Source organism: Rahnella sp. R3(2024) (assembly GCF_042920125.1).
Lineage (GTDB): Bacteria > Pseudomonadota > Gammaproteobacteria > Enterobacterales > Enterobacteriaceae > Rahnella > Rahnella rivi.
In genome coordinates, this window is sequence record NZ_JBHGBU010000001.1 from 3,628,330 (window position 1) to 4,089,702 (window position 461,373).

General features: G+C 52.1%; 440 protein-coding genes, 8 tRNA genes, 1 other RNA gene, 4 pseudogenes and 1 other annotated feature (2 of these 454 cut by a window edge). Of the genes and pseudogenes, 235 read left to right on the forward strand and 218 right to left on the reverse strand.

Features of this window, described 5'->3' with window-relative positions:
• Together rsuA and ABSH60_RS16420 are read left to right on the forward strand one after the other, a co-directional pair.
• Positions 1-40, forward strand: the end of a protein-coding gene (gene rsuA, locus ABSH60_RS16415) for a 16S rRNA pseudouridine(516) synthase RsuA (protein WP_056778457.1). It extends 668 nt beyond the left edge of the window; 40 of the gene's 708 nt are visible here — the last part of the coding sequence; its start codon lies off the left edge, out of view; the stop codon is at positions 38-40.
• Between the two features lie 33 nt (positions 41-73).
• Positions 74-1,273 carry a Bcr/CflA family multidrug efflux MFS transporter gene (locus tag ABSH60_RS16420; protein WP_390975793.1) on the forward strand — a complete coding sequence of 400 codons (1,200 nt, stop codon included), beginning with the start codon at positions 74-76 and terminating at the stop codon, positions 1,271-1,273.
• 96 nt (positions 1,274-1,369) lie between these two features.
• Here the strand turns inward: ABSH60_RS16420 and ABSH60_RS16425 are convergent, their stop codons facing one another.
• From ABSH60_RS16425 to ABSH60_RS16435, 3 genes are all read right to left on the reverse strand, one after another.
• A complete protein-coding gene (locus ABSH60_RS16425; RefSeq protein WP_122095792.1) occupies positions 1,370-1,627 on the reverse strand; it encodes a hypothetical protein in 258 nt (85 codons plus the stop codon).
• Between the two features lie 267 nt (positions 1,628-1,894).
• Positions 1,895-3,250, reverse strand: a complete 1,356-nt coding sequence (locus tag ABSH60_RS16430; protein ID WP_136375806.1) for an MFS transporter — start codon at positions 3,248-3,250, stop codon at positions 1,895-1,897.
• Between the two features lie 184 nt (positions 3,251-3,434).
• Entirely contained in the window at positions 3,435-4,418 is a 984-nt protein-coding gene (locus tag ABSH60_RS16435; RefSeq protein WP_056778469.1) for a LacI family DNA-binding transcriptional regulator, read from the reverse strand.
• A gap of 206 nt (positions 4,419-4,624) precedes the next feature.
• On the opposite strand from ABSH60_RS16435, the gene idnO reads away from it, so the two are divergent.
• On the forward strand, positions 4,625-5,389 hold the full coding sequence (gene idnO, locus ABSH60_RS16440) for a gluconate 5-dehydrogenase (RefSeq protein WP_183846327.1): 765 nt from the start codon (positions 4,625-4,627) through the stop codon (positions 5,387-5,389).
• Between the two features lie 11 nt (positions 5,390-5,400).
• Positions 5,401-6,156 (forward strand): SDR family oxidoreductase, encoded by a 756-nt coding sequence (locus ABSH60_RS16445; protein WP_136374936.1) that lies wholly within the window; start codon positions 5,401-5,403, stop codon positions 6,154-6,156.
• A 63-nt stretch (positions 6,157-6,219) separates the two neighbouring features.
• Here the strand turns inward: ABSH60_RS16445 and ABSH60_RS16450 are convergent, their stop codons facing one another.
• The 3 genes from ABSH60_RS16450 to ABSH60_RS16460 are packed head-to-tail and all read right to left on the reverse strand — an operon-like array spanning position 6,220 to position 9,892.
• Complete coding sequence (locus ABSH60_RS16450; RefSeq protein WP_390974824.1) at positions 6,220-7,623, reverse strand: c-type cytochrome; 1,404 nt, start codon at positions 7,621-7,623, stop codon at positions 6,220-6,222.
• Complete coding sequence (locus tag ABSH60_RS16455) at positions 7,620-9,275, reverse strand: GMC oxidoreductase (RefSeq protein WP_390974826.1); 1,656 nt, start codon at positions 9,273-9,275, stop codon at positions 7,620-7,622. Before ABSH60_RS16455 ends, ABSH60_RS16450 begins: the two co-directional genes overlap by 4 nt.
• The gene (locus ABSH60_RS16460) at positions 9,275-9,892 is read right to left on the reverse strand and encodes a sugar dehydrogenase complex small subunit (RefSeq protein ID WP_390974828.1); all 618 of its coding nucleotides are present in this window, start codon (positions 9,890-9,892) and stop codon (positions 9,275-9,277) included. Before ABSH60_RS16460 ends, ABSH60_RS16455 begins: the two co-directional genes overlap by 1 nt.
• A gap of 646 nt (positions 9,893-10,538) precedes the next feature.
• Here ABSH60_RS16460 and ABSH60_RS16465 point away from each other — a divergent pair.
• A complete protein-coding gene (locus tag ABSH60_RS16465; protein ID WP_056778487.1) occupies positions 10,539-10,883 on the forward strand; it encodes a YejG family protein in 345 nt (114 codons plus the stop codon).
• A 65-nt stretch (positions 10,884-10,948) separates the two neighbouring features.
• Here ABSH60_RS16465 and yejF read toward each other — a convergent pair whose 3' ends face one another.
• The 8 genes from yejF to ABSH60_RS16505 all read right to left on the reverse strand — a co-directional run bounded on the left by yejF (position 10,949) and on the right by ABSH60_RS16505 (position 21,211).
• Positions 10,949-12,562 carry a microcin C ABC transporter ATP-binding protein YejF gene (gene yejF / locus ABSH60_RS16470; protein ID WP_390974830.1) on the reverse strand — a complete coding sequence of 538 codons (1,614 nt, stop codon included), beginning with the start codon at positions 12,560-12,562 and terminating at the stop codon, positions 10,949-10,951.
• Between the two features lies 1 nt (position 12,563).
• Positions 12,564-13,604, reverse strand: a complete 1,041-nt coding sequence (locus ABSH60_RS16475; protein WP_390974832.1) for a microcin C ABC transporter permease — start codon at positions 13,602-13,604, stop codon at positions 12,564-12,566.
• A complete protein-coding gene (yejB, locus tag ABSH60_RS16480; protein WP_390974834.1) occupies positions 13,604-14,698 on the reverse strand; it encodes a microcin C ABC transporter permease YejB in 1,095 nt (364 codons plus the stop codon). The genes ABSH60_RS16475 and yejB overlap by 1 nt, the downstream gene beginning before the upstream one ends.
• Before the next feature lie 10 nt (positions 14,699-14,708).
• Positions 14,709-16,514, reverse strand: coding sequence for an ABC transporter substrate-binding protein (locus ABSH60_RS16485; RefSeq protein ID WP_390974836.1), 1,806 nt, complete (start codon positions 16,512-16,514; stop codon positions 14,709-14,711).
• 196 nt (positions 16,515-16,710) lie between these two features.
• Positions 16,711-18,219 carry a cyclic di-GMP phosphodiesterase gene (locus ABSH60_RS16490; protein ID WP_390974838.1) on the reverse strand — a complete coding sequence of 503 codons (1,509 nt, stop codon included), beginning with the start codon at positions 18,217-18,219 and terminating at the stop codon, positions 16,711-16,713.
• Positions 18,220-18,458: 239 nt separating this feature from the next.
• Positions 18,459-19,034 carry a bifunctional murein DD-endopeptidase/murein LD-carboxypeptidase gene (gene mepS, locus ABSH60_RS16495; RefSeq protein ID WP_390974840.1) on the reverse strand — a complete coding sequence of 192 codons (576 nt, stop codon included), beginning with the start codon at positions 19,032-19,034 and terminating at the stop codon, positions 18,459-18,461.
• A 428-nt stretch (positions 19,035-19,462) separates the two neighbouring features.
• Positions 19,463-20,176 carry a phosphatase PAP2 family protein gene (locus tag ABSH60_RS16500; RefSeq protein WP_390974842.1) on the reverse strand — a complete coding sequence of 238 codons (714 nt, stop codon included), beginning with the start codon at positions 20,174-20,176 and terminating at the stop codon, positions 19,463-19,465.
• Positions 20,177-20,227: 51 nt separating this feature from the next.
• The gene (locus tag ABSH60_RS16505) at positions 20,228-21,211 is read right to left on the reverse strand and encodes a GTP-binding protein (protein WP_390974844.1); all 984 of its coding nucleotides are present in this window, start codon (positions 21,209-21,211) and stop codon (positions 20,228-20,230) included.
• Between the two features lie 216 nt (positions 21,212-21,427).
• Between ABSH60_RS16505 and ABSH60_RS16510 the strand changes: the two genes are divergently transcribed.
• Positions 21,428-21,736, forward strand: a complete 309-nt coding sequence (locus ABSH60_RS16510) for a hypothetical protein (RefSeq protein ID WP_183846337.1) — start codon at positions 21,428-21,430, stop codon at positions 21,734-21,736.
• Positions 21,737-21,976: 240 nt separating this feature from the next.
• On the forward strand, positions 21,977-22,708 hold the full coding sequence (locus tag ABSH60_RS16515; protein WP_056778516.1) for a GntR family transcriptional regulator: 732 nt from the start codon (positions 21,977-21,979) through the stop codon (positions 22,706-22,708).
• Positions 22,709-22,767: 59 nt separating this feature from the next.
• On the opposite strand, the gene ABSH60_RS16520 is transcribed toward ABSH60_RS16515, so the two are convergent.
• Together ABSH60_RS16520 and yeiP are read right to left on the reverse strand one after the other, a co-directional pair.
• Complete coding sequence (locus ABSH60_RS16520) at positions 22,768-24,237, reverse strand: fructuronate reductase (RefSeq protein ID WP_390974846.1); 1,470 nt, start codon at positions 24,235-24,237, stop codon at positions 22,768-22,770.
• 284 nt (positions 24,238-24,521) lie between these two features.
• Positions 24,522-25,094, reverse strand: a complete 573-nt coding sequence (yeiP, locus tag ABSH60_RS16525; protein ID WP_056778524.1) for an elongation factor P-like protein YeiP — start codon at positions 25,092-25,094, stop codon at positions 24,522-24,524.
• Positions 25,095-25,339: 245 nt separating this feature from the next.
• On the opposite strand from yeiP, the gene ABSH60_RS16530 reads away from it, so the two are divergent.
• On the forward strand, positions 25,340-25,594 hold the full coding sequence (locus ABSH60_RS16530; RefSeq protein WP_056778527.1) for a YkgJ family cysteine cluster protein: 255 nt from the start codon (positions 25,340-25,342) through the stop codon (positions 25,592-25,594).
• A 9-nt stretch (positions 25,595-25,603) separates the two neighbouring features.
• On the opposite strand, the gene ABSH60_RS16535 is transcribed toward ABSH60_RS16530, so the two are convergent.
• Positions 25,604-26,818, reverse strand: a complete 1,215-nt coding sequence (locus ABSH60_RS16535; protein WP_183846339.1) for a sugar efflux transporter — start codon at positions 26,816-26,818, stop codon at positions 25,604-25,606.
• 474 nt (positions 26,819-27,292) lie between these two features.
• On the opposite strand from ABSH60_RS16535, the gene fruB reads away from it, so the two are divergent.
• The 3 genes from fruB to fruA are packed head-to-tail and all read left to right on the forward strand — an operon-like array spanning position 27,293 to position 31,074.
• Entirely contained in the window at positions 27,293-28,423 is a 1,131-nt protein-coding gene (fruB, locus tag ABSH60_RS16540; protein WP_056778532.1) for a fused PTS fructose transporter subunit IIA/HPr protein, read from the forward strand.
• Positions 28,420-29,355, forward strand: coding sequence for a 1-phosphofructokinase (fruK, locus tag ABSH60_RS16545; protein WP_056778537.1), 936 nt, complete (start codon positions 28,420-28,422; stop codon positions 29,353-29,355). Before fruB ends, fruK begins: the two co-directional genes overlap by 4 nt.
• A 15-nt stretch (positions 29,356-29,370) precedes the next feature.
• Positions 29,371-31,074: a PTS fructose transporter subunit IIBC gene (fruA, locus tag ABSH60_RS16550; protein WP_056778542.1), complete on the forward strand. Its 1,704-nt coding sequence runs from the start codon at positions 29,371-29,373 to the stop codon at positions 31,072-31,074.
• A gap of 828 nt (positions 31,075-31,902) precedes the next feature.
• Here the strand turns inward: fruA and ABSH60_RS16555 are convergent.
• The 14 genes from ABSH60_RS16555 to rutA all read right to left on the reverse strand — a co-directional run bounded on the left by ABSH60_RS16555 (position 31,903) and on the right by rutA (position 46,011).
• On the reverse strand, positions 31,903-32,763 hold the full coding sequence (locus tag ABSH60_RS16555) for a VOC family protein (RefSeq protein WP_390974850.1): 861 nt from the start codon (positions 32,761-32,763) through the stop codon (positions 31,903-31,905).
• Positions 32,756-33,865 carry an alkylhydroperoxidase domain protein gene (locus ABSH60_RS16560; protein WP_390974852.1) on the reverse strand — a complete coding sequence of 370 codons (1,110 nt, stop codon included), beginning with the start codon at positions 33,863-33,865 and terminating at the stop codon, positions 32,756-32,758. The genes ABSH60_RS16555 and ABSH60_RS16560 overlap by 8 nt, the downstream gene beginning before the upstream one ends.
• Complete coding sequence (locus ABSH60_RS16565) at positions 33,862-34,923, reverse strand: putative FMN-dependent luciferase-like monooxygenase (protein WP_390974854.1); 1,062 nt, start codon at positions 34,921-34,923, stop codon at positions 33,862-33,864. The genes ABSH60_RS16560 and ABSH60_RS16565 overlap by 4 nt, the downstream gene beginning before the upstream one ends.
• A gap of 32 nt (positions 34,924-34,955) precedes the next feature.
• Positions 34,956-36,575, reverse strand: a complete 1,620-nt coding sequence (locus ABSH60_RS16570; RefSeq protein WP_390974856.1) for a dipeptide ABC transporter ATP-binding protein — start codon at positions 36,573-36,575, stop codon at positions 34,956-34,958.
• On the reverse strand, positions 36,572-37,435 hold the full coding sequence (locus ABSH60_RS16575) for an ABC transporter permease (protein WP_056778557.1): 864 nt from the start codon (positions 37,433-37,435) through the stop codon (positions 36,572-36,574). The genes ABSH60_RS16570 and ABSH60_RS16575 overlap by 4 nt, the downstream gene beginning before the upstream one ends.
• Complete coding sequence (locus tag ABSH60_RS16580) at positions 37,432-38,391, reverse strand: ABC transporter permease subunit (RefSeq protein WP_390974858.1); 960 nt, start codon at positions 38,389-38,391, stop codon at positions 37,432-37,434. The genes ABSH60_RS16575 and ABSH60_RS16580 overlap by 4 nt, the downstream gene beginning before the upstream one ends.
• Before the next feature lie 17 nt (positions 38,392-38,408).
• On the reverse strand, positions 38,409-40,049 hold the full coding sequence (locus ABSH60_RS16585) for a TIGR04028 family ABC transporter substrate-binding protein (protein WP_390974860.1): 1,641 nt from the start codon (positions 40,047-40,049) through the stop codon (positions 38,409-38,411).
• Between the two features lie 248 nt (positions 40,050-40,297).
• Positions 40,298-41,647, reverse strand: a complete 1,350-nt coding sequence (gene rutG, locus ABSH60_RS16590) for a pyrimidine utilization transport protein G (protein WP_122095773.1) — start codon at positions 41,645-41,647, stop codon at positions 40,298-40,300.
• A gap of 25 nt (positions 41,648-41,672) precedes the next feature.
• Positions 41,673-42,281: an NADH-dependent FMN reductase RutF gene (gene rutF, locus ABSH60_RS16595; RefSeq protein ID WP_390974862.1), complete on the reverse strand. Its 609-nt coding sequence runs from the start codon at positions 42,279-42,281 to the stop codon at positions 41,673-41,675.
• A gap of 29 nt (positions 42,282-42,310) precedes the next feature.
• Positions 42,311-42,901: a malonic semialdehyde reductase gene (locus tag ABSH60_RS16600; protein WP_390974864.1), complete on the reverse strand. Its 591-nt coding sequence runs from the start codon at positions 42,899-42,901 to the stop codon at positions 42,311-42,313.
• The gene (gene rutD / locus ABSH60_RS16605) at positions 42,886-43,725 is read right to left on the reverse strand and encodes a pyrimidine utilization protein D (protein ID WP_390974866.1); all 840 of its coding nucleotides are present in this window, start codon (positions 43,723-43,725) and stop codon (positions 42,886-42,888) included. Before rutD ends, ABSH60_RS16600 begins: the two co-directional genes overlap by 16 nt.
• 32 nt (positions 43,726-43,757) lie before the next feature.
• A complete protein-coding gene (gene rutC / locus ABSH60_RS16610; protein WP_056778574.1) occupies positions 43,758-44,144 on the reverse strand; it encodes a pyrimidine utilization protein C in 387 nt (128 codons plus the stop codon).
• Positions 44,145-44,170: 26 nt separating this feature from the next.
• Entirely contained in the window at positions 44,171-44,923 is a 753-nt protein-coding gene (gene rutB / locus ABSH60_RS16615) for a pyrimidine utilization protein B (RefSeq protein ID WP_181955514.1), read from the reverse strand.
• Positions 44,920-46,011 (reverse strand): pyrimidine utilization protein A, encoded by a 1,092-nt coding sequence (rutA, locus tag ABSH60_RS16620; RefSeq protein WP_056778579.1) that lies wholly within the window; start codon positions 46,009-46,011, stop codon positions 44,920-44,922. The genes rutB and rutA overlap by 4 nt, the downstream gene beginning before the upstream one ends.
• A gap of 411 nt (positions 46,012-46,422) precedes the next feature.
• On the opposite strand from rutA, the gene rutR reads away from it, so the two are divergent.
• Positions 46,423-47,112, forward strand: coding sequence for an HTH-type transcriptional regulator RutR (gene rutR / locus ABSH60_RS16625; protein WP_217204837.1), 690 nt, complete (start codon positions 46,423-46,425; stop codon positions 47,110-47,112).
• 10 nt (positions 47,113-47,122) lie between these two features.
• Complete coding sequence (locus ABSH60_RS16630) at positions 47,123-48,112, forward strand: metal-dependent hydrolase (RefSeq protein WP_390974870.1); 990 nt, start codon at positions 47,123-47,125, stop codon at positions 48,110-48,112.
• Positions 48,113-48,167: 55 nt separating this feature from the next.
• Here the strand turns inward: ABSH60_RS16630 and cycA are convergent, their stop codons facing one another.
• Positions 48,168-49,562, reverse strand: a complete 1,395-nt coding sequence (gene cycA / locus ABSH60_RS16635) for a D-serine/D-alanine/glycine transporter (RefSeq protein WP_390974872.1) — start codon at positions 49,560-49,562, stop codon at positions 48,168-48,170.
• 370 nt (positions 49,563-49,932) lie between these two features.
• Here cycA and ABSH60_RS16640 point away from each other — a divergent pair.
• Positions 49,933-50,008, forward strand: a tRNA-Lys gene (locus tag ABSH60_RS16640).
• A 272-nt stretch (positions 50,009-50,280) separates the two neighbouring features.
• Here ABSH60_RS16640 and ABSH60_RS16645 read toward each other — a convergent pair.
• Complete coding sequence (locus ABSH60_RS16645; RefSeq protein ID WP_056778590.1) at positions 50,281-50,529, reverse strand: hypothetical protein; 249 nt, start codon at positions 50,527-50,529, stop codon at positions 50,281-50,283.
• Between the two features lie 227 nt (positions 50,530-50,756).
• Between ABSH60_RS16645 and ABSH60_RS16650 the strand changes: the two genes are divergently transcribed.
• The gene (locus ABSH60_RS16650; RefSeq protein WP_056778592.1) at positions 50,757-51,170 is read left to right on the forward strand and encodes a hypothetical protein; all 414 of its coding nucleotides are present in this window, start codon (positions 50,757-50,759) and stop codon (positions 51,168-51,170) included.
• Positions 51,171-51,236: 66 nt separating this feature from the next.
• Here the strand turns inward: ABSH60_RS16650 and ABSH60_RS16655 are convergent, their stop codons facing one another.
• Positions 51,237-53,003 carry an EAL domain-containing protein gene (locus ABSH60_RS16655; RefSeq protein ID WP_390974874.1) on the reverse strand — a complete coding sequence of 589 codons (1,767 nt, stop codon included), beginning with the start codon at positions 53,001-53,003 and terminating at the stop codon, positions 51,237-51,239.
• A 192-nt stretch (positions 53,004-53,195) separates the two neighbouring features.
• Between ABSH60_RS16655 and leuA the strand changes: the two genes are divergently transcribed.
• Entirely contained in the window at positions 53,196-54,866 is a 1,671-nt protein-coding gene (gene leuA, locus ABSH60_RS16660; RefSeq protein ID WP_390974876.1) for a 2-isopropylmalate synthase, read from the forward strand.
• On the opposite strand, the gene ABSH60_RS16665 is transcribed toward leuA, so the two are convergent.
• From ABSH60_RS16665 to ABSH60_RS16675, 3 genes are all read right to left on the reverse strand, one after another.
• On the reverse strand, positions 54,835-55,611 hold the full coding sequence (locus ABSH60_RS16665; RefSeq protein WP_056778600.1) for a helix-turn-helix transcriptional regulator: 777 nt from the start codon (positions 55,609-55,611) through the stop codon (positions 54,835-54,837). The genes leuA and ABSH60_RS16665 overlap by 32 nt on opposite strands.
• Positions 55,612-55,614: 3 nt before the next feature.
• Positions 55,615-55,785 carry a hypothetical protein gene (locus tag ABSH60_RS16670; RefSeq protein WP_162997847.1) on the reverse strand — a complete coding sequence of 57 codons (171 nt, stop codon included), beginning with the start codon at positions 55,783-55,785 and terminating at the stop codon, positions 55,615-55,617.
• A gap of 105 nt (positions 55,786-55,890) precedes the next feature.
• Entirely contained in the window at positions 55,891-56,115 is a 225-nt protein-coding gene (locus ABSH60_RS16675) for a DUF2594 family protein (protein WP_056778602.1), read from the reverse strand.
• Positions 56,116-56,905: 790 nt separating this feature from the next.
• On the opposite strand from ABSH60_RS16675, the gene uvrY reads away from it, so the two are divergent.
• The 6 genes from uvrY to ABSH60_RS16705 all read left to right on the forward strand — a co-directional run bounded on the left by uvrY (position 56,906) and on the right by ABSH60_RS16705 (position 60,448).
• Positions 56,906-57,562: a UvrY/SirA/GacA family response regulator transcription factor gene (uvrY, locus tag ABSH60_RS16680; protein ID WP_013576296.1), complete on the forward strand. Its 657-nt coding sequence runs from the start codon at positions 56,906-56,908 to the stop codon at positions 57,560-57,562.
• The gene (gene uvrC / locus ABSH60_RS16685) at positions 57,555-59,390 is read left to right on the forward strand and encodes an excinuclease ABC subunit UvrC (RefSeq protein WP_072158130.1); all 1,836 of its coding nucleotides are present in this window, start codon (positions 57,555-57,557) and stop codon (positions 59,388-59,390) included. Before uvrY ends, uvrC begins: the two co-directional genes overlap by 8 nt.
• 56 nt (positions 59,391-59,446) lie before the next feature.
• A complete protein-coding gene (gene pgsA / locus ABSH60_RS16690; RefSeq protein ID WP_056778604.1) occupies positions 59,447-59,995 on the forward strand; it encodes a CDP-diacylglycerol--glycerol-3-phosphate 3-phosphatidyltransferase in 549 nt (182 codons plus the stop codon).
• A 147-nt stretch (positions 59,996-60,142) separates the two neighbouring features.
• Positions 60,143-60,218: transfer RNA gene (locus ABSH60_RS16695), tRNA-Gly, on the forward strand.
• 59 nt (positions 60,219-60,277) lie between these two features.
• A tRNA-Cys gene (locus ABSH60_RS16700) sits at positions 60,278-60,351 on the forward strand.
• An 11-nt stretch (positions 60,352-60,362) separates the two neighbouring features.
• Positions 60,363-60,448: transfer RNA gene (locus tag ABSH60_RS16705), tRNA-Leu, on the forward strand.
• A gap of 304 nt (positions 60,449-60,752) precedes the next feature.
• Here ABSH60_RS16705 and ABSH60_RS16710 read toward each other — a convergent pair.
• Complete coding sequence (locus ABSH60_RS16710; protein ID WP_056778632.1) at positions 60,753-61,019, reverse strand: hypothetical protein; 267 nt, start codon at positions 61,017-61,019, stop codon at positions 60,753-60,755.
• Positions 61,020-61,286: 267 nt separating this feature from the next.
• On the opposite strand from ABSH60_RS16710, the gene deoR reads away from it, so the two are divergent.
• Complete coding sequence (gene deoR, locus ABSH60_RS16715; protein ID WP_122095762.1) at positions 61,287-62,051, forward strand: DNA-binding transcriptional repressor DeoR; 765 nt, start codon at positions 61,287-61,289, stop codon at positions 62,049-62,051.
• Between the two features lie 5 nt (positions 62,052-62,056).
• Here the strand turns inward: deoR and ABSH60_RS16720 are convergent, their stop codons facing one another.
• Positions 62,057-62,533, reverse strand: a complete 477-nt coding sequence (locus tag ABSH60_RS16720) for a GyrI-like domain-containing protein (protein ID WP_390974880.1) — start codon at positions 62,531-62,533, stop codon at positions 62,057-62,059.
• A gap of 184 nt (positions 62,534-62,717) precedes the next feature.
• Between ABSH60_RS16720 and ABSH60_RS16725 the strand changes: the two genes are divergently transcribed.
• The 3 genes from ABSH60_RS16725 to ABSH60_RS16735 all read left to right on the forward strand — a co-directional run bounded on the left by ABSH60_RS16725 (position 62,718) and on the right by ABSH60_RS16735 (position 63,933).
• A complete protein-coding gene (locus tag ABSH60_RS16725) occupies positions 62,718-63,224 on the forward strand; it encodes a YlaC family protein (RefSeq protein ID WP_136374831.1) in 507 nt (168 codons plus the stop codon).
• 140 nt (positions 63,225-63,364) lie between these two features.
• On the forward strand, positions 63,365-63,640 hold the full coding sequence (locus tag ABSH60_RS16730; protein ID WP_183846369.1) for a hypothetical protein: 276 nt from the start codon (positions 63,365-63,367) through the stop codon (positions 63,638-63,640).
• Between the two features lie 29 nt (positions 63,641-63,669).
• A complete protein-coding gene (locus ABSH60_RS16735; protein ID WP_235533458.1) occupies positions 63,670-63,933 on the forward strand; it encodes a hypothetical protein in 264 nt (87 codons plus the stop codon).
• Positions 63,934-64,004: 71 nt separating this feature from the next.
• Here ABSH60_RS16735 and ABSH60_RS16740 read toward each other — a convergent pair whose 3' ends face one another.
• Positions 64,005-64,217, reverse strand: coding sequence for a YccJ family protein (locus ABSH60_RS16740; protein ID WP_056778653.1), 213 nt, complete (start codon positions 64,215-64,217; stop codon positions 64,005-64,007).
• A gap of 213 nt (positions 64,218-64,430) precedes the next feature.
• Here ABSH60_RS16740 and ABSH60_RS16745 point away from each other — a divergent pair, with 213 nt between their 5' ends.
• The 3 genes from ABSH60_RS16745 (at position 64,431) to ABSH60_RS16755 (ending at position 65,848) form a co-directional block, all read left to right on the forward strand.
• Entirely contained in the window at positions 64,431-64,562 is a 132-nt protein-coding gene (locus ABSH60_RS16745) for a hypothetical protein (RefSeq protein WP_390974883.1), read from the forward strand.
• Between the two features lie 253 nt (positions 64,563-64,815).
• Entirely contained in the window at positions 64,816-65,181 is a 366-nt protein-coding gene (locus ABSH60_RS16750; RefSeq protein ID WP_056778656.1) for a DUF2502 domain-containing protein, read from the forward strand.
• A gap of 409 nt (positions 65,182-65,590) precedes the next feature.
• On the forward strand, positions 65,591-65,848 hold the full coding sequence (locus ABSH60_RS16755; protein ID WP_056778659.1) for a hypothetical protein: 258 nt from the start codon (positions 65,591-65,593) through the stop codon (positions 65,846-65,848).
• A gap of 65 nt (positions 65,849-65,913) precedes the next feature.
• Here the strand turns inward: ABSH60_RS16755 and ABSH60_RS16760 are convergent, their stop codons facing one another.
• Together ABSH60_RS16760 and ABSH60_RS16765 are read right to left on the reverse strand one after the other, a co-directional pair.
• Positions 65,914-66,360, reverse strand: coding sequence for a universal stress protein (locus ABSH60_RS16760; protein ID WP_056778662.1), 447 nt, complete (start codon positions 66,358-66,360; stop codon positions 65,914-65,916).
• Between the two features lie 14 nt (positions 66,361-66,374).
• Positions 66,375-67,154: an IclR family transcriptional regulator gene (locus ABSH60_RS16765; protein ID WP_122095758.1), complete on the reverse strand. Its 780-nt coding sequence runs from the start codon at positions 67,152-67,154 to the stop codon at positions 66,375-66,377.
• Between the two features lie 252 nt (positions 67,155-67,406).
• Here ABSH60_RS16765 and ABSH60_RS16770 point away from each other — a divergent pair, with 252 nt between their 5' ends.
• Both ABSH60_RS16770 and ABSH60_RS16775 read left to right on the forward strand, forming a co-directional pair.
• Positions 67,407-69,020 carry an MFS transporter gene (locus ABSH60_RS16770; RefSeq protein ID WP_238485260.1) on the forward strand — a complete coding sequence of 538 codons (1,614 nt, stop codon included), beginning with the start codon at positions 67,407-67,409 and terminating at the stop codon, positions 69,018-69,020.
• A gap of 74 nt (positions 69,021-69,094) precedes the next feature.
• The gene (locus ABSH60_RS16775) at positions 69,095-70,129 is read left to right on the forward strand and encodes an efflux RND transporter periplasmic adaptor subunit (RefSeq protein ID WP_390974886.1); all 1,035 of its coding nucleotides are present in this window, start codon (positions 69,095-69,097) and stop codon (positions 70,127-70,129) included.
• A gap of 94 nt (positions 70,130-70,223) precedes the next feature.
• On the opposite strand, the gene mdoC is transcribed toward ABSH60_RS16775, so the two are convergent.
• Positions 70,224-71,408: a glucans biosynthesis protein MdoC gene (gene mdoC, locus ABSH60_RS16780; RefSeq protein ID WP_056778670.1), complete on the reverse strand. Its 1,185-nt coding sequence runs from the start codon at positions 71,406-71,408 to the stop codon at positions 70,224-70,226.
• A gap of 331 nt (positions 71,409-71,739) precedes the next feature.
• On the opposite strand from mdoC, the gene ABSH60_RS16785 reads away from it, so the two are divergent.
• The 3 genes from ABSH60_RS16785 (at position 71,740) to ABSH60_RS16795 (ending at position 76,316) form a co-directional block, all read left to right on the forward strand.
• Positions 71,740-73,275, forward strand: coding sequence for a glucan biosynthesis protein G (locus tag ABSH60_RS16785; protein ID WP_056779164.1), 1,536 nt, complete (start codon positions 71,740-71,742; stop codon positions 73,273-73,275).
• Positions 73,268-75,856, forward strand: a complete 2,589-nt coding sequence (gene mdoH, locus ABSH60_RS16790) for a glucans biosynthesis glucosyltransferase MdoH (protein ID WP_056778672.1) — start codon at positions 73,268-73,270, stop codon at positions 75,854-75,856. Before ABSH60_RS16785 ends, mdoH begins: the two co-directional genes overlap by 8 nt.
• 214 nt (positions 75,857-76,070) lie before the next feature.
• Positions 76,071-76,316, forward strand: a complete 246-nt coding sequence (locus tag ABSH60_RS16795; RefSeq protein WP_056778675.1) for a YceK/YidQ family lipoprotein — start codon at positions 76,071-76,073, stop codon at positions 76,314-76,316.
• Positions 76,317-76,319: 3 nt separating this feature from the next.
• Here ABSH60_RS16795 and ABSH60_RS16800 read toward each other — a convergent pair whose 3' ends face one another.
• A complete protein-coding gene (locus ABSH60_RS16800) occupies positions 76,320-76,727 on the reverse strand; it encodes a MysB family protein (protein WP_183846373.1) in 408 nt (135 codons plus the stop codon).
• 67 nt (positions 76,728-76,794) lie between these two features.
• Here ABSH60_RS16800 and ABSH60_RS16805 point away from each other — a divergent pair, with 67 nt between their 5' ends.
• The 3 genes from ABSH60_RS16805 (at position 76,795) to ABSH60_RS16815 (ending at position 79,442) form a co-directional block, all read left to right on the forward strand.
• A complete protein-coding gene (locus ABSH60_RS16805) occupies positions 76,795-77,595 on the forward strand; it encodes a recombinase family protein (protein WP_390974890.1) in 801 nt (266 codons plus the stop codon).
• Positions 77,596-78,675: 1,080 nt separating this feature from the next.
• Positions 78,676-79,032, forward strand: coding sequence for a hypothetical protein (locus ABSH60_RS16810; protein ID WP_390974892.1), 357 nt, complete (start codon positions 78,676-78,678; stop codon positions 79,030-79,032).
• 173 nt (positions 79,033-79,205) lie between these two features.
• Entirely contained in the window at positions 79,206-79,442 is a 237-nt protein-coding gene (locus ABSH60_RS16815; RefSeq protein WP_390974894.1) for a hypothetical protein, read from the forward strand.
• Positions 79,443-79,507: 65 nt separating this feature from the next.
• Here the strand turns inward: ABSH60_RS16815 and ABSH60_RS16820 are convergent, their stop codons facing one another.
• The 4 genes and pseudogenes from ABSH60_RS16820 to ABSH60_RS16835 form a co-directional block, all read right to left on the reverse strand.
• Positions 79,508-80,221, reverse strand: a complete 714-nt coding sequence (locus tag ABSH60_RS16820) for a hypothetical protein (protein ID WP_390974896.1) — start codon at positions 80,219-80,221, stop codon at positions 79,508-79,510.
• 204 nt (positions 80,222-80,425) lie between these two features.
• Positions 80,426-81,052 (reverse strand): hypothetical protein, encoded by a 627-nt coding sequence (locus tag ABSH60_RS16825; RefSeq protein ID WP_390974898.1) that lies wholly within the window; start codon positions 81,050-81,052, stop codon positions 80,426-80,428.
• 222 nt (positions 81,053-81,274) lie between these two features.
• Positions 81,275-82,408 (reverse strand): DUF3800 domain-containing protein, encoded by a 1,134-nt coding sequence (locus ABSH60_RS16830; protein ID WP_390974900.1) that lies wholly within the window; start codon positions 82,406-82,408, stop codon positions 81,275-81,277.
• 566 nt (positions 82,409-82,974) lie between these two features.
• Positions 82,975-84,087: pseudogene (locus tag ABSH60_RS16835) on the reverse strand (IS3 family transposase).
• Positions 84,088-84,139: 52 nt separating this feature from the next.
• On the opposite strand from ABSH60_RS16835, the gene ABSH60_RS16840 reads away from it, so the two are divergent.
• Positions 84,140-84,577 (forward strand): hypothetical protein, encoded by a 438-nt coding sequence (locus tag ABSH60_RS16840; RefSeq protein ID WP_390974902.1) that lies wholly within the window; start codon positions 84,140-84,142, stop codon positions 84,575-84,577.
• A gap of 1 nt (position 84,578) precedes the next feature.
• Complete coding sequence (locus tag ABSH60_RS16845) at positions 84,579-84,890, forward strand: hypothetical protein (protein ID WP_390974904.1); 312 nt, start codon at positions 84,579-84,581, stop codon at positions 84,888-84,890.
• A gap of 451 nt (positions 84,891-85,341) precedes the next feature.
• On the opposite strand, the gene ABSH60_RS16850 is transcribed toward ABSH60_RS16845, so the two are convergent.
• On the reverse strand, positions 85,342-86,031 hold the full coding sequence (locus ABSH60_RS16850; RefSeq protein WP_390974906.1) for a hypothetical protein: 690 nt from the start codon (positions 86,029-86,031) through the stop codon (positions 85,342-85,344).
• Positions 86,032-86,671: 640 nt separating this feature from the next.
• On the opposite strand from ABSH60_RS16850, the gene ABSH60_RS16855 reads away from it, so the two are divergent.
• A complete protein-coding gene (locus ABSH60_RS16855; RefSeq protein WP_390974907.1) occupies positions 86,672-87,013 on the forward strand; it encodes a hypothetical protein in 342 nt (113 codons plus the stop codon).
• Between the two features lie 25 nt (positions 87,014-87,038).
• Here the strand turns inward: ABSH60_RS16855 and mdtG are convergent, their stop codons facing one another.
• The 4 genes from mdtG to ABSH60_RS16875 all read right to left on the reverse strand — a co-directional run bounded on the left by mdtG (position 87,039) and on the right by ABSH60_RS16875 (position 91,556).
• Entirely contained in the window at positions 87,039-88,277 is a 1,239-nt protein-coding gene (gene mdtG / locus ABSH60_RS16860) for a multidrug efflux MFS transporter MdtG (RefSeq protein WP_390974909.1), read from the reverse strand.
• Between the two features lie 266 nt (positions 88,278-88,543).
• The gene (locus ABSH60_RS16865) at positions 88,544-88,978 is read right to left on the reverse strand and encodes a DoxX family protein (protein ID WP_056778690.1); all 435 of its coding nucleotides are present in this window, start codon (positions 88,976-88,978) and stop codon (positions 88,544-88,546) included.
• Positions 88,979-89,177: 199 nt separating this feature from the next.
• Positions 89,178-90,113 carry an LpxL/LpxP family Kdo(2)-lipid IV(A) lauroyl/palmitoleoyl acyltransferase gene (locus ABSH60_RS16870; RefSeq protein WP_390974912.1) on the reverse strand — a complete coding sequence of 312 codons (936 nt, stop codon included), beginning with the start codon at positions 90,111-90,113 and terminating at the stop codon, positions 89,178-89,180.
• A 345-nt stretch (positions 90,114-90,458) separates the two neighbouring features.
• A complete protein-coding gene (locus tag ABSH60_RS16875; RefSeq protein ID WP_183846401.1) occupies positions 90,459-91,556 on the reverse strand; it encodes an NADH:flavin oxidoreductase/NADH oxidase in 1,098 nt (365 codons plus the stop codon).
• Between the two features lie 218 nt (positions 91,557-91,774).
• On the opposite strand from ABSH60_RS16875, the gene ABSH60_RS16880 reads away from it, so the two are divergent.
• Positions 91,775-92,830, forward strand: coding sequence for a rhodanese-related sulfurtransferase (locus tag ABSH60_RS16880; RefSeq protein ID WP_056778700.1), 1,056 nt, complete (start codon positions 91,775-91,777; stop codon positions 92,828-92,830).
• Positions 92,831-92,899: 69 nt separating this feature from the next.
• On the opposite strand, the gene ABSH60_RS16885 is transcribed toward ABSH60_RS16880, so the two are convergent.
• Together ABSH60_RS16885 and ABSH60_RS16890 are read right to left on the reverse strand one after the other, a co-directional pair.
• Positions 92,900-93,475: a YceI family protein gene (locus tag ABSH60_RS16885; protein WP_122096104.1), complete on the reverse strand. Its 576-nt coding sequence runs from the start codon at positions 93,473-93,475 to the stop codon at positions 92,900-92,902.
• A 49-nt stretch (positions 93,476-93,524) separates the two neighbouring features.
• Positions 93,525-94,070 carry a cytochrome b gene (locus tag ABSH60_RS16890; protein WP_136377554.1) on the reverse strand — a complete coding sequence of 182 codons (546 nt, stop codon included), beginning with the start codon at positions 94,068-94,070 and terminating at the stop codon, positions 93,525-93,527.
• A gap of 627 nt (positions 94,071-94,697) precedes the next feature.
• Between ABSH60_RS16890 and ABSH60_RS16895 the strand changes: the two genes are divergently transcribed.
• From ABSH60_RS16895 to ABSH60_RS16905, 3 genes are read left to right on the forward strand one after another with little or no spacing between them, the layout of a single operon-like run.
• On the forward strand, positions 94,698-95,798 hold the full coding sequence (locus ABSH60_RS16895; protein WP_390975796.1) for an efflux RND transporter periplasmic adaptor subunit: 1,101 nt from the start codon (positions 94,698-94,700) through the stop codon (positions 95,796-95,798).
• Between the two features lie 9 nt (positions 95,799-95,807).
• Positions 95,808-98,903, forward strand: a complete 3,096-nt coding sequence (locus ABSH60_RS16900; RefSeq protein ID WP_390974915.1) for a multidrug efflux RND transporter permease subunit — start codon at positions 95,808-95,810, stop codon at positions 98,901-98,903.
• A 32-nt stretch (positions 98,904-98,935) separates the two neighbouring features.
• The gene (locus ABSH60_RS16905) at positions 98,936-99,973 is read left to right on the forward strand and encodes an AI-2E family transporter (protein WP_390974917.1); all 1,038 of its coding nucleotides are present in this window, start codon (positions 98,936-98,938) and stop codon (positions 99,971-99,973) included.
• On the opposite strand, the gene ABSH60_RS16910 is transcribed toward ABSH60_RS16905, so the two are convergent.
• From ABSH60_RS16910 to pyrC, 6 genes are all read right to left on the reverse strand, one after another.
• Positions 99,970-100,434 (reverse strand): MarR family winged helix-turn-helix transcriptional regulator, encoded by a 465-nt coding sequence (locus ABSH60_RS16910; RefSeq protein ID WP_056778722.1) that lies wholly within the window; start codon positions 100,432-100,434, stop codon positions 99,970-99,972. The two genes, ABSH60_RS16905 and ABSH60_RS16910, sit on opposite strands and share 4 nt — an antisense overlap.
• Positions 100,435-100,594: 160 nt before the next feature.
• Positions 100,595-101,263, reverse strand: a complete 669-nt coding sequence (locus tag ABSH60_RS16915) for a LuxR C-terminal-related transcriptional regulator (protein ID WP_056778725.1) — start codon at positions 101,261-101,263, stop codon at positions 100,595-100,597.
• A gap of 203 nt (positions 101,264-101,466) precedes the next feature.
• Positions 101,467-102,582, reverse strand: a complete 1,116-nt coding sequence (solA, locus tag ABSH60_RS16920) for an N-methyl-L-tryptophan oxidase (RefSeq protein ID WP_136375800.1) — start codon at positions 102,580-102,582, stop codon at positions 101,467-101,469.
• Positions 102,583-102,725: 143 nt separating this feature from the next.
• Positions 102,726-102,980 (reverse strand): biofilm formation regulator BssS, encoded by a 255-nt coding sequence (gene bssS, locus ABSH60_RS16925; protein WP_056778730.1) that lies wholly within the window; start codon positions 102,978-102,980, stop codon positions 102,726-102,728.
• 360 nt (positions 102,981-103,340) lie between these two features.
• On the reverse strand, positions 103,341-103,595 hold the full coding sequence (gene dinI, locus ABSH60_RS16930; protein WP_056778732.1) for a DNA damage-inducible protein I: 255 nt from the start codon (positions 103,593-103,595) through the stop codon (positions 103,341-103,343).
• A gap of 116 nt (positions 103,596-103,711) precedes the next feature.
• Positions 103,712-104,761 (reverse strand): dihydroorotase, encoded by a 1,050-nt coding sequence (pyrC, locus tag ABSH60_RS16935; protein WP_056778735.1) that lies wholly within the window; start codon positions 104,759-104,761, stop codon positions 103,712-103,714.
• A gap of 223 nt (positions 104,762-104,984) precedes the next feature.
• Between pyrC and ABSH60_RS16940 the strand changes: the two genes are divergently transcribed.
• Entirely contained in the window at positions 104,985-105,272 is a 288-nt protein-coding gene (locus tag ABSH60_RS16940) for a putative quinol monooxygenase (protein WP_056778737.1), read from the forward strand.
• A gap of 109 nt (positions 105,273-105,381) precedes the next feature.
• Here the strand turns inward: ABSH60_RS16940 and rne are convergent, their stop codons facing one another.
• A complete protein-coding gene (rne, locus tag ABSH60_RS16945; RefSeq protein WP_390974920.1) occupies positions 105,382-108,729 on the reverse strand; it encodes a ribonuclease E in 3,348 nt (1,115 codons plus the stop codon).
• A gap of 589 nt (positions 108,730-109,318) precedes the next feature.
• Here rne and rluC point away from each other — a divergent pair.
• On the forward strand, positions 109,319-110,281 hold the full coding sequence (rluC, locus tag ABSH60_RS16950) for a 23S rRNA pseudouridine(955/2504/2580) synthase RluC (RefSeq protein ID WP_122095745.1): 963 nt from the start codon (positions 109,319-109,321) through the stop codon (positions 110,279-110,281).
• Between the two features lie 54 nt (positions 110,282-110,335).
• On the opposite strand, the gene ABSH60_RS16955 is transcribed toward rluC, so the two are convergent.
• Entirely contained in the window at positions 110,336-110,929 is a 594-nt protein-coding gene (locus ABSH60_RS16955) for a Maf family nucleotide pyrophosphatase (RefSeq protein WP_390974922.1), read from the reverse strand.
• Between the two features lie 141 nt (positions 110,930-111,070).
• Here ABSH60_RS16955 and yceD point away from each other — a divergent pair, with 141 nt between their 5' ends.
• From yceD to ABSH60_RS17065, 22 genes are all read left to right on the forward strand, one after another.
• Positions 111,071-111,595 carry a 23S rRNA accumulation protein YceD gene (gene yceD, locus ABSH60_RS16960; RefSeq protein ID WP_056778749.1) on the forward strand — a complete coding sequence of 175 codons (525 nt, stop codon included), beginning with the start codon at positions 111,071-111,073 and terminating at the stop codon, positions 111,593-111,595.
• Between the two features lie 12 nt (positions 111,596-111,607).
• The gene (rpmF, locus tag ABSH60_RS16965) at positions 111,608-111,775 is read left to right on the forward strand and encodes a 50S ribosomal protein L32 (RefSeq protein ID WP_013576249.1); all 168 of its coding nucleotides are present in this window, start codon (positions 111,608-111,610) and stop codon (positions 111,773-111,775) included.
• Between the two features lie 48 nt (positions 111,776-111,823).
• Positions 111,824-112,858: a phosphate acyltransferase PlsX gene (gene plsX, locus ABSH60_RS16970; RefSeq protein ID WP_056778751.1), complete on the forward strand. Its 1,035-nt coding sequence runs from the start codon at positions 111,824-111,826 to the stop codon at positions 112,856-112,858.
• 6 nt (positions 112,859-112,864) lie between these two features.
• The gene (locus ABSH60_RS16975) at positions 112,865-113,818 is read left to right on the forward strand and encodes a beta-ketoacyl-ACP synthase III (protein ID WP_390974925.1); all 954 of its coding nucleotides are present in this window, start codon (positions 112,865-112,867) and stop codon (positions 113,816-113,818) included.
• An 18-nt stretch (positions 113,819-113,836) separates the two neighbouring features.
• A complete protein-coding gene (gene fabD, locus ABSH60_RS16980; protein ID WP_390974927.1) occupies positions 113,837-114,766 on the forward strand; it encodes an ACP S-malonyltransferase in 930 nt (309 codons plus the stop codon).
• Positions 114,767-114,778: 12 nt separating this feature from the next.
• The gene (fabG, locus tag ABSH60_RS16985; RefSeq protein WP_122095740.1) at positions 114,779-115,513 is read left to right on the forward strand and encodes a 3-oxoacyl-ACP reductase FabG; all 735 of its coding nucleotides are present in this window, start codon (positions 114,779-114,781) and stop codon (positions 115,511-115,513) included.
• Positions 115,514-115,666: 153 nt separating this feature from the next.
• Positions 115,667-115,903 carry an acyl carrier protein gene (gene acpP / locus ABSH60_RS16990; RefSeq protein WP_015690190.1) on the forward strand — a complete coding sequence of 79 codons (237 nt, stop codon included), beginning with the start codon at positions 115,667-115,669 and terminating at the stop codon, positions 115,901-115,903.
• Between the two features lie 101 nt (positions 115,904-116,004).
• Complete coding sequence (gene fabF / locus ABSH60_RS16995) at positions 116,005-117,246, forward strand: beta-ketoacyl-ACP synthase II (protein ID WP_072158133.1); 1,242 nt, start codon at positions 116,005-116,007, stop codon at positions 117,244-117,246.
• A gap of 211 nt (positions 117,247-117,457) precedes the next feature.
• Entirely contained in the window at positions 117,458-118,255 is a 798-nt protein-coding gene (gene pabC / locus ABSH60_RS17000; RefSeq protein WP_390974930.1) for an aminodeoxychorismate lyase, read from the forward strand.
• Between the two features lie 14 nt (positions 118,256-118,269).
• Positions 118,270-119,295, forward strand: a complete 1,026-nt coding sequence (gene mltG / locus ABSH60_RS17005) for an endolytic transglycosylase MltG (RefSeq protein ID WP_390974932.1) — start codon at positions 118,270-118,272, stop codon at positions 119,293-119,295.
• Positions 119,285-119,938: a dTMP kinase gene (tmk, locus tag ABSH60_RS17010; protein WP_390974934.1), complete on the forward strand. Its 654-nt coding sequence runs from the start codon at positions 119,285-119,287 to the stop codon at positions 119,936-119,938. The genes mltG and tmk overlap by 11 nt, the downstream gene beginning before the upstream one ends.
• On the forward strand, positions 119,935-120,954 hold the full coding sequence (gene holB, locus ABSH60_RS17015) for a DNA polymerase III subunit delta' (RefSeq protein WP_122095737.1): 1,020 nt from the start codon (positions 119,935-119,937) through the stop codon (positions 120,952-120,954). Before tmk ends, holB begins: the two co-directional genes overlap by 4 nt.
• Positions 120,955-120,986: 32 nt before the next feature.
• Entirely contained in the window at positions 120,987-121,781 is a 795-nt protein-coding gene (locus tag ABSH60_RS17020) for a metal-dependent hydrolase (RefSeq protein ID WP_390974936.1), read from the forward strand.
• Positions 121,782-122,118: 337 nt separating this feature from the next.
• A complete protein-coding gene (gene ptsG, locus ABSH60_RS17025) occupies positions 122,119-123,552 on the forward strand; it encodes a PTS glucose transporter subunit IIBC (protein ID WP_056778775.1) in 1,434 nt (477 codons plus the stop codon).
• Between the two features lie 199 nt (positions 123,553-123,751).
• Complete coding sequence (gene hinT / locus ABSH60_RS17030; protein ID WP_056778776.1) at positions 123,752-124,105, forward strand: purine nucleoside phosphoramidase; 354 nt, start codon at positions 123,752-123,754, stop codon at positions 124,103-124,105.
• 9 nt (positions 124,106-124,114) lie between these two features.
• Entirely contained in the window at positions 124,115-124,483 is a 369-nt protein-coding gene (locus tag ABSH60_RS17035; RefSeq protein WP_056778777.1) for a YcfL family protein, read from the forward strand.
• A gap of 21 nt (positions 124,484-124,504) precedes the next feature.
• Positions 124,505-125,101 (forward strand): penicillin-binding protein activator LpoB, encoded by a 597-nt coding sequence (lpoB, locus tag ABSH60_RS17040; protein ID WP_056778781.1) that lies wholly within the window; start codon positions 124,505-124,507, stop codon positions 125,099-125,101.
• A complete protein-coding gene (locus tag ABSH60_RS17045; RefSeq protein WP_390974939.1) occupies positions 125,082-125,933 on the forward strand; it encodes a phosphotransferase in 852 nt (283 codons plus the stop codon). The genes lpoB and ABSH60_RS17045 overlap by 20 nt, the downstream gene beginning before the upstream one ends.
• A 75-nt stretch (positions 125,934-126,008) precedes the next feature.
• Positions 126,009-127,037, forward strand: coding sequence for a beta-N-acetylhexosaminidase (nagZ, locus tag ABSH60_RS17050; protein ID WP_390975798.1), 1,029 nt, complete (start codon positions 126,009-126,011; stop codon positions 127,035-127,037).
• A gap of 51 nt (positions 127,038-127,088) precedes the next feature.
• Complete coding sequence (ycfP, locus tag ABSH60_RS17055) at positions 127,089-127,631, forward strand: alpha/beta hydrolase YcfP (RefSeq protein ID WP_056778785.1); 543 nt, start codon at positions 127,089-127,091, stop codon at positions 127,629-127,631.
• 310 nt (positions 127,632-127,941) lie between these two features.
• Positions 127,942-129,246 carry an NAD(P)/FAD-dependent oxidoreductase gene (locus ABSH60_RS17060; protein WP_056778787.1) on the forward strand — a complete coding sequence of 435 codons (1,305 nt, stop codon included), beginning with the start codon at positions 127,942-127,944 and terminating at the stop codon, positions 129,244-129,246.
• Between the two features lie 325 nt (positions 129,247-129,571).
• Positions 129,572-130,108 carry a glycine zipper 2TM domain-containing protein gene (locus ABSH60_RS17065; RefSeq protein WP_056779168.1) on the forward strand — a complete coding sequence of 179 codons (537 nt, stop codon included), beginning with the start codon at positions 129,572-129,574 and terminating at the stop codon, positions 130,106-130,108.
• Positions 130,109-130,178: 70 nt separating this feature from the next.
• Here the strand turns inward: ABSH60_RS17065 and ABSH60_RS17070 are convergent, their stop codons facing one another.
• Positions 130,179-131,162 carry an XdhC family protein gene (locus ABSH60_RS17070; protein ID WP_390974941.1) on the reverse strand — a complete coding sequence of 328 codons (984 nt, stop codon included), beginning with the start codon at positions 131,160-131,162 and terminating at the stop codon, positions 130,179-130,181.
• On the reverse strand, positions 131,149-131,763 hold the full coding sequence (locus tag ABSH60_RS17075; protein ID WP_390974943.1) for an NTP transferase domain-containing protein: 615 nt from the start codon (positions 131,761-131,763) through the stop codon (positions 131,149-131,151). The genes ABSH60_RS17070 and ABSH60_RS17075 overlap by 14 nt, the downstream gene beginning before the upstream one ends.
• A gap of 218 nt (positions 131,764-131,981) precedes the next feature.
• Between ABSH60_RS17075 and ABSH60_RS17080 the strand changes: the two genes are divergently transcribed.
• From ABSH60_RS17080 to ABSH60_RS17090, 3 genes are read left to right on the forward strand one after another with little or no spacing between them, the layout of a single operon-like run.
• A complete protein-coding gene (locus ABSH60_RS17080) occupies positions 131,982-134,771 on the forward strand; it encodes a molybdopterin cofactor-binding domain-containing protein (RefSeq protein ID WP_390974945.1) in 2,790 nt (929 codons plus the stop codon).
• Complete coding sequence (locus ABSH60_RS17085; protein WP_122095731.1) at positions 134,768-135,316, forward strand: (2Fe-2S)-binding protein; 549 nt, start codon at positions 134,768-134,770, stop codon at positions 135,314-135,316. The genes ABSH60_RS17080 and ABSH60_RS17085 overlap by 4 nt, the downstream gene beginning before the upstream one ends.
• A complete protein-coding gene (locus ABSH60_RS17090) occupies positions 135,316-136,557 on the forward strand; it encodes a c-type cytochrome (RefSeq protein ID WP_390974947.1) in 1,242 nt (413 codons plus the stop codon). Before ABSH60_RS17085 ends, ABSH60_RS17090 begins: the two co-directional genes overlap by 1 nt.
• Positions 136,558-136,629: 72 nt before the next feature.
• Here ABSH60_RS17090 and mfd read toward each other — a convergent pair whose 3' ends face one another.
• Positions 136,630-140,073: a transcription-repair coupling factor gene (mfd, locus tag ABSH60_RS17095; RefSeq protein WP_056778806.1), complete on the reverse strand. Its 3,444-nt coding sequence runs from the start codon at positions 140,071-140,073 to the stop codon at positions 136,630-136,632.
• 238 nt (positions 140,074-140,311) lie between these two features.
• Between mfd and lolC the strand changes: the two genes are divergently transcribed.
• From lolC to ABSH60_RS17125, 6 genes are all read left to right on the forward strand, one after another.
• Entirely contained in the window at positions 140,312-141,514 is a 1,203-nt protein-coding gene (gene lolC, locus ABSH60_RS17100; RefSeq protein WP_136375116.1) for a lipoprotein-releasing ABC transporter permease subunit LolC, read from the forward strand.
• On the forward strand, positions 141,507-142,211 hold the full coding sequence (gene lolD / locus ABSH60_RS17105; protein WP_056778810.1) for a lipoprotein-releasing ABC transporter ATP-binding protein LolD: 705 nt from the start codon (positions 141,507-141,509) through the stop codon (positions 142,209-142,211). Before lolC ends, lolD begins: the two co-directional genes overlap by 8 nt.
• Positions 142,211-143,461 carry a lipoprotein-releasing ABC transporter permease subunit LolE gene (gene lolE, locus ABSH60_RS17110; protein WP_056778814.1) on the forward strand — a complete coding sequence of 417 codons (1,251 nt, stop codon included), beginning with the start codon at positions 142,211-142,213 and terminating at the stop codon, positions 143,459-143,461. The genes lolD and lolE overlap by 1 nt, the downstream gene beginning before the upstream one ends.
• Positions 143,462-143,515: 54 nt before the next feature.
• Positions 143,516-144,346 (forward strand): Sir2 family NAD+-dependent deacetylase, encoded by an 831-nt coding sequence (gene cobB, locus ABSH60_RS17115; protein ID WP_390974950.1) that lies wholly within the window; start codon positions 143,516-143,518, stop codon positions 144,344-144,346.
• Positions 144,347-144,488: 142 nt separating this feature from the next.
• On the forward strand, positions 144,489-145,718 hold the full coding sequence (gene pepT / locus ABSH60_RS17120) for a peptidase T (protein WP_390974952.1): 1,230 nt from the start codon (positions 144,489-144,491) through the stop codon (positions 145,716-145,718).
• Positions 145,719-145,912: 194 nt separating this feature from the next.
• Positions 145,913-146,548: a hypothetical protein gene (locus ABSH60_RS17125; protein WP_390974954.1), complete on the forward strand. Its 636-nt coding sequence runs from the start codon at positions 145,913-145,915 to the stop codon at positions 146,546-146,548.
• An 89-nt stretch (positions 146,549-146,637) separates the two neighbouring features.
• Here ABSH60_RS17125 and ABSH60_RS17130 read toward each other — a convergent pair whose 3' ends face one another.
• The 3 genes from ABSH60_RS17130 to phoP all read right to left on the reverse strand — a co-directional run bounded on the left by ABSH60_RS17130 (position 146,638) and on the right by phoP (position 150,071).
• Positions 146,638-147,759 carry a JmjC domain-containing protein gene (locus ABSH60_RS17130; RefSeq protein ID WP_390974957.1) on the reverse strand — a complete coding sequence of 374 codons (1,122 nt, stop codon included), beginning with the start codon at positions 147,757-147,759 and terminating at the stop codon, positions 146,638-146,640.
• Positions 147,760-147,894: 135 nt separating this feature from the next.
• Complete coding sequence (gene phoQ, locus ABSH60_RS17135) at positions 147,895-149,349, reverse strand: two-component system sensor histidine kinase PhoQ (RefSeq protein ID WP_056778829.1); 1,455 nt, start codon at positions 149,347-149,349, stop codon at positions 147,895-147,897.
• A gap of 47 nt (positions 149,350-149,396) precedes the next feature.
• Positions 149,397-150,071 (reverse strand): two-component system response regulator PhoP, encoded by a 675-nt coding sequence (gene phoP, locus ABSH60_RS17140; RefSeq protein WP_056778830.1) that lies wholly within the window; start codon positions 150,069-150,071, stop codon positions 149,397-149,399.
• A gap of 296 nt (positions 150,072-150,367) precedes the next feature.
• On the opposite strand from phoP, the gene ABSH60_RS17145 reads away from it, so the two are divergent.
• From ABSH60_RS17145 to ABSH60_RS17155, 3 genes are read left to right on the forward strand one after another with little or no spacing between them, the layout of a single operon-like run.
• Complete coding sequence (locus tag ABSH60_RS17145; RefSeq protein WP_390974960.1) at positions 150,368-151,621, forward strand: nucleoside permease; 1,254 nt, start codon at positions 150,368-150,370, stop codon at positions 151,619-151,621.
• 60 nt (positions 151,622-151,681) lie between these two features.
• Positions 151,682-152,701 (forward strand): ADP-ribosylglycohydrolase family protein, encoded by a 1,020-nt coding sequence (locus ABSH60_RS17150; RefSeq protein WP_056778832.1) that lies wholly within the window; start codon positions 151,682-151,684, stop codon positions 152,699-152,701.
• The gene (locus ABSH60_RS17155; RefSeq protein WP_390974962.1) at positions 152,698-153,678 is read left to right on the forward strand and encodes a PfkB family carbohydrate kinase; all 981 of its coding nucleotides are present in this window, start codon (positions 152,698-152,700) and stop codon (positions 153,676-153,678) included. Before ABSH60_RS17150 ends, ABSH60_RS17155 begins: the two co-directional genes overlap by 4 nt.
• Before the next feature lies 1 nt (position 153,679).
• Here ABSH60_RS17155 and ABSH60_RS17160 read toward each other — a convergent pair whose 3' ends face one another.
• Together ABSH60_RS17160 and ABSH60_RS17165 are read right to left on the reverse strand one after the other, a co-directional pair.
• Positions 153,680-154,441 carry a GntR family transcriptional regulator gene (locus ABSH60_RS17160; RefSeq protein WP_056778835.1) on the reverse strand — a complete coding sequence of 254 codons (762 nt, stop codon included), beginning with the start codon at positions 154,439-154,441 and terminating at the stop codon, positions 153,680-153,682.
• Positions 154,442-154,580: 139 nt separating this feature from the next.
• Positions 154,581-156,953, reverse strand: a complete 2,373-nt coding sequence (locus tag ABSH60_RS17165; protein ID WP_390974964.1) for a glycoside hydrolase family 3 N-terminal domain-containing protein — start codon at positions 156,951-156,953, stop codon at positions 154,581-154,583.
• A 310-nt stretch (positions 156,954-157,263) separates the two neighbouring features.
• Here ABSH60_RS17165 and ABSH60_RS17170 point away from each other — a divergent pair, with 310 nt between their 5' ends.
• Complete coding sequence (locus ABSH60_RS17170) at positions 157,264-158,628, forward strand: glycoside-pentoside-hexuronide (GPH):cation symporter (protein WP_056778837.1); 1,365 nt, start codon at positions 157,264-157,266, stop codon at positions 158,626-158,628.
• Between the two features lie 54 nt (positions 158,629-158,682).
• Here the strand turns inward: ABSH60_RS17170 and purB are convergent, their stop codons facing one another.
• From purB to rluE, 5 genes are all read right to left on the reverse strand, one after another.
• A complete protein-coding gene (gene purB / locus ABSH60_RS17175; protein ID WP_056778838.1) occupies positions 158,683-160,053 on the reverse strand; it encodes an adenylosuccinate lyase in 1,371 nt (456 codons plus the stop codon).
• 23 nt (positions 160,054-160,076) lie between these two features.
• On the reverse strand, positions 160,077-160,703 hold the full coding sequence (gene hflD / locus ABSH60_RS17180) for a high frequency lysogenization protein HflD (RefSeq protein WP_056778839.1): 627 nt from the start codon (positions 160,701-160,703) through the stop codon (positions 160,077-160,079).
• 192 nt (positions 160,704-160,895) lie between these two features.
• Complete coding sequence (gene mnmA / locus ABSH60_RS17185) at positions 160,896-162,005, reverse strand: tRNA 2-thiouridine(34) synthase MnmA (protein WP_122095720.1); 1,110 nt, start codon at positions 162,003-162,005, stop codon at positions 160,896-160,898.
• A 220-nt stretch (positions 162,006-162,225) separates the two neighbouring features.
• Entirely contained in the window at positions 162,226-162,672 is a 447-nt protein-coding gene (locus ABSH60_RS17190; protein WP_056778844.1) for an NUDIX hydrolase, read from the reverse strand.
• Positions 162,665-163,291 carry a 23S rRNA pseudouridine(2457) synthase RluE gene (gene rluE, locus ABSH60_RS17195; RefSeq protein ID WP_390974968.1) on the reverse strand — a complete coding sequence of 209 codons (627 nt, stop codon included), beginning with the start codon at positions 163,289-163,291 and terminating at the stop codon, positions 162,665-162,667. The genes ABSH60_RS17190 and rluE overlap by 8 nt, the downstream gene beginning before the upstream one ends.
• Before the next feature lie 132 nt (positions 163,292-163,423).
• Between rluE and icd the strand changes: the two genes are divergently transcribed.
• Together icd and ABSH60_RS17205 are read left to right on the forward strand one after the other, a co-directional pair.
• Complete coding sequence (icd, locus tag ABSH60_RS17200; protein ID WP_056778851.1) at positions 163,424-164,677, forward strand: NADP-dependent isocitrate dehydrogenase; 1,254 nt, start codon at positions 163,424-163,426, stop codon at positions 164,675-164,677.
• A gap of 241 nt (positions 164,678-164,918) precedes the next feature.
• A complete protein-coding gene (locus ABSH60_RS17205) occupies positions 164,919-166,424 on the forward strand; it encodes a sensor domain-containing diguanylate cyclase (RefSeq protein ID WP_217204892.1) in 1,506 nt (501 codons plus the stop codon).
• A 51-nt stretch (positions 166,425-166,475) separates the two neighbouring features.
• Here ABSH60_RS17205 and ABSH60_RS17210 read toward each other — a convergent pair whose 3' ends face one another.
• A complete protein-coding gene (locus ABSH60_RS17210) occupies positions 166,476-166,658 on the reverse strand; it encodes a hypothetical protein (RefSeq protein WP_056779172.1) in 183 nt (60 codons plus the stop codon).
• A 350-nt stretch (positions 166,659-167,008) separates the two neighbouring features.
• On the opposite strand from ABSH60_RS17210, the gene ABSH60_RS17215 reads away from it, so the two are divergent.
• Positions 167,009-167,296, forward strand: a complete 288-nt coding sequence (locus ABSH60_RS17215) for a sigma-S stabilization anti-adapter protein IraP (RefSeq protein ID WP_056778857.1) — start codon at positions 167,009-167,011, stop codon at positions 167,294-167,296.
• Positions 167,297-167,375: 79 nt separating this feature from the next.
• Here the strand turns inward: ABSH60_RS17215 and ABSH60_RS17220 are convergent, their stop codons facing one another.
• The 3 genes from ABSH60_RS17220 to ABSH60_RS17230 form a co-directional block, all read right to left on the reverse strand.
• Positions 167,376-167,591: a hypothetical protein gene (locus tag ABSH60_RS17220; RefSeq protein ID WP_122095668.1), complete on the reverse strand. Its 216-nt coding sequence runs from the start codon at positions 167,589-167,591 to the stop codon at positions 167,376-167,378.
• 144 nt (positions 167,592-167,735) lie between these two features.
• Complete coding sequence (locus ABSH60_RS17225; protein ID WP_390974970.1) at positions 167,736-169,376, reverse strand: ABC transporter substrate-binding protein; 1,641 nt, start codon at positions 169,374-169,376, stop codon at positions 167,736-167,738.
• Between the two features lie 128 nt (positions 169,377-169,504).
• Positions 169,505-169,696, reverse strand: coding sequence for a YebW family protein (locus ABSH60_RS17230; RefSeq protein ID WP_056778868.1), 192 nt, complete (start codon positions 169,694-169,696; stop codon positions 169,505-169,507).
• A 203-nt stretch (positions 169,697-169,899) separates the two neighbouring features.
• Between ABSH60_RS17230 and ABSH60_RS17235 the strand changes: the two genes are divergently transcribed.
• Positions 169,900-170,145, forward strand: coding sequence for a DUF2766 family protein (locus ABSH60_RS17235; RefSeq protein WP_390974972.1), 246 nt, complete (start codon positions 169,900-169,902; stop codon positions 170,143-170,145).
• Positions 170,146-170,206: 61 nt separating this feature from the next.
• On the opposite strand, the gene ABSH60_RS17240 is transcribed toward ABSH60_RS17235, so the two are convergent.
• Both ABSH60_RS17240 and ABSH60_RS17245 read right to left on the reverse strand, forming a co-directional pair.
• Positions 170,207-170,443, reverse strand: coding sequence for a YobH family protein (locus ABSH60_RS17240; RefSeq protein ID WP_056778874.1), 237 nt, complete (start codon positions 170,441-170,443; stop codon positions 170,207-170,209).
• Between the two features lie 177 nt (positions 170,444-170,620).
• Positions 170,621-173,314: an autotransporter outer membrane beta-barrel domain-containing protein gene (locus ABSH60_RS17245; protein ID WP_390974974.1), complete on the reverse strand. Its 2,694-nt coding sequence runs from the start codon at positions 173,312-173,314 to the stop codon at positions 170,621-170,623.
• A gap of 807 nt (positions 173,315-174,121) precedes the next feature.
• On the opposite strand from ABSH60_RS17245, the gene mgrB reads away from it, so the two are divergent.
• From mgrB to ABSH60_RS17265, 4 genes are all read left to right on the forward strand, one after another.
• Positions 174,122-174,202: a PhoP/PhoQ regulator MgrB gene (gene mgrB, locus ABSH60_RS17250; protein WP_338053242.1), complete on the forward strand. Its 81-nt coding sequence runs from the start codon at positions 174,122-174,124 to the stop codon at positions 174,200-174,202.
• A 114-nt stretch (positions 174,203-174,316) separates the two neighbouring features.
• The gene (locus ABSH60_RS17255) at positions 174,317-174,589 is read left to right on the forward strand and encodes a YebO family protein (RefSeq protein WP_136375993.1); all 273 of its coding nucleotides are present in this window, start codon (positions 174,317-174,319) and stop codon (positions 174,587-174,589) included.
• A 132-nt stretch (positions 174,590-174,721) separates the two neighbouring features.
• Positions 174,722-175,036, forward strand: coding sequence for a phage protein NinX family protein (locus ABSH60_RS17260; RefSeq protein WP_056778885.1), 315 nt, complete (start codon positions 174,722-174,724; stop codon positions 175,034-175,036).
• Positions 175,037-175,168: 132 nt separating this feature from the next.
• Positions 175,169-175,405 (forward strand): DUF4060 family protein, encoded by a 237-nt coding sequence (locus ABSH60_RS17265; RefSeq protein ID WP_013576199.1) that lies wholly within the window; start codon positions 175,169-175,171, stop codon positions 175,403-175,405.
• A gap of 61 nt (positions 175,406-175,466) precedes the next feature.
• Here ABSH60_RS17265 and ABSH60_RS17270 read toward each other — a convergent pair whose 3' ends face one another.
• A complete protein-coding gene (locus tag ABSH60_RS17270) occupies positions 175,467-175,757 on the reverse strand; it encodes a hypothetical protein (protein WP_390974976.1) in 291 nt (96 codons plus the stop codon).
• 185 nt (positions 175,758-175,942) lie between these two features.
• On the opposite strand from ABSH60_RS17270, the gene ABSH60_RS17275 reads away from it, so the two are divergent.
• The 3 genes from ABSH60_RS17275 to cspE all read left to right on the forward strand — a co-directional run bounded on the left by ABSH60_RS17275 (position 175,943) and on the right by cspE (position 178,419).
• Positions 175,943-176,932 (forward strand): MBL fold metallo-hydrolase, encoded by a 990-nt coding sequence (locus ABSH60_RS17275; protein WP_390974978.1) that lies wholly within the window; start codon positions 175,943-175,945, stop codon positions 176,930-176,932.
• Positions 176,933-178,051: 1,119 nt separating this feature from the next.
• Entirely contained in the window at positions 178,052-178,168 is a 117-nt protein-coding gene (locus ABSH60_RS17280; protein ID WP_072158134.1) for a DUF2627 domain-containing protein, read from the forward strand.
• 41 nt (positions 178,169-178,209) lie between these two features.
• Entirely contained in the window at positions 178,210-178,419 is a 210-nt protein-coding gene (gene cspE / locus ABSH60_RS17285; protein ID WP_002221949.1) for a transcription antiterminator/RNA stability regulator CspE, read from the forward strand.
• A 53-nt stretch (positions 178,420-178,472) separates the two neighbouring features.
• On the opposite strand, the gene ABSH60_RS17290 is transcribed toward cspE, so the two are convergent.
• Positions 178,473-179,174 carry a laccase domain-containing protein gene (locus ABSH60_RS17290; protein WP_390974981.1) on the reverse strand — a complete coding sequence of 234 codons (702 nt, stop codon included), beginning with the start codon at positions 179,172-179,174 and terminating at the stop codon, positions 178,473-178,475.
• 147 nt (positions 179,175-179,321) lie between these two features.
• On the opposite strand from ABSH60_RS17290, the gene rlmA reads away from it, so the two are divergent.
• Positions 179,322-180,161, forward strand: coding sequence for a 23S rRNA (guanine(745)-N(1))-methyltransferase (gene rlmA, locus ABSH60_RS17295; protein WP_390974983.1), 840 nt, complete (start codon positions 179,322-179,324; stop codon positions 180,159-180,161).
• A gap of 66 nt (positions 180,162-180,227) precedes the next feature.
• Here the strand turns inward: rlmA and ABSH60_RS17300 are convergent, their stop codons facing one another.
• The 4 genes from ABSH60_RS17300 to manX all read right to left on the reverse strand — a co-directional run bounded on the left by ABSH60_RS17300 (position 180,228) and on the right by manX (position 183,501).
• Positions 180,228-180,686, reverse strand: coding sequence for a DUF986 family protein (locus ABSH60_RS17300; protein ID WP_056778900.1), 459 nt, complete (start codon positions 180,684-180,686; stop codon positions 180,228-180,230).
• A 107-nt stretch (positions 180,687-180,793) separates the two neighbouring features.
• The gene (locus ABSH60_RS17305; protein WP_056778904.1) at positions 180,794-181,636 is read right to left on the reverse strand and encodes a PTS mannose transporter subunit IID; all 843 of its coding nucleotides are present in this window, start codon (positions 181,634-181,636) and stop codon (positions 180,794-180,796) included.
• 11 nt (positions 181,637-181,647) lie between these two features.
• Positions 181,648-182,445: a PTS mannose/fructose/sorbose transporter subunit IIC gene (locus tag ABSH60_RS17310; RefSeq protein ID WP_056778907.1), complete on the reverse strand. Its 798-nt coding sequence runs from the start codon at positions 182,443-182,445 to the stop codon at positions 181,648-181,650.
• A gap of 93 nt (positions 182,446-182,538) precedes the next feature.
• Positions 182,539-183,501 carry a PTS mannose transporter subunit IIAB gene (gene manX / locus ABSH60_RS17315; RefSeq protein ID WP_122095660.1) on the reverse strand — a complete coding sequence of 321 codons (963 nt, stop codon included), beginning with the start codon at positions 183,499-183,501 and terminating at the stop codon, positions 182,539-182,541.
• A gap of 606 nt (positions 183,502-184,107) precedes the next feature.
• Between manX and ABSH60_RS17320 the strand changes: the two genes are divergently transcribed.
• The gene (locus tag ABSH60_RS17320) at positions 184,108-185,667 is read left to right on the forward strand and encodes a TerC family protein (protein WP_183846464.1); all 1,560 of its coding nucleotides are present in this window, start codon (positions 184,108-184,110) and stop codon (positions 185,665-185,667) included.
• A gap of 54 nt (positions 185,668-185,721) precedes the next feature.
• On the opposite strand, the gene ABSH60_RS17325 is transcribed toward ABSH60_RS17320, so the two are convergent.
• From ABSH60_RS17325 to pabB, 4 genes are all read right to left on the reverse strand, one after another.
• Entirely contained in the window at positions 185,722-187,314 is a 1,593-nt protein-coding gene (locus tag ABSH60_RS17325; protein WP_183846466.1) for an EAL domain-containing protein, read from the reverse strand.
• A gap of 431 nt (positions 187,315-187,745) precedes the next feature.
• Positions 187,746-189,110 carry an L-serine ammonia-lyase gene (locus ABSH60_RS17330; protein WP_056778917.1) on the reverse strand — a complete coding sequence of 455 codons (1,365 nt, stop codon included), beginning with the start codon at positions 189,108-189,110 and terminating at the stop codon, positions 187,746-187,748.
• Positions 189,111-189,303: 193 nt separating this feature from the next.
• Positions 189,304-189,906 carry a CoA pyrophosphatase gene (locus tag ABSH60_RS17335; protein WP_136375988.1) on the reverse strand — a complete coding sequence of 201 codons (603 nt, stop codon included), beginning with the start codon at positions 189,904-189,906 and terminating at the stop codon, positions 189,304-189,306.
• Positions 189,903-191,279, reverse strand: a complete 1,377-nt coding sequence (gene pabB, locus ABSH60_RS17340; RefSeq protein ID WP_390974987.1) for an aminodeoxychorismate synthase component 1 — start codon at positions 191,277-191,279, stop codon at positions 189,903-189,905. Before pabB ends, ABSH60_RS17335 begins: the two co-directional genes overlap by 4 nt.
• 181 nt (positions 191,280-191,460) lie before the next feature.
• On the opposite strand from pabB, the gene ABSH60_RS17345 reads away from it, so the two are divergent.
• Positions 191,461-191,640, forward strand: a complete 180-nt coding sequence (locus tag ABSH60_RS17345) for a YoaH family protein (protein WP_056778924.1) — start codon at positions 191,461-191,463, stop codon at positions 191,638-191,640.
• A 101-nt stretch (positions 191,641-191,741) separates the two neighbouring features.
• Here ABSH60_RS17345 and purT read toward each other — a convergent pair whose 3' ends face one another.
• Positions 191,742-192,920 carry a formate-dependent phosphoribosylglycinamide formyltransferase gene (gene purT, locus ABSH60_RS17350; RefSeq protein ID WP_056778928.1) on the reverse strand — a complete coding sequence of 393 codons (1,179 nt, stop codon included), beginning with the start codon at positions 192,918-192,920 and terminating at the stop codon, positions 191,742-191,744.
• Positions 192,921-193,181: 261 nt separating this feature from the next.
• Between purT and dbpA the strand changes: the two genes are divergently transcribed.
• The 4 genes from dbpA to pip all read left to right on the forward strand — a co-directional run bounded on the left by dbpA (position 193,182) and on the right by pip (position 198,658).
• A complete protein-coding gene (gene dbpA / locus ABSH60_RS17355; RefSeq protein ID WP_056778931.1) occupies positions 193,182-194,564 on the forward strand; it encodes an ATP-dependent RNA helicase DbpA in 1,383 nt (460 codons plus the stop codon).
• A gap of 164 nt (positions 194,565-194,728) precedes the next feature.
• Positions 194,729-195,094: a protein YebF gene (yebF, locus tag ABSH60_RS17360; RefSeq protein WP_136375985.1), complete on the forward strand. Its 366-nt coding sequence runs from the start codon at positions 194,729-194,731 to the stop codon at positions 195,092-195,094.
• 120 nt (positions 195,095-195,214) lie between these two features.
• The gene (locus ABSH60_RS17365) at positions 195,215-197,254 is read left to right on the forward strand and encodes a DUF6351 family protein (protein ID WP_390974990.1); all 2,040 of its coding nucleotides are present in this window, start codon (positions 195,215-195,217) and stop codon (positions 197,252-197,254) included.
• Between the two features lie 447 nt (positions 197,255-197,701).
• Entirely contained in the window at positions 197,702-198,658 is a 957-nt protein-coding gene (gene pip, locus ABSH60_RS17370; RefSeq protein ID WP_122095652.1) for a prolyl aminopeptidase, read from the forward strand.
• Between the two features lie 32 nt (positions 198,659-198,690).
• On the opposite strand, the gene ABSH60_RS17375 is transcribed toward pip, so the two are convergent.
• Positions 198,691-198,921, reverse strand: coding sequence for a DNA polymerase III subunit theta (locus tag ABSH60_RS17375; RefSeq protein WP_056778941.1), 231 nt, complete (start codon positions 198,919-198,921; stop codon positions 198,691-198,693).
• A gap of 406 nt (positions 198,922-199,327) precedes the next feature.
• On the opposite strand from ABSH60_RS17375, the gene ftnA reads away from it, so the two are divergent.
• The 4 genes from ftnA (at position 199,328) to ABSH60_RS17395 (ending at position 201,631) form a co-directional block, all read left to right on the forward strand.
• Positions 199,328-199,834 (forward strand): non-heme ferritin, encoded by a 507-nt coding sequence (ftnA, locus tag ABSH60_RS17380; RefSeq protein ID WP_056778943.1) that lies wholly within the window; start codon positions 199,328-199,330, stop codon positions 199,832-199,834.
• A 136-nt stretch (positions 199,835-199,970) separates the two neighbouring features.
• Positions 199,971-200,357, forward strand: coding sequence for a copper homeostasis periplasmic binding protein CopC (gene copC / locus ABSH60_RS17385; RefSeq protein WP_217204891.1), 387 nt, complete (start codon positions 199,971-199,973; stop codon positions 200,355-200,357).
• A gap of 3 nt (positions 200,358-200,360) precedes the next feature.
• The gene (gene copD, locus ABSH60_RS17390) at positions 200,361-201,245 is read left to right on the forward strand and encodes a copper homeostasis membrane protein CopD (RefSeq protein WP_390974992.1); all 885 of its coding nucleotides are present in this window, start codon (positions 200,361-200,363) and stop codon (positions 201,243-201,245) included.
• A gap of 47 nt (positions 201,246-201,292) precedes the next feature.
• Entirely contained in the window at positions 201,293-201,631 is a 339-nt protein-coding gene (locus ABSH60_RS17395) for a DUF2511 domain-containing protein (protein ID WP_390975801.1), read from the forward strand.
• A gap of 314 nt (positions 201,632-201,945) precedes the next feature.
• Here ABSH60_RS17395 and ABSH60_RS17400 read toward each other — a convergent pair whose 3' ends face one another.
• Together ABSH60_RS17400 and ABSH60_RS17405 are read right to left on the reverse strand one after the other, a co-directional pair.
• On the reverse strand, positions 201,946-203,001 hold the full coding sequence (locus tag ABSH60_RS17400; protein WP_390974994.1) for a tyrosine-type recombinase/integrase: 1,056 nt from the start codon (positions 202,999-203,001) through the stop codon (positions 201,946-201,948).
• A gap of 138 nt (positions 203,002-203,139) precedes the next feature.
• Complete coding sequence (locus ABSH60_RS17405) at positions 203,140-203,361, reverse strand: DNA-binding transcriptional regulator (protein ID WP_112168840.1); 222 nt, start codon at positions 203,359-203,361, stop codon at positions 203,140-203,142.
• Positions 203,362-203,465: 104 nt separating this feature from the next.
• On the opposite strand from ABSH60_RS17405, the gene ABSH60_RS17410 reads away from it, so the two are divergent.
• A complete protein-coding gene (locus ABSH60_RS17410) occupies positions 203,466-203,801 on the forward strand; it encodes a hypothetical protein (RefSeq protein WP_120506034.1) in 336 nt (111 codons plus the stop codon).
• A gap of 15 nt (positions 203,802-203,816) precedes the next feature.
• Here the strand turns inward: ABSH60_RS17410 and ABSH60_RS17415 are convergent, their stop codons facing one another.
• The 27 genes from ABSH60_RS17415 to ABSH60_RS17545 all read right to left on the reverse strand — a co-directional run bounded on the left by ABSH60_RS17415 (position 203,817) and on the right by ABSH60_RS17545 (position 222,840).
• Positions 203,817-204,980, reverse strand: coding sequence for a contractile injection system protein, VgrG/Pvc8 family (locus tag ABSH60_RS17415; protein ID WP_390974997.1), 1,164 nt, complete (start codon positions 204,978-204,980; stop codon positions 203,817-203,819).
• Positions 204,977-205,462: a phage tail protein gene (locus ABSH60_RS17420; RefSeq protein WP_112168783.1), complete on the reverse strand. Its 486-nt coding sequence runs from the start codon at positions 205,460-205,462 to the stop codon at positions 204,977-204,979. The genes ABSH60_RS17415 and ABSH60_RS17420 overlap by 4 nt, the downstream gene beginning before the upstream one ends.
• A 10-nt stretch (positions 205,463-205,472) precedes the next feature.
• Positions 205,473-208,067 (reverse strand): phage tail tape measure protein, encoded by a 2,595-nt coding sequence (locus ABSH60_RS17425; RefSeq protein ID WP_390974999.1) that lies wholly within the window; start codon positions 208,065-208,067, stop codon positions 205,473-205,475.
• The gene (locus ABSH60_RS17430) at positions 208,060-208,179 is read right to left on the reverse strand and encodes a GpE family phage tail protein (protein ID WP_120506653.1); all 120 of its coding nucleotides are present in this window, start codon (positions 208,177-208,179) and stop codon (positions 208,060-208,062) included. Before ABSH60_RS17430 ends, ABSH60_RS17425 begins: the two co-directional genes overlap by 8 nt.
• 32 nt (positions 208,180-208,211) lie before the next feature.
• Positions 208,212-208,511 carry a phage tail assembly protein gene (locus ABSH60_RS17435; RefSeq protein ID WP_390975001.1) on the reverse strand — a complete coding sequence of 100 codons (300 nt, stop codon included), beginning with the start codon at positions 208,509-208,511 and terminating at the stop codon, positions 208,212-208,214.
• 58 nt (positions 208,512-208,569) lie between these two features.
• The gene (locus ABSH60_RS17440; protein ID WP_390975003.1) at positions 208,570-209,079 is read right to left on the reverse strand and encodes a phage major tail tube protein; all 510 of its coding nucleotides are present in this window, start codon (positions 209,077-209,079) and stop codon (positions 208,570-208,572) included.
• A gap of 13 nt (positions 209,080-209,092) precedes the next feature.
• Positions 209,093-210,262 (reverse strand): phage tail sheath subtilisin-like domain-containing protein, encoded by a 1,170-nt coding sequence (locus tag ABSH60_RS17445; RefSeq protein ID WP_390975005.1) that lies wholly within the window; start codon positions 210,260-210,262, stop codon positions 209,093-209,095.
• A 160-nt stretch (positions 210,263-210,422) separates the two neighbouring features.
• On the reverse strand, positions 210,423-210,563 hold the full coding sequence (locus tag ABSH60_RS17450) for a hypothetical protein (protein ID WP_162997881.1): 141 nt from the start codon (positions 210,561-210,563) through the stop codon (positions 210,423-210,425).
• A 105-nt stretch (positions 210,564-210,668) separates the two neighbouring features.
• On the reverse strand, positions 210,669-211,187 hold the full coding sequence (locus ABSH60_RS17455; RefSeq protein ID WP_390975007.1) for a tail fiber assembly protein: 519 nt from the start codon (positions 211,185-211,187) through the stop codon (positions 210,669-210,671).
• Between the two features lies 1 nt (position 211,188).
• A complete protein-coding gene (locus tag ABSH60_RS17460; protein WP_390975009.1) occupies positions 211,189-213,480 on the reverse strand; it encodes a phage tail protein in 2,292 nt (763 codons plus the stop codon).
• A gap of 9 nt (positions 213,481-213,489) precedes the next feature.
• Complete coding sequence (locus tag ABSH60_RS17465) at positions 213,490-214,017, reverse strand: phage tail protein I (protein WP_390975011.1); 528 nt, start codon at positions 214,015-214,017, stop codon at positions 213,490-213,492.
• The gene (locus tag ABSH60_RS17470; RefSeq protein WP_390975013.1) at positions 214,010-214,918 is read right to left on the reverse strand and encodes a baseplate J/gp47 family protein; all 909 of its coding nucleotides are present in this window, start codon (positions 214,916-214,918) and stop codon (positions 214,010-214,012) included. The genes ABSH60_RS17465 and ABSH60_RS17470 overlap by 8 nt, the downstream gene beginning before the upstream one ends.
• A 3-nt stretch (positions 214,919-214,921) precedes the next feature.
• Positions 214,922-215,272 carry a GPW/gp25 family protein gene (locus ABSH60_RS17475; RefSeq protein ID WP_390975015.1) on the reverse strand — a complete coding sequence of 117 codons (351 nt, stop codon included), beginning with the start codon at positions 215,270-215,272 and terminating at the stop codon, positions 214,922-214,924.
• The gene (locus ABSH60_RS17480) at positions 215,265-215,396 is read right to left on the reverse strand and encodes a hypothetical protein (RefSeq protein ID WP_390975017.1); all 132 of its coding nucleotides are present in this window, start codon (positions 215,394-215,396) and stop codon (positions 215,265-215,267) included. Before ABSH60_RS17480 ends, ABSH60_RS17475 begins: the two co-directional genes overlap by 8 nt.
• Positions 215,397-215,408: 12 nt before the next feature.
• A complete protein-coding gene (locus ABSH60_RS17485) occupies positions 215,409-216,050 on the reverse strand; it encodes a phage baseplate assembly protein V (protein WP_390975019.1) in 642 nt (213 codons plus the stop codon).
• Positions 216,051-216,221: 171 nt separating this feature from the next.
• Positions 216,222-217,112: a type II restriction endonuclease gene (locus ABSH60_RS17490; protein ID WP_390975021.1), complete on the reverse strand. Its 891-nt coding sequence runs from the start codon at positions 217,110-217,112 to the stop codon at positions 216,222-216,224.
• 122 nt (positions 217,113-217,234) lie between these two features.
• Positions 217,235-217,702 carry a phage virion morphogenesis protein gene (locus ABSH60_RS17495; RefSeq protein WP_390975023.1) on the reverse strand — a complete coding sequence of 156 codons (468 nt, stop codon included), beginning with the start codon at positions 217,700-217,702 and terminating at the stop codon, positions 217,235-217,237.
• Entirely contained in the window at positions 217,695-218,162 is a 468-nt protein-coding gene (locus ABSH60_RS17500; RefSeq protein WP_119826385.1) for a phage tail protein, read from the reverse strand. The genes ABSH60_RS17495 and ABSH60_RS17500 overlap by 8 nt, the downstream gene beginning before the upstream one ends.
• Positions 218,125-218,370 carry an Rz1-like lysis system protein LysC gene (gene lysC, locus ABSH60_RS17505; RefSeq protein ID WP_390975025.1) on the reverse strand — a complete coding sequence of 82 codons (246 nt, stop codon included), beginning with the start codon at positions 218,368-218,370 and terminating at the stop codon, positions 218,125-218,127. The genes ABSH60_RS17500 and lysC overlap by 38 nt, the downstream gene beginning before the upstream one ends.
• Positions 218,258-218,683 (reverse strand): Rz-like lysis system protein LysB, encoded by a 426-nt coding sequence (gene lysB / locus ABSH60_RS17510; protein WP_390975027.1) that lies wholly within the window; start codon positions 218,681-218,683, stop codon positions 218,258-218,260. The genes lysC and lysB overlap by 113 nt, the downstream gene beginning before the upstream one ends.
• The gene (locus ABSH60_RS17515; RefSeq protein ID WP_390975028.1) at positions 218,683-219,192 is read right to left on the reverse strand and encodes a glycoside hydrolase family protein; all 510 of its coding nucleotides are present in this window, start codon (positions 219,190-219,192) and stop codon (positions 218,683-218,685) included. The genes lysB and ABSH60_RS17515 overlap by 1 nt, the downstream gene beginning before the upstream one ends.
• Positions 219,173-219,382 (reverse strand): phage holin, encoded by a 210-nt coding sequence (locus tag ABSH60_RS17520; protein WP_047609759.1) that lies wholly within the window; start codon positions 219,380-219,382, stop codon positions 219,173-219,175. Before ABSH60_RS17520 ends, ABSH60_RS17515 begins: the two co-directional genes overlap by 20 nt.
• Before the next feature lie 5 nt (positions 219,383-219,387).
• A complete protein-coding gene (locus tag ABSH60_RS17525; RefSeq protein ID WP_217172550.1) occupies positions 219,388-219,591 on the reverse strand; it encodes a tail protein X in 204 nt (67 codons plus the stop codon).
• The gene (locus ABSH60_RS17530) at positions 219,591-220,061 is read right to left on the reverse strand and encodes a head completion/stabilization protein (RefSeq protein WP_390975030.1); all 471 of its coding nucleotides are present in this window, start codon (positions 220,059-220,061) and stop codon (positions 219,591-219,593) included. Before ABSH60_RS17530 ends, ABSH60_RS17525 begins: the two co-directional genes overlap by 1 nt.
• A 95-nt stretch (positions 220,062-220,156) precedes the next feature.
• Positions 220,157-220,813 (reverse strand): phage terminase small subunit, encoded by a 657-nt coding sequence (locus tag ABSH60_RS17535; RefSeq protein WP_390975032.1) that lies wholly within the window; start codon positions 220,811-220,813, stop codon positions 220,157-220,159.
• Positions 220,814-220,816: 3 nt separating this feature from the next.
• Positions 220,817-221,956 carry a phage major capsid protein, P2 family gene (locus ABSH60_RS17540; protein WP_390975034.1) on the reverse strand — a complete coding sequence of 380 codons (1,140 nt, stop codon included), beginning with the start codon at positions 221,954-221,956 and terminating at the stop codon, positions 220,817-220,819.
• A 35-nt stretch (positions 221,957-221,991) separates the two neighbouring features.
• On the reverse strand, positions 221,992-222,840 hold the full coding sequence (locus tag ABSH60_RS17545; protein ID WP_390975036.1) for a GPO family capsid scaffolding protein: 849 nt from the start codon (positions 222,838-222,840) through the stop codon (positions 221,992-221,994).
• Positions 222,841-222,863: 23 nt separating this feature from the next.
• On the opposite strand from ABSH60_RS17545, the gene ABSH60_RS17550 reads away from it, so the two are divergent.
• The 3 genes from ABSH60_RS17550 to ABSH60_RS17560 are packed head-to-tail and all read left to right on the forward strand — an operon-like array spanning position 222,864 to position 225,781.
• Positions 222,864-222,986, forward strand: coding sequence for a hypothetical protein (locus tag ABSH60_RS17550; protein WP_390975038.1), 123 nt, complete (start codon positions 222,864-222,866; stop codon positions 222,984-222,986).
• Positions 222,983-224,746: a terminase large subunit domain-containing protein gene (locus ABSH60_RS17555; protein WP_390975040.1), complete on the forward strand. Its 1,764-nt coding sequence runs from the start codon at positions 222,983-222,985 to the stop codon at positions 224,744-224,746. The genes ABSH60_RS17550 and ABSH60_RS17555 overlap by 4 nt, the downstream gene beginning before the upstream one ends.
• Entirely contained in the window at positions 224,747-225,781 is a 1,035-nt protein-coding gene (locus ABSH60_RS17560) for a phage portal protein (protein WP_390975042.1), read from the forward strand. It abuts the gene before it with no gap.
• Between the two features lie 93 nt (positions 225,782-225,874).
• On the opposite strand, the gene dcm is transcribed toward ABSH60_RS17560, so the two are convergent.
• A complete protein-coding gene (dcm, locus tag ABSH60_RS17565; protein WP_390975044.1) occupies positions 225,875-227,191 on the reverse strand; it encodes a DNA (cytosine-5-)-methyltransferase in 1,317 nt (438 codons plus the stop codon).
• Positions 227,192-227,303: 112 nt separating this feature from the next.
• Here dcm and ABSH60_RS17570 point away from each other — a divergent pair, with 112 nt between their 5' ends.
• Together ABSH60_RS17570 and ABSH60_RS17575 are read left to right on the forward strand one after the other, a co-directional pair.
• A complete protein-coding gene (locus tag ABSH60_RS17570) occupies positions 227,304-228,788 on the forward strand; it encodes an AAA family ATPase (RefSeq protein WP_390975046.1) in 1,485 nt (494 codons plus the stop codon).
• A 2-nt stretch (positions 228,789-228,790) separates the two neighbouring features.
• Positions 228,791-230,038 (forward strand): LlaJI family restriction endonuclease, encoded by a 1,248-nt coding sequence (locus ABSH60_RS17575; protein ID WP_390975048.1) that lies wholly within the window; start codon positions 228,791-228,793, stop codon positions 230,036-230,038.
• Between the two features lie 283 nt (positions 230,039-230,321).
• On the opposite strand, the gene ABSH60_RS17580 is transcribed toward ABSH60_RS17575, so the two are convergent.
• The 8 genes from ABSH60_RS17580 to ABSH60_RS17615 form a co-directional block, all read right to left on the reverse strand.
• Positions 230,322-230,489, reverse strand: a complete 168-nt coding sequence (locus ABSH60_RS17580) for a hypothetical protein (RefSeq protein ID WP_217171634.1) — start codon at positions 230,487-230,489, stop codon at positions 230,322-230,324.
• 135 nt (positions 230,490-230,624) lie between these two features.
• Positions 230,625-232,886 (reverse strand): replication endonuclease, encoded by a 2,262-nt coding sequence (locus ABSH60_RS17585; RefSeq protein WP_390975050.1) that lies wholly within the window; start codon positions 232,884-232,886, stop codon positions 230,625-230,627.
• Positions 232,887-232,965: 79 nt separating this feature from the next.
• Complete coding sequence (locus ABSH60_RS17590; protein WP_112168811.1) at positions 232,966-233,190, reverse strand: TraR/DksA C4-type zinc finger protein; 225 nt, start codon at positions 233,188-233,190, stop codon at positions 232,966-232,968.
• Positions 233,190-233,471: a DUF2732 family protein gene (locus ABSH60_RS17595; protein ID WP_390975052.1), complete on the reverse strand. Its 282-nt coding sequence runs from the start codon at positions 233,469-233,471 to the stop codon at positions 233,190-233,192. The genes ABSH60_RS17590 and ABSH60_RS17595 overlap by 1 nt, the downstream gene beginning before the upstream one ends.
• Positions 233,472-233,536: 65 nt before the next feature.
• Entirely contained in the window at positions 233,537-233,839 is a 303-nt protein-coding gene (locus tag ABSH60_RS17600; protein WP_390975054.1) for a hypothetical protein, read from the reverse strand.
• A gap of 7 nt (positions 233,840-233,846) precedes the next feature.
• Positions 233,847-234,017 (reverse strand): phage filamentation protein Fil family protein, encoded by a 171-nt coding sequence (locus ABSH60_RS17605; protein WP_390975056.1) that lies wholly within the window; start codon positions 234,015-234,017, stop codon positions 233,847-233,849.
• 2 nt (positions 234,018-234,019) lie between these two features.
• On the reverse strand, positions 234,020-234,526 hold the full coding sequence (locus tag ABSH60_RS17610) for a phage regulatory CII family protein (protein WP_390975058.1): 507 nt from the start codon (positions 234,524-234,526) through the stop codon (positions 234,020-234,022).
• A gap of 31 nt (positions 234,527-234,557) precedes the next feature.
• A complete protein-coding gene (locus ABSH60_RS17615; RefSeq protein WP_390975060.1) occupies positions 234,558-234,974 on the reverse strand; it encodes a hypothetical protein in 417 nt (138 codons plus the stop codon).
• Positions 234,975-235,089: 115 nt separating this feature from the next.
• Here ABSH60_RS17615 and ABSH60_RS17620 point away from each other — a divergent pair, with 115 nt between their 5' ends.
• From ABSH60_RS17620 to ABSH60_RS17630, 3 genes are read left to right on the forward strand one after another with little or no spacing between them, the layout of a single operon-like run.
• Positions 235,090-235,947: a helix-turn-helix domain-containing protein gene (locus ABSH60_RS17620; protein ID WP_390975062.1), complete on the forward strand. Its 858-nt coding sequence runs from the start codon at positions 235,090-235,092 to the stop codon at positions 235,945-235,947.
• A gap of 55 nt (positions 235,948-236,002) precedes the next feature.
• Positions 236,003-237,361 carry an AAA family ATPase gene (locus tag ABSH60_RS17625; RefSeq protein WP_390975064.1) on the forward strand — a complete coding sequence of 453 codons (1,359 nt, stop codon included), beginning with the start codon at positions 236,003-236,005 and terminating at the stop codon, positions 237,359-237,361.
• Complete coding sequence (locus tag ABSH60_RS17630; RefSeq protein WP_390975065.1) at positions 237,358-238,269, forward strand: DUF4435 domain-containing protein; 912 nt, start codon at positions 237,358-237,360, stop codon at positions 238,267-238,269. The genes ABSH60_RS17625 and ABSH60_RS17630 overlap by 4 nt, the downstream gene beginning before the upstream one ends.
• A gap of 163 nt (positions 238,270-238,432) precedes the next feature.
• Here ABSH60_RS17630 and ABSH60_RS17635 read toward each other — a convergent pair whose 3' ends face one another.
• The 4 genes and pseudogenes from ABSH60_RS17635 to ABSH60_RS17650 form a co-directional block, all read right to left on the reverse strand.
• On the reverse strand, positions 238,433-238,564 hold the full coding sequence (locus ABSH60_RS17635; protein ID WP_390975803.1) for a hypothetical protein: 132 nt from the start codon (positions 238,562-238,564) through the stop codon (positions 238,433-238,435).
• A 31-nt stretch (positions 238,565-238,595) separates the two neighbouring features.
• Positions 238,596-238,887 (reverse strand): annotated as a pseudogene (locus ABSH60_RS17640) (phage baseplate assembly protein V); the annotation flags it as partial.
• A 130-nt stretch (positions 238,888-239,017) separates the two neighbouring features.
• Complete coding sequence (locus ABSH60_RS17645; protein WP_390975066.1) at positions 239,018-239,890, reverse strand: DUF6216 family protein; 873 nt, start codon at positions 239,888-239,890, stop codon at positions 239,018-239,020.
• Between the two features lie 66 nt (positions 239,891-239,956).
• Positions 239,957-240,322 carry a phage virion morphogenesis protein gene (locus tag ABSH60_RS17650; RefSeq protein WP_390975067.1) on the reverse strand — a complete coding sequence of 122 codons (366 nt, stop codon included), beginning with the start codon at positions 240,320-240,322 and terminating at the stop codon, positions 239,957-239,959.
• A 261-nt stretch (positions 240,323-240,583) separates the two neighbouring features.
• Here ABSH60_RS17650 and ABSH60_RS17655 point away from each other — a divergent pair.
• Positions 240,584-240,853 (forward strand): annotated as a pseudogene (locus ABSH60_RS17655) (hypothetical protein); the annotation flags it as partial.
• Between the two features lie 133 nt (positions 240,854-240,986).
• On the opposite strand, the gene ABSH60_RS17660 reads toward ABSH60_RS17655, so the two are convergent.
• Entirely contained in the window at positions 240,987-242,645 is a 1,659-nt protein-coding gene (locus tag ABSH60_RS17660) for a methyl-accepting chemotaxis protein (RefSeq protein ID WP_390975068.1), read from the reverse strand.
• Positions 242,646-243,225: 580 nt separating this feature from the next.
• Here ABSH60_RS17660 and ABSH60_RS17665 point away from each other — a divergent pair.
• Positions 243,226-243,444: a hypothetical protein gene (locus tag ABSH60_RS17665; protein WP_056779223.1), complete on the forward strand. Its 219-nt coding sequence runs from the start codon at positions 243,226-243,228 to the stop codon at positions 243,442-243,444.
• Positions 243,445-243,707: 263 nt separating this feature from the next.
• Positions 243,708-244,406: an extensin family protein gene (locus ABSH60_RS17670; RefSeq protein WP_056779219.1), complete on the forward strand. Its 699-nt coding sequence runs from the start codon at positions 243,708-243,710 to the stop codon at positions 244,404-244,406.
• Positions 244,407-244,418: 12 nt separating this feature from the next.
• On the opposite strand, the gene ABSH60_RS17675 is transcribed toward ABSH60_RS17670, so the two are convergent.
• Both ABSH60_RS17675 and ABSH60_RS17680 read right to left on the reverse strand, forming a co-directional pair.
• Positions 244,419-245,597 (reverse strand): amidohydrolase, encoded by a 1,179-nt coding sequence (locus ABSH60_RS17675; protein ID WP_390975069.1) that lies wholly within the window; start codon positions 245,595-245,597, stop codon positions 244,419-244,421.
• 308 nt (positions 245,598-245,905) lie between these two features.
• Positions 245,906-246,163 carry a DUF1883 domain-containing protein gene (locus tag ABSH60_RS17680; RefSeq protein WP_056779210.1) on the reverse strand — a complete coding sequence of 86 codons (258 nt, stop codon included), beginning with the start codon at positions 246,161-246,163 and terminating at the stop codon, positions 245,906-245,908.
• 513 nt (positions 246,164-246,676) lie between these two features.
• On the opposite strand from ABSH60_RS17680, the gene ABSH60_RS17685 reads away from it, so the two are divergent.
• The 4 genes from ABSH60_RS17685 (at position 246,677) to ABSH60_RS17700 (ending at position 253,510) form a co-directional block, all read left to right on the forward strand.
• Entirely contained in the window at positions 246,677-249,439 is a 2,763-nt protein-coding gene (locus ABSH60_RS17685) for a WG repeat-containing protein (RefSeq protein WP_390975070.1), read from the forward strand.
• Positions 249,439-252,279, forward strand: a complete 2,841-nt coding sequence (locus ABSH60_RS17690) for a WG repeat-containing protein (protein ID WP_390975071.1) — start codon at positions 249,439-249,441, stop codon at positions 252,277-252,279. Before ABSH60_RS17685 ends, ABSH60_RS17690 begins: the two co-directional genes overlap by 1 nt.
• Positions 252,280-252,376: 97 nt before the next feature.
• The gene (locus tag ABSH60_RS17695; RefSeq protein ID WP_390975072.1) at positions 252,377-252,769 is read left to right on the forward strand and encodes an ASCH domain-containing protein; all 393 of its coding nucleotides are present in this window, start codon (positions 252,377-252,379) and stop codon (positions 252,767-252,769) included.
• Positions 252,770-252,859: 90 nt separating this feature from the next.
• Positions 252,860-253,510 (forward strand): hypothetical protein, encoded by a 651-nt coding sequence (locus ABSH60_RS17700; protein ID WP_390975074.1) that lies wholly within the window; start codon positions 252,860-252,862, stop codon positions 253,508-253,510.
• Positions 253,511-253,554: 44 nt separating this feature from the next.
• Here ABSH60_RS17700 and ABSH60_RS17705 read toward each other — a convergent pair whose 3' ends face one another.
• The 5 genes from ABSH60_RS17705 to yebS form a co-directional block, all read right to left on the reverse strand.
• The gene (locus ABSH60_RS17705; RefSeq protein ID WP_056773387.1) at positions 253,555-253,797 is read right to left on the reverse strand and encodes a DUF1480 family protein; all 243 of its coding nucleotides are present in this window, start codon (positions 253,795-253,797) and stop codon (positions 253,555-253,557) included.
• Between the two features lie 210 nt (positions 253,798-254,007).
• Entirely contained in the window at positions 254,008-255,729 is a 1,722-nt protein-coding gene (locus ABSH60_RS17710; RefSeq protein ID WP_217204688.1) for a diguanylate cyclase, read from the reverse strand.
• 360 nt (positions 255,730-256,089) lie between these two features.
• Positions 256,090-257,568: a 16S rRNA (cytosine(1407)-C(5))-methyltransferase RsmF gene (rsmF, locus tag ABSH60_RS17715; RefSeq protein WP_390975077.1), complete on the reverse strand. Its 1,479-nt coding sequence runs from the start codon at positions 257,566-257,568 to the stop codon at positions 256,090-256,092.
• A gap of 130 nt (positions 257,569-257,698) precedes the next feature.
• On the reverse strand, positions 257,699-260,329 hold the full coding sequence (locus ABSH60_RS17720; protein ID WP_122096200.1) for a PqiB family protein: 2,631 nt from the start codon (positions 260,327-260,329) through the stop codon (positions 257,699-257,701).
• Complete coding sequence (gene yebS / locus ABSH60_RS17725) at positions 260,298-261,545, reverse strand: membrane integrity lipid transport subunit YebS (protein WP_056773397.1); 1,248 nt, start codon at positions 261,543-261,545, stop codon at positions 260,298-260,300. The genes ABSH60_RS17720 and yebS overlap by 32 nt, the downstream gene beginning before the upstream one ends.
• Positions 261,546-261,801: 256 nt before the next feature.
• Here yebS and ABSH60_RS17730 point away from each other — a divergent pair, with 256 nt between their 5' ends.
• The 4 genes from ABSH60_RS17730 to htpX all read left to right on the forward strand — a co-directional run bounded on the left by ABSH60_RS17730 (position 261,802) and on the right by htpX (position 266,343).
• A complete protein-coding gene (locus ABSH60_RS17730; protein ID WP_390975079.1) occupies positions 261,802-262,299 on the forward strand; it encodes a GAF domain-containing protein in 498 nt (165 codons plus the stop codon).
• A 95-nt stretch (positions 262,300-262,394) separates the two neighbouring features.
• A complete protein-coding gene (gene proQ / locus ABSH60_RS17735) occupies positions 262,395-263,084 on the forward strand; it encodes an RNA chaperone ProQ (protein WP_056773403.1) in 690 nt (229 codons plus the stop codon).
• A 19-nt stretch (positions 263,085-263,103) separates the two neighbouring features.
• Complete coding sequence (gene prc, locus ABSH60_RS17740) at positions 263,104-265,182, forward strand: carboxy terminal-processing peptidase (RefSeq protein ID WP_056773407.1); 2,079 nt, start codon at positions 263,104-263,106, stop codon at positions 265,180-265,182.
• 282 nt (positions 265,183-265,464) lie between these two features.
• The gene (gene htpX, locus ABSH60_RS17745) at positions 265,465-266,343 is read left to right on the forward strand and encodes a protease HtpX (RefSeq protein ID WP_056773410.1); all 879 of its coding nucleotides are present in this window, start codon (positions 265,465-265,467) and stop codon (positions 266,341-266,343) included.
• Between the two features lie 63 nt (positions 266,344-266,406).
• On the opposite strand, the gene ABSH60_RS17750 is transcribed toward htpX, so the two are convergent.
• Complete coding sequence (locus ABSH60_RS17750) at positions 266,407-267,810, reverse strand: MFS transporter (protein ID WP_183846512.1); 1,404 nt, start codon at positions 267,808-267,810, stop codon at positions 266,407-266,409.
• A 238-nt stretch (positions 267,811-268,048) separates the two neighbouring features.
• Between ABSH60_RS17750 and kdgR the strand changes: the two genes are divergently transcribed.
• A complete protein-coding gene (gene kdgR / locus ABSH60_RS17755; RefSeq protein ID WP_056773416.1) occupies positions 268,049-268,840 on the forward strand; it encodes a DNA-binding transcriptional regulator KdgR in 792 nt (263 codons plus the stop codon).
• A gap of 251 nt (positions 268,841-269,091) precedes the next feature.
• Here the strand turns inward: kdgR and ABSH60_RS17760 are convergent, their stop codons facing one another.
• From ABSH60_RS17760 to hxpB, 5 genes are all read right to left on the reverse strand, one after another.
• The gene (locus tag ABSH60_RS17760; RefSeq protein WP_217204684.1) at positions 269,092-270,483 is read right to left on the reverse strand and encodes an L-cystine transporter; all 1,392 of its coding nucleotides are present in this window, start codon (positions 270,481-270,483) and stop codon (positions 269,092-269,094) included.
• Between the two features lie 185 nt (positions 270,484-270,668).
• Positions 270,669-271,226, reverse strand: coding sequence for a metal-dependent hydrolase (locus ABSH60_RS17765; protein ID WP_122096205.1), 558 nt, complete (start codon positions 271,224-271,226; stop codon positions 270,669-270,671).
• 151 nt (positions 271,227-271,377) lie between these two features.
• On the reverse strand, positions 271,378-272,139 hold the full coding sequence (kduD, locus tag ABSH60_RS17770) for a 2-dehydro-3-deoxy-D-gluconate 5-dehydrogenase KduD (protein WP_390975804.1): 762 nt from the start codon (positions 272,137-272,139) through the stop codon (positions 271,378-271,380).
• Between the two features lie 77 nt (positions 272,140-272,216).
• Positions 272,217-273,053: a 5-dehydro-4-deoxy-D-glucuronate isomerase gene (kduI, locus tag ABSH60_RS17775; RefSeq protein WP_390975083.1), complete on the reverse strand. Its 837-nt coding sequence runs from the start codon at positions 273,051-273,053 to the stop codon at positions 272,217-272,219.
• Between the two features lie 297 nt (positions 273,054-273,350).
• Entirely contained in the window at positions 273,351-274,016 is a 666-nt protein-coding gene (gene hxpB, locus ABSH60_RS17780; RefSeq protein ID WP_056773431.1) for a hexitol phosphatase HxpB, read from the reverse strand.
• Positions 274,017-274,209: 193 nt separating this feature from the next.
• Here hxpB and ABSH60_RS17785 point away from each other — a divergent pair, with 193 nt between their 5' ends.
• Positions 274,210-274,758, forward strand: coding sequence for a YniB family protein (locus tag ABSH60_RS17785; RefSeq protein WP_056773435.1), 549 nt, complete (start codon positions 274,210-274,212; stop codon positions 274,756-274,758).
• Positions 274,759-274,866: 108 nt separating this feature from the next.
• Here ABSH60_RS17785 and ABSH60_RS17790 read toward each other — a convergent pair whose 3' ends face one another.
• The gene (locus tag ABSH60_RS17790) at positions 274,867-275,736 is read right to left on the reverse strand and encodes a fructosamine kinase family protein (protein ID WP_056773440.1); all 870 of its coding nucleotides are present in this window, start codon (positions 275,734-275,736) and stop codon (positions 274,867-274,869) included.
• Positions 275,737-276,059: 323 nt separating this feature from the next.
• Here ABSH60_RS17790 and ABSH60_RS17795 point away from each other — a divergent pair, with 323 nt between their 5' ends.
• Entirely contained in the window at positions 276,060-276,695 is a 636-nt protein-coding gene (locus ABSH60_RS17795; protein WP_082465712.1) for a transglycosylase SLT domain-containing protein, read from the forward strand.
• Between the two features lie 23 nt (positions 276,696-276,718).
• On the opposite strand, the gene ABSH60_RS17800 is transcribed toward ABSH60_RS17795, so the two are convergent.
• Positions 276,719-277,399 carry a MarC family NAAT transporter gene (locus ABSH60_RS17800; RefSeq protein ID WP_122096208.1) on the reverse strand — a complete coding sequence of 227 codons (681 nt, stop codon included), beginning with the start codon at positions 277,397-277,399 and terminating at the stop codon, positions 276,719-276,721.
• A 290-nt stretch (positions 277,400-277,689) separates the two neighbouring features.
• On the opposite strand from ABSH60_RS17800, the gene thrS reads away from it, so the two are divergent.
• From thrS to ABSH60_RS17915, 23 genes are all read left to right on the forward strand, one after another.
• A complete protein-coding gene (gene thrS / locus ABSH60_RS17805) occupies positions 277,690-279,618 on the forward strand; it encodes a threonine--tRNA ligase (RefSeq protein ID WP_122096209.1) in 1,929 nt (642 codons plus the stop codon).
• 3 nt (positions 279,619-279,621) lie between these two features.
• Entirely contained in the window at positions 279,622-280,173 is a 552-nt protein-coding gene (gene infC / locus ABSH60_RS17810) for a translation initiation factor IF-3 (protein ID WP_013576136.1), read from the forward strand.
• A 95-nt stretch (positions 280,174-280,268) separates the two neighbouring features.
• Positions 280,269-280,466: a 50S ribosomal protein L35 gene (gene rpmI, locus ABSH60_RS17815; protein WP_056773448.1), complete on the forward strand. Its 198-nt coding sequence runs from the start codon at positions 280,269-280,271 to the stop codon at positions 280,464-280,466.
• Positions 280,467-280,507: 41 nt separating this feature from the next.
• On the forward strand, positions 280,508-280,864 hold the full coding sequence (gene rplT / locus ABSH60_RS17820; RefSeq protein ID WP_056773451.1) for a 50S ribosomal protein L20: 357 nt from the start codon (positions 280,508-280,510) through the stop codon (positions 280,862-280,864).
• Positions 280,865-280,989: 125 nt separating this feature from the next.
• Positions 280,990-281,114: a sequence feature (Phe leader region), on the forward strand.
• Entirely contained in the window at positions 280,995-281,039 is a 45-nt protein-coding gene (gene pheM, locus ABSH60_RS17825; protein WP_106120997.1) for a pheST operon leader peptide PheM, read from the forward strand. Its footprint overlaps the feature before it by 45 nt.
• 99 nt (positions 281,115-281,213) lie before the next feature.
• On the forward strand, positions 281,214-282,197 hold the full coding sequence (gene pheS, locus ABSH60_RS17830) for a phenylalanine--tRNA ligase subunit alpha (protein ID WP_056773454.1): 984 nt from the start codon (positions 281,214-281,216) through the stop codon (positions 282,195-282,197).
• A 14-nt stretch (positions 282,198-282,211) separates the two neighbouring features.
• Entirely contained in the window at positions 282,212-284,599 is a 2,388-nt protein-coding gene (gene pheT / locus ABSH60_RS17835; RefSeq protein ID WP_390975088.1) for a phenylalanine--tRNA ligase subunit beta, read from the forward strand.
• Between the two features lie 4 nt (positions 284,600-284,603).
• Entirely contained in the window at positions 284,604-284,900 is a 297-nt protein-coding gene (gene ihfA, locus ABSH60_RS17840; RefSeq protein WP_004089944.1) for an integration host factor subunit alpha, read from the forward strand.
• Between the two features lie 781 nt (positions 284,901-285,681).
• A complete protein-coding gene (locus ABSH60_RS17845) occupies positions 285,682-286,116 on the forward strand; it encodes a DUF2502 domain-containing protein (RefSeq protein WP_390975090.1) in 435 nt (144 codons plus the stop codon).
• Between the two features lie 147 nt (positions 286,117-286,263).
• Entirely contained in the window at positions 286,264-287,271 is a 1,008-nt protein-coding gene (gene btuC, locus ABSH60_RS17850) for a vitamin B12 ABC transporter permease BtuC (RefSeq protein WP_390975092.1), read from the forward strand.
• 59 nt (positions 287,272-287,330) lie between these two features.
• Positions 287,331-287,882: a glutathione peroxidase gene (locus ABSH60_RS17855; protein ID WP_056773466.1), complete on the forward strand. Its 552-nt coding sequence runs from the start codon at positions 287,331-287,333 to the stop codon at positions 287,880-287,882.
• A gap of 30 nt (positions 287,883-287,912) precedes the next feature.
• Positions 287,913-288,698, forward strand: a complete 786-nt coding sequence (btuD, locus tag ABSH60_RS17860) for a vitamin B12 ABC transporter ATP-binding protein BtuD (protein ID WP_390975095.1) — start codon at positions 287,913-287,915, stop codon at positions 288,696-288,698.
• A 332-nt stretch (positions 288,699-289,030) separates the two neighbouring features.
• Positions 289,031-290,173, forward strand: a complete 1,143-nt coding sequence (gene arnB, locus ABSH60_RS17865; protein WP_122096216.1) for a UDP-4-amino-4-deoxy-L-arabinose aminotransferase — start codon at positions 289,031-289,033, stop codon at positions 290,171-290,173.
• Positions 290,173-291,153 carry an undecaprenyl-phosphate 4-deoxy-4-formamido-L-arabinose transferase gene (gene arnC / locus ABSH60_RS17870; protein ID WP_056773473.1) on the forward strand — a complete coding sequence of 327 codons (981 nt, stop codon included), beginning with the start codon at positions 290,173-290,175 and terminating at the stop codon, positions 291,151-291,153. The genes arnB and arnC overlap by 1 nt, the downstream gene beginning before the upstream one ends.
• On the forward strand, positions 291,153-293,135 hold the full coding sequence (gene arnA, locus ABSH60_RS17875; protein ID WP_390975097.1) for a bifunctional UDP-4-amino-4-deoxy-L-arabinose formyltransferase/UDP-glucuronic acid oxidase ArnA: 1,983 nt from the start codon (positions 291,153-291,155) through the stop codon (positions 293,133-293,135). The genes arnC and arnA overlap by 1 nt, the downstream gene beginning before the upstream one ends.
• Before the next feature lie 13 nt (positions 293,136-293,148).
• Positions 293,149-294,048 carry a 4-deoxy-4-formamido-L-arabinose-phosphoundecaprenol deformylase gene (arnD, locus tag ABSH60_RS17880; protein ID WP_056773482.1) on the forward strand — a complete coding sequence of 300 codons (900 nt, stop codon included), beginning with the start codon at positions 293,149-293,151 and terminating at the stop codon, positions 294,046-294,048.
• A complete protein-coding gene (gene arnT, locus ABSH60_RS17885) occupies positions 294,048-295,718 on the forward strand; it encodes a lipid IV(A) 4-amino-4-deoxy-L-arabinosyltransferase (RefSeq protein ID WP_056773486.1) in 1,671 nt (556 codons plus the stop codon). Before arnD ends, arnT begins: the two co-directional genes overlap by 1 nt.
• Entirely contained in the window at positions 295,715-296,047 is a 333-nt protein-coding gene (arnE, locus tag ABSH60_RS17890) for a 4-amino-4-deoxy-L-arabinose-phosphoundecaprenol flippase subunit ArnE (protein WP_390975100.1), read from the forward strand. Before arnT ends, arnE begins: the two co-directional genes overlap by 4 nt.
• On the forward strand, positions 296,044-296,433 hold the full coding sequence (gene arnF / locus ABSH60_RS17895) for a 4-amino-4-deoxy-L-arabinose-phosphoundecaprenol flippase subunit ArnF (RefSeq protein ID WP_122096220.1): 390 nt from the start codon (positions 296,044-296,046) through the stop codon (positions 296,431-296,433). Before arnE ends, arnF begins: the two co-directional genes overlap by 4 nt.
• Positions 296,434-296,590: 157 nt before the next feature.
• Complete coding sequence (locus ABSH60_RS17900; RefSeq protein ID WP_082465713.1) at positions 296,591-297,070, forward strand: NlpC/P60 family protein; 480 nt, start codon at positions 296,591-296,593, stop codon at positions 297,068-297,070.
• Positions 297,071-297,153: 83 nt separating this feature from the next.
• A complete protein-coding gene (locus ABSH60_RS17905) occupies positions 297,154-298,167 on the forward strand; it encodes a lipoate--protein ligase (protein ID WP_390975103.1) in 1,014 nt (337 codons plus the stop codon).
• A gap of 326 nt (positions 298,168-298,493) precedes the next feature.
• Positions 298,494-299,222, forward strand: a complete 729-nt coding sequence (locus tag ABSH60_RS17910; RefSeq protein ID WP_390975105.1) for an EAL domain-containing protein — start codon at positions 298,494-298,496, stop codon at positions 299,220-299,222.
• A 140-nt stretch (positions 299,223-299,362) separates the two neighbouring features.
• Positions 299,363-300,817, forward strand: a complete 1,455-nt coding sequence (locus ABSH60_RS17915; RefSeq protein WP_390975107.1) for a protein adenylyltransferase SelO family protein — start codon at positions 299,363-299,365, stop codon at positions 300,815-300,817.
• Between the two features lie 22 nt (positions 300,818-300,839).
• Here ABSH60_RS17915 and ABSH60_RS17920 read toward each other — a convergent pair whose 3' ends face one another.
• The 6 genes from ABSH60_RS17920 to ABSH60_RS17945 form a co-directional block, all read right to left on the reverse strand.
• Complete coding sequence (locus tag ABSH60_RS17920) at positions 300,840-301,628, reverse strand: heme ABC transporter ATP-binding protein (protein ID WP_056773505.1); 789 nt, start codon at positions 301,626-301,628, stop codon at positions 300,840-300,842.
• Positions 301,621-302,628: an iron ABC transporter permease gene (locus tag ABSH60_RS17925; protein ID WP_136375160.1), complete on the reverse strand. Its 1,008-nt coding sequence runs from the start codon at positions 302,626-302,628 to the stop codon at positions 301,621-301,623. Before ABSH60_RS17925 ends, ABSH60_RS17920 begins: the two co-directional genes overlap by 8 nt.
• A gap of 17 nt (positions 302,629-302,645) precedes the next feature.
• On the reverse strand, positions 302,646-303,476 hold the full coding sequence (locus ABSH60_RS17930) for an ABC transporter substrate-binding protein (protein WP_390975109.1): 831 nt from the start codon (positions 303,474-303,476) through the stop codon (positions 302,646-302,648).
• Positions 303,473-304,507 carry a ChuX/HutX family heme-like substrate-binding protein gene (locus tag ABSH60_RS17935; RefSeq protein ID WP_390975111.1) on the reverse strand — a complete coding sequence of 345 codons (1,035 nt, stop codon included), beginning with the start codon at positions 304,505-304,507 and terminating at the stop codon, positions 303,473-303,475. The genes ABSH60_RS17930 and ABSH60_RS17935 overlap by 4 nt, the downstream gene beginning before the upstream one ends.
• 344 nt (positions 304,508-304,851) lie before the next feature.
• Positions 304,852-305,898, reverse strand: a complete 1,047-nt coding sequence (locus ABSH60_RS17940; protein ID WP_390975113.1) for a 3-deoxy-7-phosphoheptulonate synthase — start codon at positions 305,896-305,898, stop codon at positions 304,852-304,854.
• A gap of 127 nt (positions 305,899-306,025) precedes the next feature.
• Positions 306,026-306,847 (reverse strand): pyruvate, water dikinase regulatory protein, encoded by an 822-nt coding sequence (locus ABSH60_RS17945; RefSeq protein WP_056773518.1) that lies wholly within the window; start codon positions 306,845-306,847, stop codon positions 306,026-306,028.
• 532 nt (positions 306,848-307,379) lie between these two features.
• Here ABSH60_RS17945 and ppsA point away from each other — a divergent pair.
• Positions 307,380-309,755 (forward strand): phosphoenolpyruvate synthase, encoded by a 2,376-nt coding sequence (gene ppsA, locus ABSH60_RS17950; RefSeq protein ID WP_122095591.1) that lies wholly within the window; start codon positions 307,380-307,382, stop codon positions 309,753-309,755.
• A 425-nt stretch (positions 309,756-310,180) separates the two neighbouring features.
• Here the strand turns inward: ppsA and ydiK are convergent, their stop codons facing one another.
• On the reverse strand, positions 310,181-311,278 hold the full coding sequence (gene ydiK / locus ABSH60_RS17955) for an AI-2E family transporter YdiK (RefSeq protein ID WP_056773526.1): 1,098 nt from the start codon (positions 311,276-311,278) through the stop codon (positions 310,181-310,183).
• 328 nt (positions 311,279-311,606) lie between these two features.
• Here ydiK and ABSH60_RS17960 point away from each other — a divergent pair, with 328 nt between their 5' ends.
• Both ABSH60_RS17960 and ABSH60_RS17965 read left to right on the forward strand, forming a co-directional pair.
• Positions 311,607-314,663, forward strand: coding sequence for an FAD-linked oxidase C-terminal domain-containing protein (locus tag ABSH60_RS17960; protein ID WP_390975116.1), 3,057 nt, complete (start codon positions 311,607-311,609; stop codon positions 314,661-314,663).
• A gap of 15 nt (positions 314,664-314,678) precedes the next feature.
• Positions 314,679-315,098 carry a hotdog fold thioesterase gene (locus ABSH60_RS17965; RefSeq protein WP_056773534.1) on the forward strand — a complete coding sequence of 140 codons (420 nt, stop codon included), beginning with the start codon at positions 314,679-314,681 and terminating at the stop codon, positions 315,096-315,098.
• A 107-nt stretch (positions 315,099-315,205) separates the two neighbouring features.
• Here the strand turns inward: ABSH60_RS17965 and ABSH60_RS17970 are convergent, their stop codons facing one another.
• Positions 315,206-315,610 carry a hypothetical protein gene (locus tag ABSH60_RS17970; RefSeq protein ID WP_056773538.1) on the reverse strand — a complete coding sequence of 135 codons (405 nt, stop codon included), beginning with the start codon at positions 315,608-315,610 and terminating at the stop codon, positions 315,206-315,208.
• A gap of 458 nt (positions 315,611-316,068) precedes the next feature.
• Here ABSH60_RS17970 and sufA point away from each other — a divergent pair, with 458 nt between their 5' ends.
• From sufA to ABSH60_RS18005, 7 genes are all read left to right on the forward strand, one after another.
• On the forward strand, positions 316,069-316,440 hold the full coding sequence (sufA, locus tag ABSH60_RS17975; RefSeq protein WP_056773540.1) for a Fe-S cluster assembly scaffold SufA: 372 nt from the start codon (positions 316,069-316,071) through the stop codon (positions 316,438-316,440).
• A 52-nt stretch (positions 316,441-316,492) separates the two neighbouring features.
• Positions 316,493-318,016: a Fe-S cluster assembly protein SufB gene (gene sufB, locus ABSH60_RS17980; RefSeq protein WP_056773544.1), complete on the forward strand. Its 1,524-nt coding sequence runs from the start codon at positions 316,493-316,495 to the stop codon at positions 318,014-318,016.
• A 121-nt stretch (positions 318,017-318,137) separates the two neighbouring features.
• A complete protein-coding gene (gene sufC / locus ABSH60_RS17985; RefSeq protein ID WP_056773552.1) occupies positions 318,138-318,884 on the forward strand; it encodes a Fe-S cluster assembly ATPase SufC in 747 nt (248 codons plus the stop codon).
• A complete protein-coding gene (sufD, locus tag ABSH60_RS17990) occupies positions 318,859-320,160 on the forward strand; it encodes a Fe-S cluster assembly protein SufD (protein ID WP_390975119.1) in 1,302 nt (433 codons plus the stop codon). The genes sufC and sufD overlap by 26 nt, the downstream gene beginning before the upstream one ends.
• Positions 320,160-321,380 carry a cysteine desulfurase SufS gene (sufS, locus tag ABSH60_RS17995; RefSeq protein ID WP_390975121.1) on the forward strand — a complete coding sequence of 407 codons (1,221 nt, stop codon included), beginning with the start codon at positions 320,160-320,162 and terminating at the stop codon, positions 321,378-321,380. Before sufD ends, sufS begins: the two co-directional genes overlap by 1 nt.
• A gap of 28 nt (positions 321,381-321,408) precedes the next feature.
• Positions 321,409-321,822, forward strand: a complete 414-nt coding sequence (sufE, locus tag ABSH60_RS18000) for a cysteine desulfuration protein SufE (RefSeq protein WP_056773571.1) — start codon at positions 321,409-321,411, stop codon at positions 321,820-321,822.
• 266 nt (positions 321,823-322,088) lie between these two features.
• Positions 322,089-323,102, forward strand: a complete 1,014-nt coding sequence (locus tag ABSH60_RS18005) for a L,D-transpeptidase family protein (protein WP_056773573.1) — start codon at positions 322,089-322,091, stop codon at positions 323,100-323,102.
• A gap of 244 nt (positions 323,103-323,346) precedes the next feature.
• Here ABSH60_RS18005 and ABSH60_RS18010 read toward each other — a convergent pair whose 3' ends face one another.
• The 5 genes from ABSH60_RS18010 to ABSH60_RS18030 all read right to left on the reverse strand — a co-directional run bounded on the left by ABSH60_RS18010 (position 323,347) and on the right by ABSH60_RS18030 (position 327,657).
• Positions 323,347-323,583 (reverse strand): major outer membrane lipoprotein, encoded by a 237-nt coding sequence (locus ABSH60_RS18010; protein WP_056773575.1) that lies wholly within the window; start codon positions 323,581-323,583, stop codon positions 323,347-323,349.
• Between the two features lie 292 nt (positions 323,584-323,875).
• On the reverse strand, positions 323,876-325,288 hold the full coding sequence (pykF, locus tag ABSH60_RS18015) for a pyruvate kinase PykF (protein ID WP_056773577.1): 1,413 nt from the start codon (positions 325,286-325,288) through the stop codon (positions 323,876-323,878).
• 584 nt (positions 325,289-325,872) lie between these two features.
• Positions 325,873-325,949: transfer RNA gene (locus ABSH60_RS18020), tRNA-Val, on the reverse strand.
• A gap of 28 nt (positions 325,950-325,977) precedes the next feature.
• A tRNA-Val gene (locus tag ABSH60_RS18025) sits at positions 325,978-326,054 on the reverse strand.
• 229 nt (positions 326,055-326,283) lie between these two features.
• Positions 326,284-327,657, reverse strand: coding sequence for an MATE family efflux transporter (locus ABSH60_RS18030; RefSeq protein WP_390975124.1), 1,374 nt, complete (start codon positions 327,655-327,657; stop codon positions 326,284-326,286).
• Between the two features lie 253 nt (positions 327,658-327,910).
• On the opposite strand from ABSH60_RS18030, the gene ABSH60_RS18035 reads away from it, so the two are divergent.
• Entirely contained in the window at positions 327,911-328,564 is a 654-nt protein-coding gene (locus ABSH60_RS18035) for a riboflavin synthase (protein ID WP_056773582.1), read from the forward strand.
• Positions 328,565-328,641: 77 nt separating this feature from the next.
• On the opposite strand, the gene cfa is transcribed toward ABSH60_RS18035, so the two are convergent.
• Entirely contained in the window at positions 328,642-329,793 is a 1,152-nt protein-coding gene (gene cfa / locus ABSH60_RS18040) for a cyclopropane fatty acyl phospholipid synthase (protein ID WP_122095586.1), read from the reverse strand.
• Positions 329,794-330,143: 350 nt separating this feature from the next.
• The gene (gene punC, locus ABSH60_RS18045; RefSeq protein WP_390975127.1) at positions 330,144-331,355 is read right to left on the reverse strand and encodes a purine nucleoside transporter PunC; all 1,212 of its coding nucleotides are present in this window, start codon (positions 331,353-331,355) and stop codon (positions 330,144-330,146) included.
• 136 nt (positions 331,356-331,491) lie between these two features.
• On the opposite strand from punC, the gene punR reads away from it, so the two are divergent.
• A complete protein-coding gene (gene punR, locus ABSH60_RS18050) occupies positions 331,492-332,397 on the forward strand; it encodes a DNA-binding transcriptional activator PunR (RefSeq protein ID WP_390975129.1) in 906 nt (301 codons plus the stop codon).
• A 197-nt stretch (positions 332,398-332,594) separates the two neighbouring features.
• Here the strand turns inward: punR and purR are convergent, their stop codons facing one another.
• Positions 332,595-333,620 carry an HTH-type transcriptional repressor PurR gene (gene purR, locus ABSH60_RS18055; protein ID WP_056773596.1) on the reverse strand — a complete coding sequence of 342 codons (1,026 nt, stop codon included), beginning with the start codon at positions 333,618-333,620 and terminating at the stop codon, positions 332,595-332,597.
• A gap of 333 nt (positions 333,621-333,953) precedes the next feature.
• Here purR and ABSH60_RS18060 point away from each other — a divergent pair, with 333 nt between their 5' ends.
• The gene (locus ABSH60_RS18060) at positions 333,954-334,043 is read left to right on the forward strand and encodes a YnhF family membrane protein (RefSeq protein WP_122095584.1); all 90 of its coding nucleotides are present in this window, start codon (positions 333,954-333,956) and stop codon (positions 334,041-334,043) included.
• A 164-nt stretch (positions 334,044-334,207) separates the two neighbouring features.
• Here ABSH60_RS18060 and ABSH60_RS18065 read toward each other — a convergent pair whose 3' ends face one another.
• Entirely contained in the window at positions 334,208-335,122 is a 915-nt protein-coding gene (locus ABSH60_RS18065) for an NlpC/P60 family protein (RefSeq protein ID WP_390975807.1), read from the reverse strand.
• Positions 335,123-335,581: 459 nt separating this feature from the next.
• On the opposite strand from ABSH60_RS18065, the gene ABSH60_RS18070 reads away from it, so the two are divergent.
• Positions 335,582-335,929 (forward strand): Grx4 family monothiol glutaredoxin, encoded by a 348-nt coding sequence (locus tag ABSH60_RS18070; RefSeq protein ID WP_056773605.1) that lies wholly within the window; start codon positions 335,582-335,584, stop codon positions 335,927-335,929.
• A 126-nt stretch (positions 335,930-336,055) separates the two neighbouring features.
• Here the strand turns inward: ABSH60_RS18070 and rnt are convergent, their stop codons facing one another.
• The 3 genes from rnt to ABSH60_RS18085 all read right to left on the reverse strand — a co-directional run bounded on the left by rnt (position 336,056) and on the right by ABSH60_RS18085 (position 338,532).
• Positions 336,056-336,772 (reverse strand): ribonuclease T, encoded by a 717-nt coding sequence (gene rnt, locus ABSH60_RS18075; protein ID WP_072158074.1) that lies wholly within the window; start codon positions 336,770-336,772, stop codon positions 336,056-336,058.
• Positions 336,773-336,874: 102 nt separating this feature from the next.
• On the reverse strand, positions 336,875-337,282 hold the full coding sequence (gene gloA / locus ABSH60_RS18080) for a lactoylglutathione lyase (RefSeq protein ID WP_056773609.1): 408 nt from the start codon (positions 337,280-337,282) through the stop codon (positions 336,875-336,877).
• A 158-nt stretch (positions 337,283-337,440) separates the two neighbouring features.
• Complete coding sequence (locus tag ABSH60_RS18085; RefSeq protein WP_056773611.1) at positions 337,441-338,532, reverse strand: alkene reductase; 1,092 nt, start codon at positions 338,530-338,532, stop codon at positions 337,441-337,443.
• Positions 338,533-338,943: 411 nt separating this feature from the next.
• On the opposite strand from ABSH60_RS18085, the gene ABSH60_RS18090 reads away from it, so the two are divergent.
• Both ABSH60_RS18090 and ABSH60_RS18095 read left to right on the forward strand, forming a co-directional pair.
• On the forward strand, positions 338,944-339,183 hold the full coding sequence (locus ABSH60_RS18090; protein ID WP_056773615.1) for a DUF1289 domain-containing protein: 240 nt from the start codon (positions 338,944-338,946) through the stop codon (positions 339,181-339,183).
• A 117-nt stretch (positions 339,184-339,300) separates the two neighbouring features.
• The gene (locus ABSH60_RS18095; protein ID WP_390975133.1) at positions 339,301-340,197 is read left to right on the forward strand and encodes an aldo/keto reductase; all 897 of its coding nucleotides are present in this window, start codon (positions 339,301-339,303) and stop codon (positions 340,195-340,197) included.
• A gap of 18 nt (positions 340,198-340,215) precedes the next feature.
• Here the strand turns inward: ABSH60_RS18095 and ABSH60_RS18100 are convergent, their stop codons facing one another.
• Genes ABSH60_RS18100 through ABSH60_RS18110 form a run of 3 tightly spaced genes read right to left on the reverse strand, consistent with a single transcriptional unit; the run spans position 340,216 to position 343,361 of the window.
• Complete coding sequence (locus tag ABSH60_RS18100; protein WP_390975136.1) at positions 340,216-342,267, reverse strand: FUSC family protein; 2,052 nt, start codon at positions 342,265-342,267, stop codon at positions 340,216-340,218.
• Between the two features lie 9 nt (positions 342,268-342,276).
• Positions 342,277-343,134: an HlyD family secretion protein gene (locus ABSH60_RS18105; protein ID WP_056773621.1), complete on the reverse strand. Its 858-nt coding sequence runs from the start codon at positions 343,132-343,134 to the stop codon at positions 342,277-342,279.
• Positions 343,135-343,136: 2 nt separating this feature from the next.
• A complete protein-coding gene (locus ABSH60_RS18110) occupies positions 343,137-343,361 on the reverse strand; it encodes a DUF1656 domain-containing protein (protein WP_056773732.1) in 225 nt (74 codons plus the stop codon).
• Positions 343,362-343,555: 194 nt separating this feature from the next.
• Between ABSH60_RS18110 and slyA the strand changes: the two genes are divergently transcribed.
• Positions 343,556-343,990: a transcriptional regulator SlyA gene (slyA, locus tag ABSH60_RS18115; protein WP_056773626.1), complete on the forward strand. Its 435-nt coding sequence runs from the start codon at positions 343,556-343,558 to the stop codon at positions 343,988-343,990.
• A 126-nt stretch (positions 343,991-344,116) separates the two neighbouring features.
• On the opposite strand, the gene ABSH60_RS18120 is transcribed toward slyA, so the two are convergent.
• A complete protein-coding gene (locus ABSH60_RS18120) occupies positions 344,117-344,587 on the reverse strand; it encodes a glycine zipper 2TM domain-containing protein (protein ID WP_056773629.1) in 471 nt (156 codons plus the stop codon).
• A gap of 396 nt (positions 344,588-344,983) precedes the next feature.
• On the opposite strand from ABSH60_RS18120, the gene anmK reads away from it, so the two are divergent.
• The 5 genes from anmK to pdxY all read left to right on the forward strand — a co-directional run bounded on the left by anmK (position 344,984) and on the right by pdxY (position 349,655).
• Entirely contained in the window at positions 344,984-346,102 is a 1,119-nt protein-coding gene (gene anmK, locus ABSH60_RS18125) for an anhydro-N-acetylmuramic acid kinase (RefSeq protein ID WP_390975809.1), read from the forward strand.
• A gap of 85 nt (positions 346,103-346,187) precedes the next feature.
• Positions 346,188-346,499 (forward strand): MliC family protein, encoded by a 312-nt coding sequence (locus ABSH60_RS18130; RefSeq protein WP_122095581.1) that lies wholly within the window; start codon positions 346,188-346,190, stop codon positions 346,497-346,499.
• Between the two features lie 102 nt (positions 346,500-346,601).
• Positions 346,602-347,267, forward strand: coding sequence for a pyridoxamine 5'-phosphate oxidase (pdxH, locus tag ABSH60_RS18135; protein WP_056773638.1), 666 nt, complete (start codon positions 346,602-346,604; stop codon positions 347,265-347,267).
• Between the two features lie 149 nt (positions 347,268-347,416).
• Positions 347,417-348,691: a tyrosine--tRNA ligase gene (gene tyrS, locus ABSH60_RS18140; RefSeq protein ID WP_056773644.1), complete on the forward strand. Its 1,275-nt coding sequence runs from the start codon at positions 347,417-347,419 to the stop codon at positions 348,689-348,691.
• Positions 348,692-348,794: 103 nt separating this feature from the next.
• Positions 348,795-349,655, forward strand: a complete 861-nt coding sequence (gene pdxY / locus ABSH60_RS18145; RefSeq protein WP_390975141.1) for a pyridoxal kinase PdxY — start codon at positions 348,795-348,797, stop codon at positions 349,653-349,655.
• A 102-nt stretch (positions 349,656-349,757) separates the two neighbouring features.
• Here pdxY and gstA read toward each other — a convergent pair whose 3' ends face one another.
• The 4 genes from gstA to ABSH60_RS18165 all read right to left on the reverse strand — a co-directional run bounded on the left by gstA (position 349,758) and on the right by ABSH60_RS18165 (position 353,853).
• The gene (gene gstA / locus ABSH60_RS18150; protein WP_390975143.1) at positions 349,758-350,363 is read right to left on the reverse strand and encodes a glutathione transferase GstA; all 606 of its coding nucleotides are present in this window, start codon (positions 350,361-350,363) and stop codon (positions 349,758-349,760) included.
• A gap of 187 nt (positions 350,364-350,550) precedes the next feature.
• A complete protein-coding gene (dapA, locus tag ABSH60_RS18155) occupies positions 350,551-351,417 on the reverse strand; it encodes a 4-hydroxy-tetrahydrodipicolinate synthase (protein WP_136375364.1) in 867 nt (288 codons plus the stop codon).
• 122 nt (positions 351,418-351,539) lie between these two features.
• Complete coding sequence (locus ABSH60_RS18160; RefSeq protein WP_183846604.1) at positions 351,540-353,213, reverse strand: EAL domain-containing protein; 1,674 nt, start codon at positions 353,211-353,213, stop codon at positions 351,540-351,542.
• Between the two features lie 370 nt (positions 353,214-353,583).
• Positions 353,584-353,853, reverse strand: coding sequence for a hypothetical protein (locus ABSH60_RS18165; RefSeq protein ID WP_056773662.1), 270 nt, complete (start codon positions 353,851-353,853; stop codon positions 353,584-353,586).
• Positions 353,854-354,024: 171 nt separating this feature from the next.
• On the opposite strand from ABSH60_RS18165, the gene ABSH60_RS18170 reads away from it, so the two are divergent.
• The 3 genes from ABSH60_RS18170 to ABSH60_RS18180 all read left to right on the forward strand — a co-directional run bounded on the left by ABSH60_RS18170 (position 354,025) and on the right by ABSH60_RS18180 (position 357,525).
• A complete protein-coding gene (locus ABSH60_RS18170; RefSeq protein ID WP_390975146.1) occupies positions 354,025-355,056 on the forward strand; it encodes a helix-turn-helix domain-containing protein in 1,032 nt (343 codons plus the stop codon).
• Between the two features lie 164 nt (positions 355,057-355,220).
• Positions 355,221-357,116 (forward strand): diguanylate cyclase domain-containing protein, encoded by a 1,896-nt coding sequence (locus ABSH60_RS18175; protein ID WP_217203279.1) that lies wholly within the window; start codon positions 355,221-355,223, stop codon positions 357,114-357,116.
• On the forward strand, positions 357,061-357,525 hold the full coding sequence (locus ABSH60_RS18180) for a hypothetical protein (RefSeq protein ID WP_390975149.1): 465 nt from the start codon (positions 357,061-357,063) through the stop codon (positions 357,523-357,525). Before ABSH60_RS18175 ends, ABSH60_RS18180 begins: the two co-directional genes overlap by 56 nt.
• 293 nt (positions 357,526-357,818) lie before the next feature.
• Here ABSH60_RS18180 and dtpA read toward each other — a convergent pair whose 3' ends face one another.
• The 7 genes from dtpA to sapA all read right to left on the reverse strand — a co-directional run bounded on the left by dtpA (position 357,819) and on the right by sapA (position 366,650).
• Positions 357,819-359,330 carry a dipeptide/tripeptide permease DtpA gene (gene dtpA / locus ABSH60_RS18185; RefSeq protein WP_390975151.1) on the reverse strand — a complete coding sequence of 504 codons (1,512 nt, stop codon included), beginning with the start codon at positions 359,328-359,330 and terminating at the stop codon, positions 357,819-357,821.
• A gap of 587 nt (positions 359,331-359,917) precedes the next feature.
• The gene (locus tag ABSH60_RS18190) at positions 359,918-361,120 is read right to left on the reverse strand and encodes a peroxidase-related enzyme (protein WP_056773681.1); all 1,203 of its coding nucleotides are present in this window, start codon (positions 361,118-361,120) and stop codon (positions 359,918-359,920) included.
• A gap of 219 nt (positions 361,121-361,339) precedes the next feature.
• Entirely contained in the window at positions 361,340-362,155 is an 816-nt protein-coding gene (gene sapF / locus ABSH60_RS18195; RefSeq protein ID WP_056773684.1) for a putrescine export ABC transporter ATP-binding protein SapF, read from the reverse strand.
• Positions 362,155-363,147 carry a putrescine export ABC transporter ATP-binding protein SapD gene (gene sapD, locus ABSH60_RS18200; RefSeq protein ID WP_056773685.1) on the reverse strand — a complete coding sequence of 331 codons (993 nt, stop codon included), beginning with the start codon at positions 363,145-363,147 and terminating at the stop codon, positions 362,155-362,157. The genes sapF and sapD overlap by 1 nt, the downstream gene beginning before the upstream one ends.
• Positions 363,147-364,037: a putrescine export ABC transporter permease SapC gene (gene sapC, locus ABSH60_RS18205; protein ID WP_122095575.1), complete on the reverse strand. Its 891-nt coding sequence runs from the start codon at positions 364,035-364,037 to the stop codon at positions 363,147-363,149. Before sapC ends, sapD begins: the two co-directional genes overlap by 1 nt.
• A complete protein-coding gene (sapB, locus tag ABSH60_RS18210) occupies positions 364,024-364,989 on the reverse strand; it encodes a putrescine export ABC transporter permease SapB (protein WP_056773694.1) in 966 nt (321 codons plus the stop codon). The genes sapC and sapB overlap by 14 nt, the downstream gene beginning before the upstream one ends.
• Positions 364,986-366,650: an ABC transporter substrate-binding protein SapA gene (gene sapA / locus ABSH60_RS18215; protein ID WP_390975154.1), complete on the reverse strand. Its 1,665-nt coding sequence runs from the start codon at positions 366,648-366,650 to the stop codon at positions 364,986-364,988. Before sapA ends, sapB begins: the two co-directional genes overlap by 4 nt.
• A 218-nt stretch (positions 366,651-366,868) precedes the next feature.
• On the opposite strand from sapA, the gene zigA reads away from it, so the two are divergent.
• A complete protein-coding gene (zigA, locus tag ABSH60_RS18220; RefSeq protein WP_390975156.1) occupies positions 366,869-368,056 on the forward strand; it encodes a zinc metallochaperone GTPase ZigA in 1,188 nt (395 codons plus the stop codon).
• Positions 368,057-368,281: 225 nt separating this feature from the next.
• Here zigA and pspF read toward each other — a convergent pair whose 3' ends face one another.
• A complete protein-coding gene (pspF, locus tag ABSH60_RS18225) occupies positions 368,282-369,286 on the reverse strand; it encodes a phage shock protein operon transcriptional activator (protein WP_390975158.1) in 1,005 nt (334 codons plus the stop codon).
• Between the two features lie 233 nt (positions 369,287-369,519).
• Between pspF and pspA the strand changes: the two genes are divergently transcribed.
• The 6 genes from pspA to ABSH60_RS18255 all read left to right on the forward strand — a co-directional run bounded on the left by pspA (position 369,520) and on the right by ABSH60_RS18255 (position 373,633).
• The gene (gene pspA, locus ABSH60_RS18230; RefSeq protein WP_056773707.1) at positions 369,520-370,191 is read left to right on the forward strand and encodes a phage shock protein PspA; all 672 of its coding nucleotides are present in this window, start codon (positions 369,520-369,522) and stop codon (positions 370,189-370,191) included.
• Positions 370,192-370,287: 96 nt separating this feature from the next.
• A complete protein-coding gene (gene pspB, locus ABSH60_RS18235) occupies positions 370,288-370,515 on the forward strand; it encodes an envelope stress response membrane protein PspB (RefSeq protein ID WP_122095571.1) in 228 nt (75 codons plus the stop codon).
• A complete protein-coding gene (gene pspC, locus ABSH60_RS18240; protein ID WP_136377376.1) occupies positions 370,515-370,874 on the forward strand; it encodes an envelope stress response membrane protein PspC in 360 nt (119 codons plus the stop codon). The genes pspB and pspC overlap by 1 nt, the downstream gene beginning before the upstream one ends.
• A gap of 71 nt (positions 370,875-370,945) precedes the next feature.
• Positions 370,946-371,197 (forward strand): phage shock protein PspD, encoded by a 252-nt coding sequence (locus tag ABSH60_RS18245; protein WP_056773717.1) that lies wholly within the window; start codon positions 370,946-370,948, stop codon positions 371,195-371,197.
• The gene (locus tag ABSH60_RS18250) at positions 371,172-372,569 is read left to right on the forward strand and encodes a YcjX family protein (protein WP_390975161.1); all 1,398 of its coding nucleotides are present in this window, start codon (positions 371,172-371,174) and stop codon (positions 372,567-372,569) included. The genes ABSH60_RS18245 and ABSH60_RS18250 overlap by 26 nt, the downstream gene beginning before the upstream one ends.
• Positions 372,566-373,633, forward strand: a complete 1,068-nt coding sequence (locus ABSH60_RS18255; RefSeq protein ID WP_390975163.1) for a TIGR01620 family protein — start codon at positions 372,566-372,568, stop codon at positions 373,631-373,633. The genes ABSH60_RS18250 and ABSH60_RS18255 overlap by 4 nt, the downstream gene beginning before the upstream one ends.
• 92 nt (positions 373,634-373,725) lie before the next feature.
• On the opposite strand, the gene ABSH60_RS18260 is transcribed toward ABSH60_RS18255, so the two are convergent.
• On the reverse strand, positions 373,726-373,917 hold the full coding sequence (locus ABSH60_RS18260; protein WP_056781007.1) for a hypothetical protein: 192 nt from the start codon (positions 373,915-373,917) through the stop codon (positions 373,726-373,728).
• A 421-nt stretch (positions 373,918-374,338) separates the two neighbouring features.
• Between ABSH60_RS18260 and ABSH60_RS18265 the strand changes: the two genes are divergently transcribed.
• The 3 genes from ABSH60_RS18265 (at position 374,339) to hemB (ending at position 378,897) form a co-directional block, all read left to right on the forward strand.
• On the forward strand, positions 374,339-375,625 hold the full coding sequence (locus tag ABSH60_RS18265; protein ID WP_390975165.1) for an efflux RND transporter periplasmic adaptor subunit: 1,287 nt from the start codon (positions 374,339-374,341) through the stop codon (positions 375,623-375,625).
• Positions 375,612-377,711: an ABC transporter transmembrane domain-containing protein gene (locus ABSH60_RS18270; RefSeq protein ID WP_390975167.1), complete on the forward strand. Its 2,100-nt coding sequence runs from the start codon at positions 375,612-375,614 to the stop codon at positions 377,709-377,711. The genes ABSH60_RS18265 and ABSH60_RS18270 overlap by 14 nt, the downstream gene beginning before the upstream one ends.
• 211 nt (positions 377,712-377,922) lie before the next feature.
• The gene (hemB, locus tag ABSH60_RS18275) at positions 377,923-378,897 is read left to right on the forward strand and encodes a porphobilinogen synthase (protein WP_056780997.1); all 975 of its coding nucleotides are present in this window, start codon (positions 377,923-377,925) and stop codon (positions 378,895-378,897) included.
• A gap of 154 nt (positions 378,898-379,051) precedes the next feature.
• Here the strand turns inward: hemB and ABSH60_RS18280 are convergent, their stop codons facing one another.
• Positions 379,052-379,516, reverse strand: a complete 465-nt coding sequence (locus ABSH60_RS18280; protein WP_390975169.1) for a GNAT family N-acetyltransferase — start codon at positions 379,514-379,516, stop codon at positions 379,052-379,054.
• Between the two features lie 204 nt (positions 379,517-379,720).
• Between ABSH60_RS18280 and ABSH60_RS18285 the strand changes: the two genes are divergently transcribed.
• Together ABSH60_RS18285 and ABSH60_RS18290 are read left to right on the forward strand one after the other, a co-directional pair.
• Complete coding sequence (locus ABSH60_RS18285) at positions 379,721-380,080, forward strand: DUF4440 domain-containing protein (protein ID WP_390975171.1); 360 nt, start codon at positions 379,721-379,723, stop codon at positions 380,078-380,080.
• A gap of 401 nt (positions 380,081-380,481) precedes the next feature.
• Positions 380,482-381,549, forward strand: a complete 1,068-nt coding sequence (locus ABSH60_RS18290) for a hypothetical protein (protein ID WP_156362045.1) — start codon at positions 380,482-380,484, stop codon at positions 381,547-381,549.
• Between the two features lie 139 nt (positions 381,550-381,688).
• On the opposite strand, the gene ABSH60_RS18295 is transcribed toward ABSH60_RS18290, so the two are convergent.
• A complete protein-coding gene (locus ABSH60_RS18295) occupies positions 381,689-382,189 on the reverse strand; it encodes a GNAT family N-acetyltransferase (RefSeq protein ID WP_390975174.1) in 501 nt (166 codons plus the stop codon).
• Positions 382,190-382,365: 176 nt separating this feature from the next.
• Between ABSH60_RS18295 and ABSH60_RS18300 the strand changes: the two genes are divergently transcribed.
• The 7 genes from ABSH60_RS18300 (at position 382,366) to ABSH60_RS18330 (ending at position 387,232) form a co-directional block, all read left to right on the forward strand.
• On the forward strand, positions 382,366-383,106 hold the full coding sequence (locus ABSH60_RS18300; protein WP_056780980.1) for an SDR family oxidoreductase: 741 nt from the start codon (positions 382,366-382,368) through the stop codon (positions 383,104-383,106).
• Between the two features lie 198 nt (positions 383,107-383,304).
• Complete coding sequence (locus ABSH60_RS18305; RefSeq protein ID WP_390975811.1) at positions 383,305-383,943, forward strand: dTMP kinase; 639 nt, start codon at positions 383,305-383,307, stop codon at positions 383,941-383,943.
• Between the two features lie 86 nt (positions 383,944-384,029).
• On the forward strand, positions 384,030-384,506 hold the full coding sequence (locus ABSH60_RS18310) for a glutathione peroxidase (protein WP_390975176.1): 477 nt from the start codon (positions 384,030-384,032) through the stop codon (positions 384,504-384,506).
• Positions 384,507-384,824: 318 nt separating this feature from the next.
• Positions 384,825-385,178 carry an MmcQ/YjbR family DNA-binding protein gene (locus ABSH60_RS18315; RefSeq protein ID WP_390975813.1) on the forward strand — a complete coding sequence of 118 codons (354 nt, stop codon included), beginning with the start codon at positions 384,825-384,827 and terminating at the stop codon, positions 385,176-385,178.
• A 272-nt stretch (positions 385,179-385,450) separates the two neighbouring features.
• A complete protein-coding gene (locus ABSH60_RS18320) occupies positions 385,451-386,041 on the forward strand; it encodes a GrpB family protein (protein ID WP_056780970.1) in 591 nt (196 codons plus the stop codon).
• A gap of 93 nt (positions 386,042-386,134) precedes the next feature.
• Positions 386,135-386,587 carry a GNAT family N-acetyltransferase gene (locus ABSH60_RS18325; RefSeq protein WP_200930321.1) on the forward strand — a complete coding sequence of 151 codons (453 nt, stop codon included), beginning with the start codon at positions 386,135-386,137 and terminating at the stop codon, positions 386,585-386,587.
• A gap of 174 nt (positions 386,588-386,761) precedes the next feature.
• A complete protein-coding gene (locus ABSH60_RS18330) occupies positions 386,762-387,232 on the forward strand; it encodes a GNAT family N-acetyltransferase (protein ID WP_045896579.1) in 471 nt (156 codons plus the stop codon).
• A gap of 274 nt (positions 387,233-387,506) precedes the next feature.
• Here ABSH60_RS18330 and ABSH60_RS18335 read toward each other — a convergent pair whose 3' ends face one another.
• Together ABSH60_RS18335 and ABSH60_RS18340 are read right to left on the reverse strand one after the other, a co-directional pair.
• Positions 387,507-388,055: an AAA family ATPase gene (locus tag ABSH60_RS18335; protein ID WP_056780964.1), complete on the reverse strand. Its 549-nt coding sequence runs from the start codon at positions 388,053-388,055 to the stop codon at positions 387,507-387,509.
• Between the two features lie 295 nt (positions 388,056-388,350).
• The gene (locus ABSH60_RS18340) at positions 388,351-388,701 is read right to left on the reverse strand and encodes a hypothetical protein (RefSeq protein WP_390975180.1); all 351 of its coding nucleotides are present in this window, start codon (positions 388,699-388,701) and stop codon (positions 388,351-388,353) included.
• A gap of 269 nt (positions 388,702-388,970) precedes the next feature.
• Here ABSH60_RS18340 and ABSH60_RS18345 point away from each other — a divergent pair, with 269 nt between their 5' ends.
• Positions 388,971-389,816, forward strand: coding sequence for a diguanylate cyclase (locus ABSH60_RS18345; RefSeq protein ID WP_390975182.1), 846 nt, complete (start codon positions 388,971-388,973; stop codon positions 389,814-389,816).
• A gap of 580 nt (positions 389,817-390,396) precedes the next feature.
• Here ABSH60_RS18345 and ABSH60_RS18350 read toward each other — a convergent pair.
• Positions 390,397-391,302, reverse strand: coding sequence for a LysR substrate-binding domain-containing protein (locus tag ABSH60_RS18350; RefSeq protein WP_390975184.1), 906 nt, complete (start codon positions 391,300-391,302; stop codon positions 390,397-390,399).
• A gap of 237 nt (positions 391,303-391,539) precedes the next feature.
• Here ABSH60_RS18350 and ABSH60_RS18355 point away from each other — a divergent pair, with 237 nt between their 5' ends.
• The 5 genes from ABSH60_RS18355 (at position 391,540) to ABSH60_RS18375 (ending at position 398,416) form a co-directional block, all read left to right on the forward strand.
• Positions 391,540-391,830 (forward strand): DUF1330 domain-containing protein, encoded by a 291-nt coding sequence (locus ABSH60_RS18355; RefSeq protein ID WP_390975186.1) that lies wholly within the window; start codon positions 391,540-391,542, stop codon positions 391,828-391,830.
• A gap of 433 nt (positions 391,831-392,263) precedes the next feature.
• Entirely contained in the window at positions 392,264-393,463 is a 1,200-nt protein-coding gene (locus ABSH60_RS18360) for an MFS transporter (RefSeq protein WP_390975815.1), read from the forward strand.
• A 53-nt stretch (positions 393,464-393,516) separates the two neighbouring features.
• A complete protein-coding gene (locus ABSH60_RS18365; protein WP_390975188.1) occupies positions 393,517-394,131 on the forward strand; it encodes a TetR family transcriptional regulator in 615 nt (204 codons plus the stop codon).
• A gap of 77 nt (positions 394,132-394,208) precedes the next feature.
• The gene (locus ABSH60_RS18370) at positions 394,209-395,318 is read left to right on the forward strand and encodes an efflux RND transporter periplasmic adaptor subunit (protein WP_390975190.1); all 1,110 of its coding nucleotides are present in this window, start codon (positions 394,209-394,211) and stop codon (positions 395,316-395,318) included.
• A complete protein-coding gene (locus ABSH60_RS18375) occupies positions 395,315-398,416 on the forward strand; it encodes an efflux RND transporter permease subunit (RefSeq protein WP_390975191.1) in 3,102 nt (1,033 codons plus the stop codon). Before ABSH60_RS18370 ends, ABSH60_RS18375 begins: the two co-directional genes overlap by 4 nt.
• A gap of 244 nt (positions 398,417-398,660) precedes the next feature.
• Here ABSH60_RS18375 and ABSH60_RS18380 read toward each other — a convergent pair whose 3' ends face one another.
• The gene (locus ABSH60_RS18380) at positions 398,661-399,305 is read right to left on the reverse strand and encodes a hypothetical protein (RefSeq protein WP_183846651.1); all 645 of its coding nucleotides are present in this window, start codon (positions 399,303-399,305) and stop codon (positions 398,661-398,663) included.
• A gap of 34 nt (positions 399,306-399,339) precedes the next feature.
• Positions 399,340-399,555 carry a YgdI/YgdR family lipoprotein gene (locus tag ABSH60_RS18385; RefSeq protein ID WP_056780940.1) on the reverse strand — a complete coding sequence of 72 codons (216 nt, stop codon included), beginning with the start codon at positions 399,553-399,555 and terminating at the stop codon, positions 399,340-399,342.
• Positions 399,556-400,026: 471 nt separating this feature from the next.
• On the opposite strand from ABSH60_RS18385, the gene ABSH60_RS18390 reads away from it, so the two are divergent.
• The 9 genes from ABSH60_RS18390 to ABSH60_RS18430 all read left to right on the forward strand — a co-directional run bounded on the left by ABSH60_RS18390 (position 400,027) and on the right by ABSH60_RS18430 (position 410,675).
• Complete coding sequence (locus ABSH60_RS18390; RefSeq protein WP_136376066.1) at positions 400,027-401,151, forward strand: branched-chain amino acid ABC transporter substrate-binding protein; 1,125 nt, start codon at positions 400,027-400,029, stop codon at positions 401,149-401,151.
• 80 nt (positions 401,152-401,231) lie between these two features.
• Positions 401,232-402,146: a branched-chain amino acid ABC transporter permease gene (locus ABSH60_RS18395; protein WP_056780933.1), complete on the forward strand. Its 915-nt coding sequence runs from the start codon at positions 401,232-401,234 to the stop codon at positions 402,144-402,146.
• Between the two features lie 8 nt (positions 402,147-402,154).
• Complete coding sequence (gene livM, locus ABSH60_RS18400; RefSeq protein ID WP_390975194.1) at positions 402,155-403,447, forward strand: high-affinity branched-chain amino acid ABC transporter permease LivM; 1,293 nt, start codon at positions 402,155-402,157, stop codon at positions 403,445-403,447.
• A gap of 11 nt (positions 403,448-403,458) precedes the next feature.
• Positions 403,459-404,337 (forward strand): ATP-binding cassette domain-containing protein, encoded by an 879-nt coding sequence (locus ABSH60_RS18405; RefSeq protein ID WP_390975817.1) that lies wholly within the window; start codon positions 403,459-403,461, stop codon positions 404,335-404,337.
• Positions 404,334-405,050, forward strand: coding sequence for an ATP-binding cassette domain-containing protein (locus ABSH60_RS18410; protein ID WP_390975196.1), 717 nt, complete (start codon positions 404,334-404,336; stop codon positions 405,048-405,050). The genes ABSH60_RS18405 and ABSH60_RS18410 overlap by 4 nt, the downstream gene beginning before the upstream one ends.
• Positions 405,051-405,487: 437 nt before the next feature.
• Positions 405,488-407,794 carry a phosphatidylglycerol--membrane-oligosaccharide glycerophosphotransferase gene (gene opgB, locus ABSH60_RS18415; RefSeq protein WP_390975198.1) on the forward strand — a complete coding sequence of 769 codons (2,307 nt, stop codon included), beginning with the start codon at positions 405,488-405,490 and terminating at the stop codon, positions 407,792-407,794.
• 235 nt (positions 407,795-408,029) lie between these two features.
• Positions 408,030-408,872, forward strand: a complete 843-nt coding sequence (locus ABSH60_RS18420; RefSeq protein WP_056780923.1) for a MetQ/NlpA family ABC transporter substrate-binding protein — start codon at positions 408,030-408,032, stop codon at positions 408,870-408,872.
• An 11-nt stretch (positions 408,873-408,883) separates the two neighbouring features.
• Positions 408,884-410,038, forward strand: coding sequence for an ATP-binding cassette domain-containing protein (locus tag ABSH60_RS18425; protein ID WP_390975201.1), 1,155 nt, complete (start codon positions 408,884-408,886; stop codon positions 410,036-410,038).
• Positions 410,019-410,675 carry a methionine ABC transporter permease gene (locus ABSH60_RS18430; RefSeq protein WP_056780917.1) on the forward strand — a complete coding sequence of 219 codons (657 nt, stop codon included), beginning with the start codon at positions 410,019-410,021 and terminating at the stop codon, positions 410,673-410,675. Before ABSH60_RS18425 ends, ABSH60_RS18430 begins: the two co-directional genes overlap by 20 nt.
• Positions 410,676-410,717: 42 nt before the next feature.
• On the opposite strand, the gene ABSH60_RS18435 is transcribed toward ABSH60_RS18430, so the two are convergent.
• Entirely contained in the window at positions 410,718-412,031 is a 1,314-nt protein-coding gene (locus ABSH60_RS18435) for an FAD-dependent oxidoreductase (RefSeq protein WP_390975204.1), read from the reverse strand.
• Between the two features lie 334 nt (positions 412,032-412,365).
• Between ABSH60_RS18435 and ABSH60_RS18440 the strand changes: the two genes are divergently transcribed.
• From ABSH60_RS18440 to ABSH60_RS18450, 3 genes and pseudogenes are all read left to right on the forward strand, one after another.
• Positions 412,366-412,518 carry a Hok/Gef family protein gene (locus ABSH60_RS18440; RefSeq protein ID WP_072158177.1) on the forward strand — a complete coding sequence of 51 codons (153 nt, stop codon included), beginning with the start codon at positions 412,366-412,368 and terminating at the stop codon, positions 412,516-412,518.
• Between the two features lie 124 nt (positions 412,519-412,642).
• A pseudogene (locus tag ABSH60_RS18445) lies at positions 412,643-412,864 on the forward strand (type II toxin-antitoxin system RelE/ParE family toxin); the annotation flags it as partial.
• Complete coding sequence (locus tag ABSH60_RS18450) at positions 412,864-413,166, forward strand: helix-turn-helix domain-containing protein (protein WP_390975206.1); 303 nt, start codon at positions 412,864-412,866, stop codon at positions 413,164-413,166. The pseudogene ABSH60_RS18445 and the gene ABSH60_RS18450, both read left to right, overlap by 1 nt.
• A gap of 86 nt (positions 413,167-413,252) precedes the next feature.
• Here the strand turns inward: ABSH60_RS18450 and ABSH60_RS18455 are convergent.
• A tRNA-Asn gene (locus ABSH60_RS18455) sits at positions 413,253-413,328 on the reverse strand.
• Between the two features lie 395 nt (positions 413,329-413,723).
• Between ABSH60_RS18455 and ABSH60_RS18460 the strand changes: the two genes are divergently transcribed.
• The 7 genes from ABSH60_RS18460 (at position 413,724) to ABSH60_RS18490 (ending at position 420,801) form a co-directional block, all read left to right on the forward strand.
• Positions 413,724-414,596 carry a MurR/RpiR family transcriptional regulator gene (locus tag ABSH60_RS18460; RefSeq protein ID WP_056780909.1) on the forward strand — a complete coding sequence of 291 codons (873 nt, stop codon included), beginning with the start codon at positions 413,724-413,726 and terminating at the stop codon, positions 414,594-414,596.
• A gap of 27 nt (positions 414,597-414,623) precedes the next feature.
• The gene (gene ddpX / locus ABSH60_RS18465; protein WP_056780906.1) at positions 414,624-415,205 is read left to right on the forward strand and encodes a D-alanyl-D-alanine dipeptidase; all 582 of its coding nucleotides are present in this window, start codon (positions 414,624-414,626) and stop codon (positions 415,203-415,205) included.
• Between the two features lie 47 nt (positions 415,206-415,252).
• On the forward strand, positions 415,253-416,830 hold the full coding sequence (locus ABSH60_RS18470; RefSeq protein WP_390975209.1) for an ABC transporter substrate-binding protein: 1,578 nt from the start codon (positions 415,253-415,255) through the stop codon (positions 416,828-416,830).
• A gap of 62 nt (positions 416,831-416,892) precedes the next feature.
• Positions 416,893-417,909 carry an ABC transporter permease gene (locus ABSH60_RS18475; protein ID WP_122095541.1) on the forward strand — a complete coding sequence of 339 codons (1,017 nt, stop codon included), beginning with the start codon at positions 416,893-416,895 and terminating at the stop codon, positions 417,907-417,909.
• A gap of 3 nt (positions 417,910-417,912) precedes the next feature.
• Positions 417,913-418,824 carry a D,D-dipeptide ABC transporter permease gene (gene ddpC, locus ABSH60_RS18480; RefSeq protein ID WP_056780896.1) on the forward strand — a complete coding sequence of 304 codons (912 nt, stop codon included), beginning with the start codon at positions 417,913-417,915 and terminating at the stop codon, positions 418,822-418,824.
• 1 nt (position 418,825) lies between these two features.
• Positions 418,826-419,845 (forward strand): ABC transporter ATP-binding protein, encoded by a 1,020-nt coding sequence (locus tag ABSH60_RS18485; RefSeq protein WP_136375773.1) that lies wholly within the window; start codon positions 418,826-418,828, stop codon positions 419,843-419,845.
• Complete coding sequence (locus ABSH60_RS18490) at positions 419,845-420,801, forward strand: oligopeptide/dipeptide ABC transporter ATP-binding protein (protein WP_390975212.1); 957 nt, start codon at positions 419,845-419,847, stop codon at positions 420,799-420,801. The genes ABSH60_RS18485 and ABSH60_RS18490 overlap by 1 nt, the downstream gene beginning before the upstream one ends.
• A gap of 1,031 nt (positions 420,802-421,832) precedes the next feature.
• On the opposite strand, the gene ABSH60_RS18495 is transcribed toward ABSH60_RS18490, so the two are convergent.
• The 4 genes from ABSH60_RS18495 to galB are packed head-to-tail and all read right to left on the reverse strand — an operon-like array spanning position 421,833 to position 425,330.
• The gene (locus ABSH60_RS18495; RefSeq protein ID WP_390975214.1) at positions 421,833-422,735 is read right to left on the reverse strand and encodes a DUF1932 domain-containing protein; all 903 of its coding nucleotides are present in this window, start codon (positions 422,733-422,735) and stop codon (positions 421,833-421,835) included.
• Positions 422,728-423,852, reverse strand: a complete 1,125-nt coding sequence (locus ABSH60_RS18500) for a 4-oxalomesaconate tautomerase (protein ID WP_390975216.1) — start codon at positions 423,850-423,852, stop codon at positions 422,728-422,730. Before ABSH60_RS18500 ends, ABSH60_RS18495 begins: the two co-directional genes overlap by 8 nt.
• A gap of 9 nt (positions 423,853-423,861) precedes the next feature.
• Positions 423,862-424,587: a 4-carboxy-4-hydroxy-2-oxoadipate aldolase/oxaloacetate decarboxylase gene (locus tag ABSH60_RS18505; protein ID WP_056780883.1), complete on the reverse strand. Its 726-nt coding sequence runs from the start codon at positions 424,585-424,587 to the stop codon at positions 423,862-423,864.
• Positions 424,584-425,330, reverse strand: a complete 747-nt coding sequence (galB, locus tag ABSH60_RS18510; RefSeq protein ID WP_056781025.1) for a 4-oxalmesaconate hydratase — start codon at positions 425,328-425,330, stop codon at positions 424,584-424,586. Before galB ends, ABSH60_RS18505 begins: the two co-directional genes overlap by 4 nt.
• Positions 425,331-425,482: 152 nt before the next feature.
• On the opposite strand from galB, the gene ABSH60_RS18515 reads away from it, so the two are divergent.
• Complete coding sequence (locus tag ABSH60_RS18515; RefSeq protein ID WP_056780879.1) at positions 425,483-426,697, forward strand: LysR family transcriptional regulator; 1,215 nt, start codon at positions 425,483-425,485, stop codon at positions 426,695-426,697.
• A gap of 1 nt (position 426,698) precedes the next feature.
• On the opposite strand, the gene aroQ is transcribed toward ABSH60_RS18515, so the two are convergent.
• The 6 genes from aroQ to ABSH60_RS18545 all read right to left on the reverse strand — a co-directional run bounded on the left by aroQ (position 426,699) and on the right by ABSH60_RS18545 (position 432,556).
• Positions 426,699-427,139, reverse strand: a complete 441-nt coding sequence (aroQ, locus tag ABSH60_RS18520; protein ID WP_390975219.1) for a type II 3-dehydroquinate dehydratase — start codon at positions 427,137-427,139, stop codon at positions 426,699-426,701.
• Positions 427,140-427,153: 14 nt separating this feature from the next.
• Positions 427,154-427,987 carry an amidohydrolase family protein gene (locus tag ABSH60_RS18525; protein ID WP_390975221.1) on the reverse strand — a complete coding sequence of 278 codons (834 nt, stop codon included), beginning with the start codon at positions 427,985-427,987 and terminating at the stop codon, positions 427,154-427,156.
• Positions 427,984-429,246 carry a gallate dioxygenase gene (locus tag ABSH60_RS18530; protein ID WP_056780868.1) on the reverse strand — a complete coding sequence of 421 codons (1,263 nt, stop codon included), beginning with the start codon at positions 429,244-429,246 and terminating at the stop codon, positions 427,984-427,986. Before ABSH60_RS18530 ends, ABSH60_RS18525 begins: the two co-directional genes overlap by 4 nt.
• A gap of 121 nt (positions 429,247-429,367) precedes the next feature.
• Entirely contained in the window at positions 429,368-430,747 is a 1,380-nt protein-coding gene (locus ABSH60_RS18535) for an MFS transporter (protein ID WP_390975223.1), read from the reverse strand.
• 320 nt (positions 430,748-431,067) lie between these two features.
• Entirely contained in the window at positions 431,068-431,907 is an 840-nt protein-coding gene (gene dapF, locus ABSH60_RS18540; RefSeq protein WP_390975225.1) for a diaminopimelate epimerase, read from the reverse strand.
• Positions 431,908-431,980: 73 nt separating this feature from the next.
• Positions 431,981-432,556: a nuclear transport factor 2 family protein gene (locus ABSH60_RS18545; protein WP_136377103.1), complete on the reverse strand. Its 576-nt coding sequence runs from the start codon at positions 432,554-432,556 to the stop codon at positions 431,981-431,983.
• 205 nt (positions 432,557-432,761) lie between these two features.
• Between ABSH60_RS18545 and ABSH60_RS18550 the strand changes: the two genes are divergently transcribed.
• The 3 genes from ABSH60_RS18550 to ABSH60_RS18560 all read left to right on the forward strand — a co-directional run bounded on the left by ABSH60_RS18550 (position 432,762) and on the right by ABSH60_RS18560 (position 434,177).
• Positions 432,762-433,346, forward strand: coding sequence for a GNAT family N-acetyltransferase (locus tag ABSH60_RS18550; RefSeq protein ID WP_390975227.1), 585 nt, complete (start codon positions 432,762-432,764; stop codon positions 433,344-433,346).
• 176 nt (positions 433,347-433,522) lie between these two features.
• A complete protein-coding gene (locus tag ABSH60_RS18555) occupies positions 433,523-433,882 on the forward strand; it encodes a type II toxin-antitoxin system RelE/ParE family toxin (RefSeq protein WP_056780852.1) in 360 nt (119 codons plus the stop codon).
• Positions 433,875-434,177, forward strand: coding sequence for a helix-turn-helix domain-containing protein (locus ABSH60_RS18560; protein WP_056780848.1), 303 nt, complete (start codon positions 433,875-433,877; stop codon positions 434,175-434,177). The genes ABSH60_RS18555 and ABSH60_RS18560 overlap by 8 nt, the downstream gene beginning before the upstream one ends.
• A gap of 34 nt (positions 434,178-434,211) precedes the next feature.
• Here ABSH60_RS18560 and ABSH60_RS18565 read toward each other — a convergent pair whose 3' ends face one another.
• The 4 genes from ABSH60_RS18565 to ABSH60_RS18580 are packed head-to-tail and all read right to left on the reverse strand — an operon-like array spanning position 434,212 to position 438,496.
• On the reverse strand, positions 434,212-435,141 hold the full coding sequence (locus ABSH60_RS18565) for an ROK family protein (protein WP_390975230.1): 930 nt from the start codon (positions 435,139-435,141) through the stop codon (positions 434,212-434,214).
• The gene (locus ABSH60_RS18570; protein ID WP_390975232.1) at positions 435,138-436,004 is read right to left on the reverse strand and encodes an ABC transporter permease subunit; all 867 of its coding nucleotides are present in this window, start codon (positions 436,002-436,004) and stop codon (positions 435,138-435,140) included. Before ABSH60_RS18570 ends, ABSH60_RS18565 begins: the two co-directional genes overlap by 4 nt.
• The gene (locus ABSH60_RS18575) at positions 436,004-436,924 is read right to left on the reverse strand and encodes an ABC transporter permease (protein ID WP_183846697.1); all 921 of its coding nucleotides are present in this window, start codon (positions 436,922-436,924) and stop codon (positions 436,004-436,006) included. Before ABSH60_RS18575 ends, ABSH60_RS18570 begins: the two co-directional genes overlap by 1 nt.
• A gap of 27 nt (positions 436,925-436,951) precedes the next feature.
• Positions 436,952-438,496: an ABC transporter substrate-binding protein gene (locus ABSH60_RS18580; protein WP_183846699.1), complete on the reverse strand. Its 1,545-nt coding sequence runs from the start codon at positions 438,494-438,496 to the stop codon at positions 436,952-436,954.
• A gap of 235 nt (positions 438,497-438,731) precedes the next feature.
• Here ABSH60_RS18580 and ABSH60_RS18585 point away from each other — a divergent pair, with 235 nt between their 5' ends.
• Genes ABSH60_RS18585 through ABSH60_RS18595 form a run of 3 tightly spaced genes read left to right on the forward strand, consistent with a single transcriptional unit; the run spans position 438,732 to position 443,139 of the window.
• Entirely contained in the window at positions 438,732-439,871 is a 1,140-nt protein-coding gene (locus tag ABSH60_RS18585) for an ROK family transcriptional regulator (RefSeq protein ID WP_183846701.1), read from the forward strand.
• 12 nt (positions 439,872-439,883) lie between these two features.
• The gene (locus tag ABSH60_RS18590; RefSeq protein WP_390975235.1) at positions 439,884-441,317 is read left to right on the forward strand and encodes a M81 family metallopeptidase; all 1,434 of its coding nucleotides are present in this window, start codon (positions 439,884-439,886) and stop codon (positions 441,315-441,317) included.
• Between the two features lies 1 nt (position 441,318).
• Positions 441,319-443,139, forward strand: coding sequence for an ABC transporter ATP-binding protein (locus ABSH60_RS18595; RefSeq protein WP_056780826.1), 1,821 nt, complete (start codon positions 441,319-441,321; stop codon positions 443,137-443,139).
• A gap of 98 nt (positions 443,140-443,237) precedes the next feature.
• Here ABSH60_RS18595 and ABSH60_RS18600 read toward each other — a convergent pair.
• The 4 genes from ABSH60_RS18600 to ABSH60_RS18615 all read right to left on the reverse strand — a co-directional run bounded on the left by ABSH60_RS18600 (position 443,238) and on the right by ABSH60_RS18615 (position 445,071).
• A non-coding RNA gene (locus ABSH60_RS18600) (RtT sRNA) lies at positions 443,238-443,367 on the reverse strand.
• 44 nt (positions 443,368-443,411) lie between these two features.
• Positions 443,412-443,496, reverse strand: a tRNA-Tyr gene (locus ABSH60_RS18605).
• A gap of 216 nt (positions 443,497-443,712) precedes the next feature.
• Positions 443,713-444,561, reverse strand: coding sequence for a formyltetrahydrofolate deformylase (gene purU / locus ABSH60_RS18610; protein WP_056780822.1), 849 nt, complete (start codon positions 444,559-444,561; stop codon positions 443,713-443,715).
• A gap of 45 nt (positions 444,562-444,606) precedes the next feature.
• Positions 444,607-445,071 carry a YchJ family protein gene (locus ABSH60_RS18615; protein WP_390975237.1) on the reverse strand — a complete coding sequence of 155 codons (465 nt, stop codon included), beginning with the start codon at positions 445,069-445,071 and terminating at the stop codon, positions 444,607-444,609.
• A 148-nt stretch (positions 445,072-445,219) separates the two neighbouring features.
• On the opposite strand from ABSH60_RS18615, the gene rssA reads away from it, so the two are divergent.
• The 4 genes from rssA to ABSH60_RS18635 all read left to right on the forward strand — a co-directional run bounded on the left by rssA (position 445,220) and on the right by ABSH60_RS18635 (position 449,829).
• Positions 445,220-446,131: a patatin-like phospholipase RssA gene (gene rssA, locus ABSH60_RS18620; protein WP_056780813.1), complete on the forward strand. Its 912-nt coding sequence runs from the start codon at positions 445,220-445,222 to the stop codon at positions 446,129-446,131.
• A 96-nt stretch (positions 446,132-446,227) separates the two neighbouring features.
• The gene (rssB, locus tag ABSH60_RS18625; RefSeq protein ID WP_056780810.1) at positions 446,228-447,241 is read left to right on the forward strand and encodes a two-component system response regulator RssB; all 1,014 of its coding nucleotides are present in this window, start codon (positions 446,228-446,230) and stop codon (positions 447,239-447,241) included.
• A 227-nt stretch (positions 447,242-447,468) separates the two neighbouring features.
• A complete protein-coding gene (locus ABSH60_RS18630) occupies positions 447,469-448,812 on the forward strand; it encodes a UDP-glucose/GDP-mannose dehydrogenase family protein (RefSeq protein ID WP_056780807.1) in 1,344 nt (447 codons plus the stop codon).
• 9 nt (positions 448,813-448,821) lie between these two features.
• On the forward strand, positions 448,822-449,829 hold the full coding sequence (locus tag ABSH60_RS18635) for an NAD-dependent epimerase (protein WP_136376130.1): 1,008 nt from the start codon (positions 448,822-448,824) through the stop codon (positions 449,827-449,829).
• Between the two features lie 197 nt (positions 449,830-450,026).
• Here the strand turns inward: ABSH60_RS18635 and hns are convergent, their stop codons facing one another.
• Entirely contained in the window at positions 450,027-450,434 is a 408-nt protein-coding gene (hns, locus tag ABSH60_RS18640; RefSeq protein ID WP_056780802.1) for a histone-like nucleoid-structuring protein H-NS, read from the reverse strand.
• 624 nt (positions 450,435-451,058) lie between these two features.
• Here hns and ABSH60_RS18645 point away from each other — a divergent pair.
• Complete coding sequence (locus ABSH60_RS18645; RefSeq protein ID WP_217204058.1) at positions 451,059-451,667, forward strand: thymidine kinase; 609 nt, start codon at positions 451,059-451,061, stop codon at positions 451,665-451,667.
• Positions 451,668-451,803: 136 nt separating this feature from the next.
• On the opposite strand, the gene adhE is transcribed toward ABSH60_RS18645, so the two are convergent.
• Complete coding sequence (gene adhE, locus ABSH60_RS18650; protein WP_056780797.1) at positions 451,804-454,479, reverse strand: bifunctional acetaldehyde-CoA/alcohol dehydrogenase; 2,676 nt, start codon at positions 454,477-454,479, stop codon at positions 451,804-451,806.
• Between the two features lie 540 nt (positions 454,480-455,019).
• Between adhE and ABSH60_RS18655 the strand changes: the two genes are divergently transcribed.
• The 5 genes from ABSH60_RS18655 to ABSH60_RS18675 form a co-directional block, all read left to right on the forward strand.
• Positions 455,020-455,664, forward strand: coding sequence for a YchE family NAAT transporter (locus tag ABSH60_RS18655; protein WP_056780794.1), 645 nt, complete (start codon positions 455,020-455,022; stop codon positions 455,662-455,664).
• A 1,165-nt stretch (positions 455,665-456,829) separates the two neighbouring features.
• Positions 456,830-458,470, forward strand: a complete 1,641-nt coding sequence (gene oppA, locus ABSH60_RS18660; protein WP_122095517.1) for an oligopeptide ABC transporter substrate-binding protein OppA — start codon at positions 456,830-456,832, stop codon at positions 458,468-458,470.
• Positions 458,471-458,651: 181 nt separating this feature from the next.
• On the forward strand, positions 458,652-459,572 hold the full coding sequence (oppB, locus tag ABSH60_RS18665) for an oligopeptide ABC transporter permease OppB (RefSeq protein WP_056780787.1): 921 nt from the start codon (positions 458,652-458,654) through the stop codon (positions 459,570-459,572).
• Positions 459,573-459,587: 15 nt separating this feature from the next.
• Positions 459,588-460,496, forward strand: coding sequence for an oligopeptide ABC transporter permease OppC (gene oppC / locus ABSH60_RS18670; RefSeq protein WP_056780783.1), 909 nt, complete (start codon positions 459,588-459,590; stop codon positions 460,494-460,496).
• A gap of 11 nt (positions 460,497-460,507) precedes the next feature.
• A protein-coding gene (locus ABSH60_RS18675) for an ABC transporter ATP-binding protein (RefSeq protein ID WP_056780780.1) crosses the window boundary here: on the forward strand, positions 460,508-461,373 show its 5' portion. It continues 157 nt past the right edge of the window; the window shows 866 of its 1,023 coding nt (coding positions 1-866); its start codon is at positions 460,508-460,510; the stop codon falls past the right edge of the window.

Sequence of the window (461,373 nt, forward strand, 5' to 3'; positions counted from 1 at the left end):
TGAGCAGGAAATTGCAAGCGTTGGCATGCCCCCGCGGTAGTTTTTTCATTATCTGATTAATTTGGTGGTGAACGTGCAGGAAAAACCGGTATCCCATATTGGATTAATTTTCATTCTGGGATTGATATCGATGCTGATGCCATTGGCTATCGATATGTATCTGCCAAGTATGCCCGTGATTGCGCAGGAATATGGTGTTCCGGCGGGCAGTGTGCAAATGACCCTCAGCGCGTATGTGCTGGGTTTTGCGATAGGGCAGCTGTTTTACGGGCCGATGGCAGACAGCCTCGGGCGTAAACCGGTGATCTTCTGGGGCGTGATGATCTTTGCGGTGGCGGCCGGAGCCTGTGCGATGGCGCAGTCGGTCGAGCAACTGGTCTGGATGCGTTTCCTGCACGGCTTAGCCGCCGCAGCGGCCAGCGTGGTGATCAACGCCCTGATGCGCGATATGTTCACCAAAGACGAGTTCTCGCGGATGATGTCTTTCGTGGTGCTGGTGATGACCGTCGCGCCGCTGCTTGCTCCGATGCTGGGCGGCGTGCTGATGGTGCTGTTCAGCTGGCACGCGATATTCTGGGCGATGGCCATTGCGGCACTGATCGCAGCGACGCTGGTCGCGGTGTACATCAAAGAGACATTACCCAAAGAGCGAAGACAAAAATTCCATTTACGCACCAGCGTGGGCAACTTTGTCTCACTGTTCCGTCATAAACGCGTGCTCAGTTACATGCTGGCGAGTGGTTTCTCCTTCGCCGGAATGTTCTCTTTTCTCAGCGCCGGGCCGTTTGTCTATATCGAGCTGAACGGAGTTTCACCGCAGAATTTCGGCTTTTACTTTGCGCTCAATATTGTGGCGCTGGTGATCCTGACGCTTATCAACAGCCGTAACGTTCGCCGCGCAGGTGCCGTCAAAATGTTCCGTTTTGGCCTGTTTGTGCAGCTGGCGATGGGTATCTGGCTGGTCGTGGTTTGCCTGCTCGGTCTGCCGTTCTGGACGATGGTGATGGGCGTGGCAGGGTATGTCGGCGTGATTGCTATGGTGACGTCTAACGCCATGGCGGTGATCATGGATGACTTTCCGCACATGGCCGGTACCGCGGCCTCTCTGGCCGGGACGATTCGTTTCGGCACCGGTGCGGCGATTGGTTCCATTCTGTCACTGTTTACCGCGAAAAGTGCCTGGCCGATGGTCGGTTCAATGGCGTTTTGCGTGATTGCCGCCACCTTGCTGTACCTGTACGCGAGCCGTCCGCAGCCTCAAAAAGCATCATAAGAGCCGTTGCAGACGCGATCAAAAATAAAGGCTGGCTAAATAGTATTATTTAGCCAGCCTTTTTCTTTTTCTGCCGTTCAATATCAATAAGTCAGCTTACTTTTGATTAAAGGTATTAAGCCGCTCAATACTGGATTTATACCCCAGTACCACATATGCCACCTGTGCCTCGACACCGGCGATCAGTGCATCTCTTTCTTCGGGCGTGATTTTATTTTTACGCGCAGCAAGCGCGACTTTCTGCATGGACTGCACGGCTTCATCCATCTCTTTCTGGAAGACTTTGACTGCCTCCAGCGTGGGCTCATTCTTTACCACTGTCAGCGCCTGATCGGCAGAATCACGGATAGCCATGAATTCTGCCGGGGTCGTTATGTTGTCTTTATCTATGCTTTTCAATGCACTGTCTTATTCAGGGTGTGATGTTTTTAGCGTTAAAGTCATGTTTATCTCCAGAGCGTAAAGTTAACTGCGAAGGACTTACGATCAGAGATTAGTACAAAATTTAACCGCGTATTATATAAAGTCTAAAAATTTGACTTTACTTCACCAATAATAATGCTTACCTGAATAATCATTATCATTTATACGAATGACCTCTGCATCAGGGCGACGTAATGATCAACCGGCAATGGGCGTATTTATGCTTTTCGTCTTGCGGCTTATCCGCATCCGGGCATATTCATCCGCCATCGCTTTGGCTTTCGCGCCGGGGATAAGCGCCATGTCGCACTCTTTCGGCAGTAACGTGGTGACCGCTGCGGCAATCAGTAACGACGCCACCAGCGCGTAAATCGCGGTGCTCTGACCGTACAGGCTGACCAGTACGCCGACCAGATACGGCCCGCAGAAGCCCCCTAAATTCCCCAGACCGTTAATCACACCGCGCGCGCTGCCTGCCACTTCCGGCGTGGTCACTTTGCCCGGAATGGTCCAGAAGGCGCTGGTGGCGGCTTGCAGGAAGAAACCGGCACCTACCAGGAAACCGTAGGCCGCCATGATGTTATGGCCGAATGCCACCGACGCCGCCAGACAGGCTGCAAAACCACACAGCGGCAGGGCGATAAACATCCGGCGTTTACCGGTTTTATCGGACATCACCGACATCGCCAGGATCCCCAGCATGGTGCCCACGTAAGGGATAATCGCCAGCATACCCACCGAGCTCATGTCGCCGCCGGTGAGGTTTTTCAGAATAGTCGGCAGCCACAGGGTGTAACCGTAGATCCCGGTCTGATAGAAGAAGTTAATGATGATCAATTTGACGATAGAACCGTTGCGGAACACCTCTTTGAGCGGCGCATTGTTCACCGGCGCCAGCGCCCGCAGGGCGTCGCGTTCGCGGTTCAGCTCGGTGACCAGATAGTCGCGTTCACGCTCTGACAGCCATTTGGCTTCTTCCGGACGGTCGCTGATGGTGAACCACCAGAAAATCATCACCACGAAAGACAATGCACCTTCAATGATGAACAACCAGCGCCAGTCGAGTGTATCCAGAATCAGGCCGGACAGCGGCGCGGTGATCATTCCGCCCAGCGGCGCGAACATCAGCACGTACGCATTGGCGCGGCCACGTTCTTTATCCGGGAACCAGTTGCTGACCATGGTCAGCACCACCGGCAGCATCCCGCCTTCGGCCACACCCAGCGCAAAGCGCAGGAACAGCAACTGATATTGATTGGTAATAAAGCCGGTCAGGATGGAGATCACCGCCCAGGCAATCAGCGAGCAGGCGATAAACTTACGTCCGCTGCCGTGAACCGCCAGGCTGCCGCCCGGAACCTGCAGGAATAAATACCCGATAAAGAATATACCGGCGGCCAGACCGGCCATTGATGCGGTAATGCCTAATTCAGCGTCCATTCCGCCCGGCATGGCGAAACTGATATTAACCCTGTCCATGAAAGAAATAATACAGGCGATAAGGATGGGAGCGATGACGCGTAACCAGCGGGCCTTAGGAATCTTATTATTCATATTCTTTCCTCTGTGTAGGGGTATCAGGCGATGCCCTAATAAAAGCATTTTGAGGAAAGTATTTCGTGACATGAGTCACGTTGAATTATGTTAAGAAAAGGTGTTACTTCTTACGTGATCCCACGCCTTATTTCAGGCGTGGATAAACGAAGGAGGACAGGGCAAAAGAAGAGGGAATACCCGGTTAAATGGTGCCGCCAAGCGAGATGCGGTAGTGCAAATCGACCCGCTCAATGGTGGGCAGGTTATTGATTTTTTTAAGTAATATTTCAGACACCACTTTGCCCATTTCAAAGCGCGGCGTGATGACACTGGCCAGCAGCGGCGTGGTGGCCAGCCCGATATCCAGCCCGTGGAAACCGGAAATCGCCATGTCCTGCGGTACGCGGATGCCTAATTTCAGGCATTCCTGTAACACGCCGACCGCAATATCGTCATTGGTGCATAAGATGGCATTGGTTTGCGGATCCAGCTGGCGCGCCATTGCCAGCATGCCTGCGCCAATAGACACCGACGAGACTTTATTTGGCGTGATATGCACCGGCGTCAGCCCGCGTTCATTCATGGCGCGGCAATATCCCTGATAACGTTTCTGATCGCGGGCATCAGACATCGAGCCGAAATAGACCACATGCTGTTTGCCGCTGGCGAGCAGCGTGGTGGCCATGTCGTAGCCGGCCTGCTGATTGTCAAACCCTACGGCGATCCGGCCATGGGTATCATCCAGATCCATCACCTGCGCCACGGGAATATCCGCCGCATTCAGGTACTTATCGGCTTTCAGCGTATGGACGGAATCCGTCAGGATAAGCCCCGCCAGCTGATAACCCAGCAGGTTGATGATGTGCTCTTCTTCGCGCTCTTTGCTGTAATCATAATTGACCACCAGCGTCTGGTAGCCCTGTGCCGAGGTCACCGATTCAATACCGGCCAGCAAATCGGAGAAGATCTGATTATTGAACGACGGCACAAGAATGCCGATGCGCGGCGCTTTGGCCGGTCCCCGCGCCTCTTCCAGCGGATATCCCACTTCCTCCATCACCCTGGTGATGCGCTCGCGGGTTTCAGGAGACACCTTTTCCGGCGTGCGCAGAAAACGACTGACCGTCATCTTGGTCACATCTGCCAGTTGGGCGATATCCTGTAGTGTCACGCGCTGATTTCTCATGCGGAATGTTCCTGGTTGTGCCTGCAAATAGTCCTGATTATTGAAACAGAAAGCGCCGTGAATTGTTATCAAAATGATGATGATCACACGAAGGGTAACAGCGTTTTTTAACATCCTTCAAAGTGATCTGCATCACAGTTTGCCCGCGCCTAAAACGTTGTAGTGTGGCTAACGCTTCGAACCGCTTCCTCCATAAGGCCAATGCTATGACAAATCTCTTCTCACTGGATAACAAAAAGATACTGGTCACCGGATCCACGCGCGGTCTGGGTTTCCTGCTGGCGAAAGGGCTGGCGCAGCACGGCGCTGAAATTATCGTCAACGGTACCCAGCAGGCGTCCACGCAAAAGGCGGCGGAAGCCCTGCGGGCGGAAGGTTTTATCGCCCATGCCGTTGCGTTTGATGTCACCAGCAGTCAGGCGGTGAATCAGGCGATTGATCACATTGAAAGCACCATCGGACCGATCGATGTGCTGATCAATAACGCCGGGATCCAGCGCCGTCACAAATTCACCGAGTTTCCGGAAAAAGATTGGGACGACGTGATCGCCGTGAATCAGAAATCCGTGTTTTTGGTTTCTCAGGCAGTGGCGCGTTACATGATCCCGCGCGAGCGCGGCAAAATTATCAATATCGGTTCGATGCAAAGCGAGCTGGGCCGCGACACCATCACGCCTTACGCCGCGTCAAAGGGGGCGGTGAAAATGCTGACCCGCGGCATGTGTGTTGAGCTGGCGCGCTACAATATTCAGGTGAACGGCATCGCGCCGGGCTATTTCAAAACCGACATGACGCAGGCGCTGGTGGATAACAAAGAGTTCTCCGACTGGCTGTGTAAACGCACACCGGCAGCGCGCTGGGGTAACCCGGAAGAGCTGGTCGGCGGCGCAGTTTATCTGTCATCCCGGGCCTCAGATTTCGTCAACGGGCATCTTTTATTCATTGATGGCGGCATGCTGGCCGCGGTGTAGAAGGAAGCGAGATGAGCACAGAAAACGCGAAAATTGCTTTAGTCACCGGCGGCGGGAGCGGCATTGGCCTGAGTGCCGCGAAGGCGCTGGAAGCGATCGGTTTTACCGTAATCCTGGCCGGGCGCAATAAAGAAAAACTGGATCAGGCGGTGAAGTTATTTGCAGCGGGGCAGGCGGTGGCGCGGCAACTGGACGTTACCAGCCCGCAGTCGGTCGCCGCGCTGTTTCAGGATATTCAGGAAACCTTCGGTCGGCTGGATGTGCTGTTCAATAACGCCGGTAACAATGTGAAGGATGTGCCCATCGACGAACTGCCGGTGGAAGACTGGCTGTCGGTGATCAACACCAATCTGACCGGCGTATTTTTATGTACGCAGGCGGCGGTAAAACTGATGAAACAGCAATCGCCGCAGGGTGGGCGCATCATCAACAACGGCTCGATTTCGGCGCAGTCGCCGCGCCCGAATTCTGCGCCGTACACCGCCAGCAAACACGCCATTACCGGTCTGACCAAATCCACCGCGCTGGATGGGCGCGCGTTCAATATTGCCTGCGGGCAGATTGATGTCGGCAATGCGGCGACGGATATGGGCAATAAAGCGCTGGCGGGCAGAATGCAGGCCGACGGGCATATCGCCGAAGAACCGGTGATCCCGGTGGAACGTGTCGGTGAGGCGGTGGCATTTATGGCCGGTTTGCCGCTTGATACTAACGTGCTGACCATGACCGTAATGGCGAGCGCGATGCCGCTGGTGGGCAGAGGGTAAGCTGAGTTTCTGACATAAAAAAACGGCCCTTAAGCAGGGCCGTTTTGCATTGCATTGAACGAATTACGCCGCTTTCGCTTTGCGTTTGCGTCCGAGCCAGAAAATCAGCACCAGCAGAATCACCACGCCTGCCACCATCGCCGGCGCCATGAACGGCTGGAGTTTTGCCAGCAATGTGACCGGCCCGCCGGCGCGTAACACCGCGACATCCTGCGCGTTAACCTGCACACCCGCGTTGCCGTAGTTCTTCAGCACGTAGTTGGAGATATCGGCAATCTGCTGATCGTCGAGCTGACCGACATACGAACCCACGCCAAATTTCGGCATCAGCACATGATGGTCGCCGACCTGGCGATCCACGCCGTACAAAATGGCGGAAATCAGGTTTGACGCGTTGCCCAGACCGGTAGCGGTATTGTTGAACAGCGACGGGTACGCCTGATTCTTGCTGCCGGAGCCATCCGGCTGATGACAGCTGGCGCAATAACCGCTGAACAAGGCCGCACCGTTATCGATGGTTTTGTTCGCGTTATACGGATGCGCGCCGCGCAGGCCTTCTTCCACGTTTACCGGCTTACCGAAAGTATCCGCTGCCTGCGTATCCCGCGGGTCGCGCACCGGTGTGCTGTTTTTCAGGTAGAAGGCAATCGCGTTCAGATCCGTGTCAGACATGTATTGCAGGCTGTTTTGCACCGCTTCTGCCATGCCGCCTGCCGCCTGATTTTTCCCGGCGGTACGGCCGGTTTTCAGGTATTCCACCAGCTGAGCCTGCGACCAGTTGCCGATACCGCTGACCGGATCAGAACTGATGTTCGGTGCATACCAAGGGCCGACCATGCCGCCCGCCAGCGGTTTATCGGTCACTGAACCCATCATCAGGTTACGTGGCGTGTGGCAGGTATCACAGTGACCGGCACCGTTGACCAGATACGCGCCGCGGTTCCATTGCTCGCTTTTCGACGGATCCGGCTTAAACGGCGTGCTGTCGAGATACATCATGTTCCAGCCCGCCATCGCAATACGCATGTTGAACGGGAACGGCAGGGCGGTTTCAGTATTCGGTTGCTCGACCGGCTTCACCCCTTGCAGGAAGTAGACATACAGCGCGTGCATGTCGGCATCGCTCATATGGCTGTAAGAGGTGTAAGGCATGGCCGGATAGAGGTTTGCCCCATCCGGACGAACGCCTGCACGCACCGCGCGGGTAAACTGTTCTTCGGTGTAATTGCCGATACCAAACTGCTTCGACGGTGTGATGTTGGTGGTATAAATCGTGCCCATCGGCGAGTGGATTTCATAGCCACCGGCAAACGGCTTACCGCCTTCCGGCGCGGTATGACAGGCCTGACAGTCAGCGGCTGTCGCCACTTCCTGACCCTGACGGATAAGCTCCGCCTGATTGTCTTGTGCCGAAGCGAATCCGCAAACCGAAGCACTTAACAGGCAGGCAACAAGGATTTTTTTCATGCTGCACCTGCCAGTTTTTTCGCCATGTCATCCGCCGCTTTCAGGCCCAGTGCGGCCATGGTCAGCGTACTGTTCACCACGCTGGAAGACGGGATCGCACCGCCGCCCGGCAACCACAGGTTAGCGTGGTCATGCGCACGGCATTCACCGTTGACCACGGAATCCTTCGGATCGCTGCCCATGATGGTGCCGCCCATGATGTGGTTGTTGGCGTTCAGGCTGGTGGTGATGTTGAATTCTTCCGCCATAAACAGGGAACCGATGTGTTCCAGCTGTTTGTGCGCGGCTTCGGCACCTTTACGCACGTAATCACCGACGTCGTAATGAATGTCCGGGCACGGCAGACCGTGCGGATCTTTACGGGTGGTGCTCAGGGTCAGGCGGTTATTCGGATCCGGCAGCGGTTCCAGGCTGATGGACAAATCCACGCCAAAGATGGAACGGCGGCGGATCTCTTCATCCAGCTCTTTCCCCACCAGCCCCATCTGCAACGCTTTCGACGTCGCCGGGATCACGCGGCTGATATTGTTGAGGATCATTTTGTTAGCAGAATAATCTTTGCGGAAATCGCCATCGCGGGGGCCGACCAGGCAGCTGCTCTGCGCCGGACCACGGCCAATCCACAGGGGTTCTTTGGCGATAAACGTACAGTGGAAACCGGAGTGATCCATCATGTTACGGCCAACGTGATCGGACGAGTTGGCAATCCCGTTCGGGTTCTTTTCGTTAGCTGCCATCAGCAGCAGACGCGGGGTTTCGATACCGTTACAGGCCAGTGCGAACACTTTACCGGTGGCTTTATGCGATTTTTTGTCGCTGTCCAGCCAGTGAACGGCGGTCACATTGTTGTTTTCATCGGTGTCGATTTTGTAGACCACCGCTTCGGCCAGTACCACGGCACCTTTGTTCTCAGCGCGTTCCACGTGGGCAATACCGTTATACATGGCACCGATCGGGCAGATGGGCTGGCAGTTGTTGTTACCGCAACAGGTCGGGCGACCGTTCCACGGGCGGGTGCTGCGGCCCTGCGGGATCGGCACCGAACGGTAACCGTGCGGGTTAACGATTTCAGCGAAACGGGTATCGCCGTAACCGTACGGCACCTGCTCCATCGGATAGGGTTTGCTGCGCTCGGAAGGGGATTGCAACGCCGGATCATTCGGGCCTGCTACGCCAATTTCTTCTTCTGCGCGGCAGTAATAAGGTTCGAGTTCATCATAGGAAATCGGCCAGTCACGACCCACGCCGTATAACGTTTTCATTTTGAAATCGTTAGGAACGTGACGCCAGCAGGACGCCGCCCAGTGCCAGGTGGTGCCGCCAACGGTGCGCAGATAGCCTTGCTTGAAGCTGCCCGCGCTCGGGCCGGTCAGATGGACATAGTTATTTTCCGGGAAATAGAGCGGCGCGGGGGCGTTTTCTGACTGCGGGTAAAGTCCCTGGAAATCAGAACCGGCACGGTTGTCGAACGGCATATTGCGCCAGTTCTCCACGGCCTGCGCACGTTCAATGCGCAGGCCGGCTTCCAGCACCAGTACGGAATAGCCCTGGCTGACCAGCTGATCGGCAATCATGCCGCCCACGACGCCGGAACCGACAACGATCACATCAGCAGACGCATCGCCGTCTGCGGTAAATTCGGGTTTTTTCATCAGGCTTTGCTCACATCAGCAGATTCAGAAAGGTTGGTAAAACGGTCGGCGTTCATGGATTCAGGCATTGCGGTGTCAGGCGGCGCAGCGGTGAAGTACAGCGGACCGTTACCGCAGTAAGTCGGCACGATCAGGCCGTCGCTTACCGGGCGATACATCAGTGCATCTTTATAGGATATTAAAATGGAATCGGTACCATGACCGACTGTGCCGGTGTACCAGGCGGTGACGATCAGTGTCACCAGATCACCCAGGCCTTGCTGGCGTGCGGCTTCCTGCAAGGCTTTGGCGGATTGCCCCGGTTTGACCAGCGCATGCAGCTGAGTGACCTGCGCGGCGAAATCCGGATGCGAGCGGTGGAACGCGTTGAAAATCTGCGCGGAAGCACCTTCGCTGATATTTTTATGTTCTGTGATGGCCTGAGAGATCAGGTAGAACTGACCGAAAATAACCGGCGACGCGGTGGCCGTCTCTTTTTCAGCCAGGCTCAGGAACGGAAAGCCGAGCAGGGTGCTGGCAACCATTGCGGAGGTTAAACCTTTCAGCAGTTGACGACGACTGAAACCGGTTCCATTGGCAGTGACATTGCTTTCCATGATTGAAGGATCGTTTTCCATCTCATTTCTCGCTGGGTTGGGTGTGAGCCAAATGACTCAGGAATGCGTAATAAAATGACTTTTAGTGATATTTATCAGAAGGTTAAGGCGGGAGGCTTTCATCCTGACAGGTGATATCAGTAATAACGATGCGGATGATAAGCCAATAATAGGGGTTTTGTGCAAACAAATTGTGCGGATTTATTAACATTAGATCACGAATTTAACGTATTATGCGCCGCGCTGAAAGCTGTAACCAGATGGTTCATTTCACAATGAAATAGCTGACAGCCTCACACATTTTTTTACTGCGAATAACATATATGTGACTGATAAGTAATAAGTTAATCTGCCGCTTATTTTTAAGCACTCACGCCATATGTAAATTTTATGTAAACAAATAGAAGTTAAAAAGTAGCCACCAATGCTTAAAATGGTTGTTAAATAAGGCGAAAAAGGTTACAAAGAAGCCAAAATGAGATCTGGCTCCCACAAACGTCGGGAGCAGACAAAACAAGGCTACTGTCAGCTGGCTGGCTTTTGATTACGTTAATTTAATGTTAATGATTTGAGCATTAATTGGGCAAAGCGGCGTCTGTCGTCTATAACTGGTATAGATGTTACGCATTTGCAGGTGAAGTGTATAAATCATTATCTGGGGAATCCCGTGAATAATATCCAACTTTCGGTAGTACACCGTTTGCCGCAAAGTTATCGCTGGATGTCAGGTTTTGCCGGTATCAAAGTTGAACCGATTCCGCTGCCTGGCAACGATGAAGATAACAATCTGATTGGCCTGAAATTGCTCAGTCATGAAGGTGAGTTTGCCTGGCAGGTGATGCACCAGCTGACTAATGCGCTGGAAGATATTCAGGTGAAAGCCGCGATCGTTGAAATCGACGGTGAGCCTTGTCTGTTCGTGCATCGCGAAGATGAAAGCGCCACGCTCTGTTGCCTGAAAAATATTGGCGCGGCCATCGCCGAATCGATTACCGCACTCTATCCGTTCTGACCGCCTGACGTGTTCCCCTGTCAGGCGCGTCGTCCCGCCCGTTCGCTATTCCAGGCGTAACCGCTTCACACCACCGGCGTATCAAACGCATCCGATGCGGCCAGCAACTCCCGCGTATAAGCCTGCTGCGGTGCGTTGAAAATCTGCTCACAGTCTCCCTGTTCCACCACTTCCCCATTCTGTAACACCATCAGCTGATGACAGAGTGCGCGCACGACGTGCAAATCATGGCTGATGAACAGATAGGTCAGGCCGCGACGCTGTTGCAGCTCGCTGAGGATTGCCAGGATCTGCGCCTGCACCGATTTATCCAGCGACGACGTAGGCTCATCCAGAATCAGCATTTCCGGCTGTAAAATCAGGGCGCGGGCGATGGCGATGCGCTGACGCTGGCCCCCGGAGAATTCAGTCGGGTAACGGTGACGGGATTGCGGATCCAGCCCCACGTCTTCCATGGCGCGGATCACCTCTTTTTCACGCTCTCCGGCGCTCACTTTCCGGTGTACCAGCAGGCCTTCGGCAATGATTTGCCCGACGGTGAAACGCGGGTTCAGCGCCGAAAAGGGATCCTGAAATACCACCTGGATCCGGCTGCGAAAGGGCAGCATTTGCTGACGCGAAAAAGTATGCAGCGGCTGCCCGTCGAACCAGATTTCACCCTGTGACTTCAGCAGGCGCAGCAGCGCCAGCCCGGTGGTGCTTTTCCCTGAACCGGATTCGCCCACCACGCCGAGACTTTCCCCACGACGAAGCCGGAAACTGACCTGACTCACGGCATGTTTGATGCTCACTGTGCGGCGCAGCAGACCGCGTTTGACCGGAAATCCAACCGCAAGATTTTTCACCTCCAGCAGAACCGGCGGCTCGCCCGTCAGCGGCTGCGGGCGGCCCTGTGGCTCGGCCTGCAAAAGCTGGCGCGTGTACGGGTGCTGCGGCTGGCTGAACAGGCTGGCGCGCGGTTGCTGCTCCACCACGCGGCCATGCTGCATCACCGCGACGTTATCTGCCAGGCGGCGCACGATACGCAGATTGTGGGTAATAAACAGCATTGCCATGCCCATTTCCTGCTTCAGCTCATCGAGCAGCGATAAAATCTGCGCCTGCACCGACACGTCCAGCGCGGTAGTCGGTTCATCGGCAATCAGCAGTTTTGGCCGGGTCAGCACCGCCATCGCAATCATCACCCGCTGGCGTTCACCGCCGGAAAGCTGGTGCGGGAAATCTTTCAGGCGCGAGGCGGCCTGACGGATACCTACCCGGTCAAGACAACGGACGATCTCGTTGCGTGCTGCCTCACCGCGTAACCCGCGATGCAACATCAGCACTTCGGCGAGCTGTTTTTCAAGGGTATGCAGCGGGTTGAGCGACACCATCGGTTCCTGAAAGATCATCGAAATCTGGTTGCCGCGAATACTTCTCAGCGTACTTTCATCCGCGTGGAGTAAGGATTTTCCGGCAAACAGAATGTCGCCCTGCGGATACATCACCGGCGGCGAGGGCAACAGGCGCAGCACTGACAGCGCCGTGACACTTTTGCCGGAGCCTGATTCGCCCACCAGCGCCAGCGTTTCTCCGGCGCGGAGAGTCAGCGACACATCGCTCACCACTTCGCGCGCTTCACCGGCCTGACGAAAGGCCACGCTGAGATTTTTAATGTGTAAAAGAGGAGTGTCTGTCATCTCAGCGCGCCTCATGATGTTGTGCGGACGGATTAAAGGCGTCGCGTACCGCTTCACCAATGAAAATCAGCAGAGACAGCAACGAGGCCAGCACCACGAACGCGCTGATGCCCAGCCACGAGGCCTGTAAGTTGTTTTTGCCTTCCATCAGTAACGTGCCGAGAGAGGGCGAACCGAGCGGCAGGCCAAAACCGAGGAAATCCAGTGAGGTCAGAGACGTTATCGACCCGCACAAAATAAAGGGCAAATAGGTGAGGGTGGCGACCATCGCATTCGGCAGCATATGCCGCAGCATAATGGACCGGTCGCTGACGCCCATTGCCTGCGCCGCACGAATGTAGTCAAAATTTCGGGTGCGCAGGAATTCCGCGCGCACCACGCTGACCAGCGCCATCCAGCCGAAGAGAATACTGATCAACAGCAGCCACCAGAAACTTGGCTGCACCACGCTTGCCAGAATGATGATCAGATAGAGCGTGGGCATGCCTGACCACACTTCGATAAAACGCTGGCCGAGCAAGTCAATCATGCCGCCGTAATAGCCTTGTACGGCGCCGGCCATGACCCCGATGACGGAGGTCAGCGCGGTGAGAAAAATGCCGAAGAACAGTGAAATCCGCAGGCCGTAAAGAATTTGCGCCAGCACATCGTGCCCGTTGCTGTCCGTGCCCAGCCAGTTTTCTGCCGAGGGCGGGGAAGGGAAGGGCTGTGTGGTGGCAAAATTAATCGACTTAAAACTGCTGCGGATCGGTGCCCAGAGCACCCAGCCGTGATCTTCTAGCTGTTTAAGCACGAACGGATCCTGATAATCGGTCGGTGTTTCCAGTTCGCCGCCAAAGGTGGTTTCGCTGTAGTTCATCATGAAAGGCACATACCAGTGCCCCTGATAGCGCGCCAGCAGCGGTTTGTCGTTGGCCAGTACGTCAGAAAGCAGGGCCAGCGTGAACACCACCAGGAAAATCCACAATGACCAGAAACCGCGGCGGTTCTGACGAAAAAGCGCCCAGCGCGCCTGGTTCACCGTGCTTAAATGACGTGGCATCAGTGTCGGCCCTCAAAGTCGATACGCGGGTCAACCAGCGTGTAGGTCAGATCGCTGATGATGTTCAGCAGCAGGCCGATCAGTGTGAAAATATAAAGCGTGCCGAACATCACCGGGAAATCGCGCTGGACGATGGCGTCATAGCCCAGCAGGCCTAACCCCTGCAATGAGAAAATCACTTCAATCATCAGGGAACTGGTAAAGAACATGGTGATGAAAATGGCCGGAAAACCGGCGATCACCAGCAGCATCGCGTTGCGAAACACATGGCGGTACAGGATCTGCTTCTCGTTCAGCCCTTTGGCGCGGGCGGTCACCACATACTGTTTACCGACTTCATCCATAAAGGAGTTTTTGGTCAGCATGGTCAGGGTGGCAAATCCGCCGATCACCGTCGCCACCACCGGCAGCGTGATATGCCACAGGTAATCGGTGACTTTGCCGTACCAGGGCAGGGTATCGAAATTCGGCGAGGTCAGACCGCGCAGCGGGAACCAGTCGAGGTAGCTGCCGCCGGTGAACAGCACAATCAGCAGAATGGCAAACAGGAACGAGGGAACGGCGTAACCGATAATAATCAGTGAACTGCTCCAGTTATCGAACTTCGTACCGTTACGCACCGCTTTACGGATACCCAGTGGAATCGACACCATATAGATAATCAGCGTGCTCCATAAGCCAATGCTGACGGAGACCGGCAGCGCGCCTTTCACCAGCCCCATGACCGAGGAGCCCCGGAACAGGCTGTCGCCGAAATCAAAGCGCACGTAATTTGCAAGCATCTCGAAGTAGCGCACATGCAGCGGCTTATCAAAACCGAAGCGCCGGGTGATTTCAGCGATGACTTCAGGATCCAGCCCGCGCGCGCCACGGTACTGGCCTTCGCCAAACTGGGCGACGCCCGGCGAGGCTTTGCCATTACCGGTATCTCCGCCTGCACCGGGAAGCCCGCCGGAATGCCCCATCTCAATGGCGGCAATCGCCTGATCAACCGGGCCACCGGGCGCAATCTGCACGATGAAGAAGTTGATGGTAATGATCGCCCACAGCGTCGGGATCATCAGGAGTAGTCGTCTTAACAGATAGGCGGCCACAGCAGGCTCCTCAGCGGCGTTGCGCAGGTAAACGGGCTGCGCGGTTAACGTCGTACCACCAGGTATCGAGCTCCATTCCGTTGGACGGGGTGATGGCTGGCATTGAGAATTTATCCCAGTACGCATAACGCTCGTGATGGGTGTACCACATCGGGATCATCAGCATATTCCAGGTGAGTACGCGGTCCAGCGCATGGCCCAGCGACAGCAATGCCTCGGGTTTGCCCTGGTTGGCGGCGATTTCATCGGTCAGTTTGTCGATAGCCGGATCGCTCACGCCAGACTTGTTGTAGGTCGAATCCAGGAACCGGGTATTCCAGTAAAGTTGCAGATCGCTGCTCGGGTACGACGTGGCGGGATAAACGGTCGGCAGCATGTCGTAATCACGCTGGCGCATACGGCGCACGAACTGCGAGTTATCCACTTCACGGATCGACATCTGAATGCCCAGCCGCTGCAAATTATGCTGGAACGGCAAGACGTATTGCGCGTTCCCGCCAGCTGGCAGCAGTAACTCAAACGTCAACGGCTTGCCGGTTTTGCTGTTGACCAGCACCTGATTTTTCACTTCCCAGCCCGCTTCTTTAAGCAGCGCGGTGGCTTTGAGCAGGCTGGTGCGGTCATTGCCGCTACCGTCAGAACGCGGCGGCTGATACAAGGTGGTAAAGACTTCTGCGGGCACTTTATTTTTCAGCGGCCCGAGCCAGGCCAGTTCAGCCGAGTTCGGATAATCTTTGGCGGCATATTCGGTATTTTGAAAATAACTGTCCACCCGCTGATAGGCACCGAAATAGAGTGCCTTGTTCATCCAGTCAAAATCGAAAGCGAGCGTTATAGCTTCGCGCACCTTGCGGTCAGCAAATTGCGGGCGATGAATGTTGAACGCCAGCCAGCGCGTATCCTGTGCCGCCTGATTTTCCTCATCGGCTTTGACGATAAAGTTTTTGCTGAAATTGCCGCCCTGATATTGCGTCGCCCAGTTTTTCGGCGAGCTTTCCATGCGGAAATCAAACGCGCCGGATTTAAAGGCTTCCAGAGCCACATTGTCGTCGAGGTAATAGTCGTAGCGGATGGTGTCGAAATTATAGCGGCCACGGTTGACCGGCAAATTGGCCGCCCAGTAGTCCGGCACACGGGAATAAGTGATGTACTGCCCGAGTTTGTAATCGCTGATGCGGTAAGGCCCGCTGCCCAGCGGCGGGGTGTTCAGCGGCTGGTTGAATTTGTGTTTTTCCCAGAATGCCTGCGGCAGGATCGGTAAACCGAGCAGGCCGAGCATCATGTCTTTATCCGGCTTTGGCAGTACGATGCGCACGGTCAGACGTGAAATGGCTTTCACTTCGACGCCTTTATACACCACGCGGAACTGCGGCACGCCCTCGGTCATGAATTTCGTAAAAGAGAAGGCGACGTCGCTGGCGGTGATCGGCGTGTTGTCGTTAAAACGGGCGCGCGGGTTGATATCCACTTCGACCCAGCGGTACTCGCTGTCGTAGCGGGCGGAGTCGGCAATCAGCGGGTAATAGCTGCCGATTTCATCGCTGGAGGTGGTGAACAGGCTGTCATAGAGAGAGCCGCTGCGTATGGCCGGGTTACCGCGTGAGGCGAAACGGTTGAAGTTATCGTAGGTGCCGATGGCGGCGAGCGTGATTTGTCCACCCTTAGGTGCAGCGGAATTGACGTAATCAAAACTGCTGAAGTTGGACACGTATTTGGGTTCGCCCAGAATCGCGAACGCATAACTGTCCTGAATAACTTCAGCCTGAGCACCGAGGCTCAGCAGGCATAACGCTGCGGCAAAAACGCGAGATAACATCCTGAATCTGCACTCCTGTGATGACAACAGCAAGATGCGGCTTACGCGCGGGCTGTCGTTCAGTGATGATCAATGAATGGCTAAGGCCTTGTAACGCGCCAGTTTTTGGCACTTTCCCTGATTTCGGCCTTTTTATCATATTCAGCGACAGACGCCTAAAAGAAAAATAATGCGGCAGACCGCCACCGGTGGCGGTTCAGATGTGATAACAGGCCTCTTTTTCATTGAAGTCACGGGTAAACGCCAGAAGCGCGGTGACACTCAGCGGTTTGCTGTACAAAAAACCCTGCAAATAGGTCACACCGTGGTTTCTCAGATACTCAGCCTGCTGGTGGGTTTCCACGCCTTCGGCCACCGTTTTGAGTTTCAGTTCCTCAGTCAGCCTGAGCACGGTATCAAGCACCGGCGCAATCAGGGTCTTTTGATCAATCGACATGACAAAACCCCGGTCGATTTTAAGGTAGTCGAGGGTGAATTTTTCCAGATAGATCAGGGCGCTGTGGCCGGTGCCGAAATCATCAATGGCGATTTCAATCTTATGGCGGCGCAGCCAGTTGAACTCGCGCATCGCCCCTTCGGTATCAATCATTCCCCGCTCAGTGATTTCAAACACAACCTGAAATGCATTTTCCGGCAGAGCCTCAATGAAGTTTAAAACGTCATCATGAAAACTGACTTTATTCATGTGGTGCGGGGAAATATTGATGCTCAGCTTGGCTTTATCCGCAAACGCGCGCGCCAGTTCGTGGGCATCAGCGGCGACCAGCATCATCATATGTTGGGTCAGCGGGACAATAAGCCCCTGAGTTTCCGCATAGCTGATGAACATGTCAGGAGGAATGCGGCCTTCGATCGGATGCTGCCAGCGCAGCAGGGCCTCGACTCCGGTGACTTTCATGCTGCGGGCTTCCACCACCGGCTGATACTCAACAAAGAATTCTTTGTTTTTCAGCCCGCGCAGGATTTCTCTTTCGACGTTATGGCGGATAAGCAGGCTGTGATAAATCAGCACGTACACCAGTATGCTCAGCAGCAGACCACCGAGCAGGGTAAAGCGGATGTTGTCGCCCGTCAGGGAAGGGGAGTAGAGGCGGATAGTAAAAGGATAATCGCCCCCCTGTATCTGCGTGAAATGGCTGGTCGGCAGCTGGCTGACCGGTATCAGCCCCTCCTGGGAGGACACCAGCGCCACATCGCCGACCAGCAGGGCAAATCCGCGATAACCCGAACCAGGCTGGGCAAAAAGCATATAAGGCGACAGCGTCAGTTCCAGCGTGGCGATCACCCCGTCATCAAATGACCCCGCATTACGCTGCCAGACAATGATCACCGGACGGTTGGGCACCGCATGCGTGCCCATTTGCAGGCTGACGGCCATCGGTTTGGTGAAATCAATGCCATGCAGCGTGGAATTGGCCGGAACGTGCTGGTTTCCCGAGGCTGACGAACAATACACCATGCCGTCGCGCACCAGCTGGAAATCGCGCACACCGATACTGAAAGCGGCATCCCGATTAATTTCACTGGCAACGGACGCGCAGCTTTCGGTCGTCAGTAAACCCACCCGGCGCATGGTATCGGTGAGCTGATGAAAATAGCGGTTGCTGAATTGCCCGGTTCTTTTGGCAATCTCATTTTGTTCGAGGGAGTTGTTGGCTTTAATGACGCTTAATGTGATGAGGGTAAATAAGATAAAAAATATCACGGAGAAAAAAAGACTTTTTTTCAAATAACGGCGTTTGGGTAATACGCTGTGCGTAAGCGCCGCTTTTAACCCCATATGAGAAGCCCTTTTTTTGACTGATGAAATCAAAGTATAACGTAGCCAAAAAAACAGCAGCTTTTTATTACCGGTTATTCCAGACATAAAAAAACGCCATCCGGAGATGACGTTTTTTTATTCGCTTGGCATAGAACAACAAGAGCTAAATCATGGGGTAACGGTTAACCGTTAGCCAAAACGCGTCTTGCTTCACGATAACGTGTATTCCAGTAAGTCTCTTTCAGATTGGAAATCATCACACCATTGCTGGTTGATGCATGTACAAACTGATCGTTACCTAAATAAATACCGACGTGACGGCCTGTCGAACCTGCGCGGAACAGAACCAGATCACCCGGACGCAGTTTCGTGCGCTGGATTTTCTTGCCTTTCTCTTCCTGTTCATAGGTAGAACGAGGTAAATCCATACCAAATTGTTCGCGGAATGTTACCTGGACGAAAGCTGAGCAATCGATACCACGCTTGCTGTCACCACCTAACCGATAACGAACGCCTTTCCAGTCAGCATACTGATCCATAATTTTGGATTTTACGTTGACGCTGCGAACCATTGCTTCGAATTCATCCTGAGAGGCTTGCAGTAGAAGACCGTCTTTGTCATTTACTGCACGCATATCAGTTTGCGCGTTTTCTGTGTTCGAAGAATGTGTACCACTACACGCAGTGAGAATAATTGCTGCGCAAATCGCGGGAATTATCCGCGTGATATATCTCAGAAAAGGTTGAGACTTGACCATTATTGTTGTTATCCCTTGCTGTCCTTAACGATGTAATCGTTATTAAAATTGCCAAACGAAGCGAGACTACCCGCCGCGCACAGTCGGGACAAACACTGGAATGATAAAATGTGCGTCAGAGCACGTTTTTATCTTGAAACCCGGTGTTTTTGCCACATTTCTGTGCAGGCGAATTGGAGATTACCGTAATGAATAGGGGATTGCGAGAGGTATTATGAGATTTTTTATAAGAAATTGTGATGTAAGCCGATGTAAGTAAAGATGTAAAAAAGGATGGGTTATTTTTATGCTAATTTGGATTAAAACCGCATCACAAGCGGGTTGCAACGGCCTTTTTCAGCTAAGTATATCTGGGATTTGTCTTAAAAAATGGCCCGCCTGCCGTTCAGTTTCAGGCGAGCCATAATTAAATGATATGCATCAATGCATCACGGGTTTTTGCTAAGCATTTTATTACCGGGTAATTTTCTTTCCAGCCAGTTAATCAGCATGTCACTGGCAGGCGTCATCAGCCACCAGCTGGCCCCTACCAGCACGACGGACATCGAACCGACCGCAATATCGGTAAACCAGTGCGCACCAATCATCACGCGTGGCAACGAGAAGATAATGGTGATCAGCACGGCAACAGCGAAAGCGCCCTTGCTCAGATAGCGCAGCATAAAGCAGGAGAAAATGATCAGCATCATGCCGTGGTCACCGGGGAAGCTGTCCGCAGAGGCATCTTTGGTTGGAATGCCGGTCAGTTTACTCACACGGTTAACATCCGGGAAACTCAGCGACGGGCTTTTATGGCTCACCGGCAGCAAATGACCCAGCTGGTTAAGCACCACGGCGGTCAGCAGCATCACGAACCCGATAATCACCAGGCGGCGGCGCCCCCGGGTATCCTCTTTCAGGAAGAAGCACAGGTACAGGGCACCCATCGCCAGCAGCGAAATAACATCAAAGGCGCGGTTATTGGTTACCGCCACCAGATGCAGGAACCAATGGTCTGTTGCCAGGTGCTGATTGAAGAAGAAGAAAATCGACTTATCAATCGGGAACCAGAAACCATGATTTGCTGGCAGATAAAAGGATAAAAACAGTGCAATGCCTAATACGTTGAGTATCAGGATTGCGGGGATATTTCGGCGCCACATAAATGTTAACCTATACTTAGCAGGGTAATGAATAAATTAGTCAGCGTTAACTTAATCCTTACAACCTAAACGAACCTTCAACAAGAGTGATTGTAGTTCATTCCATTGCGCAACATCTCGTGTAATAAGCTCAATTCTGCTGTCTAACGGCGCCGCCGGTTTGGTTTCAATATGCAGGTCGTCTCCCTGACGGTTTATCAGCAGCGTTCCTTCCTTTATGCGCATGATGCCTTTCACGCGATCTACCGGTGCCTGACGCGCCCAGTCGAGTATGCCCGCGGTATCAAATTGTGTTTCGCCATCAAATATCCAGCCACAGCTGGTATAGCCGTCTGCCTGATTGAGCGCCCGGCGCCAGCGCTGGCTACCCGGCAGGCTCAGCGCTGCCAGCCCGCGTTGCGGGGCATGAGCATGATGATGTTTACCTTCCGGCAGTGTGACCTGATTCAGACGCGGCAAATCCAGCAGGGCAGGGTCGATGGCGCCCTGCGACGCAACCACCAGCTGACGCCCGCCGCCATGATTGGCGAACCACGTTTCCAGCGCCTGTTTATCCTGCGCCTGCGCCACATCGGCTTTATTCGCGACGATCACGTCGGCGGCTGCCAGCTGGTCGCGGAAGTTTTCATTGTCGATCACCCGCTGATCGCTCAGCTGACGAGGATCCATCAGGCATAACGTGGCGTTAAGGGTGATCCAGTTGTTGTAAACCTCAGAGTTGAGCAGGGACAGGATTTGCTTCGGATGCCCAAGACCGGTGGGTTCGATCAACAGGCGATCAGGTTTCGCCTGCTGCAACAACATGTTTAACCCCACCTGCATCGGCAAACCGTTCACACAACACATACATCCGCCGGGAATTTCTTTCAGCACGGCACCGCTGTCGGCGAGCAACGCGCCATCGATGCCAATCTCACCGAACTCATTCACCAGCACCGCCCATTTTTCACCTTCGGGTTTTTGAGCCAATAAATGGCGCAGCGTGGTGGTTTTACCGCTGCCGAGAAAGCCGGTAATCAGGTTAGTTTTGGTCATGACTGCATCCCTCTGTAAAAAAATTCACCGGACAATGTGCAATGGGCGTTAAAGAAAATCCAGCATTGTGCCGATTATTGTTCAGTACCGCGTAATTCTGATGGCTTTTCCTCCGATATTTTCGTTTGCGTAGTGCGAAATCGGTTAGATGTATTAATGTTAAATTGAAGTTACGCAATGATTAAAAAAAACCAATTTACAGATGAGGGTATGACCATGAACAGCATCAGATGGACACTGTTTTTGGGATTGTTAGCCTCAGGGATGATGCAGTTTGCCAGCGCCGGAAGTACCGGCAAGATTTACTTTTACGGTGCCATTGTCGATGGCGGATGCAGCTTTACGACCGGTGATCAAAAGGTTACCAGCAAATGTGACCGTGGCGGGAAGACCGTCAGTCAGGTCCGCACTCTGGATGCGACACAACCCCAGGCGTATACGTTGCCGCTGTCTCTGGGCCATGTGAGCACTGAGCACATTAAAAACGATCCCCGTCTGACCCTCATGACGGTGACCTATAACTGACAGTTAAGTTTTACTTAATAATTCCGCTGCGCAATGTCCAGAGCCGCCTGTTTATCACACCGTTCTGGCCGGACACCCTGGAAACTGGCAGGCCCAATTTTGATCGGGCCGTCAGTTTTCAGTTCTCATTCTGTTCGCCTTATCCCCGCATGTTATAATTTTCCCTCTTAATTCAGGCATTCTGACAGCGGCTTGCCGTCTTTTCAGATGTCAGACCAATTGTTCGACAGGGGCAAGATTATGCGACTTTATCAGGAGATTGGCGGCCATTTGCGCCGTGATATCCATGCGGGGAAATATGCCCCCGGCGACCGTCTGCCGCCTGAACGCGAAATTGCTGAATCCTTCTCTGTCAGCCGCAGCGTGGTGCGGGAAGCGCTGATCATGCTGGAACTGGAAAAATGGGTGGAAGTGCGTAAGGGCTCCGGCGTGTATGTGCTGCATCCTGCTGAAAACAGCCCGACAGAGACGGCAGATACCGGTTACGGTCCCTTCGAATTGCTGCAGGCGCGGCAGTTGCTGGAGGGGGAAATTGCCGCTTTTGCCGCTATGCAGGCCACTAAAACCGATATTCTGCAAATGCGCGATGCCATTGATGCCCAGCGCGATTGTATTGAACGCGGCGTTTCAGATGATGTGGAAGATCAGCGTTTCCACGGCTTGCTGGCGCAGGCCTCGCAGAACAGCGTTCTGGTTAAACTGGTGGATGATTTGTGGCTGATCCGCCAGCGCAGCCCGATGTGGCTGGGTATTCATCAGCACGTTGTCGGGAAAACCCACAGCCAGCTCTGGTTGCAGGATCATCAGACCATTTTGCAGGCCGTGCTGCGCCGTGATCCAAAAGCGGCTAAGCAGGCGATGTGGCAGCATCTGGAAAACGTGAAAGACATGTTGTTGCAGGTGTCAGATGCGGATGACCCCGCATTTGATGGTTTCTTATTTTCCTCCGTTCCCTCCGAACTCAACGACTGAAGACCCGTCCGCATAAAAAACGGCTGCCGCAGCAGCCGTGGTTTTCTCTTCTTTTACGGTTAGCTGACGTACTTCGCCACGGCTTTTTTCGCGCCCACGCGTTGCAGATCGGCATAAGCCGCCAGAATTGCCTGCACCACTTTGTCTTCGTGCGGCAGTTGCTCGCCAAACACCGCATTCAGGGCCAGCAGGGCTTTTACGCGTTCTTCGCCGTCTGCGGTTGAGGCCACGATGCTGGCTAAGGTATCGGCCATCGGATCTTTAATCTCAATCGGCTGGCCCGCATCATCCGTCCCGCTGATGTAACGCATCCAGCCCGCCACGCCCAGCGCCAGCAGTTCATAAGAACCGCCATTTTTCACATGCCAGCGGATAGAATCGAGCATACGTTGCGGAAGCTTCTGCGTGCCGTCCATCGCGATTTGCCAGGTGCGGTGCTTGAGTGAAGGGTTGCTGTAACGTGCGATCAGGCTGTCCGCATAGGCGTTGAGATCGACACCTTCCACGCTCAGCGTTGGCGCCTGTTCTTTCAACATCAGACGGTGGGCCGCCGTTTTGTAATGTGCATCTTCCATACACTCGTTGATGTGCTGATAACCGGCCAGATAGCCCAGATAAGCCAGGAATGAGTGGCTGCCGTTCAGCATGCGCAGTTTCATCTGTTCGAAAGGCAGAACGTCGGACACCATCTGCGCCCCGGCTTTTTCCCAGTCAGGACGACCGGCGACAAAGTCATCTTCCACAACCCACTGAATGAATGGCTCACAGGCGATTCCGCAGGGATCGGTGATGCCGCCCAGCGCTTCGGTGATCTCGTCGAGAGTCGTTTCGGTCGCGGCAGGAACGATGCGATCCACCATGGTGCTCGGGAAAGAGACGTTCGCTGTGATCCATTCCGCCAGCTCAGCGGAGCGTGCTTTCGCCATGCCCAGAACGGCATTTTTTACAACCAGACCGTTTTCCGGAATGTTATCGCAGCACAGAATCGTAAAGCCAGGCAGATTGCGCTCATGGCGCAGGCGTAATGCTTCAACCAGTACACCCGGCGCGGTACAGGGTGCCTGACCGCCTGCCAGATCCTGCTGGATTTTCGGGTTTTGCACATCCAGTTCACCGGTGCCAGGCTCAATGCAATACCCTTTCTCGGTGATGGTCAGTGACACGATGGCCACCTGCGCTTCCGCCAGTTTTTCGATGACCGCTTCCAGCCCGTCAATGATGCCGTGCACCGAATCATGGGCGGAACCGACAACAATGGCCTGATTTCCCTCTGCACCTTTTTCCAGCACGGTGAACAGGTGATTTTGCTGACGCAGCGCGTTGATCAGGCTTTCATTGCCAAACAGGCTGATTTCACAGATGCCCCAGTCGCCGCCCTGTAAATTCAGCACCCGGTTGGTCAGCAGCGCCTGGTGGGCGCGGTGGAAGGCGCCAAATCCGAGGTGAACAATACGGCTTTTCAGCGCATCACGGTCGTAAGCAGGCAATGACACGGCTGCGGGCAGGGACGCTGTGGCAATAGTTTTCATGCAATACTCCAGGCAAGTCAGAAAATAAATAATTGGTCAGGCCAAATTGGGGCTGTTTACCCGTCAGTTCAATTTCATGCTGGATAAAGCGACGATTTAAGCCGAAATCAGGGCTTTGAGTGTAAAGTCATATGATAGAAAGGGGAATTGGTAAGTCCGGATGGCCTCTCGTTTTGTGAAGTAGATCGAGAGTCTGGAGCATTTAACGCAAAGTTTCAGCCAGGTCTGGCGCAATAAAAAAGGAACGCCGTGGCGTTCCTTTGAAGAGCAATGTGCAGGGATGATTAATCCGCGCGGCCCATATAGCGACGTTCGGCAATATGAATGCGAATTTTGTCGCCGGAGCTCAGGTATTCCGGCACCTGAATGTTCAGGCCGGTAGCCATCACGGCAGGTTTGGTGCGTGAGCTGGCGGAAGCCCCTTTAATACCCGGCGCGGTTTCTACAATTTCCAAATCCACGGTTTGCGGCATTTCCAGCGCCAGCAGCTGGCTGTCGAGGGTCAGAACCTGCATACCCTGCAAACCTTCTTCAGGGATAAACAGCAGTTCTTCTTCGATCTGCGCTTTGTTGAAGGTGTAAGGCGTGAAGTCTTCATCATCCATAAAGATGTATTCGTCGCCATCGACGTAAGAGAAGTTCACTTTACGGCGGGTCAGGGTGACGGTATCGAGAATGTCATCGCCTTTGAAACGCTCTTCCACTTTGCCACCGGTACGAACGTCAGAAAAACGCATTTTGTACAGGGTGCTGGCACCACGGGCGCTTGGGCTTTGAACATCGATATCTTTTACCAGCAGCAATTTGCCGTCGTAGTTCACAACGAAGCCGCGTTTAATTTCGTTAGCACGTGCCATATAAATACCTGTCGAGATAAAAGGGGAAATAATTTGCGACACGTTACCCGCGCCGCTGATTTCAGGCAAGCAGATAGCGCAAAAAGAGTCGTGAAAACCCGCATTATTGCGCATCTCTGTGGGGCAGCCAGCCGGTATCAAACTTGTTGGGTCAACAGTGTTAAAGAGTAGTAAATATTTCGCTGGTGGCGCATGAAAGCGCCTGCTATTGTCGCGCCTCAAAACCAGGCCTGAGGAGGCTGTTGATGGACTGTCGTACTGATTGCGGAGCCTGTTGCATAGCGCCTTCAATTTCCAGCCCGATCCCCGGAATGCCGGACGGCAAACCCGCCAACACGCGTTGCATTCATCTGGCGGATAACTTCCTGTGCAACATTTTTACGTCGCCGCTGCGCCCGAAAGTCTGCGCCAGTTTGCAGGCCAGCCGCGAGATGTGTTTTACCCATCGCGACCAGGCCCTGACCTACCTGATAAAGCTTGAAGCGGATACTGCGCCCTGAGCGGTGATATCAGCTTTTCGCCGCCACCGTTTCCGTGACCGGATCATCCACATTTTTCACATTCCAGATACACACCACCGATCCCACCACCATTGCCAGCGCGGCGTAAAACACGGCGTGATAGGTCCAGAACTGCGCAATCACACCCGCAAGCGACCCGGCGAGGATCCAGCCAGCACGGGTAGAATTCGTAAACAGTGTGGTGGCCGCACCGGCCTGACCCGGCATCAAATCCTGAAAATAGAGCATGCCGATACCGGCCAGAATGCCGATGAAAATCGCGTTCAGCAGCTGTAAAGCAATCAGCATCATGGCGCCGGTAGTAAACAGCAGGCATCCGTAGAAAATCACGCCGGCGATCACGGCGAGGCGCATCAGAAAACGCTTACCCAACTGCCTTGCCAGATAACCGGCAATCAGCATGGTGGGGATTTCCAGACACGCGGCGCTGCCCATCAGCACGCCCGCCAGTTTTTCCGGCAAACCTAATTCGCGCACCACATACAGCGGCATATTGATCAGATAAATGCTGTTGGCTGCCCACATCAGCGAGCAGGCGATGAATAACATCAGCGTGTCGCGGCGGTTGCGCCGCGGGGCTTCCAGCGTCGCGGAGGTCTTCACGCGCGCTTTTGGCATCGAAGGCAAAAAGACATACACCATCGCGCCACACACCAGAAACGCCAGCGTGGCAGCGCAGTACATGAAGGTAAAACCGAAGCCCATCGACAACGCAAACGCCAGCGGCGGGCCAACCACCCACGCCAGAGAAACCTGTGCGCGCAGGATGGAGCTGAACATCACGGCTTCGCGGCCTGTTTTTTCCGCGTGTTCCCGCGCCAGTGCGAACATCTGCGGGTTGGCGGTGGAGCCAAAACTCGACAGCAATACCCCGATAAACAGCAGAATAAAGTAGTTACGGTTGAAGGCGAAAAGCACACAGGCCAGTGCGCCCAGCAGGCAGCAATAGAGGATCAGCGTTTTGCGATCGCCGCGTTTATCCGACCAGGTGGCCAGCAGCTGGCTGACAAAAATGCCGATCACCGCGCTGCCGGTAAAAAAGATCCCGACCATAAAGGGGCTGACGTGCACCTGAGAGGTCAGAAACAGGCTGAGCGTGGGCGTCTGTAGCGCACCGGCAATGCCTGTCAGAAAGGCAATGATCAGGAATGCGGTCGAGGTCATGTCAGGCAAACGGCGGGCTGATGCTGTAGAAATTCGCATGTGTATAACTGAACCAGAAGTAGGGGGAGGGACGAAATTTGCGCGAATGTTACGTCAGTTTAAAAAAAACAAAAACAGGTTTTGATCATCAAAAATGTAAACCTGAGTGAATTTGCCATACTGAATAATAAAACCGCATTTTGTGTTAAAAATAACCGCAAGAGGGTCTGGAATGTCATGATCAAATACCGGTCAGCTCGCTTCAGCTTTGGGTCTTTTCGTCTGACGAAAAACGCGTCAGCCTGACTTCAGCATTTGCGTTAAGTTATTCGCGCCAGGCGTTCTGAATAAAGGAAACTGTGCGTGGCATCAAAAAATCATCACGTAGAATCAGGGAATGCTTGCTTTAAAAACGAGCCCGATTAAGACTTCCTGAAACGTTTCAGCGTTACCGATTTCGACAACGTAATCTGGTGGCGCTCCTTTTTTCTCAGTAAAGCTGAAACGATTCAATTTCAGCAGGAGAGGAGAATTATGTTCCAACTGTCACAGCAAGATATTCACCTCGGTGCCGCAGCCAGCGATAAGCAGGACGCCATTCGCCAGGTCGCCGCAGCACTGACACAGGCCGGTCGCGTCAGCGAAGGTTATGTCGACGGCATGTTAGCCCGTGAACTGCAAACCTCCACTTACCTCGGTAATGGTATTGCGATCCCTCATGGCACCACGGATACCCGTGATTTAGTGCTTGATACCGGTGTTCAGGTCTATCAGTTCCCGCAGGGTATTTCCTGGGGTGAAGACCAGACTGCCTACATCGTTATCGGCATCGCGGCGCGTTCTGATGAACACCTCAGCCTGCTGCGTCAGCTTACGCACGTATTAAGCGACGACAGCGTGGCTGAACGCATGGCGAAAACAGATTCAGCTGAAGAACTGCGCAGCCTGCTGATGGGCGAAAAGAATGCCGCTGAATTCCTGTTTGATACCCAACTGATCGCAGTGGATGTTGCTGCTGAAAACCTGATCACCCTGCAGGCGCTGAACGCTGGCCGTCTGCAACAGATTGGCGCGGTCGATACTGCCTTTGTCAGCGACGTCATCAGCCGTAAACCGCTGAACCTGGGTCAGGGCATCTGGCTGAGTGACAGCACGGAAGGCAACCTGAAAAGTGCTGCTACCCTCAGCCGCGCTCAGCAGGCATTTGATCTGGACGGTGAAAAGGTGGCGATGTTGCTGACCATTTCCGTCGCCGACGATCAGCCGCTGAACCTGCTGAATTACCTGAGCGATCTGCTGATAGCCAACAAAGCTGAACGTCTGCTGACGGCAGACGCGGTAGGCGTGCTGGCATTGCTGACCAGCGAAGTGGCAGAAGAAGCCAACGTGCTGAGTGCGGAATACGTTATCCGTAACGAACACGGCCTGCATGCACGTCCGGGTACCGCCTTAGTCAACGTGATCAAGCAATTTACCAGCGAAATCACCGTGACCAACCTTGATGGCAGCGGTAAACCTGCCAACGGCCGCAGCCTGATGAAAGTCGTGGCGCTGGGCGTGAAAAAAGGTCACCACCTGCGCTTTACCGCCAGCGGTGAAGATGCCGAACTGGCACTGAAAACCATTGGTGAAGCTATTTCTGAAGGTCTTGGGGAGGGCGCATGAGCCGCAGAGTCGCCACAATTACCTTAAACCCGGCGTACGATTTAGTGGGCTATGTGCCTGAAATCGAACGCGGTGAAGTCAATCTGGTGCAAACCACCGGTCTGCATGCCGCAGGTAAAGGCATCAACGTAGCGAAAGTGCTGAAAGATCTGGGCATCGACGTCACCGTTGGTGGTTTCCTCGGCAAAGAAAATCAGGACGGCTTCCAGTTGCTGTTCAGCGATCTGGGTATTGCGAACCGTTTCCAGGTGGTCAATGGCCGGACCCGCATCAACGTTAAACTGACCGAAAAAGATGGCGAAGTCAGCGACTTCAACTTCTCTGGTTTTAACGTGACGCCGGCAGACTGGGAACGTTTCGTGACCGACTCCCTCTCCTGGCTGGGTCAGTTCGACATGGTTGCCGTCAGCGGAAGTTTGCCAGCGGGCGTCGATCCTGATGCTTTCACCGACTGGATGAAGCGCCTGCGCGCCCAGTGCCCTTGCATCATCTTCGACAGCAGCCGTGAAGCGCTGGTCGCCGGTCTTAAAGCTGCGCCATGGCTGGTTAAGCCAAACCGTCGTGAACTGGAAATTTGGGCTGGCCGTAAATTGCCAGAACTGAGTGACGTGGTAGAAGCCGCGCACGCCTTACGTGACCAGGGTATCGCCCATGTGGTGATTTCTCTGGGTGCAGAAGGTGCCTTGTGGGTTAACGCGTCGGGTGCGTGGATTGCCAAACCGCCAGCCTGTGAAGTCGTCAGCACCGTCGGTGCCGGTGATTCCATGGTCGGTGGCCTGATCTACGGCTTACTGATGCGTGAATCCAGTGAACATACGCTACGACTGGCCACTGCCGTTGCCGCCCTGGCTGTCAGCCAGAGTAATGTCGGTGTCACCGATCGTCCGCAGCTCGCGGCGATGATGGCCCGTGTTGATCTGAAACCCTTTTAATTCGCAGGAGGCAGAATGAAAACGCTGCTGATGATAGACAGTTCGCTGGGACAGGCCCGGAGCCACCTGGCGAAAAATTTGCTCGCTGCTGCCGTCGCAAAAGCCGGGCACTCGTTGGTTGAACAGGCTGCTGAAGCTGACATCGTGATCGTGGCCGGTGAAACCGTGCCGAACGACGCGGCGCTGACCGGCAAAAACATTTACACCGGCAACGTGGCGGATGCGGTGCGTGAGCCTGATGCTTTTGTGCAACGCGCACTGGCTGAGGCAAAACCGTATGTGGCGCCTGCTGCCGTTGCCGCCGTTTCTGCACCGGCTGCGGCGGGTCCGAAACGTATCGTGGCGATCACGGCGTGCCCGACCGGCGTAGCGCATACCTTTATGGCTGCTGAAGCCATTGAATCCGAAGCCAAAAAACGTGGCTGGTGGGTGAAAGTGGAAACCCGCGGTTCCGTGGGCGCAGGCAATGCGATTACCCCGGAAGAAGTGGCAGCGGCCGATCTGGTGATTGTCGCGGCAGACATCGAAGTGGATCTGGCGAAGTTTGCTGGCAAACCGATGTACCGTACCTCTACCGGTCTGGCACTGAAAAAGACGAAGCAGGAACTGGACAAAGCGCTGGTTGAAGCTGAGCTGTTCCAGCCAGCCACTCAGGGCAGTGCGTCCACCAGCAAGAAGAAAGAAGCGGGCGGCGCAGGCCCATACCGTCACCTGCTGACCGGCGTGTCTTACATGCTGCCAATGGTGGTTGCGGGTGGTTTGTGTATCGCGCTTTCCTTCGTGTTTGGTATTAAAGCGTTTGAAGTAAAAGGCACGCTCGCGGCAGCACTGATGCAAATCGGTGGCGCTTCAGCCTTCGCGCTGATGGTGCCGGTTCTGGCCGGTTTCATTGCCTTCTCCATCGCTGACCGTCCGGGTCTGACACCGGGTCTTATCGGCGGCATGCTGGCGGTGAGCACTGGTGCCGGTTTCCTTGGCGGTATCATTGCCGGTTTCCTGGCGGGTTATGTGGCGAAGGCCATCAGCGGCAAGCTGAAATTACCGCAAAGTATGGAAGCCCTGAAACCAATCCTGATCATTCCGCTGGTGGCGAGTCTGATTACCGGTCTGGTGATGATTTACGTTGTCGGTACGCCGGTGGCTAAAATCATGGCGGGTCTGACGGCGTGGTTGCAATCTTTGGGTACTGCCAACGCAGTTCTGCTCGGCGCAATCCTTGGTGCGATGATGTGTACCGACATGGGTGGCCCGGTCAACAAAGCCGCTTACGCCTTCGGCGTAGCACTGCTGAGTTCATCCGTTTATGCACCTATGGCCGCCATCATGGCTGCCGGTATGGTGCCACCGCTGGCGATGGGTCTGGCAACGCTGCTGGCGCGTCATAAGTTTGAGCAAAGCGAGCGTGAAGGCGGTAAAGCGGCGCTGGTGTTGGGTCTGTGCTTTATTTCTGAAGGTGCGATTCCGTTCGCCGCCCGTGACCCGATGCGTGTTCTGCCATGCTGTATCGCTGGTGGCGCACTGACCGGTGCTCTGTCGATGGCATTCCATGCACAACTGATGGCGCCACACGGTGGTCTGTTCGTTCTGCTGATCCCAGGTGCTATCACACCGGTTCTCGGTTATCTGGTGGCGATTATCGCCGGTACGGTTCTGGCGGGCGGTGCTTACGCCATCCTGAAACGTTCAGAAGTTGCTGTAGCGGCTAAAACCGCCGCATAACATCAGATTGGGTAGTGAATGAAAAAGACGCGACGAGAAAATGTCGCGTCTTTTTTTATTGCCTTGGCCGGGCAATGGGGCGGCTTGAACTGTTAGCAGGATCGTGAACATTTCGGTTTCTCAATTGCAGTGCTCACCTGGCTTTTCGCGCCGAAACCGGGCAGAGAGGAAAATGCTTTTCCTCTCTGCACTCTCCTCGCTTTTTATACACACGCGGTGGGGCTCAAAATTGACTCAAAACCGTGAACATTTCGGTTTCTCAATAGCGGTGCTCGCCTGGCTTTTCGCGCCGAAACCGAGCAGAGAGGAAAGTGCTTTTCCTCTCTGCACTCTCCTCGCTTTTTTTAAACCAGCGCTGCCGCTGGGTCGACGGACATGATCTGATAGTCCCGAATGTGGCGCAAAATCTTGCCGCTGCGCGGTTCCCTCCCCGCGGGATTCGAGCCCTGCGTCTCGAACCCCCGGTCGGCCAGATTTTTGAGCGCGCCATCGAACTCTCTAAAAAAACCAATCTGAGAAGATGAGGTGACGACCTAAAAACCCCCCAGCCGCGCTCAAAAATCACGCCGGAGGAGTGGTGGAAAACCGCGCGTTTTTTTGCGCGGGTTGAAACCCGACGAGAGGGGACTGCGCAGCAGCGGGATTTTGCGGCAATAGCGGAGGGTGCTGAAACATAGCCAGCGAGCGGTAGCGCGCAGTGAAAGAGCCTGGGGGTCTTGGGGGTGGCGGCGATAAGCCACCCCCAAGTCGGTGTGGGCCGACGCCCACGACCTTGACCTTGACCTTGACCTTGACCTTAACGCCAGTTCAGGCGACAAGCCCTTGACCTTATTCTTCCCTGAATTGAATCCCCACCCCTAATGCATCCGCTGCGCGCACGGTGATCTGCGAAGCATGATCAGCAAACGCGATTTCCCCGACGCGCAAACTGTTGCGTACCGCATCCAGTGAGCGCGTGGCAAACTCCAGCCCGATCATGCGGGCGCTGCCATTTTCGCCTTCCGGCACAATGCCAAATTCTGCGGTGGCTTGCTCAGGCGTGACAAACCGTACGCTGGCGCGGCCTGCGCGCAGGATCACTTCTTTGGGTCTGACGTCCAGTGCGCTTGCACCGAATAACTCGCCATAGACCTGCGCGGCCTCATGCGGATTTGCCGCAGAAATCACAAAGCCGGTGATATCAGCAACGCCGTTCGGGTGGTTTTGCCATTCATTGCGCCATACCAGTTCCGGCGTCAGGTGGTGGCAGAAGAAACTGCGGCCATTTGGCACGCGGGTGGCGGCCAGCGGCACAGTGCGGAACCGCGCATTTGGCGAGGTGCCGTCGTTGAGCGCAACGGGACGGAAGAATTCTGCCGGTGGCGAACCGGCAATATTTTGCTGTTGCAGATGTTGGTACACCGCCGATGAATCCTGCGTTTTCCAGACCAGACCACTTAGCCCGAGCGGTGCCTGCCACAGGTCGGTGCGGGTGTGAGCATTACCCGGCTCGTAGCCCAGCAGTTCGAGATAATTATCGCCAAAAATCGCCAGATGATTACTGGAACCGAGCGAGTGATGGCCGCGCGGCGTGAGGTGAAAACCCAGCCTGCGAAATTGCTGCTCGGACTGATTCAGCTGCTCCGCAACGTTAATCACCACGTGATCAAGCTGCGGGCGAAGAGGGTGTGAACGTTGTGCTTCAGTCATTGAAGGGTTCTCCCAGCGTTAACATCAGACGGTTGGCCCAGGCGAAAAAGGCCGCGGACTGCGCCAGATCGACAATCTCCAGCTCATCTAAACCCTGTTCGCGCAGCGCCGCAATGTGCTGTTCTGTAGCGACCGGTGGCGTTGCGGAAAGCGCGGCAGCAAAATCAATTTCGGACTGCCAGCGCGGAGACTGTTCTTTGCTGAGGATGCCGCCCGGCGGGGTGTCGATCAGGCGCTGGACGTCTTGCGTCTGTTTGGAAAGCTGGCTGGCTTTGCGCGCATGCACCGACGCGCAGTAAATACAGCCGTTGATTTTGCTGGCAACGGTCGCGGCCAGTTCGCGCTCTTTGCGCGGCAGGCCGCCGGAGGTGTAGAAAATGCCTTTGTCGGTCAGCGTGCGCTGTTCCAGAACCGGCAAATTGCGGCCTAACAGGCGGAAATAATCGGAATCGGTATGGCCGAATTTCGCCAGGATCGCCTGCTGCGCTTCATCAAAATCTTCCAGTTTTTTCGCCGGGATCCACGGTTCCCAGCCGAGTTCTTCCTGGGTAAACGCCTGCGGCGCATCACGGCCGCTGTGGGTATTGGGTTCGGTACGCCAGAACGCAGCACCGACCGGTTTACTGCTGCCGTTCTCCACCGGTTTGCCGCCAATCAGCCGGTAGCTGCGCAGCACGCGGCTCTGGAAACTGACGAAAGCGATCAGCTGCGACAGCGTGACAATCGCATCCACTGACCAGCCGGCTTTTTTCAGCGTCTGCAAATGTGCAGGCGTGGCGCTGGCGGGTTTGAAACTCAGTCTTTCACCGTGCGTCAGCGCAGCGTCGAGACGGGCGGTTTCGTCGATGTCCGGCAAATCCTGCAAGCGTTCGGAATAGTGATTGGTCAGCTGTGAATCACCGTGCCAGCGGGCGACGTTTTGCGCTAAACGCAGGCGCTCAGCCAGCGAAAAATCCACGCCATCCTGTTCAGTAAACAGCGCGTCATAGCTGCCCTGCGCGTGACGGGTGGCGGCGTCGCGGGTGTCGCGGGCCTGTTTCAGCGCAGAATCAGGGGCGATGTCAGCCAGTTTTCCCAGCAGGTCGGTCGAATAGGATGTCATAAGGTTTCCCGTGAAAATGAAGTATTGGCGGAAGAGGTGGAAACACTGCGCTGCGGCGTGCGGCGAACCCAGCCGAGCGCGGGCGCAACGTGACGGGCAATCAGTTCGATGGAACGTAAAATATACGGATGCGGCGGATCGATGGAGTGCACCTGAAACGCCAGATCGGTGACGCGGGCCAGTGCGGTATCGGCCTGCAACGTCGCGGTCACCTGCGCCGCTGTGCCGAGATGCACGTCGAAGGTGCGGATGTAATCGTCGAGCGTATCGCCCTGCACAATCTGTCCGCTGGCACGGTGATTTTCGGCCTGACGGCGTAAGCCTTTTTGCGCCAGCTCACGGGCCTCATCGCCGTTTTCGGTGACGAACGCGGTACGCGAGCCCATGATGCGTGGCGCAACGCCTTCCGGCAGGGCATCGAGATAGGCATCAATAATCGGGTTTTGCAGCTCGTCGAGGCGCAAATCCGGCGCATCCGCCGGGCGTGGCTGGGTGCGCGAAAGCATCAGGCCATCGCCGGATTTACCCGCACGCGCGCCGCCGTCAACGGAGAACGTTGCCTGCCAGACGCGGTTCGCCAGCTGCGGTGCCGCCGGGTATAACCGGTTATCGGTGCCCGCCAGCGGTTCGCCTCGCCAGGCGGTGAGCAGGGTTTGCAGATTGTTGCCAAAGGCTGTGCCGCGATCCTGACTTTCCAGCCCGAACGGCGGGAATGACGTCGGCGTGCCGCCCGAGCCTAAACCGATTTCAAGCCGTCCGCCGGAAAGTAAATCCAGCACGGCAGTGTCTTCGGCGACGCGCAGGGCATTTTCCATGGGCAGGGTGATCACGCCGGTGCCAAGACGGATAAAGCGGGTATGTGCCGCCACCTGCGCGAGGAAAACCAGCGGCGCAGGCAGGCCGCCTTCCGCCTCGTGAAAATGGTGCTGCGCGACCCACGCGGAATCAAAACCTAACTGCTCGGCGTGAATGATTTGTTCGGTCGCCAGCCGGTAACGTTCCTGCGCGCTGGTGTTGTCCAGCAGGCGGGTGAAAAATCCAAGACGTTTACTGCTCATAATGTCCCTCTTTTCTTTTTTCATGTGCTGAATCAGGCGGCGCGGTGGCGGCCCGGGATTGCGTCGATCAGCTGGCGGGTGTAATCGCTGGAAGGCAGGGCGAAAACGTCCTCAACGTTGCCGGAATCCACCTGCTGTCCGCGGTTTAACACCGAGACGCTGTGCGAGATTTGCCGGACGGTCGCCAGATCGTGCGAGATAAACAAATAGGTCAGGCCGAGGGAATCCTGTAACTGCGAAAGCAACGTCAGGATTTGCGCCTGCACGGTGACGTCGAGCGCCGACGTGGCTTCATCGAGGATCAGCACTTTCGGCTCTAAAATTAACGCGCGCGCAATGGCCACCCGCTGGCGCTGGCCGCCGGAAAGCTCACGCGGTTTGCGGCTGAGCAATTCCTCCGGCAGCGCCACGCGGCGGGCGATATCCAGCACCCGTTCACGGCGCACGGCAGCCGGGATTTTTTCGAAATTCAGCAGCGGTTCTTCAATCACGCTGAACAACGTTTGCGACGGATCCAGCGAGGCGAACGGGTTCTGATACACCAGCTGGATTTTCCTGCGCAGCTGGCGCAGCGGTTCACCTTTCAGGCGCGTGATGTCTTCGCCGTCGATCAGCACGCGTCCGCTGTCCGGTTTCTGAAAACCGAGCAGAATGCGCGCCAGCGTGGTTTTACCGGAGCCGGATTCACCCACCAGCGAATGCGTGGTGCCGCGCGGAATGCTGAATGACACGTGATCGACAGCGCGGAACGCCGCCTGATGTTTGCCGCCCAGCGTGAAATCATGAGTGATATTTTCCACCACCAGCACCGGATCTTCAGCCGCACGGATCTGCGCGCGGTGACGGCCTGAAAGGGCAGGGACGTCGGCGAACAGCTGGCGGGTGTAATCACTTTTTGGCGCGCTCAGCACTTCGGCGGTGATGCCCTGTTCCTGTACTTTGCCGTGACGGAACACCAGCAGCCGGTCGGCGCGTTCGGCGGCAATCGCCAGATCGTGCGTCACCAGCAGAACGGCGGTGCCGAACTCGCGGCGCAGTTCGTCGATCAGATCCAGAATGCGTTTTTGCACCGTGACGTCCAGCGCGCTGGTGGGTTCGTCGGCGATGATCAGCGCCGGTTTCAGCGCAATCGCAATGGCGATCAAGACGCGCTGTTTCATGCCGCCGGAAAGTTCGTGCGGATACTGCTTCGCCCGCTGTTCCGGATGCGAAAGGCCGACGCGGGAAAGCAGTTCCACCACGCGGGCGTCGCGCTGCGCACGCGGCAGTCGCTGATGGATATCGAGAATTTCAGCCACCTGCGAACCGATGGTTTTCACCGGATCCAGCGAGCTGGTCGGATCCTGCGGTATCAGGCTGATGCGCGCACCGCGCAGGGCGTCGAGACGGCGCTGCGACCACTGGCTGATGTCGGTGCCATTGAGGCGAATTTCGCCCTGTTCGATATGACCGTTTTCCGCCAGCAGGCCGATAATCGCCTGCGCGGTCGTGGTTTTCCCCGAGCCGGATTCACCGACCAGCGCCAGCACTTCACCGGCGTGAATCGAAAACGACACGTTGTGTACCACTGGTTTGCCGTCATAGGCGATGGAAAGATTGTCCAGTTCGAGAACCGGCGGAGCGTCATGCGTAAAAGTGGCCTGTGCGTTCATCGCGTTCTCCTGCGTAATGACTGGCTGATGCGGTTGGCGGAAAGCACCACTAACACCACCACCACGCCGGGGAAGGTGGTTAACCACCAGGCTGTGGAGATGTAGTTACGGCCTTCGGCAATCAGCAAACCCCATTCCGGCGTCGGCGGTGGCGTGCCGTAACCGAGGAAACTCAGGGTGGAAATGGCGAGAATGGCGCTGCCGAACTGCAATGCGGAAAAGGCGATCACCGAGGTCAGCGAGTTGGGCAAAATGTGCCGCCACAAAATGGAAAAGAAGGAACCGCCGCTGCCGTACGCCGCTTCAACGTAATCACTGTGACGCACCAGCACCACTTCGGCGCGTGCCAGGCGGGCGAAGTTGGCGACCGACGTGACACCGACGGCGATCGCTGCATGCACCGTGCCGAAGCCAAGCAAAATAATCACGCTCAGCGACAGCAGCAGGCCGGGAATTGACAGCAACACGTCATTGATGCGCATAACGATGGCGTCCACCAGACCGCCGGTCGCGCCTGCCGCCAGCCCGAGCGCGGTGCCGAACACCAGCCCGAGCGCCACGGCGACCAGCGCGCCGGAAAGCGAATGCGACGCGCCGTAGACAATGCGCGCGTACACATCGCGGCCAAGCTGATCCGTGCCCAGCCAGTGTCCGGCCTGCGGAGCCAGACGCTGTGCACCGGCAATCCCTTCGGTGCCGCTGTAGCTGGTGAATAAACCGGGGGCGATCGCCCATAAAATCACGGTCGCCATCACCAGCCACGCGAGGATCAATCCCGGTTGCAGGCGGGCGGGTTTCCAGCGGCGGCGCTGTGTGAGCGGTAATGAAAGCGTGCTTTTGCCAAGCGGTAAGCTGCTCATGCGGTGGCTCCCCGTGAGTTTTTAGACGCAGACGCTTTAAGGCGCGGGTCGAGAAGCGGATACAGCAAATCGACCACTAAATTGATGCCGACGAACGCGGCGGCGGAAATCACCACAATCGCCTGAAGCACCGCGACATCCTGATTATTCACCGCCTGCTGCGTCAGTTGCCCGAGGCCGTTAAGCCCGAACACCGTTTCGGTGATAAGCGCACCGGCAATCAGTTCGCCAAACAGCAAACCGGCAATGGTCAGCGCCGGAAGCAGGGCGTTGCGCGCCACATGACGCCACAACACGCCGCTGCGGCTGGCCCCTTTGGCGCGGGCGACGGCGACGAACGGCTGGGTTTGTACCTGATCAATGCTGCGGATAAGGATCTGCGCCAGCGGCGCGGAGATCGGTACCGCCAGCGTAATAATCGGCAAAATCAGCCCGACCCATTCACCCGGATTAATCACCGGGATCCAGCGCAGATGGAACGAAAAGAACTGAATCAGCGCGATGCCCAGCCAGAAGGTTGGAATGGAGATAAACAGCGACGGCAGCGCCTGTAAGGCATTTTTCAGCCAGCCGAAATGCAGCAGGCTGGAGAGAAACGCCAGCGCAAAGGCCACCACGGCGGCCAGTGCGAAACCGATCAGCGCCAGACGCAGCGTCGGCGGGAAGTTGCTGCTGAGTAATTCAGTCACCGGTACGCCAGCCTGAATCGAATAGCCCAGATCCCCGCGCAGAAAATTGCCCAACGTATGCAGATATTGTTGCAGCAACGGCACATCTGCGCCGTACGCGGCACGCATATCGGCGATTTGCGCCGGGCTTAATCCCATGTCCGGATTCTGAAATTTAATCAGAATCGCGTCGCCGGGCAGCACCTGCAACAGGATGAAGGAGACGGTAAACGCCGCCCACAGCACCAGCAACGCCTGCCCGAATCGACCGCTCACGTATCGGCACATGATTTACTCCCCGTCAGTTAATGCTTTTCCAGCCACGCGCCGTAGAAGCTCGGACGCCCGACCGCTTCAAAGCTCACGCCTTTGAAATAGGGCGCACCGGCAAACACCTGCGGCTCTTCGAAAATCGGAATGACATACGCCTGATCGAGCAGGTAGTTCTGCACGTCGCCGGTCAGTGCCAGACGTTTTTTCGGATCCACTTCGGCAGAAATGGCCGTCAGCAGGTCGTTAAGTTTGTCGTCGCGGAAGCTTTTCACTTTGCTGCTCAGGCCGCCTTTTTGCAGCAGCGCATCACGGTTAGTCGGGTAGAAAGAGCTTTTGATGACGTCAGGATCGGCGCGTCCCACTTCCACCACGTTAGCCGGGGTTTTCTCCGGATCGAGGTTATCCGCCACGCGGCTGCCCGCGTCGCCCGCCAGAATATTGAGCTTCGCGCCGACCTGGCTCCATTGCTGGGACACCAGCTGCAACACCTCTTTGTTCTGCGGTTGTGGCAGTGATTCATAGATAGTCAGCGACAGCGTTTTGCCGTCTTTCTGGCGGATACCGTTCGGGCCCGGTTTCCAGCCCGCTTCATCGAGCAGCTTTTTGGAAAGCGTCGGGTCGTAAGTCAGTTTGTTGCTCAGATCAACATAACCGGCCGCGGTTTTGGCAATCACCGAGGTGGCCTGCGGGTAGTTTGGCGAGAACAGCGTATCGACCACCTGTTTGCTGTTGGTGGCGTGTAGCAGCGCCTGACGCACTTTCAGATCAGACACCAGCGCGTTATCGGGGCGGAACGAAATACTGTCGTTGACGCCTTTGGTTGGCGCGGCATAAATCGGGAAGTTCTGGTCTTTGGCCTGTTTCTCGTCATAGGCCTGAACCTGACGGATGAAATCCGCCTGACCCGCCAGCAGCGCGCCGATACGCACGCTGTCTTCGCCGGTGACGATCACTTTGATGCCGTCGAGATTGGCGCGGCCCTGCTGTTTGAGGTTTTTCGGCCCCCAGTTGTAATCTTTACGCGCGGTCAGATCGACTTCTCGCCCAAGCGTTTCTTTGCTGACCACGAACGGACCGGAACCGATGATGTGCGTGGCATCGCCCAGCGCATCAAAATTGCGTTCCAGCGTGCTCAGCGACACCAGCCCGGAGCCAATCGTCGCCGTGCCCTGCAGGAAGCCCGGCGAGGACTTTTTGAAATAGAACTTCACCGTCAGCGGATCAATCACTTCGCTGTGGTCGTAGTTGTTGATGACTTCGGACACCGGCAGATGGTGCTCTTTGTTGCCCAGACCGTAGGTATCAAAGTTTTTAGCCACCGCGCTGGCATCGAGCGGCGTGCCGTCGGAGAAGGTTACACCCGGACGCAGCTTGAAGGTGTATTCGGTTTTATCGGCGTTGAAGGACCAGGATTGGGCGATCCAGGGTTCAATCTCCAGCGTTTTCGGATTCTGGTAGGTCAGTTTGTCGGTGATCTGATTAAGGATGCCGCCGTTCGGGTAGAAGCCGCCTGCGGGCGGATAAAGGTTGGTGTGCGCCTGCTGCTCAAGATAAATCAGCGTGCCGCCCTGAACCGGTGTGCCGTCAGCGGCGATGGCGGAAAACGTGCTGGTGAGAAGTGCCCCTAAAGCCAGTGCGCGGGTGATCGCGTTTGCCCGGCGAATATTTTGCATAGTTAAACCCTTTTTCTTATTAGCAGATGAATCACTTTTCCGTTCGCATAGAACGAAAGTGCTGGACCCATAACAAACCAATTTAAAGGGCAGGTGAACGAAGGAATTTAGCAATGGTTAGCTGGAAACGGCATTTGGGGAAACGGACGGGAGGCAGAAAGAAAAAAACCAGCGGCTAATCCGGACGGGTGGACCGGCTAACCGCTGGCGATCATCAAAAATGATGAGCTAAGGAGAAACTGAGGTCGTCAGTGATCTTTTAATGCAGCTTCTGTGCCAGTTTTTATTTCCGGCTGCGTTTTGACCTGCTGGCTGCGGCTCAGGAAGGCATTAAGCAAAATCGCGCCGAAGGTCGCCGTGCCAATGCCGCCCATGCTGAAGCCGCCGAGGCTCAGGGTAAAGTTGCCTGCGCCCAGTACCAGCGTGACCGCGACCATGATCAGATTGCCGTTAAGCCCCAGATCCACCTGGTTTTGTACCCAGATGCGGGCACCGGCCACAGCGATTAATCCAAACACCACAATTGACGCGCCACCGAGCACCGGCCCCGGAATGGTGTGGATCAGTGCACCAAATTTGGGCGAGAAGCCCAACACAATGGCAACGATGGCCGCCGCGACAAAAATCAGCGTGGAGTAGATTTTGGTCACCGCCATCACGCCGATGTTTTCAGCGTAAGTGGTCACACCGGTACCGCCAGCAGACGCTGAAAGTAAGGTTGCCAGACCGTCGCCGACGAACGCGCGGCCCATGTACGGGTCGAGGTTTTTGCCGGTCATGCCCGCCACCGCTTTAATGTGGCCGAGGTTTTCGGCGACCAGAATGACCGCCACCGGCGCAATCATCAGCATGGCGTGTGAGCTGAACACCGGCGTGGTGATCGTCGGTAAACCAAACCACGGCGCCTGCGCCACGGCGCTGAAATCCACCGGCGCACCCAGCCCGAGGCCGTTGGTGATCACCATATAAATCAGGTACGCCGCTACCAGCCCGAGTAACAGCAACAGGCGCTGCACCAGACCCCGGGTGAAGACCGCCACCGAGCCGATACAGAGTATGGTCATCACCGCCATCCAGCTGTCAAAAGACGATGCCGACACGCTGTTAATGGCAATCGGCGCCAGATTGAGGCCAATCGCCATCACCACCGCACCGGTCACCACTGGCGGCATCAGGCGTTCGATCCAGCGCGTGCCGACCGCCATCACCACAAAGCCGATCAGCGTATAGACTACGCCGCAGGCAATAATCCCGCCCAGCGCCACGCCGATATTCGGGTTCGCGCCGTGGCCGCTGTAGCCGGTCACCGCAATCACCAGCCCGACAAACGCGGCGCTGGAACCGAGATAACTGGGCACACGCCCGCCAACAACAAGGAAGAACAACAGGGTGCCGATGCCCGACATCAAAATCGCCATATTGGCGTCAAAACCCATCAGCAATGGCATTAAAACGGTGGCACCAAACATCGCCACCGTATGTTGCAGCCCCATGATCACCGTCGATCCAAACGGCAGCCTTTCATCCGGCGCGATCACCGCGCCATCCAGATTACCTTCTCTTTTACGCCATTGTGGAAACCAGGAGGTATTTGCCATGCTGTAAGTCCCTAATCAGGTTGAGTTAACAGGCTGTCTGACGCATCAGCGGGTGATAGCGCCGGTCGAAATACACCAGTCCGTGGCTGTCGTCGTTACGTCGTAATGCAACGGCTTCACAAAACAAAATGTCGTGAGTGCCGACGCTGGTAATTTGCGTGACCTTGCAGTCAAACGACACCAGCGCATCTGTGAGGATCGGGGAGCCGGTGGCGAGACGCGCCCATTCGGCGGCGTCAAAGCGTTGCTCCATCGGCGTTTTGCCGCCGAATAAATTGGAGAGCGACTCATGGCAGTCTGCCAGCGTGTTGACGCACAGCACCTGATTCTGGGTGAATGCCGCGTGCACCGACGCCGAGCGGTTCAGGCACACCAGCAATGTCGGCGGCGTATCGGTAACGCTGCACACGGCGGAGGCGGTAAAGCCCGCCCGCCCGCCGGGGCCGTCGGTGGTGATAATGTTGACGGCGGAGCCGAGGCGCGCCATCGCATCGCGATACTCTTTTTTATCAACGGCGGCTTGCTTTTCAACGACGGCTTTCTTTTCAACGGCGGCGTTTTTATCAACGACAGCGATTTTTTCAGCAACAGGCATATCGGTTGCTGACAATGTGGCGTTCAGGGTTGATGGCATGGTCTGCTCCTCAGAATGAATCAGTGTGCTTACAGCACGCGACAGGCGCGGTCGAAATCAAGGCGCGGCGCGCGCGGATACACTTTGCTGCTGTCGCCGTAACCGATGTTGATCAGGAAATTGGATTTCCAGCCTTCCTGCGCCAGAAAGGTTTCATCGACCTTCGCGTTGTCAAAACCGGACATCGCGCCGGTGTCCAGCCCGAGCGAGCGACAGGCCATGATCAGATACGCGGCCTGCAAACTGCTGTTGCGAAATGCGGTGTCGTGCGCCAGTTGCGGGCTGGAGGTGAACCACGAACGGGCATCGCCGGACGGGTACAGTTCAGGCAGCAGTTCGTAGAACGCCGGATCCCAGGCAATGATCGCCGTCACTGGCGCACTCATGGTTTTTTTCAGATTACCGCTGGAAAGCGCCGGAGCCAGTTTCGCTTTGGCTTCCTGACTCTGAATAAATACGATGCGCACCGGGCTGCAGTTGGCCGAGGTCGGCCCCATGCGTGCCAGTTCATACAGCGTTTTCAGCTGTTCGCCGGTGACGGGTTGATCCAGCCAGCCGTTGTGGGTGCGGGCTTCGGTGAATAACGTTGCCAGTGCGCTGGCGGTTAATGCTTCGGCCATGATGTCTCCGTGGGCAGGTGGCCGGACGGCGTGGCAGGGTTTTGCGATGAATGCCGCCTCAGCCAGTCCAGTAAAATCGGGTTAAAGGTTTCCGGGTCGGTCACGCTCATTGCGTGGCCGCCGTAGAGCATGTGGATGTGTTCGCCGTGAGGCAGGCGGGAGGCGAGATCGGCAGATTGCGGCCACGGCACCAGCAAATCATCTTTACAGCTGAACGCCAGCGTCGGGGCGATCACCTGCCCGAGCGATTCCGTCAGGTCGGAAGCCATCAGCGCCTGCAGGCGGTGCAGCAGGTTTTCCATTCCCTGAAAATGCGCCACCTGATGCTGGCGCTCTTCCTGCAGTAAGGCTTCATTTTCAGAAAGCCAGTCGCCCGGATACAGAAACAGCGGCTGCGCCTGCACGTAGGCATCGACCCCGCTGTTGAGCAGCAAATTCTGCCGCACTTCAAAGCAGCGGCGGGTCTGGCTGTCGAGCCTGGTCCAGCCGTTAATCACCACCAAGCTTTGCAACAGCGCCGGATAACGCAGGGCAAGATGCAGGCCGATAATGCCGCCGAGCGCGTGCCCGACTAAATGGCAGCGGCTGATGTCCAGTTCATTGAGCATGCCCGCCAGTTCGTCGGCCATGTCTTCCATCCGGTAACCGGCGGGCACCGCGCCCTGACTGACGCCGGTGCCGTGCTGGTCGTACACCACCACGCGAAAATGCTCTGCCAGCATCGCCAGTTGCGGCTGCCAGAAGCCGCCGGAACCGCCCAGCCCCGAGGAGAGCACGACGGTTTCTGCATTCGCCTCTTTCTTACCTAATACCTTGTAATACATGCTGTTTCCTCAGGGTTTCAGGACGTGGCGGATTATTTGCCGATATGGGCAATCGAGGCGATTTCGATCAGCGCATCCGGTTTTACCAGCCCGCACTGAATGCAGAACCGCGCCGGTTTTTCGCCCGGAAAGTATTCGGCGTAAACCTGATTCACTGCGCCGTAGTTCGCCCAATCGGTGATGAAAATCGAATTCATGGTGACGTCATCCATCGTGCCGCCCGCGGTTTCGATCACGCTTTTGATGATCTCCAGCACATGACGGGTTTGCGCGGCAGCGTCGCCGATATGCACCACGTTATTGTCTTTATCAAACGGCAATGTACCGGAAACGTACACCACGCCATCGGCGAGGGTGCCCGGAACAAAAGGTGCCAGCGGAACGCCGCTGCCAGCCGGAATAATGGCGCTTTTAGGCATGTTTACTCATCCTTTTCAGAAAGCGGTCAGGCCGCGTTTTGTTCAGTTTTATAGCCCACCGCGTCGCAGAAATTGCGTACGCTGGACACCCAGCCAAAGAAGGTTTCAATGTTATAAATCGCTGCTTTCTGGGCGAATTCCGGGCCTGCCTGATGGGTCGCGTCTTCCAGCACCACGCCGAAATATTCGAGGAAGAACCCGTCGCGCAGGGTGGATTCGACGCACACGTTGGTGGCAATGCCGGTGAACACCAGATGATGGATGCCGTAACTGCGCAGCAGGCTGTCGAGCTGGGTATTAAAGAAGCCGCTGTAACGCGGTTTAGGCAGCACAATGTCGCCCGGCTGCGGCTGCAGTTCATCCACAAGGTCATAATCCCAGTCGCCTTTCGCCAGCAGTTTGCCCATCAGTTCAGGCCGCTTGCGCATGGTTTTCAGCGCATTGGATTTGTGGAAGTTCGGCGAACCGGCGCCTCCGGCTTCGACGTACTGATTGTCCCAGCCGTTCTGGAAGAAAATCACTTTGATCCCGGCGGCGCGGGCGGCAGCAATCGCCACTTTGATATTGGCAATCACCGGCGCGGTGGCGGAGACGTCAAAACCGGCCAGATCCAGATAACCGCCCTGTGAGGCGTAGGCGTTTTGCATATCCACCACAATCAGCGCCGTTTGCTGCGGCGTGAATGCAATGGCTTCAGGACGTGCTGTGAGGATCGTTTCCTCGCCGGTATTTTGGGGTTCGCGGCGGACCACGGTTTGATTCTCAACAACGTTCATCATGCGACCTCTTTATGCCCGATGCCGATGTGCTGGCGGGTTTTCATTAATGGCTGAATATAACGGCCAAAGTTTTCAATGCCTTCCACGAAATCGTCAAAGGTCAGCAGCACGCCACCGGCGCCGGGGACGGTGTCGATTTCGTCGAGCATTCTGGCGACGCTGGCGTAAGAACCGACCAGCGTGCCCATGTTGATGTTGACCGCCGAAGTCGGGTCAGCCATCTGGCGAACGTTGGTATCGGCTCCGGATTTGGTGTCTTTGCTGCTCTGGTCGGTGAGCCACGCCAGGGCATCCGCGTCGGCACCGGATTTGTACAACTCCCATTTGGCGCGGGCGGCGGCGTCGGTTTCGTCGGCAATCACCATAAACAGCACGTAAGAGGAGACATCGCGGTTTTCGGTTTCGGCCGCCGTTTTCATGCGCGCGGCGGTCGGCGCAAAGGCGGTCGGGGTATTGACGCCTTTGCCGAAGCAGAAGTTGAAATCGGCATGTTTGGCGGAGAAGGCCATACCGGCATCGCTTTGTCCGGCGCAGATGACTTTCATTTCGCTCTGCGGACGCGGGCTGACGCGGCAGTCGTCCATTTTGAAGAATTCGCCGTCCAGCGTGCAGTGGCCGGTGCCCCACAGGTCGCGCAGCACGCTGACGTATTCGGTCAGGTAGTCATAGCGGCGGGTGAAATAGTCATCGCCCGGCCACATGCCCATTTGCTCGTATTCCGGTTTCTGCCAGCCGGTGACGACGTTCACACCGAAACGGCCATTGGAGATGGAATCAATGGTGGCGGCCATGCGCGCGACGATCGCCGGTGGCATCACCAGCGTGGCGGCAGTGGCGTAAAGCTGAATGCGCGACGTCACGGCGGCAAGACCGGCCATCAGCGTGAACGACTCCATGTTGTGTTCCCAGAATTCGGTTTTACCGCCGAAGCCGCGCAGTTTGATCATCGAAAGCGCGAAATCAAAATGGTAGTGCTCCGCTTTCTGCACGATGGTTTTGTTCAGTTCGAAGGTTGGTTTGTACTGCGGCGCAGTTTCTGAAATTAACCAGCCGTTGTTGCCGATAGGAATAAAGACACCGATTTTCATAGCTCACCTCGATTGAAAATAATAAGTACCAAAACAAGGGCTTGCGAAAATCTCTGCGCGGCTTGAGTGCGTCCTGCGGGTTCCGAATTGCACCGTGCTGAAATCTCCTGACGGGAGAACTGTTGCAAAGGGGATGCCAGTTTTTTAATTGTTATTATTTTCAGTGGGTTAAAAAGGATCCTGACAGGCAGGTGGAGCAAATGGTCTGTTTCAGACCATTTGGTCAAAACAAACTGCACATAAATCAGGCAGGAATGTGCGGAAATGGTGCAAATTTGTTAAATTTATAACCCTTTGTGGTTATCTGGTATTAGATGGCTTGTTGCTTTTATCATCCCGACGCATAGCGATAGTCGCTGGTATCCCCATTTGTTATGATTTCTGCCTTGCCGTTTGTCTCAGGGAGACATTGTGAAGCCAATGGATGAACATCCGCTGTCTGCAGTCGGGGAAAGTAAACCCCGTAAAGCCGCGGCGAAAGCCCCCACCCGCCGCTCGCGTGCCGTCGCCGCCAAACGGGGCAATATCATGGCCGCCGCGCTGGAATTTTTTTCGTTGTACGGTATTCATGGCACCAGTCTGGATCAGGTGGCAGAGCGCGCGGACGTATCCAAAACCAATCTGCTCTATTACTTCCCGTCGAAAGAAGATTTGTATATCGCGGTGCTGAAAGGGTTGCTGGATATCTGGCTGGCGCCGCTGAAAGCCTTGCAGTCGGATCAGCATCCGCTGGAAGCCATCCGGGAATATATCCGCCTTAAGCTGTGCGTTTCGCGCGATCACCCGCAGGCGTCAAAGTTGTTTTGTCTGGAGATGGTGCAGGGTGCGCCGCTGCTGAAACAGGAACTGGGCGGCAGCCTGAAAACGCTGGTGGAAGATAAATCAGACGTGATCCGCGGCTGGATAAAAGCCGAATTGATCGCGCCGGTTGACCCGATGCAGCTGATATTTATTCTGTGGGCAACCACGCAGCATTACGCTGATTTCGGGGTGCAGGTGGAAGCCATTACCGGCAAAACGCTCAACGATCCTGACTTTTTCGAGCAGACCGTGAGTAACGTGCAGCGCATTATTACCGAAGGCATACAGCTTCGGGCTTAAAGAGGTCAGGATGGATTCGGTATCACAATTAGTATTGGGCGCGGCGGTCGGTATCGCGGTGATGGGCAAACGCACGCCCGTGTGGAAAGCGGCGCTGGCAGGCGCGGTGTGCGGCACTTTGCCCGATCTCGATGTGTTTTACGATCACGGTGACGCCATCAGCAATATGACAATGCACCGCACGGAAAGCCATGCGCTGTTTTATCTGACGCTGATTTCGCCGCTGCTGGCCTGGCTGATGGCAAAACTGTTCAGCGCCGGGCAGCATTTCAGGCACTGGTGGGGCGCGGTCTGGCTGGCATTGATCACCCATCCGCTGCTGGATCTGATGACTGTGTACGGTACTCAGCTCGGCCTGCCGTTCACGAATTATCCTTTTGCGGTCGGCAGTATTTTTATCATCGACCCGCTCTATACGCTGCCGTTGATCATCGGCGTCGGGCTGGCGCTGTATCGCGAGCAGCAGCGCGGGATCATGTGGAATAACGTACTGCTGGGCGTCAGTTGTTTATATCTGGCCTGTACCGTGGTCGAGCAGCATCAGGTGACGCGCCACGTGGGCGAGGAACTGCAACGTCAGAACATTGAAAGCACGCAGGTACTGGTGACGCCCACACCGCTCAATACGCTGGTGTGGCGGGTTGTGGTGATGAATAAAGACAGTTATGGCGAAGGCTTTACCTCGCTGCTGCACCCGGATTCGCCGATCCGTTTCCGCTTTTATCCACGCGGTGAAGCCTTGTATGAAGCGCATAAAGATAATGCATTTATGGCCCGCGTCGCCTGGTTCAGCCACGGGTTCTTCAGCGTAAAAGAGCAGGGCGGGCATATTCTGGTCAGCGACTTACGCATGGGCCAGGAGCCGGATTACAGCTTTGTGTTCGATCTCGGTGACATGAAAGCCGGTGCAGCACCTGAGCTGCCGGTGAAAGTGGCCTCAGCCAGACCCTCGGCCACAAAAATGTGGCAACAGTTCAGGCAGGCGCTGGACGTTGAGTGATCCGCACTAAAAAACAAAGGAGCCAAAAGGCTCCTTTGTTACATCAGGACATTGTTCAGGCTTTCCGGCAGCGCAACCAATATCCGATACCCAAAATGACAAACCACAATGGCGTGACGATCAGCGCCTGACGGGTGTCATCCTGCAGGGTCAGCAGCACCAGCACGCAGGCGAAGAACGCCATACAGACCCAGCACATCACTTTACCCAGCGGCATTTTGTAGATTGACGCTTCGTGCAGTTGCGGACGTTTACGGCGGTAGACCAGATAAGAGCAGAGGATGATGGTCCAGACGAACATAAACAGAATCGCCGAAACGGTGGTCACCAGCGTAAAGACGGTCATCACGTTTGGGATCAGATAAATCAGCACCACACCGCCAAGCAGGCAGATACAGGAGAAGGTCAGGCCGTTTGACGGCACCGCGCGCGATGACAGTTTGCCAAACGCCTTCGGCGCATTGCCTTCCTGTGCCAGGCCGAACAACATGCGGCTGGTGGAGAACACGCCGCTGTTAGCGGACGACGCCGCCGACGTCAGCACCACAAAGTTGATGATGCTCGCCGCCGCCGGAAGACCGGCCAGCACGAACAGTTCAACAAACGGACTTTTATCGGCAACCACGTGGCTCCACGGCGTGACAGACATAATCATGATCAGCGAGAACACGTAGAACATGATGATGCGCAGCGGGATGGCGTTGATGGCGCGTGGCAGCGATTTCTGCGGATCTTTGGTTTCGGCAGCAGTAGTCCCGACCAGTTCGATACCAACAAACGCGAACACGGCTATCTGGAAACCGGCGAAGAAGCCGCTGATGCCTTTCGGGAAGAAGCCGCCGTCATTCCACAGATTGCTGAAAGAGGCGACGGTGCCCGCGGGCGTCTGGAAGTGGGTCAGTACCATCACCAGCCCGGCGATAATCAGCCCGACAATGGCGACGATTTTGATCATCGCGAACCAGAACTCCATCTCGCCAAACATTTTTACGGTAGCGAGATTCAGGCTGAGTAACAGCAAAACGCATAACAGCGAGGCTATCCACTGGGAAAGTCCGGGGAACCAGAATTGTGCGTAGGCGGTGATCGCCACCACGTCCGCAATGCCGGTCACCACCCAGCAGAACCAGTAGGTCCAGCCGGTGAAATACCCGGCCCATGGGCCAAGCAGATCGGCGGCAAAATCGCTGAAGGATTTGTATTCGAGGTTGGACAGCAGCAGTTCGCCCATCGCGCGCATCACGAAAAACAGCATAAAGCCGATGATCATGTAGACGAAGATGATAGACGGACCAGCCAGGCTGATGGTTTTTCCGGAGCCCATAAACAGACCCGTACCAATGGCGCCACCGATGGCAATCAGCTGAATATGCCGGTTGGAGAGATTGCGACGCAGACCTTCCGCGTTCTCTTCCTCCGGCTTAGCGAGGATTTTTGACTCTTCTTGCATGTTGTATTGATTCCTGTTTTTTTGCTTTTTGCGTATGAACTCCGCCATATCGCCTTTATTTCAACAAATTATGTTTTAAACCGTTGTTAATTTGACCGGCACTGGAACGACAGCGACGGGCTGACGATGTAATAGTAATGTTAAGCGCGCATTTATTATAACGGGCATGAAAAATGCCAATCGAAGAAATGTATCGTAATTTTTACATCGAGGATAACCGCGTGTTAAATAATCAGATGAGCGTGACTGCGGGGGAATAATAACGCTTTTAGGTGTGATGGGCTTCACAAATTTACGCGAGAATAACGGCAAAGAAAGTAAGGATAAGCGTTTGACATCACCGCTCAAGAGGCGAATAATCCGTCCCGTTGGGTCGTTAGCTCAGTTGGTAGAGCCGTTGACTCTTAATCAATTGGTCGCTGGTTCGAACCCAGCACGACCCACCAACATTCAGTAAATCAACGTGATAGATTTCCCCTCCGATCTTAAATTTTTATCTCTCTCTGCCTTTTTCTTGACCCTTTCAGCAGGCAATGCCTGAAAAAAATCATGCCGCCTTTATCGCGTATAAATAAGCGCTGAGCGCGAGCGTTAATTGTAAATCGTGGAATAAGATTATTTGTCGTGTTGACGCGAAATACAGAGGGGGAAATAACAGGGAGCGGTGCGTCAGGCCTCAATGTCTGAGGCCGGAACATTCTCTTTCGGATAGAAAAAATTAATACATAATTGTCGTATTAGGCTTATTACCATTTTTAAGTTGTTTTTGTACCCGCATGCACAGGCTGAAAATCAGCAGGTGAACGTGAGTGATAAAAGCACGTTCTTCAGTAAACTTGCTGCTGCGGAAAACCACCATTTCTGAACGGTTTTGTTTGGCCACCAGCAGCTCAATGCCTTTTTCGCGGAACTCGTCTTCATACGTCTTTACGATCCCGGCGGGTGCGATAAGTGTGTAGCTGTACATAGGTGATTCCTGAATCTGAAGTGAACGTCGGGTCGGATAACTCTTAATTAGAGTATCAAATACGAGTGGATGGTGATTAGCAATTCGGGTGGCTGATTTTCGTACGAACATCACAGATTTGTCCCGGTTTTCGGGCTTCTCATTCCTGCCTGCCGAACTCCCACCGGTTTTTGTTGCCCGCGCCGCGCACGCTGCTATCATTCGTGCATAAACTCAGGGAGATAACGATGAAAAAAACACTGGTGGCCTTGGCTGCTTTACTCTTAGCCGGGTGCGCAAGCAATCCTTATGAACCGACCCTTCAGGTCAAATCCTCTTTCGCCAATGCCAGCACCAAGGCACCGGAAGGGCAAACGCACATCAGATTGCATCGCATCGATCAGTGGTCAATGATCCCGTTTGAAAAAACCTGCCCGCTGATTGTGATTCTCGATGGTCAGACCGTGGCTTCTCTGCATTTCAATCAGTTCGTGGACCTGAATGTGCCGAATGGTATGCGCAAGGTTGAAGTCCGTCTTGCCTGCGCGCTGACCAAAACCACCGGCGCCATCACAGTGGATGCGAAGGGGCAGAGCGTTGATCTTGAAACTGACCGCAGCATTTTTGGCACCTACAATATTCGTCTTAAAAGCGGCCAGTAACCGCTCAGCAGAGGATATAAAAAAACCGCCGCGGCGGTTTTTTTGTTTTTGAGGCGAAGGGCACAATCAAATATAAGGTTTCGACCATTCCAGAATCTGATCGTGTTGCAGCGGACGCGAATAGTAAAACCCTTGCACGGAATCACATTGCAGCTCTTCCAGACAACGCAGCGTGTCATTGTCTTCCACGCCTTCGGCGACCACGTGATAGCTGAGCGCGTGCGCCATATCAATCATCGATTTCACGATGACTTTGCTTTTACTGTCGCGGCTGATGCCCTGAATCAGTGACTGATCCAGTTTGAGGGTATCCGCCGGTATTTTTTGCAGGTAATTCAGGTTGCTGTAGCCGGAGCCGAAATCATCCAGCGCGATGCTGATGCCCATGTGCCGCAGGGCGTCGAGGGAGGCAACGGCGTGAGGATTATTCATCAGTGTCTGGGTTTCCAGACACTCAATTTCCAGCATGGAGGGCGAAACCTGATGCAGGATCAGCGCGGTATGAATACGCTGAACCAAATCCTGTTCCACCAGGTTATTGGCGGTCAGATTAATCGATACCTGAATTTGTGCACCGCGCTTTTGCCACTCGGCAATCTGCCTCACCGCCTGCGTAATCACCCAGTTCGTCAGCGGAGTGATAAGCGGCGTTTTTTCTGCCAGAGGAATAAATTCTGAGGGCGAAATGATGCCGAGCGTCGGATGATGCCAGCGGATTAACGCTTCGACGCCGTGGAATTTTTTATCCGCCAGCCGGATTTTTGGCTGATAGAGCAGATGAAAATCCTCGCATGAAGACACCGTCGCCATCAAATCATTGAGCAGATTAAACGCACGCAACTGAATCACATCAGATTCGTGCTGGTACGGCATCACCAGACGGTTGTGGCTTATCGCCTCATGCAGCGAAGACATGCCTTGTCGCATGATGGTTTCGGCGCACTCAGAGGTGGACGAAAATACCGTGTAACCGGCGTGGAGCCGCACGTTAATCGGGATGTCGCTGGTAATGCTTTGCTGAATTTTGGTCGCGGCGATTTCCAGTTGCCTGAACGTCTCTTCCTGTTCATCCAGCCGTTTGATAAGGGCGAAACGCCCGAGCATCAGGCTGTAAACTTTGTCGTTCTCGTTAAGCTCCGTGCGCAAAAATGATCCGACATCTTTCAGAATATTTTCGACTTTCGGAATGCCGATCGCACGGCCGATATCGTAGGCATACAAGGTGTCGAGCGTGTCGATCAGAATCAGCAAATAAGGCGTGTGATCAGAGGTTTTGATAAGCGTTGCGATGTCTTCCATCAATCGCTGGCGATTGGGCAGACGCGTCACGATATCCGTAAAACCGACGGAGCTGCGTGATTCAATAATATCGATGACGATGGCCGCGAGATCGGACAACATCTCGATCTCCTGCACGGTGAAATCGCGCGGCTGATTATCAATCAGGCACAGGCTGCCGATGGCAAACCCTTTGCGGGTGATCAGCGGCGCACCGGCGTAAAAACGCATACCTTTTTCGGCGGTGACCAGCGGATTGTCACTGAAACGCGGATCTTGTTCCGCATCGTTCACCACCATTACGGAGGCAGAACGAATGGTGTGATCGCAAAAGGCGATATCACGCGCCGTCTGGCTGATGGCCATATTGGTCTTTGATTTGAACCACTGGCGATGTTCGTCCACCAGGGTAATCAGGCACATCGGGATATCAAAAATCTGTTGGGTAAGGCGGGTAATCAGATCTAGCACTTCATCCGGATTGCTGTCCGCAATATTGAGGTTTTGCAGCGCCGAGAGCCGTTTTTTTTCGTTTAGATTCAGAACCCTTTTCATTCTGTACGACCTCTGATCGCCAACCTGGACGCGTTTAGTTATGCACTATAGCGTGAGTCTCATTCATTTATCATTTTCTTTTGTCCGTTTTGCGAGGGTTGCTGTCAGTTAGTCAGGCGCAGAAAGATAGCGTTTGCGTACTATGGATTTAACACAAGATTAACGCTGCCCACATGATAAAAGGAGAATCGTATGTTAAACGACCCGTCGCAAAAATATCGCCCCTTCCCGCAGGTGAATTTACCCGACCGCCAGTGGCCGGGAAAGGTACTCGATAAGTCCCCGCAATGGTGTTCAAGCGATCTGCGTGACGGCAATCAGGCACTCGCAGAACCGATGGATAATGCGCGTAAACGTCAGTTTTTTGATTTGCTGGTGAAATGTGGTTTTAAGCAGATTGAGGTGGCGTTTCCCTCGGCTTCGCAAACCGATTTCGATTTTGTTCGCGGGCTGATTGAAGACAAATTAATTCCGGATGACGTGGTGATTCAGGTGCTGACACCTTCGCGGCCAGATCTGATTGCCCGTACTTTTGAAGCGCTGAAGGACGTACCGCGCGCAATCGTGCATTTATATAACGCCACTGCGCCGGTGTTTCGCGAAGTGGTTTTCAATCAGGATCAGGCAGCCACGCGCGATCTGGCCGTTCGCGGCGCGCAGCAAATCCGTCAGCTTTGTGAGCAATATCCACAGACGAATTGGACGTTTGAATATTCCCCGGAAACCTTCTGCTTTACCGAACTGGAGTTTGCGCTGGAAGTGTGCGAAGCGGTAGCCGATGTCTGGGAACCGGGCACGTCACGGCCAATGATCATTAATTTGCCGGCCACCGTCGAAGTCAGCACTCCGAATATTTATGCCGATCAAATTGAATGGTTCTGCCGTCATTTCAGCCGTCGCGGGCAGGTTTCCATCAGCGTGCATCCGCATAATGATCGGGGAACCGGCGTCGCCTGTGCCGAGCTGGCAATGCTGGCGGGTGCCGATCGCGTCGAAGGCTGTTTGTTTGGCAATGGCGAGCGCACCGGGAATGTGGATATCGTGACGCTGGCGCTGAACCTCTATACGCAGGGCGTCGCGCCGCAGCTGGATTTCAGCAATTTACAGGCGATTGTCGAGGCGGTGGAAGAGTGTAATCAGTTGCCGGTTCACCCGCGCCACCCTTATGCCGGTGAGCTGGTGTTTACCGCGTTTTCCGGATCGCATCAGGACGCCATCAAAAAAGGCTTTGCTGCGCAGAAAACCGCAGAAAATGCGGTGTGGCGCGTGCCTTATCTGCCGCTGGATCCCGCAGATGTCGGTTGCAGTTACGAAGCGGTGATCCGCGTAAACAGTCAGTCTGGGAAAAGCGGTGCGGCATGGTTACTCGAGCAGAATCATGGCCTGAAACTGCCGCGCGGCCTGCAAATTGATTTCAGTAAAGCCGTACAGAGGGATACGGATACGCACGGCAAGGAAATGAGCACCAGCGATATCTGGCGGCTGTTCCGTCAGCGCTACGGCCTGACCGAGCAACCGGTGGTGAAACTGCTGAGTTATGACATCCGCAGCGATGAGCAGAACGTTTGTCATTTCAACGCGCGTATCCGTTACCGCAATGAAGAGCAGAATATTACCGGCAGCGGCAACGGGTTGTTGTCAGGCGCAGTGGATGCGTTACGCCGTAGTTACGACATTCAGCTCGAGATTGGTGATTATCACGAGCATACGTTAGGGCATCAGAGCCACAGCCGGGCCGTGGCTTATGTGAGTTGTCAGGGTAAGCATGGGGAAACGTGCTACGGCGTGGGCATCGACAGTGATGTGTCCAGCGCATCTTTGCAGGCGCTGTTTAATGCGGCGGGCGGGATTCTGGCTGACTAAAATACTCACTCGGCGAAACGCCCAGCGAACGACGAAACATTGCACTGAAGGCGCTCGGGCTGTCATAGCCGAGCGCCAGCGCCACATCAATCACTGAATTTCCTGCCGCTAATTGCTGAAGCGCCTCGAGCAATTTAGCCTGACGCACCCAGTCACTGAAACGCAGACCGGTTTCGCGCTGAAAACGGCGGGAAAGCGTGCGGCTGCTGATGTTGAGGCGTTGCGCGACATCCTCCAGCTCCCATGATGCACTCAGATCACGGCAAATATGCTGGCTCAGCGCCAGCAGTTCCGGCTCTTGCGGTTCAGGTAAATGCAGTGGCAGCGTCGGCAAGAGACGCAGTTCATCAAGCAGTAATTCCATGATGCGTTCATCACGGCCACCGGGCAGGTAGTCTGAAGGAAGGGTCAGCGAGACGAGAATGAGTTCACGCAGCAGCGGAGAAATCTGGACCACCTGACACTGAGCCGGTAAATCGGCGCGTGCCAGCGGATCGACGAAGAGAGTGCGGGCTTTTACGCCCCCGATAAAACGCAGACTGTGTTCAACGTGCGCGGGTAACCAAACGCCGCGCCCCGGCGGAACCATCCAGGTGCCGAGCGCGGTATGCACTTCAACAACGCCACACAACGTATGGATCAGTTGCGAGCAGTTATGGCTGTGCGCAGGTTCGCTGTCGCCATGCTGATAATCAATGGCCAGCGGCACAATGGCCTGATACGGGGCGAGAACGTTATAATGCATGAATCAGTGATGTTTCTGGTTCTTAGCGTCTTCAACAGCCTGTTTTGCTTCTTCTGCCGCCTGTTGAATTTCTTCTTCAGTCAGTTGTTCTGAGACTTCAATCAGTTCTGCAAGGCCGTCGCTAACGTGAACGTCGTCAGCTTTACTTTTGTTTTCTTTATTATTTTCGCTCATAACCGTTGTCCTGATGAAATGATAAGAGGGCGTAATTATAGCAGATTTCGTGCGGGGACGCGCTGGAAAGGCGGAGTCCGTCGGGCGACAGACTCCGGGAAAACATTACTGGCGGTAAGCGAATTTGATTTGTTGCAGGGAGTTTCTGAAGATTTCTGCCTGTTGTTCATCTTCCATCTGCGCAGCGTATTTTTCCATGTTCAACATGACCTTACCGGCATCAGCCTGACCGATAGCTTTCAAAATCAGGGTCAGAGTGGCTTTCAGGCAGGCAACTTCTGTCGCCAGGGTTTCAACGTTTGCTTCAGTGGTAAAATCGCAGTTACTCATTATTTCTCCTCAGGCAGGCTGCAAGGCAGCGCTCCCGACTTTATACAGTAAAAAGAAGGGGGTATTAACAGGTTGACCCGAAAGGGCGGGGTGCAAAGTGACGGCATTTTAGCATAGTCGCAGGTTTTAGGGCACTGACAGGGCTGGCGCGGGTTAAAAGGAGGGGCGATGCAACATTTAGCGAAACGAATAACCTGAGATAAATCCATTTCCCGGAAGTCAGTACAGAATACTAAACATATTTGGAACAGGATGTTTCGCATGTTAAAAGCTAAGTTTATTCTTATAAAAACCGCGACATTTCGTGCTATTGCAAATAATCATTGGGTATATCATAGATATATGAAATTGATGCTTTGCTGATTTAATCACCTTTCTTTAAAACACGTTATTTGAACCCAAGGAATGGTGAATACATTATTTTTTACAGGAAAAAAGATGTAGCTTGATACAGACCTTATTGTTTGATTCAAAATGCTTTTTTTCTGTATCATTAATACAGGTGATGGCAGTTCTCATTTACATTCAGCAAACTAGTTTTTTGCAGACATTTGTTGGTGATGCCGGCGAGATAGAGTAAAATGCGCGGGCTATAATAAATAACCTGAATGCCTGATTTAAAAACACTATCGCTGTGCGCTAGTGGGGTAACTGAGTTGATGTTGGCTTCTTATTGCCACCTTCTCTTCTCTACGCTGTCTGTACATATTAATGTTTAATGCCTCTTATTGTGTAAAGGCCAGCGGAAGAACCTGATGGTGTGTCGCCCTTATTTTTTGGAGAATTCTCTTTGATTAGCGTTCTTCTTGTTGATGACCACGAATTGGTGCGCGCAGGGATCCGACGCATTCTCGAAGATATCAAAGGCATCAAAGTTGTCGGGGAAGCACAATGCGGCGAAGACGCCGTGAAATGGTGCCGTACCAATGACGTTGATATTGTCCTGATGGATATGAACATGCCGGGTATTGGTGGGCTGGAAGCGACGAAGAAAATCGTCCGTTTCTCGCCGGATATCAAGATCATCATGTTAACGATTTACACTGAAAACCCGTTGCCCGCAAAAGTGATGCAGGCGGGGGCTTCCGGTTATCTGAGTAAAGGTGCAGCACCACAGGAAGTGGTCAATGCTATCCGCCTGGTTGACTCGGGTCAGCGCTACATTGCGTCTGATATCGCACAACAAATGGCACTCAGTCAGATTGAACCGCAGTCTGAAACGCCTTTCGATTCGTTATCAGAGCGTGAGTTACAAATCATGCTGATGATTACCAAAGGGCAAAAAGTGAATGAAATTTCAGAACAACTTAACTTGAGTCCCAAGACAGTTAACAGTTATCGTTATCGGATGTTTAGTAAATTAAATATCAGCGGCGATGTTGAGTTGACCCATCTGGCTATTCGACACGGTTTGTTCAATACGGAGACTTTATCAGGCAGTGAATGATGAGCGTTTCGACCCTAAAGCCTTTCTGAAAACGGTCACCAGCCAACCGGGCGTCTACAGGATGTATGACGCCAGCGGCACCGTAATCTATGTAGGTAAAGCTAAAGACCTTAAAAAGCGTCTTTCCAGCTATTTTCGTGTTCAGGTTTCCAGCCGTAAAACGGAAACTCTGGTCAAAAATATTGCGCAAATCGATGTCACCGTGACCCATACGGAAACCGAGGCGCTTCTCCTCGAACACAACTACATCAAGCTGTATCAGCCGCGCTATAACGTACTGTTGCGTGATGATAAATCCTATCCGCTGATTTTTCTCAGCGCCGATAACCATCCACGCATTACCGTGCATCGCGGTGCCAAGCACGCAAAAGGCGAGTATTTTGGGCCGTTCCCCAACTCCTATGCGGTGCGTGAAACGCTGGCGCTGTTACAGAAACTTTTTCCGATCCGTCAGTGCGAAAACAGCGTTTACAGCAACCGTTCCCGCCCTTGTCTGCAATATCAGATTGGTCGGTGTCTCGGGCCTTGCGTGAAAGGTTTGGTCAGCGATCAGGATTATAAAGACCAGGTTGATTACGTGCGTCTGTTCCTCGAGGGGAAAGATCAGCAGGTTGTGACGCAACTGGTTAATCGCATGGAAGAAGCCAGTCAAGATTTACGTTTCGAGGATGCCGGGCGTATCCGCGATCAGATTCAGGCAGTGCGCCGGGTGACTGAGCGTCAGTTCGTTTCGGGCAACAGCGAAGATCTTGATGTTATCGGTGTGGCGTTCGAATCTGGCATGGCCTGTCTACACGTTCTGTTTATTCGTCAGGGTAAAGTCCTGGGCAGCCGCAGCTACTATCCGAAAGTCCCCGGTGGCACTGACCTCGGCGAAGTGGTGCAAACCTTCGTCGGTCAGTTTTATCTCCAGGGCAGCCAGATGCGAACGCTGCCCGGCGAAATTCTGCTGGATTTCAGTCTGCCAGAGAAAGAGTTACTGGCTGAATCCTTGAGCCAGATAGCGGGTCGTAAAGTCCTGATTCAGAGTAAACCGCGCGGTGACCGCGCCCGTTATCTGAAACTGGCGCGCACTAACGCCTCCACGGCGCTGACCACCAAGCTGGCACAGCAGTCAACAATCCATCAGCGTATGGCTGAACTGGCGAAAACCCTTAATCTTGCGGAAATTAACCGCATGGAATGCTTCGATATCAGCCATACTATGGGCGAACAAACGGTCGCTTCCTGCGTGGTATTTGATAATAACGGCCCGGTTCGCTCTGAATACCGTCGTTACAACATTACCGGCATTACGCCGGGCGATGATTATGCCGCGATGAGCCAGGTGCTGACCCGCCGCTACAGTAAATCGCTGGATGAGAAAAAAATTCCCGACGTAATTTTTATCGACGGCGGGAAAGGGCAGTTAGGAATGGCGCTGGATGTGTTTCATTCGCTGGATGTGACGTGGGATAAATCCAAACCTTTACTGATTGGTATTGCGAAAGGTGCCGATCGTAAAGCAGGCCTGGAAACGTTATTCTTTGTGCCTGAAGGTGAGGGGATTGCCTTACCGTCAGATTCGCCAGCCTTACACGTTATTCAGCATATCCGTGACGATTCTCATAATCATGCCATTACCGGGCACCGTCAGCGACGTGCCAAGGTGCGGACTACCAGCGCACTTGAAGAGATTGAAGGCGTCGGGCCGAAACGACGTCAGGTATTATTGAAGTATATGGGAGGCATCCAGCCATTACTGAATGCCAGCGTCGAGGAAATTGCACAGGTACCCGGTATTTCTACCGCATTAGCAGAAAAGATTCATAATGCGTTGAAACACTAAAGCCGTTGTAGCAACATACTCATAATATCTAAACTGGACAAACAGTTACCTTCGCTATGCAATTTAATATACCGACGTGCCTCACCCTGTTCCGCGTTGCGCTGATACCTTTCTTCGTGCTCGCCTTCTATCTGCCATATCCATGGGCACCGATGGCCTGCGCGCTCATTTTTGTTTTTGCTGCCATGACAGACTGGCTTGACGGCTATCTGGCGCGCCGCCTGAAACAAACCACGCGGTTCGGTGCGTTCCTCGACCCGGTTGCCGATAAGGTGATGGTGGCGATTGCGCTGGTGCTGGTGGCGGAGTATTTCCATTCCTGGTGGATAACGTTACCGGCTGCCACCATGATTGCCCGTGAAATTATCATTTCGGCGCTGCGCGAGTGGATGGCTGAAATTGGTAAGCGAAGCAGTGTGGCGGTTTCCTGGATTGGCAAAGTGAAGACGACAGCGCAAATGCTATCGCTGGTAGCCTTGTTGTGGCGTCCCGACAACATCGTTGTGGGTGTCGGTGTGGTCGCACTTTATATCGCGGCGGTGCTGACATTCTGGTCAATGTTCCAGTATTTGAACGCTGCACGTCACGATTTGCTGGAACCCTGATCAAACTGACGTAAAAAACGTCAAACGAGCGAAGGATGCAGATAATTTTATTGACTCATTCTCTCAGGTCAGTAGAATGCAACGCATCGGAAGGCAGACAGCAATGAGCCGGAAGATAGTTAAAAAAATCAGTACGTTCTGATTAAAGCGGGAATAGCTCAGTTGGTAGAGCACGACCTTGCCAAGGTCGGGGTCGCGAGTTCGAGTCTCGTTTCCCGCTCCAAATTTTATTAAACTGATCCTCGTGATTGGTTTAAGTGCAAGACAAGTAGTAAGATTTAAGGCGCGTTAACAAAGCGGTTATGTAGCGGATTGCAAATCCGCCTAGTCCGGTTCGACTCCGGAACGCGCCTCCAATTTTCCCGGAGCCCGGGTGGTGGAATCGGTAGACACAAGGGATTTAAAATCCCTCGGCCTTAGGCTGTACGAGTTCAAGTCTCGTCCCGGGTACCATGGAAAATTAGCTGAATAATCAAAAGCAATAAAGTAGTAATGTCGTTATAGCCACCTTCGGGTGGTTTTTTTATGTCTGAAATTCAGTCAGGCATCGTGAGAAACACGCGTGTGATAACGATATGTTTAAATATAATAAAGGCCACTTCTTAGAGTGGCCTTTATGTTTTTACAGCAACACGACATCTTATCAGCCCTGAGACGAAATCATTCCCTCCGTGAGTATCCGATGAGGTTTGCGCTGATCGTTTGTGTGAGATGTAGGAAATGCAGATTAAAACAGCCCCGAAGGGCGTTTTTAGGGCTAAAATTCACCCGGTGCTTCTGTATTACTCAGTGCCCGGATAGATAAAGGCAGGTGGTAGTTCGGTTGGCTGGTGAAAAACGCCTGAAGCGCGACGCGTTTCTTCCGGTCTATCGAAATCTCTTCCATGGTTTTGCGGAAGATACTGTAACGGCCACATGATGTGCAGGTCACAGTAACAATTTTCGCCGACATATTCACCGACGTCTTATTCGTGTTTTGACACAACGGACACTCGTCTTGAGCGTTTACAACGGTAGAACTCATAAAACCTCCGGTTTTACTTAGAGCGGCCAGTAGTCTAGCACAAAAAGGCGGCAGTTACTTAACGATAAATAAATTATCAGTGGATTTCAGCCGCGACAAGGTGTAGGGCGCGTTCAACCATTTGAAGAAATGGGAAAAGCCTCAAAGTGTGCATGGGTAATTTATTGTTCATTATTATCCCTTTGATTCACACAACGCACCGGTTTGCGGCCAGATGGCTGCGAAGGTATAGTGGCGGGCTGCGAACCGGAAAGCTGAGATAACATCATGGAAAATAAGCGTGAAGACAGGATCCAGCGTCTGTTGCTGGCACTAAAAAAGACCGACAAAATTCACCTGAAAGAAGCGTCTTTACTGCTCAATGTTTCCGAAATGACTATCCGGCGTGATTTGAGCAGCGACCCTGCGCCGGTTATCCTGCTCGGCGGTTATATCGTGATGGATCCGAAAAATAACCCGGCGACGCATTATTTTATCAGTGAACAGAAAATGCGCCAGGTGGCGGAAAAGCGTCGCCTGGCCGAAAACGCAGCCAGTTTGATACTCGATAATGACACGGTATTTTTCGACTGCGGAACCACCATGCCGTATGTCATCGAGAGTATCCCCGAGGCGAGGGTATTTACCGCGATCTGTTATTCGCTGAATACTTTTTTAGCGCTGCAGGAAAAACCTCACTGCGATGTGATTTTATGCGGCGGAGCGTTTAAATCCAGCAACAGTATTTTTACGCCAATTGGTCGCAGCAGTGAGCTCGATTTTATCCGGCCAACGAAGGCGTTTATCTCAGCAGCCGGTGTGAGCATCGAACACGGGGTGACCTGTTTTAATTTTGATGAACTGCTGATGAAACATCAGGCGATGGAGCGGTCTGCGCAGAGTATTTTAGTCGCCGACAGCAGTAAGTTTGATCAGGTGCGACCGGCGGCGATCGCACCTTTAGCCCGTTTCAATACGCTGGTCAGCGATGCCAGACCGCCGCAGGCTTACCTTGATTTTTGCCAGCAGGCAGACATCACACTCAATGTCTGAACCTTTCAGCGAATGGCCGGGATCTTCTCGACCGACTGATAAAACACCACTTCCCAGATGCCGGTTTTAGTGCCATCACTCAGGTAATGTTCAAAACAGGCTTTGCCATCCGGCCGGTAGTGATTGCTGGCCAACAACTGGCTATAAAATTCCCGCCAGGCGTGTTCAAAATTACCGTCAGTGATGGTGGTGTGATAGGCCGCATAGGTGCCACCGGGTAAGGTTTGCAGTGCCAGCCCTTCAGCGTCATCCAGTATGAAATTATCAGCCACACACACGGAAGGGTCCGCCCGCAATGCCTCGGCTGGCGTGGTATCGGGGTTATCGTGAAACCATGTCAGCCATTCTGTGTGTGGCTGATGGTGTCGTGCGACCCATTTCGTCAGCTGCTGGAAACCGCTGTGGATTGACTCCTTGTATGGCCCGACCACCCGGTAACTCACCAGTTTTTTAGCCGGTCTTTCTACAATTAATAGTGCCACGATGTTCTCCTTTTATCTGACATGAACAGAGAGAATTCCATGATGAAAATATCAGTGACGCAAATGCCAGCTATAACAGTTTCCCGTTTTGAGGCCGGTAACTGCTCTACGCGCTATAACAGTTGTCATGATAAAATAACATTATCAGATTGCATTATAGTCGTGACTGCAACGAGGTTATGAAATGGACGTGATCAAAAATGTATTAAATAGTGAAATTGACCGTATCAACCGTCAGGAAGGTCGTGACGGCAGGGCGCGCGTCAACGTTGAGTTTTTTGTGAAACATCCCTGGCTGTGTCTCGCGATGCTGGTGGGGTATATTGCCGTCGGTATTGTGATGTATGTTTCACCCTATATGGGGATCGGCTGGTTTATCGGATTCACAGCTTTTCTGGTTTTCATGTCCGCTATGTTGCTGCTGGAAATCAAACCGGTCTACCGCTATGAAGATATCGGTGTGCTGGATTTGCGTGTCTGCTACAACGGGGAGTGGTATTTCAGCCGCGAATTATCTGAAGATGCAGTACAGCAAATCCTCAGCGCTGAGAGCGTGAGTGCCGGAGTTAAAAACCGCATTGAGTCGATCGTGAAAAACAAAGGTTTTGTCGATTTTTACGATGTGTATGATCTGGCGCGCCTCGAGCATCAGCAGCCCTCAACACTGAACAGCGTTCAGCTAGCGCACTAATTGCCCCCATTCAGATGGCTTCCGCCCATGACGTCACCCCGTCAGCTCTGATAAAATAGCGGCTGGATATACATTTTTTGTATGAATCGTCGATGCACAGGACGAAACACACTGTATGTTGAGCCGTTACCGGAGCTGCCGTGGAACGAATTAAACTGACTATTCATCATCTTCACAAAATCGTTTCGGGTGAAAAACAGGATGCGCAGGCTGTCGCACGCATTTATGCTGGCGAACATTTGCTGCTGACTGAAACCATGACCGGGCAGGCTCTCCACTATAATCGCTATATCAAGGCTGATGATCACAGCGGGGAACCGTTACGCGTGGAGTGGGAGTGCGACGGATTCGCAGAAATGTCGGTTTCCCGTGCAGAAGTCTGTCCGTGCTGTGGTGGCGACGAGCTTCACGGTTGAGAATACAGAGAGAGCAAAAGCTGAGGTGAATGATGAAGTTTATCAACAACGAAGTGGAATACCGTAAGTGGATAATGGATGAAATTTTCCAGGCGAGCGCGGTAAGTGAAACCTCTGAGTTTGCCGATCAGGAAGTCGATGATTTTATTTTCGATGCCAGGCCGCTGTCATACCCTTGTGTCGCGGTGATGATCCAGACACCGGGAGAGCCGGGCGTGTGCGAACCGCGGTTTGTCTACAAAGAACAGATTTTTGAGTGGGCGCATCAGATGGGTTTTGGATTCGACAGCTAACTCCGACCTAAATTTCCTGCCAGCCCTGAGCATGGCTCAGGGCCCAATCATGCTCCGACAGTCGTTAGCCCTCAGACATTTTTCCTGTCGATCTTTTCTTCACCCCAGAACAGATGGTCTTCCTTCGTTTTGGCGAAGGCGATCGGTAACACTTCATCGTTCCCTTCTTCCCAAATTTTCTGCGCCAGTGTTTCATCATTCTTGGCAAGCTCAAAAATCGCTTCGGCGATTTCGTGAGAGGTTTCACGCGTGTTGGCCCAGGCTTTGATGTTTGACGTTGTCATCAGGTTCTCCTCGTAAGAGTTCGCAAATAGTGTCTTCGGGACACCAGAATAATCATTATAACTATGGTTTCCGTGAACCACTTTTGCAAACTCCGGTGATTTTTTGTGCTCTGAGCGGGGGCAATAAAAGCGTCATCAGGGCACAAAAAAGGCGTCAGATGTGTGCCAGTGTCGTTTATAATGAGGGCGATTTGAACATTTAAGGTGATGAACATGAGCGACGATATTTTTGATTTTGACATTGATGCTGCACTGGTGTCCGCGGAAGAAAAAGCGGCTGAGAAAGCAGCAGCAATGCCTGAGGCTGTTCAGGATGAAAGTGACTGTGAAGGCTGCAAAATCTAATTTTTGCCCCGAAGTACAGTAAAAAAAGAAACCGCTTCGGCGGTTTTTTTGTGTCTGACATTTATGGGCGTTCACGTTTTTTTCACCGAATCTCCTTTACTGACATAGCGTTGCGCAGTCATTCCCCTCAGCCCTTTTTGACGCAAATGTAAGGATAGCGAAAGGACATTTTTTTTGGGATAAATTCCTATAGAACAGGAAGATAGCGGGAGGTAATTTGTCACCACCTGATAAGCAGGTCGTGAGGTTTATAATGAAAAAACTGATTCTTGTTCTCGCCGTTTTGCTGACTTTGCCGGCTCTCGCGCATGCAAACGTCGAGCTGGGGGTGAACATGCCGGGGCTGTCACTGCATATCGGTGACCGTGACCCGCGCGGATATTATTGGGATGGCGGAGACTGGCGTCCGCCGGGCTGGTGGGATGAACATTATCGTGATGAGGGGCGTGGACACTGGGTGTATTACGAACCAGCTCCGCCACCGCCGCCTCGCTACTGGCACCATGAACACTGGCATGAAGGTCCGCCACCCGGTTACTGGCGTGACGGCCCTCCTGGGCACTGGCGCGATGGGCCACCGGGACACTGGCGTGAAGGGCCACCTCCCGGTCGCTGGTAAAGTAAGAGCGACAGAACAGACCACACAGAATTAAACAAATTTTGGGAACAGGGTTGGCGGTGGTGATGCAAATGCATCCCTAACGTCAGTTCTGTTCCTTTTACGTTTTTATCACGTCAAAAATCGATTGTTACTTTGGTAATTAATTGATTAAAAATATGTGAATACAAAAACACATTAATAATATTTATGAAAATGACGTCCATTTTAAAATAATTAATCAATGAAGCCCGTAAACAGGCATTTAGGACGGATTGCAGCTTGCTAACTGCAATTAATATGTTAATTTTCTGTTATGTGAAATCAGCAATGGATGGCCCGAACGCAACGCGTGCCTGATCTCATATTCAGTATTTTAAGGAAGCTTTTCATCAGGTGCGTCAGACTTATTTTACTGTGAGCTCCTCTTATGCACTTGATTAAAAATGATTTTGAATACCGTTCCTGGATGCTTGAAGCCTATTTCCGCCAGGATAATATCTACGGTGATACCCTTCTGACCGAAGAAGAGATGGAAGATTTTCTTTTTGACTCCCGCCCGCAGGAATATCCTTGCCTCGGCATGGTGACACCGTCAAAACAGAATCCTCTGGACAGCGATATCATGTTCTTCTATCGCAACAACATTAATGACTGGGCGATGTCCATGGGCCTGATGAATAGTTAACAGGCGGATTGCTCAGAGATAAAAAAAGCGCCAGAGCGGCGCTTTTTGCATTTTATCGCCGGGGATTAATTTCCGCGAACTTCGACCAAAACAGGGCAGGGCGCATGGGCGATGACGTCAGCGCTGACTGAGCCTTTCATCATACGACCGAATGCAGAAAGCTGACGGTGACCGATGACGATCACCGATGCATGAATCCTTTTGGCTTCGCAGACCAGCGCTTCCCCTGCGTCACCGACAATCAGATTCCCTTTAGCCTTGACCCCTGCCAGCTCCAGCGTTTTCAGCGCATTACCCACCACAGCGCGCGCAGTATTTTGTTCTTCTTCTGCGGGAGGATAATCGATGATTTCACCGGGAATATCGCCATTATCTTCAAGTGCATAGGATTCATCGATACAGCAGGTGACATATACCGTTGCCTGATGGCTGCTTGCCAGCTGACGGGCAAGATCGACGACAACGGCGGATTGTTTAGAGCCATCTACGGCCAGCAAAATAACATCAAACACGGTCACTCCTGGGTTTAGTTGTTTTGGCTCAGCTTACCAATTTCGCCAATCAATGCGTTTTTGCAATCAAGCAGGGCTTCGCGGATTTGCGCTTCTTTTGCTTCACGGCGCGGGGTTGGAAAAAGCACCGAAACTGAGTAGCGACCTAAGATGGTGTCGATGGCCACAGCCAGCGTTGAAACGCCGTCTACGGTTTCACCGTTTTCCATCGAGATCCCGCTTTCACGCACGTCTGCAATTTTTTCCAGCAGAGAATCGAGAGTGCGCACGGTATGTTCGGTGGCCGGTTCCAGCACATCACCGACCAGCGCGCGGATCTCTTCATCTGTTTTGAGTGACAAAAGTGCCCGTCCGCCTGAGGTACTGTAAATCGGCAGATTCAGACCTACTCTTGGCACCACGCGTAATTCCCGCTCAGCGACAATGCTGTGAATGTTGGCTATCTGGCGGCCACTGGCGCGCCCCAGTGAGACGGTTTCATCGGTCATTTCGCTGAGCTGACGAAGAAACGGTGAGGCAATGGCGATGACATCGGTATGCACCGTCGACACCAGCTTAAGCAGCGTTGGCCCGAGCCTGACGCCGCCGCTGCCCTCGGATCGCACCAGCCCTTCCTCGGCGAGTGCAGCGACGATGCGTTGTACAGTGGAGCGGGGCAAATCGACATCATTCGCGATCGCGCCAAGGCTCATTCCGTGTGGATGTTTCCCCAGCGCATTCAGAATGGTTGCCGCGCGTGAAATCACCTGGATCCCGCCGCTGCGTTCTTCATCTCCTGCTATGTCCTGTGCCATCAATTCTCCTTTGTCACCGTCGGGTGATCCTTACCAAAGCTGTACTGCCAATGTAATGGCTGGGCGGTCTGAAAACAATTTTAATCACATTGCAATACAGTGCACCGTATTATAGTATTTAAGCATGTACCGCATTGTGGTGCAATGCATCGAAATTAAAGTGATAGCGATCGCATTCCCCTCTGTGTTGCCCCACACCTGCCTTTCCACGGTCGGCGTATCAATGATTATGCGTCGATGTTAATGAGCGAAATGATGAACCCATCAGACACCCCCGCATCTGCCCCTGGCAGTGCCGCGCAGCCCGTTCCGCCGGCCTTTACTCTGAGGCTGGTGATCGGTTTACTCGGCGTATTAATTGCCTCGCTGTGCTCGGGCCTTAACGATCGTGTCACTGATATCGCGCTGGCCGATGTACGTGGCGCGTTAAGTATCAGCAGCGATCAAGGTTCCTGGCTGATTGGTGTTTATCAGGCTGCCGAAGTGGCGGCGATGATGCTTGCTCCCTGGTTTGCCATGACCTTTTCGCTGCGTCGATTTACGCTGTTTGTCACCTTCGGTTTTTTACTGCTGGCCGCATTACTGCCTTTCGCGCCTGATTTGCCGGTATTCATTGCCTTGCGCACCGTGCAGGGCATATTCGGCGGGGCGTTGCCGCCGTTGCTGATGACGGCTGCCCTGCGCTTTATGCCGCCTCATTACAAGTTATACGGGCTGAGCGCGTATGCCCTGACGGCGACATTTGGTCCAAATATGGCCACTTCTTTAGCCGCCCTCTGGACAGACTATGTGGGCTGGGAATGGGTTTTCTGGCAGGTGATCCCGCCTTGTCTTCTGGCAATCATCATGGTCGGTTATGGCATTCCACAGGATCCTCTGCGCTTCGAGCGTTTTAAACAGATGGATAAGGTGGGCATGCTGACAGGGTGCAGCGGCATTTCCCTTCTGGTGCTGTCATTGCAACAGGGAGAGCGTCTGGACTGGTTCAACTCACCGCTGATCACGCTGATGTTTTTTGCCGCGCTGGCGCTGCTGACGATTTTTCTGGTCAATGAATGGCACCATCCGCTGCCTCTCTTCAAATTACAAATGCTCAAACGCCACAATCTGGCCCACGGGTTGATCACGTTGTTTGCGCTGATGTTCCTGTTTTTATCTGGCTCTGCGCTGCCGTCCAGTTACATGGAACAGGTCGGCGGATTCCGCGCCGTCCAGGTGGGGCCGCTGGCGTTGACCATCGGGCTGCCGCAACTCTTACTTGCGCCGCTGGTGGCGTTTGTTCTCACCATCCGACGCGTGGACAGCCGCTGGGTGCTGGCCTGCGGGCTGGGGCTGATCGGTGTTTCCTGCTATCTGGGCACGTTCATGACCAGCGCCTGGGCGCGGGATAATTTCTATCTGATTCAGATGATGCAGGCGTTAGGCCAGCCGATGGCCGTTTTGCCCATTCTGATGAGTGCGACCAGTGTCGTTCAGCCGCAGGAAGGACCTTTTGCTTCGGCGATGTTCAACACCACGCGCGGTCTGGGCAGCGTGATGGGCGGTGCGATGTTGGGCGTTTTTGTCAGCCACCGGGAACAGTTTCATTCCAACGTATTGCTTAACCACGCCGGTAGCGTGAGCTATCTCCTTTCACAGCCTTACGGCGGCGAAAGCAGTTTCCTTGCACCGCTCAATGGCGACGGAACGGCGATCTCGACCGAAGTGATCACCCAATTTTCCAGGCTGGTGAAAAAGCAGGCGCTGGTGCTGGGGCTGGCAGACACCTATCTGGTGATCATCGGGCTGGCGCTGTTGTTGATCCTGCTGGCGGCCATTTTGCCAAAGCGTACCTATCCGCCGCAGTCGCTGGTCAATCGTTCCTGAACCATCAGTGATCTGAACCCGTCATTACCAAAATATGTGCATTTCTTTATAAGAAAAAATGAGAGAAAAGAATCATGATAAAAAAATTACCCGTTCGCCTGAGCTGGCTGGTCGCCGCCCTCGTCGTGATATTGCTGGCTGGGATGGCCTTCTGGATACTGACCGGTGAAAGCAACCCGCGCACGGATGATGCCTTTGTTTCTGCTGACTCCACGCTGGTCGCGCCAAGGATTTCCGGCACCATCACTCAGGTCTATGTGCGGGATAATCAGGCGGTGAAAGCCGGGGAAGTGATGGCGCGCATTGATGATCGGGATTATCGGAATGCCGTGCTGACGGCGGCGGCCAGCCTTGAAACGGCGAATGCTAAAATGCTCAGCCTGACTGCCCAGTTAGCAAAACAACAGCAAACTATTTTGCAGGCACAGGCGCAGGTGAACGCCGACAGCGCCGGGATTGCCTATGCGCGCCAGAGTGCTGACCGCTATAAACGTCTGCTGCAAAATGGTTCAGGCACCGCCGATGCGCGGGATGAATCAGATGCGAATTTGCGATCAAAACTGGCCGCTCAGCAAAGTGATATGGCGGCGGCGCAGGCAGCGATAAAACAAATTGACGTCCTTAAAGCCGGACAGGCGGAAGCTCAGGCGGCAATCGATTCAGCCGCAACGGCGCTGGCCCAGGCGAAATTGAATCTCTCTTACACAGAAATCACAGCACCGGTTGACGGTATTGTCGGGCAGCGTTCTCTGCGCATCGGCGGTTATGTCAGTGCGGGCTCCCGCGTTCTGGCCGTCGTTCCGCTTCACGAGGCCTACATTGTGGCGAATTATCTTGAGACACAGTTAGGGGATGTCAGAGCCGGTCAGGCTGCAGACATAAAAGTTGATGCACTGCCGGGCCTGGTGCTGAAGGGGAAAGTGGACAGTATTTCTCCGGCGACCGGCGTGACCTTTTCTCCCATATCCCCGGACAATGCCACCGGGAATTACACCAAGGTGGTGCAACGTCTGGCAGTAAAAATTGTGCTGGAACCCAATCAGCCCGATGCGAATCGTCTTAAAGTGGGCATGTCAGTGATTCCGACGATCATTACCGCCGAACGATAATTCAGTCGCCGGTCATCCGAACAGAATAGAAAAGGCGGCCCTGCGTAAGTGCGGGGCCGCCTTTTTTGATCTTCCGTCCGGCATTATAAAACGATCATGAAGCCTGATTTTGCGGCGGGGTAGGGCCGGTTTCATTCTTTTTAGCCACATGCTGCGGTTTGCCTGAGAACAGGAAACGCAGGAGCGGAATACGTTTATGCACCTCATAAAGCACAAAGGCGATACCGAACACGAACACCAGACCCAGCCAGAATCCCATCCAGTCGCTGTGAATTTTTGGAGTAATAAACGCACCATAAATCAGCGTTAACGGGTGATGAATCAGGTAGATGAACAAAGAGGAGTTCACCAGGTAAGTGATCCAAGGCGCCTGGAAGTTCAACAGATAGTGGCTGAAGGAGAACACCACGTTCACCATCAGGATACCCAGCAAGGTGGTGACAATGGCGTCAATCTCCATCGAGTACAGCTGCGGGGTGTTCACGTGCTGATTGAACATGTAAACCGCAAACAGCAGGAGGCTCACTACCCCCGCGGTAGCCGATGGCTTGATGAACAGTTCCTTTAACCATGAGAACTTATAAGCAAAAGCGCCAATAATGAAAAATGGCAGATAAAACAACGTCTGCATGACGATAAAGTTAAAGGCGCCGTTGGAAAGTAAATCCGGCGCGAAAAGATACAACGCACGGTTAAAGGTCGCATAAATTAAGCCGATAAATAAAAATAAGATTGAGAGCTTTCCTAAACTGTTTGTTCGGCTTTTAATTAATTGAATGCGATTAGTCTTAATTTCTTTTATGAATTTAAACAGGTAAAAACAAATGCTGGTGAGAATAACCAGCGTTAACAGGAACCATAAATGGGACACTAATTCCCAGACGGTGATGTTAATTTTCTGATAGAGCCCCATTGTGCTCCAGTCGGAAAATTTGCTGGTGTACTTCATCAGGAAATAGAGTTGCGGCAGAGTAATCAACGGGAATGCGGCAGCCAGCGGGATGGCAACCCGTTCAAGACGCACCTTAAGCCACTGGTGCGAGTCATACCGCTCGTAGAGCATATAAGAGAAGTAGCCTGAGATAACGAAGAACACCTGCATGCGGAAGGCGTGGATCACGTCATTGAAGATCGTCAGGCCGTGCGAGGGTATTGCACTGTTTACCGCCCAGATATGACTGGAGTAAATCAATGATATATGGAACGGAATACCCAGCAGCATCAAATATGCGCGGATGGAGTCTAAAAAGAACTCACGTTGTGGTTTTTGTGGTTTCATCACGTATCCGTTGTATGCAGCTCATCCTAATTTTAGAGCGTAATTTGTCTTTAGGTTTATTTTCTCAGGTAACCAGAAATGAACGTGACTGACAATAGTATTACTCCGAACCTCAATCAGGCTTTCTTATAGGACAAGTTTCCATAGCCTGTGTTTCAACGAATTGATATCCTTGTACCCTGTTGCGCTTAAACGGTTCTTCAATGAATGAACCATCGACAGCTCAGGTTGTCGGAAACCTGACACTTCTCATGAAACAGTGACAGCAATTGCCTTAAGCGCGCTTAAAGGAGACAAGGTGTCGGATAAAAATTTTTCCATAGGGTCACGTATGATCAAAGTCCGTTTGCTAAGTGCCGCAGTGTTGATGGCCATGTTCACCTCATCTGCCTGGGCTTTTTCTATTGACGATGTTGCAAAACAAGCGAAAGCATTAGCCGATAAAGGCTACGAAGCGCCTAAAAGCAATTTACCGTCCCAGTTCCGCGATCTCAAATTCGCAGACTACCAACAAATTCAATTCAATCATGACAAAGCGTACTGGAAAGACCAGAACACGCCTTTCAAGCTTGAGTTCTACCACCAGGGGATGTACTTCGACACTCCGGTGAAAATCAATGAAGTGACGGCTAACGCAGTCAAAGAAATTAAGTACAGCCCGGACTACTTCAACTTTGGCAACGTCAAACATGACGCTGACTCAGTGAAAAACCTCGGCTTTGCCGGTTTCAAAGTGCTTTATCCGATCAATAAAGCAGACAAAGATGATGAAATAATGAGTGTGCTGGGTGCCAGCTACTTCCGCGTCATCGGTAAAGGCCAGGTGTATGGCTTGTCTGCCCGTGGTCTGGCTATCGATACCGCACTGGCATCGGGCGAAGAGTTCCCACGTTTCCGTGAATTCTGGATCGAACGTCCTAATCCTGATGAAAAGCATTTAGTCATTTATGCCTTGCTGGATTCGCCGCGTGCGACCGGTGCTTACCGCATGGATGTGTATCCAGGTAAAGAAGCGACCGTAGACGTGCAGTCTAAAGTTTATCTGCGCGATAAAGTGGGCAAACTGGGCGTCGCTCCCCTGACCAGCATGTTCCTGTTCGGTGCAAATCAGCCGTCTCCGGTGATGAACTATCGTCCGGCGCTGCATGATTCCAACGGCCTGTCCATCCACGCCGGTAACGGTGAGTGGATCTGGCGTCCGCTGAACAATCCAAAACATCTGGCCGTCAGCCAGTTCTCCATGGAAAACCCGAAAGGGTTCGGCTTGCTGCAACGCGGCCGCAGCTTCTCCAACTTTGAAGATTTGGACGATCGTTACGATCTGCGTCCGAGCGGTTGGGTTGAAACCAAAGGCGACTGGGGTAAAGGGAAAGTTGAGCTGGTAGAAATTCCTACCGCCGATGAAACCAATGACAACATCGTCGCCTTCTGGACGCCGGATCAGTTACCTGATGCGGGTAAACCGCTGAACATGGACTACCGTCTGCACTTCACTATTGAAGAAGACAAATTGCATGCACCCGATCTGGCGTGGGTCGAACGTACCATGCGCTCAACCGGTGATGTTAAGCAGTCAAATCTGATCCGTGAACCAGATGGCAGCGTTGCCTTCCTGGTTGATTTTGTCGGTCCAAACCTCAAAGCCCTGAAAAGTGATACGCCGGTGGCGTCTCAGGTCAGCGTAGGCGACAACGGCGATCTGGTTGAAAACACTGTCCGCTATAATCCGGTAACCAAAGGCTGGCGTCTGACGCTGCGCCTGAAAGTGAAAGATCCGAAGAAAGCGATCGAAATGCGCGCTTCTCTGGCCAATGGCGATAAAACACTGAGTGAAACCTGGAGCTATCAGCTGCCTGCAAATGAATAAGTCAACGCACTCTACACATGATTACGTAGAAGCTTTGCCGCTTACTGAAGAACAGAAAGCGGCGCTCCTCCAGCAGCTTCCGGCTGCTGAAGGGGAAGCTTTTGCCACCGTGCACCGGCGCTTAGGCGCCGATGATACGGCTTCAGCGGTTGCCGCTGCGGCTGACATCGATGCGCCTCTGGCCTCGGTGAAAGCGCGCGTAGGCGGCAGCTGGCCTTACGCTCTGGAAAAGGGCTCGCTGGATGAAGTGGATAACGAAGGCCGCACCATCGCCAGCGCTATGCCACCGGTTAAGCGTTCCAGCATGTTCCCTGATGTCTGGCGCACCAACCCGGTAGGCCGTTTCTGGGACAATCTGATGGGGCGCAGCGCGGCTTCCCGTCACCGCGCCTCCGAAATGCCTGAATCCGAAAAACGCTGGCGTCATGCCGGTTCCGTTCGCCGTTATATCTTGCTGGCTCTGATGCTGGTGCAAACGGCGATCGCCACCTGGTACATGAAAACCATCCTGCCTTATCAGGGCTGGGCGCTGATCGACCCCGCAGATATGTTGAATCAGGACTGGCAACAGTCTGTGCTGCAACTGCTGCCTTATGTGTTGCAGACCGGTATTCTGGTGCTGTTTGCCATTTTGTTCTGTTGGGTATCGGCCGGTTTCTGGACCGCACTGATGGGCTTTTTACAACTGCTCATTGGCCGCGATAAATACAGCATCACGGCGTCCACCAAAGGCGATGAGCCGCTGAACCCGAATAACCGTACCGCGCTTATCATGCCGATTTGTAACGAAGACGTGGAGCGCGTATTCGCGGGCCTTCGTGCAACGTACGAATCCGTGAAAGCGACCGGTGATTTGGATCAGTTTGATATCTATGTCCTGAGCGACAGCTATGACCCGGATATCTGCGTGGCTGAACAGAAAGCCTGGATGGAAGTCTGCCGCGACGTAGACGGTCATGGCCGTATCTTCTATCGCCGCCGCCGCCGCCGTGTTAAACGCAAAAGCGGAAACATTGATGACTGGTGCCGTCGCTGGGGCGGGGAATATGCCTATATGGTGATCCTCGATGCCGACAGCGTCATGAGTGGCGAATGTCTGACCGGTCTGGCTCGTCTGATGGACGCTAACCCGAATGCCGGTATCATCCAGTCTTCGCCGAAAGCGTCCGGAATGGATACGTTGTATGCGCGTTGTCAGCAGTTTGCGACCCGCGTCTACGGCCCGCTGTTTACCGCGGGTCTGCACTTCTGGCAGTTGGGTGAATCCCACTACTGGGGGCACAACGCCATTATCCGCGTGAAACCTTTCATTGAGCACTGTGCGCTGGCACCGTTGCCGGGTGAAGGTTCATTTGCGGGCTCCATCATGTCGCATGACTTTGTGGAAGCGGCACTGATGCGTCGTGCGGGCTGGGGTGTCTGGATCGCCTACGATCTGCCGGGCAGTTATGAAGAGTTACCGCCAAACCTGCTGGATGAGCTGAAACGCGACCGCCGCTGGTGCCATGGTAACCTGATGAACTTCCGCCTGTTCCTGGTGAAAGGGATGCACCCGGTTCACCGTGCGGTGTTCCTGACCGGTGTCATGTCGTATCTTTCCGCACCGTTGTGGTTTACGTTCCTGGCCTTGTCTACCGCCTTGCAGGTGGTGCATACGCTGATGGAACCGCAGTACTTCCTGCAACCTCGCCAGCTGTTCCCGGTGTGGCCGCAATGGCGTCCTGAACTGGCAATCGCCTTATTCTCGACCACCATGGTGCTGCTGTTCCTGCCAAAACTGCTGAGTATCGTCCTGATCTGGGCGAAGGGTGCGAAGCAGTTTGGTGGCGGTTTCCGCCTGCTGATCTCCATGCTGCTGGAAATGCTGTTCTCGGTTCTTCTGGCCCCTGTGCGTATGCTGTTCCACACCGTCTTCGTGGTCAGTGCGTTCCTGGGCTGGGAAGTGGTCTGGAATTCACCGCAGCGTGACGATGATGACACGCCGTGGGGCGAAGCCTTCAAACGTCACGGATCTCAGCTGTTGCTGGGTGCTGTCTGGGCGGCAGGTATGGCCTGGCTGGATTTGCGTTTCCTGTGGTGGCTGGCGCCAATCGTCTTCTCCCTGATCCTCTCGCCGATTGTTTCGGTGCTGTCGAGCCGTGCAACGCTTGGGATTAAGAGTAAGCGAGCCAAACTGTTCCTGATCCCGGAAGAATACGATCCTCCGCGCGAACTGGTCGCCACCGAGGAATACCTCAAGCTCAACCGTGAACGTAAACTGCAAAACGGCTTTATGCACGCAGTGTTTGATCCGGCATTCAACGCACTGGCCTCCGCCATGGCCACATCACGCCACCTGCTGCGCGATGCGGTTGAAAACGGACGTCGCGCTCATCTTGAGCAGGCGCTGAAAACCGGGCCGAAAGATTTGGGCAAAGCCGATCGCCTGATTCTTCTGAGTGATCCGGTGCTGATGGCGCGTTTACACTCTGCGGTCTGGACGCAACCTGATCAGCAAGCGTGGGGCGAGTATTACAGTAAGTTGCCTCGTAATGCGCAGGCCTTCCCTGAAACTCAAACGCTGGAAGTTAAACCGGCCTGAGTTGACGTATAGGGGCAGTAAAGATAAACGGACAGTATGTCATTTGCATACTGTCCGTTTTTTTATGGTGTGAAGTTCAGTGACTCTTTAACCCGCAGCGTATAAAATTTTACTTTGTCTTAACATGGCCGGTCTTCACGCGCATGCTAAGCTGACAGCGCTATTCAGCGCTCAACGGAGTGCTTCATTTGATTCGATTTGACAGGTTGTGTGAGTGATTAATCGGGGTGTTTTTCGCGGATCTGTTCTGGCCTTGCTGGCCGTCACGCTCTCGGGATGTGGCAGTATCATCAGCCGCACGGTGCCGGGGCAGGGGCATGGCAATCAGTATTATCCTGGCGTGCAATGGGACCTTCGGGACAGTCCGTGGCGTTATGTCACTGTGATCGACGTTCCGCTGTCGATGATTGTCGACACCTTCATGCTGCCAGTTGACGCCCGCCACGGCCCTTACAATTAAACGTCAGTCGATGTCACGGCCCGGATAATCGTCTTCGTCATCCCATTCTTCTGCCGCTGCCGCACCTTCTTCGGTGTCGGTCTGCGGTTCGTGCTGGAATTCCCCTTCATCCCATTCGTACAGCGTCGCCTCTTCCAGCCACTCTTCTTCGAGTTCGATGACGTCGTAATCCTCATCGAAAATGGCCTGTGCAGCGGCACCGCTGCGGAAGGTCAGCGCATCAATGGATTCCCCTTCGGCGCTGAGAAATTCTGCCTGCCACATGATGTCGCCATCCTGCATGATGTATTTCTGCAAATTGAACTGATCGGGAAGCGGCTCTTCATCGCCCTGGATCCTGTCCTGCGCGGCTTCGAGAAATTCTTCGCGGGCGGCATCAATAGCTTCTTCAAGCGTTACGTATAATGACATACTTTCTCCTGTGTTCATTTAGTATGATTAATGAATGATAGTCTAAGTTTTTGCGAGGGTATAAAGCATGGCGATAAAAAAAGTAAAGGCATTTTTATACCCACGAATCAGTACCTTAGAGCAACAAGCGGGCTTTGGTATTGAAAGGCAAATAAGTACAGTTATGGAGTTTCTTACCGAAGCACAACTCCCAGCATCCCTAGGTTACCAGCTTGATCCCGAAAATTACGAATGGTTAGAAAGTGATTTGGGGAAGTCAGCATATAAAGGCCACAACTTCACATCGGGTCAGCTCGGACTCTTCAAAAATAAAGTAGTTAATGGTGAAATTACTGAGGGAGTACTTTTAATCAAAAACGTAGATAGGTTTTCACGTTTGCCTGATTATGAGGCCATAGCACATTTTAATGCTTTAATCAGCCGTGGTATTGATGTTATCGAAGTTGAAAGCGGACAGGTGTTTAGTACTAAAATTGATGGGACACTATCGAAGTTATCAATAGCCATTGAACATTCTCACCAAGAGTCAAAAAGAAAGGCAAGATTAAGTACCAAAAATTGGGCGAAAATGAAAAAGGTTGCCTTAGAGGAGAACAAAGCTTTAAAAAATAATTGTCCTATGTGGTTATCTATAGTGGATGAACAGTATGTAATCAATAATAATATAGTCGATACTATCAATTATATGTTTGTGAAGTTCGTCGAAGGATACGGAGGGGCTACTTTAGTAAGACATTTGAATGATACAGGACGATTATTAAATGGAAAACGTTGGAGTACTGTTTCCATGTATCATACGTTACGCAATAGAAGATTAATAGGATTCATAAAGGATACATTATACTACCCAGTTGTTGTACCAATGTAATAGTCGGCTACGCCTAATTACGTAATCCCTGTACACGTCATCGGGCTGTTAAAGCCATTGCCTACTACCTAATTAAACACGACCAATAACTTTAAGGTTGTTGACCCTATTATATAAACCCCCTTATGACAGTGCTTTCTACATTACTGAATACCCCTTAGAACGCACTACAAGCCTCTTACAGTACTCAATCCATACAAACACCTAGCTATTAATAGAAGTCCGTACAGGCACGTACGGACGCCCATAATCAATAGATAAAAACGATCGATATCAGTTGATCAATAGAAAATATAGATAAATAATTCATCAACACAAAAAGGAGAAAGACAATGAAATTACACCTCATAGCACTTACGGCAGTCCTGGCATTAGCTGGCTGTACAAACACACATCACGCATTCATGGATCACGCATACAGGGCTACCCTTGAGTGACACCGAATTGTAGTGATTAAACATCATACTGATGCGTGGGGACGTGAATACTACCGGCCACAGTTCGAAACAGACTGTCGTAATGAATTTTTATACGAAGACCGTCCTAGTACTGGCGGTTGCTGGATACGTTCTGATCGACTGAGTGATATACAACGCTTTAATGATGAACAGAGCTAGGCAGTAATGAGTTGAAAAATACTACACATGGCGAGATAGGCAACGCATTAAGCTAAGAAATAGCTTTATCACGACGCGACATAAGACTTTTTCAGAATAAAATTTTTGATATGAATAACTAATAGAAATAAAGAGTGAACAATTTGTGCTAAAAATAGATATTTGAATTAACTATTAGCGGAGTAACGAATGGAGAAGTAGTGTAATGACGTTGATTTTTAAGCGGTTTTATCAAATTCAAGATGGTGTATGGTACCCCAAGGGGCTTTATAATTCTTTTTCGAAACTTGACCGGAATTTAATTTCTTCAAAACCATTCAAATATAGCACACACACAAAATAAAGCAATCGCAAATAATTAAAAAAAATTGCTATAGCAAGGCCAACTGATATTATTGGTTTCATCGAAACGCGAATCGAATAAAAACTTAAACTAATGAATAATTCGAAATAGGAAATTTATATGAAAATTACAGCTCTTCATTTTGCTCGTCTCTTCAAACACGTGTTCTGTGTGAACGAAACTACTAAAGAAATTGAAAATAAATTAATACAGGATATGAATCTGTCACCTGTATTTGTAGTTACCGAAAAAACCAATTTCAAACCTTATTTTAATTCTTTCCTTAGTACTTGTAATGTAGTTCCCCCAACAGGAACTACGACAACAATATGTATAGCTATTGGTATAATGGGCAATGGTTGTGATCATCTCACAATAGCGGTTAATGAGAAAACATTCGGTTATAACGATTCCGCCCATCTTATTTGTCCATGCTGCCCGTGTGATGCCGTTATTCAACTAAAAGCACGTACTTAATAACACAGTAATGATTACAATAAAATTCCACACATAAATTTAAAGGAGTATACAATGAAACGACGATGAGTATTACACATAGATTGAAACCAAGAAATTTTCAGTACAGTGAAAATTAAATTTCCGTACGAAAAATGATCAAATTTAAAAAATAATTTTATAGGAGATATATAATGAATGTAAGTACAAAGTTTGGTGAGTATAAGGTAAATGGATGTGTCTATATAATTAATGTCATTTACAACAATGGGGAGTATAAATTTGTAGTTACTAACCTTACAAAACAAGTATCACAAATATACTCTGTTGATAGTGAGACAGCCGAAACGATAGTTAGTAGTTCTGAGTTTGAAGCTTATCTAGAACTTGCTAGTATCATTAAAGATGATATTAAGGCTGGTCGTATTTAAAATTAAAAGGGGCATTACGCCCCTTTTTTTAAACTATTTAAATGTAGGGTTTTTTGGGTGTATTTCTAATTTTCTATATTAAGATTCCTAGGTTTTATTTTATTTTCCCTCTCTTCGTCCTTCGTACCTTTCCTTATCATAAAGACAACAACCCCCCATATTAATAGTAAGGAACAAATAATTAAGAGAGTACAATTGAGATTGTGGGTGATGAAATTATTAATGAGTAGTGAGTCTTTGATTGTAGGGTAAATGAAAGCAAAACACCAAGATAAACAAATAATAGAACTTATGAAGTTATTAATTTTTGAAACTGAATACTTGAATAAATCTCCATTGTCGATGTTAACTTTGTATAAATTACCAGTTACGTAATACTCTAGGACATCGACACTCTTCTCCCAATTGTTTTGCCATGACTTACTACTAATAGTGCTAGCATAGAAACAGACAGATAAGATAAATCCAAGTAAGGATAGGAATAATAATGGTAAAATATGCTCTTCGGATTTTGAAGAATAGAAATAAGCACTATATGCCGTTGCTACAATTGTTATGAATGCCCAAAAATAAGTAGCTCTCTTCCAGTAAAAATCAATTTCGAACTTACGAATATCATGAGCCTTATCTAATGCTTTTACTACTTTTTCATACTGTTGTTTATCAAGATGAGTGATGTTCTCTGAGTTATTAATTTCGCTTTTCAGTAGATAGTTTAAATACTTTTGATGGCTAGGTTCTATGGGTATTGGCTTAAAGCTATTTTCAGAATCGCACATATTAATTCCTAGGGTTAATTAGGTTTATACTCAAAGTAGTTCTTAAGATGTTTACCACCACTAAAGTATATTCTGTATTGAGATGTAGTCTGGTCGTAGATAGTACTTTCATTGGCTCTGTATAAATTCTGTTGTGCTTTGATTAAGCCCTCACAAAGTAATGTGATATTCTGAGCTGCTGGTGGAGACTTAATGGAATTGGTATCAAAATCTGCTAGTAATTTGTCTGTGTTGACTGGAATGAAGTCGGGAGGGGTACGTGATAAAATTTCTGAGATAGATTGTTATTGTTCGAATGTGAATGAATAGTTCAGTATTCATATCTAACAGTTTGTCAATCTCAATTTCTTTGCTTTTTATCATTCTCCAACCATATGTTTCTAAGCTTTTCTTAAGTTCACGTAACTCTGTTGTAACTTTAAGGTTTTCTTTGTATTTCTCTATAAGACTATCAAGGTCTCTCTTTAGAGATATATTTAAAGTACTGACCTCTTCATCCCATACGCCAACGTCACCATTTAAATAAAGTGGCACTTCAATATTCAATATATTGATTACAGATAAATTTAGAGTTCTCTCTAATTTAGGCATTAACTCAAGATTAATTACTTTAGTTATTTCATAGCCATCTTTTTTTACCATATCAGAGAAATAATCTTTAGCTAATAAGTACGCAGCTAAGGCAGCACCTGCCATTACAATGTTAGAGATGGCTATTATAATGTCTGATGTAGTCCCAAAATCCATCACATGATCTCTGTTAAAGGTTGGAAGTACTATAACAACGAAGAGAGCAGTCAGAGCGATTAGGCATAATTTAATATATCGCATATTAATCCCGCTAGATTTTATTTTATACTTCTCGATGATACACTAAAAAAATAGGAATGCTATTCTATCCTTAGATAAGTAATATTCGTTTTAGTATGTGGTATAAAATATCTTCCTCAAGAAGATGTTTTTAATTAAAAACTATGATATTTAAAAAAATAGTCACCTCTGAGCAATAAATACTAGTGTTATACAGAGGTGGCTAGTCATTATGCTTTTTAATTACTTGGTGAATCCACCATATAATAATAAAGTTTTAGTTATTCTCATAAACTCATGTTCAATATTATGTAATACTGATTCTCCTTTCTTACTTCTATTTGTTATTTCATTAAGTAAATACCTGTTTCGAACAGATTCTAAACTGGTTGCGTCAATGTGTTCAAGGGACGGCACAACGCAGGTTTGCCAGTAAAATATCGATGATTCAAAATGCTCTAACCATTTGGAATGAAATTTTTCATTATTTTTCTTATTATTTAAAACATAAACAGAAGTCGCTGCAACTACATCCGCAATTTGAATGCCGTAAGTACTTTTTGAATCTGATTGAATTATTTTTTCATTCAAGTTGAAATTTATTGGGAACTTAATTCCACGGAGTTCTTGATATTTTTGTTCAGTGATACCGATCATGCTATCAAATGCGTCTAAATTAGACGTAAGTGGCTTTGAACTATCGCATATGGCCGTTAGCACAGGATAACGCGTACCCCAATCCGCTAATAAATTATAAAGAGATGTAGTTGTCAGGTCTAAAATCCACTTATCAACTCCAGTACCTTCTAGAGAATCTAATTCTTGTTGTATAATTTCTTTATTACATATGGCAAAGTCCAGAATATCTCGTATTACTGGCGAATGATCAGATGTATTTGACTCATTCATAAATTGAATTATTTCTGATTTACCTCGCATAACTGATTCAAATTGGATATGAATCTGCTCAGCAACTTCTGTTTTAGCACATAATTCAATATATAAATAATTTGATATGAATCTATGGAAGTTGTTTAAATAAAACAGAGAACTCTTATCAGCTAATATAGGCTCGAAGATGTATTCAAAAAACTTACCAGAAAGAGCGTATTTTTTTTCGCTGATTGTCACTCTCATCTTGCCTTTAAAATGCGTCAATATTTCGTCAACAGCGTGTTGGTACTTCTTGCTATTAATTAGCGTGCTACCTTTTAGTTCGCCAGAGTTTATACCATATTTTTCAATCAAGTAATCAATGAATTCTTTACTTTCTTTCTCATCGGTTGCTACAGAAGCATAAGAGAAAAAAGGTTGGTTTTGGTCAAGTAAGTTGTTGCCAGTAAATCCTGATTCGTCAAAATATATTCGTTGGCTCATAATTAGTCTCAGTGTGATTTTTGAAACGTAATGATACATTATTTTTTAAGACTACTGAATGCTCAAAAGTAAGTTCGCATAATTATTTGATTAGCCTGTCATATCTAAACTAACGCCAGACGCACTGTAAGCCATTGAGTCAAAAGTGGAACACTTCTATCAATATATAAATAATGCCGTAGTAATGGATTCAGGCCGCAGTAAGGTACTTCCGCAGCCAGATCTAAAATGAGTATTTTAACGACACTTTAATTATTTTATATATGAAGAATTAAGTACCTACAAAACATAATAATAAGTACTGGAAAGGATTCCAATGAAAACCACTCGAACAAATAAATCTAATCTCACCGTAAGCTACTCCGAACTTTCACGTCGATATGGTTATGACGTTTCAATCATCAGCCGTGAGTGGGTTGAGCGTGGCCTCGATTGCTCAAAGACAAGTGCCGAAATCAATCAATGGATTCTTGATAATGTAATGTCTCCCCTGAGACACACCAATACAAAAGAACAAATTGAAAAAGAACGATTGGCTAAACTAACATCCTGTAAGTATCTCAGCTTTAGTTCCACACACTTTTTGAGATTTCCGGTTTCTCAGCCATCAGCCGGTATTCTTCCGGTGTCAGGTTATTCAGGGATTCATGGGGCCGCTCACTGTTGTATTCATTCAGCCAGCGCTCTGTGATTTCCCGTGCTTCGTTCAGCTGTTCTGAACAGGTAATAATCCAGTATTTCTGTCCGGTACGTCCGGTTAAAGCGTTCGATAAAGGCATTCTGTGTCGGTTTGCCTGGCTTGATAAATTCCAGCATCACGCCATGGTCCTCAGCCCATTGTGCCAGAGCCAGTGATATCAGCTCCGGGCCGTTATCCATCCGCATCTTCAGCGGATATCCACGGTTTGCCACTATCCTGTCCAGCACCCGCACAACCCGCTGCGCCGGGATATTCAGCTCAATTTCTATGGCCAGAGCCTCACGGTTAAAATCATCCACGACGTTGAAAGTCCGAAAACGTCGGCCACATGTCAGCGCGTCGTGCATAAAATCAATCGACCAGCTCTGGTTGAGTGCTTCCGGCGTTGCCAGCGGAGCCGGATTGCGCACCGGAAGACGTTGTTTCCCCTTGCGGCGAAAATTGAGTTTCAGCAGGCAGTAAATCCGGTGAACACGCTTATGATTCCAGGCGTTACCCTGCCTGCGAAGTACCTGAAAAAGCTTCTTAAATCCGTATCGCGGATAGCGTTCTGCCAGTTCAGTCAGCGCCAGGATCACCGGTTCATCACGCCGGGTATCGGGCTGATAAAAATACACCGTCCTGCTCAGCGATACTGTCCTAGATGCCTGGCGGATGCTCATGGAAAATTGTGCACTCAGATAGCTGACAAGCTCCCACTTTATCGCTGGTTTTAGAGCTTTTTTTCAATAACGTCCTTCAGCGCCCGGCATTCCAGACTCAGATCGGCAAACATCTGCTTCAGACGACGATTCTCGTCCTCAAGATCTTTGATTTTTTTGATATCAGCGGCTTCCATCCCGCCATATTTCGCCTTCCAGTTGTAGAAGCTGGCTTCGGAAATAGCGGCTTCGCGGCACACATCTTTGACGGTGCGCCCGGCTTCGACAGACTTCAGAACGGCGATGATCTGGTGCTCGGTGAATCGGATCTTACGCATAGCGATCTCCACAGGTGACATAATCAGTATGTCGGAAGATCTCTAAAAGTGAATGGTTCGGTTAAGCGGGATACTTACAGGGGCAGTACCGTTCACTACAAAGGCAGTACTGTTTACCTGTAAGAAAACGGCATCAGGTGTAAAGACTACTATTCTAATTAAAGATCAACAGGCTCAGTACTTATATGATGTTCTTGTGAAGCCTGATAGCATTTCTAAATTCATTCCTACAAGTAACGCTAGATTAACGAAGCAGGGCAACATTTCTGGATTTTATGCGAATCTTAAAAAAGGCCGTTATAAGATCGTAGAGCAGGGCGGTAAGAAACGCTTGATTGATACCAATCAGAAGAAGAAAGATAAAAGGATTATCGGCGTGCGTGAAAAGAAAAAAAGAAAAATGATCTACGATTTCTATCAACACGCACAAGATGGAGCAATCCTAATATTCAAAGATATCAAAGGAACATTCAAAATAAAAAGAGGTTAACATGTTTGAAAATCATTACGGTGAAAGTACTGCTTATATTACTTTAAGTGGTGTTACACCATTCGCCAATAGTAATCCAATCGAAAATATATTTCTTGGTAAAAAGTTTACTAAAGAACTTCGCAAGAACAATATGTTGTCTAATAGTTTTATGAATGTTTGCTATGAAAAGCAGCAGGCATTTGTTACGGGTACAGTACTGAAATGGAAATTACGTGAAGATATTACTGATGTATATCTTATCGAGGAAAAGAAACTATTTGTTAAAGGCAAGAACTTTTGGGTTTATTGCGTGGGGATTATAGAATGCTAATCAGTACAATTATAGAGTTAGTGAAAACGGGTTTTTCATTCTTCACTAAGAAGCAAAGTAGTGGTCGTGAAGGATAGCAAGAACAGAACAACATTACGCTTGAAGAAACACGCAAAGGGTTTACATGGCGGCAGGCATTGGGCTATGTGCTCACATTCATTGTGTTCTACAACTATGTAGTGATACCACTGTTAGCACTATGTGGTGTAGTAATGCCATCGATAGCACTTGATGAAGTTTGGAAAGTACTTTTTATTTTAATAGAAAACCGACTTAGCATCCATGAGCGGTAACTTACCTCTTTTTATGCAAATATAGAACCCCCCATATAGTATGTAATATTATTACCCTGTAGGAAAAAAATTAAGAAGATTTTTAATAAATTTGCATAGATTGAATGCCATGGAAAAATATGTTCCATAAAATTGTTACTTTAGGTAGATAAAGTTTATCATTTTCTTGAATTGGTGAAAATTTGATCAAATTCAGTTGTCATTATTTTTGTGCAAAATTTCAGTGCGGAATGATAGTTTTCTTCAAACAGATTGAATGTCTCTATAAATTCATTATGTTTTACGGGGATGCTATTTTCTATAAACTCATAAAAAATATCCACATTATGACCAATATCGATCATAAACTCTGTTAGAGGAAAAGCATAAAATCCTTCATTGTATTTAAAACCCCATACCTCAAGCTGGTTCTGTAGTGACAGTGTAGTATAAATATCCTCTTGAATTAGATCAATGGTTTCACTAATGACTTTATTATCTATTTTTGACTGTTTTAAATAGTCTTGGTTTGTGTCAAAACCTTTGAGATTATGATTTTTTGCAATATGTATGTATGGATAGATTGTTACGATTTTTTCTTTTATAATTGCTATAGTGTCAATTATATGCTCACATTTTTTGAATCCCTTTTCGTTGACTTTACTATCAAGCCACTTATTAACTCTATAGGCTGAGTGTATTGCTAATATAAAAGCAGACAATGCTATTAAAGCTGAGAATCCCGCAGGGGTTATTTTTTTGGGATCTTTAAAGAATAACCAGTTAAATCCCTCGGTAATAACAATACCCATAGAGATACAAAATATGTGAGAAATGCGAAACCTAATTAATGGGTTTTTAAATTTCATTACTATTGATGCCCTATATTTCTACATGGCAAATATTTTACTATGAAAGTAAACCAGTAACAACTTAAATTAGATCTACTATTAAATACTTCCACTGCCTATTATAAGCATATTAATAATATAGACTAACGAATGTTTGTATGTACGTTTGAAGCAGGATGCGGGATTGATACTTCGATTTTCAAAGATCAATGGCACGGAACGAGTGTCGTGTGCGAAGTGGTTACGGTTGAGTACTAAACAAACTGTTTATATTCTATGTAAAGTATTCTTGTGCTTCTTCAAGCGTTACGTACATGCTCATTGTTGTCTCCTGAGTTGAAATGGGGTGTAGCTAAAAAGCGTGTGGTGTAAATAGTGTTATGAATGAACAGGTAACAACCACTCGTCAGTAAAAATGCTGATTCAATGAGTGTTGTCGATAAATGACAGGATGCAAGTTTTCAGAGAAAAACAGTCTGACCATTGATGTTTTTTTGGAAAGCTGGCGGGAAAAAGGAATCGCACAGACACAACTGTCAGCACTTTCCCTGATTTGCAAAGGCTGTGAAGGGGAGGGGTAAAGGTTTAGCAAACGCAAGGCGGGGCGTGAAATTGAGGGCTACAGTGACCCTGAACTTTCAAGATTAAGGTGACTTTTATGAAGACTCTTTCCCGCGCTTTACTCCTGCCGCTGTGTGCGCTTGCCGTGCTATTCAGCGTTTCCAGTCAGGCCAGTGAAAATACGCATCCGCAACCACCTGTGAACATGTTCCACGGAGAAGGTTTGCCGCTGCCGCCGCCACCGATGATGATGGGGTTCTGCCATCCGGGGCAATTGTTTTGTGCCAGCGTGGCCAGTGATAACCCGACAGCCACCATTCAAAAACTGACGTCTGTGCTGCCTGCGACGACGGCCGGCAAGCATTACGAAGTGCGTCTGGTGGTTGTTGAAGTGCCCGACGATATGCCGGTGCCGCCGCAACCTGACAAAGCACCTTAAATCGCGTCAGGCAGGGCGGCCGCGTTTAATCGGTCATCGCCTGACGTGGCCGCCGTTGCAGACACCAGTATGAGTAAAATGCATTGAACAGCACCACCAGCGCCGTGACACAAAATACTGTCCTGAAGCCATAACTTGCTGACACCGCTGCACCGAGCAGCGGGCCGGTGACATTACCGACGTCACGGAACGACTGGTTGTAACTGAATACCCGACCGGCCACCTGATTGGTGCAGTTATAAATCAGCAGCGTCTGAACGGCGGGCAGCAATGCGCCATCCGTCGCGCCGAGCAGGAAACGTAAAATCCCCAGTTGCAGCGGCGTTTGCACGAAAGCCATCGGGATCAGCAGCAACACTGAAATCCCCATCATCGCCACCAGAATACGCTCCGGCCCGATCCTGTCTCCCAGTTTGCCCAGCCTCGGTGCACTCATCAGCGCGGCCACACCCGGTACGGAGGCTATCATCCCGCTGATAAAGGCAAGATTCTGCGTATCCCCCGCCAGTTCACGCACGTACAGCGTGAGGATGGGCGCGATAGAGCCTGTCGCTACCTGAATAATCATCGTCGTGACAAACAGGCACAGCACCAGTTTTGGATTTTTAAGGGAAGCGAATACCTGCTTGCGATTGAGCATGTCCTTTTTATTGACGGGAACGAACTGCTCACGAATGCAATACAGCGTCATCACGAAGCACAGGAAAAGTACCGCAGCGGTGATGAAGAAAACCGGACGCAGTCCGTAGCTGTCAGCGAGCAACCCGCCTACCAGTGGCCCGAGCAGCGCGCCGCTGACGCCGCCGGTGGAAAGTGTACCCAGCGCCCAGCCGCTTTTATTGCGCGGGATCTGGGTAGCAATCAGTGCATTGGCGTTGGGAACAAAGCCGCCGAGTAAACCGAGCAGGGCGCGGAGCACCAGAAACTGCCAGATATTTTGTGCGAATCCCATCAGCACCATGACGATCGACATACCGAGCGCGGAACGCAGCAGCATGATCTTACGGCCCTTACGGTCGGCGAGGCCGCCCCAGAATGGCGAGGCAATAGCGGAAAACAGAAAGGTGATACTGAATACCAGACCGGACCACATGTTCAGGGATTCATGGCCCGTCACGCCCAACGTTTCTACGTATAACGGCAGAAAGGGCATGATCAGGCTGAATGCGGCACCGGTAAGAAAGCAGCCAATCCAGGCAACAAACAGATTACGTTTCCAGTTAATGGGTTCTGGGGCGAGTTCAGGTTCAGGAGCCGAGGTCATAAATTACCGGAAAAAAGAGGTCAGGTTCGCTCTGTAATGGCAGAAAGAAACAAGGCAGAGCACAAGTAACAATCAGTCAGATGGATAATTATGCGCCTAATTATCATCCACTTCAATGATGTTAATGAACTGTAACAAGCGGAGTAAAATACAGGTTTAAAAAATTTGGCGGACTGAAGGAGATCAATAATTTGGCAAAAAGCAAAAAAAAACGGCCAGTGATGAGGCTGGCCGCGACAGACACAAAAAACCAAAATAAAACGTAATTAACGCAGGGCCGGGTTTTTCATCACGGAATAACGGCCACTGCCAAGGAACATGATCACCAGACCGCCGAAGAAATAGAGCGCTTCGCCTTCCAGACCCCATGCGCCGACGTCGGTGACCGTAAAGAATTTACCGGCGACAACCAGGAAAACGGCAACAAGAATATTGAATGCCATCACCAGTGCGGCAGGGCGGGTGAAGATGCCCAGAATGATCAGTACCGGAGCAATCACTTCACCGATGTACGCGCCGTAAGCGATAAAGCCAGGCAGGCCAGCGGCGACTAACATGTTGGCGATCCAGCCGACGCCGTTCTCGATTTTAGCCACGCCGTGAAACAGGATCAGAATACCGAAAGTGAGACGTAACAGAAGCTTACCAAAATCAGGATGATCGGTGGCGCGGGTAAAAGCAGTGTTCAGTTTAGCCAGCATAACAGTTTCCTTTCGGGAGAGACTCGTTGATCACGCGGCCCCTAACGTTCCGGGGTAATCACGTGGGGAAATTATGCTGAGAGTATTGGCCTAAACGCCATGAGATAAAATCTGATAACTTTGAAGAAGTCTGTCAAAAAAACTGTTTAAGCAAATCAAAAATAAGAACCGGTGCAGTGAACCTGAACCGGCCCTCTCATCAGTCACTCAACTTTTTATAGAGTGAAGGTTCGCCCTGCGGACGCGTTTTAAAACGGCGATGCAGCCACATATATTGCTCCGGTGCCTGACGAATTTCATTTTCGACCACTTTATTCATGTACGCAGCGGCAACGACTTCATCATCCAGTGGGAAATCGGCGACCTGAGGATGAATGATCATCTCATAGCCTTTCCCGCCTTCAAGACGACGCGGGGTGAAAGGAATGATCGCCGGTTTGCCCATTCGCGCCAGCAGGTAAGTCCCCGTGGTGGTCGCGGCTTTATCCACCGCAAAGAACGGCACAAATACGCTGGCACGCGGGCCGTAGTCGTGATCCGGTGCGTACCAGATGATGTCGCCCTGCTTGAGGCTGCGGATCATGCCTTTAAGGTCTTTGCGGTCCAGCATGCCTTTATTAGAACGCATACGGCCTTTGGTCTGGATCCAATCCATCAGCTTATTGTCATGCGGACGGTAGACGCCGACACCCGGATTATGGATACCAAAGATACGCGCACCAAGCTCGAGGGTGAGGAAGTGGACACCGATTAACAACACGCCTTGCTGGTTGTCGCGTGCACGTTGAATGTGTTCAAGACCGCTGACGCTGAACCAGCGTTCGATACGCTTGTCAGGCCAGAACCACGCCATGCCCGTTTCAAACAACCCCATGCCGACGGATTCGAAGTTTTTCACCACCATATCTTCCCGCTGGTCAGGGTGCATATCAGGGAAACAAAGTTCGATGTTACGCGACGCGATTTTGTAGCGGCGTTTCAGAAAGCGCATTGAAAAGCGGCCTAAGCCTGTACCAATACGATAAATAACCGGATAAGGCAGTAACACCAGCGCGTAAAGTAATCCCAGACCTAACCAGGTCATCCAGTAACGCGGATGCAGTAATGAAAGAGTAAAAGTTGGAACCTGAGTCATAAAATCTCTGCGTCATAATAATCGAAGTAGAAAATATATAAGCTCTGTCTGGTGCAGCAGCCCGCTACATAAGTACGTTCACTCCCCGTATGGAGTGCGTGTTATGCGTTAATTATTTGTAGCAAAGTGACATATTGTGGCACTTTTTGGTGCGAGGTGAAAGGCGTCGGCACTAATACCTCATTTTTTGGTATTCACTGCCTGAATGGAAAACAATCTGCTCTATTTATAAGCCGCCGTTAAGTAAACGCGCTTCTTTCCGACTGAATATCAGCAGAGAACCGGCTTTTGTCAAATAAACGGGCAGCCAATTAGGCTGCCCGCGGGGAAATTTACAAAGGAGGATTAATCCGGCTGGAATAAACCTTTCACGCTGTGCGGCTCGCTGCGCCAGTACTGTTTCGGTGCGGCTACCTTCGCGCCCAGTTTGGCAGCAGCATGCCACGGCCAGCGCGGGTTATACAAAATACCGCGTGCTAGCGCGATCATATCGGCCTGACCGGTACCGATAATTGCTTCTGCCTGCTCCGGCTCGGTGATCAGGCCAACGGCAATCACCGGCATTTTGACGTAACGTTTAATGCCGTCCGCGAAAGGCACCTGGTAGTTCGGGCCAACGGCAATTTTCTGCTGAGTGCTCAGGCCACCGCTGGAGACGTGTATATAACTGCAACCCAGCGCATCCAGCGCTTTTGCCAGCGCAATAGACTGCTCCAGATCCCAGCCGCCTTCCACCCAGTCAGTTGCGGAAATTCTCACGCCCACCGGTTTGTCGGCCGGAAATGCCTCGCGGATGTCCTGGAAGATCTCAAGCAGCAGCCGCATACGGTTTTCCAGTGAGCCGCCGTACTGGTCGGTGCGCTGGTTCGACAGCGGTGACAGGAACTGATGCAGCAGGTAGCCGTGCGCTCCGTGCAGTTCGAGTAAATCAAACCCCAGACGATCGGCGCGGCGGACGCTGTCAACATACGCCTGTTTCAGTTGTGCAATGCGTTCCAGCGACATCGCCTCCGGGGCTTCAGTGCCTTCAGCAAAGGCTGCGGCAGAAGGGGCAACGGTTTGCCAGCCTCCGGCGGACTGAGGAATTTGTGCGCCTCCTTTCCAGGGTGCGGCACAGGATGCTTTACGCCCTGCATGGCCGAGCTGCAGGCCAAGGGGCATATCGCTGTTTTCGCGCAAACCCGTGATAAGGCCCTTCAGTGCAGCCTCGGTTTCGTCATCCCATAGCCCCAAATCCTCGGCAGAAATGCGCCCGACGGCTTCAACGGCGGTCGCTTCGAGGATCAGTAAACCTGCCCCGGAAAAAGATAACTGACCGAGATGGGCATGATGCCAGGATGTGGCTTTGCCGTTATCCGAGGAATACTGGCACATTGGCGCGATCACAATGCGGTTTGGGAGTGTCAGCTTGCCCAGCGTAATCGGTTCAAAAAGCTTGCTCATGTTTCCTGCTCCTGCGAAAAGTTGAATCGTCGTTAAATCCCGAAAATGGATAACACCTAAGCATAGGTTATCGTAATTATCTCGGCGGCAAGGTGCAGCGGGTGTTTTTCTGTTGAGGAATTTGCAACGGGAGATGTCCTCAATGTTGCTTTAATGTATAATCTTGCCGCTTAAAAGTGACCAATCTTTAAATTCCCCGAAAGACAGGAACGTACACCATGCCAGTGTTACATAACCGTATTTCTAATGAGGAACTGAGGGCGCGTATGTTGGCTGAAACTGAGCCGCGCACCACTGTTTCTTTTTATAAGTATTTCCAGCTCGACGATCCGAAAGCCTTCCGCGACGCCCTCTATATCAGCCTGACGCGCCTGAATGTATTTGGCCGTATTTACGTGGCAAAAGAAGGGATTAACGCTCAGATAAGCGTCCCGCAAAGTCAGTTTGAGGCCTTCAAAACCGAGTTGTTTACCAGCCATCCGGCGCTGGATCAGATCCGTCTGAACATCGCGCTGGAAGATGACGGCAAATCCTTCTGGGTTTTGCGCCTGAAAGTGCGTGACCGCATTGTGGCGGACGGTATCGACGACGAAAGTTTTGACCCGTCAAAGATCGGTGAATACCTGAAAGCCGAACAGGTCAATGCGATGATCGACGATCCGGACACCTTGTTTGTGGATATGCGTAACCATTACGAATACGAAGTGGGGCATTTCGACAAGGCGATTGAAGTCCCTTCGGATACTTTCCGCGATCAACTGCCGATGGCCGTCGATATGCTGAAAGAAGACAAAGACAAGAAGATCGTCATGTACTGCACCGGCGGTATTCGCTGTGAAAAGGCCAGCGCCTACATGCTGCACAAGGGTTTTAAAAATGTGTATCACGTAGAAGGCGGCATTATTGAATATGCACGCCGGGCGAAAGAGCAGGGCTTACCGGTGAAATTCAAAGGCAAAAATTTCGTCTTTGATGAACGCATGGGTGAACGTATTTCAGACGACGTGATCGCACACTGTCACCAGTGCGGCACGGCCTGCGATAACCACACCAATTGCAAAAATGACGGCTGCCATTTGCTGTTTATACAGTGCCCGACCTGTGCGGCGAAGTTTGACGGTTGTTGCAGTGAAATCTGCATGACAGAACTGAAACTGCCGGTGGAAGAACAGCGTTCCCTGCGTGCAGGACGTGAGAACGGGATCAAGATTTTCAATAAGTCCAAAGGGTTGTTGCAAACCACCATGCACATTCCTGCGCCTGAAAACGACTGATACGTTTTCCCGAACGTAAAAAGGCCCTGACTGGCAATGCCATGCAGGGCCTTTTTTATGAGGCAGGAATTATTTCTCCTGGACGCCTTCAACAGAGATGATCAGCTCAACATTCTGAGAGGCCGGGCCCAGATCGGTGGTGATACCGTAGTCTTTCAGGGCGATAGTGCCAGCCGCCTCAAAGCCTGCGCGGTAACCGCCCCACGGATCTTTGCCCTGACCCAGTAATTTAGCCTGCAACGTCAGCGGTTTCGTCACGCCGTTCAGCGTGAAATCACCGGTTACGGCCAGGTTTTCACCTTCTTTCTTCACTGACGTTGATTTGAACGTTGCCTGCGGATGTTTGCCGACGTTCAGGAACTCTGCGCTGCGCAGGTGTTTATCGCGTTCAGCGTGATTGGTGAAAACGCTGGTGGTGTTGATGGTGACGTCAACTTTATCGGCTGACGGATCTTTTTCATCAAAAGTAAAACCGCCGTCGAAATCATTAAAGCTGCCGTACAACCAGCTGTAGCCTAAGTGTTTGATACGGAATTCAATAAAGGCGTGCTGGCCTTCTTTGTCGATTTTGTAATTCGCGGCCGTTGCTGAACCGGCTGCCAGTAACAGCGATGCCAGCGTCAGTCCCAGGGTCGTCTTTTTCAACATGGTGATTCTCCATTGTCCATATGTGAAGAGCAGAAAGTGAAACGGGTCAGCGTCCGAGCATGCGTGTCAGGGTGCTGTCCCGGTCAATGAAATGGTGCTTAAGTGCCGCGAGCGCATGGAATGCAGAAACAATCACAATTCCCCACGCCAGCCATAAATGGATCGTCCCGGCGAGATCTGCCTGCTGGTTCAGCCCGAAAAGCGTCGCGGGGATTTCAAACCAGCCGAACACGCTGACTGCCTGACCTTCTGCCGTGGAAATCAGGTAACCGCTGATCAGGATGGCAAACAGACCGGCAAACAGAAGCACATGTGCCAGCCAGGCGCCGAGGCGGGTTTTAGCGCTGTAGGTGCTCAGGGCTTTTGGCGGAGGGGAAATAAACCGCCACGCCAGCCGGAATACCATGGCGACGAAAAGTAATACGCCAATGCTTTTATGTATTTCGGGCGCGCGGTGATACCAGGTATCGTAATAACCCAGTCCCACCATCCATAAACCCAGGGCAAATAATCCGTAAACGGCAAGAGCAACGCCCCAATGAATCAACACGGAAATATGGCCAAAGCGGACAGGCGTATTTCTCCACTGCATATAAAGCTTCTCGTTCAATATGATATTTTCGAAAGCTAAACATATTGAAACATCTTGGCAATATTTAATTATCAAAAATGTCGATTAATTTCATTTGTTCATTATTTTTGATGCTAATGACCACTGCTTGTTCAATGGTTTCGGTTTTGTTAGCGAGGTACGCCGTAAAATTGAAGGAGGCCCGGACTGGCGGGCGATTGTCAGGTTTTGTCATGCAAGGTAAAGATTATTCCACTTCTAAAAATTTGAGTAAAAAACGTAATTTCTCCCGTGATTAATAATTTCTGATGTATCCCGTTGAGGCTAAAAATACGGGGGTGAAATATCCTCATATAATTCCCTGTATATAGTCCTAAAGTTTAAATATTTCTTAAATAGAACGTAAAGAAATATAAGGGTGACGACGTAAGTGATCGAGATCAGGTTGCGAAATATTTCCGAAATTATACTTACGGAAAATTTTGCTTAGGAATTTTCTTATATTCCTTATATCTGATGTCTGCTGATGCTTGTTGGTACATTTTTGACAGCGCAGGCCTGAGACATCACATGGAGAGTGACGCTATGGTATTTCCTGCAATTCGCCGCCTGACCACAGGTACACATATTACTGCTATCGCGGCGGTCATGGCTTTTTTCCTGCTCCATTGCGGCGCAGTGAGCGCGCAACCACTCCCGGTTGTCGGCACCGTGACCATCGCCACTCAGACCGAGGGCGTGAACCGCACCTATCTTGGTCGCCTGGAAGCGGTGCAATCAGTCAACGTTGCCAGCCGTACTGAAGGTTTTATTGCCCGCCGTGTCTTTGAGGAAGGGCAATTCGTTAACGCGGGTGATCTGTTGTATGAGATTGAGCCCGCATTGCATAAATCTGCCGTCGCCCAGGCCAAAGCGCAGCTCGACAGCGCCAATGCCACCGCGCGCCACGCGCAAACTCACCTTAACCGTATTCAGCGTCTGGGAGATGCCCGCACTGTCAGCCAGTCTGATGTGGATGCTGCAGTGGCGGCACGTGATACCGCGCGGGCAGCGGTTGCACAAGCACAAGCCGCGCTAAAAACGCAGGAATTACAGCTGAGTTATACGCGCATTACTGCGCCCATTTCCGGGCGTATCGGCGTCAGCCATTTTCATACCGGCAGCCTGGTGAACCCGGCCAGCGGGACACTGACTGAAATCGTTCAGCTTGATCCGGTGCGGGTGGTGATTTCCGTAAATGAACGAGATTTTCTCAGCGCCAGCCAGAACACCGGTTCGCTTGAACAGGCGATGTCCGGGGAGAATATGGCACTGTCGCTGCGTCTGTCGGATGGTTCTCCGTACATGGCCGCACCGACCTTTGAATCCCTGGGCAACCGCATTGATGCGCAAACGGGCACCGTCGCCGTCAGGCTGGTGGTGGCGAATCCGCAGCATCGTTTGCTGCCGGGCGGTACGGTAAACGTGCTGGCGGAACCGCAATCTGATGCCCGTCTGCCCGTCGTGCCAGCCAATGCATTGCAGCAAAATCAGGCCGGTCATTTTGTCCTGCTGGTCAATGCGCAACAGCAAATTGAAGCGCGACCGTTACGTCTGGGGGCTCAAAATCCTCAGGGCTATTTCGTGCTGGAAGGTTTGCAGGGCGGAGACAAGGTGGTAACCGAAGGTCTGCAATGGATCCAGCCGGGGATGAAAGTCTCAACGCGGGATGCTCAGGGTGTTTCAACCGCTCAGACGACTCAACGTTAAGGAACGACGATGCTTCAGCAATTTATCAAGCGACCTCGTTTTGCGATGGTCATCGCGCTGGTCACCGCCCTGATTGGGGCGGTGGCGCTCAAGGTGATCCCGGTTGAGCAATATCCGGATATCACGCCTCCCGTTGTGTCTGTCAGCGCCATCTATCCGGGGGCGAGTGCGCGGGACGTGGCTGAATCTGTGGCGGCGCCTATCGAAGCGCAGGTTAACGGCGTCAGCAATATGCTGTACATGTCGTCAAACAGCGGCAATAACGGCAGCTACTCACTGAATATCACCTTTGCCAGCGGTACCGATCCGGATACTGCGGCGGTTGAAGTGCAGAACCGGATTTCTCAGGTGAGCGCAAAATTGCCCGCCGAAGTGCTGAACACGGGCGTGTCGGTTCGTAAACAGGCTTCCAATATTTTAATGGGCATCAGCCTGCTTTCCCCAAATAATACCCACGACATGTTGTTTATCAGCAACTTCTCCAGCATTCAGTTGCGGGACGCTCTTGCGCGAATCGATGGTGTGGGCGACGTACAGGTTTTCGGATCGCGTGATTACAGCATGCGTATCTGGCTGGATCCGCGCAAGATGGAGGCGCTGAACGTCAGCAGTACAGAAATCAGTGCCGCGATCCAGAGCCAGAACGTCCAGGCTGCGGCCGGTCAGATTGGCGCATCGCCGAGTCCTTCGTTACAGCAGCAAACCCTGACGATCAGCGGTGCCGGGCGTCTCAGCTCACCGGAAGAGTTCGCCAATATTATCGTGCGTAAGAATGAACAGGGCGGAGCGGTGCGGCTGCGCGACGTCGCGCGCATTGAGCTGGGTGCGCAGGATTATCAGGTCAACGCGACGCTGAATCAGACGCCTTCGGCTTTCCTTTCTGTCTATCCTGCGCCCGGTGCCAATGCGCTGAACGTGGCAAATGCGGTGCGTGAGGAGATGACCCGACAGGCGCGTTATTTCCCGGACGATCTCAACTATGAAATTAAATTCGACTCGACCCAGTTTGTCAGTGCCACGCTGGATGAAATCGCCGTCTCTCTCGTCCTGACATTTCTGGTCGTCCTGACGATTGTCTTTCTGTTTTTGCAAAGTGCACGCGCCACTTTTATTGTCGCGCTGACCATTCCCGTCTCTTTGCTGGGCACCTTTGCCGTGCTCTACGCGTTTGGCTATTCCGCCAATACGCTGAGCTTATTTGCCATCATTCTTGCGCTGACGGTGGTGGTGGATGACGCCATTGTGGTGGTAGAAAATGTCGAACGCCTGATGACGGAAGACCCCTCGCTGGGCCGGGTGGCAGCCACCCGTAAAGCGCTGAAACAGATCGCCGGGCCAATCATCGCCACAACGGTGGTGTTAATGGCGGTATTTGTGCCGATCGCCGTGTTACCCGGCATTACGGGCGCGCTGTATCGTCAGTTTGCGGTAACGCTGTCGGCTGCGGTGATTCTTTCAAGTATCAATGCATTAACCCTGACTCCCGCACTTTGTGCGACCTTACTCAAACCCCGCCCTGAAAAACCGGCACGCCTGTTTGGCGCTTTCAACCGGGGGCTGGACAAGGTGCGGGATGTTTATGTCACGGCGACCGGCGGGCTCAGTAAACATGTGCTGACCAGTGCCCTCACCGTGATGGTGATTCTTGTCACGTGCGTGTGGGGTTATTCCACGTTGCCAAAATCCTTCCTGCCGGATGAAGATCAGGGCTATTTCTTCGTCAACGTACAGTTGCCGGATGGCGCATCGCTCGGGCGAACCGATGCGGTACTGGGACAAATGCAGACGCTGCTGGAAAACGACCCGGCCGTTGACGATGTCATCGCCATCAGCGGTTTCAGTCTGCTGAGCGGCGGCAGTGCGCCAAATTCGGCGTTTGGGATTGTCTTGCTGAAACCCTGGGGCGAACGCAGCAGCGTGGATCAGGTGATAGGCCGCCTGCAACCCGCGATGGGCGGCATCCCGTCGGCGATGATCATGGCGATTAATCCGCCTGCGATTTCCGGCCTGGGAACCGCATCGGGTCTGGATCTTCGCCTGCAGGCATTGCAGGGGCAGTCGCCGCAGGAACTGGCAGCGACCGGTCAGGCGCTGATCATGGCGGCAAATCAGGACCCGCAGCTCAGCCGCGTGTTCACCACCTTCAGCGCCTCGGTACCTGAAATCGCCCTGAGCGTTGACCGTGACCGCGCCGCGCAGTTGCAGGTGCCGGTCAGCCGGATTTTCGGCACACTACAAACCTCTCTGGGTGGCGTGAATGTCAGTGATTTCATTATCAATAACCGTCTGTTCAATGTGCAGATGCAAAATGAAATGGAGGACCGCCAGCGCGCCGACCAGATTTCCACGCTGAGCGTACGTAGCGACAACGGTTCGCTGGTCAGCATGGGCAAACTGGTTGATCTGACGCCTTCGCTCGGCGCGCCATTTATCACGCAATACAACCAGTTCCCGTCACTGGCCATCAGCGGCTCGGCGGCGCAGGGCGTGAGTTCCGGTGAAGCCATGGCGCAAATGGAACATATTCTCAGTGAAAAGCTTCCTGCCGGTTACGGATATGAATGGACGGGAATGTCATTACAGGAAATTCAGGCTGGCGGGCAGGCGATTCTGATTTACGCCGCGGCACTGTTATTCGCGTACCTGTTCCTGGTGGCGCAGTATGAAAGCTGGAGTATTCCGCTGGTGGTGATGATTTCAGTCATCTTCGCGGTGTTTGGCGCTATCGCGGGATTACATCTGGCCGGGCTGAGCAATGATGTGTATGCGCAGATTGGTATGGTGTTGCTGATAGGGCTGGCGGCCAAGAATGCTATTCTTATTGTGGAATTCTCGAAAGCACGCCGTGAAGAAGGAGCGTCTGTACGGGAGGCGGCACAGGACGGGGCGAAACAGCGTTTTCGTGCCGTCATGATGACGGCAATTTCCTTCATTCTCGGTGTCTTGCCGCTGGTACTGGCTTCCGGTGCCGGCGCGATGAGCCGACACATTATTGGTGTCACGGTATTCAGTGGCATGTTGCTGTCAACGACGGCGGGGATCTTGTTTATCCCGGCACTGTATGTCCATATTCAACGTTTCCGTGAATGGACGAAATCGCGTTAATCTGCTGCACAGGCCATGAACAGGAGAAAGCCATGCGAAAGACAATAGTGACGGATCAGGGGCTGAAAATTGTCATGATGATGGCGATGCTGGTGGTAATTTTTGCCGGCATTAAATCCGCCGCAGATATTATCGTCCCATTGATTCTGGCGCTGTTTCTGGCTTTCGTCCTGAATCCGCTGATTGTTCTGCTGGAGAAAGCGCGGGTGCCGCGAGCGCTCGCGGTAATGCTGGTGGCGACGGTGGTGATTTGTGTGATGGTGTTTTTGACAACGACGTTGCTGGTCACGCTCAATGATTTCGCACGCACCTTGCCGCAATACCGCGGGATCATTGCCGAGAAACTGCGCCAGTACGATGCCTATTTTCCTCAGGGCGAACTGACGTTCACACCGGAACAGCTTGCAGGCTACATTGATCCAGCTGCGACACTGAATCTGGTGAGTAAGCTCATCAGCTATCTGTCGAACGCCATGGCCGGCCTGTTCTTATTGCTGATGACCGTCGCCTTTATGCTGCTCGAAGTCCCGCAGTTGCCCTACAAACTGGAACAACTCTCAGACGATCCCGGCAAGGGCAGGGCAAATATCCAGCGCGCACTGGACAGTGTGACGCGGTATCTGGTGATTAAAACGTTAATTAGCGTCGTCACTGGTCTGGCGGTGTGGGCATTACTGGCGTTCATCGGCGTCAGGTTTGCCTTTCTGTGGGGAATGCTGGCTTTTGCCCTGAACTATATTCCGAATATCGGATCCTTCCTGGCGGCCATCCCGCCAATTATTCAGACGTTTCTGTTCAACGGCGTGAGCGACGGGCTGATGGTGACGGCGGGTTACATCCTGATTAACGTGATTTTTGGCAGCATTATTGATCCCAGGATCCTCGGGCGCGGGCTTGGGCTGTCCACGCTGGTGGTCTTCGTTTCGCTGATTTTTTGGGGCTGGCTGATGGGGCCGGTGGGGATGCTGTTGTCTGTGCCGTTGACGATTGTAATGAAAATCGCCCTGGAGCCCACCGCCGCAGGTCATAAAATTGCTGTCCTGTTGGGCGATGGTGCACCGAACCGCTAGACCTTGTTTTGCTCTTCAATATCTTGCGCATGCGATTCAATACTTCGCAGGGAAATCAGCAACTGCTGGCGGGCAAGGGGATCCAGACCTTCAAACAGGCGGTCAATGGCGGCCTGTTTTGGCTGCTTCACCTGTTCCAGCGCCTGCTTCCCTGCGTCTGTGAGCTCAAGCAACTGTGAACGGCGATCGGTGGGATGCGGCTTTCTCACTAACAAACCGTCTCTGTCCATTGCATCGATCGCGTCTGTGATCGTTCGCGGTGATTGCTGAAGCGCATGCGCCAGTTCGCCCGGACGGCAGGTGCCTTCGTGTGCAATGGCGGTTAATAGTTTTCCACGGGCAAGTGAAAGCCCCTGAGCGGACATTGCCGCATCGACCTGTTTACGCATCAGACGAATAACGGAAAGTAATGTTTCTGTGATCTCTGCGGGAGTCGCGTCCACCATGTTTAATTCGGCCATTTTGTGAGGCTCCTCAAAATGAGGCGGGTAATCTGAACCGATTGTAGGCCTATGCATTAAAACTGCAACCGCGTGATGGGAAGGGAAAGCGTGTCTGAATATTGCGAAGAGGTTGGCGGAGAGGACAAAAAAATGCCCCGGCGGGCCGGGGCGATTGTTTTTAGCTGTGAGCTTTATAGATCATTAACAAATCGTCTTTGATCTGGCGGCTGATGGGACTGGCCGATATGTCATCAATGGGCCAGAACAAATATTTAATCAAATTGTATATGAAACAGAACTCTAAGCGGTTGCGGACTTTTATTTTCTGCGCCAGATGACGTTTATGGACATAAACGGTGCGGCTGCTGATATTCAATTTTCTGGCAATGCGGTAGTTCGGCATCTCCGACATCCAGTAGTTCATCACCAGAATTTCCTGATCGCTGAACAACATGCGCGGTAATCCGACATTATTCCCCTGCACGTAAGCATCAGGATCTGAAGCAATCTGTTTCAAAAGTGTTGTCAGTGATTGTTTATTGAGGATAAAAACATCGCGGGTAATCGGGATCGGATCGTCACATTCCGGGTAGTTTGCGTCGATATAGCAGTAAATCCGGGCACCATGGCGGAATTCAAAGAATGCTTTCAATTCTTCAGATAATTCTGCGCTATGACAATATTGCGTCATGTTAACGAGAATCAAATCAGGCTGGAATTCATTGAAAGATTTGAGTGCCTGCGAGATATTGACCGAATCAATAATATCGAGATCATTATTCTCGATCAGATAAGAGAAAACACCTAAGCGGGTGAAACCACAGGGTTCAATAACGGAGAGTTTCATATTACATCCTTGTGTAAGCGTATGATTTACGCGTTGGAAACCACTCCTGTGATTTCTTGGGCTAGCATAGGTTTTTTTCTATAATGCTGTCAATTCGGAAATACCAGTCTATTGATCTGGTTCAAAGTGAAACCCACCAATAAAGTGTAAAGAATAAAAGAGAACGGTCAGCAGAATATAAATGACGGTTCTCTTTCATTCCCTTATTTGAAACGCGAAAGTGAAAAAGGCTTTAAATCAAAGGGGATAGGATGATTGTTAGCGAATTGCGTTACTATTTCGCCTAACACACTGGCAAATTTGAAACCGTGACCGCTCAGACCCGAAATGACCAGCGTGTTATCACGGTCAGGCAGCGTGTCGATGATGAAATCTTCATCTTCCGTCATGTCATACGTGCAGGATGCGCCACGCAGGTTGACCCCCACACCCGGCAGGAAGTGACGGAAAAAGTTAAATGACTCTGTACCGTCCTGACTGAATCCGCCATAAGGCTTGCGTTCTTCCGGCGAATTTATCCACTGCCCGCCATTGTGCTTACCGAGCTTGAGAGCATCTTTTACCGAAGGAAAACCGTAATATTGATCGCCCTGCTGGGTTTCGAGCGTAAACGCGGGGAAGTGATTTTCTTCACTGTAACGTCCGTCGGCGTGGAACCAGGCAAATACCTTTCGTAACGGTTTAACCGGAAGTTCAGGCAGAATTTTTGTCACCCAGGTTCCGGCGGTGACAGCCAGTTTTGCGCCACTGTACACACCATCTGCCGTGGACACTTCCACACCATTTTCCAGCCAGCGGATGCTGTCGACCGGGCAGTTAAACAACTGCGCGCATCCCGCTTCACGCGCCAGTCGTATGTAAGCGCTGATGGCGATTTCACTTTGCAGGTACCCGGAGTCAGGCTCAAATACGCCGCAGTAGCCGTCGGGCAGCGTGAAGAGCGGCCATCTGGTGCGGATTTCTTCTGCACTCATATCCTGCGTTATCAGGTCATAGGTTTCGGCGCTGTTTTTTACATTTCCGATAAAATCTGAGTTTTCAGGGCCGATGTTCAGCACACCGCTGCGGTGGAAGACCTTTTCTTCACTGACTTCAGCCAGTTCATCCCACAACGTCTGCGCCCTTAACAGCATCGGCACGTAACGCGCACCTTCGCCATAGGCATGGCGGATAAGGCGGGTTTCACCGTGATGGCTGCCGGTCTGATGTGGTGGCATCGCGCTGTCGATCATCAGGACTTTCAATCCGGCGCGGGTGGCGTAGTAGCCTGCCGCAGAGCCTACTGAGCCGCTGCCGACAATGATGAGGTCATAATCCATGTTACTCAGACTCCTCTGACAAAAATTTAACAAATGGTTAGGGGCATGATAGAGAGTTTACAGCAGCGAAGGCAAGCGGGGCGGCAGCAAAGAAAAAGGCACCAGGATGGAAATCGCTGGTGCCTCAGACTGGCAGATAAAGATTAGTGTTTTCGGTGATCACTGTATTCGTACTCATTCGATTCAATCTTTTCAATACCGGCTTCGAGAATGTGAATCAGTTGCCGTGCAACGTCGGTAGTCAACCAAAGTGTTCTGTCTACCTGAGCATTTTCGGGAGTCTGGTCTTTAGAAGACAGGTAATGTAGACGTATCATCATCGCGTCATAAGAGTCGACGGTACTGATATCCCAACCCACAAGCGGGTGTGTCTGAATAACTTCATCATTTCTGTCCATATAGACCCCTTATCTTGTAGTGACTAACGTGAGTGACTATCTGAGGATCAATGCGGCTCATTATCAGGTGAGCTATTTCAGTATAAACAGTTAAATCGCTTTGAGGAGTGTTTGATTGAATTTAATTGTAAAAAAATTGTATTTGTTAGTGAGTGAAAAACTGTGGAGTAAGAATTATCTGGGGATTTATGCTTTTTCGATTTTTAGCGGTGAGTCAATGTTAAGCAGAAAAGAGCAATAAAAAACCGGACTGCGACGCCCGGTAAAATACTGAAATAGCCTTGCGGCGTGGTTTGTAAAAAACCTGATTATTATAAATAAGATGGGTCAGTAAGATTGATTTTCAGGCGTTTCATCGCGTTACTCATCATTCTGATTAGAAAACCAGTCATCGGCACTTTCCCAGGTTTCCTGAAGAATTTCCTCGATCAGATCACGGTCAGTTTTTGCACCACCGAGAACGGACAAGCTATTAGCGCCGGCATAACGGACCTGAATATTATTTTCACGGTCGGAAAACTGTTTGTTGATTCTTTTACTCAATTCGCCTGATAACGCATCAAGCGCACCGACAGGCAGAGGTTTGGTTTTATCGATAGTGATTTCAACACGCATAGGACCTCCTGAATAGATTGACTGTATATTTATACAGTCAATCTGCGAGTTACGCAATAAGGAGATGAAGAGAAAATCGCACAGTGCAGTTACTTACGATTTTGTCTGACGGGTATTTAGCAGGCCGTCACTGTCCAGTTCAGGGTCTGCCCCGCCAGGAATGGCACAACGCACTCATCACCAAGGGCGATTTCTTCCGGCTGTGTCACCGGCGTGCGGGTCAGTTCGATAAAATCTTCATTGACCGGCAGGCCGTAGAAGCGCGGACCGTTCAGTGAGCTAAAGGCTTCCAAATGCTGCAGCGCGTTCATCTCTTCGAACACAGTGGCGTACGCGGGCATTGCCAAAGGAGCATTGAAACACCCCGCGCAGCCGCAGCTCGACTCTTTGCGCCCTTTGGTGTGAGGCGCGGAGTCAGTTCCAAGGAAGAAGCGCTCGGCGCCGCTGGCTATCACATTACGCAGTGCTTCCTGATGGATATTGCGTTTGAGAATTGGCAGGCAGAACAGGTGAGGGCGAACGCCGCCCACCAGCATGTGGTTGCGGTTAAACATCAGATGCTGCGGCGTAATCGTTGCGCCCAGATACTGATTGCCTTCCAGAACATACTGAGCGGCATCTTTGGTAGTGATGTGTTCGAACACAATTTTCAGTTCAGGGAACTGACGACGAACCGGATCCATCACTTCATCAATGAAATGCGCTTCCCGGTCAAAAATATCGACATGGCTGTGAGTCACTTCACCGTGGATCAGCAGAGGCATGCCGATTTTCTGCATACGCTCCAGCACCGGATAAATGGTTTTCACATCAGACACACCATGCTGGGAATTCGTGGTGGCATTTGCCGGATACAGTTTTGCAGCGGTGAAAACACCTTGCTCGAATCCGCGGGCAATTTCGTCAGGATCTACTGAATCGGTCAGATAACAGGTCAGCAACGGTGTGAAATTATGGCCTTCGGGCACTGCGTTCAGAATGCGGCTGCGGTAGGCCAGAGCTGCTTCCACAGTGGTGACTGGCGGTGTCAGGTTTGGCATGACAATCGCACGGCCAAATACTTCACTGGTGAAAGGTAACACCGTACTGAGCATATCATCGTCACGTAGGTGAATGTGCCAGTCATCTGGGCGGCGGATTCTTAAAACTTGCGGTGTTGCGGTCATCAGGCAAAACTCCGGCATTGAGAGACAAGATGTTGGGATCAGGTGCGGTAATGGGAGCATTAGCGGCGGGGAACAAGAATAAGCGCAAAACCGCTGGCTTGCATCTGTTAAATAAACTTCGTATTGAAATCAATGCAGAGAAGGGGTCATAGTAGTCACAGATTTTACTCGCCGGGCTTCACGGGATAACCCGGAAGCAGGACAAAATAACAGGAGAACTACTATGGAAATCAGAGTTGTTGCCACTATTGTTGCTAAACCGGAATTTAAGGCTCAGGTAACGGAAGCTTTGCTCGAAGTTATTGAGCCCAGCCGCCAGGAAGTGGGTTGCCTGCAATATGAGCTTCATCGGGATCTGGATAAAGAAGGAACGTTCGTATTTTATGAGCGCTGGAAATCAGAAGAAGCCCTGAATCAGCACAATAACACTTCTCACTTCCAGCACTTCGCCGCGAGTCTGGAAGGTAAACTCGATGAACTCACCATTCGACGTTTGAAAACTCTGGCCTGAACATTTGCTTCCACTGAGTTGAAAACAATTCACAGAGTCTGAGACGTAAAAAAACCCGCCGAAGCGGGTTTTTTTGTACCAGTAAACCAGTTAACAGTGAGTCAGAGCATTACTTGGTCGGCATTTCTGGTTTAGTCGCTGGGGCAGTCGCCGTACTTACTGCTGAATGACCCCCTGCAGAACCTTTACCTTCAAAGTTAAACTCAGGGCGAACCCAGTCACTTTGACGGGAAGGCTCTGGCACATAGCTTGGCGCCGGTGCTTTAGTCATCGGTGACGTTGCATGATGCTTAAAGCGTGGTGCAACAGCCGCAGCCTGACTGACTACCGGAGTTTCCGCGACAGGTGCCGCTTCAACAACAGGTTTCACTTCCGGAGCTGGCGCAGGGCTAACTTCAACCGCGGGTGCAGCTACCGGAGCCTGAATCTGAACTTCTGGTTCAGCGATGACAGCTACCGGTTCAACAACAGCAGGTTCTTGCGCCTGAGGCGAAATCGCGACCACTGGTGTTTCTTCTACCGGCTCTGCTGTCTCTGGCTCAACCAGAACAGGTTCATCGGCAACAGGCTGTTCAGCTACTGCAGCAGTTTCGGATTGCGTAACTTGCTGCGCAGTATCAGCAACACGTACCTGCTCAACGTCTGGCGTTTCAACGCGAGTCGCTTCAACGGTTGGCTGCTGAGGTGCAACGTCAATGGTTTCATTCAGAACAGGGGTGTTTTCCTGTGCGATTTCAACTTGCTGAGTTAACACTTCTGGCGCTTCTGTTTCTGCAGTGTGCTCTTCAAATCGCTGACCTTGCTCAGATGCCTGAGCCACCGGGTAGGTGATCCACACTTTACCTGAAGCCATTTCCGGAGAAACGAAGGCACCCGCCATTGGCATTGGTGACTGAGTCGGGTAGCGCTCATCACGGTAGCGGCGACGACGTTGTCCGCTGACGCGAAGATGGCGCGGCGAACGACGTGAACGACGTGGCATACCGTTTTCACGGGCGTTGTCATTCAGGTTTTCGTCGTTATCAGACGCGTGAGTCGTTTCTGCACCCGCTTCTTCATGTGAAGTGAATGCAGGTTCAGCAGGTCGGCTGCCTGTAATCAGCAGTTGAGCAGCAGCTTCAGCTTCGGAGTCCACTTCTTCTGACTCGAAACGCACTTTCTGAGTCAACTGACGACGCTGACGACGATGCGTTGGCTGGCGATCTTCCTGCTCAGCATCATCCTGCACAGGAGCAGGAACTACCGGAGCTTCCACTTCCTGAACCACAACGTCCTGAACTTTCTCTTCCGGCTGTGTTCTGCGTTTATCATCAGAACGGCGACGCGAGCGCTCACGACGAGGTTGTTGCTGCTCTTCACGAGCGACAGTTTCCACTTCTTCGTTGCGTGTTTCAGTAACAACAGGTTCCTGATTGCGACGGTTACGACGCTGGTCTTCACGAGGTTCGCGAGGTTCACGGTTATTTTCGCGGGTATCACGGCTCTCGCCACGATTATCACGATTGTTATCACGGCCTTCACCACGATTACCGCGATCGGTACGCTCACCGCGTTCGCCTCGCTCGCCGTTACGTTCGCGACGTCCACCCTGACGTCGCTGATTGCGGCGATCATTGTTACGGCGGTTTTCTGCAGATTCAGTGGTTTCAGGTTCCGCTTTTGGCTCTTCAACAGGTTTAACTTCTTGTTGAGGTTCCGCAGCGAACAAGCCCTTCAGGCCGCTCAGCAGACGGCTGACAAATCCAGGTTTCTCAGCGGCCGGTGCAGCAGGTGCGTTGACGGTTGTCGTGCGTGTCTGTACTGGCTCATCCGTAACTGCTGTCTGCTCGAAGCTTGATGGCGGCGCTTCGCTCTGAAGAGCGAATGCGGCAAGAGCGGGTTGCTCAGGACGACGACGCTCAGACGGAGTTTCTTCTGAAGGTTGCAGCATTTCAGCTTCATGAATCTGCGGCAGCAGATAGCTCAGTGCAGAAATTTCTTCACCTTTGCGCACACGAAGAACGTGGTAGTGCGGAGTCTGCATCTGATCGTTTGGTACGATCACAGCACGCACGCCACCCTGACGTTTCTCGATGGCATTCACCGATTCGCGTTTTTCGTTCAGCAGGTAAGAAGCGATCGGCACCGGTACGATGGCGTGAACTTCTTTGGTGTTTTCTTTCAGTGCTTCTTCTTCGATCAGACGCAGAATCGACAGGGAAAGCGATTCGTTATCGCGCACAGTACCGGTACCGGCACAGCGTGGGCAGATATGGTGCGTCGATTCACCCAATGACGGGCTGAGGCGCTGACGGGACATTTCCAGCAGACCGAAACGGGAAATGCGACCGATCTGGATACGCGCACGGTCCTGACGAACCGCATCACGCAGACGGTTTTCCACTTCACGCTGATGGCGTACTGGCGTCATGTCGATAAAGTCGATAACGATCAGACCACCGAGGTCACGTAAGCGTAACTGACGAGCAATTTCATCAGCGGCTTCGAGGTTGGTGTTGAAGGCCGTTTCTTCAATATCGCCGCCGCGGGTTGCACGCGCGGAGTTGATGTCGATAGCGGTTAGCGCTTCGGTGCTGTCGATAACAATTGAACCACCGGAAGGCAGACGCACTTCACGCTGGAATGCAGATTCAATCTGAGACTCAATCTGGTAATGACTGAACAGCGGGATTTCACCTACGTATGGCTTAATCTTGCTGCTGAAATCTGGGCGTCCGAGAGCAGCGATATGCTCTTTAGCCAGTTCAAGGACTTTAGGGTTATCGATGAGGATTTCACCGATGTCCGGGCGCAGGTAATCACGGAACGCACGAACGATAACATTGCTTTCCTGATGGATCAGGAACGGAGCAGGGCGGCCTTCAGCAGCTTTTTTAATGGCATCCCAGTGTTTCAGGCGGAATGTCAGATCCCACTGCAGGGCTTCTGCGGATTTGCCGACACCGGCAGTACGCACAATCAGGCCCATGCCGTCAGGCAGTTGCAGAGAAGACAGCGCTTCTTTTAATTCAGTGCGGTCATCACCTTCAATCCGGCGGGAAATTCCCCCAGCACGTGGATTGTTTGGCATCAGAACCAGGTAGCTACCGGCCAGGCTGATAAACGTCGTCAGCGCTGCGCCTTTATTTCCACGTTCTTCTTTATCAACCTGAACAATCACTTCCTGACCTTCGCGTAAAACATCTTTGATGTTCGGGCGGCCATGTGAGGCGTAATTGTTTGGGAAATATTCGCGGGAAATTTCTTTCAGAGGAAGGAAACCATGTCGTTCTGCACCGTAATCTACGAATGCCGCTTCAAGACTAGGTTCAATGCGGGTGATTTTACCTTTGTAAATATTCGCTTTTTTCTGTTCATGGCCCGGACTTTCAATATCCAAATCATACAGACGCTGTCCATCTACAAGGGCAACGCGCAACTCTTCTTGCTGAGTTGCGTTAATCAACATTCTTTTCATCTTAACTTACTCGTTATTTTTCCATTATTGACAGAGCTGCGGGCAAAATGACGTCATGACCGGATAAACCGTTGGCCCCGAGTCTTCTCGCAAATCGTCAACCTCACGGCTGTCGCTTGCATAGGGGCGCATTATTTCGGTAAGTCTGCTTTTGCTGTATTAAAGACACCAGCGTTATGAAAGCAGCACTTTTATTAGGGGAATAGCTTCTGAATTTAAGTTTACAGATCTCATTCCGTTTGCCGGCCAAGCTGCAACCCGCAGCCCGCTAATTGCTTGATTTCACATTACGTCTTACGCCATTGCTGCGTTTTTGTGCGATCAGGCAAATCTATAATTCCTGCGTTTTCCCTAACTTAAGAGAAACAACGCGGAAAGTGACTTCATTATTCCATTGCAGGCACTGTGATAGCAAGGTGACTTTTCCCGTTCTGACCAAGAATCTTATCCATCTGCGAGGCAATGCACATTGCTCATGCTTTTTATCTGGTTTTCTTGCAGGTTTTCCATGGTAGTTGCTGGTAAGCTATGAGTTAAGCACATAAAAATCTGTGGCGCGAATCGTGCCTGATATTTAGAATCCCGAGCCATGAAAACTGATAATCCAACTGTACAATTAATTCCCATTTCGGAAGATGAAGCCGGTCAGCGCATCGACAACTTCTTACTTAAAATCCTGAAAGGCGTGCCGAAAAGCATGATTTATCGCATCGTGCGTAAGGGCGAAGTCAGGGTTAATAAAAAACGCATTAAACCAGAATATAAGCTTCTTGCCGGTGATGAAGTTCGCGTTCCTCCGGTGCGAATTGCTGAAAGAGATGAAGCGCCGGTTTCCGCCAAACTGGATAAAGTCGCTGCTCTGACGGATTGCATCCTCTATGAAGACGATCACCTCCTTATCCTTAATAAACCGTCGGGTACCGCAGTACATGGCGGCAGCGGGTTGAGTTTCGGTGTGATTGAAGGTTTGCGTGCATTGCGCCCTGAAGCCCGTTTCCTGGAACTGGTTCACCGTCTGGATCGCGATACTTCCGGGGTTTTGTTGGTTGCGAAAAAACGATCTGCATTACGTTCATTGCACGAGCAGTTGCGCATTAAGAGTATGCAGAAAGACTACCTTGCGCTGGTACGGGGTGAATGGCCTTCCCATTGCAAAGTCGTTCAGGCTCCGTTGCTGAAAAATATTCTGCAAAGCGGCGAGCGTATCGTCCGGGTGAATGCCGAAGGTAAACCTTCTGAAACCCGGTTTAAAATTGAAGAGCGCTACGAGTTTGCCACATTGGTTAAAGCCAGCCCGGTGACAGGCAGAACCCATCAGATCCGCGTCCATGCTTTACACGCCGGTCATCCTATCGCGTTTGATGACCGTTATGGGGAGCGTGATTTCGATGCAAAACTGTCAGGAACAGGTCTGAATCGTTTGTTCCTGCACGCAGCGGCATTGCGTTTTGAACATCCCAATACCGGCGAGACGATGCGAATAGAGGCGCCGATGGATGCCAAATTGCGTAACTGTTTGAAAGCACTGCGTGGTAAAAGCAGCGCCCGATAAGTGTCGTCTATCCTAAAAAGGGCGCACAGGTTGCGCCCTTTTACTGGATTAAATTTAGAGAAGTGGATTGATACCGCGTTCACGCAGCAGGCCAAGCAGGGCGATAAGCGGTAAACCAATCAGTGTATTAGGGTCACGCCCGTTCAGGCTTTCAAACAGCGTGATGCCCAGTCCTTCGCACTTAAAGCTGCCAGCGCAGTCGTAAGGTTTTTCTCGGTGCAGATAGCCGGAAATTTCGTCATCAGATAATGAACGGAATACAACGTTAAAAGTTTCGCACAGCGTTTGTGCCTGCGAGGTTTGTACATCCAACAGGCACAGACCCGTGTAGAACGTGACAGTTTGGCCGCTGGCAGCGCGCAATTGGCGAAAGGCGTTCTCAAATGTGTAGGGTTTGCCTGTGATGTGGCCATTGATGACGCAGACCTGATCCGATCCAATAATCAGATAATGTGGATGCGAGACGCTGAGTGCGCTGGCTTTAGCTTGTGCCAGGCGTTGCACCAAATTTTCAGGCTGTTCCTCTGCGCGGGGTGTTTCATCAATATTTGGCGCAGCACAGCGAAAGACGAGGCCGGTTTTTTCAAGCAGTGCTTTTCTGTAGACCGAGGTTGAGGCTAAAAGCAGTTGTGGAGAAGGCATAGTCATAATTTTTTTCACAAAGCGTAGCGTTATTGAATAGTACATTTTAAACTGTTGGCCGCTGTGGAAGCGAATATTGGTGAAAGGTGCGGTTTTGAGGCCTTTTTCTTTGACTCTCTGTCGTTACAAAGTTAATATGCGCGCCCTATGCAAAAAGTAAAATTACCCTTAGCCGTTGATGCGATTCGTACCGCCCAAAAGCGTTTAGACTACTCCGGTGTTTATACGCCTGGTCAGGTGACACGATTAGCAGCATCAGTGGTGAGCGTTGACTCTGATGTCCAGACTTCTTTGTCGTTTGATATCGACAATCTTCGTCTGGCCGTTATTAATGGTCAGTCTGATGTTACTGTGACTCTGGAATGCCAGAGATGTGGTAAGACGTTTGAGCACCAGGTTCACGCAACATATTGTTTTAGTCCTGTCCGTAATGATGAACAGGCTGAAGCATTACCGGAAGCGTACGAGCCGATCGAAGTCGATGAGTTTGGCGAAGTCGATCTGCTGGCGATGATTGAAGACGAAATTATTCTTTCACTGCCTGTCGTTCCGGTACATGAATCTGAACACTGTGAAGTGTCCGACGCGGACATGGTATTTGGTAAACTGCCTGCAGAGGTGGAGAAACCAAATCCATTTGCCGTATTAGCGAGTTTAAAGAAAAGTACTTAAGGAGTAAGGTCCATGGCCGTACAACAGAATAAACCAACCCGTTCTAAACGTGGCATGCGTCGTTCACACGATGCTCTGACCACTTCCACTCTGTCTGTGGACAAGACTTCTGGTGAAACTCACCTGCGTCACCACATCACTGCCGACGGTTTCTACCGCGGTCGCAAGGTAATCGGCTGATATCTGCCAGCTACTTATTCACGTGATAAGTGCTAACAAGGCGATACCTTGACTCGTCTAACCCTCGCGTTAGATGTAATGGGCGGGGATTTCGGTCCATCCGTCACAGTGCCTGCTTCATTGCAGGCACTTATCTCTAATTCTGAATTAGACCTTCTTCTGGTCGGCATTCCCGACGACATCACACCTTTTTTAGCCAAAGCCGATCCTTCTCTTTTAGAACGAATTCGGATAATTCCTGCTGAGTCCGTTATAGCCAGCGACATGCGCGCGTCGCAAGCTATACGCGCCAGTAAAGGAAGCTCAATGCGTGTGGCGCTGGAATTGATCAAAAGTGGTGATGCGCAGGCGTGCGTCAGCGCAGGGAATACCGGCGCGTTGATGGGATTAGCGAAACTGGTTGTAAAACCCCTGGAAGGTATTGAGCGCCCGGCGTTGATGAGCGTATTGCCCAATCAGCAGCGTAGTAAAACGGTGGTGCTGGATCTGGGGGCTAACGTTGAGTGTGACAGCACGATGCTGGTTCAGTTTGCCGTGATGGGGTCAGTAATGGCGGAGCAGGTGGTGGGTATAAGTAACCCCCGCGTTGCCTTACTGAACATCGGTGAAGAGGAAAGCAAAGGGCTGGATAACATCCGTGAAGCCGCAGCTATTTTAAAAAAAACCACCTCTATCAACTATATCGGCTATCTTGAAGGCAATGACCTTCTGACCGGTAAGACAGATGTGATGGTGTGTGATGGTTTCGTCGGAAACGTTACGCTCAAAACCATGGAAGGTGTAATAAGGATGTTTTTGTCACTGTTAAAATCCTCTGGAGAGGGTGGCAAGAAGGCCTGGTGGTTGAAGTGGTTAGGTCGGATTTTACAGAAGAAATTGCTAAAGCGTTTTAGCCATCTCAACCCCGACCAGTATAATGGCGCATGTTTGTTAGGATTACGGGGCATCGTTATTAAAAGCCACGGTGGAGCAAATCAGCGCGCGTTTGCTGTTGCTATCGAACAGGCTGTGCAGGCGGTGCAGCGGCAGGTCCCTCAGCGGATTGCCGCGCGCCTTGAAGCTGTATTACCCAAGAGTGACTGATCGTACATGTATACAAAGATTCTCGGTACGGGGAGCTATTTGCCCGTGCAAGTTCGGTCCAACGCCGACTTAGAAAAAATGGTGGATACCTCCGACGAGTGGATTGTCACCCGCACAGGTATTCGTGAACGTCGTATCGCTGCTCCGGATGAGACTGTGGCCACAATGGGCCTGCACGCAGCAGAAAAAGCACTTGAAATGGCCGGCGTCAGCGCAAGCGACGTGGGTTTAATCATTGTTGCAACAACCTCATCTTCACATGCATTCCCAAGCTCAGCCTGCCAGTTGCAGAATATGCTGGGCATCAAGGATTGCGCAGCGTTCGATCTGGCCGCTGCATGCGCAGGTTTCACTTATGCGCTGAGTGTGGCCGATCAGTACATCAAGAACGGTGCGGTAAAACATTCGCTGGTGATCGGTTCAGATGTACTGTCGCGTAAACTCGATCCTCAGGATCGCGGTACGGTGATTCTGTTTGGTGATGGTGCCGGTGCGGTCTTGCTCGGCGCATCCGAAGAACCAGGCATCATTTCCACCCATATGCACGCCGACGGGCATTATGGCAATCTGCTGACGTTACCGTATCCAAGCCAGACGGAGCCGGAAAAACCTGCTTACGTCACCATGGCGGGGAACGAAGTCTTCAAAGTGGCGGTCACTGAGCTGGCGCACATTGTTGATGAAACACTGACGGCGAATAACCTGGATCGCTCCGAACTCGACTGGCTGGTGCCGCATCAGGCTAACCTGCGCATCATCAGTGCCACAGCGAAAAAGCTGGGCATGGGGATGGATAAAGTTGTGGTTACGCTGGATCGTCATGGCAACACGTCAGCGGCCTCCGTGCCAGCGGCATTTGATGAAGCGGTACGTGACGGCAGAATTCAGCGCGGGCAATTAGTGTTGCTTGAAGCATTTGGCGGTGGCTTTACCTGGGGCTCGGCGCTGGTTCGTTTTTGATTTAACAGGATCATAAAAATGACAAATATTGCAGTTGTTTTCCCTGGTCAGGGTTCTCAAACGCTCGGTATGTTGGCGGATTTAGCCGCTGTATATCCGGTTGTAGCAGAAACATTTGCCGAAGCCTCTTCGGTGCTGGGGTACGATTTATGGCAGCTGGTGCAAGAAGGACCCGCTGAAGAGTTGAACAAAACCTGGCAGACACAGCCTGCGTTGCTGGCAGCGTCCGTGGCTATCTGGCGTGTGTGGCAGCAACAGAACGGCGCTAAACCCGTTCTGATGGCAGGTCATAGCCTCGGTGAATATTCAGCGCTGGTTTGTGCCGGTGTTCTGGATTTCAAACAGGCTATTTCTCTGGTTGAACTGCGTGGCAAATTGATGCAGGAAGCTGTTCCTGCAGGCACCGGTGCGATGTATGCCATCATCGGTCTGGATAACGACGCCATTGCAAAAGCGTGTGAAGAATCTGCCCAGGGCCAGGTTGTTTCTCCGGTGAACTTCAATTCGCCGGGGCAGGTTGTGATTGCGGGTAACAAAGAAGCCGTAGAGCGTGCCGGGGCTGCCTGTAAAGCCGCGGGTGCAAAACGCGCCTTACCGTTACCTGTCAGCGTGCCGTCTCACTGTGCTTTAATGAAGCCAGCAGCAGATAAAATGGCCGTAGCACTTGAAAACATTACCTTCAGTGCACCACAGTTCTCTGTGGTCAACAACGTGGATGTTAAAGTAGAATCCTCGCCTGACGCGATCCGCAGTGCATTAATTCGTCAGCTATACAGCCCGGTACGCTGGACTGAATCTGTCGAATTTATGGCGGCTCAGGGTGTAGAGCAGTTGGTCGAAGTAGGGCCTGGTAAGGTGCTGACAGGGCTGACGAAACGTATTGTTGATACCCTGACGGCTGTCGCAGTGAACGACACTGCAAGCTTGACAGCGGCGCTGGAACAGTAAAAAGAGGATATTATGAGCTTCGAAGGCAAAATTGCACTGGTAACAGGTGCCAGCCGTGGTATTGGCCGCGCTATCGCAGAAAAACTGGTTGCTGGCGGCGCGAAAGTGATCGGCACGGCGACCAGCGAGAAAGGTGCTGAAGCGATCGGTGAATATTTAGGCGATAACGGCAAAGGTATTATGCTCAATGTGGTTGATTCTGCATCTATTGAGCAAGTATTGACGACGATTCGAGCTGAATTTGGCGAAATTGATATTTTAGTTAATAATGCCGGCATTACCCGTGATAACCTTCTCATGCGTATGAAGGATGATGAGTGGCAGGATATCCTGGATACAAACCTGACTTCAGTGTTTCGGCTGTCAAAAGCTGTCATGCGGGCTATGATGAAGAAACGGTGTGGACGGATTATTACAATTGGTTCCGTTGTTGGCACCATGGGTAACGCAGGGCAGGCGAACTACGCGGCGGCTAAAGCTGGCTTGATTGGTTTTAGTAAGTCTTTGGCGCGTGAAGTTGCTTCACGTGGCATTACTGTCAACGTCGTGGCTCCCGGCTTTATTGAGACGGATATGACAAGGGCGTTGACAGATGATCAACGCGCAGGCATTTTGTCATCAGTTCCAGCCAACCGGTTGGGCGATGCCAAAGAAATTGCCAGCGCCGTTGCTTTTTTAGCCTCTGACGAGGCCAGCTATATCACCGGTGAAACATTACATGTCAATGGCGGCATGTACATGATTTAAAAATTACGAAATTATTTGCGTTTTTTGCGGTAAAAACCGCAAAATAGAGCAAATTCGTGGTTTGAACAGCCTGGATTTAGTTGCATCTTTTTCAACATTTTATACACTACGAAAACCATCGCGAAAGCGAGTTTTGATAGGAAATTTAAGAGTATGAGCACTATCGAAGAACGCGTTAAGAAAATCATCGTTGAACAGCTGGGTGTTAAACAGGAAGAAGTAGTGAATGCTGCATCTTTCGTAGACGACCTTGGCGCTGATTCTCTCGACACCGTTGAGCTGGTTATGGCTCTGGAAGAAGAGTTTGATACCGAGATCCCTGACGAAGAAGCTGAAAAGATCACTACTGTTCAGGCAGCAATTGATTTTATCAACGCTAGCCAACAGTAAGCGTACATGCTTTAAGTTTAGATAGTTAGGCGGTCATTTGACCGCCTAAGTTTTTTTCATCCCACGGTATTACTACTTTTTTCCCTCCCTGGAGGACACCCGTGTCTAAGCGTCGAGTTGTAGTGACTGGACTGGGCATGCTGTCTCCTGTCGGCAATACTGTAGAGTCTACTTGGAACGCTCTCCTTGCCGGTCAGAGTGGCATTAGCCTGATCGACCATTTTGATACTAGCGCCTACGCAACACGGTTTGCAGGCTTAGTTAAAGATTTCAACTGTGAAGAGTTCATCCCGCGCAAAGATGCCCGCAAGATGGATGCCTTTATTCAGTATGGTATTACCGCCGGTATTCAGGCGATGCAAGACTCAGGGCTTGAAGTGACGGCTGAGAACGCGCCCCGTATTGGTGCGGCGATCGGTTCCGGTATCGGCGGGCTTGGTCTGATAGAAGAAAACCATTCCTCATTGGTTAACGGCGGACCACGCAAAATCAGTCCTTTCTTCGTTCCTTCCACCATCGTAAACATGATCGCAGGCCATTTGAGCATTATGTTTGGATTGCGTGGACCGAGCATTTCTATTGCTACAGCCTGTACCTCTGGGGTACACAACATTGGCCATGCGGCACGTATTATCGCGTATAACGACGCTGACGTGATGCTGGCAGGCGGCGCAGAAAAAGCCAGTACCCCTTTGGGTGTCGGTGGTTTTGGCGCGGCCCGTGCGTTATCGACGCGCAATGACAACCCTCAGGCGGCAAGTCGCCCTTGGGATAAAGATCGTGATGGTTTCGTACTGGGTGACGGCGCAGGCATTATGGTGCTGGAAGAGTATGAACACGCCCGCAAACGTGGGGCGAAGATTTACGCTGAGATCGTCGGTTTTGGCATGAGCAGTGACGCCTTCCATATGACCTCACCACCGGAAGACGGTGCAGGTGCTGCGCTGGCAATGGAAAATGCGTTACGTGATGCAGGCATTTCTGCCTCTTCAGTGGGTTATATCAACGCGCACGGCACATCCACCGCTGCGGGAGATAAGGCCGAGGCTCAGGCGGTGAAATCTGTCTTTGGTGCGGATGCGCATCGCGTGCTGGTCAGTTCCACTAAGTCGATGACCGGACACTTGTTAGGCGCTGCCGGCGCGGTAGAATCCATTTTCACGGTTCTGTCTCTGCGCGATCAGGCGGTTCCTCCAACCATCAACCTGGATAATCCGGATGAAGGTTGTGACCTTGACTTCGTGCCTCACGAAGCACGTCAGGTCAAAGATATGGAGTACACGTTGTGTAACTCATTCGGATTCGGTGGCACCAATGGTTCACTGGTATTCCGTAAAATCTGACTCAGTCGGTGATGACTGAAATAGAAGGCCCGTTGATCGGGCCTTTTTGCTGTCTGGATGAAAGGGCGCCCTCAAACGGCAGTTCAACAGAATGCGTGTTGATGCCAGCTGCAGATTGCAGTGCGGTAAAGTCGGAATGCTCCACTTGCTGAGATGAGCCTGCTCCCGCAGGCTCTGCTGACAGAAATTTTGATGCCCGGAGGGTGTAACCATGTGGATTAACGGTGTGGTGACAAATGCATTGCCGGCAGGCGACCGGGCGGTGCAGTTTGGCGACGGGTGCTTTACAACCGCGCGGGTGATTCAGGGAGACATTCAGTTTCTGCCCTTACACATTGCCCGCATGCAGCGAGCCGCCAGCGCCCTCAGCATTACTCAGGCTGACTGGCAGGCGCTTGAGTCCGAAATGATGCAGGCCGCGTCGGGACATGCTCAGGGCGTGGTGAAAGCGATCCTCACCCGCGGTCAGGGAGGGCGTGGTTACAGCGCCGCAGGATGCAGTGCCCCATCGCGCATTGTCTCTTTCTCTGATTATCCTGCCCATTATCACCTGTGGCGTGAGCAGGGCGTGAAGCTCATATCAAGCCCGGTCACGTTAAGCAAAAATCCATTGCTGGCCGGTATCAAGCATCTAAACCGGCTTGAACAGGTCATGATCCGCATGCATCTTGACCAGACGGACGCCAATGAGGCGCTGGTGGTTGACACCTCCGGTTGCCTGGTGGAATGCTGTGCGGCCAATTTATTCTGGCGCAAGGGGAACCGCGTTTACACCCCGGATTTATCGCAGTCCGGAGTGGACGGCATTATGCGCCAGCACATTATTCGGGAGCTGCGTGCAAGGTCAGACTGGGCAGTCGATATTGTCAGTGAAACGCCGGAAACACTGGCCGATGCTGATGAGATCCTGATTTGTAACGCATTAATGCCATTATTAACGGTGACGCAAGTGAATGAACACCATTATTCCTCGCGACATTTGTACGATTTCCTGCGCCACAGTTGTTAAAAAGTGAACAATCCATGACACACAAAAAAACTAAAATCCTCGCCCTGATTGTCCTGATCCTGCTCGGGATGGCGGCATTTTCCTACCATAAAGTGAAACAGTTCGCTGACCGTCCGATTAACGTCAGCAGCGAAACCATTTTTACCCTGCCAGCGGGCACCGGGCGCGTGGTGCTGGAAACATTACTGATCGATAAAAAACTCATGAAGCCCAATCCGTGGTTTCCATGGTTGTTGCGCCTAGAGCCTGAACTGAGTGAATTCAAAGCGGGCACTTACCGTTTTGAGAAAGGTATGACCGTGCGCCAGATGCTCGAGTTGCTGAAAAGTGGCAAAGAAGCGCAGTTCAGCATTCGTTTCGTCGAAGGCTTTAAGCTCAGTGACTGGATGAAGGTTCTGGATAATTCAGAGTTTATTAAACACGAATTAAAAGGCAAAAGCGGGGAAGAGATCGCCGCAGCGCTGGGCATGACCGACACTAAAAATGCCGAAGGTTGGTTGTATCCTGATACCTATCACTACACGGCAGGCATGACGGATTTATCGCTGCTTAAACGTGCGCACGTGCGCATGGAAAAAACCGTTGCGGATATCTGGAGGGAGCGCGCGGATGCCTTACCCTATAAAACGCCTGCTGAGTTGGTGACAATGGCGTCAATCATCGAAAAGGAAACGGCAGTCAAGGGTGAACGCGCAGAAGTGGCATCGGTATTCATTAACCGTTTGCGCATTGGAATGCGTTTGCAAACCGATCCGACGGTCATATATGGCATGGGCGAAAGTTATACCGGCAATATTCGCAAAAAAGATCTCGAGACGCCGACGCCGTACAATACCTACGTCATTTCCGGTTTGCCGCCTTCGCCCATCGCGATGCCAAGTGAAGCTTCTCTTCAGGCTGCGGCACACCCTGCAAAAACGCCCTATCTTTACTTTGTCGCTGACGGCAAAGGCGGGCATACTTTCAGCACTAACCTTGTGAATCATAACAAGGCGGTTCGCGTGTATTTAGAGGCTCTGAAGAATAAGAATGAAAAGTAACTTCATTGTAATTGAAGGCCTTGAAGGGGCGGGCAAAACGACCGCTCATGAAGTGGTTGTGAATGCGTTACGCCAACATGGCGTCGAAGAAATTGTTTTTACCCGTGAACCCGGCGGCACGCCGCTGGCGGAAAAGCTGCGGGATTTATTTAAACGCGGCGTGCACGGTGAAAAACCTACCGTGAAAGCTGAAGTGCTGATGCTCTACGCAGCGCGTGTTCAGCTTGTCGAGACGGTGATCCTGCCCGCTCTGGCGCGCGGTGCATGGGTGGTGGGGGATCGTCATGATCTTTCTTCCCAGGCCTATCAGGGCGGTGGCCGGGGTATTGATGCGGCGCTGATGAGTTCGCTGCGTGACACCGTACTGGGTGATTTTCGTCCGGATCTGACGCTCTATCTTGACCTTCCACCCGCGCTTGGCCTGCAACGAGCCCGCGCCCGTGGCGAGCTGGATCGTATTGAGCAGGAAGCCTTGCCGTTTTTCGAACGCACGCGTGCCCGTTATCTGGAACTTGCTGGTCAGGACAGCCGCATCAAAACCATTGATGCCTCTCAGACTATCGAACAGGTGACTGCGTCTATCGAACAGACGCTGAAAAACTGGTTCGATGAACAATCATTGGCGCAAGGTCGCGCATCATGAGCTGGTATCCGTGGCTCAGCGCCCCCTATCGTCAGCTGATTGGACAGTATCAGACCGGCCGGGGACATCACGCCGTACTGATGCATGTTGCGGCAGGCATGGGCGACGATGCGCTGGTCTACGGGCTAAGCCGCTGGTTGTTGTGTCAGCATAAAGACGGCGAGAAAAGCTGCGGCAAATGCCACAGCTGCCAGCTGATGATCGCCGGAAACCACCCTGACTGGCATGTGCTGCAGCCCGAAAAGGGCAAAAGCTCACTGGGTATTGATCCGGTGCGTCAGCTGATTGAGACGCTCTACAACTATTCGCAGCAGGGCGGGGCGAAAGTTGTGTGGATCCCGCAGACTGAATTGCTCACGGAAGCGGCAGCCAATGCTTTGCTCAAAACGCTGGAAGAACCTCCGGCCGGAACCTATTTTCTGCTGGGCTGCCGTGAACCTTCTGCGTTACTGGCAACTATCCGCAGCCGCTGTTTCTACTGGCATCTGCCGGTGCCCGAAGAAGCATTGTCGGTTCAGTGGATCAACCGTCAGCTCAGCGCAGATGTGATAACGGTCAGAACCGCGTTACGCCTGACGCAGGGCGCGCCTCTTTCTGCGCTCGAACTGTTGCAGCCGGAACGCTGGAAACAGCGTCTGGCGCTGTGCCAGCAGCTTTTCACCCAGTGTCAGCAGCAGGATATGTTGGCTCTGCTGCCACAGCTGAACCATGATGATGCCGCAGACCGCATCAGCTGGCTGGCTTCGCTGCTGCTGGATGCCATTAAATGGCAGCAACAGGCTGCGCAGTTTATCGTTAATCATGACCAGCAACCTCTGATCGCGTTGCTTGCCAGCGCGCAGTCCAATGCGTCACTGCAACAATCCGTATCGGCATGGATGCAGTGCCGTCAGCAGTTGCTCTCCATTACAGGTGTGAACCGCGAACTGCTGCTGACGGAACAATTGCTCGAATGGGAACATATGTTGCAGGGCGCAGTTGTCCCTTCTTACTTCAGTTCTGACCTGTCGCGCTGAACCCCACTTTCAATCGTAATGAGTTAACCACTATGTTTTTAGTCGATTCCCATTGTCACCTCGACAGCCTGGATTACAACGAACTGCATTCCGGCGTGGACAACGTGCTGGAAAAGGCCCGTGAGCGTGATGTGAAATTCATGCTGGCGGTCGCCACCACGCTGCCTGGCTATGAGGCGATGACCCAACTGATTGGCGATCGCCCTGATGTGGCATTTTCCTGCGGTGTACATCCTCTGAATATTGATGACGGTTATGACTTTGCGGAACTGCGCCGTCTGGCCGCCAGCCCGAAAGTAGTGGCGATGGGCGAAACCGGTCTGGACTATTTCTATCAGAAAGAAGCGCACCAGCTGAAGTTGCAGCAGGACTCTTTTCGCGAGCACATCCGCATTGGTCGTGCGCTGAATAAACCGGTGATCGTCCATACCCGCGATGCCCGCCAGGACACGCTGGATATTCTGAAAGAAGAGAATGCCGGGGAATGCGGAGGCGTTCTGCACTGTTTCACTGAAGATTTGCCGACAGCAGAATTCCTGCTTGATCTGGGTTTTTACATTTCCTTCTCCGGCATCGTGACGTTCCGTAATGCTGAAGCCTTGCGCGAAGTTGCCCGCTACGTGCCGCTGGATCGTCTGCTGGTGGAAACTGACTCGCCGTATCTGGCACCGGTGCCTCATCGTGGAAAAGAAAATCAGCCTGCTTACGTGCGTGATGTTGCCGAATACATGGCGGTGCTTAAAGGCGTCAGTCTGGAGCAACTGGCAGAGGCGACAACTCAGAACTTTTCACAATTATTTCATGTCGACACTTCCTCCTTGATCTAGGCTGTAGCTTAGTCATATTCGCTGGATTTATTTTTCACCTCGTAATTAATCGTCTGAATGAGGTATCTTGGCACCGTTTTTCGGTTGTCGGGAAAGCCTCATTCGGATTTTTCGTGTGAAAGTGACGGTTTTTAATCCAGTTTTTCAGCATTTTTCAGAAAAACGTGACTGCCATCAAACATTAACAAAGGGATTTATTTTACCCTGCGTAAAAATTAAAAGGGGTGCTCAGACACCCGACGGCAACGGGGTTTCAGACCGCTTGCTACGCGGTGAGTTATCAGGCTACACCGCATGAAGTATCAAAAAGCATCATTACTCAGGAGCACACTCAATTATGTTTAAGAACGCGTTTGCAAACCTTCAGAAGGTCGGTAAATCGCTGATGTTGCCAGTCTCCGTACTGCCAATCGCAGGTATTCTGCTTGGCGTCGGTTCTGCAAACTTTAGCTGGCTTCCGCTGATCGTTTCTCATGTCATGGCCGAGGCTGGTGGTTCAGTCTTCGCTAACATGCCTCTGATCTTCGCTATCGGCGTTGCTTTAGGCTTTACGAACAACGACGGTGTTTCTGCACTGGCGGCAGTTGTGGCATACGGCATCATGGTCAAAACCATGGCGGTCGTGGCTCCACTGGTTCTGCATTTACCGGCTGAAGAAATTGCAGCCAGCCATCTGGCGGACACCGGCGTACTGGGCGGTATTATCTCCGGTGCGATTGCGGCATACATGTTCAACCGTTTCTACCGCATCAAGCTGCCTGAATATCTGGGCTTCTTCGCGGGCAAACGTTTTGTGCCAATCATTTCCGGTATGGCGGCGATTATTCTGGGTGTGGTTCTGTCCTTCATCTGGCCACCTATCGGCAGCGCGATCCAAACCTTCTCCCAATGGGCTGCTTACCAGAACCCGGTAGTGGCATTCGGTATCTATGGCGTGGTAGAACGCGCACTGGTTCCGTTTGGTCTGCACCATATCTGGAACGTTCCTTTCCAGATGCAAATCGGCGAGTATGTCAACTCTGCGGGCCAGGTGTTCCACGGCGACATCCCACGTTACATGGCGGGTGACCCGACTGCGGGTAAACTGTCTGGTGGCTTCCTGTTCAAAATGTACGGCCTGCCGGCAGCGGCTGTGGCTATCTGGCACTCAGCGAAACCTGAGAACCGTGCAAAAGTCGGCGGCATCATGATCTCCGCTGCACTGACTGCGTTCCTGACCGGTATCACTGAACCGATCGAATTCTCCTTCATGTTCGTTGCGCCGATCCTGTATGTGATCCACGCGATTCTGGCAGGTCTGGCGTTCCCAATCTGTATCCTGTTGGGGATGCGTGACGGCACCAGCTTCTCACACGGTCTGATCGACTTCATCGTGCTGAGCGGCAACAGCAGCCGCATCTGGCTGTTCCCAGTAGTGGGTGCGGTTTATGCGGTGGTTTATTACAGCATCTTCCGTTTCCTGATTGCCAAACTGGATCTGAAAACGCCAGGTCGTGAAGACTCTGCAAGCGAAACCACGACTCAGGGCGGTTCAGAAATGTCTGCGTCTCTGGTTCAGGCTTTCGGCGGCAAAGACAACATCACCAACCTGGATGCCTGTATCACCCGTCTGCGTGTCAGCGTGGCTGATATTTCCAAAGTTGATCAGGCTGGCCTGAAAAAACTGGGTGCAGCCGGTGTGGTTGTGGCAGGTTCTGGTGTTCAGGCAATCTTTGGTACCAAGTCTGACAACCTGAAAACCGATATGGATGAGTACATGCGCAGCCATTAATGCTGAGCGGTACCTGTTCTGAGAAAGGAGGCTTCGGCCTCCTTTTTTCATGCCTGCGATTCAGGGCAGGCGCGTGCGCGGGCTTTGGCTGACGCTTTCTGCGGCAATTAAGCAGCTAAAAGCGTAATCAGGTTGAAAGGAATGGAAATTCTGACCCATACTGCGTACATCGCTTTTTACTTTGTTAAGGACAGTTAAGATGGCCGAAGAGACAATTTTCAGCAAAATTATCCGCCGTGAAATTCCTGCCGATGTGGTTTATCAGGATGAACTGGTCACCGCGTTCCGCGACATTTCTCCTCAGGCGCCAAGCCATATTCTGATTATCCCGAACGTGCTGATCCCGACCATGAATGATGTGGATGCCACGCACGAAGCAGCGCTTGGCCGCATGATGACCGTGGCGGCGAAAATTGCAGAACAGGAAGGGATTGCTGAAAGCGGCTATCGCCTGATCGTGAACTGCAACCGAGACGGCGGGCAGGAGGTTTATCATATTCATATGCACCTGGTCGGTGGCCGCGCGCTGGGTCCATTGCTGTCACGTCAGTAAGGATAAAAAATGCGATTTTTGATGGCAATATTGCCGGTGCTTTTGTTGATAGGGTGCAGCAGTCGTCCGGGCATTGCGCTGAATAATCAACAAAAAGTGGTCATGGAATCGCCCGTGCTGACGGCAGGGATTATCCCCAGTTCGCCCTCTGTCGGTGAATCCGGTGGACAAAAGCAAGCCACCAGTACGCTCAATAACAACCAGCCGCACGCCGTGACGTTGCATTACCGTTTCTTCTGGTACGACAAGCAAGGGCTGGATTTACTGCCCGTTGCCGAACCCAGAACGGTCACCGTGCCTGCCAACAGCAGTCTGGAAGTCAGTTCCCTGAATGGTAATCTTGATGCGGACAGCGTGCGTCTTTACCTTTATCTCTAATGTTCTCGACGGAGTAGGTTGATGAAAAAGTATTTCCTCATTGTGGCAATGGCCGCATTGATCCTCGGCGGTTGTACATTGCCAAACCAGCAACAGCCACAGCAGCCGGAACAACCCCAGCAACCGCAGCAGCCTCAGCCGCCGGTAAATCCGCCGGTGCCAGAGCAACCGACCGTTCCTCCTGTTCCTCAGCCTCCTAAATTTGCCAACATCGACTGGACAGCCACTGTTCAACCGATGCTGGCGAAAATGCTGAAAGCAGATGGCGTTCAGTCAGGCAGTGTTCTGCTGGTCGACAGTGTGAAAAACAGCACCAACGGCTCATTGCAAACCGCCAAAGCCACCGATGCTTTACGCACGGCGCTGGCGAACAACACGACCTTCCAGGTGATCCCGGCTGAACAGCTGGCTTCTGCCAAACAATCGCTGGGGTTATCGCCGGATGACAGCCTGGCGTCAGTCAGCAAGGCCATCGGTCTGGCCAATATCGTCAAAGCGCAGTACGTGCTCTACAGCACGGTGAGCGGCGATGTGAAATCACCGACCATGTCCATGCGTTTGATTACCGCGCCGAGCGGTGAAATTGTCTGGTCTGGCCGTGGCGCCGTTCAGAATTAACGCGCAATTACAGCAACTGATTGAACAGCATTGTCCGGCGGTGAAAACCGCCGGTTTTCATTTGTCGCCGGTGGCCGGTCTGACGGGGGAGAGCTGGAAAATCAGCTCTCCTGCCGGTGATTTACTGGCTCGATATCAGTCACCTGATCGTCAGATTTCCGGAGCGGACAGACGCCGCGAACATCGTGTTTTGCGGCATATCGCCCGGCATTATCCCGGCCCCTGTGTCAGACTTTATTCGCCGCCGTGGTTGCTGGTGGACTGGATTAACGGCACACCGCTGACCGGGCAAGATTTTGCCGCCACGGCCGGGCAGCAGGCGCTGAGCGAGAGTCTGGTGTTACTGCATCAGTTGCCTCTGTCGGGTTACCGGCTGAATTTACATCAGCAATTTGCCCGTTACTGGCAGCACGTTGACCGCCGTCGTCTGACGCCGCGCTGGTTGCGATGGCATAAAAAGATGATGCGTACGCCGCCTCCCGCACCGCTGCGGTTATCCCTGGTTCACATGGATATTCACGCCGGCAACGTGCTGGCAACGCCGCAGGGGCTGCGGCTGATTGACTGGGAATACGCCGCTGACGCCGATATCGCGCTGGAGCTGGCTGCCATTATTCGGGGCAACGGCTGGAGTTTTGCTCAACAGCGCGCGTTTTTACAGCGTTACGTGTCCGCGGGCGGTTATCGGGATTTAGCGCTTTTACAGCAGCAGGTAAACCGCTGGTTACCCTGGGTGGATTACCTGATGCTGATGTGGTTTGAAGTGCGCTGGCAGCAAACCGGCGAGCAGAAATATTGTGAATGGGCGCAGCCGCTGCACCGCCAGCGTTGAACTGCGCCTGTGACGAATGCTGAATTGCTTATCTGAATTGATTGAAAAGGAGTGGCCATCTTGTTGGGACCTGTAATGCTGGATGTGGCTGGCTATGAGCTGGATGCCGAAGAACGTGAAATTTTGCAGCATCCGCTGGTTGGCGGTCTGATTTTATTTACCCGTAACTATCATGACGTCGAACAGCTGCATGAACTGATCCGTCAGATCCGTGCGGCATCGCACGACCGGCTGGTGTTGGCGGTGGATCAGGAAGGCGGCCGCGTGCAGCGTTTTCGTGACGGGTTCACCCGTCTGCCCGCCGCGCAATCTTTTGCCGCGCTGAATGCGCCGCAGGAAGCGGGGCGGCTGGCGCAGGAAAGTGGCTGGCTGATGGCATCTGAAATGATTGCGATGGATATCGACATCAGTTTCGCACCGGTGCTGGATATCGGACATATCAGCGCCGCCATTGGTGAACGTTCCTTCCACGCAGAGCCGCAAAAAGCGGTGGAGATGGCGGAACGCTATATTCTCGGTATGCATTCTGCCGGTATGAAAACCACCGGCAAACATTTCCCGGGGCATGGCGCGGTCAGCGCTGACTCTCATAAAGAGACACCGCGTGACGATCGTCCGCTGGAAGAAATCCGCGAGCACGACATGGCGATTTTCCGTCAGCTCAACCAGCGTAAATTGCTGGATGCGGTCATGCCTGCGCACGTGATTTACACTCAGGCCGATCCAAGACCGGCCAGCGGCTCGCCTTACTGGTTGCAGGAAATTTTACGCAAGGAACTGAAGTTTGACGGCGTGATTTTCTCCGACGACATCTCGATGGAAGGCGCGGCCATCATGGGCACGTATCCGGAGCGGGCACAGGCTTCGCTGGATGCGGGTTGCGATATGATCCTTGCCTGTAACAACCGTCAGGGCGCGGTCAGCGTGCTCGATAACCTGTCGCCGGTCAACGCAGAGCGTGTTGCACAGTTGTATCATCGCGGCCGGTACAGTGGAAAAGAGGCCCGTCAGGATTTGCTCAATTCAACCCGCTGGCAGCAGGCAAACCGTGACTTAACGGCGCTCGATGCCCGCTGGCAGGAACAAAAACAGGCTGCCCGGTAACGGTTTTCGGACCGCAGAGGGTGTCAACGCACATTCAGGATGAGGTAAACGATGATTATCTATTTGCATGGTTTCGATTCAACCAGCCCCGGTAACCACGAGAAGGTTTTACAGCTTCAGTTTATTGACCCGGACGTGCGCTTTATCAGTTACAGCACGCTGCATCCACGCCATGACATGCAGCATCTGCTGAAAGAAGTCGATAAAGTGCTGCATGAAACGCAGGATCCGCACCCGTTGATTTGCGGCGTCGGCCTCGGGGGTTTCTGGGCGGAGCGCATTGGTTTCCTGTGCGGTATCCGCCAGGTGATGTTCAATCCGAATTTATCTCCGCAGGATAATATGGCCGGAAAGATTGATCGTCCCGAAGAGTATGAAGACATTGCCACCAAGTGCATCAGCGATTTTCGTGAGAAAAACCGCGACCGCTGCCTGGTGATTCTGTCCCGCGAAGACGGCGTGCTCGACAGCAGCAAGACGGCAGAGAAATTGCATCATTATTATCCTGTGGAATGGGACGAAAAACAGAGCCACAAATTCAAGGATATCTCGACGCATTTGCAGCGGATCAAAGCCTTCAAAACCATCGCCTGAAGATGTTTATATCCCGCTAAAACCACCGCCCCGCGCGGTGGTTTTTTTATGGGCGGCAGAAAGCATCCGGTGATGTTTTCATGCTAAACGCGCTAACTGCCTGATTTAAAAATGTCAAAATGCGTGCCATTTCATCAGGGCAATCAGACCAAATCATTTTAAATTGACCTACATCAATTTTGGTATGACCAAATCACCACGCATGATATCCTCCCACTCAGATACCGAATTAACTTAAGCAACCCTATGTAATATAAGGATTATTTTTTAACTCTTATATAACAAATGGTTCACATTTGAGGGGGTCATTTTGACATCACCAATGAAGAAAATTGTCATAATTGGCGGCGGCGCTGGCGGTCTGGAACTGGCGACCAGCCTCGGGCATAAGCTTGGCCGTAAAAAGAAAGCGGAGATCATTTTGGTCGACCGTAATCACAGCCACCTGTGGAAACCACTGTTGCACGAAGTGGCTACCGGCAGCCTGGATGATGGTGTTGATGCCCTGAGCTATCTGGCGCATGCGCGTAACCACGGTTTCACGTTCCAGATTGGTTCACTGACCGATATCGACCGTGAAAATAAGACCATCAAACTGGCTGAAATTTGCGACGAAAACGGCGAAATGCTGGTGCCTGTACGTGATATCGCTTATGACCAGCTGGTCATGGCGCTGGGCAGCACCTCTAATGACTTCGGCACGCCGGGCGTGAAAGACCACTGCATCTTCCTGGACAACCCGCATCAGGCGCACCGTTTCCACAACGAAATGCTGAATTTGTTCCTCAAATTCTCAGCCAGCGCAGATAAGCAAAAGAAAGTGAACATTGCTATCGTCGGCGGCGGCGCGACAGGCGTTGAGCTGTCTGCTGAACTGCATAATGCGGTGAAACAGCTGCACAGCTACGGCTTTAAAGGGCTGGACAGCGAAGCGCTGAACGTCACGCTGGTCGAGGCCGGTGAACGTATTTTGCCTGCATTGCCACCGCGTATTTCTGCGGCGGCCCATCAGGAGCTGACCAAGCTGGGTGTGCGCGTTCTGACCCAAACGATGGTCACCAGTGCGGATAAAAACGGTCTTAACACCAAGTCTGGCGAATTCATTGATGCCGATCTGATGGTGTGGGCGGCGGGTATCAAAGCCCCTGATTTCATGAAAGACATCGCCGGGCTGGAAACCAACCGTATCAATCAGCTGGTGGTTGAGCCAACGCTGCAAACCACACGCGACCCTGACATTTATGCGATCGGTGATTGCGCATCCTGCCCGCAGCCCTCAGGTGGTTTTGTGCCGCCGCGCGCGCAGTCAGCGCATCAGATGGCATCACGTTGCTTTGCTAATATCATGGCGCAGCGCAAAGGTCAGAGCCTGAAACCTTATGTCTACAAAGATCATGGTTCACTGGTGTCTCTTTCCCGTTTCAGCACCGTCGGCAGCCTGATGGGCAACCTGATGCGCGGTTCGATGATGGTGGAAGGGCGTCTTGCGCGCCTGGTGTATGTGTCGCTTTACCGTATGCACCAGATTGCGTTGCACGGTTACATCAAAACCGGCCTGATGATGCTGGTAGGCGGAATCAACCGGGTGATCCGCCCGCGTCTGAAACTGCACTGATTTTTTTGATCGTCCGCTGAATCGTTTCCTCACGGTTTGGACACTGAAAGCCTGCTTCCCGCAGGCTTTTTTATTGCTGACCAGAGGCTCCTGCCACCGAAAACTAGTTTGTCCGCTAAGAATGCTCTGAAACACCTCGTTACACCCGCATTTCTCTCACTTACAGACTTCGTCTTATTGTTCCTTAACCATTCCAGGTACAAACTTTAACAAGTTTACAGCCGGCGATTCACGCACGCCGAACCTCAGGATGTGAAGTTTTCCACTGAGGTATGTGTCCTGAGTCAGGCGCAATATGCGTGGTAACATTTTCGGAGGAAGTCCTGTGAACAAGTCAATGTTAGCTGGGGTCGGTATTGGTGTGGCTGCGGCATTAGGCATTGCCGGTGTGGCGAGCATGAATGTCTTTTCATCTGACCCGCAATACGCGCAGGTTGTCAGCGCGACGCCAATTAAAGAAACCATCAAAACGCCGCGTCAGGAATGCCGCAATGTCACTGTGACTCACCGTCGTCCTGTTCAGGATGAGCATCAGATCGCCGGCTCCGTGCTGGGCGCTGTCGCCGGTGGCGTTCTGGGGCATCAGTTTGGTGGCGGTCGTGGCCGTGATGTGGCGACAGTTGCCGGTGCGCTGGGCGGTGGCTATGCGGGTAACCGTGTACAGAGCAGCATGCAGGATAACGATACTTACAGCACGCAGCAGCAACGTTGTAAAACCGTCTACGACAAAGAAGACAAAATGCTCGGTTATGATGTGACCTATAAAATAGGCGATCAGCAGGGCAAAGTGCGTATGGACCACGATCCGGGCACACAAATCCCGCTGGATAAAAGCGGTCAGTTGCAGCTTACCCGTTCCTGATACCGGTAAGTGGCAAATAAAAGCCTGAGGCGCAAACCTCAGGCTTTTTTTTATGTCTCTGATGACGTGCTCAGGCCGCAGTATCCGCTGCATTCAGGCCGTTTTTGTGTTTCACGATATCGGCCATGACGGCCAGCGCAATCTCAGCGGGGGTTTTGCTGCCAATGGGCAAGCCGACGGGGGCATGAAGACGGGCGAAATCCTCAGCGGAAAAATCCGCGATGGTTTGCAGGCGTTCACGACGGCGGATGCTGTTGCGTTGTGAACCCATTGCGCCAATGTAAAACGCTGGTGTATTCACTGCCTCCATGAGCGTCAGGTCATCCATTCGCGGATCATGGGTCAGGGCGACTATCGCCGTATTGGCATGGCAACCCTGTAACTCGAGATATTTTGCCGGAAACTGTTTCTCCAGCCGGATCTCAGCTTTAAGCGCGGGCATAAAATTTTCCAGCACCTCTTCACGACACTCGCACACCACCACGTCAAAGCCCAGCGCACAGGCAAAATCTGCGCAGTAGATCGCGACGCTTGAAAGCCCGGCAATCAGCAAACGCGGCGGTGCCGCCAGATGTAATCTGACGCAGTCACCGTCACGCATCACCTGGGTGGCGCTGTGATAGCCCGTGAGCGCCAGATGATCGCAGGCGGCGGGCAGGGTAAGTGATTTATCCAGCGCAAAATGCCCGGCCAGCGCCATCCCCATTTTTTGCAGATAATCCAGATTGCCCTGCGTTGCGGGCAGATATTCGATCAGCACATCCAGCGACCCGCCACAGGGCAGGGCGACATCGGGGGTTAACCCGCCGTCACCGTAACGCACAATCTGGCTGGCCTGCTGATAGTCTCCGGCGGCAATGCGCCGTAAGAAATCCTCTTCGACACATCCGCCTGACAGCGAACCGCAATGGCGGCCATTGCCGGTCGCCGCCAGCAAGGCACCGGGTGCGCGCGGGGAGGAACCGTACGTCGTCAGAACAGTACACAACCACACCGGCTGATGCGTCAGCCATTCATGCGCCTGAGAAATAACCTGATTATCAAGATGCTGCATGCGGAGATCCGTTTGAAAAAAGCGCAGAAAGAGAAAGTTGTTCCGGCAAATCGATGTCGGTGATCACGGCGGGCGTTGTGACATCCAGGCGTAACAGCGGCTGGCTGCGGATAAGTTCCCTGGCATCGTGGTCACCGTGAAATTGTAAAAGGGCGTCCCGCATCTGGCGGGCAAAACCCACCGGGTGTCCCGGCTGATTTTGCCAGTAAGGCCGAACCACGGGCTTCAGAGGCAGGGAAGCGGCCACGGCGGCAAAAATATCCGGCGTGACGAAAGGCATATCGGCAAGATGAACCAGCCACCCGTCCCAGTCTGGCGTATCGCGCACCCCGGCCGCGACGGAACCTCCGGTGCCGGCGCTCTCTGTCAGCGTGAAAGGCACCCCTTCACGCAGGCAACTGGCCTGAACCTGACTGTTTTCAGCACGCGTAACCACGCGCCCCGGCAGCCCGCTGCTCAGCACCTGACGGAGGGTGAGGTCAAAAAGGGTGGCAGCATTTTGTGCTGTTTTGGGCAATATTGCATTCAGCTTATTACCTTTGCCTCCGGCGGCGATAAACCGGCTCCCCAGCCCTGCGGCGAGAAGAATTATACCTGCCATTTTCCTTGCATCCCTTTTGTACATTGTTTGCGCAACAGGATTAATTATCCCATTTTATTGCGCAAAATTGTGAACGAAATATTAAAAATGTGTATTCCGTCATTACTTAGCGCAACATGACTGCCTATAATCGCCCGCGTTAAACGGTATTTTTAGAATTTATGACAAATTGTAAAATCGCCGCACTATAAGAAAGACAATAAGAAGCAAGGAACTTTATGAGCAATTTCAACCCGTCCAGGCGGCGCTTTGTTAAAGGCGCTGTGATCGCTGGTGTCTCCGTTTATCTCGCGCCGCTGCACAGTCGTGCATACGCAGCGCTGTTTGAAGAAAAAATTCTGCAATCGCCACAATGGGACGCACAAAACAAACGCGTTCGTTTCCGCATTGACGGAAAGGCGAAAGTCATGGGGCAGAAGGTGTTTGCCCGCGATATCCGCGCGCAGGACATGCCGCACTGGCCGCAAAAACAGGCGCATGCCTTTATCCTTCGCGTGACCCAGGCTGACAAAATTTATGCCGGGTTAGATCTCTCTCTGCTGGGCGATGATTTGCAGCCCGATCAGCTGGTGACCGCCGACGTGCTGGCGCGTGACGGGCTGGCCTTCCCGGCATTCTATGGTGAAGACATGCTGCTGCCGGAAGGCAAAACCCCGGCTTATCTGGGGCAGGCGGTGGCGATTCTGGTGTATCAGGATTTCGCGAAATTCCGCTTCGCCAAAAACGCCCTCAAGTTCAAAGACAGCGTGGTGCGCTACGGTGAGAAGACCGGCCCGCTGGAAAGGGATCCCTGGGGAACCTTCCGCTTTGTGCGCGTAGGGGGCGAAACCGCCTTTGAAGACGATAAATTCTCCAGCCTGAAAGACATGCCGGTTTTCCCGGTCAGTATGCGCAAACATCTGCCGGTGTGGCCGGAAGGGCGCGAGGGCGGTAAGTTGGATGAACAGGGCATGTTCTACGCCGGGGAAATGGCCGATGAGCTCAACTCTCCGCCACAGGACTGGCTGGTGATGTCGCGCAAATTCACCACGCAGTCCGTCGATACTTCCGCCCTCGAGCCGGATAACGCCAATGGCTGGTACGATGCGGCGACGCAAACGCTGCATATGGTGGTGCCAACCCAGTCGCCGCAGGAAGTGGCCGATGAAATGCCACGCATGATGGCGAAATCGCACCGCACGGTGAAAACGCTGATTATGCATCCCTGTTATACCGTCGGCTATGGCTCGAAAGATCACTACAACTTCCCGTATTACGGTGCCGTCGCGGCGATGTACGGCGACGGTTTGCCGGTGCGTCTGGCCAATGACCGCTTCGAGCAGTTCCAGTCTTCCCTTAAACGCCACGCGTTTGATATGAATTACGACATCGCGGTTAACCGTGAAACCGGCATGTTGCAGTCATTCCACGCAGCAATGACCGCAGACGGCGGCGGGCGCAGCAACTTTACGCCGTCGGTGGTGATGGTGGGCGCGACCGCTGCGCAGTCGATTTACTACTTCCCGAAAAGTGATCTCTCAGCCGTCGGGCTGGCATCGCGCGCGCTGGACGCCGGTTCAGCGCGCGGCTACGGCACGCTGCAAAGCATGGCCGCCACCGAAATGATGATGGATGAACTGGCCGCCGAACTGAAACTGGATCCGATTGCGTTCCGTCTGCGCAACGTCCTGAAATCGGGCATGAAAAACACCCAGGGCGCCATTCCTGCGGGCGCAATTCGCGCGGATGAAGTGCTGGAAAAAGCCGCCGTTCACCCGTTATGGACGCAGCGCCAGAAGCGCAAAGCCGAATACGAAAGCCTGAATCCGGGTAAACGTTATGGCGTCGGTTTTGGTTGCGTGCAGAAAGACTTCGGCACCGGCGCGGAAACCTCTTTCGCTCGCGTCGAACTCAGTGAAGAAGGCGAAATCAGCCTGTGGCACAGCGGCGCAGAAATGGGGACGGGGATGTCCACGTCGCAATCCGTGTTGTGCGCCGAATGGCTGGGAAAACCGGCTGAACATGCGCATTTCTCAGTGACCGACTGGTCGGTATTGCCGGTGGAAACCAGCGGCGACCCGTACATTATGTCGCAGGAAGAGCAGGACAAACTGCAAACCAATCCGCGCTGGTCGCCGTCTTACTGCTCGCCGTCCAGCGCCAGTAACTCCGCCTATTATTTCTCCCACAGCACCCGCGAAGCCGCGCGTCTGATTTTCGACCAGGGTTTATGGCCTGCGGCGATGGCTATCTGGCAAACCGGCATCGGCGGCGGACAGGCCGCGCCGTACATCGTGCGCAAGGAAGATGCCCGCTGGGTTGAAGGCGGCCTGACCGCCAACGGCATGCAAATTCTCAGCCTCGAAACGCTGGCGAAAAAAGTCTACGAAATGAACGGCATGACCGGCGCGGCGGTACACGTTTTCAACCGCTGGCAATGGGCGGAAGCCGATTTCACACTGAACACGGTGCGCCAGCGCATTCCGGTGGATGGCATGGCGGTGCGAAACGGTGCGGGCGAGTTCCGCACGCTGGCGCGTGACGCGGTGTATTATCCGCCGACGCAGCGTAACAACGCCTCCGTGACCTATTACAGCGCGGTCGGCACCCTGGCTGAAATCGCGGTGGACATTGCCACCGGTAAGGTCGAATTACTCACCCACCATTCCATTATGGAGTGCGGCAACCTGATCGTGCCTGAGCTGGTGTCCGGCCAGTTACAGGGCGGGCTGGCGATGGGGATCGGCCACGCATTGCACGAGTATTTACCGCTGTACGAAGACGGACCGGGCAACGGAACCTGGAATTTCAACCGTTACCATTTGCCGCGCGCCAGCGATGTGGCGGTCTGGAAACAGACCAGCGACATCCTGCCTGCGCTGTCGGAAACCGATCCGCCGAAAGGCATGGCCGAAGTGGTGATGATCCCGGTCGTCGCCGCGCTGGTGAACGCCATCGCCCATGCCACCGGCCACCGTTTCCGTGATTTGCCCGTTCGTGCTGAAAATATTCGTGAGGTTTTACAATGAGCATCCCAACCAAGCCTTTAGAGCTGACCATTAACAATCAACATTACGGCCCGCTGGACGTGCCTGAAGGCCTGATGATGATCGACTTCCTGCACGAATACGTCGCGCTGACCGGCTGCCGCCTCGGCTGCGGTCAGGGTATCTGCCATGCCTGCGTGGCTATTCTCGATCACGACAGCGGCACCAGCGAAGAGGTGCGTACCTGCATTACCGGTGCGCATTTTTTCAACGGCAAAAAAGTCCGTACCGTGGAAGGCCATGCCAAAACCGATGATAAGGGCGACGTGACGCTGTCCCCGGTTCAGCAGGCGTTTCTGGAACATTACAGTTTCCAGTGTGGCTACTGCACCCCCGGTTTTGTGAATGCCGCGACGCTGCTGCTGGAACGCCTGGAAAAACATCCGATTGCGCTCCATGAGCTGGAAGGTGCTATCAACGGTGCGCTGGAAAACCACATCTGCCGCTGTACCGGCTATGTGCGTTACTACGAAGCGGTGCGTGATGTTGTGCTGAAAACGCCGGGTCTGATCAGGGAGCACGCGTGATGAAAAAACGTCTTTTCCTCGCGCTGCTGGCGGTGATTATCATCGTTATTGCGGTGTTATGGTGGCGGGAAAACCGCACGCTGGATGCACCGGTGCAGAAAGTGACGGCGGACACCGCGCAGACAGAACGTGGCCGCTATCTGGTGCAGGCGTCTGACTGCGCGGCCTGCCACACGGCCTCCGGCGGCGCACCGCTGGCGGGCGGTTATCCGCTGGAAACGCCGTTCGGCAAAATCTTCGGCAGCAACCTGACGCCTTCTGCTGACGCCGGTATCGGCCGCTGGACCTCTGAGGATTTCTATCTGGCGCTGACCAAAGGCGTGGCGCCGGGCGGGCGTCATCTCTATCCGGCGATGCCTTACACCTCGTACAAAGGCGTGACCCGTCAGGATTCAGACGATATGTATGCGTTTCTGATGACGCGCCCGGTGGTGGATTTGCCGGTGCCGGAAAACGAAATGCCATTCCCGTTCAATCAGCGCATGGCGATGATTGGCTGGAATCTGTTGTTCCGCACGTCTGATCCGATGCCAGCCAGCTCGCAGGGGCTGTCTGCCGACTGGCAGCGCGGGAAATATCTCACTGACGTGCTCGGCCACTGTGGCGAATGCCATACGCCGCGCGGCAAACTCGGCCAGATGGACACGGAGAATAACCTGAAGGGCGGGACACTCGGGCGCATCACCGCACCGGCGATCACCCCGGATGCACTGGCGCAGCGTGGCTGGAACCCGGCCGATCTGAGCCGTTTTCTTGCCACCGGTTTTGCACCCCAGGGCTCAGCGTTTGATGAGATGCATAAGGTTATTGATCTCAGCACCCGTCATCTGACTGAAGAAGATCATCGCACCATTGTCACCTATTTACTGGGCGACAAGCCGCCTGCAGCGGTACCGGTGAGCATCGCGCAGGGCGGCAATGACGCTGGCCGGATCACTTATCTCGACCAGTGTTCCGGTTGCCATATGGCTGACGGCGCGGGCAAACCGCATGTTGCGGTGGCGATGCAAAACAACGCCACATTGCGCCAGCCTGATGCTCGCAACCTGATCGTTTCGGTGCTCGACGGTTTACCGGCGCAGGAATTCCCCAACGGTGAAAGCATGCAGTCCATGCCGGGTTTTGCTGACCGACTGAACGACGCGCAAATCGCTGAAATGGTGAATTACCTGCGTGTGACCTTCGGCGGCCTGCCGGGTGATATCACACCGGAACAGGTGAAAGCCCTGCGTAAGCCATAGCGGTTAACCTGAAGGCATAAAAAAGCCCGGTGAATGATATGTTCACCGGGCTTTTTTTTAATCACCAGACCCTCAGATCACATGCTCAGCGAATTCTCCGAGCATCTCGCTGACAAACTTCAGCCGTTTTGGCCGGTCGGTCAGATCCAGCATAAACTTCAGTTTGGTCGGGCCGTCGAGACGATACACCTGCGGCTGCTTTTGCAGCAGGCCAATCAGGTGGCCCGGATCGACACGGTTTTTATCGCCAAACTCAATGAAGCCGCCGCGCTCATTGCCTTCAATGCGTTTGATGCCCAGATCTTTCGCCTTTAAACGCAGAATGGCGATTTGAATCAGATTGCGCGCGCCGTCCGGCAGGGAGCCGAAACGGTCGATCAGTTCGACACGCAGCTCATCCAGCTCACTTTCATTGCGCGCACTGGCGATACGTTTATACAAGGACAATCGCGTATTGACGTCAGGAATGAATTCTTCCGGCAACAGGGCAGGCATGCGCATCTCGACCTCGGTCTGACTGGTGGTCAGATCCTCAAGCGAAGGTTCGCGGCCTTCTTTCAGCGCTTCCACGGCGTTTTCCAGCAATTCCATGTACAGTGTGAAACCGATGCTGGTCATCTGTCCGCTCTGGCCTTCGCCGAGCAATTCGCCTGCGCCACGAATTTCCAGATCGTGCGTTGCCAGCGCAAAACCTGCACCGAGATCTTCCAGTGAGGCGATCGCTTCGAGGCGTTTGTGCGCATCAACAGACATGGCTTTCGGCGGCGGCGTCAGCAGGTAAGCATACGCCTGATGGTGCGAACGCCCGACACGGCCACGCAGCTGGTGAAGCTGCGCCAGACCAAAGTGATCGGCACGTTCAATAATGATGGTGTTCGCCGTCGGGATGTCGATGCCGGTTTCGATGATCGTGGTGCACACCAGCACGTTGAAACGCTGATGGTGGAAATCATTCATCACCCGTTCGAGGTCGCGTTCCCGCATCTGACCGTGACCAATGGCGATACGCGCCTCCGGCACCAGTTCCGCCAGGCGCTCAGTGGCTTTCTCGATATTTTCGACATCATTAAATAAGTAATACACCTGCCCGCCGCGCAGAATTTCACGCAGGATAGCCTCGCGGATCACCAGGCTGTCGTATTCGCGGACGAAAGTTTTCACCGCCATACGGCGCGCTGGCGGGGTGGCGATAATCGACAGATCACGCATGCCGCTCATCGCCATATTCAGCGTGCGCGGGATAGGTGTGGCGGTCAGGGTCAGAATATCAACGTCAGCACGCATCGCTTTGATACGCTCTTTGTGGCGTACCCCGAAACGGTGCTCTTCATCGACAATCAGCAGGCCGAGATCTTTCCAGCGCAGGTCGCTTTGCAGCAGTTTGTGCGTGCCGATAATAATATCCACTTTGCCTTCCACGGCTTCTTCGATCACCGCCTGTTGCTCTTTGGCGCTGCGGAAACGGGACATCATTTCGATGCGCACCGGCCAGCTGGCAAAGCGGTCGCGGAAGTTGTCAAAGTGCTGCTGCGCCAGCAGCGTAGTCGGCACCAGCACCGCCACCTGCTTGTTGTTGGCGACGGCGAGGAAGGCCGCGCGCATCGCCACTTCGGTTTTGCCGAAACCGACGTCGCCACAGACCAGACGATCCATCGCCAGCGGCTGCGTCATGTCGGTCAGTACGGCATTGATGGCCTGTGCCTGATCCGGCGTGGTTTCAAACGGGAAGGCCTGGCAGAACAGCTGATACTGTTCTTTGTCGTGTTTGAAGGCGAAACCGGTTTTGGCTTCTCGCTGGGCGTAAATATCCAGCAACTCGGCGGCCACGTCGCGCACCTTCTCGGCGGCTTTTTGCCGCGCTTTTGACCAGGCTTCGCCCCCGAGTTTGTGCAGCGGCGCGCTGTCATCGGCACCGCCCGCATAACGGCTGATGAGATGCAGGGACGATACCGGCACATAGAGTTTATCTTCACCCGCATAGGTCAGGATCAGGTACTCGGCTTTGATGCCACCGGCCTCGAGCGTGGTCAGCCCCAGATAACGGCCCACGCCGTGTTCGACATGCACCACCGGCTGACCAGGGCGCAGTTCCGCGAGATTGCGGATAAGCGTATCGGTGTTGATGGTACGGCGGCTGTCCTGACGACGGCGCGCCACGCGCTCGCCGAGCAGATCGCTCTCACAAATCAGCGCCAGCTGTTTATCGGCATCCAGAAAACCGCGTTCGCAGGCGCCAATCATAATGTAACGACCGGCCGTTTCAGCTTCTTCAATACGGGTGATGAGCTGCGGCATCAGTTTGATGCGCGCCAGTAAATCCTGCAGCGTTTCCCGGCGGCCTTCACTTTCCACTGAGAAAACCAGACTGCCGGCAAAGGATTCATTAAAGCGGCGCAGGTTATCCATCGGCGCTTTATTCTGTGGCTGAACAGATAAATCCGGCAGCTTTTCATAACTGAGATTGGTGTTCGCGGCTTTTTTCGGCAGCGAATCGGTACGCAGCTGAACGCGCGGCCAGGCTTTGAGTTCAGCGAACAGGGTATCCACGCGCAGCCACAGATTTTCAGGCTCGAGCAGCGGACGCATCGGATCCACCCGGCGGTTTTCGTAACGCTGGTTGGCGTCCTGCCAGAAACGCTCGGCAGCAACGTCAAGATCGCCGGTATTAAGCACCAGCGTATTTTTCGGAAGATAGCTGAATAAGGTGGTCAGCGGCTGGCTGAAAAACAGCGGCTGCCAGTATTCAATCCCGGCCGGGAACGTGCCTTTACTGACCTGCTGATACACGTGTTCGGCATCGCGGCGCACTTCGAACTTCTCGCGCCACTGGCTGCGGAACAGTTCAATGGCATTTTTATCGGTCGGGAATTCATGCGCGGGCAACAAATTGATGTGATCAACTTCGCTCAGCGTGCGCTGTGTATCGACGTCAAATGTGCGCAGACTGTCGATTTCATCGTCGAAGAAATCGATGCGGAAAGGCTCATCGCTGCCCATCGGATAGAGGTCGAGCAGGGCGCCACGGGTGGCAAACTCACCGTGTTCCATCACCTGATCGACGCTGCGGTAACCGGCCTGTTCCAGCTGTGAACGCAGTTTATCGCGTGACAGTTGCTGGCCTTTCTTCATCACCAGCGCGTGGCCGTGCAAAAACTCGTGCGGGCAGACGCGCTGCATCAACGTATTCACCGGCAAAATAATGATGCCGCGTTCCATGGTTGGAAGCTGATAAAGGCTGGAAAGGCGTGAAGAGATGATTTCCTGATGTGGCGAGAAACTGTCGTAGGGCAGGGTTTCCCAGTCCGAAATGCTCAGCACTTTATGATCGGTAAACTGTTGAATTTCATCGCGCAGACGCAGGGCATTTTGCATGTCCGGCGCAATCAGCATGATCGGGCCCGCGTGGCGTTCACTGATTTGGGCGCATTCCAGGGCACAGGCGGAGCCGGTCAGTTGCCCTAAAAGGCGGGTGTCACCGGGGCGTTCAGGCAATGAATAACGATAATCTTGAGACATAGGCTGTTTTGCGTTCTCGTTTGGCGGCAGCAGGGGGCCAATTAGCAGACCGTATCTTGCGATGCGCATACAATCGGGGTCAACCCGGCTCTGCAATAAAAAAGGACAAAAGAGCCCCGGGATTAAACCGATTACTTTGGGTTAATGGTTCCATAAAGCGGTGCTAGCCTTTATTATCCTTCATCACTTTAGTCTGCGCCATGCACTTATTTGCGGCCAAGCACTTAAAACGGAAGTCATGTATCAACCTGTCGCGTTATTCATAGGCCTGCGCTACATGCGCGGGCGTGGTTCGGACCGCTTTGGGCGGTTTGTCTCCTGGCTGTCCACCATTGGCATTACCCTCGGGGTGATGGCGCTGGTCACGGTGCTCTCGGTCATGAACGGTTTTGAGAAGGATCTGGAAGGAAATATTCTGGGTCTGATGCCTCAGGCGTTGGTGACCACACCGGCCGGATCGCTGGATCCTCAAAAAATTACCCATCAACAGATAACGGCGCTGAAAAGTGTCAACCGCGCTGTGCCTCTGACCACCGGTGACGTGGTGCTGCAAAGCCCCGGCAGCGTGGCCGTGGGTGTCATGCTCGGTGTCGATCCGACACAGCAGGATCCGCTGGCGAAATATATGATTGGCGTTGCCCAGCAGGAGCTGCAACCCGGTAAATACAACGTCATTCTGGGCGATCAGCTCGCGCAACAGCTTAAAGTGCGGCGTGGCGATAAGCTGCGTCTGATGGTGACCAGCGTCAGCCAGTTCACGCCGGTCGGGCGTGTGCCAAGTCAGCGTTTGTTTACCGTGATTGGCACCTTCTCAGCGAACAGCGAAGTCGATGGTTATCAGATGCTGGTCAATATTCAGGATGCTTCACGTCTGATGCTGTATCCGAAAGGCAACGTCACCGGCTGGCGTTTATTCCTTGATAAACCGCTGGATGTCGACAGCCTGAGCGTTCAGAAGCTGCCGGAAGGCACCAGCTGGAAAGACTGGCGTGAGCGTCGGGGTGAGCTATTCCAGGCCGTGCGCATGGAAAAAAATATGATGGGCCTGCTACTTAGCCTGATCGTGGCGGTTGCTGCGTTCAACATCATTACCTCGCTGGGTTTACTGGTGATGGAAAAACAAGGCGAAGTGGCGATTCTGCAAACGCAGGGGCTAAGCCGCCGTCAGATCATGGCCGTATTTATGGTGCAGGGCGCCAGTGCCGGTGTGATCGGCGCGCTGCTCGGTGCCATACTGGGCGTGGTGCTCGCGACCCAGCTCAATACAATTATGCCGGCTATCGGGCTGATGCTTGATGGCGCGTCGCTGCCGGTCGATATTGAACCGGTTCAGGTCGTGGTTATCGCGCTGTCTGCCATGATCATTGCTTTATTATCTACGCTGTATCCTTCCTGGCGCGCTGCTGCCACCCACCCCGCAGAGGCTTTACGTTATGAGTAATTCTTTATTATTGCAGTGTGACAACCTCTGTAAGACTTATCAGGAAGGCAAACTGCGCACCGACGTGTTGCGTGACGTGACGTTCGCCATGCAGCCGGGCGAAATGATGGCGATCGTCGGCACCTCAGGTTCCGGTAAAAGTACGTTGTTGCATTTGCTGGGGGGGCTGGACTCACCGACCTCCGGCGAAGTCATTTTTAAAGGCCAGTCGCTGAATTCAATGTCTTCTTCTGCGAAATCAGAACTGCGCAACCGCGAGCTCGGCTTTATCTATCAGTTCCACCATTTGCTGCCTGATTTCACCGCGCTGGAAAACGTCGCGATGCCGCTTTTGATCGGTAAAAAGAAATCCGCCGAAGTGCAGGAACGTGCGATGGCGATGCTTGAAGCCGTCGGGCTGCAACACCGCAGCCATCACCGTCCTTCCGAGCTTTCCGGCGGCGAGCGTCAGCGTGTGGCGATCGCCCGTGCGCTGGTCAATAATCCTTCACTGGTGCTGGCCGACGAACCGACCGGTAACCTGGATCAGCGTAATGCCGACAGTATCTTTGAATTGCTGGGCGAACTGAACGTGCGTCAGGGCACCGCGTTTCTGGTGGTCACGCATGCTCTGGAACTGGCGAACCGCCTGACGCGTCAGCTCGAAATGCGCGACGGCAGGTTGCAGCAGGATTCGATGTTGCTGGGAGCGAAGTAATGTCAGGCATTCCGTTTTCCTTACTGATCGGCCTGCGGTTCAGCCGTGGCCGCCGTCGCAGCGGCATGGTGTCGCTGATTTCGGTGATTTCGACCTTAGGTATCGCGCTGGGTGTAGCGGTGTTAATCGTCGGTCTGAGTGCGATGAACGGCTTCGAGCGCGAACTGAAAGATCGCGTGCTGGCGGTGGTGCCTCACGGTGAAATTCGTCCGGTGAATCAGCCTTTCAATGACTGGCAGGGCGTGCTGGAACGTGTTGAAAAAGTGCCGGGCATTGTGGCCGCTGCGCCGTATATCCAGTTCAACGGTCTGATCGAACACGGTGCAAAACTGCGCGCGATTCAGCTTAAAGGCGTGGATCCGCAGAGTGAACCCCGCGTAAGCGCCGCGCCGAAGTTTGTGCAAAACAACGCATGGCAGAATTTTAAAGCCGGGGAGCAACAGCTGATCCTTGGCAAAGGCGTTGCCGATGCGGTCGGTGTGAAGCAGGGCGACTGGGTGACGGTGATGATCCCAAACAGCGATCCTGAAATGAAGCTGTTGCAGCCAAAACGGATCCGTTTGCAGGTCACCGGTATTTTGCAACTCAGCGGCCAGCTTGATCACAGTCTTGGCATGGTGCCACTGGCGGATGCGCAGCAATATCAGGATATGGGTACCAGCGTCACCGGTATCGATATCAAAGTGAACGATGTTTTCGCCGCGCAAAAACTGGTGCACGACGCCGGTGAAGTGACGCAGGCGTATGTTTACATCAGCAGTTGGGTGGGCACTTACGGCTATATGTACCGCGATATCCAGATGGTGCGCGCGATTATGTATATGGCGATGGTGCTGGTGATTGGCGTAGCCTGTTTTAATATCGTTTCGACGCTGGTGATGGCGGTGAAAGATAAAAGCAGTGATATTGCGATTTTGCGCACACTGGGCGCGAAAGACGGGCTTATCCGCGCCGTCTTCATCTGGTACGGTTTACTGGCCGGGTTGGTCGGCAGCATCGCCGGGGTAGTGATCGGCGTGATCGCCGCGTTCCAGCTGACCAATATCATTAACGCGCTGCAAAAGCTTACCGGACATCAGTTCCTGTCGGGCGACATCTATTTCATCGACTTCCTGCCATCGGAAGTTCACTGGACTGACGTGGCGGGCGTACTCTTTACCGCACTGGTGCTGAGTTTGCTGGCCAGCTGGTATCCTGCGCGCCGTGCAAGCCGTATCGATCCGGCCCGGGTACTCAGTGGCGGTCAGTGATCACATTGTCAAAAGCAGCCTTTATGTTCAGACACAGAGAGTAAGGAGCACTTCATGCGCACACGTCATCGTCTGTGTCGGTTTCGCAAAAATAAACGTATCCGGCATCAGCGGTTCCGGTCGAACATTTTCCACCGTGATTCAATGGCCGCCGCGTCATTGAAGAAACCGTTCGTGGTGGTGCTCACCGGCGCGGGGATTTCCGCCGAGTCCGGCATCCGGACTTTCCGTGCTGCCGATGGCTTATGGGAAGAACATCGCGTGGAAGATGTGGCGACGCCGGAAGGATATCGCCGCGACCCTGAGCTGGTGCAGCGTTTTTACAATGAACGCCGCCGCCAGTTGCAGCAGGACGATCTCAAACCTAATGCCGCACACTACGCGCTGGCCACGCTGGAAGAAGCGCTCGGTGACAATTTCCTGCTGGTTACGCAGAACATCGACAATCTGCATGAGCGCGCAGGCAGTTCGCGCGTGCTGCACATGCATGGCGAATTGCTGAAAGTGCGCTGCACGCAGTCAGGACAAATTCTGGACTGGCCGGGTGATCTGGGCGTTGACGATCGCTGTCATTGCTGCCAGTTCCCGGCCCCGCTGCGCCCGCATATTGTGTGGTTTGGCGAAATGCCGCTGGGTATGGATAACATCTACGATGCGCTGGCAAAGGCGGATTTCTTCGTGGCGATTGGCACCTCCGGCCATGTTTATCCTGCGGCGGGATTTGTTCATGAAGCGCGCATCGGCGGCGCCTGTGCGGTGGAACTCAACCTCGAACCCAGTCAGGTTGAAAGCGAATTTGATATGAAACACTACGGGCTGGCGAGCGAAGTGGTGCCTGAATTCGTGCATAAATTCCTGACGAAGAAGGATGAAGCCTGGTCATAGCCGGGCTTTTTTAACGATACATCCCAAAAATTGCGCCTGATCCTAAGAGTTCTTTGCGTAAACTTGGTGAAAAATGACCTGACGCAATATTCACGGTATTCATGCTGCGCATAATAAAATACAGCCGCCAGAGGATACCCAAATGGATAAGTTGCTTGACCGTTTTCTTCACTATGTTTCTTTCGATACCCAATCAAAGCCCAATGTAAAACATACGCCGAGCACTGACGGACAGCTTAAGCTGGCGCAGGCGTTGCGTAATGAACTGATGGCGCTGGGCTTTTCACAGGTAACGCTCAGTGATAAAGGTTGCGTCATGGCTACGGTGCCGGGCAATGTGGCCTGGAAAGTGCCGGTTATCGGTTTTATTTCCCACCTTGATACCGCCCCCGATTTCACCGCCAAACACGTCAATCCGCAGGTAGTCGAAAACTACCGTGGTGGCGATATTGCGCTGGGTAACGGTGATGAAGTGCTTTCTCCGGTAATGTTCCCGGTGCTGCATCAGTTACTGGGCCAGACGCTCATCACCACAGACGGCAAAACGTTGCTCGGTTCTGATGATAAATCGGGTATCGCGGAAATCGTTACCGCGATGGTGCGTCTGCAAAACAGCAATGTGCCGCACGGGCCGATCCGCATTGCTTTTACGCCGGATGAAGAAATCGGCAAAGGCGCACAAAGCTTTGATATTCCCGCTTTTGGTGCTGAATGGGCTTATACCGTTGACGGTGGCGGAGTGGGGGAACTGGAGTTCGAGAACTTCAATGCTGCCTCAGCGACCATTAAAATCGTCGGTAATAATGTTCATCCCGGTAGTGCGAAAGGCGTGATGGTGAACGCACTCTCTCTCGCCACCCGCTTCCACAGCGAATTACCCGCCGATGAAACCCCGGAACAGACTGAAGGTTATGAAGGTTTCTATCACCTGACCACCATTAAGGGCAACGTTGAACGCGCGGAAATGCATTACATCATCCGTGACTTCGACAAAGTGACATTCGAAGCCCGTAAGCAAAAGATTATTGATATCGCGCATCTGGTCGGCAAAGGCCTGCACCGGGATTGCTATATTGAAGTGACACTCGACGATCACTATTACAATATGCGCGATAAAGTGGCCCAGCATCCGCACATTATTGCGCTGGCGCAACAGGCAATGAAGGATTGTGATATAGAACCGATCATGAAGCCCATTCGCGGCGGCACGGATGGCGCACAACTTTCTTTCCGGGGTTTACCTTGCCCGAATATTTTTACCGGCGGCTATAACTTCCACGGTAAACATGAATTTGTCACGCTGGAAGGAATGGAAAAAGCGGTATCAGTGATTATGCGTATTGCAGAGCTCACAGCAGAGAAATCGAGATAAGTTGATTAAACACCTCCGGATTTATTATTAAACCCGGAGGTGTTTATTAAATGACACGCAGAGATTACTTACAGTTTATCTGAATATCATTGATAACCCCCATCAATATCAATAATACCTCTATTCATTAATGACATTATATTTACGCCTCCATCAATGCCATAATTTTGGCAGATTAATCATGGAGAGATAGCGTGGAAACAGCACCGACAGCACGAACAGTAGCCAGATTGCAGACAGTAGAAGGGATCAGAGAGTTTGTTAAGCAAAGAACGGCTTTCGCCGATTTCAGTCAGGGAATTAACGCATGGGTATTTATCTGGTATCCCGGAGACGGGAATATTGGTCATGCAGCCATGTTTATTGGTCCGATTGCTCATGAAAGCACTTATGTCAGCTGGTGGCCACGGTTCGAAGACGACAAAATTCTTTTCAGGAAATACCCTGCCAGACCCTCTGAGGGGTATGAAATAGACTGCGAAAGAGAAGCCTGTGATCCGGATGTCATTTATGGTATCAGATCGCTGGATGAAGTAGCGATGAAACGGACATGGCATGACATTTGTTACTCCAAAGACTCGCCATCCTTCAGAACATTATCAAAAAATTGTGCAAATATAGTGGGGAGGATATTAAAAGCCGGTTTAATTAATTCCCCTCTCAGGCATAAAGTGTTTGGGGTAATGGACGGTGACTTTTACGTCTCAACGCCTAAACGTATTGCTGTAATTTGTAATCTCTTACGAGACAATAATAAGGCTGTAAAAATAAGAATGTCAGCGAAAACCCGAAATTTAAACCCCTTTAAAACGGTATTTCGTTTGCGCTAGTTTTTATATACAAGAAAAATAAATAAGAACGGAATAATTAATAACGGAAAAAATAAGGGCATCAGAATGCCCTTATTTTTTTATCAATATCAGTCGTTGAAATACCAGTAGCCACTGTTCACCAGTGCAGACAACAGGGCGAGGAACGACGGATCGTCAAGCGCATCACCGAGCATTTCACGGGTCACCGTCTTGTGGCGTGCCATGGCGTCAACGGCGGCGGTTTGTTCAGACGTCATCGCCTCGCCATTCACGTAACACACATCCCCTACGCGCAGTACGCGTAAACCACCGACGCGTTCAAGCGTTTCGCCCGACGCCATGAGTTCATAGATTTCACCCGCCTGATACGGTGGTTCCGGCGGAGCCAGATCCAGTTCATGACGTGACTGTGAGATGAATTCGCCAAGCCAGCTGTTGAAATGCTCAGGGTTATTGATCAGTTCGAGCATCATACCGCGCAGCTTATCCAGCTCGGCGGGCTGGACTTCAGCCGGATGTTCCCGCTCAACCAGATCCGGATCGGTATAACGATGGCTTCCCAGTTCACGGGAAAGGACATGATCGGCAAATCCGCTGATCATTTCGCGGGTGTTCGGCGCGCGGAATCCTACTGAATAATTGAGGGAGTTCTCCAGCGAATAGCCGTCGTGCGGGAAGCCCGGCGGAATGTAGACGATATCGCCAGGTTCCAGTTCTTCGTCGATAATGGCCTCGAACGGCTCAACCTGAAGCAAATCCGGATGCGGACAGTGTTGTTTCATGGCGATTTTTTCGCCCACGCGCCAGCGACGGCGGCCGGTGCCCTGAATGATAAACACGTCATATTGATCAAGGTGCGGGCCTACGCCACCGCCGGGCACCGAGAAAGAAATCATCAAATCGTCCATGCGCCAGTCAGGAATATGACGGAAAGGCGTCATCAGATGCGAGGAGGGCTCATGCCAGTGATCGACGGCCTGAACCAGTACCGACCAGCCGTTTTCGCCCAGATGATCATAGCTCTCAAATGGCCCGTGGCTGACGTTCCAGCGACCGTCCTGATTGCTGACCAGACGGCTGTCGATTTCACTTTCCATTGCCAGACCGGCCAGTTCATCCGGAGAAATCGGATCGACGAAATTTTTGAAACCGCGCTTTAACACGACAGGACGTTTTTGCCAGTAACGTTGCAGGAAATCGTTCCAGTCCAGGTCTAGTTTGTAATCCATTTTTTTTCCAAAAGAAGGTGGGTCTGTAAAGGATTATAACGGAAGGTGTTGCGGCTGCGTTGGGCAATTGCCAGCAAATTTCGTACTCCGGTGAATAAAGCACCGAAATTTGCCGGAGATTGCACCCGTCGTCTGTTATTCGAGTTCGATGCCTTGCTGTAAACCAAAGCAAACCCGCATGCTGGCCCCGCCGAGCGGGCTGTCGCCAATGATAATTTGGCCGTCGTATTGCTCGATGATGTCGTTCGCCAGAGAAAGTCCCAGCCCTTGCCCCGGACGCAGGGTATCGGCGCGCTGCCCGCGCTGGAAAATCACTTCACGTTTGCTGACCGGAATGCCAGGGCCGTCATCTTCAATCAGGATCACCAGCTGGTTTTCGGTGTGCACCGCACTGATTTCCACAAACTCCAGACAGTATTTACAGGCGTTATCAATGACGTTGCCCATCACTTCCATGAAGTCGTTCTTTTCGCCGACGAAGGTGATTTCCGGCGAGATATCGACGGTGATCACCACCCCTTTACGCTGATACACCTTGTTCAGCGCCGAACACAACCCGTCGAGGATCGCAGGCACCGAATGCACTTCGCGGATCAGTAAATTTTGTTCCGATCGCAGGGTGGCCCGGTGCAGGTAATAGCCAATCTGCTGCGAGATGCGGCTGATTTGCTCGAGCATCACCGGTTCAGCTTCTTCGATGGTCATCTGTTTGCCATTGCGCAGGGCGCGCAGGGTGGACTGCAACACCGCCAGCGGCGTTTTCAGGCTGTGAGTCAGGTCTGCCAGCGTGGTGCGATAGCGATCGTAGCGCCCACGTTCGCCGTGCAACAGGATATTCAGATTGCGCACCAGCCCGAGCAGCTCACGCGGCGGATTTTCATCCAGCGATTCGCGCTCATGGGTTTCCAGTTCGGCGACCTGATGGATCACTTCTTTGATGGGCCGCAGGCTCCAGTACGCCGCCAGCCACAGCAGCGGCACCACCAGCAACAGATTGGCCAGCAGCACATAACTGAACCATTCCCAGACCAGATCGGAACGCTGTAACTCTTGCGGGATCGTATCGACGACCACGATGTTCAGTGCCGGCAGGCGCGCGGTGGCATTGTAGGTATTCACCGCGATGGAGTGCGTCATGGCGTTGGCATCGGTGTCGTCGTAATCTTTCAGCTTGTCCTGCGCCTGCGGATTATTCCCTAACACTTCGCTGCTGATTTGCGTGTCGGTATCCAGCTCATAAAAACCCGGTTTATTCATCCAGGCTTTATTGATCTGAGCTTCCAGTTCCGGGATGCGGCGTTCCGCCCACAGCAATTTACCGTCGGCGTCGTAAATAAACACCAGCGTGGGCGTATTAAGGTCCAGATCGGGCGGAACATTGATGGAGAGTTTGCCCTCGCGCCATTGCGCCAGGCTAAAGAAGAGATTGCTCTCACCGCGCAGCAGGCGATAGGCCGTTTTATCGAAACTCACCATGTAGCCAACCACCGCCACCAGCCCGTAGGCCAGTGAAAGCGCGAGTACAACGGCGGCCGTCGCCATCATAAAACGCACGCGCAGGGAGAAGGGTTTTTTAGTACGTCCTTTCATGACGCGTCCTTACGTAGTGAGGCATCAGGCGGTAGTAAACCACGTCGTTATGCGCGGATGTCGAAACGATAACCCTGGCCGCGTACCGTGGTGATCACGTCTTCCGGGTGCTCTGCCTGCAGTTTTTTGCGCAGGCGCCCCATCAGGACATCCACGGTATGGCTTTCGCGCAGTTCTGCGTCCGGGTAGAGCTGAAGCATCAGTGAGTCTTTGCTGACCACTTTTCCGGCGTTGCGGATCAGCGTTTCGATAATGGTGTATTCGAATGCGGTCAGTTTAATGGGATTTTCGTTAACGGTCAGTTCACGGCGGGATAAATCAATCTGGAACGGATGCAGGGTAATGACCTGTGATGCCAGGCCGCTGTTGCGGCGCATCAGCGCCTGCATGCGTGCCAGCACTTCTTCGAGATGGAAAGGTTTGGTGACGTAATCGTCGGCACCGGCTTCCAGCACCGCGACTTTATCCTGCCAGCTTTCGCGGGCGGTCAGCACCAGAATCGGCAAATTTGCCTGGTGACTGCGCCAGCGGCGGATCAGGCTCAGGCCGTCTTCGCCCGGCAAACCGAGATCGACAATCGCGATATCCGGTGCATGTTCATGCAAAAAATAATCGGCTTCTTTGGCGTCTTCAGCGGCATCAACCTGATGCCCCATCTCTCTCATCTGAACTGAAAGGTGATGGCGCAACAGTGCGTTATCTTCAATGACTAAAATTCGCATGGTAATTCCTTATCCTTGTGGCGCGTAAGGCGACAGAAACATTCTGAGTGTAATTGTAAATGATTCAGAAACATTTTAATCAACCTCACATCAACGCCGTGACCGGCAATCTAAACAAAACCTAAACCAATTATAAACGGGCTTGCCGGGCAGAAGCATAAAATGTGAGATCGATCGCTGTTAAATACCAAAGGTACTATTAAGGTATTTCAAAGGTATCTTGAATGCCTGATTCTTTCCGTCGCTTTGGGTGCGTATCGCACCGCGCGGGCCCCTCATTCAGCAAGGATATAATAATGAAACGTACCCATCTGAAGCTGTCCGTTATGATGTTTATCGAGTGGTTTATCTGGGGAGCGTGGTTTGTGCCTCTCTGGCAATATCTTAATAAGCTGGGTTTTACTCCCTCCGAAATCGCCTGGTCTTACAGCAGCACCGCCATAGCGGCCATTCTCTCGCCGGTGCTGGTGGGCGTGATTGCTGACCGCTACTTCGCCGCACAAAAAGTGCTTGGCTGGCTGCTGCTGGCCGGGGCTGTGCTGATGGCGTTTATCGCGCTGCAAACCGAATTCTCCACGTTCTTCCCGCTGCTGGTGGTTTACGCCATCACCTATATGCCAACGGTGGCGCTGACCAACAGCATTGCGTTCGCCAACATCAATGACACCGAGAAAGATTTCCCGCGCATCCGCGTGCTTGGCACGCTGGGCTGGATTGCTTCCGGGCTGGTGATCGGTTTTGTGCTGCCGCCGCTGCTTGGCATGAACAACATTTCTGATACCGGGTTGCCGTTGTGGATCACCGCTATTGCCTCGCTGGTGCTTGGGGTTTACAGCTTCTGGCTGCCGGAGACACCGGCAAAAGGCAAAGGGCCGGTGGATATCAAAGCGCTGTTCGGCCTGAATGCGCTGGGCTTGCTGAAAGACCGCTCTTTCGCGATTTTCGCGTTGTGCTCATTTCTGTTTTGTATGCCGCTGGCGTTTTACTACCAGTTTGCCAACGGTTACCTGACGCAGGTGGGTTTGCCCAACGCAACCGGCTGGATGACCCTCGGCCAGGTGTCTGAAATCTTCGCCATGCTGGCGTTACCGTTCCTGCTCAAACGCTACGGTATAAAAAAAGTGCTGATGCTGGGCTTTGTCACAGCAGCAATCCGCTACGTATTCTTTATCTATGGCGGCACGGCGGATGTCTGGGCTTACAGCATGCTGTTCCTCGGCATTCTGTTGCACGGCGTCAGCTACGATTTCTATTTTGTCACCGGGTATATCTATGTCGATAAAAAAGCGCCGCCGCATATGCGCACGGCGGCACAGGGTCTGATCACACTGATTTGTCAGGGATTGGGCAGTTTTATCGGCAACTGGCTGGGCGGCCGGGCGATGACCACTTTCGCACTGAGCACGCCAAAAAATGGCATGACGTTCGACTGGTTTGCGGTCTGGGGCGTGGGTGCTGCGATGGTTGTCGGCGTAATGCTGCTGTTTCTGTTGTTCTTTCGCGAACACAGCAAAACCATTACCCCGGTCAGCCTGAGCCAGCCTTCATAAACATTCTTTTCACAACAGGCGGGCAGGCGGCCCCTCTGAAATTAATAGCAGGAGATTTACATGACACAGCTAAGCCTTGAGAGCCGTATGCTCGGCGCGTTGTACGGACAAATGCTGGGCGACGCGCTGGGCATGCCCTCGGAGCTCTGGCCGCGCGAGCGGGTTAAGCAACACTTCGGCTGGATCGATCGTTTTCTTGATGGCCCGGCAGAAAATAGCGCCGCCTGTTATTTCACCGCTGCACAGTTTACTGATGATACGTCGATGGCGCTGGCGCTGGCCGATGCGCTGCTGGAAGCGGAAGGCCGCGTCGTCCCAGAACTGATTGCGCGTAATGTGATCCGCTGGGTAGACAGTTTTGACGCGTTTAATAAAAACATTCTTGGTCCGAGCTCCAGACTTGCGCTGGCCGAACAGAAGAAAGGCGTGGCCATTGAGGCGCTGGAAAACAATGGTGTGACCAATGGCGCGGCGATGCGCGTTTCCCCGCTTGGCTGCGTACTGCCTTCGGCGCCGCTGGAGAGATTCTGCGAGCAGGTGTGGCTGGCGTCCAGCCCGACGCATAAATCTGATATCGCCGTGGCAGGCGCGGTGGTGATTGCCTGGGCTGTGTCGCGGGCCATTGAAGGGGCGAGCTGGCCTGAAATCCGCCTGGCACTGCCGGATATTGCGAAATATGCCCAAACGCGCAAACCCACCACTTTCAGCGCTTCACTGGCGGCGCGCATCGAACTGGCTTTCGCCACGGTGCAGAAAGCCGAAGGAACGGAGCAGGCGTCCGAAGCGGTTTATCAGCTGGTTGGCGCGGGCGTCAGCACCATTGAGTCTGTGCCTGCCGCACTGGCGATGGTGGAACTGGCCGGAACATGCCCGAATCAGTGCGCGGTGTTGTGTGCCAATCTCGGCGGCGATACCGATACCATTGGTGCGATGGCAACCGCCATTTGCGGCGCGTTGAACGGCATTGAGGTGTTTAAGAAAGAGTGGCTGGATGAACTGAAACGGGTCAATCCGCAGAATATGACGCGCTACAGCGACGCATTTCAGCGTTTCCGCCAGCAGGCGCAGGAGGCTGAATGAGCCAGGGCCATCGCGAATTATTACAGACGCTGATGCAGGGCGACTGGCATCAGCAGGCACCGGTGATGGTCGTCGGCGCTGCGGTCATGGACATGGTTGCCAGAGCCGATGCGTTACCGGAGCGCGGCGGGGATATTGCCGCCGACGTGACCGGTTTTCACCTCGGTGGCTGCGCGCTGAATATTGCGCTCGGGCTGAAACAGCTGGGCATTCACAGCCGTAATCTGTTGCCGGTGGGCGAGGGCATGTGGAGCGATCGTCTGAGACGTGAAATGGCGGCACGGGAGATTACCTCGGATTTGCAGGTGCGCGGCGCGGATAACGGCTGGTGTCTGGCGCTGGTTGAGCCGGACGGCGAGCGGACATTTATCTCTATCGACGGTATTGAAAATCAGTGGCAGCCCGGCTGGCTGACCGACGCTACGCCACAAAACGGGCTGGTGTATGTGTCGGGTTATCAGTTAGGCGCGAAACAGGGAACGGTGCTGCTCGACTGGCTGGAAACCTTGCCCGATGCGGTGCGCGTGGTGGTGGATTTTGGGCCGCGTCTGGATGTTATGCCCGAAGATCGCATTCGCCGCGTGATCCGCCCCGGCGTGATCCTGACGCTCAACGAACGGGAAGCCACGCTGCTGGGGTTTACTGATAACGCCGAAGCCTTCTGCCGTGAGCTGAATGCTAAAACCGGTGAACTGGTGGTACTGCGCTGCGGCGAAAAAGGAAGCTATTATTTTGCGACGGCCACTGATTGCGGCTGGATTGCGGCGCGTAAAATCACCGTGGCTGACAGCATAGGTGCGGGTGACAGCCATTGCGCCGGTTTGCTGGCAGGGCTTTCACTCGGCCTGACACACTGGCAAAGCATGACGCTGGCAAATTGCGTGGCGGCCTATGTTGTTTCGCAGACTGGCGGGGATTGCGCGCCGACGCTGGCGCAACTGGCCAGCACGTTTGAAAAGAGTGAACCGGCGCTGTGAATCAGTCTTCGCTGATGAACTCATACATGTCGCTGCGGCAAAAGCTTTCACTGTATTCAATCGGCCGGTTTTGCCCGTCGAAGAGTGTCTGCTTTATGATCAGCAGCGGCATGGGCTCAGTCAGCTGCAAAGATTGCAAAGTTTCAGCGTCGGACATTGCTGCACTGACCCGGCTTTGCAGTGCGCCAAGCTCAATATTATTGCGGCTGAAATAGTCATAGAGCGAGACGCCGATATCCTGCACATCCCCGATGGCGGCCATGATCACGTATGAAACCGCCACGGACATCGGGCGTGTGTCGATGTAATGAATGCGCTTGAGCATATAAACCGGTGTGCCTTCGGTGATCGCCAGTTTGCTGGCAATCAGCGCGGATGCCGGTATCTGATCACGGCTGATCCACAGCGTATCGGGCTTGCGGCCTTGTAACATCACTTCGCGCGAAAACCCTTTCACCCCGGCCAGCGAGTAAGAAAGCCTGGCATCAACCGCTTTTTTGATAAAGGTGCCGTAACCGCGTGAGCGGCCTATGTGCCCGTCCTGTTCCAGCTTTGCCAGCGCCTTACGCACGGTGATCCGTGAGATCCCCAGCGCTTCGGTGAACTGGCGCTCACTCGGCAGGAAATCGCCGTCCTGCAAAATACCCGATTCCATTGCCTGACGAACCGATTCGTTAAAACACAAATACAGCGGCATAGTGCCTGTCTGAGCCAGATCGGTTTTCAGTTTTTCCAGCACCTGCTGGTTAGTGTCCATGCTCATACGGGCTTTTCCTGATGGCTGTAATGGCCTCTATTTTAGAAGGAAAGAGAATTTTTGCAGTGACATTTTACGCGTATGCGGGATTAAATCTGCGGGAGGGAAAAGGGGCGTTAAAGATAAATTCAAACGCCCCGTAAGGTTAATGTGTGATGACGCAGTGGCTTTCCATCCGCCACATTTTCTCCAGCGCACGGGCTTCGCCGGTGATTTCCACTACGCCCTGACTGCGGATATCCCCACTCGAGGCACCCACGCGAATGTCAAACTCACCGGGTTCGACCACGCGCTGCCCGTTACGCTGAGTGAAATTCAGCATGTCGGTGGGCAGGGTGAAGGTCAGCTCAGCACTTTCGCCTGCGCGCAGATGCACCCGCTGGAAGGCTTTCAGCTCCTGAACCGGGCGAACCTGTGAGGCCACGCGATCGCGGACGTACACTTGTACCACCTCGCTGCCGTCTTTATCCCCGCTATTACTGACGGTAATTTTTGCGATGACGTTACCGTTCAGCGACGGTACCTGTGGCTGAACAATCGACAGTTCGCCATAACGGAATGTGGTCCATGTTTTACCGTATCCGAAGGGATAGCGGGAGCCGAAATGGAAAGCATAGGGTGTGCCGCCGCTCTTGAGTTTGTGGTTATAGTAATAGGGCATGGCGCCCGCGCTGTGGGGAACGGATACCACCAGGCGCCCTGCAGGTTCCCGCACGCCGGTCAGCACATCGGCAATCGCATTTCCGCCTTCCTGGCCCGGTGCCCATGCCATCACCAATGCGGCGACCTTATCCTCAAGCCCGCCGAGATTATAAGGGCGGCCGCCAGTCATCACGACAACCACAGGTTTTCCTGTTGCCACCACGGCGGCGACCAGCTCCTGCTGTACGCCGGGCAGGCGCAGGCTGTCGGTATCTGACCCTTCGCCTACGGTGCCACTTTGGAACAATCCGGCCAGATCACCGACAAAGACCAGCGCAACATCGCTCTGTTCTGCGGCTTCAACCGCTTGTGCAATCAACCGGGTATCCCGTGAGACGGGGGAGGTTTGTATCGGTTTACCCGTATCACCGGGGAAGACCGGAGCACCCGCCACCCGATGTTCAATAATGTGGCAGCCTTTGGCATAACGCAGATTCTGGCTGCTTACGCGTTCTTGTAATGCCTGTAAGGGCGTCACGACCTGCGACGCGCTGTCCTGCATATCACTGATGATCAGATGAACCGGAAAACTGTAGCCGCTGAGCAGCGCCAGCGGGTCATCGGCCGTCGGCCCGATGATCGCGAGCCGTTGCTGGCCAGCCAACGGCAAAACGCCATTATTTTCCAGCATCGTGATGGAATTCACTGCGGCTTCATATGCCATTTTACGGGTTTCGGGTGTTTGCAGCGCAATGGCATTTTCATCGGTATAAGGTTGCTCGAACAGCCCCAGACGGAATTTCTCTTGCAGAACGCGTCCGACGATCTCGTCGATTTTTGCCATGGAGATCAGACCCTGTTCAACGGCTTGCGCAAGATGGCGTGCGCAGTCATCTTTCGGCAGCTCGATATCCAGACCGGCGTTAAAAGCCAGCGCGGCGGATTCCGTGGCGTTGCGGCTGATGCCATGATGCTGGTGCAGCAGACTGATGCCGCCATAATCCGCCACTATCAGACCGTCAAAGCCCCATTCTTCGCGCAGCAGCGTCGTCATCAGGAAGGCATCTGAGTGGCCGGGCTGATTATCAATATCGTGATAGGCAGGCATGACTGAACCGGCATTTGCCAGTTTCACTGCCATTTCAAACGGCAGGAGAAAGGTGTCATTAAGCTCACTAAACCCCAGATGCACCGGCGCATGGTTGCGCGCCCCTTCGCTGAAAGAGTGCCCGACATAGTGTTTCAGCGTCGCCAGCACATCGCGTTTTTCACCTTGTAAACCCCGCACAAAACGGGTCGCCATCACACCCGTCAGGTAGGGGTCTTCCCCAAACGTCTCTTCAGTCCGCCCCCAGCGTACGTCGCGGGAGACGTCCAGTACCGGCGCTAACCCCTGACGGCAACCGGTGCTGCGGGCTTCATCGCCAATGGCGGCAGCGATACGTTGCATCAACGCCGGATCCCAGGTGGAGGCGTAGTTCAGCGACGAAGGAAACAGTGTGGCATCTTTGCACAATAAACCGACCAGACATTCTTCATGAAATAAAGCCGGAATACCCAAACGGGTTTCTTCCATTAAGGTTCTTTGCAGACGATTAAGGGCGCGAACCCCTTCTTTGGGTTCGACAATATGCGTTCCCAGCGGACGGGTAATCTGGCCGATCCCGCGTTTAAGGCGTTCGCTGAGCGCCGCCTGTTGAGTGACGCCGGCGAATTCATCGCTCAGATCGGTGCGCTCGCGATGATCGCCCGCGGCGGACAATATCAGCCAGAACGCGTGCATTTGTGCGAATTTTTCTTCAGGCGTCATTTGTGCCAGCAAATCGGCGACACGTTCATGCACCGGACGGTGGGCATCCTTATAAATGGCAGACATGCTTTCCCCTTGTAAGTGTTGCCATCCGCACGACGGCGCGGATATGTTTTCTGACCATCAATACTGGTAGGGCAAAGCAAACACAACAATTGCCGAAACCGCCATCCAACTTATGTTTTTTGGTTTTCTCCCTTAAATGTGATGCGGCTCGAATATATTAATTTTGTTTATTACAAAAAGCAGGAATAAGCCGTGCCTGCGTCACATTTGATTAAAAGCATAAAACATAAGTGAAATATCAGAATATCCCGCCTCAATGCCAGGAATTATAAAGACAAAGGAATTCTAATTTAAAAATTAAGGTGAATGCATGTCAGCGTTAACTGAAAGGATCACCAACAAAGAAAAGCTGGGTTTTGGATTAGGTGATGCGGCAAGCCATATCGTTTTTGATTCCTCTGTCGCTATTCTGGCTTACTTTTATACCAATATTTACGGGCTTTCTCCCGCCGTGATGGGCACGCTATTTTTGGTGGTGCGCATACTTGATGCGATTACTGATCCGATAATGGGCGCAATTGCCGATCAGACGAAAAGTCGCTGGGGGCGTTTCCGCCCCTGGTTACTGATTATTTGTGTGCCTTTTGCCGTGAGTTGCGTATTGGTGTATTCCACACCTGACTTCGGACAAACGGCGAAAATTGTTTACGCGGTGCTGGCCTATATCTTCATGACGATCATGTATACGGCAATCAATATCCCTTATTGTTCGTTAGGCGCAGCAATTACCGCAGACCCGCAGGACAACCTGTCACTCCAGTCCTGGCGCTTTGCGATTGCTCCCATCGGTGGCGCAATGGGGACTGCGCTGATCCTGCCGCTGGCTGATTTTATTGCTCCCGGCGATCGCGCCACCGGCATGCAGTGGGCGATGGGGATTTTTGGTGTGATTGGTTGCCTGATGTTCCTGACCTGCTTCCTGACCACGCGCGAGCGTATTACGCCGGTCAAAGAAGAGAATATGAATATCCTTCGGGATGTGCGTATTCTGATGAAAAATGACCAGTGGCGGATCCTGTCTGTCTATAATCTTGCCATGCTTTGTGGGGTAGTAGTTCGCGGAAGCCTGCTGGTGTATTTCGTGCAATATGTGTTGCATCAGGGCAGCGGTATTATTTCCATCTTTATGCTGGCAACGACAGTCGCTTCTGTTATCGGGAGTTTATTCGCGAAATCACTGGGTACCTGGATGTGTAAAATCCGTGCTTCCGTATGGGTTAACGTATTAAGTGCGCTGGTCGGGTTATTATTCTTCGTGCTGCCAACAGAATATTGGATCCCCGCATTTATCGTGCATATCGCGCTGAATTTATTACAGGGTATAAATGCACCGCTGCAATGGTCAATGATTACCGATGCCAATAACTATGGCGAGTGGAAAACGCAACGTCGTATTACGGGCATGAATATTGCGGCGAATATTTTCGTGATTAAACTCGGCGTGGCAATCGGTGGTGCGCTGACAGGTTGGGGGCTGGCATGGTTTGGTTATCAGGCAGGCGTTGAACAACAGTCAGCAGAAGCGATACGGGGTGTATTAATTCTGTTTACCGTTTTACCGGCAATTTTCTATCTGATTACCGCGTTCTCCATCCGCTATTACCGTTTAACGGAAGACCGGATGAACGACATCATCGGCGATTTGCGTCAGAGTAAATTCCAGACCCAGAGTTAAGCCTACAAACAACACGGACGCGCCCGCTGAGCAGGCGCGTCCGTGAAGAGAACATTACTTCAGTTCATCAACCATTTTGGTTGCACGGCCAATATAATTGCCCGGTGTCATGGCTTTCAGGCGGACTTTCTCTTCTTCCGGTAATTCGAGAGAATCGATGAACGTCTGCATACCCGCAGCATCAACACGCTTGCCGCGTGTCAGTTCTTTCAATTTTTCATAAGGCTTTTCAATGCCATAACGGCGCATCACGGTCTGGATTGGCTCGGCCAGCACTTCCCAGTTGTGATCCAGTTCATTCGCCAGATTCGCTTCGTTCACTTCCAGCTTGCTGACGCCTTTCATGGTTGCCTGATAAGCGATCAGCGCATAGCCCAGACCCACGCCGAGGTTACGCAGTACGGTGGAGTCGGTCAGGTCGCGCTGCCAGCGTGATACCGGCAGTTTGCTCGCCAGGTGCTGCAATACGGCGTTGGACAGACCCAGGTTACCTTCTGAGTTTTCAAAGTCGATTGGGTTGACTTTGTGCGGCATGGTGGAAGAACCGATTTCGCCAGCGATGGTGCGCTGTTTGAAGTGGTTCAAGGCAATGTAACCCCAGATGTCGCGGTCGAAGTCGATCAGAATGGTGTTGAAACGCGCCACGCAGTCGAACAATTCCGCGATGTAATCATGCGGTTCGATCTGCGTGGTGTACGGGTTCCATGTCACGCCTAACGAGGTCACAAACTCTTCGCTGAACTGGTGCCAGTCTACTTCCGGATAGGCAACGATGTGGGCATTATAGTTGCCGACAGCACCGTTGATTTTCCCCAGAATTTCAACGTTTTCCAGCTGCTTAAACTGGCGATCCATACGATAAGCGACGTTAGCCAGTTCTTTACCGATGGTGGATGGCGTAGCAGGCTGGCCGTGGGTGCGTGACAGCAGCGGAATGTCGCGGTATTTGTGCGCCAGACCTTTGACCGCATCAATAATTTGTTTCCAGTACGGCAGTACAACGTCCTGACGTGCCGTTTGCAGCATCAGCGCGTGGGACAGGTTATTGATGTCTTCGGAGGTGCAGGCGAAGTGGATGAACTCAGACACCGCGTGCAGGGCAGGGATGGCAGCCACTTTTTCTTTCAGGAAGTATTCCACCGCTTTGACGTCATGGTTGGTGGTCTTTTCGATGTCTTTGATGCGCTGCGCATCGTTGACATCAAAATTGGCCACTAACTGGTCAAGGAAAGCGTTTGCGTCGGCATCAAAAGCAGGAACTTCCTTGATTTCTGCACAGGCGGCCAGTTTTTGCAGCCAACGTACTTCAACCTGCACACGGAATTTCAGCAGGCCAAATTCGCTGAAAATAGTGCGCAGCGCGCTGACTTTATCACCGTAGCGTCCATCAACGGGGGAAACGGCGGTCAGTGAGGATAATTCCATCGGTAGCAACTCCTGGGATCTTATTAACAATGAGCGAGAATATTTTTCGCCTGTTCAAACAGACGATTACGGGAAAACATCAGCTGCAGGCGTCCACCGCCGACCTGATGCCACAGCACAGCGGAACGGATACCGGCCAGTAAAATAGCGCGAACCTTCGCCTGCACCTGAGAATTTTGTAAAATGGCCGGTGAACCGGTCACCTGAATACGCGGACCGGCCGGGCTGACGACATCGACATAAATTGAGGCCAGTGAACTTATCATGGTGTCGGATTCAAGCTCATAATGTGCCAGCTGGCGGTCGAGCTGATCGATGCGTTCACCAAGCTGATTCATCGCCGGCTTATTGGCATAAAGCTTGCGCTCCAGCACCATCAGGCTTAATGCGTAGCGCGTTAACTCAGCGCCCGGGCCCTGACGGTTGGCGTTGAGCACGCCTAACAGTGTCTCCAGCCCCATCTTCAAATTGGCTTCATTATTACCGTACACCGCCAGCGTGGACGCCGGATTCATCTCCAGCAGGCTGCGCAGTGAAACTGACATTTCTTCCTGAGCGCACTGACCGTCATGTGCCAGTTGCTGAACCAGGCGTGCTGCCTGACAGATCCCCGCCAATGCCAGCGTAATGTCATAGTAATTTTTAGCCACGTTTACTCCTGTAAGCGTTTTCGAAACGATGAGACGCGGTGCCAAAGAAAATAGCCCAAACTAATGGCGACAGATCATGCCATAAAACTGCCCCTAAACACAGTTCGGAATCAGTGCAGAACGTCACAGGCGGGCAGAAATAAAGCGGGACGCCCGAAAGCGTCCCGTATTCATGCGCCAGATTGTTCAGTATCAGACCTGAAGTGGCAGGCGTTGTTCGATAATGCCGCCGCCCAGACAGATTTCACCGAGGTAAAATACCGCTGACTGGCCGGGTGTCACGGCCGCAACAGGCGCATCAAAACGCACTTCAATGCGGTCTTCGCCGAGCGGTGTCACCACACAGGGAATATCTTCCTGACGATAACGGGTTTTCACCGTACAGGTCAGCGGGGCGGTCAGCGTTTTGCGATCGACCCAGTGCAACTGCTGGGCAATCAGACCGACGTTCATCAGACGCGGGTGCTCGTGGCCTTGCGCGACGTAAAGAATGTTGTTTTCCACATCCTTTTCCACCGTGTACCACGGCTCTTCGCTGCCGTCTTTCTGGCCGCCGATACCCAGACCTTTACGCTGACCAAGCGTGTGATACATCAGCCCCTGATGCTGGCCCATGACCTGGCCATCAACGCTTTTAATCACGCCCGGTTGTGCAGGCAGATAGCGGCCAAGGAAGTCACGGAATTTACGCTCACCGATAAAACAGATGCCGGTAGAGTCTTTTTTCTTGGCGGTGATCAGATCCAGTTCTTCCGCGATGCGGCGGACTTCCGGTTTTTCCAGTTCACCCACCGGGAACAGGCTTTGTGCGACCTGTTCGTGACCGAGCGTGTAGAGGAAATAGCTCTGATCTTTGTTGCCATCGACGCCACGCAGCAAATGGCTGACACCGTCGATATCCTGACGGCGCACATAGTGACCGGTCGCGATGTAATCCGCGCCCAAATCTTCCGCCGCAAATTCGAGGAAGGCTTTAAATTTGATTTCTTTGTTGCACAGAATATCCGGGTTCGGCGTGCGTCCGGCTTTATATTCCTCGAGGAATAATTCGAACACGTTGTCCCAATATTCCGCCGCGAAATTCACGGTGTGCAGTTCAATGCCCAGTTTGTCGCACACGGCCTGCGCATCGGCGAGGTCGGTGGCTGCTGTGCAATACTCTTCGTCGTCATCCTCTTCCCAATTTTTCATGAAGAGACCCTCGACCTGATAACCCTGCTGTTGCAAAAGGTAGGCAGATACAGAGGAATCGACGCCGCCGGACATCCCGACGATCACTTTTTTCTGGCTGTTGTCAGACATAATAGTCCCGAAACATAGGAATTAATTGCCCGGCGCTGACGGTGTTTTTCAGGGTATTTGTCCCACGAGGATGAAGGCCGCGCGCGACAAAAAACACCACAGCAACCCGGACATCGGTTACTTCTTAAAGATTACGCAAAAAAGAACGCGCGAAATTTTATCACGTCAGGCCGGTTGCTGCATCGCTGATTCACAGGAAAGCAACAACCGGCCCGGCAGGTTATTCCGGCAGGTTGAAATTGTGCAGGATTTCCAGAGGGTAACGCGGGGATTGCTGATAACAGCGGATGCTTTCCGCCACCAGCGGCGAGCGCAACTGTGAGGAGCCCATAATCTCTTCGGCAGTGACCCAGCGGCACTGATCGATGTCGTCGTCCTGCGGCGCGGTGTCGGACATGTGTGGCAGATCAATCACGAAGGCGAAACGCAGGAAGGGCGTGCCGTCCGGCGCCTGCCACTGGTGCAGGCCAAGGAACGACTGAGGTTCGGCATGAATGCCCGTTTCTTCATACAATTCACGTTTCGCGGCGCTGACTAATGTTTCGTCAGCTTCCAGATGACCGGCGGGCTGGTTCCAGGTGACTTTACCGTGGACGGTTTCTTCCACCACCAGAAATTTTCCCTGAGCCTGTACGACGCAGGCAACGGTAACGTGCGGTTTAAACATGTGAAATTTCCTTCCATTGGCCGGGTTGTAAGTCGCCGAGTGTAAACTCGCCCATGCTGTAACGGATAAGACGCAGCGTCGGAAAACCTACGTGTGCCGTCATGCGGCGCACCTGGCGGTTTCTCCCCTCGTACAACGTGATTTTCAGCCACGCAGTAGGGATCGCTTTGCGCTCACGGATTGGCGGATGACGCGGCCATAACCATTCCGGTTCATCAACGATTTCAGCGCCAGCGGGCAGGGTGGCACCATCTTTCAGCACAACGCCCTCACGCAGCGCCAGAACCGCCGCAGCATCGGGTTTACCCTCGACCTGAACATAGTAAATCTTCCCGGTACGCTTGCCCGGTTGTGTCAGCGCAGCCTGCAGTTTGCCATCGTTGGTCAACACCAGTAAACCTTCGCTGTCGCGATCCAGACGGCCTGCGGCATAGACATCTGTTAACGAAATGTAATCCTTTAGTGTCGCGCGACCCGCCTCATCAGTGAATTGTGGCAGTACATCGAACGGTTTATTAAAGAGAATCACTTTTCTCGGCCCTTTTGGGGCAGATTGTTCTTTGGCAGGCCGTTTGCTGAAACGTTTAACGTTGTGATTTTTAAAAGATAGCGGGTTCATAGGCATTGAAGTTAGAGAGAATTAGCGCATTATACTTGAAAAATGTTTCGGATTGGCTAGCGGGAAATATTCGAGTAGTATCAACCGGCATCTTACAAATTTTTAACAAAAATGCGCTCGAAGGAGAGGTTAATGGAAAGCAAAGTAGTTGTTCCGGCTGAAGGTAAAAAGATTACAGTAGACGCTCAGGGTAAACTGGTTATTCCTAATAATCCTGTGATCCCATTCATCGAAGGTGATGGTATCGGCGTTGACGTGACTCCAGCCATGATCAAGGTTGTTGATGCGGCAGTTCAGAAAGCCTACAAAGGTGAGCGTAAAATCTCCTGGATGGAAATCTACACCGGTGAGAAATCAGTAGAACTGTACGGCAAAGACGTATGGCTGCCAGAAGAAACTCTGGATCTGATCCGTGATTACCGTGTTGCTATCAAAGGCCCACTGACTACGCCAGTTGGCGGCGGCATTCGCTCCCTGAACGTAGCCCTTCGCCAGCAGCTCGATCTGTACATCTGTCTGCGTCCGGTGCGTTATTACACCGGCACGCCAAGCCCGGTTAAACGTCCGGAAGATACCGATATGGTGATCTTCCGTGAAAACTCCGAAGATATCTATGCGGGTATCGAATGGAAAGCCGGCTCTGCTGAAGCCGACAAAGTGATCAAATTCCTGCAAGACGAAATGGGTGTGAAGAAAATCCGTTTCCCACAGGAATGCGGTATCGGCATCAAACCTTGCTCCGAAGAAGGCACCAAGCGTCTGGTTCGTGCGGCGATTGAATACACCATCACTAACGATCGTGATTCACTGACGCTGGTTCACAAAGGCAACATCATGAAGTTCACCGAAGGTGCCTTCAAGGATTGGGGCTACCAGCTGGCGCGTGAAGAGTTCGGCGGTGAGCTGATCGATGGCGGCCCGTGGGTGAAAATCAAGAACCCGAACAATGGTAAAGACATCATCATCAAAGACGTCATCGCTGATGCCTTCCTGCAACAGATCCTGCTGCGTCCTGCTGAATACGACGTTATTGCCTGTATGAACCTGAACGGTGACTACATCTCTGATGCCCTGGCGGCACAGGTTGGCGGCATCGGTATCGCACCGGGCGCAAACATCGGTTCTGATTGCGCGCTGTTCGAAGCCACCCATGGTACGGCACCGAAATATGCGGGTCAGGATAAAGTGAACCCAGGTTCCATCATTCTGTCTGCAGAGATGATGCTGCGTCATATGGAATGGTTCGAAGCGGCAGACCTGATCGTGAAAGGCATGGAAGGCGCAATCGCGGCTAAAACCGTGACTTACGATTTCGAACGTCTGATGGAAGGCGCTAAGCTGCGTAAATGCAGCGAGTTTGCCGACGACATGATCGCCAATATGTAAGCTGACAGTCATCAGAATCTGATGCCTGATTAACGCTATCTGAGGGAACCTGAGGGTTCCCTTTTTTTATCTCATTTTCAGGGGCTTATTGTTTATTTTTTCAGCCTTATTGTGCATCCGGGCCGCGGGTGTTAAATATGAGCCACTTTTTTGACAGTGGATTGAATTCTCGTTGCGCTTATTCCTTTCCAACTCCTTGTTTCGTATCGATCTTCGACGCCTGATCCTCAGTTTAGCCGTCATGAGCGCCTTCGTGACGCTGGCGAACAGCTTCTATGCCAGCTACAGCGTCCAGCGCCAGTTGTTAATCGACAATACGCTTGAAGAGAACCGTGTCTATGCCGCAAAACTGGCGGCCAGCACTGAACAGTTTTTGAAAAGCATGCAAAAGCAGCTCGCTTACAGCAGTGTTATCGCAGCGAGTCATTTCGACGATCCCAAAATATTGCAGGCAGAAACCGCCCGTCTGAAGTATCAGACCGACAGTTTTAACTCGGTCGTGATCACCAACATGAAAGGAAAGATCCTCGCGACCTCGCCTGACAGTCTGCAACTTATCGGCCATACGGTGAACACGCCGGGCGCGCTGGAAGCCCTCAAAATGCGGCGGCCAATGATCAGCAAACCCTATATTTCTCTGGCTAAAAACCTGGTGATCGTTATTTCAACGCCGGTAGTCTCTGAGCAAGGGGAATACCTGGGCTACATTGGCGGCACCATTTATTTGCGGCAGAAAAGCATCCTCAACGAGCTGCTGGGCGAGCATTATTACCGCGATGGTTCCTATATCGCCGTGCTTGATAATGAACGGCGCATTCTTTATCACCCGGATGCAAATCGTGTCGGAGAAGTGGTCAAGCCGCGCCCTCTGACGGAGGCGCCAAAAAGCAGTGCCAACGGTAGCCTGATGGTCACTAACCTCGCCGGTAAGGCGATGCTGGCCGGGTATGCGGTGGTTCCGTCATCGGGGTGGGAGATTGTCACGCAGCGCCCTACCGACGCCACGCTAAAACCGCTTGAGGGGCTGATGTATAAAGTTCTCCGGCATCTGACGCCACTGGCGATTGTCACGCTGTTGATTGTCTGGCTATTCTCCCGATTAATCGCGCGGCCTCTCTGGCTGCTTGCGCGTAGCGCCAATGAGATGGATAAGCCGGATGTTTCGAGCAATATTCGCGAAATTCCTTCCTGGTATTTCGAATCTACGCAGCTCAAGCGCGCGTTGCTGATTGGCATCAGCCTGCTGCAAAAGAAAATCGGCAAGCTGAAATTTGAAACACAGACTGACCCGATGACCGGTTTGTTCAACCGCCGGGGGCTGGCGATGACGCTCGAAAGCGTTGTACAACTGCGTCAGCAGTTTTCCGCCATCACGCTCGATATCGATCACTTTAAGGCAATTAACGACTCTTATGGCCATGATATCGGCGATGAAGTGATCAAGTCACTGGCTGAGCAGATTCGTCACAGTGCGCGTGAAAGCGATATTTTGTGCCGTGTGGGGGGCGAAGAGTTTCTGGTCTTGCTGCCGGGAACGCCGCTTGCAGAAGCGGGAATGATTGCTGAACGTCTGCGGCAAAATGTAGAAACGCTGATGTTGCCAGGCATTCAGCCGATCACCATTTCCCTCGGCGTCGCGTACTGGAATCAGCAACAGGGCGAGCCTGACAAAGCGCTGAAGCGCGCGGATGAAGCGCTGTACAGAGCTAAGAAAGAAGGGCGCAATCGCGTAGTGATTTCGCAATAATCCCGGTTGCGCGATGAACATCAGGGCAACACCGGCCCTGATGTTCATGCGTTATTTTGCCGCCGAAGCCTGCTGCTTTTTCGCCTGCGCTGCCAGATGATGCCCCACGGCACACCCGGCCACGGCGCCGAGCACCGCGTGATGTTTAAGATGTCCGGCCACGCCACCCACCACCGCCCCCTTCAGGCATCCTGCTGCCTGAGCAAATGAACTGGTCAGCAACATGCCCGCCATGATTGCGACAAAAATTGTTTTCTTACCCACATATCCCCCTGAATGAACAAATAGTGCTGAGCCAGAAAATGTCACATCGGGTTGCACGTTGTCATTTCGGCATCTGTAAGCAGTTACTGCCGTTGTTACCGGTTGGGCCGGAACGGGGCTTTGCTGACGGGGAGTTTGAGATAAGTCACTGTTACATCTGTCAGAGGGGCTAAAAGGCTCATTGATGTAAGGTTTACATTGGCGAAGTGTCGGGTAAGGCGTTCCTTTTCATAACTCTGCTAAACTTAGAAAAGTAACCGGCGGAGATCCTCCTTCTCTGCTGTCTCCGGTTATTTCCACCCGTGAAGAAGGATGCCGCTATGACGCATCAAGAACAATTGCAGGCCCTGATGGTTCGCATTGACGCGCTGGAACAACGTGAAAAGCAGCTCACTTACGCCTCAAACGCTTATCAGGCCATTCTGACGACGCTGTTAGGAACACTTGATAAATCCACGCGTGACCGGGTGATCAATATGGTCGATCAGGCTCACGACATGGCGTATGCCAGGGCTAATCTGGAGCAGAAAGGGAATATTCTCGGCGCGGATGACATTACTCAGCGCATTTTCCTGTTTGCACAAGGCCGCGCTGCGCAGTCTAAATAACGTGACGTAACGTCGCACGACGTCGTAATTTATCAGACTCGTCATCGGGAAAGGTGACGAGGATTTTGTGTGTCTGGGATCATGAGCGGCGGTCTGCTTTGAGCATATTGATCGCCGCACCAAGCAGTATCCGGCGCTGAACGCCGGTTGCGCTGGCCAGTTGCCCATCAAGATACCCAATCAGCGCATCAACGCTCAGAGGCTCGCCTCTGTGGCGCATCTGAATCACGCCGTCGCCAATAATCCGCGCAACTTCATCCCATAGTGGTTGTATCTCACTTTCCGAGAATTTCATCATCGCTCCCGTTTGTGTGATTTACGTACAATCTATCATCTGAGTCGCAGGTGGCAAAGAGGGGGCGAGGTGAAAGCGTATGAGATAAGTGGCGCAAAATTGTGATGCCTCTTCCACCGGGTGAGTGGAAGAGGCCGGGACGCGTTAGTGCTTAATCACATAAAGATCTTTGGTGTAGACGTAGTTCAGCAGGTTATCTTTGAAACCGCCGACATAAGGTTTCACCAGCCGCGGGCTGACATAGTGGTACAACGGAATGACCGGTGATTGCTCTGTAAGCACTTCCTCGGCTTGCTGATAAGCCTTACCGACATCGGCTTTGTCGGTGGCCTTCAGCGCATCATCCAGCGCTTTGTCGTACGCAGCATTGCTGAATTTCGGTGTGTTTTCACTGTTGCCGGTACGCAGGGTATTCAGGAAGGTGGATGGCTCGTTGTAGTCTGCAATCCAGGCATAACGGACAACGTCATAGGTGCCCTGATGCATGGTATCGAGCATGGTTTTCCATTCCTGATTCTGCAATGTCGCATCCACCCCAAGGTTCTTTTTCCACATCGAGGCTGCTGCGATAGCAATGCGCTGATGTGATTCTGAAGTGTTGTAAAGCAGGTTGAATTTAAGCGGATGATCAGGGCCAAAGCCCGCCTCTTTCAGCAGTTTCTTCGCTTCTTCATTACGTTGCTCTTGCGTCAGACTGGCTTCTTTCGGTTTTGCGAAAGTAAACCCACCCGTGTTATCCGGAGACAAGTGCCAGGCCGGCGTTTGTCCCTGGCCCAATACTTTATCGGCGATAATGGATTTATCGATCGCCAGATTCAGCGCCTTACGCACGCGAACATCGTTGAATGGCGGCTTTTGGGTATTCATTGCGTAGTAGTAAACGGCAAGGTAAGGGCTGACATGCACCTGCGAACCCAGCTCTTTCTTCAGTGAGGCAAACAGGGTTGCAGGTATGGTTGCCGTAATGTCGATTTCTCCGGCCTTGAATCGGTTTACGTCCGCAGTCGGAGAAGCGATAGGTAAATAGGTGACCTTGTTGATCACCGTGTGCGAATTATCCCAGTAGGTAGGGTTGCGGACGGCAGTGATGCGTTCATTGACTGTCCAGGTATCCAGTTTGAACGGTCCGCTGCTGACCATATTGCCTGGCTGCGTCCATTTATCTCCGAACTTCTCCACATCGGCCTGACTTATCGGCGAGAGCGAAGGGTGGGCGAGCATACCGAGGAAGTAGGAGAGCGGCTGATCGAGGGTAATTTCAAGGGTCTGTTTATCAAGCGCTTTGATGCCCAACTGGTCCGGCTTTTTTTTGCCGCCAATAATGTCGCCCGCATTCAGCACATGCATGCTGCCGAGGTAGCTTTCATAAGGTGAGGCGGTTTTTGGATCGATCAGGCGTTGCCAGCTGAAAACCACATCCTGCGCGGTGATCGGCTTCCCATCAGACCAGACAATCCCGGGACGAAGATGGAAGACCCAGGTGATGTTGTCTTTCGTTTCCCAACTGCCCGCCAGCGAAGGCTGTGCATTGCCGTTGTCGTCAATCGTAATCAGCCCGGCATACAGGTCACTGAGAATATTGAATTCAACGTCGCTTTCTACTTTGTGCGGATCCAGTGATGCCGGTTCGCTGCCGTTATTGCGGACAATTTCTTGTTTTGCAGCCAGTTCGACGCCTGCGGGAACATTCGCGGCCCAGGTAGAAAAAGAAGTCAGAAAGCTGGTTGAAAGAAGGAGTGCGAGCGGTAGCTTTTTAAAGCAGCCATAAGTTTTACGTATCGTCATTGCCATTTCCTGCCCTGTCAATATGGTTAAATATCAATGAGTAACAGGGTATTCATACCGTTGTTCGGGCAGTTTAGCAATCTTTATGAGATTATTAGTAGTGACTCTGTGAATGCTCACGCACTGCATCAAAAGTCAGCATTGTCATGCGCAGGGATCCAGTAACCATCGATGAAATCTTCGATAGGATAACAACCTGCCTGACGCAGCCCCTGTTGTTGCATCGCGAGGGTACATTGTTGCTGAGTATTAAAGGCATCCACGACAAATTCTTCGCAGCCCCCTCCCAGATAACAAATGGTCAACACAAGTGCAAACATAGCGCTCCTCCTTCCTTTTCCCGCAAGGGTAAGCATAGAAGCATTCTGCCGTTAACAACATATGTCGATGTTTGTTTGCTGTTTAATTGTTCGCTGAAGCGGGCGGGCGGGGCTGTTATTTAGCGTAGCGAGAATTTAATCAGAGAGCGTGATATCCTCGCGGCCATAATTTTTACGAATGATCTTGATGAAAGGAGCACCCGATGTCTGACACTTTAACCAGAGAACAAGAATATGAGTCTGATCTGGTCGCCTGCCAGTTGGTGATTAAGCAAATTTTGGATGTGATTGAGATTATTGCGCCTGCTGAAGTGCGCGACAAAATGTCTCATCAGTTAAAAAGTATCGATTTTAATCATCACCCGGCTGGAGCTGATCCGGTGACCAAACGTGCTATCGAAAAAGCGATTTCACTCATCGAGCTTAAATTCACGAAACACGACAGCTGATATCCAACGTTGTGATGCCTGTAAGACGGGCATCACAACGTGGAAGATCGGAAAGCCTGCGTTATTTATTATCGACCACTTCACCCATTTGCTTGAAAATCGGGCAATTCGCCACGCCAATCACGCCGCTGTCCGAATGAATGTACTGCGAGCTGACAATCCCTCTGGCCGTCAGATACTGACATTTAAGGCCTAAGCCCGCTGCATTTTCACTGCTGCCAACGGTAACACCGTAGCCCGAAAACAGAAAAATCGCATAAATAACGGCCAGCACAATAATGGCTTTGATAACACTCATTCGAGAAACTCCTGATTATCTATCCTGACATTCAGGATATTGATAAACAGAGTAGATGTTATTTCTGGTGCGTTGTCATCTCAGCAGAGTCTTAATCTGGCTTTCTTTATGTCAAAGCAAAAAATTGGCCCCTGTAAAGGAGCCAATTGATGTCACTGCGTCAATTCAGAACAGCACTTACCAGCGGTATTTCATACCCAGATCTGCAGCCCAGGGTTGGTCAACATCGCTGCCGCCAAGGTAGTTAGCGCCTGCGTAAAGGGTGAAGTTTTTGCTCATATCGAACTGTCCACCTAAACCAACACGCACTGCGGAACCATCGATACCGTTGTCGATACGGTCACCGTTGATATCTGCATCGTTATTGGCATCTTCATAGACATACGCCAGCGTTGCATAAGGGCTGATCGCCTGATCGGCACCCAGATCGAAGGTGTAGCCGATATTCCCACCCAGTTCGTAACGCATGCTGTCATAGGCCTGATCGCTGACTTTCATGTTGTTGCTCATGCTGTAGTCGTCATCGCCGATGAACACACCTGTGATACTTGCATAAGGTGTCAGGTAAGCTTGTGGCGCGAATTTCCAGTCATAACCGGCTTTCAGGCCAAAGCCCCAGGCATCGGTAGTGCTATCGCCAGAAACCTGCTGACCATCGCTCATGGTGCTGTCAGTCGAGTTGCTGAAGTGGCTGTAGCTCAGAGAGGTATCAATGAATACGCCATTTTTGAAGTCCAGGCTGGAGTAAACGCGAGCTGACTGGCTGTCAGTGTCTGCGTCTGCATCATCCATAGAAAGGCTGGATTTCGCGAAGCTTGCCGCCATACCCACCAGCCACTGACGATCGCCGCCACCTTCTGTCACGGTATCAAGGCCGACCATGATGCCGTTAACGTCCTGATCGTAATCAACAACGCCATTGTCACCGTTCTGCTGACCACCGAAGTAATTCACCCAGACGCCGCCTTTGTCATTACCCTGGGTATGACGAGAGCTATCCATACGGTTGCTCAGGGTATCCTGCTCTATATGCCAGGTTGCAGCGTTGGAAGAAGGCAGGCTCAGCGCAGCGTTCGCAGTAGACGTGATGCCTTGTTTAGCCAGAACCACGGTATCGCCAACTTGTTGTGCCTGATATTTGTAGGCGCCCAGATCAGCGGAATTTGCGTGGGTGAAGGAGGAGTTACCCCCATAAGTGCGGATCAGCTCTTTGTTCTGGTAATCCGCTACACGGCCTTCGCCCGTTGCGTTGTTGATACGCACCTGATAGTTACCGTCCGCCACACCATTTACGGCCAGGTGACCATCGGAATTCATGCCGATAGTACCGCGGTCGTAAACATAATCAGCGGCAGTTTTGTCACGTGCATTGTTCAGGTCGGCGTTCAGCACATATTCGCGGCTGCCGGTGTTAAACGTACCGTCGTCGGTCAGCACCATATTGTGCGTATCAACCTGGCCTGCGCCTAAATTCAGCTCAGAACCGTTGCCTACGGTGACGGTATTGGCATACAAGGAGGCTGATTCTTCAGTCAGCGTCGTTTTACTGCCTGAGTTCAGGTTCAGGGCATTGGTATAGACTGCACCATGTGCAGCGATTTTCAGGCTGGATTGGTTAGCCAGGGAAATGTTGTCCGCCAGCAAGCCAGACTCAGCAACATTGACTTGTGATTTGTGGTCTACGGTCAGATTGTCTACGTTAGACATCTTGGTCGTGTCCCATTCTGAACCATTATCCAGAGCAATATTAAACAGGCCGCTTTGGTAAACATCTTTGCCAATCAGGTAACCCGTTGTGTCGCTTAAGACAGATCCAGGCCAGATGCTGTTAGCTGAGCGGTCATAGAGATAGGCATCTGCCTCAACGTCAGAGATTGCCGCACCGACCCATTTACTGCCGTTATTCAGCGTCAGGTTCAGTTCGTCAGTGTCGTCCCAGCCATTACTGTCCGGCACCCCATCAGCATTGTTGTCGTGGCCACCAGGATAATAGTTTTCATCAAAGGTACTGACGAAAGAAACATCGCCTGTGATCGTGGAATTATTGAAAACAGCATTGGTTTTCATCGCATTATCAGCTGTGGCATTGGCGACAACCGATAAGGCGACATCGTCAGCAGCAATGCCATTTGCACTGATATTACCGTAATCGCTTGGCTTGTCAGACTGACCGTAGAATCCGCTGGTCTGCAATTCGGTATAAGAACCGGAAGTCAGCACGGAATCATTAACGGTCAGGTTATTATCGAACGTGTTCGCGTTATTGACGTCGGTATCAACCCATTCGTAACCTTGCGACAGCGCAATGCCAGCAACGTGTGAGTTATTTTGGATGACGATATTACTTTCCTGATCCAATGTCACGGCCACACCCATGTCATAAGTATTCAGGGTTTCATGGTCACGAACTTTATTAGCATCAGTAACGTCGTAGTCGAAATGTTCGTATGTGTCATTAATGGTAGAGCTATCGATAGTCAGCTGTAATGGAGACTGATCATAATCATTTCGTGCAGTACCGCAATCAGTGGTCATGCACTCTGAGGTGATCATGCCGTTGACGGTAGTGTTAGTGATATTGAGCGTATTATTTGTGCCGTTATCAAAGCCCAAATAGTGAGTTGAGATAACGCCGTTCACCACAGCATTATTGATTGAAGAGTAGATGTCTCCGCCAACGTAACCGTTATCTGCACCATCATTATCCGCATAACCACGATAGCCAATATGATTCGCCAGCGTAGAGTCATGATAGAACGTGTCATATACGGTACCGGAGATGTCGGCTGACATCGCCGCAGGTGCAGCGACTGCAACAGCGCAGGCCAGCGCTATTTTAGAAACGAAGAACTTTTTATTCCATGCATGCATTTATTAATCCCTCAACAAAAAATCATCAGCATGAATCAACCGGGAATGACCCCGGTTATTATGCTTTCATTTATATAACGAAGAGACAGAAGACCTGTTCGACGGCGGGATAATATTTTAATGAGGTGTGTAATTCAATAAATAAGTTCAAAGAAAACAGAGGGAAAATCGAATTATTTTTTTATACGTAAAAAGGAACTGATGTTTATTTATGTTATTTAAAGCAGCGTATTTCCCTATAATTTCCAAATGGTAGTTATAGCTTGCTTTAAAGTGTGAGAGGGCGCGAAATAAAAATCATGATGCACCGGGGAGTTGACCAGAGAATAAGGCGCTCAGTCAGCACTGAACCATTTTCAGGATGAAATTATTTTCGGTTTATTCAGTTTTTATTATTTGGAAATCCGCGTGAATATAAATTGATTAAAAAAATCTCTTTTCAGGAAACAACGCAATGAAATAATGAACAGAGCGCGAAGCAGAGAGATTCATTTTTATTTGATTCAGATCAAGCAGGTTAGGGGGCAATATATTGATAAGAATTATGCATTTTTATGTATGATTTACGTACGTGATTATTTCACGCCAATCTGTGTGCAAAAGGCCGCGCTTCGTTATATCGTTGTTTAAGATTTCCGTCGTACTATGGAAATCTGTTCCATATCATGTTGGACGTTGCCATTGAGCCCTGACAGACGCGCAGTAAACCAGAAGAGAACCGCAATCAAATTGAAAAAACCTGTTTTCAAGTTCAGGAAGATCGTCGTGTTCGTTCTTTTCCTGCTTATTTGCGTTGGCCTTTACCTGATGGCGCTCAACAGCTACTGCGATCAGGGGGGGAACTTTGACCTCGGCGTGTGTGCCATCACCTCATTTATCCCTTTTTAAACGCCGCCAGCCGTGAGCCCTGCGTAAGAAATTCCTGTTTTTTTGTGATCCACTTCCCTGTCCCGCCGGGAATGATAAGATGTGCGCTCAGAACATCCAGTGGTAGGGTCGTAAATGTTTGATTTCGCTATGGGCCAAAACAGCCTGGCTTCATTGGCGCTGTGTGCACTTTCAGCGCTGTTATTCTTATTGGTCTGGTTCTTTGTTAGCCGGGCCAGTGTCAGGGCAAACCAGCAGATTGAATTGCTTCAGGAAATTGCTGAGCAGCAACGTCAGCAAACGGAGTTACTCAAGATCCTGACCGCCAGGGCAAAAGGCGCCGAGCCTGTTGTAGACGCAGAAGAGGATTCCGCTCTCAGCCTGCGCGGCTTTATTCCTGAAAGATAAGTGGTTTTACTGACCCGCCCCGTGCGGGTTTTTACCCTTCATTTGCTCATGACCGCCTGGACCTTCCCTTCATAAATCTGTCTTAATCATCCGGTAGTCTCCACGCATGTGCTCTGTGAGAGGGAAGAACCGATGATTAAATGGTCTGAAGAAAACGACACCGATGTAAACCACAGTATCGCCTTACTGACCGGGGAAGAGCCTGAGAAGTGGTATCCCTACGGCGGCATCAAAGGCAAAGATTATTGCAACAACCCCTCCGACGCGTGGCCTATTATTTGCGCCAACAAAATCAGCATAAATTTTAAAGAGTTACAGAGCGATCCTCTTTGGCTTGCAGAAATTCAAAGCCCTCATGGCCAGTGGCAGGCGCAAAGTAAACGTCCATTGCGGGCAGCCATGGTCTGTTTCCTGCTAAGTAAAGAAAGTAAGGCTTGCGCAGAGTAAAAAGCGCAGAGATACTCAGATTGTGACAAGGTTTTGCAAAGAAGTGATTCGAATAAGCGTCGCGCAAAGCGATGAGTATCAAGTGATTAATGTTTCCTCATTTTGACAGTTGTGTCTAAGGCGGAGTCCATTATGAAGCGCATCATTAAAGGTGATAAAACTCTCTCCCATCTGGTGGTTGCTCACGCAGCTATCGACAGTCATGAAAAAGCCTATGGCAAACGGCGTCAGGGTTGGCCTTCGACTTATCTCATCAAATATAAAGATGCGCGTGTTGCGGTAGAAGTGGTGACCCGCAGACAATCCTATGTTGCTACTCTCATGATCGGAGCCAGAAATCTGACCAAACTTTGCGGTATGCCTGCCTGATAATCAGCGTACATCAATTTTACTTCAAACCGTGCCGGGCTCTTCCTGCACGGTTTTTGTTTTACAGGGCTTTCCTGATGAGAGGGGGCTGACGGAAACCGCCGCGCGGGAAAGGGCGCTTTAGCGGGCGGAAAACCATCGCGATAAGATCAAACATCAGCAGCATTGTTCCCGTCAGCGCCAGTATCAGCAGGCTGAAAACAGCGAATGTGACAAGCTTAAGGGCTGGCGGAACGCTCATCCGGCGAAAGCGGGAGCGAAGCCATAAGCGTCCGTATTGCGTCTGAATTTGCATAATATGGGTCAAACGCGCAGAAAATGAGCTGCGGCGATCGGTTGTATTCCGGGTCATAAATGTCCTCCTTTTTGAACGTCACCAGTTAAACACAGAGTTATTAAGATCTTCTTAACTCACTCCTCCACTCGCAGTCCCACACAATGTTGCACTTTTAGCCTGTGGTGATATCGGGAAGTATGATAATTAATCCGGATAAAGGAGGCACTGACGCCCCTTGAATGATAATCATCAGGAGTTATATGCCGGGTAAAAATCCGTATTACGATCCGTCCAAAAGTCATCACACGCCCGAAGGCTTCACCAACATCGAGCCACATAATCGCCAGAAGGGCGATTTGAAACGCTGGCAGCAGGAGCGGAAAGCGCAGCAACTGCCTGTCCCGCCGGAGAAAGGCTATGATCATTTTATTGATCAATGGTGGCAACAGGCCGACTTCAGCGGCACTGATGACCGATTATGGTTTCTGGGCCATGCCTGTTTGTTGTTACGCGTTGCGGGGCGATACATTCTCACGGACCCGGCGCTTTCAGAACGGGCTTCGCCGTTGAGGTTTTACGGCCCCAAACGTAAAACGCCGGTTCCGGCGGCGGTCAGCCAACTCCCTCCCATTGATGTGGTGCTTTTTTCACATAATCACTATGACCATCTGGATAAAACCACGGTGCAAAAACTGTTGCGTCGTTTCCCGCAGGTACAGTTTATGGTGCCTCTCGGTATGAAAAGATGGCTGGAAAAACGCGGCGCTAAGTTTGTGGAGGAGTTTGACTGGTGGGAGGAACGGCAGTTTGGCGAAATGACGTTTTCAGCCGTACCGGCGCGCCACTGGAGCATGAGGACGCCCTGGGATCGCAATCAGTCTCTGTGGTGTGGTTGGGTGGTTGCACATCCGGCAATGCGCTTTTATTTCTCTGGCGACAGTGGTTACAGCAATCAGTTTGAAGTGATAGGGCAGCGACTGGGCCCCTTCGATTTGGCGGCCATTCCGATAGGTGCTTATGCACCAAGATGGTTCATGAGCGCGCAGCATATGGATCCGCAGCAGGCTGTCGGGGTGTTTTCAGAACTGCGTTGTCACAAAGCTGTGCCGATCCATTGGGGCGTTTTTGAATTAGCGGATGAATCCCTTGATCAGCCCTTAAAGGAATTAACCCAGGCGATTGCTCAAAGCGTTAATCCAGATATGAATTTTAGGCCATTAAAAATGGGAGCCAGCATATCTAAAGAGTGAAAGCAGGAATGTTGCTCATCACGCCTGAGGGATTATGTTTATTAATGAGAAGTATTATCACCTGAGCGGCGGTAATGCTTCACCTTAATCAATGAAGGGGTTAATGAATTGTTAGTATTTATAATAAACAACGCTAAATAGCGTTTTCTGGAAAGCAGTGCAGACAGGATATTGGCATGTCTGACAGTGAAATAGGGTGTTTATCACCGCAAGACATCGCTTAACGCTTACAGACAAAGAGATTTGTGCTGAACCGGAACAGAGAAGCGTACCGGAGCTGCCGCAGACGGGATTTTTCGCGGGTTTTACAGTGAGCTATGCAGCAAGTTCAGACGCAAAAGTCTCCACCCGATTGTGTTCGGGAAAATAGATTTTTTGCGAGGCAGGTCACGGTATTAAATAATTATTAATTATAATGATATTTTATTATTGAATAAGGCTGCTCAAATAACAGGCGAAATGTTAATGCTAATTTAACTAAGTCGCAAAATTTAATTCATTATAATGTAAAAAACGCTGAGTAAGTAATATACATATTGTGAACAGGGTTTCTGGAATTGGAAGCCTTCAGGAAAAATTCTGAAGCAATAATATCTGTGCCCCTCTGAAGACGCACAGTTAAGGTGCATTTATTTCTTTTCCTTGTTTTTATTGCACCATTTTATTCATCGATGGCCTTATTGATTATTGCATAACCAGTCACAATGCAGGTGGGGACAAAAATTGCGCCGAAAGGGAGGAGGGTTTAAGTTCGGGTCGCACCGGTAACCGGCTTCACTGTCAGCAGCCTGCCCGTGGAAGTGGCGCTGAAGGCTGATGTGTAAGGCTTCTGTAGTCAGTTTCTCCATAAAAATTCAAATAAAGATGTTTTTTACGCTTACGGTTCTGCATTAAATGATCAATAATCGAAAAAGGTCGTTATTGTTTTGTTTGATATACCGCTGTGCCTGTAAAGCAGAAAAAAGCATGTCTATCAACATATTTCAGCTTAACTGAACACGAAGTGCCATTAAGCGGCTCAAATATGTGCGACATGTCCATCGCTGATTAAAAATGGCTTGCCATCGAATTCAGAGTATGTGATAACGCTTCTGGGTAAAACGAGGTACAGTTCTGTATATGTGTGGCATTTTCAGTATAGAAGTTCTGAGTAAAGACGTTCACGTTGAATACCGCTTCTCTGCCGATTCTTATCTTAGTGCCTCAAGCAGTAACGACTCTAGTTTGTCTATGTAACGCCTACGGGCGGTTTAAACAATCCAAAGGAAATACTCAAGATGGCAAAGATCAAAGGTCAAGTTAAGTGGTTCAACGAGTCTAAAGGTTTCGGTTTCATTACTCCTGCTGACGGCAGCAAAGACGTGTTCGTACACTTCTCTGCAATCCAGGGTAATGGCTTCAAAACTCTGGCTGAAGGCCAGAACGTAGAGTTCGAAATCCAGGACGGCCAGAAAGGCCCGTCTGCAGTTAACGTAACTGCAATCTAAGCAGCGTCAGCTGTAAAAAAACCCGCTAAGGCGGGTTTTTTTGTGTCCGGCATTCAGAGGATGATGATCCCCGACTGCTGATTTCGCCCGCTGATGCCGGGATGCGATGGATTCAACGCACGCTGATGGCTGTTGCGACGAAAACTGGTGTAGTGGAACCCTTGTCCGGTTTCATCAAGCGTACAAATGGTACAACGGCCTGCACGGTCTGTTTCAGTGAAACCGAGTGCGCGTAACTTGGCTTGTGCAATAGCGGCTAAATCAAGATGACGCGGCCGGGGAGAAATCAGCGACGCAGGCAAATCGAGGCGCTGTATAAAGGTATCGTTCAGCTCCTGGCTGACTTCATAGCAGCAGGCCCCCGCCGCCGGGCCAACTGAGGCAACCCAGTCGGCGGTATCGCCTGACAGCGTAATGCGGGCCGCGACCTGCTCCAGAATCCCGTCGATAAGCCCGCGCCAGCCGGCGTGCACCACCCCGATGTGTTGACCATCTTTACGGCTGAAAATGACCGGCAGGCAGTCAGCTGTGTACACAGTCAGAAGAATGCCGGGTGTGGACGTGAAAAGCCCATCAGCTTCACCACAGGCTTGCCCTGGCCGGGAGACATCCACAATCCTGACGCCATGCACCTGTTTTTTTACCGGACGGGTGGCCTCATAAGGTTGTAACCCGACGGGAAGCAGGGCACGTTTGTCGCCGAAACCATGAAGAATACCGGGGATTTGACGGAGTAAGGCTGAGCTGTCACTCATCTCAAGTCTCGTTAATAAAATGTTATGGCACCAGTGTAGCTGGCTTTCCACCCGATTTTCCAGCAGTTGCAACCGCAAGTCGCCTTCTTTAGACTTAACCTTATTGCGAATATTCGCCCCCTCAGACTTTCCTTGCAGGTTTCCCGCATGACTTATCAGTGTCCACTTTGTTTCCAGCCTCTTGAGCTGACCGGCCAGCAATGGCGTTGCCCGGAAAATCATCAGTTCGATCATGCAAAGGAAGGCTACGTCAATCTGATGCCCGTGCAGCACAAGCGTTCGAAGCAACCGGGGGACAGCACCGAAATGATGATGTCGCGACGTGCTTTTCTGGACGCCGGTCATTATCAGCCGCTGCGCGACCGTCTGGTGACCATTCTTGATGATGTGTTGCCGCAAAGTGCCGTTACGCTACTCGACATCGGATGCGGAGAAGGGTATTACACCACGGCCATCGCAGAGCGCCTGATGCAAACGCGTGCGATGAAAGTGTTTGGTCTGGATGTGGCAAAAGTCGCGATTCGCTATGCGGCCAAGCGCTACCACGCTGTGTCATTCTGTGTCGCCTCCAGCCACCGCTTACCCTTCGCCGCAGCCTCGCTGGACGCTGTGGTGCGTATCTACGCGCCGTGTAAGGCTCAGGAGCTTCACCGCACGTTAAAACCGGGTGGCATAGTGTTAACCGTCGCACCGGGGCCACGTCATCTTTATCAGCTGAAAGGGCTGATTTATCAGGATGTGCAACTGCATGCTGAACTGGATGAACAGCTGGAAGGATTCGAGCGCGTGGCGACGGAGTCTCTGGCTTACGGCATGCAGCTTAACGGCGCGGAGGCATTTGATTTATTGCAGATGACGCCCTTTGCGTGGCGTGCCACCGAAGAGGTGATGAAAAATCTCAAGGCAGAGCAGGCTTTCGAGTGTGAAACTGACTTCGTTATCAGGTTGTACCAGCGTAAAGCGGATGACGAGAGCGGCCAGTCATAATTTCAGTCTGAGCGTCGCACTGTGCGGCGTCAGTCCGCTCACGGCATTCAGTGGTTGAAGGTCAGTCTATTGATTTTCAACCATGATTTTGTAAATCCTTTCCAGATCGTCCAACTCGTTTACGCGAATCAATAACTTCTTCTGTTCCAGTTCAAACACCAGCACGCCATCTTCTGAAAGGTTCATGCCGCGGATCCGGTCGTAGGTAATGAACGCATTGGCGAAGTAAAAACCCGCAGGTTTGAACAGCAACTTTGGCCAGCGAATAAAAGAAAGGTAGAACGCGACCAGCCCCAGGCCGATCAACAGGTAATTAGTCAAAGGCGTGCCATTCGCCTGAATATTGTTGTAAAGCAGTATCGCCAGCAGACCAATAAAAATGATGGAATCCAGTTTGTTACGGCGTCGGAGATTGACTCTCAGACGTGTTTTTCCGTTGCGGGTTCCCATGATGAATTCGTCGTAAATGGCATAAGCCAGCAGCAGCACGATGAAGAGGACGAGGACGATATCGGTCACGGACATGAAAAAAAACTCCAGCTCACTGCCAACAGGCAAAACTAAATAAAATCAGAAATGGGCAAATTAAGGCAATAAAAAAGCCGGAGGAGTGATCCCCCGGCTTGTGGTTATCAGAGACCTAACAGGCCAATCCAGTAACCGAAGATACCGATGGCGAAGAAGCCAACGATGATCCACAACGCGTTCACTTTCTTACGCAGCAACCACATACAGCCGAAGGTCAGCAGCAATGGCACCAGACCTGGCATCAGCTGGTCCAGAATCGTCTGTACCGTGGTAACTGTGGTGTGGCCTGTCTGGTCGGTAATTTTCGATACCACCAGCGGGATGTTAACGTGGGTCCATTTGTTAACCAGCGCCCCCATGACAAAGAGGCCGAGAATCGACGCCCCCTCAGTCAGTTTTTGCAGGAAGCCGCCACCCATATCACTAACGATATCGACACCTTTTTTATAGCCATATGCCACGCCGTAATAACGGGTCAGCAGGCGCACTACGTTGAACAGAATAAAGAACAGCAACGGTCCGAGCAGACTCCCGGTCATCGCGATACCTGCACCCAGCGCAGCAAACACCGGACGCACAGTACCCCAGAAAATCGGGTCACCCACACCGGCCAGAGGCCCCATCAGACCGACTTTCAGACCATTGATGGCTGCGTCGTCGATAGGTGCGCCGTTGGCACGCTGTTCTTCCATCGCCAGCGTTACACCCAAAACAGGCGCTGCAACGTAAGGATGAGTGTTGAAGAATTCCAGATGGCGTTTGATCGCCGCTTTGCGATCGTCGTTATTTTCAGGATAGAGACGACGAATTGCAGGCACCATACAGAAGCAGAAGCCCAGAGCCTGCATACGTTCGAAGTTCCATGACCCCTGGAAAAGGTTGGAGCGCATAAACACACCGCGAATGTCGCTTGCCGTGAGTTTTTTAACTTCAGTTTTATCAACCATGTCCTTCACCCTTAATCCAATTCGTTATCGAGATCGTTAACACCCGGAGCCGCCGCTGCTTGCGCAGATTTGTTGTATTTCGGGCTCAACTGGATGTAAAGCACTGCCATCACCACACCAATTACACCCAGTGCAACCAGGTTGAAGTTAGTGAATGCCGCAGTGACGAAACCGAGGTAGAAGAAAGGCATCAGGTAGCCAGCACGCATCATGTTGATGACCATGGCGTAACCGACAACAACAATCATACCACCCGCGATATTCAGGCCGTTGGTGACCACTTCCGGAATCGATGCCAGCAGATCATGAACGATGGCAGTACCCACAGAAACAGCAACAATCACGGCTGGAATGGCGATACGCATTGCCTGAAGAACCAGTGCCGAAACGTGGATCCAGGTGATGGCGCTCAGATTCCCTTTCTCAGCGGCTTTATCAGCAGCGTGCTGGAAGGCAACGGTGATGGTACGAACGATAATGGTTAATACCTGGCCGGCAGCTGCCAGAGGGATCGCCAGCGCGATACCCGCACCGACAGACTGTCCGCCGGCAATAACCAGAATGGTCGAGATGATAGAAGCGAGAGCAGCATCTGGCGCAACAGCAGCACCGATGTTCATCCAGCCCAAAGCGATCATTTCCAAAGTACCGCCGATGATGATCCCGGTTTTAACATCACCCAGAACAAAACCGATCAAAGTACAGGCAACTAACGGACGGTGAAACTGGAACTCATCCAGAATCGAACCCATCCCGGCAATACATGCAACAATAAATATCAGCACAATTTGTAGTGTGGTGATCTCCATTGCACTTCTCCTATGACCAAAGGACGCTGAGTAAAAACAAACACATAAGGTACAGATAACGTTGAGGTCATCTGCCCGAAAGGCATGTGCTTATTAATTCATCTTATTAATAAGATCCATCATCTTGAGACGTGAATCCGAGGACACTTTACGCACTTCAAGTTCAATACCTTTGGCATCCAGTTTTTTGAATGCTTCGATATCTTTCTCGTCGACGGACACGGCATTATTCACCTGGGTTTTACCCTGACGGAATGCCATACCACCGATATTGACGGTCGTAATCTTTATGCCACCTTCCACCACACGCAACACGTCGGTTGGATTGGTGAACAGCAACATCACACGGTCGCCTGCGTATTTTGGGTTGTTGTAGACACGGATAGCTTTCTCCACATCAACAACGTGTGCGGTAACACCAGGAGGAGCAACCTGAGTCAGCAACGTTTTACGCACGGTATCGGCAGCGACTTCATCGCTGATAACAATAATGCGGTTGACGTTGGTTTCTTTGGTCCAGCGGGTCGCTACCTGGCCATGGATCAAACGGTCATCGATACGGGCAAGACCGATCTTCATGTAGTCATTCGGGCCGGAAGGTTGAACCGGGGCGGCTTTTTTTGGCACAGGTGCGGCGACAGGCGCTTCGGTGGCAGGTTCCGGGGTTTTCAGCGCTTTCACGCCAATACGTCCGGTTTCCACTGCGATGGCAACCAGCTCTGCGAAAGAGGGGTTGTCATCACGTGCCATGAACGTTTCTGCCAGCATTGGGATATTCACACCGGTGACAACTTCGTAATTTTCCTTATCGACAACAATGCGGCTGGCGGCGTTAAACGGGCTGCCACCCCAGGTGTCGACCAGGAAAAGGACGCCGCTGCTGGTGTCTAAACCACCCAACTTTGCCGTGTACTTTTCGATCAGGGTTTCGGCGTTCTCGCCGGGTACGAAATCGATATAGGCGACGTTATCCTGTTCACCTAAAATCATTTCCGCTGTTTTCAGCAACTGCTCAGCTGCTGACCCGTGCGTGCCGATGATAATAGCAATACTCACTCGCTACCTCCTCTGTTAACTCCGTAAAGAGTTATGCACATAAGTAATGGTGCTGACGATGACATCCGCCCGTTTTTATTCCTGAGGCGGACAGGGCATTCCCTGCATGAGACTCAACTCAAAGAACGTCCGTTAATTTCTGATAACACTGATAAACAGTAAAACAGCAGAACCTCAACAGGTTGTGCAACGTGATTTATTTTAGTGTGTGAAAAAATAATTTTTGTGACGACTGTCCGTTATTCAACGACGTATTGTGAATACGCTTTCACGTGCACAATAAAACAGCATAGATGTTTCAGAATGATGCTGGAGGTAAAAGATCATACTTTCCCCTGATAATCATTCCTGATAAAGTGATTTTCCAAATAATTGAACAGGAGTACCGGGCCTCAGCCCTCCCTATGGACTGTCACCGACGTCACTATTCTTCGCTTCTTCACCTCATCAATACCGGCAAATCCGCCCCAATGGGCCTGATTTTTGCCGCACTGAAACCGCTTTCATCTGTGAGTTATCCAGTTAAAACTTTTTGCCGGGCGTATGAATGCTCAGCGAATCGCGTTTCTTTGCGTCTTTTTTCTTTAACTCATTGCGGAGTCTGACATGGAATTTTTGATGGACCCTTCAATATGGGTCGGTTTGCTGACACTTGTCGTACTGGAAATTGTTCTGGGTATCGACAATCTGGTCTTTATTGCCATTCTTGCGGACAAACTGCCGCCAAAACAGCGTGATAAAGCGCGTATCATCGGCTTGTCATTAGCCCTGATTATGCGTTTAGGTCTGCTGTCGCTGATTTCGTGGATGGTCAAACTGACCACGCCGCTGTTCAGCATTGCTCAGTTTAGTTTCTCTGGTCGTGATCTGATCCTGTTACTCGGCGGGGTTTTCCTGCTGTTCAAGGCGACGACAGAGCTGCATGAAAGGCTGGAAGGGCATGAAGAGCACGGTTCACAAAATCGTGGGTACGCCAGCTTCTGGTCGGTCGTTGCCCAGATTGTGGTGCTGGATGCCGTCTTCTCTCTCGATGCGGTGATCACGGCGGTCGGCATGGTGAATAACCTCTACGTCATGATGACGGCGGTTATCATTGCCATGGGCGTCATGCTGATGGCGTCGAAATCGCTGACGCGCTTTGTGAACAATCATCCGACGGTGGTGGTGCTGTGTCTCAGCTTCCTGCTGATGATCGGTCTGAGCCTGATTGCGGAAGGTTTTGGCTTCCACATTCCGAAAGGTTATCTGTACGCTGCGATTGGTTTCTCCATTCTGATTGAATTGTTTAACCAGATTGCCCGTCGTAACTTCCTGAAAAGCCAGTCCACCAGGCCGATGCGTGAACGTACCGCCGAGGCGATTCAGCGTCTGATGGGCGGGAAACGCCAGCATCAGAATGAAGATGAACCTTCCGGTGATGAACTGCCTGCGAATGAGACCTTTGCTGAAGAAGAGCGACACATGATCACCGGCGTTCTGACGCTGGCATCACGCTCACTGCGCAGCATTATGACGCCGCGTACCGAAATATCCTGGGTGGACTGCGAACGTTCTCCGGCAGAAATCCGCAGTCAGTTGCTGGATACGCCGCACAGCCTGTTCCCGATTTGCCGCCATTCGCTGGATGACGTGATCGGTGTGGTGCGTGCGAAGGATCTGCTGGTGGCGCTGGAAAACGGTGAAAGTATCGTGGCCTTTGCCGAAAAAACGCCGCCCATCGTGGTGCCGGAAACCATGGATGTCATCAATCTGCTGGCGGTGCTGCGCAAAGCGAAAGGGCGTCTGGTGGTGGTCAGCAACGAGTTTGGTGTGATTCAGGGGCTGGTTACGCCGCTGGATGTGCTGGAGGCGATTGCCGGTGAATTCCCTGATGAAGATGAAACGCCTGACGTGATTGCTGATGGCGACGCCTGGATTGCCAAAGGGGGCACGGATTTACATCTGTTGCAGCAGATCCTGGACATCAACACGCTGGTCAGCCCGGACGATGATTTTGCATCACTGGCGGGGCTGCTGTTGTCGAAATCAGGTCAGATGCCTGTGGCCGGTGAAGTGATTGATATGGCGTCGCTGCACTTTGAAATCCTCGAAGTGACGGATTACCGTATTGAGCGTGTACGGATAACGAAAATTCAGTCTGAAAACGGGTGGGAAGAAGACCAGTAACCGCGGTGTACTTCTGCTGAGAACGGCGACTTCGGTCGCCGTTTTTTATGGCTGTTATTCGTCAGACTCATCTTCAACCGGTTGCAGTGCCTGAGTCGATTTCTCGTAGCGCGCCAGCCAGATCGGAAACACCTCAATCGGCATTGGCCGGGCAAAATAGTAGCCCTGCAGGGAGTCGACTTTACGTTTACGCAAATAATCGACCTGCTCACGGGTTTCCACCCCTTCGGCAATCAGTTTCAGATTAAGGCGCTGCGCCAGCGTGATGATCGTATCCGTCACCGTGGCATTGATGGCATCGGTGCCAATTGAGGCGGTAAACGCCTGGTCGATCTTCAGCACGTCTGGGTTGAGCGTTTTCAGATAACTCAGTGAACTGTGGCCGGTACCAAAATCATCGATGGCCAGTAAAATCCCCATCTCCTTCAGTTGAGAAATCTCGGCAGCTCTGAGCTCCTGCAAGCGTGTGCGTTCCGTCAGTTCCAGCATCAGTGAGACGGAAGGCTCAGCGGGAAGCCAGATTTTGCGGATATCATCCACAATTTCCATATTATTGAAGTGCTGCGCTGCGACGTTAATACTGACGTAAAACCCCGACGTGGCGGGGAAAACGGCGAGATTATCGGTGACAGTTTTAATCAGATAGCGGGTAAGCGCGATGATTAATCCGTGCTGCTCGGCGAGCGGAATAAACACATCTGGCGACACCCATTCCTGCCTGCGATTTTTCCAGCGCATCAGCGTTTCCACGCCAATGCAGCGGCCATCGACGCTGTTAATAATGGGCTGGCAATACACCTTAAATTCGCGGTGCGAAATCCCGTGGCTTATCGGATAGGCAAGGCTTATCCGGCTGCCTGACAATAAATAGACTGCTGTCGCCGTCAGTAAGCTTATCAACATGGAAAGAGGCAGATGAGACGCCAGCTCTGACCACGCCAGCGCCGAGGCCTCTTCACCATAAATGGACACGGTGAAATCATAATTTGGCGACGTGACGGTCAGTAACGGCTGCTGCGGCAAATTCACGCTGGGAATAATTTCGTTCTTTCCATATTCCAGACTTTGCTTCATGACGTTCAGAACAATATGGCGCGCATACGGCGGTTGCGGTTCGAGCAGGAAATTCGACAGGATCCCGATGTTGTACACAAACAGCTGACCGTTAAGATTATCGGGCGTGGCGGGCTGCCAGAGCAGCAGGGTTGGGATGTTCAGCCGGCTTAATTTCGCAGCGCGAAGTTCCAGCCGCGTTTTGCCTTGCGCGATATCGGGCAGCGTTTTATCGAGGCTGAGATCCAGTGCACCAATCAGGCTTGAGCAGGTGATGGTGCCATTATTGACGAGGGTGATAGAACGCAATGTCTGCATCAGAGCGACAGTTTGCTGCAAGGCCGGTTGTAATTCACGGCAGGTCAGCGCCGGATCGACAGGGGTGGATTGCGCAGCAGGTATAGCGGGTTCAAGCAGTTTTTCGAGTTTCTGAACGGTGTGTAAGGCGACGCGTTGTTGATCGGCGGTGATCACCTGGCTTTGTTCATAAATACGGATACTGAGTGTTAACAGCAGGGTAAAAATACCCATCGCGCCGGCCAGTGCAAGGCGATAGTAGCGATACTTCGCAAGTCCGGTCTGGGAGAACAGCATCGTTCTAATCCTTTTATCCCGTGTAAAGTGCAGGCTTACAAGTGTTCATTTTAAAGGTTTACCGATGCAAAACAGCCGTTTCATTATTATTGATAGTAGCCGTAAATCGCCGGATGCTCTTCCTGCGTGAAGAAGGAAAATCAGAGAAAATCCAGATCTGTGACGTTGTCACTTACTTAGCGTCTGTTCATTTTATCTTATACGTGGTGGTACAGAGTGAAGCAGTCTGTGCGGCAAAACAAGCGGAAATCAGCATGCCGCACCTGCAGGGTATAAGCAAGTCTCACGGCCATTAAGTATTGATAATACAACAGGTTTTTCTTAACAAAGATTTAATGACTAAGTGACAGTTCCAGGCTGATATATCCTGCGGCGAACGGGTGAAAAAACAGTTCTTCGCCGCCGCAGGCACAAGGAAAACCTCGGTAATATCAGTCGCACTGTACCTTGATCGCCAGACCGCCGCGGGAGGTTTCACGGTACTTGGCGTTCATGTCTTTACCCGTTTCGTACATGGTTTCAATCACTTTATCGAGAGAAACCCGGGGCTCACTGGTGCGGCGCAGCGCCATGCGTGCTGAGTTAATGGCTTTCACCGAGGCAATCGCATTACGCTCAATACACGGCACCTGAACCTGACCGGCGACAGGATCGCAGGTCAGACCGAGGTTGTGCTCCATCCCGATCTCTGCGGCGACGCAGACCTGCTCCGGGCTTCCGCCCAGCAATTCTGTCAGACCGGCCGCGGCCATAGAACAGGCGACGCCGACTTCGCCCTGGCAGCCGACTTCAGCGCCGGAAATAGAGGCATTCATCTTATAAAGAATACCGATGGCGCCGGACGTCAGGAAATAGCGCAGATAAATGTCCGGGCTGACCGACTGAATATATTTGTCGTAGTACGCGAGCACCGCAGGAACAATCCCGCAGGCACCGTTCGTCGGTGCGGTAACCACGCGTCCGCCGGCTGCGTTTTCTTCATTCACCGCCAGCGCAAACATGTTCACCCAGTCGATGACGTTCATCGGGTCTTTTGACAGCTGGTCGTTTGATACCAGCATCCGGCGCAGTGCCGAGGCGCGGCGGGGGACACGCAGCGGGCCGGGAAGCACGCCTTCCGTGTTTAAACCGCGATCGATACAGGCCTGCATGGTGTGCCAGATTTTCTCGAAATACTGCTCGATTTCCTGTTTGCTGTGCTGTGCCAGCTCGTTTTTCATCATCATGCCGGAGAGCGACAGGCCATTCTCTTTGCATTTCGCCAGCATTTCACTGGCCGAATTAAAGCTGAAAGGCACCGCCACTTCATCCAGCACCGGCTGGCCGAAATGCTCGTCATCGACAATAAAACCGCCGCCGACGGAGTAGTAGGTTTTGCTGTAAACCAGCTTGTCACCAGCAAAAGCGTGGATCTGCATGGCGTTTTCATGACGCGGTAAATTCTCGCTCCGGAAAACCATGCCCGTGTCGCGCGGGAAATCGACTTCGTGCTGCGTTTCACCCAGCGGCAAACGCTGACGTTGCTCAACGTCGCGGATAAAGTGGGGAATACCGTCGATGTCGACGGTATCTGGCTGGTTACCCGCCAGACCTAAAATAATGGCGATATCTGTGTGGTGGCCTTTACCTGTCAGTGACAGGGAGCCAAAAACGTCCACGGCGACACGCGTAACGGCAGGCATCATGCCCTGTTCGAGCAGGTCATCAGCGAACTGTTTGCCTGCTTTCATCGGGCCCAAAGTATGGGAACTGGAAGGGCCAATCCCGACCTTGAACATGTCGAAAACGCTAATCACGTCGAATACTCCTGTAATTGATAACGGCAGGGAACGGGATCCCTGACACCCATAACTGAAATCTGACCCCGTGGGGAGATCTGATCTTATGGGTAGATCCATAGTGTAAAAGGGGTTAAGACCAATAGTTTCATTTTTCGCATGAAATAAACTTATTTGATGCGAAAGTGTGATCGATGTGTAACCAGTGAGGTCAGTCTTTAACCTGCCGGGCCAGCTGACGAATGATCGACGCGGTAAGTCCCCAGACAAATTGTTGCTGATACCAGGATAAATACACCCGGTGGTGGATCCCTCTGCGATGAATATCCAGAGAGTGATAGCGGGCCAGATCGAACGCTTCCTGCAGCGGCATTTCGAACAGTTCTGCCACCTCGTCTTCCTGCGGGTGGAATGTCACATCCACCGGTAACAGGCCAATGACCGGGGTCACCTGAAACCCGCTGCTGCTGTCCTGCGGTGCCAGTGTGCCTAACACGTGCACTTGTTCGGGTGGGATGGCGACTTCTTCCTGCGCCTCGCGCAGCGCGGTGGCAATAATCGACGCGTCGGTGGCATCGGCTGCGCCGCCGGGAAACGCCACCTGGCCGGGGTGCTTGCGCAGGCTGTCTGAGCGCCGGGTCAGTAAAATGGTCGGTTCTTCACGGCAAATAATGGGGATCAACACCGCGGCATGACGGGTTCCGCGCAGCTGTGGTGCGGGCAGGCGCGGCTGCTGCAACTGAAAGCGCAGAATAAAATCTTCCACGGCGGGCGAAAATGCCTGCAAGGTCGGCTGTTGTTCCAGCAACGTCACGGCTGTACGTCTCCTAACTGTGGCAGGATGCGGGCAATTTTATCGAACGTCTCCTGATATTCGGCCTGTTCCTGACTGTCTGCAACAATGCCGCCGCCTGCCCAGCAGTAGATTTTCCCCTGCTCGGTAAGCAACGTGCGGATAGTGATATTGCTGTCCATGGTGCCGCAACAACTGAGGTAAGCAATACTGCCGCAGTAACCGTTTCGTCGCTGCGGCTCGAGTTCTTCGATGATTTCCATCGCGCGCACTTTCGGCGCACCGGTGATCGATCCGCCAGGGAAGCAGGCACGCAGCAGGGCGCTGGCGTGGCAGTCGTCGGGTAACTGCGCGGTAATGGTGCTGACCAGATGATGAACAGCCGGGAAAGGCTCGACCACAAACAGTTCGGGAACCCGCACGGTGCCGGGCGTCGCCACGCGACCAATGTCATTACGCAGTAAATCGACGATCATGAGATTTTCGGCCCGATCTTTTTCCGACGCGGCCAGACGTTCAGCCTGACGGGCATCTTCCTGCGGATCTTCACAGCGCGGCAACGTGCCTTTGATAGGGCGGGTCTGGATCTGCTTATTCTTAAGCCAGATAAAGCGTTCCGGCGAAAGGCTGAGCACGGCGTTTTCCGGCAAGCGCAGAAATGCCGAGAACGGCGCGCGGTTGGCCTGATTCAGCCGCAGGAAAGCCTGCCATTCATCTCCCTGATAAACAGTGGAAAAACGCTGCGCCAGATTGATCTGATAACAGTCACCGCTGTGAATATATTCCTGAATCTGGCGGAATTTCTCGCCATATTCCCCGCGGCTCATGTTTGCCTGCCAGGGCGCATTCAGGCGAAAAGACGCGGAGCTTACCGGCTGCGCATGCGCTTCCAGCCAGCGCAGACGTACCTGCACATCGCCATGACAGACCAGCGTCAGACGTTGTAAATGATGATCGGCGATCAGCGCCCAGTCATAAATGCCCACGGCCATGTCCGGCAGATGAATATCGCGTCGGGCGATATCCGGCAGTGTCTCGACACGACGGCCTAAATCATAGCCAAACAGGCCCAGCGCGCCGCCCTGAAAAGGAAAATCATCCGCGCTGGTTGCCTGTAATCCGCTGGCCGAAAGCTGCTCTTCCAGCAGGGTGAACGGATCTTCTTCCCGCGATGCCACGCTGCCGTTTTGCTCAACCAGGGTGACGTTGCCGCGCGTGGTCAGCGTTATCTGCGGATCCGCCACCAGAATGTCGAAGCGGTTATGCTGATGCTGTGCGGCACCCGAGTGCAGCAACATGGCCCAGGGCAACGCAGAAAGTGGCGCGAACAGCGTCAGCAAGGCATCTGGCTGATAGGGCAACGAATGATGAACAACGGAGTAAGCGGGTTGCATGGCGGGTTTCAGTTTCTCTGGCGCGATAAATGATGTAACAGACCTGTGATCCTAACATAGATCAGGCCACCGGAAACCAGCGCAGGCGATTTGCGTGAATAAGGCGTATACTGTGCAACCCCGCAGCCTGCGGGTGTTGTTTCTCTCTTGCCTCATCCAACACGTACAACAGGAATTTCCTATGCTGACAGGTATGCCTTCACTTTCACATAACGAACAAGAACAGGCCGCCGATCGTATCCGCCAGTTAATGGAAAACGGCATGAGCAGCGGCGAAGCCATTGCCACCGTTGCGGCAGAAATCCGTGAAACGCATAAAGGCGATCGCGTGACCGTCATTTTTGATGATGAAGACGAATAACATTCGAACCTGAGACGCTTTATAAGAGCCGATCTCGTGATGATAAAAAAGCCGGACCCTGTACAGGTGTCCGGCTTTTTTTCGTGAAGAACTGACTGAGATTAGCCTTTCACACTCACGGCGGCGGCGGCCAGCTTCGCCTGCTCGACGGCATCTTCCACATTTTCGGCAATGGCCAGCGCCACACCCAGACGGCGTTTACCGCTGATTTCCGGTTTGCCGAACAGGCGGATCTGATTGTATCCGGTCAGTGCATTTTCCAGACCGCTGAAAGTCACGTTGTTACTGGTCAGTTCAGGCAGGATCACGGCGGAGGCGGAAGGGCCGAACTGGCGGATATTGCCCACCGGCAGGCCGAGGAAGGCGCGAACGTGCAGGGCAAACTCAGAGAGATCCTGAGAAATCAGCGTTACCATGCCGGTATCGTGCGGGCGCGGTGACACTTCGCTGAAGACCACGTCGTCGCCGCACACAAACAGTTCGACGCCAAACAGGCCTTTGCCGCCCAGAGCTTTCACCACTTTTTCGGCGATGTCTTTCGCGCGCTGTAACGCCAGTTCGGTCATCTGCTGCGGCTGCCAGGATTCACGGTAATCACCGTCTTCCTGACGATGGCCGATCGGCGCGCAGAAGTGGATGCCGTCAACGGCGCTGATGGTCAGCAGCGTGATTTCGAAATCAAATTTTACCAGCCCTTCAACAATCACGCGCCCGCCGCCAGCACGGCCGCCTTGCTGCGCATAATCCCATGCGGTTTGCAGCTGGTCTGCGCCACGGATCAGGCTCTGGCCTTTACCGGAGGAGCTCATCACCGGTTTGATGATGCACGGGTAACCGATTGCGTCTACCGCCTGGCGGAAAGAGGCTTCATCATCGGCAAACTGGTAGCTCGACGTTGGCAATTGCAGCGTCTCTGCGGCCAGGCGACGGATCCCTTCGCGATTCATGGTCAGGCGCGTCGCTTCAGCGCAAGGCACCACGTTGTGGCCCTGTTTTTCCAGTTCAACCAGCATGCTGGTGGCGATAGCTTCGATTTCCGGCACGATGAAATCAGGGCGTTCGCTTTCAATCACCTGTTTCAGGGCGTCGCCGTCCAGCATATTAATGACATGGCTGCGGTGAGCGACCTGCATCGCCGGTGCATCAGCGTAACGATCGACGGCGATCACTTCCAGGCCAAGACGCTGGCATTCGATCGCCACTTCTTTACCGAGTTCGCCAGAGCCTAACAACATGACGCGGGTGGCGCCGGTGCGCAGTGCAGTACCAATGGTTAACATAGCTTCGTACCCAGATCTGTGATGAAGAAAAATGAGAATTTCGGCGCGCAGTATATCTGAATTTGTGCCATACGAAAACGATTGCGCAGTATCTCGAACGATTTCAGCGACGCAATCCGGCCAGGGCATCTGCGGATTTTTTCAGTCCGTTTTCTGCCGTTTAAGGCAGTCGGCGGGCGTCTCTGTTATCATTTAGCCAAACCATGGCGCCAGACCTTCTGCCGCTGCCCCGATTTTTGCCTCACATAAAGAGTTATCGCCTTGAGCACGCATTCCTTTTCAGCCCTGACATTGCCCGCTGAGCAACTTTCTAACCTGACCGAACTGGGTTATACCGAAATGACCCCGATTCAGGCCGCTTCTCTGCCTGCCATCCTGCAAGGTCAGGACGTTCTGGCGAAAGCCAAAACCGGCAGCGGTAAAACGGCAGCCTTCGGTATCGGCCTGCTGAACAGCATCACCGTGGCACAGTTCTACGCGCAGGCGCTGGTGCTGTGTCCGACCCGTGAACTGGCGGATCAGGTCAGTAAAGAGTTACGTCGTCTGGCGCGATTCACCCAGAACATCAAAATCCTGACCCTGTGCGGCGGCCAGTCCATCGGGCCACAGCTGGAATCTCTGGTTCGTCAGCCACACATTGTTGTGGGCACGCCGGGCCGCATTCAGGAACATTTGCGTAAAGGCACCCTGAAACTGGATCAGCTGAAAGTGCTGGTGCTGGACGAAGCCGATCGCATGCTGGATATGGGCTTTAGCGAAGATATCGAAGATGTGGTCAGCTATACACCGCCAGCCCGTCAGACGCTGTTGTTCTCCGCGACCTATCCGGATGGCATCGAGCGCATCAGCTCTAAATTTCAGCGTCAGCCGCTGAAAGTCGAAATTGAAGGCGAGGAAGATGTTGCTGATATCAAGCAGGTCTTTATCGAAGCCGATAAGCATCAGCGTTTGTCCCTGCTGGCGGCGGTGCTGTATCAGCATCAGCCGACGTCGTGTGTGGTGTTCTGTAATACCAAACGCGACTGCCAGGATGTTTGCGATGCACTTTCCGGTAAAGGCATCAGCGCACTGGCGCTGAACGGCGATCTGGAACAGCGCGACCGTGACCGCGTGCTGGTGCGTTTCTCTAACGGCAGCTGCCGCGTACTGGTGGCGACTGACGTGGCTGCGCGCGGGCTGGACATCAAAGATCTCGGTCTGGTCATCAACTACGAACTCTCTTTCGATCCTGAAGTGCACATTCACCGCGTCGGTCGTACAGGCCGTGCAGGCACCAGCGGTCTGGCGGTCAGTCTGGTGACGCCACAGGAAATGGTGCGGGTTCACGCGCTGGAAGATTATACCCGTCAGACCTTTACCTGGCAGCCCGCAGCGCAGGCGCTGGCAGCGACACCGGTGGCGCTCGATCCTGAGATGGCGACGCTGTGCATTGACGGGGGTCGTAAAGCCAAAATTCGTCCCGGCGATATCCTCGGTGCTCTGACCGGTGAAGCGGGTCTGACGGCTGCGGAAGTGGGTAAAATCGATATGTTCCCGATCCACGCTTACGTGGCTATCCGTCAGAAAAGCGCCAAAAAAGCGTTACAGCGTTTGCAGGAAGGTAAGATCAAAGGCAAAAACTGTAAGGCTATTATCTTGCGTTAACGGATTTTCATCCCGCTTTTGCGTTGCAGGTCTTATTGTTAATGTTGTGTTATTACCTTGTTGAGGATTATATTATCTGACGCAAGCGATGACCTTGTCAGTTGTAGGGATATGGATCCTGCAAGGTCAGTGATAACGATCGACAAAAAGCGGGAAGACGCACAATGAAAAAGATGATCACAGGCGTGGTAATAGCGTTAGCAGGAATGAGCGGGATGAGTCAGATGGCGCAGGCCGCTGAACCTGAAGTCAGAACGGCGACGGTCGCACCTTGTTCCACCGCCAGCAAAGATGAGATTGCAGCGCTGGTTAAACGTGATTTCCTGCAAAACCGTATTCCGCGCTGGGATGCCGATAAGAAAACCCTCGGGACTTCCACACCGGTGGCGTGGGTCGTTCCGGACAGCATCAGCGGCGATAATGCCCGCTGGGAGATACCGCTGAAAGTTCGTGGCGATCACACCGACAAAACCTATCAGGTGACGCTCAACTGTCAGCTTGGCGAAATCAGCTACAGCGCACCCGTTTAAGCATTTCCTGCGTTCGTTGCCAGCCAGCGGACGCATTATTCCTTTCTTTTCCGTCCCTTGGTTTCCCCGCATAAACCTGTCACTCTTACCACACCACTAAGAGGACAAAGAGATCCCGCGATGATGACACCTCCAAAGGCTGAAAAACGCCCTGAAACCCTGAGCGTACACGGCGATGAACGCGTCGATAATTATTACTGGTTGCGTGACGATGACCGCACCGACCCTCAGGTTCTGGCCTATCTGACCGCCGAAAATGCCTACACCGATCAGGCCATGCAGCCGCATCAGGCGCTGCGTGAAACCCTTTATGGCGAGATGGTGGCACGCATTGCCCAGCAGGATCATTCCGTTCCTTATGTTAAACACGGTTTCCGTTATCAGACACGCTATGAGCCGGGCAACGAATACGCCCTCTATCTTCGTCAACCTGCAGACGAGACGGAAAACTGGCGCACGTTGATCGACGGTAACGAACGCGCCAAAGACAGCGAGTTTTATACGCTGGGCGGGCTGGATATCAGCCGTGATAACAAACTGATGGCCGTTGCGGAAGATTTTCTGTCGCGCCGCCAGTACGACATCCGCATCAAAAATCTGGATGACGACACCTGGACCGACGATCTGCTGAAAAACACCTCCGGCAGCAGCGAATGGGCGAACGATTCGCAGACGCTGTATTACGTGCGCAAACACAAAAAAACGCTGCTGCCGTATCAGGTTTATCGCCACGTTATCGGCACTGACCCGAAAACAGACAAACTGGTGTACGAAGAAAAAGATGACACCTTCTATGTGGGTCTGGATAAAACCACCTCAGAAAAATACATTCTGATCCATCTCGACAGCACCACCACTTCGGAGATTTTACTGCTGGATGCTGACGATCCGCAGGCGACACCTCAGGTCTTCCTGTCGCGTCGGAAAGATCACGAATATGCACTCGATCATTATCTCGGCAAGTTTTATATCCGTTCTAATAAAGACGGTAAAAACTTCGGTCTGTATCAAAGTGACCGCGGTGAAGAGTCCGCCTGGCAGGCTTTGATTGCGCCGCGCGATGAAGTGATGCTCGAAGGTTTTAGCCTGTTTCGTGACTGGCTGGTCGTGGAAGAGCGTGAGCAGGGGCTGACGCATCTGCGCCAGATCCACTGGCAGACCGGTGAGGAAAAGTCGCTGGCGTTTGACGACCCGACGTACACCACCTGGCTGGCCTATAACCCTGACCCGGACACCTCGCTGTTGCGCTATGGCTATTCTTCCATGACCACGCCGAGTACGTTATTTGAGTTGGATCTGGATACGCAGGAACGCACCTTACTCAAACAGCAGGAAGTGAAAGATTTTGATCCGGCGAACTATCGCAGTGAACGTGTTTGGGTCACTGCCCGCGACGGCGTGAAAGTACCGGTTTCACTGGTTTACCGCGCGGAGTTATTTAAGCCGCACCAGAATCCGCTGATGCTTTATGGCTACGGCTCCTACGGCAGCAGCATGGATCCGGCGTTTAGCGGCAGCCGCCTCAGCCTGTTAGATCGCGGTTTTGTTTTTGCTCTGGCGCATATTCGCGGCGGCGCAGAGCTCGGTCAGCAGTGGTATGACGACGGTAAACTGTTCAACAAACTGAATACCTTCAACGATTTCATCGACGTGACCAAAGAACTGATCGCTGAAGGTTATGGCGATGCGAAACAGGTGTACGCCATGGGGGGCAGCGCAGGCGGTTTGCTGATGGGCGCTATCATCAATCAGGCACCGGCGTTGTATCACGGCATCGTGGCGCAGGTTCCGTTTGTTGATGTGGTGACAACGATGCTGGATGAATCAATCCCGCTGACCACCGGCGAGTATGACGAGTGGGGAAACCCGAACGACAAAGCCTATTACGACTACATGCTGCAATACAGCCCGTACGATCAGGTGCGCGCCCAGGCATATCCGCACATGCTGGTCACCACCGGCCTGCATGATTCTCAGGTGCAATACTGGGAGCCGGCAAAGTGGGTGGCGAAACTGCGTGATGTGAAAACGGACAGCAACCAGCTTCTGATGCACACGGATATGGATTCCGGCCACGGCGGCAAATCTGGCCGTTTCAAAGCTTACGAAGATATCGCGCTGGAATACGCCTTTGTGCTGGCGCTGGCGGCAAAAAACTGAGCCTGCAAGTCCTGAAAAAATCCCATAAAAAAACCCGCGCTGAGCGGGTTTATTCTACGAAGTACATTGTTAAGCAGATGCTTTCTTGGCTTTTTTATCAGCCTTTTTTTCGGCAGGGGTTTTCAATGGTTTTTTCTTCGCATTCTTTTTGCTATCCATTCCTTTACTCATGATTGCCTCTCTTTAAAGCTGGTGGATTGGGTTGCCCGTCTATTTAGTGCCAAATTGGCTCAGGTTGCAAGTCCCTTCTTATTTCTGACAGGACTTTACAGTCATGTCTTCCGGGTCATCACCGGGAGTTCCTGAGGAAATTGCGTGATAAGTATGCGAACAGCATACAAAAATTCGATTTTGATGCAGAACAACTTGTCGTTGGCTGGCCGATGCGCTGTTATTGAGTTGTAAAAACATCTATCAATACTCTGGCCAAATAGAACAGGAAATGTCATGCCAAAATTAAAAGGGTTATATCCTCCGTGTGAGGCTTATGCCAGCGGCTTGCTCGATACCGGCGATGGTCACAAGGTTTACTGGGAGCGCAGCGGAAACCCGAAAGGCAAGCCGGCTGTCTTTATTCACGGCGGGCCGGGCGGCGGCTGTTCATCGGTACATCGCCAGCTGTTTGATCCCAATGATTATGATGTCATGCTGTTTGATCAGCGTGGCTGCGGGCGCTCCACACCCCATGCGAGCCTCGACAACAACACCACATGGCATCTGGTTGAAGATATTGAGCGTCTGCGCAAGCTGGCGGGCGTGGAAAAATGGCTGGTCTTCGGTGGCTCATGGGGTTCCACGTTGGCACTGGCTTACGCCCAGACCCACCCCGAACACGTCAGTGAAATGGTGTTGCGCGGTATTTTCACCATGCGCAAACAGGAGCTGACCTGGTATTACCAGGACGGCGCGTCGCGATTCTTCCCTGAAAAATGGCAGCGTATCCTCTCAATTTTATCCGAGGAAGAACGCAAGGATGTTATCGCCGCTTATCACGCACGCCTGACATCCAGCGATCGCGCAGTGCAGCTCGAGGCTGCAAAAATCTGGAGCTTGTGGGAAGGGGAGACGGTCACGCTTCTGCCTGCGGAAGGTTCGGCGTCATTTGGTGAGGATAACTTTGCGCTGGCCTTCGCCCGCATTGAGAACCATTACTTCACGCATCTTGGCTTTTTAGACAGTGATGACCAGTTGATACGTAACGTTGACCGTATCCGGCATATCCCGGCGGTGATCGTGCATGGTCGCTATGATATGGCCTGTCAGGTACAAAACGCCTGGGACCTGGCGAAAGCCTGGCCGGAAGCTGAACTTCATATTATCGAAGGGGCAGGGCACTCATTTGATGAGCCTGGGATCCTCGACCAGCTGATTCGTACCAACCAGCAATTCGCCACCCGCCGGTAATCGCTTTCCCCTCCCGTTTGCCTAAAGCTGCGTTACTTTTGCTTCGGTTCATAAGGTAAACGGGAGAATTTATGGGATTCCCCGCGATAATGCATCACACGCTCACGAAAGTAGGTGCGCAGATGTTCAGGCTGTTGCCGTTCTACCATTTCTGCCACAACGGGCATATTGTAACGCTCTTTGAAAGCGACCGCTGAAGCCGCCAGATCGATGTTAATCCGATCCATCTCATCTTTACTGATTTCTGCCAGATTGATACTCATTGCAACCTCCCGTGCATCTCATTTGCGCGCATTGTACCCGAGCACAACGCCGGGGTGAACGTCGTTGGCTCACTTTTATGTTCCGCTCAAAAATCCATTTTCGTTAAATGCAATTTAAGTAAATAAGAACTATTCAGGTTATGGAAGTGATAGTTATATTCATCAACATGTTTTTAATTAATTCTGCGAATAGGAATGATTCTTTTTAATATACATTTAGATGTTAATGGTTATCATTATTGGATATTTTCGATAAAAATAAAATGATACATATCAATGAGTTGGTTTTAAATGTTGCCTGTATGGATAATAATGTGAATTGGCTGTTCTTATTTTGTATTGATACGGGCATAATGCGGGTAAATAAACACATCCGCCTGCCTTAATTATTTTATGGAGCCGCATCATGCTTAAAAAAGAAATGATCGATCAGCTTAATGAACAGCTGAACCTTGAATTTTATTCAGCCAATTTATATTTGCAGATGAGTGCATGGTGCAGTGACAAAGGCTACGAAGGCGCGGCAGCGTTTCTGAAAAAGCACTCGATGGAAGAAATGGATCACATGCACCGCCTGTTCAAATATGTCAGTGATACAGGTGCATTGCCGCTGCTGGGCGCTATCGCCGCACCGCCGGTCAGCTTCGAATCCCTGTCTGATCTGTTCATGCAGACCTATGAGCATGAGCAGTTGATCACACAAAAAATTAACGAACTGGCCGATCTGGCGATGACGCTGAAAGACTATTCTTCCTTCCACTTCCTGCAATGGTATGTGGCAGAGCAGCATGAAGAAGAAACCTTGTTCAAATCAGTTCTCGATAAACTGGCTCTGGTCAGCAACACCGGCAACGGCTTGTTCTTTGTCGATAAAGATCTTAAAACCATGGCGGCACAAGCCCCGGCCGTATAAACCCGGTTTGTGATGGTCATAAAACGCAGAATGCTCCGGCTTCTGCGTTTTTTTATGCATTTATGACAAACGTTTTACATGGGATTGCGATAAAGTGGCGGCGTTATAAATTCATCATTACGCAAGCCAAGGAACTATCGTGTTGAAAAAAACCTCCTCTCTTTGCCGTGCCATGGCAGTCTCAGCCGTATTGCTGAGCGGATTTATCTCACAGCAAGCCCTCGCGCATGCACATCTTAAAACCCAAACTCCCGCTGCGAATGCCGTTCTGACTGCCAGCCCGACCGAACTCTCTCTTGGGTTCAGTGAAGGTATCGAACCGAACTTCAGCAAAATCACCCTGGCAGACGCCGCCAAAAAAGCCGTTAAAACCGGCGCGATGACACTGGCTGCCAATGACAATACCCAGGCGGTTGTTCCTCTGCCAGAGGCTTTGACATCCGGCAAATATACGGTGTCGTGGAACGTGGTGTCAGTTGACGGTCATAAAACCCACGGTAACTACAGTTTCACCGTTAAATAAGTTATGAGCCTGACTGCACTGTTCGTCCTGTGCCGGTTTGCCCACTTTGCGTCGCTGATGCAAATTTTCGGGTTGAGTGTGTTTTGCTCCCTGCTGGCGCCTGCCGGCTTTTCGGGGATGTTACTGCAAAGAAATCAGACCCTGATGATGTGGTCCGGCGTGGTCGCCGCGATCACCTCTGTCGGAATGCTGGCGATTCAGGCTGCGCTGATGGGCAATGGCTGGAGTGACGGCCTGAACCTGAATGTCTGGTTGCTGGTGCTGACCACCACTTTTGGCGAAGTATGGCGCTGGCACTTGTTGCTGACTGCCGCGCTGCTGCTGGTGTTACTGATGGACTGGCTTCCGGTTCGTAACCTGCTGGTATTTCTGTGCTCGCTTGGCCTGCTGCTCAGTCAGGCGCTGATAGGCCATGCCGCCATGCATCAGGGGTTATTAGGGCTGGTGCAGCGCCTCAATCATATGGTTCATCTGCTTAGCGCCGCCTACTGGTTTGGCTGTTTGCTCCCGCTGCTGACATGCATGTTCTACGCCCGAAAACCTGAAGTCCGGCCTTACGCTATTGCCACGCTTATCCGCTTTTCGACCTGGGGGCACGCGGCAGTCGCGCTGGTGATACTGACCGGCATCGCCAACACTGCCATTATCCTGCAACGTTGGCCGACGGATATGACCTCGCTTTACCAGTGTCTGCTCGAGATCAAAATCGTGCTGGTTGGCATAATGGCCGCCGTCGCCGTATATAACCGTTATCATCTGGTACCACTGATGAGCAAAGAACCCGAGCAGGCCGAACGACGTTTTGTGCAGATGACCCGTGTAGAATGGGCTCTGGCGTTGATCGTTCTGCTGCTTGTGAGCCTTTTTGCTACGCTGGCACCGCGCTGAAACAGTTATTAATAACGTATTAAGAATAAAATTATTACCGAGGAAATATCATGAGGAAATCACTGCTTGCCTGCGTATTGCTGACCTTGTCCGCCAGCAGTCTGGCTGCGCCACAACTGGAAACCGTCAGCCGTTTACAATACGGCAAGGCATGGGCTTTCACCCGGGAAGAGGTGATGCTGCAGTGCCGTCCCGGCCATGCGTTATATGTGATCAACGACAGCACACTGGCGCAATATCCTTTGAACGATGTGGCGAAAGAACAGGTGAAAAATCGTCAGGTCCAGGCGGTTCCGCTTGAAAAAATCTTGCTTGATGACCCGCAGAATCCGGGACAAAAAATGAGCCTCGCGCCATTTATCACCAAAGCGGAATCACTCTGCTGAGTTGCTGTGCTGCGAATAAGTGACTGTTGTTAAACTCATGCTTTGCGAATGTTGTCACATAATGAAAATAATACAGCATTGTTATTATCACTATGTTGCGAGTTGAGTGGAAAATAGTCAGCTGTCGGCTATCCTTTACATTGTACGGCTTAACAGCCTGCATTAATGCCAACTTTTAGCGCACGGCTCTCTCCCAAGAGCCATTTCCCTAGACCGAATATAGGAATCGTATTCGGTCTTTTTTTTGTTGGTTTTTAAAATCAACAACTTACATTTAAAACAAGCACTTACCTCAATTCAACTTACCCTCAATGCTACCCATTTGGATTCCCCATCGCCATTTTATCGCCACTGATTTGAGCCAGCGGATTCATGTAAATTGCGTCTTCCAGGTGATCGGGCGCGAAGTGTGCGTAACGCATCGTGACGCGGATATCGGAGTGCCCGAGGATGCGCTGTAACACGATGATGTTGCCGCCGGCCATCATGAAGTGACTGGCAAACGTATGCCTGAGAACGTGCGTCATCTGACCCTCTGGCAGTTCGATGCCCGCCAGCCTGATCACCCGATAGAACTGCTTATAGCAGGGCGAGAAGGGAGCACCTTTTCGGGCTATCAGTTCGTCATAGAGCGGGCGGGCGAGGGGGACGGTGCGGTTCTTTTTCCCTTTGGTATTGATGAAGGTGAGTTTGTAAGGGGAGATCTGCGAGCTTTTGATTTTGGCGGCCTCGTTCCAGCGTGCGCCGGTCGAAAGACAGAGTTTAACGATCAGCGTTAATTCATCATTCCCATGCTCTTCACAGGCCGCCATGAGCCGCAGAATTTGTTCCTGGTTCAGCCATGCCATCTCGCGTTCCGGCTGATCAAACTCGCGGATATTCTCGAGAGGGTTTGGCAGCGACCATTCTCCCAGGCGTTTCAGCTCGTTGAATACAGCCCGCAGGAAAGCGTGCTCACAGTTAACCGTGCCGGTTGACACTTTACGGGTCGCCAGACTGGTACTGTAGCCGTTATCAATCTCACCGCGCAGCCGCTGATCGCGATAATGCGCCCAGTCTCTCGGCGTGATGGTACTGGCTATCGGGTCACCCATTCCCGCGCTGATAATCTTCAGTTTGCCCAGCCGTCCCTTTTTATCATTCAGTGAGCAGCCGTGCAGGCTGTACCAGAGATCGACCAGTTCGCTCAGCTTCCGCCGGTCTTCCTTCTCACCCAACCACGGTTTGTTCTTTGCCTGATCCATAGTGTAAGTCTCAAAGGAAACGGCTTCACCTTTGGTATCAAACTGCCTGCGGCATCGCTTACCTCCACTCCCGTTCGGGTAGCATTCACATAACCATTTACCGGTAGACAGCTTTCTTACACTCATCACATCCTCCTTTTTGAGAATGTGAATTTTACTGTATATAAAAACAGTGTAAATGTTTGATTTAGTCAGGCGTATACATGTAAGGGGATTAATTCACTGAATCTATGAAAGTAAAAACCCGCTTTCGCGGGCTTCGTCTCAGTGCATTTGCAACGACTGCTGACTATGTTTATCCGGATGCAGCAGCACGGCATGGACGGTTCCTGGCTCAACAATAATATCGGCGATCGTTTCATGAGTTTTGAACGTGCAACTGCAATTGATATTCTGACACTGGTGATAACGCTCTTTGGTATTGGTGCTGAGGTAACGGCTTGAACGGGCGTGAGCTGCGTGCTGGCATTTGGGGCAATGCATCATAATAATCACCATATAATCATTTAAATCAGATTCAATCATTGTATGTTATTTCGAAAATCATACACTCGCTATTACAGTGTTTTACATTAAACAAAGAGGTTGCAGTGGGCGTCGAATTTCATATCACACGTGCTGAGTTCTGGGCTGATAATGAAGATAGTCAGATTTCCAGCGAAGAATGGTTGAATGTTGTTAATACCGATCCTGAGTTTTCCATTTATGAGCCAAGTGGTGAGTTCTTTGCATTATGGTCAGGTGAAAGCGCTTATCCAGAATCATGGCTTGAGTGGTGTAATGGCAATATCTCAACGAAATGGCCTGATACAGCCTTGTATTTGAAAATGCTTGAAGTCGCTAAAGTTCTAAATGCGAAAGTTATGGATGATGATGGTACCGAATACTCTTCACCAGGTGAGTGGGTGTTTACACCAAAATCTTGACAAAAGAACGAGGCGCTAATACGCCTCGCCACTTTCCGATGCCTCATAACTCACATCTGACAACAACACCTCCAGTTCCAACCCGGTCGTATAGCCGCCATTGTTCAGGCTGTGCGTGACCTTGCTGATTATCCATGGCTGCGCGTCGATCACAGCTTTAAAGCCTGACACCGCCAGCGGGGTTTCGGGGAACAGGTCGGCACGTCCGCGAGCCAGTGAGATAGAAAACTGTGCGACGCCACGCTGTAGCTTGTCCCATTTGGCCTGTGCTGCCCGCATGGCGGCCTTCTGCGTGGCGTAGACCGTCGTCAGCGCAAACACGTTTTCATCACTGCCCGCCAGATATTCGCCTTCTTTCGCCTCCGGCGCTTTTTGTGCTTTCGCCGTGGTCTTTTTAGCCGCCGGATGTTGCAGGGCGCGCAGGTGCTTTTCTTTTTTCTTCCGCTGTACCTTTACCCTTTTGGGCTTTGGTTCTTTGGTATGCAGCCAGGTTGCTGATACGCCGGTGTAAGCGTCACGGTCAGCAATATTGAAGGTGTGCCCGTCGCCGTCGCTGCGGGTCAGCGTCATTTGCGGGATCGGCTTGCCACTGGCGGTGAGGGCTGAGCCTGGCTTAATAAAAATCAGTTTACCGGCCTTGATGGCGACAACCCCGCCGTTCAGTTCGGCCAGACGGGTGATAAACGCTGCATCGGTTTCCTGCGTCTGGTCGATGTGCGAAACCTTCACACCCTTGAGCGACTCGGCGACGGCGGGCTCAAGACTGTTGCGCGCCGCCACGGCGGAGACAATCGCCTCCAGCGTCGTGTCGTGATAGGACTGATCGCGGCGGGAATTCAGGCTGCCGCGATAGTCCGCGCTGCGAGCGCGCAGCGTCAGCGTATCCGGCGCGCCCCGATGCTCCACTTCGTCCACCGTAAACTCCCCCTTATGGAACAGCGCCTGACCTTTCCAGCCCAGAAAGACGCTCAGCACCGCGCCGCGCGGAGGCATCTGCATCAGCCCGTCCGCGTCGTCCAGCTCGATGTCGAGCTGGTCAGCCTCAAAGCCGCGGTTGTCGGTCAGCGACAGCGAAATAAGTCGCCTGCTGATATCCGTGGTGATGTCTGAACCGGCGAGTTTAACCATGTAGTCCGGCGCAATCTGTGCGCCGTTATCCATTGCGATCGTGGACATCATGACATCAGCCCGCCAGCATACTTCTGCGCATTGCTGGCAATCCCGCCCGCCTGATCCAGAAGGCCGTCGGCCTGAGTTTTGATATCGCCGAACATGGCGGTCAGGCTTTCGTCCACCCGCTTGAGGCTCAGCGTAAACTCAATTTTGCGGGCGGCACCGTTAGCGAAAAACTCCGAATGTTCGTCACTGAGGCTTTCCACCACGAACATCCCGTAAATCGCACCGTTGCCGCCAATCAGCGACCAGGCGCGACCTTGATCGGCCATCAGGCGCAGCGCGTCGAGGCTCAGCCTGCCGCCGGTGATTTCCGGCAGCAGCGTGCCGGTCAGGGTGATTTTTTCATCCCCTTGGCCGAGAAACTGCGGCGCGGCGCGCAGGCCGATCCGGTCATTGGTCGGCCAGCGGTATTCCGCCGAGCGTTGCAAACTCTGATAGGGCAGGGTTTGCAGCATAAACACGAACATCCCCAAAGCCAGCATCATAGAAACCTCCTTAGCCGTAATTCATTGAGCTTCGCGCCGCAGAACGTTGGCGGCGCATGTAATCTTCAAATAAACGCATTGCCTCGGCGGCGACGTCCTTCGCACTTTGTCCGGGTGCCGCGTAAACGTTAAAAGTCGGGGCTTCCACCGGAGCCTGATTACGCATCAGCGCCGCCGTATCCCGACGCCCCGTGACGCTGACCGGACCACGTACCAGCTCCGCGCCGTTCTCGCCCACGATCCCGATTTCACCAGCGGCAATGTCGCCGCCTTTATCGAACATGCCCGCATAGCCGTAAGCTTCGACGCCGGTGCCGTAAAACTGCGAAGGGGAAGAAAGCCCTTCCGCCGGTTTCGGCAGGCTATTGCTGACGCTCACCGAAATGGTTTTATCGCCGTCCGATTTCATCCAGTCCGGTAGGAAATCGGTCATGCTGGAAAGCTTGTCTTTCAGCGCCTGCCACTTCGCGGCAATTCCGTCCATCAGCGCGGTGATCATGTTGCTGCCCGCCTCTTTAAATTTGCCTGGCAGGCTTTTCACCACGTCGATAATCTTCAGCCCAAAGGATTTGAGATAATCGACAAAGGCGGTAAATCCGGTTTTTGCCCCGTCTTTAATGCCCGTCCAGACCGCCGCAAACTTATCCGATAATCCCTGCACACCGGCAACGATGCTGTTCCAGGTGCCGGTCAGCCAGTCGGTGATGGTTGCCCAGGCTTCTGTCGTCCAGGCGGCAATCGCGTCCCACATCTTTTTAAACTTCGGCTCCAGCGTGCTCCAGTTCGCCCAGATATAAATCGCCGCCATCGCGATCAGTGCGACCACGGCCAGCAGCGGGTTTGCCATCGCGGCGCGTCCCATCCACAGCAGCGCGGTACCCACGCCTTTCAGTGCCATGCCGATATAACCCAGACCTTTCACGACCGGACCGACAACCACGCCCAGCACGCCGAGGCCAACAACCAGGCTCGTCACCGCCAACGCTGACTTAACGATAGTGCCGGTCAGCTTCGGGTTGGCCTTCACCCACTTGCCCACGTTGCCGAGCCAGTCAGTCGCGGATTGCGTCAGCTTTCGCAGGCTGGAGTCCTGTTTATCAAAGGTTTCGATCTGCAAATCCTCAAACGCGGACTGCATGTTTTTCAGGTCGCCGTCGAGGTTATCGGTCTGCACCTTCGCGACCGACGCCGCCGATCCCCGCGAGTTTTCCAGCGCGGTTTTCTTTTCGGTCAGCCTGCCGTTGCCTGCGGCCTCCACCAGCTTCACCGCGCCTTTCATCGCCTCTTCACCGAAGATCACTTTCAGATATTCGGCCTGCTGCGCCGTCCCGAGCTTGTTCCTTTTGAATGAGGCGTTGATGTCGGTGAGGATTTTCTGAATAGGCAGCATGTTGCCTTTCTTATCCCGCGTACTGATCCCCAGCTCCTTCAGCGCCGCCGGTGACTGCCCCGTCGGTGCCTGCAACCGGCTAAACATCGCGCTGGCACCGGTGCCCGCCATACTGCCTTTGATGCCGTTATCCGCCAGCACGCCGAGCATCGCGGTAGTGTCTTCGATACTGGCACCCGCCGCCTGGGCGATAGGTGCCACGTATTTCATCGCCTCGCCCAGCTCAATCAGGTTGGTGTTCGAGCTGGTAAACCCTTTGGTCATCACGTCAGAGACGCGCTTAATCTGATCCATCGGGATGTTGAACGCCGACTGCATGTTAGTGACGATGTCGGCGGCGTCGGCAATATCAATCCCCGAAGCCAGCGACAGGTTCACCGTGGATTCGGTTGAGCTGAGAATGGAGTCGGCGTTATAGCCGGAGCGGGCAAGTACGCCCTGCGTGCGCGCAACGTCCATCGGAGAAAATGCCGTGCTTCCGCCGATGTCGCGCGCCTGCTGCCGGATAGCTGCCAGCTTTTTGTCGGTCTTATCCAGCCCGAGGATCGCCTGCGTGCCGGACATCTCTTTATCAAAAGTGATGCCTGGGGCGATAAATTTCCCCTCTGCATACAGAGCCGCCGAACCCACGCCCATCGCTACCGCGCCGTTATTTCGGATGGTGTCGCCTGCGCGCTGGGTTGCCTGAAAACGCCTGCGGCTGTTGTCCCGCCGCTGCTGCTGCCGGTTCAGCCTTGCAAGCACCTCCCGCTGACGGGCAAGCGTGGCGTTCGCCTCCTGCGAGCTGGCTCGTAACCGGCGCTGCTCGGCGGCGAGGTTCCGCGTGGAAATCCCCGCCGACTCCAGCGCGCCGCGCTGACGTTGCACAGAATTGCGCAGACTGTTTTCTTTGGCCTGCAATTCGCTGGCGGCGCGCTTCGCTGCCTCCATCAGCCGCGTCTGCTTAGCCGTCGGGTTCGCGGTATTGGCAAACGCCTGCGACAGCCGGCTGGCTTCCTCTTTGGCTTTTTTCAGGCTGGCACGGGTGACGGCCAGCTGCGCGCTCGCCTTGCGAAAGCCGTCGATTTGCGACGCCTGCGCGTTGAGATTTCGCAGGGTGTCCTGCGTGTTGCGGATGTTTCCGCTGAGTGCTTTACTGGCTTTTTCCACCGAGCGGAAAGGGCGCGACGCCCGATCCACGGCGTTCAGCAGCACCTGCAATCGTAAATTACTCACTTTCGGCTCCGCTACGCAGTAACGCGCGACGCCGCCAGCCGATAATCTCGGTCAGCGACATCGCAAAGAGTTCCGAGGGCTGCCAGTGAAACACCGCCGCAATGTCAGCCATCAGGTCGTCAACTATCAAAGAGGCGGGCAGTTTTACTGTTCCGATTTCGGCGATAAAAAACCGACCACCTTGCTCGCCAGGGCGATCAGGTCGGGCAGGCAAAGCTCGTTGCACTCCTGTTTGGTGAGGATCGGCAGCGTGATGCGCGGCAGCACCGTCACCAGCGCGTCAACGTCCGCATTCGACAAGGAGGCAAGGCCGATGCCGCGCAGATGACCGGCGTTTGGCTTGATGATTTCAACCTGACTAATCACCATTTCGCCACGGGTGATCGGTTCTTCCAGGGTAATGACGTTTTCGTTTTCGATAGCGGCTTCATTAATCTGTTTCATGACATTCTCTTAAATCGTAAGGGGTATAGCAGCGCCGCGAACCAGCGCCGCTCAGGGGTTACAGGCCGATGTTTTTGCGGTGCTCCGCCAGGCGGTCAACGCCGTTGACGATTTCCACCATGTTCACGGTGTCCACCTCGATCACATCCTGCCCGTTGATGCTCAGCTTGAAATAGGTGCACTGGGTGGACACTTTTGTTTCGGTGTCTTCGCCCTGTTTGTACTCGCCAAAATCAATCTCTTTGTGACGCCCGCGCATCACGACTTCCACCGCGAGCGTTTCGCCGGTGTCGTCCTGCTGGAAGGAACCGGCAAAGCGCAGCGGCGTAGCGTCAACCTCCCCCCACTGCTGGAGCACCAGCATATCCAACCCGCCCATCGTCCATTCCAGCGTCAGCGCGTCATCGTCCAGCCCGAAGTCAATCGGCGCGGCACCGTTCATGCCGCCGCCGCGATAGTTCTCCAGCTTGCGTGTCAGCTTTGGCAACGTCAGCGCGCTGACCACGCCGACGTAGTTGTGACCATCGTTAAACAAGTTCAGGTATTTCAGTTTCTTTGGCAGTGCCATGGTTTAGCGCCTCTTAGCTGTTGATGGCCGTGGCGAACGTCGCCAGGTACTGATCGGTGATGCGCTGACGCAGGGTTAAATCTTCCAGCGGCGGCACCGGCGTATAGTCGTAATCAATGAACAGCTTGCCCGCTTTCAGGGTTTCGACGGTGTTAGCCTCCGCGTCGTACCAGCAGGTGCCGTCGATGATCAGACCGGCGGTTTTCATTTCGCGCAGTTTGGCGTTGATGCCCGCAATCATGTCTTTGATAAGCGTCGGGGTCATTGGCCTGTCCATTGCCCACAGGTGCGCTTCGGCCATGGTGTCCGCCAGCACCTGCGCGGTGCGGGTGTAGTTCTCAAACAGGAACAGCGGATCGTCAGAGCAGGTGCGCTGCCCCCAGAACTTAAATCCGCCTTTGCGGATAAGCGTGGTGACGCACGCCTGGTTCAGCAGGTCGGCGTCGGTGCCGGTGGTCTGTAAATCCCAATAGACGCTGGCAGACAGGCCGGTCACGCCGTTGATGCCGACGTTTGACAGGGTTTTATGCCAGCCGGTTTCGGCGTCGATTTTGGCACGCAGGCCGAGGGCATAGGCGGTGGCGGGCGCGATGTCGCTGGCGTTGGTGGTGGTGTTCCAGGCGACGAAATCCGGCCAGATGACCATCAGCTCACGCTGGCTGAAATTCTCCCGGTACTTGATGGCATCGGACACGGTTTTGCAGCCGTAGGCGCTTACGTAGCCAAAGGCGCGCAGCTGCTGACACACGGCACCGAGCGCCGTCGCGACGTCCAGATTATCCAGCCCCGGCACGCCGAGAATGCGCGGCTTCACGCCGAGTTCGGTTTGGGCGGACAGCAGGGCTTTCATGCCGGTATACATGCCGGTGGCGTCGGTGCCGCCGATGATGTTCGAGGTGGTTTCCGCCTCGGTGTCACCTGCCGCCACGCGCACAACAACGACAACGGGTTTCGCCTGGTTGGCAATTGCCATCAGTGAGGCGCGGAGTGTGCCGGTTTTACCGGCCTTGCCGGCGGCGGTCAGTACGTTGGTGATAAGCACCGGCGTATCCAGCGGGAACGCGTCGGCGTCCGCATCATCGCTGGTGCAGACCATCCCGATGATTGCGGTGGAAACGGTGGAGATAACGCGGGTGCCGTTGTTGATTTCAACAACGCGCACACCGTGATGATAATCAGCCATGGTGTTTTTTCCTGTGATTTGGGTGAGGTCAATCATCGCGTGTTGGGGACAATCAGGCACGGCGGGCGGGGTGTGTGGGAAATGGCACAACGTGGTGAAGGCCAGATACAAAAAAGCCCCTCGTGGGGGCAGTGGTCAATAGAATTGAAAAGCGGAGGAGTTAATTCTCCAACCCTAATTTTTCAGCCAGCCGGTGCAAAGCACAAACGGATATCACGCCCTCAGCGGCTTGCGAAAATGCCGCCCAGTTTGCCGCGATAAATCCCGCAACTATCTCCGCTTCTTCCTGGTTTAATTCCATTTCATCCTCCTAAAAAGTCTGAGGATATCCTTAGACATATGCAGGACATGTTCAAATAGTTACTACTGATCAATTATCCGTAATTGATCGTTTTCAGCGATCAATTTACTCAGGTACAGCAGGCCAGTCGATTTCCGGCGCAGCGGATAAATCGAGGCGATTCAGCGCAACGCGGAATTTCTTCCAGGCTTTCAGGCTTGCCAGTTCATCGTCGGTGGCGTCGTCAACATCAACCGCATCCTGTAGCGGAGCAATGGCGGCGGCGGCCTGACTGAGCAACGTACTTTTTTGCTGTGCTGCGACCTCAATCGCAGGCTGTACAAATTTCACGAACTCGCCGTTCTCATAGCTGTAAGGGTGATCTCTGATATCTTCGGGCAACGCTTCCGGGCTGATTTCGTAAATGCTCACGCCTTCAGATAAGGTGAGAAAGTTAGGGTTACCCGACCAGGTAGAAATAAATCCGTCAGCACCAACGGCAATGAAACAGTTTTCGCCCTGCCATTTTTCATCTCGCAGTTTGTACCAGTCCTGACCCGTTTCATCTTCGAAATACATCACGGGCAGGGGAATGCCTTCCTCTAACACCTGCTTAGAAATTTTGATATTTTTAAATGTGATCATCTTAGTTACCCACCTGACGCCAGCTTCCGCTGGCCGTTCTAATCATTAATGCGCGGTAGTATTTCCCCATCATTCGGCAGTCGCCCATATCCGAGCGGATATTTAACCCCGTCATGAAACAACCGGTAGGCGCTTCCCAGTTCTGTTGCGCCGTCCATCCCGCATTCTCCAGCGCCTGGCTGCCGCGCTGCACGTCATAAATAAAGCGAGAGTCCGACCAGGCGCTGGTTGCTAAATAAACCAGCGCATTATTTGATGCACGCCTCATGTAAGGGGCATTTGGGTTATCAGCCTCGAGGCCAACATAGGTGATCCAATCACGGTGAGCATACCCTGACAAATCTTGCTGCGGCGGCGGGAAATTGGTGGTGTAAACCTCTCCCATATCAGAAGCATCTACCTGAATTTTGACCTTAGAACCCGTCCAGCCGATATAGACTTTATTGCTCTGCATACCGGCACCGCCGCCTTGCTGAACAGCGGAAAAGTTCCCGACATTCCCCAGCCCGACATTCGAGTTGGTGAGGTTGATGTCTTTGGTGCCGTCAAAGGCTACACCGGCAATCTTCCGGGCGGTGGCGAGTTTGGACGCTGCCACGGCCGTTCCGCCCGCCGGTAACGCGCCGACGTCTGCCGGAGTCGGTTTGTTGGCCTGACAGTAAATTTCATTCCAGGCAGACCATGGACCATCGACACCGTTCCACGCCCCCGTCATAGAGCGGGTGAATTGCCGCCCGTTGTTATTGAAAGCAATTTGCTGCGTCGCATTCGGACCCCAGGTAACGAAAATCACGCCGACAAAATTATTTATCGGATAGCCTTTTTCCGTGGTCGCCGCAGCAGCACCTGGCACGCCGTAATGCCCAAACATGCTGCTGCCGCGCAAGGTGTTCGGGGTATCCGCTGCGGTTAAGTTGTTACGGATTTTAAAGGCCGTGGCAATTTCATCAGACAGCGCCTTTTCACTGGCGACACTTTGCGCTGCCGTCCAGGCGCCTACGTCTGCCGCCGTCGGCTTGTTGTTTGCGCTATAGGTCGGCACCCATTCTTTCCAGGGACCATCTGCCCCGTTCCAGTCAGCAGACAATCCGCGATTCCAGATATTGCCTGTAAACGTCACATACATCTGCTGGCAGCCGTAGGCGCTGGGTGTCACGTACAGCGTACCCGCGATGGTCTGGGGATAGTGCAGCGCGGCGGTCGCGTTCACATTTTTAGGCTGTGAGTAAATCGCCGTGCCTGAGTTGCCGCTGGCAAAACCCAAAGTATTAATATCGGTAGCGGTCAGAATGGCGGTGGGTACGTTAACGGAATTGACTGCGCTCACTTGCTCCCAGTTACGCCATGGTCCATCGCTGCCATTCCAGGAGGCATTGAGCGCACGTGTCCACACCAGGCCGGTATTTTGCACCGTGTAACGCTGGAGAACGCCGCCTGTCCAGGAAGCGGGGATCACCTCCAGCACGCCCGCCGCCTGCGAGCCCGCCGGATAGCCATTCGCGACCGTGGCATTCGCGCCGGTGCTCTGCACGTAGACGCCTATTTTTGCCAGGTTAAGTGTATTGATATTTGTCGTGCCCAGTACAGCGGATGCTACAGGCAGCGCCCCCACGTCCGCCGCCGTCAGAGTTTGGTCAGCGCTTAATGCCTTACCGTTAATTTTACGCGTGGAAGGGACACGGCTGTTGGCGTTGTCATTCACAGCCTTCACCGCTTTTGGCGTGGCGGCCAGCGCTTCGCTGGTACTGCTGACCGAGCTGCTGAGCTGGACAAAACCTTTTGCCGTCAGCGTGCCGTCGGGGTGGTTACGGGATTTTTCATGCGCGGCTAGCAGGTCATTCACATACTGTTCCGTCGCCATAATCACCGAGTCGTCGATCAGCAGGCTGATCGCTTCGGTGTTGCTGACCGCAATGACCATGCGCAACGTCTGCGTACGGCCTGAACCTTCCGCCAGCGTCGGTTTATAGGTGTCCGCCATGTTGCAGACGGCAATCAGCGCGCCGTCGCTGCTGAATAGCCCCATTTCGCGCATCCAAAAACCGCCGACGCTGGCAGACAGCACCGCTTCGGCAATCACCCAGTTGCCATGAGTCGGATCCAGCTTTAAGGAATTGAGCGGCGTGCGGTACATCTCTTTCACCAGTTTTGTCTGCGTAGCGATCGGCGTTGTTGCCTTGCCGTTTCCGTCGCCGACGGCCAGCTGCGTAATGTTGATGTCAGTCCCTGCCGCAATGGCCGCCGCGATGCGCGCCTGGCCGAGCGTGGTGACAACGGATTTAAATGTGCTCATATCGTCCTCTTATGCGGGGTAAACGGTCAGCAGCTCGCCGACGTACTGTGCTGCGCCAATGTAAACGTCGCCTTTAATATCCTGGGTGATGGTCAGCCCAATCAGATGGCGGCTTGCGGGTTTGGCATCGGCTATCAGCCGCTCCATCTCTAAATACATTTCCTCGGTGATGCCGGTTTCCAGCACGCCGATGTCCAGGCGAAACGTCCCCGGTTCGTCGTTGGTTTCCCACCACTCGGTCACGTTAATCAGGTAGCCGAGCGGCTCCACAACGCGCCGAATAGCGCCAATGGTTCCCTTATGGCAGTGAATGAACCAGGCCGACTGAATCACGCGCCGCTTAGTGGCAACCGGCCAGTTTTCATCCCAGCGGTCTACCGACAGCGCCCAGGCCAGATAGGGCAAAAACTTTGCCGGACAGGTCAGCGGATCCCAGAGCTGCCGCAGCGGCACCGGTACGTTTTCAAGCGCGGCGCAGGCGTCGGCGGCGGCCACCTCCAGCGCTGATGAACCGACGGGCAGCAGGCGATCACTCATCGTAGCCGCCCACTTTCAGGGTGTACGCGGTGCAGAATGACGCCTGGGTTTTGTCCAGCTCGATGTCGGCCTTCGGGCTTTTCAGCTCTACCCGCTGGACGCCCTCAACGTGCAGCGCGGCGTAAATGGCCGACAGCCGGATGTCGCGGCCTAAACGGTGCTGCGCGGTGGTGTAGGCGATAAGCTTCGCCTCGGCGGCTGCGCGAATGGGTTCGGCTTCGGGACCAGGGAACAAATACAGCACGGCATCAATGGTGTAATTCACGACGGTTGCTGACTGAACGGTCACGCGGTCGGCCACGGGGCGCACGTTTTCATCGTTGAGCGCGGCTTGCACTTTCGCCAGCAGGTCAGCGGGGGCGGTGCCGTTGCCGGTCTGTGCCAGCACGGAAATAGTGACGCACGCGGGCGACGGACTGATCACCGAAATATCCGCCACGCGCCCGTCGGCTGAGCGCCCGTGATACTCATACGCGCCAACCGGACCGGCCACGCTCAGCCCTTCAAACGCCTGCTGCGCACGGATACGTAAATCCGCATCGCTTTCCATCACCGCCGCCACGGCGGGCACGCTGACCGTATCCGCAGGCGTGATCGTTAGGCGTTCAACGCTGAACGTGGCGGCGATATTGTCCAGGTCTGTTCCGGTGGCAAAAGCTAGCATCACCGCCTGCGCAGCTTCATTAACCCGCTGACGCAGGATTACTTCGCGGTAAGCGTTCTCCTCCAGCAGCTTCACAATCGGCTCAGACTCCAGCGTCAATGTGCGGGCGATGGCGGCCTGCTGGTCTTCGGGATACAGCGACACCAGCGTGGCTTTGCGTTCTGCCAGCAGGATTTCGTAATCCAGCACCTCCACCACGTCGGGGGCGGGTAACTGGCTCAGGTCGATAGTTGCCATTATTCAGCTCACTGGAAGGGTTAAGGAGATGGCGGCGGACGTGTCTTTGCGGATGCCGGTGAGTTCAACCACCGCTTTCCCGTCGAACGTCGTTTCAAAGGTGATGCCGGTCAGGCTGACGCGCGGCTCCCATTTGAGGATCGCGCTGTAACAGGCCGCCATGATTTGCAGCCGCAGCGCGGCATTCTGCGGGCGGTCAGTCAGTTCAGACAGCAGTGAACCATAGTCACGGCGCATGACGCGGGAACCGACGGGCGTGCGCAAAATGTCGCTGACCGACTGCTGAATGTGTGCCAGGTCTTCAACGCTGCGCCCCGTATCGCGAGCTAACCCGATGTATTTAGCTTTAGTCATTTTTAAACAACAGGTACACGCCGATACCCGCCACTAACCACCAGCCATTCGTCCCGCTTGCCAGCATGACACCTGCTATTGCGGCAGCGAAAACAGACAAAAATACTTTTAGATTCTTGCTCATTAAATCCCCTTATTAGATCGGTGTGCTGGTATTACCGCCGCCCGTCTGGACGCCGCCGTGTTTATGGTTATGCACAACCACGCCGTTTGATGTGATGCTGCCGCCGCTGTGTGTGAGGTTGCCTGTCATGGTGCCGCCCTGTTTGATTTCGATAGTGCCGGTGGTGAGTTTTTTCGTGCAGACCACTTCCGGCGAGTCGAGCGTGATGCGCGTTTTCGCCGTGCAGGTTATATCCGGTGCAGTTACCGCGACTTTTTCCGAGGCGTTTACCGTGGCGGACTTAATGCCGGTTGCCAGCAGCGCACCGGTTTTGGGTTCGTACTCGATCACTGCGCCGTCAGGGAAAGTGACGTGTACGGCATCCGCCGAGGCAGACGGGGCGGGGAATTCATCAGAGAAAACGCCGGGCATCACAAAGGCGGTTTCGAGTTCGCCACCCAGGCAGAACAGCAGAACCTGCTCACCGGCAGACGGTGCCCACCAGGAACGGGAACGACCCGCGCGGGAGGTCAGCCAGTGCAGCCAGTCGGTGACGTTTCCGCCGGTGTTCACGCGGCAAGTGCCTGCAACTAAATCCACCTCGGCAACGGTGCCAATGCGGATCAGATTGCGCAGCAGGCGCGGCATGTCGTGTTTGGGAATGGATGTATTCATGCATAAAAGAATGCCGCCCTGTCAGGCGGCATACAATTTGAGGCAGGTTGACTATCTAAGGCACAACATAGTCCGGAGTTAATAATTTTTTTAAATGGTAGTCCTCAAAAAATAGAACTTTCCTTCATAAAAAGTCATTCATTTGAAAAGTTAATTGGGTGTGAGTCTAAACTATTTCCAAAATTTCAATGTTGAAGGTAATTCATCGAGGAAATATGTTTCAAAGTCTATTATGCTCCTTCGATGTCTTAATTCATTACGACTTTTTATATCATCACGTACAACGAGAACTATATTATGTTTTGCCATCTGGTCTGCTTTATCGCTAGAAATTGTATCATCTACCGTAAGTAAGTGAATATTCGGGAGGTTTGACCTTGCAACTTCTTCCACAACTTCTTGCCAGCGTTCTCTTAAAGTTGTTTTCATTGTTCCTACAATGGTCTTATCTCTACGCTGATTAAAAGCATCAACGCTTGGAAGTATTGAATCAACTACCTTGCCTAATCCTAAGTCTGAAAAATTCTTTTTTCCTATGCTCGCCTGAGAAGCATATGGATAACCATAATGCTCATACAGAAAGTAAATTATTCCTTCAAAAACACTCCCAGCTCTTGATCTTCTTGACTGGGTGTTACTTAGGCATAATTGATATATATATGGGCTTATATAGCCTGAGTACATGCCAAATATGTCTCTGACATTATCCCTTAAAGAATCGAAATTGGTATTATCCATACCATTTAATCGGTGGCAAAAATAGTCTAATTTTTCTTTTGGTGCATCAAATTTTTCGCTTATTTCTTTTAGTATAAAAGAATTAAAAATTGACTCTTCTTTCAAAAATTCATCGTAAGAAAGCTCCCTAAGCTCAATTATTGCTTTGGTTACATGGCCCTCACTTAGGAGACCCAATATGAGGTCGCTATTACTTGAAGTGGATTTCTGAGCTGTAATCTTAGGTGAGGAGATGAACTTTTTCCTATTCGCAGCAATGAACTTAGCGAACTTTAAATTCTCTGCAATTGGAAGCTTTATTAAGTTCTCTATCTTTTCTTCCATTGTTTAATTCCCTATAATTAAAATTTAACCGCCACTGTTTATGTTTAAATAAATTTTTTGCTAAACAACATCTACTTTCAATAGTTATACTAAAATTTGCAAGTATAAAAATCAAATGCATCTTAACTAAATGATTTAAAAGACTTATAAAGTAACAATACCAATTCCTCCTCAACGATCTTCATATCTTCAGCGTCCAGTCCTAACAGCGGGCGCGCCGGATACTGTATTTCTTTTGCACGGACTGACGGGCGATCCCGCAGCCCGTACTGATGCACCTTTGCCATGCGCTGGACCTGGCCGGTAAATTCAACCACCGCGTCGTCAGCCGTGCCTTTGACTTTCATGTATTTTGCCGTTCGGAGTTTGGCGAACATCTCCCGCTTAATGCGGCCTTTCTTTGCGCGCAACGGCTGCGGGCGGCGCGGTGTGAAGGGCTGCCCCTCCGGCGTGACCTGCTGCTTAATGCGCTGCTGCTGATGTTTGCGCAGACGCTTCGCAATGGCTGCGGCCATTGCCTTGCGACTTTGCGGTGACAGCGCCGCAATTAGCCCTGCCAGACGGGTATCAAACGCTGACAGTTCACTCATGCCACTGGCTCACTAACTCGCCGTGCAGATACAGCTCACGCGGCCTTTCCACCGGCTCCGGCAGCGGAGGTTCCGGAAAGTGTTCAACATACAGACCGGCATCAATCTGTTTGACGATCACGCGCTCGGTGAGCTGCACATCAATAGCGATATCGTAGGAACCATCATCCAGCATATCAGCCTTAAATTTAAAGCCGGTCTGCTGCTTTTCCGGCGTCGCCATAATGTCCGGCTGGTTCTCACGCAGCCACGCCAGAATCGGCACAATAATCAGATCGCAGTCCTGGGCAAAGTTGGTGATAAGCAGCTCAGTCTGATACTGGTATTCAAACGACAGCGAGCTGGCTAACGTGGAAACGATGCGCCCGTTATCCACAAACATCCGCAGCGTGTCGGGGCTGGTTTGCAGCACCGGCACGGCGTCAGTTAAGGCTTTGCGTAGCTGTGCGGGTTTTAACACGGTGTTCCTCCTGGCATTGTTTGACCGCTTCCACCTGGAGGCCGCAGGCCGTCAGCGCGGCCTCCAGGTTTCTGACATCGGCGCTTAAGTCGCCGTTAGTGACCGGTGAGCTTGCCGGTATCGGGCAACTGGTTACCGCCGGACAGCCAATGTAAATAATCTGCGGCGCTGGCAAAGGCGGGACGTGCGTGCATCCGGCTAATACCATCAGGCAGACGAGCGCCATACCAGTCGCGCATTTCCTGATTTTCATTAAGTAACCTTTGAATGTGAACTTCACGATCCCGCGCCTCCTGACTTGCCCGTGCGAGCTGGGTGCGCAGGCTTTGTTCCTGGCGTTCCCGCGTCACAGCATCATCGTTCAGGCGGTTAATGGCGTTGTCTCGGCTTTCGATACCAGCGGAAAGCGTGCCGACGATGCGCTTTGCCTGGTCGGCTTCATCATGCAGGCCACTAATACGCAAGGTTTGCAGCCCCGCCAGCGCGCAGGCTGCCAGCAGTAATAAAATTAAAACGCGCATCAGACTCCCCGCAGGCAGTAGGCCAGCTCATTCGCGCGGCGGCGCTCCAGGCCGGTGACGCGGACACCGTTCACAAACACCCAGCGCGGCAACTGCTCGCAGGCGTCTCGCCATTTTCCCTTGCTGATAAAAAACGCCAGCGTGGATTTACACGCCGCCGTCACGCCGACGTTGAACGCGAACGACACCACGGCGTCATACACCGGCTGCGGCATGGCAACCGGCATACATCGGGCAATGCCTTTCTCCACCAGTATCACGTCTTCCACCAGATTCATGGCGGCCTGACGTTCGCTGATGTGCGTTTGCGGTTTCACGCCTGCGGTGTGCCCGATGCCGTTTGTCCAGACACCCGCGCTGCACTGATAGGCGGATAGGCGGCAGCCTTCAAAATCGGCAATCAGTGCCAGACCGGCGGCGGAGGTTTTCAGGTTCGGCGTTTGCGGCAGCAGCGCGGCAATCGCCAGGACGGCGGCGACGGCGCAGCGTCTAACGATTGATGGCTGCATTTATGTCTCCTCTGACGCCCATAGCTTTCAGCAGGCGGTAAGTTTTGCGCCGGTAGTACCAGTTCACCAGAAAGGTCGCCACGCCGACGGCGGCACCGACTAAAAAGGCAATATCCTGCGGCGACATTGCGCCGAGCCACGCCAGAAAGGCCGCGACGCAATAACAAATAAACGAGGTGATGCGCTCCATGGTCATCAGTCCCAAAGTGAGACGGTTTCGCTGACTGCGGCCTGAGTAATATCCGGCAGCTCCACCGCGTAGCCATGGGGCAAAATTGCCCCGCGAGCGGCTAAGCCAACGTTAGCCGCGTAAACCTGTTCCATCACCGATTCGGTGCGCCCGTAGTACCTCCAGCAGAGTGAATCCACGGTATCGTCCTGTTCGGCATAGACTTTCATCAGAGCAGACCGATCACACAGTGCGACACGCCAGCGACATCGCTGATCGCATTGCGGCCATCACGCCACAGTTCATCAACCGTACTTTCGACAATCTCCGCCTTTTTACTGCCAGCATCGGTGGTATCACTGTTCGGATATCGTTCCGCCAGAATGGCAGCCGTAATGGAGGAAACCGCCCGCAGATAGGCACAGACTTTGATACTTTCGTCATCAATCTGGTCAGCCGGGACATCAGCGAGAGTTTTGTATCCCTGAGCCAGCTGTGCGACGCGGTAGCTGTAAAGCTCGGCGTTAACTTCGGTCAGCGCGTACTTAATGACGGCTCGCAGACGTTTGGCGGTCACCGTTCCTTCCAGGCGCAGCGTGTCGCGTAACTCCACCGGATTGATATCCGGCCAGAAGTGCGTGTTTTTAATCGCGGGTTCCGTCGCCGCATCCGGCATTGGTGCAGGTACAACAAGAGACATAGTGACCTCTGAATAGGGGACGGTGGACGCCAGCGTTGAACGAGGTCACAGACCTGTCGCGGCTGGCGTGCCGTCCGGCGCGGGGCGCGTTCTGTTTAGCTGCTGGCAGCCTTTTTGATGGCTGATTCCAGCCGCTCAATATCCTTTTTAACGCCGCAGTTGCTGTTTAGTTGGAAGGCGCGTTTCAGGTGTTGCAGGGCGAGCGGCAGTTTCTCCGCGTCGCGATACAGGTAGCCGGTGATTTTGTGCAACTTGGCACGCACCTGATCCGGCATGTCCTGACTGTCAGTCAGTTCCATCGTGGTCATCAGTACATCGAGACTGACCGGCTCACCGGCAGCATGAGCGCGGGTGCTCATGTCGGCGATTTCCTCCGCCAGTGCATAACCAGCAGGACGTTTGCCGAACGGCATCGCCAGCTTGTAATGCAGCGCATAGCGGGCGATTTCCAGCGCACCGGCATAATCACCGGCATCAATCCGCCAGATCATGATGGTCATCAGGATGGCGTCCTGTGCGCCTTTACCCTCGGCGAGAACGCCCGCCACCCAAGGCGCATATTCGGGCAGCATCTTGCGTTTGAGTCCTGCCTTTTTCTCAGCGGAATAGGCTTTCTTCAGGGCTTTCTGGTCAGCATTAAGCTTTTGCAGCAGCAGTTCATAGCCGGTGGCATGACGCAGCAGGCTGGTATCCTGCTGCGCGGCTTCGATAGCTGACTGCCGCAACAAATGACGTCGGGCAGGGCTGGTCATGGTTTACTCCTGAGCCGCCGGTGCAGTGGTACCGGATGCAGTTTTGATGGCGTCAACAATCGCCGAGGTGAATTTGCTGAGTTCAGCTTTTTCGTCCTTGTCATCTGCACCGGCGGTTACCTCGATGTTCTCGATCAGGCAACCGCAGCCATAGTCTTCCACCACGTAATCCTCGTTAATGGATTCGTAGTTTTCGATACGGTCACGCTTTGGTACTTCCTCAACGTGGCGGCGGTGCGTGCCGTCCTGCCAGTAAATGGACAAGTTATCCAGACGGGTGATCAGCATGGCATTGGCAGGGAAGCCGGGCACACGCACGGCGGGCAGATTGCCGATGCGTTTCTGACTGATGATCAGATCGGCAGCCATTGCCTCAGTGTTCGGCTGCTGTTTGTTGATCAGCGGGAAATACTTATCCGCGAGCAGCTTGCGGCCGCAGATCACCACCAGGTCGGTGTCGTCCTGATAGATTGGGTCGATCAGTTCATTCACCGCATCAAAGACCAGCGCGTCGAGGTTTTTGTATTCACCTTCGCCACCGATTTTGACCGCCTCATTGGTCACGGTACCGTCTTCGGCGACAATCATGCCCATCACTTTGGTTGGGGCATTCATACGGTATTTTTGCAGCCAGCCCACGCCGACATCCTGCAACAGCGGATTCTGAACGCGGTTAGACGTCGGTGCGCGGGAAATACCGTTAAAGCCGACCAGGATGCGATCCAGCGCCTGACGCTTGATAATGGCGTCACGCAAACGGGTCTGAAAATCGTTATAGCGCGCCCATAAGTCCAGCTTGCTGTACATCCAGTGGAAGTCGTAGTTGGTTTTGGTGCAGTGATAGCCTTCCTGATCCAGCTTGGTGAAATCAGCCGTTTCACGTTCGTCACCGGCGTCAGTGTTGGTGGTACTGGCAATCGTGCCGGTCACACCGACGCCCACTTTCGCGCCCATCATTTCGTCTACCGGAATGATGTTAATACGGGTCAGAAACTCTGAGGATTCCTGTAATCTGGTCATCAGCGTCTGCGTGACGGACGGCTCGACGTTAAATTTCTTGTCCAGCGTGCCGACGTCAACGTTGTTGAGTTTGGCGAGCTGAGACAGGAACGCATTAAATTTAAAGCGCGTTTCTTTTTTCATGAGGTGTTTCCTGATAATGAGTTAAAGGTGTCGGATCAGCAGTCGGTGACCGTCTCGTCTACGCCTGCGCCGCCGGTGGCTTGCGGACGCTGGCCGAATTTCTGCGCCGGTGTCTGCGCTAACTTGCCTTTCAATTCAGTGAGGGCTTCATGTTCGGCAGCGGTGGATTTTTCCAGAGTATCGACGCGGCTCAGCAGGTCAGTCAGGCTGGTTTCATGCTTATCCAGTCCGGTCTGAGCGTATTGAGCGACTTCGCTGACGGCTTCATGAACATCGGCCAGGCGGGCATCGTCTGACGCCTGTTTACGTGAAAGCTTTTGTTTCACCAGGGCGAAAAGAGAAGGGGCAGTTTCCGGCGCATCTTCAAACTCAATCAGTGCTTCGGTGGCGGCGGTGAAGAGGCTTTCGGGATCGGTTTTACGACCGGCCAGCGGGTTCTGTTTTGCCGTACGGCTGAACTCCAGCATTTCAGTGCCGAGGCTTGCGGGGTCATCGGTGACGGCCAGACCGACCAGGTAGGATTTATTGGAATTGGCGAAGTTACGTTTGATCTCCATCGAGGTGTAAACCTTCTGCCCGTCGCCGACCATCTGCGTTAAATCCGCAGTCGGGCTGATCATCGCGTACAGCGCCCATTTGTCATGCAGCAGCGGTTCAGCTGCATCATCAATTTGTTCGGCTTTCAGCTGGATCACGTCGCCATAACGGCGGAAATCGCTGGTCGGCAATACGCCTTTAATGTGCTCCAGATTGACGCGGGCACCGTAGGCTTTCGCGCTGTACGTCTCCGCCATTTGTTTGATGTCGTTAGCATCAATTTCGCGGCCATCGCAGGTGTCGCCTTCGACCCCGATACGGAACCATTTCGATACTTTCTTTGCCATGTAACTGACTCCGGTAATGAGTGTTGAGAACAGGAGTTAGTTTCCAGAGAGTCACCACAGGCCGCCAGCCGATGCGGGTTGTTGCCCGATGGCACAACGTGGGCAGCGCGAAAAACGGCTGTCTGGCCGGTAACGTGGCGGCATGAATATTTCAAACTCCACCATCATCAGCGACCCGCGCCGACAGGCGGCACTGCTTTACTGGCAGGGCTTTTCTGTCCGGCAAATCGGGGAGATGCTGTGCCAAAAAACGCCGACCGTGCAGAGCTGGAAAACTCGCGATCAGTGGGAGGCCATTGCGCCCATTTCCCGCGTGGAAACCAGCATGGAAGCGCGGCTGATCCAGCTCGTCATGAAAGATGTGAAGGAGGGGAAGGACTACAAAGAGATCGACCTGTTAGGCCGGCAGATTGAACGCCTGGCTCGGGTGAACCGTTACAACCATACTGGCAGCGAGGCTGATTTAAACCCGAATGTTGCTAACCGCAACAAGGGCGAACGAAAGGTACCCGATAAGAATGTTTTCAGTGATGAGGCCATTGAAAAACTCGGCGACATCTTCATTGAAACCTCGTTTGAGTATCAGCGCGGATGGCATCAGGCAGGGCTTCAGCACCGTATCCGCAACATCCTCAAGTCCCGCCAGATTGGCGCAACATTCTACTTTGCCCGGGAAGCCCTGATTGATGCGCTGACCACCGGCCGTAATCAGATTTTCCTGTCGGCAAGTAAGGCGCAGGCGCACGTCTTTAAGAACTACATCATCGACTTTGCGAGACAGGTTGACGTCGATTTAAAAGGCGACCCGATAGTATTGCCGAACGGTGCACGGCTGATTTTCCTCGGTACCAACGTCCGCACCGCGCAGAGCTACACCGGCAACCTGTACCTGGACGAATACTTCTGGATCCCCAAATTTCAGGAGCTGCGCAAAGTGGCCTCCGGTATGTCGCTGCATAAAAAATGGCGTAGCACCTATTTTTCCACGCCGTCCAGCCTGGCACACAGCGCCTATCCGTTCTGGTCGGGTGAACTGTTCAACAAAGGCCGTCGCAATAAAGCCGACAGGATTGACCTGGATCTGACGCACGCTCACCTGTCGAAAGGCGTGCTGTGTGATGACGGCCAGTGGCGGCAGATTGTAACGGTGGAAGATGCGCTGTCTGGTGGCTGCAACCTGTTCGACCTGGAACAACTGCAACTGGAATACAGCCCCGCCGAATATGAAAACCTGCTGATGTGTGAGTTCGTGGACGATCACGCGTCGGTGTTCCCGTTTGCCGAGTTGCAGGGCTGCATGGTGGACAGTCTGGACGAGTGGGAAGACTTCGATCCCTACCTGAAACGACCGTTTGCCTATCGTCCCGTGTGGATTGGTTACGACCCTTCACATACCGGCGATAGCGCAGGCTGCGCGGTAATTGCTCCGCCGGTGGTTTCCGGCGGCAAGTTCCGCGTGCTCGAGCGTCACCAGTGGAAGGGCATGGACTTTGCCGCGCAGGCCAAAAGCATCGAAGAACTCACAAATCGTTATGCCGTCGAGTACATCGGCATCGATGCGACTGGCATCGGGCAGGGTGTATTCCAGCTTGTGCAGCAGTTCTTTCCTGCGGCGCGTGAGATCCGTTACAGCCCCGAGGTGAAAACCGCACTGGTACTCAAAGCAAAAGACACCATCAGCTCCGGCCGCCTGGAATACGACACCGGACACACAGACATCACTGCTTCGTTTATGGCGATCCGCAAAACCATGACTGCCAGCGGCAACCGTTCAACCTACGAAGCCAGCCGCAGTGAAGAGGCCAGCCACGCCGACGTCGCGTGGGCAATCATGCACGCCCTGTTAAACGAACCACTGACCGCCGCCAACGGCGGACAAAGCCCGAACATTCTGGAGTTCTACTAAATGAGCAAGCGCAAATACCGTAAAGCCACGCAGACCACGACCACTGAAAGCCAGCAGGGCGCAGAGGTATTCAGCTTCGGTGATCCCACGCCGGTTTTAGACCGCCGCGAGATTCTGGATTATATCGAATGCACTGGCAACGGCCGCTGGTATGAGCCGCCAGTCAGCTTCGACGGACTTGCCCGCAGTCTTCGCGCCGCCGTTCATCACAGCTCTCCGATTTACGTGAAACGTAATATCCTCGCCTCGACGTTTATCCCGCATCCATTGCTGAGCCAGCAGGAGTTCAGCAAATTCGCGCTGGACTATCTGGTATTCGGAAATGCGTATTTGGAACTGATCCGCAACCAGCTCGGGGAACCGCTGCGATTTGAGGCCGTGCCGGCTAAATATGTGCGTCGCGGAGTGGAAGAGGGGACGTACTGGTTTGTACAAGGCTGGAAGGAACCGCACCAGTTCGCAGCAGGCAGCATCTTTCATCTGATCGAACCGGATATTAACCAGGAGATTTATGGTCTTCCGGAATACCTGAGTGCGCTGAACTCTGCCTGGCTTAATGAAGCTGCGACGTTGTTCCGCCGCAAGTATTACCAAAACGGCGCGCACGCGGGCTACATTTTGTATATGACCGACGCCGCCCAGAGCAGCAGTGATATCGATTCAATGCGAAAGGCAATGAGGGACACCAAAGGCCTGGGCAACTTCCGCAACCTGTTCATGTACGCGCCGAACGGTAAGAAAGACGGTATTCAGATTCTGCCGCTGAGTGAAGTAGCGACCAAGGATGATTTTTTCAACATTAAGAAATCCAGCCGTGATGACCTGCTGAGCGCGCACCGTGTTCCGCCGCAGATGATGGGGATTATTCCTGATAATGCGGGTGGATTTGGGGATGTGGAGAAGGCGGCACAGGTGTTCGTAAGGAACGAGCTGACGCCGCTACAGGAGAGGATAAGTGAAATCAACACTTGGTTAAATATTAGGATGATTCAATTTCAGAACTATATTTTTGAAAGGAATAAAATTAGCGGTTGATGCCTAACGATATAGGCATCAATTATCGGTTTTAGTTCTGTGGCTGCAAAGAACATTACTATCAGTCATAGAACTATTTCAATAGACCATCCATCAGCTACCTGTTTGCTTATAACCTATATTTTTAGCGGACAGTTCTTCAGCAGTTTTCATGGCTTTGACTAACTGCTCCGATACTGCATGTATTACATTCATGCAGACAGAATTTCCGAATTGCTTATAGATCTGCCCGTGAGAGACAGCGTCTACGATATATTCCTCGGGAAATCCTTGGAGCCGTGCACATTCCCTAGGAGTCAGTTTTCTCGGGTTTTTGCCTTGAGGGGATTGGTCGATAAGAATCTCTGAACCGTCTTTATAGTAACGAGCGCTGATAGTATTTGTGTATTCACTGTTTTCGTCGAAAAGAGAATATCCAAAACCATTGCCTTTTTGCGCATGCCCAAGTTTGCGTTTTTGATGTCCAGCCCAGAGTTTATCGGAGATTGTGTATTTATCTTCTGATCCAGACAATCCACTTAAATCTTCCAAAATGTCGCCAACTTTCGTTGGCAACATAGGTGGTTTTGGCCAATTGTATATATCGTCGAAATCCACCCCTTCAAAATAATCTTTATCAAAACCGATAATAAAAATACGCTCACGATTTTGAGGTGCCCCAAAATCGCCGGCCCTAAGTACTTTGTAATCAACCCAGTAGTTAAGTTTCATGGACAATGCCTGACGGGTATCTTCGCTGATCGGGATATCACTAGGGATATCATGATCCCCTTTGCCTGTAAGGATATCCAAGATTGTTTTCAGGGTGCGCCCTTTGTCATGACCTTGGAGCTGTTTGACGTTTTCGAGCATGAATGCTTTAGGGCGTTTCGCAGCCAGGATTCGCTGAATTTCGAAGAACATTGTTCCCCTTGTATCATTGAATCCTTTTTTCAATCCTGCTTGAGAAAAGGCCTGGCAGGGAAATCCACCTAAGAGAACATCATGGTCTGGAATATCTGAAGCTTTGATTTTTGTTATATCGCCATGCGGCATTTCGCCAAAATTGGTCAGATAGGTTTTTTGTGAAAACTTATCCCATTCGGAGGAAAAAACGCAGTGGCCACCTTGCTGTTGGTAAGGGTAACGAATACCACCGATGCCAGCGAATAAATCAATAAATGTGAATTCCGACTCACTTACAGGCTTTTGTCGTAAAGGAGCTTTATCCAAATACGAGACCATCTTTTTTTCAACCTCCAGAATTGCATTCCATTTTGCGGCAGAGGGGACATGCTCTCCTTCTTCCCAGCCACGAACAGTTCTTTCACCTGTTGAGCTGAGCCCAAGCAGATTAGCAAATTCTGTACGGCCAAGGCCTAATGTTTCCCTCAAATTTTTGATATGCTGAGACTTGTTTTGATTATTCATTTGGGTTGACCTTATCCGGTTTTTGTCCTGGTGAAAGCCTATCACTGTACACTTGATCAGTCAACACGCCGAATGGCAAATGGAATGGAAAACGGGCTATACGGGAAAAACTATGTCACAAGCACAAATTCAGCAGTTACAAATTCAAAATAATCAATGGAATAATGCGTCTGGTTTTAAGGTAAAGTTCCTCAATACCGGTTCTTTTTTCGAGATTGAAAATTCGTCAGGAAAAGTTCATGACGTATCATTCCAATGCATACTCCAGTCACTGAAAGACATCCGTGACAGTGATAAAGCCAAGCAATTTATTCTTTATTCTGTGCAAAATCCGTCACCTATTAGAAATATTCCAGCTGAGGATCAGCGTACGTTTGATAGCATAGTAACGACAGGTCCGGTTCAGTGTACTAAATGGAAATATTTCGAAAAAATGGTTCGAGTGCTCGCAGGGAGTGTATTTACATATCCCCGAGCAAAAGTTGTAGCGGGAGAACAATCAAAGCTCTTTTTTAATGTGGTTTCGAGAATCGTGCATATTGCAACGAACCAACGGCCAGAAAACCTTGCTGAAGTTATTCCATTTAGTGACTCTGATATCCAGGCAGCAATTGTATTCCTTGAGCAAGTGATTTCTGACTTCACTATCTCTGTGCCTTCTGAGCTTGAAGTGGTTGAAAGAAAGAAAAATACCATCTACCTCGGCGCGCCTGGGACCGGTAAAAGTTACTCCATCGAGCAAGAGACGAACGGAGCTATCAAAGTTCGTACCGTGTTCCATCCCGACATGCAATACAGTGATTTCGTAGGAAGCCTGAGGCCAAAAATGGCTAACAATGGCCCAACTCCAAGCATCAGCTATGAATTTCGCGCAGGCCCGTTCACGAATGCATATATTCAGGCGAAAAAAAATCCAAATCAGAGGATCTTTCTTATTATTGAGGAAATTAATAGGGCGCCGGCAGCTGCAGTATTTGGCGACTTATTCCAATTACTCGATCCTGATAGTACATATGAGATCGATATTGATCCTGACATGCTCGATTATATCAACGCGCACATACCCGCGGCGATAGCAAAACTATCCCTTCCTGCAAACCTTACGATGCTGGCAACCATGAATAGCAGCGACCAAGGTGTTAACTCACTTGACACTGCATTCAAGCGACGCTGGGCTATAAAGTATGTGCCCATTGACTATGAACAAGCTACACCCGGCACATTACTTATTCCAGTCCAAGGCATGACTTGTGCAATTGAATGGAAACATTTCGCAAAAGTAATTAATGAAAAACTAATGATACTCGGTGTTCCTGAAGATCGGATGCTTGGTCATCGTTTTGTTTCAATAGGGGATCTAGTTGATGGACAATCAACACATGACACCCTCTGCTATAAGCTTTTCGTCTACTTATGGGAAGATGTGCTTCGTCATGGCAAACGTCATCATATCTTCGCAACTGAGAGCGGGGAGCATGTATTAAGTACTTTCGGACAACTTACCACTGCATTCTCATCAGGATTGCCCGTTTTTGAAGCTAGCGTCGAAGAGTCTTTAATAGCTGCTTCAATAGCCCCAAATATAACTGGTGCATAGCAATGGATATTTTTCTTCATGAAGATAGATGTGCAGTTAATAATCTTCCCAACCATGTCCGCACTGCATTCGTTTCAAACAATCTGCTCCGGAGCGACCAGGATCGACTTGATTTTTGCGGTATGGTTATGCGGGAAAGTAGGGTTGATGTGTTTTTACCGAGAAACTGTGGACCGATTGCAAGTAGCGAAAAACAAAAAATCAGTGCTTCACTAATACATGCTATTCATAAGTATACTCTAAACAGGAATCGATCTTCCTTTACCGACGGCGCATCTGAACAAATTGTGGGAGATTCGTTTCTCGGATTGGCATTTACTCTTCTAACTGAGTATGTCGAAAATGGCGTTTATGTAAGACGTACTTCCGAAATCCAAATAAACACAGGTAAGACGGATTGGAAACGTACCATTAACAGAATTCAGGGGTATCCTTCAAGTGAATCAATGGTTTACTTGGATACCCTTGGGCGTAAAAAAATCACACACTACAATGATGAAGTGACACTAATCCATGCGGAAATTATACGCGAGTTAGACCGTCTCATTGGATGGATTTTTTTCGATAAAGATTTAAATATTCCATCGAAGCTTGCCGATATCAAACCTCCTTCAGGAGATAATAGCGCTCAGATTCGGATATTGGAAAGGGAACTGGGGATTCTCTATGCCGACAGGGATATGAAGTTAATGAAGGACCTTATTGCTTATCTATCAAAGGCAAGCAACAACTCAGACGACAGTCTCGTAATAGGGATTAGCAAATTTCATTCTATGTGGGAGCATATGATTGATTCATGTATGAAATGGAAATTTGACATCAATCATAGATTGGCTAAGCCTTGTTATATAATTAATGGCGAATACCAGATTGCTACGCAGAAAGGGGGCCGCACAGATACAGTACTCAGAAGTTCGGACGAAACAAGATTTGCCATTATTGATGCCAAATATTATGGGGCAGAAAATTTGGCTAATCTTCCGGGATGGCCCGATTTAATTAAGCAATTTTTCTATGCACAAGCACTAAAAGATATTTTTCCGGGAGCTATAATATACAACTGGTTCATCTTCCCGGGTATCACTGGTACTGCGCAGTCTGCACATTTGATGGACCCAATTACAGGAGTATTACAAGACGAAAGATATATGCCAATAAAATGTGTTTATCTCGATCCGATGATTTTGGTGAGTCACTATAACTTGGGGAAAAAATTAGTAGAGCTTGCAGAAAAGCTTATTCATATCTGAAAAAATTTGATGATAAACTTTTTTGAATTATACGAAAGTCTGGATTTTTACTCTTTTCTGCTCAAGCAAACTTCTGCCACAGCCACTTGAAGTGGCTGCGCGCGCAATGCTATCCCCGCCACGCCTGCCCGCTTTATAGGTCGCTTTTGATGCAGTTGCGCGATCCGGTGTGATCCACGCCAGCACTGGTGTGGCGGGGATAAAAGAGCAGGGCGATCACAATGCGAAATCATGCACTCAATGCATGCAGAGCTGCTAAAAGGGGATCACCCGATGTTCCAGGCTATTCTTCGTCGTCGTAAACCGTGAAGGGCGGATACGTGGCTTCCTCTTCATCCAATACCTGATCAGCCATATCAGAGATCATTTCCATAACCAGTGCGTACTCATCATTTCTGCACTGGGCTGACTGTGCGATGTCAGCCATTAGCCGGATTTTAGTCAAAGCCATTTTTAGCTCATGAGAGGATTCCATTACTCACTCCAATGCACTGGTTATTTGTACAGTATAATATGTCCATTCTTTAACAAATTCCATAAAAAACTGCATGTTAATGGTCGAGCCATAGTTCTGATGAATACTTAATCAGTTATCATTCCCATAAAATTCTGCCCAATCCTGCAGCGGAGGGTATAGGATCTCAACGTCTCCAAAAGTGATTTTTGCCCCCCTGACTAAGGCCTCCAGCTCCCACTTCTCCGGTCTGATGTCGTGTTTGAGCAACTCTTGTTGAATCTGAGGCAATCTGTCCCGTTCCTGCGGGGTCAATCTGGCAGAAGGAGCTGCAACACGCCTTTTAGTCGGGTCAAAACTACGCTGAGCTTTGCTGATCCTCGGTGTTTCTTCGCGTATACGCGCCACAATCGCCTTCACGGCGGCAGTGTCTGTCCAATCAATAACTCGCAAGTTGTCAGAAGTGCTCGCAGTGGTGACGCTCCCAGGAGGGTTATCGCGCCTATTTGCGGCCGTTTTGTTTCCTCCCAACCCACAGTTATTGACAGGACTCCGAGACGCGCCGTGGGCGCTTTTTGAGGTCAAAACCTCAACGTCAACGGCAGAAGAAACGATCCGCCATTGCGTTGTACGGGTTTCATAAACACGAGAGTCGCCGAGGTGAGGGGCAAAAATGCCAACAACCTTTTTCACTTCTTCGTCGTAGGCGTTGAGTTCAGCAGCAACCCGACGAGCCACACGAACGGTCTGATCTTCACGTGGAACATTCGCACCGCCCTGAGCTTCCATATACGCCATAAAGTCACCGGCATCAGCAGCTGCGCGTACTGCTTCGACTTCTTCGTCAAATGTTTCGGTCAGGCTGACGGAACGGATTCGGCGACACTCACGGTATGACCCCATCGTTGGCAGACCGATAGGGTGGAATTGAGGGATTCGCCAGGTGGCAGCCCAAGCGGTTACAGCGGCAGCAGAGTCTGTCAGCAACTCGCCGGTTTCGTGGTCACGTTCGCCTTCCAGTGCGTAGCCATCGATATTCTTCGCAATGTATTTAGCGATGTAGCCAGCAGCGCCGCCACGGTTCAGGTGCTTGCAGTCAAAGCGGTTCTTTGCTGCGCCGCGCTCGTCGCCGTCTTCTTTCATGGCGTATTTGCGTATGATATCGATCACCGGCTGACGCATGGCGGGTTTGGTGAATAGCATCATGTGCCAGTGCGGCGTCGCGTCGTGGTGAGGTTCGACAACGCGCATCCCGTAAACGGACAGACCGCTATCTTTGAAAGCGGTGCGCATTTTGCTCCAGATCCCGCAAAGGTATCGCTGCGCATCTTTCGGTGTATAGGCTTCTTTGTTCCATGCATGATTACGCTGAACGCGCTTTTTATCGTCTTTGCCAACAATTCGCGTCGGGTGATATTTGGACGGGGTAGTGATCGTCAAAAACATGCCAACATCGCCATTTGCCGCAGCATATTTTTCGGTACCGGCTATGGTGCTCATTAGTTCCATACGGCGGATCTCAGGATTGGAGATGCTCGCCATTACCTTATCGATCAGACTAATGCGCTCGCCGGTTTCGACGTTTTCAAGGTCGCAGCTTTTCAGGTAGTCGAGATTCGACAGGCGGCGTGCACGCACTTCACGAATCGCCTGCTTACTGGCATAGGGAGAGGCGTCGCGGTTTACCTTGCCGATTGCGATCAGCAAAGATTCACGCCAGCGGGTTCGCTGACCTTTGAGCTGACTTAGCCACCATTCAGGATTAACCAAGCGAGACAGGCCAGCTATGGCGGAGACAGTATCAAGCTTGTCCTTGAGGTACCTTGTCCAGTGCATCGGCCTGACATTGAAGGCCTGAGCCATACCCGCGATTTCGCCATAAAGTTCACACTGCGTATCACGATCAAAAAGAATCGCGTTATCACCGTGGTATTTAGTTAGCAACTTTTCGCAACGGTCTTCATAGATGTCTTTGAGTTGTCGCGCGATGTCCTGAGCAAACCTGCGCAGTGGCTTATCAGTCATGCTCGGCAGCCCGTGATAGGTATCTGCCTCTGACATAAATCTCATGGAGGCATCAGCATTCATTGTGTGAGCTGAATTAACTGCATCAACACGCGGCAGGATGCTGCGCTCCAGAGTGTAAATCAGGTATTTATAGGCAGCGATAATCCCCTGGGTTTTAAGAAGGTGTGCGTAACGGCCAGTGAAGATTTCGCGCAGATCCTTCGAGAGACTTTTTACTCTGATTAAAACGGCTTGCCCCTGATGGTATTCATCACGGGTAAGCGGTCTCGGTCTTTCTTGAGGCACGATCGGGGAGAGGGGTTTATTCCAAGAGAACGCCCATACGTCGAGCGTTCCAGTGGGAGGATTAAAGCGGCTGGTCAGCATTACAGACCATCTTTGATATCAGTGATCAGATAGCCAGCATTAATGCCGGCCAGAATGATCAACGCTATCGAGAGAATTATCATTTGTCCCCTCGATAATGTTTGGCTGTCATCTCAGCAATTTCTTTGCAGTACACGCAAAGTTCAACGCCTGGCAGAGTTGCGCGGCGCTCTTCGGGAATGGGACGATCACACTCAATGCAGAACATCGCGGAAACGCCTGCTACAGATGCCCGGGCAGCTTGAATTTGAGACGTGAGAATCAAGTCAGCACGTTCTTGTGCAGCGTCGATTACATCGGCCATCAGTGAAAATCTCCGGCTTCATTTTGAATGCGGATAGCTTCGTCACGCAAAGCTTCGGCGGCTTCGATGCCGGTCATTTCCTTTTTAGTTATGAAACTGGCAATAGCCTCAAGACGGGAAGCAAATACTGCAGCACGATTGGCGCGTTCTTCGTTACGCACGGAGTTCAGCATCAGTGTGAGTTCAGCGGTGTAATCACCTTCAGCTGCTGATGTCATATCGAAACCGGTAACCGGTAAACCAGTAAAGCCACGACGAGATTTATTGATGATGTTGTTCATAGTGTTTTCCTGTTTTTTAGGCAAAAGAATGCCCGGCGAGTTGACGCCTGTTAATTCGGTTCGGGTTAGTGTTTAATATTTATCTTGCAGTCATCTTCACTGATGAATTTGGGCAGTGATTCAGTCAATCCGAGTAAAGAATTCAATGCCGCAACCACTTGATGCCTTTCTGTTGGCGTTAACTCTGCATACTTCATATCAACATGTCGCTGTTTTAAACCAGCGTGAAAGCAGATTGTTTTACGCATATGCAGCGGCTGAGTATCAAATGTATCCTGCGCTACATTCTTTTTGTGTTCCAGCATCTGTTTAATTTTTGACAGATGTTTTTTGCCAATTTGAATATGTTCTTCATTAACCAAAAACATAAACACCTCAACTAAATAAACGTTTTAAGACAGTATTTCTTTTCTTCTGAGCCTGGCAAATGGGACGCTTTTTGATTACTGGGTTCCATATATTTCCATCAGGCATTTCCAGCCAGCCATGACCTAAATGACGGGATGGACTCTGTTGCTTCAGAAGCGGTGCGATTGAAATAGGCATGTTCACAGCAGTCCGTTAGTCGTCACGTTCGCGATAGCGCCCACTGCAGACGCCAGTGCCGGTGATGCATGTACTCGGCCTTGCACAACCAGGCCGATCAGCGATAAATGCCTGATACCAGCGTTTACGCCTGCTAGCAGTGACATTTTTCTCTGAGAGCTGACTGCGCCGCCTTTTACGGCATCAGCTGCGATCGAACCCACGGCTGCAGTCGCTTGTAGCGCGTAGGTTGAAAGGTTAGACGTAGCGATTTCATTGACGGGTACAGAAGGCAGGCAGTTAATTTGTGCCAGCATACCGTCGAGCAATACAGCGTCTTCGGTGAGATCGGTTATCAACAAAAGTTCCTCACAAGTGAGTTTGTGAGGTTGTTCCGGATTAAATTTATTGCGCAGAATCTGGGGCTTAGTGCCCATCTGAGCCGCAAGTTCGGTGAGGTTATGACGATTCACAAAAGCCTTGCATGCATCGTCAAAGTGATAGTGTTTGGAAACACGATAATCAAACATTGTTAGTCCCTACTTGTTTGAATACTCTGACTCAAGGCTTTATATAACGGCACTTGATGGCTTGCTGACGATTCTTCTGACGCCACGCTTCGAGATTGATCAGCGCATTACCATGACGTTCCATAACAAAAGTTTGCATTTGACCTGTTTTGCGATTTTTACGTTGTTGCGTAATCGTGGTTGTAGGCGTGGGTGCAAGCAGGACTACGCCATTGGCGATCCACTTTTCCAAAACTGCGGAGCTAATGCCGTTAATTGCAGCAAATTCTTTCTTAGAAATTGTCGGAGACGTAGCGAGAGTAGTCAGTTGCAAACTTATCGTGTTAACAATAGTTGCAGACAGGGCTGACTCCAAGGCCGGCAGGAGTTGGGAAACGACGGAGTTTAGAATCTCCTTAGAAAGCGGCATCTTATCTGTAGGTACTTGAATTGCATTTTGTTGAGACATACAGCAATATCTCCTTTCTCAGTCATTTGAGTTCTATTGTGTTACATGTGGTGTGAAACAATCTTAGATCATCAAATGAGTTTTTGTAAATAACATTTGTGTATTTTGGTGGTGTATGGATTTTAGCGAGGGTAGTTCTTCTGAAATTTTAGGACGCCTTTCAAGTGCCTATGGCGTTGAAACACAAAAGCAACTTGCTGAAAAATTAGGTGTTTCAGCTGCAAATGTAAGTAATTGGGTACAGCGCAATAGTGTCCCAGGCAGTGCTTTCGTCCGGTGTGCTTTGGATACTGGGTGCGATTTAGAGTGGCTAGCGACGGGCAAGTATGCAAATGCAAATCTTTCCTTAAAAAGAATAAAGAAGAAAGAAACTCAAGTAAAAGGAAAGGTTCTACTCAAAAAGATGTTGGCTACCGGTGGTAGAGAAGTTTTACAACGAATCCTTATTGCTTACGGATTTAGAACACAGAAGGATTTAAGTGAGTATCTGGAAATTTCGACAGGTACGATAAGCACCTGGGTTCGCCGTGGGTATTTTCCAGGCGATATAGTTGTGACCTGTGCATTAGATACAGGTTCAGACTTACAATGGTTAGCTACTGGCGAGAGTTTGAGTAGTACGAATGTTCTGGAAGAATGTAATTTCCTCTCTGTGCCAAGAAAAGATCTAATTGCTGGTGTCCTTTATGATAATGGTCATTGGAACATTGATCTAAATCTTATTCCTCACGAGTTGGCTAAACCAATTCTAATTTTTAGCAATATGGTATCTTGGATTGTTGATACAAGTTTACTTGAAATCAGTAATGGTCGATGGTTGCTCTGTATTGATGGTAAACATGATGTTTATGATGTTGTATTATTACCTGGAAGGCGCATAAATGTCGTGAAAAGTGGTAATAGCTTTACATGCAGCATTGGTGAAATCATGACTAAAGGTAAAGTAATAGCTTCAGTCGAATATAATTTTTAAAAAATTAAAAAAAAGACATACTTGTAAGGTTCACAGCCAAATAAAAAGGTCCAGTATGAAAAGTATAATAGAAAATTTCGGTATCTATGGGTTATATGGATATAAAAACATTACTCTAACTATGACGAATGCCACTACAATCGTAGTGGCAGAAAATGGTATGGGGAAAACCACTTTACTAAGCGCATTAAATCAAATATTAACAGGTGAAGTTAATGAATTAAAAAAACTTGATTTTCAAAGGATAGACATAAAATTCTTTGACGATGAACTTTTTTCTCTTAGTAAAGAAGATATCATGGAGAAGCAAGTTGATAAACTCGAAGAGTTATATGGTTGTGTTTCAGAATATATGGAATATCAACTATTTCTAGAAGAAATTGAGAATTATAATCCAGAATCGAAGGAGATTTCTGGTTTTACTAGGTTTTTAAGCAGGAATTCATCTTATAGTTTGTCTGAGATTCAAGATGAACTAGTTTTACTAAAAAAAATAGATAAGACACAGCGACCTGAAAACATTGACGTTTTTTCAAAAATAAAAGAAAAACTAAAAGATGTTGAAATTTTATACTTGCCGACATATAGGCGAGTTGAAAAATCAGAATTAAAAAATATGAGAGGATTCAAGAATGATAATACTATTCGTCCTTCATCAAAACCAAGGAAAATGAGAGAAATTGAATTTGGTCTTTCTGATGTGGAATTCAAGCTTAAAGCTATGAGCGAGAGTGTTGAAAGACAGTCAAATATTGGATATCGTTCTCTAAGCGCAACAATGTTAGAAGACTTAATCAAGGGCTTTAACCATACAGCGGACAATAAAAAAAGAAGTTTACCAGATATAGAGGATCTTTCTAGGTTTTTGATAAGAGTTGCAAATAGAGGGCAACGAACAAAACTTACTAGTACCTTAGAAGATATTAATCAGTTATATAAAACTGGAGATGTAAAGAAAAACGTCCAACTTGTCTATTTCTTGAATAAACTAAATAAGATAATTAATATAACTAAAGAGAAGGAATTAATGATTGAGCGGTTTGTTGATGTATGCAATAAATATCTCTCTGTATCTTCTGACTCTAAAACACTTACATTTGATGCCCGTAGTTTGACTGTAATCGTAAACGATGAGTTCACGTCTAAACCAATTAAGTTAGACGATTTATCTTCAGGTGAGAAACAAATTATATCACTTATGTCACATCTTTATTTAGATGATACTAAGAAAATTATATTAATTGATGAGCCTGAGCTTTCTCTTTCTATTGAGTGGCAACGCATGGTTCTACCTGATATTGACGAGAGCAAAAACATATTACAGGTTTTGGCTATCACTCATTCACCATTCGTATTTGACAATGACCTTTCCGCTAATGCCATAATGTTGGATGTCGAGAAGGTGAAGTTATGACAACTAAAACTGAAAGTAGGGTAAGTTTATTAAGAGAAAGTTTATCTTCGGCATCCGTGTTGCAAATCGAGTTGATGAAAACAAAAAAAATTAATCCTTTGGTTTTTGTTTTTGAAGGAGTTGATGATTTTACTTATTATGAACAAGCGATAAAACATTGTTCTTTTTCATATCGCTATGAGCACATTGTTGCAAAAGGAAAAGAACAAATTAACATTTTGTACAACAAGCTTCTGGATACTAAAAATCATAACCTTCTAAAAAATACTTTTTTCTTCGTTGATCAAGACTATGATAACTTTAGTTATATAACGAATTCTGTTTTCAATTTAGATGTCTATGCTATCGAAAATTGCTTATATGATCATGCTGCTATAGAAAGTATTTTAATAGATGAACTTAAGTTACATGGTGAGAAGGCAGAAAAAAGAAACTATTATTTGGAAGCGCTGACTCAATCGTACAATAATTTTGTGAACATAATGCGTGATTACTCCCATTATCTTTTCGTATGTAAGAACAATACTCTCCCTCAAGAATACCCATCTTTAAGTCCGTATTTTATAAATGTATCTCATTCCACTACTATCATGAATAGGGAACTAAAAAGAGATTTTTCACCTGAATATTCACAAATTGTTAGTTATCCTGAAGAATTTCTCTGCAATACTGATCACTTAAATGATTCTCAAATAATTAGAGGTAAATATGTATTTTGGTTTATTAAAAAGTGGATAATGGCAGTTAAAGAAGATATAAATAATAATAAAGTACATAGCGAGGATTTACGTTTATCCGATGATTTTATAACAATTAGAAGACTCTCGCAGAACTGCTGTATTAATAATCGGCTCTTTAAATTTTTAGATAGAATAGGTGAACAGATGAAATCCGGCGTACCTTCATAGGATATTACATAAAGGATCATCAAAGCCAATTTACCGCCAAGGTTTCATGTATCTATCTGATTTGAAAGGCCGATAAAAGTATTCGGTCTTTTTTTTGCCTGTTTTTAAATCAATAACTTGCATTTAAAACAAGCACTTACCTCAATTTTAATTCCTCCTGGTTTTACTGATCCGGACTTTCTGCCGCCACTTTTTCGCCAACCATTTGAGCCAGCGGGTTCAGATAAATAGCGTCTTCGAGGTGATCGGGAGCGAAGTGCGTATACGCAGTCGGCCACGGGACGCACGTTTTCATCGTTGAGCGTGGCCTGAACTTTCGCCAGCAGGTCAGCGGGCGCGGCCGGCGCAGGAAATTCATCAGAGAAAACGCCGGGCATCACAAAGGCGGTGTCGAGTTCGCCACCCAGGCAGAACAGCAGAACCTGTTCACCGGCAGACGGTGCCCACCAGGAACGGAAAGCCCGCGCGGGAGGTCAGCCAATGCAGCCAGTCGGTGACGTTGTCGCCAGTATTGACGCGACAGATCGCCGTCTCTAAATCCACTTCGGCAACGGTGCCAGTGCGGATCAGATTGCGCATCAGGTGCGGAATGTCGTGTTTGGGGATGGATGTTTTCATGGATAAAAGAATGCCGCCCTGTCAGGCGGCATACAATTTGACATGGGTTGTCTATCGAAGGCACAACGTTGGCAAAATAACGCAATTTAAAAAACAAGAATCTCGTTTGAAGAGTTTTCGTGTGACGCCTTTAACTCCCTACATATTTTATATTTAAACGAGACTTTATTTTACCTTTCTTTTTAAGCAAGGCATAACGAAGGTCATAAGTATAAAGCATGTAAATAACACTTCTAAAGTATATCAAAGAAAATATTAGAGGGAATAGGCAAAGGAAATAAGCAATATTTTGTCCTTTAATCGCTTTTTCAATTACGTAGGGTGTCTTGCCATCTTTGAATACTTCGCAAATGGCTTCAATTTCTTTATTGGTAAGTTTTGTGACGGCTGATAATTTCTCCAAAGAGAAAGTTTTACTGATACATGTATCATTATCAAATCTCCAATATTCAAAAAACGAACTAATAATCGGAATTGGAGGTATGTATTTCTCAGCATACTGATTATTAATCCAAAACCACGTGCTACTATCATTAAACTGGAACATCGCTGCGGGTCTGATTGCCACTTGTAATATGGGTAATGTACAAAAAAATAGCGCAGCGGAGAGTAATAATGTTCCAAAAATTTGTTTCTGTTTCGGCACTTTTAGTTTGCAAGTATTAATGTAAAAGTGACCTTTAGAACGTGATATTAATTTCATATCAAGATTTTGTTTTTTTACTCTTTTTTGAAGTCTTTTTATTTGTTCCATGTTTGTGGCTTTAACATTGAAGATGAAGTTAAATTTATCAATATCTTCTCTTTCTTGCATTAATTCGGATAGCTCATTATTTTTAAAGCCATTTTCACCAATCACTAAACCCCACAACCTAGACATCATGCTATAGCTTGAGCCTGCTCTTAAATAAAAATACCAAACGACAATAAGAACAGCTGCTACATAAAGTATTTCTTTAATTACGTCATGGTATTTTAAAACGCTACTACCCAACTCTTCCATTTTTTCATCCTTAAAGTATTAAAACAGTATATACATTAATGCATTATATTGAATAAAATCAATTGGTTATTCATGGTTAACTAACTTAGCAGTTTTAACAGTCATCCTCCACAATCTTAATATCATCCGTATCCAACCCCAACAAAGGACGCGCAGGATGCCGGGCTTCTTTAGCCTAGACGTTCGGGCGATCTCGCAGACCATCCTTTGAACTTGGCGAGTAAACTCCACGCCCGTATTATTATTGGTGACTTTGGCCTTCATGTATTTGGCCGTGCACAGTTTGGTGAACATTTCCTGGTTAATGCGGCCTTTCTTTACTCTTAAAGGCTGCGGGCGGGGTGGCGTGAAGGATTGCACCTCCGGCGTAACCTGCCGTTTGATTCGCTGTTGCTGATGTTTGCGCAGGCGCTTTGCAATGGAAGAGGCCATGGCTTTACGACTTTGCGGTGACAGGGCGGCCAATCAGCCCCGTTACAGCCCCGAAGTAAAAACCGCACTGGTATTCAAAGCAAAAGACACCATCAGCTCAGGCCGTCTGGAATATGACACTGGCCACACTGACATCCCCGAGTCGTTATGGCGACCCGTAAAGCCACGCAGACCACGACCACTGAAAGCTAACAGGGCGCGTAGGTATTTAGCTTCGGTGATTAGACGCCGGTTTAGACCGCCGCTGGATTCTGAATTACATCGAGCAGGGATGATTTTTTTAACATTAAGAAATCTAGCCGTGATGACTTGCTAAGTGCGCGCCTCGTACCGCCACAGATGATGGGGATCATTCCTGATAATGACGGAGAGTTTGGGGAGGTGGAGAAAGCCGCGCAAGAGTTCGTTTGGAATGAACTGACGCCGCTACAGGATACAATGAAAGATATTAACTCAACATGCACAATCATTTCATTTGCTAACTATGAGTTTGATATAAGGGTGATTTATTCAGTCTTTCAGACACGATAAACTTGCCACTTACTAATTAATAAAGAGTGATTTTTTCTAACAGCAATTTATTTCGTATATATAAATACAACATATACAAATGAAAATAGTGGTGCGAGTGGCTCTTCTCATATGTTCAGAGAAGAGCCCAACATTAGAACTTGGTCCAACCACCTGTTTCTGTGGCTAATAAGGTGTTTTTTTCTCGTGTTTTAGGTCTGATAACGGCAATTGTTGAAGAAGAAAGAGGGGCTTCATATTCGATTTTAAACACAGAGACAATTTCTGTAAGTTGACGTGCTTGCTCTTCCAGTGAAGCAGCTGCAGCAGCTGATTGTTGAACCAGTGCGGCATTTTGCTGTGTAACACTGTCCATTTGAACTACAGCTATACCAATTTGACTTATCCCTTTGCTTTGTTCAGATGATGCAGCAGCTATCTCGCTCATGATGTCATTTACACGGCTGACTGAACTCACTATTTTATCCATTGCTCCGCCAGCCAGTGTAACTTGTTCTGACCCGGACCTAATGTTCTCGACCGATTCATTAATGAGCACTCCAATCTCTTTTGCCGCTTGACCACTGCGTTGTGCAAGGCTTCTTACTTCACTGGCAACGACCGCAAATCCCCGTCCTTGCTCACCGGCTCGCGCTGCTTCAACGGCAGCGTTAAGTGCAAGGATGTTGGTTTGAAAAGCGATACTGTTGATCACGCTAATAATATCGACGATTTTATGTGAGCTTGCATTAATCTTTATCATTGTGGATACAACATCGTTAACTATATCACCACCTTGATTTGCTTCCCGAGTTGCCTGATCTGCCAGAGTACTCGCCTGAGTTGCATTATCTGCGTTGTGTCGGACGGTTGAGCTAAGTTGTTCCATGCTGGCAGCAGTCTCTTCAAGTGCTGAAGCCTGTTCTTCAGTCCTTGATGAAAGATCGGTATTTCCAATAGAAATTTCACTTGAGCCTTTGTAAATTGAATCAGCACTATTGCGTATGTCGTATACCGTTTTAGCCCAGTTAGTCTGCATTTTATTAATATAAGGAGTTAACTGGCCTACACAGTTTTTACCTTGATCAGAAAGCTTGCTGTCAAGTTTACCGGATGCCAGAGATTCAAGGTGCGCTTTTACAATATTTAATGGTTTAACGAGAAAGTTTGCTAGATAACGATCGCTCGTTAGCATGATTACAACACTCACGCCCAAAGCACATATAAGTATATACTGACACCATTGAACCCATTGAGTAATCCTCTGATTTGCCTCAGCATTAAGAGTCATTATTTTTTGATTGTATTTATCAATGGCACTACTAAAATTTCTTCTCAGTGGAAGATACTTATCATTTTTTAAAGACTGGAAAACACCTGTGTTTTTGTCTATCGCTGATTTGTACATCGGAGATAAAGCATCGTTAAAAAGAGATAACGAGCTGTTATATATAGCATTCACAGTGTTTGAATCTAGATTTCCATGTCTAATGCTTTTAAATTGATTAAGCCCACTTTTAAGACTTTCTAGTTCGATAAGAGCTGCTTTTGACTCTAGATCGTAAACTTCATTTTCATTTTTATCCAAACCTATCATTGCACGCTCTAATGCTGTGACAGCACGATAATACTGCGCATTGGCATTATTGATGATATCGCCGTTTTGCTGCTGAACATTAGTAAGACTAAGCTCGCCTTTCAACTCAGTAAGCGAGTATAACGCAAAACATGATGCCCCAGTCCACAAAAAAGAAAAGGCAACGAGAATAGTAATTAATGCTGTTCGTATTTTTATATCTCTTATGAATCTCACTTTATATACCTCAAGTGTTGGATACTGTGCTGCGCCTGAGAAAGCCGCGAATTTTTTATAATCTATATAACAGCCAGGGCAGTTGTTTTATATTTTACTAACAATGCTATCGGCAATATTATTTTTATCTTGAGATGTTTAGTGATTTAAAAAAATAAAAATGAATAAAAGAGGCCTTCATGTTGAAAAGTATGAATATTATTTCAGCGTGTAGAAGTGTTGATTTTTTTATTCTAATTGTATCTCGTTCTTAAAGGGCTAAAAAAATGAATACTTAAAGAAAATTATTTTCCTAATAGAGCGCAATGCTATCCCCGTCACGCCTGCCCGCTTTATAGGTCGCTTTTGATGCGGTTGCGCGAGCCGTTGTGATCCACGCCAGCACGGGTGTGGCGGGGAGAAGTGAGCAGGGCGATCACATTGTGAAATAATGCACTCAATGCCTGCAGAGCTGCCAGAAGGAGATCACTAACTCATTTCCGCACCCTATTTCCTTTACTGCAAGCTCCTCGATGATTAACAGCTTCGCAAAGCTATGCTTTACTGAAACCATACCTGGTTGAATCTGATTGGAGGAAGCATGTTGATTTACAATGTTTTCGGGAGATACCTCGGTGTTTTAAAAGTCCCTGAGGGCTGGCAGGTTTTTCGCGTGGATATCACCGAAAGAAAGTTCTCGCGGCTTTATGAAATTATCATTCCTGATGAAATGACTGAAAGTGAGATCCCCGGTTGGCTTGGGGATATTTTTCATGAGGCAGCGAGTGAACGGCACCCTGATGTGGTTAGAGTTGAGTGACCGTGTTGAGGACAAAAAAAAGCCCGCTCGGGGCGGGCTGAAAGGGGTAAAGCGAGGGTCTTACACATCGGGAAGGACAGTTCCCGGTTGACACAGGAGAAGAAACTTCGTCTTCGGAATCTAAGGTATCAAACAGAATGTAGGGTTATGTCAGAGCAAAGTAAGTTTGCCTGGTGAGATGTAACCCGTGCAGTAGCGGGTTTACATTGAGCTTATAACCGCTATCTTTTTAACAGGAACATAAGCCTGATAAAGGGAATGTGATGCGATATTGGACAGGCACGATAGTTATTTTCATTATCGCCATACTCTGCGCCCTGTGGCTTGGCGAACGTATTCCTCAGGCTTATAACCCGTTCGCGCCACTGGCTGTCAGCGATGCGCCGAACCTTATTACACGCTATAAACTCCGTCGTCTCGACGGTAACCCGCAAGCCTGTCTTGATGCGCTCGATCGTGCGCAATCATCCGGCGCGATTCAGTTTACTCGTGCAGAAAATATGGGGGGAAAGTGCCCGCTGGAAAATCCCGTGCGGGTGAGGGGATTTGGAGATGTGGCACTCAGTTCAAGTTATCTGGCGAGTTGTCGTCTGGCCCTGAGCAGCGCGATGTATGTTTCTCAGGTTGCCAAACCGCTGGCATCAGAGAAATTGGGTTCACCGCTTACACGCATCGACCATTTAGGCAGTTATGCCTGTCGCAATATCTATAGCAAACCTGATGCCCGGCTGAGTGAGCATGCCACCGCTGAAGCGCTGGATATCGCCGGGTTTCGCTTGAAAGACGGCCGGCAACTGACAGTTTTAAAGCAGTGGCCGCAATCCGGTGAGGAAGCACAGTTTATACATGCACTGTTTTCAGAAAGCTGTCCGTACTTCGGAAACTCGATAGGGCCGGATTACAACGCAGCGCATGCCAATCATTTTCACCTTGGCATGCGCTGGTTTGGTTTTTGTCGTTAATAGATGAAAACTTTATTCGGCCAAATACCGTTCAACCAGACGCGTCCAGTAGGCCGCGCCAAATGTCAGGCTCTGATCGTTAAAGTTATACGCCGGATTGTGCAGGGCGGCGCTGTCTCCATTTCCCAGGCGTAAAAAGCATCCCGGTTTTTGCTGCAGGAAGTATGCAAAGTCCTCACTGCCAGAAATTGGGGGTAAATTGTCTATTACGTTCTCTTCCCCCAGCAGTTCTTTTGCCACACTGAGAGCGAAAGCGGTTTCCTGATCGTGATTAACCAAAACCGGATAACCCGGAACATACTCGATTTCCGCCCGCGCTCCGTATCCTGTTGCGTGATGTTCAACCAACGTGCGGATGCGTTCTTCAAGGATCTTACGAACCCCGGCATCGAATGAGCGAACGCTCATTTCCAGGCGAGCAGTTTCAGGAATAACGTTTGACGCATGGCCCGAATGCAGTGAACCGATGGTGACCACCGCCGTTTCGTTAGGATCAATGCTACGTGACACTATCGACTGCAAAGCAACCACCAGGCTGCCCGCAACCAGAATGGGGTCTACGGCCATATGTGGCCGTGCAGCATGCCCGCCTTTTCCATGAATAGTGATGTTCACCGTATCGCAGGCCGCCATGAAAGGCCCGGAGCGGAACATCATTTTCCCAACCGAATAGCCTGGATGATTGTGCAGGCCGTAAACGGCGTCGCACGTAAAACGCTCAAACAGCCCCTCTGCCAGCATGCGTTCTGCACCGCTGTTAAAGCCGATTTCCTCCGCAGGCTGAAAAATCAAATGTACGGTGCCGGAGAAATTTTTGCTTCGTGCCAGCTGTTCCGCCGCACCCAGCAACATGGTGGTATGTCCGTCGTGACCGCAGGCATGCATTTTTCCCGGGTACTGACTCGCATAACTCACGCCAGTTCGTTCAGCGATAGGTAATGCATCCATATCTGCGCGGATGCCGATGCTGCGCGACCCGGAACCCGACGTCAGCGAACCGACCACACCGTGTCCCCCCAGGCCCGTGGTCACCTGATAGCCCAGCGCACGTAATTTATCCGCAACCAACGCAGCGGTCGCGGTTTCTTCGTTTGAAAGTTCAGGATGTTGATGCAGGTGTTGGCGAATTTCTCGCAGTCCCGGCTCGAGATCGGTGACGTCAGCGATGGTGCAAAGTGTTTTATGAGTCATTATGAGTATCTGTCTGTGCCTGAGAGATATCCGGTCAACGTGACCGGTGCCACATGGTTACTTCAGACAGAATGCAATGCCAAATCTGGGCTGGCAATCACTAAATAAATCCTTTGATAAGGTTTGTTCAACATCTGGAATGTTCAATTCAATACCGCTATGTAATTGATGTAACAGATTAAAGTATTTTACGTGATGTCGTCCAAAAATTGATTTGCGCTCTGGACAGTCGGGAGAGGGTTTTGGGAATATCTGGCAGGCGAAAAGTGACCTGCCAGAAAGGCATTCATTTAAGAGGGCTTGAGAAATCAGGCAGGGAGGTAAGTGATCGAATGTTCCAGGGAGTCACATTGGGAATCAATGAGGACATTCCAGATACCTTTATAAGGGATGCCGACATAGGCCGTGTTTTGATCTTTCACCGTCAGTACGTCGCCGAAACCTGAGTGGCGGTTCTGTTGCTCCGTGTCATTTTCGCACATGAGGTGAATATGGCATTTCTCTGAACAACGAATGACGACAGTGTCGCCCCCAAAAAGACTTAATCTGGCTCGCACATTTGGCATGACTGTCCCTCAATATAAAGTGATGTATCTGAAATACGCCGTAACTGAACACTGCCAGGGTTTACGCCGGACTCTCTGGAGTGATGTAAGTCACACAACGTTCTGTAACTTATAAAAGCAGACTGCAGGTGGCGAAATAATGACCTTAATCAATAGTTATGAGATTGCGCATCAGATATTCAAATGAGTCATCGATGTGTTGTAAATAAGGGTGCTTAAAACTTCATCAAAAAGGTGTCATGTGTTTTCACGGTTAAGAAAGGGTAAAGAAGCAAGCGGGGCGGTAACATTCATCGGTTATCGTGAACGTCAGTGACTGCCAATATTCATTCGTTACAGAGTAATAAAATAGCTGCTTTTTCTTTCGCAAGCTGACACCCTATAGGTCTGGCATGTGTGCACGCTTGAAATTGATTCTTATCGGATTTTTTACCGTCTAACTCGCTTGTTTAGCGGGTCATGAAAAGAGTGTGCACTACACTTTCTTATCTCATTCAGTCATAAGGGCATCGGATGATTTGCTCCGAAACATTCAAACACTTCAGAAATTTCAGTGCATTAGCGTTGATTCTGAACGCGACTTTTAGCCTGCCGGTACAAGCGGATGATGCGCTGCTACGGGCCTGTGGCAATGCAAATACGGCAAAAGATTGCCAGTTACCTTTCCAGCAGGGGCTTTCCCCGGCTCAGGTGAGTTTGACCCGTGAACCTTTATGGGGTTATGTCGATACCAGCGGACATATGGTGATTAAACCCGCCTTCAGCGAAGTCAGCGGTTTTGTTAATGATGTCGCCGCCGTCAAAAAGGGCGATAAGTTCGGTTATATCGATAAAAAAGGCAACTGGGCGATTGAGCCGCGCTTTACCCGCGCTACCGATTTCAATGCTCTGGGAACCGCTCTGGTCGTGACTGATAATCGACTGGCGATGATTAACCGCAAAGGTGAAGTCATCAAAACCTTACCTTTTGCTGCCTCTTCAGACACTAAAGGATTCACGCAGGGTCAGGCCCTGGCAAGTGTACAGGTTCAGGTGTCACCGGCGTTGTGGAATGCCGCCACCGATCGATCACTTGCATTGCCTGATGACGTGATGGCCCTCGATTTACCGCAATCGGGGCTTATTCCCGCGAAAAAACGTGATACCGCCACTGACGGATTTTGGGGTTATCTGGACGAGAACGGTCAATGGGCCATTGATCCGATGATCCTGAAAACCCGCGACGAACCTGTGCTTAACGGCAATGTGGTTGCGGTGAAAACGAAGAACGACTGGACATTTGTCGATCGTCAGGGTGTTTCCCTGAGCAAAGAACAGTACAAATCTGTCCGCCCACTGTCCTCTGGCAGCTGGCTGGTGACCCTGAACGATAACGGCAAACAACTGCTTAGCAGCAAGCTTGAAAAAGTGCAGGATATCCCTGCCGATCAGGCTGAAAACGTCCTCGTCTGGGGCAATGCCATTATCGGACAAGGCAGTAAAGGCGTTACCATTATTGGTGCCGATAATCAGATCGTCTCGGTGAAAGCCAACAAACCTCAGTTATTACAGCAGGGTGACCGGCTTTGGGTCACGCAAAACGAAGGTAAATCGCTGCAGGTCATACAAATCTATAACAATAACGGCGTAGCGCTGCTCAATGATGCCACGCTCGCGGCGTTAAAGGATTATCAGTTGCAACCGCTGGCGACCAGCGTCATGACGGATGATGCGCCGGTATTACCCGCAGAGAGTCAGGATGCCTCGCGGACTTTGCCATGGGCTGTGCTGACTTCATCAGATGCCGCCAGACCACCGGCCATTTTAACCTCGCAAGGCGCGGTGCTCTCGGACCCGCAGTGGGCATCCATTGATAATGCAATCTCTCAGTCACCACTGATTATCCATACTCAAACCAAAAAAACAGGGGCGGTAGATTCAGCAGGGAAATGGGTTATCCAGCCGGTCTATTCGCAAATCAGCCCGTTTAACGGCGATTACACCTGGGCCGTGGACGACAGCAACAAAGCAGAGACCCGTCGTTTAATCGACCACAACGGCAATGCGGTTGATGTGCCTGCGGATATTCAACAGAGTGCCCAGCGTCTTTCTGCCGGAATGTTGTATTACGCGGTAGGCGAAGGTGATTCACGGCGCTGGGGTCTTTGGGATATTGCCAGCAAAAGCATCAAAGCTGCCCCTCAGTACCTGCAGATTGAATCCTTCAACGACGGTTATGCGCTGGCGAAAACAGATGCTGGCTGGGGCGTGATTAATCTTGATGGAACCTGGGCAATTGCACCGGATGCCAGCCTCAGTGGCAAACCTCAGTATGTGGGTGACGGAATGTTTACCTTCTCTGATAACGATCAGCCCGGCGAACGCGGTGCAGTGACCGGTCATTTCGCCCTTTATAATGCGCAAAGTGGCCAGGCGATGGCGACTGACTTGCTAGCCAGTCCGCAACGGGTTGGGGAAAATCACTGGCTGATTAAGCCGTCGGAAGGTGGCGTGTCCTTAATCGATGACGCCGGCCGTGCGCCTCTGAGCAAAGGTATTGTCGCATCCTCAAGCTCGGTTAAAGGTGACTGGGTGATGCTGAATTTCTCGGCGCACTTCGGCGCCATTAACGGCAAGGGTGAATGGCAGATCCCGCCACTGTATACCGCAGAGTTTAACTTCATTTCTCCACTCAACTGGAGCCGTGCGGTAAGTGACAACAACACAACGCTCATCAACGATCACGGCGGCGTTCCGCTTGATGGTTTTGACCAGGCACAACCGCTGAATTCACTGGTTCGTCTGGCAATGAACGATGAGGCTACCGGTGAAACGGTACTGTTCGATAACGATGGCAATGAAGTCCGTCGCTTCTCAGGGCTCAACAGTCTGCTGGCAGATAAAGCGAGCTCAGGCGTGATCCCAATGCGAGACAATAAAGGCCTGTTCGGGTTTGTGGATCAGCAGGGTAAAAAATTGATCGGCGCCTATTTTGATCAGGTGGGATCGATGAATGACAATTTCGCCGCCGCTATGAAAAAATCGACCTACGGTAATTTGTTCGGTTACATCAATCCTACCGGCCGGTTTGCAGTGTTGCCTAAATTTAACTGGGCAGGCGATTTCAGTGAGAAACATGCGTGGGCGGGCGGTAAGGGCGTGGTCAGCCTGCTCAACGCTGAGGGTGCCGTTCAGGCGAAGATACAAGTGCGCTGCAATCAGCGTGTCATTGTTGATACGAAAGGTGCCTATCTCTGGCCAGCCAAAGCGCCTTCTTGCAGTAACGGAGGCAATTAATGATTGTTAGTAAACCTTCAAGGTTACATCGCGCACTTTTCGGTGCGTTTCATACCAACAGCGCGCTGGCCTTATTGACACTAACAATTCCCGCGATGGCGGCAGAATCCGACAGTTGTTTCGCACCATTACCCTCGGCTCAGGCTGAAATGCAGGCGCGTAATGCGCAGCCTCTGGTTCAGAATCTGTGCCTGCGTGATGTTCACGAAGGGCGGGCCGCCGTCCGCTTACCATCAGAGAACGCAAGCGGTGACCGTTGGGGCTTTTTAGACAACAAGGGCCAGTTGGTGATCAAGCCCGTCTTTGATGACGTCGGGGATTATCATTACGGAACCGCCGCCGCGAAGCAGCAGGGCAAATGGGGTTTCATTGATACGACCGGCAACTGGCTGATACAACCGACTTTCGACAGCGTGCAGCCTTTCACACAGTCGGGTCTGGCTGTGGTGACGCTCGCGGGCAAACCGCAACTGATTGATCGCAAAGGAGCGCAGGCCGGTAAAGCTTTTGATGAGTTAGTTGATGAAGCAACCCTGACTGACGGTGTTCCTGCGCGTTTGCAGCTTTCTTTTAAAAGTGTCTTGCTGTCGCCGGACGGTGTCCGGCATGTCGCGACTGACAAAATGGAGATCGTCGAGCCTTTTGGTGCCAGCGGTTTGTTCATCGCGTTTGATGCAAACAAAGGTTATGGCATTGCTGACGAGAATCTCGCCTGGCGTGTTGAGCCTCAGTATTCGGCGCTGACGCTTGACCCGAGAAATCCTGCTGTTGCATTGGCTAAAAATGCCGACGGTATTACGCTTATCCGCGCAGATGGCGTGCAGGATGAGCAGAAATATCTGACGGTCAGCGAAGAAACCGGCGCATTCTGGCTGGCTAAAACCGCCGATGGCATTAAGTTGCTCGATAATTCAGCCGCTGTCATCGCGACATTTAGCGAAGCCGGGGCGTCGGCATTGCAGGTGTCAGGTGACTATGTTCTGAATCCATCGGGCAAAGAAGCGTTAACGGTCTTTGTTCCAGGGCGCAAACAGCCGCTGACGGTGCCTGCTGCCAGCCAGCCTCTGGGGCAAAACACCGGTGAGTTTTTAGTGCTGACCAAAGGTGAGCAGAAGAAAGTGAACACCATCGTGGCGCCATCCGGCGGCATGATCGGCGGGGCACAAAATGTCGGATGGCTGGCACAAATCGCCAGTGCTGAAGTGATTGATCATCGTCTGTGGCTACGTGATGAACAGGGCGACGTGTTAAACGTCGTTGATGCCTCCGGTAAGGCGCTGCTGAATCAGAAAAGCCTCAGTGCCCTTGGCGACAGCCGTATTGAGCCCCTGAACGCCGGTTCGGAGCCTGCCGGGGCGCAATCTCCGTTGGCCTTAATTCGCCCAGACAATGATTCGGGCAAAGCCGGTGCGGGTTTCCTGCGTTCAGATGGTTCACTTCAGATTGAAACCAAATGGCTGGATATACAGCCTGCTGACAGCAGCCAAAATGTCGGTCAGTTCATTGTGCGAACCGCGGGGGGCACCGGCGTGGTGGATGCCCAGGGCAAAACGCTGATCCCACTGACGGAAGACAATATTTCTCCGTTTGTAAACGGTTATGCGCTGGATTATCTGGACGGCAAGCTGACGGCAATGGATCACGCTGGCAAACACTATGGCCTGCCGGATGTGTTCGAGCTGGAATCTGTGGGCAACGGCTGGTTCCGTTACCATGAGACGGCTGCGGAAGGCGCGCTGTGGGGGATTTTTGACGCGAACAGTCAAAAAACCATTTCACAACCCGCGTACAAAAGTGTCGGCAATTTCGCTAATAATCAGGCTGAAGTACAGATGCCAGACGGTTTATGGGGCATTGTCGACGCTCAGGGTAAAGCGCTGGTCCAGCCAAAGTATGCGGAGGTTAAGCGTATCAATGCCGCATTGTGGTTGCTTACTCAGCCAGCTGTGGCTGATCACCCTGAATCAAGCACTATCGCTGAAATCATCGGCAATGATACCCAGACACGTATTTCCCCTGTTGCAGGATTATCCGTCACCCAGTTCAGCGATGGCCGCATTTTGGCGACGTCAGCGGCGGGTCAGTCCTGGTTACTGGATGCCAGAGGAAATGTTCAGCTTCACGAGCAGCAAACACATATCAGCGCGCTTGGCGATTGGGTGAAACTTTCCCGTCAGCCACAGCAAGGCTACCTGACGGCTCAGGGTGAGTGGCAAATTCAGCCTGTCCCGGTGTCCGAAGGCTCTGCTTTCGGGCAGGGGCGCGCGTTGCGTTCAACGCCAGCGGGTGCTGAGTTGATTGATGATAAAGGTGCGCGCATCGCCGCCATGCCGGAAGGTAAATGGGTGCTGCCGACGGGCAGTGCCTGGTCTGTCTCTTACGATCCGCAGGACGATGAGCCAGCCACCCGTTATGTTGACAGTACGGGCAAGCTGGTGCTGACGGTTCAGGGTTTTGCCAGCCGGATGACCGACGGCCACGCTGTGCTGACCCGCGCTGACGGCAGGAAAACCTGGATTGATGCACAAGGAAAACCGACTGACGGTGTCTCATTTACCGATTTAGGATTGCCGGTTGACGGCCTGGCATTTGCGCGTATCGGTCAGGGTTATGGTTTTATTGATGCACAAGGCAACTTTGCAATTCCGCCGGTGTTCAGTGCCGTTTCCCCGTTTGACAGCGCCGTTGCCGTGGTGTCGACGCCGGTGATGTCGATGATGATTGATAAAACCGGTAAGCCTCTGGCGCGTATCGATAAAGAATGTGGTATTTCGGTCTTGTACGGAGCGGGAAGTACAAGACAGTGGCCGCCGGTTATGCCAGAAAACTGTACGAAATAGCCGGTGCGTTCTCTGACTGAAACCCGCTTCGGCGGGTTTTTTTGTGCTAATGTTTACAGGTAATCGTTGTGAACTATCTCAATTGAAAGGATAAATTATGATCCCGCAGATCCCATTGAAATACAGGGACGCAGAACGTTGGTCTTTTGGTGATACTGAATCATCCGCAGATGAACTGGCAAAGCGCGTTATCGACGGCACAAAAACAGCGACCTGTTCAAACCTCGATGATGACCCTGAGCCTGAAGCCGGTGAGATCTTTGTTGTGGTTGATGGCCGCAACAATCCGGTCTGCGCCGTTCAGCTGACTGACGTGAAGCAGGTGCCTTTCGACCAGGTGACTGAGCAACACGCCTGGGAAGAAGGTGAAGGCGACCGTACGCTGGCTTACTGGCGCAGAGAGCATCAGCGTTTCTTTGAAGAGTATGAAATGTTTGAGCCCACCATGCCGCTGTTATTGATGAAATTTAAGCTGGTGGAAAAATTCTAATATTTTCCGTTCAGGCCCTTTACGGGCCTGAATATCCATCACTCAGTTATTCCCCGTCTTGTTCATCCGCATCCCGTTCAGGAAACCGTTATGTCTGCAAAGTCTGCTTTTCAGAATGCATTTTCTACCCAATCCGTGATCCCTTATTTCAGCCAATGGGAAGATCCTGATGCTGCTGCGGGGATCATTGCCGGGGAGATTTCGCTTTCGGAAGTGACGCTATGGCGTGAATCAGGGGCATCTTCACAGGAAGAGTTTATCGAGTGGGCTAACCATGTCTGCGGAATGTGTTGTCTGAAAATGGTACTGGCAGCAACCTCGGGCAACGTAGTGCCGATATTAAATCTGACTCAGAAAAGTTTACCGTATGGCGCTTATGTGCGGGATGGTGCAAATATCAAAGGCCTGATTTATGCGCCCTTTGTAGAGTTCGTGAGGAAGGAGTTATCGCTGAGTGCGCAGGTGAAAGTCGGGATATCCGCTAAAGATATCGCCGGTGAGCTGGAAAATCACTGTTTTTTCATCGCGTCGGTGCATCCGTCAATCCGTAAGCCTGAGTCATTGCCGCCGCATAAAGGGGGCCATCTGGTTCTTGTTACCCGGGCTGACGCGCAGTCTGTAACCTTTCATAATCCTTCCGGCCACGATATCTCTTCTCAGCAGGACGTTACGCTGTCCGTTGATGCATTCTCACGCTTTTTTGCCGGACGGGGTATTTCACTGGTGGCTGCCGCTAAGTGACCGCATAGCGGCATGGCGAACAACCTCCCGTTCGCCATGCTGTGTCACTCCAGTCTCATGATCCATTCGTCATTCTGTTTGTCATATTTTTCTTTGTACAACACGGAATGACGGCCATCCAGTATCGCCGGTACGCTGGTGTTATCGTCCCAGGCATCCAGTTGCATGCATAAATCAGGATCTGATTTGCAGGGGATATGAACCTTATCGCCGCCTTTTGCTTCAGGTGTTGATAACTGCGCATCATCAATTTCATAACTGCCAATTCTTATAATCGATTTTCCCATCAGGTACTCCTTGCCAGATTAAAGCCAGTGATTTGAACAGGATCAGGTACGACCAGTTGATCGCCCTTACTTGAGAATAGTCGAGAGCACAAAAAGCGCCATAAGAAATTTTAAACCAGGGCAGAAGTGGGATGAATCTCATGAGATGTGCTGAGGGCAAGGAGGAGAAATGCCGGTGCGTCAGTAAGACGTTCCGGCATTTTCAGCAGGTTAAAGCGGGTTAAATCTCACAGAAACCGGCATGGCATTGATCTGATTGCGGCCGTTATTTTTCGACAAATACAAGGCTTCATCGGCAGCGCTGACGATATCGGACTGATCGTCAAGGCCGGGGTCCTGATCGGGCATATACGTCGCAATGCCCTGGCTGATGGTCACCCGGTTAAATTCGCTGAAACTGTGCTTGATGCCCAGCGCTTCAATGGATTCCATGATGTGCTGTGCGACGATCCAGGCACCTTTCAAATCGGTATCGGGGAGGATCGCGGCAAACTCTTCGCCGCCGAATCGCGTGACCACGTCCGTGCTGCGTTTTAACGATTTACGCAATGTGCGGGCGACCAGACGCAGACAGGCATCGCCTGATAAGTGTCCGTAGTGATCGTTGAAATGTTTGAAATAATCGATATCAATCATCACAACGGTCAACGGCGTGCGGTTGCGCTTGGAACGCATGTATTCGTGACTGAGCACTTTTTTGAATTCGCGGCGGTTTGGCAATTTGGTCAGCGAATCTGTACGTGCCTGAATTTCCAGACGGCGGTTAGCCTTGACCAGTTTCAGTTCCAGCAGCTTACGCTCGTGAACATCTTCCGCCGTGCCGTACCAGCGCTGGATTGAGCCATCCGGTGCATAACTGGCCGCCGCGCGAATGCGCATCCAGTTCCAGCCGCGATCCACATGGCAAAAACGCACTTCGATATCCAGCGGTGCACCGGTTTTCAGGCATTGTTCCCAGGTTTGAACCGCGCCACGACGATCTTCCACATGCATGCTCTGGATCCACTTATCGGCCAGAATATCCTGACGGGTCATGCCCGTTATGCGCTGAAATCGTGAACTGACGTCATTGAGCATGCCGCGCGGATCCGCGGTCCACGGGATTTGCGGGTTCAGCTCGACCATATTGCGGTAATGCTCCTGACTTTCCCGCAGAGCCTTCTCCATTCGCTTCAGGCTGGTGATATCCGTCATCGCCACAGACAGTCCGTTCAGCTGATTTTGTCCGTCGTAAGCGGCTTTAATGCGCACGAAGAACACCTGATTTTTGCCCGGAACCGAAAATTCTCTGTCCGGTGTATGCTCGTTGCGCTGCGCCAGTTCCAGTGCGTTGTTGAGTAATGGCGACAGGCCGGGCAGGAAAACACCGACTTTGCGGCCAATGGCTTCAAAAGGTTGCAGGCCAATAATATTTGCCATGGCGTCATTCACCGTCACATATCGCATGTGAAGATCGATGAAGCACAGCCCAACAGGCGCGTTCGAGTAGATGGATTCCAGCTGAAAAAGACGTTGTCCGGGAGCCTGATCCAGTGTGGTCAGATTGCGGTCGATGCCGCGATAGCCCCGGAAATTGCCGTCGGGGTCAAACAGTGGCACACCGCTGGTTTCGAGAATAACTTCCGTTCCATCCGGGCGGATATTACGGTTAAGCAATCCGCCGAAGGGCGCGCGCCGTTCAACGATGGCGGCAAATTGTTCGCCCACACGTTTCGCTTCGTCTGGCGGCATAAAGTCGAACGGGGTTTTACCTATAACCTCTTCAGGCGGGACTCCCAGAAACTCGATGCATTTATTCGAGGAAAATACGTAACGTCCTTGTGCATCGACTTCCCAAATCCAGTCAGAATTGTTATCGATGATATCCCGCAGACTGGCCATTTCCTGTAAAAGCAGTCCATCTGCTGATTCGAGTTTCATTTCATCCGACATGATACTTCTCCGACTGGCAGCTCTTTACTCAACATCAGGCACTATGATTCATTTAGAAAAATGATATATCACTAGCAATGTTATCTTGAGGGCAATAATACATGGCAGGCTAGGATTATTCCTACTTATAATTCAATAAACCTTAATAGATAAAATAGCTTCATATCAAAGATTTGCAGGATAAAATTTTTATCATGCATTTGATTCATGAGATTAGCTCTCAGAAGTTCACTTAAAGGGATGAGTAAGGAGTATTAACTAAAGTGCGTCTTTGGGGGATTTTGCTGTTTTTAGAAAAGTATAAAGAGAATATTCTGCGCCAGCAGGGTGATCTTCTGGCGCAGTAAACTTTAGCAACAATCACGTTAGCTGATCGTTCGGCAAATTCAGATGGCGGATGGCGCCATCTCTGACCAGTTCGCGCGGCAAACTATTTTTGATTCTGCTGCCAATCCGCTTCGCCAGACCGAGCGGTTGCGCCTGCCAGGTCACCAGACATTCATCTTTCGGTGGTGCAGTGTCAGGGTAGATATCCACGCCACGCAGCCAGTTTTGCGCCAGTTCATCATTTATCTCAAAACGATTCACCGCATCTGCGGCGCTGAAAGCGATCACGGCCTCATGCTGCCAGCGGAAACCTTTCGGGAAACGTTCTGCCAGACGCAGCCCGATACGCGAGAAGCGGACTTTACCAAACAGCGGTTCCAGCACGGCCGGGAACAACCAGATTTCTTTATCACGCTGCCACAAGGTGAACTGTTTTTCCGGCCAGCGCAGGCCGGACAGTTGTGCTGCATTCACGATCTCTGCGCTCTCCTGACGTGACACAGGAGAGAAAGGAAAACGGCCTAATTTATAGCCGGGCACCGGCAGACGTGGGACGGAATCTGTTTTACGAAAGCGCGCGACAAAGAACCCCTCGCTGTCATAAACCTGAGGGAATACGTGCAGGTAACCTTGCGGGGTAACGGCTTTCGATGCGTCAGTAAATAGTTGTTCAAGCGTTTCCACTTCAACGGCATCCGCATAGGTATCAAGTAACCACTGACAAACCTGCTGATTTTCCTGCGCGTTGAGGGTGCAGGTTGAATACACCAGAACACCACCCGGTTTTAATGCATGGAACGCGCTGTCGATGAGTTCCCGCTGGGTAGCTGCAATTTCCAGAACGCTGGCCTGCGACCAGTTACTCATTGCATCCGCATCTTTACGGATCACGCCTTCGCCAGAGCAGGGCGCATCGAGCAAAATCGCATCGAACGTTTCCGGCAGGGCGGCACCAAACACACGGCCGTCAAAATGGGTCAGCGCGGTATTGCTCACGCCGCAGCGGCTGACGTTGGCATGCAGCACTTTGACGCGGCTGGCAGAATATTCGTTGGCAACGATGCCGCCCTGGTTATTCATCAGTGCGGCGATTTGCGTGGTTTTTGAACCGGGCGCAGCGGCAACGTCCATCACCAGCACGGGTTGGGTGTCGTTGGCAAACAGCGCGGTGACCGGCAGCATGGAACTGGCTTCCTGAATATAGAAAAGCCCGGCAAGGTGCGCGAGCGCGTTGCCTAAGCGTGATTCATCCAGAGCATGACGATTGATCCAGAAACCTTCCCCGCACCAGGGCACCGGTTCTAATTCCCACTGATAGCTGGCGGCCAGTTCGAGAAATGCCGCCACGCTGATTTTTAGCGTATTGACCCGCAGGCTTGGGCGAAGAGGGCGCTGACAGGCTGCAATAAAATCTTCCATGCTGAGGTTTTCAGGCATGATCGCGCGGGTCGCATCGAGAAAGGCGGCGGGTAATTTATCGGCGAAGGCGCCGGTGGTGGTGAGTTTTGACAAGAGTGCGGTTCCAGAACTGAATAAGTTTTCCAGCGACGGAGTCTAGCATATTTACACCCGATGAACGGCAGGTGCGAATGACCAAAATGAACAGGCCACCCGAAGGTGGCCTGTGTGCGTGAGGGGGCGATCAGTTTCTTGGGATTGCGGTTCCCCAGTCCTGCCAGTCTTTCGGCGCCTCCGGATTAAGCAGGAAGTGATTGCCGCTGGCGGCTTTCGGTGCCAGAGGTGTCGTCGGTGGCGTTGCGAAGGCGATTCCGCCACGAATGAACTGCTGGAATGTGCCGCTTTTGAACACGCCGCCGGTCAGACCGAATTGCAGGTCATACCCGGATGCCAGCCAGAAGACCGTGTTTGCCCGCACCAGATACTGATACTTCTTACTGATGCGCAGTGTGACGTTCACCCTGTCGGCCATCGCGCCAAGGTATAAGCCGGATACGGTACCCACTTCAATACCGCGGAACAGCACCGGCGTACCAATTTGCAGCGAACCGACTTCGGCGGCATCGACCACAATTCCTAATCCGTCGGTATAACGGGAATCGGTTATGGTTGATTCCTGCAAGTCAAAGTTGCGCGTCGGTGCGCCTTTGCCCGCTTCCACATTAATGTAGGGCTGGAGCAGTGTATCCAGATTGCTGACGCCACCGGCAGAAATCTCAGGTGAGACAATCGAGAAGCGCGAGCCGCGACGGGCAAACGCATCGACATATTCCGGATATAGCACCGCTTTGGCCGCCACCTGATTCAGTTGCTGATCCAGTTTCAATGATTCGACCTGACCGATAGTGATCCCGAGATAACGCAGCGGCATCCCCGGCGACAGTTTGCTGGCATCGTAGGTATTGAGAACGATCTGGCTGCCGACAGCGCGGGCTGAGGTTTCTGAGTCATACAGATTACGTTTCGCACCTTTGGTCAGCGTCACGCCTTCCAGATTATCGAAACTTATGGCGCCTTTTAATGCGCGATCGAGCGGTGAAGCCTGAACGGTCAAACCGCTGCCGTTGAGCTGAACCTTCGCGCCGCCTTCTGCCCAGAAAATACTTTTATCTGTGAGCAAGTTGCGATACTGCGGCTGAATGTAAACGTCCACGTCGAATTCATTGGCCTTCGGGCGAACATTAACGATTTCACCGACCTGGAATTTACGGTAGAGCACCACAGAGCCGGTTTGTACGTCTGGCAGGCTTTTCGCGGTCAGCGTCAGCGTTGCGCCGGGTTGCTCACCCTGAATACCTTCGGCCGCTTTTTCGGCGTTGCTGTAAAGCGGGTATTTCTGCGCCGGTGCGCCTTTGGTGCCCGGAATGATGCGTACACCCCCATCTACCCACTCCTGAGCGCTGGCGCCGAGCACTTCCATTCCGTCGATACCCAGTTTGACGTCCACGCGGCTGTTGACCACAAACTTGCTGTCTTTATGCAGCAGGTCTTTGTATTCCGGCATGATGGCGGCGTTAAACAGGATGCCTTCGTCGGTCAGTTTACGATCCATCACTTGTCCGACCGTGATGCCATACAGTTTGATCGGCTGCCCGGCGTCAATGCCGTAGCTTTGCGGAGCAATCAGCTGAACTTTGACGGTGCCGGGGTCCTGAAGCAGCTTGCGGTTACTGTCCAGCACCACGAAATGCTTCTGCGGTTCACCTTCGCCTGGGATCAGTTCGAGCGTGTTGCCGGTGAGCAACTGGCTGAGGTTGGCGTTGTTAAGGCTGATGCGCGGGCTGTTCATTTCAATGCGCGTGCCGGTGCGGATCATATCCAGCACAGAAGGGTCGACGGTCAGTTTACCGGTGACTTTGCTGTCCGCCTGCAGGGTGATTTTGGTCAGCGTACCGACCTGAAGCCCCTGGTACATCAGAGGTGTCTGGCCTTCGGACAAACCATTGCCATTCGGCAGATCCAGATCGATTTCTACACCGCGCTGGCTTTGCGCCAGATCGGGATAAAGGACATAAGACTGATCGGCTTTTGCAGGTTTACCTTCGTTAGGTGAGTCCATTGAAATGGCGCCGTTCACCAGTGCTGCCAGACTTTCCATCTGTACTTTCGCACCGCTGAGGCTGAAATCACCTTTGAAACCTGAGACGTTCCAGAAACGGGTATTGTCTTTTACCAGATTGGCAAAACGTTTATCGATTAGCAGATCAATCGTCACGCCGTTATTACCGCTTTCAATATCGTAATCGTAAACTTTACCGATCGGAATTTTACGGTAATACACCAGCGAACCGGTACTCAGTGAGCCCAGATCTTTGGCGTGCAAATGAATCATCAGTTCGCCGGTATTGAGGCGGAATTTAGGCTGCGTATCAAGCGCCACAAAATGGTCTTTCTCTTTACCCGGCCCTGGCATCATGCCGATGTAATTACCGCCGACCAGCGCATCAAGGCCGGAAACCCCGGCAAGCGACGCTTTCGGGGTGACCAGCCAGAATTGTGTGCCATCGCGCAGCGCATCAGTGAGATCACTTTTGATGCTGACCTTCACCTGAATGGTGCGCAGATCCTTGGTCAGGCTGATGGATTCAACCGTCCCGACTTCGACACCCTGATAACGCACAGGCGTACGGCCCGCCACAATCCCTGCGGCAGACTGGAAGTCGATGGTGACTGTTGTGCCGCGCTCCTGAAAGTTGCTGTAAATCAGCCACCCGGCGATCAGTAAGGCGATAAACGGCAGCAGCCAGAAAGGTGAAATCCGGCGTCTGTGTTTTATCCGTGCTTCAGTCGGTGTATTCGGCGTTTCCTGTTGCATGTGCATCCCAAATCAAGCGGCTATCAAGCCATTCAACGGCAAGAATGGTCAGGATCACGGCGGAGCCAAAGTAAAAGGCGGCCGGTCCCATTGTAAATGACAAAAGCTGGTCACGATTTACCAGCGACATCATCAATGAAATTACAAACAAATCGAGCATCGACCAGCGTCCGATCCAGGTCACCAGCCGTAATAAACGAATGCGCGTTTTCAGTCCCTGAATCGCTTTGAAATGGATGCTGAGCAGCAGCGTCAGCATCACGATAACTTTCGTAAAGGGCACCAGCACGCTGGCGATGAATACAATCGCGGCGATCGGAACATTTCCTGAGGTGGCGAGCGACACTACGCCAGAAAAAATGGTGTCCTTCAACTGCTGACCGTTGGCGTAGATAATCGAAATGGGCAACAGGTTCGCGGGAATCAAAAAGATCATCGCTGCAATCAGCGCAGCCCAGGCTTTTTGCAGGCTGTGTTTATAACGCACACGCATTGGCGTATGGCAACGCGGACACCGTCCGCGTTCATCGGGCTGACCAGTGAATTTGCAGGATAAACACAGACGCAGCGACGAAGGCACGCCTTTAGGCTGGCGCTGCGGATAAAACTCTTCCCACAGCTGTTCTATATTAAGATTTATCATGGTCAGCGTGACCATGACCGTCATCATCAGATACGCGGCCAGCGCCACGCCGACATTGATATCGGCATACTCTTTCACCTTGATGCTGGCGACGGCCATGCCCACCAGGTAAATATCGAGCATGACCCAGTCTTTCAGGCGGTCGAGCATCAGCAACACGGGTTTGAGATTCATGCCGAGTTTGCTGCCAAAATGCAGATAAAGGATGGAGAGGGCCAGCGTGAGCGGTGCGCCAATGGTGCAAAACGCGACCATGCTGGCTGTGACCGGATCGCCCTGACGCGACATCTGCCAGATGCCTTCGAGCAGGCTGGCGTCTATACGGGTGCCCAACAGACGGATGCTGATCAGCGGCTCGGTGAATGCGAAAGGCATCAGCAATAAGATGCTGATGGCAATAGTGATGAGGCGAGGCAGGGAGCAAACCCGGCCCTTTTCGACTTTGGCATTGCAACGCGGGCAATGTGCAGTCTGTGTGCGTTTCAGCGCCGGAAGCGAAAAAAGATGATCGCATTCGCTACAGCGTTGGTAGCGAACTTGCGGGATCTGGGCTGATATCGTGTGTATTTTCATAGTACCTGGAGTAGTAAGAATACCTGTTGTTACAATTACGCATCCCCTCAGGGGGGTCAGGCGAGGCCATCAGGCCAAGATCAGCCAGGTTTTTTTGACAAAATAACGTATTATGCGGTCGGCAAACAGTTATTGTAGGTGAGTCTTTTTGATGTCACACAGGATTAATCTTTTCATATGGGCAATTAATGCTTATTTTAGAGAGGTTAAGCACACCAGAACGGCTCAATGCCCTTAGGTTATTATTGGTTACTACATGAATAAAGAAGCATTCTACACGGAATTAAAACGTGATTTGAGCGCGTTGATCGCCGGAGAGAACAATTTTATTGCCACTCTGTCGAACACCAGTGCCTTACTGTTTGAACGTCTTGAAGGCGTCAACTGGGTAGGTTTTTATCTGATGGACGGCACCACACTGGTACTCGGCCCATTCCAGGGTAAAATTGCCTGTGTGCGTATTCCGGTAGGAAAAGGCGTATGCGGTACCGCAGTGGCGGACAATACCGTTCAGCGCGTGGGCGATGTCCACGCCTTCCCGGGCCACATTGCATGTGACGCATCAAGTAATGCTGAAATCGTTCTGCCCATTACGGTGAAAGGGACGGTTATTGGCGTATTAGACATTGATAGCACCGTTTATCAGCGCTTTGATGAAGCTGATGAGCAGGGGCTGACAGAGTTAGTCAGCGGGCTTTGCCAGCATCTTGAAAACAGTGATGCTGAAAAATATGTCAATCTGATCGCAAGTTGATCGTCGGATAACGTGGCATTTAATAATGGCGTCATTATAATGGCGCCTGTTCATGCCTGCGCCGGTTGGCAAACCCGTTGTAATCAGGAAATTTCATGGAAAATCAACCTAAGTTGAACAGTAGTAAAGAAGTCATCGCCTTTTTGGCTGAGCGGTTCCCGCTCTGTTTTACCGCCGAAGGCGAAGCACGCCCATTAAAGATCGGTATCTTTGCGGATTTGGTCGAGCGCGTGCAAGGTGAAGAGAATCTGAGCAAAACTCAGTTACGCTCTGCTCTGCGTCTGTATACCTCAAGCTGGCGCTATCTCTACGGCGTTAAAGTGGGCGCTGAACGCGTCGACCTTGATGGTAATTCATGTGGCGTACTGGAAGAGCAGCACGTCGAACATGCCCGTAAACAGTTGGAAGAAGCAAAAGCCCGCGTTCAGGCACAACGTGCAGAACAACAGGCTAAACGTCGTGAAGCCGGTGAAACCACTGAGCCACGCCGTCCACGTCCGGCCGCTAAAAAGCCTGCGCCGCGTCGTGAAAATGCGCCCGCTGCTGTGGCTGGTCAGGAAAATCGCAAACCACGTACACCTCGTCCACCGCGTGAGGAAAAACGTGAACCGCGTCATGTGCCAGTAACAGACATTTCAAAACTGCAAATTGGCCAGGAAATCAAAGTCAGAGCAGGACAGAGTGCGATGGATGCTACCGTCTTGGAAATTGCCAAAGACGGTGTTCGCGTTCAACTCTCTTCGGGTCTGGCGATGATCGTGCGCGCAGAACACTTGCAGTTCTGATACGGAGGCCAACTCAGGCATGAACAAATTTGTCAGATTAAGCGTTATCGCAGGTCTGTTAATGGCAGGAGCAGGGCTGGTTAATACCAGCTTTGCAGCGAATGAGAGTGCACCGGTCACTCTTGCTCAACTCCCTGACCTGACACAGGATCCTCAGGACGCCACGGTGAGCGAGCGTGTTACGGCACGCTTTACCCGTTCGCATTATCGTCAGTTCGACCTTAATGCAGATTTCTCAGCGAAGATCTTCGACCGTTACCTCAACATGCTCGATTATGGCCACAACGTATTGATGGCTTCCGATGTCGCACAATTTACTGATAAACGTGCAACCTTGGGTGAGGAACTGAAATCCGGTCAGTTAACCACGCCATACGCTTTATTCAATCTGGCGCAAAAGCGTCGCTTTGAACGCTACGACTATGCGTTAAAAGTGCTTGCCCGCCCGATGGATTTCACTGGCAACGACACGATTCAACTTGATCGCAGTAAATCCCCGTGGCCGAAAGACCGCGCGGAACTGGACAAATTGTGGGATGCGAAAGTCAAATATGACGAGCTGAACCTCAAGCTGACCGGTAAAAACGATCAGGAAATTCGCGACGTGCTCTCCAAACGCTACCATTTCGCGATGAAGCGTCTGACCCAAAGCAACAGCGAAGACGTATTCCAGTTGGTGATGAATGCCTTTGCGCATGAAATCGACCCGCATACCAATTACCTTTCTCCTCGCAGCACCGAGCAATTCAATACTGAAATGAGCCTGTCTCTGGAAGGTATTGGTGCCGTTCTGCAGGGTGACGACGATTATACGGTGATCAACTCAATGGTAGCAGGCGGCCCGGCGGCCAAAAGCAAAGCCATTGCAGTGGGTGACCGCATTGTCGGCGTAGGTCAGGTTCAGGCGGGTAAACCCTCACCGATTGTTGATGTGATCGGCTGGCGTCTTGATGACGTCGTCGCGCTCATCAAAGGACCAAAAGGCAGCAAAGTTCGCTTGCAGATCCTGCCAGCGGGCAAAAATGCTAAAAATCATGTGATTACCCTGACGCGCGAAAAAATTCGTCTGGAAGACCGTGCAGTCAAAATGACCATCAAAAATGTCGGCGCTGAAAAAGTTGCTGTCATGGACATTCCTGGCTTCTACGTTGGGTTGACGGACGACGTCAAAGTTCAGCTACAAAAAATGGCTAAGCAGAACGTTAACAGTCTGGTTATCGACCTGCGTACCAACGGCGGGGGTGCACTGACGGAAGCGGTTTCTCTGTCAGGTCTGTTTATCCCAAGTGGCCCGGTAGTTCAGGTTCGCGATAACAATGGCCGCATCCGTCAGGATAGCGATACCGATGGCGTCGTTTACTACAAAGGTCCGCTGGTGGTTCTGGTTGACCGTTTCAGTGCTTCTGCGTCTGAAATCTTTGCTGCGGCAATGCAGGATTATGGCCGTGCGCTGATTGTGGGTGAACCGACCTTTGGTAAAGGTACCGTTCAGCAATACCGTTCGCTGAACCGTATTTACGATCAGATGCTGCGCCCGGAATGGCCGGCCCTCGGCTCCGTGCAATACACTATCCAGAAGTTCTATCGCATCAACGGCGGCAGCACTCAGCGTAAAGGGGTTACCCCGGATATTCTGATGCCAACCGGTATTGAATCGATTGAAACTGGCGAGAAGTTCGAAGATAACGCGCTTCCGTGGGATAGCATCAACGCCGCGACGTACAATAAATTGGGTGACATGAAGCCGTTCCTGCCTGAATTATTGAAAAATCACGATGCGCGTATTGCTAAGGATCCTGAGTTCCAGTACATCCAGCAAGATATTGCACGCTACAAAGCGCTGAAAGATAAACGTGATATTGCCTCTCTGAATTACGCTCAGCGTGATAAAGAAGATAAAGAGGATGATGCACTGCGTCTTAACCGCCTGAATGAACGCTTCAAACGTGAAGGTAAGAAACCACTGAAATCTTTGGATGATTTGCCAAAAGACTATGTGGCACCGGATCCGTATCTTGATGAAGCCGACAATATCGCGGTTGATCTCGGCAAGCTGGAAAAAGCATTGAGTGATCAGGCTCCGGCTGCGGCGAAATAATCGCTTCGCTGGTCTGCCTGTGAATTTAAGAAGCGCACTTCGGTGCGCTTTTTTTATGCCGTGAAAATGAAAGACAGCGCAATCTCGATGTTATGTACCGTGGCTTTATCTGTGAAATAAAATACTTCAAAATGTAAAGTATTGTGATTTTAGGCCTTTAAGGCCGCGGAACGCTTGAATCCGTGGAAGAAGCCCATAGGATCAGTATCAGCCGGACGGGCATGTCCCGGTGGCAGGACCCAATGAATAATAATGAAGTAACGAAGAGGAATTGAAAATTTTATGATGCGTATAGCGTTGTTCCTGATGACAAACCTGGCAGTTATGCTGGTCTTTGGGCTGGTGCTCAGCCTGACAGGCATCCAGTCCAGCAGCGTGCCGGGGCTGATGATCATGGCCGGGTTGTTTGGCTTCGGCGGTTCCATCGTCTCTTTGCTGATGTCTAAATGGATGGCGTTGCGCTCGGTGGGCGGTGAAGTTATAGAGCAGCCCCGTAACGAAACAGAGCGCTGGCTGGTCGAGACTGTGCGCCGCCAGTCACAGCAGGCGGGCATCGGTATGCCACAGGTGGCGATTTATCACGCGCCGGATATCAATGCGTTCGCCACCGGCGCACGACGCGATGCTTCTCTGGTTGCCGTCAGCACCGGCTTATTGCAAAGCATGAGTCAGGATGAAGCCGAAGCGGTTATCGCCCACGAGATCAGCCATATTGCGAATGGCGATATGGTGACCATGACCTTGATCCAGGGGATCGTGAACACCTTCGTGATCTTTATTTCCCGTCTGATTGCTCAGGTTGCCTCAGGCTTCCTGTCTGGCAACCGTGACGGCGAAGAGAGTAACGGCAATCCAATGATTTATTTTGCTGTCGCGACAGTGCTCGAACTGGTCTTTGGTATTTTGGCCAGCATCATTACGATGTGGTTCTCGCGATATCGCGAATTCCATGCCGATGCCGGTTCTGCGAAGCTGGTGGGTCGTGAGAAAATGATCGCAGCATTGCAGCGTTTGAAAACCAGCCATGAGCCGCAGGAAGCGGGCAGCATGATGGCGTTTTGCATCAACGGTAAATCTAAGTCTTTCAGTGAGCTGTTTATGTCTCACCCGCCGCTGGATAAACGTATTGAAGCACTTCGCAGCGGCGAATATCTTAAGTAATCCTCAGATATTGCACATAAAAATGCCCGGCAATCGCCGGGCATTTTGCTTTCTGAGATCTGCTCAGGATTTCAGGTCTTCAGCAGCCTTTTGACTGCTGGTTTTCTGCGTCATTCTGAGCAGGCTGACCAGCGCGCCGGTTCCTGCCAGCGTACCGGCCAGTATCAGTGATGCATGTGTGCCGTGTTCCGGAAACAGGTTAAACATCAGCGCCACCATAGCCGCACCGGTCGTCTGTCCCAGAAGACGTGCGGTGCCTAACAACCCGCTTGCTCCGCCGCTGCGGTTTCGCGGCGCGGAAGTGATGATGGTGTGATTATTGGGAGACTGAAATAGCCCGAACCCCGCGCCGCACAACAGCATTCGCCAGATAATATTCAGATGTGAAGGCTCAGGCGGTAGCAGTGACAGTGAAAACAATCCGATTGAAAAGACGATAAGCCCGATACCTCCGAGCATGCCGGGGTGATAACGCTCAACCAGGCGACCGGCGATGGGTGCCATCACCATGGTTGCTAACGGCCACGGCGTCAGCAGTAAACCGGTGTCGACAGAGTTCAGCCCTAACGTATTTTGCAGGAAGAAGGGCAGAGAGACGAACGCCAGCATCTGCGCACTGAACGAACACAGCGATGTGCCGAGGGAGAGGCTGAAAATCGGGATACGCAGTAAATCTACCGGCAATAACGGAAAAGGCTGTGAGAGCTGACGGCGTACAAAGAACCAGCCAATTATCAGCAAGGCGATGACCTCTGCCAAAATTAAGCCATGATTCTGACCCTGAGCAAAGCCGCTGATCGCGATGATGAGCAAACCGAAGGTCAGTGCATTCATCACGCTGCTGGTAAAATCAAAACGCTGCCCCTGACTGCGTGTCGAATTGGCGGGCAGGAATTTAAGGCCTAAAAGCAACGCCGCGATACCAATCGGCACGTTAATGGCGAACAGCCATTGCCAGGATGCCACTGACAGGATCCCGGCAGCAATCGTCGGGCCGGCGGCAGAGGAGACGGCCACAATCAGCGCGTTAATTCCCACTCCCCGTCCCAGAAAGCGTTGCGGATAGATGATCCTGATCAGCGCCGTATTGACGCTCATGATTGCCGCTGCGCCAAAACCTTGCAGAACCCGTGCAATGGTCAGCGTCATCAGGGAGTCTGACAGAGCGCAAAACAAGGATGTAATGCTAAAAACCAGCAGACCTGTTTGATAAATGCGGCGATAGCCGAAAATATCGCCCAGAGAGGCCAGTGAAAGCAGGGAGATGGTAATCGCCAGCTGATAGGCGTTGACGACCCAAATCGACGCGGCCGGGCTGGCGTGAAAGTCATTGGCAATGGTCGGCAGGGCTACGTTGGCTATCGCGCCATCCAGCACTGAAACGGTGATACCCAGTGCGATAGCCAAAATCGCGCCGTATCGCTGGGGAAGGGGAAGTCCGTCGTTGGGTATAGCATTTGGGGTCATAGGATCTGTCAGCGCATAGTCATCAGTGAGGGTAATATTACTACGCTAATGAACTGAAAGTGACAACAGTCACAGTCTGTGACGAATTATTTAGTCTATGCATATTATGAAACAGGGTTAACAGTTCTCACATTCCTGTTCAACGGCTTGATTGCTTCTGTGTGACGCTTGCCACTATAATAAAAACCACGTTCTATTTTTTTTGAAACAAAACCAACGCGAGCAGGTAATTCACTCTATGGCTATCGCAGATCTTGATAAGCAACCCGATTCCGTTTCTTCCGTTCTGAAAGTTTTTGGTATTTTACAGGCGCTCGGCGAAGAGCGTGAAATTGGTATTACTGAACTTTCTCAACGCGTAATGATGTCGAAAAGCACGGTGTATCGCTTTTTACAGACGATGAAATCTCTGGGTTACGTCGCTCAGGAAGGGGAGTCAGAGAAATATTCACTGACGCTCAAATTGTTTGAGCTGGGCGCAAAGGCGTTGCAAAACGTTGATCTAATCCGCAGCGCTGATATTCAGATGCGTGAATTGTCACGCCTGACGCGCGAAACCATTCACCTCGGCGCGCTGGATGAAGATGGCATCGTCTACATCCACAAAATCGATTCCATGTACAACCTGCGTATGCATTCCCGTATTGGCCGACGTAATCCGTTGCACACAACGGCGATTGGTAAGGTGCTGATGGCCTGGGGTGACAAAGCCGAAGTGAGCGCACTGTTGCAGGAAATTGAGTTCACCCGCAGCACTGAAAATACCATTATGAATGCCGCTGACTTACAAACAGCGCTCGATCAGGTACGTGAACAGGGCTTTGGGGAAGATAATGAAGAGCAGGAGCAGGGCCTTCGCTGTATCGCCGTGCCGGTGTTCGATCGTTTCGGCGTGGTGATTGCCGGGTTAAGCATTTCCTTCCCGACAATTCGTTTCTCTGAAGAAAGTAAGAGTGACTATGTTGCAATGCTGCATACCGCAGCGCGTAACATTTCAGAGCAAATTGGTTTCCACGATTATCCATTCTGAATTTATGCCGAGCAGAACGACGTCTTCGCAAATCGAAATGATGATACGTGAAATGAATTGTTAAGCTCTGATTGAACGCCTGATGGTGTCGACTGTTTCACACTGGCCGTAGTCTCACAGAGATTACGGCTTTTTTATGTGACTGAATGACGCACCAGGCCCGATGTTAATGAACTGCGTTGAGTGTTTCTGATTACTGAACATGTCGCCAAAGCCAGCGGTTTCGGCTCAACATGTTCAGCATTCAGAACTTAGCGGTGTGCCAGCTCAGCCGTTTCTTCTGAATCCATTACTGCTTTATCAGTTTGTTTCATGATCTGGCTGGTGATCGTACCGGCTGTCATGGAACCACTCACGTTCAGTGCAGTACGGCCCATATCAATCAGCGGTTCCACTGAAATCAACAATGCAACCAGGGTAACCGGCAGGCCCATTGCCGGGAGCACGATCAGGGCTGCAAATGTTGCGCCGCCACCCACACCGGCTACACCGGCAGAGCTCAGGGTGACGATACCCACTAATGTTGCAATCCACACCGGATCAAACGGGTTGATGCCGACCGTTGGCGCCACCATCACTGCCAGCATGGTTGGATATAAACCTGCGCAACCGTTCTGACCAATCGTTGCACCGAAGGATGCGGCGAAGCTGGCGATGGATTCAGGAATACCCAGACGGCGAGTTTGCGCTTCAACACTTAGCGGAATAGTTGCTGCACTTGAACGGCTGGTAAAGGCGAAAGTGAGCACCGGCCACACTTTACGGAAGAATTTCATCGGATTCACGCCGGTGAAAGACAACAGTATGGCATGGACGACGAACATAATCGCCAGACCCAAATACGAGGCCACAACGAAGCTGCCGAGCTTAACGATATCCTGAATGTTGGAGCCGGCAACGACTTTGGTCATTAAAGCCAGTACGCCGTACGGGGTCAGTTTCATCACCAGACGGACCAGTTTCATCACCCATGCCTGCAGGGTATCGATGAAGACCAGAACACGCGGGCCTTTTTCAGCATCGTCTTTCACCAGCTGCAGGGCAGCAACGCCCACGAAAGCGGCAAAGATCACTACGCTGATGATCGACGTCGGGCTTGCACCGGTCAGGTCGGCAAACGGGTTCTTAGGAATAAAGGAAAGGATCAGCTGAGGTACACTCAGATCAGCCACTTTACCCACATAATTGGATTGAATCGCCGTCAGACGCGCTGTTTCTTGCGTACCTTGTACCAGACCTTCGGCGGTGAGTCCGAACAGACCGGTGACGAAGATGCCCACCAGGGAGGCGATAAGCGTGGTAAACAACAGGGTACCGATGGTCAGGAAACTGATTTTGCCTAAAGAAGATGCATTATGCAGTTTCGCCACGGCACTGAGAATCGACACAAAGACCAGCGGCATTACGATCATTTGCAGTAACTGAACGTAGCCGTTGCCGACAATATTGAACCAGGTAATTGACGTTTTCAGAATCGGGTCATCTGAACCATAAATCAGTTGCAGTGCCAGACCGAATACAACACCCAGACCCAAACCGGCCAGGACTTTTTTTGCCAGGCTCCATTGTTTATGACGTGTTTGCGCCAGCAATAAAAGCAAAGCGACAAAGACCACTACGTTAAGAACGAGCGGAAGATTCATACCAAACTCCAGACTTATAGTTTTATATTTAAACGGGTGTTCCCAAAGGGATTGCACCATCCCATAGCGTTGGGGTGCAGAATATCAGTTTGGGTGCCCGATCATTTATATCCAAAAAGAATGCATTATAACTTTTTGATGGTTTTTGTATTTATTTTCACCACATCGTCGCTATTTCATTCTGATCAGATGAACAGCTTCAAAAGATGATTAAAAATGTCAGGATTGATTGCACCAATAATGGGCGTCCAGTCTGGCCAGAACAGCGTTAACCCCACCAGCATCAGACAGAGCGTTCGTTCCAGCTGATTACCTTTCTGACTGTTAATGATGGGCAGGCGAAAGCGCCACCGGCATGGCCAAAGCAGGGGAACCCCCGCTGGCGTGAGCATATCTGCAAGTATATGACTGAGATAACCAATGATCATGGCATGAAAAGCATCAGCCGGAATAACCCAGTCGTGGGGGAAATGCGTGCGTAGCAGGAAAATGCCGCCAATGACGGCCAGCAAACTGTGTGTAAAACCGCGATGCCCGAAGGCGCGTGCGATGGGGTGAGAAATCCACTTCAGACGCTGGCCAATCAGAGATTTGGGATGGTCGATGTCCGGCAACAGGCAGGTCAGTAATGAACCGGGAATAATATGCCACCAGTCGCCGTGCGCCAGCTCGGGTGAGAGCTGCGCCTTCTTGGCAAATACCGCACAGGCGATAGAAAAAATGAGGTGGCCTTCCGCCGTCATGACGCGTCCGAACTGGATAACTGTTATTTTATCCAGTATAAGTGAAACTGTCACAATCTTGGAAGCAGAACCCTGTAACTAATTGTCAACGGTATGATTAGAATGAAAAAGGCGTATAAAAATACGCCTTAATACTGTCACGTATTCTCAGTTAACGTGCCAGCCAGCCTCCGTCCACGGCAATGGTAAATCCATTGACGTAATCAGACGCTTGAGAGGCCAGAAACACCACCGGCCCCATCACATCTTCCGGTAAACCCCAGCGTCCTGCAGGAATACGATCGAGGATCTCCTTGCTGCGTTCACCGTCTGAACGGAGCTGCTCAGTATTATTAGTCGCCATATAGCCCGGCGCAATAGCATTGACGTTAACGCCATGTTTGGCCCATTCATTGGCCATCAGTCGCGTAATGCCCATCACCGCACTTTTAGACGCTGTATACGAGGGCACGCGGATCCCACCCTGATAGGACAACATTGAGGCAATGTTGATGATTTTCCCGCCGGTGCCTTGCTTAATAAACTGTTTAGCCACTGCCTGAGACATAAAGAATAACGTCTTACTGTTGACGTTCATCACGTCATCCCAGTTTTTTTCACTGAACTCAATGGCATCTTCACGGCGAATAATGCCTGCATTGTTAACCAGAATATCAATATGGCCGAACTCATTCACCGCCTGAACAATCAGTTCAGGAATGCCCTGAATACTGCTCAGATCGGCACGGAGATCCAGAAAACGGCGTCCGGTAGCAATAATTTTTTCAGCCGTTTCGCCAGGCTCAGAAACATTAATGCCCACGATATCGCACCCGGCCTGCGCCAGTCCCAGCGCCATTCCTTGTCCAAGACCCGTGTTGCAACCGGTCACAATGGCGACTTTACCTGTTAATTCAAACGCATTGAGGATCATAATCAGAGTCTCTTTTGCTTCGGCACGTTCGCCTGAAAGATTGGATGACTCCGCCATATCATGGCGGAGTCGCTGGATTAGCGAATTTCGCTGACTTTGACGTGATCCATATCGTCGAAGACCTGGTTTTCTCCCACCATGCCCCAGATAAAGGTGTAATTCTTAGTACCGACGCCGGAATGGATCGACCAGCTGGGTGAAATTACGGCTTGTTCGTTATGCACCAGCAGATGGCGCGTTTCCTGTGGTTTGCCCATCATATGGAAGACGGCGGTTTCTTCTTCCATGTTGAAGTAGAAATACACTTCCATGCGGCGCTCATGCGTATGGCACGGCATGGTATTCCACAGGCTGCCTTCTTCCAGCTTGGTCAGCCCCATGGTCAGCTGACAGGTTTCCAACACGTCCGGAACAATGAATTTATTGATTGTCCGGCGGTTGCTGGTGGTGGCATCACCGATGGTTTGCGGCGATGCTTCTGCCAGCGTGATTTTTTTGTTTGGGAAAGTGGTGTGCGCAGGGGCGCTGTTGTAATAGAACTTAGCGGGTTTTGTCGTATCGATGCTGCTGAATTCAACCTGTTTTGCGCCTTTGCCCACGTAGAGCGCTTCTTCATGACCAATCTCATACGTTGTGCCATCAACGACGATAATGCCAGGCCCGCCAATGTTGATCACGCCCAGCTCACGGCGCTCAAGGAAATAGCTGACACCGAGTTGCTTACCGACTTCATCACCGACAGAAACCGATTTTTCAGCGGGCATTACGCCACCGACGATGATGCGGTCGATATGGCTATAGGTCATGGTGTAAGTATTTCTTTCGAAAATTTTCTCGATGAGAAATTCGCGGCGTAACTCAGCAGTATCGAGCGTTTTAGCGTGGTCGCTGTGAATGCTTTGACGAACTTGCATGTCGTGCCTCTTGTGCGTTGTAGTGCATATAAAGGAGGACTTGCCGGGCTAGTCTGACCGTTGCGTGGCAGTGACAGCGTACAGAAGCAGGAGAGCTCCCGGCTCGTCCGTGTTGCAGAAATCATAAGGTCATCGGTATATGAATTCAATAAAAATGAAATAACGTTTTATTTATTTTTGAGGCAGCTCAAGATTTCTGACATTAATCTGTTGTGATGTCAGTTTTAGTGCAGATAACACGAGGGATTTAGCAGGAGGAGAGGAGGCGCAGCTGCAATAATGCGCTGCGCCTCAGGTTCAGCTGATGTGCGAAGGACGCAATTCTTCAAGAGTGGAAAGCCGGGTATCGGCAAGTGCCCAGCGCGGATCTGCACTGAACTCATGAGCTGGCACCACTATTGAGCGCATACGTGCCGCTTTCGTCGCGATCATGCCGTTAAACGAGTCTTCCAGCGTCACGCAATGCAGCGGATCCACTTGTAACTGTGCGGCGGCGAGTAAGTAAACTTCCGGATGTGGCTTGCTGTAGGGTAAGTGTTCTGCAGAGACGCGAACCTGAAAATACGATTGCAGGTTAAACATTTCCAGTACGGTATCCAGCATATGCAGTGGCGATGCTGAGGCCAGACCGATCTTCAGCCCCTGATCGCGGCAAAGCTCCAGCGCGTGCGTGACGCCAGGCAACAGCGGGCGAGTTTGTTCCACCAGTTCAAGGGTGCGGGCGATGACCATCGCCGATGCTTCTTCCTGGCTTGGGCCTTGCCACGGCAATACCTGATACCACATCCGCACCACCTGATCGATGCGCAAACCGAGGGTATCTGGCAGTAAATGGCGCTGTGAGATATCCACACCGAGGCTGCTAAAAACATCCAACTCTGCCTGAACCCATAAAGGTTCAGAGTCAATCAACAGACCATCCATATCGAAAATTGCGGCGTTAACGGGGCGGGCATAGGCCATGCGGGCGAACTCCATATCAGTGAATTAGACTGTTACTGTATCACCGGCTGAGAAAGGGTTAAATCTGTTGCAAAAAATCCTAAAGCAGCCATTTTCAGGTCAGTATTTTGCTAACTGGTTAAAATGATGAGCGGTTCAGACTTTCTGTGGGTAAACTTAGCGGAAGATAAAGACGTCCTAACAAGGGGAATTCATGACGTACCAACAAGCCGGGCGTGTCGCGGTCCTGAAAAGAGTTGCCGGGTGGATAATTTTCATTCCCGCGCTGCTTTCCACATTGATTTCATTGCTTAACTTTATTAATGAACACACTAAGACTCAAGAGGGTATCAACGCGGTAATGCTGGATTTTGTCCATGTTATGGTGGACATGGCGCGTTTTAACACCACATTCCTCAACGTGTTCTGGTACAACTCGCCTGTGCCGTCGCTGGGACAGGGATTCACCAGCGCGAATATTATGTTCTTCGTTATCTACTGGCTGATCTTCGTCGGGCTGGCACTTCAGGCTTCTGGCGCAAGAATGTCACGTCAGGTGAAACATATTCGGGAAGGCATTCAGGATCAGCTGATACTTGAGCAGGCAAAAGGCGCAGAAGGGCGAACACGTCCCCAGATTGAAGAGCGCATAGTGATCCCCCGACATACCATTCTTGTGCAATATTTTCCGCTGTATATTCTGCCCGCCATCATTGCGGTTATCGGCTATTTCATTTTGAAATTATTAGGTTTACTGGGGTGACCCCGGTGAAACCGGCGGGTTAATTTAAGCCGCTTTGACGCATAAATAAGGCCTGAATATTTCAGTTATTCAGGCCTTATTCGTTTGTGCATTTACTCATGTATCCTGCTAATTAAAATCTTCGTGTAACAACCTTTCCACCGCGCGTTGCGCGACGACCTGATGCTGGCCACCGAATAAATTGCTGCGGTTCAGCAGATAATATAACTGGTATATCGGTTGCCTCGAAATGAAGTCGTCGGGGAGCGGCGTCTTGCTCTGATAGCCGTCGTAAAGCTGAGGCGGAACGTTAGGATATAAAGGTAGCATCGCCAGATCGCACTCGCGATCGCCCCAGTAACAGGCAGGATCGAAAATCACCGGACCGTTTTCAGAGAGTCCACAATTATGCGGCCATAAATCGCCATGCAGCAGGGAAGGTTGAGGCTGATGGTTCTGTAGCCGTCCATGAACCATTGCAGTGATGTCGTCTATATTGCCGAAAATCATGCCTTTTTCAGCTGCCAGCTGTAATTGCCAGCCGATGCGTTGTTCGGCGAAAAATGTTGCCCAGCGTCTCTGCCAGCTGTTGGGCTGAGGAAGCGTTGCCAGTTCATTATCGAAATCCAGCCCGAACTGCAGTTGTTCACTCCACTGGTGCAGAGCGGCAAGTTGTTGACCTAAAAGATAGGCATTATGCGCATCGAGCGATTTTTGCGGAATATATTCAAGTAACAAAAAACTGTAATCCCGGTCACTGCCCACGCCATAAACTTCAGGAACGCGGACTGTCTGACTGCGGGCGAGCAGGGCGAGTTGATCGGCTTCGGCGGCGAAAATAGGCAGCATTTCGCGCGCGTTGCATTTAACAAACACATCCCTGTCACCATAACTCAGCCGCCAGGCGGGATGTATTTCACCTCCCGGAAGCTCAACACGTTCGCGGATTTCTGCACTGCCCAGATGTTCACTCAACAAACGATTGACGGCTTGCCACATGGTATGACCCCTTCTGACTGGCCCGATAATTCATTAAGTTAGCGTTTTTTCCGCTTCAAAAACCCGATCCGGCGCACGGCTGAACCAGAAGACGGTGTTAATTTTCGCCCTATGAGATGCAGACTTCCTGAACTTGAAAAACAACGAGAATGCTAATTTCAGAATATGTGAAGTGAAAGAGGTTTTATAAGCAGAATTATCTTATCGACATGCTTCTAACCCCTTTGTTTAACAAAACAATAATAATAATAGACTAAAAATATATTCAGGTGAGGAAAGAAGATGTATATGCTACATCTCGTCCAAGTCGCGAGAGAGATAATGTGAAACCAAACATTCTTTATTTGATGGCCGCGCTATTACTGGCGGGTTGCGCTAAAGAAACGCCGGTTCAGACGACGCATTTTTTGAAACCATCACCGCCTTCACGGGCTGATACATCATTAATGCATCAGGGCCCCTACGGCGAGGTGATTCGCCAGGCGGCAAGCACTTACGGCGTAGATGAAACACTGGTAAAAGCCATCATTCAGGTCGAATCTGGATATAACCCAACCGTTGTCAGTAAATCGAATGCGATTGGGTTAATGCAGCTAAAGGCCTCAACGGCAGGACGCGATGCCTACCGGATGAAAGGACGCTACGGTCAGCCTTCACCGCGTGATCTGAAAGATCCTGCGGTGAATATCGATTTGGGCACAGCGTATTTGAGCATTTTGCAGCAACAGCTCGCAGGTATAAATAACCCTGAGACGCGCCGTTATGCCACTACCGTAGCCTATGTCAACGGTGCTGGCGCGTTGCTGAGAACCTTCGCGAAAGATAAAACATTCGCGATTGCTCAGATCAACCAGATGTCGCCAACGGAGTTTTATCAGCATGTTCAGAACAAACATCCTGCTCCACAGGCGCCACGTTACTTGTGGAAAGTGAACAATGCTTACCTCGCGATGCGGTAAGCATTGAATTTCCCGCCCGCGGTTCAGGCTGCTGGCGGGAAGGTTTTGATAATCTCAATAATCCCGTTGATGACGAACTGAACGCCCATACACACCAGCAAAAATCCCATCAGACGCGAAATCGCCTCAATCCCGCTTTTACCGACCAGACGCATAATGGCGCCTGAACTGCGCAGTGAAATCCACAAAATCATGCCCACTAAAAAGAAAATCATCACCGGTGCAACGGTAATAATCCAGTGCGGATAGTCAGATGATTTCACGGTCGCAGCACTGCTGATGATCATGGCGATGGTGCCCGGCCCGGCGGTACTTGGCATAGCAAGAGGCACAAAAGCGATATTTGGCGAATCCTGTTTCTTCATTTCCGCCGTTTTGTTCTCGATAAGAATTCTTTCTTCAACGTGTGGCTGCGGGAAAAGCATTCTGAAGCCGATGAAGGAGACGATAAGCCCCCCTGCAATTCGCAGGCCGGGAATGGAAATCCCAAACGTATTCATCACCACCTGTCCGGCGTAATACGCCACCATCATGATGATAAAGACATACACCGAGGCCATCAGCGATTGCTGGTTTCTTTCCTGAGTGGTCATATTCCCTGAAAGCCCGAGCATTAAAGCCACGGTTGTCAGTGGATTTGCCAGCGGAAGCAGTACCATCAGGCCCAATCCCAAAACTTCAAATAACTGCCTGACTTCTGTCATATCCTTCCCTTTTTTGAAATGCTGCTGTGGTTACCTTAGCGTGTCAGGGGGGATTACACGAAAAATATCCGCTTTTAGCAACACAGGTCGCTGGAAATTCGCACTTTACGGATGGTAAACTCCTTGCCTGTTTTTACGTCGCATCCCGGTACACTCTCTTGATGTATCGAAGGTGTCTATATTTGGCAAAGTAAAGCTGAATAGCGTGAATAACTAAATGAATTTACACTCAAATATTTTTCTAGATGTGCTCTGTCGTGTGGGGCACCACTGTAGATTAAGGAATTAACATGCCTGTTATTACTCTTCCTGACGGAAGCCAGCGCGTTTTTGATCGTCCCGTTTCTCCCCTTGATGTTGCGCTTGATATCGGACCTGGTCTGGCCAAAGCCTGTATCGCAGGTCGCGTAAACGGTGAGCTGGTTGATGCAACCGATCTTATCGAGACAGACGCTCAACTGGCGATCATTACCACTAAAGACGAAGCCGGTCTTGAAATTCTGCGCCACTCCTGTGCGCACCTTTTGGGTCATGCCATTAAACAATTGTGGCCGGATACCAAAATGGCAATCGGCCCGGTTATCGACAATGGCTTCTATTACGACGTGGATTTAGATCGTACGTTGACTCAGGAAGACATCGAACTGCTTGAAAAGCGCATGCACGAACTGGCTGAAAAGAATTACGACGTTATTAAAAAGAAAGTCAGCTGGCAGGAAGCACGCGATACCTTTGCAAGCCGTGGCGAAGAATACAAAGTGGCGATCCTGGATGAAAACATCAGTCATGATGACCGTCCGGGCCTGTATCACCACGAAGAATATGTTGATATGTGCCGTGGTCCGCACGTGCCTAATATGCGTTTCTGCCATCATTTCAAATTGCAGAAAACCTCTGGTGCGTATTGGCGTGGTAACAGCGACAATAAAATGCTGCAACGTATTTACGGCACCGCGTGGGCTGAGAAAAAACAACTCAACGCCTATCTGCAACGCCTTGAAGAGGCGGGTAAGCGCGACCACCGTAAAATCGGTAAACAGCTTGACCTGTATCACATGCAGGAAGAAGCACCAGGTATGGTGTTCTGGCACAATGACGGCTGGACCATCTTCCGCGAGCTGGAAGCCTTTGTGCGCATGAAACTGAAGTCTTACGACTATCAGGAAGTGAAAGGTCCGTTCATGATGGACCGTGTGCTGTGGGAAAAAACAGGGCACTGGGAAAACTACAAAGAGGCAATGTTCACCACGTCTTCTGAGAACCGTGAATATTGCATCAAACCAATGAACTGCCCGGGACACGTTCAGATCTTTAATCAGGGTCTGAAATCCTACCGTGATCTGCCGTTGCGTATGGCCGAGTTCGGCAGCTGCCACCGTAATGAGCCATCAGGCGCATTGCATGGCCTGATGCGTGTTCGCGGCTTCACTCAGGACGATGCACACATCTTCTGTACTGAAGAGCAGGTGCGCGACGAAGTGAACAGCTGCATCCGCATGGTTTACGATATGTACAGTACATTTGGTTTCCAGAAGATTGTGGTGAAATTATCCACCCGTCCTGAGAAGCGCATTGGTACTGACGAAATGTGGACTCGTGCAGAGGACGATCTGGCGGCAGCACTGACAGAAAATGAGATTCCGTTCGAATATCAGCCGGGTGAAGGTGCGTTCTACGGTCCAAAAATTGAATTTACCTTGCACGATTGTTTGGATCGTGCGTGGCAGTGTGGTACCGTGCAGCTCGACTTTTCATTACCTGGTCGCTTGAACGCCTCTTATATTGGCGAAAGCAACGACCGTCAGGTCCCGGTAATGATTCACCGTGCTATCCTGGGTTCAATGGAGCGCTTCATTGGTATTCTGACTGAAGAATACGCAGGCTTCTTCCCAACATGGATGGCTCCGGTTCAGGTAGTGATCATGAATATCACTGATACACAAGCTACCTATGTCGAAGAATTAACTAAAAAACTGCAAGAAGCAGGCATTCGCGTTAAAGCCGACTTGAGAAATGAGAAGATTGGCTTTAAAATTCGCGAACACACGCTACGCCGTGTTCCTTACATGTTAGTTTGTGGCGATAAAGAGGTCGAAGCGGGCAAAGTTGCCGTTCGAACTCGCCGCGGCAAAGACTTAGGAAGCATGGACGTTAGCGAAGTCGTTGACAAACTGCTGGCGGAGATCCGCAGCAGAAGTCTTCATCAACTGGAGGAATAAAGTATTAAAGGCGGAAAACGAGTTCAACCGGCGCGTCCTAATCGCATTAACAAAGAGATTCGCGCGCAAGAAGTTCGCCTCACAGGCGTCGATGGCGAGCAGATTGGTATTGTCAGTCTGAATGAAGCTCTTGAAAAAGCTGAGGAAGCGGGCGTCGATTTAGTAGAAATCAGTCCGAATGCCGAGCCGCCAGTTTGTCGAATCATGGATTACGGCAAATTCCTCTACGAGAAGAGCAAGTCGACTAAAGAGCAGAAGAAGAAACAAAAAGTTATTCAGGTTAAGGAAATTAAATTCCGACCTGGTACCGATGATGGCGACTATCAGGTCAAACTACGCAACCTGATTCGCTTTCTGGAAGATGGCGATAAAGCCAAAATCACCCTGCGGTTCCGTGGGCGTGAAATGGCGCACCAACAGATCGGTATGGAAGTGCTTAACCGCGTCCGTAAAGACCTGTGTGAAGATTCTGAACTGGCCGTTGTCGAATCCTTCCCTACGAAGATCGAAGGTCGTCAGATGATCATGGTGCTCGCACCTAAGAAGAAACAGTAAGGCTTCCAAGTAATCCTGCTGCGCGGTGTTCGCACCGCGTATGCTGGATTCGCCTTTCTGATTCATGTTAATAACAATGCGAAGTGGAATGTAAAATGCCAAAGATCAAAACAGTACGCGGCGCCGCTAAACGCTTCAAAAAAACCGCCAACGGTGGTTTTAAGCGTAAGCACGCAAACCTGCGTCATATTCTGACCAAAAAAGCTACTAAGCGTAAACGTCACTTGCGTCCAAAAGGCATGGTATCCAAGAACGATTTGGGCCTTGTCTCTGCATGTCTGCCGTACGCATAAATACACTTTTTTCATTTAGAATATAAAACTCAGGAGAGCATATGGCTCGCGTAAAACGTGGTGTGATTGCACGTGCACGTCACAAGAAAATTTTAAAGCAGGCGAAAGGTTACTACGGTGCCCGTTCGCGCGTATATCGTGTTGCATTCCAGGCTGTTATCAAAGCTGGTCAATACGCTTACCGTGACCGTCGTCAAAAGAAACGTCAGTTCCGTCAGCTGTGGATCGCGCGTATCAACGCAGCAGCTCGTCAGAACGACATGTCTTACAGCAAATTCATTAACGGCTTGAAAAAAGCTTCTATTGAAATTGACCGTAAGATTTTGGCTGACATCGCAGTCTTCGACAAAGTGGTATTTGCCGCTCTGGTTGAGAAAGCGAAAGCAGCACTGGCGTAAGTCAGGTGAAAGAGGGAGCTTGCTCCCTCTTTTATATTTTGTGTTTGAAATCAGTCCGATTCGTTGTTTAATAGCGACAACGTCGATTCATTTTCGGTTCAAGAGTGTCCATCAACAAGGTAACGCAAGCATGAATGCTGCTATTTTCCGTTTCTTTTTTTACTTTAGCGCCTGACTCAGGAAGGCTTTCGCGCGTAAGAGAAGAAACGAAAAGTAGCGCCTAAGCCTCCCTCGTGGAGGCTTTTTTGTATCTGTGCTTTATAAACTAAGGTTCAGGGTCAAAATCGCGCCCCTGATTAATCACGGTTATTTTACATCGGGCCATATTGGCCAGAAGAAGAGGAAAGCAATGCCACATCTCGCAGAGCTGGTTGCCAATGCCAAGGCAGCCGTAGAGAGTGCTCAGGATATCGCCACGCTCGATAACGTGCGTGTTGAGTATCTGGGTAAGAAAGGCCACCTGACACTCCAGATGACGACCCTCCGTGAATTGCCTGCGGAAGAACGCCCGGCAGCGGGTGCCGTGATCAATGAAGCGAAAACGCAGGTTCAGGAAGCCCTGAATGCGCGCAAAAATACGCTGGAGTCTGCGGTGCTGAATGCGCGTCTCGCCGAAGAAACGATTGACGTTTCCTTGCCTGGCCGTCGCATCGAAAACGGTGGTTTGCATCCGGTGACCCGTACTATTGACCGCATCGAAACCTTTTTCGGTGAATTAGGCTTTACCGTTGAGACTGGCCCGGAAATCGAAGATGATTATCACAACTTTGATGCCCTGAATATTCCCGGCCATCACCCGGCACGTGCAGACCATGATACTTTTTGGTTTGATGCCAAGCGCTTGTTGCGTACCCAAACATCCGGTGTGCAGATCCGTACCATGAAGGATCAGCAACCGCCGATTCGTATTATCGCGCCGGGCCGTGTTTACCGTAACGACTACGACCAGACTCACACCCCGATGTTCCATCAGATGGAAGGCCTGATTGTTGATAAAGACATCAGCTTCTCCAACCTGAAAGGTACGCTGCACGATTTCCTGAACAACTTCTTTGAAGCTGATTTGCAGATCCGTTTCCGTCCTTCCTATTTCCCGTTTACAGAGCCTTCCGCGGAAGTTGACGTCATGGGCAAAAACGGTAAATGGCTGGAAGTGCTGGGCTGCGGCATGGTGCACCCGAACGTATTGCGTAACGTCGGTATCGATCCGGAAGTGTATTCCGGTTTTGCCTTCGGTATGGGGATGGAGCGTCTGACCATGTTGCGTTACGGCGTGACTGACCTGCGTGCATTCTTCGAAAACGATCTGCGTTTCCTCAAACAGTTTAAGTAAGGCGGGAATATCACATGAAATTCAGTGAACTCTGGTTGCGTGAGTGGGTAAACCCAGCCATCAGCAGCGAAGCATTATCCGATCAAATCACGATGGCCGGCCTGGAAGTTGACGGTGTTGAACCTGTCGCTGGCGCATTTAATGGCGTGGTGGTAGGCGAAGTTGTGGAGTGCGGTCAGCATCCTAACGCAGACAAACTGCGAGTCACCAAAGTGAACGTGGGCGGCGATCGCCTGCTGGACATCGTGTGTGGCGCACCAAACTGCCGTCAGGGCCTCAAAGTTGCCGTGGCAACTGTCGGTGCCGTACTGCCGGGTGATTTCAAAATCAAAGCCGCAAAACTGCGCGGTGAGCCTTCAGAAGGGATGCTGTGCTCGTTCTCCGAGCTGGGCATTTCCGAAGATCACGACGGAATCATCGAGCTACCGCTGGATGCGCCGGTCGGAACAGATATCCGCGAATTCCTGAAGCTGGATGACAGCACCATCGAAATCAGCGTAACGCCAAACCGTGCAGATTGCCTCGGTATTATCGGTGTAGCGCGCGACGTGGCCGTGGTTAATCAGCTTCCACTCAACGAACCTGAGATGAAAGCCGTAGCTGCAACGATCGACGCATCAGTGTCTATCGATGTTCAGGCACCGCAAGCGTGTCCTCGCTATCTGGGCCGCGTGGTGAAAGGCATCAACGTTAAAGCGCCAACGCCACTGTGGATGCGTGAAAAACTGCGTCGCTGTGGCACCCGTTCTATTGATGCCGTAGTGGATATTACCAACTACGTGCTGCTGGAATTGGGTCAGCCGATGCATGCCTTCGATCTCAGCCGTATCAATGGCGGTATCGTGGTGCGTATGGCGCAAAAAGATGAAGCGCTTACGCTGCTCGATGGTACGCAAGCCAAGCTGAAAGAAGACACGCTGGTGATTGCCGATCACCAAAAAGCGCTGGCGATGGCCGGTATTTTCGGTGGCGAGCACTCTGGTGTTAATGACGAAACGCAGGATGTATTGCTGGAGTCGGCCTTCTTTGCTCCGCTGGCGATCACAGGCCGCGCACGCCGTCAGGGCTTGCACACCGATGCATCGCACCGCTATGAGCGTGGCGTTGACCCTGAACTGCAGTTTAAAGCCATTGAACGTGCCACCGCGCTGCTGTTAAGCATTTGTGGCGGTGAAGCCGGTCCTGTCATTGATGTGACTTCTGCGTCAGATTTACCGAAAGCGGCAACCATTACGCTGCGTCGCGAAAAACTGGATCGCCTCATTGGTCACCATGTTGAGGATGCACAGGTCACGGATATTCTGACCCGACTGGGTTGTGACGTTGCCCATAACGGCGATCACTGGGTGGCAGTCGCACCGAGCTGGCGCTTTGACATGCAGATCGAAGAAGATCTGGTGGAAGAAGTTGCCCGAATTTACGGTTACAACAACATTCCAGATGTGCCGGTAAAAGCGAATCTTGAAATGACCCGTCACCGTGAAGCCAATCTGTCGCTGAAACGTGTGAAAAATCTGCTGGTTGATCGTGGTTTCCAGGAAGCCATCACTTACAGCTTCGTTGATCCTAAAGTGCAGGCTTTGCTGCATCCGGGCGAAGACGCGCTGATTCTGCCAAGTCCGATCTCCGTGGAAATGTCAGCAATGCGCCTTTCCCTGTGGTCTGGCTTGCTGACTGCGGTCGTTAACAACCAAAATCGCCAGCAAAGTCGCGTGCGTTTATTCGAAAGCGGTCTGCGCTTTGTGCCTGATACTCAAGCTGATTTAGGTATCCGTCAGGACGTCATGCTGTCTGGCGTGATTTCCGGCAATAAAAATGATGAGCATTGGGATCTGGCGCGTCAGGCAGTTGACTACTACGATTTGAAAGGTGATCTTGAGGCTATTCTTGAGCTTACCGGCAAAATGAACGACGTGCAGTTCAGGGTTGAAGCCAATCCTGCATTGCATCCGGGGCAGAGCGCAGCGATTTATTTACGCGGCGAACGTATTGGTTTCATTGGTGTAGTCCATCCGGAACTGGAACGTAAACTCGATCTCAATGGCCGTACTGTGGTCTTCGAAATGCTGTGGGATAAGGTCGCAGACCGCGTACTGCCTGATGCGAAAGAGATTTCCCGCTTCCCGGCGAACCGTCGTGACATCGCCGTTGTTGTGGCTGAAAACGTGCCCGCAGACGATATTTTGGCTGAGTGCAAGAAAGTTGGCGCAAATCAGGTAGTTGGCGTAAACTTGTTTGATGTGTACCGTGGCAAGGGCGTAGCTGAAGGTTACAAGAGCCTGGCTATCAGTCTGGTGTTGCAGGATACCGCCCGTACACTGGAAGAAGAGGAGATCGCCGCTACCGTTGCAAAATGCGTAGAGGCTCTAAAACAGCGATTCCAAGCATCCTTGAGGGATTGAACCTATGGCGCTTACTAAAGCTGAAATGTCAGAACACCTGTTTGAGAAGCTTGGGCTTAGCAAACGGGATGCCAAAGACCTTGTTGAAATATTTTTCGAAGAAGTCCGTCGAGCTTTGGAAAATGGCGAACAAGTTAAACTGTCTGGCTTTGGCAATTTCGATCTGCGTGACAAAAACCAACGTCCGGGACGTAACCCGAAAACCGGCGAAGATATTCCGATCACGGCGCGTCGTGTGGTGACTTTCCGTCCGGGACAGAAATTGAAGAGTCGCGTTGAGAATGCCACTCCGAAAGAATAAGTAACATCTTCTAAAAGGCCGCGAAAGCGGCCTTTTTTTTAACCAAAATTATTCTGCTGGTGGGTAATTTTCCAGGGTTTTAAGTAATTCGCACAGAAAGCGAAAAGATAGTGTTAAAGCGGTGGGCGGTTCAGGATTAGTCTGATAGATTTAATTCACGCGCTAAAGAGTCTTATTAATTCCATGCGCTATTCTGAAGCCGATTTTGTGACATAAATAAAACACCAAAATAAAAACACAACATCAGAAACAGAAAAGGGGCCGAAGCCCCTTAAATGAAATGATTAAACCGGTAGCGGGAAATGGAGTGGATTATTTATCCGCTTTCGCCGGAATAAATTGAATTCGAAAGATAATTAATGGTTATAGAACATGCGAGGTCCACCAGGACCACCGCCGCCATGACCACCACCGTGACCGCCGCCACCAGGGCCCCAAAACGGAGGAAACAGACAACCGCTCAGGCTGACAACAACCAGGCCAATACTTAACAGGGCTAAAATACGACGCATAAAATAGATCCTTTTTGAATAAACAGAGCGAGTATAAATAATTACTGAATAAGCTGTTGTCAGGCTTGCGTTAAGGTTCGTTAATATTTCCATAAGAATTGAACAGATAACACATTCACGCCTGTTGAATTATTTCAATCAGGATACGTTTGTATTTATTACGTAAGCCCGCAGCAAGTTAAACGAAAATCCGCCTTTGGCTCATAGTCAGTTCTGTACCCCCCTGATATAAAAAACACGTCATATAAAATATAGAAGGCGTGACTACCGTGAAAAAATCTCTCTTATTGCTTTGTTGTGCGCTGGCCTTGCCTGTGATCGCACAGGCAAATGTTTCCATTGACGTTAACGTACCTGGCGTAACGCTTCACCTCGGGGATCAGGATCAGCGCGGTTACTACTGGGATGGTTACGACTGGCGTCCGCCGCAGTGGTGGCGCGCGCATCAGGGCCATCATTATGGTGAGCGCAACGAGCGCGGGATGTACTGGCACGGCAACCGCTGGGATGCCAAACCGCCTCAGCGGGGTCATAGCGCGCCGCGGCCGCCACAGCAGCCGCATAATCAGGGCCGCCCGGATGGCGGTGATCATCGTGATAACAACGGACATCAGGGCGGTGGCAACAATAATCATCAGGGTGGCAATAGCGGTCATCAGGGGAACGGCCAGCCGGTTCCGCCGAATGGTCAGCCAGGCCGTTAATCCTGATCGTCTTTGCAAAATACAAAAAGCCGGTGCTCAGTCACCGGCTTTTTCATTTTCTGTTTCCGCGCAGTGGAGCTAACTGCTTAATATCGGTAGGATAGCGAGATCCCTACTATCCCCTTCAGCCCCCGGAAACTGCAATTCATGTCTAACCGGCAGACCTTTTCGACCCTGGAACATCAGCAAAAAAAGCGTGATCGGCGCGGGCTTTACGGTCTGAGCGTGCTCTTAATTCTGGTGCTGGTGCTGAGTCTCAGCGCGGGCGAAAACTGGCTATGGCCGGATAAATGGCTCAGTAATGAAGCGCGGTTATTTGTCTGGCAGTTACGCTTACCGCGTGCGATAGCGGTGATTCTGGTCGGCGCGAGTCTGGCTGTCGCCGGTGCCGTCATGCAATCACTGTTTGAAAATCCGCTCGCAGAACCCGGCCTGCTTGGCGTGGCGAACGGCGCGGGTGTCGCGCTGGTCTTTTGTGTGATGCTCAGTCACGGGATGCTGCCGGTTTGGATCATGAGTCTGGCTGCTGTGGCGGGTGCGTTAGTCGTCACTTTCTTTCTGTTATACGCCGCGCGCAGGCATCGGCTCAATAATGCCCGTCTGCTGCTGGTGGGTGTTGCCATTGGTATTGTGTGCAGCGCCCTGATGACCTGGGCCATTTACTTCAGCAGCAATCTGGATTTACGCCAGCTGATGTACTGGATGATGGGCGGTTTCGGTGGGGTGGACTGGCGACAAGTCTGGCTCGGCGTCATGCTGTTGCCGGTTCTGCTCTGGCTGACAGGTCAGGGTAAGACGCTGAATCTGCTTTCACTGGGTACGCAACAGGCGCAGCAACTGGGCGTCTCCCTGACATCCTGGCGCTATATTCTGGTGCTGGCCGTCGGCTGGATGGTCGGCCTGAGCGTTGCGCTGGCAGGTGTGATAGGGTTTATCGGTCTGGTGATCCCCCATATTCTCCGTTTGTGCGGTATGACCGACCAGCGTCGTCTGCTTCCGGCCTGCGCGCTGTGCGGTGCGGCGGTATTGCTGCTGGCAGATGTGCTGTCACGCATCGGGTTGTACGCGGCGGAGTTGCCGATCGGTGTCGTCACGGCGACGCTGGGCGCACCCGTTTTCATCTGGCTACTGGTCAGAGCCGGACAAATACGCTGATCATCTTTCAAGAGATCAACTATTCTCTCCCTACCTTCTACCTATCAGGATAAAAAGCGATGAGTAATGACATTTTTGATATCTCCCTGAAAACCATTGATGGCGAAACCAAAACGCTTGGCGATTACAAAGGTTCGGTGTTGCTGGTGGTCAATGTGGCGTCACAATGCGGCCTGACCAAGCAATACGAAGGTCTGGAAAATATTTATCAGGCCTGGCATGACCAGGGTTTTGAAGTCCTCGGGTTCCCTTGCAACGAATTTGGCGCGCAGGAACCGGGTACAGAAGATGAAATCAAAACGTTCTGCACCACGCAGTTTGGCGTTAAATTCCCTATGTTCAGCAAAATTGACGTCAACGGCGAAAACCGTCACCCGCTATACAGCGCGTTGATTGCTGCCCGTCCTGAGGCGGTCAAACCTGAAGCCAGCGGTTTCTACGAGCGTCTGGCGAGTAAAGGGCGTCAGCCGGTGAAACCTGAAAATATCCTGTGGAACTTCGAAAAATTCCTGATTGGCCGCGACGGCACTGTCGTCCAGCGATTCGCACCTGACATGGCACCGGAAGATCCGATTCTGATGGAAGCGATCAAGGCCGCACTGGCGAAGTAATTCATTAACGTTGAAGGGCAGGGAACGCGGATGCTGGAGTGTCGTGAAATCAGTGTGGAAGGGCGCCTTCGTGCATTCAGCGCGAAGATTGCGCCGGGCAGCCGCGTTCACCTTATCGGGCCGAACGGCGCGGGTAAAAGTACCTTACTGGCAAGGCTGGCGGGGGTATTTGAAGGAAAGGGCACCCTGACGGGCGATGTGCGGTTTAACGGCCAGCGGGTTGCCGATCTCGGTGGCTTGCAGCTCGCGCGTTTGCGTGCCTGGCTTTGCCAGCAGTTGACCCCGGCGTCCATGATGCCGGTGTTTCAATACTTATCTTTGCACCAGCCCCGCCTTGCTGAACCTGCCGCCGTTGAAAAGACGATTGCGCGTCTTTGTGACGCTTTACAACTGAGCGATAAACTGGCGCAGCCGGTCACGCATCTTTCTGGCGGCGAATGGCAGCGGGTACGGCTGGCGGCCGTGTTGTTGCAGGTCTGGCCGACAGTGAATCCAGATTCGCTGATGTTATTGCTGGATGAACCGATGAACAGCCTTGATGTGGCACAGCAGCAGGCGCTGGATCAATTGCTGACGGAGTTCTGCGCCTCAGGCCGCGCTGTTGTGATGAGCGATCACGATCTCAATCACACCTTACATTATGCCCGTCAGGTGTGGCTGATGTCGGCGGGAAACGTTGTGGCTGCCGGTGAATGTGCTGACGTCATGCAGATTGAAAGGCTTTCTCAGGTATACAACGTCCAATTTCAGATACATTCTCTTGCCGGACGTCAGTGGATAATGACCACGGCGACGCCTTTTTCGTTAAATGAATAGCGGTTTAATTATATTAACGAACCCTATTTTAAACACGAAACACTCTCATCGTTCATAAAAAACACTGCCTGAGGTTCTATTAATAAAGTTCATTTTTTTAATAAATCCTTAATATATTTTAAGTTATTGTTTTTATTGATTTTGTAATAGACGATACTATTTATCCCCTTCCTATTTAACTTCTGTTTAACTTCACAAAACTGGCAAATCCTTAAGGTTAAATTAAGCTTAAACCGACATCATAAGATCCAAAATTCAGGGCGGTGTTTACTTACGGTTAAATAAACACAGTCTACAGTCGTGTTGAGCTAATTACCTTTTGGGATAGTGAAATGGAAAACTTTTTGCCTTTCTCCCGTCCGTCTATGGGCGAAGAAGAGATCGAGGCTGTAGGGCAAGTGTTGCGTTCAGGTTGGATCACGACCGGCCCGCAGACACATCAGCTTGAACAAGATTTTTCTGCTGCCTTTGGTTGTAAACATGCCATTGCGGTCAGCTCCGCAACGGGTGGAATGCACGTTACATTGATGGCGCTGGGCATTGGCCCCGGCGACGAAGTGATTACACCTTCTCAGACCTGGGTGTCGACGCTGAACATGATTGTTTTGCTCGGAGCCGAGCCGGTGATGATTGATGTGGATCCGGATACGCTGATGGTCAGCGCAGAGGCTATTGCCGCCGCCATTACGCCTAAAACCAAAGCAATTATTCCTGTGCATTACGCCGGTGCCCCTTTAGATCTCGACCCTGTATACGCCGTGGCAAACCAGCATGGTATTGCGGTGATTGAAGATGCGGCTCACGCCGTCGGTACGCGTTATCGCGATCGCTGGGTTGGCGCGCAGGGAACGGCAATTTTCTCCTTCCATGCGATCAAAAACATGACCTGTGCCGAAGGTGGCCTGGTTGCTACTGACGACGATGAACTGGCCGCCAAAGTGCGTGCGCTGAAATTCCACGGGCTGGCGGTCGATGCGTTTGACCGTCAGGTTCAGGGGCGCAAACCGCAGGCAGAAGTGGTCGAGCCTGGCTTCAAATACAATCTTTCAGACATTCATGCCTCCATTGCTGTTGTGCAGCTCAAACGCCTGAGTGAAATGAACGCCCGTCGTGCCGAACTGGCGCAACGTTACCTCGATAAATTACAAGGCTCGCCGTATCTGCCAATGAAAGTGCCGGATTATCCGCATCTTCATGCCTGGCATTTATTCATGATCCGCGTAGATGAAAAACGTTGTGGCATAAACCGTGATGCACTGATGGAACGTCTGAAAGAGCAGGGCATCGGAACCGGTTTACATTTCCGGGCTGCCCACACTCAAAAATATTACCGCGAACGTTATCCGCAACTTAGCCTGCCAAACAGTGAATGGAACTCAGCCAGTCTGTGCAGCCTGCCGCTGTTTCCTGATATGCAGGACAGCGACGTTGATCGTGTCGTCTCGGCTCTTTTTTCCCTTTTGGAGGCGCAGTAGTGGCGCATTATGAACCTATTCGTAAAGTCTCGGTGGTTATCCCGGTCTACAACGAAGAAGAAAGCCTGCCCGCGTTATTGACGCGTACTCAGGCAGCGTGTCAGCAACTGACGCAGCAATATGAAATTATCCTGGTGGATGACGGCAGCGCCGACAGCTCCGGCGACATGCTTGCCGCCGCCGCAGAGCAGCCTGACAGCCACATCATCGCGGTTTTGCTCAACCGCAATTACGGGCAGCACTCGGCGATCATGGCCGGATTTAGCCATGTCACCGGCGATCTGGTCATCACCCTTGATGCCGATCTACAAAACCCGCCGGAAGAAATCCCGCGTCTGGTGGCGAAAGCCGATGAGGGTTATGACGTCGTGGGCACGGTAAGGGCAAACCGCCGTGATTCCTGGTTCCGTAAAACCGCGTCCAAAATGATCAACATGATGATTCAGCGCGCCACCGGCAAATCGATGGGCGACTACGGCTGCATGTTGCGGGCTTACCGTCGCCACATTGTTGAGGCGATGCTGCATTGTCACGAGCGCAGTACCTTTATTCCTATTCTGGCGAACACCTTTGCACGGAAAACTGTGGAAATTCCGGTGCAGCATTCTGAGCGCGAATTTGGTGATTCCAAATACAGCCTGATGAAGCTGATTAACCTGATGTATGACCTGATCACCTGCCTGACCACCACGCCGCTGCGCATGCTTAGCGTTGTCGGCAGTGCGATCGCCATCTTCGGTTTCGTGCTGGCGATTTTCCTGATCCTCATGCGGTTGATTCACGGCCCGGCCTGGGCTGCTGACGGGGTGTTCACCCTCTTTGCTTTGCTATTTATGTTTATCGGTGCGCAGTTTGTCGGCATGGGATTACTCGGTGAATACATCGGGCGGATCTACAACGATGTTCGCGCACGTCCCCGTTATTTCGTTCAAAAAGTCGTCGGCGTTCGTTCCGAAGAAAACAGTCAGGAAGAAGAGTGATGAAAGCGATTGTATTTGCCTACCATGATATTGGTTGCGTTGGTTTACAGGCTCTGGTTGATGCCGGTTATGACGTTCAGGCGGTCTTTACCCATACGGATGCACCGAATGAAAACCAATTCTTTTCCTCTGTCGCCCGTCAGGGTGCCGAATTAAATCTGCCGGTGTACGCGCCGGAAGACGTGAATCATCCGCTGTGGATTGATCGTATTCGCGCCTTGCAGCCTGATGTGATTTTTTCTTTCTACTATCGCAATATGCTCAGCGAAGAGATTTTATCTCTCGCGCCGCAGGGCGGTTTTAACCTGCACGGTTCACTGCTGCCGCGTTACCGTGGCCGCGCACCGGTAAACTGGGCGCTGCTCAATGGTGAAACTGAAACCGGCGTCACCCTGCACAAAATGGTGAAGCGCCCTGATGCCGGTGACATTGTCGGCCAGCGTAAAGTGGCGATCGCCTCAGATGACACGGCACTGAAGCTGCACGCGAAAGTACGCGAAGCGGCGAAAGAACTGCTGACCGATTTACTGCCAGAAATGAAAGCAGGCAAGATAACCCTGACGCCGCAAGATGAAGCGCAGGCGAGCTACTTTGGTCGCCGTACGGCGGCTGACGGTGAAATTCATTGGCATAAATCAGCCACTGAGATTAACAACCTGATCCGCGCCGTGACCGAACCTTATCCGGGCGCGTTCACTTTCCTCGGGCAACGAAAACTGACGGTTTGGCGCGCGTTGCCGTTGAACACTCAGCACGACAAACAACCGGGCACCGTCCTTTGCGCTGATCCACTGACCATCGCCTGTGGCGAAGGTGCGTTGCAGATCCAGGCCGGTCAGAGTGAAAACGGGTTGTACGTTCAGGGTTCTCGTCTGGCGCTGGAACTGGGCATTATGCCGGAAATGCGTCTCTCCACGCTGCCTACTGCGGTGATGAAACGCCGTACCCGCGTGCTGATCCTGGGGGTAAACGGCTTTATCGGTAACCACCTCAGCGAGCGTTTGCTGCGTGAAGACCGTTACGAAATCTACGGTCTGGACATCAGTTCTGATGCTATCAGCCGCTTCATGGGCAATCCGCATTTCCACTTTGTTGAAGGCGATATCAGCATTCATTCCGAGTGGATCGAATATCACATCAAAAAATGTGACGTTGTGCTGCCGCTGGTTGCCATCGCCACGCCAATCGAATACACCCGTAATCCGCTGCGCGTGTTCGAGCTCGATTTTGAGGAAAACCTTAAAATCGTTCGTGACTGTGTGAAATACAAAAAACGCATCATTTTCCCGTCCACGTCTGAAGTGTACGGCATGTGTGATGACAAGGAATTTGACGAGGATAACTCGCGTCTGATCGTCGGGCCTATCAACAAACAGCGCTGGATTTACTCAGTATCCAAACAGTTGCTGGACCGCGTGATTTGGGCATACGGCGTCAAAGAAGGCCTGAAGTTTACGCTGTTCCGTCCGTTTAACTGGATGGGGCCGCGACTGGATAACCTCGATGCCGCGCGTATCGGCAGCTCCCGTGCAATCACTCAGCTGATCCTCAATCTGGTAGAAGGTTCGCCGATCAAACTGGTTGACGGTGGCGAGCAAAAACGCTGTTTCACCGACATCAACGACGGCATTGAAGCCTTGTTCCGTATCATTGAAAACCGTGACAACCTGTGTGACGGCCAGATCATCAACATCGGTAATCCGACCAACGAAGCGAGTATTCGTGAACTGGCGGAAATGCTGCTGGCGAGCTTTGAAGCGCATCCGTTGCGCGCACAGTTCCCGCCGTTTGCCGGTTTCAATCTGGTGGAAAGCAGCACCTATTACGGCAAAGGCTATCAGGACGTTGAGCACCGCACGCCGAGCATTAAAAATGCCCGTCGCCTGCTGAGCTGGAAACCGGAAGTGGGCATGGATAAAACCGTCGCCGACACCCTGGATTTCTTCCTGCGCTCCGTAAACCCGGAAGCGGATCACTCCTGAAACGGTGCCATTCATGAAGAAAGTGGGTCTGCGCATTGATGTAGATACCTGGAGCGGCACCCGCGAGGGTGTCCCTCAGCTTCTGCAAGTGCTTGCAAAACATAAAATTACCGCCAGTTTCTTCTTCAGCGTCGGGCCGGATAACATGGGGCGTCACTTGTGGCGCCTGCTTAAACCGCGCTTTCTGTGGAAGATGCTGCGCTCCAATGCCGCGTCACTCTATGGCTGGGATATTTTGCTGGCCGGTACCGCGTGGCCGGGTAAACCTATCGCGCGCGATTTGGGTTATCTGATGAAAGAAACGGCCAAACGCGGGCATGAGGTCGGGCTGCACGCCTGGGATCACCAGGGCTGGCAGGCCAAAGTGGGGAAATGGTCCGAAGCACAGCTTGAGCAGCAAATTCAGCTGGGGCTGGACGCACTGGAAAAAAGTCTCGGTCATGACGTCGAATGTTCAGCGGTAGCAGGCTGGCGTGCTGACGAACGGGTGATCGAAGTTAAAGAGCGTTTCCACTTCTATTACAACAGTGATTGCCGCGGAAAATACCCGTTCCTTCCTGTGCTGGAAAACGGCACCCTCGGGACAGTTCAAATTCCGGTGACGCTACCGACTTACGATGAAGTGGCCGGTGGCGACATAAACGCCGATAACTTCAACGACTTTATCCTCAGGGCCATCACTGAGGATCAGGGCGTGCCGGTTTACACCATTCACGCAGAAGTGGAAGGAATGTCTCTGGCTGCGCAGTTTGACGCGTTATTAACCCGTGCAGCGGCGCAGGGGATCCAGTTCTGCGCACTGGGTGATCTGCTCCCGCAGGATCTGAGTTCGCTGCCGAAAGGCAAAGTGGTTCGCGCCAGTTTCCCTGGACGGGAAGGCTGGTTAGGTTGTCAGCAAGAAGGTTTTTCCTGATGTCGAAAGCATATAAAAGCGTGTGGAGTACACTGGTTCTGGTGTTTTTCGCGCTGGTTTACCTTGTTCCTCTTAACACCCGCCTGTTGTGGCAACCCGATGAAACCCGTTATGCAGAGATCAGCCGGGAAATGCTGCAACGCGGCGACTGGGTGGTGCCACATCTGCTGGGTTTACGGTATTTTGAAAAACCGGTGGCTGGCTACTGGTTCAACAATATCAGCCAGATGATCTTCGGCGACAGCAACTTTGCTGTTCGCTTTGGTTCCGTGTTCAGCACCATGCTCAGCGCGTTGCTGGTGTTCTGGCTGGCAAACCTGATGTGGCGTAACCGCCAGACGGCGTACATCGCGACGCTGATCTATCTTTCCTGCACGCTGGTGTTCAGCATCGGCACCTACAGCGTGCTGGATCCGATGATTACCCTGTGGATGACCGCCGCGATGGTCGCAAGTTACTTTTGTCTGCGCGTTTCGGGCACGCCGCAAAAGGCGTTGAGCTGGATTGTGCTGGGGCTGGCTTGCGGCATGGGCTTCATGACCAAAGGTTTTCTGGCGCTGGCGTTACCGGTCATTGCTGTATTGCCGATTGTCTGGCGCGAAAAACGCTTCAAAACCCTGTTTGGCTGGGGGCCGCTGGCGATCGTCAGTGCTGTCGCCCTGAGCCTGCCGTGGGTGCTGGCCGTCGCACGTCAGGAACCGGACTACTGGCGCTATTTCTTCTGGGTCGAGCATGTTCAACGCTTTGCTGAATCGAACGCACAGCACAAAGCCCCGTTCTGGTATTACCTGCCGGTGCTTTGCCTCGGCGCGCTGCCGTGGCTGGGGCTACTTCCGGGAGCACTGCGCGATGGCTGGACTAAACGCGTACTGCGACCTGAGCTGTTCTTCCTGCTGAGCTGGGCTGTGATGCCGCTGATTTTCTTCAGCATCGCCAAAGGTAAGCTGCCGACATACATTTTACCGTGCTTTGCACCGCTGGCGTTGCTGCTGGCCGATCACCTTGATCAGATCCGCCAGTCAGGGAAATTGCGCGCGCTGAAAGCCAACGGCATCATCAACATCGTCTTTGGCGTGCTGATGGCCGTGGCGGTGCTGGTGATCTCCGGAATATTGCCGGTTCATGTTAAAGCGGTGTTTGGCCGTGCTGAACTGCCCCGGGCGCTGATTGGTATTTTGTGCTTTGCAGTCTGGGCGCTTGCCGGTGCTATGTCGCTGACTGATCTGAAAAAACGCTGGTACTGGGCGGCAATTTGCCCGCTGGTGCTGGCATTGCTAATCGGTCAGGCTATTCCGCAGAAAGTGATCGACTCCAAACAGCCGCAGGCATTCCTGGATCAGAACAGCGCGCTGCTTCACCAGAGCCGTTACATTCTGGCAGATAACGTGGGTGTGGCGACCGGTTTGGCGTGGATGCTTAAACGCAGTGACATCATCATGTTTGATGAAAGGGGAGAGCTGGAGTACGGCCTGAGTTATCCTGATGCGCAGGATAAATTTGTAGATGCCGCCGGATTCCCGGCATGGTTACAAAAAGCGCGGCAGGAGGGGAATATTTCAGTGGTTATCAAACTCGACAGCAACATTGTCTCTGCCGATAAACTGCCACCGGCGGATCATACGGTGCAAGTGAACCGTCTGGCTCTGCTGTTCTATAAAAAGCTGCCATGACCGGATTCCTTCTGGTGCTTGCGGTCAGCGTGATCACCTGTGCCGGCCAGCTTTGTCAGAAGCAGGCCGCACAGGTTTCAGGCAAAGGTGCGAGTTTCGTCCTGCGCTGGCTGGCGCTGGCGGTGGTATTGCTGGGGATTGGCATGTTGCTCTGGCTGCGGGTCTTACAGCTTTTGCCTCTCAGCCTGGCGTATCCGATGCTCAGCCTGAACTTCGTGCTGATCACGCTTTGCGCCCGCTGGTTCTTCCATGAATACGTGGATACCCGACACTGGTGTGGCGTCGTGCTTATCATGTCGGGTATTGCGCTGATGAGTGTCAGTTTATGAAAGGCTATCTGTGGGGCGGTGCCAGCGTACTGTTAGTGACGCTGGCGCAATTACTGATGAAGTGGGGCATGGTACAGATCCCGTGGATTTCACTTTCACAGATCACAATTGTGTTTGTACAGAATCACTTAAGTGCGCTGACGGCGGTGTTTTTTGGCCTGTGCGGCTATGTGCTTTCCATGGGCTGCTGGTTCTTTGCGTTACGCGTTTTACCTCTCAACCGCGCCTATACGTTGCTGAGTCTGAGTTATGCGCTGGTCTACATCGCCGCTGTCGCGCTGCCGTGGTTCAATGAGAGCATCAGCCTGACGAAGACCCTCGGCGGGTTACTGATCCTCTCAGGCGTGTGGGTCATTCACAGCAAACCCTCTAAAAAATCACATTAATGCCCTCCGGCAACGATAAAAATCATCATTTAAAGGTTGGATGACGGATAAAATAGCGCTAAATTCTATTAGTTCTTAGATAACGGCGACTTATCCGGCCTGCGCAAATCCTCGCGTTTCGGCCTTGGCCGTGACGCTATTCGAGAAGGAATGCACTATGCGCTGGTCGTCCGTATCCATGTATTCCCTGCTGGCTGTTGCCGCGTTAATTCTTAACGGCTGCAGCAGCCACGCACCGCCGCCAAGTGGCCGCTTTGCCGATTCCATCACCGTGGTTGCCGAGCTTAACGACCAGCTCAGCCAGTGGCATGGCGCACCGTACCGTTATGGCGGATTACAACCGAGCGGCGTCGATTGCTCCGGTTTTGTTTTCCGAACCTACCGCGACCGTTTCGGCGTCGTGCTGCCACGCACCACCGCCGATCAGACAAAAATTGGCACTAAAGTGTCCCGCGATGAACTGCTTCCCGGCGATCTGGTTTTCTTCAAAACCGGCAGCGGTGAAAATGGACTCCACGTCGGCATTTACGACACCGCTGACCAGTTTATCCATGCATCCACCAGCCAGGGCGTCACCCGTTCTTCACTCGATAACGTTTACTGGCGTAAGGTCTACTGGCAGGCGCGACGCATCTGACGTATTCCCCCTGAATTCCCTGCGTATTTCATCCTGATTTTTGCTGTTATTATCAAAACAGACTTTTTCAGGATGAATACGCGATGACACCTCTCAGATTATTACTCTCCGACTCTTACGACCCCTGGTTCAATCTGGCTGTAGAAGACTGCATCTTTCGTGAAATGACCACGCAACGGGTGCTGTTTCTGTGGCGCAATGCGGAAACCGTGGTCATCGGGCAGGCGCAGAACCCGTGGAAAGAGTGCAATACCCGCCGGATGGAAGAAGACGGTATTCGTCTGGCACGTCGCAGCAGCGGCGGCGGCGCGGTTTTCCACGATCTGGGTAATACCTGTTTTACTTTTATGGCCGGTAAACCGGAGTATGACAAAAGCGTCTCTACCGGCATCATTCTCAACGCATTAAAAACGCTGGGTATTGATGCCAGTGCCTCAGGCCGCAACGATCTGGTGGTTCAGACCCCTGAAGGCGAGCGCAAAATTTCCGGTTCAGCCTACCGTGAAACCGTCGATCGCGGTTTTCATCACGGCACCTTATTGCTCAATGCCGATCTCAGCCGTCTGGCTAATTACCTGAATCCTGATGTGAAAAAGCTGCAGGCAAAAGGCATTACCTCGGTGCGTTCACGCGTGGCAAATCTGAATGAATTTGTTCCCGGCATTGACCATCAGCAAATCAGCACCGCCGTGGCTGAGGCTTTCTTTGGATGGTACGGCGCACGGGTGGAACCTGAAATCATCTCACCGGACGTTTTCCCTGACTTACCGGGTTTTCCTGAGCGGTTCGCTAAGCAAAGCAGTTGGGAGTGGAATTTCGGTAAAGCGCCTGCGTTTAGCCATGAACTGAATGAGCGTTTTGTCTGGGGCGGCGTGGATATTCACTTTGACGTGGAAAAGGGTGACATCAGCCGGGCGCAAATTTTCACCGACAGCCTGAATCCGGCCCCATTACTGGCGCTGGCGGGGCAGTTAACCGGAACGCGATACAACGCTCAGGATGTCTCTGAGGTGTGCGAGAAAATTATTCAGCAGTATCCGGCCTTCCGCTCAGAATTAGCGGAACTTCATACCTGGCTGGTGAGATGCATTAAATAATCTGCCCGGAGAGTGGGGCGTCACGCACTCTCCTGAGCTTGCGCAATATCTTATAAGACACTATAACCATTAGCGAAATTGACATTTTTCCGCCTCCGGACCAGTGAAAATGTGGGGATCTCCGATCCCCTGCACATAAAACGTCATCCGCATATAGACGGAGTTGCACGTTATACATAATGGAAATAAGATTAGTCCTAAACTATTTTTTGATATTCAATTTTTCACTTTCCGGTAATACCTCGGGATTACATGATTTTTTGCTCTGACCGCGATACAAGAAAGACTGTAATCACCTCGCAGTGCCGTTGAAGTTTTGGAAAATAATGAAAATACAATTCGATACGGCCTTTAACAGCAGCTACCTGTGTCAGCCAATTTATTCCGTTCAGGGGAAATTGCTTGCGATTGAATTAATTTGTCGCTTCTCCAGCACAGACAGTAAGTTAACTATGCCGACAGAACTGGTGCTGAATTTGCTGTCACAGGCCCAGCTGTTACGTTTTCTCAATGAGCAGCAACGTTGGGCGACTGAGCATGCACAATGGTTCAGTGATAACCAGGTCATCTTAAATATCGGTGTTGAAGAGCGGCTGGTGGCGATTCTGCTGGAGGATGAACCTCTGCGAAATGCCTTTAAAGCCCATGCGTTTGTACATCTGAATCTGAGCGAGTCGTTTCCGCAGCTTGCGCAAGGCCGGAACAATCCGCAACTGGTCTCCCTGCAACAACATTTCACGCTGTGGCTGGATAATTTCGGTTCAGGCAACGTCACGATGACACCGGTTTACGACCATCTTTTTAAATGGGTCAAACTGGATAAAAACTTATTCTGGCAACTTTACGAGGGAGAGCATTTCACCATCGTTATGCCTTCTTTATTAAGAAACGTCAGCCGTTTCTGCCGCAACATTGTGGTGGATGGGCTGGACAGTCAGGACTATTTTGATGCCTTACGTAAAAATGACGTTCAGGGCCTTAAAGGCTTGTTGTGGCCGGGCGTAGACCCGGAACAACTCGACAGCCTGCTGATCAGGCCCGACCAATTTCATTAATCGTCCGTCTTTATGAGTATGAGTCAATCCCGGCCAGGCCTTGCTGCGCCGGGATTTTTTATGGCACGACACCAATCTCCCTGCGTTTACTCCGTGTTAATCCCGGCAGGGCGGCTCTACACTAAAGAAAAGGGGGATTTATGCCGCTATTCGAACACCATTATGCCGATCAACTGGACGGATTTTACACTGCCTTGCCACCCACGCCGCTCAAGGGCGCGCGGCTCTTGTATCACAGCGCACCACTCGCGCGGGATCTGGGGCTGGATGAAACGCTCTTCGATGATGCCCACCGCGAATTCTGGTGCGGTGAGACATTTTTCCCCGGCATGTTGCCGCTGGCGCAGGTCTACAGCGGCCACCAGTTTGGTCAGTGGGCGGGGCAGCTGGGCGATGGCCGGGGTATTTTGCTGGGTGAACAGGTATTGCCTGACGGCAAACGTGTTGACTGGCACCTGAAAGGCGCCGGGCTGACGCCATATTCGCGCATGGGCGATGGCCGCGCAGTGTTGCGCTCCGTCATCCGTGAGTTTCTGGCCTCCGAAGCCTTACACCATTTGTCCATTCCGACCACGCGCGCGCTGACGATCGTCACCAGCGATCAGCCAGTATTTCGGGAGCAGCCTGAACGCGGCGCAATGCTGATGCGCATAGCTGAAAGCCATATCCGCTTCGGTCACTTCGAGCATTTCTATTACCGCAAACAGCCTGAACAGGTAAAAATGCTGGCCGACTATGTCATTGCTCATCACTGGCCGCAGCTGTCAGAAAATGAGCCCGTGGCGGCAATTCGCTACCAGCAATGGTTCAGCGACGTGGTGAAGCGAACGGCGGAAATGGTTGCCCGGTGGCAAAGTGTGGGGTTCGCGCACGGCGTGATGAACACCGACAATATGTCGATTCTCGGGCTGACGATGGATTATGGCCCCTACGGTTTTCTTGACGATTACCAGCCGGGTTACATCTGTAATCACTCGGATCATCAGGGGCGTTACAGTTACGATAATCAGCCGGCAGTCGCGTACTGGAATCTTCACCGGCTGGCGCAGACGCTGTCCGGGCTGATGAGCACCGAACAGTTGCAGGCCGCGCTGAGCGGGTATGAGCCAGCGCTGATGAAAGCCTACGGCACGCTGATGCGGGGAAAACTTGGGTTCTTTACCGAGAATAAGCAGGACAACAATCTGCTCACCGGGTTGCTGAGTCTGATGGAAAAAGAGGGCAGGGATTTCACGCAAACTTTCCGGTTGCTCAGCCAGGTTGAGCAGCAACAGGCCACGTCGCCGCTGCGCGATGCGTTTATTGACCGCGCGGCGTTTGACAGGTGGTACCAGAGTTATCGTCAGCGTTTGCAGGAAGAGGGCGTGGACGACGCCACCCGTCAGCAGGCAATGAAATTGAGTAATCCGCGCATCATTCTGCGTAATTACCTGGCACAGCAGGCCATTGAGCTGGCGGAAGTGGACGATATCAGTGCACTGACGGAGTTACATCAGGCGTTGCAGGATCCGTACGGTGACGATCCGCAGTACGATCATCTGACCGTACTGCCGCCTGACTGGGGCAAACATCTGGAAATTTCCTGCTCAAGCTGAACCGCACGCTCTGCGGGCAGATTTACTGCCGCAGAAAGACCTGTGGTAACGCCGTTTCCGGATGCGGGCAGACGTTCAAATCTGCCTGATACCAGCGGCTCAATGTCTCCTCGCTCAATACTGCGGCAGGTGTTCCGCTGGCGACCACTCTGCCGCTGTGCAACAAAATGATCCTGTCGGCATACAGCGCCGCCAGATTCAGATCATGCAGCACGCAACACACGGACAGCGGCGTCTGCTGCGTCAGCTGGCGTAACAGGCGCAGCGCATGTTGCTGATGATACAAATCCAGTGCCGATGTCGGTTCGTCCAGAAACAACCAGCGCGGTGAAGGGTCGGGCTGCCAGAGCTGAATCAGTACGCGGGCCAGCTGGACGCGCTGCTGTTCACCGCCTGACAGATGACGATAATCACGATCCGCCAGATTCAGACAACCGGTTTGCGCCATGACGTCGTTCAGCGCCTGCTGCATATTCAGCTGACCATGCGGCGACCGCCCGAGCGTCAGCACTTCCCGCACACTGAAACCAAACGCCAGCGTACTGTTCTGTCGCATTACCGCACGGGTACGCGCCAGTTCCTGCGCGGGCCACTCTGTCAGCGCTTTTCCCTGCAAGGTACAACGGCCTTTTTGCGGTGCCAGATAGCCGGTCAGCATGCGCATCAGTGTCGATTTTCCGGCACCGTTAGGGCCAATCAACGCCACCATTTCACCGCTGTGCAGACTCAGCGACACATCGTCAATTAACCGGCGGCCTTCAACGGCGTACACCAGATTTTCTGCCACCAGGGCGGAGGAAAAATCAGACATTACGCGGTACTCCAGGGCGAAGAATCAGCCATAAAAAATAAGGACCGCCGATGATACTGGTGATCAACCCGACCGGCATTTCTGCCGGTGCCACCAGTGTGCGGGCCAGCGTGTCGGCCAGTAAGAGCAGGCAGGCACCCGCCATCGCCGAACCCGGCAGCAGCCAGCGATGATCGGCACCGATGCGCATGCGCAGCAAATGCGGGATCACCAGTCCGATAAAACCAATCACGCCTGACACAGCCACCGCGGCACCGACCAGCAGCGCGCTAAGAAGCAGCAATTGCAACTGCGTCCGGCGAACATTGACGCCGAGGTAATGCGCATCCTCTTCGCCCAGTTGCAAAATATTAAGACGGCGTGACATGAAAAAGGTGGCGATACAGGCGGGCAAAATAAGGGAGGAGGCCACCGCCAGCGTCGGCCATTGCGCCTGCCCGAGGCTGCCCATACTCCACAGCGAGAACTGGCGCAGTTGCTGATCGTCACTGACATAGGTCAGCACGCCAACCGCCGCGCCGCACAGTGCATTAATCGCAATTCCGGCCAACAGCAGGCGCGATAATCCGCCGTGTCCGAACCGGCTCAGCGTGAAAACCACCAGTGAAATCGCCAGGCTGCCGGCAAAAGCGCTGATCATATGGCTGTACAACGCCAGCAACGGCGGCAGGGCCAGCGGCATCACGATGGTCAGCGCCACCGCCAGCGCGGCACCGCTGCTGATCCCAAGCAGGCCCGGATCGGCCAGCGGATTGCGGAACAGCCCCTGCATCACCGCGCCGGAACTTGCCAGCGCACAGCCGACCACCACCGCCAGCAACACGCGCGGCAGGCGGACGGTTAACCACACCTGCCACAATCCGTCACTGAACGGCAGGCCAGCCAGAGTGCGCAGAGACAGCGACATGGCACCGGTATTCGCCGCCAGAATAGCCAGCAGCAGCAGAGCTCCACCGAGGCCCGTGAGCGCCCAGACCGGCGAGCGCCGGCGGGATGGCATTGGGGGGCTCATGCTGCTCATTTAACGTTTTCCGCCGCCTGACGGAGCTGAGTCATCACTGCCGGAGTTTGTAATCCAAAGCCCAGCAGGGACATATCATCGAGCACCAGTACGCGTTTGTTTTTACCGGCTGGCGTCATTGCCACGCCGGGTAATTTCCACACCTGATCCATTCCGCCTAAACTTTTAATTCCGTCAGCGGTCAGCAGCAAAATGTCCGGCGCGCTGGCAATCACCCCTTCCTGGGACAGCGGACGATAGCGGCTGAAACCTTGCATGGCATTCTTCGCGCCAACCGACGTGATCATCGCATCGGCTGCCGTATCCTGACCGGCGGCCATCGAGTTCATGCCGCCGTGGCTCATCACAAACAGCATTTTTACCGGCAGAGGATCGTGTTTGACGGCAGAAAGCTGGGTGCGATAAGTCGCAATCAGCTTTTCACCTTCAGCCTGACGGTTCAGCGCTTTGGCAATCACATCAATCTTTTTCGGCACGGCATCCACTGACGCCATACCTGGCACGCGGACGACCTTCACACCGTTTTGTGCCAATTGCTGTAATACCAGCGAAGGCTCGGCCAGTTCACTGCTCAGTACCATCGTCGGGTGCATGGAGAGAATGCCCTCGGTATTAAGCTGACGCATATAGCCGACGTCCGGCAGCGCCAGCACGGCTTTAGGGCGCAGACTGGTGCTGTCGCGCGCCACCAGTTCATTGCCCGCACCCAGTGCGTAAACAATTTCAGTCACGTCACCGCCGATACTGACCAGCTTTTCTGCGGCGTGAAGCAGCGGCGAAGAGAGCAGGGCGACGGTGGCGATCAGCGTTTTCAGTGTGTGTTTCATGCCGTGGCGCCTTCGTTGCTCAGTTGTGCCAGCTGTTCGCGCCATTGCGTTTGTTCAGGCGTGCCTTCGGTGCGCTGACCATACAGTTGCGCAATCTGAGTGCCATCTGCGGCGAACAGTTCCAGACTGGTGACAAAGCCATCTTTGGTAGGTTTACGGGTGATCCAGCTCTCTGCAATGGCACTTTCCACCAGATGAAGCGTGAAACGCGTATTGAAAACGTTGATCCATTCGCCGTGTGGCATCACTTTTTCGATCTTGCCGGTGAAGATTTGCACACAGCCTTTGTTACCGATGAAAATCATGATCTCGTTCTGACTGTCTTTGGCGATGTTCAGTAAACGCGTGAGGGAATCGTTTTCAACCCGCCAGGCCAGATCATCGCCAACCGCGTTGAATGCCTGCTGGCGCGTGACATCATGACGTTTAAGCAACTGGAAAAACTGGTGAACGTCTGTCATCGCACGCCATTCGGCATCAAGAGTGCTGGTGTCTGCAGGTGTCGGTTCCGGTGAAGCGGGTGCGGCTTCGAGTTGCAGCGGCGGGTTAACGTCGCTTTTGTACTGTTCAACCAGCGCATTCCACGCCGCCATGTCCGTTTCATCGGTGGTATAGACTTTATGCACCGCCTCGCCCTGAGCATCAAAGAACTGAATGCTGTGACGATCGCCGCGAGCGGTGGATTCCGTCATGCTGAAAATGTGCAACCAGTGTTGCAGGAACAGGCGCAAATCCAGCGCACGCGGATTGAGGATAAGCCCGGCGTGTCCGTTCAGATGCTGATTCTGATAATGGCCCTGTTGTTCGTGAACGGCATATTCGTTGCGGGTGATGGATTTTGTGCCGCCGACGTGTTCCAGCGCGGCGAGCAGCGTGCGGGCATCAACATTCAGTCTTGCTGCGTCGTGGGAAACGCGCAGGGCCGTTAATTCGGCTTCGCTGATACCAAGAATGTTGGCCAGATCGCGTGCGTATTTACCTGGATTAGCGTCTTTTGCCTGTAAATAATCCTGATAGTGAACTGAATGCATGGCTGTCTCCTCGTAGTCTTAAACGTCATCCGCCATTGGGCAGATAAAAATTTCAGCTGTTATGTGAATGATTTGTAAAATATTCTTCCGACTGACCACTATCTCGCTCAGGCATGGTAATGGGAATTAATATCAATTTGATAATCATTATCAAATCATTGCAGAAACACATCAAGAAAATTTTTGTTGGCAGAATGTAATTTTCGGAAAATAGCCCTTTAAATACCGGGGGATAACGCAGTGGTTTGGAACATATTGAGGTGAACGTCAGGGCGATCTGAAGGCATAAAAAAGGGCAACGTGAACGTTGCCCTGGGCTCTCTTGCGCGGTTTACCGGAAGGGATCAGAACCGGCTGTCGGTAGCATCCGTCAGCATGGACAGCAGCGTTTCTGTATCTTCCCAGCTCAGGCAAGGGTCGGTAATGGATTTTCCGTATACCAGCGGTTTGTCGGGCACGATAGGCTGAGTCCCTTCGACCAGGAAACTTTCCGCCATGATGCCTGCTACCGCTGTTGAACCGCTGCGAATTTGCTCGCAGATATCGGCCGCAACATCCAGCTGGCGCCGGTGCTGTTTCTGACAGTTACCGTGACTGAAATCAATGATCAGGCGCTGTGGCAGGTCGAATTCGGCAAGATTCAGACATGCCTGTTTAAGATCTTCAGCATGATAATTCGGTTTTTTACCACCGCGCATAATGACATGGCCGTAAGGATTACCGGCGGTGCGATAGATCGTCATCTGACCGTTTTTGTCCGGCGACAGGAACATATGGCTGGTGCGGGAGGAGCGCATAGCATCAATGGCGATGCGAGTGTTGCCGTCTGTACCGTTTTTAAAACCCACCGGACAGGACAGGGCGGACGCCATTTCGCGATGGATCTGGCTCTCAGTGGTACGCGCACCGATAGCGCCCCAGCTGATGAGATCGGCAATATACTGGCCGATCACCATATCCAAAAATTCGGTCGCGGTAGGAATACCCAACTCATTGATGGCCAGTAAGACTTTGCGCGCCAGCTCGATACCCTCATTAACGCGGCATGAGCCGTTTAACTCCGGATCTGAAATCAGACCTTTCCAGCCCACCACGGTGCGGGGTTTCTCAAAATAGGTTCGCATCACGATTTCAAGGCGATCCTGATATTTCTCACGCAGAACATTCAGCTTTCCGGCGTAATCAATAGCGGCTTCAATATCATGAATTGAGCAGGGCCCGACAACCACCAGCAGACGCGGGTCTTCACCGGTAATAATTTTTTCAATACGTTTACGTGATGCCATCACGTGTTGGGCGACCGACGGGGATATTGGCAATTTATCTGCCAGTGCCTGAGGCGTAATCAGGCTGTCGATGCGCGTCGTACGCAGCTCATCTGTTTGTGACATGGTGCTCTCTAAAATTTGTTTCTTCGCTGCGGCAGGAATACCGGGAAGTGATGGCGATCACAATAACGTAATAACAGATGAATTCAACCACTGTTGGCGGGTTATGCCACCCACATCAGCAAAAGGCTCAGAACATGCGGCGACTCATGCCGAAGCTGTCCATGATCTTCGCTGCAATCTCCTCAACAGAATAGTTTGTGCTGTTGAGATAGCGGATCTGGTTTTTACGGAAAAGTGCTTCCACTTCAGAGACTTCCATCCGGCACTGGCGCAGGGAGGCGTAGCGGCTGTTTTCCACCCGTTCCTGACGTATAGCGGTTAAGCGTTCAGGGTCGATGGTCAGCCCGAAAAGCTTATGCATATGAGGTTTCAGTGCCGCAGGCAGCTGAATATTATCCATATCATCGGCGGTAAACGGGTAGTTTGCCGCGCGGATCCCAAACTGGAGTGCCAGATAGAGGCTGGTCGGTGTTTTGCCGCAGCGGGACACGCCCAGCAAAATCACCTGCGCCTGATCCAGATTTCGCAAAGAAATCCCGTCGTCATGGGCCAGGGTGTAATCAATGGCGGCAATACGTGCATCGTATTTAGTGATATTGCTGGCGGTCAGGCCGTGCGTGCGGTTGGCAATCGGCGTTGGCTCCACGCCCAGCTCATTTTGCAGCGGCGCCACCAGAGACTGCACAATATCCTGACAAAACCCTTCACTGGCTTTGATGATGTCACGAATGTCCGGTGAAACGATCGAGTAAAACACCAGCGGGCGGTCACCCGTGTTTTCATAAATGGTGTTGATTTGCTCGCACACTTTTCTAGCGCGTTCCTCACTCTCGACGAAAGGGAGCGAATACGTGGTCGCGTTGACCGGAAACTGTGACAACACGGCATGGCCTAATACCTCAGCCGTAATTGCCGTACCGTCGGAAATGTAAAATACACATCTGTCCACACACCGCTCCTGAAATTCTTTCTGTTTACCTCACCCTTTCGGGAACACGCTTAGTAATACCGAGAAATTTCATAAATAAAAAGGCTATTTCATCTGACCCTCAGACTTATGTTCATTGCTGCGAGACAGTGCGCAAAATGACTGTAATAAATGAAATGGGATTTTAATTTTTTCGCGATTCTCCGCAGCTTTTTGATTTGCTTCAGCAGTGCGTCAGCTTCTCTGGTAGCCTGATGTTTGTGACGGGTTTACAGACAATTTCATGCTGATTCATAAGGAATATTGTGATTTCCACCTGAACGGTTTGCTGCCGGGCTGTGGAATTTTCCGAAACAAAAATAGTTTGTTTTGCTGGATCGATTCACCTGTCATGCTCTTATGGATCATTATGCTAGTCTCGAAATAACAGCGTGATATATGAACCGGTGTTAACAGACACGCTGTCAGATAAAATTAAGTCATTTGTCTTCTGACTGTGCGAATGAATGACGACTCTCTGCTCTCCTACTGAATATTAAGAAAGGATTGTTTCATGGCTCATCTCGATCCCGATTTACGCAATGTTATCTGGTACAACCAACTGGGTATGAACGACGTTGATAAAGTCGGGGGCAAGAACGCATCCCTCGGGGAAATGATCACCAATTTGTCTGAGTTAGGGGTATCTGTCCCTAATGGTTTTGCCACCACCTCTCAGGCTTTCAATGACTTTCTCGACCAAAGCGGCGTGAATCATCGCATCCATGAGTTACTGGATAAAACCGATGTAGATGATATTGCGCAGTTAACGCAGGCGGGGGAAAAAATTCGACAGTGGATAGTGGAAACGCCTTTCCTGCCTGAGTTCGAAGCCTCCCTGCGCGAGGCTTATCAGCAACTTTCTGAAGGTGAGCCTGATGCTTCTTTTGCTGTGCGTTCTTCCGCCACGGCTGAAGATATGCCCGATGCCTCTTTTGCCGGGCAACAGGAAACATTTCTCAACGTTCAGGGTTTCGATGCCGTACTGACTGCAGTGAAGCACGTTTACGCGTCGTTATTTAACGATCGTGCAATCTCGTATCGTGTGCATCAGGGTTATGATCATCGCGGCGTTGCGCTTTCAGCCGGCGTTCAACGCATGGTGCGTTCTGACCTTGCGGCCGCAGGGGTGATGTTCACCATAGATACTGAGTCTGGTTTTGATCAGGTGGTCTTTATCACGTCAGCCTTTGGCCTGGGCGAAATGGTGGTTCAGGGCGCGGTAAACCCGGATGAGTTCTACGTGCACAAGCCGACGCTGGCGAAAAACAAGCCGGCCATCGTGCGCCGCACCATGGGCTCCAAGAAAATTCGCATGGTGTATGCAGCCAGCCAGGAGCATGGCAAACAAGTTCAGATTGAAGATGTGCCCGCCCAACTCAGCACAACATTCTCGCTGACGGACGAAGAAATTCAGGCGCTGGCGCGTCAGGCATTGTTAATTGAAAAACATTATGGCCGTCCGATGGATATCGAATGGGCGAAAGACGGACATAACGGCAAGCTGTATATCGTGCAGGCGCGCCCGGAAACTGTACGCTCTAACGGCCAGGTGATGGAGCGTTACCAGCTCAACGGCAGCAGTAACGTGCTGGTGGAAGGCCGGGCAATCGGTCACCGTATCGGCGCGGGCCCGGTTAAAATCATTCATGACATCAGTGAAATGCATCACGTTAAGCCCGGCGATGTACTGGTGACCGACATGACCGATCCTGACTGGGAACCGATCATGAAAAAAGCGTCGGCGATTGTCACCAACCGCGGTGGCCGAACCTGTCATGCGGCGATCATTGCCCGTGAACTGGGGATCCCGGCAGTGGTTGGCTGTGGTGATGCCACTGAAAAACTGAAAGAAAACCAGAAGGTCACGGTGTCCTGTTCCGAGGGCGACACCGGTTATGTGTATCAGGATGAGCTGGACTTCACGATACAAAGTTCTGAGGTAGATGAACTTCCGGCGCTTCCGCTGAAAATTATGATGAATATCGGTAACCCGGATCGCGCATTTGATTTTGCCTGCCTGCCAAATGAAGGTGTTGGTCTGGCGCGGTTAGAATTCATTATCAACCGCATGATAGGGGTGCATCCGAAAGCATTGCTGGAATTTGACCAGCAGACGCCGGAGTTGCAGACCGAAATCAGTAAACTTATTCAGGGATATGACAGCCCGCGTGAGTATTACGTGGCGCGTCTGACCGAAGGGATCGCCACGCTGGGCGCGGCTTTCTGGCCAAAACGCGTGATCGTGCGTTTGTCTGATTTCAAATCGAATGAATACGCCAACCTGGTCGGTGGCGAGAAATACGAACCGCATGAAGAAAACCCGATGCTGGGTTTCCGTGGTGCGGGCCGTTACGTGTCAGACAGCTTCCGCGATTGTTTTGCGCTGGAATGTGAAGCCATGAAACGGGTGCGTAATGACATGGACCTGACCAATGTTGAAGTGATGATCCCGTTCGTTCGCACCGTTGCACAGGCAGAAGCCGTGGTTGCAGAACTGGCCCGTCAGGGATTAACACGTGGTGAGAACGGCCTTAAAGTCATCATGATGTGTGAAATCCCATCGAATGCGCTGCTGGCAGATCAGTTCCTTGAACACTTCGACGGTTTCTCTATTGGCTCAAACGACATGACCCAGCTCACGCTGGGGCTGGATCGCGATTCCGGCGTGGTGTCTGAGCTCTTTGATGAACGTAACGAAGCGGTGAAAGCACTTTTATCGATGGCGATTAAAGCAGCGAAGAAACAGGGCAAGTACGTAGGCATCTGCGGACAAGGTCCTTCTGATCATCAGGACTTTGCCCAGTGGCTGATGGAAGAGGGTATCGACAGCTTGTCGCTCAATCCGGATACCGTCGTGCAGACCTGGCTGGCGCTGGCAGGCAAGTAAATAAATTCCGAATGTAAGTGAAATAATGAATGCAGGCCATCGTGTAAAAGCGATGGCTTTTTTTATGAACTAAAAATACCGGGGCATGTCAGGTGCGAAAAATAACCAAGGGCAAATTTTGGATAAAAAAAAGCCCGTCACGAAGACAGGCAAAGACTACACACAGCAATTTGGGGTATACATGCTTTAGGGGAAAGCGTGTATATAAATCAGTGGGTTGAAATCCGAACTGTTAATAATACTAGGTTTCTCAAGGTATTTAGTCTGTAAGAATCCTCCTAATAGGTTTTATTATTAGCTGAAAGAGGATAAGACGTTTTTTTAACACAAGAAGAGACAAAAATATTGGCGGGAATAACAGGCAGTGGCGTTGTCTCATTATTCAGATGAGACAACGCCAGAGCGTTAGTGAATGTCTGAAGGTATCACTCGTTTAGCGCTTTTAATGCTTCTTCCGGGTTTGACTCAGGCTCTGGTGCCTCATGCACCCAAAGCGAAATCAGGCGGTATGAAACGGCCAGTACTACCGGGCCGATGAACAGACCAATCATGCCGAAAGCAAACAGACCACCGATAACGCCAGACAAAATCAGCAACATAGGCAAATCGGCACCCATGCGGATCAGCACCGGGCGCAGCACATTATCCAGTGAACCGACCACACAACTCCAGACCAGCAGCACCGTACCCCAGGTATTATCACCTGACCAGTAAAGCCAGATGATGGCAGGGATAAGCACCAGCAACGGGCCGATTTGCGCGACGCAGCAGACAAACATCACGACGGTTAATACGGTCGCATAAGGAATGCCGGCAATCGCCAGCCCGATACCGCCGAGAACGGATTGCACAATGGCGGTCACGACCACACCCAGAGCGACCGCGCGGATCGCCTGACCGGCAAGGATGACAGCCGCGTCGCCGCGCTCTGCCGCCAGACGCACCGCGAAGTGGCGGATCCCCATCGCGACTTGTTCACCCCGGCTGTAGAGCAGGGCGCTGAACAACAACATAAGAGAACAGTGAACGATAAAGCGCCCCAGATGCCCGGCCTGCGTCAGGAACCAGGATGCCGTTTGTCCGACGTAAGGCTGTACTTTGGTCATCAAAACATTGCCACCGCCATTAATCAGCGCGTGCCAGCCGTAATACAGTTTATGGCCCACCAGCGGGATCGCTTTCAGCCACTGAAAATCCGGCATATGCAAGGTCGACGGATTGCCTGCCAGCGCCACCAGCGGCGCGCCATTTTCAATGGCACTGCTGACCAGTAAAGCAATGGGTAAGACAAAGAGTAAGATCAGCAGCAGGGTCATGACGATGACGGCAAGGAAACGTCGCCCCCACAAAATGCGCTGTAATTTGATCATCAGCGGCCAGGTGGCAATCACCACCATGCCCGCCCAGGCAAAGCCTAATATAAAGGGCTGAACTATCCAGATGCTGGCGACAGTCATCAGCGCAATAAAGAGCACCCCAAACATAATTTGTGGTAAGTCATAACGTTTAATTGGGAGATTCATTCATGTTTCTCATAAGGATAAACGAAGAGGCTTCAGCCTTGAGCCTCCAAAATAGAGATACGCCGCGCCGACGGCATCCATCAATAATCATGGAACATTCAGTCAGGTTTGGATAGCGCGCCGCAAATTTAGTTGCAACACGGTGTTGCCAGACCGGCATTTTGCGGAACGTCATGAAACAATTGAAACAAAGGTCAACCAGACGGAGCGCTTAAAAACGAAGTATGTTAGTTTTTATTCTGGGTAAAGAACAGGGTGGATCTGCCCGGCAGATCCGGCAAGCGCTTAGCGTTTGCCAGGCATACAACAAAGACAGAGTCATAATTCAATGATCCCACAGATTTCTCAGGCGCCGGGTGTCATCCAGCTGGTGCTCGATTTTTTGGAAGCCTTAAAGAGCAACGGTTTTACCGGTGATCTCACCACGACATACGCGGATCGCCTGACGATGGCGACTGACAACAGCGTATATCAGCTGTTACCGGATGCGGTCCTGTTTCCGCTGGCAACCTCAGACGTTGCCCTGATTGCCCGCGTTGCCGGGCAGGAACGTTTTAAAACGCTGGTCTTCGCGCCGCGCGGCGGGGGCACGGGCACGAACGGTCAGGCTCTGAACCGCGGCATAGTGGTTGATATGTCCCGTCATATGAACCGTATTCTGGATATCAATACTGAACAGGGGTGGGTCAAGGTTGAGGCTGGTGTTATCAAAGACCAGCTTAATGACTATCTGCGCCCCTTGGGTTATTTCTTCTCACCTGAATTGTCGACCAGCAACCGCGCGACGCTCGGCGGCATGATCAATACCGATGCGTCAGGGCAGGGGTCGCTGGTTTATGGCAAAACCTCAGACCATGTTCTCGGGGTGAGGGCGATTGTGCTCGGTGGGGAGATGCTCGATACCACCGCCATGCCTGCTGCGCTTGCCGACAAACTCGGTGAAGAAGACTCGGTGATTGGCAGAATCTACCGCACGGTATTAGACAGTTGTCGCGATAACCGAGCGCTGGTGATTGAAAAGTTTCCAAAACTTAACCGTTTCCTCACCGGTTACGATTTGCGCCACGTATTAAGCGATGACCTGCAGACATTTAACCTGACACGGATCCTGACCGGTTCCGAAGGTTCGCTGGCGTTTATTACTGAAGCGCGCCTGAATATCACCCCCATCCCCAAAGTGCGTCGGCTGGTCAATATTAAGTACGACTCCTTTAATTCAGCGCTGCGTAACGCGCCGTTTATGGTCGACGCCAGAGCGTTGTCAGTGGAAACCGTCGATTCAAAGGTGCTGAATCTGGCACGTGAGGATATCGTCTGGCACAGCGTCCGTGAGTACATTAAGGACGTTGACGGCAAAGATATGCAGGGGTTGAACATTGTTGAATTCGCCGGTGACGACGCCGATCTGATTGAAGATCAGGTGAGTGCATTATGCGAACGTCTTGACGGGCTCATGAGCGACAAGGAAGGCGGGGTGATTGGCTATCAGATTTGCGCCGATCTCGCCGGAATCGAACGTATTTACAATATGCGTAAGAAAGCGGTCGGGCTGCTGGGTAATGCCAAGGGGCAGGCAAAACCGCTGCCGTTTGCAGAGGACACCTGCGTGCCTCCGCAGCATCTGGCGGATTACATCGTGGAGTTTCGCGCACTTCTCGACAGCCACAATCTGAGCTACGGCATGTTCGGGCACGTTGATGCGGGTGTACTGCATGTGCGTCCGGCACTCGACATGTGTGATCCGCAGCAGGAGATGTTGCTGAAACAGATTTCTGACGAGGTGGTGGCGCTGACGGCCAAGTACGGCGGCTTGCTGTGGGGCGAACACGGCAAAGGTTTTCGCGCCGAATACAGTCCTGCATTTTTCGGCGAAACGTTGTTCCATGAATTACGACGGATAAAAACCGCCTTCGACCCTGATAACCGCCTGAACCCCGGCAAAATCTGTGCGCCGCTTGACTGCGATGAGCCGATGATGAAAGTGGATGCCGCCAAACGGGGCACCCTGGACCGGCGCATTCCGCTCGAGGTGCGTCAGTCATTCCGTGGCGCGATGGAATGTAATGGCAACGGTCTGTGTTTTAACTTTGATGTGAAAAGCCCGATGTGCCCGTCAATGAAGATTACCGGCAGCCGTATTCATTCGCCTAAGGGCCGCGCAGGTCTGGTGCGCGAGTGGCTGAGATTGCTGTCAGAGCAGGGCGTTGATCCGCTGGTGCTGGAAAATGCCCTGCCGGAAAAAGGCCTCAGTTTCCGCAGTCTGATCGATCGCACGCGTAATACGTGGCATGCCAATAAAGGCGAATATGATTTTTCACATGAAGTTAAAGAGGCCATGTCAGGCTGTCTTGCCTGTAAAGCCTGTTCAACGCAATGTCCGATAAAAATAGATGTTCCCGGGTTCCGTTCGCGTTTCCTCCAGCTTTATCACACTCGCTATCTGCGCCCAACCAGCGACCATGTGGTCGCGAGCGTGGAAAGTTATGCTCCGCTGATGGCGCGGGCGCCAAAGTTGTTTAACTTCTTCCTTAAACAACCCTGGGTGCGGGAGATGAGCCGCAAAAGCATCGGCATGGTGGATCTGCCGCTGCTGTCTTCTCCGACGCTGCGCGAGCAATTGCTGGGGCACCGCGCCAGTACGATGACGCTCGAACAGCTGGAAAAAATATCACCGGCTCAGCGAGGGGAATATGTTCTGGTCGTTCAGGATCCGTTCACCAGCTTCTACGATGCGCAGGTGGTGGCTGATTTCGTTCGTTTAATCGAAAAACTCGGCCTGAAGCCGGTGCTGTTGCCGTTCTCCCCGAACGGTAAGGCGCAGCATATAAAAGGTTTCCTGCAACGTTTTGCCAAAACGGCGAAGAAAACGTCGTTGTTCCTCAACCGCGTATCGCAATTGGGAATGCCGATGGTCGGCGTCGATCCTGCGTTGGTATTGTGTTATCGCGATGAATATAAAGAAATTCTCGGTGATACCCGCGGGTCTTTCCAGGTTCAGCTGGTGCACGAATGGCTGGATACCTGGCTGGCAGAACGTCCGGCGCAGCAGCAAAGCGGCGAATCGTGGTATCTGTTTGGGCACTGCACCGAAAGCACGGCGCTGCCGACCAGTGGAAAACAGTGGAGCGATATTTTTGCCCGTTACGGCGCGAAGCTGGAAAATGTCAGCGTCGGATGCTGCGGAATGGCAGGCACCTACGGTCATGAAGCTAAAAATCTAAAAAACTCACTCGGAATTTATGAGCTGTCATGGCATACCTCGCTGCAGCGCTTACCACGTCAGCGCTGTCTGGCGACGGGTTACTCATGCCGCAGCCAGGTCAAACGCATTGAGGGTAATGGGGTTCGCCATCCGCTACAGGCTCTGCTTGAAATCATTCCCTGAGGATAAGGAAGCACAATGTCATTCTGGAAAAGAACCACCACGCTTGAAGCGCTCAATGAGCGCAGTCAGGGATGCATGGTAGGGCATGTAGGGATAGTGTTTACCCGGCTGGGTGATGATTTTCTTGAAGCCACCATGCCGGTAGATGCCCGTACCACCCAACCTTTCGGTTTATTACACGGCGGCGCATCCGTGGTGCTGGCAGAAACCATGGGATCGATGGCTGGTTACCTGTGCAGTGAAGGTCAACAGACGGTGGTCGGCGTGGAGATTAACGCCAGCCATATGAAGTCGGCCAGAGAAGGCCATGTTCGCGGGGTGTGTCGTGCATTACGCACGGGGCGTCGCAGTCAGGTCTGGCAGATTGAGATTTTCGATCAGCAAGGTGAATTATGCTGTGTTTCCAGGCTAACGACGATGGTCATCGACAGATAACTAAAGTGAATGAGCGGGACTTATAGCGCTGGAAGGGGCGGACATACTGAAAAGTTGTCCGCCTTTTTTATTCAGAAGTCTTTCTGCGCTAACGTGTTGAAAATATATCAAAGATGATAAGGAACACGTTTTGCGAAGTCGGTCTGGAAGGCCGTCGCTTTTTCCCAGATGCCCAACATGGCATAATACTGGCAAATGAGTTTGAGCGTGTGCCGCGCAAAATGGTAGCTCTGAACACGGAAGAGTTCACATCGAACGACGCTGTTTATTTCCAGTATCAGGCGGTTATGCAGTTTGCATAACGCGTGCAGGTAACTGTGATCATCCCCGTTTTGCAGGCATAAATTGGCCATGTCCAGGCAAATGCTATTAAAGCGTTTCAGCTGGCACAGATGTGCCTCAGGGCGTCGTAAGGCTGCATCAGCCATATAGAAATCCACGGTGGCATCGCGGACAGTCGATTTGTATTCGTCAATCTTGCCTTGCAACCACGCATTTACCGATTGAGCCATTCTCAGTATTCCGGGTTATCTGAATGATAATCATTATCAAAGAATAAACATCATATTGGCAAAAAATCAGCGGATCAACGTTTTCATCGGATTTTTTCGTTTTGTCATCTGCCAAAGCATAGACAAAAAGAGCCTTATTATTGCGTTTAGGGTGAATTCATAAATAGGCATTTCCGATGAATGTTTTATAATAGACATAATGAAAGCTATTAAACCATGAGCTTTGTAAGGTTAATTTTGAGTTTTTTAACAAAAAATTGACAACTTATTCAATCAGTTGATGGTTGCGGTGTTCAAGACCCGCCAGCAACCGGACCCAAAGCCGATGCATATTGAGCGACGTTCCTCGTGGGTCATCGCTATACCCTCTTAAAACAAGAGGTTGAAGTGATAATTGTAATCACTAGAATAGAGACAATAGGTCTTGTCTATGACCATAAAACTATGAGGTAAGACAGATGCAAACTGAAACTGTCGGCTCGTTCTCTTTAGACGACAACGTATGGCAAGGCGTGATCCTGACCGATTCTGCGGCGAAACAGGTTAAGACCCTGATGACCCAGGATCCTGAAGTGAAAGGCCTCCAGCTCTCGGTAAAACAATCGGGCTGTGCCGGCTTTGGCTACGTTCTGGATTTAACCAAACAACCGGCCAGCGATGACCTGGTGTTTGAGCATGACGGCGCTTTGCTGTTTGTTCCGCTGAAGGCGATGCCTTTCATCGACGGAACCGAGGTGGATTTCGTCCGTGAAGGGCTGAATCAGATATTTAAATTCAATAATCCTAAAGCGCAACACGCCTGTGGTTGTGGCGAAAGTTTCGGCCTGTAAGACCGAGTCTTTTGATTTTTAAGATTATTGTAAACAAAGCGATGTAACCAACATGTCACGAAGCAACGTAGAAATTCCAGACGATGTGCAGTCTTGGGTCGGCGAGGGAGTGAATTACAAGGAAGGGTTTTTCACCCAGCTGGCAACCGATGAATTAGCATCAGGCATCAACGAAGATGTGGTTCGCGCGATTTCCGCGAAGCGCAACGAACCTGAGTGGATGCTGGAGTTCCGTCTGCAGGCTTATCATGCTTGGCTGAAAATGGAAGAGCCGCACTGGTTGAAAGCGTATTACACGCCTCTCGATTATCAGGATTACAGCTATTATTCTGCGCCATCCTGTGGCAGCTGCGATGATACCTGTGGTTCTCAGCCTGGTGCCACACAGCAGCCTCCGGCAGACTCGCACAGTATTCCTGCGCTTGAAGGTAAAAACTACCTAACCAGCGAAGTTGAAAAAGCCTTTGAACAGTTGGGCGTCCCGGTACGTGAAGGGAGAGAAGTGGCGGTCGATGCAATTTTTGACTCCGTTTCTGTCTCCACGACGTACCGTGAAAAACTGGCGGAATCTGGCGTCATTTTCTGCTCTTTCGGTGAAGCCATTCACGAATATCCAGATCTGGTTCGCAAATATCTCGGCACCGTGGTGCCTGCGCAGGACAACTTCTTCGCCGCACTCAATGCCGCTGTCGCCTCTGACGGCACGTTCGTTTACGTGCCGAAGGGCGTGCGCTGCCCGATGGAGCTGTCGACCTATTTCCGTATCAATGCCGCGAAAACGGGTCAGTTTGAACGAACTATTCTGATTGCCGATGAAGGCAGCTATGTCAGTTACATCGAAGGCTGCTCTGCGCCGGTGCGTGACACTTACCAGCTGCATGCGGCTGTTGTAGAAGTCATTCTGCATAAAGATGCAGAAGTGAAATATTCCACCGTGCAGAACTGGTTCTCCGGCAGCAAAGACAGCAGCGGCGGGATCCTCAACTTTGTGACCAAACGCGCATTGTGCGAAGGCGCAGGGTCGAAGATGTCCTGGACGCAGTCTGAAACCGGCTCGGCGATCACCTGGAAATACCCAAGCGTTATCCTTAAAGGGGATAACTCGATCGGTGAGTTCTTCTCTGTGGCGTTGACCAGTGGCAAACAGCAGGCTGACACCGGCACCAAGATGATCCACATTGGTAAAAACACCAAATCCACGATCATCTCGAAAGGTATCTCCGCAGGCCATAGCCAGAACAGCTATCGCGGTCTGGTGAAGATCCTGCCGGGCGCGGAAAATGCCCGTAACTTTACGCAGTGCGATTCCATGTTGATTGGTCCGGACAGCGCAGCGCATACCTTCCCGTATGTTGAAGTGCGTAATAACACTGCTCAGCTGGAACATGAAGCAACAACGTCGAAAATTGGCGATGACCAGCTGTTTTACTGTCTGCAACGTGGTATCAGCGAAGACGATGCTATTTCCATGATTGTTAACGGTTTCTGTAAAGATGTCTTTTCCGAGCTGCCGCTGGAGTTTGCTGTCGAAGCACAGAAACTGCTGGCGATAAGCCTTGAACACAGCGTCGGTTAAAAACCCGACGTCTTTTCTGCCGTCGCAGCGTGGTGTGACGCCGCGGCGGACAGGTTTGAGTTCAGCACAGTCAAAGCATAATCAGAATTATGAGCGCGCAGGCGCAAACTCAAGGATACGTATGTTAAGCATCAAGAATTTGAAGGTCCGTGTCGAAGAAAAGGAAATTCTCAAGGGACTTGATCTGGAGATCAAACCGGGAGAAGTACACGCCATCATGGGCCCGAACGGCTCAGGCAAAAGTACGCTCTCCGCGACACTGGCTGGCCGGGAAGATTACGAAGTTACCGACGGTTCCGTAATGTTCAACGGTAAAGATTTACTGGATCTTGCTCCGGAAGACCGTGCTGGTGAAGGCGTTTTCATGGCTTTCCAGTACCCGGTAGAAATCCCGGGCGTGACCAACCATTTCTTCCTGCAAACCGCAGTGAATGCGGTGCGTAAATACCGCGGTCAGGAAGCTATGGACCGTTTTGACTTCGCGGATTTCATCGAAGAAAAAATCGCGATGCTGAAGATGCCTGCCGATTTGCTGACCCGTTCAGTGAACGTCGGTTTCTCCGGCGGTGAGAAAAAGCGTAATGACATTCTGCAAATGGCGGCGCTTGAGCCAAATCTTTGCATTCTCGATGAAACCGACTCCGGTCTGGACATCGATGCGCTGAAAATCGTTTCTGACGGTGTTAATACTCTGCGTGACGGCAAACGTTCGTTCGTTATCGTCACTCACTACCAACGCATCCTCGACTACATCAAGCCTGATTACGTGCACGTTCTGTATCAGGGTCGTATTGTAAAATCTGGCGATTTCAGCCTGGTTAAACAGTTAGAGGAGCAGGGTTATGGCTGGCTTACCGACGAAGAGTAATGCACCTGCAGCGGGCAGTTCACATGCCATGCAGCAGCTTTACCGTCTTTTTGAAAGCCGCGGTGGCGAGCAATCTGTTCACGCCCACACGCACTGGCAACAGGTGCTGCGCCTCGGTTTCCCGCACGCCAAACTGGAAGACTGGAAATATACGCCGGTTTCCTCTCTGCTGGGCAATCAGTTCTTTGCCCCTCAGCAGCAGGCCGTAACGGCTGAGACAGTGAAGTCTTTAGCATTGCCGCTCGATTCATATCGTCTGGTTTTCGTCGATGGTCGTTTCGATGCAAGCCTGAGTGATGCTGAAACCGGTGCATTTGAGATCCAGAAACTGAATGCGGCGGCGCAGCAAACGCTGCCTGAGCCGGTTCAGTCTGAAGTCTTTTTGCACCTGACTGAAAGTCTGGCGCAGGATCCTATCGCTGTACGCCTTCCTGCCGGTAAACAGGCAGACAAACCGCTGTATCTTTTACATATCAGCAGCGGTCGCGACCAGTCGCGTGAAATGAATACGGTGCATCATCGCTATCATTTATCCATTGAAAGCGGTGCAAATGCAGAAGTGATTGAACATTACCTGAGTCTCAACGATCACGGGCACTTTACCGGCGCACGTATGACGGTAAATGTGGGCGACAATGCGGACTTTGCGCATTACAAACTGGCGTTCGAAAGCCAGGCCAGCTTCCACTTTTCACACAATGATTTGGTTGTCGGGCGTGATGCACGAGTTGCCAGCCACAGTTTCCTGCTGGGCGCGGGTCTGACCCGTAATAACACCAGTGCGCAGCTGAATGGTGAAAACACCCATCTCAACATTAACAGCCTGGTTCTGCCGGTGGACAGTGAGATTGCGGATACCCGTACCTATCTTGAGCACAACAAAGGTTATTGCAACAGCAACCAGTTGCACAAAGTGATCGTGAACGATCGCGCAAAAGCGATTTTCAACGGCATGATTAAAGTGGCGAAGCACGCACTGAAAACTGACGGGAAAATGACCAACAACAACTTGTTGCTGGGTAAACATACCGAAGTTGACACCAAGCCACAGCTCGAAATCTATGCCGATGACGTCAAGTGCAGCCACGGTGCGACAGTCGGTCGTATTGATGACGAACAGCTTTTCTATCTGCGCACCCGTGGTATCAGCGGTGATGATGCTCAGCAAATGATCATTTTTGCTTTTGCTGCTGAACTGACGGAAGCCATCGAGAATGAAACCCTGCGTGACGTCGTGATTGCCCGTATTGCGGGTCGACTCAATCGAGGTAAGTAATGACTTTTCCACTGGAAAGAGTACGAAGCGATTTCCCTGTATTGAGCCGCGAAGTTAACGGCCAGCCGCTGGCCTATCTTGACAGTGCTGCCAGCGCACAGAAACCGCATCAGGTTATTCAACGCGAAATGTCTTTTTTCGAGCAAGGTTATGCTGCGGTTCACCGCGGCATTCATACCATGAGCGCAGAAGCGACTGAGCAGATGGAAAACGTCCGCACTCAGGCCGCACATTTCATGAATGCTGCATCGGCGGAAGAAATTGTCTTCGTCAAAGGTTCCACGGAAGCTATTAACCTGGTGGCCAATACCTGGGGGCGTGAATTTTTACACCCTGGTGACCGCATTATCCTGACCGAGATGGAGCATCACGCCAATATCGTTCCTTGGCAGATGCTGGCGAAAGAACGTGATTTGCACATCGACGTCTGGCATCTGACGCCGGAAGGTGAGCTGGATTTATCTCAGCTTGAAGGGCTTATCACACCGCGCACTAAACTGCTGACGCTGGCGCATGTTTCCAATGTGCTGGGCACTGTTAACCCGCTCGAAACCATCATCCCGCAGGCGAAAGCGGCTGGGCTGACTGTGCTGGTTGATGGTGCACAGGCTGTCATGCACTACGCGGTCGACGTTCAGGCGCTGGGCTGTGATTTCTATGTCTGGTCTGGTCATAAGCTCTACGGGCCGACCGGCATCGGTATTCTGTATGGGCGTAAAGCACTGCTGGATCAGATGCCGCCATGGGAAGGTGGCGGTTCGATGATCAAGCATGTCAGCCTGAGTGAAGGTACGACCTTCGCGGCAGCACCGTGGCGCTTTGAGGCCGGCACGCCAAATACCGGTGGTATTATGGGGCTGGGTGCGGCGATGGGCTATGTGACTGAACTGGGGCTGGAGAATATCCATGCTTACGAGCAGGAACTGATGACCTACGCACTTGAGCAGATGGCGACAGTGCCTGATATTCAGATTTACGGTCCGGCACACCGTTCAGGCGTGATAGCGTTTAACCTCGGTAAACATCATGCTTACGATGTGGGCAGTTTCCTTGATCAATACGGTATTGCCATCCGCACCGGCCATCACTGCGCGATGCCATTAATGTCTTTCTACGGTGTTCCGGCTATGTGCCGTGCGTCGCTTGCGATGTACAATACCCGTGAAGAAGTCGACCGTCTGGTCGCAGGACTGCAACGTATTCACCGGTTGTTGGGCTAAGCCTGACAACCTCGATCAGGATGTTGTTATGGCTTTGCCAGATAAAAGTAAGTTAGTGAGAAATTTTTCCCGGTGCCCGAACTGGGAAGAGAAATATCTGTACGTGATTGAACTCGGCGGGCAGTTACCGGCTTTGCCGGAGGAACATCGGCAGGACAAAAATCTGATATCAGGCTGTCAGAGCCAGGTGTGGATCGTGATGCGCACGGATGAAACCGGCGCACTCACCTTTGAAGGCGACAGCGATGCGGCTATCGTGAAAGGGTTAGTGGCGATTGTGTTCAGTCTGTACCAGGGACTGACGCCGCGCGATGTTGTTGAACTGGATGTCCGTCCGTTCTTTGCAGAGCTGGAACTTAGCCAGCATCTCACGCCTTCACGCTCGCAGGGGCTGGAAGCGATGATCCGTTCTATCCGTGCTAACGCAGCAACGCTGGCTTAAGCGCTGATTGCTCACTTTGCTCATTAGGAATCGTCTGCTAATGAGCAAAGCCATTTCTGAATATCCCCGCGTTTTATTCTGTTTTACTCCTGACTTTTCATTCGTTTAAAAAACCGTTTCACTGTGTTTTCCACCGGTCACGCCTTTAGGTAACTTTCTGATTTTCTGCGGTTTGATTGCCTTGAGGTTCTGCGCTGCTAGTATTAACAGACAAGATAATTGTCTGGCCTCAGATCCTCTGAGTGCAGGCCGAAAAAGGACTGAGTATGAGACGCGCATTACCCCTTTTGGCGATGTTAGTTGGCACAATGATGGCAACGCACTCCCTGACCGCAAGTGCAGCGGAATACCCTCTGCCGCCGGATAATAGCCGCCTGATAGGCGAAAACACGACTTATGTGGTACCTAATGACGGTCAGCCGCTGGAAGCCGTAGCGGCTAAATATCAAATTGGTCTGATTGCTATGCTTGAAGCGAACCCGGGTACGGACCCTTATTTGCCAAAAGCCGGTAGCGTGCTGACCATTCCTTCGCAAATGCTTTTACCAGATACCAAACGTGAGGGCATCGTCGTCAACCTTGCAGAACTTCGCCTCTATTATTATCCAAAAGGTGAAGACAAAGTGATCGTCTATCCGATTGGTATCGGCCAGTTAGGGCGAAATACCCCGGAGATGGTGACGTCAGTCAGCCAAAAAATCCCCAACCCGACATGGACTCCCACCGCCAATATTCGTAAAGCTTACCTGAAAGATGGCATTAAACTGCCTGGAATGGTTCCCGCAGGGCCGGAGAATCCAATGGGGTTATTTGCGATGCGTCTGTCAGCCGGGACCGGGCAGTATTTAATCCACGGCACCAACGCCAACTTTGGTATTGGAATGCGAGTGAGCTCAGGATGTATCCGTTTGCGTCCTGATGATATCGAAGCGTTGTTTAATACGGTGCCGAAGGGCACGCGCGTGCAGATCATCAATCAGCCAATCAAATATGACATTGAGCCAGACGGTAAACGCTATATCGAGGTACATCAGCCACTGTCTCATACTGAAAAAGATGATCCGCAAACTAAGCCGATAGCCTTGACGGCTGCGATGAAAAAATTCATTAAGCATGACGACACAAATGCTGCGATGGTGAAAGAAGCGATTACACGTCGTTCCGGTATGCCTGTGGTAGTGAATGTGGGGGATAAAGCCACAGGTACAGCGCCCGCTGCAAGCGAACCGCAGACGGCTGCAACGTCACAACCTGTTGTCAGTACCGCAAGCACGCAGTAAGCGCCGCAAAACCACTGCTGAAGCGATTTTTTCCTGAGGAGCCACTACGGCTCCTTTTTTGTGCCTGACGCTCAGGGCGCAGCGAGAGAGGTATTTAGAAACGTATTGTTAAGTCAGATGTGTTAGCTGGAAACAAAATGGAAGGTCGCGAGATGGGATGATTACGAAGAGGGGAAAGAGGGCGAGGAAAAACAGATAAAAAAAATGGCGCACTGAGTGCGCCATTGAACTAGAGAAGTAAATATTACTTCTTGTAAGCGTGAGCTTGGTTGTCAAGACGTTGGTTAGCACGTGCTGCGTCGTCTTTAGCTGCCTGAACGTCAGAACGCATTGCGTTCACGTCGTTGCTCAGTTGGTCAACTTTAGAGTTCAGAGTAGAAACGTCTGAAGACAGTTGATCGATTTTAGCGTTGCTTGAACAACCAGCCAGCATAGTTGAAGCCAGGATTACAGCGCCCAGTACCAGTTTAGTGCGATTCATTATAAAACCCTCTAGATTAAGTTAATCTCCATGTAGCGTTACAAGTATTACACAAACTATTTTCTAATGAGAATAATTTTTTGTAGGTAAACGCTATATTTTGATCGTTCGCTCAAAGAAGCATCTTTTTTTACGAAAAAGTTAAAAATTGCTTCGAAAACAGCTGTTTTCCATGGGACTTATCCCAATTTCAGTACGTCTGCCTCAAGCCATTTTTAAGAAAAAAATGCTTCCTGAAGAAATAAACGCCACGGGATGCGGCGTTTATTCATGCTCTGGGTCACGTTTTTATTTAAACAACGTGCACCGAAGAAGTATTGGTTGTGCCGCTTTGAACCAGCGCGCCAGAAACCATCACTACGATATCACCTTTCTGAGCTAAACCGCTTTCAATCGCCGCTTCTTTACCAATGCGGTAGAAATCATCAGTAGAGGCAATTTCTTTCACCAGCTGAGTCACTACGCCTTTGGTCAGGATTAACTGACGGGCAGTGATTTCATTCGTGGTCAGCGCCAGGATAGTCGCGTGCGGGAAGTATTTACGCACAGCTTTAGCAGATTTACCACCGCTGGTTGCAACAACGATCAATGGAGCATCCAGTTTTTCAGCAGTTTCTACTGCGCCACGGCAAACGGCTTCAGTAATACGCAGTTTGCGATTGTCGTTCTGACCATCAATGCGGCTCTGCATAACGCGGTCAGTACGGGCACAAATGGTCGCCATGATGGTCACGGCTTCCAGCGGATATTTACCTTTAGCACTTTCACCGGACAGCATCACAGCGTCAGTACCGTCGATGATGGCGTTAGCCACGTCGCCTGCTTCAGCGCGGGTAGGGCGTGGGTTTTTGATCATGGAATCGAGCATTTGCGTAGCGGTGATAACCACTTTGCGCGCACGGTTACATTTTTCGATCATCATCTTCTGCGCGAAGATAACTTCTTCAACCGGGATCTCAACGCCCAGGTCACCACGTGCAACCATGATGCCGTCTGATGCTTCGAGGATTTCGTCGAAGTTGTTCAGGCCTTCCTGGTTTTCAATTTTGGAGATGATCTGGATATGCTCACCACCGTGGTTTTTCAGGTGCTCGCGAATTTCCAGAACGTCAGAACGTTTACGGATGAAAGAAGCAGCAACAAAGTCAACGCCTTGTTCACAACCGAAGATCAGGTCGCGCTTGTCTTTTTCAGCCAGCGCAGGCAGAGCGATAGAAACGCCTGGCAGGTTAACGCCTTTGTTTTCGCCCAGGTCACCGTTGTTCAGAACTTTACAGGTAACTTCGGTTTCGGTGACGTTAGTCACTTCCATGCCGATCAGGCCATCGTCCACCAGAATGGTGTTGCCAATTTTCAGGTCGGCGGCGAAACCTGCGTAGGTCACAGCAACGCGTTCGGTGTTACCGATTACGCTCTGGTCGGTAGTGAAGGTGTAAGTCTGACCCGCAACCAGTGCAGCATCTTTGCCGCCTTCCAGTTTCATGGTGCGGATTTCAGGACCTTTGGTGTCCAGCAGGATAGCTGCTTTGTGGCCGGTAGAGGCCATCACGTTGCGGATGTTTTTAATGCGTTGACCGTGCTCTTCGTAATCACCGTGAGAGAAGTTCAGACGCATTACGTTCATGCCTGCATCAAGCAGTTTGGTCAGCATTTCTTCGGATTCAGTTTTCGGTCCGATGGTACAAACAATTTTGGTCTTTTTCATGACGATTTTATCTACAAGTTGTGATGGATTGGAAAAGTGTTTGCCTGACAGCAGGGCTGCCCGCGCGGAATTGAAGTCTTGCCTGGTTGAATCAAATCATTACTAAGCGTAGAAGACTGTGAAAGGAATGGTGTAGTTAGTTCAGCCAAAGCATAGCGATTAGTGCGATTTAAGATCGCTACGGGAGTGGTCACGCTTTTATAAGTGCGATATCGACAGATCAAGGGGCTGAAACCATTCAATCGAAGAGACGATGCGTATTATAGAGGGGAACGAGGCGGGAAACCAAATAAAAAACGTGATAAAGCGCAAGCTTAGGGCAGATGACAGAGTGTTGTTGCGCAAATACCCAAAGTGGGCAGAGCGGAAACCACAGGGTATAACAGATTCGTTACGGGACCGGCGAAAATGCCACAACTTCGAAATAAACCGGTTAAAGTCAAGACGAACATATGGGTGGGGTCGGGAAATTCTGAAAACAGATAATCATCAGAGGAGATGCTGGTGTTTATAGAGGAAGCGGCTGGATTCAAAGCAGGGAGTGAAATCGGGAAAGTCATACAGGGAGTAACCGGGAGTTGCTTTGGTGCGTCCGAGTGGACTCGAACCACCGACCCCCACCATGTCAAGGTGGTGCTCTAACCAACTGAGCTACGGACGCACATCATGCAACAGTACTGCTTCGAAATTGGTGCGTCCGAGTGGACTCGAACCACCGACCCCCACCATGTCAAGGTGGTGCTCTAACCAACTGAGCTACGGACGCATCGTTTTCTTTCTTGTCAGCCAGTGCTGGCGACGGGGACGAATATTAACGACGTCTCTGAATACTGGCAAGGGAAAAAAGACATTTTTCTTTCATAATGTGCACGACTGACGAGCTTATGCGCATTGCGTTGTTTTTTTAGGCATAACGGCCTTCGCTCAGGGGCAAAAGCCACGCGCAGATGAATCATTTTTAGCGCGTGGCCAGTGATTGCGTAAGTGAAAGACGGTTAACGGCCTGCTTTTTGCAAAATCGTGAACGACGTTTGTTTTTGCAGCCAGCGCATGCGTACCGTCATCATCACGGCGGCGAACGTCAGTCCGAGAATAAATCCGCACCAGAATCCACTCGGTCCCATTCGTGGCACCAGCAAATCGGTCAGTCCGAGGGTATATCCCACCGGAAGACCCAGAACCCAATACGCAACAAACGTAATATAGAAGATGGAACGCGTATCTTTATAGCCGCGCAAAATGCCGCTGCCGATCACCTGGATCGCATCTGAAATCTGAAACAGCGCAGCAAAGATCAGAAGATGTGAGGCGAGGGTAACCACTTCCGGGCTGTCGTTATACAGGGCCGCGATGTGCTCACGGAACAGAATCGCCGTCATCCCTGTACAACAGGCCATGATGATACCGGTCACAATACTGGTGTAAGCGGCAACTTTTGCCCCTTCAACGGAAGATTCGCCAAGCCGAGAACCAACGCGGATTGTCGCAGCCACACCCAACGACAGCGGGACGACAAACATCAGTGAACCGACGTTAAGCGCAATCTGGTGGCTGGCAACGGCCACAATTCCCAGCGGAGAAACCAGCAGTGCAACGATGGCAAACAGCGTCACTTCGAAGAATAATGCCAGCGCGATCGGCAAACCCAGCTGGATCAACCGGCGTAGCGTCGGCCAGTCAGGTTTAGCAAAGCGTGAGGGCGGGGCAATATCTTTCAGTGCGCGATTATGGCGCACGTAAAAGCGCATCATGAAAAACATCACCCAATATACGGCACCCGTTGCCACGCCGCAGCCGACCCCGCCAAGGGCCGGAGCACCGAATTTCCCGTAGATGAAAATATAGTTAACCGGAATATTCACCAGCAGGCCAATAAAACCAAACACCATGCCCGGCTTGGTTTTAGATAATCCTTCACACTGGTCGCGCAGCACCTGGAAAAACAAATAGCCTGGCGCGCCCCACATGATGGCGTGCAGATAGCCGATGGCTTTTCGTTGAAGCTCAGGGTCAATATTGTGCATCAGACCAATGATCTGATCGCAGTGATAAAGTACGGCGATGATCAGCACTGAAACACCGGAGGCCAGCCAGAAACCCTGCTGCACCTGATGTCCGATTTTATCACGTCGGCCCGCGCCGTTGAGATGCGCAATGGTCGGTGTCAGCGAAAGCAATAAACCGTGGCCGAATAAGATGGCCGGTAACCAGATGGAGGTCCCGACGGCGACGGCAGCCATATCCGTCGCGCTGACTGAACCGGCCATTATTGTATCCACCACACCCATGGATGTCTGGGCTATTTGCGCAAGGATGACCGGGATGGCAAGTGCTAATAACACCCGCGCTTCTGCGAGGTACTTCTGCACAGATACACCTTTATTGTTGATTATTTTGAATAAAAAAACGCCATTTAAGGCGACATTGACGTGTAGAGAATAGCCAGAAGATTGTACCTTTTCAGTATTTTTAAGCAAACGATGCGGTTAATGGTTAGTTAAATAATGAGATCCCCGGAACCGGTGCTATTTGTGCCGCAGAGATTTGGCTTTCAATTAAATCTGCGGCAAACTGGGGCAGCGTTGTCTTAATACAACAGATTTCAGAATTGAGGAAAGGGCTATGTTTACCGGAATTGTTCAGGGTACCGGAACGGTTGTATCGATTGATGAAAAACCGAATTTCCGTACCCATGTTGTACGCATGCCAGAGGATATGCTGGATAATCTTCAGCTCGGCGCTTCGGTATCGCACAACGGCTGTTGCCTGACGGTCACGGAGGTACAGGGTGATCTGGTCAGTTTTGATTTGATGAAAGAGACTCTGCGGCTGACCAATCTTGGTGATTTACAGGTTGGCGATCTGGTCAATCTGGAGCGTGCTGCACGATTTAATGATGAAATCGGTGGCCATTTAATGTCAGGGCATATTATTTGTACTGCCGAAGTCGCAAAAATTCTCACCTCAGAAAATAACCGTCAGATCTGGTTCCGCATGCCGCATGAAGATTTGATGAAATATGTATTACATAAAGGTTATATCGGCATTGATGGTATTAGTCTGACCATTGGCGAAGTCACCCGCACTCGTTTTTGCGTGCATTTAATTCCGGAAACGTTGCAGCGCACAACATTAGGCGCCAGACGCCTCGGCGATAAAATTAATATTGAAATCGATCCGCAAACTCAGGCGATCGTCGATACGGTTGAACGTGTGTTAGCCAGCCGCGAGGCGGCTATTGCGACGGCACAGGCGATGATTGAGAAAGCGGAATAATTGCATCGCACTTCTGAAATGAATAAAAAAATCCGGGCGCTTATGCCCGGATTTTTTATGTGTTGCGCTGCCATTAATTAACGCGGAACGCGCAGTCCACCGTCAACCCCTTCAGGGCTGAAGACCACTTGCCAAAGCTGAAGATCGCGCGCGCGGAAAGCCCCTGCGCAGGCATTGAGGTAATAGGTGAACATCCTGTGAAAGCGATCGCCGTAGCGCTCTGCCAATTCCGGCCAGTGAATCTGGAAACGTTCATGCCACGCCATTAACGTTCGGTCGTAATCTGCACCGATATTGTGCCAGTCTTCCATCACGAACAGGGATTCACTGGTGTGCGCAATCTGTTGAATCGAAGGCAGACAACCGTTCGGGAAGATATATTTGTCGATCCACGGATCCACGCTCAGGTCGGTTTTATTTGAGCCGATGGTATGCAGCAGAAATATGCCGTCAGGCTTGATGTTGCGCTTCACGACATTGAAATAGGTCTGATAATTTTTCGGTCCAACATGCTCAAACATCCCAACCGACACAATGCGGTCAAACTGATCGTTCAGGTCGCGGTAATCCTTCAACAGAATCGTGACATCCAGTCCCTCACAACGTGCCTGTGCGAGCTTTTGCTGCTCAGCGGAAATGGTCACACCCACCACGCTGACCCCATAATGGCGCGCTGCATATTCAGATAATCCGCCCCAGCCGCAACCAATATCGAGCAAACGCAGCCCCGGTTTTAATTGCAGTTTGTCGCAGATCATTTTGAGTTTCGCTTCCTGCGCCTGCTCCAGGGTGGTGGCTTCTTTCCAGTAGCCGCAGGAATATTGCATATAGGGATCGAGCATGAGAGTGAATAAATCATTGCCCAGATCGTAATGCTCTTTACCGACAATCCACGCGCGTTTACGGGATTGCAAATTGGTGAGACGTGCTGCTGCGATGCGTAATGTGTCTTTAAAATGGTGGGGAAGTTTATCTTCTAAACCGGCTCGCAAAACGCGCTGGAAAAAGATATCCAGACGTTCACACTCCCACCAGCCATCCATATAACTTTCACCCAAACCCAGAGAACCTTCCTGCAAAACACGCTTGAAGAAGTCAGTGTTTTTTACTTTAAGGTCAAAAGGGCGATTACCATTAATCTGGATGTCGGCGGAAGATAACATTTCGCTGACGATCCGATACCACTGATTATCCTGAATGCTTTGGTCTTCAATACACGATGAACTCATAGCTTCTCCATCACTTTCTCTTCTGACTTATTAACCTGCCGGGAAAAGCAAAGGCTATTTGTGCAGGTCTTTATGAGAACAGACGACTCAGCGCCCCGTCCGATATTCGACACCAACAGAGGAAATTTAGAGGAACCCCTGCAAACCAACAGGTTTACAGGTCAATCATCCTTGAAATAATAGTGTGACGCGATCCGCGTAGCACACAAAAGCTTGTAATAAAGATTTTGTAAAAGTGTTATTTTTAGAGGTTTTATTGAGTATAGGCTCGCCTGCATGCATTCTCAATAGTTAATCGACTTGAGAACTAATGACCTTTAAGTGATTGTAACTCAAGGTCATTATTGCGATCAGTGAGTAGAGCGTGCTTCAGTCTGCTGACAGGACTCTTCGCTGTCAGCCTGGCGTTTTGTTTGTCGTTGTGACAACCAGCGACCTAAAACTACCAAGATGAGTGTAGACAGCATGGTGGTAACTGTCGCCATAAGAGGTTGCGCAATAAATGCGGAAACCATCAGACTGGCAATAAAACATAGCCCTAACTGCAGGGTATTCTGCAATGCGGCGGCTTTGCCTGTATTAGCAGGAAATGGCATTAATGCATTTGCGACGACAATTGGATAGATTGCACCATTCACCAAAGCCATCAAACAGAACGGAATCAGCAGACTCACCAAACCGGCATCGGTGAACATGGCAATAACAAACAGCCAGACAACGCTCAGGCAATAACCTGCTAATAAAAATGGCAGAATTTTGTTGCCATCCATTTTGCTGATCATTAACCGGCAACCAAAACCCCCCAGCAGGAACGCAATGGTCTGCGGTACGTAGCTCAGGCCAATAACCGCCGGTGTGTAACCCATATCACTCAAAATGAACGGTGAACCGGTCAGCCATGCGAAAAAACCCGCAGAGCAGGCGGCGTAAATCATCACATTACCCGTGTAAATACGGGAAGTGAGCAAAGTACCAAAACCGGCTTTATTTTCGGGAGGATGTTCTGCGTGCTTTTTATCACGCAAGGTCAACGTGGTGATAAGGAGGATCACCGTAACCCCCGTCAGCAGAGCGAAAATCGCTTCCCAGTCAAAGTGATTCAGTACCCATGCGCCGAGCAGCGGTGCCAGAGCCGGCGAGAGTGCGACCAGCGGCATGATGCTGGCGAAGGTTTTTTTTGCCACATCCGGTGAGAAACGGTCAACGACGATCGCCTGCCATGTGACTGCGGCGGCACACACACCAACGGCCTGTAAGAAACGCAGCGCCAGCAGCGCACGCACATTTTCCACCCACAAAATACCCAGACAGCCAATGGCAAACAGCGTCAGGCCGATAAGCAGCACCGGTTTACGGCCAATGCGGTCGGAGAGGGGGCCCCAGAGCAGTTGTCCGATCGCGAAACCACCGAGGAAAATACTCAGGCTGGCGCTGATCATGCCCGGACTGGTCATCAGGCTGATTTGCATCGCGCTGAAGGCGGGAAGATACATATCTGTGGCTAAAAAGCCGAGCATGCTCAATCCGGCGAGATAGAGCATAAATCCAAAGGAGGGTTTCATTTTTGTCTCGTTAATTTATGTATTGCAGATGATGTGATGCAGAAAACAGTTGGGATGCAGAGTTTAACGCTTTGATAACAGTCTTGTGAAACGCTAATATTTGCAATCTGCTGTGAAAAATATTGAAGGCTAAGTGATGTGGTCAGAATACGCCCTTGAAGTAGTTGATGCGGTAGCACGTACCGGTAGTTTCAGCGCAGCAGCGCAGGATCTTCACCGTGTGCCTTCTGCCATCAGCTATACCGTTCGTCAGCTGGAGAACTGGCTGGCTGTTCCTTTGTTTGAACGGCGTCACCGTGACGTGGTGCTGACGCCTGCCGGAAAAGTTTTCGTTGATGAAGCACGGATTCTGACAAAAAAAATGATAGCTACGCGTCGGCAGTGCCAGCAGGTCGCAAACGGCTGGCGTGGCGAGCTGCGGGTGGCGGTAGACCGAATTGTGAAACCCGCCAGAACGCGGCGGCTGGTGCTCGATTTCTACCGTCATTTCCCCGATACGGAACTTATCATTCATTCCGAAGTATTTAACGGCGTCTGGGATGCGCTGGTCGATGGCCGCGCAGACGTGGCAATTGGCGCGACGCGGGCGGTGCCGGTGGGCGGGCGTTTCAGTTTTCGCGATATGGGTTTTATGGATTGGCACTGTGTCGTCAGCCCTCAGCATCCGCTTGCGCATCTCTCCGGCAGGCTGAACGATGACCAACTGCGGCCTTATCCGGCGCTGTGTCTGGAGGATACTTCGCGCACCTTACCCAAGCGTGATACCTGGACGCTGGATAATCAGCGGCGCCTGGTCGTGCCTGACTGGACTTGCGCGCTGGAGTGTCTGAGCGAAGGTTTATGCGTAGGGATGATGCCGGTTCATCGCGTGAGTCATCAGATTGAACAGCAGAAATTACAGGTTCTGGCGCTGGAGAATACGTTCCCTGACAGCCCGTGTTGCCTGACGTGGGATCAGAGTAACTCCTCTCCTTCGCTGGCCTGGCTGCTGGAATATATGGGCGATACAGAAACGATGAATCAGGAATGGTTACGGGATTAGAAAATAAACATCCACCTCTCCGGGAGGCGGATGTTTACTGGTGTGATAAATGTTTGGTCAGAACGTAACTCTTATCCCCGCATTGGCCTGATGGGAGTTAATACCCTCATCGTCTCTGTTTAAACGCTGCTGATACCGGAAGCCAGTATTGATCGGGACGAGAAAAAACGCCTGCACAGGCAGGCGTCAGATTTTTGTTAACGGCGATAATCGCGGAAAGGGCCGTCGGCTACTGACCGGCGCTCGACCAGTTTGGGATGGACCTCAATGGTCTGTGATTCTTCGCGTTTGCTGATAATTCTGTCCAGCAGCATGGTAAACGCCATTTCGCCCAGACGCTCTTTCGGCTGATGCACAGTGGTTAATGCCGGAGAGAAGTAACGCGCATTTCGCACATTGTCATATCCGATCACCGAAATATCCTGCGGTACGCGTAAACCGAGCTCATCTGCCGCACAGATAGCCCCCATCGCCATCACATCACCGCCACAGAAAACAGCAGTAGGGCGCTGTTTCTGCATCAGGATTTTGTGCATCGCCTGATACCCCGATTCCGGTTCGAAATCACCCTGAACTACCCACTCTTCGCGCAGAGGAATGTTGGCTTCGTTCAGCGCCTTGACGAAACCCTGGAACCGACCGCCACCGGTATTACGCGCCAGTTGCCCTGGGATCACGCCAATATCACGATGCCCGCGTTCAATCAGATAACGACCGGCCATATAACCGCCTTCGAAGGCGTTATCGATAATGCTGTCAGTGAAGTTTTTGCGCGCCTCGCCCCAGTCCATGACGACCATCGGAATGGAGCGGTATTCTTCCAGCATATTCAGCAGTTCATCCGGATATTCCGCGCACATTACCAGCAAGCCGTCGACGCGTTTTTGCGCCAGCATTTGCAGATAGGCCTGTTGTTTCTCCAGATTATTATGCGAGTTACACAAAATCAGCGTGTAGCCTTTGGAGAAACAGCTGTTTTCAACGGCTTCAATGACTTCGGCAAAGTAGGGCGCTTCACTTGAGGTCGCCAGCAGGCCAATGGTTTTGGTGTTATTGACCTTCAGGCTGCGCGCAACGGCGCTTGGCGAGTAGTGAAGCTCTTTGATAGCCAGCAGAACCGCGGTTTTGGTGTCTTCGGCGACGAAACGTGTTTTATTGATGACGTGCGACACGGTTGTGGTGGAAACGCCAGCGCGCTTAGCGACATCTTTAATCGTTGCCATGTAAACAATGACTCCTGAACTCACGTGTTTCAGCACGTTAGCATTATGTTAATCGTTTGCTTGCGTGGATTTCACTGCGAGCTTTTAAAAAGGCAGTGAAATCGTTGGGTGGATTCGTCAGAGTGAGGCGCAAAACGCTCTCGGGTGAAATCGACCGGCACACAGGCGTGGTAACCGACAATTTTCTCTTATAATGCAGCAAAGTGGAAGTGTTATTGTGGAATATCGCGCATGAATCAACGCGGGATTTTAGCGATGAAGTATGAGAAAATGCGTTGGCACACATTTTATGTGGCTTAATGAAACGCCACAATTGATCCGTAAGGGGGTTTTATGGACAGTAATCTGAAATTGTCGTTGATTACCACCGTTTGCGCGTTGCTTATGATTATCGCTTTCAGCTTCACCGCAGTGATGAACTAAAAGCTCTGTCATCGGGCAACAAAAAGGGCGAACCCTATACAGGGATCGCCCTTTTTCAATTTTGCACATTGACCCTTTTTCGCCGACATTCTTCCCTGCACAAACGCTTCGTTAAATGCTATTCAGTGATGATTAGCGGAACTTCAAATTTAACGAACTGCTTATTATCGGATCGTTTTCGGGGTCATTACCCGACGTGCACCTACATAATGATCTTGCCAGTAATCGTCGCCCAGTGAGGTAATTTTGATGTCTTCACCGGTACGCGGAGACTGAATAAACTTGCCGTTACCGACGTATACCCCGACATGGTCCGCGGCACCGCGGTTATTAATTCTAAAGAAGACCAGATCGCCGGACTCCAGTTCACCGCGTTTCACCGGTGCGGCATCGCGCAGGTGGTACATCTCGTTGGCGGTGCGTGGCATTTTGATACGAATCAGATCTTTATACGCGTAATACACTAAACCACTGCAATCGAAACCGGTATTGGGTGAGGTACCACCCCAGCGATAAGGTTTGCCGACCTGGTGCATCAGCTTGGTCATCGCCGTTTGCTGAGCATGCTGATAACGTTTCTTGTGGGTCGCGCTTAACGTAATGGGCTTGCTGTCTTCTTCGGCTAATTTCTTGCCTTTTCGGTGTCGGCCATACGCTTCTTTCTTGCTGGTCTTTGCGGTGGTGTTTTTCGCCAAAGCCCGGGTTTTACTTTTCTTATCTGCTTTGGTTTCAGCTCTGGTGGTTTTGAGTGTTTTTTCTTTCTTACTCTCGGCCTTACTTTCAGCCCGCGTCGTTTTCACTGTTTTGACAGAAGAGGCCTTTCGCGTCACCAGTTCGGTGCTTTTGACTCTCTTACTGGCATTTTTTTCCTGACTCTGTTGTTCTTTCACCGGTGCCACTTTGGTTTTTTTAGTGGTTTTCGCTGCAACCGTTTTTCGCTTTCGACGTTCCTCAGGGGCAACCTGATTAACATGACTCTTTCGCTGATCGGCAGAAACACGACTCTGCGGTGACGCATGAGCAATATTCAGAAACAGCTGGGTAAAGAGCAGCACAAAAAGCGTGAACAGTAAGCGCATAGCTTCGTTACCATAGGTGGTTAGGTTAAACATCAGAGATGTCAGAGTATTGCCTAAAAGAACCAGACAAAACAGCACGAATTGCATCGATTCTAGATCATATTGTGAGAAAAAGTTAATAGCTTTTAAAACGTCGAAATAAACGCCATTTTTAGTGAATAAAATGACCGTTTTTCAGTAGGTTAATATTTGTGTTAAACCATGGCGAAATGCAAATCCCTGGTTAATGTCATCGCCAAAAATGTTATTCTCGATGAATCTTTATTTTAGTGAGCCCGCACGCAGGCACTTAAAATAGTGAAATAAAATGTCAGTATTGCGAAAGACCCTGCAAAAAATGGCGTTTTTATCTGATAGCTGCCATCGTTACAATAGAGGGCAATGTGATTCAGCACTTTTTTGTGCTGCGCGTGAAGAGTAATGACCGTGACAGCCTGTACCGGCTTGAGGAAGCAAGAAATGACCACTCCAACAATTGAAAAAATTCAGAAGCAAGTTTCTGAAAACCCGATTCTGCTGTACATGAAAGGCTCGCCAAAACTGCCAAGCTGCGGTTTTTCTGCACAAGCAGTTCAGGCATTGTCTGCCTGTGGTGAACGTTTTGCTTACGTCGATATCCTGCAGAACCCGGATATCCGCGCAGAGATGCCAAAATTTGCTAACTGGCCTACCTTCCCGCAGCTGTGGGTTGATGGTGAACTGGTCGGCGGTTGTGACATCGTGATTGAAATGTATCAGCGTGGCGAACTGCAACAGCTGATCAAAGAAACCGCTGAGAAATACAAATCTTCTGAATCTGAAGAGTAATCAGCAGCGGGAATTGGCGGCCTTCAGGGCAGCTGATGACAATAAAAAGAGCGACATTGCGTCGCTCTTTTTGTTTTTATGCGTCCGGCCTGTTTGTCCGTCAGCGTGTTCCTTCACGTCAACCGCTTACTGCTGATGTTCTTCTGATGCGGTTTCGTCTTCCTGCTCTTCGGCGCTGATGGCCAGCGGCCAGCCGCCCAGGCGCTTCCAGCGGTTTACCAGCTCGCAGAACAGTTCAGCCGTGCGCTCTGTGTCATACAAGGCGGAGTGCGCCTGGCTGCTGTCAAAGACCATCCCCGCGCTGATACAGGCTTTTGCCAGCACCGTCTGCCCGAGCACAAGCCCGCTCAGCGCTGCGGTATCAAAGGTCGCGAACGGATGGAACGGGTTACGTTTCAGCCCGGCGCGTTCGGCGGCGGCCATCAGGAAGCTGTGATCAAAATTGGCGTTGTGCGCCACGATGATCGCGCGGTTGCAGTTCTGCTCTTTCATCCCTTTACGGATGACTTTGAAAATCTCATGCAGGGCGTCATATTCGCTGACCGCACCCCGCAACGGATTTGTCGGGTCGATACCGTTAAACGCCAGCGCCTCTGGCACCAGAATGGAACCTTCGAAAGGCTCGACGTGGAAATGGACCGTCTCGTCGCTTTCCAGCCAGCCGTCTTCATCCATTTTTAGCGTGATGGCGGCAATTTCCAGCAGCGCATCAGTTTTGGCATTGAATCCGGCAGTTTCAACATCGATCACTACCGGATAAAAACCACGAAAACGGCCTCTCAGGGCGTTAATGTCACTATTCTCGGCCATTAGTTTCTTATCTTTATCGAATTCAGCGCACATTATGGCAAATTTTGCCGCGAGTTGCAGGCGTGTGGCGAATATTCGACATTTCAGTGGGCAAAAAAAAGGGCGCTTTCGCGCCCTGAGACTGCACGCAACGGATCAGTTGCCCAGACCCTGGCCTGCGTGTTTGGATTCGATCAGCTCGATTTTGTAGCCGTCCGGATCTTCAACAAAAGCGATAATGGTGGAGCCGCCTTTGACCGGGCCCGCTTCACGGGTGACTTTGCCACCTGCGTTACGGATGTCGTCGCAGGTTTGCGCCACGTTATCCACGCCTAACGCGATGTGCCCATAGGCAGTGCCCATGTCATAGCTGTCAACGCCCCAGTTGTAGGTTAACTCAATGACTGCGCCTTCGCTTTCATCCGTGTAGCCAACAAAAGCCAGCGAATATTTGTATTCCGTATTTTCACTGGTACGCAGCAGGCGCATGCCTAAAACGTCGGTGTAGAAGCTGATTGCGCGTTGTAAATCGCCAACGCGAAGCATGGTATGGAGTAAACGCATAGGTTCCTCTTTATTTGCAGGATGAGAATAATCAGTTTTAGCCTAACCGATAGCGGCGGTTTTGTCTGTAAAACCCCGAACAGAGGCTGGATTTCTGGCCAAAAAAACGGCGGCCGGAGGGCATCGGTCGCCGAAAAGTGGAGATAACTTTTATAACATTACAGGGTCGGGTAATCGGTATAACCCTGAGCGTCGCCGCCGTAGAAGGTTTCTGGTTTTGGCTCGTTAAGCGGTGCATGAGATTTCAGGCGCTCAACCAGATCCGGGTTAGCGATGTAGCTGCGGCCAAAGGCTACGGCATCGATGTAACCTTTTTCGATCAGTTCTTCGCCTTTCTCAGCCGTGTAAGCGCCGGCACCGACAATCACGCCCTGATAATGCGCGCGGATCACCTCACGGAACTCAGTGGTGTAAGGCTTACCACCAGCCCAGTCAGGCTCAGAAATATGCAGATAAGCCAGTTTACGTTTGTTCAGTTCATCCAGCAGATAGATGGCTGCCTGCACCTGATCTTCACCGTTATCCAGGCCGTTAAACGGTCCCAGTGGTGAAATACGGATACCCACACGTTCTGCGCCGAGCTCTTCAATCGCAGCATCCACCACTTCCAGCGTCAGGCGTGTGCGGTTTTCAATGTTGCCACCGTACTGGTCTTCACGCAGGTTAGACGCCGGAGACATAAACTGGTGCAACAGATAACCATGCGCAGCATGCAGTTCGATGTAATCGAAACCGGCTTCTGCAGAGCAGGCCGCAGCGTGACGGAAATCATTGATGATGCCCGGAATTTCACTCAGTTCTAACGCACGCGGAGTAGGGCAGTCGACGCGGATCGCGTTGCCTTGCTCATCACGCAGACTGGTGCGGGTATTGGGGTTGACGGCAGAAGGCGCAACCGGTGTCTGATTGTCCGGCTGCACACTGTTGTGTGAGATACGCCCGGTGTGCCAAAGCTGAACGGCGATATGTCCTTTTTTATCATGAACGCCTGCAACGATTTTCTTCCACGCAGCGACCTGCTCAGGCGTGTGCAAACCGGGCGCGCCCGCATAGCCTTTCGCCTGGAAAGAAACCTGCGTCGCTTCAGTGATGATCAGGCCAGAGGTGTGGCGCTGGGCATAGTATTCGCCCATCAGCGGCGTCGGGATATCACCCGGTTCAATGCTGCGCAGACGGGTCAGTGGAGCCATAAATACTCGATTCGGTAAGGTATTTTTACCGACAACAATCGGGGAGAAAAGCTTGGTCATGTCAAAAACTCCAACGTTAATGGACTGATCGGTAAGACGTTAAGGGATCTCAATCACGTCAAACGATCTTAAATAATGGTGTCTTTTTTATCCCATCTTCCTTGCCGGTGACTACGCGCACGGTGCTTTTTCGCGAAATATCTCTCATTGCCGGGTGTGCATGGCGGGTTCAGGAACAGAAAAAGAATAAAAAAGAGCCGGCGGGTGCCGGCTGAGGTGAGGGCAAATTTCTGTTTTCTTGATGAGGGCAGGCGAAACAGTCTGACCATTTCCGACAGGTGAAATGGCTAAACGGACGGTAGCAGATCAGTGTTGCAGTAATTTGAAGAATGAAATGCATGACGTGATTCACCTTGCGGGATGGCGGGAAAACGTCTTGAATAAAAGTTCAGCACTATTTGCGGAGGGCCTGTGGCTCAGCAGCTCGAGTTTTTTGACATCCCCAGCCCGTGCCGTGGCATCTGCCAGGCCGACGAACGGGGCTATTGCCGTGGTTGCCTGCGCAGCCGCGATGAACGCTTTGGCTGGATAAAAATGACCGACACCGAAAAACGCCATGTGCTGCGTTTATGTCAGCAGCGGTTGTTGCGTCAGCAGCGCGCCGGAAAAACACCCGATGAACCTCAGCCGGAGCAGCCGGAGCTGTTTTAATCATCAAAGCGGGCGTCTTAGCTTCACATCCTTCTGTTTCTGCCTGTCAGCATCAATACAGCGCGATGGCCGTTGTGTATTCTGTTGGACGAAAATATCAAAAATAAGGAGATGATCATGGATCCACGTACCCCTTTATCGCCACAAGGCCCGGTTTTCTCAACGCTGATTTGTGGTTACTGGCGTCTGATGGAATGGGAGATGACAGCGCAGCAGATTCAGACGTTTATGCAACAGCATATCGAACTGGGCATTACCACCGTCGATCATGCTGACATTTACGGAGGTTATCAGTGTGAAGCGGCATTTGGTGAGGCTCTGCGCTTAAAACCGGCGCTGCGTGAGCAAATGGAGCTGGTCAGTAAGTGCGGTATTGCCACCACTGCCGATCCTGACAATAAAATCGGGCATTACATTACCGATGCGCAGTACATCATTGCACGCGCGGAAAAATCCCTGACCAATCTGCACACTGATTATCTGGATCTGCTGTTGATCCACCGCCCGGACCCGCTGATGGATGCCGACGAAGTGGCAGAAGCGTTCACGCAACTGCACAAAAGCGGCAAAGTAAAACACTTCGGCGTCTCTAACTTCACGCCAGCACAGTTCAACCTGTTACAGTCACGCCTGCCGTTTTCGCTGGTCACCAATCAGGTTGAAATCTCTCCGATCCATCAGCCTGCGATCCTCGACGGAACGCTGGATCAGTGCCAGCAATTACGCATCAAACCGATGGCCTGGTCATGCCTGGGAGGCGGACGTTTGTTCAGTGAAGCCGGGTTCCAGCCACTGCGCGATGAGCTGCAAAACGTGGCGAATGAAACCGGCGCTGACACTATCGAACAGGTGGTGTATGCCTGGATCATGCGTCTGCCGTCGCAGCCGTTGCCGATTATCGGTTCCGGCAAAATTGAACGCGTGCAGTCTGCGTATAAAGCGTTGTCTCTGGAGATGACCCGCCAGCAGTGGTTCCGTATCCGTAAAGCGGCGCTGGGTTACGACGTTCCGTAACCCTTTGCGGGTGAATGGTCAGGCGGGTTTTGTGGTGATTAACGCAGGATCCGCCGGGCCATCTTCCGTCGAAATCGCCTGTTGAAGTTGTGACAGCGAGCAGTACAACCGCCAGATTACCCCCGCCAGTTCACGCGCCGCAGGTTCAGGATGATGTGCCAGCGAGTTGCTCATGCGCAATAATTCCGCAAGGGTCGCATCCAGATTTTCATGACTGACGCCGCGCTCAGTCATCACACCTTTCAGACAATGAATACAGACGTCGCGCACCGCTGACAGCGGATCGGAGCGGGTTTCCCATTCGCGTAACTGCCAGACAATGTGACTGCAGTTGAGCAGCACCACGCCCCAGCGCAACAGCCATGTGCGGGAAATCTGATCTTTACTCTGACTCAGCTGGTTCATCCGGTGATAAATCAGTGATTCAAACTGGAAATGGCTCAGGGAGGGTTTGCGGCTAAGTTGATCCATGAAATCCCGGCGCAGTGCCCGGATTATGCGACGGCTTTTGCGCTTATCAGAGCTTGGACGCAGAACCTGAAACGCAATGCCGGCTAACATTACGCCCGCGATTTTTGCCACGCCGTCGTTCATGAACGCACCATAGTCATAATCCGGCGGGTTAGTCACCGCAAGAAACGAGCCCATAAATACGATCATCTGCCCCCATAACCCGGCATAGCGTTTATATTGCAGTTTCATCATTTGCATGGTGACCAGCATTGGCAGGAAAAAGGCGCAGAACACCCAGAAGTTATCGATCTGAATCATCAGCCCGAACTTAAGCACAAAGCAGCCGATAAACAGTAACCCCAGGGATTTGATCAGCAATGTTACGCTGCTGATGGGAGACGCGGTGGAGGAGTAGAGCACACAGCTGACCGCCGTCAGCGCCACGGCACCGGCGCCGGAATCCCATTGCGTCGTCATCCAGAACGCGCAACCGATCACAATGCACAGGAACGTTCGCAGGCCGTTATAAGCGGCTTCAACGGTATCCGTATGCTGCGCCAGATGGGTGATTTTTGGCGGCTGGAGGGTTTCGGCTTCGGCCACATTGGCGTTCTCCACGCGGCGTAACCAACGTTCGCTGCGCACGTACAGCCAGCAGAAATCGCGCAAACGCGTCCAAAACGCCTGATGGCGAAAATCGGCGGTGTCCTGAGGTTTTATCAGCAGAAGGATCTGCGAAAGCCGGTATTTGTCGGTGTCGGGTTTACGCAGTTCATCGAGCAAAATACTCAGGACTTGAGCAAGATTTTCGGGCGGCTGCGGCCAGTTCAGTAACATGCGGCGCAGGCTGGAAATAAAACTGGTCATGCGCAGTTGCTGATGCAGCAAATAATTAAGCACATTGTTTTGACGACGTAGCCGGTAATGGCTCCAGACTGCCTGAATACGTAACAGATTCAGTGTCAGTATCTGACCGATCAGCCCCTCGTGAGAACTTCGGATTTGCTCATTGATCTCTGCGTTCCATAACAGTTGCGCATGTTCCAGTAACTGGGTGTGCATTTTGCGCAGAGAGGTAAGCAGGGCATCGCCGTCCGACGTGCTGGGCAGCACCATCATCATGAAACCACCGCATAAAATACCGGTGATCACTTCACCCACTCGCGCCTGAGCGATGTCAAAAATTTGGGTAGGATCCGTGACGTCGACGGTTGAAAACGCAATGATTGCCGCCGTGTAACCGGCCAGCGCGAAAGCGTATGAGACGTTATTTTGATAATGGTTGGAGATGTAAGTACACAGGCCAAGCCAGGTGGCGATGGCCAGCGTGAAAAGCCAGGGTTCATTGAGACAATGCCCGGCGATAAAGACGGCCCCCATCGCACCGAGCAGGCTGCCAATAATACGGCCGATACTTTTACTGATCACGCCGCCCACGGTGGGAAAGCTGACTACCGCTGCGGAAGTTAACGCCCAGTAGGGTTCATCCATCTGAAATTCAAAGGCGATATACAGCGCCAGTATCATGGCGATGGAGTTGCGCAGGGCGTACCGCCATTGGCCGCCGGTGGCTTTTCCCCACGGGGTATTCTTCCATTCCAGCCAGGAGAAATTCACGGCATGGCCTTAATTAAGGATTGAAATGGTGCAGGTGGTGCCTGCAACCAGAATGGTGTTTGCGGGGACCGTGTCGAGCTTAATGCGCACGGGCACACGCTGCGCCAGACGCACCCAGGGTACATTTGGTTTGACGTTCATCAGCAGGTCGTCAGAGGCGTCCAGGCTCTGGTCATAAATCGCCCGCCCAATACTTTCCACATGGCCTTTAAGAGGAATATTACCGTTAAATAAAGTGATGTCCGCCAGATCGCCTTCACGGATATTTTTCAGTTTGGTTTCTTCGAAATAACCCAGCACATAGAAAGAATGAATATCCACCAGGCCGACCAGAGGTGTGCCGGTGGTGGCATAATTGCCTTTGCGGGTTTGCAGATTGGTTATATAACCGTCAGTGGGCGCGACAATATTGGTTTTACTCAAATTCCATTTGGCCTGTTCTAATGAGGACTGCGCCCCCTGATAAGCCGCCTGCATGGCTTTGGCGCTAATATTGGACTCATCCAGTGACTCGGCAGAAATAACGTTGGTGCCCAGACCACGACGGCGCGCGGCTTCATGATTGGCTTTGGCTAAATCCGCTGCCGCTTTCGCCAGCGCCGCTTCGGCATTATCGACGGCAATTTTAAAGGGGACCGGATCCAGGCTGAACAGCGGATCGCCACTTTTAACAAACTGATTATCATGCACATTGATGTCAATGATCCGGCCGGAGACTTCCGGTGTGATATCAACAATTTCAGCCCGCACCTTACCATCCCGCGTCCACGGGGATTGCATGTAGTAATTCCACATCCACCATCCGGCACATATTGCGACCGCGAAAACCAGCACAGTTGAGAAATATTTAAGGGTTTTGAATTTCATTTTCAGAGGTTCACCATAAGCAACAGTGCGGCGCAAATACAGATCACAAACAGGGATAAATCCATCAGCGTCGGATGCCAGACTTCGCCGGAATAAATCCAGTCACGTACCACCCGATGGATCAAAAGCCAAAAAACCAGTCCCAGTAAAAATGCTTTAAACATCGGGGGGAAATAAAGTGAGGCACCGACCACCAAATCGGGGAGCGGGAAGCCTGCGTGAAACATTTGCGCATTCACAATATTAATCTCTGCCGGTGATTGTGTTATAAACGAGTTTACCTTTGGAAGCATTGTGGCCGCTTCCGGATGCAACAGTACCTACCATTATATATAGAATTGTAATTTCTCGATTAAAGTTCCTAAAACTAAGCTAAACTCTGGGGAGTTATCTTAGCATGCTAATTATAAGGAGGGGGTAATTGGAATCGAATCTGGGGTCAGATCTAGCACGATTAGTTCGTGCCTGGCGTGCGTTGATTGACGATCGGCTAAAGCCGTTAGAACTCACGCAAACGCATTGGGTAACATTGCACAATATCAATATGTTACCTCCGGAACAGTCACAAATTCAGCTGGCGAAAGCCATCGGTATCGAGCAGCCTTCTCTGGTCCGCACGCTGGATCAGCTCGAAGAAAAGAAGTTGATCACCCGGCAGACCTGCGCCAGCGATCGCCGCGCCAAACGCATCAAACTCACCGAAGAATCTGCGCCGATCATCCATGAAATGGAGACGGTGATTGACTCAACGCGCAAAGAAATTTTGTCCGGTATGTCTGCTGCTGAAATTGAACAACTGGGTGGGATGTTGTCTCGCCTGGAAAAAAATATTGCTGCATTGCAAAGCAAATCATAAATCACTTTTGTTCTGTTCACGTCACACAGCGTTGCTTTGACTCTTTCTTTAAGGGTTGCCCATAAAAAAACCGAAGCCTTTGGCTTCGGTTTTTGGTTTCAGGCTGTCTTACAGACTGAGAAACTATCAGGCACCCGGAGAAACCGTGATAGTGCTGCCACTGCTGGCCATGCTGACACGTTGTCCGACGCTGAATTTAGTCGCACCGGCTTTCTGAACAACCTGAATCGTTGACCCGTCATCACGGCGGATTTGCAGCTCTACACCGTTAGAACGGTTGAGGGTGCTTTGAACGCCCTGACCCGCCACGCCACCTGCCACTGCGCCCGCAGCGGTTGCCAGACTACGACCGGTACCACCACCGACGGTATTACCCAGGAAACCCCCTAACACGGCACCGCCCAGCGCACCGATAATATTGGAATCATCGCCACCCTGAATCTGTACTGCACGGGTAGAAACGATGGTGCCGTAGGTGACCTGCTGGATTTGTTTGGCCTGCGAAGAGGAGTAAACATCGCCAGACAGAGAATTATCGCTGACGCAGCCAGCAAGGGAAACGCCGGCAAGTGCGACGACCAGTAAACGCTTAATCATAAATAGCTCCTTTATATGCTGCTGCACATCTTTCAGGGTAGAGACAACAACAGAGAAAAACCGATACACAGTTCAACATCACTGTCGAGGCTGTCATATACCATATTCACTTAACTGTCTTCGAGTATACCGAAGTTCGCCTCAACTAATAATAAACGCAGGTTTAAGTTTAAGACAGCTTTGTGTTAAATCAAAAACACCTGCAGTTAACATAGTTAAATGTTGATTTTTACATTGTGGATATTTCTGAAAGAGGAAAACGTGGGATGAAAAACACGGAGTCATCACAAGGCGTAATAAAAATTCAGTAATTCATGGTGTTGTCATCGCAATTCTGCCTACTCTGTGTCAAACCCTGTCGGGCACTTTTTTTGTGAGGAGTGAAGGATGTTATCTATAAAGTCGGGTCGCTATATCGGCGTGATGTCCGGCACCAGTCTGGATGGCGTGGATGTGGTGCTGGCGGCCATTGATGAACGCATGGTGGCGCAGCAGGCAAGTTATTCGCATCCCATCCCCATCGCGCTGAAAAATGCCGTGCTGGGAATGTGTCAGGGTCAGCAGGTGACATTGCAACAGGTCGGTGAACTGGACACGCAGCTGGGTATTCTCTTCGGGGAAGCGGTGTTGGGCTTACTGAAAAGCGCAGGAATTTCACCCGAGGAAGTCACGGCGATTGGTTGCCACGGCCAGACGGTCTGGCATCAGCCAAAAGGCGACACCACATTTTCCATGCAACTGGGTGATAACAACCGCATTGCGGCCATGACCGGTATCACGACCGTCGGGGATTTCCGCCGCCGTGATATGGCGTGGGGCGGGCAGGGTGCGCCGCTGGTCCCTGCATTCCATCAGGCATTGCTGGCCGATACGGCCGAACGGAGAATGATCCTTAATATCGGCGGCATCGCCAACCTTTCAATGCTTCTGCCCGAACAACCGGTCCGTGGCTATGATACCGGCCCCGGCAACATGCTGATGGATGCCTGGATCTTGCGCCACAAGCATCAGCCTTACGACAAAAACGCGCAATGGGCGACTCAGGGGCGGGTGAATTTACGGCTGCTGCAGCAGATGCTTTCGGACCCCTATTTTGCCGAGCCAGCGCCGAAAAGCACGGGGCGCGAATACTTCAACATGGCGTGGCTGGAGAAACAGCTGGCACGCGGCCACGAAATCTCTCCGGTCGATGTTCAGGCCACGCTGACCGAACTGACGGCCGTCAGTATTGCCGAACAGGTTCAACTGACCGGCGGCTGCGATCGCCTGATGGTGTGTGGCGGTGGTGCCCGAAATCCGTTGCTGATGGCACGGCTCTCCGCCATGGTGCCAGGCACCGAAGTGTGTACCACGGATGCCTTTGGCATCAGCGGTGATGACATGGAAGCGCTGGCGTTTGCCTGGCTGGCGTTCCGCACGTTATCCGGTCAGTCGGGTAATCTGCCCTCCGTGACCGGCGCCAGCCGCGAAACCGTGCTCGGTGCGATATATCCGGTGGTTTCCCCCCGATCCTGATGCGTTCTCGGTTTTATCTCAATGTGCCGCGCCAGCGGGCGTGGTACATAACTGAGAGAGACTAAAAACAATCAGGGAGCACAAAATGAAAAAGGCGATTTTCGCTGCTTTAGCAGGATTAACGCTGGCCGGATGTAGCCAGTTTCAACATCAGGCTGAGAGCCCGACGCAGGAGTTACATTATCAGTGCGGCACCTTGCCGCTGACCGTCACGCTTGATAAACCTGCCCAGCAGGTGAGCATGGTGCTCGACGGTGAGCAACTGAAACTGAAACAGGTGGAATCCGCTTCCGGCACTAAATACAGCGACAGCCGTTACACCTTCTGGTCGAAAGGTAATCAGGCCTTCGTACAGCGTGGTGATAACGTCATCATTGATGACTGCGTGCAGAAATAACCCCCCTTAGCCTTTCCCAACCCGCCGCGTCAGGAACATTGAGATCCTGGCGCGGCGGGTGCACAATGCCATTACCTTTTGTTGAGATGCAATTGAACCCATATGGCTGATAATAATGAATTTGATGTTGCTGACTCGCGCCGGGAATACACGCGCGGCGGGCTGCGTCGCGCCGATCTGACTGCTGAGCCGCTGCCTTTGTTTGAGCACTGGCTGAAACAAGCGTGTGACGCGAAACTGGCAGATCCGACAGCAATGGTCGTGGCGACGGTCGATGAACAGGGTCAGCCTTACCAGCGGATCGTGTTACTCAAGCATTACGATGAAAAAGGGCTGGTGTTCTACACCAATCTGGGCAGCCGCAAAGCGCAACAGCTGGCGAACAACTCCCGCATCAGTCTGCTGTTCCCGTGGCATATGCTTGACCGTCAGGTGATTGTGCTCGGTCAGGCTGAGCGGCTTTCCACGCTCGAGGTGATGAAGTATTTCACCAGCCGCCCGAAAGACAGCCAGATCGGCGCGTGGGTTTCACAGCAGTCCAGCCGGATTTCGGCGCGCGGCGTGCTGGAAAGTAAATTCCTCGAACTGAAACAGAAGTTCAGCAAAGGCGAAGTCCCGTTGCCGAGTTTCTGGGGCGGTTTTCGCGTGAAAGTGGATTCGATGGAGTTCTGGCAGGGCGGCGAACACCGTCTGCACGATCGGTTCATTTATCAGCGTGACACCGCCGAAAGCCAAACTGGCTGGAAAATAGACCGCCTCGCCCCTTAACCACGAAAAAACACGCGATTCCCTAGCGCTCGGGCGACGAGCGCTTTATTCTATGGCGTTCCCCTTAATGGTGAGAGAAAAGGCACATGCGCGGCATGATGCCGGACATGAATCTGCACAGGTTCAGTACTTAATAAATGGAGTCTTTGATGGCGAGCAGCAACCTGATTAAACAATTGCAAGAGCGGGGCCTCGTTGCCCAGGTGACGGATGAAGAAGCGTTAGCAGAGCGACTGGCGCAAGGGCCAATTGCACTCTATTGCGGTTTCGATCCTACCGCAGACAGCTTGCATTTGGGGCATCTGGTGCCATTGCTTTGCCTGAAGCGTTTCCAGCTTAACGGGCATAAGCCTGTTGCACTGGTGGGCGGCGCGACCGGCCTTATCGGCGACCCAAGCTTCAAAGCCACCGAACGTAAGCTGAATACCAACGAAACGGTAAACGAATGGGTTGAGAAAATCCGTCATCAGGTTTCTCCGTTCCTGGATTTCAACTGCGGTGAAAACAGCGCCATTACGGCAAACAACTACGACTGGTTTGGCGGCATGAACGTGCTGACTTTCCTGCGTGATATCGGTAAGCATTTCTCTGTTAACCAGATGATCAACAAAGAAGCGGTGAAACAGCGTCTGAACCGCGATGACAGCGGCATCTCCTTCACCGAATTCTCTTACAACCTGTTGCAGGGTTACGATTTCTCTTCACTGTACGACCTGCACAAGGTGGAACTGCAAATTGGCGGCTCCGATCAGTGGGGCAACATTACGTCAGGTATCGATCTGACGCGTCGTCTGCATCAGAAACAAGTGTTCGGCCTGACCGTTCCGTTAATCACCAAATCTGACGGTACCAAATTCGGTAAAACCGAGGGCGGCGCAGTCTGGCTGGATCCGAAGAAAACCAGCCCGTACAAATTCTACCAGTTCTGGATCAACACCGCCGATGCAGACGTTTATCGCTTCCTGAAGTTCTTCACCTTCATGAGCATTGAAGAGATCAATGCGCTGGAAGAAGAAGATAAAAACAGCGGCAAAGCACCGCGCGCGCAATACGTGCTGGCGGAAGAAGTCACCGGCATGGTGCATGGCGCCGAAGGTCTGGCTGCAGCCAAACGTATCACCCAGAGCCTGTTCTCAGGTTCCCTGAGCGAAATGACCGAAGTCGATTTCGGCCAGCTGGCGCAGGATGGCCTCGAGCTGTTTGAAGTGCCACGCGATACCGATCTGCAACAGGCGCTGGTGATTGCCGGTATGGCCCCGTCAAAAGGCCAGGCGCGTACCATGATTTCCTCAAACGCAGTTTCCATTAACGGCGAAAAACAGACTGACACTGAATACAACTTTACTGACAGTGATCGCCTGTTTGGTCGTTATACCTTGCTGCGTCGCGGTAAAAAGAACTACACCCTGCTGCTCTGGGCGTAAGCGTTACGACCGGCATCACGAGGGGCGTTACAGCCCCTCGTTTTTGTCCTGTGAACTCAGTAATACCGCCATCTCCCGATGACGTTGCTATCGGAAATTCCTCATGAAAAGCATTCTTTCTATCCAGTCACACACCGTTTTTGGTCACGCCGGTAACAGCGCGGCAGAATTTCCTATGCGCCGCATGGGGGCGAATGTCTGGCCTCTTAATACCGTTCAGTTTTCTAACCATACGCAATACGGGCACTGGACCGGTTGTGTGATGCCTGCAACGCACCTGACAGACATCGCTCAGGGCATTGCGGAAATCGATCGTCTGAAAGATTGTGATGCGGTACTGAGCGGGTACATCGGTTCGCCTGAGCAGGGCCAGAGCATTCTGGAGATTGTCCGTCTGGTGAAAGCAGCGAATCCTGATGCCTGGTATTTCTGCGACCCGGTCATGGGGCATCCTGAAAAAGGCTGTATCGTGGCGCCGGGTGTGGCGGAGTTCCATTGTAATCAGGCGCTGGTTAACTGCGATATCATCGCGCCAAACTTGCTGGAGCTGGAATTACTCGGCGGCCATGCGGTGGCGAGTGTTGAAGAAGCCGTTGTGACAGCGCGTGAGCTTATCGCCAAAGGCCCTAAAATTGTGCTGGTGAAACACCTGAGCCGGGCGGGGTATCACAGTGACCGCTTTGAAATGTTGCTGGTTACCGCAAACGAAGCCTGGCATATCGACCGCCCGCTGGTCGATTTCGGCGTACGTCAGCCGGTCGGCGTCGGTGACCTGACCAGCGGATTATTGCTGGTCAATCTGCTGAAAGGTGAAGCGCTGGATAAAGCCCTGGAGCACGTTACCGCAGCGGTTTACGAAGTGATGCTGGCGACCCACGCGATGGGCGAGTACGAACTGCAAATCGTGGCGGCGCAGGACAACATGGTCAAACCTGAACATCATTTCCCGGCCGTTAAGCTGTAATTATCTCTTTAGTTGTGCCAGTAAAAACGCCCCGTGCTGATTCAGCCGGGGCGTTTTATTTTTGCCGTCTGTAACCGCGACAAAATTCACATCACAAAAAACTTATTTCAGACCTTCGGCGGTCAGCGCAGCATCAACGGCCGGTCGCGCCGCCACTCTGTCGAGATAGGCGTTCAGCTCGGTCAGTGCGCTCAGGTCGAATTTCAGTGCTTTTGCCCAGCCCATGACGGTAAACAGGTAGGCATCAGCGACGCTGAAACGGGCACCCAGCAGGAAATGATTGTTTTTCAGCGACTCATTCACGTAAGCAAATTTCTTACTCAGCGCTTCACGGGTGACTGCTTTGAAGTCTTCCGGCGTTTTCGGATTGAACAGCGGAGAGAAACCTTTGTGCAACTCGGTCGCTATGTAGTTCAGCCATTCCAGCGCATGATAACGGGCCAGCGTACCCTGTTCCGGCATCAGCTGGCGGTCTGGCTTCTGGTCAGCAAGGTACTGCACGATCGCCACGCCTTCGGTCAGGATGGTGCCATCATTAAGCAACAGCGTTGGGATCTGTCCTTTCGGGTTCACCGCCAGAAAATCATCGCCGGTTTCCGTTTTCTTGGTTGCCAGATCGACCTTTTCGATACTGAAGTCCAGATCGGCTTCGCGAAGAATAATGTGCGGGGAAAGGGAACAGGCGCCGGACTTATAATACAGTTTCATAGTTACTCCATCTGATGAGGACTCAGGCCAACCCTGGCAATGCTGTGGTGCATGGGCAGCGACAGGGCATAGACACGCTGCTTCTATCCTAGAACCGGCGGGAGTAAAAGTCAGTGTTTAAATTGCGCCTGCCGTGCTTATGTCGCCTTTATGGTGAACATTGAAGCGGTTCGCCAGGAGTCAGCAATTAACGCGCGTGCTGATTCAGATAATCGCGGACGGCCTGTTCAACAGATTCGGGCGCAGGCAGCATGGGGGAACGTAATTCGTTCGCCATCAGCCCGTCCAGCGACAGAGCAAACTTTATCGCTGCCGGATTGGGTGCGGAGAACATCAGGCGAATCATGGGCAACAGGCCAAAGAAAGTTTTGCGCGCGGCAACGATATCCTGAGTTTTAAACTCCCGGATAAGCCGGACAAACTCTTCCGGGAAAATATGCGAAGAGGCTGCTATAGCCCCGGCACCGCCGAGACTGAGCGTCGAGAAAATCTGCACATCTTCACCACACAACACATCCAGCTCACCGTCAGCAATCAGCGACAGCGTCAGATCAATGCTGCCGCCGCAATCTTTGATGGCCGTGATCCGCGGATGTTTCGCCAATTGACGCAGCGTGTCGATCTCCATCTGCACACCGGTGCGATAAGGGATGTTATAGATCATCACCGGCACTGTGGCCTGATCGGCGATTTCAGTAAACCACGCCACCAGCGCGGGCTGAGACGGGCGGATGTAATAAGGCGCAGGCACTAACAGCCCGGCGACCGGACGCTGTGAAATCGCATTCTGCATATCGCGGATAACCGGCATGTGCGTGCCGGACAACCCCATGATCACCTGATGTCCGGGGACGATTTCCAGCACGGCATCCAACACCTGCAGCTGTTCTTCTTTGGTGAGCATCGGCGCTTCACCGGTTGTTCCACAGACGACAACGCCATCCACGCCCCGTTTGAGCAGCCGGGTGCACAATGATTTCAGTGCGGTAAAGTCGACCTCACCCTGATGGAAAGGTGTGACCAGTGGGACCCAGATACCTGAAAACGATGACATGATGTATTCCTTAAACGGCGTTATTTATCAGCCACGGATCATGTCAGTAAAACAGGGGCCAGTGCCAATTGAATGAATTAATAAGGTGTTTTGAGTTATCTATGGCGCTTATGAGAGCCGCCTCAGGAGCTGGCTAAAATATCCATTTCAGCGCCCAGGAGGTTTCGTAACACCTCAACCGAAACAGGACGGGAGAATAAATACCCCTGGAGATGTGAGCAACCTGCTGAAACTAAAAAGGATTTCTGCAACTGATTTTCAACGCCCTCGGCGATGACGTTGAGATGCATTTTATTACCCAGCTGGGAGACGGCGGTCACGATGGCGGCAGTATCGTTCACTTCTGTGACGTACTGCACAAACGAACGGTCAATTTTCACGCTGTCTACCGATATATCTTTCAGCAAACTCAGACTTGAATAACCTGTACCAAAATCATCCAGAGAAATTTTGACCCCAAGCTTACGCAGTTCCATCAGATGGCTGAGGCTGGTGGCATTCGCATTCATCACCGACGTTTCGGTCAGTTCGAGTTCAAGCCGCGAAGGCGGAAAATCCTCTTCCTTAAGCAAGGCCAAAAGCCGCACGCCGAAGTCGGGTTCACCGAGCTGTACAGCAGAGACGTTAATGGCCAGATTGAGCTTATCCAGTGGCTTGATGTCGCGACATGCCTGGCGAAGAACAATGTCACCGAGCTGAATCACCAGGCCTGTCTCTTCGGCCAGCGCGATAAATTGCACCGGGGAGACGGCCCCCAGCACGCCGTGATTCCATCTGGCCAGTGCTTCCACGCACACCACTTTCTCATCAAGGCTGCGCAAAATCGGCTGATAAACGCAGGACAGATCCCCTTCCCGTGAGAGGGATTCTGCAAGCGCTTTCACCATAATGCGTTTGCTGACCGTGCTGGCATCAAGTAATTCGGAATAATAAGAAAAGACATTTTTACCCCGTTGTTTGGCCTCCAACAGCGCGGTATTTCCACGGCGCATGATCTCACCGGCGGTAATATTCTCGGCGCCAAACATGACTATTCCAAACGACAGGGTGATCAAAGGATTGGCCCGTGTCAGAGCAAATGGCTGGCGCATCATGACCAATATTTCCAGCGCCAGATTTTGCGTCATTTCATTTGTCGGGCTGTCGCGCAGAATAATAGAAAATTCATCCCCCCCGATACGCGAAACAATGCCGGTTGTTCCGACTTCATTGCGCAAACGCTGACCGAATTCACATAAAATAGCGTCGCCTGCCTGATAACCGTAGGTATCGTTGATGTAATTAAAATCATTCAGGTTAAGCAGAAAAAGGGCGTAAGTTTCCGGACGATACATTCTCTGCGCGGCGATCTGGCTGAGTTCTTCATTTAACGCCGTGCGGTTGGGCAGGCCGGTTAATACATCGTGACGGGCCAGATAGCGGATCTGCGCTTCGGAGTTTCGCAGCAAAGAAATATCCATGATCGACGTCAGAATATATTGCCGCTCTTCAAGCGTGACGCGGGATTTACGCACCAGAACATTTCGTCGCTTGCCCGCCGGGTCTATAAGCGTTTCTTCATGAACGGTTTTTTCACCGGTTGCCAGCACGTCGATATCACGTTCGCGCTGGCGTGCAGCCTGCTCCGGGTCGGTAAAAAAGGACACGTCTTCACCGATCAACTCTTCCCTGGGGCGACCATAAAATTCGCTCGCTTTTTGATTAAGAAAGACCAGCTTGCGTGAATCATCTTTTAATACCGTGGCTTCGGGAAGGGCATCAAGAACCGCCTGGCATATCGCAATATCAGTAAGCATGAGTTAACTACCCCGAGCAGAAAATGTAAGTGATGTGGCCCCGTAGGTCAGGCAATAAGCTCATCAGGTTTTTGCAATTATTACTCACAATTGGATGAGAATATTATGGTTGTTTTTAAATTTTAAAATTCAATTGGTTATCATGTGCTAAGTAAAGTATTCGACATTTTATTCGGGTGAATAACGTTCAACTGCCGTCAGCGCGTTTTTTTCAGGACGAAAACGGGATTTCCCCTGCACGCAATCGTGCTGAGCGCTGAATAAAATACAAATTAGGATTTTCTTTATCAGGAGAAGGCATATTCACCCGTAAGGCAGGAATGATGACGGTAAAGAAAGCAGACGACCGACGTTAAACTTCGGCTGTTAACTACAGATGTTTCTTCGTACCGAATTTTTTGTCCCACTCACGCCGGTATCCGCGAGACTGTTTACGGCCTTTTAACCACAGTACCGTACAAACGATGCATACCCCCGCCGAGAAGACAATATTACGCATATCCTGATCGTAAAAAATGACCAGCACGCAGTCGAGCGCTGCCACAATCGCAAACCATTTATGCATATGAGACTGACGCCGGGTTTCGGCATTCATGCGTTTTAACTGACGTCCTTCATCCAGGACTTTACGTTTTTCCATCGGCTGTTCCTGGTGAGTCGTTTGAGTTAGGGGAGGCGGGGAGTGACAAAGCGTCTGTTAAGAATAACAAATTGGCGATCTCTTTTCCTCCCCGTTATTTTTGTACAGAGATTGATCTCCCGGTATCGCGTAGAGTATCTTTTAGGAATTATCTTAATTTCCGGTGCGAAAATGAGCGATTCGTCTTCACGAAAGATTGTTGATGGTGCCAACATTTATCAGGATTTCGAAACCCGTTTTTATGAATGGGAAGACGGAATGTCGAGTGCGGGTTTCAAACTGGAACTGCCCGATAAGAACCGGGAAGAGTTTGACTGGGGCGTTACCGGTTATAACTTTGGCCGCGTGATTGGCGGCGTTCTGACGGTGAGTGAGCACGATATTAACCGCCAGTACGGAAATCTGTTCTCCATGCCCGATCATATCGTGATTTTTATTGTGATTATCGGCGGTATGGATTGCCTGTGCTTCGGTGAACGTTTTCAACTGGCACAGGGCGATATCCTGATTCAGGATATGTCGCAGCCGATACAAATCCACGTGTATCCGGGAGACGTCAAACCGCGTCTGGGCACTTATCAGTACATCATTATGCCCAAACACAGCCTGCATTTTAATGTCGATATTGCCTCGCTGCACGGTAAGAGGGTGCCAGCCTCATCTCCGGTGAACATTATTTTGCGCAACCATTTTGCCACCATGGTGCAGGTATTTGACCAGATGACCGATCAGGAAGTGCTGAGCACGGGTGAAGGTGCTGCCTCGGTGTTTCTGCAAACCTTGCATCTTATTGCCGGGAAAAAAGTGGAACATCCCTTCGAGCAAAGCGCACGCCTCGAGCGTATTTGTCTGCATATTGAAAAACACCTGAGCAAGCCGATCGGCATTGATGCCTTGTGCAAGCACTTTGCTATTTCCCGTTCGGGGCTATACCGGTTGTTCGAACCCCTCGGCGGCATCGCTCAGTTTATTCGCAGCCGGCGGGTGTTGCTGGCAAAGCGTTTGTTACGCACCTCGTCGATGTCCGATCAGAGTCTTGCGGCCATTGCCCGCCAGTGCGGACTGGAGCTCAGCGTGCTTCGCCGTTACTTCAATGAGTTCTACGGCGCGACGCCGTCTGAGATGCGCGAACGATTCCGCCGTGATGCGGAGCAGTCTGGTCATCCGGGGGCGACGCACGTCAATTGGGTGAGTTCCCTTTAAAGAATTGATTTAACAACTAATGTTTAAAGGTTGTTAATAAATGAGATTTTTTATGTTCTGTCACTATTCTGATTTTGCCTGTACGTGGCGGAATCAGCGCCGAATTTTGAGGTAAACGCAGTAGACTTGTTGAGATGTCCAACGGTAATGACTGAGAGTCCATTATGTTAGTCCCTCAACAGGCAGTAGATGAACAGGCGCGTCTGACGATACTGGCGTCACTGGGCATACTGGATACGCCCAGGATCGAGGAGATAGATCGCATTACCCGTATGGCGGCCCGGCAGTTTCAGGCTAAGGCGGTCTTAGTCTCGCTGATTGATTCCGACCGGCAGTGGTTTCTCTCCCAAACTGGCCTCAATATCAATCAGTCTCCCCGCGACACCTCTTTTTGCGGTCACACCATTCTTGAAGCAGGGCCGTTAATTGTCAGAGATGCCCGGCTTGATCTGCGGTTTCACGACAATCCTCTGGTCTGCGGCGACCCGCACATTGTGTTTTATGCAGGATGCGCACTGCATTCCAAAGAAGGTGTTGCACTCGGCGCATTCTGCCTTCTGGATGACCAGCCCCGCGAGTGGAGTGATGAAGATCAGCAAACTTTGCTGGATATGACCGCGCTGGTCCAAAGCTACATTCTGCATCTCGAAAACCGCCAGTACACCGCTACCGTGGAAGATAATCTGGCAAAAAGCGAAGCCCTGTTTGAGCAAACATTTGCCCATGCTGCCGTAGGATTCTCACTCGTCGCGCTCGACTGGCGCTGGCTGCGCATTAATCCGCAGGTCTGCAACATGCTCGGCTATGCAGAGTTTCAGCTGCGCGCCTGTCTGTTGCATGACGTGACGCACGCCGACGACGTCTACGCTGAAAACATCCTTATCCCGCGTTTACTGTCGGGTGAAATCAACAGTTTCAGCGTCGAAAAACTCCTGCAACGTGCCAATGGCAGCACCCTTTGGGTCACCCTGACGGCGTCGCTGGTGCGCAATGCCGCGGGGGAAGCGCATCACTATATCGTGGTCATCAGCGACATTACCGAACGCAAACACATCGAACAGGCACTGTACTCCCTGCAGGGCGATCTTGAGCGCCGCGTTGCTGCGCGCACCGTCGAACTGCAGGTCGCGATGGATCAGCTGCATCAGGAGATTGCCCGGCGCCTGACGCGCGAAAGGGAACTGACCGAAAGTAAAAATCGTCTGCGCGCCATCACCGATAATATCCCCGCGCTTATCTGCCATGTGGACGCCAGCGAGCAATACACCTTTGTGAATCATTTTCATGCCAACTGGTATGGCGTGGAGGAGGAGAAGGTCAGAGGTCGGCAGGTGCGTGATGTGGTGGGCTACGCGAGTTATCAGATCATTCAGCCCTACATCAGGCAGGTTTTGCAGGGCATTACGGTCAGTTATGAGATCGAATTGCCGGATAATTCGGGGTTCGGCATGGGGGGCGTACTGCATACCACGCTTATTCCCTGCGACGATGTCCGTAACGGTTACTACGGCCTTTCCACCGACATTACCGAGATCAAAAAACTTCAGGCGCAGCTGGAGTTCGAAGCGAATCATGATTCACTGACCGGGCTGCCAAACCGCCGGGCGTTTCAGCAGTCCCTGATGTATGCCGCAAAACAACAAGAAAAAGCAGATAAAGACATCGCATTGCTCTTTTTGGATATTGATAATTTTAAAGCTTACAACGACACCTACGGGCATGAATTTGGCGATCTGGTGCTTAAGTTTTTCGCAGACACCCTGCGAACCCATTTGCGTTCGCAAGATATCGTCGCGCGACTGGCGGGCGATGAATTCACCGTCTTACTCAGCCACCTGGGCAACAGCGAAAATGATGTCAGCCGCATCTGTCTCGGGCTGATAAGCGCCCTCACAACCATCGAAAAAATCGCCGGTGTGCCGGTCGCATTGTCTGCCAGCATCGGTGTCTCCATCGGGCGTGCGCGTCAGCCTATGATGCCCGACACGCTGATGGCACGCGCAGATGCCGCCATGTATCGCGCCAAGCAGGGCGGGAAAGGGCGTTATTATCTGGGCTGACTTAAAGCGCGATTTACTCTGTTCTGACAATGATCTTATTGGTTTTTTCGGTATAGCAAACAACATCATCCGGAATGCTTTTATTGATAAAAGACATCGCACCAATCACAACATTATTACCAATCGTGATGTCGTTCCCAATGATGCAGCAGTTCGCGCCAATATCGACATTATCGCCAATGGTCAGGAGCACGCCTTCCACATCATCTTTGATTCCAATCGTCGTATTTTGCCGGATGCGGACATTTTTCCCTATGTTGCAATAGGGATTAATCACGATACCTGTGAAATGGGGCAGCCTGATCCCTTCACCAATTTGCGTACCCAGCATAATTTCAATGTTGTATTTTTTGATGAGGGAGAAATTGATCTTCCGCGCACGGCTTTTACAAAAATGGCTGTCGGTTGAGTATAAGTAACTCGCGATCCTCCACCAAAAAATGTATCTGTGCTTAGGCTGTTTAATGCATCGCAGGATGATGCGTCGCCATGAGAATGACTTTTTATTTTTGAGGATATCAGCAGCTAAACAGCGCGTGAGTTGTTCATATTTGGTGTAACGGTTGCTCATCAGAAAGGGCCATGTCAGCAGGAGTAAACTTACACAATCCTAACACAATGAAGACCTTTGCTAAATTAGCACCAAAAAAAACGCCTCCCGAAAGGAGGCGCTCTGTAACCATCATCAAATGCTTTCTGTGATTATTGCGCAGAAGCCAGATCAGGTTGTTTTTCGTCAGTGTCACGATCCAGCGTCATGCGGTGCAGCTTAGAGGCGGTGATCAGCATCAGCACGGCAATGACGGCGGTCGCCATACCAATCTGCAAGAACACATGGCTGTAAATGGCCAGCGAAGCGTGCGCATCCTGAATGTCGGCAGGAACGGCCGTCAGGTTAGCCACGTAGCCTGCAATAATCGCAGCGGCTGCGGTCGTCAGGAACCATGCGCCCATGATGAAGCCCATCAGACGTTGTGGAACCAGCTGTGCCACCATAGCCAGACCGAGGCCAGAAATCATCAGCTCACCGATACTCTGCAATGCGTAGCTCAGTACCAGCCAGTTAACAGACACAATACCGTTTTCATTCGCCAGGCTCGCACCCCACGGCAGCACCAGGAACGCACCGGAACACAGCACCATACCGATAGCAAACTTGTGCGGCATTGGCATACGGTCACCGACTTTGGTGTAAACCGCAGCCAGCAGCGGGCTGGCAACCATGATCCAGAACGGGTTCAGCGCCTGGAACTGCTCAGGCTGGAAGCTGATACCCAGCAGGTCATGACCGACGTTATGAATTGCAAAGAAGTTCAGAGACGTTGGCATCTGGCTGTACAGCACGAAGAACACCACAGCTTCCATCATCAGCAGGAAAGCCACGATCATTTTACGGCGTGCAATGCCTTTCATCGCGAACGTTTCTTTCGCAAAAACAATGATGATGCCGACAGAAACAACACCCAGAACCATACGTGCGATGGTTTGGTTATGCAGCAACCAGCTTGAAATGAACACCAGCGCGACAACACCCACCAGCACCATCAACAGTTTCTGGAACTGTAAGGGTTCGAAATCCGGTTTTGAACCCTGACGTTTTACCCATTTGCGGCAGAACAGGAAGTTCACGATAGTGATCAGCATCCCGACCACGCTCAGAGAGAACGCCACGCTCCAGCCGTATTTGGCTGCCAGCCAAGGCGTTGCCAGCATTGAGAAGAATGAACCAATGTTGACGGACATGTAATACATGGTGAATGCGCCATCAAGACGCGGGTCATCTTTTGCATAGCAGGTAGAAAGCAATGAGGATGGATTTGCTTTAAACAAGCCGCTGCCGACGGCGATGGTCGCCATACCCAGATAAACCCAGAAAACTTCGTGGCCGGAATAGGCAACGAATGAATAACCTAACGCCAGAACAATCGCGCCCAGCACGATCACGCGTTTTGAACCGAGCACTTTATCGCCCAACCAGCCGCCGATAGCTACGAAGCCGTAGACCAGCGCACTGAATGACGAGAACAGGGTAATGGAGTCGGCTTCACTCAGGCCAAGCATTTTGACCAGGTAAACCGCCATGATCCCTTGCAGGCCGTAGTAACCGAAACGTTCCCACAGTTCGATGGAGAAGATCAGATAAAACGCTTTAGGTTGTTTGAAGGCGTTCAGACTCACGCTTTCATTGTTTGGTGTTTTGTTTGCAGTTGACACTCGTACCTCTGTTTATTCCTTCCGGCCGTATGGCGGAAACGCATAAGTGGCGCGAAATAAGCACCCTTTGCATTGTTATAAGATGGGGATGACGGCAGGTAATGTTCACTATCTACGTAAATGAGGCAAGGAGTTTGACATATTCCGTTACATATAACTTATCCGACCTGATTAAACTGTGTTCGAAATGTTATGCAGAATTAACGTTTATGTTTTTGAAATAGGCAACGCGAATATGTTGTATGAATATTCATCTTCAAAGGCATATAAGTTTAATTTTTCCATCGATATCATTGATGGTTTAAATCACTCATTCATCGTGAATAAACAGTGAATAAACCCGGTTAATTTGCGGTTTGTGGCGTTTTATTCATTCTTGGTGCGTTCAAAAATCAGCGTTTAAAACGACAACAGGGGTAATGTGATCTACTTCTCGTTTTAACACTAAATTTCCGATTGAAAATAAGATTAGTACGACTTAGGGAGGTTAAACGGCAAGGGTGTTTACATTTGATGTCTCAGGCAGGGGGAAATCCTGCCGGAGTTGACGAATAAAGCATCAGTGGGAAAGCGGGGAATTTAGCCGATCATTTGCTCAGCGTATCGCCAAGCGTCTGAATCAGTCGATTCGACCAGCTGAACAGCGCCGTGGTCAGCAATATATCCAGAGATTGTGTTGCGGTATAACCGGCGTCAGACAAACCGTGCAGCAGACGCGCATCGAAACGTTCCGGTGTACGGGTTAGCGCAATGACACTTTCCAGCAATGCTGCTTCTGCACTGCCCGCCTGTTGTTGTGACACCGCATCCACAATGTCATCACGGTGAGTCGCCTCAAACAACTGTTCGATTAATTCCGGCTTGCCTTCGGCTTCCAGATACAAACGCCCGTGTATGCCCGCGCAGTACAGGCAGCCGTTCAGCTCAGACGTAGCCACAGCCGCCAGTTCACGCCAGGCTGCTTTCGGACGCTCGCCCGCCTGCATGATGTTATTGAACACCGCCGAGAATTCGCTCAGTGCATCGGCATTGTGAACCAGCAGCGTGTAAAACGAAGAGGAGCGCGCATCGGGTGCAATCAGATCCAGCACATCCTGCTGATGCTGGCTGGCGCTTTCAGGCGCGACTTCCGGCAGCCGTGATGTCCATTGCAACATCGCCAGTGAAAAGCCCTTTTGCTCACAACCTTCAGGGGAAGGGAAACCCGGCAAAACGGCAGCTGCGCGGCCGCGTAACCCGTTTAAAATAGCCAGCACTCTCGCCTGATAACTCACAAAACCGATCAATTGCGTAAAGGTGACAATATCCTGCGTGCTCAGGCCAATATCATTGAGCTGTTTCAGCATTGGCGCGGTGATTAACGTCGGCTGGGTGGCAAGTAATCGCGCGAACTGAGTGATGTGAGTCTGGCGGATGTTACTTTCACGGGAGGCGTCCGGGCTGGAGAGCGGGGCGAGGCGGGCGGCGTAATGGCTACAAAGTGGCTGTACGCCGCTGACCTGGGCCACGGTGAGCGCACTGCTCAGGCGGTCGTATAAAGAGAGCGTTTCAGTGCGCGACACGCGCAGGCTGTGCGGAAAAAGCACATCGTAACACGCTCGTGAGGCGTTCAGCAGCCCCTGACGCTCGTTGATCAAGGCGCGCAGCGTAGGGTCCAGTTGTGCATCCAGCCCAAGCAAGAAGCGATCCTGAGCCAACGCAGCATGCGGATCGAGCGGCAGATAACCCTGCTGGCTGCATTGTGTCTCGTGATACCAGCCGCTGTGCGCGGCCTTGCGTTGTTGTTCCATGATCGGGTCCTTTGCATCAGGCAAATTAACAGACCCTATCGTTGCCTATCCTGGTGTCGAGATAAAATAATGTTAAGCGATAAATCATAGCGAAAAGGAATAGATAAACGCAGAAATGCCAGCTAAATCTATTTATGACGAATATTTGTACCGCAATGGCTAAAAAAAACGGCATCAGATACCTGACACCGTTTTTTAGAAACGCGCTTATGAAATTTATCAGCGTCCGTTTCCGTCACGCCGCCAGGCGTCGGCGGTCAGCGCTTCACCAAAGTGGCTGGAAATCAGTCGCTTTGTGAGATCGTGCAGCGGTGCTGCCAGCACTTCCGCGGTATTACCACGCTCAACCACTTCCCCTTCATGCATCACCAACACCTGATCGCTGATGTGTTTCATCATGCCGAGATGCTGTGTCACGTAGATATACGAGATCCCCTGTTTTTCCTGTAATTCGAGCATCATGTTGATGACTTGCGATCGCATCGACATATCCAGCGATGCCAGGGCTTCATCGGCCACAATGACTTTAGGTTGCAGGATCAACGCGCGGGCGAGGGCGACGCTCTGCTTTTGCCCGGAGGCCAGCATATGCGGATAATAGTTAGCATGGTCTGGCAACATCCCCACCAGACGTAACGTCTGGTTAATGCGCTGCTCCCGTTGCTGGGCATCCATTTCGCTGTTCAGGCGCAGCGGGGCTTCAAGTAACTGGCCGATACGCTGACGCGGATTGAGTGACGTGCTCGGATCCTGAAAAATCATGCGGATTTGCTGGCTGCGAAAACGGTAGTCACGAAATGCCAGAGGATGATCGTCAATCAGAATCTCACCGCCGCTCGGTTCCACCATGCCGGAAAGCATTTTCGCCAGCGTCGATTTACCCGAGCCGTTTTCACCGATAATCGCCAGCGTCTGTTTTTCCCGCAGCGTAAAGCTGACAGGTTTTACCGCCTCAAGATTCATTTTTCTGAACAGCCCGGTGCGATAGCGGAACGTTTTGCTCAGGTTACGCACTTCGAGGAAAGTTTCGGCCATTATTGCTCCTCCATGTTCAGCGGAAAGTGGCACGCATAAGCATGGGTTTTCGCCAGGCGCAGACGGGGAGTTTCAATGCATTTTTTCTGTGCATAAGGGCAGCGCGGCCCCAGACGGCATCCGATGGGCAGATGCTCAAGCGAAGGGATCGCGCCGGGCAGGGTATTCAGACGACTTTTGTGGGGCAGCGAGCGGCCAAAGTCAGGCATCGCGCGGATCAGCGCCTGCGTATAAGGGTGGTGCGGCGTGGCCAGCAGATCTTCGCAGGTGGCGCTTTCGACGGTCTGCCCGCAGTAAAGCACGTTAATGCGGTTCGCCCATTTGCTCATCATTTGCAGGTCATGGCTTATCAGCAAAATGGTGGTGTTATTGTTCTGATTCAGCCGCGCCAGCAGACGGAAAATCTGTGCCTGCGTGGTCGGCTCCATGGCATTGGTCGGCTCATCGGCAATCAGCAAACGTGGCTGATTCGCCAGCGCAATGGCAATCATCACTTTCTGGCATTCACCCTCAGTCAGTTCATAAGGATAACTGGCCATGATGTCTTTATGATCTTTGATGCCGACGCGATGCAGCAGCTCGATGGCCCGGTATTTACGCCAGCGAAAACGCTGATACCAGCGGCCTTTATAGGTCCAGCCGGGGATAGCCTGAATCAGCTGGCGTCCGATATTCTCGGAAGGGTCCAGACAGGATTGCGGCTCCTGAAAAATCATCGAGACATTCTGCCCCACCAGCTTGCGGCGTTCGCGCGGTGTCAGTTGCAACAGATCGATATCGTCAAAGCGCATCCGGTCAGCCGTTACGCGCCAGTTATCTTTGGTCACGCCACAGATGGCTTTGGCGATCAGGCTTTTACCGGAACCCGATTCTCCCACCAGGCCGCGGATTTCCCCGGCGCTGAGCGTCATGCTGACGCGGTCGACGGCTTTAACCGGCCCTTCTGAGGTCATAAATTCGATGGTCAGATTGCGGATATCAAGTAATGGCATTATTCCACTCCCGCATTGATCGCCCGACGCACACCGTCACCCAGCAGGTTAATCAGCAATACGCTGATAAGAATAGCGGCCCCCGGCAGCATCACCGTCCACGGCGCGACGTACACCAGTTCGAGCGAATCACCGAGCATGGCGCCCCATTCCGGCGAAGGCAGCTGCGCGCCCAAATCGAGAAAACCGAGCGCGGCGATATCCAGAATTGCCATCGACAGCGCGCGGGTAAACTCGGTCGCCAGTACGGCCACAATGTTGGGCAGCACCGCGTAACGCAGAATTTGCCAGGTCGACGCACCGTCGAGGCGCACGGCGACAACGTACTCTTTCTCCAGCTCATCATGCACCGCGCTGTAAATGGTGCGGGAAATACGCGGCAACAACGCCAGCCAGACGGCCAGCATTGCGTGCTCAAGTTTAGGGCCGATAAAAGCCACCACTACAATCGCCAGCAATAAAGAGGGAATGGATAAAAGCGTGTCGAGAATATGGTTAAGAATGGCGGATTTCAGCCCGCGGGAGATCCCCGCCAGAACACCGATAATCACGCCGCACAGAGAGGCTGCCAGCGTAATCACCAGCGCACCGCCGATGGTCGGTGCCGCCCCGGTGAGGATGCGGCTCAGTAAATCGCGCCCCAGATCATCAGTGCCGAGGAAGAAAGAGACATTGCCGTAGCGTGACCAAGATGGCGGCAGTAGCTGATACCCTAAAAATTGCTGATCCAGCGCGTAAGGAGCCAGAAAGTGCCCGAAAACACACAGGAACAGCAACCCGATAACGCCGTAGAAACCAATCATCGACAATGTGTCGCGATAGAAAATCCCCCACGTGTGACGCAGCGGGCTGGGTACCTGTTTTTCGCGGTATACGTTATCGAAGGGCATACCATTCCTTATGTTTCAATGGATTCATCAGCGCACCCAGAATGTCTGAGAACACGTTAACCACAATGACCAGCGATCCGACCACCATCACGCCGGCGGAGATCGCCGCGTAATCCTGCTGACGGATGGCGTTAATCAGCCAGCGCCCGATGCCCGGCCAGTTAAAGACCACTTCAGTGATCATCGCCAGCGTCAGCATGGTGGAGAATTGTAAACCGAGTTTGGGAATGATCGGCGGCAATGCATTGTGCAGCACATGGCGGCGGATAATCGTGAAGCGTGATAATCCCCGCGTCGCGGCGGCTTTCACATAGTTTTTTGTCAGGATCTCGTCGGTTGAAATCCGCATCAGACGGACCACTTCTGTGGTGGGCGCCACCGCCAGCGCGGCGATCGGTAAAACCATATGACGAATGGCACTGACAATCATTTCATGACGATACGGAGAATCAGACAACCAGGCGTCGATAAGCGTCAGGCCGGTGACGGTTTTCAACTCATACAACAGATCCAACCGTCCGGACACTGGCAGCCAGCCAAGCTGTAGCGAGAAGAACAGCATCAGCAACACGGCCAGCCAGAATACGGGGATGGAGAAGCCGAGCAGGGCGAGACTGCTGATCGCGATATCCGGCCATTTTCCGCGCATTACGCCTGCGAGAATGCCGAACGGAATGCCGACCAGCAGTGCCAGGGCAAAGGCCAGCACACAAAGCTCCATGGTCGCCGGGAACACCGCTCTGAGCTGGTAGCGGATACTTTCACCGTTAATGCTGGAAACGCCAAAGTCCAGCTGGCATAAGCTGGTGAAGTAAAAATGGTAGGCATCCCATAACGACGCTCCGCGCAGCGGTGCATTTGGGGTGAAATAGCTCAGGCTGAAGGCCACCAGGCTGAGAAAAAACAGCGTAACCAGCAGCAAAAGAACGCGACGTAACGTGAAGATGATCATGGTGCTTTCCTTCCTTCGTCATCGCGAAAGACACCTGCAAACGATGAGTTGCCGAACGGGCTCAAAACCAGCCCTTTGATGTCATAACGGTAAGCCTGAAGGCGCAGGGAAGAGGCCAGCGGCAGCACCGGCAGTTGCTGCTCAAGAATTTTTTGCGCCTGCTGATAAAACTCAATGCGTTGCGAAAGCTGCTGAGAAAGCAGGCCCTGACGCAGCAGTTCATCAAACGCCGGGTCACACCAGTGAGCATAGTTGGTCTGGGAAGGGATCGCCGCACAGCTGAGCATCGGCCTGAAGAAACTGTCCGGGTCATTACTGTCGGTAGACCAGCCGGTCAGGGTCAGATCGTGATTCATCTCCATCAGCTTGGCTTCCTGAAAACGTCCCTCGACCGGCACGATGATCACTTTAATCCCCACCTGTGCAAGGTCTGCCTGTAACAGTTCGGCGGTTTTAAGCGGGCTCGGGTTAAACGACTGCGAGGCGGTCGGCACCCATAAATGCAGGGTCAGCTTTTCCTGCCCTAAATCTTTGAGGATTTTCTGCGCTTTCTTCGGATTATATTCCGTCACCTGCGCGTTGCTGTCATACGCCCACGACGCGCGCGGCAAAATAGAGGCAGCGGTTTCGGCTGTGCCGTAATAGATCGACTGCATCAGGCGTTGATTGTTAATAGATAACGCAACCGCCTGGCGGATCCGCGGATCGTTAAGCGGTGCTTTATTCGTATTGAAGGCCAGATATGCCACGTTCATACCGGGGCGCAGCGACAGGCGCAAACGCGGATCTTCACGCAGAATCGACAGCTGGCTGGCGGCAGGATAGGCCAGCACGTCGCATTCACCGGTCAGGAGTTTGGATAAACGCCCGGTGCCGCCAACGCCCATATCGATCACCACCTGCGCCATGCGCGGTTTACCTTTCCAGTATTGCCCGTTACGCATCAGACGCACGTACTGTCCGGTACGGTATTCACCGAGCTGGAACGGACCGGTGCCCACCGGCTGGCGGTCGATCTCTTCTTCATTGCCTGCTTTTTGCAGACTGGCGGCATATTCCGCAGACAGCACCGGCGCGTAGTGCGTCGCCAGATGCCAGAGGAAAGAGGCGTCCGGATTGTTCAGGCGAAACTCAACCGTTGCGTCGTCAATTTTTTTGATGCTTTTGATGGTTTTGGCGAATTGCAGGCTGTCGAAGTAGGGATAATCTTCACCGTTGACGCCGTGATAGTGATTGTTCGGATCAATGATGCGCTGGAAGCTGAAGACCACGTCATCGGCATTCATTTTGCGGGAAGGCGCGAACCAGCCTGTCTGCTGGAAAGGCACGTCTTTACGCAGATGGAATCGGTACGTCGCACCGCCGTCAAGAACTTCCCAGCTCTGCGCCAGCTCAGGGATGAGACGATAGGTGTAGGGGTCAACATCCAGCAGGCGGTCATACAATTGTGCTGCGAGCGTATCAATGATCAGCCCGCTGCTGGCTTTCTGCGGGTTAAACGTATTGATCATGCCGTTGACACAATAGACAAAGCCACTCTGGCGAATATCTTTCACCGGCGCAGTGATGACCGGCGCGCTGGCGGGGGGTGGGGCAGTCTCAGCAAACACTGCTGTGGACAAACCGCTCAGTAAAAGCATCCACAAGGTTAGACGACGCATAAAGGCTTCAAAGTTAAGGTGCAATGCCTTAAGTGTACCGTACTCTGCGAGGTACCCCAATCCATTGCGCGAAACACCGCGTATTACTGCGGCACATCGCGCAAATTTTATGCGGATAAAAATAAAACCCTTGAAGTTGGACTGATATTGTTATGTTATAATATAACAATAATCGCAGGCGAAGTATTCCTGCACTCTCCTTCGATAAGAGGTTAACGATGTCCTTACTTCCCGTTACCGTGCTGTCCGGTTTTCTTGGCGCGGGCAAAACCACCGTACTTAATCACATTCTTAATAACCGGCAGGGCATGCGCGTGGCGGTGATCGTCAACGACATGAGCGAAGTGAATATCGATGCCGCGCTGGTCGCCAACGAAATTACCCTCGACCGCCAGCAGGAAAAACTGGTGGAAATGAGCAATGGCTGCATCTGCTGCACGCTGCGCGAAGATCTGCTGATTTCGGTGCGTGAACTGGCGCAGGCGGGGCGGTTTGACTATCTGCTTATTGAGTCGAGCGGTATCTCGGAGCCGCTGCCGGTAGCGGAAACCTTCACTTTTGAAGATGAAAACGGCGAAAGTTTGTCGCAGTTTGCCCGGCTGGATACGCTGGTCACCGTGGTCGATGGCGTCAATTTTATGCAGCAATATCAGGAAGCGCGTAGCGTGCAGGAGGCAGGCGAAAGTCTGGGTGAGGAGGATAACCGCAGCGTGACCGATTTGCTGATCGACCAGATAGAGTTTTGCGACGTTCTGCTGGTGAGTAAAACCGACATGCTGGACAGTCAGCAGCAGCGGGAAGTTATCGCGTTGCTGAAAAGCCTCAATCCGGACGCGCACATACTTCCGATTTCGCCAGGCAGTCTGCCGCTGGAAAGCGTGCTCAATACGGGGCGTTTCGATTTCGCTAAAGCGCAGCGGGCACCCGGCTGGCTGAAAGAGCTGCGTGGCGAGCACACGCCGGAGACTGAGGAATACGGTATCAGCAGCTTTGTTTACAGCGCCCGCAGGCCGTTTGATCCGGATAAGTTTTACCGCGTGGTGCACGGCGACTGGGGCGGTGGCAATCTGCTGCGTTCAAAAGGCTTTTTCTGGCTGGCGACGCGGCCACGATTCGCCGGGCAGTGGAGTCAGGCGGGGGGAATTGCCCACTACGGCATGGCGGGTATTTTCTGGCGCGCCCTGCCGGAAAGCGACTGGCCGCAGGATGAGGAAACGCGCGAGCAGATCATGGAGAAATGGGTGGAACCGTTCGGCGACATGCGGCAGGAGCTGGTGTTTATTGGTCAGCATCTCGATAAGGCGGAGATTATCCGCCAGCTGGATGCGTGCCTGTTAAGTGAAGAACAGATGGCAGAGGGCATCGATAACTGGATGGCAATGGCCGATCCGTTCCCCGAATGGTAATCCTTAAGGAGGTTAAGGTTGTTCAATAAGTAGCCATAATGACGTTGTGGTAATGAGAAAAATTCTCAACAAAGTGCTTTACAGACGATACTGAGAACCATTATCATTCTTTTCACCGGACGAGAGGTGTCCCGCCAGGGGCGTTAATCGCGAGGTACGACATTGCTCACATTGCTTCCAGAATGACTTAGCCAGCTCGGGTGCTGGCTTTTTTTTGTCTGAAATTCAGTTACTTTCCTGCGCATTTACCTGTATTCCATGCTTTTTCAACATGCCGCGTAACTGATGATAAGTCACGTTCAGTAATTCAGCCGCCTTGCGCTGGTTGAAACGTGCCTGCCGCAGTGCCTGCTCGATCAGATTTTTTTCCTGACCGGTCACCCATTGTTTTAAATCCAGCGGTAAGGCCGGCAGCGCCGGGTTATCAGCGGGCGTCTCCGTCTTTTCCGCCGCGGTGCGTTGTGCGAAAGGATTGAGAATAATGTTGTCGAGCGGAAACTCGCTGGTGCCGTGGCGGTACATCGAGCGTTCGACGACGTTTTTAAGCTCACGGATATTTCCCGGCCAGCGATAACGCATCAGCGTGTCATGCGCATGTTCTGTGAAACCGGGAAACAACGGCAGTGAGAGTTCGCGGCACATCTGAATGGCGAAATGTTCGGCCAGTAACATGATGTCCTGCTGGCGCTCACGCAGGGGCGGCAACTGAACCACGTCGAAAGCCAGACGGTCGAGCAGGTCGGCGCGGAATTTTCCTGCTTCAGCCAGCACGGGTAAATCATCATTCGTTGCGCACACCAGCCGCACATCCACCTGCAACGGCTGGCTGCCGCCGACGCGCTCCAGATGACCGTATTCAATCACGCGCAGCAGTTTTTCCTGCACCAGCATCGGCGCGGTCGCCAGCTCATCGAGGAAAAGCGTTCCGCCGTCGGCGCGCTCAAAGCGGCCCAGATGGCGTTTCTGCGCGCCGGTAAATGCGCCAGCCTCGTGGCCGAACAACTCGGAATCCAGCAGGTTTTCATTCAGTGCCGCACAGTTAAGAGAAATGAACGGCCCCTGCCAGCGCGGGGACAGATAATGCAGACGATGCGCGATCAGTTCTTTACCGCTGCCGCGTTCGCCGGTGACCAGAACCGGTTTGTTCAGCTTTGCCAGTTGTGACACCTGTTCCAGCACTTCGATGAAGGCGTTGGCTTCGCCAAGTAAATTGTCTGTGTTATCCGTCATTTGGTCTTCCTTGCGTGGTGAAACACACTAACACTTAGTGAAAATCATCATCTTGAAAAATAAGCATAGCAGAGTCCTCATTAAAAAATTCAATTTATTCATGAAGATAAAGATTTTAAAAAGTTGGCACGGATCCTGATATAGGTTTATCGCCGCAGCTGAAAAATTTCCTGCGGATTTGACCGGTAATCATTTGGCCGGAAACCAAACAGAATCAAAGAGGAATTTCGATTATGGGTATTTTTTCTCGCTTCGCTGACATCATTAACGCCAACATCAACACGCTGCTGGATAAAGCTGAAGATCCGCAAAAACTGGTTCGTCTGATGATTCAGGAAATGGAAGACACACTGGTTGAGTTACGTTCGACCTCCGCCCGTGCGCTGGCAGAAAAGAAACAGCTGATCCGCCGCATCGATCAGGGCGAGTCTCAGCAGGCCGAATGGCAGGACAAAGCCGAGCTGGCGCTGCGTAAAGGAAAAGACGATCTGGCGCGTGCTGCGCTGATTGAAAAACAGAAACTCTCCGACCTGGTTATTGTGCTGAAAAACGAAGTGACCGTCGTGGAAGAAACGCTGGATCGCATGAAGTCAGAAATTGGCGAGCTGGAAAGCAAACTGACCGAAACCCGTGCCCGTCAGCAGGCACTGACTCTGCGCCATCAGGCCGCGTCATCTTCCCGTGACGTTCGCCGTCAGCTGGACAGCGGTAAAATTGATGAAGCGATGGCGCGTTTTGAGCAGTTTGAACGCCGCATCGATCACATGGAAGCCGAGGCTGAAACGGTCGGTATTGGCAAAAAGAAATCGCTGGATCAGGAATTCGCCGAACTGAAAGCCGACGATGAAATCAGCGCACAGATCGCTGCCCTGAAAGCTAAAATGAACGGTAGCCAGGACGCATAATTGCGCATTGCACCGTTGATGAACCTGCCTGCGGGCGGGTTCACACTGCAGGACAAACGCCTTAACCGGCACAAAAAAGACTCATAAGGAGAGACAATGAGCTTCCTGTTTTTAGCTATTCCGCTGACCATTTTCGTTTTATTCGTGGCGCCCGTGTGGTTGTGGCTTCACTACAGCAATCGCCAGCAAAATGGCACTCAGCTCAGTCAGCATGAGATACAGAATCTCTCCAGCCTGACGCAAGATGCGCAGCGCATGCGTGAACGTATTCAGGCGCTGGAAGAAATTCTGGATTCCGAACATCCGGGCTGGAGGCAATCATAATGACGAGCCGAATGTCAGAACGAAAACTCTACCGCGTACCGGAAGAGGGCGTGATAAAAGGCGTCCTTGCCGGTCTGGCGCACTACCTGGGCGTACCGGTAAAACTGCTGCGGATCATGGCGGTGCTGTCGATTTTCTTCGGCCTGTTTATGTTCACCGTGGTGGCTTACATCATTCTCAGTTATGTGCTGGATCCGGTACCCGCCAGTGAGTTCGACGGTGAAGCGGCACCCTCGCCACGGACGTTGCTGCAGGAGGCCGATCGTGAGCTGAAAGCCAGCGAACAGCGTTTGCGTCAGGTTGAACGCTACGTCACCTCGGAAACCTTCGGCGTACGCAGCCGTTTCCGTCAGCTGTAAAGAACGCTTCTGGCCGCCGGACGTCGCGCCGGTTGCCACCTCCTTTTCACGTCCCCGCTTAAGGAATCTTTATGACCCGTTATCTGCATTCCTCGCTGCCGGGTAAAAGCAGCCTGTTGAAGAAAATTTTCGGCGTGATCGTGACGCTGGCGCTGACTTTCGGCCCTGCCGGGCTGGCGGCGCGCGTGCTGGGCGTGGTAGCAAAAGGACCCGTTCGTTACGTTTTAGCACTATTATTAGAACCGTTATTCAAACGTATTTTGACCGCGCTGTTTGGGCGCTACGCCAGGGAGAGCAATGAAAAGACTACAAAACGAGTTTAATTCACTGATCAATCGCGGCATGGACAGGCATCTGCGGCTGGCCGTCACCGGTTTAAGCCGCAGCGGGAAAACCGCATTTATTACCGCCTTCGTTAACCAGCTTTTACACATGCACAGCGGCGCACGTTTACCGCTGTTTTCGGCTGCCCGCGAGGAGCGACTGCTGGGCGTGAAACGCGTACCCCAGCGGGATCTGGGCGTCTCGCGTTTTGCCTATGATGAAGGGCTGGCGTCGCTTTTCGGCACGCCCCCTGCGTGGCCAACGCCAACCCGTGGCGTCAGCGAAATCCGCCTCGCACTGCGTTACCGCTCCAACGATTCCCTGCTGCGTCACTTCAAAGATACCTCCACGTTATATCTGGAAATTGTCGATTATCCCGGCGAATGGCTGCTGGATTTACCGATGCTCGAGCAACAGTATCTCGACTGGTCACGCCAGATGGCGGGGCTGTTACAGGGCGATCGCGCAGAATGGGCGAAGCCGTGGCTGACGCTGTGCGAACAATGCGATCCGCTTGCGCCTGCGGATGAAAATCTGCTGGGTGCGATTGCACAAGCGTATACAGACTATCTGGTGCGCTGCAAAACCGAAGGTTTGCACTTTATCCAGCCGGGGCGTTTTGTTCTGCCGGGGGATATGGCCGGGGCGCCCGCACTGCAATTTTTCCCGTGGCCTGAACTGAACCGCTATACCGACGCGCAACTGGCGCAGGCAGATAAAAACAGCAATCTCGGCATGCTGCGCGCGCGGTTCGACTACTACTGTCAGCACATAGTGAAAGGCTTCTATAAAGATCACTTTGTGAAATTTGACCGCCAGATTGTGCTGGTCGATTGCCTGCAGCCGCTCAACAGCGGGCCGCAGGCGTTCAATGACATGCGCCTCGCGCTGACTCAACTGATGCAAAGTTTCCACTACGGTAAACGCACGCTGTTCCGCCGCCTGTTTAATCCCTGCATCGACAAACTGATGTTCGCCGCCACCAAAGCCGATCACATCACCGGCGATCAGCACGCCAATCTGGTGTCGTTGTTACAGCAACTGGTGCAGGAAGCGTGGCAGAACGCGGCGTTCGAAGGCATCAGCATGGATTGCGCCGGACTGGCTTCTGTTCAGGCGACGGAAACTGGTCTGGTGGAATATCAGGGGCAAAGTTTGCCTGCGCTGAAAGGTCACCGTTTGCAGGACGGCGCGCCGCTGACCGTGTTCCCCGGCGAAGTCCCGGCGCGCCTGCCGGGGCACGCGTTCTGGCAAAAACAAGGTTTCCATTTTGACGAGTTTCGTCCGCGGGAAATGAGCGTGGATCAGCCGTTGCCGCACATCCGTCTGGATGCGGTGATGGAGTTTTTACTGGGAGATAAAATGCGATGAGCGAACCTTTAAAACCGCGTATCGATTTTGAAACGGAATTAAAAGCCCCGGCCGAACCGGTGATCAAACCGGCGCTGGCGTTTGACGAACTCGCTTCAGAGCGCTTCATTCCGGTCACCACCGAAACGGATGAACAACAGGAAGAGGGCGAGGCCGAAGCGGTACTCAGCCGCGCACTCAAACCGCGCCGCAGCGTGTGGAGTAAACTGGTGCGTCTGGGCGTGGCGGTGCTGGGCATCAGCGTGGTGGCGCAGGGCGTTCAATGGGTACATCAGGCCTGGATCCAACAGGATTGGGTGGCACTCGGTGCCTGCACGGCAGGCGGGCTGATTATCCTCGCGGGTGTCGGCTCAATCGCCACCGAATGGCGGCGCTTATACCGCCTGCGGCAGCGTGCCGACGAGCGCGATAAGGCACGTGAGTTAATGCACAGTCACGGACTGGGGCAGGGGCGGGCTTTCTGTGAAAAACTGGCGGCGCAGGCGGGGCTCGATAACAGCCATCCGGCATTACAACGCTGGCAGGCGTCGCTGCATGAAACCCAGAATGACCGTGAAGTGGTCGAGCTTTACGCGCGGTTAGTTCAGCCGGTGCTCGATGCGCAGGCGCGGCGCGAGATCAGCCATTCAGCGGCGGAATCGGCCCTGATGATCGCCGTCAGCCCGCTGGCGCTGGTGGATATGGCGTTTATCGCCTGGCGCAACCTGCGCCTGGTCAACCGCATCGCCGTGCTGTACGGCATCGAACTGGGTTATTACAGCCGCATCCGTTTATTCCGTCTGGTACTGCTGAATATGGCCTTCGCCGGGGCGTCCGAACTGGTGCGCGAAGTGGGGATGGACTGGATGTCGCAGGACCTGGCGGCGCGTCTGTCTGCCCGTGCGGCGCAAGGTATCGGTGCCGGATTGCTGACCGCGCGTCTGGGCATCAAAACCATGGAGCTCTGCCGCCCGCTGCCGTGGCTGGAAGGGGATAAACCCAAACTCGGTGATTTCCGCCGTGAGCTCATCGGCAAGCTGAAAAACAGCATGGTGAAGAGCGATAAAACCAAGGCGGGTGTCTGAGGTTTATTTTGTCATAAGTAAATCTGCGACAAAAAAAGCCCCCAAATAAATGGGGGCTGGTATCACTCTGATTAACCTTTGAAGACTGTAAACTAGGTTGTCAGATAGTTCTGTGCTTTAGCAAGACCGTCGGAAATTTGTGAATACGCTTTGTTCACCGCATTACCGGTATCACTTACTGCGTCCTGACCAAAGTTTGACAAGCGGTCGGCCACTTTATTCACATCTTCCGACCAACCCGCACCATTAACCATTTCAATATCACGTTCTGTTAATTGTTTCATCTTAGGTCATCCTTTTATCTGTTAAAGCCAGTCCCCGATATTCCGGGGGCGATGAAAACATTGAGTAATGCTATGGAGATAATTTCTACGCAATGTCTTCACAGGGATTAAGCCTAGAGCACCCGGAGAAGAATTTGACTAGGAATAATCTCCTAAGTCGAATTTTAAGTTTAACTATCTGTTTTTAATGTAAATTAATACTTAAGCCAATCTGATTCATTCATTTAACGTGTAAAAAATAACCGGGCGACTGCGAGATATTATTTTCACTACAGAAAGTAAATTAATATTACCGCGTGACTGTCTCCTTACGGAAATACCGGCCAGCGATGTTTCAGAGTAATCGCGGTGGCAGGAGGTTTTCGGGCTGCTATCTTTCAAAGATTCTGTTTTTACAGCCTGTTTTCCCGGAACAAAAAATATGCTCTTTCGTAAAGAGGTCAATGAACATCAGCAAAATCACTGGACTGGTAAAGCGTTATTACTCGCCGGCTGGCCCCTATGGATTGTGACATCACTGACCGCTGTTTTTATTATTTTCTTACTCATATTCCTAATCTTCACTAATTACACTCGACGGATTAATGTCAGTGGTGAAATTATCACCCAGCCGCACAGCATTAACTTATTCAGCCCCGAACAGGGCGTGATCACTGAACTGTATGTCGATACCGGTAAACCGGTTAAAAAAGGCCAGCCGCTGTATGAAATTGACGTCAGCCGGGTGACGCAGGCGGGCAACGTGAGCACCACCACGCTCGCCGCGATTAAAAAACAGCGTGAGCAAATTGATGCCATCGTCGCGCAACTTCAACGCAATAAGCAGGAAACGCTGCAAAATCTGCAACAGCAGTTAGCGCAATATGAGAAAGCCCATCAGGTTTCACAAAGCATGGTGGATTCCGCGCAGGAAGGACTGGATGCGATGAAGAAAAGCATGCAGAACTACGGTGCGTATCAGAAGAAGGGGCTGATCAATACCGATCAGCTGAATAATCAGCGCTATCTGTTTTATCAGCAACAAACGTCATTCCAGAGCCTGAACACCCAGGCGATTCAGGAAGCGTTGCAAATCACCAATCTGCGCAGCGAACTGGTGACGCGCGCCGCCGAGTTCGATAACCAGATTTCGCAGTACGGCTATCAGCGTAATGATCTTGAACGTCAGCTGGCGCAGGCCGATGCCAGAGGTTCGTTGCTGATCACGGCGCCAACCTCCGGCAAAATCTCCTCGCTGAGCGTCACGCCTGGCCAGATGGTCAATGCCGGGGACAGCCTCGCGCAGCTGGTACCCGCCAGCAATTCCCCGTTCTTTCTCATTGCCTGGTTGCCCAATGAAAGCGTGCCTTACGTGAAAGCGGGCGAGCACATCAATATTCGTTACGAAGCCTATCCGTTTGAAAAATATGGCCAGTTCCCCGGCAAGGTGGAATCGATTTCCTCTGCGCCGGTTTCGGAGCAGGAACTGAATTCCTACGCCAGCGCGCCGCGAAACGCCAGCGGCACGGTCAGCGGGCCGTATTACAAAGTGATTGTGTCACTGGATAAAAAAGCGATGGACTGGCACGGCGAGACGCTGAATTTATCCAGCGGCATGAAAGCCGAATCGACATTATTCCTGGAGAAAAGGCCGCTATATCAGTGGATGTTGTCTCCGTATTACAGCATGAAGAAAAGCGTGGTGGGGCCGATCAATGAATCTCGATAATGTACGGGAGCTGGCTGACCGCCTGCACTTTAGCTGGCGCCAGCGTGTGCCGCAGATTATCCAGACTGAAGCCGCCGAGTGCGGGCTGGCGAGTCTGGCGATGGTGTTTGGTTATCACGGCAAACACGTTGATTTACAGAGTCTGCGCCAGCGCCACGGCATTTCGTCACGCGGTGCGACGCTGCGCACGCTGATGGATATCGCGGCGGCGAATGAGATGAAATCCCGCGCGCTGAAGCTGGACATCGACGAACTTAACGCGCTGAAAACGCCCTGTATTTTACACTGGGATCTCAACCATTTTGTGGTGCTGGTCGGCGTTAAACAGGGCAAAGTGATTATTCACGATCCCGCGTTTGGCCGCCGTTCACTGGGGCTGCGCGAAGTTTCCGAGCATTTCACCGGCGTGGCGCTCGAGCTGTGGCCGGACAATGGTTTTACCTCTGAAAAACCGCGTGTGCGTCTCAATCTGCGCAAAATGATGGGTAACGTCAGCGGGCTTATTCCGGCGCTGACCAAAATCTTCTGCCTGTCGCTGATGATTGAATCCGTCAATCTGCTGCTGCCGGTGGGGATGCAGCTGGTGATGGACCACGTGATCCCGGCGAAAGACCCGGATTTACTGACGCTGATTTGCCTCGGCCTGCTGTTCTTTATCATTTTCCGCACCGGCGTCAGCATGCTGCGCGCCTGGACTTCGCTGGTGATGAGTACGCTGATTGACGTGCAGTGGAAAGCGCGGCTGTTCGATCATCTGATGAAACTGCCGCTCGACTATTTTGAGAAGCGCAAACTCGGTGACATTCAGTCTCGCTTTACCTCGCTCGACACGCTGCGTACCACGCTGACCACCAACGTGGTGAACAGTATTATCGACGGCATTATGTCGGTGGGGCTGATAGTGATGATGGTGTTGTACGGCGGCTGGCTGATTTGGGTGATCCTCGGCTTCACGGCGGTGTACGTCGTTTTCCGTCTGGCAACGTACAACGCGTATCGTCAGGTTTCGGAGGAACAAATCGTCAAAGGCGCGCGCGCCGGTTCGCATTTTATGGAAACGCTCTACGGCATCAGCACGCTGAAAGCGCTCGGTTTATCGAAAGCGCGCGCCAATTTCTGGCTGAATCTGAACATTGATAACGCCAATGCGACGGTGCGTAAAACCAAGTTTGAAATGATGTTTACCGGCGGTAATACGCTGATCGCCACGCTGGATCAGGTGGCGCTGCTGTGGCTGGGCGCCACGCAGGTGATCGACGGCCATATGACGCTCGGCATGTTTGTGGCGTTCAACACCTATCGCGGGCAGTTTTCCGAACGTGCGGCCAATCTGCTGAATATGATGTTACAGCTGAAAATGCTGTCGCTGCACCGTGACCGCATCGCGGATATCGCGCTGACCGACACCGAAAAATCGCTGCCGGAACGTGAGTTGTTGCGGGCGGGCGAGGCGGCGTCGCTGGATGTGCGCGATCTGGTGTTTCAGTACGATGGCCTGATCGCGCCGCTGATTAACGGGCTGAATCTGTCAGTGGCAGCGGGGGAGAGTGTGGCGATCACCGGGCCGTCCGGGCAGGGCAAAACCACGCTGATGAAAATCATGACCGGTTTACTGACGCCAACCGAAGGCCGCATTCTGATCAACGGCATGGACATCACCACCGCCGGTCTGAACAATTACCGCAGCTGCATCGCCTGTGTGTTACAGGATGATACGCTGTTCGCCGGATCCATCGCCGAGAACATCGCCAGTTTTGACGAGCAGAAAGATGACGCACGCATCGTCGATTGCGCCCGCCGTTGCAATATCCATGATGATATTGAACGCATGCCGATGGGCTATGAAACGCTGATAAGCGAGTTGGGCGGCAGCCTGTCCGGCGGTCAGAAACAGCGTGTGCTGATCGCACGTGCGCTTTACCGCCGTCCGGCCATTCTGTTCCTCGATGAGGCCACCAGCCATCTGGATCTGGACAACGAAATGCGCATTAATCAGGCCATCAGCGAACTGGATATCACGCGAATATTTATCGCGCACCGGCCTTCGACCATTGCTTCCGCCGATCGCGAAATCAGGCTGGGTTAGTGTGCGTCAGGCGATCCCTCATCCGGGATCGCCTTGCCAAAAATGCGGCCTCCGTTACATCTCCTCACGGAAAGTTCATCATTTGTTTAAAAGTTATTATAAAATGCGGGCTTCATCGTCTGACGGCGCTGCAATGCCTCCTGCCGTCTGAACTGTCTGCGCTCTTGTTTTTAAAAATTTCAGCGCAACAGATTAATTTTTAGGAGTTTTCATGTCGAATCAGTTCCCGAGCTCACGCCTTCGCCGCCTGAGACAGTCCGAATCCCTGCGTACACTTTTTCAGGAAACTGAATTTAGCGTCAACGATTTGGTGCTGCCGATTTTCGTAGAGGAAGAGTCTTCTGAATACGTACCTATCGAAGCCATGCCCGGTGTGCAACGTATCCCCGAATCCCGTCTGGCGTTTGAAATTGAACGTTATGCCCGCGCCGGTATCCGCTCCGTCATGACCTTCGGGATTTCGCATCATATGGATGCCACCGGCAGCGATACCTGGAACGAAAACGGTCTGGTTGCCCGTATGGCGCGCATCTGCAAAGACACCGTGCCTGAAATGATCGTCATGTCTGACACCTGCTTCTGCGAATACACTTCGCACGGCCACTGTGGCGTCCTGCACGATCACGGCGTTGATAACGATGCGACGCTGAAAAACCTCGGCAGACAAGCCGTGGTGGCCGCCGCCGCTGGCGCAGATTTCATCGCGCCTTCCGCTGCACAGGATGGTCAGGTGCAGGCTATACGCAGCGCTCTGGACGAAGCCGGCTTCATCGACACCTCGATCATGGCGTACTCCACCAAATTCGCGTCTTCGCTCTACGGACCTTTCCGTGAAGCGGGCGGCAGCGTGCTGAAAGGCAACCGTAAACAATATCAGATGAACCCGATGAACCGCCGCGAAGCGGTGCGCGAATCCCTGCTCGATGAACAGGAAGGCGCCGACGCGCTGATGGTGAAACCTGCCGGTGCCTATCTCGATATTATCCGCGACATCCGCGAAGCCTCCCGTCTGCCACTGGCGGCGTATCAGGTCAGCGGCGAATACGCGATGATCAAGTTCGCGGCGCAGGCCGGTGCCATCGACGAGCGTGCCGTGGTGCGTGAAAGCCTGGGTGCGATCAAACGTGCAGGCGCAGACATTATCCTGACGTATTTCGCCATGGATATTGCCGAAAACGGGCTGTAATTTCAGCACGTGCTGCAAACGAAAACCGGGCAAAAGCCCGGTTTTTTTATGTCAGCGCGGCGGAATGATGTTCACGAAGAAGCGTCTGCCTTCTGCTTGCAGCGTTCGCGCTAAACGAACGTGATGAACAACTTGGTGTATCAATCAACCTGCATCAGTTCAGAGGATGAAATTGATATGTGTTCATGTAGAGGCGGTGGGTAACGTTACCGGCATCTGCCAGTGGAATAAAGCCAGCACCTTCATAGAAGCTGAATGCTGACTGAGGCGCGTTAGTATTGATAAAATCAAACCAGCGCTCAGAACCTTCCAGTATTGTTCTGAGCAGAGTGATACCAGCCCGCATTCTTCTCCACTCAATTCCTACATAGAGATGACGGAGTCGTCCGGCCCGGACTGAAGGCATGTAGGGATCTTGGTTTAATCCGCATACGGCAATCAGTAATCCGTCAGCGTAAAAACCTAACAAATTCTCACCGGGTTTATCAAAGCGGTTCTGCCCGTTGAGCCAGTTTTCTTCAAGTCTGCGTAGCATGTTAAATCCAGCAGCCATGCTCTCCTCTTTTAACGCCAAAAAACCGTTGTTGTCCGGAGTGATTTTCGCGATAAGAATATTCATGCGTCTCTCTTTGTATTCAGCGCGGATAATCCAGACACTCTCAGGTCCTGTTTGCTGCAAACTGGACCTCCGCGGTTCTTTTGTGTCTGCATACTGGCGACCTTGTGTCTGAAGTCCTGATTACGTTTAAATCATTTTAGCGAAGCGCCACAAAATGATTAAAGTAATAAGCGCGACTGTCAGAATTTAAAGAGGAGGAACGCCATGTTGCTGGAAAAGCTTACATCGCTCGAATGCACCCTTCACGGTGCCAAAAGGAACGATCGGAAATGGCTTGAACAGATACTTCACCCTGAGTTCACGGAAATCACACGATCAGGTCTGAGGGTGAATCGGCAGGAGACGATAGATTCTCTTACCGCCGAAGAAGGTGCCCCGGCTATTCTCAGCAGCGACTTCCGGCTCATCAGCATCAGGGATGATTTTGCCATATTGCATTACCGGACAATTCATCCGGAGGGTACCAGGGCTTCCCTTCGTACTTCATGTTGGGAGTATTCTGATAGCAGGCATTGGAGGCTGGTTTTCCATCAGGGAACCCCGGAGGCTGGGAGCCTGGAATAGGGAAAGACGGAGGGCTGCTCCTCGCATAAGCGGACTGTTCAGGTACGCATGTTTGCTTTGTGCCAGAAGCGGACGTTGGTTGAACATTTGGACGAATACACAGTGTTATTTTCTTTTTTCAGAAAATAGCTGAATTTTAGCAAATTAACAGGCACATTTATTTGTTGCTGAAGGAGGGGGGACATCTTAGCTTAGGCACTTAGAGCGGTTTCCCTAAAAATAACAGTTCAGACGAAAGTAATAATGTGCCAGCACGCTTTGATCACAGCTAGCAGTAGTTGATTATGATTAATTTTTTTATTAAATAGTTAACATTGGTTTCCATATAGTGCCCCAGGGGACGCGTGCTGACGCAATATAAAATGTTAGCTAACTACACAACCATTAAGGTTTAATATCGTATGACTAAAAGAGATGAATTTTCGAAAGCAACCAAACAATCACTTGCTTCTAGGGCTGGTTTTAGATGTTCATTTCCTGCTTGTGATGCCGTTACAGTTGGGCCAAGTCAAGAATCAGATACAGCAATCTCTAATGTAGGCGTTGCTTGCCATATAACAGCAGCTGCGGGAGGTCCAGGAGCTAGAAGGTACGATCCTGATATGTCTCCCGAACAAAGAAGAAGCATTCATAATGGTATTTGGATGTGTGGTAGACATTCAATTGAGATAGATAGGGATGAAGTACGGTTTACAGTTGAAAAACTAAAACATTGGAAAATAATAGCTGAAGAAAGGGCTAGTATCGCGCATAGTTTTGGTGCTGATTATGTAGATAATAACTCACACTTATTTTTTAAAGAACTAGCTCCATCTAATGCAGTTATTGAATTAGAAAAAATATCTGGAGCAAATGCACTAATTGGTAATGCAGTATTTGATAGCTCAATACCATCTGTTTGGGGAAAGAGGCAAGCAATAGTAGTTCGTGACTTAATAGTTGAGCTATGCCGTAATTGCTTTAATTCTGGTTCAGCTAAAAAGTTTGAACTTAATATATCCCTAAATGTTATTGAAATTACTTATGATGGTGAGGAATTTAATATTTTTTCTTTACTTGAAAATGATAAAGGTCGTGGCGGAAAAGAAGTTTTAAGTGAAGTTATCGAGCATTTTAGGGATTCAGTTGCAGTAAGCTATCACTATGAACTTGCGAATAAAGTTATAATCCATAGAGTCGCAGACTTTGACGAACTCCAAAATAAATTGCCATGTGTTGTCAGTTTGAACTTTAATGATTTAAATAAAGCAGCAGCGACATTGGATGTTCATGAAACATGTGGTGCTATTTATATAATACTCCCGGAGCACTTTGTGCGTTCAGATGTAAACGCTATAGAAAGTAGGTTGTCTGCTATCCAGGTTAAAGGTAAACCAGTGTTTATTGTTGGTAGAGATCTATCAGATACTACGATTAATGCTCTTTCGAGTCACTTTCCTCATCTTGAAATAGTGCACAAGGTTAGCTAACAAGTTGCTCAAACTCTAGCCTGCTATTTTACGCCGGTTAGGCAAGTATTAATGTCCGCTCCTCGCTCAAAGCAGCCCTTGGCTCTGCCGCTGGCTGCTTCGTGCCCGTGCAGCCCTTGCAAAAACAGTCAAAAATAAGTCAACCGGGAGCTGAAGGTGAGTGTTTGTCAGCCCGGTTTATCCCATGGGTATAAATATCAGGCCGGGTTATGGTCCATGCATAGTTTTCGCGATTTACGGGTTCATACCCAAGCTTTTCATAAAGCCAGGGAGCTGTTGTTGTGAACAACATTATTCTGCGTAGCTTTTCAAACACAGGGTGAAGGTGTATGCATTCCATCACCCATCTTCCAAGCCCTTCTCCCTGATATTCTTCAAGCACATAGACATCGCAAAGGTAGGCGAATGTCGCATAGTCCGTTATCAGACGAGCGAAACCTATCTGGATTTCATTATGATAAACGCCAAAGTTAAGGCTGTTTTCTATTGATGCAGAGACAATATCCAGATCAATACCTTTAGCCCAGGTAGACCTGGTCAGATACCGGTGTATAGCCTCTACATCCAATTTTTCTGTGTCTGTGCTTACCAGGTACATATCCTTTTGCCACTCATGTTTCTCTGAAATGTTCACTTTCATTCCTGCCCGGAAGATTTAGGGAAATCTCACCTTATCATCCGATGGAAAAATTGTACTGCCTGAATCGATCAGGGCAGGGCATCCATTAACGTCGCTTCCACATGATTAAACAGATGACGACTACGTTTATCTTTCGTAAGGTAAATGCCGATTAAAAGGTTCAAAGGGGCGTAATGATGGGAAGATTTCACGGTAAACGTGTACTTATCACGGGTGGCACCAGCGGTATTGGGCTGGCAGGCGCGCTGCGAATTGTGAAAGAGGGAGGACAGGTTGCCATCACGGGGCTGAGTGACGAACGTCTTGCCCAAACCCGCACGCTGTTGCCGGACACCGCGCTGATCCTGAAAAGTGATGCGGCAAGTGAGGCGGATATTGATGCGCTCGCTACCGCAGTCAGCAGCTGGGGGCGGCTCGACGGATTGTGGCTGAATGCGGGTTACGCAGAAATTGGTACACCGGAATCCGTTACGGCCGATGCCTTTAACCGCATGATGAATGCCAATGTTCGCGGGCCGATGTTGCAGCTTGCCTCACTTTCCAACATGTTGAACCCAGGTGCATCCGTGTTGGTCACCGCATCGTCTTCGGTCTATGAAGGTGCGCCCATGACGAGCTTATATGCTGCAACCAAAGGCGCCGTGGTTGCCATGGTAAAAAGCTGGGCCGCCTCACTGGCCGCGCGCGACATTCGCGCCAATACGCTGGTGCCAGGACCTGTCGAGACGAATTTCCGGCACTTCATGTCCGAAGAGTCGCGGCAAAAGTTTGAAGATTTTGTGGTAAGCCAGGTGCCTCTCAGGCGAGCCGGTACCGCTGATGAAGCTGCCGCCGTCGCACTTTTTCTGCTCTCAGACGATGCGTCCTACGTAACCGGAAGCCAGTATGCGGTGGACGGCGGGCTGGTTCACTATTGATGTGAAAAACCCATTTAAATCATCTTTTACTAAATTACTGGTCATCGATTCATTTACCCGTTTTGGGTAGGTGGATGATGCTGAGCGACAGACAGAGGCTGCGAACGACAGGGTGGTCGGCTGTTACTAAGAAGGTTATAAGATGTTTTTGCCAGAGTTGAGTGTTAAGCAAACCCTATGTCAAACGTCATTTCAACAATGAGTCGTCCGCTGTTTATTTCTCTGGACGGGCCCAAGGGAGTCGGCAAAACCACCCTGCTGGAGGCCATGACGAAAGTGCTCAGGGCAGATAACAAGAAGGTGATCCGACTTAGCGAGAAAAAAAGCGATCCTTACAGGGGGGAAACAATGGCCCTCGTGAACAGGCTCGCCAGACATCCCACCCTGGAATTGGAACGGGAAGTTTGTGAGCGTTTTGCTGATAGCCGTGCCTGGATTTCCGAGCACGTGCTGCCTAAACAGCCACCGGACAGCATTATCTTAATGGATCGCTGGTACCCGTCGGAAGCCGCGTTTCGCCGTAAGGTTCCATTTGCAGAGATCTTACAGCTTAATATTGAACGAAACGTGCGTACGCCAGACCTGCATATCGGGGTGGTTACTGCGCCTGACATTTCATGGGCCAGAGCCGCGGCCAGAACGCGTGGGCTAAGCAGTACCGTCATTCATAAACTGGAAGAGCATGTCGCTTGTAGCAGGGCGTTCGAGCGAGAAGTTGCAGCTCAGGGCTGGGTGTTGTGCCGTAATGAAGGAATCATCGAAGACGCAACGGCGCAGGTTATTTCTGAGATCTACAGAGTGCTTAAATGCCCTGCAGGCATCGGTTTTGCGGGCTGAGCTTCTGCCGCATGTCGCCTGTTATTACAGCAACTTATTCCGTCACTCTCTGTTCGACTTTGCACATATTCTCTGAGGAGCCCGACATGACCACCTTTCATCAACTCACCGCCACCAGTCTGGGTGGACAGCTCATTTCTATGGCCGACTATGCGGGTAAGCTGGTTCTGGTGGTGAATACCGCCAGCCATTGTGGCTTCACGCCGCAATACGCAGGCCTTGAATCGCTCTACAAGAAGTTCGCTCCCCAGGGGCTGGTGGTGCTTGGTTTCCCCTGTAACCAGTTCGGTAATCAGGAACCTGGCGGAGCCGACGACATCGCGCAGACCTGCCACATCAACTATGGTGTGAGCTTCCCGATATTCGAAAAAGTGGAGGTCAACGGCCCGGCTACGCACCCGGTGTTTCGTTTCCTGAAAGACGAATTGCCCGGTGTGCTGGGTGGGCGGATCAAGTGGAACTTCACTAAGTTCCTGATCGGGCGCGACGGCAAACCCCTCAGGCGTTTTGCACCGATCAGTACGCCGGAGAAAATGGAAGCCGTCATTGTTGCTGCACTTTAAATCTAGGCGTTCGTGTAATTCCAATCGTCCACATTCAGAGAGCTTCTGACAAACTGATTATATCCGGATGCGGTTAACAACCGCTTTCGCCCTAAGCTGCCCATTCATATAAGCATGGCTGCGTTGTGCCAGGAGCTGACATTTCTAACTTTACGATGTACTTATCAATCGGGATGAGTTCAACCCATCTTGTAAGGTGACCCGCACCAGTGTTTTCGGACTCACCTTAAATAGAATGCGGATGACTAAAATAGGCATGAACGCGGTATTATAACTTCCAGAGTAAAATATAAAGTAAGTGATGTTAAGGAAACTATGATGAAGAGAGATGCATTATACAGCTACGCACGAGAACACTTTAAATCTGAACCGGAATATCTCTGGAGCAACCTGCCGGGCTACGCAGTACTCAGGCATCACGACGGAAAGAAATGGTTCGGTATCGTGATGAATGTATCTGGCACTAAGCTGGGTCTAAAGACGGAAGATCAGGTAGATGTGCTAGAAGTGAAAGTCAGACCGGAGCACATCGGCTCATTGCGTAAAAAAGAGGGTATCTTTCCTGCTTACCACATGAACAAAGAGCACTGGGTCAGCATACTTCTTTCCAGTCCGCTCTCTTCCAAAGAAATATACGAGCTGCTTGAAGATAGCCATGATCTAACAGCCTAATAAAATATATCAGGAAGGGTTCAATGAAAAAGCTGGGCTCACACCCAAAAGCATATACACCAAAGATTCTGCACAAAGTTATGACCACTATGGTTAGTTGGATATAAAAGTGCTTATGTCTTCTGCGAGAGCTAATCTTCAGCTTTTCGCTCACAGCGGACCATTCATATCTGTATGTCTGCTTCGTGCCAGGAGCGGACGTTTGAGAGACATCCAAACCCATCTCCTGTACGCTATTGTTCATAATTTGTATGGTCGATAGGTGTTGGTTTATGGTTAGCCCAAAAGAAATAATGCAGCATTATGTCATTGATCCTCAGGATAGTTATTTTGTTAATGGCGTACCGCCGATTGAGAATGTTGCGGTCGTTGCTTATGATCCCCTGTGGCCGGAAATATATTCATCGTTAGCATCCACTATTAAAAATAAATTAGGTTCGAATTTACTAAGAATTGATCATATAGGTTCTACGGCGGTACCTGGTCTGGCTGCCAAACCCGTTATTGATATTGATTTGACAGTTGCTGATGCTACAGATGAAAAAACTTATGTATTAGCACTTGAGAGTCTTGGGTATAAACTAATTGTGCGTGAGCCTCGCTTCCATGGACATCGTCTTTTTCATTACGATAATCCCAGAGTTAACCTTCATGTTTTCACTCAAGACACTCCTGAAACAATCCGACATGTGCTTTTTCGAGATTGGTTGCGACAGTCAAAGAAGGACTGCCAGCTATATGCTGACGTTAAATTAGATGCAATTAAAGGTTGTAGCTTAGATATTCAACAATATCACGAAAATAAAAGCAAAGTGGTGCGTGAAATCTATCAGAAAATATTCAAACATTTAGGCTATATCTAATATGTTTCTTGACCGTTATTGTTTGATATTTACACCAAATATTATGGTTGAAAATCAAAAGCTGAAAAATACAGATAAAGAGATGTAGGAAGAATGATGCAAATTTCTTTAAGAATCGCCACCAACGCTGATCTCGCCATCGTTAACGAGCGCTATGCTGAGATTGATTTTGTACCGTCACTTGCAGGGGAACTAATCGTATTGGCGACTGATGGCGATAATATTGTTGGTCAAGGTAGAGTTGTAACAATCGATACAGAAAGCGGCGAGCTTGGGGGAATTTATGTTTTTCCCGGCAATGAGGGTCTGGGGATCGCCCGTAAGGTGGTAGATTTCCTAATTAAGAACTCAGGTCTGTCAGTTCTTTACTGTTTACCTTTTGCTGAGCTTGAAGGTTTTTACGGGTCAATGGGATTTGGTACCGTCAAAGATATAGAGAAAATCCCACCGGCGGTTATCAAAAAGCATGAGTGGTGCCTGAGTAACTACGATAAAACCGTACTCCTTCTGAGTAAGGAGATGAACGTATGCAGATACTCAGACTAAAAACAGATCGCTTGCTGTTAAAACCATTAGGCACCAGAAAGTGCTGTACTACCGACAGGTTAAAAAACTGAATATCCGGGAAACAGCAGATGCCACAGGCTATAGTTGCTCTCAAGTATGTAGCATCCAGACCCTTTACCGGCAGGCAGAACGCGTTACGACTAACGAGGTTTTATGAAAATCAGAAGGTTCACTAATGGGGATGAAATTGCGTTATTCAGGGTCTTTTTATCTTCTGTACATACCATCGCATCACACTACTACACACATGAACAAATAGAGGCCTGGGCTCCACCAGATATCGACCCGGAACAATGGGCCAATTACATGAAGGAGCTGCGCCCCTTTGTTGTTGAAGTGGATGGGGAAATAGCTGGATATGCAGATGTTCAGCCGAATGGGTACATTGACCATTTCTTTGTCTCAGGAACCTACCCGAGACAGGGAGTAGGGACGCTACTGATGAATTGCATTCATGAAGAAGCTAGACAACTTGGAATTGCTGAACTTACTTCAAATGTGAGTAAGGCTGCGGAAGAGTTCTTTCTACGGCACGGCTTTCATGTAGTGGAACGGGGTTTTCCTGTCCGTCGTGGCGTGACACTACAAAATGCATTGATGCGGAAATATTTGGCGAAACAATAGAAAGCTGGTTGAAGGAAAGTATTGACCTTTTCGCCTGATTGAAATCAGTCAGTACAGAAAACCATCATAACGTACAATATTTTCCGTTTCCCAAACGGAGTCCTGAATTGGCGCAGTCAATTAAGTCAACGGGAGAATAACGTCGGCATCCCGTTCAACGCAGTCCCTGGATTTTTTCACAGGCAGGTCTGTGCCAGGAGCGGAAGTTCTATATTCACTAGAATATGGCAGGTTCAGGCATGGTGATTCATCATTAAGCGCAGTTACCGTTCTATCAGCGTAATATCCTGGAAAGGATGAAATCCACACGTTCCTCTACAGAAACGCATGGTAATTCAATCAACTGATAGTCATATATACGGTATGCTTTCACCATCGCGTGATATGTCGCGACGGCGACATCGAAAGATTGCTTGCGCTCTGTATCCTGTACATATATGTCACGCCAGGGTGGTGCAATAAATACGGTACGGTTATAACGAAATTTCGCAATGGCGTTATCCAGATGCCTCGGTATGGTAAGCTCTTCAAGGCTTAAATAACCCGCAACATCAGGAACTCCACGATCGAAGAAGCATGGTCGTGTTTGCCCTTCCGCTTCGTGCCACGAACGCATTTCCCAAGATAGCATGAGCTCTGCAAAAGCTGTTCGATTGGCCCACGGCAATGCATCACCCTCTATGTTAATCTGGTCCTGTATAACACCTCTTCCAGCTTCTTTTGAACACCAATACCCTCGTTTTATGATCGTATCAATTATCGTGCTTTTGCCTGACCCCGGGCCACCCGTCAGAATGAAACGATGTTGTAAAGCTGAAGACATTGAACCCTCCCAAACATTTATAGACGCGATAAAGCAGCAATATTGATGGCGTACTTTCCGCGCGTCGCCATATTACCTGTTGATGGCATGACTAACTACGTTTTATCCTGACTCGCATGTCCTCTTCTCGCTCACAGCGGACCTCCAGCCTGGTTAGCTCATCTCCATTCTGCGCTAGGCTGGATGACCCATGCGAATTTACTGAGAAGGCTACCGGTTGCCAGATTATGCAGCCAACATGAAGCTGACCCTGACCCGAAATCCTGCTCCAGTCAGAAACAGAATTCCGGATGATCTACACTCCCTGAACTATGCCTGCCGCCTTATCGTATATCTCGTTTAACTCTTCTACAGTTGGTATTAGCATCAACGCCGATGTTAAGTTGTATCTTGCTCTTTCAACCTGCTCCAGATTCCAATCTTTCTGCGATAAAAGAGATAAGCGAGTCACCTCACTATCTATTAGCTCTACATTCTCGACTAGCCACTTTTTAGTCGCTAGCATTGCCGCAACTACTGTTGCACGATCTACCTCTGAAGATGCAAGTTCAAATTTCCCACAATTATAATCAACATCCGGTAGCGTCTGCTTGAATGCAGATACCAATGCTTCCTTCATCTGTGGGCTAAAATCTATGTTACCCATTCTGATAACTTAATAGGTCGTCCGGGTGTGACAATATTTCGGTAATCATGAGTTTACGCCTTTATCTGACAGAGGTACTTTTGAGTTACCTGTTTTACTGACAACTGTCCCGATCGCAGCGAGCCTGTGCGGTGCGGTGCGTCAAACTGACACACGAAAACACCGTCTCCATGGGTCCTGGTTTTAAACATCATCCACCACTACGGAAATTCAATATGCTGCAGTCTTCATCCGTTCGCTTCAGGGTGGCGGTTATCCTCCGGGTTTGCATGGCACTCACTACTGCTGCCATTGTGGCCATCAGCGCAGGTTCCCCACTGGGCACCTTCCGTGAAATCATGTCCAGTCCGGGGTTATATATTGATCTCTTCTTCCTGCTGCTCCTGATTTTTACCTTGGGGAATGTTGCCTGTGTTTTCGTTGACGGACGTCCCCTGAACGGAGCAATTAACGGCCTCATACTCTGGATCGCTGCAGGTGCATTCGATGTGATGGATGAAATAGTCAGTCAACCGCGATGGGTGGGCTACTTCTGCGAAGATTTGTTAAAGCTCTCCGGAATGCTTCTCACCGTTATTAGCGTCTATTGCATCATCATGCGGATGAATTCACGTTTTTCCGTGGCGCAGACCAGCGCCCTGCATGATGAACTCACCCGGCTTCCGAATCGGCGTTATTTTGTGGAAACCCTCAGCAGCACGACCAGTACACAGCTGTCAATGATGATCATCGATATTGATTTTTTCAAGCACATCAATGACCGGTGGGGGCATGATGCCGGTGATGGTGTTTTGTCCAGATTCGGCGGACAGCTGGCGGGTATCAGTGGGCCTGCACTGAAAGTTTTCCGTATCGGTGGAGAGGAATTTGCGGTAATCGGCGAGGGGCTTTCCCGGTATGAGGTGATTCGCTATGCAGAATCCATCTGCAGGAATGCCCAGAACATCAGACTGGATGATGGTCAGGGTATCTCCGACAGTATCGGGGTTGCTTTCCGGAAAGTTGGGGAAAGCCAGCAGTCGTTAATGAAAAAAACCGACATGGCGCTCTATCGGGCAAAGGAAAACGGACGAAACAGAATTGAGTTGGCCGGCAATGAAAGGTCTGTATCTTAACCTTGTTCAGATATCCTCCTGACATTAAGGTAATTTCCGCCCTTTCGCAGCCTGTCAGTGTCAGTCGTAAAATAGACATGAATATAGTAATCGAAGAGTTTTGCATTAGATAAAAATGTGATTTACATCACAAGTAAACTCTCTTTAATCGCCTAAAAATCAAGCTATTACATTCGACGACAGGGATGAGATGTCACCCTGCCGTTTTTTATGTGACACAGCGATTTATCGCTGATGTGCAGCGCCAGGCCACAGCACGGAGATATCGTTGCGGCCAGCGTGCAGGGGGAGTTTATGATCAAATGGCTTCTGCGGACGTCGAGACTGACGCTGCAGCCCATGACCCCTCCTGGTCGCCGATTCATGTCTAATGAGATGTATACGCGCGACTCCCTCAATACATTTAACGCCGAGCTGGCAAGGTCAAAAGACTCTGCAGCGCTGATCGGACCTTCTGCTCAGTGAGTCAGTCCGCTCCGTGCCAGAAGCGGACATGGCAAATGCCACGATGTTTCAATTAACCGGCACCAAATAAATAAGCAGGCTTTGACCCCCTTCGTTTTTCTCATTCACTCAGACATTAGTCAAAATAAGGTTTCAACACTTCTTCAGTCCACTTCATAAAAGCCCTCACTCTTTGCGAAAGATTGCGTCTGTGCGCGACAACGAAAGATGCATTTAGCGGCATGGGCCGCAGATTGGGAAGGATTTCAACCAATGTTCCACGTTGAATATGGGGCAGGAGGGCGGAATACCCTCCCTGAATTAACCCTAAACCCGCCAGTCCTGCTTCGTGGTAGGCCGGTACGCTGTTAACCGTCATCGTGCCGGGTAACATCAGCGACTTGTAGCCATCACCTGACGGATATTCCCATCCGTCAGGTTTCGCGCCAAAATTGCGCATGTAATGAACCATCCTGTGCCCCTGATTAAGAAGATCATCAATCGTCTGCGGCACATCGAAGCGTTTCAGATAGCCAGGGCTCGCTGCATTGATCATCCGTAATTGTCCTAGCGGCCGGGCGATCAGGGTTTCATCAACAACAGGTCCCAGACGAATGACGCAATCAAATCCTTCCAGAACCAAATCAACACGGCGGTCAGTACTCGAAAGCTCAAGCTCGAATTCCGGGTGAGCGTCCAGTAGTTTTGGTAGTGCGGGTATAATCACGCTTTCTGCCAGAATAGCAGGCATATCAACACGCAAACGCCCCCGCAGAGACATTCCGCCAGGTGAAAACATTGACTGCAGTTCGTCTGCTTCCGCCAGCAAGTCTCGTGCACGCGAATAAAAAATGCGGCCATCTTCGGTCAACTGCACCGTCCGGGTAGTGCGGTGCAAAAGTGTAGCGCCTACGTCATGTTCGAGCTCGCGCACCACGATTGAAGCACGTCCTTTCTGAATACCAAGGCTTTCAGCTGCCTGGGTAAAACTCTTCATTTCCGCAACTCGCGCGAAAATAATCAGTGCCTCAAGGTTTTTCATTGTTCCTCTTTAAGATAACAGTGCGTTAATTATCAGGTTATTTATGCCTACTGTAATGCTTAATAGACTGTCTTCACACCGCGTTATCCAGCGCAGACACTTGCTGAAGGCAATTATCATGACTCAACCTTTTTCAATCTGCCGATGCTTCCCCTGAAGAAATGTCATCAGGTGATCCAGAAACAGCACGCCTGTATGGCGCCGGAATAAATCACACCTGACAAAAGAGATAAAGAAATGAACAAAGGTTATTTAATCGCACATGTCACTGTATCGAACGCTGTTGCTTACGCCGAATATGCTAAGGCTGCCGGAGAAGCAATGCAGGCGTTCAGTCCAAAGGTTATTGCCTGGTCCGGGCAGTATGAAAACCTTGAGGGGGAATCCCATGAAAGGCATGTTGTTTTTGAGTTTGCTTCTTTTGCCGAGGCCAAACGTTTTTATGAGAGTCCTCAATATCAGGCAGCCAAAGCAATACGTGCAGGGGCTGCGACCGGAACTTTTGTGCTGGTTGAAGGAGGCGCTTAATATTCGGTGTATTGCTTGATAAAAAAGTTAACGGCTTTGGCACGAAGGTCTGTCTGATGAAAGACCTTCGTGCCAGATATGATGCTCATTGAGGCATCATGGAAATTTATGAAAGGAAACCACTTCACTATTTGCTGCCTGCTGTGAGCTAAAACTCTGAGCGTATGGCCACCAGGGTTTAAATCCAGGCTTACCGTTATCCTCGCGCCATTTCTATCATCCCTCTTTCAACACGAAATGCAGATGGCGTTCCTCGCGCAGCCCCAGGGGTTCAATGACGTTGACGGGGCGGCAGATGGGCACTATTTTTGAGCCTGGTTCACGAGTACCAGCAGCAAGGTTCAGTTACTGAACATGCATAAGCCAGGCAAAAAAACTCAGGCACAGTGCCTGGGTATTTTTGTGATGATCAAACTTTCCGGGACTACTGTTGATGAGATTACGTTCGCTGCAAGTACTCTGTTTGCTCAACTTTTTTATCGCTGATGTCCGCGATGGACTCGGGCCGTTTTTAGGCATCTTTCTGGTATCCCATCACTGGCGCGCAGAAGAAATTGGTCTGGTGATGACGGTGGGGGGGCTGGCCGGATTGTTAGCCACGTTCCCCGCAGGGATGATCGTCGATGCCACACGTTACAAACGTCTGTTAATTATCGCTTCATCCCTGCTCATTACGTTTAGCGCGCTGGCCCTCTGGTATTTCCCGACGTCCACCGTGGTGGTTTTATCGCAAATCATTACCGGTATCGCGGCAGCCATCGTTGCCCCCGCCATTGCCGGCATAACCTTAGGCATCACCGGTCAGAAAGGCTTTTTGGTGCAGATGGGCCGAAATGAAGCCTTCAACCATAGCGGTAATATGGCGGTTGCCGTGCTGGCGGCCATAACCTGCTGGATCTGGGGCACAGGTTCCGTATTTTTACTGATGACCACGATGGCTGTATGCGCCGTGGTGTGCACATTAGCGATCAATAAAAACGATATAGACCATGATGTGGCGAGAGGGGTTGAAAAGCACCAAGGTCCGGCCGTTTCTGTCTCGGTTCTGGCGTTGCTAAAGCGACCTGAACTGGCGGTAACCGGAGTGACTCTGCTCCTCTTCCACCTGGCGAATGCTGCACAATTGCCGATGTTAAGCATGAAGGTCGCTTCCTCTCCCTCGGGTTCTCTGTTCACGCCGGGTACCTATGCGGCCCTTACGGTCGCGATTTCTCAGGCGGTGATGATCCCCGTTGCATTGCTGACGGCCAGATATGCCTCAAAATATGGCTACGCCAGACTTATCGGTATTGCGCTGATCGTATTACCCTTTCGCGCCGCAATTGCGTCTTTATGGAGCAATGAATTCGTTATATTTCCCGTTCAGGCGTTAGACGGTGTCGGTGCAGGTATTTTGGGCGTGGCCGTACCCGGACTTATTGCCTCGTTATTTAATGGCTCAGGGCATATCAACGCAGCACTTGGACTCGTTATGTTACTCCAGGGGCTGGGCGCCTCATTCAGTCCGGCGCTGGCGGGTGCCATCGTAAGCCATTCGTCATGGAGCTTCGCCTATATGATTTTGGCGGTCATTGCGCTCTGTGCTCTTTTCATCTGGCTGATTTTTAGCAGGCACATCAGGGCTGTGACTTAATTACCAAATGGTCACTCGTTGTCAATTAAGGTTCATTAAGTTAAGCTGGAAAAATGACTAAAAATATCAATGTACACCCTCCAAGAGGGCCATCGGATCACAGCGTTCGCGATCAGATCGTGGACGCTGCGACAGAGCATTTCGGGCATTTTGGTTATGAGAAAACCACGGTGTCTGAACTGGCTAAATCAATAGGATTTTCAAAATCTTATATCTATAAGTTTTTCGATTCCAAGCAGGCGATCGGCGAGGTGATCTGCGCCAACCGGCTGGCAATGATCATGGAAATTGTCAATTCTGCGATTGCAGATGCCCCGTCGGCCTCGGAGAAATTACGGCGTTTATTCCGCGCCCTGACGGAAGCCGGCAGTGATTTGTTTTTTCACGATCGCAAGCTTTATGACATTGCTGCCGTCGCTGCGCGGGATAAGTGGCCTTCGGCGGAGGCGTATGAAAAGCGGTTGCGACTCCTGGTTGAGCACATCATTGTTGAAGGGCGGCAGGCGGGAGAATTTGAACGAAAAACGCCGCTGGACGAGGCCGCACATGCCCTGTATCTGGTGATGCGCCCCTATATCAGCCCGATTCAGTTGCAGCACAATCTGGACACGGCACCGGCTGCGGCGACTCTTCTGTCCTCCCTGATACTGAGAAGTCTGTCACCCTGAGTTTTGTGACCATTGACATTATTGGTCACTAGTCTGAGAATGCGGTTACTCTCCTGTTAACTGATTTAAGGGAACCCATGCTCAGGCTTAATCCTGCCACCTTTGCTGTCTGCCTGTTGCCGCTTGCCCTTGTGGCCTGCGGCGACACTTCCGGTACTGACGATCCCCGTTCACAGCCACCTCTGGTCAGGTCTGCGACCGTGGTGAGTGCTGTGGATACCTCCCGCGCATTTACCGGCGTTGTCGTCGCCCGGGTCCAAAGCGATCTCGGTTTCAGAGTGCAGGGCAAAATCCTTGAGCGCCTGGTCGATACTGGCCAGACGGTTAAACGTGGTCAGCCATTGATGCGTCTGGATCCGGTTGACCTGGGTCTGCAGGCGCAGGCGCAGCAACAGGCCGTTGCGGCGGCAAAGGCTCGGGCAAAACAAACGACAGTTGAAGAGGCGCGTTACCGCGGGCTGATCGCGTCTGGCGCCGTGTCGGCATCGGCCTACGATCAGATAAAGGCCGCCGCCGACACGGCCAAAGCTGACCTCAGTGCGGCTCAGGCACAGGCCAACGTGGCGCAAAACGCGACGGGCTACGCCGTGCTGCTGGCCGACGCCGACGGCGTGGTGATGGATACGCTGGCTGAACCCGGTCAGGTTGTCAGTGCCGGTCAGCCGGTAGTCCGGCTGGCAAGAGCGGGGCAGCGGGAGGCCACCGTGCAGTTACCTGAGACGTTGCGTCCGGCTGCCGGAAGCGACGCGCAGGCAACGTTGTACGGCACCGCTCAACAGTCAGTCCCTGCAAAACTGCGCCTCCTTTCAGATGCGGCGGATCCGCTAACCCGTACCTTTGAGGCGAGATATGTGCTTGAGGGGGCGCTGGCCAATGCGCCGCTGGGATCCACTGTGACGCTTCACATTGCAGATGAGAAATCACCGGCGCAGGTGATGCAGGTGCCTTTAGCTGCACTTTATGATCCGGGCAAAGGGCCGGGTGTCTGGGAGATTTCGGGTAAACCGGCCAGGGTGTCATGGCGGCCCGTGCAGGTGCTGGGATTGGGGGAAGATGCGGCGAGGGTCACCGGAAGCTTAACGCCGGGTGAACAGGTGGTCGCTCTGGGCGCGCATCTGCTGCATGAAGGTGAGGCCGTGCGCATGGCTGAACAGCGCGATGCCCGCGTCGCCGGGAGCCAGCCATGAGCGGGGGGAGATTCAATCTTTCAGCCCTCGCCGTGCGTGAGCGCTCAATCGCACTGTTCCTGATTATCCTGATCACCGTGGCCGGTATCCTTTCATTTTTCGAACTGGGGCGGGCTGAAGACCCGCCGTTTACCGTCAAACAGATGACGATTATTTCTGCCTGGCCGGGCGCCACCGCGCAGGAAATGCAGGATCAGGTGGCTGAACCGCTGGAAAAGCGGATGCAGGAGCTGAAGTGGTATGACCGCAGTGAGACGTATACGCGTCCCGGCCTGGCTTTTACCATGCTTTCGCTGCAGGACCGCACGCCGCCTTCACAGGTGCAGGAAGAATTTTATCAGGCGCGTAAGAAGCTGGGGGATGAGGCCAAAAACCTGCCGGCAGGCGTCATCGGGCCGATGGTCAATGATGAATTCTCCGACGTGACCTTCGCGCTCTTTGCGCTGAAGGCAAAAGGGGAGCCTCAGCGACTGCTGGTGCGCGATGCGGAATCATTGCGTCAGCGTCTTTTGCATGTGCCGGGGGTTAAAAAGGTCAATATTATCGGCGAACAGGCTGAACGTATTTTTGTCTCGTTCTCGCATGACCGGCTGGCCACGCTGGGCATTTCGCCTCAGGATATTTTCTCCGCCCTTAACAGCCAGAACGTCCTGACGCCCGCCGGTTCGATTGATACCCAGGGGCCGCAGGTGTTTATCCGCCTTGATGGCGCTTTCGATAAGCTGGAGAAAATCCGCAAAACGCCCGTTGTCGTTCAGGGCAGAACCCTGCAGCTTTCTGACGTGGCAACCGTTGAGCGGGGCTATGAAGATCCGGCGACCTTTATGATCCGCAATCAGGGTGAACCGGCGCTGCTGCTGGGCATCGTGATGCGGGACGGCTGGAACGGTCTGGATCTGGGTAAAGCGCTGGATGCGGAAACGGCCAACATCAATGAGGGGATGCCGCTGGGCATGACGCTGACCAAAGTCACGGATCAGTCAGTTAACATCAGCTCCGCCGTAGACGAGTTCATGATCAAATTCTTTGTCGCGCTGCTGGTGGTGATGGTGGTGTGCTTCGTCAGTATGGGCTGGCGCGTGGGCGTGGTGGTGGCCGCAGCGGTGCCACTGACGCTGGCGATCGTCTTTGTGGTGATGGAAGCTTCCGGCAAAAACTTTGACCGCATTACTCTGGGCTCACTGATCCTGGCGCTCGGGTTGCTGGTGGATGATGCCATCATCGCCATCGAAATGATGGTGGTGAAAATGGAGGAGGGCTACGACCGCATCAAAGCCTCGGCCTATGCCTGGAGCCACACGGCGGCGCCGATGCTGGCGGGCACGCTGGTCACCGCCGTCGGTTTCATGCCCAACGGGTTTGCGCAGTCCACCGCCGGCGAATACACCAGCAACATGTTCTGGATTGTCGGTATCGCCCTGATTGCTTCCTGGATTGTGGCGGTGGTGTTTACGCCGTATCTGGGTGTGAAAATGCTGCCGAAAATCAAAACGGTGGAGGGCGGACATGCGGCGATTTACAACACCCGCCATTACAACCGCTTTCGCCGGTTACTGACCCGCGTTATCGCCCGCAAGTGGATAGTCGCGGGTACCGTGATTGCGCTCTTTACGGTCGCGATACTCGGCATGGGGCTGGTGAAAAAACAGTTTTTCCCGACCTCCGATCGCCCGGAGGTGCTGGTTGAAGTGCAGATGCCTTATGGCACCGCAATTGAGCAAACCAGCGCCACCACGGCGAAAATCGAAGCCTGGCTGAGAAAGCAGAAAGAGGCAAAAATCGTCACCGCCTATATCGGGCAAGGGTCGCCGCGTTTTTATCTGGCCATGGCGCCGGAGCTGCCCGATCCGTCGTTTGCGAAAATTGTCGTGCTGACGGACAGCCAGGAAGCGCGTGAGACGCTCAAGTTCAGGCTGCGTGAAGCGGTTGCCAGCGGTCTGGCACCTGAGGCGCGCGTGCGCGTGACCCAGCTGGTGTTTGGTCCGTATTCTCCTTATCCGGTGGCCTACCGGGTCATGGGGCCGGATCCCGCCACGCTGCGCGAAATCGCAGACAAGGTCGAAAAAGTGATGCAGGCCAGCCCGATGATGCGGACCGTCAATACCGACTGGGGGCCGCGGGTACCGGCACTGTACTTTACGCTCAATCAGGACCGTCTTCAGGCGGTGGGGCTGACATCGAATGCGGTCGCGCAGCAGCTTCAGTTCCTGCTTTCAGGTGTTCCTGTCACCGCAGTGCGTGAAGATATTCGTTCGGTGCAGGTCATGGGGCGTGCAGCGGGGAATATCCGTCTCGATCCGGCAAAAATAGCGGGCTTTACCCTGGTGGGTTCTTCCGGCCAGCGCATTCCGCTGTCTCAGATAGGGGAGGTTAAGGTGCAAATGGAAGATCCTGTTCTGCGCCGTCGCGACCGCACCCCGACCATTACCGTCAGGGGTGATATCGCCGAAAATCTGCAACCGCCGGATGTCTCCGCGGCAATCATCAAAGCTTTGCAGCCGGTCATCGAGACGCTGCCGGCCGGATACCGCATAGAACAGGCGGGTGCGATTGAGGAATCCGGTAAAGCCACTCAGGCGATGGCACCGCTGTTTCCAATCATGATTGCCATGACGCTGTTGATTATTATCCTGCAGGTGCGGTCAATGTCGGCGATGGTGATGGTATTCCTCACCGCGCCGCTGGGGCTGATTGGCGTGGTGCCCACGCTGTTGCTCTTTAACCAGCCGTTTGGCATCAATGCGCTGGTAGGACTGATTGCGCTGTCGGGCATCCTGATGCGTAACACCCTGATCCTGATAGGGCAGATTCATCACAACGAACAGGAGGGGCTGGCACCCTTCCATGCGGTGGTGGAGGCGACGGTGCAGCGCGCGCGACCGGTGTTGCTGACGGCGATGGCGGCCATTCTGGCGTTTATCCCGCTGACGCACTCGGTATTCTGGGGAACGCTGGCTTACACCCTGATTGGCGGAACCTTTGGCGGCACCATTATCACGCTGGTGTTCCTGCCCGCGATGTATGCCATCTGGTTCAAAATACGGCCCGAAAAGCATGAGTTTACTGAAAGTAAAATCGTGCCTGACGCCAACCGATAGCCCTTAAACGATACGGGTTTAACGACGTCACCGGTCGGCAAGTCGTTCCACCGGATAGCTTTTTTGACATCTAAACTGCCTGTGGCCTAACCGGTCGCGGGCGTTTTTTTGAACAGTGTTTCCGGGTTCCCCGCAGACTCCCGCCGTTTCTGAGTGCCAAAAGCAGACATGCTCCTGAGGGAGAAACCTTCCTGAAACAGAGGCACATGGCATATCAACTCAACACCAGGAGCCGGCAATATCTCTACGCTTTGCAGCCCGTCACCTGCGGGTAAGCCCGGCATACCAGCATCAATTTGTCCTTTGGCTCAAAGCCGTGATCAATCATGCAGCGTTGCGCTTTGGCGGTACGTCCGATGCTGGCGACATTCAGATTCGACCCGAGGGGTTTGGGATAGCCGCAGGCGTACATGACCGGCAACGCTTCCCGGTTATTAGGAACCTGCGTTGAGAACCCCCTTGGCGCGCCCACTTTACGCCAGGTGACCTGCATGTCCTCGTACCTGCCGGAGTCCGGATTTATCGGGTAGAACCCTTCATCGGCATGATAGGGCAGCGCTTCGAGCCGGGACTGGCTGAGCGGATGCCCCTGCTTTTTTTCGACGCAAGCCGGAAGATCGGCCCTGACCTGACAAAAATCAAACCCGTCTTTACGGGTAAAACCCCTGTGTTGCATGCACAGGAATTGCAACGCCTGTTCGTTTTCGGGCAGGGTATTCATTGAAAGGCCAACCGGATCACCACATTCAGTCATGGCCGATTTCACTCCCTCTTCGGTGGTTGAGGGGCGTTGCCACTGGGTGTACTCCGCAGCAGGTGGACAGCCTGTCAGAAAAAATACCGAAATGACCACGGAAGGGAATGTCATTAGCTGAATTTTACGGAACATCGTGATCCTTATGTTGCCTGCAGATTTTCTGCCGCTACTTCTTCACAATCCCGGCAATATCATTGGTGTTCATCAGATGATAATCGCCGTTCATGTCGGTGTAGCTGGTCATGCCGGTATCACGGTCGCGATCCGGTTCGCCGTGGGCGAAAAACTGGTCACCGGCCTTGGTGTTGATCACGTAATCACCGGCGCATCCGGAGAGTGTCAGGGCCAAAACCACAGCCGTCAGGCAGGATAATTTCTTCATTGTTCAGTTGTTTCCCTTTGCAATTATCTGCCCGCATTACAAAACAACCGCCATGAACATGCAAAGAATAAAAATGTCAGCAAGCGTAAGAGCGGGAGTCGCCGGGCAAGATCCTCTGCGTTTCATCGTGGTGCACGCGAGGGCGGGGTGGCCCTTTTTCGCCTGTTTTCAGCACCAGCACGGTGCGATGTGATCAGACCGTTGTTTCTGCAACTTGCCTCAGGGCTGGCCGCCACGCGCTCTATACTCACAATGACCTGCTGTTCAGTCACACATTGCAACACTGGCAGCAATTTTGCTTAAGGTTTTCACCTTTGGCAAAACCGTAAGGAAACCCCGCCGTCGTCCCCAGGAAATTTCAACCACTCCATTTCAGTGCTTTTGTTCGTGTTTTTGCTACAGGATTTACGACTACGCTCAGGCGTTTTTACTAAACCATTTTGCTCAAACAGGCTTCTAAGGAACATGATGATGTCGATGAAATTTATAAGAAATCCACTCTCTCTTTTACTGGCAGGTTGTCTGGTGACGGCATTTTCCGCGCAGGCAGATATTGTGATTGGTGTCGCAGGCCCGTTCACCGGCCCGAACGCCACCTATGGCGATCAATACTGGCACGGCGCAACGCAGGCGGCAGAAGACATTAATGCCGCAGGCGGGATCAACGGGGAAAAAATCAAACTGGTGCAGGGCGATGACGCCTGCGAACCGAAACAGGCGGTCGCCGTCGCCAACCGCTTAGTGGATCAGGATAAAGTGCAGGCCGTGGTCGGGCATTTCTGTTCCTCTTCCACCATGCCTGCCTCCGAGGTGTACAACGACGCCGGGATCATCGCCATTACGCCCGGATCCACGAATCCGCAAATCACCGAACGCGGCATGAGCGATATGTTCCGCATGTGCGGGCGCGACGATCAGCAGGGGCTGGTGGCCAGCGATTACATCATCGACAAACTGAAAGCCAAAAAAGTGGTCATTATTCATGACAAAGACACCTACGGTCAGGGCCTGGCGGATGCCACCAAAGCGGCGCTCAACAAACGCGGCGTGAAAGAGGTGATGTATGAAGGCTTATCGCGCGGCGAAAAAGACTTCAACGCGCTGGTGACTAAAATCAGCGCGCAAAAACCGGATGTGGTGTTCTTCGGCGGCTGCCATCCTGAAGCCGGTCCGCTGGTGCGCCAGATGCGTGAGCAGGGCGTTCAGGCCACCTTCTTCTCCGGTGACTGCATCGTCAACGAAGAGATGGTCACTGCCGCAGGCGGTCCGCAATACACCAACGGCATTCTGATGACTTTCGGCAAAGACCCGCGTCTGATCGCCGAAGGGAAAACAGTTATCGATAAATTCCGCGCTAACAAATTCGAGCCGGAAGGCTACACCCTCTACTCCTACGCCTCCGTACAGGCGATTGCCGCCGCCTTCAAAGCCACCGGCGGCAGTGATTCCGCCAAAGCCAGCGCGTGGCTGAAAGCCAACAGCGTCGATACCGTCATGGGCAAAAAATCCTGGGACAGTAAAGGCGACCTGAAAGTCTCTGATTACGTGGTTTATAAATGGGATGACAAAGGAAAGTATCAGGAAGTGAAGGAATAAATCATCTTGATTTGCCCGTTCTGAACTGTGTCAGACCGCGCCCTTATCGGGGCGCGGTCAAAAAAAGAGACTGCGTATTTATGGATTCATTCTTCCTGCAACAGTTGTTCAATGGCATTACGCTGGGTGCCGTCTACGGGCTGATCGCCATCGGTTACACCATGGTTTACGGCATCATCGGCATGATTAACTTTGCTCACGGCGAAGTGTATATGATTTCTGCGTACCTCTGCGCCATCGCGCTGGCGCTGCTTTCCTTCTTCGGGGTGCACTCTTTTCCGCTGCTGATCCTCGGCACGCTGGTCTTTACCATTGTGGTCACCGGCGTTTACGGCTGGGCAATTGAGCGCATCGCCTATAAACCGTTGCGTAATTCCACGCGTCTGGCACCGCTGATTTCCGCCATCGGCATGTCACTGATTTTGCAAAACTACGCACAAATCAGTCAGGGACCGCGCCAGCAGGGTATTCCGACGATGTTTGATGGCGCGCTGCGTTTTCATATCGGCGACAGTTTTGTCCAGATGACCTACACCAAACTGTTCATTCTGGTGGCAGCATTTGTCGGCATGCTGGTGTTGTCATGGATTATCAGTCACACCCGGCTCGGGCGTATGTGTCGCGCGGTGCAGCAGGACAGAAAAATGGCCTCGATTCTGGGCATCAACACGGACCGGATTATCTCGCTGGTCTTTATGATTGGTGCGGCGATGGCCGGGCTGGCGGGCGTGCTGGTCACCATGAATTACGGCACGTTTGATTTCTACGCCGGATTTATCATCGGTATCAAAGCCTTTACCGCCGCGGTACTGGGCGGGATCGGTTCCTTGCCGGGTGCGATGCTCGGCGGGCTGATTTTAGGCATTGCCGAAGCGCAGTTCTCCGGCATGGTCAATTCCGATTACAAAGATGTTTTCTCTTTTGGATTGCTGGTGGTGATCCTCATTTTCCGCCCGCAGGGCCTGCTGGGTCGCCCGGTAGTGACTAAAGTGTGAGGGAAAATATGACGTCACAAACTGCTGTTGCGGATCACGGCTTCTCGCTCAAACGCTGCCTGCTGGATGCCATTTTTGCCGGGCTGGTCGCCCTGATCATCTTCGGGCCGGTAGTGGGCGTGGTGCTCGACGGGTACAGTTTCAACTTTCACAGCCAGCGGCTGGTGTGGATTATCGCTGCGGTAATGGCCGGTCGCTTTCTGCTCAGTGCCTTTCTGGAAACGGCCGCCGGGCAGACCATGCGCGCGCGTTTTGAACGTGACAGCGCGGGGGTTTACGTCCTGCCTGCGGATCACAAAAGCAGCCTGCGCTGGGTGTTGCCCCTGTTAATCGCGCTGGCGATATGCTTCCCGTTCGTCGCCACCAAATACATTCTGACCGTGGCGATTTTAGGGCTGATTTACGTGCTGCTCGGCCTCGGGCTGAACATCGTGGTCGGTCTGGCCGGGCTGCTGGATTTAGGGTATGTGGCGTTTTACGCCATCGGCGCGTACGGGCTGGCACTCGGGTATCAGTATCTCGGCCTTGGGTTCTGGTCAATGCTGCCGCTGGCGGCGGTGATGGCTGCACTGGCAGGCGCATTGCTGGGGTTTCCTGTGCTGCGCATGCACGGCGATTATCTGGCGATCGTCACGCTGGGCTTTGGCGAAATCATCCGTCTGGTGCTCACCAACTGGCTGTCTTTCACCGGCGGGCCGAACGGCGTTTCTGCGCCTGCGCCGACGTTTTTCGGGTTGGAATTCGGAAGGCGGGCGAAAGAGGGCGGCGTGCCTTTCCATGAGTTTTTCCATCTGACCTACAACCCCAACATGAAGTTTATTTTCATCTACGCGGTGCTGGTTCTGGTGGTATTGCTGGTGCTGTTTATCAAGCACCGCCTGACCCGTATGCCGATTGGCCGTGCGTGGGAAGCGCTGCGTGAAGATGAAATCGCCTGCCGAGCGATGGGGCTGAACCATGTGCTGGTCAAGCTTTCGGCCTTTACGCTCGGTGCGTCGACGGCCGGTATCGCGGGTGTGTTTTTCGCCACCTATCAGGGTTTCGTGAATCCGACCTCTTTCACCTTTTTTGAATCGGCGCTGATCCTTGCCATTGTGGTGCTGGGCGGTATGGGCTCGACCATCGGCGTGGTGTTGGCGGCCTTTGTGCTGACCGTCGCGCCGGAGCTGCTGCGCAGTTTTGCCGAATACCGCGTGCTGTTGTTCGGTGTGCTGATGGTGGTGATGATGATCTGGCGGCCACGCGGGTTAATCCGCATCAGCCGCAGCGGGTTTGCCGTGCGTAAGGGAGTTGCGCCATGAATTCAGCGGTGATGAACGACAGCATCCTCAGCGTTGACCATCTGATGATGCATTTTGGCGGCATCAGGGCGCTCAATGATGTCAGCCTGGACGTTAAGCGCGGTTCGATCACCGCGTTGATCGGCCCGAACGGTGCCGGTAAAACCACGGTATTTAACTGCCTGACCGGTTTCTACAAAGCCACCGGCGGTTCCATTTCGCTGAACACCCGCCGGGGCGCGACCAATGTGATTCAGGTGCTCGGACAGAAATTCCAGCCCGACGACTGGATAAAACCGGCGCAGCTCGGCCAACGTATTTTCTATAAAATGTTTGGCGGCACGCATCTGGTTAACCGTGCCGGGCTGGCGCGTACTTTCCAGAATATCCGGCTGTTTCGGGAAATGTCGGTGGTCGAAAACCTGCTGGTGGCGCAGCACATGCAAACCAACCGCAATCTTATCGCCGGTGTTCTCAATACGCCGGGGTATCGCCGGGCAGAAAATCAGGCGCTGGATCGGGCATTTTACTGGCTGGAAGTGGTCGAGCTGGTGGACTGTGCCAACCGGCTGGCGGGGGAGATGTCCTACGGGCAGCAGCGGCGGCTGGAGATTGCCCGCGCCATGTGTACCGCACCTGAAATGATCTGCCTCGACGAACCGGCTGCCGGGCTCAATCCGGTGGAAACGCGCACGCTGAGCAAGATCATTCGCTTCCTGCGCGACCACCACGGGATCACCGTGCTGCTGATTGAACACGACATGGGCATGGTGATGGAGATCTCAGATCACATTATTGTGCTCGACCATGGCGATGTGATTGCCGGAGGACCGCCGCAGGCGATTCAGAATAATGAGAAAGTCATTGCCGCGTATCTGGGTGCTGATGAAGACGACGAGGTCAGCTTATGAGCGATGCAATGCTGGAGTTTCGTGACGTGGACGTTTTTTACGGTGCCATTCAGGCGCTGAAACAGGTGTCGCTGGAGGTCAGTCAGGGGGAAACCGTGGCGCTTATCGGCGCGAACGGCGCAGGGAAATCGACGCTGCTGATGTCGATTTTCGGGCAGCCACGCATTCGCAGCGGGCAGATTTTATTTCGCGGCGAAGATATCAGCCGCAAATCCACGCACTTTGTGGCGGCAGCGGGCATTGCCCAGTCGCCGGAAGGGCGGCGGGTGTTTCCGGATATGACCGTCGAGGAGAACCTGCTGATGGGCACGATCCCCGTCGGCAATAAACACGCGGCAGAGGATTTGCAATCCATGTTTGATTTGTTTCCCCGCCTGAAAGAGCGACGCAAACAGCGGGCGATGACCATGTCTGGCGGCGAACAACAAATGCTGGCGATTGCGCGGGCGCTGATGAGTCGCCCGAAACTGTTGCTGCTCGATGAACCCAGTCTCGGGCTCGCGCCAATTATCGTGAAACAGATTTTTCAGATCCTGCGTGAACTGGCGAAAAACGGCATGACAATCTTTTTGGTGGAACAGAATGCGCACCACGCCCTGAAACTCTCCGATCGCGCCTACGTGATGGTCAACGGGCAGATCCGCCTGAGCGGTAGCGGCGAAGCTTTACTGGTCAACCCCGAGGTGCGAAAGGCTTACTTAGGCGGCGTGTAAAGGGTCATTTTGTTGCCCGGCGTGACGCCCGTGATGCCCGCATCGCGGGTTTTTTTTAGCGTTTTTTCCTGAATTTTTCTCATTTCAAACGCTCCCTCCACATTTCACTCATACTATTCCCGTATCATGCAATTCCTACAATTTAGTGAACGGCAGGTTACATCTTTGCGGTATCATGCAGAGATAAGCATCACGAATTTGTGAAAAAATGGTTTATTCGGATAAATCAGTGACATAAAACAGCATCAGGGCGTTGACCCCCGGATGTTCAACAGGCTATATAGCGCAACCCGTTTTTGGCACAAAATTTTCCTGTCTCAGGGATGAAGTGAATGACAAACGGGTCATTTACTCGATGAATTGAACCGTCGGCGCTGCTGGCAAACAGCAGACTCGTTCGTAGTGTTTATTTTTTTTAATCAGACAGGGCGCTAAAAATGGCTTCTGAGTGGCTTTCATTTGTTTTATTTCTTTCCTCTATCTATTTCTACGTCACACGGGCGTCGGCCGGTCGTATCTGGTTTTCGCTGGTGCTGTTCTTCTTAGGGCTTTACGTCATTCTGAACGTGATCCTGATTGGCAGTAATTATTTCACCGGTGAAGGCATCACCGATGCGGTGTTGTATACCGTCACCAGCAGCCTTAAAGGCGCCGGACTGAATAAATATATCCTGCCGTTCCTCGGCTTACTGGCCGGGCTGGTCATCGTCTTCTGGCTGCTGGCCTGGGGCCTCAGACAGCGCCGTGCAAAAAGCAGCAGCTGGGTTTACAGCGTGCTGGCCGTGATGCTGGCGGTGTTTTCCGTCGGCTCGACTCAGGCCTTCCAGAACATTTCCCGTCTGGTGAAAACGCAAATGTCCGGCAGCGGCGCGGATTTCGATACGTATTACAAAGTGCCGGTGAAAGCCGTGAAGGGCGAGAAAAAGCCTAATCTGGTCTATATCTATGGCGAAAGTCTGGAGCGCACCTATTTCGATGAAAAGGTGTTCCCGGGGCTGACCACCGAATTAAGCCGTCACAAGGCGGAAAGCACGGATTTCACCAACACCCGCCAGTTGCCGGGCACCGGTTACACCATTGCCGGCATGGTCGCTTCACAATGCGGGATCCCGCTGTTCGCGCCGTTTGATGGCAACGCCTCCAGCGCGCTGGCGACCTTCTACCCTGAAAACGTCTGTCTGGGCGATGTGCTTAAAGGCGCGGGTTACACCAACTACTTCTATCAGGGGGCTGAACTGGCGTTTGCCGGGAAAGGCACATTCCTGAAATCCCACGGTTTTGACCACCTGTACGGCTACAATGAACTGCGTCCAACCGTTGCCGATCCGGCGTACAAAAATGACTGGGGATGGTACGACGACACGCTGCTCGACGAGGTCTACAAGAAATTCATCGAACTGAGTAAAGCGGGTAAGCCATTCTCCCTGTTCACATTGACCGTGGATACGCACCACCCGGACGGTTTTATTTCCCGCGGCTGTACGCGCAAAGCTTATCCGGTGACCGGCAAACCGAATCAGTCTCTGAGCGCGGTGTCCTGTAGTCAGGAACTGATTGCGGCGTTTATCGATAAAATTAAAAAGTCGGGCTATTACGACAACACCCTGATTGTGGTGTCATCCGATCATCTGGCGATGAACAACACCGCCTACAACATTCTGACCAAACAGAACCGCAAAGATCTGTTCTTCGTGCTCGATGGCCGCAAACCTGTGGGTGATCTGAATGCCGCGAAGCGCAGTACGCTGGATAACGGTGCCACCGTGCTGGATATGATGGGCGGTGACAACTTTATCGGGCTCGGACGCAGCGGGATTTCTGCGACATCAATGACCGAGCAGTTCCTCAATATCGATGACAAAGTCAACGCCTGGAAACCGGCGGTCATTAAACAGTGGGGCTTCCCGAACAGCATCAAAAATTACACCGTCAGTAACAAGGAAAACAGTTTCACGTTCTCTGGTATGACCATCAAAACGCCGTTCATTTTGAAAGTCACCAGTGACAAGATCGAACCGATGTTTGACGTCTATTTATCCACGCCGCTGAAAAAACAGCTGTCCACGCTGTCCACCAGCGACAACTTTGTCTGGGTCGATAAATGCTACGAAATGGGCCGCGTCTGGGCACCTGAATTGGCGCTCAATACTGGCCTTTGCGTGGCTTCCGGCAACCTCGGAGCACGCCCGGGCATCGTGCAGGCAACGGGCGATACCTTTAAAGGCAAGGTGGATTTTGTGAAGGATACGTCCGGCAGCAACGCGATTTATCAGCAGACAGTAAAAATGCTGAACGTAGATGATGCCGATACCACTTACAAATCTGAGGCGATAGCCTTCATGCTGCCGGGAATGCCGGAGCAGGTAAAAGCCATTAGCGGTATTTCTGCGCTGGAGAACTGGGGCCGCTGGTCAGACGCTAATCTGGCGCCGTCGGTGAAAATTGATTACGTCAAACCTCTGCCGACCACCTTTGATGTGGTGATCCGCGCCAGAGCCTATGGCAATAACATTGATAAACCGGTGTCTGTGCGCGTCGGCGATCAGGAGCAGTTTGCTTCCTTTGGCGATAAAGACGGCACGGTGAAATTGCAGTTTACCAACCCAGGTGCGGCGCAAAGCATTGTTATCACACCACCGTCACCGACAGAACCGACCGAGGGCACCAGCGGCGGGTTCCTGCCGCGTAAACTCGGCATCGGTATGGTGTCGCTGGAAGTTCAGCCGGTCGATCCGCAGTCATAACGCCTCAGTCATCAGGACAAAAACCCGCTGCGGCGGGTTTTTTATTGGCCGTCATCTTGGCGCAAAATCCTTATCGTTTTTATCGCTTTACTATGCCATTTTGCATATTCAATTCAGGAATATGTATCTCTTAAACAATATTATAAAGAAATAAGCCGATCGGTATACTCGCCAAATTCCTGCACAAAATCACAGCCATGTGCAGGCCTCTCATCAATACTTTTGGGGATAACCGATGCAGACAACATTCAACAAAACCAAGACCCGCGTTAACCGTGCATTTTTACTGGCAGCGACGTCTGCTGTCATGATTTCAAGCGGCATTCTTGCTCCGCTTTCTTTGGCGCAGGCGGCGGATAAAACCACCATTAAAGTCGGCATCATCAGCGGCGAAGACGAAGATGTCTGGCGCGAAGTGGTGAAGCAGGCGGCCGCGAAAGGGCTGACCGTGAAACCGGTGGTCTTCAATGATTACAACCAGCCTAATGAAGCGCTGCAAAACGGCGAAGTGGACGCCAATGCCTTCCAGCATCAGCCATTCCTCGATAATCAGATCAAAGTAAATCATTACGATATCGTGCGCGTGGGTTACACCGCCGTGTGGCCGATTGGCCTGTACTCTAAAAAAGTGAAAACGGCTGACGAGCTGAAAGAAGGCGCGGTGATCGGCGTTCCAAACGATCCGGCTAACGAAGCGCGTGGCCTGATCCTGTTACAACAGTCCGGCGTGATTAAACTGAAACCGGGCGCGGGTATTTTCGCGACCACCGCAGACATCATTGAGAACCCGCGTCACGTCACCATCAAAGAACTGGATTCCGGCATTATCGGCCGCTCCGTTCCGGATCTGGACGCGGCAATCGTCAACACTGACTGGGCGCTGAAAAGCGGCCTGACGGCGGCTGACCGTATCGCGCAGGAGCCGGTAAAAGGCAATCCTTACAACAACTTCATTGCAGTAAAAACAGAGAACGCCAATGCGCCGTGGGTGAAAACATTAGTTGCCGCCTACCAGAACGACGACGTGAAAAAAGTGTTTGATAAGGTCTATAAAGGCACCGGCGTCACGGCCTGGTAAGGATGTAAAGCATGACGATTATCTCTGAGATCGACGCGCATTTTACCGGTTCTTCCGCCGATGAACATCACGCCGGGGAAGCGCAGGTGAATGCGTTCGTAAGAGCTGAACGGACAGGCGCGGCTGAACATGCTGAAGACGTGGTGCAACTGCACCGCGTCAACCGCCGTTTCGCAAACACGCAGGCCCTCAAGGATGTGTCGTTAACCGTCAGGCGGGGAGAGATCCTCGGCCTTATCGGTCGCAGCGGGGCAGGGAAATCGACCCTGATCCGCTGCCTTAACGGACTGGAACAACCTGATGACGGCGTGATCAAAATCGAAGGGCACACCATCACCGGCCTTAGCGAAAAAGCGTTGCAGTCGGTGCGCAGCCGCGTCGGGATGGTGTTTCAGCACTTTAATTTACTGTCGGCCAAAACGGTTGAGCAAAACGTCGCGCTGCCGCTGAAAATTGCCGGTTACGACAAAGCACGCCGCCAGGCGCGGGTCGCCGAATTACTGGCACTGGTCGGGCTGGAAGATAAAGCCAAAAACTATCCGGCGGCGTTGTCCGGCGGGCAAAAACAGCGTGTCGGTATTGCCCGTGCGCTGGCCGCCAACCCGGCATTATTACTCTGCGATGAAGCCACCTCGGCACTCGATCCGGAAACCACGCGATCCATTCTGGCGCTGCTGCAATCCCTTAATCAAAAACTCGGCATCACCATTTTGCTGATCACCCATGAGATGGAAGTGATCAAAAAAATCGCCCACAGGGTGGCGGTGATTAACGCCGGTGAAATCATTGAGGAAGGGCCGGTCTGGCAGGTGTTTGCTCATCCGCAATCTCAGCTGACGCGCACGCTTTTACAGGGATTACTGCCCCAGTTGCCGGAGGCGCTGGCCGAACAGCTTTCGCCGGTACGTCAGGGCGAGGCGATTTACAGCGTGCATTATGCCGGGCAAGGCCGTCAGGGCGAGATCCTCACACTGATGGCGGCGGAACTGCCGGGGCAATTTCGTCTGATTCAGGGCGGCGTCGACCATATCCAGCATTACGCCGTGGTGCGTTTTTTCTTCTCTGTACCGGTTGATAATCCGGCGTCAGAGCAGGCTGTTTTACACTGGCTGCACCAGCACCAGGCAACCGTGGAGCTGACAGGCTATGTCTCCAGTAATGCTTGATTTATTGATTAACGCTGTCGAAGAAACACTGCTGATGACCGCCATCTCCGGGTTGTTCTCACTGATTGCCGGTTTGCCACTTGGTCTGATTCTGGTGATGAGCAGCCCTGGCGGCATTGCCGAAAACCGCTGGGTCAACCGCTCGCTGGGGCTGGTCATCAACGGTTTCCGTTCACTGCCTTTCATCATTTTGCTGGTGGCATTGATCCCGGTAACGCGCTTTCTGGTCGGCACGTCGCTCGGCACCTGGGCAGCCATTGTGCCGCTCTCCATTACGGCGACACCGTATTTTGCCCGCGTTGCCGAAGTCTCTCTGCGCGATGTCGATCGTGGCCTGATTGACGCCGTTCGTGCGATGGGCGCCAGTAAACTGCGCATCGTCTGGGACGTGCTGATCCCGGAAGCCTTGCCCGGTATTTTATCCGGATTCGTGGTGACGCTGGTGGCGCTGATTGGGGCGTCGGCGATGGCAGGGGCTATCGGCGCAGGCGGGTTGGGCGATCTGGCAATCCGTTACGGCTATCAGCGTTTTGAAACGGTGGTGATGATTGAAGTGATTGTGGTGCTGATTGTCATGGTCTGCGGCATTCAGTGGCTGGGCGATCGCATCGTGGCACGCGTCGATAAACGCCATTAAAAAAGCCGGTCGTCTGTGAATGGCGACCGGCCCGTTCAGTCATTACATTTCGCTGCGTGAGCGCCAGCGTTCACGCGCCATAAACCCTTTCACACCGATATCCAGGAACGGGCGCGGCGGCAGATAACTGGCGCGCCCAACCGTATGCATATCAGCCAGGAGCGGGTGATCTTCCCCCGTCGCATGATCCGCCAGCAACCGGCCAAAGGCGCTCTGCTTTGAGCTGCCGGAGCCGTTGCATCCCGCCGAAGAATAGACATTCTCCGACAGATTCCCCCACACCGGCGCACCGTTGCGCGTAATGCTGATCAATCCTGACCAGGTGTAGGCCATATTGACGTCCTGCAACTGCGGATAAATGCGGGCGAACAGTTCCTGATGACGTCGCGCATGGCGGCCGGTTTCTACCGCACCGGTCACCAGACCCGGCGTGAAATTAACATGCTCGCGGATCAGGAAGCGGTGATCGGCGGTATAGCGCAGCGTCGCGCCCGCCAGCGCATTCACCGGTGTTGAGCCCCAGGGCGAAATATCCCCGATCCGCTGGCGTTGTTCCGGCGTCAGCGGTTCAGTGAGCGTGGCAAACGTCGACATGGCAAACACGTTGCCTTTAAACAAGGGTAATCCGCGTGCCGCGCCATTAATCGCCAGCATCAGTTTGCGTGCCCTGACTTCTCCATGCGGGGTTTCCGCCCGGATCGCGCCTTGTGTATCAATCTGCAGCGCCGGAGAATTTGCATAGACGGTAACGTTCGGGGGCAGGGTCGCCACCAGCCCGCTGATAAGCGCCGCCGGATTCACCAGAATGCAGTTGGGCGTGTATACCGCACTGCGATAAAAACCTGTGCCCAGACGCTGTTTCAGCGCTGCGTTATCCAGCCGTTCAAAACGTTCGCCCAGCGTGGTGAGTTCGTCCTGATAGTGAGCGATGTCATCATCAAATTGTTCGCTCACCGCGCAGTGATATTTCCCGGCGTTCTGCCAGTCGCAATCAATACCGTGCTGATCGACAGTTTCTTTCAAATGCGCAAGACCAAACTGTAAAAGACGGCGGTAAGTCTGCGCCTGCTCGAGCTCAGCGGAGGTACTGCCAACCGTGTGCGGCAGGTCAATCACAAAACCGGAGTTACGCGCAGAGGCGTTATCCGCGACATCCAGCGCTTCGAGCACGACAACGTGTTCATGCGGGCGAAGCTCCGCAATACGGCGGGCAAACGCCAGCCCGGCAAACCCTGCGCCAATCACCAGCCAGTCAGCGGTTACTTTACCGTGCAACGCCGGATGGCGGGGCGTGTTACCGCGCACGGCGGCCCAGCCATTAATATTCTGATCAAGAGGTAAATGTTTAATTTTCATCGTTATGTGAGGTCGTTATCCCAGGTGGTTCGATCCTAATGGATAGACGTATAGATGTCTAATGCGGATTAGACATAACGATAGAGGGGTCAGTAAGGGCCGGTTAAAATTAGGACAAAGTGAACGAAAATCAGGCAGGGTTAACTTGATAGAATGCGCGCGGGTGCTTGAGGCTTATCTGGCTTGAGCAGCGTTGTGAAAGACATCATAGTTGTTCAAGGCATCATAAGAAGAAAGCCCCGAGGAGATTTTTCAATCAACCCGAGGCTATCACAACCATACCTAGACAATATGAGGATAGCCTCTTAAAAGCAGAAATGCAACGGAGGGCAAGATGTCGCGAAAGCTTGTGTTACACGGACTCATCGTGGTTTGTTTCACATTGCTGGCCTGGACCTGGATGGTGCGTGATTCGCTGTGCGAATTGCATATTAAGCAGGGGAAAACAGAAATTGCGGCAGTCTTAAGCTACGAAATTAAGAGCTAACCGTAAGGTGGGGTTCGCCCCACCTTTTTGGTTGTTGTCGACGTATGTTAGCCTCAGGCACCCATTCTTTAACATTACCCTGCCTATTCTGGAAGCTGTATTCCGTATTGGAAACATCCCACTTGTTCATCACTCCCGGCATCGCAATATGAAAGAATTGCGCATCCAAAGTAAGGGCGATCCCCTTCGGGCGTTTTATGCTTTTGATCCTTTGCGCAGAGGTATTTTACTTTGCGCGGGAAACAAAGTGGGTAATGAAAAACGATTTTATGAAGTCATGATACCGGTCGCCGACAATGAATTTACACGGCACCTGAATACGATAAAAGAAAAGGAATTGCCTTAATGAGCAGAACTCTTGAACAGCTACTGGCATCCGTAAAACCTGAAGTTGCTGCACAAGCGCAGGCGATGGCCGTTGATATTTTGATTACCCTTGAGCTGGCCGAACTGCGTGAAAGAATGAATAAAACACAATGTGAGATGGCTGAAGCGTTGGGCATTAAACAGCCTACGGTTGCCGGTATGGAAAAGCCGGGCCGTGACCTGAAATTGTCGACGTTGAAACGTTATGTTGAAGCAGCAGGTGGCAAGTTGCGCCTGGAAATCGATTTGCCGGATGGCACTCATTTTGAATTTGCGATGTAACCGCATGGCCTGACCTGCACGAATTCGTGCACATAATCAGAATGCAAAAAGCCCGCTTAAGTTTCCTTAAGCGGGCTTTTCTAATTTGGCTCCTCTGACTGGACTCGAACCAGTGACATACGGATTAACAGTCCGCCGTTCTACCGACTGAACTACAGAGGAATCGTTTGAACGGGGCGAATAATAACGACTGCCCGTGGGCATGTCAAAGGGTTAACGAAAAAAGATGACCGACTGCTTTCTTAATATCCAACCTGTTGACTATTAAGACAAAGTGATTGATTCCTCGTCTTCAAATTGCCTTGTCTGCCTCTGCGTGCGCGGAGGATGCACTAAAAGTACACACAAGCTGCCTGTTTGTTGTGCACCTCTCGCTCATCCGGCGGTTCTGCAAAAGAACCAGGCCGGGTTTTTAGCGACTTTCCGGCCTGAACGTCCCCTGATTCAAGATCTGCTGCACAAATTTCGCTCATTTGTCGGGATTGGCACACCCCGTGCATTGTTATTTAACTAACAAGAGCTAGTTTTATGACAATAAAGCAACACGGAGTTAACCAATGCAGCCAGCGCAGGATGTGATTGAACAAATCGAAGCCTCGTTCGCCGTGCAGACGCCAACCGGCAAGCGCATCGCCAGTTATCTGCTGGCAAATCTGGCGCAGATCCCGTTTGAGACGGCGGACAGCATCGCGCGCAGCGCAGCGACCAGCGGCATTTCCGTCGGGCGTTATCTGCGCAGCCTGGGCTATCGCAATCTGGATCACTTCAAGCAAACGCTGCGCCTGCAAAGCGGCACCGCCTATCAGCCGTGGGTGGTGACCGACCGCCTTGGCGCATATCGCGAGCGCAGCAAACAGCCGCAGCAGGAAAAGCTCCGGCAGTCACTGACGCTCGAACTTGAAGCCATCAATCATGTGTATCAGCTGGCACAGAGCGACAGCTTTGCACAGATCAGCCGGCGTCTGGCCGATGCGGAGGCCGTATTCATTCTCGGGATCCAGTCCGTGCGCGGCATCGCCAACAATTTTTCCAGTTATCTCGAATACTTACGCCCGAAAGTCTATTTCGCCGACGGCCTGTCCGGCACCTATGTTGAATCGCTGAATTCGGAATTCGCGCAGCCTTATCTGGTGGTCACCGACACCCGTGCGTATTCAAAAATGGCGCAAACCTATTGCGAAGCGGCCTGCGAACGCGGGCTGAATGTCGCGCTGATCACCGACATTTACTGCCCGTGGGCGCGCGATTATCCGGTGGATTTGTTGCAGGTGAAAACCGACACCGGCCAGTTCTGGGATTCGATGGCGCCACTCAGTTGCCTGTTCAACCTGCTGTGTTCGGCGGTGCTCGAACTGCGCGGTAACGACGTGGAGCAGCGTCTGGCGAATAACCGGATTTTACAAAAACAGCTCGGACAATTTGAATCCTAACCTTCACACCAGCGGACAGATTTATTGATGAACACAAAAACACCTGATATCGCCCTGATCGATCTGGCAGAGGTTTTACCCGATGCCGTCATCGACCTGAAATATGCCACGGCAGATAACCTGACCGGTCAGCCGATTTATCGCGAATCGCGCTGCCTGTTACACCCTGATGCGGCTGCTGCACTGGTGCGCTGTAACCAGGTGGCAAAACTGGCCGGCTTTACCCTGAAAATTTACGACGCTTACCGGCCACAGGCGGCGCAGGCCTGTTTGTGGGCGGCGTTTCCAAACCCGGATTATGTGGTGGATATCAGACTCGGTTCGCACCACAGCCGCGGGGTGGCGGTGGATCTGACCCTGCTGGATGAGCAGGGCAACGTGGTGGATATGGGCGCGGGCTTTGATGAAATGACCGAAGTTTCGCACCCGTTTTATCCCGATTTACCGCCGCACATTCAGCGTAACCGCCTGTTACTTAACGCCGTGATGGCGGCGGGCGGCTTTAAAGGTATCACCAGCGAGTGGTGGCACTTTGAATTACCGGATGCCAAAACGTATCCGTTGTTGGAAGAGCGGTTCGGCTGCTTTCCGCCGGTGAATGCCGCGTAATCATTGCACGTCTCTTATCACTTTTTGACAGAGCCAGGAGTTCTCCGATGAGCAACACAGCAATCAACACGTTCCGCAAAAATACCAAGACACAGATCGCCGGTGCCATTTTTCTGGCCTTGTCAGGCTTAAGTTTTGCCGCCCAGGCCGCCGTGCCGAAAGACATGCTGGTGATTGGTAAAGCGGCGGATCCGCAAACGCTGGATCCGGCGGTGACCATTGACAACAACGACTGGACGGTGACCTATCCGGCCTATCAGCGTCTGGTGCAGTACAAAACCGAAGACGGTAAAGGCTCAACGCAGGTGGAAGGCGATCTGGCGGCAAGCTGGACGGCTTCACCCGATCAACTGGTCTGGACCTTTAAACTCAAGCCCGGCGCCAAATTTGACGATGGCACCGACGTCAATGCCGACGCGGTGAAATGGTCCTTTGAGCGTCTGATGAAAATCGGTCAGGGTCCGTCGGAAGCTTTCCCGAAAGACATGACGGTGACGGTGGTGGATCCGATGACGGTCACCTTTACGCTGAAAACGCCGTTCGCGCCATTCCTCTACACGCTGGCCAATGACGGCGCAGGCATCGTCAACCCGGCGATTGCCAAAGCCAATCCTGCCGACGAAGGTAAGGCGTGGCTGGCCGGTCATACCGCCGGTTCCGGCCCTTATAAGCTGGATCGCTGGCAGAAAGGTCAGCAACTGGTGCTGGTGCCGAACCCGCATTACAACGGCGCGAAACCGGCGTTCAAACGCGTGACCGTGAAAATTATCGGTGAAAGCGCCACCCGTCGCCTGCAACTGTCGCGCGGCGATCTGGATATCGCCGATTCCCTGCCGATGGATCAGCTGGCGGCACTGAAGAAAGAGGGCAACGTTGCTGTCGAGGAATTCCCGTCGCTGCGCGTGACCTATCTCTATCTCAATAATGCCAAAACGCCGCTCAATCAGGTGGATCTACGCCGCGCGATTTCCTCTGCCGTGGATTATCAGGGCATGGTGAAAGGCATTCTCGGTGGCAATGCCAAACAGATGCGCGGGCCAATTCCTGAGGGCATGTGGGGTTTCGACCCGACGGCTAAGCAATACACCTTAGATCTGACGCAGGCTAAATCCGATCTGGAGAAAGTCAAAGACAAACCGCAGACGCTGGATTTCCTGTATTCCGATAACGATCCGAACTGGGAATCTATCGCGCTTGCCGTGCAGGCGAGCCTCGGTCAGGCCGGTATCAACGTGAAGCTGGAAAAACTGGCGAATGCCACCATGCGCGACCGCATCGGGCAGGGCGATTACGACATCTCCATCGGTAACTGGAGCCCGGATTTCGCTGACCCGTACATGTTCATGAACTACTGGTTCGAGTCCGATAAAAAAGGCCTGCCGGGTAACCGTTCTTTCTACGCCAACCCTGAGGTCGATGCCTTACTGAAAAAAGCGGTGTCGGTGACCGATCAGAAAGAGCGTACCGGTTACTACCAGCAGGCGCAGAAAATCGTTATCGACGAAGCAGCGTACGTTTACCTGTTCCAGAAAAACTATCAGGTGGCGATGAACAAAGACGTGAAAGGCTTTGTTTTCAACCCGATGCTGGAGCAGGTGTTCAACGTGGGGCAAATGCACAAGTAACAGCGGCATCATTCACGAAAGCCCCTTTCAGGATCTGAAGGGGGTTTTACGGGGAAAACACTATGACTTTTTGGACGTTGATCCGCCAGCGTTGCTGGGGCCTGATACTGGTGATGGCGGGCGTTTGCGTGATCACTTTTATCATCTCGCACATGATCCCCGGTGATCCGGCGCGGTTACTGGCGGGCGATCGCGCAAGTAATGAAATGGTCGAGCATATCCGTGAGCAACTCGGGCTGAACCAGCCGCTGTATGTACAGTTTTTCCGTTATGTCAGTGATTTGCTGCACGGTGATTTAGGCACGTCGATCCGCACCGGACGTCCGGTGCTGGAAGACCTGAAAGCCTTCTTCCCGGCGACGCTGGAGCTGGCGGTCAGCGCGCTGTTTCTGGCGATTGTGCTTGGCATTCCGCTGGGCGTGTTGTCGGCGGTATACCAGAATAAATTTCCCGATCATCTGGTGCGTTTGCTTTCCGTACTGGGCATTTCCACGCCTGCATTCTGGCTGGGGCTGGGCGTCATCATCCTGTTTTACGGCCATCTGAACCTGCTGCCGGGCGGCGGAAGGCTCGACGACTGGCTGGATCCCCCTGCTGATATCACCGGTTTTTATGTGCTCGACTCCCTGCTGACCGGCAACTGGGAGACGTTCTGGAACAGTCTGCAACATCTGGCGATGCCTGCGCTGACGCTGGCGTTCGTCCATATGGGCATCGTGGCGCGGCAAATTCGCTCGGCGATGCTGGAGCAACTGAATGAAGATTACATCCGCACGGCGCGTGCCAACGGGCTTTCGCGCTGGCGGGTGATCCTCAGCCACGCCTTGCCGAACGCGCTGATCCCATCGGTGACGGTGCTCGGGCTGGCGATGGGCGATTTACTCTACGGCGCGGTGCTGACCGAAACCGTTTTTGCCTGGCCGGGCATGGGCGCGTACGTGGTGAATTCGATTCAGGCGCTGGATTTCCCGGCGGTGATGGGCTTTGCGGTGGTGGTGTCGTTTGCGTACGTCATCGTCAATTTGTGTGTGGATTTACTGTATGTGTGGATCGATCCGCGCATTGGCCGTGAGGGGTGAGGCATGTCTGTGATTGAACCGGGCGTCAATAATCACCGGGCCGATATTGTGGCACCGGACGTCAAACCGCGTTTCGCCAGCTGGCGGCGCACATTCCATCTGCTGAGCCGCAGCCCGCTGACCCTGCTCGGGCTGGCGATCATGCTGATCGTGCTTTTCATCATGATTTTCTCGCCGTGGCTGGTACCGCACGACCCGAACGCCATCAGCCTGACCGACCGGCTACAGGCACCTTCCGCGCTGCACTGGTTTGGCACGGATGAAGTCGGGCGCGATCTGTTCAGCCGCGTACTGATTGGCAGCCAGCAGTCGGTGGCGGCAGGGCTGGCGGTGGTGATTATCGCGGGCAGCATTGGCTCGTTGCTCGGCTGTTTTTCCGGCGTGGTCGGCGGTCTGGTGGATGCGCTGATCATGCGCTGCATGGACATCATGCTCTCGGTGCCGTCGCTGGTATTAACCATGGCGCTGGCCGCCGCGCTCGGGCCAAGTCTGTTTAACGCCATGCTGGCGATTGCCGTGGTGCGCATTCCGTTTTATGTGCGGCTGGCGCGCGGGCAAACGCTGATGCTGCGTCATCAGGCATATATGCAGGCCACGCGCACATTCGGCGCGTCGCGCTGGCATCTGATTACCTGGCACGTTTTACGCAACGTTATGCCGCCGCTGGTGGTGCAGGCTTCACTGGATATCGGCACCTCGATTCTGATGGCGGCGACGCTCGGCTTTATCGGCCTCGGTGCGCAGCAACCGACCGCAGAATGGGGCGCGATGGTGTCTAACGGCCGTAATTATATTCTCGATCAGTGGTGGTATTCGGCATTCCCCGGCGTGGCGATCCTGATCACCGCCACCGGTTTTAACCTGTTCGGCGACGGTCTGCGCGACCTGCTGGATCCGAAAAGCAGAGGGCGCTGACATGACTGAGCAAACCCACGGGCCGGTACTGGAAATCGACAAGTTGCAGCTGGTCTTTCCGGTCTACGGCGGCGAAGTAAAAGCACTGAATCAGGTGTCACTGTCGGTCAGTGCCGGTGAAATTGTCGGCGTGGTCGGTGAGTCCGGTTCGGGCAAATCGGTCACCGCGATGATGGCGATGCGCCTGTTGCCGCCCGACGGTTTTACCGTCACCGGCGGCGAATTACGCATGCTCGGCACCGACGTGGTGCGCGCCAGTGAAGAGCAGATGCGTACTTTGCGCGGCGCACGCGTAGCGATGATTTTTCAGGAGCCGATGAACGCCCTGAACCCGACGCGCAAAATTGGCCGTCAGATGTGCGAAGTCATCTGCCTGCATCAGAAACTCAGCAAGGCGCAGGCGTGGCAAAAAGCCATCGGGTTACTCGATGACATGCAGATCGCCGACGCGGAGCAGGTGATGACCCGCTATCCGTTTGAACTCTCCGGCGGTATGCGCCAGCGGGTGTTAATCGCCATGGCCTTTTCCTGCGAGCCGGAACTGATTATCGCCGACGAACCGACGACGGCGCTGGATGTCACGGTGCAGCGTCAGGTGCTGCGGTTACTCCAGCGCAAAGCCCGCGCCAGCGGCACCGCCGTGTTATTTATCACCCATGACATGGCGGTGGTGTCGCAGCTGTGCGACAGGGTTTACGTGATGTACGCCGGGCACGTGATCGAAAGCGGCAACACCACGGATGTGATCGACACGCCGTCGCACCCGTATTCCATCGGCCTGTTGCAGGCGGCACCGGAAAACGGCACCCCCCGCAGCCTGCTGAAAGCCATTCCCGGCACGGTGCCGAATCTGTCAAAACTGCCACAGGGCTGTGCGTTTCGCGGGCGGTGTCATTATGCCGATGACCGCTGTTTAACCACGCCGGAACTTACCCCGCTGGCCCGGCATCCGCAGCAATCCGTTGCCTGCTGGCATCCGCAGCGTGAAATCCGCATCCAGCCGATTGAGGAGCTTTCCTGATGATTGATGAAGCGTTAGTCGAACTCCAGGATGTGCGCGTACGTTTTCCCGCAAGCTTTAACTGGCGCGGTAAACCGACCGGTTATGTGCACGCGCTGAACGGGCTGGATCTCAATATTATCCGTGGCGAAACCTTAGGGATTGTTGGCGAATCCGGCTGCGGAAAGAGCACGCTGGCACAATTACTGATGGGCTTACAAAAGCCGAGCAGCGGGGAAATCCACCGCGCTCGCCACGACAATTCGTGGTTCGGTTCCGGGATGCAGATGGTGTTTCAGGATCCGCAATCGTCGCTGGATCCGCGTCTGCCTGTCTGGCGGATCATCACCGAGCCGGTGTTCGTGCAAAAACACAACAGCAGCCGCGAACGTCGTGAACTGGCCGCCACGCTGGCGGAACAGGTAGGTATTCGCAAAGAGTACCTTGACCGTCTGCCGCATGAATTTTCCGGCGGTCAGCGTCAGCGTATATCTATTGCCCGCGCGTTATCTTCAGAGCCAGACATCATTGTGCTGGATGAACCGACCTCCGCGCTGGATATTTCGGTACAGGCGCAAATCCTCAATTTGCTGGTAGAACTGCAACGCCAGCGCAACCTGACCTACGTGCTGATTTCTCATAACGTATCCGTCGTGCGCCACATGAGCGACCGCGTGGCGGTGATGTATCTGGGGCAAATCGTTGAACTGGGCGCAGCAGAAAAAGTGCTGACCGAACCGCAGCATCCCTATACCCGGTTGCTGCTCGATTCCGTTCCCCGCGCCGGGCGGCAGCTCGATGACGGAATAGTGGATAAGAAAGGGGAGTTACCCAGTAACCGAAATCTGCCGATGGGGTGTTATTTCCGCGAACGCTGCCCGCTGGCCGGCGACGGCTGCCAGATGCCGCAGGATCTTGTCTGCGGGGCAGACGGGGTGGTGGCGAGGTGTCATCGGGTTATGCCGGGGCGGGTCTAAAGACGCTTTTTTAATTTCAAGGTCAACGTCGTGGGTTGCCACTCACACGGGCCTTAAGGTCAAAACCGTGGGCGTCGGCCCACACCGACTTGGGGGGCGGCATATCGCCGCCGCCCCCCAAGACCCCCGGGCTCTTTTACTGCGCGCTATCGCAGGAACGACGGACATGTTCCGCAGCTATCGTGAGTGGCGCAAATCCAGGTGCTTCGCACTGCCTTCTCTCGGTCTTCGAGCCATAGGTCTCGAAGCCGCTCCGTTCAGCTGGATTTTGAGCACGCCAGTTAACTTTTTGAAAAGATGAGAATCAGTCTGCTTTTGAATTTAAGATCGTGCGTGCGATTCGGAAATCTCGCTGAGTGAGAGGTTGCAGACCCGAGTTTTGAAAAGATGAGAATCAGTCTGCTTTTGAATTTAAGATCGTGCGGGCGATTCAGAAATCACGCTGAGTGAGAGGTTGCAGACCAGAGTTTTGAAAAGATGGGAGTCAGTCTGCTTTTAAATTTAAGATCGTGCGGGCGATTCAGAAATCTTGCTGAGTGAGAGGTTGCAGACCAGAGTTTTGAAAAGATGGGAATCAGTCTGCTTTTAAATTTAAGATCGTGCGGACGATTCAGAAATCTTGCTGAGTGAGAGGTTGCAGACCAGAGTTTTGAAAAGATGAGAATCAGTCTGCTTTTGAATTTAAGATCGTGCGGGCGATTCAGAAATCTCGCTGAGTGAGAGGTTGCTGACCAGAGTGTTGAAAAGGTGAGAATCAGTCTGCTTTTGAATTTAAGATCGTGCGGGCGATTCAGAAATCTTGCTGAACGGAGCGGCCTGGAGACCCAAGGCTCCAGGACCGAGAGAAGGAACCGCGCAGCGGCAAGATTTCCAGCCTGTCGCCGTGCTACCTGAAACATAGCCAGCGAGCGGTAGCGCGCAGTAAAAGAGCCGGAGATTCTCAAGAGGCGCGGCGATAGGCGCCTCTTGAGGCCCGTGTGGGTGGCAACCCACGGTTTTGACTTTAAGGCCGGTAACCCCCGCCCCCGATCTTATGATCGGTTCCCATCACCACGATGCAAAATATCCACGGTTTTCTCCCACTCAAACGGCTCCAGATCCGAATACCGGATCCCCTTCGCGGCCAGCGCATCCACCAGCCCTTGCTGGGCCAGCACCGTGCCGGAACTCATGTTCGGCGCGACGCCGACATCCGCGAGTGTTTTCACCACTTCGCGCATCTCCTCGGCGCGGCGTTTGCCGTGCTCAGCGATGCGGCTGATGAGATAGTGCGGCAACTGTGCGTCCCAGCCGAGTGACGGAAAGCTGGCGTGCAGCGAGGCCAGCACTTCATTCTCCACGCCGTACTGGCGCGCGGCGCTCAGGCATTCGGCGGTCAGGGCTTCGAGGCCTTTGATCATCACGCTGCGGCACATCTTAATGGCGGAAGCTTCTCCGACGGCGGTGCTGTGGACTTTGCTGTTAAATCCGTTTTCGTTCAGCCATTCGCTGATGGCGTAAACATGCGTGCCGCCCAGCAGCAACGGGGTTTTCAGCCGCGCAGGCGGGTAGGGTGCCATGACGGCAACGTCAATGTAGTGGCCGCCCGCCTGTTCAATCAGTGCCATCGCCTCGCGTTTGGTGTTCGGCGAAACAGAATTCAGATCGAGAAAAAACTGTCCGGGCGCGAGATGCGGGGCGACGGCTTCGGCCACCTTCAGCGCTTCGGCGGCGGTCACGGCAGAGAACATGACCTGGCTGTTTTTTACGGCGTCTTCCACAGACAGCGCAAAGCTCACTCCGGCGTCACGGGCGCGCTGGCGTATCACCGCTGAGTCGCTTTGCTTATCAAAGGCCACGATATCCAGCGCCGGATTTTGGTTTTTTAAATCCGTTGCCAGAATCGTGCCGACCTCGCCGAGGCCAATTAGAGAAATGCGGGTGACGTTATTCATGTTGCGGTTCCTGATGTTCGTCCTGATGGCCGTCCCACACGCTGGCGGGGATGGCGACAAGGCCTTCAAAAATCAGGCGCGCGGTGCGTAACAGCGCGCAGCCTCGGAGGCGCTGTGCGCCGGTTTGAGTCGGATCGAGTTGTAGTTCCACACTGAACTCGCCGGTCGGGTGTTCGACGCTGACCCGCGGCGTGTCGCCGCAGGGCGTATGCGCCAGTCCTTCGGTGATGCTGCCGGGGATCAGGCAGGCGCTGGCGACACTCACCGCGCCGAGCACGCCAATGGAGGCATGGCAGCGGTGCGGAATAAATGTCCGGCTGGAGATGGCGCCGCCGTTTCGCGGCTCAGCGATCAGCGTCATTTTCGGTACGGTGCGTTGCGAGACATCGCCGAGATTCATTTTCGGACCCGCCTGCAAGCGGATCGACTCGAGACGCTGTTTCAGGTCCGTATCGGCATCCAGTTGTTCGCGGGTTTCATAGCCGCTGCGACCGACATCGGCGGCGCGCAGCAGGATCACCGGCATACCGTTGTCGATGCAGGTGACGTCGATGCCGTCGAAGGTATCGCGGGCGTTGCCGGTGGGCAGTAACGCCCCGCAACTGGAACCGGCGATATCGGCAAATTCGACGCTGATTTTAGCCGCCGTGCCGGGTACCCCGTCGATGCGCAATTTCCCCTGATAACAGACTTCGCCGTCTCTGACCGGCACATGCGCGGTGGCAATCTGCCCGGTGTTTTCCATAAAAATACGCACCGGCGTGATGCCGTCCAGCGGGCTGACCAGCTGCTTTTCGAGGGCGAACGGGCCAACGGCGGCCAGAATATTGCCGCAATTTTGTCCGTAATCCACCCCCGCTTTATCGACATTCACCTGTGCAAACAGATAATCGACGTCGGCATCAGGCCGTGCGGAAGGGCGGATAATCGCCACTTTGCTGGTCAGCGGATCCGCACCGCCGAGGCCGTCAATCTGGCGCGGATCAGGGGAGCCCATCACTGCCAGCAGGACGCGATCACGCAACGTTTCATTTTGTGGCAAATCAGCGGCCAGGAAAAACGCCCCTTTCGAGGTGCCGCCGCGCATCAGCAGGCAGGGGATCCGGGTCTGTGGCATATCTGCTCCTCAGCACTTTTCGGCCTGTTCTGCTTCTTCGGTGGAATCGAAATATTTCAGCCCTTTTTCTGCCAGACGCGGGCGCATGTTGTAGATATCCAGCCCGAGTTCGCCGTCAGCCATTCTGGCGCGTTTGCTTTCTTCCAGCATTTCCCGTTCGCGGCTGGCCTGCGCCACCCGGGCGACGTCTTCACGACGCACCACCACCACGCCGTCATCATCGGCCACGATGGCATCGCCCGGATACACCAGTTGCCCCGCACACACCACCGGCACGTTCACGGAACCGAGCGTTTCCTTGATGGTGCCCTGCGCATGAACCGCCCGCGACCAGACGCGAAATCCCATGTCGCGCAGGGTTTTGGTATCTCGCACCCCGAGATCGGCCACCAGCCCGACCACGCCGCGCGCTTTGAGCGACGTTGCCAGCAAATCACCGAAGAAGCCGTCAGAACATGGCGACGTCGGTGCGACCACCAGAATATCTCCCGGCTGACACTGTTCGACAGCCACGTGGAACATCCAGTTATCGCCCGGCGCGGTCAGCACGGTGACAGCGCTGCCGGAAATCGCGCAATCTTGCTGGATCGGACGGATACCCGCCTCCAGCAAGCCTTTACGGCCCTGCGCTTCATGTACCGTCGCGACACCGAAGGCCGCGAGTGCGGTAACGTCCGCTTTATCTGCCCGTGGGATATGACGAACCACGACGCCTTTTTTACCGACAAGACTCATGCTAAATCCTCCGTCACGCGCGGGAAGATGCTCTGATAACCTTCGCCGTAAACGATGTTTTTGGCGCTGGTGATGCCGACGTTACGTTTCGCCTGCACGCCGCGCTGCTGGGCGACGCGGGTGTAGTATTCCCACAAATGTTCCTGACCGGCCATGCACTGAATGGCCTGATATTTTTTGTCCCAGACGTCGGTGATATCGAGCAGCACGTCGGGTTTCCAGTCGCACTGTTCCGGCTGATGTGGCTCAAAACAGTACACCGGTGGCGCGCCGACGATGGTTTCGCCCGGCTTATACCCCTCTGCCTGTGCGATAATCCGCGCTTCCTGCGCCAGATGCGTCGCCATAGGGTGATCGTAGTTGTACGGGTCTTTCAGGGAATGGGTCAGCACGAAATGCGGCTGCACACGGCGGTAAACGTCGGCCAGGCGGAACAGCGATTCTTTGTCAGCACGCAGCGGATAATCGCCCATATCGAAAAATTCAACGGTGGCACCGAGAATTTCAGCGGCGGCCATCGCTTCTTCGCGACGCGAGGCTTTCACCACGTCTTCGGTCATATTGCCTTTGCGCCACAGTTTGGCGGATTCACCGCGTTCGCCGAACGACAGGCAAACGATGTGCACGGCGTAACCGGCCTGGGTATGTTTGGCGATGGCACCGCCCGCACGCCAGACGAAATCGGCGGAATGGGCGCTGACAACTAATGCGCTTTTAGCATCATCTTTTTTGGGCTGAGTCATGAGGGTGTCCTTGGTTTTATTGTTCTCAAAATGTCTGAGTTCCATGCTGTCAGCCAACGTGCGTGACGGGTAATTCATTTGATTGCAGGGGGTATGCGTTTTATTTATATTGCAGGGAGGTGTCACGCAAAAAAACCAGGAGGGAGAAGGAGATGGCTGAAGCTGAGATGCTGAGTAACCTGATGCAAATACGGGCATTTTGTCAGGTGGTCGATCAGGGGAGCGTATCCCGTGCGGCAGATGAACTGTACCGCACCCAGTCGGCGGTCACGCGGGCTATCCGTGACCTGGAACAGTTTCTCGATGTGCCGCTGTTTGAGCGCCACGCCAACGGCATGTTGCTGACGGATTTCGGCAAATGCGTCTTGCCTCGCGCCCGGCGGGCCATTGCCGAGCTGCGCCAGATCCCGTCGCAGCTGGCGAAATTGCAGGGCAAAAGCGGCCAGCGGCGGGGCGATACTGAACCGCTGTATCTGTTTAACGTCCGGCGTCTGCAAATCTTTATCTCTTTGTGCAACACGCGGCATATGCAAACGGTGGCGACCCTGCTTGGCCTGAGTCAGCCTGCGGTCAGTGCCGCGCTGAAGGTGCTGGAAAACGGTGCCGGTCTGGCGCTGCTCGAACGTACGCCGCACGGCATGATGCCGTCGCTGGCGGGGCAGGATATCCTGCCGAATCTGCGCCGGGCACTCAACGAGCTGCGGCACATTCCCGCCGATCTTGCGGCACGCCGCGGCGTGCTGGAAGGGACGGTGCAGGTTGGGGCGTTGCCGCTTGGCCGCACGCGGTTACTGCCGCAGGCGATCATCGGGCTGACGCAGCGTTACGGCGGGGTAAAAGTGGTCACTAATGAAAGCGCGTTCAGTGCGCTGGCCTCTGAGCTGCGTTCCGGCGAAGTAGATTTTATTTTTGGCGCACTGCGTTCCAGCGATTACGCGGCTGATATGGCGACCGAAACCCTGTTTACCGAAAGCATGGTGATTCTGGCGAGAAAGGGGCATCCGTTGCTGGCAGAAACCGTGACGCAGGAGCATTTGCGCAAAGCGCGCTGGGTGTTGCCGCGCGCCGAAACCCCCGCCCGACGCCTGCTGGATAACAGCTTTGCGGCCATGGACATGCCGCCGCCTGACCCGGTAGTGGAAAGTGGCGATCTGGGTATTGTGCGCGGGTTATTGCTCGGTTCCGACATGCTGGCAGCGGTGTCTGCCCGCCAGCTGGAACACGAGCTTGAATCCGGCGAACTGGTCAAACTGCCGCTGGAACTGGCCGATACGCACCGCGCCATTGGCCTGACGTTTCGCGCCGGAAGCCTGTTATCACCGGCGGCCGGCGCGCTGGTCGAGGAGATCAGAAAGGTGTGCGGCTAAATTACTTCTTCAGATTCACCACTGCCTGCCTGATGGCATATTCATACCCCTGAATGCCAAACCCGCAGATCACGCCGACGGAGACGTCGGAGAGAAAGGAGTGATGGCGGAAGGCATCGCGTTTGTGCACGTTGGTGATGTGCACTTCGTACAGCGGCAGGCTGACGGCGGTCACCGCGTCGCGCAGGGCGACGGAGGTGTGCGTCCAGGCGGCAGCATTCAGGACGATGGCCTCCGCGTTGCCGCGACAGGCCTGAATGCGGTCAATCAGCTCGCCTTCGTGATTGGTCTGGAAGAAGTCGATGGTTGCGCCGCAGCTTTCGCCGGTCTGATGACACAGTTTTTCGACAGTCGCCAGCGTGTCGTGACCGTAGGTTTCCGGCTCGCGCGTGCCGAGCAGATTGAGATTCGGGCCGTTAAAGACGGCGATTTTATAATTCATGGTCTTTCCTTTCTTCAGTCATCCGTAAATCCAAACAACGCTTTCGGCGTCTGCCACAAAATCTGCTGACGGGTTTTTTCGTCGGGGAATAATTGCTCCACCAGCATCAGCAACGTGCCGAGATCCATCCGGTGTTCCGCCCGCAGGAACGGCCAGTCAGAACCCCACATGCAATGCTCAGCGCCAAAGGCATTGAGCAGTGCATGCTGATAGGCGTGTCCGTCCTGATAAGGGAAAGGCTGGCGGCTGAACTTCGCTAGGCCCGAGAGTTTCACCCAGGTGCGTTGCTGGTCAGCCAGGCCGAGAAGTGCCTGAAACGCCGGTTGTTGCAGGCCCTGCGTGACATCAGGGCGGCCGGAGTGATCAATCAGCAGCCGCGTTTTGTTGCGGTTGATCAGCGGCAGCAGCGCCAGCAGCTGATCGTTTTGCACCTGAATGGCCGCGAACAGTTCCAGTTCGGCAAGACGCCCCATCAGTGCGTCGAGATGCAGAAACGGCTCCGTGCCGAGCATCGCCACATTCATGGCGATGCCGACCACACCGGCCTGTTTCAGGCTGGCGAGTTGCTCAATGCTTAAATCAAACGGCACCACGGCGATGCCTTTGAAGCGGCCTTTTCCTTTTTTCAGCGCATCCAGCAGACAGGTGCTGTCGGTGTTGTAACCTGACGTCGGGCCGACAATCAGCGAGTGGCGGATGTTGTACGCCTGCATCACGGCGCGATAATAATCGGTGGTGCCGATCTCGTGCCCTTGTGGACGATAAGGCGTGTCCGGAAGGTACGGGAAGCGCGCCGGATCAAACACGTGGTGATGCGTGTCGATCTTAGGTTGCTCAAAAATCGTCATGCTTTCGCTTTACCTGCTACTGAATAGAGAACTTGTTGATTGCGGGTTTTCTGGAATTCTTCCAGCGTTTCGCCGCGCATCGCGGAATAAATATGTAAGTTGGAGACGCCGACCACCGCGCCGAGTTTTTCCAGGAGGAAGAAGCTGACGCCATAATGGATCATGCCGCGCCAGTCGAGTTCGCGCAGAAGTGTTTGTTCCTCGCCGGTCAGCTTCGTTTCCGCGAACAGCGCATGCTGATCGGTGAGGAAACGTTCGCGCCACGCAGGCTGGATCAGACGGTGCAGGAACCGGTTGATGCGCAGGGCTTTCAGACTGCGCGCCTGGGTGAACGGATAGGTGCCCGGCAACTTTTCAACCCCCGCCATTTGCTGCGCGATTTTGTCACGCTGGCGCTGCTGCACGTCATACGGGGCTTCGCGGGACTGATTCTCAAGGATCAGCGTGGCGATACCGGTCATCGACGGCAGGTAATAGGCCTGATGCAGTTTCTTCACGTTGGCAGATAACGCCCCGCGCATCACCAGCCACATGATCACTTCTGCGCCTTCCATGCCGCCCAGCGTGGCGAATTCCGCCAGCGTCATTTCGGTCAGACGCTCCGGGTCGTTAACGATCATATCGACAAACTGTTCATCCCACGCCGGGTTGTTAAAACCACAGCGTTCGCCGTGTACCTGATGGGAAACGCCGCCGGTGGCGACAATCGCTACGTTCAGATCTTCGGGAAAACTTTCAATGGCGCGGCGCAGCGCCTGACCGAGTTTGTAACAGCGGCGGGCGGTGGGAATAGGGAACTGCAACACGCCGATTTGCAGCGGGACGATTTGCGTTGGCCAGCCGCCTTCGTGCGGCATCAGGGCAGAAAGCGGCGAGAACAGGCCGTGATCCAAAGGCTTATCCTGAAAGAAGGACATATCAAATTCGTCCGCCATCAGGCTGGCGCCAATATGCTGCGACAGCGCCGCATGGCCTTTGACCGCAGGCAAATCGCGCGCGCCACCGCCTTCATCGGCCACTTCATAATGATCGTCAATACCCAGCGTAAATGCCGAATAGTGATCGAAGAAAAACGACGTGACGTGGTCGTTGAAAATGTAGACCAGCGCGTCAGGTTTCTTTTCTTCGAGCCATTTTTGCATCGGCGCAAAGCTTTCGAAAATCGGCGCCCAGGCACTCTCATCCTGCTTATTGTGGTCAACCGCAAAACCGATGGTCGGGGTATGTGAAACTGCTAAACCGCCTATGATTTTCGCCATCTTAAATCCTCAATACTTTTTGTAGGGTAACCGCGACGCCAATGTCGCGCCGCGTGAGTGATGTGTCTGACTTAGGTTTCTTATTCTTGTGTTTCTAATTATAAGGTGGCTAATCCAGAGACTAGCGGATATTCAGGGTGCGCGACAACTCCGGGATGTCAGTAATATCAACGCCTTTGATCATCTCGGCCGGGTGCGCCGCGCGGTGCAAAAGAATGCTCAGACCCGCCAGCAAGGCAGGCAGCGCCAGAATAATAAAGATCATGTTTTGGCCGGAGAAAACGCCGAGCAGGACGCCGCCCAGTGATGAGCTGATGATCGCGCCGCTGCGCCCGATGCCGTGCATCCAGCAGACGCCGGTGGCACGCATTTCGGTCGGGTAGAAGGCCGGAGAAAAGGCCTGCAAGCCGGTCTGAGCGCCGTTAATGCACACGCCGCTGATGAACACCAGCAGGGCGAGAATGTCCGGGCCGAAGTTGCCGATGCCCTGCGAGAGCAGGCTGACCACGCCCATCATGTAGAAGCCTGCGATGACGCGCTTGGCAATGAATCTGTCCATCAACCCGCCGACCATCAGGCCGCCGAAGGTGCCGCCCAGCTGGAACAAACCGGCGACGATGGCCGCGCGCTCCAGTGAGAATCCGCCGTTACGCATAATGGTTGGCAGCCAGCCGTTGAGCAGATAAATCACGAACAGCCCCATGAAATAGGTGACCCACAAGACAATCGTGCCCTTTGCATAGCCGTTGGCGAACAGCTGGAAGACTTTGGCTTTTTTCTGAATCACCGGGGCTTTAAGCACAAATTTGGTGCCTTCGCTGAACACGCCACCGGCGCGGGTCAGCACTTTGGCGATTTTCTCTTTCGCTACGTTGCGGACCACCATGTACATGGCGGATTCCGGCAGGATCCACATCAGCAGAGGCAGCATTAGCAGAGGCAGGATCCCGCCCGCAAAAATCACCGCTTTCCAGCCAAAATGCGGCAGCAAACCGGCGGCAACAAAACCGCCTGCGCCGGAACCGACGTTAAAGCCGCTGTACATCACGGTGATCATCAGGCTGCGGCGGCGTTCGGGCATATATTCCGACACCAGCGTCACGGTATTAGGCATCACCGCCCCTAAACCGAGGCCAGTGAGAAAACGCAGGATCGCCATTTCCAGCGGCGTGCGGGCAAAGGTGCTCAGCAGGCTGAACAGCGCGAAACAGAGAATCGACCACATCAGCACCCGTTTGCGACCGAACCGGTCTGCATTTGGTCCGGCAATCAGCGCGCCGATCGCCACACCAAACATGGCGGCGCCTAAAATCGGGCCCATTTCTGCACGGCTGATACCCCAGTCTTCGATCAGCGCCGGGGCGATAAAGCCCATCACCGCGGCGTCGTAACCGTCGAACATAATGATGATGAAACACAGGGACAGGACCACCCATTGATATTTGGATATCGGGCGGTCATCTATCCAGGCTTTCACGTCCACGATGGAGTTGTTGCTCATAGGGTACGCTCTCTGTTTTTTTAATTAATATGTGATCGGATTAAAACTTTGAAAAAAATTTCACTGACCGGCTTAGCACGCAGAACGGTCGCGAAGGGTTTTTATTAAGATTATTTTATTTGTTAAACAATGAGTTGGTTATTCATTGTGGTGCTTCCTGATAACCAACTTAGGGGCTGGAAAGCGCGCTGTCTGCCATAAAATCATTATGCAGGTATGAGTTTTATTTATATGAAGGCATAAAAAACGGCAGACAGGCTGCCGTGATGCAAAGCGTTAATCAGCAAAGAGGAGGAAAGTGAACACTGCACACCACCGGGCTATGCAGGCATATCCCAGAAACAGTCGCTGTCGAGCGTGACGGACGCGATTTTTTGCACCGGCCCGCGCATGTTGACCTGAAAATCGCCGCTGAAACGGATGGCAAGTTTTCCGCCCGGCATATGCACCGTGACATTTTCGTCCACCAGCCCCAGTTTGTGCATCGCGCTGGCCGCTGCACAACTGCTGCTGCCGGACGCCAGCGTATACCCGGCGCCGCGCTCCCAGATGCCGATACTGATGTTGCTTCTGTCCAGCACTTGCACGAACTGCACGTTGGTCCGTTTCGGGAAAATTGCCAGTGTTTCAATTTCCGCGCCGAGTTGTTTCACGACATCCAGATCCAGTTTTTCAACGCGGATCACGCAGTGCGGATTACCCATGGAAACCAGTGTCGCGCAAAGATGATGGCCGCCCGCAACCAGCGGCAGCGCGAGGGCTTCATCACCTTCAACATTGGCCGGTAAGGCCGCCGGGGAGAATTTTGCCTGGCCCATATCGACAATCACCTGATGCGCGTCTTCGGTCACTTCGCAACGCACCTGGCCACCGGAGGTGTTCACCAGAAAGGGCTCATGGGATACGCGGCCGGTATCAAACAGGTAGCGGGCGTAAATGCGCAGTCCGTTGCCGCTTTTCTCAGCCTCAGAACCGTCGGGATTGATAATGCGCAGCGAGGGGATGTCGGCGTCGTCATGGTCGATCAGCAAACCGTCGGAACCGATGCCGTAATGACGGTCGCAGATGCGCCGGATTTGCTCATGGCTGAGCTGGGCGGCGACGCTGTGATGGCAGACCAGATAATCGTTACCCAGTCCGTGATAGCGGTGAAAAATCATTGTGGCAGCTCCGGAAGTATTCATCATTGATATGAATAGATTTAATCGGAAACTGCCCATTTGTCAGCTAATTTCAGGCATGCAACCACGCCAGGCCTTCAGCCTTCATCTCTTTTTCGAGCTGGCTGAATTTCGTGGCGAAAATGCGCTTTACCGGAAAGCCGCTCTGTTCCAGCAGATAAGCCAGCGGCGCATATTCACGCGGGTATTTCGCGACGATGGATTGATCAATCTCCACCAGACCTTGCGGGAAGGTAAAAGTCCCCATGTCATAAACAGACTGGCGTTTTACGATGCGCCACACGCCGTCTCGTTTTTCGATCAGATCATAAAAGCGGTTGTGGTTGCTGCAACCAATGCCGAGTTTGACGTTTTCGCCGACAATCATCGCGTTGGTTTCTGCAATGGCGCGGTTACCGTTAAAGGTGATGACGGGTGAGGCTATCAGGTGTTTCGTCACAAGATCAGAACCGCCCATCTTTTTTGAGCCTTCCACAAACTGGCTGAAGATGCCTTCAAACCAGGTGACTTCAATGGTGCCGTCATCATGGAAAAGTTCAAGCAGCTGATCCCACTGGGATAAATCGCGGTGGATCCAGCCGTTCATCAGGTCGGCTATATCTTGCTGGTCTTGCAGTGCAGGGGTCATGGTAAGGCTCCGAAATAAACAGGGAACTTATGCTACATTTTAAATAGTCACTAATGCAACTATACCTTAAGTTATTTGTTTGCCAGATGTAACCAACGTCATGATTGTTGGCGCTTGCGGGGCGGGAATTTATTTCAAAAGGCTCGTCGGGTGTGATACTAAGAACATTCACGCCGAATAAACAGCCATAAACAAGGAGTTATGCATGGATACGTTTACTGTCCCCGTGGTTACCCCGCCGTTAACGATGACCACGCCGCGTTTGATCCTGCGCCAGTGGCAGGAAAGCGATTTTGGCCCGTTCGCTGCGATGAATGCGGATCTACAGGTGATGGAATTTTTCCCGTCAGTGCTGACCCGGGAGAAAAGCGACGACATGGCAATGCGCTGTCGTGATTTGATTGCCGAACGCGGCTGGGGGATCTGGGCAGTAGCGTTGCGTGAAACGGGCGAGTTTATTGGCTTCGTCGGGTTGCATACGCCGGGCTATGGCCTGCCATTCACGCCATGTATTGAAATTGGCTGGCGCCTGCGGGCAGATACATGGGGTAAAGGGTATTGCAGTGAAGCCGCGCGGGCGGCGCTCGATGCCGGTTTTAACGTGCTTGGGCTGAAGGAAATTGTGGCGTTTACTGCGTTGCCCAATCTGCGCTCGCAGGCGGTGATGAAGAAAATGGGTATGGTGTGTGATCCCACTGAAAACTTCAAACATCCGGCGGTGGCTGCGGGAGACTGGCTGGAGGAGCACTGCCTGTACCGGCTTTCTAAGGGGGCATGGCAAGCCACCTGATACAATATTGAGGGGCGGCATATCCCAGCGCCTTTTCACTCAACTTCTTGTCAGGTTTTCTGGAAGATATCCCGAGATTCCCGCTGCAAGTCTGTGCAAATCCGTTTAATGCTTCTTTTTTTATCACTTTGTGGAGTACGATTTATAGATTATAGTCTATACAAGGATGACGCATTATGTGGCCGGTACTCACAACGGATATGTTCGATGCATGGTTTGAACGACAGGATGGTAAAACTCAGGAGAAGTTACTGGCCGGAATGCTGGCGCTGGCTATCGGCGGGCCGGAAACAGGAAGGCCGCTGGTGGATACGGTCTATGAATCCGCTTATACGCACATGAAAGAACTGCGTGTGCAGCACAGAGGAAACCCGTTCAGGGCTTTCTTTGCCTTCGATCCCTTTCGCCAGGCAATTATTCTTTGCGCGGCGAAGAAAGAAGGAAACGAAAAACTCTTTTATCAGCGGATGTTAAGAATGGCCGACCGGGCCTATCTGGAACATCTGCAGCAGCCGCAAGGAGCAAGTCATGGCTAAAAATCTTAAGCAGTTAATGTCAGAACGTTCTCAGGCAAGTCAGGAACGTATCACCCATATGGCAGAAGAAATGCTGCTGGAAGTCCGGCTGCAGGCGCTGCGTGAGCAACTGGCGCTATCACAGGCCGAAGTCGCGAAAGCCATGGGGATCAGTCAACCTTCTGTGGTCGCCATTGAACAACGGGGAAACGACATCAAACTCTCCACCATGAAACGGTATATCGAAGCGATGGGCGGGAAGCTGCGGCTGAACGTCGAAATGCCAGACGGCAAACATATGGAGTTTGCCGTCTGAATGCTGGGGAAGGCGGGGAGGCTGAATCTGAAGGCTAGCTGCCGAGTCGCCCCATGACTGAAGCCCCGACTAACCCGCCGCCGGTCAGGAATTTCCCGGGTATCAGCAGCGGTTCGGTGTAGGTATGCAGCACGCCCGCGCGTACTTTTTGATCCAGCGCGGCGATCAGTTCAGTCGCCGAAGCCAGACCGCCGCCTGCGACGATCCGTGAAGGACCGAGAATATTCACCAGCAGCGCCAGCGGTTCGGCGACCAGTTCCAGCCAGGCGTTCACGGTGAGAGAGGCATCGGTATCGCCATTCAGCCAGCCGGTCACAATCTCCAGACTGGTGTTTTGCTGGCGGTGAAAATGCTCATGCAAACGCTCCATGCCGCGTGCGCCACCGAGCATGTCGAGACAACCGGTCTGCCCGCAGCCGCATGTCAGACGCGGGATACAGTAGCTTTCGCCATTGAGTGTCAGCGCCGTGCGGGTAATAGCGCCATGCCCCCATTCACCGGTGACACCCCCGTGGCCGCGCACCAGCTGGCCATTGATCACCAGACCCCCGCCAACACCGGTACCTAAAATGATGGCGGCGACCACAGCATGATGTTGGGCGTTGCCCGCATGGGCTTCGGCGAGGGCGAAACAGTCGGCATCGTTAGCGGCAGTGACCGGGCGCTCAAGCGCAACGCTGAGATCTGTCGCCAGTGAATGGCCGGTAAAGGCCGGAATGTTGGTTGCCAGCATTTCGCCCGTTTGCGGTGAAACCAGACCGGCAGTGGAAATGGCGAGCGGGGTGGATGACGGTAAATCCGCCCCGTAACGGGTGATGAGTGTTTGCATGGCATCGACGAAATCGTCCCAGGAGGCGACGGGTGTCGGGACTTTGCCGCACTCTTCAATTTCGCCTGAACGACGTGAAATGCCAAATTTAATAAACGAACCGCCGATATCGGCGCAAAAAACGGCTGAGGTCATGAGCGTGTGTCCAGTAAATCTCGCAGTCCGTCGCCCAGTACGTTAAAACCAAGCACGGTCAGCATAATGGCCAGACCGGGGAACAGCGAAAGGTAAATATTAATGCCGAGGAAGTTGCGGCCATCGCTCATCATGGTACCCCATTCCGGCATCGGCGGCTGCACGCCAAGCCCGAGAAATGAGAGGCTGGCAGCGGCGAGGATCACCGTACCGGCGGTCAGCGTCGATTGCACGATAATCGGCCCGATGGCATTGCGTAAAATGTAATGCACGATGATGCGGTAGTTCGATAAACCCAGCGCCTGTGCGGCCTCGACGTATTCCATCTGCTTTAATCCGAGCGTCAGGTTACGGCTCAGGCGCGCGTACACCGGGATGGCAAACAATGAAATCGCGATCAGCAAGTTTACCAGCCCGCCGCCGAGAATACTGACCACCAGAATCGCCAGCACGATGCCGGGAAACGCGAACAACATGTCCATAAACCACATGATGATCATGTCTGTATAACGACCCGCCATACCGGCGATAATCCCCAGCGGAATGCCGATGATCATCGCCAGCCCGACGCTCAGCACCACTTCGATAATCGAAATGCGTGCACCATAAATTACGCGGGCAAAAATATCGCGGCCATAATCGTCGGTGCCAAACCAGTGACCGGCATCGGGCGGCAGCAGGGTATCAATCAGATCCTGAGCGTAAGGATCGTGACGGGTGATAAGCGGCGCGAAAAGGCCAGCCAGCACGATCAGGCTGACGATAAAACCGCCGAGGGTCACGGCAGGATGACGCCATAACCAGCGGAAAAAGCGCAGCGTGCGCGGTTTGCGACGGGCTAATGGCGTGATATTGGCAGACATTAATCGAACCTTATTTTTGGATTCAGGAAAGCGATCAGTAATTCACCGAGCAGGTTCATCACCACCACGCCGCAGACGGCGACCAGCGCCACGCCCTGAATCACCGGGTAATCGCGATAGCGCACGGAATCCACCAGCAGGCGGCCAATGCCCGGCCAGTTGAAGACGGATTCTGTGACCACCGCGCCGCCAATCAGGCTGCCGAAATTGAGCGCCACAATAGTGACAATCGGGATCAGCGCATTACGAAACGCATGGCTGCAATAGACGGTGGTGGCGGATAATCCTTTGGCACGCGCGGTGCGGATATAATCTTCCGATAACACATCCAGCATGCTGGAACGTGTCATGCGCGCCATCACCGCCATCGGCAAAACAGCCAGCGTGACCGAAGGCAAAATGTAGCTTTTCCATGACGTCGCGCCGAGTAACGGCAACCAGCCGAGACTGACCGAGAAGGTGTTCATCGCCATCAGCCCCAGCCAGAAGTTGGCGATGGACGCACCGGCGATCGCCAGCAACATCACGCCAAAATCCGGCCAGCGGTTGCGGTACACCGCGCCTATCATGCCCGCCGGAACGCCCACCGCCACCGCCAGAAAATACGCCAGCACGGCCAGCATCAGGGTATACGGCATACGTTCACCAATTTCCTGCGTGACCGGCTGCTGCGACTGCAACGAGACGCCGAGATTGCCGTGCAAAACGTCACCCGCAAAATGCAGGTATTGCGTCACCAGCGGCTGATCAAGCCCGAGGCGTACACGCATGGCATCGACTGCTTCCTGCGTGGCTTCGGGACCGGCCATCAGACGCGCCGGATCCCCCGGCAGCGCACGGATGGAGACAAAAATCAGCATCGACACGCCGATCAGGATGATCGGGAAGGCGATGAGTTTTTTGGCAAGATAAGCTTTCATGGCGCTTTTCCACTGTTCATGCCGCAGTTATTTTTTCTGTGCATCTTTAACCACAATTTGCCCGCCGGGGATCATCGTGACGCCTGAAATGTTTTTGCCGGTGGCGTACAAATCATTCTGGTAATACAACAGCACCTGCGGCGCCTGCTGGTTAATCTCTTTCTGCGCATCGACGTAAATCGCGTTACGGGAATTTTCATCCAGCGTCGAAGCCGCTTTGTCTAACATCTCATCCAGTTTCGGATCACTGAAGAAGCCCAGATTGGCGCCGCCCGGTGCGAAACTTTTGCTGTAGTAAAGCGGACGAAGTTGCAGATCTGCGCCGTTCGCGCCGGAAGACCAGGAGGCCAGAACCGCGCCGGTGTTGTCGGCTTTTTTACCGGCCTGATCGGCAAACGCTGCCTTAGTCCAAACGCCGCTTTCCATGATCTTCACGTCCAGTTTCACGCCGATTTTCGCCCACATGCTTTGCAGCACCTGACCGATGCGGGCGTCCTGACCCTGCACCGCAATCGACATGGTGAAACCGTCAGCGACACCGGCTTCTTTGAGCAGGGCTTTGGCTTTTGCCAGATCCAGCGGATACGGGTTGAGTGTTTTGTCATAACCGGCGGTGACCGGTGCCAGCGGAGAGTTCGCCGGTTGTGCGAAACCGGACATGATGGCGCGTACCAGCCCGTCGCGGTCGGTGGCGAAGTTCAGTGCCTGACGCACGCGGACGTCGCTCAGCGGTTTGAGATCGGTGTTCAGCGCCACCCAGAATACGGAAGCGCCAGGGCTTTCATGCAGGTCAAACTTCGGATTGTTCTTCAGCACGCGGGCAAACTGCGGCGGGACCGGGTTGATGACGTCGGCTTCACCGGCCTGCAACGCCATGTTCATCACCGAAGGTTCGGCACTCCAGGTCCATTTGATGTCATCCGGCCCGGCGGCTTTATCGCCCCAGTAACCCGGATATTTTTCTTCCAGCACGAATTCGCCGGTCTTGTACTGCACCATTTTGTACGGGCCGGTGCCGACGGCCTTGCTGTCGAGCGTGCCGGTTTTATCCGCCGCCGGGCTGACCATCAGACAGGCGCCGGTGGTCAGTAAATTCAGGAAGGCCGGGTACGGTTTTTTCAGTTTGAACACGACGGTGGATTCGTCGGTTTTGGTCACGCTGTCGAGGAAGGTACGCAGACGTCCGCTGGCCGCCAGACCGCGTTTGGTGTCGAGATGACGGGCGAAGTTGGCGACAACGGCGTCAGCGTTAAAGGGTGTGCCGTCGTGGAAGGTCACACCGCTGCGCAGTTTGAAGGTCCACACCAGACCGCTTTCGTCACTGCTCCACGAGGTTGCCAGCGCCGCTTCCGGTTTGAGTTGCGGCGACATGCGCAGCAGGCCTTCGTACATCGGGTCCAGTACCGTGCCGGTAAAAGTGGCGGTCTGGTTGCCCGGATCCATACTGCGCGGCGCTTCGTTTTGCATCACGTTCAGCGTGGCGGCAAAAACCGGCAGCGAAAAGGCGGCGAGCAGTGCGCTGCTCAGCAGCGTTAACTGCACGGGACGCCGGATGTAACGGGTAATCTTCATGTTCTGCCCTCTGCGTGAAAAATCGGATTAAGTGGCTCTGGCTCAGTCTGCTGGTTCGTCAAAACGCCGGTATTAACGACAGCTTGTTTTAACAAAGAGATTTAACAAATAGTTCATATGAAATACTTATGTATGAACATTTAGTTTAATTTGTGAACTAATTAGCATTGATATATCCATTTCTACCGTTTAATGTCAATGCAGATGAGCGAAAACTGAGAGCGCCAAAACGAATATGCTAACAACTTTGCAACGTCAGATTTTAGGTGCAGTGAATGCCGCAGGCGGTTTAAGCCGTACCGAACTGGCGCAATTCTCAGGCATGAGTAAAGCGGCCATCGGCGGCGTGGTGCGTGAAATGCTCGAGGCCGGTTTTCTGCATGAAGCGGAAACGGTGCCGGGCAGCGGGCAGGGCAGACCGTCGGTACGGCTGGTGGTGCATCCTGACGGCGCCTGGTTTGCCGGGGTTTCTTTGCTGCAAAACCCGGCGCAAATGGCGCTGATCAATTTGCATGGCGAAATACTGTCGCGGGTGTCTTTTGCGGCGGACGCGGATCCGCAGCAGCTGGCGGCGAATATCGCCGGTGCCTTACCCGCGTTACTCGAACCTCATCCCGAGGCGGCGAAAAAGCTGGTCGGGCTGGGCGTGACGCTCTCCGGGCTAATCGATGAACATCAGTCGACCTGCGTGCAGTCGGCGTTGCTGGGCTGGCGCGATGTGCCGCTGGCAAAGCTGATTTCGCAGGCGACCGGCATGGAAGTGGCCATTGAAAATGACGCCAAAGCGCTGGCGGTGAGCGAGAAAAGTTTCGGCCAGGCGCGGGATCTGAGCAGCTTTACGCTGGTCAGCCACGGCGCGGGCATCGGCAGTGCGCATTTTATTGCCGGAAAGCTGCACCGGGGTTTGCACGGCGGAGCGGGGGAAATTGCGCACTGCACGCTGGAGCTGAACGGTTCGCCCTGCCGCTGCGGCAAGCGCGGTTGTCTGGACACGCTGGCATCGCTCAATGCGATTGCGGAAATGGCGAAAGCGGAAGGGCTGGAGGCCACCACCATCGGCGGCCTGGAGCTGCTGGCGATGCAGGGTCAGACCGCCGCCATCCGCATTTTGCATCGTGCCGGGTCTGCGCTCGGTTTAGCGATATCCCATCTGATTCAAATTAATGACCCGGATCTGATCCTGATTGCACATCAGGATGCCGATTTTTCCGGGCTGTTCGGCACGGTTGTGCATCAGTCTGTTGAAGCCAACGTGCTGCCGGGCAACGCCGGTAAAACGCCGGTCCGCACTTTTACCCTAAACGACGACACCTGGGCGCGCGCGGCGGCAAGTATTGCTGCACATCGCTTTCTTGTCGGTCTGAAGCCAGTCTGAGGAATCATCAACATGCGTATAGCTGTCAGCGGTATCCATATTGAATGCAGCACTTACAATCCGGTTTTGAACGAAGAGAAAGATTTTACCGTTGTGCGCGATGCGCAGCTTCTGGCCTCACCGCGCTTTCGTTTTTTGCAGGATTATCCGGCGACGTTTTTGCCGACTATCCACGCCCGCGCCATTGCCGGTGGTCCGGTAGCGCGGGCAACTTACGATAAATTCAAAGCAGAAATGCTGGCGGGGCTGGACGCGCAAAAACCTTTCGATGGTGTGTATCTGGCGATGCACGGTGCGATGTACGTTGAAGGCCTGGAAGATGCCGAAGGCGACTGGATCGCCGCGGCGCGAAAAGCGGTGGGGCCGGACTGCCCGATCAGCGTCAGTTACGATCTGCACGGTAATGTTTCGCAGCGCATTATTGACGCCATCGATATGTTTTCCACCTACCGCACGGCGCCGCATATTGATGTGGAAGAAACCATGCGCCGTTCGGTCGCCATGCTGGTGAAACATCTGCAAACCGGCGTGAAACCGACGCTGCTGTGGGTGCCGGTGCCGGTGGTATTACCGGGCGAGCGCACCAGTACCGAAGATGAACCGGCGAAAAGTTTGTACGCCCGCCTGCCGGAAATGGATAACGTTGACGGCGTGTGGGACAGTTCGCTGATGGTGGGTTATGTGTGGGCGGATGAACCACGCGCGACGGCTGCAGTGATCATGACCGGCACCGACCGCGCGGTACTGGAACAGCAGGCCACGCAACTGGCGCAGGCTTACTGGGACGCGCGCGAAGCGTTTGTATTTGGCTGTGAAACGGACACGGTTGAAGCCTGCGTGAAAAAAGCCATTGCCTGTGAAACGCGCCCGGTGGTGCTGGCCGATTCGGGCGATAACCCGACCGGCGGCGGCGTCGGTGACCGCGCCGACGTATTACAGGAGCTGATCAGGCAATACGCACAAAATACGATTGTCGCCGGGATTGCTGATGCACCGGCGACGGAAGCGGCATTCAATGCCGGGGTCGGATCAATTCTGACCCTGACGCTCGGCGCGTCGCTGGATCATTCCAGCCCGCAGGTAAAAGGTGAGTTTGAAGTGGTTTTCCTGCTCGACGCGCTGACACCGGCAGACCGTCAGGCGGTTCTGCGTACGGGCGGTATTGATGTGGTGGTGTCTGCACGACGCAGGCCGTATCACAACATCAGCGATTTCACCGTGCTGCAACTGGATCCGCATACCGCCGATATTGTGGTCGTGAAATCCGGCTATCTTTCGCCGGAACTGGCGCCGATTGCCAGCCCGAATTTAATGGCGCTGTCTAACGGCGTGGTTGATCAGTTTGTTGAGCGCCTGCCTCGTAACCGCAAGGCGCGCAAAACCTTCCCGTTTGACCGTGACTTCAGCTTTGTCCCGCAGGTGCAGCTGTCGGCGAGGAGCAAATAAGATGAGCGAACCGGAAAATCGTCAGCCTGTGCTGAGCGTGAAACATCTCACCACCTCTTTTCGCGGTGATGATGACTGGCTGCCTGTGGTGCGGGATTTGTCTTTTGATGTGTATCCCGGTGAAACGCTGGCAATTGTCGGGGAATCCGGTTCGGGGAAAAGTGTCACGTCGCTGTCGGTGATGCGTTTACTTAAGGCGCAGGGCAGTAAGATTGAGGGCGAAGTCTGGCTGAATCAGCGCAGTTTGCTGGCGCTTTCCGATAAGCAGATGCGCGATATTCGCGGCAATGAAATGGCGATGATTTTTCAGGAACCGATGACGTCGCTCAATCCGACATTCAGCATCGGCAGGCAGATTGCGGAAAGCCTGAAGCGGCACCGTGGGATGTCCTCCGCGCAGGCGCGCGCCGAAACCCTGAAGCTGCTGGAGAAAGTCCGTATTCCGAATGCCAAAGCGCGTTTTGACGAGTATCCGCATCAGTTTTCCGGCGGTATGCGTCAGCGCGTGATGATTGCCATGGCGCTGGCGCTGAAACCGAAATTGCTGATCGCTGATGAACCGACCACGGCGCTGGATGTGACCATTCAGGGACAGATTCTGGATCTGATTAAAACCTTGCAGGAAGAGGAAGGGATGGCGGTGTTGTTCATCACGCACGATATGGGCGTGGTGGCGGAAATCGCGGACCGCACGCTGGTGATGTACCGCGGTGAGGCGGTAGAAAGCGGGGCGACGGAGGATATTTTTCATCGCCCGCAACATCCTTATACCCGCGCGTTGCTGGCGGCGGTGCCGAAACTCGGATCAATGCAGGGGCGTGGCTGGCCGTTGCGCTTCCCGCAAATTAATCTGCAAACCGGTGAGGCGAGCGTGCCAAAGGAAGTGGCTGGCACGGTTGATGCCGGGGCAACGCCGTTGCTTTCGGTGAAAAATCTCAGCGCAAGGTTCCCGGTGTATGGCGGTATTTTCAGTCGTCAGGTGGGGGCGGTTCATGCGGTGGAGAACATCAGCTTTGATTTATTTCAGGGCGAAACGCTGTCGCTGGTCGGTGAATCCGGCTGCGGCAAATCCACCACCGGCCGCGCAGTCACGCGCCTGCTGAAACCACACAGCGGGGCGATTGATTTCGACGGTTTCGATGTCATGAATCTGGGCAAGCGCGACATTTTACAGATGCGTCAGCGCATCCAGATGATTTTTCAGGATCCGTTTGCCAGCCTCAATCCGCGTATGCGGATTGGCGACGCGCTGATTGAACCGATGCTGCAACACAAACTGCATAACCGCAGCGATGCAAAAGAGAAAGCCGCGTCGTTGCTGCAAAAAGTCGGGTTGTCGCCGGACATGCTGCGGCGTTTTCCCCATGAGTTTTCCGGCGGGCAGCGCCAGCGGATTTGTATTGCGCGCGCGCTGACGCTGGATCCAAAAGTGATTGTGGCCGATGAATCCGTTTCCGCCCTGGATGTCTCTGTGAAAGCGCAGGTAGTGAATTTGCTGCTCGATTTGCAGGAAAGTATGAATCTGTCTTATCTGTTTATTTCGCATGACATGGCCGTGGTTGAGCGGGTGAGTCATCGCGTGGCGGTGATGTATCTGGGGGAAATTGTCGAGATCGGCCCGCGTGCGGCGATATTCGATAATCCGCAGCATCCGTATACGCGAAAACTGATGGCGTCAGTGCCGGTGCCGGATCCGTCGCGCAGAATGCTCAAACGACAAATGCAGGTGGACGAGCTGAAAAGTCCGGTGCGCGATAACGGTTATATTCCACCGCAAAGGCAGTATCAGGAAGTCTCGGCAGGGCATTTTGTTCAGGTTTGATTGGCTCGAACCTTCGGGTCGAAGATTCTCTATCCTTACCGATCTGAGCTTTATTTGATTTTTGTTTTTTGTGGGAGGTAACGAGAACTACGGGAAGATGGTGGTGGGGGAAGGATTACCCGGCCTCTGGCCTCGCCCTGCGGGTCGTTGCTGCGCAACGCTGTCTCGCTTCGCTCGGCTCGAACCTTCGGGTCGAAGATTCTCTATCCTTCCCGATCTGAGCTTTATTTGGTTTTTGTTTTTTTGGGGAGGTAAGGAGAACTACTGGAAGATGGTGGTGGGGGAAGGATTCGAACCTTCGAAGTCGATGACGGCAGATTTACAGTCTGCTCCCTTTGGCCGCTCGGGAACCCCACCACAATTTTTTGTGGATTTTTACTACGTACTTCTTAGCCATAAATCATCATGTGCTACATGGATGATTTCACGTTACAGCGGTTAACGCTGCGAACGGGGCGCATAATACCAAATGAAACGGATGTGTAAAGTGCTGAAAGCGATAAAAAAGTTCGATTGCGGTTTTTTTGTTCTTAACGATGCTTCTCTGTGCGAAAAGCATCGTCAGAACAGCATTTACAGAATAACCGTGCGGTTTCCGTAAACAAAAACGCGCTGCGCCAGAACGCGATAAAGCGCACGGCTGAGCACATTTTTTTCAACGTCACGACCGGCGCGCATCATATCTTCGGCGGTGTAGGTGTGATCGACGTTAATCACGTCCTGCATGATGATCGGGCCTTCGTCTAAACTGTCGTTGACGTAATGCGCGGTGGCACCAATCAGTTTAACGCCGCGCTCGTACGCCTGATGGTAAGGGCGTGCGCCGATAAAGGCAGGCAGGAACGAGTGGTGAATATTGATAACCTGATGCGGATAATGCTGCACAAAACCCGGTGTCAGCACGCGCATGTATTTCGCCAGTACGACGTAATCAGGCTGGTACTGATCGATCTGGGCAATCATCGCGCTGTCATGCTGTTCGCGGGTCAGGCCTTCGTGGCTGACCAGATGGAACGGAATGTCAAAGCGTTCAACCAGCGATTGCAGCGTGTCGTGGTTACCGATAACGGCTGCGATCTCAACATCCAGTCCACCGTAAACGGCTTTCATCAACAGATCACCCAGGCAATGGGCCTCTTTGGTCACCAGAATGACGATACGGCGACGGCCTGTGCTGTTTAACTCACGCACCGAACCCGCCGGCAGCGCGCTGTCGAGATCGGCAAGCAGTGTGGTGTCGTTGAAGATCCCTTCCAGCTCGGTACGCATGAAGAAGCGTCCGGTGCGGTGATCCACGAATTCATTGTTCTGCACGATATTGAGTTCGTGCTTGTAGCAAATGTTAGTGATTTTGGCGATCAGACCTTTTGCATCAGGGCAAATGGTGCGTAATACCTTGGTTTGTACGTTCTGTTGCGGCATGAGGGTGTGGATCCTGTCCAAGACTGGTAGTCATAATGCGGTCAATTATTTACCGCAGCACTTCTTATATTTTTTACCCGAACCGCAAGGGCAGGCATCATTGCGGCCTGTCTGCGGTTTGATTCCATCTATATAGTACCAGCGATCTTTCAAACGAAGAAATCGCGAACGTTCATGAATAAGATGGATTTGTTCCTGACCGGTTTCGGTAAAGCGTGCGGCGAACTCCACAAAACCTTCGTCCTGATCACGGCCTTCGTGCTGGTTTAACACCTGCAATCCAAGCCATTGCGTGGTCGCAAACCCGTCCTGCAAACTTTCGCGCCAGTGCTCTGCGTGACAATCCGGGTGCCAGGTGGCGATCAGATAACTCGCATTTTTCAATGTGTACGCGGTGTAGCGCGAACGCATCAGCGCGGCGGGGTTGGGCGCCGGTTTTGTCTCGTCGATGTAAGGCTGGCAGCATTCGTCGAACAAAATGTTGCTGCCGCAAGGGCAAAGTAGGGACACGTAAACTCCTGATTCAGCCTGTATTACATATGTTACAAGCAGGTTGCGCTATTGAATGCGTCAAAGTGTTATGTTACCTAACATCCTCGCCGTGTGGCAACGCGCTTCCCGGTTCACTTTTATCCACAGTTGGCATTAAGGTTTTCAAATGAGTAGAAAAGTCACGATCGGTCTGGCCCTTGGCTCGGGAGCAGCAAAAGGCTGGGCGCATATTGGCGTGATTAATGCCCTGAAAGACATGGATATTGAGGTGGATGTGGTCGCCGGCTGTTCGGTTGGCGCGCTGGTGGGTGCGGCGTATGTCAGCAACAGATTGCCGGCAATGGAAAGTTGGGTGCGATCTTTTAGTTACTGGGACGTGCTGCGGCTGATGGATTTTTCATGGAAGCGCGGTGGACTGTTGCGCGGCGAGCGGGTGTTTAATGCGGTCGGCCAGATTATCCGCGTCAGCGAGTTCGAAGAATGTTCGAAAAAATTTGGGGCTGTGGCGACCAACCTGAGTACCGGGCGTGAACTGTGGCTGACGAAAGGGGATTTGCACGAAGCGGTGCGTGCTTCCTGTAGTATGCCCGGCCTGCTGGCTCCGGTCTGGCACAACGGTTACTGGCTGGTGGATGGGGCGGTGGTCAATCCGGTGCCGGTATCGCTGACCCGTGCGCTGGGGGCAGATATCGTCATCGCAGTAGATTTGCAGCACGACGCCCATCTGATGCAGCAGGATCTGCTCACGGTACAGCCGACCGGCGATGAACACAGTCTGGAGAAAGAGCTGAGCTGGCGGGACAGACTTCGCCAGCGTCTGACCCGCCCGAATGCCCGTAAGCCGAACGTCAGCCCTTCAGCCATGGAAATCATGTCGACGTCCATTCAGGTACTGGAGAACCGCCTCAAGCGTAACCGCATGGCGGGGGATCCGCCGGATGTGGTGATTCAGCCCTATTGTCCGCAAATTTCCACACTGGATTTCCATCGCGCTGCGGAGGCGATCGAGGCGGGGCGTCTCGCTGTAGAAAAGCAACGTGAGCAATTGTTACCCTTGATAAAAAACAAACCGTTCTGAGTGGCTTAACGTGCGCATTGACGGAATCTGATAATTCTGACAAGCAAAATCAGGCTTTATGAGCCACTATTAGAATAAGAAAATCCGGGGGTCGTGATGGATAAACCACTTACAAGCAAGCACATACTTATCGTAGAAGACGAAGCCGTTTTCCGATCTGTGCTCGCGGGTTATGTGAGTTCTCTCGGCGCTACCTTCACGGAAGCGGAAAACGGTCTTCAGGCACTCTCTCTGATCGAAGATTTCCCTCCTGATTTAATCCTTTGCGATTTGGCGATGCCCGAAATGGGCGGCATTGAATTCGTTGAGAACCTGCGATTGCAGGGAAATAAAATTCCTGTTCTGGTGATTTCAGCCACCGATAAAATGACTGACGTGGCAACGATGCTGCGCCTCGGTGTGGAAGATGTATTGCTCAAGCCCATCGGCGATCTCCAGCGCTTGCGCGAAGCCTTGCTCACCTGCCTGTATCCGAAACTGTTTTCTTCGCAGGCGATGGAAGAGAGTTCACTGGTTCAGGACTGGGAAGCCCTGTGCCGGAATCCGAATGAAGCGCAGCGCTTGCTGAAAGAGTTGCAGCCACCTGTTCAACAAACCCTTGCTCACTGCCGCATTAATTACCGGCAACTGACCACCACCGACCATCCGGGGCTGGTGCTGGACATCGCGGCGCTGTCGTCTAAAGATCTTGGTTTCTATTGCCTTGACGTCACCCGTGCGAATGAAAATGGGGTGCTGGCGGCACTGTTGCTGCGCGCTATTTTCAACAGCCTGCTGCGTGAGCATCTGAGCGATCAGCATCAGCGGTTGCCGCAGATGTCGACGCTGCTCAAGCAGGTGAATCACTTATTTAAACAAGCCAATCTGAAAGGGCAGTTTCCTCTTCTGCTCGGTTATTATCATGCCGAGCAAAAAAACCTGATTCTGGTGTCTGCGGGATTACACGCCAACGTCAATACCGGGACCAATACCATCCAGCTCAGCAACGGCGTGCCGTTGGGCACGACAGGCGCCACCTATTCCAACCAGATAAGCCAGCGCTGCGACGCGTGGCAGTGCCAGGTGTGGGGATCGGGTGGACGTCTGAGATTAATGTTGTCTACTGAGTGAGCATATTTCTCAGCAAGTAGAATAATGCCTTAATAGTATTGAGCATTTCTTCCGCACGACTTTTCATATTCATGATTCATCACATTATTCTAAGACCTATCTTATGCAAAATATGCCATTGCAGAGGCACTTACGTGTGAAACTGGTATAATGCGCCCAGAAATTTAGCCGTCTAATTAACGTTGTCTAAAAATGTTTGTTAAAAAATAAATAATAGGAATTCGCTGATGAAAGTAACAGTTTTTGGTATCGGTTACGTCGGACTTGTTCAGGCGGCGGTTCTTGCTGAAGTCGGGCATGAAGTTTTGTGCATCGATGTTGATGCGAACAAAGTGGAGAACCTGAAAAATGGTCAGATCCCCATTTTCGAACCGGGTTTAACGCCGCTGGTAAAACAGAATTATGAAGCCGGGCGTCTGATGTTCAGCACAGATGCGGCCGAAGGCGTGGCGCATGCCACCGTTCAGTTTATTGCTGTGGGCACGCCGCCGGATGAAGATGGCTCCGCCGACCTGAAATATGTTACCGCTGTAGCGCGGACTATTGCTGAACATATGACCGACACAAAAGTGGTGATTGATAAGTCAACCGTTCCTGTCGGCACGGCAGATAAAGTTCGTGCCGTGATGACCGAAGTGCTGAAACAGCGCGGCGTAGACATCGATTTCAACGTGGTGTCAAATCCGGAGTTCCTGAAAGAGGGGGCCGCTGTTGCCGACTGCATGCGCCCGGAGCGTATTGTTATCGGTACCGACAATCCTGACGCCATCGACCCTATCCGTGAACTGTACGAGCCCTTCAACCGCAATCATGACCGTATGATCCTGATGGACATTCGCAGTGCTGAGCTGACCAAATACGCTGCTAACTGCATGCTGGCCACCAAAATCAGCTTTATGAATGAGATGTCTAATCTGGCTGAAATGCTGGGTGCGGATATCGAGAAAGTACGTCAGGGGATCGGTTCTGATTCCCGTATCGGTTATCACTTTATCTATCCTGGCTGCGGTTACGGCGGTTCCTGTTTCCCAAAAGACGTGCAGGCTTTGATCCGCACGGCAGAACATATTGGTTATCAGCCAAAATTATTACAGGCTGTGGAACAGGTGAATTATCAGCAGAAATATAAATTACCGACTTTCATTCAGCGCCACTTCGGTCAGGATCTGCAGGGTAAAACCTTCGCACTTTGGGGGCTGTCCTTTAAGCCGAATACCGATGATATGCGTGAAGCTTCCAGCCGCGTTTTAATGGAACAACTTTGGGCCGCGGGCGCGAAAATCAAAGCCTACGATCCGGAAGCCATGAATGAAACTCAGCGAATTTACGGTCATCGTGAAGATCTCGAACTGATGGGAACCAAAGAATCCGCATTGCAAAACGCCGATGCGCTGATTATTTGTACGGAATGGCAGAATTTCCGCGCGCCTGATTTCGATGTCATCAAAAATGCATTAAAAGAACCGGTCATCTTTGATGGTCGTAATTTATTCGATCCTGAACGTTTAGAAAAACGCGGGTTCACTTACTACGGGATTGGCCGTGGTGCATCAGTTAATCCGGTTCTGTAAGGAGAATTCATGAAATATCTGGTTACCGGCGCTGCAGGGTTTATTGGTTTTTATGTGTCACAACGTTTGCTTTCGGCAGGCCATACCGTTGTCGGGATGGATAATCTCAATGACTATTATGACGTCAATCTGAAACTCGCACGTCTGTCACAACTGGAAAATAAAGACGGCTTTGAGTTTATCAAGCTGGATTTAGCCGATCGTGAGGGTATGGCGGCATTGTTTGCGGCACAGCGTTTTGATCGTGTTATTCATTTGGCTGCGCAGGCCGGTGTCCGGTATTCCATTGAGAATCCTTTAGCTTATGCAGATTCTAACCTCATAGGATTTGTTAATGTGCTGGAAGGGTGCCGTCATAATAAAGTCGGTCATTTGCTTTATGCGTCTTCCAGCTCAGTTTATGGTCTGAACAAGAAGCAACCCTTCTCAACGGATGATTCGGTTGATCATCCCGTGTCATTGTATGCTGCGACGAAAAAAGCCAATGAATTAATGGCTCATACTTATTCGCATCTTTATCGCCTGCCAACCACCGGATTACGTTTCTTTACTGTTTACGGTCCGTGGGGGCGTCCTGATATGGCGCTGTTTAAGTTTACCAAAGCAATGATCGCCGGTCAGAGTATTGATGTTTATAACCACGGCGAAATGCGCCGGGACTTCACATATATCGATGATATTGCCGAATCCATTGTTCGCCTGCAGGATGTCATTCCACAAGCGCAGCAGGACTGGACGGTAGAAGAAGGTTCTCCTGCCAGCAGTTCAGCGCCTTATAGTGTCTATAACATCGGTAATAACCATCCGGTGAAGCTGACGGCCTATATCAGCGCGCTTGAGAAGGCCCTTGGGATTGAGGCTGAAAAGAATATGCTGCCTATGCAGCCTGGTGACGTGCATGAAACCAGTGCGGATACACAGCCGCTGTATGAGGCTATCCACTTTAAGCCGGAAACGACGGTTGAGCAGGGCGTGCAGAACTTTGTTGACTGGTACCGCGATTTTTACCAGGTCTGACATGAACTAATAACAAAAGGCTGCCCAGGCAGCCTTTTTTATTTATCAGAAATAATTCAGTTAAATCTTATGGTTGTTTAACCTGGTTTGTTTTTGATTTTTGTTGCTACCCGAAATGCATCAACCTAAATACATAACAAAAAACCCATCACAAGGATGGGTTTTAGCATTAATAACACTGAGGTCAATAAGGGCAATTACAGCAGGAAATCGTCCAGTGATTTGCCTTGCTCTTCAATTGCTTTCTTGATCACAGCTGGAGTACGACCCTGGCCAGTCCAGGTTTTGTTTTCGCCGTTCTCGTCGATATATTTGTATTTCGCAGGGCGTGCAGCACGCTTAGCTTTACCAGCAGATTTGGTAGCAGCCATTGTTTGCAGCAATTCGTTAGGATCAATGCCATCAGCAATCAGCATTTCACGGTATTGTTGCAGTTTACGTGTACGCTCTTCAATTTCAGCAGCTGCCTGAGAATCTTCTTCGCGACGTTCGTTAACAACAACTTCTAATTTCTCCAGCATCTCTTCCAGAGTTTCGAGAGTGCATTCTCTTGCTTGTGCGCGCAGAGTACGGATGTTGTTCAGAATCTTTAATGCTTCGCTCATTATACTAGTCTCAAATTATATGGTGGGGGGCGTTTGGTTAATAATAGATTGCTCTTCTCTATTCTGCAATAGCCAATTTGAACACCTGACTCTAATTTACGCATTTAAAGCAAATATTGATAACAGTGTAAAAATATAGTTGAGCCGGAACACACTATTTATCTGGGGCATATAAGCTAATTTTCAATACATTCTTCAGGTGTATTCGCGTGCCGCAAGATGCGTTGTATAACTTTGCGAGACTTCGCACAAATAAAACATTTACGTCAGCATCTATTGTAAGGATATGGCAAATCAGGGCATTAATGCTACAGCCTATAGGATTTTTACCGAATTTTTAAGACTCCGCTGATCGGATCCGCTATGTATAGACAAACCAGCGTACGCATAAGGTATTACATATAAATACCGGTCAGATAAGGTAATAAGGTGTTCAGATAACGCATTATGATTGGCGGGTTTTATAATTTCTGTTTGTAAGTTTCTGTGTTTTTTGAAAAGTCATAAAGCGTTATTCGTGGATCTTATTGGGATCGGTGACGCGATGTTATCAGCCGGCAGGGGCTATGGTACAATCCGTGCCGAAAAATTCCGCCATCCAATACTTAACGGGGTCGCCGCTTAATGGCTCAACTTTATTTTTATTACTCGGCGATGAACGCCGGTAAATCGACATCTCTGTTGCAGTCTTCATATAATTATCAAGAACGTGGCATGCGTACGCTGGTCTTAACGGCGGAGTTAGATCACCGGTTTGGCGTCGGTAAGGTCAGTTCTCGTATCGGGTTGTCATCGCCTGCGGAACTTTACAATAAAGAAACCGATCTCTTTAATTTGATCGCACAGGACAGCGGCTCACAGCGCCTGAATTGCGTTTTGATAGATGAGTGTCAGTTTCTTACCAAGGCGCAGGTGTCGCAGCTTACAGACGTCGTGGACGACCTTGATGTGCCGGTTCTGTGTTACGGATTGCGGACAGATTTCCGTGGGGAGCTTTTTGAAGGCAGCGAGTACCTGCTGGCATGGGCGGATAAGCTGGTCGAGCTTAAAACCATCTGTCACTGCGGCCGTAAGGCCAACCGCAACCTCCGCATGGATGAGAAGGGTAACGCGCTTCACGATGGCGCACAGGTGGTCATTGGCGGGGATGAGAGCTATGTGTCCGTTTGTCGCAAGCATTATAAAGAAGCCATGGCCGCGATAGCTCCCCTTGACGATACAAAGACACGCTAAGTCAGCCGGGCCTGTGAGCGGTAGCAAATCTGTACCAGATTGAAGAGTGTCATTAAAACGTCGAGTGACGCTCCTGATAGCACAATAAAAAAACCCGCCATTTGGCGGGTTTTTTGCTTACGGGAATCTCAGCAGATTATTTTTTGCTGGTTTTCTTTTCAGCTTTAGGTGCCGGAGCTGCAATGGCAACTTCATCAGCAACATCTTCGTTGTACTCACGACCGTAGTAAGTATCCATCAGAATCTGTTTCAGTTCGGCGATCAGCGGGTAACGTGGGTTAGCACCGGTACACTGGTCATCAAACGCATCTTCAGACAGTTTGTCTACTTTCGCCAGGAAGTCAGCTTCCTGCACACCGGCTTCACGGATTGAAGTTGGAATACCCAGATCCGCTTTGATTTCGTCTAACCAGTTCAACAGTTTTTGGATTTTCTGTGCAGTACGGTCACCAGGAGCGCCCAGACCTAAATGGTCAGCGATTTCTGCGTAACGACGACGCGCTTGTGGGCGGTCATACTGACTGAAAGCAGTCTGTTTAGTTGGGTTATCGTTCGCGTTGTAACGGATAACGTTTGAAATCAGCATGGCGTTAGCCAGACCGTGTGGAATGTGGAACTCGGAACCCAGTTTATGGGCCATTGAGTGACACACACCCAGGAAGGCGTTCGCAAACGCGATACCGGCGATAGTGGCCGCATTGTGCACACGTTCACGAGCAACCGGGTTTTTAGAACCTTCGTGGTAGCTGGCTGGCAGGTTTTCTTTCAGTAATTTCAGCGCCTGCAGAGCCTGACCATCAGAATATTCATTCGCCAGAACGGAAACGTAAGCTTCCAGTGCGTGAGTCACCGCATCCAGACCACCGAACGCACAGAGTGATTTCGGCATGTTCATCACCAGGTTGGCATCAACGATAGCCATATCTGGGGTGAGCGCGTAGTCAGCCAGTGGATATTTCTGACCTGTTGCGTCATCTGTCACTACTGCAAACGGAGTGACTTCAGAACCGGTACCGGAAGTGGTAGTGACGGCGATCATTTTCGCTTTCACACCCATTTTCGGGAATTTGTAGATACGTTTACGGATATCCATAAAGCGCAGCGCCAAATCTTCAAACTGAGTATCTGGATGTTCGTACAGAACCCACATGATTTTAGCGGCATCCATCGGTGAACCACCACCCAGCGCGATAATCACGTCTGGTTTGAAAGAGTTCATCTGCTCAGCACCTTTACGAACGATACTCAGCGTTGGATCCGCTTCTACTTCGAAGAAGACTTCAGTTTCAATACCGTGACCTTTCAGAACGCTGGTGATTTGGTCTGCATAGCCGTTATTGAATAAGTAGCGGTCAGTAACGATGAAGGCGCGTTTCGCTCCGTCAGTCGCCACTTCTTCCAGTGCGATTGGCAGTGAGCCACGACGGAAGTAAATAGATTTTGGAAGTTTATGCCACAACATGTTTTCTGCTCGCTTCGCTACAGTTTTCTTGTTGATCAAGTGTTTTGGACCGACGTTTTCAGAGATGGAGTTACCACCCCATGAACCGCAGCCCAGCGTCAGAGAAGGGGCAAGTTTGAAGTTATACAGGTCACCGATACCACCCTGTGAAGCCGGGGTGTTGATCAGAATACGTGCGGTTTTCATTTTGTTGCCAAAATAATTAACACGTTCTGGTTGGTTGTCCTGGTCTGTATACAGACAAGAGGTGTGGCCGATACCGCCCATTTCTACCAGTTTTTCTGCTTTTGCTACCGCATCTTCGAAATCTTTCGCACGGTACATCGCAAGGGTAGGGGACAGTTTTTCGTGTGCAAACGGTTCTGATTCGTCAACAACGCTGACTTCACCGATTAACACTTTAGTATGAGCTGGCACTTTGATGCCGGCCATTTCAGCGATTTTCGCGGCTGGCTGGCCTACGATTGCCGCGTTCAGGCCACCGTTTTTAAGAATGATGTCGGAAACGGCTTTCAACTCTTTACCCTGCAGCAGGTAGCCGCCGTGAGAAGAGAAACGTTCACGCACTGCGTTATAAACAGAATCAACCACGATGATGGACTGTTCAGACGCACAGATAACACCGTTATCGAAGGTTTTAGACATCAGAACGGAAGCGACAACACGTTTGATATCAGCGGTTTCATCAACGACAACCGGGGTATTACCGGCACCAACGCCAATCGCGGGTTTACCGGAGCTGTAAGCGGCTTTCACCATGCCCGGGCCACCGGTTGCCAGGATCAGGTTCAGATCCGGGTGATGCATTAACTGATTGGACAGCTCTACGCTTGGTTCATCAATCCAGCCAATGATGTCTTTTGGCGCACCCGCAGCGATAGCGGCTTGCAGAACGATATCTGCGGCTTTGTTGGTTGCGTTTTTAGCACGTGGGTGTGGAGAGAAGATGATACCGTTACGTGTTTTCAGGCTGATCAGCGCTTTGAAAATCGCGGTAGAAGTTGGGTTAGTTGTCGGTACGATACCGCAGATGAGGCCGATTGGCTCTGCGATAGTGATGGTACCGAAGGTGTCATCCTGACCGAGGATGCCACAGGTTTTTTCATCTTTATAAGCGTTGTAGATATATTCAGAGGCGAAGTGGTTTTTGATCACTTTGTCTTCGACGATACCCATACCGGATTCTTCAACAGCAAGTTTTGCCAGCAGAATTCGAGCATCAGCAGCAGCCAGGGCGGCGGCGGCGAAGATCTTATCTACTTGTTCTTGACTGAAGTTGGCGTATTCACGTTGTGCCTTTTTCACTCGGGCAACGAGTGCGTTCAGTTCAGCGACATTTGTTACAGCCATAATGCTCTCCTGATAAAGTTAAACTCTTTTAGTAAATAACCTGCCAGAGATGAGTATAGCCTTGCTATCCTCCACTGTGAGAAAGTAATTATTACTACTGTTCTCAATGTGTTATCTCTGTCTCTTTATTTGCTCAAAGAGCTTTCAGTCGTGTAGCACCCAGAGTAGATAAATTGTCATTCCGCGCCATTTTGTGAACGTTTATCTCAGAGAGTGTTCGCAAGTACCGGTGAGTGACTATGCGCAAAGCTTACCTATTTGTAGGCAGAGGGAATTTGATCTGGATCACTAAACACCAATGCTGACTCCTTTCAGCTGGGGGTTAATAAGAATGATTATCAAAAAAGTGGGAACTATCTACAACTTAACGGCTTTTTGAGGCAGTAATATTACACTTTTTTAACAAAAGTGTCATTCACTGCTTTTTAATGAAATTCTGGTGATAAATACCACGAAACGACGTGGCGCCATCTTTGCAATTCCAGTACATTAGCGCCCCATCAAGACCTTCATCTACTGGCAATTTGTGCGGAGTTCTGCGTGAGCCAATCTTTATTAGATTTTTCAGGCTATATCAAATTTTTCGTCGGGTTGTTCGCGCTGGTTAACCCGGTAGGGATCCTGCCTGTCTTCATTAGTATGACCAGCTATCAGGCTGCCGCCGGTCGTAATAAGACCAACATGACGGCTAACTTATCCGTCGCCATTATATTGTCGACAGCGTTGTTCCTCGGCGATGCCATTCTGCATCTGTTTGGGATTTCCATTGATTCATTCCGCATCGCAGGCGGCATTCTGGTTGTGACCATTGCGATGTCGATGATCAGCGGCAAGCTCGGTGAAGATAAGCAGAACAAACAAGAGAAGTCGGAAACTGCGATCCGTGAAAATGTCGGTGTAGTGCCTTTGGCATTACCCTTGATGGCAGGGCCCGGGGCAATCAGTTCTACGATTGTCTGGAGTTCCCGCTATAACGGCTGGCAGAATCTGCTGGGTCTTACGCTGGCGATCATCTTCTTTGCCTTTTGTTGCTGGCTTCTGTTCCGTGCGGCACCGCTGTTGGTTCGTTTACTGGGGCAGACGGGCATCAACGTGATTACCCGAATCATGGGGTTGTTACTGATGTCTTTGGGCATCGAATTTATTGTGACAGGAATTAAAGCTATTTTCCCCGGCCTTCTCTAATCAATACGCAGCCAAATTATCACGAGATCATAAACGTGATTTCGTGATAATTATTACGTCTGCTTATAATCAAATGCATTAATATAGTGCAGCTAATGGTGTAAATAAGAGCATTTGCACCCTAATGTGGCGTAAACTCCCTTCTCAGACTTCTTTTGAATCCAAGCCTTCATTTCTTCTAATAAACTTAGCTATTTTTTTGCTAAAACCCCTCCTTTACTGCCCGTATTGCCGTTAATTTATCCACATCATTCTGTAAGGCTTGTGCAGGCCGTATCGAGATGTTATTAGTGTTAACACAGCAGTTAACAGGGCTTTATCCTTGAAATCGTCAGAATGTTAACTGATTGTGTCAGTCGAGTTCTTGAGCAACCTCGCAGGAGATTTCGGACCTGTAAATTGCATTTAAGATGAGTTTAAACAGCAAGTTACCTGCTGTTTCACGGTGTAGGTATCTTGGGCGCTCAAAAGCTTAGTAACGTATAAAAGAGAATTGCGTAACAAATTTGCAAAATTAATTGGCGCCGGTATCGGGCTTCTGATAATTTTCAAATCGTCTTAACAAATGGAAAATTGTGTAGAGTCATGCTCTAAGTGAGAACGAATCTTGCAAGGCACAGAAAGATTGAAGCAATTTCATTTGTTTTTGGAGAGCAAAGTGTCGCAATACGTACCGCAAAATTATCCTCAGTCGTTTTCTTTTCGCAGGAAGACGATCTTTGCGTTACCGCCATTACACAGCTCTGAGTTGAATCTTCCCGCTCAGCAAAACAAATCTTCAGTTCTTCTTCTTAATTGATTTCTGACGTTTGATGACGGCGGAAATGCTTTCACCTATACCGGTGACAGCCAAAAAATTTTATTTAAAGTCATTAGGAATATCAGTATGCGACTGCCTGGTGTACCTCCGGAATGAATGCCGGTGATAAACGGGGTAAGTCAAATGGAGGAGATCTTCCTTAACGATCTCTGAAACCGCATGGCGCTTAACAGCCTGACGTTTCACTTGCTTCACGCAGTAATAGGGGAAGCCATCCGCGGATGGTTACTGAATGGGGGCCTTTCTTGAGCAATTCGTTCCTGCTTGTGAAACCCGTTGACGCAGTAAGGGTTTATCTTGCGCCAGAGTGTGCAAGTTCATAATAAAAATTGGAGTTGAATGACAATGACCAACATCACAAAAAAAAATCTGCTGGCTGCCTGCATCATGGCTGCGGTTGGCGCCATTTCCATTAATACCGCCTTTGCAGCCACCGTGCCTGCAGGCGTGACCCTGTCAGACAAGCAAGAACTGGTGCGTAACAACGGTTCAGAAGTACAGTCCCTTGATCCGCATAAAGTGGAAGGCGTACCTGAATCCAACGTGATCCGTGATCTGATGGAAGGCCTGGTCAATACCGACAGCAAAGACGGCAGTGTGATCCCTGGTGTTGCCACCAGCTGGGATAATAAAGATTTCAAAGTCTGGACCTTCCACCTGCGTCCGGAAGCAAAATGGTCTAACGGCGATCCTGTGACTGCTCAGGATTTCGTATACAGCTGGCAGCGCCTGGCTGACCCAAAAACCGCCTCTCCTTATGAAAGCTACCTGCAATACGGCCACATCGAAAACATCGATGACATCATCAGTGGTAAAAAAAGCCCTGATACGCTGGGTGTGAAAGCGATTGATGACCATACTCTGCAAGTGACCCTGACTGAGCCAGTACCGTATTTTGTCAAAATGCTGTCTCACACCGCGATGAAGCCGGTGAACAAAAGTGTTGTTGAGAAATTTGGCGACAAATGGACTCAACCAGAAAACTACGTCAGCAATGGCGCATACAAACTGAAAGCATGGACCGTCAACGAACGTATCGTGCTCGAACGTAGCCCGACTTACTGGGACAACGCCAAAACTGTGATTAACCAGGTTACCTATCTGCCAATTTCTTCAGAAGTGACAGACGTTAACCGCTACCGCAGTGGCGAAATCGACATGACTTACAACAACATGCCGATTGAACTGTTCCAGAAGCTGAAAAAAGAAATCCCTACCGAAGTTCATGTTGACCCGTACCTGTGTACTTACTACTACGAAATCAACAACCAGAAAGCACCATTCACTGATTCACGCGTTCGTGAAGCACTGAAACTGGGCCTGGATCGCGACATCATCGTGAACAAGGTGAAAGCGCAGGGCGACCTGCCAGCCTACAGCTACACTCCTCCTTACACCGACGGCGCGAAACTGACGCCTCCGGCCTGGTTCAAAGAGACTCAGGATCAGCGCAACACCGAAGCGAAAAAACTGCTGGCTGAAGCGGGCTACACGCCGGCTAAACCTCTGACCTTCGAGCTGCTGTACAACACCTCTGACCTGCACAAAAAACTGGCTATCGCCGCAGCGGCTATCTGGAAGAAAAACCTGGGCGTTGACGTGAAGCTGGTTAACCAGGAGTGGAAAACCTTCCTCGACAGCCGTCATCAGGGCAACTTCGATGTGGCGCGTGCCGGCTGGTGCTCTGACTACAACGAACCTTCTTCTTTCCTGAACACCATGTTGTCTGACAGCAGCAACAACACCTCTCACTATAAGAGCGCAGCGTTTGATAAAGCGATTGCTGACACTCTGACCGCGAAGACGGATGACGAGCGTGCTGATCTGTATCAGAAAGCTGAAACCCAGCTGGATAAAGACTCCGTTATCGTGCCTGTTTATTACTACGTGAACGCGCGTCTGGTGAAACCTTACGTTGGCGGTTACACCGGTAAAGATCCACAGGACAACGTCTACGTGAAAGATCTGTACATCATCAAACACTAATCAGTGAAAAGAACAGGGCATCCCCGAGCTGCCCTGTTTTTTATTTGATGTAAGTAATGTTCTTAGCGCTGACGTTCAGTGCCAAAGCAAAGAGCCACCATGATGACCCACACACGCGGGGCATCGTGACCAAGCCAAAACTATCAAGCTGTAGTGACAGGCTTAGAAACAGGTACGGGCAATGTTAAAGTTTATTTTACGCCGCTGTCTGGAAGCGATTCCGACGCTATTCATTTTGATCACCATTTCGTTTTTTATGATGCGTCTCGCCCCCGGTAGCCCTTTTACGGGTGAGCGTAATCTTCCGCCAGAAGTTATGGCCAACATTGAGGCGAAATATCACCTCAATGATCCAATCTATAAGCAGTATTTCAATTATTTAGAACAACTGGCGAAAGGTGACTTTGGCCCGTCGTTCAAATACAAGGATTACACCGTCAATGATCTGGTCGCGGCTTCTTTCCCGGTTTCGGCGAAATTAGGCCTGGCGGCATTCATTATGGCGATTGTGTTTGGTGTGACGGCGGGCGTTATTGCTGCGCTGAATCAAAACACCAAGTGGGACTATACGGTGATGGGGGTCGCCATGACCGGGGTGGTTATCCCCAGTTTCGTGGTCGCGCCATTACTGGTGCTGATATTTGCCATCACACTGAAATGGCTGCCGGGCGGCGGCTGGAACGGCGGTGGGGTGAAATACATGATCCTGCCGATGGTCGCCTTGTCACTGGCCTATATCGCCAGTATCGCGCGTATCACCCGTGGTTCGATGATCGAAATTCTGCACTCCAACTTTATCCGTACAGCCCGCGCCAAAGGCTTGCCGTTGCATCGCATTATTTTGCGCCATGCACTGAAACCTGCGCTGCTGCCGGTGCTGTCCTATATGGGGCCAGCATTTGTTGGGATCATCACCGGTTCGATGGTTATCGAGAGCATTTTCGGATTGCCGGGCATCGGCCAGTTGTTTGTTAACGGTGCTTTAAACCGTGACTACTCACTGGTATTGAGCCTGACTATTTTAGTGGGCGCATTGACCATTTTATTCAATGCGATCGTTGACGTGCTGTACGCCGTCATCGACCCGAAAATCCGTTATTAATGCCGGAGTACGTCAATGATGTTAAGTAAGAAAAACAGCGACGTTGTCGAGAACTTCAGCGAAAAACTGGAAGTTGAAGGCCGCAGCTTGTGGCAGGACGCACGTCGTCGCTTTATGCATAACCGCGCAGCGGTAACCAGTCTGATCGTTCTGGCCTTTATTGCGCTGTTCGTGGCATTTGCCCCGTTGCTGTCGCAGTTTGCCTACGATGATACTGACTGGAACATGATGTCAGCCGCGCCTGATATGGCTTCTCACCACTTTTTCGGTACTGACTCATCAGGCCGTGACTTACTGGTGCGTGTGGCAATCGGCGGGCGAATCTCCCTGATGGTCGGCGTTGCTGCTGCACTGGTGGCGGTGATCCTCGGGACTCTCTACGGGTCTTTGTCCGGCTACCTGGGCGGCAAAATTGACTCCGCTATGATGCGTTTGCTTGAAATCCTCAACTCCTTCCCGTTCATGTTCTTCGTTATCCTGCTGGTGACCTTCTTCGGGCAAAATATCCTGCTGATATTCGTTGCGATCGGTATGGTGTCGTGGCTGGACATGGCGCGTATCGTGCGTGGTCAGACGCTCAGCCTGAAACGTAAAGAATTCATCGAAGCGGCGCTGGTCAGTGGTGTGAGTACGCGAAATATCGTATTGCGTCACATTGTTCCTAACGTACTGGGTGTCGTCGTGGTCTATGCGTCGCTGCTGGTGCCAAGCATGATCCTGTTCGAATCCTTCCTGAGCTTCTTGGGTCTGGGTACGCAGGAGCCGCTGAGCAGTTGGGGCGCGTTACTGAGTGACGGTGCCAACTCGATGGAAGTTTCACCTTGGTTACTGCTGTTCCCGGCAGGCTTCCTGGTTGTAACTCTGTTTTGTTTCAATTTTATCGGCGATGGCCTGCGTGATGCCCTCGACCCGAAAGATCGTTAAGGAGTGCAATCATGAGCACCATTGAACAAATTCAGGCGAATGCCGCGTCATCGCACGCTGCGAACGGGCAGACGCTGCTTGATGTTAAAGACCTGCGCGTCACGTTCGAAACTCCGGACGGTGATGTGACTGCGGTTAACGATCTTAACTTTGATCTGCGCGCTGGCGAAACCCTGGGGATCGTTGGCGAATCCGGCTCCGGTAAATCTCAGACTGCGTTTGCGCTGATGGGGTTGCTGGCGAGCAACGGTCGCATTGAAGGCTCGGCTAAATTCAACGGCCGCGAAATTCTCAATCTGCCGCAAAAAGAGCTGAACAAGCTGCGCGCCGAACAGATTTCGATGATTTTTCAGGATCCGATGACCTCACTGAACCCGTACATGCGTGTGGGTGAGCAGCTGATGGAAGTGCTGATACTGCACAAAAATCTCAGCAAACGTGAGGCCTTCGAAGAATCTGTGCGCATGCTGGACGCGGTGAAAATGCCGGAAGCCCGCAAGCGTATGAAGATGTTCCCGCACGAGTTTTCCGGCGGCATGCGTCAGCGTGTGATGATTGCGATGGCGCTGTTGTGCCGTCCGAAGCTGCTGATTGCTGACGAACCGACCACGGCCCTCGACGTGACCGTTCAGGCTCAGATCATGACGCTGCTGAATGAGCTGAAAGCCGAGTTCAATACGGCGATTATCATGATCACCCACGATCTGGGCGTTGTTGCCGGTATCTGTGACAAAGTGCTGGTCATGTATGCAGGACGTACCATGGAATATGGTCGCGCCCGCGACGTTTTCTACGAGCCTTGCCACCCGTATTCCATTGGTTTGCTGAATGCCGTTCCGCGTCTTGATGCGGAAGGTGGCGCGATGATGACCATTCC

Bases quoted from the DNA above. Each gene is read 5' to 3' on its own strand.
- ABSH60_RS18395 (WP_056780933.1), top strand. From the start codon at position 401,232: ATGGATTCATTCTTCCTGCAACAGTTGTTCAATGGCATTACGCTGGGT.
- rpmF (WP_013576249.1), top strand. From the start codon at position 111,608: ATGGCCGTACAACAGAATAAACCAACCCGTTCTAAACGTGGCATGCGT.
- ABSH60_RS16500 (WP_390974842.1), bottom strand. From the start codon at position 20,176: ATGTGGCGCCGAAATATCCCCGCAATCCTGATACTCAACGTATTAGGC.
- pheS (WP_056773454.1), top strand. From the start codon at position 281,214: ATGCCACATCTCGCAGAGCTGGTTGCCAATGCCAAGGCAGCCGTAGAG.
- purU (WP_056780822.1), bottom strand. From the start codon at position 444,561: ATGCCGCAACAGAACGTACAAACCAAGGTATTACGCACCATTTGCCCT.
- ABSH60_RS18110 (WP_056773732.1), bottom strand. From the start codon at position 343,361: ATGTTTCACGCAGGCTTCCCGCTCCCCGATTTGGTGGTCGGTGCCTCA.
- ABSH60_RS17165 (WP_390974964.1), bottom strand. From the start codon at position 156,953: ATGTCTGCCATTTATAAGGATGCCCACCGTCCGGTGCATGAACGTGTC.
- ABSH60_RS18350 (WP_390975184.1), bottom strand. From the start codon at position 391,302: ATGAAAAACCTTGAGGCACTGATTATTTTCGCGCGAGTTGCGGAAATG.
- thrS (WP_122096209.1), top strand. From the start codon at position 277,690: ATGCCTGTTATTACTCTTCCTGACGGAAGCCAGCGCGTTTTTGATCGT.
- ABSH60_RS17415 (WP_390974997.1), bottom strand. From the start codon at position 204,980: ATGATGTCCACGATCGCAATGGATAACGGCGCACAGATTGCGCCGGAC.
- ABSH60_RS16710 (WP_056778632.1), bottom strand. From the start codon at position 61,019: ATGAGTTCTACCGTTGTAAACGCTCAAGACGAGTGTCCGTTGTGTCAA.
- ABSH60_RS16810 (WP_390974892.1), top strand. From the start codon at position 78,676: ATGAAAATTACAGCTCTTCATTTTGCTCGTCTCTTCAAACACGTGTTC.
- ABSH60_RS18060 (WP_122095584.1), top strand. From the start codon at position 333,954: ATGGACAGTAATCTGAAATTGTCGTTGATTACCACCGTTTGCGCGTTG.
- ABSH60_RS18315 (WP_390975813.1), top strand. From the start codon at position 384,825: ATGAAGAGAGATGCATTATACAGCTACGCACGAGAACACTTTAAATCT.
- ABSH60_RS16940 (WP_056778737.1), top strand. From the start codon at position 104,985: ATGGAAATCAGAGTTGTTGCCACTATTGTTGCTAAACCGGAATTTAAG.
- sapA (WP_390975154.1), bottom strand. From the start codon at position 366,650: ATGCGTCGTCTAACCTTGTGGATGCTTTTACTGAGCGGTTTGTCCACA.
- ABSH60_RS16570 (WP_390974856.1), bottom strand. From the start codon at position 36,575: ATGAACGCACAGGCCACTTTTACGCATGACGCTCCGCCGGTTCTCGAA.
- mdtG (WP_390974909.1), bottom strand. From the start codon at position 88,277: ATGACCTCGGCTCCTGAACCTGAACTCGCCCCAGAACCCATTAACTGG.
- ABSH60_RS16630 (WP_390974870.1), top strand. From the start codon at position 47,123: ATGGATTCGGTATCACAATTAGTATTGGGCGCGGCGGTCGGTATCGCG.
- fabG (WP_122095740.1), top strand. From the start codon at position 114,779: ATGAGCTTCGAAGGCAAAATTGCACTGGTAACAGGTGCCAGCCGTGGT.
- ABSH60_RS17615 (WP_390975060.1), bottom strand. From the start codon at position 234,974: ATGTCTCAACAAAATGCAATTCAAGTACCTACAGATAAGATGCCGCTT.
- ABSH60_RS18425 (WP_390975201.1), top strand. From the start codon at position 408,884: ATGACGATTATCTCTGAGATCGACGCGCATTTTACCGGTTCTTCCGCC.
- ABSH60_RS17540 (WP_390975034.1), bottom strand. From the start codon at position 221,956: ATGAAAAAAGAAACGCGCTTTAAATTTAATGCGTTCCTGTCTCAGCTC.
- ABSH60_RS16455 (WP_390974826.1), bottom strand. From the start codon at position 9,275: ATGAAAAAACCCGAATTTACCGCAGACGGCGATGCGTCTGCTGATGTG.
- ABSH60_RS16785 (WP_056779164.1), top strand. From the start codon at position 71,740: ATGATCAAAGTCCGTTTGCTAAGTGCCGCAGTGTTGATGGCCATGTTC.
- ABSH60_RS16445 (WP_136374936.1), top strand. From the start codon at position 5,401: ATGAGCACAGAAAACGCGAAAATTGCTTTAGTCACCGGCGGCGGGAGC.
- oppB (WP_056780787.1), top strand. From the start codon at position 458,652: ATGTTAAAGTTTATTTTACGCCGCTGTCTGGAAGCGATTCCGACGCTA.
- oppA (WP_122095517.1), top strand. From the start codon at position 456,830: ATGACCAACATCACAAAAAAAAATCTGCTGGCTGCCTGCATCATGGCT.
- ABSH60_RS17915 (WP_390975107.1), top strand. From the start codon at position 299,363: ATGCCGCTATTCGAACACCATTATGCCGATCAACTGGACGGATTTTAC.
- ABSH60_RS17575 (WP_390975048.1), top strand. From the start codon at position 228,791: ATGGATATTTTTCTTCATGAAGATAGATGTGCAGTTAATAATCTTCCC.
- rlmA (WP_390974983.1), top strand. From the start codon at position 179,322: ATGACTTATCAGTGTCCACTTTGTTTCCAGCCTCTTGAGCTGACCGGC.
- ABSH60_RS17670 (WP_056779219.1), top strand. From the start codon at position 243,708: ATGCGATATTGGACAGGCACGATAGTTATTTTCATTATCGCCATACTC.
- ABSH60_RS17255 (WP_136375993.1), top strand. From the start codon at position 174,317: ATGTTTGATTTCGCTATGGGCCAAAACAGCCTGGCTTCATTGGCGCTG.
- ABSH60_RS17405 (WP_112168840.1), bottom strand. From the start codon at position 203,361: ATGATGCATTGCCCCAAATGCCAGCACGCAGCTCACGCCCGTTCAAGC.
- adhE (WP_056780797.1), bottom strand. From the start codon at position 454,479: ATGGCTGTAACAAATGTCGCTGAACTGAACGCACTCGTTGCCCGAGTG.
- dapF (WP_390975225.1), bottom strand. From the start codon at position 431,907: ATGATTTTTCACCGCTATCACGGACTGGGTAACGATTATCTGGTCTGC.
- ABSH60_RS17960 (WP_390975116.1), top strand. From the start codon at position 311,607: ATGATCCCACAGATTTCTCAGGCGCCGGGTGTCATCCAGCTGGTGCTC.
- ABSH60_RS18305 (WP_390975811.1), top strand. From the start codon at position 383,305: ATGAGTCGTCCGCTGTTTATTTCTCTGGACGGGCCCAAGGGAGTCGGC.
- ABSH60_RS17465 (WP_390975011.1), bottom strand. From the start codon at position 214,017: ATGAGTGATCGCCTGCTGCCCGTCGGTTCATCAGCGCTGGAGGTGGCC.
- ABSH60_RS17150 (WP_056778832.1), top strand. From the start codon at position 151,682: ATGACACAGCTAAGCCTTGAGAGCCGTATGCTCGGCGCGTTGTACGGA.
- ABSH60_RS18105 (WP_056773621.1), bottom strand. From the start codon at position 343,134: ATGAAATTCAAAACCCTTAAATATTTCTCAACTGTGCTGGTTTTCGCG.
- ABSH60_RS18490 (WP_390975212.1), top strand. From the start codon at position 419,845: ATGATTGATGAAGCGTTAGTCGAACTCCAGGATGTGCGCGTACGTTTT.
- sapF (WP_056773684.1), bottom strand. From the start codon at position 362,155: ATGGCCGAAACTTTCCTCGAAGTGCGTAACCTGAGCAAAACGTTCCGC.
- ABSH60_RS16485 (WP_390974836.1), bottom strand. From the start codon at position 16,514: ATGTTATCTCGCGTTTTTGCCGCAGCGTTATGCCTGCTGAGCCTCGGT.
- yebF (WP_136375985.1), top strand. From the start codon at position 194,729: ATGAAAAAGATGATCACAGGCGTGGTAATAGCGTTAGCAGGAATGAGC.
- ABSH60_RS17480 (WP_390975017.1), bottom strand. From the start codon at position 215,396: ATGAGCAAGAATCTAAAAGTATTTTTGTCTGTTTTCGCTGCCGCAATA.
- ABSH60_RS18470 (WP_390975209.1), top strand. From the start codon at position 415,253: ATGAGCAACACAGCAATCAACACGTTCCGCAAAAATACCAAGACACAG.
- ABSH60_RS18550 (WP_390975227.1), top strand. From the start codon at position 432,762: ATGGATACGTTTACTGTCCCCGTGGTTACCCCGCCGTTAACGATGACC.
- ABSH60_RS17035 (WP_056778777.1), top strand. From the start codon at position 124,115: ATGCGATTTTTGATGGCAATATTGCCGGTGCTTTTGTTGATAGGGTGC.
- ABSH60_RS16670 (WP_162997847.1), bottom strand. From the start codon at position 55,785: ATGAGCGAAAATAATAAAGAAAACAAAAGTAAAGCTGACGACGTTCAC.
- ABSH60_RS18515 (WP_056780879.1), top strand. From the start codon at position 425,483: ATGGCTGAAGCTGAGATGCTGAGTAACCTGATGCAAATACGGGCATTT.
- yejF (WP_390974830.1), bottom strand. From the start codon at position 12,562: ATGACAGACACTCCTCTTTTACACATTAAAAATCTCAGCGTGGCCTTT.
- ABSH60_RS17560 (WP_390975042.1), top strand. From the start codon at position 224,747: ATGAGCAAGCGCAAATACCGTAAAGCCACGCAGACCACGACCACTGAA.
- pyrC (WP_056778735.1), bottom strand. From the start codon at position 104,761: ATGACCGCAACACCGCAAGTTTTAAGAATCCGCCGCCCAGATGACTGG.
- ABSH60_RS17490 (WP_390975021.1), bottom strand. From the start codon at position 217,112: ATGGAAGAAAAGATAGAGAACTTAATAAAGCTTCCAATTGCAGAGAAT.
- ABSH60_RS16665 (WP_056778600.1), bottom strand. From the start codon at position 55,611: ATGCATTATAACGTTCTCGCCCCGTATCAGGCCATTGTGCCGCTGGCC.
- ABSH60_RS17635 (WP_390975803.1), bottom strand. From the start codon at position 238,564: ATGAAAACGTGCGTCCCGTGGCCGACTGCGTATACGCACTTCGCTCCC.
- ABSH60_RS18420 (WP_056780923.1), top strand. From the start codon at position 408,030: ATGCAGACAACATTCAACAAAACCAAGACCCGCGTTAACCGTGCATTT.
- ddpX (WP_056780906.1), top strand. From the start codon at position 414,624: ATGAACACAAAAACACCTGATATCGCCCTGATCGATCTGGCAGAGGTT.
- ABSH60_RS16825 (WP_390974898.1), bottom strand. From the start codon at position 81,052: ATGCGATATATTAAATTATGCCTAATCGCTCTGACTGCTCTCTTCGTT.
- ABSH60_RS17275 (WP_390974978.1), top strand. From the start codon at position 175,943: ATGCCGGGTAAAAATCCGTATTACGATCCGTCCAAAAGTCATCACACG.
- ptsG (WP_056778775.1), top strand. From the start codon at position 122,119: ATGTTTAAGAACGCGTTTGCAAACCTTCAGAAGGTCGGTAAATCGCTG.
- phoQ (WP_056778829.1), bottom strand. From the start codon at position 149,349: ATGAAAGGACGTACTAAAAAACCCTTCTCCCTGCGCGTGCGTTTTATG.
- ABSH60_RS17190 (WP_056778844.1), bottom strand. From the start codon at position 162,672: ATGTTTAAACCGCACGTTACCGTTGCCTGCGTCGTACAGGCTCAGGGA.
- oppC (WP_056780783.1), top strand. From the start codon at position 459,588: ATGATGTTAAGTAAGAAAAACAGCGACGTTGTCGAGAACTTCAGCGAA.
- ABSH60_RS17020 (WP_390974936.1), top strand. From the start codon at position 120,987: ATGTTTTTAGTCGATTCCCATTGTCACCTCGACAGCCTGGATTACAAC.
- ABSH60_RS17630 (WP_390975065.1), top strand. From the start codon at position 237,358: ATGACAACTAAAACTGAAAGTAGGGTAAGTTTATTAAGAGAAAGTTTA.
- ABSH60_RS16955 (WP_390974922.1), bottom strand. From the start codon at position 110,929: ATGACTATGCCTTCTCCACAACTGCTTTTAGCCTCAACCTCGGTCTAC.
- prc (WP_056773407.1), top strand. From the start codon at position 263,104: ATGAACAAATTTGTCAGATTAAGCGTTATCGCAGGTCTGTTAATGGCA.
- lolC (WP_136375116.1), top strand. From the start codon at position 140,312: ATGTATCAACCTGTCGCGTTATTCATAGGCCTGCGCTACATGCGCGGG.
- ABSH60_RS16845 (WP_390974904.1), top strand. From the start codon at position 84,579: ATGTTTGAAAATCATTACGGTGAAAGTACTGCTTATATTACTTTAAGT.
- ABSH60_RS17245 (WP_390974974.1), bottom strand. From the start codon at position 173,314: ATGCATGCATGGAATAAAAAGTTCTTCGTTTCTAAAATAGCGCTGGCC.
- ABSH60_RS18560 (WP_056780848.1), top strand. From the start codon at position 433,875: ATGGCTAAAAATCTTAAGCAGTTAATGTCAGAACGTTCTCAGGCAAGT.
- ABSH60_RS18630 (WP_056780807.1), top strand. From the start codon at position 447,469: ATGAAAGTAACAGTTTTTGGTATCGGTTACGTCGGACTTGTTCAGGCG.
- sufB (WP_056773544.1), top strand. From the start codon at position 316,493: ATGTCACGAAGCAACGTAGAAATTCCAGACGATGTGCAGTCTTGGGTC.
- ABSH60_RS18160 (WP_183846604.1), bottom strand. From the start codon at position 353,213: ATGCTTACTGATATTGCGATATGCCAGGCGGTTCTTGATGCCCTTCCC.
- ABSH60_RS16425 (WP_122095792.1), bottom strand. From the start codon at position 1,627: ATGGCTATCCGTGATTCTGCCGATCAGGCGCTGACAGTGGTAAAGAAT.
- ABSH60_RS17605 (WP_390975056.1), bottom strand. From the start codon at position 234,017: ATGCCTATTTCAATCGCACCGCTTCTGAAGCAACAGAGTCCATCCCGT.
- lysC (WP_390975025.1), bottom strand. From the start codon at position 218,370: ATGGTATTAGCCGGATGCACGCACGTCCCGCCTTTGCCAGCGCCGCAG.
- ABSH60_RS17620 (WP_390975062.1), top strand. From the start codon at position 235,090: ATGGATTTTAGCGAGGGTAGTTCTTCTGAAATTTTAGGACGCCTTTCA.
- ABSH60_RS17265 (WP_013576199.1), top strand. From the start codon at position 175,169: ATGAAGCGCATCATTAAAGGTGATAAAACTCTCTCCCATCTGGTGGTT.
- ABSH60_RS18535 (WP_390975223.1), bottom strand. From the start codon at position 430,747: ATGAGCAACAACTCCATCGTGGACGTGAAAGCCTGGATAGATGACCGC.
- ABSH60_RS17235 (WP_390974972.1), top strand. From the start codon at position 169,900: ATGTCTGACACTTTAACCAGAGAACAAGAATATGAGTCTGATCTGGTC.
- arnT (WP_056773486.1), top strand. From the start codon at position 294,048: ATGTCGAAAGCATATAAAAGCGTGTGGAGTACACTGGTTCTGGTGTTT.
- ABSH60_RS18270 (WP_390975167.1), top strand. From the start codon at position 375,612: ATGAATCTCGATAATGTACGGGAGCTGGCTGACCGCCTGCACTTTAGC.
- ABSH60_RS16575 (WP_056778557.1), bottom strand. From the start codon at position 37,435: ATGAGCAGCTTACCGCTTGGCAAAAGCACGCTTTCATTACCGCTCACA.
- ABSH60_RS17230 (WP_056778868.1), bottom strand. From the start codon at position 169,696: ATGTTTGCACTTGTGTTGACCATTTGTTATCTGGGAGGGGGCTGCGAA.
- ABSH60_RS16830 (WP_390974900.1), bottom strand. From the start codon at position 82,408: ATGAGCCAACGAATATATTTTGACGAATCAGGATTTACTGGCAACAAC.
- rutA (WP_056778579.1), bottom strand. From the start codon at position 46,011: ATGAAAATCGGTGTCTTTATTCCTATCGGCAACAACGGCTGGTTAATT.
- ABSH60_RS16915 (WP_056778725.1), bottom strand. From the start codon at position 101,263: ATGAAACTCTCCGTTATTGAACCCTGTGGTTTCACCCGCTTAGGTGTT.
- ABSH60_RS17710 (WP_217204688.1), bottom strand. From the start codon at position 255,729: ATGTCGGATGAAATGAAACTCGAATCAGCAGATGGACTGCTTTTACAG.
- ABSH60_RS17320 (WP_183846464.1), top strand. From the start codon at position 184,108: ATGGAATTTTTGATGGACCCTTCAATATGGGTCGGTTTGCTGACACTT.
- ABSH60_RS18360 (WP_390975815.1), top strand. From the start codon at position 392,264: ATGAGATTACGTTCGCTGCAAGTACTCTGTTTGCTCAACTTTTTTATC.
- pdxH (WP_056773638.1), top strand. From the start codon at position 346,602: ATGGCTGATAATAATGAATTTGATGTTGCTGACTCGCGCCGGGAATAC.
- ABSH60_RS16460 (WP_390974828.1), bottom strand. From the start codon at position 9,892: ATGGAAAACGATCCTTCAATCATGGAAAGCAATGTCACTGCCAATGGA.
- ABSH60_RS17625 (WP_390975064.1), top strand. From the start codon at position 236,003: ATGAAAAGTATAATAGAAAATTTCGGTATCTATGGGTTATATGGATAT.
- dapA (WP_136375364.1), bottom strand. From the start codon at position 351,417: ATGTCATCGTTTTCAGGTATCTGGGTCCCACTGGTCACACCTTTCCAT.
- copD (WP_390974992.1), top strand. From the start codon at position 200,361: ATGAGCCTGACTGCACTGTTCGTCCTGTGCCGGTTTGCCCACTTTGCG.
- pdxY (WP_390975141.1), top strand. From the start codon at position 348,795: ATGAAAAGCATTCTTTCTATCCAGTCACACACCGTTTTTGGTCACGCC.
- punC (WP_390975127.1), bottom strand. From the start codon at position 331,355: ATGAAACCCTCCTTTGGATTTATGCTCTATCTCGCCGGATTGAGCATG.
- ABSH60_RS17460 (WP_390975009.1), bottom strand. From the start codon at position 213,480: ATGAGCACATTTAAATCCGTTGTCACCACGCTCGGCCAGGCGCGCATC.
- zigA (WP_390975156.1), top strand. From the start codon at position 366,869: ATGTCCTTACTTCCCGTTACCGTGCTGTCCGGTTTTCTTGGCGCGGGC.
- rutF (WP_390974862.1), bottom strand. From the start codon at position 42,281: ATGCCATCAACCCTGAACGCCACATTGTCAGCAACCGATATGCCTGTT.
- tmk (WP_390974934.1), top strand. From the start codon at position 119,285: ATGAAAAGTAACTTCATTGTAATTGAAGGCCTTGAAGGGGCGGGCAAA.
- ABSH60_RS16870 (WP_390974912.1), bottom strand. From the start codon at position 90,113: ATGACTCAGGTTCCAACTTTTACTCTTTCATTACTGCATCCGCGTTAC.
- ABSH60_RS17310 (WP_056778907.1), bottom strand. From the start codon at position 182,445: ATGGAGATCACCACACTACAAATTGTGCTGATATTTATTGTTGCATGT.
- ABSH60_RS17930 (WP_390975109.1), bottom strand. From the start codon at position 303,476: ATGAAACACACACTGAAAACGCTGATCGCCACCGTCGCCCTGCTCTCT.
- hns (WP_056780802.1), bottom strand. From the start codon at position 450,434: ATGAGCGAAGCATTAAAGATTCTGAACAACATCCGTACTCTGCGCGCA.
- punR (WP_390975129.1), top strand. From the start codon at position 331,492: ATGTGGTCAGAATACGCCCTTGAAGTAGTTGATGCGGTAGCACGTACC.
- ABSH60_RS16600 (WP_390974864.1), bottom strand. From the start codon at position 42,901: ATGGCCGAAGCATTAACCGCCAGCGCACTGGCAACGTTATTCACCGAA.
- ABSH60_RS16520 (WP_390974846.1), bottom strand. From the start codon at position 24,237: ATGAAAACTATTGCCACAGCGTCCCTGCCCGCAGCCGTGTCATTGCCT.
- lpoB (WP_056778781.1), top strand. From the start codon at position 124,505: ATGAAAAAGTATTTCCTCATTGTGGCAATGGCCGCATTGATCCTCGGC.
- ABSH60_RS17580 (WP_217171634.1), bottom strand. From the start codon at position 230,489: ATGGCTTTGACTAAAATCCGGCTAATGGCTGACATCGCACAGTCAGCC.
- ABSH60_RS17700 (WP_390975074.1), top strand. From the start codon at position 252,860: ATGTCTGCAAAGTCTGCTTTTCAGAATGCATTTTCTACCCAATCCGTG.
- ABSH60_RS17600 (WP_390975054.1), bottom strand. From the start codon at position 233,839: ATGTTTTTGGTTAATGAAGAACATATTCAAATTGGCAAAAAACATCTG.
- ABSH60_RS16675 (WP_056778602.1), bottom strand. From the start codon at position 56,115: ATGAGTAACTGCGATTTTACCACTGAAGCAAACGTTGAAACCCTGGCG.
- arnD (WP_056773482.1), top strand. From the start codon at position 293,149: ATGAAGAAAGTGGGTCTGCGCATTGATGTAGATACCTGGAGCGGCACC.
- ABSH60_RS17680 (WP_056779210.1), bottom strand. From the start codon at position 246,163: ATGCCAAATGTGCGAGCCAGATTAAGTCTTTTTGGGGGCGACACTGTC.
- pykF (WP_056773577.1), bottom strand. From the start codon at position 325,288: ATGAAAAAGACCAAAATTGTTTGTACCATCGGACCGAAAACTGAATCC.
- pepT (WP_390974952.1), top strand. From the start codon at position 144,489: ATGGATAAGTTGCTTGACCGTTTTCTTCACTATGTTTCTTTCGATACC.
- ABSH60_RS16820 (WP_390974896.1), bottom strand. From the start codon at position 80,221: ATGTGCGATTCTGAAAATAGCTTTAAGCCAATACCCATAGAACCTAGC.
- gstA (WP_390975143.1), bottom strand. From the start codon at position 350,363: ATGAAACTGTATTATAAGTCCGGCGCCTGTTCCCTTTCCCCGCACATT.
- ABSH60_RS17690 (WP_390975071.1), top strand. From the start codon at position 249,439: ATGATTGTTAGTAAACCTTCAAGGTTACATCGCGCACTTTTCGGTGCG.
- ABSH60_RS17685 (WP_390975070.1), top strand. From the start codon at position 246,677: ATGATTTGCTCCGAAACATTCAAACACTTCAGAAATTTCAGTGCATTA.
- ppsA (WP_122095591.1), top strand. From the start codon at position 307,380: ATGGCTCATCTCGATCCCGATTTACGCAATGTTATCTGGTACAACCAA.
- dcm (WP_390975044.1), bottom strand. From the start codon at position 227,191: ATGAATAATCAAAACAAGTCTCAGCATATCAAAAATTTGAGGGAAACA.
- livM (WP_390975194.1), top strand. From the start codon at position 402,155: ATGACGTCACAAACTGCTGTTGCGGATCACGGCTTCTCGCTCAAACGC.
- ABSH60_RS18170 (WP_390975146.1), top strand. From the start codon at position 354,025: ATGAGCGATTCGTCTTCACGAAAGATTGTTGATGGTGCCAACATTTAT.
- ABSH60_RS17260 (WP_056778885.1), top strand. From the start codon at position 174,722: ATGATTAAATGGTCTGAAGAAAACGACACCGATGTAAACCACAGTATC.
- ABSH60_RS18340 (WP_390975180.1), bottom strand. From the start codon at position 388,701: ATGGGTAACATAGATTTTAGCCCACAGATGAAGGAAGCATTGGTATCT.
- ABSH60_RS18130 (WP_122095581.1), top strand. From the start codon at position 346,188: ATGAAAAAGGCGATTTTCGCTGCTTTAGCAGGATTAACGCTGGCCGGA.
- ABSH60_RS16815 (WP_390974894.1), top strand. From the start codon at position 79,206: ATGAATGTAAGTACAAAGTTTGGTGAGTATAAGGTAAATGGATGTGTC.
- ABSH60_RS18325 (WP_200930321.1), top strand. From the start codon at position 386,135: ATGATGCAAATTTCTTTAAGAATCGCCACCAACGCTGATCTCGCCATC.
- ABSH60_RS18085 (WP_056773611.1), bottom strand. From the start codon at position 338,532: ATGACCAAGCTTTTCTCCCCGATTGTTGTCGGTAAAAATACCTTACCG.
- ABSH60_RS16770 (WP_238485260.1), top strand. From the start codon at position 67,407: ATGATGAACCCATCAGACACCCCCGCATCTGCCCCTGGCAGTGCCGCG.
- ABSH60_RS18635 (WP_136376130.1), top strand. From the start codon at position 448,822: ATGAAATATCTGGTTACCGGCGCTGCAGGGTTTATTGGTTTTTATGTG.
- ABSH60_RS18380 (WP_183846651.1), bottom strand. From the start codon at position 399,305: ATGTTCCGTAAAATTCAGCTAATGACATTCCCTTCCGTGGTCATTTCG.
- nagZ (WP_390975798.1), top strand. From the start codon at position 126,009: ATGCTGGATGTGGCTGGCTATGAGCTGGATGCCGAAGAACGTGAAATT.
- ABSH60_RS17155 (WP_390974962.1), top strand. From the start codon at position 152,698: ATGAGCCAGGGCCATCGCGAATTATTACAGACGCTGATGCAGGGCGAC.
- pspF (WP_390975158.1), bottom strand. From the start codon at position 369,286: ATGACGGATAACACAGACAATTTACTTGGCGAAGCCAACGCCTTCATC.
- lolE (WP_056778814.1), top strand. From the start codon at position 142,211: ATGTCAGGCATTCCGTTTTCCTTACTGATCGGCCTGCGGTTCAGCCGT.
- rluE (WP_390974968.1), bottom strand. From the start codon at position 163,291: ATGAACCCGCTATCTTTTAAAAATCACAACGTTAAACGTTTCAGCAAA.
- ABSH60_RS17940 (WP_390975113.1), bottom strand. From the start codon at position 305,898: ATGTCACAAACAGATGAGCTGCGTACGACGCGCATCGACAGCCTGATT.
- acpP (WP_015690190.1), top strand. From the start codon at position 115,667: ATGAGCACTATCGAAGAACGCGTTAAGAAAATCATCGTTGAACAGCTG.
- ABSH60_RS17345 (WP_056778924.1), top strand. From the start codon at position 191,461: ATGCTGACAGGTATGCCTTCACTTTCACATAACGAACAAGAACAGGCC.
- ABSH60_RS16875 (WP_183846401.1), bottom strand. From the start codon at position 91,556: ATGAGCAAGCTTTTTGAACCGATTACGCTGGGCAAGCTGACACTCCCA.
- ABSH60_RS18285 (WP_390975171.1), top strand. From the start codon at position 379,721: ATGTTGCTGGAAAAGCTTACATCGCTCGAATGCACCCTTCACGGTGCC.
- ABSH60_RS18505 (WP_056780883.1), bottom strand. From the start codon at position 424,587: ATGAGTCTTGTCGGTAAAAAAGGCGTCGTGGTTCGTCATATCCCACGG.
- ABSH60_RS17535 (WP_390975032.1), bottom strand. From the start codon at position 220,813: ATGACCAGCCCTGCCCGACGTCATTTGTTGCGGCAGTCAGCTATCGAA.
- ABSH60_RS17920 (WP_056773505.1), bottom strand. From the start codon at position 301,628: ATGTCTGATTTTTCCTCCGCCCTGGTGGCAGAAAATCTGGTGTACGCC.
- ABSH60_RS17220 (WP_122095668.1), bottom strand. From the start codon at position 167,591: ATGAAATTCTCGGAAAGTGAGATACAACCACTATGGGATGAAGTTGCG.
- ABSH60_RS18555 (WP_056780852.1), top strand. From the start codon at position 433,523: ATGTGGCCGGTACTCACAACGGATATGTTCGATGCATGGTTTGAACGA.
- ABSH60_RS18345 (WP_390975182.1), top strand. From the start codon at position 388,971: ATGGCACTCACTACTGCTGCCATTGTGGCCATCAGCGCAGGTTCCCCA.
- cycA (WP_390974872.1), bottom strand. From the start codon at position 49,562: ATGCAAGAAGAGTCAAAAATCCTCGCTAAGCCGGAGGAAGAGAACGCG.
- ABSH60_RS16740 (WP_056778653.1), bottom strand. From the start codon at position 64,217: ATGACAACGTCAAACATCAAAGCCTGGGCCAACACGCGTGAAACCTCT.
- ABSH60_RS18255 (WP_390975163.1), top strand. From the start codon at position 372,566: ATGAGCGAACCTTTAAAACCGCGTATCGATTTTGAAACGGAATTAAAA.
- ABSH60_RS16530 (WP_056778527.1), top strand. From the start codon at position 25,340: ATGGACTGTCGTACTGATTGCGGAGCCTGTTGCATAGCGCCTTCAATT.
- ABSH60_RS18525 (WP_390975221.1), bottom strand. From the start codon at position 427,987: ATGACGATTTTTGAGCAACCTAAGATCGACACGCATCACCACGTGTTT.
- ABSH60_RS16560 (WP_390974852.1), bottom strand. From the start codon at position 33,865: ATGACATCCTATTCGACCGACCTGCTGGGAAAACTGGCTGACATCGCC.
- ABSH60_RS18180 (WP_390975149.1), top strand. From the start codon at position 357,061: ATGCCGCCATGTATCGCGCCAAGCAGGGCGGGAAAGGGCGTTATTATC.
- ABSH60_RS18165 (WP_056773662.1), bottom strand. From the start codon at position 353,853: ATGGAAAAACGTAAAGTCCTGGATGAAGGACGTCAGTTAAAACGCATG.
- ABSH60_RS18500 (WP_390975216.1), bottom strand. From the start codon at position 423,852: ATGCCACAGACCCGGATCCCCTGCCTGCTGATGCGCGGCGGCACCTCG.
- ABSH60_RS16585 (WP_390974860.1), bottom strand. From the start codon at position 40,049: ATGCAAAATATTCGCCGGGCAAACGCGATCACCCGCGCACTGGCTTTA.
- ABSH60_RS16750 (WP_056778656.1), top strand. From the start codon at position 64,816: ATGAAAAAACTGATTCTTGTTCTCGCCGTTTTGCTGACTTTGCCGGCT.
- ABSH60_RS17435 (WP_390975001.1), bottom strand. From the start codon at position 208,511: ATGAAACAGATTAATGAAGCCGCTATCGAAAACGAAAACGTCATTACC.
- ABSH60_RS18595 (WP_056780826.1), top strand. From the start codon at position 441,319: ATGAGCGAACCGGAAAATCGTCAGCCTGTGCTGAGCGTGAAACATCTC.
- yceD (WP_056778749.1), top strand. From the start codon at position 111,071: ATGCAAAAAGTAAAATTACCCTTAGCCGTTGATGCGATTCGTACCGCC.
- ABSH60_RS18585 (WP_183846701.1), top strand. From the start codon at position 438,732: ATGCTAACAACTTTGCAACGTCAGATTTTAGGTGCAGTGAATGCCGCA.
- opgB (WP_390975198.1), top strand. From the start codon at position 405,488: ATGGCTTCTGAGTGGCTTTCATTTGTTTTATTTCTTTCCTCTATCTAT.
- lolD (WP_056778810.1), top strand. From the start codon at position 141,507: ATGAGTAATTCTTTATTATTGCAGTGTGACAACCTCTGTAAGACTTAT.
- ABSH60_RS17400 (WP_390974994.1), bottom strand. From the start codon at position 203,001: ATGAGTGTAAGAAAGCTGTCTACCGGTAAATGGTTATGTGAATGCTAC.
- ABSH60_RS18260 (WP_056781007.1), bottom strand. From the start codon at position 373,917: ATGAAACAATTAACAGAACGTGATATTGAAATGGTTAATGGTGCGGGT.
- ABSH60_RS18355 (WP_390975186.1), top strand. From the start codon at position 391,540: ATGAACAAAGGTTATTTAATCGCACATGTCACTGTATCGAACGCTGTT.
- ABSH60_RS16510 (WP_183846337.1), top strand. From the start codon at position 21,428: ATGAACAGCATCAGATGGACACTGTTTTTGGGATTGTTAGCCTCAGGG.
- ABSH60_RS16890 (WP_136377554.1), bottom strand. From the start codon at position 94,070: ATGCAGTGGAGAAATACGCCTGTCCGCTTTGGCCATATTTCCGTGTTG.
- gloA (WP_056773609.1), bottom strand. From the start codon at position 337,282: ATGCGTTTACTCCATACCATGCTTCGCGTTGGCGATTTACAACGCGCA.
- ABSH60_RS17720 (WP_122096200.1), bottom strand. From the start codon at position 260,329: ATGCAACAGGAAACGCCGAATACACCGACTGAAGCACGGATAAAACAC.
- ABSH60_RS16475 (WP_390974832.1), bottom strand. From the start codon at position 13,604: ATGCCACGTCATTTAAGCACGGTGAACCAGGCGCGCTGGGCGCTTTTT.
- ABSH60_RS18245 (WP_056773717.1), top strand. From the start codon at position 370,946: ATGACCCGTTATCTGCATTCCTCGCTGCCGGGTAAAAGCAGCCTGTTG.
- ABSH60_RS17650 (WP_390975067.1), bottom strand. From the start codon at position 240,322: ATGGCCTCTTCCATTGCAAAGCGCCTGCGCAAACATCAGCAACAGCGA.
- ABSH60_RS17595 (WP_390975052.1), bottom strand. From the start codon at position 233,471: ATGAACAACATCATCAATAAATCTCGTCGTGGCTTTACTGGTTTACCG.
- sufE (WP_056773571.1), top strand. From the start codon at position 321,409: ATGGCTTTGCCAGATAAAAGTAAGTTAGTGAGAAATTTTTCCCGGTGC.
- ABSH60_RS18370 (WP_390975190.1), top strand. From the start codon at position 394,209: ATGCTCAGGCTTAATCCTGCCACCTTTGCTGTCTGCCTGTTGCCGCTT.
- ABSH60_RS16765 (WP_122095758.1), bottom strand. From the start codon at position 67,154: ATGGCACAGGACATAGCAGGAGATGAAGAACGCAGCGGCGGGATCCAG.
- mepS (WP_390974840.1), bottom strand. From the start codon at position 19,034: ATGGTCAAGTCTCAACCTTTTCTGAGATATATCACGCGGATAATTCCC.
- ABSH60_RS17790 (WP_056773440.1), bottom strand. From the start codon at position 275,736: ATGTGGCAAGCCGTCAATCGTTTGTTGAGTGAACATCTGGGCAGTGCA.
- mdoC (WP_056778670.1), bottom strand. From the start codon at position 71,408: ATGAAACCACAAAAACCACAACGTGAGTTCTTTTTAGACTCCATCCGC.
- ABSH60_RS17590 (WP_112168811.1), bottom strand. From the start codon at position 233,190: ATGGCCGATGTAATCGACGCTGCACAAGAACGTGCTGACTTGATTCTC.
- btuC (WP_390975092.1), top strand. From the start codon at position 286,264: ATGTCTAACCGGCAGACCTTTTCGACCCTGGAACATCAGCAAAAAAAG.
- ABSH60_RS16905 (WP_390974917.1), top strand. From the start codon at position 98,936: ATGCGAAAGACAATAGTGACGGATCAGGGGCTGAAAATTGTCATGATG.
- ABSH60_RS18410 (WP_390975196.1), top strand. From the start codon at position 404,334: ATGAGCGATGCAATGCTGGAGTTTCGTGACGTGGACGTTTTTTACGGT.
- ABSH60_RS17695 (WP_390975072.1), top strand. From the start codon at position 252,377: ATGATCCCGCAGATCCCATTGAAATACAGGGACGCAGAACGTTGGTCT.
- rutB (WP_181955514.1), bottom strand. From the start codon at position 44,923: ATGATGAACGTTGTTGAGAATCAAACCGTGGTCCGCCGCGAACCCCAA.
- kdgR (WP_056773416.1), top strand. From the start codon at position 268,049: ATGGCTATCGCAGATCTTGATAAGCAACCCGATTCCGTTTCTTCCGTT.
- ABSH60_RS17205 (WP_217204892.1), top strand. From the start codon at position 164,919: ATGAGCGCCTTCGTGACGCTGGCGAACAGCTTCTATGCCAGCTACAGC.
- tyrS (WP_056773644.1), top strand. From the start codon at position 347,417: ATGGCGAGCAGCAACCTGATTAAACAATTGCAAGAGCGGGGCCTCGTT.
- ABSH60_RS16645 (WP_056778590.1), bottom strand. From the start codon at position 50,529: ATGTACAGCTACACACTTATCGCACCCGCCGGGATCGTAAAGACGTAT.
- ABSH60_RS18450 (WP_390975206.1), top strand. From the start codon at position 412,864: ATGAGCAGAACTCTTGAACAGCTACTGGCATCCGTAAAACCTGAAGTT.
- ABSH60_RS18065 (WP_390975807.1), bottom strand. From the start codon at position 335,122: ATGCGCTTACTGTTCACGCTTTTTGTGCTGCTCTTTACCCAGCTGTTT.
- ABSH60_RS17450 (WP_162997881.1), bottom strand. From the start codon at position 210,563: ATGGAATTAAACCAGGAAGAAGCGGAGATAGTTGCGGGATTTATCGCG.
- ABSH60_RS18440 (WP_072158177.1), top strand. From the start codon at position 412,366: ATGTCGCGAAAGCTTGTGTTACACGGACTCATCGTGGTTTGTTTCACA.
- ABSH60_RS17495 (WP_390975023.1), bottom strand. From the start codon at position 217,702: ATGAGTGAACTGTCAGCGTTTGATACCCGTCTGGCAGGGCTAATTGCG.
- pgsA (WP_056778604.1), top strand. From the start codon at position 59,447: ATGCAATTTAATATACCGACGTGCCTCACCCTGTTCCGCGTTGCGCTG.
- fruK (WP_056778537.1), top strand. From the start codon at position 28,420: ATGAGCCGCAGAGTCGCCACAATTACCTTAAACCCGGCGTACGATTTA.
- ABSH60_RS17610 (WP_390975058.1), bottom strand. From the start codon at position 234,526: ATGTTTGATTATCGTGTTTCCAAACACTATCACTTTGACGATGCATGC.
- ABSH60_RS16435 (WP_056778469.1), bottom strand. From the start codon at position 4,418: ATGAGAAATCAGCGCGTGACACTACAGGATATCGCCCAACTGGCAGAT.
- hemB (WP_056780997.1), top strand. From the start codon at position 377,923: ATGTCGAATCAGTTCCCGAGCTCACGCCTTCGCCGCCTGAGACAGTCC.
- ABSH60_RS17970 (WP_056773538.1), bottom strand. From the start codon at position 315,610: ATGGCTCAATCGGTAAATGCGTGGTTGCAAGGCAAGATTGACGAATAC.
- ABSH60_RS17445 (WP_390975005.1), bottom strand. From the start codon at position 210,262: ATGGCTGATTATCATCACGGTGTGCGCGTTGTTGAAATCAACAACGGC.
- bssS (WP_056778730.1), bottom strand. From the start codon at position 102,980: ATGGACAGAAATGATGAAGTTATTCAGACACACCCGCTTGTGGGTTGG.
- ABSH60_RS16895 (WP_390975796.1), top strand. From the start codon at position 94,698: ATGGCTTTTTTCCTGCTCCATTGCGGCGCAGTGAGCGCGCAACCACTC.
- ABSH60_RS17675 (WP_390975069.1), bottom strand. From the start codon at position 245,597: ATGACTCATAAAACACTTTGCACCATCGCTGACGTCACCGATCTCGAG.
- rne (WP_390974920.1), bottom strand. From the start codon at position 108,729: ATGAAAAGAATGTTGATTAACGCAACTCAGCAAGAAGAGTTGCGCGTT.
- ddpC (WP_056780896.1), top strand. From the start codon at position 417,913: ATGTCTGTGATTGAACCGGGCGTCAATAATCACCGGGCCGATATTGTG.
- ABSH60_RS17375 (WP_056778941.1), bottom strand. From the start codon at position 198,921: ATGAGTATCAATCTGGCAGAAATCAGTAAAGATGAGATGGATCGGATT.
- ABSH60_RS16975 (WP_390974925.1), top strand. From the start codon at position 112,865: ATGTATACAAAGATTCTCGGTACGGGGAGCTATTTGCCCGTGCAAGTT.
- ABSH60_RS16515 (WP_056778516.1), top strand. From the start codon at position 21,977: ATGCGACTTTATCAGGAGATTGGCGGCCATTTGCGCCGTGATATCCAT.
- ABSH60_RS17290 (WP_390974981.1), bottom strand. From the start codon at position 179,174: ATGAGTGACAGCTCAGCCTTACTCCGTCAAATCCCCGGTATTCTTCAT.
- cfa (WP_122095586.1), bottom strand. From the start codon at position 329,793: ATGAGTTCATCGTGTATTGAAGACCAAAGCATTCAGGATAATCAGTGG.
- ABSH60_RS17160 (WP_056778835.1), bottom strand. From the start codon at position 154,441: ATGAGCATGGACACTAACCAGCAGGTGCTGGAAAAACTGAAAACCGAT.
- ABSH60_RS16505 (WP_390974844.1), bottom strand. From the start codon at position 21,211: ATGACCAAAACTAACCTGATTACCGGCTTTCTCGGCAGCGGTAAAACC.
- ABSH60_RS17925 (WP_136375160.1), bottom strand. From the start codon at position 302,628: ATGCCATCCCGCCGGCGCTCGCCGGTCTGGGCGCTCACGGGCCTCGGT.
- ABSH60_RS18330 (WP_045896579.1), top strand. From the start codon at position 386,762: ATGAAAATCAGAAGGTTCACTAATGGGGATGAAATTGCGTTATTCAGG.
- ABSH60_RS17900 (WP_082465713.1), top strand. From the start codon at position 296,591: ATGCGCTGGTCGTCCGTATCCATGTATTCCCTGCTGGCTGTTGCCGCG.
- ABSH60_RS17905 (WP_390975103.1), top strand. From the start codon at position 297,154: ATGACACCTCTCAGATTATTACTCTCCGACTCTTACGACCCCTGGTTC.
- ftnA (WP_056778943.1), top strand. From the start codon at position 199,328: ATGCTTAAAAAAGAAATGATCGATCAGCTTAATGAACAGCTGAACCTT.
- holB (WP_122095737.1), top strand. From the start codon at position 119,935: ATGAGCTGGTATCCGTGGCTCAGCGCCCCCTATCGTCAGCTGATTGGA.
- rplT (WP_056773451.1), top strand. From the start codon at position 280,508: ATGGCTCGCGTAAAACGTGGTGTGATTGCACGTGCACGTCACAAGAAA.
- pspA (WP_056773707.1), top strand. From the start codon at position 369,520: ATGGGTATTTTTTCTCGCTTCGCTGACATCATTAACGCCAACATCAAC.
- ABSH60_RS17785 (WP_056773435.1), top strand. From the start codon at position 274,210: ATGACGTACCAACAAGCCGGGCGTGTCGCGGTCCTGAAAAGAGTTGCC.
- sapB (WP_056773694.1), bottom strand. From the start codon at position 364,989: ATGATCATCTTCACGTTACGTCGCGTTCTTTTGCTGCTGGTTACGCTG.
- ABSH60_RS17765 (WP_122096205.1), bottom strand. From the start codon at position 271,226: ATGACGGCGGAAGGCCACCTCATTTTTTCTATCGCCTGTGCGGTATTT.
- rssB (WP_056780810.1), top strand. From the start codon at position 446,228: ATGGATAAACCACTTACAAGCAAGCACATACTTATCGTAGAAGACGAA.
- ABSH60_RS16755 (WP_056778659.1), top strand. From the start codon at position 65,591: ATGCACTTGATTAAAAATGATTTTGAATACCGTTCCTGGATGCTTGAA.
- ABSH60_RS18385 (WP_056780940.1), bottom strand. From the start codon at position 399,555: ATGAAGAAATTATCCTGCCTGACGGCTGTGGTTTTGGCCCTGACACTC.
- ABSH60_RS18475 (WP_122095541.1), top strand. From the start codon at position 416,893: ATGACTTTTTGGACGTTGATCCGCCAGCGTTGCTGGGGCCTGATACTG.
- ABSH60_RS16535 (WP_183846339.1), bottom strand. From the start codon at position 26,818: ATGCGAATTTCTACAGCATCAGCCCGCCGTTTGCCTGACATGACCTCG.
- ABSH60_RS16865 (WP_056778690.1), bottom strand. From the start codon at position 88,978: ATGCTGGCTAAACTGAACACTGCTTTTACCCGCGCCACCGATCATCCT.
- ABSH60_RS17225 (WP_390974970.1), bottom strand. From the start codon at position 169,376: ATGACGATACGTAAAACTTATGGCTGCTTTAAAAAGCTACCGCTCGCA.
- ABSH60_RS16565 (WP_390974854.1), bottom strand. From the start codon at position 34,923: ATGAGCAGTAAACGTCTTGGATTTTTCACCCGCCTGCTGGACAACACC.
- rnt (WP_072158074.1), bottom strand. From the start codon at position 336,772: ATGTGCGCTGAATTCGATAAAGATAAGAAACTAATGGCCGAGAATAGT.
- ABSH60_RS18120 (WP_056773629.1), bottom strand. From the start codon at position 344,587: ATGATTAAGCGTTTACTGGTCGTCGCACTTGCCGGCGTTTCCCTTGCT.
- ABSH60_RS17075 (WP_390974943.1), bottom strand. From the start codon at position 131,763: ATGGCAGGTATAATTCTTCTCGCCGCAGGGCTGGGGAGCCGGTTTATC.
- ABSH60_RS17130 (WP_390974957.1), bottom strand. From the start codon at position 147,759: ATGGATTACAAACTAGACCTGGACTGGAACGATTTCCTGCAACGTTAC.
- mdoH (WP_056778672.1), top strand. From the start codon at position 73,268: ATGAATAAGTCAACGCACTCTACACATGATTACGTAGAAGCTTTGCCG.
- ABSH60_RS18435 (WP_390975204.1), bottom strand. From the start codon at position 412,031: ATGAAAATTAAACATTTACCTCTTGATCAGAATATTAATGGCTGGGCC.
- ABSH60_RS18320 (WP_056780970.1), top strand. From the start codon at position 385,451: ATGGTTAGCCCAAAAGAAATAATGCAGCATTATGTCATTGATCCTCAG.
- ABSH60_RS17485 (WP_390975019.1), bottom strand. From the start codon at position 216,050: ATGAATACATCCATTCCCAAACACGACATGCCGCGCCTGCTGCGCAAT.
- ABSH60_RS18265 (WP_390975165.1), top strand. From the start codon at position 374,339: ATGCTCTTTCGTAAAGAGGTCAATGAACATCAGCAAAATCACTGGACT.
- ABSH60_RS16840 (WP_390974902.1), top strand. From the start codon at position 84,140: ATGGTTCGGTTAAGCGGGATACTTACAGGGGCAGTACCGTTCACTACA.
- ABSH60_RS16725 (WP_136374831.1), top strand. From the start codon at position 62,718: ATGGACGTGATCAAAAATGTATTAAATAGTGAAATTGACCGTATCAAC.
- rpmI (WP_056773448.1), top strand. From the start codon at position 280,269: ATGCCAAAGATCAAAACAGTACGCGGCGCCGCTAAACGCTTCAAAAAA.
- ABSH60_RS16880 (WP_056778700.1), top strand. From the start codon at position 91,775: ATGCCAGTGTTACATAACCGTATTTCTAATGAGGAACTGAGGGCGCGT.
- ABSH60_RS17240 (WP_056778874.1), bottom strand. From the start codon at position 170,443: ATGAGTGTTATCAAAGCCATTATTGTGCTGGCCGTTATTTATGCGATT.
- ABSH60_RS17935 (WP_390975111.1), bottom strand. From the start codon at position 304,507: ATGCATTCAGTTCACTATCAGGATTATTTACAGGCAAAAGACGCTAAT.
- ABSH60_RS16450 (WP_390974824.1), bottom strand. From the start codon at position 7,623: ATGAAAAAAATCCTTGTTGCCTGCCTGTTAAGTGCTTCGGTTTGCGGA.
- ABSH60_RS17570 (WP_390975046.1), top strand. From the start codon at position 227,304: ATGTCACAAGCACAAATTCAGCAGTTACAAATTCAAAATAATCAATGG.
- ABSH60_RS16900 (WP_390974915.1), top strand. From the start codon at position 95,808: ATGCTTCAGCAATTTATCAAGCGACCTCGTTTTGCGATGGTCATCGCG.
- ABSH60_RS17210 (WP_056779172.1), bottom strand. From the start codon at position 166,658: ATGGCGGGCATGTTGCTGACCAGTTCATTTGCTCAGGCAGCAGGATGC.
- ABSH60_RS18035 (WP_056773582.1), top strand. From the start codon at position 327,911: ATGTTTACCGGAATTGTTCAGGGTACCGGAACGGTTGTATCGATTGAT.
- ABSH60_RS18545 (WP_136377103.1), bottom strand. From the start codon at position 432,556: ATGACCCCTGCACTGCAAGACCAGCAAGATATAGCCGACCTGATGAAC.
- ABSH60_RS17090 (WP_390974947.1), top strand. From the start codon at position 135,316: ATGAAAAAACGTCTTTTCCTCGCGCTGCTGGCGGTGATTATCATCGTT.
- ABSH60_RS16655 (WP_390974874.1), bottom strand. From the start codon at position 53,003: ATGAAAAGGGTTCTGAATCTAAACGAAAAAAAACGGCTCTCGGCGCTG.
- mnmA (WP_122095720.1), bottom strand. From the start codon at position 162,005: ATGTCTGACAACAGCCAGAAAAAAGTGATCGTCGGGATGTCCGGCGGC.
- ABSH60_RS16650 (WP_056778592.1), top strand. From the start codon at position 50,757: ATGAAAAAAACACTGGTGGCCTTGGCTGCTTTACTCTTAGCCGGGTGC.
- ABSH60_RS18175 (WP_217203279.1), top strand. From the start codon at position 355,221: ATGTTAGTCCCTCAACAGGCAGTAGATGAACAGGCGCGTCTGACGATA.
- kduD (WP_390975804.1), bottom strand. From the start codon at position 272,139: ATGATCCTCAATGCGTTTGAATTAACAGGTAAAGTCGCCATTGTGACC.
- ABSH60_RS18365 (WP_390975188.1), top strand. From the start codon at position 393,517: ATGACTAAAAATATCAATGTACACCCTCCAAGAGGGCCATCGGATCAC.
- ABSH60_RS18190 (WP_056773681.1), bottom strand. From the start codon at position 361,120: ATGGAACAACAACGCAAGGCCGCGCACAGCGGCTGGTATCACGAGACA.
- ABSH60_RS18460 (WP_056780909.1), top strand. From the start codon at position 413,724: ATGCAGCCAGCGCAGGATGTGATTGAACAAATCGAAGCCTCGTTCGCC.
- mgrB (WP_338053242.1), top strand. From the start codon at position 174,122: ATGGCGCTCAACAGCTACTGCGATCAGGGGGGGAACTTTGACCTCGGC.
- ABSH60_RS18375 (WP_390975191.1), top strand. From the start codon at position 395,315: ATGAGCGGGGGGAGATTCAATCTTTCAGCCCTCGCCGTGCGTGAGCGC.
- yebS (WP_056773397.1), bottom strand. From the start codon at position 261,545: ATGAAAATACACACGATATCAGCCCAGATCCCGCAAGTTCGCTACCAA.
- hxpB (WP_056773431.1), bottom strand. From the start codon at position 274,016: ATGGCCTATGCCCGCCCCGTTAACGCCGCAATTTTCGATATGGATGGT.
- ABSH60_RS18645 (WP_217204058.1), top strand. From the start codon at position 451,059: ATGGCTCAACTTTATTTTTATTACTCGGCGATGAACGCCGGTAAATCG.
- fruA (WP_056778542.1), top strand. From the start codon at position 29,371: ATGAAAACGCTGCTGATGATAGACAGTTCGCTGGGACAGGCCCGGAGC.
- ABSH60_RS18590 (WP_390975235.1), top strand. From the start codon at position 439,884: ATGCGTATAGCTGTCAGCGGTATCCATATTGAATGCAGCACTTACAAT.
- rutC (WP_056778574.1), bottom strand. From the start codon at position 44,144: ATGCCTAAAAGCGCCATTATTCCGGCTGGCAGCGGCGTTCCGCTGGCA.
- sufS (WP_390975121.1), top strand. From the start codon at position 320,160: ATGACTTTTCCACTGGAAAGAGTACGAAGCGATTTCCCTGTATTGAGC.
- idnO (WP_183846327.1), top strand. From the start codon at position 4,625: ATGACAAATCTCTTCTCACTGGATAACAAAAAGATACTGGTCACCGGA.
- ABSH60_RS16800 (WP_183846373.1), bottom strand. From the start codon at position 76,727: ATGTCATTATACGTAACGCTTGAAGAAGCTATTGATGCCGCCCGCGAA.
- lysB (WP_390975027.1), bottom strand. From the start codon at position 218,683: ATGCGCGTTTTAATTTTATTACTGCTGGCAGCCTGCGCGCTGGCGGGG.
- ABSH60_RS17170 (WP_056778837.1), top strand. From the start codon at position 157,264: ATGTCAGCGTTAACTGAAAGGATCACCAACAAAGAAAAGCTGGGTTTT.
- ABSH60_RS17365 (WP_390974990.1), top strand. From the start codon at position 195,215: ATGATGACACCTCCAAAGGCTGAAAAACGCCCTGAAACCCTGAGCGTA.
- ABSH60_RS17420 (WP_112168783.1), bottom strand. From the start codon at position 205,462: ATGATGCTGGCTTTGGGGATGTTCGTGTTTATGCTGCAAACCCTGCCC.
- ABSH60_RS17665 (WP_056779223.1), top strand. From the start codon at position 243,226: ATGTTGATTTACAATGTTTTCGGGAGATACCTCGGTGTTTTAAAAGTC.
- ABSH60_RS17430 (WP_120506653.1), bottom strand. From the start codon at position 208,179: ATGGCTGACATTGCGGCGGTGTTTCACTGGCAGCCCTCGGAACTCTTT.
- ycfP (WP_056778785.1), top strand. From the start codon at position 127,089: ATGATTATCTATTTGCATGGTTTCGATTCAACCAGCCCCGGTAACCAC.
- ABSH60_RS18485 (WP_136375773.1), top strand. From the start codon at position 418,826: ATGACTGAGCAAACCCACGGGCCGGTACTGGAAATCGACAAGTTGCAG.
- sufC (WP_056773552.1), top strand. From the start codon at position 318,138: ATGTTAAGCATCAAGAATTTGAAGGTCCGTGTCGAAGAAAAGGAAATT.
- ABSH60_RS18580 (WP_183846699.1), bottom strand. From the start codon at position 438,496: ATGAAGATTACCCGTTACATCCGGCGTCCCGTGCAGTTAACGCTGCTG.
- fabD (WP_390974927.1), top strand. From the start codon at position 113,837: ATGACAAATATTGCAGTTGTTTTCCCTGGTCAGGGTTCTCAAACGCTC.
- ABSH60_RS18300 (WP_056780980.1), top strand. From the start codon at position 382,366: ATGGGAAGATTTCACGGTAAACGTGTACTTATCACGGGTGGCACCAGC.
- ABSH60_RS18295 (WP_390975174.1), bottom strand. From the start codon at position 382,189: ATGAAAGTGAACATTTCAGAGAAACATGAGTGGCAAAAGGATATGTAC.
- ABSH60_RS17545 (WP_390975036.1), bottom strand. From the start codon at position 222,840: ATGGCAAAGAAAGTATCGAAATGGTTCCGTATCGGGGTCGAAGGCGAC.
- sufD (WP_390975119.1), top strand. From the start codon at position 318,859: ATGGCTGGCTTACCGACGAAGAGTAATGCACCTGCAGCGGGCAGTTCA.
- proQ (WP_056773403.1), top strand. From the start codon at position 262,395: ATGGAAAATCAACCTAAGTTGAACAGTAGTAAAGAAGTCATCGCCTTT.
- ABSH60_RS18010 (WP_056773575.1), bottom strand. From the start codon at position 323,583: ATGAATCGCACTAAACTGGTACTGGGCGCTGTAATCCTGGCTTCAACT.
- ABSH60_RS17855 (WP_056773466.1), top strand. From the start codon at position 287,331: ATGAGTAATGACATTTTTGATATCTCCCTGAAAACCATTGATGGCGAA.
- aroQ (WP_390975219.1), bottom strand. From the start codon at position 427,139: ATGAATTATAAAATCGCCGTCTTTAACGGCCCGAATCTCAATCTGCTC.
- ABSH60_RS16805 (WP_390974890.1), top strand. From the start codon at position 76,795: ATGGCGATAAAAAAAGTAAAGGCATTTTTATACCCACGAATCAGTACC.
- ABSH60_RS17910 (WP_390975105.1), top strand. From the start codon at position 298,494: ATGAAAATACAATTCGATACGGCCTTTAACAGCAGCTACCTGTGTCAG.
- yeiP (WP_056778524.1), bottom strand. From the start codon at position 25,094: ATGGCACGTGCTAACGAAATTAAACGCGGCTTCGTTGTGAACTACGAC.
- btuD (WP_390975095.1), top strand. From the start codon at position 287,913: ATGCTGGAGTGTCGTGAAATCAGTGTGGAAGGGCGCCTTCGTGCATTC.
- rutG (WP_122095773.1), bottom strand. From the start codon at position 41,647: ATGGCAAATACCTCCTGGTTTCCACAATGGCGTAAAAGAGAAGGTAAT.
- ABSH60_RS17280 (WP_072158134.1), top strand. From the start codon at position 178,052: ATGTGTGGCATTTTCAGTATAGAAGTTCTGAGTAAAGACGTTCACGTT.
- ABSH60_RS17645 (WP_390975066.1), bottom strand. From the start codon at position 239,890: ATGGAAGAGTTGGGTAGTAGCGTTTTAAAATACCATGACGTAATTAAA.
- deoR (WP_122095762.1), top strand. From the start codon at position 61,287: ATGGAAAATAAGCGTGAAGACAGGATCCAGCGTCTGTTGCTGGCACTA.
- ihfA (WP_004089944.1), top strand. From the start codon at position 284,604: ATGGCGCTTACTAAAGCTGAAATGTCAGAACACCTGTTTGAGAAGCTT.
- ABSH60_RS17085 (WP_122095731.1), top strand. From the start codon at position 134,768: ATGAGCATCCCAACCAAGCCTTTAGAGCTGACCATTAACAATCAACAT.
- purB (WP_056778838.1), bottom strand. From the start codon at position 160,053: ATGGAATTATCCTCACTGACCGCCGTTTCCCCCGTTGATGGACGCTAC.
- pabC (WP_390974930.1), top strand. From the start codon at position 117,458: ATGTGGATTAACGGTGTGGTGACAAATGCATTGCCGGCAGGCGACCGG.
- ABSH60_RS17475 (WP_390975015.1), bottom strand. From the start codon at position 215,272: ATGACTAAAGCTAAATACATCGGGTTAGCTCGCGATACGGGGCGCAGC.
- ABSH60_RS18565 (WP_390975230.1), bottom strand. From the start codon at position 435,141: ATGACCTCAGCCGTTTTTTGCGCCGATATCGGCGGTTCGTTTATTAAA.
- ABSH60_RS17455 (WP_390975007.1), bottom strand. From the start codon at position 211,187: ATGATCACATTTAAAAATATCAAAATTTCTAAGCAGGTGTTAGAGGAA.
- pspC (WP_136377376.1), top strand. From the start codon at position 370,515: ATGACGAGCCGAATGTCAGAACGAAAACTCTACCGCGTACCGGAAGAG.
- ABSH60_RS17730 (WP_390975079.1), top strand. From the start codon at position 261,802: ATGAATAAAGAAGCATTCTACACGGAATTAAAACGTGATTTGAGCGCG.
- ABSH60_RS16775 (WP_390974886.1), top strand. From the start codon at position 69,095: ATGATAAAAAAATTACCCGTTCGCCTGAGCTGGCTGGTCGCCGCCCTC.
- ABSH60_RS17530 (WP_390975030.1), bottom strand. From the start codon at position 220,061: ATGTCTCTTGTTGTACCTGCACCAATGCCGGATGCGGCGACGGAACCC.
- rssA (WP_056780813.1), top strand. From the start codon at position 445,220: ATGAGTAGAAAAGTCACGATCGGTCTGGCCCTTGGCTCGGGAGCAGCA.
- dinI (WP_056778732.1), bottom strand. From the start codon at position 103,595: ATGCGTGTTGAAATCACTATCGATAAAACCAAACCTCTGCCTGTCGGT.
- galB (WP_056781025.1), bottom strand. From the start codon at position 425,330: ATGACTCAGCCCAAAAAAGATGATGCTAAAAGCGCATTAGTTGTCAGC.
- ABSH60_RS18390 (WP_136376066.1), top strand. From the start codon at position 400,027: ATGTCGATGAAATTTATAAGAAATCCACTCTCTCTTTTACTGGCAGGT.
- ABSH60_RS17070 (WP_390974941.1), bottom strand. From the start codon at position 131,162: ATGCAGCATCTTGATAATCAGGTTATTTCTCAGGCGCATGAATGGCTG.
- ABSH60_RS16430 (WP_136375806.1), bottom strand. From the start codon at position 3,250: ATGAATAATAAGATTCCTAAGGCCCGCTGGTTACGCGTCATCGCTCCC.
- ABSH60_RS18250 (WP_390975161.1), top strand. From the start codon at position 371,172: ATGAAAAGACTACAAAACGAGTTTAATTCACTGATCAATCGCGGCATG.
- ABSH60_RS18095 (WP_390975133.1), top strand. From the start codon at position 339,301: ATGGATCCACGTACCCCTTTATCGCCACAAGGCCCGGTTTTCTCAACG.
- ABSH60_RS17470 (WP_390975013.1), bottom strand. From the start codon at position 214,918: ATGGCAACTATCGACCTGAGCCAGTTACCCGCCCCCGACGTGGTGGAG.
- cspE (WP_002221949.1), top strand. From the start codon at position 178,210: ATGGCAAAGATCAAAGGTCAAGTTAAGTGGTTCAACGAGTCTAAAGGT.
- hinT (WP_056778776.1), top strand. From the start codon at position 123,752: ATGGCCGAAGAGACAATTTTCAGCAAAATTATCCGCCGTGAAATTCCT.
- ABSH60_RS18290 (WP_156362045.1), top strand. From the start codon at position 380,482: ATGACTAAAAGAGATGAATTTTCGAAAGCAACCAAACAATCACTTGCT.
- arnA (WP_390975097.1), top strand. From the start codon at position 291,153: ATGAAAGCGATTGTATTTGCCTACCATGATATTGGTTGCGTTGGTTTA.
- arnB (WP_122096216.1), top strand. From the start codon at position 289,031: ATGGAAAACTTTTTGCCTTTCTCCCGTCCGTCTATGGGCGAAGAAGAG.
- ABSH60_RS18070 (WP_056773605.1), top strand. From the start codon at position 335,582: ATGACCACTCCAACAATTGAAAAAATTCAGAAGCAAGTTTCTGAAAAC.
- ABSH60_RS17525 (WP_217172550.1), bottom strand. From the start codon at position 219,591: ATGAAAGTCTATGCCGAACAGGACGATACCGTGGATTCACTCTGCTGG.
- ABSH60_RS16735 (WP_235533458.1), top strand. From the start codon at position 63,670: ATGATGAAGTTTATCAACAACGAAGTGGAATACCGTAAGTGGATAATG.
- ABSH60_RS16850 (WP_390974906.1), bottom strand. From the start codon at position 86,031: ATGAAATTTAAAAACCCATTAATTAGGTTTCGCATTTCTCACATATTT.
- ABSH60_RS18005 (WP_056773573.1), top strand. From the start codon at position 322,089: ATGAGACGCGCATTACCCCTTTTGGCGATGTTAGTTGGCACAATGATG.
- pip (WP_122095652.1), top strand. From the start codon at position 197,702: ATGCCAAAATTAAAAGGGTTATATCCTCCGTGTGAGGCTTATGCCAGC.
- ABSH60_RS17215 (WP_056778857.1), top strand. From the start codon at position 167,009: ATGACGCATCAAGAACAATTGCAGGCCCTGATGGTTCGCATTGACGCG.
- rutD (WP_390974866.1), bottom strand. From the start codon at position 43,725: ATGTATTACAAGGTATTAGGTAAGAAAGAGGCGAATGCAGAAACCGTC.
- ABSH60_RS18495 (WP_390975214.1), bottom strand. From the start codon at position 422,735: ATGAATAACGTCACCCGCATTTCTCTAATTGGCCTCGGCGAGGTCGGC.
- ABSH60_RS17965 (WP_056773534.1), top strand. From the start codon at position 314,679: ATGTCATTCTGGAAAAGAACCACCACGCTTGAAGCGCTCAATGAGCGC.
- rluC (WP_122095745.1), top strand. From the start codon at position 109,319: ATGAAAACTGATAATCCAACTGTACAATTAATTCCCATTTCGGAAGAT.
- sapC (WP_122095575.1), bottom strand. From the start codon at position 364,037: ATGCCCTTCGATAACGTATACCGCGAAAAACAGGTACCCAGCCCGCTG.
- sufA (WP_056773540.1), top strand. From the start codon at position 316,069: ATGCAAACTGAAACTGTCGGCTCGTTCTCTTTAGACGACAACGTATGG.
- ABSH60_RS17760 (WP_217204684.1), bottom strand. From the start codon at position 270,483: ATGAATCTTCCGCTCGTTCTTAACGTAGTGGTCTTTGTCGCTTTGCTT.
- purT (WP_056778928.1), bottom strand. From the start codon at position 192,920: ATGTTAACCATTGGTACTGCACTGCGCACCGGCGCCACCCGCGTCATG.
- ABSH60_RS16555 (WP_390974850.1), bottom strand. From the start codon at position 32,763: ATGACTGAAGCACAACGTTCACACCCTCTTCGCCCGCAGCTTGATCAC.
- ABSH60_RS17270 (WP_390974976.1), bottom strand. From the start codon at position 175,757: ATGACCCGGAATACAACCGATCGCCGCAGCTCATTTTCTGCGCGTTTG.
- ABSH60_RS18570 (WP_390975232.1), bottom strand. From the start codon at position 436,004: ATGTCTGCCAATATCACGCCATTAGCCCGTCGCAAACCGCGCACGCTG.
- solA (WP_136375800.1), bottom strand. From the start codon at position 102,582: ATGGATTATGACCTCATCATTGTCGGCAGCGGCTCAGTAGGCTCTGCG.
- ABSH60_RS17520 (WP_047609759.1), bottom strand. From the start codon at position 219,382: ATGGAGCGCATCACCTCGTTTATTTGTTATTGCGTCGCGGCCTTTCTG.
- ABSH60_RS16745 (WP_390974883.1), top strand. From the start codon at position 64,431: ATGAGCGACGATATTTTTGATTTTGACATTGATGCTGCACTGGTGTCC.
- purR (WP_056773596.1), bottom strand. From the start codon at position 333,620: ATGGCAACGATTAAAGATGTCGCTAAGCGCGCTGGCGTTTCCACCACA.
- ABSH60_RS18530 (WP_056780868.1), bottom strand. From the start codon at position 429,246: ATGGCGAAAATCATAGGCGGTTTAGCAGTTTCACATACCCCGACCATC.
- ABSH60_RS18430 (WP_056780917.1), top strand. From the start codon at position 410,019: ATGTCTCCAGTAATGCTTGATTTATTGATTAACGCTGTCGAAGAAACA.
- ABSH60_RS17585 (WP_390975050.1), bottom strand. From the start codon at position 232,886: ATGCTGACCAGCCGCTTTAATCCTCCCACTGGAACGCTCGACGTATGG.
- fruB (WP_056778532.1), top strand. From the start codon at position 27,293: ATGTTCCAACTGTCACAGCAAGATATTCACCTCGGTGCCGCAGCCAGC.
- icd (WP_056778851.1), top strand. From the start codon at position 163,424: ATGGAAAGCAAAGTAGTTGTTCCGGCTGAAGGTAAAAAGATTACAGTA.
- ABSH60_RS16855 (WP_390974907.1), top strand. From the start codon at position 86,672: ATGAAGACTCTTTCCCGCGCTTTACTCCTGCCGCTGTGTGCGCTTGCC.
- ABSH60_RS17080 (WP_390974945.1), top strand. From the start codon at position 131,982: ATGAGCAATTTCAACCCGTCCAGGCGGCGCTTTGTTAAAGGCGCTGTG.
- mfd (WP_056778806.1), bottom strand. From the start codon at position 140,073: ATGTCTCAAGATTATCGTTATTCATTGCCTGAACGCCCCGGTGACACC.
- ABSH60_RS16580 (WP_390974858.1), bottom strand. From the start codon at position 38,391: ATGTGCCGATACGTGAGCGGTCGATTCGGGCAGGCGTTGCTGGTGCTG.
- htpX (WP_056773410.1), top strand. From the start codon at position 265,465: ATGATGCGTATAGCGTTGTTCCTGATGACAAACCTGGCAGTTATGCTG.
- ABSH60_RS17440 (WP_390975003.1), bottom strand. From the start codon at position 209,079: ATGGCACTGCCAAAGAAACTGAAATACCTGAACTTGTTTAACGATGGT.
- ABSH60_RS18575 (WP_183846697.1), bottom strand. From the start codon at position 436,924: ATGAAAGCTTATCTTGCCAAAAAACTCATCGCCTTCCCGATCATCCTG.
- arnE (WP_390975100.1), top strand. From the start codon at position 295,715: ATGACCGGATTCCTTCTGGTGCTTGCGGTCAGCGTGATCACCTGTGCC.
- leuA (WP_390974876.1), top strand. From the start codon at position 53,196: ATGTTAAACGACCCGTCGCAAAAATATCGCCCCTTCCCGCAGGTGAAT.
- phoP (WP_056778830.1), bottom strand. From the start codon at position 150,071: ATGCGAATTTTAGTCATTGAAGATAACGCACTGTTGCGCCATCACCTT.
- ABSH60_RS17750 (WP_183846512.1), bottom strand. From the start codon at position 267,810: ATGACCCCAAATGCTATACCCAACGACGGACTTCCCCTTCCCCAGCGA.
- ABSH60_RS17300 (WP_056778900.1), bottom strand. From the start codon at position 180,686: ATGTCCGTGACCGATATCGTCCTCGTCCTCTTCATCGTGCTGCTGCTG.
- ABSH60_RS16910 (WP_056778722.1), bottom strand. From the start codon at position 100,434: ATGGCCGAATTAAACATGGTGGACGCGACTCCCGCAGAGATCACAGAA.
- pheT (WP_390975088.1), top strand. From the start codon at position 282,212: ATGAAATTCAGTGAACTCTGGTTGCGTGAGTGGGTAAACCCAGCCATC.
- pabB (WP_390974987.1), bottom strand. From the start codon at position 191,279: ATGCAACCCGCTTACTCCGTTGTTCATCATTCGTTGCCCTATCAGCCA.
- mltG (WP_390974932.1), top strand. From the start codon at position 118,270: ATGACACACAAAAAAACTAAAATCCTCGCCCTGATTGTCCTGATCCTG.
- ABSH60_RS17305 (WP_056778904.1), bottom strand. From the start codon at position 181,636: ATGGTTGATAAAACTGAAGTTAAAAAACTCACGGCAAGCGACATTCGC.
- ABSH60_RS18310 (WP_390975176.1), top strand. From the start codon at position 384,030: ATGACCACCTTTCATCAACTCACCGCCACCAGTCTGGGTGGACAGCTC.
- arnF (WP_122096220.1), top strand. From the start codon at position 296,044: ATGAAAGGCTATCTGTGGGGCGGTGCCAGCGTACTGTTAGTGACGCTG.
- sapD (WP_056773685.1), bottom strand. From the start codon at position 363,147: ATGCCATTACTTGATATCCGCAATCTGACCATCGAATTTATGACCTCA.
- cobB (WP_390974950.1), top strand. From the start codon at position 143,516: ATGCGCACACGTCATCGTCTGTGTCGGTTTCGCAAAAATAAACGTATC.
- ABSH60_RS18280 (WP_390975169.1), bottom strand. From the start codon at position 379,516: ATGAATATTCTTATCGCGAAAATCACTCCGGACAACAACGGTTTTTTG.
- ABSH60_RS17515 (WP_390975028.1), bottom strand. From the start codon at position 219,192: ATGCAGCCATCAATCGTTAGACGCTGCGCCGTCGCCGCCGTCCTGGCG.
- ydiK (WP_056773526.1), bottom strand. From the start codon at position 311,278: ATGAATCTCCCAATTAAACGTTATGACTTACCACAAATTATGTTTGGG.
- ABSH60_RS17145 (WP_390974960.1), top strand. From the start codon at position 150,368: ATGAAACGTACCCATCTGAAGCTGTCCGTTATGATGTTTATCGAGTGG.
- kduI (WP_390975083.1), bottom strand. From the start codon at position 273,053: ATGCAAGTTCGTCAAAGCATTCACAGCGACCACGCTAAAACGCTCGAT.
- ABSH60_RS17325 (WP_183846466.1), bottom strand. From the start codon at position 187,314: ATGCTGTTCTCCCAGACCGGACTTGCGAAGTATCGCTACTATCGCCTT.
- pspB (WP_122095571.1), top strand. From the start codon at position 370,288: ATGAGCTTCCTGTTTTTAGCTATTCCGCTGACCATTTTCGTTTTATTC.
- ABSH60_RS18335 (WP_056780964.1), bottom strand. From the start codon at position 388,055: ATGTCTTCAGCTTTACAACATCGTTTCATTCTGACGGGTGGCCCGGGG.
- ABSH60_RS18405 (WP_390975817.1), top strand. From the start codon at position 403,459: ATGAACGACAGCATCCTCAGCGTTGACCATCTGATGATGCATTTTGGC.
- ABSH60_RS17800 (WP_122096208.1), bottom strand. From the start codon at position 277,399: ATGACAGAAGTCAGGCAGTTATTTGAAGTTTTGGGATTGGGCCTGATG.
- ABSH60_RS17705 (WP_056773387.1), bottom strand. From the start codon at position 253,797: ATGGGAAAATCGATTATAAGAATTGGCAGTTATGAAATTGATGATGCG.
- ABSH60_RS17555 (WP_390975040.1), top strand. From the start codon at position 222,983: ATGAATATTTCAAACTCCACCATCATCAGCGACCCGCGCCGACAGGCG.